The organism is Shewanella aegiceratis (genome assembly GCF_019457495.1).
Taxonomy (GTDB): domain Bacteria; phylum Pseudomonadota; class Gammaproteobacteria; order Enterobacterales; family Shewanellaceae; genus Shewanella; species Shewanella loihica.
The window spans coordinates 3975245-4436617 of sequence record NZ_CP080416.1 but is presented as its reverse complement, the minus strand read 5'-3'; the positions used below and the strand labels follow the sequence as shown (position 1 = coordinate 4436617).

Sequence of the window (461373 nt, the reverse complement as noted above, 5' to 3'; positions counted from 1 at the left end):
GTCTGCGCCTTCTTGCTGGGCCTGGGCTGCGCCGCCCGCAGCGCCATGCATATCTCACTGAGTATGTTAGTGGTGATCTGTCATGCCATCTGGTTGTCCACCGCGCTGGTGGCACTGCGCGAGGGCAGAGATCTCACCACCTATGTGACCCTGGATATCGGTCTGGTGGCCTTTTCTCTGCTAACGCTTTGGTGGGGCAAGCGAAAGTTGTGGCGTGACGCCCTAGCCTGATCCGACTAGTGCCTGGCTTTTGTGCTCCAATTAACATTATTGGAGCAAAAACTCTTATTTTTTGGCCGCCATTGCAGTAAAATGCGCCAAAACAGGTACAAGTGTACGCTAAAAGGGTCAGGAAATTATGTCGCTCCAACAGTATCATCCTATCAGCCTGATGCAGGCCCAGAGCCAGCAACGTGGCGATGCCATCGCATTGGAAGGCTATGGCTTATCGGCCCCTTGGCAGCAGATCAGTTGGCGACGATTCGACGAGATTGGTGACCAGATCGCTAAGGCGCTGATCGCTTCTGGCTTCGCGGCTCAAGACAAGGTGGCGATCCTATCGCAAAACTGCCCCCAGTGGACCTGTGCCGACGTCGGTGCCCTCAAGGCCAAGGCTGTGGTAGTACCTATCTATCCCACCAGTACCCTGGAGCAGGCGCGCTACATCATAGACGACGCCCAGGCCAAGCTGATCTTTGTCGGTGACGCCGAGCAGTACCGCATGGCCCGTGAACTGATTGCGCTCTGCCCCAGCCTGACCCAGATAGTGGTCTTCGATGCCGAGGTGGCGCTGGTGCAAGAGGAAACGGCTGTTCATTTCGATAGCCTGCTGACGCAAAGCCATTCGCCCGAGGTCGATGCCGAACTGGCTCACCGTCTGGCTAACCTGGCCCTGGACGATCTGCTGACCCTGATCTACACCTCGGGCACCACGGGCGACCCTAAAGGGGTGATGCTGGATTATCGTAATATCGCCTCTGTGATCCGTCAGCACGATACTATCTTGCCCTTCACGCCTGGCGATGTGTCGCTGGCCTTCTTGCCGCTGAGTCATGTGTTCGAGCGCGGCTGGAGCTTTTACGTGTTGTGCCGCGGCGGCCATAACGTCTACCTCAAAGATCCTATGACGGTGAAAGAGGCGATTGTCGATATTCGTCCCCATACCCTATGTGTGGTGCCGCGCTTCCTGGAGAAGGTCTACAGCGCGGTGCAGGACAAGGTGAATAAGGCGCCCGACACTCGCAAGAAGCTGTTCGCCTGGGCCATGTCTGTGGGTGAGCGTCAGTTCGAGGTCAGCCAGGGGCGTGCTAAGGCTTCCTGGTGGCTCAAGACCCAGTGGAAACTGGCCCATAAGCTGGTGTACAGCAAGCTGCAGCAGGTGCTGGGTGGCAGGCTTAAGTTTATGCCTTGCGGCGGCGCGGCGCTGGATCAGAACGTGGCCAGCTTCTTCCATGGCATAGATATTCCCGTGCTCTGCGGCTATGGCATGACGGAGACCACGGCGACCGTGACCTGTAATACCCTGGATAACCGTGTCGCCGGCTCTAACGGTAAGACGCTGCCAGAAGTCGAGATCAAGCTGGGTAAAGACAACGAGATCCTGGTGCGCGGCGATACCGTGATGCGCGGCTACTACAACCGCCCTCAAGAGACCGCCGACAGCTTCGAAGATGGCTGGTTGAAGACGGGCGACGCAGGCCAGATAGACGAGCAGGGCAACCTGTTTATCACAGACAGAATCAAAGAGTTGATGAAGACCTCAAACGGCAAATACATTGCGCCGCAGCGGGTCGAGGGTAAGGTAGGTTGCTGCCCCTTCATCGAGCAGGTGGCGGTGATTGCCGATGCGAAAAACTATGTGACCGCGCTTATCGTACCGGCGTTCGAGTCGTTAGAGGCTTGGGCCGAGGAGAAGGGGCTGCATTACGAGTCGCCAATGGAACTGCTGCGCCACAGCCATGTGATCGAGCACTTCGAGCAGCGCCTCAAGCATCTGCAGCAGGAGCTGGCAGGCTTCGAGAAGATCAAGAAGTTTACCCTGCTGCCCGAGGCATTTTCCATGGAGGCTGGCCTACTGACGCCGACCATGAAGCTAAGGCGTAAGATGATCTACCATAAGTACGCCACAGAAATTAATGCTATGTATGTGAAATAGCGGAAATAGCCGAAATAGCTCGAATGGTAAGGGCGCCTCAACAGAGGCGCCCTTATTCTATGGGCCAGTATCTATAAGGTCAGTAGTCCAAAAGTCCATCTTGCATCCCCCTGGTATCTCGGTTAACGTCTTTGGCACAAAAATAACGACTTAGTCTTAGGAGCTCCCTGTGCCGTTACGCTCTTTCAGTTTAACCATTCAACCCAGATTCAATGAAACCGATGGCCTGGGCCATATCAACAATACCGTCATGCCTGTCTGGTTCGAGGCGGCGCGCGAGCCTATCTTCGCCATCTTCAATCCTTCGCTCAATCTGGCCGAGTGGAACCTTATCGTGGCGGGTTTCACCATCGCCTATACCTCGCCGACCCAATATGGTCAGCCGGTGGAGATCAAGACCTGGATCAGCCGTGTGGGCAATGCCAGTTTCGAGGTGGCGCAGCAGAGCTGGCAGGGCGGCAAGATGACCGCCGAGGCCAAGACCACCTTAGTGCATTACGACTATAGCGTCGATAAGAGCCAGCCCATAGGGGAAGAGGTGAAGCAGGCGCTGCTGACCCTGACCGGCGAATAAACGGGTTACAAAAACTTCTGCACGTACCAGCAACTGGCGCTGATGGCGAGTTGCTGGGACTTGGCCCACTCCAACCCATGGCGCACCAAGCGCCCGGCCACGCCCTGACCCCTGAGGGGATCCGGTACGAAGGTCCGTACAAAATCCACCTTATCACCTTGTCGTTGATATTCTAATACCGCATCATGGCCTGCAATCGACAACACAAATCGCTGCTGGTCGGCCTGGTGTAATATTGTCTCCTGGGTCATAGTCTGCTTCTCGTTTGGTTGTATGACTCTTAACGTTAGCACAGGGTGAGGAGATAAGTCACAAGATGATTCGGTCAACATTTAGCTTAGGGGTTGCGGCTTGATAAGCCTATCTTTCAGTCGTTTAAAGCACATTACGGCCCAGGGACTTGCGGCATTGGGACTCACGCTCCTGTTAGGGAGCGGCACCACTGTCTTGGCCCAGGAGGTCGACATTCGTGGGGCGGTCGAGGCCAAGGTGAAGGGGGATATCACCAGCGCCATGGTGCTGACCGACGCCAACCTGATCACCTTAGGCATAGTCGATTTTAACCCCAACACCATAGTGGACCTGAGTGAGATAGGCGACATCAACGCCGGTGATGAAGAGTCGCTCAAGCGTCGCAGTCAGCTGACCTCCTACACCTTGCCTTGGGAGAGCGACACTGTGCCGCTCTCGCCCGAGTGGTCCCAAAGCATCCAGGTGCGCCTCTCCTACGTGCATGCCAGCGACAGCATACAGGGGCTGGAGGATGAGACCATCAGCAGTCCGATCAAGGATACCAGCTATCTGCTGGCGGGCGAGTATCGATGGAAGTATCAGATCAATGAACAGTGGCGGGCGGTCTTTGGCCTGGGGGCGCAGTTTATCTGGCTGGAAAACCGCCTAATCTATAACGACCCAGTGTTGCGCAGCGTCAGTGGCATTCTCGACGACAAGCTGGTAAACACCAGCTATGGCGCCATCATGTTCGACCCCAATGCCGAGCTGACCTATACCGGTGACCTCATGGGGAACAAGTGGGAATTTATCAGCACCCTCAGATACGGCATAGGTCGTAGCCTGCTGACCGACGATGGCATGCAGGCGGTGACGCCTCAGGTCGGGCGTCTGAGCAACGCCCTGGTGTTTCACTATGGGCTGCCCGACTTCTTCGACCGTCAGAACGAGATGCGCCTGCTGGCCAAGCGGATCGATCTTAGCGGCGATGTTATCGACCCCATGGGCACGCGCCACTACTATGAGTTCGGCGCCGGCTGGGTGGTGCAGATCCCTTCGCTGTCAGCCTGGCTGCGTAACATAGGGATAGGCATCACACTCAACATCAACAGCGGCCTGAGTGGCGGCGGCATAGTGTTGCTGTTTAACGAGGAGATGTGAGCTCGGCACAATCGAGGTTAGTCGATGCAGTGCTCTCTGAGCACTGCCAACAGCTCGTCGGGCAGATCGGCCTTGGCTTGTTTATTGAAGTCGAACATGACGGCGACCGAGGAGCCCTTGGTGGTGATCGCTTGTTGCTGCTCGCTGAACACCTGATAGTGCATGGTGAAGCGGTCCTTGTGGATGTCGCTGATGCTGACGCCGATTAATAGGGTGTCGGGAAAGGTGACTGGGCGCTTGTAGCGTGCATGGTTATCGCTGATCACTGGGCCCATGCCGTACTGGTAGAGCTTATCTAGCGGGAACAGCTGGTTAAAGAAGTCTATCCGCGCCGTCTCGAAGTAACGGAAATAGACCGCATTGTTGACGTGCTTCAGGGCATCCATCTCGCCCCAGGCGACCTGGATACGGGTGTGAAAGGGAAACTGGCTAGCGAACTGCTCCATATCTTAACCTTTAATTTCAAACAAGCGTTTAGTTTTGGGTTAAGATATCAGCATCTCGCCACAATACCAATCCCTGAGGGCGTTCGAGTGGCTAATGAATTTGGATGAGGCTTTCTCTCGTTCTTCGATTTGTTCGGCGAGCGGGCAACAAAAAAGACACCCTGGGGTGCCTTTATTTTTCAAAGCGACAGATTAGAAGCTCAACTCTTTAAAGTTGGTGATCTGTGGGTAGTCGCCGGTGCGCTGGGTGGTCTCGCGCACCATCTGCATTACACGCATCCCCGCCTGCTCGGCAGCTTTGAGCTCCTCGAGCACATCAGAGATAAACAGCACCTGCTTAGGCGCCAGGCTGATGGTGTTGATGATGTTAAGGTAGGCCTGTTTAAACAGTTTGTTGCCGGTGCGGGTGTCGAAATGGCCATCGAAATATTCGGTCAGGTCGCCGCCGTCGCTGTGGCTGAACAGCAGTTTCTGGGCATCCACAGAGCCAGAAGAGAAGCTGTAGAGACGCACGTTCTGCGCCTTAATCTCTTTCACGCTGTCGATGAAGTCAGGGTAGATGTGGCCCTTAAATTCGCCCTTGGCGTAGCCCTGTTTCCAGATCAGGCCTTGCAGCGTCTTAAGCGGAGTGGCCTTGCGATCTTCGGCAATCCACTGCTGCAGTATCTCCACCACGCGCTCCAGTGAGGCGTCCGGCTCCAGCGCGATATCTTTCACATCGCTGATGCAGTTGTCGACCAATACATTAGTTTGATTCTCTTCTAAAAAATCAGCGAGGGCCTTAGACGAATAGGGAAAAAGGGTGTCCTGAATAAAGTTCAGATCGGTTGTTGTACCTGCTGTATCTACAACTATGGCTCGAATACCCATAACGTTGGCTTACTCCACTATGCATTAATAGAAATGATTCGCTTAAATGACAGGCCAGATCCTAAGCTGAAAACGCCCCTTTGGCTAGTGAATTATCGCCCAAAGACGAGCGAAGGCGCAGCGGATCACAAGGGGAAACAGGTCTGGCGTTTTCGGGTGGAGGTTTGACTTGCTTTTGCTTAAATATCATACTCATTCGCTTGGGGCGTAAACCATGGAAAGGGAAACAAGGAAGGGCGAATGACTGTTAAATACCTCAAATTTATTAGCTGCTTAGTCTTGATTGCTGGTAGCTACTGCCTGCCACTTGCGGCCAAGATCAAAGTAAAGCCGCTGCCGATTCAGCTGGAGAGCTGTGAGCGTGGCGAATGCGTCGATCATTTCAAGGAATACAAGACGCTGGCCCGTTATGGCCATTCCGATGCTATGTACACCCTTGCCGAGATGTACCGTCTGGGCTATGGCACAGAGAGCGATATGCGTCTATCCACTAAGTGGTATCGCCGCGCCGCCAAGTTAGGCAACCCTTTTGCTCAGTACAAGGCGGCCATCCTCTATCTACAGGATGGTGAGAATCAGGATATCGACAAGGCGATGCGCTACCTGCGAGACGCCAACCGCGCCGATCTTAACGAGGCGGCTCATCTGTTGGGAATGCTCTACGTAGAAGGCGAGTTGGTGGAGAAGGACAAGGTGAAAGCCAAGGACTACCTGACCAAGGCCTATGAGGCGGGTCATGAGCCGACACTTAACCTGCTGGCCGAAGTTAGCGAGGTGGCCCTCGAGGTCAAGCGTCAGGCTAAGGTGGCGCCGGTTACGCCCAAGAGTCAACCCGCACCGACAGATGAGATGGAGGTGATCGAGGTACGCGCCCCTAGTCTGGAAGAGGTGTTTTCCTACCACATCGCCACTTTGCGTGCTCGTGTGCCCGATGGCATCAGCAGTACGGGCACCTCGCTGCGGGGTCGTACCTGTGGCGAGATGATCTCCTGTAATACTCAGGAAGACAGAGAGCGTATTCGCGATTTTCTCATGTCCACCTGGTAACGGCTCAGGTCGCCCTATCACTTAACAATAACAAGGAATACACGTGATAAATAAATGGATTGCTGGTGTTATCTTACTGCTCGGCAGTGGCTTGAACCTGGTTCAGGCGGCGCCGACCAACCTTGAAACGCTGATGGTTAAGGCGCCGGGTGTCGACAAGCCCATGGCCTTCAAGGTCACTCTGCCCGCCAGTTATGGCGAGAACCTAGATAAGCGCTATGTGCTGCTGTTCGACTTTCATCCCCGCAGCCGCGGTTATCTCGAGGGGATGCATGACTGGATGAGCCACAACGGCGACTGGCCCTGGCTGGAGACCATAATCGTCACCGCGCCCGACGGCGACCAGGTGCTGGGCAAGTTGAAGAGTCAGGCGATAGAGCAGGAAGGCAGCGTCGCCCTGCTGGACTTCATGGAGCAGTCGCTGCTGCCCGCCATTGACGCCAAGTATCGCACCAACGGCTTTCGTATCATGAACGGCTTTACCGGCAACGCCGGCCTGGTGCTCTACACCTTGCTTAATCGCCCCGAGCTGTTCAACGCCTACCTGGCGGCGAGCCCTGTGCTGAGTGACGATTTTGCCTATGTGATCAAGTCGGCCGCCGACAAGCTGGAGAAGCTCAAGGGCAAGCCGCGCTACCTGATGCTGACCACCAGCGACAGCGATTTCGAGCAGCGTCAGCTGGCGGATTTCGCGGCTTTGGAGGAGCTGCTTGAGACGACCAATCATCCGGCGCTGCACTATAAGGTGAAGCGTTTCGACGGCACCTACTATATGACCCAGCCGATCCTGGCGACCGCCTACGGCATAGAGTGGCTGTTCGACGACTACCACAAGGTGCTCTCGCCAGACTCAGCGATCGCCAAGGGCGGCGTGAAGGCGATTCTCGAGCATTACAATTACCTGTCGCAGCAGAAGTATGGTTTCCCCGTGCCCTCCACCGATTCGCTGATCGCCCTGGCAGACGCCGAATTTGCCAAGGATAAAGACAAGGGGCTGGCTGTTTATCAGGTGGCGGCGGAGGCCAATCCTGACTCCCACACTGCCCATGATGCCCTGGCAAGGGCCTACGGCGAGCTGAAGATGTTCGACTTAGCCATCGCCCAGCAGAAGCAGGCGCTGGCCAAGACAGACCATCCCTTCTGGACACGCAAGTACAGCGAGAGCCTGGCAGCGTTAGAGGCGCAGCGGCACTAATTGATTCTACATAAGGCTCTCCCCGCCGTTTACCTGTGTTGAAATACGCCGGCATCTGCCCTCTTTTGGTGCAGATGCCAGTGCGTTTCGGCGCAGTCATAGCGAATTGCACGCCTTGGCTCCGGCGATTCATCTCCTTATCAGTCCCTCCCAGCCTGGGTTTTCGCCCGGTGGCGCGGCGTTTTCCTCTGTCTTCGCCAGGTTACTGTGCCCGCGAGAGGGATTGGCGCCATAGTTGCAAAGCTTAGAGTCGTTATCTAAGGGGAGCAGTCTATGGCGGCAATGAGTTACTTGAGCGTGATCGAGCGGTACCATGAACATGAGCAGCTGGTGAAGGAGCTGCTGGAGTCGATTCTGGTGGGGATAAGCGATCCCCTGATGCTGTCCGACCCTGGCTTTCGGGTGCGGGCCATGGCCGAGATCGCCAACAGCTATCCCTTTATCGAGCTGCTCTATGTGCTCGACGGCGATGGGGTGCAGATCAGCGACAACGTGGCCATAGTCAATCGTGTGGTGCAGGCGATCCCCGTGGGGCGCAACCTAAGTAGAAGCCACAGGCCCTACTTCTCCAAGGCGCAGGAGACGCAGTTACTTAAGATCACCACTCCCTATCTCTCCAACGCCAGCGGCCAGCTCTGCCTGTCGGCCTCCTATCGTATCGAAGACGACTCGGGGCGGGGTTTTATCGTGGTGGATATCAATCTCACTCAGTTGATCGAGTTTATGATGGGCGATCGGGCCAGACGGCGGGCGACGCCCCTGTTCAAGGGGGTCTATACCGCGCTGGTGGTCGGGCTGTTTATCATGGTGCTGGTGCTGATCAGCATGGCGACCGTGGATATTGCCGCCTTGCTCGCCGAAGGGCTGGTGCCCAGCGGCTCCATCAAGCCCTTTAGCATCATCATCTTTATCACCCTGGCCCTGGCCGTGTTCGATCTGGGTAAGACGATCCTCGAAGAGGAGGTGTTGATGCACAAGGATATCTTTCGTCACAGCTCAACCCGGCGCACCATCACCCGCTTTATCTCCACTATCTTGATTGCCATCTCCATCGAGGCCCTGCTGACCATGTTTAAGGCCTCCCTGGGAGAGATGAAGTATGTGCAGCCCGCCATCGGCATGATGTTCGCCGTGGTCGGCCTGCTGGTGGGGCTGGGGATCTATGTGTTTCTCGGCGCCAAGGCCGAGCTGCTGCTCAAACAGGGCAATGGTAAGCCTTAGGCCCTTGGCTCTTCAGTCATAGGCTAAAGAGTACAGGCCTAAGGCGTTATCCAAAGCTAGCAGAGGGTACCTGTCTGCTGGATCGGCATGATCCAGTAGCGACAGGGATTATGCTGACACACCCGGGCGAGGTCGGCGAGCAGGGCCTGCTGCTGGCTGCTGGGGTGCATGATCTCGAACTTACAGAACTCCCGATAGCCCTCCACCTGCTCCTTGATGTTGAAGTGGCTGTGCTCACGGCTGAAGCCGCAGATATTGCCCAGGCTGAAGCCGGAGAGAAAATCCAGCTCGATCAGGGTATCGACTATGTCGTCTTTAATATCGTTCTGGGCGATCAGCACCAGTAGTTGTTCACTGCTCATCGGCGTTTCTCCAGCCAGTAGTAGAGGATAGGCAACAGGTAGAGGGTGGTGATGGTGGAGGTCAAAAGACCGCCTATCACCACTATGGCCAGGGGTTTCTGGATCTCGGCACCAGGGCCGGTGGCGAACACCAGAGGCATCAGGCCGAACATGGCGGTGGTGGCCGTCATCAGGATGGGGCGTAGGCGGCGCATGGCGCCCTGTTCCACCCGGGTTAGCAGGTCGCTAAACAGGTGGCGGGTCTGCTCATAGTAGCTGACCATCACCACGCCATTGAGCACGGCCACCCCCAATAGGGCGATGAAGCCCACCGACGCGGGAACCGACAGGTATTCCCCCGACAGGTAGAGGCTGACGATGCCGCCCATCATGGCGAAGGGTACGTTGGCCAGGATCAGCCCCGCCTTGGAGAGGGAGCCGAAGGTGGTGAAGAGGATCAGAGTGATCAGCGCCATGGCGATGGGGATCACCAGCAGCAGGTTGTTGGTGGCGCGCTGCTGGTTTTCAAACTCGCCGCCAAAGCTGACGCTGTAGCCGGCTGGCAGCTTGATCTGCTCGCCTATCTTGGTGTTAAGCTCCTCGACGAAGCCGACGATATCCCGTCCCTCGACGTTGGTGGTGATCACCGAGAAGCGATCCCCCTGTTCCCGCTCGATCAGTATCGGGCCTTCCTTATAGCTGAGCTTGGCCACATCGGTCAGGCGCCTGAGGGAGTGATCCGGCATCACCAGCAGCTGTTGCTTGAGCTCGTTGATGCTGCCAAGCTTGCCCTCGCCGCTGGCGATCAGCACTGGGGTGCGCTTCTTGCCCTGCAGCACCTCGGTCACCGCCACCCCTTCGAGTTGGCTCTTGAGGTAGCGGGCAAACTCCATGGTGCTCATGCCGAAGCCTCTAGCCAGCTCGTTATCCAGGGTAAGGTTGATGAAGGGGCTGCCCTCGATCAGCGACATCTTCACATCTACGCTGCCAGTTGTGGCGCTCACCAGTTGCTGGATCTCGCCGGTCAGTGTGCCCAGGGTGTCGATATCTGTGCCGAACACCTTGATGGCCACATCACCTATGCTGCCGGTCAGCATCTCAGAGACCCGCATCTGGATCGGCTGGGTGAAGTTAAAGTTGACCCCGGCGTATTGCAGCAGCTCGCCGCGAATCGCCTCGATCAGTTCGGCCTTGGTGTCGAAGCGCCACTCGCTGCGCGGGGCCAGCTCGAGAAATACGTCCGTCTCGTTCAGCCCCATGGGATCCAGGCCTATCTCGTCGGCGCCGGTGCGGGCGACCATCTGTTTGATCTCAGGCACCTTGGTCAGCAGGGTCTGCTGTATCTGTTTGTCGATGGCGATGGAGGCCTCCAGCGAGATAGAGGGTGACTTCTCCAGCTGCAGAATGATATCGCCCTCATCCAGGGTGGGCATGAAGGTCTTGCCCAATAGGCTAAACAGCCCCAGGCTGACGATCAGCAGGCTGAAGGCGATCAGCATAAAGCCTTTCTTCGCCTCGAAGGTGCGCTTCAGGCTGCCAAGGTAGGCGGCCTTGAGCTTCTCTATCGCCTTGGGCTCCTGGGCCGCCTTCTCGTTCACCAGATAGGAGGCGATCACAGGGATGACGGTGAGCGCCAGCACCAGGGAGGAGAGCATGGCGAACACTATGGTGACCGCCACCGGGGTAAACAGCTTGCCCTCCAGGCCGGTGAGGCTCAGCAGGGGCGAGAAGACTATGATGACGATGATGGTGCCCGAGACCACAGGGATGGCCACATCCTTGGTGGCGCGGAAGATAAGGTGCAGGCGCGGCAGTCGCTGCTTGGAGGCGATCTGATTCACCATGTTTTCGACCACCACCACAGAGGAGTCCACCAACATGCCGATGGCGATCACCAGGCCGCCAAGGCTCATCAGGTTGGCCGACAGGTCGAACAGATCCATCAGCAGGAAAGTCATCAGGGCCGCCAGCGGCAGCGACAGGGACACCACCAGGGCGGCGCGCACATTCCCCAGAAACAGTGCCAGCAGCACGATCACCAGTAGCACCGCCTCGAACAGGGCGCTCGAGATGGTGTCTATGGCGGTGTTGATCAGGTTGGCGCGATCGTAGAAGGTGTTGATCACGCTGCCCTCTGGCAGGCTGGTCTGAATCTGCGCTAGCTTCTGCTTAATGCCGTCGACAACTTGCGCCGTGTTAGTGTCTTTCAGGGCGATGATCAACGCCTCGGCGGTCTCCTCGCCATCCTTGGTGACGGCGCCGTAGCGCGCCAGGTGGCCTATCTGGATCTCTGCCAGATCTTTAAGGCGATAGACCTTGGCATCGTCGGCCTTCACCACGAGTTGTCCCAGCTCGTCGATGTCGTCGATGCGGCCCTCGGCGCGCACGATAATGGTGTCAGTGCCTATGGTGAGCTTACCTGCGCCCTCGTTGTGGTTGTTGTCCTTGATCGCCTGCTGCAGATCCGCAAAGCCTATGCCGGCCGCCGCCATGGCTGCCGGATTGGGATTGATGCTGAAGCTCTTGGCATAGCCGCCGAGAATGTTAACGTCGGCCACCCCGGGCACAGTGCGCAGCAAGGGACGCACCTCCCACTCCAGTAGCTGCCTGCGCTCCATCAGCGACAGGTTGGGGTTTTCCAGGGAGAACATGAAGATCTCGCTCAAGGGAGTGCTCATGGGGGCGACACCGCCGGAGACCCCTTCGGGGAAGCTGTCCCACACGGCGGCCAGGCGTTCGCTCGCCTGCTGCCTCGCCCAGTAGATATCTGTGCCTTCGGCGAAATCCAGGGTGATGTCGCTGATGGCGTACTTGGTGGTCGAGCGCAGAATCGCCTGATTGGGGATCCCCAGCAGCTCTGTCTCTATGGGCACAGTGATCTGCGCCTCTATCTCTTCGGGCGTCATGCCCGGCGCCTTGAGGATGATCTTCACCTGGGTGGGCGAGATGTCGGGAAAGGCATCTAAGGGGATCGCCAGCCAGGCCTTGCCGCCGGCGGCCATCAAAATGGCGGCGACGATCAGCACAAACAGGCGCTGGGTGAGGGAGAAGCGTATTACCGAGGTCAGCATCTTATTCGCCCCCTAGGCCGAGCATGATCCCTTTCACCGCCGCCACAGATTGCGACAACACCTGCATCTGGCTCAGATCCTGGTCGCTGGCGACTATGTACTGCTCCGGCGTAGACCCCAAAATCTCTATGGTGACCGCCTCGAGCTGGCTCGCCTGTTGGGTAAATACCTGACTCTCCTGCTCCCAGCTGAAGACGCTGTGCTTGGGCAGCAGGTAGACGGCCTTTTGATATTCGGGTATCACAGTTATCTGCTGTCCCAGCAACAAGTTACAGCCTTGAGGAACCGGCTCAGACCAGGCGTTGATAAAGGCGCCGTCGGCGATGGCCGACTGGGCATCTATGGTGAGATGACAGGCATTGATGTTGATCGCCGACAGCGAGGCCGACTGGCTCATGGGCACATTGACCCGGACGCGAATGGCATCGCTGGGCACCAGAGAGAACAGCTGAGTGCCGGCATGGTAGGGGGTGTCGAGCTGATTGAGTTTGACGATACCGGCCACGGGCGCGCCTATGGTGAGCGACTCGCTGGCCTCATCCTTGGCGAGCACCATGGCCATGAAATGCTGCATATGCTCATATTCGAGGTGGCTGGCAAAATAGTCCTGGCTGATCTCGCGCCACTTATCGGCGCTGATGCTGCCATTCTTCAGCAGCGGGCGGTTGCGATCGTAACGCTGCTTCGCCAGTTGATACAGGCTGCTGGCGGCCTCGACCTGTGCCAAAAAGTGGAACACCTCTGGGCCGGTCAGCCTGGCGATGGCCTGTCCCTGGGTGACGGGCTGGCCTTGGCCCACCAGGAAGGTGACCTGCTGGATATTTTCCGGCGTGCTGACCCAGTAATCGTTGCCGGGCAGGCGGGCGACCTGGGCGGGCAGGGCGCTGCCCTCATAACTGGCCACCTTCTGTGGCTGCACATAGCTTAAGGCAAGCTTGCCTAGGGTCTCTAAGCTTAATGGCTCGGCCTGAGCGGGATGCATAAGACTGGTGGAAAGGCAGGCGGATAAACAGAGGAGGCTGGCGCCATACTTGGCCGTCATAATGAGATTCCTAAGGCTTGTAGTTGCTGAGAATGGAGTTGTTGTTGGCTGACCCGGTTCAGCGCCAGACGCGATTCGGTATCCAGCGCATCCATGTAGCGGCGCAGCCAGATCTCATAGCTCACCTGGTTCTGGTCTTTCACCTTGGCCAGCTCTTCGGTGATGGTGCGGCTCAGGGAGAGCCCCTGTTTCAAAAGTGCTTGCTGCTGGCTGAGCGTCTCTTGTTGCTTGGCCAGCTTCTCCGCCTGGGTCTTGAGTTGTAGATAGGTGCGATCGCTTTGCAGTAACTGCTCTTGATTGGTCTGTTGCCAGCTGGCGAGCTCGCTCTGGGATAGGGCGGAGCTGACCCCGAGGGGGACTGTGATCCCCAGCCCCAGCTGATTGTCGTCCAGCTGGTCGTCGGCGGTGCGCTTGGCGGTGAGTGAGAGGGTCCAGGGATCTTGTGTGCCCGCCTGCTGACGTTCGATCAGCAGACGCGCCTGTTGCTGTTGTAGCCGCTGCAGCTGCCACAGGGGGTGCTGGGCCAGCTGGTTGTCGAACTCAGGCACCTGCCGCAGCTCGGCGCTTGGCTCATCATCGATAGATTCAGGTGGCTGCTGCTGGCCGGTGAGGCGGTAAAACAGCGAGACCGCCTCGGCCTGTTGCTGTTTAAGCTGGATCTGCTGCAGGTCGATATCCACCTGTTCGCGCTCGAGTAGCAGCAGGTTGGCCACAGGCAGCTCGCCCACGTCGGTGAGGCGCTTCTGCTGTTGATGCAGCTTCTCCAGCAGCTTACGTTTGCGCTCCAGCTGGGCCAGCTTGACGCTGGCGAGACGATAGTCCCAGATGCTTTGGCGAATAAGCCCAGAGAGGTAGAGATTCTGCAGCGCCTGCTGCTGGCTGCCGATGGCCTGGGACAACTGCTTGATCTGGCTGTCGCTGTCGTAGGCGCCGGGTGACTTTAATGGCAAATTGAGCGACACCTCCTGCTCGTAGCTGTTATCATTGTCCAGGCTACCCAGATGGCTCAGGCTGATACTGGGCAGTCCCATCAACCAGCTTGAGCTGCTCAGCTGCTGGGCGCGCTCATCCTCGACGACGGGCGCCTGGGCGCTGGCATTGGGAAGCCGTGACTTACTGATCTTCAGCAGGTGGTGGAGTTGATGTGTCGAGGCCGCATAGCCAAAGAAACTACTGCTACTTAATGCGGTCAACAGACATATCTTGATACAAGACTTAACGACGGACATAAGCGATTTCTGTGGTATTAAAGTGTGCCGTCAGTCTAGTGATTGTGCCGCCCCTGTCTTGAGGGAGATGTATCATAAAGCGGCCTATGGTACATATGTACCATAAGTTAACTTATTGATTTTATGTTGCTTCGCCTTTTTGTATTATCGGTTTTCGGCTGTAGGTTTGCCTGTGGATTTTGGCTGTCTGGCGCGTAATTGAGTGTGGGCAGGCCGTGATAGGAGTAGGAATATCCATGAAAAAGGATCTGGTTATCATCGCCCTCTTGGTGCTTATCATGTTGTTTAAGCTGGTGGATATTGTCGCCGACGTGCAGCTGGAGATCCCCGCCTGGCATATCGCCCAGGAGAGTGTCTTGGTGCTGCTGACCGTGATCGCCACCCTCTATCTGAGCCGTGACCTAATGCGCCGCTCCCGGCAGGTCAAGGCTCTGGCCCACAGGCTCGCCCAGGCCGACAAGCAGATTGATAACCTATCGACTCAGATGCGCACCGCTCGCCAGGAGTATAGCCAGGCGGTGGCCAGCCAGTTCGATACCTGGGGCTTCACCAAGAGCGAGCAGCAGGTGGCGTTTCTTATCCTCAAGGGGCTCAGCTTCAAGGAGATCGCCGAGGTGCGCCAGACCAAGGAGAAGACGGTGCGTCAGCAGGCCTCCACCATCTATGGTAAGGCCGAGGTGGATGGCCGCCACACCTTCTGCGCCTGGTTTATGGAAGACTTCATTCAAGATCACAACCAGGAGCTAGCCAGCAACGAGGCGGCCTAGTCTCTGTTTGTCAGTGCCCTCTGGCCGAGCGTTATTCGCCGCCCTTCCTGGCCCAACCCGCCGGCAGGCTGTTTTCCATACGCTCCAGACGTTCGAGCAGCCGTACCTGATTGCTGAGCACCTCCTGCTGGTTGGCGATGATCGCCTGCTGAATCGCCTGGGTCTGGCAGTACCTCAGCTTGTTATGACCATAATTGGCGGCCGTCAGCGCCGCCGAAGAGATGCCGTTTAGCAGCTCACCGAACTTCTTCAGCGGGTTGTTCTTTATGGTGCCACCCACATAGCCATGCACCTGAGCGACAGGCTCTATCTTGGTGGTGCCCAGCGCCTTGAGCAGCTGACCAAAGAGTTTGATGGAACCCGCCCCGGCGGTGACGAAGAAGGCAGCCTGTTCAAACTCGGTAGGGCTTTGGTTGATAAACTGGCAGCTGTCGCCCACTAGGTTGTTGATGCCGAAGCTGGCGTTGCTGTTGGGGCCGAGTCCCTGCTTCAGGGTTTCCAGATGAGTCGTCATCTCGTGGAACACATCGAAGAATCCCGACTGAAAGGCGCCGCCGTCGACCGTGAAGGCGCGATAGAGGGGATAGAGGGAGTAGCCCGGCATGGCATCGATCAGACCGATCATGGGGTCGAAGTGATAGATGTTGCCGAGTAGGCTGCTGTCTTGCATGTTAAACAGCAGGTTACCCGTGGATTCCAGATCGCTCACGAAGGCGATAAGATCGTTTTTAAAGCGGTAGCACTCGCTACCCCCGGCGCAGCTGGCCCCACCGAAGGCGGCCAGCCCCTCAAATTCCTGCTGGATCACCATGCGGCCCTCACTGCCGGCATTCTCGATCATGTCGAACATCTGCTGGGTGTAGCCGTTAAAGCTCTGTTGTGCCTGCTGCAGGATCAGCACCTTGCCCTGAATATCTACCGTGTTGGTTACTGTCTTGCCTGCATCCTCTGCGGCGTCGGCGGCGTCCGTTGCCGTGGTCTTGAGCTTATCCCAGATGTCGGATAGCAAGTCGGCCTGACTGCTTGGGCTGAAGGTGAGCCCGGCGGCGAGCAGGCAGGCAATTAACAAGGGATAGGCGCGGGAGAATGTGTGGCTGTTCATAGCGACTCCTAATCGATCAGGCTTGATCAAGCGAGGGGAGATCTTTTAGGTATAGTGGTTATCTCTATGGCCAGAGGCTGTGCCGCTAGCGAAATATGTGTAAAGCCAAGTACATCGGGGGTTACACTTGGTTCAGTGCGGAGTCACAATGCTTTACACGGCTTGAGAAACTATCTTGCGCCTGTATTGGTGTTTCGCGCGGTTTTTGGCTAGGTAATAGTCGAGATTCTTGCTTACTGCAATGTGAGCCCGGCGCTGTTTATTTGCGCTCGATGGGCGTAACTTGAGGTGATGATCCTTGTGTGAGGTTTTTATGGCGAACCCAATCCAATTCGAATCCGAGATCACCTGTCCCCACTGCGGTCACAAGTGTGTGGAGACCATGCCCCAGGACGCCTGCCAATTCTTCTACGAATGCCAGGGCTGCCACGAGATTCTCAAACCCCTCCCCGGCGACTGCTGCGTCTTCTGCTCCTACGGCACGGTGAAGTGTCCGCCAATACAACTTGGGCAGTGTTGTCAGGGGCGGTGTTCCTGAGACCCAGAATGGTGGGGGATTAGCGCGGGCTCTCTTTAATAACGGTTTGGAACTGAGCCTGTGAGGTAAAGAGCAAATTATTAACTTTGCGCTGAGTTGTCATTTATATAGGTGATTGTATATCTTACCATAATTGCTGTTAATCGCCTGCCGCGGGCTTATGTGCAGGTACGTCTTCGGGACGCTGTAAATCCATCCCTGGCCGCTTAACGAAAACATCCCTGTTTTCGATACCCTCAGACATACCTACACACCTTATCCAACGTCTCTTCGATTAACCTGATTTTGTATCTGTTAGGTCAACAGAAGGAAAACTCATAAGTGATAGAAGAACAAGGAAATATCCAAATTTGATCGCATTTCATAGATGAAATAGTTGAGGCCAAATCGAAGATACAGATGACCGGGTGTAAGCACGCTTTTGGCCTTCGGTGGCAAGGATGCTACCGCAGAGCCCCCAGGGACGGGCTTGCTGCGTGCCAAAAGTGTGCTTGCACATGAGCCCACCGCAGGTGATAGGTTGCCATGGCGTCATGGCTTTCAATTACTTATTAAATATCAAAAGCTGAAGCGAAGAATTTACAGCTATATATTTGCTGACTAGGAAGTCATTTGGCATTTATGCCATTACAGTTCATGGAGGGATGGGCTTGAACAACGTCCCTGTTTAAAAGCCAGTTCGGCATCCATGCCTCTCGTTCGTGAGCTAGAAGCTGCGCTTCACTCACCGTGCCAAAAGAGTGCTTGCACATGAGGTCGTTTTTTCACATCCATGTGATCACGACATTGGCATGTCCCTATGCTGCACCCACCGCAGGTGATAGATAACCTATTAAGCCATGGTTATCTCATTCACTTGCCAGATACCAAAACCCTTAGGGGCACAAAACAAGAAGATTACTTCATCATCTTTATTGATGAACCAAGTTCCCGTTTTTCACCACTTCCTTACACACATCAACCCCATAGCTGTAGGCCAGCGCGGCGGGGGTAGTGATATCCCACAGGCAGAAGTCTGCCTGCATGCCAGGTTTGAGTACGCCAACTGAGGCCTCTACTCCCAGCGCCTTGGCGGCGTTGCGTGTCATGCCCGCTAGGGCTTCCTCTGGGGTGAGACGGAACAGGGTGCAGCCCATGTTGAGCATCAGCAGGCTGGAGCAGAGCGGCGACGAGCCAGGGTTATAGTCGCTGGCCAGCACCATGGGCACATTGTATTGGCGCAGCAGGTCGATTGGCGGCATCTGGGTTTCCCGCAGGAAGTAGAAGGCGCCGGGGAGCAGGGTGGCACAGGTGCCGCTCTCGCTCAGGGCTTTCACGCCAGCCTCGTCCAGGTATTCGATATGGTCCACCGACTTAGCGCCGAGTCCAGCCGCCATGGCCGACCCGCCCAGGTTTGACAGTTGCTCGGCGTGCAGCTTGATATCCAGTCCGGCCGCTTTGGCCGCGCTCAGCACCCGCTCTGTCTGCTCCAGGCTGAAGGCGATATTTTCACAGAAGACATCTACGGCATCGGCCAAATCTTCGTTAATCACAGCAGGCAGCATCTCGTCGATCACCAGGTCTACATAGGCGTCGCTCTTGTCCTTGTACTCGGGCGGAATGGCATGGGCGCCGAGGAAGGTGGTCTTCACGTCCACATGGTGATGCTTGCCCAGTTCGCGGGCGACCCTAAGGAGCTTGAGCTCAGTCTCTGTGTCCAGGCCGTAGCCGGATTTTATCTCGACCGTGGTCACCCCTTCTTTGGCGAGGGCGTTGAGGCGTTGGCATCCCAGTTCGAACAGCTCGGCCTCGCTGGCCTCGCGGCAGGCCTTGACCGTGCTGATGATGCCGCCGCCGGCGCGGGCGATCTCTTCATAGCTGGCACCTTGGAGGCGTAGCTCAAACTCGTTGGCGCGGTTGCCGGCGAATACCAGGTGGGTGTGGGCGTCGATAAGGCCTGGGGTAAGCCAGCCGCCCTTACCTCTGTAAACCGGCGTTGACAAGACATCGAACTCGGGTAGCTCGCTGCGGGGACCCATCCAGGCGATCTTGCCCTCCTTGACGGCGATGGCGGCATCGGTGATCGCACCGTAAGGCGCTGAAATTTCAGGGTCCATAGTGGCGATATTGACGTCAATCCAAACCTGATCCCAAGACATGATGTTTCCCTCGACTGGCGCGCCCTAACGATGGCGGCAATAAATTTATGTGAGCTAGCTTGTATTTACTTGTATATACAAGCTAGGATTATAGCGGTAATTTTCAGCATTTGAAAAGTGTAATCGAGTTTGCGGCGATGCCTGGGAAGTAATCATCACCCGGGCCGCCCACAAGGAGCAGAGATGGCGACGCCCAAGTTTGCAGAGATCAAACAGTTTATCTTGACCAAGGTGGAGTCCGGCGAGTGGCAGCAGCATAGCCGCGTGCCGTCGGAGAATCAGCTGGCCGAGCTGTTTGACTGTAGCCGCATGACGGCACGGCGCGCCCTGACCGAGCTGACCGAGTCCGGCGTGCTCGAGCGCTCCCAGGGGCTGGGCACCTTTGTCGCCGGGCTTAAGTCGCAATCCTCCATGATGGCGATCCGCAACATCGCCGATGAGATTAAGGACAGGGGCCATGGCTACAGCGTGAAGCAGCTGGCACTGACCCAGACCCAGGCCACGGCGCCGATCGCCATCGCCCTTGGGCTGGAAGAGGGCAGCGAAGTGTTCTACTCGGTACTGGTGCACTGCGAGCAGGGGACGCCGCTGCAGCTGGAGGAGCGCTTCGTTAACCCCCAGCTGGTGCCCGACTATCTGGCCCAGGATTTTAGCCTGCAGACGCCCCACGAATATCTCTCCTTCGTGGCGCCGCTCACCGAGGCCCGCCACACCATAGAGGCCGTGGTGGCCGACGATATTCAACGTGAGCGATTACAGATAACCCAAAGCGAGCCTTGCCTGCAGATCCTGCGTCGCACCTGGTCCCGTCAGGGAGTGGTGAGTTTCGCGCGCCTGCTGCATCCGGGCAGCCGTTTCCGCCTCGGCGGACACCTGACCTTTAACCGTTAAGGCGATAAACCCATTTGGGAACGGCCTGTTTCCCTAAGCAGTATCTAGGCTGCAACAGGTAATAAGTTACTGAATAAAGATAAAAATAATGTCATCGAGACAGCAAATTGAGGTAAGCAAGAATGGATAAGAGACACGACCCTAGCCGTCGCATTATCGCGCCACATGGCACTACGTTGAGCTGTAAGAGCTGGCTCACCGAGGCGCCGATGCGCATGCTGATGAACAACCTGCACCCAGATGTGGCCGAGCGTCCGGAAGACCTGGTGGTCTACGGCGGTATCGGCCGTGCGGCCCGTGACTGGCAATGCTATGACAAGATAGTTGAGGTGCTGCAGCGCCTGGAAGAAGACGAGACCCTGCTGGTACAGTCGGGTAAGCCTGTGGGCGTGTTCAAGACCCACAGCAACGCGCCGCGCGTCATCATCGCCAACTCTAACCTGGTGCCACACTGGGCCAACTGGGAACACTTCAACGAGCTGGATAAGAAGGGCCTGGCCATGTATGGCCAGATGACTGCAGGTTCTTGGATCTACATCGGCTCTCAGGGCATAGTCCAGGGCACCTACGAGACCTTCGTGGCCATGGCCAAGCAACACTTTGGCGGCGATGCCAGCGGCAAGTGGATCCTCACCGGCGGCCTGGGTGGCATGGGTGGCGCTCAGCCACTGGCCGGCACTATGGCGGGCTACTCTGTACTGGCCTGTGAGGTGGACGAGACACGCATCGACTTCCGTCTGCGTACCCGTTATGTGGACAAGAAGGCCACTAGCCTGGATGAGGCGCTGGCGATGATCGACGAAGCCAACAAGAGCGGCAAGCCAGTGTCTGTCGGCCTGCTCGCCAACGCCGCGGACATCTTCGCCGAGCTGGTAGAGCGTGGCATCACTCCGGATGTAGTGACCGACCAGACCTCGGCTCACGATCCACTAAACGGCTACCTGCCACAGGGCTGGACCCTGGAACACGCCGCCGAGATGCGCAAAAAGGATGAGGCGGCCGTGGTCAAGGTGGCCAAGCAGTCGATGGCGGTACAGGTAAAAGCCATGCTGGCCCTGCAGGCAGCTGGTGCGGCCACCACAGACTATGGTAACAACATTCGCCAGATGGCGTTCGAAGAGGGCGTGGAAAATGCCTTCGACTTCCCAGGCTTCGTGCCTGCCTATGTGCGTCCACTCTTCTGCGAAGGCATAGGTCCCTTCCGCTGGGCGGCGCTCTCTGGCGATCCGGAAGATATCTACAAGACAGATGCCAAGGTGAAGGAGCTGATCCCAGACAACCCACATCTGCACAACTGGCTGGACATGGCGCGTGAGCGCATCGCCTTCCAGGGTCTGCCGGCACGTATCTGCTGGGTCGGCCTGAAAGACAGGGCGCGTCTGGCTAAGGCCTTCAACGAGATGGTGAAAAACGGCGAGCTGTCGGCGCCAATCGTGATCGGTCGTGACCACCTGGATTCTGGCTCTGTGGCCAGCCCCAACCGTGAGACAGAATCTATGCTGGACGGCAGCGATGCGGTATCGGATTGGCCGCTGATGAACGCCCTGCTCAACACGGCAAGCGGCGCGACCTGGGTGTCTCTACACCATGGCGGCGGCGTCGGCATGGGCTTCAGCCAACACTCGGGTGTGGTGATCGTTGCCGATGGTACCGATGAGGCCGAGGCGCGTCTGGGCCGTGTGCTGTGGAACGACCCGGCCACCGGCGTGATGCGTCATGCGGATGCCGGCTATGAGATCGCCAAGCAGTGCGCCAAGGAGCAGGGCCTGGATCTGCCCATGCTCGACCTATAAAAACAATAAGAACAAGAGGTTGTAATAATGAGTCATCTAGTATTAAAGCCAGGCACCCTGAGCTTGGCACAGCTAAGAGCCATCAGCCGTGGCAAGGTGAGCCTGGAGCTGTGTGACAGCGCGGTTGCCGACATCAACACCAGTGCCGGTCTGGTACAGAAGGTGCTTGATGAAGGTCGCACCGTCTACGGCATCAACACAGGCTTCGGTCTGCTGGCCAACACTAAGATTGGTGAGCAAGATCTGCAGCTGCTGCAGCGCTCTATCGTGTTGTCACACGCCGCCGGTACCGGCCAATATATGCAAGATGCCACAGTGCGTCTGATGATGGTGCTGAAGATCAACTCCCTGAGTCGTGGCTTCTCTGGCATTCGTCTCGAGGTGATCAACTTCCTGATCGCCCTGGTGAATGCCGAAGTTTACCCATGTGTGCCCGAGAAGGGCTCAGTAGGTGCCTCGGGCGACCTGGCGCCGCTGTCACACATGTGTCTGCCGCTGCTGGGCGAGGGTGAGATGAGCTACAAGGGGCAGATCATCTCGGCCGCCGAAGGTTTGGAGATCGCTGGCCTTAAGCCAATCGAACTGGCGGCGAAGGAAGGTCTGGCGCTGCTTAACGGCACTCAGGCTTCTACCGCCCTGGCGTTGGAAGGTCTGTTTAACGCCGAAGATCTGTTTGCGGCCAGCTCGGTGATCGGCGCCATGAGCGTCGAGGCCGCCATGGGCAGCCGTAGCCCGTTCGACCCACGCATCCATGCGGCCCGTGGTCAGAAGGGTCAGATCGACTCGGCCACCGTGTTCCGTCACCTGCTGGGTGAAGAGTCTGAGATCAGCCTAGATCACATCAACTGTGAGAAGGTGCAGGATCCCTACTCGCTACGTTGTCAGCCACAGGTGCTGGGTGCCTGTCTGACTCAGATCCGTCACGCCGCAGAGGTGCTGGCCACCGAAGCCAACGGCGTAACCGATAACCCACTGGTGTTCCAGGATACCGGCGACATCATCTCCGGCGGTAACTTCCACGCCGAGCCTGTGGCCATGGCGGCGGATAACCTGGCGATTGCTTTGGCCGAGCTGGGCTCCATCGCCGAGCGTCGTATCGCCCTGCTGATCGATTCTAACCTCTCTAAGCTACCACCATTTCTAGTGGAAAACGGCGGGGTGAACTCAGGTTTCATGATCGCTCAGGTGACGGCGGCGGCCCTGGCCTCTGAGAACAAGACCTACGCCCATCCAGCTTCGGTCGACAGCCTGCCAACCTCGGCTAACCAGGAAGATCACGTCTCTATGGCGACCTTCGCGGCGCGCCGTCTGCGCGACATGTCGGAAAACACCCGTGGCGTGCTGGCAGTTGAACTGCTGGCGGCGGCTCAGGGCCTGGATTTCCGCGCACCGCTGCAGCCTGCGACGGCCGTGGCTAAGGCTAAGGCCGAGCTACGTGAGGTGGTGGCCTACTATGATAAGGACAGATTCTTCGGTCCGGATATCGAGGCGGCTACCGACCTGCTATTGAGCGCCAGTTACAACCAGTATCTACCGGCGGGCGTGCTACCTAGCCTCTAGTGGAAATGCTGTGAGCGAAAAGGGCCTTAGGGCCCTTTTTTATTGGCTGGCGTATAGGGCCAACTAGGATAGGTATTAGTCCATAAGTCTGTGTTGCCATGGGGACGCTATCCCGTTAGCGTAGAAGGCCAATTTGTCGAGGAGTTTACTATGCAGGGAATCGCCTTTCAGGATGCCTACCCGGATGACCTGAGCCACTGCTATGGCTGTGGACGCAACAACGAGCAGGGGCATCAACTCAAGAGTTATTGGCGCGGCGAGCAGACCATAGCCCACTTTATGCCCAAGCCCTTTCATACGGCGATCCCAGGCTTCGTCTATGGCGGCCTTATCGCTTCATTGATCGATTGTCACGGCACCGGCAGTGCCAGCGCCGCCGCCCAGCGAGCGCTCGAACAGGCGGGGGAGCAGCTGGATGAGCCGCCAAGATTTGTCACCGCCGCCCTCAACATAGACTACCTGGCGCCGACCCCCATGGGCGTGGAGCTGGAGCTTGTCGGTGAGATCAAAGAGGTGAAGCCCCGCAAGGTGGTGGTGGAGATTGCCCTGTCGGCAGACGGTAAGCTGTGTGCCCGCGGCCATATGGTGGCGGTCAAGATGCCAGAGACCATGGCCGCTACGTCCGCATAATAAAACAGGCCATTAAGGCCTGTTTTTCTTTTCGACTAACGATTTGCTTTGCTAAGCCGTCAGGGTTAGCGCGAGCTCATGTCGATAATCTTCAGCGTCATCAGCTCCTTGCTCCACCTGGCCTTGTCGACGCCTTCTATCCAGAAGGTCTCGCTGTCGCGGGTCTGTCCCTTACGCAGATAGGTCTCGGGCACGCGGAAAATAGCCTGCCAGACGTTGACCGTCTCTGTCTTGATCAGCTCGCCCGAGTCGGCATACAGGCCGATCTCCATCTCGATGATCACATAGTTCTCTTCGCTGTTGCTGCTCAGCTCGAAGTTGAGTCCCAGGCGCCCCTTGCTGTCCCACTGGCTCTTTAGGTAGCTCACCTTGGCGCCACCCTTGGCGGTGGAACGCAGCAGGTTGGCATGATCCATGGCCGATGCCGTCATGGCGCCGCCCACGACTGGGCCGCTGGCGATCACCACAGGCTGCACCTTGGCGACGGGCTGGCTGATCTGCTCGGCTTGTGTCAGGGCTTGTGTATTAGATTGTGTATTAGCCTGTGTCTGGACTATCTCTGTCCCTTGGCTTTCTATCGCCTGGCCTTCTGTTGTGGCAGAGGTGGTCAGAGGCGTCAGGAACACATATTCCCAGGTGAAGTCGGCGTTGAGTCTGACGGTGGCGCCATTTTCCAGGGTGATCAGCGCGACGGCATCGTCAGCCTTATCGGCTGCAAAGGCGGGAGCCATCAGGAGGAAGAGGGCCATGATGGCGCAGCTTTGTAGTGCTTTATACATTGAATTTAACCAGTTTTAGCGGTTTGTCTGTGGCCTCTAGCATAGTCAAACTCGCGCTAAATTCCTATATGCCTGGATCGCGATTAGCGGATTTTAGTTGCTGTAGCCAAAACTGAAGAGCGCCGACTGGCTGGCCGAGTCATAACCCAGACCAAGCACCAGATGACGGCCTAGCCGATAGCGGACCCCGAGCTCGCCGCCCCAGCGGGTGTCTCGCTCCGTTTCCCAAGTGGGCTTACCGTCGACGATGCGCGGCGAGATATTGTTGGTGTAGGAGTATTCCTGAGTGTAGGCGCTGACGCCGCCATAGAGACTGAGGTGGTCTGTGAGTCCATAGCTGAGCCCGAATCGCCACAGCTTGTCCTGGGCATAGGCTTCGCTAGGTGCCTCGACTTCTATGTCCCGTTTCTGACTTTGGGCATAGCCCAGATAGTAGCCCCAGTTAGCATAATTCCTGTCATAATGGCTGGGTGCCAGGGTGATACCATAGAGCGCCGACTCGGCCGGAATATAATCCAGGGTGATGGCCGTCTTGGGGCTTGGCCCCTGGGTTTGGTCTGCCGCCAACAGGGGGCTGGCGCCGACGAGCAAGACGGCGCCAAGTAGAGGCTTTAGCATAATTTTCTCCATCATCACGGGACAATGGATTGTTGAGAATCTCTGTATTACAGTCAATCAGATAGGCTAAAATAGCTTTTAAAATAGGTAGTTGTATCGCTTTTGTTGGTGTGCTGAAATGGCCTTGTTGCAGGCTCATTATCGGATTTGCCACAACAGGTGAATTTGCAAGGAGAGAGAATTTTGGATCAAGAATTACGCGCACAGGTGTCGCTCTGGTTGACCCACTTTGGCATAGATAGCCCCTCGGACGGGGTATCTACCGGCATCATGGTCTTTGCCTGTCTGTTGATCGCCTTCATCGGCTATGTGGTGGTGAAACGCGGCGTGGTGAGCACAATGAACATAGTGATCCAGCGCTCTAAGGTGCGTTGGGACGACATCTTCATGAAGCATAGGGTGCTGGAGAAGCTGGCCAAGCTAGTGCCTGCCTTGATCCTCAACATCTTGCTGCCGCTGGCCTTGGTGGAGCATCCGCTACTCAGCAGCCTGGCAGATAGATTGCTGGATGTGGCGATAGTGATCCTCTTCGTGCGCGCCGTGTACAGCGTGCTGGATGCGGGTAACGAGATCGCCGACGTCAACATGATCAGCCGTCGCCTGCCGATCAAGAGTTTCGTGCAGCTGCTCAAGCTGTTTATGTTCTTCGTCGCCATCATCATCTCGATCTCTGTGCTGGCGGAGCAGTCGCCGGTCTACTTCCTCAGCGGCCTGGGTGTCGCCACGGGTCTGGTGATGTTGGTGTTCAAAGACACTATCTTGGGGTTCGTGGCAGGTATTCAGCTGGCGGCCAACCGCATGGTCAGCCCTGGTGACTGGATTCAGATGGATAAGTACGGCGCCGACGGCGCGGTGGAAGAGGTCTCACTGACCACGGTCAAGGTGCAGAACTGGGACAAGACCATCACTATGATCCCCGCCTACGCCCTGGTGTCCGACGCCTTCAAGAACTGGCGCGGCATGTCAGAGTCTGGCGGTCGGCGCATCAAGCGGGCGGTGAATATCGATATCGACTCCATCGCCTTTCTCAGTGATGAACAGCTTAAGCGCCTGGGTAAGATCAACCTGCTCAAGGAGTACCTGGCTCGCAAAGAGGCGGAGATCGCCGAGTTCAACGCCAAGATTCAGGATGGCGACATGCCGGTGAATAGCCGCAACCTCACCAATGTCGGCACCTTCAGGGCCTATCTGCTGGAATATATGCGTAAGCACCCTAAGGTGCATCAGGAGATGACCCTGCTGGTGCGTCAGCTGGCGCCGACCACAGAGGGGTTACCCATAGAGATCTATATCTTCACCAATGATACCCGTTGGGCGTTTTATGAGGATATTCAGGCGGATATCTTCGACCATATCTACGCGATTCTGCCGCAGTTTAACCTGCGGGCCTTCCAGGCACCGACCGGCGCCGATGTGCGTAGTCTTAAGGGTTAGTCTCGGGTGACGAGTATGGCGGCCAGGGTGAGAAATACGCCGCCGCTGGTACGGTCAAACCAATGCAGACGGTTGCTGGCCCTGAGTTTGGGGGCCAACACGTTTGCCATGCTGGCATAGATCATCACGAAGCTGAAATCCACCAGGGCCCAGGTGAGCGCCAGTATGGCGAGCTGTGGCCCCTGGGGCGCGGTGATATCGATAAACTGTGGAAACAGGGCGCCGAAGAAGAGCAGATCCTTTGGATTGCTAATCCCTACCAGAAAGGCCTCTTTAAACATCTGCTTAGGCGAGCCCTTGCCCTTGATGTGTTGCAGGTTCAGTTCCTGGGCACTGGCCTTGGTCAGTATTAGCTTGATCCCCAGATAGATAAGGTAGGCCGCGCCGCAATACTTAAGCAGGGTAAAGCCATACTCTGTGGCGCTCAGCAGCGCGCCCAGGCCGGCGGCTGAGGCAAACATCAACAAGAGGGCCGAGCTGACGCTCCCCAGTGCGGTGGCCAGGCTGCGCACCTTGCCGAAATGGATCCCATGACTCATGGAGAGCACCGCCATGGTGCCGGGAGAGATGGCGATAAGCAGGATTGCCGCCAGGTAGAGTAGCCAGGTATCTAAGTTCATCTGAAAATTGTATACAAAATGCCGGTGGCCGCACTATAACCAGTGCGACCCGATTTGGCAATCTGTTAGGCTGTCTTAGGCGTGGTAGTCGGGGATGGCCTTGGCATGGCGGCCCTTGATGGTACGGTAGAAGTCGAGGATCTGCGCCATCTCCTTGTCGATATCGCCGGTGACGCTTATCGCCTCGGGGATCACCACTCGCTTACCGGCAAAATCCAGCGCTACCGTGACTATGGGTACCTGTGCCTTGGTGGCGATATGGTAGAAGCCTGTCTTCCAGCGTTTCACCGGGCTGCGGGTACCTTCCGGTGCCAGGGCCAGCTTGAAATTAGGGTCTTGCTGAAACAGTTGCGCCGCGGCGTCTACCAGGTTGTTGTTCTTGCGGCGATCCACCGGAGTGCCGCCTATTGCGCGGAACAACCAGCCCCAGGGGGGAATAAACAGCTGATGTTTGCCGAGGAAGTGGATCTTCTGCCCCAGGGCGCCCCTGGCCAATACGCCGACGATGAAGTCCCAGTTGCTGGTGTGGGGGCCGACGATGGCGATATATTGAGGCGCCTCGGGGAGGTGACCGTCTATGGTCCAGCCGCTGAGTTTGAGGATAGCTTTACACAAAGATTGAAACATAAATTAGGCTCTACTGAATCGGTCTAACGAGGCATTTTTATAGAGAAGATAATGCCTTAGTGAACATTTATTATATAATACAACTAATATTTCCCTCTGGAGAGGATGATGCATAAAAAAGGATGGATTTTACTGCTCCTGCTGCTGGGACTCCCGGTGCAGGCGGTACCGACGGACGATATTGCCAATATCCTGCGGGAGCAGGAGGCGGCCTGGAATCGCGGCGATCTGGATACCTATATGCAAGGCTACTGGCAGAGTGACAAGATGCGTTTCGTCTCGGGCAATAAATTCCGCTATGGCTGGGCCGAGACGCTGGCGGCCTACAAGAAAAACTATCCCGATAAGGCGACCCTGGGGCAGCTCAAGTTCACCATAGAAGAGACCAAGATGCTGAGCAACTATGCCGCCATCGTCGTGGGCCGCTGGCAGTTGACCCGGGTCAAAGACAAGCCCAACGGTGTATTTACTCTCTTGGTGGAGAAGATAGACGATAAGTGGGTGATCACGCACGATCACTCGTCGGATTAGGCCGTTTTAGGCGACTCGCCGTCTACTTCGGCCCCTTGTTCGGGGCCGGTCTCGAACTTAAACACCTGCCTGCCCAGGTTTCTCCCCTTACCATCGTACCTGACCTCGACAAACTCACACCTGCCCTGTCTGTCTCGCAGCAGGATGGAGGTCGAGCGGGTGCCATATTCCGGATGCTTGATATAGATGGAGGAGAGCAGCCGCTCCCATTCCAGAGCCACGCCAGTTTGCGGCAGATCCGCATCGGGTGCCTGTCGCTCGTCTGTCATTATGGTCAGCAGGGCCTGAATATCTATCTCGTCACTTTGGGTGATCTCCCGCTCCAGGGCCTGGGTCCCCTTGGCCATCTTGGGCCAGATATCGTCGAGGGCGCCGTTGCTGATGGCATGAAAGCCTGGTGACAGCGGCTTCACCGTCTTGCTGACGCTGTGGTAGCAGTAGAGTTCCAAGTCTTTCCCGAACAGCAGGTTGAAGGGGTTGTAGTGTTGGCTGTGCTCCCTGAGCCAGCCCGTGGTTATGGTCTGGGACTGGGTCAGCGCCTTGATCACCAGATCGCCCCGGCTGTGACGATTGGCCTCGTGCAGCTCAGGAGCGCGAATGTTGGTGAGCGCGGCAATTTCGCCCTGGCGATTCATTCCGAGCCAGCTGCCACCGGCCTCGAGATCTTTGCCTGCCAGCAGCCTATTGTCAGGGGGCCAGAAGTGGGCCGGCTCTGTGGGTCTGTGGTGAAACTCGTCCCGATTGGCACAGAGGATCAGTGGATACTGGGGATGTACCTCGAGGGCGACGAAGAGAATGCACATGGATGGCTCCAGAGGGGGCGTTTGTCTCTAACTTAGCCCCCCGTGGCGAGAAAAGCTATCCCCTAGTGCTGGCCGTGCTCATGATGATGTGTGTGCTTGTGCTCATGGCTGTGCTTGTGTTCATGACCGTTAGCAGGTTCATGGCTGTGGTCATGACTATTCGTATGCGCATGGCTGTGATCATGAGCCTTAGGCTTCCACAACATGATGCGGGCCATAAACTTTCGCGGCCCAAGTCGTAGCAGGCTGGCGGCAAATAGCATGGCGACCAGTGCCAGACTCAGTTGGTTGACCGTCTCGGGCAGGCTGAGCAGCCGGCTCCATTCAGGGATCAACCAGTGGGTGCCAAGCAGACAGAGGCCGATCACCCCTGTGAGCGCCAGCCGTTGGGTCCAGTCCATCAATTTCAGCTGTGCCAGGTTGAAGACGGGTGCCGCCAGCAACACCAGCATCACGGCTTCCATGGTCCAGCCGCTGTAGGCCAGCGCCAGCGCCAGTACCGCGCCGCCGAGATTACAGAAACGCATCGGCAGAAGCAGCAGGAGCAATACGCCAACCTGCACCAGAGGTGAGGTGAGGGGCACAGACGGGTGGCCGATAAGGTTGGCCAGCACCAGGCTGAGGATGATCCAGGGGGCGCTGCGATCCACCAGGTGGGCGAAGCCGAAGCGCCAGGCGGAGTTAGGTAATCCCAGATGAGGATCCGTGGGTTCGACTCGGGTCATGGTGAGTAAGATCCCCACCAATGTCAGGCCGATCAGCTGGATAAATGCCAGGCTAGGCCCAAGTAGTAGCAGAGTGATCACCAGCGCCTCTGGCCCCGCCAGGCGTTGCAGCCAGCGCTGGCTCAGGCGCTCATGGTGAGGTGACAGGCCAAACAGGTAGCGCATCGCCGCCAGGCTATAGCTCAGCAGGAGCACTGGCGCCAGGGTCAGCAGCCAGTCCAGCAGTTGATCGCTGCTGTGGCTGTGTTCGTGATGATCGTGGCCGCCGGAGTCGAACGCCAGTAGCACAAACAGCAACGCGATACCCAGCAGGCTGCCGATGCCTGCCTGATATTCATACTTACCCTGCTTGTCGTCTATGGTGTGACCATGGGGTTGATGCAGCACCACGTGCAGAATCGAGCCGGTGACGAAGGCCTGCAGATAGACGGTGTTGTCCAGGCTTAGCTGCGCCAGCAGCTGCTCGCCGGCGAAATAGCCCACGCCTGTCAGCAGCATCATGCCGCCCAACACTATGGATGCCCAGCGACTACCGACTTGAGGCTTGAGCAGCCACCAGATCGCCAGCCCCACAGGCAGCCGATGCAGAATCACGCCAAGAGCCAACAGGCTGGAGTTACCGTCCTGCTGGGCCAGCACCATGGCGCCGCCGTCGGTGAGAGTGTGTAGCAGGAGTCCGCCTATGCCGAGTGTCAGGGTCAGGTTATGGGTGACTTCTGAGTAGCGGTGAAACAGGCGCTCGCTCAGGGTCGGGCCCCAGAGGCCGACGACAACAAACAGCAGGGAGAGGAAACCGCCGTGCTCCAGGAGCTCGGGCAGGATATGGATCAGCACCAGGCCGCCAAGGGACACGAAGATGAAACCATCCAAGCCTTTTTGCAGACCTGTCCCCGTCGTAAAGAAACGATAGAAGAGTGGGCCTAACAGGAGTGCAATACAACTGGCGACGAGATAGTACATATAAGTGTTAACAAGGGAGCCTAGAAAGCCAGCTAGTATATCAGTCTTATGTCTGCCAATCGAACAATTAACCCGAGGGGAAAAAGAATTTACATGGCGCGCGCCCGATGGCGCCCCCGAGGACGGCGGAAAAACCTGGGAAGAGTGTCGATTTTGTTATCTTAGCTACTGATTAATATTGTCATTAAGTTATACAATATAGGTTCAACTTTTGACGAATATTGAGCTATGGACATCTTTTCTGCTGCGGTAATGTTGTTTTTGATCATGGACCCCCTGGGGAACTTACCCATTTTCGCCTCGATTCTTCGTCATATCGAACCTAAGAAGCGGCGCAAGGTGCTGGTGCGGGAGCTGATCTTCGCGCTGATCATCATGCTGCTCTTCCTGTTTGCCGGTGAGGCGATTCTCAGCTTTCTTAACCTGAGATCTGAGTCGGTCAGCATAGCCGGCGGCATCATACTCTTCCTCATTGCTATCAGAATGATCTTCCCCCAGCCTGGCGGCGTGGTGGGGCTGGCAGCCGGTGAAGAGCCCTTTATCGTGCCTATGGCGATCCCCCTGATGGCTGGTCCCTCCGTGTTGGCGGCGCTTATCCTGCTGGCCCATACCGACAGCTCGCGCATGATGGACTGGACCATAGCCCTGTTTGCTGCCTGGGTAGCCAGCGCCGTGATTCTGCTCTTCTATAAGCTGTTTACCAAACTTCTGGGTGAGAAGGGGCTGACGGCGGTGGAGCGCCTGATGGGTATGGTGCTGGTGATGATCTCTGTGCAGATGTTCCTCGACGGCGTGGCCCAATATATCGCCCACGCCAGCTAAGAAAATCTTAGGTAAGGGTTGGGCACTCGCCGAACTGGCCTGCGCTTAACCCTTCTGGCGCGTCTAGCGAACTCCTTACCGCTTGCCTGAAATTCAATGACTAAGGGCCAACACTCAGCCTGAGAAGAAGAGATCTCCTTGCATCTGGCAAGCGACTCTGGAATGATTTGAATATTGTATTCAATCAACCCTTGAGTGATCCCATGACGCGTCTGCCTGCGCTATCTGTTCGCCGCCTCCTGCTGCTTTCTCTGTCTCTTCTCTGCTCTCTGTCCTCTGTTTCTTCGGCGCAGGCCAGCGAGTATCGGGATCTGCTCAACTACCGGGGAACCCCAAATACTATGGAGCAGCGGGATCCACAGGGCAACCTGACGATTCCCGCCGTCTACATGGACCAGGGCGCCTGGCATGGTTTTCATCTGCCGGACTCGCCCGCCTACTATGGCGGCTTCACCGGGCCGCTGTTTATCGCCCAGGAGTACAGCCTGCATCTGAGCGATAGTCTGCAGAAACTGCAGCTGTTTTCCGGGGAGTCTGGTCAGAGTGTGGATCTGTCCAAGGCGGAGCAGGTTGAGATCTATAGCGAGCCCTGGGGACTGGTGCAGCGCTTTCGTTTCAAGGATCTTGAGCTCATCACCACCCTGGAATATAGCGATAATCGCACCGCCATCGTCTCGACCAGGCTGATTAACCTGAGTGACAAGCCAGGTTCCTGGCGTCTGAGCTGGTCGGGCAGCCCCTTTGCCACTCATCCCAAACTGAAACAGTATCGCTTGGTCGATAAGCGGCTGCTGAGCGATAATGCCGTGACTTGGCAGTTTACCCCCATAGATCAGACCTGGCAGATGCAGCTCGACGATGCCAGTTACCGGCTGGCGTTTGAGCAGGCGCTAACCCTATCGACCGAGGGACCCCAGGGCTATCGCGCCGACAGTGGGCTGCTGACCCTGGCACCGGGGGAGGCGACTGTGCTACGCGCCGCCCACCAGTATTTTCATACTCAAAGTGATGCCAGGCACGCGGCTAAGCTTGACTGGCCTACTGTGACAGCGAAGCTTGTGGCCAATCGGTCCCGGTGGCAGCAGCGGCTGGATAAGCTAGTGCGTGGTGGCGATCTTCCGGCCAGGCGCCTGGCCGCCAAGGCCATGATGACCCTGCTGCACAACTGGCGCAGCCCGGCGGGCGCCCTGCTGCATGATGCCGTCACCCCATCTGTGACCTATAAGTGGTTCAACGGTGTCTGGGCCTGGGACAGCTGGAAACAGGCGGTGGCGCTGGCGCAGTTCGATGTGGCGCTGGCCGAGTCGAACGTGCTGGCGATGTTTGACTATCAGTTCGATGCCAAGGACCCGCTGCGCCCCGAGGATGCGGGCAATCTGCCCGACGCCATCTTCTATAACCCCGATGCCAGTCGCGGCGGCAAGGGGGGCAACTGGAATGAGCGTAACGGCAAGCCACCATTGGCGGCCTGGGCGGTATGGCAGATCTACCAGCAGAGCCAGGATAAGGCGTTGATTACCAAGCTCTACCCTAAGCTGGTCGCCTACCATGAATGGTGGTATCGCAATCGAGACCATAACCACAACGGCCTGGCGGAATATGGCGCCAATCGACATCCTCGCCATGGTGAGCCGGGTAAGCCGGACAGGGAGGCAGTGATTGAGGCGGCGGCCTGGGAGTCGGGCATGGATAATGCGCCGCGCTTCGACATGGGCGATGGGCTCGAGGTGCTGGAAAATTATGATGCTAAGGGGCGACTGCTGGGTTACTCCATCTCCCAAGAGTCTGTGGATCTCAACAGCTACCTGTATGCGGAGAAGGGCTATCTGGCGCAGATGGCCGAGTTACTGGGCTTAGATAGCGAGGCAGCGGTTTGGCATGAGCAGGCGGCCCGCCTTGGACAGCTGATCCGCAGCGAGTTTTTCGATGAGCAGAGTGGCTTCTTCTACGACAGACGCATAGCGGGTGAGCGTTCACGTTTGATGATCGCCGAGGGCAAGGGGGTCGAGGGCTGGCTGCCGCTGTGGGCCGGCGCCGCCAGTCAGGCTCAGGCGAAGCGGATGATCGCTACTCAGCTCAATGCTTCGAACTTCGGGACTAAGCTGCCCTTTCCTACTGTGAGCGCCGACAATTCGGCCTTTGCCCCGCAGCGTTACTGGCGCGGCCCCGTCTGGCTGGATCAGGCGCTGTTTGGCCTGCAGGGAGTCTCCCGCTATGGCCAGGACGAGCTGGCGCGGCGCCTCGCCACTCAGCTGGTGAATGAAGCCGAAGGTGTACTGGGTGATAGCCCCATTCGGGAAAACTATGATCCCCTGACCGGAGACGGGCTGCACTGCACCAACTTTAGCTGGTCCGCCTCTGTGCTGCTGCTCATCTATCGCAGCTGGCTCAGCACTGATTGAGGCAGAGAGAAGAGATAAGAGATAAGCGTGGCGTGGCGATTGGCCGTGCTTCTCGCTATTTAGCCGCTGACCTATACCTCTTTAGTGAAAAATAGCACTTTTACTCTACTCTACAGGGAAAAATACTGTTAATGTCTTGTAGTGGACCTTGGGTGTTGTTGTTACGTTTGCCGCTAAGTGGGCGTTAACACCCGTCTGGCCGAGTCTTCGGCCGCTTAACTCACGCGTTTTTGTGTCGATTTTTATTGGCAATCTAAATGCCTATAGCGATGAGTTAGCCCCCTTCCCAAGTCCCCACTAAAATTATCTAAGTTAGGCAGCCTTAGGGTCACCCAGCGGGGAAGGCGTTCCGTTTGGGGATAAATATAGGCACAAGGAATTTTTAGCATGAAGAGACAGTATTATGCCGGTGCGTTGTCCGCATTGAGCCTCTCCCTCCTGCTGATTGGCGCGTCGGTAAATGCCGCCCCGATCACCATGAAGGAAGTGACTGGCGTGGCCGACGCCGGGGTGATTAACGAGCAGCAGATCCTCTATTGGCTGGTGAAACGTGGTGAGTTGGCCAGTGATGCCAGCGAGGCGGAGAAGCGCGCCGCAATTAAGGCCTACACCCAGAGAGCCAAGGGCTATCAGGAAAAAGGCGGTCAGGTTCAGGCCAAGCTGGAATCTCAGCAGAGTATGCGTCAGAAGACCCAGCAGAAGGCGCGGGTGATGTCCTTCGTGACGCCCCAGGCCGACGCCGATGTGACTAAGACGGTGAAGGTACTGGGTGTGCTGATCGACTTTCCCGATCTGCCCCACGACAACAACCGCCTGACAGCCGCCGATACGCCCATGTATTATTCGAGCTACCCTGTCGCCCACTATCAGGATCTTATGTTCTCGACGACCGGCTTTGCCGGCCCTCAGGGGCAGAACCTGTTGACTGGGTATCAATATTATCAGGCAGAATCTGGCGGAAGTTTCTATTTCACCGGTAAGGTCTATGGCTGGTATACCGCCAACCAAAATGCGGCCTATTACGGACAGAATGACCCTAACAACGACGATGACGACAAGGCGGTACCCGAGTTGGTGAAAGAGGCGGTGACTCAGGCGCTGGCCAGCATGACGCCCAGCGAAATCGCCTCCTTCGACGTGGAAGACCCTTACGATCTCGATGGCGACGGTAATCTCAATGAGGCCGACGGCGACATAGACCATGTGATGCTGTTTCACTCCAGCATAGGCGAAGAGGCCGGTGGTGGCGTCTTGGGTGACGATGCTATCTGGTCGCACCGTTACTTTGTCTACGAAGGCAATTCGCCTGGCTATGAGATCCCTGGCACGGGCAAGAAGGTGTTTGGTTACACGGTTCAACCCATAGATGCGGCCGCCGGTGTGGTCGCCCATGAATTTGGCCACGATCTCGGCCTGCCTGACGAGTACGACACCAGCAACAGCGGCGACGGTTCGCCCGTGGGCTCCTGGTCTATCATGTCTGGCGGTAGCTGGACCGGGGATATCCCTGGCAGCCAGCCGACAGGCTTTAGTCCCTATGCCCGCTCTTATCTGCAAAACAAGTATAAGGGCAAGTGGATCAACGAGACTCAGGTGGATCTGGCCGCTATCCCGACGGGTGGTCAGGAGGTACAGCTGGCCGAGGCCGTCAATGCCAACCAGGTGAACCAGATCTCTATTCCTCTGCCTTCGGACAATATTCCCTTCAAGCAGCCCTATGCCGGCAGCTATCAGTACTATTCCGGTCAAGGTAATCTGCTGAGCACTGCGGCCTCCTTTAGCCTGGATTTCCCGGCGAGCAGCAGCCTGACGCTAAAGATGAAGGCGCACTGGAACATAGAGACAGACTATGACTATGTGCAGGTGAAGGTGGGCGATGTGGCCTTAGCCGGTAATCACACCAAGGCCAGCAACATCATCAATAACGCTAAGAACATCATTACGGGTAAGTCTTCCGATGTGGCGGGTGCCGAAGGCGCCGATTCCTGGGTGGAGCTAAGCTTCGACCTCAGTGCCTATGCGGGCAGCAGCGATCGTCAGATCAGCATCGTCTACTTCACCGATGAGGCGGTGGGCGACTATGGTTTCGTGTTCGATGAGCTTAAGGTGCTCGACGGTGAGTCGGTTATCTACAGCGACGGCGCCGAGGAACCAAATACCATGGCGCTAAACGGTGGCTTTGCCAGAATCGATAACACCCGTCCAGGCAAGCCGCGCCGCTACCTGGTGCAGCTGCGCAGCTACAACGGCGTCGATGCCGGATTGAAGAGCCATGCCTACGAGCCGGGTGTCTTGCTCTGGCTGGAGAACTTCAACGAGTCTGACAACAACTCCAGCAAGCATCCAGGCAGTGGCCTTATTGGTGTGGTCGATGCCGACCAGGACTTGATCGGCACCAATGGCACGGCGACCCAGATCCGCGATGCCACCTTTAGCCTGTATAACCAATCCACCTATTTTGGTGACAATCATCTGGCGGGCAACAGCCTGTTTGATGACAGCCAGGATTATAGTGCGCCACTCAAGCCGCAGGCGGGCATCATACTGCCAGAGCTAGGCCTGACCATGGAGGTGGTTACCCAGAGCCAGGATTCCAGCAGCGCCAAGGTACGCTTCGAGTATTCGGGCACTGTGACGCCTCCGCCAGCGCCTGGGGCATTGAGCGCTTCTATCACTAAGACACAAGAGGGTGCGAGCGTCAGCTTCAGCGCCAATGTGACTGGTGGCGACGGCAGCTATCAGTATGCCTGGGCCTTTGGAGTCAGCGGCGCTGCTAGCACCCTGGCGGCGCCAACCTATGTGTATCAGGCATCGGGAAGCTATCAGGTCACCCTGACGGTGACAGATGGCGCCGGTGAGTCGGTCACAGCCAACACTCAGGTGACGGTCGTCATCCAACCGGTGGCGGATTTCAGTTATAAGGCCAGCGATCTGACGGTGACCTTTAGCAACCTGTCCAATCAAGGGGTTGGTTCGCTGAGTTATGCCTGGAATTTCGGCGATGGGCAGACGAGCACGGCCGCCTCGCCGACACACACCTATGGTGCGGCGGGTAGCTATACAGTGACTTTGACGGTAACCGATGAGGCCAATAATCAGGCGAGCAAGAGCCTGACGCTGACGGTGACCGCTCCCGTGGTGCAGCCGCCAGTTGTCGAGACCAAGCAGGATTCGGGTGGTGGTAGTCTGGGTTGGATCAGCCTGTCATTGCTGATGCTCCTGGGACTGCGCCGCCGAAGCTAAATAAAAAAACGCCTCACTAAGAGGCGTTTTTTTATGCCAGCCGGTCGATGAGCTGGCGGGCCTTGGGCAGGAAGATCTCGCTGACGATCAGCTGCTGGTCTCCATGGCTGAAGTAGCGTCTGCGGCCCCACAAGGGATGGTGACTCTCCTGCTCGAGCGAATCGATCAGTTTGGCGAGGGAGTCGCAGGCGGTAAACTCGCCGACCTCTATCTTGCCCGGGGTGAAATCGCCACTGGTGAACAGCAGCTCGCCCAAGGGGCGGGTGCCCAGAGAGAGGAAGTTATCCTGGGCGCTGTCCATCATGGCGCCGGGCACTAGCGTGCGGGCAAATACCCAGGGGATGCCATCCAGACAGAGCAGCACCTCACGGATCCAGGCTTGCCCCTGGTGGGGCAATTCGCCCGGGAAGGGAGGCAACATGGCCTCGCCTAACACCTTGACCTCAAATTGGGTGCAGTGAGACTTGAGTTTTTGGGTTAAACTACCGGAAGCTAATAGCCACTCCCTGAAGGGGCTCGGTGGCAGCTGGGGAATTTGATCCGGTGAATGCCATTGAATGGATTCACCATAGGGGAAGCTTAACCTGGTCACACTCATTAAATTCTCGGTACAATACTCAAAAACGTCAGCAGTTTATCACGACGAGGCTTTGATGTCGGTAATTAAAGCCTTGAGTACTAAAGCATCTAAGTATCGGTGCCGTTAATAAGGTATCGCCTGGCTGAAAAACGAGGGTTGACCATCAAATCATGAACGGAGTATTCGTCTAATATGAAAAAGTTTGCGCTGCTGTGCCTCATGCTAGTGACCAGTGTACTGAGCCTGGGGGCGTATGCCGAAGAGGAAGAGGTGGTCGATACCTACGCCTATTACGGTTTCGAGCCCGATATTGTGACTAACTATATCTCCAATCGTAAGAAGCTGGGCTTTGTGAAGATCAGTGTCGAGCTTATGGTCAAGGTGCCGGAAGATCTGATCGTGCTTGAACATCACGACCCGCTACTGCGCGCCGCCATCATAGAGATCTTAGGGGCGCAGACCGAAGATAAGGTGAAGTCCTTGACCGGCAAGGAGGAGATCCGCCGCGAGTGCTACGATACCCTGAATCGTCTGCTGGAGCAGGAGATAGGCAAGCCGCTTATCGTCAACCTGCTGTTTACTAAATACCTGTACGATTAATGTGTTATGGGCTGCATGCCGTGCGTGCAGCCAGGATCCCCTGATGACCCTGTCTCGAAAGCCCGCGCGCCCCGGCGCCAAGAAAGTTGTTTCTCAAGAGCCGTCTGCTAAGGCCTCAAGGCCAAAGCCTTCGTCTCAAACTAAATCAAAAGCTCAGCCAAAAGCTAAGCCAAAAGCTAAGCCAGAATCGAAACCACAAGTAAAATCACAAGTAAAACTACAAGCCAAGTCTAAGCCAGCTGAGGGCAAGAGCCAGGGGGCGAGCAAGGGCCTGCACCCTTGTAATCTCCATGGGCAGGGCTATGACTTCGAGGCGCTGATGGATACCACGCCGGAGCTAAAGCCCTTCGTGCGTCCCAATCCCTATGGCAACTTGTCAATCGACTTTGCCGACCCCAAGGCCGTGAAGCTGCTTAACCTGGCGCTGCTCAAGCTGCATTATGGATTGAGCTATTGGGATATTCCCGAGGGATTTCTCTGCCCGCCTATCCCGGGGCGTGTGGATTACCTGCACTATCTGGCGGATCTGCTGGCCGAATCGACTCCTGGGAGCAAGGGGGGTAAGCGCAAGCTGCCTAATGTGACGAGAGCGCCCAAGGGGGAGCGGGTGGTCGCCCTGGATATCGGCACAGGCGCCAATGGCATCTATCCACTGCTGGGACATCAGGTCTACGGTTGGCGCTTCGTGGCAAGTGATATCGACCCGGTGTCCCTTAAGAATGTCGAGCGGATCATAGCAAACAACCCACAGCTGGCGGGCAAGCTAAGCCTACGCCACCAGTCAGATTCGAAACAGATCTTTACCGGTGTCATCACGTCCGAGGATAGGTTCGATCTGACTCTGTGCAATCCGCCATTTCATGCCTCTTTGGCCGAGGCAAGCAGAGGCAGCGAGCGTAAGCTGAAGAACCTAGCAGCCAACAAGCGAGCCAAGGGCCATGAGGTGGCGCGGAGTAAGGAGAAGCTGAACTTTGGCGGCCAGAAGGCGGAGCTCTGGTGCGAAGGGGGAGAGCAGGCCTTCCTTAGCCAGATGATCCGTGAGAGCCGGAATTTCGGCTCGCAGTGCCTCTGGTTTACCTCTCTGGTGTCGAAGAAGGAGAATCTTAAGCCCTGCTATCGTCTGCTAGAGCTGGTGGGGGCCAAGCGGGTAGAGACCCTTGAGATGGCCCAGGGTAATAAGCTGACCCGTGTGCTGGCCTGGACCTTCCTAACACCTGAGCAACACCGCCTCTGGGGCCAGTACCGCGTCTAGTATTTCCAGAAGTTAGGGTGGAAAAGCACCGCCACCGTCAGGATCTCCAGACGCCCCAGCAGCATGCCGATGGCCAGCGACCACTTGGCGATGTCTGGCAGGCTGGAGAAGTTCCCCGCCGGACCGATCACTGGCCCAAGCCCTGGGCCCACATTGGTCACCGCCGTCACCGCACCGGTAAAGCTGGTGGTCGGGTCGAGTCCGGTAGACACCAAGATCACCGACAAGAGCACTATCACCAGCATAAACAGCAGGATGAAGGTGACCAGGGAGCGCACGATATCTTCTGTGATGGGGCGCCCGTTGTAGCGCTCCTTGAAGATACCGTTAGGGTGGAACTGTTGCTTCAGCTGCTCACGCATGATGGCAATGGCGATCTGGAAACGGAAGATCTTTATTCCCCCAGAGGTAGAACCCGAACAGCTGCCGGCAAACATCAGGAAGAGGAAGGCCACGTTGGCCACCGCGCCCCAGGAGGTGTAGTCGGTGAGGCCGTAGCCTGTGGTTGTCACCACCGAGACCACGTTAAAGCTGGCCAGACGCAGGGCGTCGGCCGCCGTCATATCGTGTCCATGCCATAGCCAGAAGGCCAGGCTGCAGGAGACGAATGCCAGGAAGATGAGGTAGCCCTTCACCTGGGCGTCGTTCCAGATCCGCAGCGAACGCTGGGACAGGCTGTGAACAAACATCAACAGGGGTAAGCCGCCGGCTGCCATGAAGATGGTGCCGACCCAGTGGGCGGGCTTAGAGAAGGCCGCCATGGAGCTGTCTGAGGTGGAATAGCCGCCGGTGGAGAGTGTGGTCATGGCATGGTTGATCGCCTGAAACCAGGTCATCCCCGCCAGGTGGTAGGCCACACCGCAGCAGACCGTCAGTATGATGTAGACATAGAAGAGGTGCTTGGCCATATCCTGGGTGCGAGGCACCGCCTTATCGCTCCAGTCCGAAGACTCGGTGCGAAACAGCCGCATACCGCCCACGTTGAGAAACGGCAGAATGGCCACCGCCATCACGATAAAGCCTATTCCCCCCAGCCATTGCAGCAGCGAGCGCCAGATCAGAATACTGTGATCCATGGTATCCAGGCCAGACAGCACGGTAGAGCCAGTGGTAGTGATCCCCGACATGGTCTCGAAGAAGGCGTCCGTGTAGTTGATGCCGTGATAGAGGGTGAAGGGCATGGCCGCAAACAGGCTAACGATAAACCAGGTCAGGCTGGTAAGCAGAAACATATCGCGGATATTGAGACGGATGTTTTCACTCTGCCCTTGATGCATGCAGGCGCTGGCGCAGGTGCCAGTGATCAGCGAGGCGATCATGAAGGCGCCCACCGTCTCCTCGCCATAGAGTAGGGCGAAGAGCAGCGGAAAAAACATAAAGGCGGTCAGGGTCGACAGGAACACGCCTAAGATAAAGAGTAGCGGCCGAAAATTTAGCATCGCGATTTAAGTCTTGGCTTCTTGAGTAGCTTAGAAGAAGAATGCACTAGGCTGGAACAGCTTTTCAACTTCACCGATAAATTTCTTGTTCACCAGGAACAAGATCACATGGTCGCCCTGCTCGATGACCGTCTTATCGTGGGCCATCAGCACCTCGTCGTCGCGGACGATGGCGCCTATGGTGGTACCGGGTGGCAACTTGATCTCGCTGATCTGCTTGCCCACCACCTTGGAGGTGCTGGGATCGCCGTGGGCGATGGCTTCGATTGCCTCGGCGGCGCCGCGTCTCAGTGAGTAGACGTTACAGATATCCCCCTGACGAATATGGGTTAGCAGCGCCGAGATGGTCGCCTGTTGCGGCGAGATGGCGATATCGATATTCGCCTCCTGGACGATATCCACATAGGCTTCACGCTGGATCAGCACCATCACCTTCTTGGCGCCCATACGCTTGGCCAGCAGAGCCGCCATGATGTTGGCCTCGTCGTCGTTGGTGACCGCGATAAATACGTCGGTCTGGTCGATATGCTCCTCGAGCAGCAGCTCCTGATCTGAGGCGTCACCGCAGAATACCGTGGTATTTTCCAGCTTCTCAGACAGCGCCTCGGCGCGATCCGGTCTGTGTTCGATCAGCTTGACCGCATGATTACGCTGTAGCTGCTTGGCCAGTCCCAGGCCTATGTTACCGCCGCCGGCGATCATGATATTGCGGTAGGAGTTGTCCAGCTTCTGCATCTCACTCATCACGGCGCGCACATGGCGACTGTCGGCGACGAAGAATACCTCGTCGTCCGCCTCAATGATGGTGGTACCCCTTGGCATGATGGGACGGCCCTGTCTGAAGATGGCCGCCACACGGGTGTCGATGTTTGGCATGTGCTCGCGCAGGGCTGCCAGGGCGTTACCCACTAGCGGGCCGCCATAATAGGCGCGCACGGCTACTAGGCTTAGGCGTCCCTCGGCAAACTCCAGTACCTGCAGGGCGCCTGGATATTCCACCAAGCGACGTATGTAGGAAGTAACCAGCTGCTCGGGGGCGATCAATTCGTCTATGATGAAGCCACCACGAGGTCGGTTCTCGCTCTGCTTGGTCTCGCTGTCGATAAACAGCTTGTCCCGCAGTGCCAGATACTGCTCCGAGCGGATACGGGCGATCTTGGTGGGGGTACCATAGAGGGAGAAGGCAATTTGGCAGGCGGCCATGTTGCATTCGTCGCTATTGGTAACAGCAATTAACATATCGGCGTCTTCGGCGCCGGCATCCTTGAGGACACCAGGGTGGGCACCGTGGCCCAGCACTACTCGCAAGTCATACTTGTCTTGCAGCGAGCGCAGCCGGTCGCGGTCATTGTCGACTATGGTGATGTCGTTGTTTTCACCAACCAGGTTTTCCGCTAATGTGCCGCCGACCTGACCCGCACCTAATATGATAATTTTCATAGCCTAACGTTATCCCTTAACCAAGCGAGCGTAGTAAAACCCATCCATATCGTCTTGGCCCGGCGTGATTTGCCAGCCAATGTCATCGCTGTTTTGTTGTTGTGCGATTGGAATCAGGGTTGCGTCTTGGGTTCTCGCTAAGAACGCCGCGATCTGCTCGGCGTTCTCTTGCGGTAAAATTGAGCATGTAGCATACAGGAGTGTGCCACCGGGTTTAAGCCACTGCCAGCAATGATCCAAAATTTGTGACTGCAATGTGGCTAGCTCTTCGATGTCGGCCTGCTTTCGTAGCCATTTTATGTCCGGGTGACGGCGGATCACGCCGGTGGCCGAACAAGGCGCGTCCAGCAGGATGCGATCGAACTTATCGCCCTGCCACCAGGTGTCTATCTTGGCGGCGTCGCCGTGCACCAGCTTGGCCTTGAGGCTTAATCTGTCGAGGTTCTGCTGCACCCGCTCGAGGCGTTTGGCGTCGAAGTCGACCGCCACCAGATCTATGCTGGGTTCACTCTCCAGCAGATGACAGCTCTTGCCGCCGGGGGCGGCGCAGGCATCGAGAATCAGCTCATTTGCTTCGGGGGCCAACAGACTGGCGGCCCATTGCGCCGCGCCATCTTGTACCGAGGCGGCGCCATCGGCAAAACCTGGGAGCAGGCCGACATCTTTCGGGCTCTCCAGTAGTATGGCGTCATTGCTCGCACCGGGTGTGGCCGCTATCTCCTGCTCGTCGAGTAGCGCCAGATATTGCTCTCGGGTCTGGGATAACTGATTGTTGCGCAGCCACATGGGCGGACGTTGATGGCTCTGGGCGATCACCTCTTGCCAGCTATCTGGGTAGGCGGCCTTGAGGCACTTGATCAACCAGGCTGGGGTGTTAAAGGCCAGGGTCTCGTTGTCCTCGGGCAGCGGCTTCTGGTTGCGCTGCAGGTTGCGCAGCACGCCGTTGACCACCTTGACCAATCCCTCGAATTTGAGCTGGCGACAGGCCTCGGCGGTTTCCGAGATCGCCGCATGGCCGGGGATACGGGTGAAATAGAGCTGATAACATCCCACGAGTAGCAGCTGATGTACGATGCGCTGCTTGCCCTTGAGCGGCTTGCTCATGCAGTCGCTCACCAGCTTATCGAGCTGGGGCAGGTGGCGCATCACGCCATAGCAGAGCTCGGCTAGTAGGGCCTTGTCTTTCCCACTGGTGAGTCTTTGCTGCTGTTCGGGCAGGGCCACGGACAGTGAGACTCCTTTCTCTAATACCTGGAAGACGACTCTGGCCGCGAGGGCTCGCAGGTTCTTCATGTCTGCGCCTCATCTGCTGAGGTGACGCTTTGTAATTGGGTGCCCGGGGTAAACCAGTCGCCGCGGGCGTTAAGCACGTCGGCCACCGGCATGGCTTTCTTGCCCGGCAGCTGAATGGTTTCGAGAACCAGCGCGCCTTCGCCGGTGGCGACCGCTATGCCCTGCTTGTCGGCGCGGATGATGGTGCCTGGGGCCTGTTTATCCGCCTCGTCTGACACGCTGGCCTGCCATACCTTGATTGCCGCATCCTGATGGGGGAAGTGGCTCGCGGGCCAAGGGTTGAAGGCGCGAACTTCACGCCAAAGTTGCTCGGCCGGTTTGCGCCAGTCGAGCTGCGCCTCCTCTTTGCTAAGCTTCTCGGCGTAGTTTGCCAGGGCTTCATCCTGTGGCTCAGGCGTTAGGCTGCCTTCGGCGAGGCCTTTTAGTGCCTGGATCAGGGCGCTTGGTCCCTGCTCGGCCAGCTTTTCATATAGGCTGGCGGAGGTGTCGCTGTCTTCGATCGGCAGATGGGTCTTGAGCAGCATGTCGCCGGTATCCAGACCTATATCCATCTGCATTATGGTGACGCCGGTTGCTGTATCGCCGGCCCACAGGGCGCGCTGAATCGGCGCTGCGCCGCGCCAGCGAGGCAGGATGGAACCATGCACATTGATGCAACCCAGTCTTGGGGTATCCAGTACCACTTGAGGCAAGATAAGGCCATAGGCGACCACCACCATGATGTCGGCGCCGAGAGCGGCGAGCTCTGCCTGGGCGTCTTCGTTTCTCAGGCTCACGGGTTGGTAGACTGGGATATCATGCTCGAGTGCCAAGGCTTTGACCGGGCTGGCCTGTAGCTTCTTACCACGGCCCGCGGGTCTGTCTGGTTGGGAGTAAACCCCGATTACCTGGTGCTCTGAATTGATTAAGGCTTGTAGATGGCGGGCGGCAAAGTCTGGCGTACCCGCAAAGAGTATCTTGAGTGGTTTCAAATGAGGCTTATCCTTGTTTGGCTTCGAGGCGCGCGGCTTTTTCGAGTTTCTGTTTGATACGCTGACGCTTGAGGGGCGAGAGGTAATCGACAAACAGTTTGCCATTGAGGTGATCAAGCTCATGTTGCAGACAGATGGCGAACAGGCCATCAGCCTCTAAAGTGAACTCGTTGCCATCTCTGTCCAGCGCCTTGATGGTGACAAACTCGGCGCGATCGACCTTGGCATAGATGCCGGGCACGGAGAGACAGCCCTCTTCGTTGCAAAAATCGCCACTTTTTTCGATTATCTCTAAATTAATGAAAACCTTAGGGCGTTCTACGTCATCTTGCAGGTCCATAACGATCAACTGATGATGATAATCTACCTGGGTGGCTGCCAGACCAATTCCCTTCTCTTCATACATGGTTTCGAACATATTATCGATTTGTGTCTGAAGCTCAGCGTTAAATTCTGTAATGGGCTTCGCAATCGTGCGTAAGCGCTCATCGGGAAAGCGTAAAACTTTTAGTAAACTCATACATAAACTCTTAACAAGTCTGTCAAATTCGAGACAGTTGGTTATACTGACTTAGGCTAATGGGTTAATTTTAATCCTTAGTGGCATTCAATAACAGTAAAAGCTCTATATAAAGGGCAAACAGCATGGATACCCCCATGAAACGACTAATTTTACTCGGTTTAATGATTTTTAGTAGTTCGTTTGTTGTCGCGGATACCTTGACATTGAAGTCTGGCCATCCCGATTCGTATGTGGTGAAGAAAGGGGATACCCTTTGGGACATCTCAGCCCAATTTCTCAAGGACCCCTGGCGCTGGCCCAAGCTCTGGGGCGCCAACCCACAGATAGCCAACCCTCACCTTATTTATCCTGGAGACAGACTGACCCTGGTCTTTATTGACGGTGAACCCAGATTGGTGGTCAAGCCTCATATTCGTAAGAGCCCCGAAGGACGTGTCCTGCCTAAAGGCGGCGCAATTCCCGCCGTGGATCTCAGCCTGATCCAGCCTTATCTGGTGCAAAACCGAGTCGTTGATGGCGAGTGGTTCGATGAGCAGCCTATGGTCATGGGGGGCGAGAGCGAGTCTAAGCACCATGTGACTGACGATGTTATCTATGTTCAAGGGGAGCTGACTCTTGGTGACAAGTTTGGTGTCTATGCCAAGGGGCGTCAGTTTGAAGATGCCGAATCTGGCGATGATCTGGGGCTGGAGGTGATTCTGACCGCCAGCGGCCGGGTCATAGAATCGGGCCCAGTGTCTAAGGTGCGTTTGCTGAGCAATATGCGCGAGACCAAGGCGGGTTATCGTGTGCTGCCTATCGAAGATGATTCGCTGATGTCAGCGTATTTCATGCCTAAGGCAGCGACGACGCCTGGCACAGTGCTCGCCTCTGAGAAAGATGTGCGCGCCATGGGTAAGTTAGATGTGGTCTATATCGACCGTGGTAGTCAAGACGGCGTCGAGCCTGGCCATGTGTTCTCCATCTTCCGCGATGGCGTTGAGGTGGTGATCGATGGTGACGGCAAGCCGGTACAACCTAAGGATCGTAGCACCTATGAGGAACTGCTGGCCAGTATTTCGTCTGATAATGCCACCAAGATGCCGGATATCTATCGCGGTAAGCTGATGGTATTCAAGGTGTTCGACCGTGTCAGCATGGGGCTTATTCTGATCAACGAGAAGCCCGTGCGCGTCCATGACAAGTTGCTGCAACCGGATACCCTGTTAGCGAGCGAATAGTGCCATCGACGACAAGCTGGTCGACTGGCTAGTTGTTTCTGCAGTACCCGGGTTAGGACCGGCCCGGGTAAAACAATTATTAAACTACATGGATGTAGCAGAGCTCAGGCAAAGGCTGGAGCATGAACCCGATGCCTTACCTCTGCCTGAGCGCCTATTGACGGCTAAGCTGTCCCCTGATTTTTCTTTGGTCGAACAGGCGCTAGCTTGGCAAGACGCCGCGCCTCGCCATCATATTCTCTGTCCCCAAGATACTCTCTACCCCAGCCTGCTACAGCAGATCAACGACCCGCCGCCGATTCTCTTTGTCAAAGGCGATCCTAATGCCTTGGTGCATCCCTGTATCGCCATGGTGGGTAGCCGCGCCGCGTCTCAGTCGGGATTAGCTGCAAGCTATCAACTGGCCCAGGAACTCGCCGCTGCCAAAATTGCGGTGACCAGCGGCATGGCGGCCGGCATCGATGGTGCGGCCCATCAGGGGGTATTAGATGGCGATGGTATAACCCTGGCCGTGTTGGGCACAGGCATAGAGGTCGTCTATCCAAAGCGCCACAAACCCATCTACGAGAAGATCCAGCAGAGAGGCTGTGTACTCAGTGAGTTCTGGCCTCAGATGAAACCCTATGCGGGTAACTTCCCCAAGCGCAACCGCCTCATCAGCGGGCTCTCGCTGGGCGTACTCGTGGTCGAGGCGGCGCGAAAGAGTGGCTCGCTGATCACCGCGAGATTGGCGCTGGAGCAGGGCCGTGAGGTATTTGCCGTGCCGGGCAATATCCTGGCTGGGGATCATCAGGGCTGTCATGATTTGTTACGAGATGGTGCTAAATTGGTGGAGTGCGCCGCCGATATTATCGAAGAGGTTGCAGCTTTATCAAAATTTCACCTTGAAGAGTTGCATCGTCGTCACCATATAGGGGAGGAGTTAGCTTCTGATTTGCCATTTGCCTCACTGTTAGCTAGTGTAGGCTATGAGGCCACACCATTAGATGTGGTGGTCGAGCATAGTGGAAAAACGATAGAGCTAGTATTAGAGCAGTTGCTTGAACTTGAACTACAAGGTTGGGTTTCAGCTGTACCCGGTGGTTATATAAGACTTAAGAGGAGCTAGCCATGTTCGATATCCTCATGTATCTATTCGAAAACTATGTGCACAGTGAGGTCGAGTTACTGGTCGATGAAGACGAGTTGACCCAAGAACTGACACGCGCTGGTTTTCATCAGTCAGCGATTATCAAGGCCTTGTCCTGGTTGGAACACTTGGCATCGCTACAAGAAAGTGATCAACCCTACCTATGTAATCATGATCAACACTCCTTCCGTATCTATACTCAGGCCGAGATGGAGAAGTTAGATGTCGAGTGTCGTGGTTTCCTGCTCTTCTTAGAACAGATCAAGGTGCTCAATGTCGAGCTGCGCGAGATGGTAATCGATCGCGTGATGGAACTGGACGAGCCGGCGCTGATTCTTGAAGACCTTAAGTGGGTGATCCTCATGGTGTTGTTTAATGTGCCGGGCAACGAGTCCGCCTATGAGCAGATGGAGGATCTGATCTTCGAGCAACCCGATGGTCGGCTACATTCCTAATTGACTCGATTCGGATTTAAAAGAAAGGAGGCTTGAGCCTCCTTTTTTAATGGCAAGCTAAAAGTGTTGATGCGTCTCATTTAATTTAAGATGGGTTGGCATCAGGTAGTCACGATAGGCGTAACGATTAAGCTTATTTATCTTGGGCGTCTTATCCGTGTCATGCTCCTCAAATTGGGCAACCTGTTCGGTTAGCCAGTTTGAAAAAGCACTTTGCTGCTCTGAGAGTTCATCGAGCAGCTTCTCATAGCCCTCAAAATAATCTGTCTTCAGGTAATGGCTGAGACGCACCAACTCTTCTGGGTGGTGCTCGGCCAAGAAGCGGATGGCCATGTAACTCCACTTATAGGTTCTATCCAGACCATCCTTATATTCGGTGGCGAAGATGGTCTTGAGATCCGGCGCCTCATCGAGTTTTGCCTTGATGACCTTTAGGGTCGATGGATTGTCATTGCCCTTGGAGACGTACTCGGCCAACCCTTCCGACCACCACACCAGCTTGCGCGGGAAATGGCCGAAGCCGCCATATTTCACGAAGCGGCCGTCGAGATAGTGCACATATTCATGATTCAGGTTCCAGATGGCAAACTCGGGCGCGATCCAAAACTGGCGATAGGCGAAGAAGCTGGCCTGATTATTGGGATTTGACGGCGTGCCTTCGATATACATGCCGCCGTTATCAGTACTTATGTCGAACAGCAGCTGGCCGTAGGCGTTGTATTGGCTCCAATTCTTGAAGGCCACTACCTGCAGTGCGTCATTGTTATCGTTGGCGGTAGGCTGGTGCTGAGTCTCGAGTAGTCGATGAAAGTTGGCCTCCTGTGAGGTGAGCTTAGTGCAGCTGGTACTCAGCTCATCTGGGGTGAGATCTTGCGCCAGGATATATAGGCTATCCGAACATTGATGGCGTATGGGTAAGACTTGTGTCAGCTTTGGGATCTGACAGACACTGCTGCGGGCCTTGCAGGCCTCCAGGCCGGCGAAGGCGTTCACATGATAGCCCAAGGTATAGGTGGTCTTGGCGGCCTCGCCCCGTTGGGCGACATCTTGCTCGGCGAGTCTTACCATGGCATCGTCCAGTGCCTGTTCGGCCGGGGTGAGCTTGCCCTCTTCGCCGCTGGGGAGTGCTAGGCGGTAGAGGCCCAGTGCCCAATAGGCATTGGCTCTCGGCCAGTCTTGCTGACCACGCAGGCTTAGTGCAGAGGCGGCAAAGTCGAGCAGGGGCTTATCCAGTTCGGCGGCGATCAACTGCTTATTGAGTGCGCCATCGGGCTGTTTGCGCGCGACATTCAGCAGCATGCCATAGGCTCTCAGTGTCTCCCACAGGGCATAATCTGCTGCCTGACTAGGCGCTTGCTTTGCGGCATGTTGTAGTTGCCGATCAAGTAGGGGGAGCAAGCTAGCAAGCTGCTCGGCGCGCTGGGCATTGCCTTTGTCATCCTTGTCATCAATTCCATAGTAACGATACAGGGTTACCGCGAAGTGTTCTTGTAATCTGGGCGCATGAGCGATCAACTGACTATTGCCAAGTTGGCTCAAGGCATCTGTCAGAGCGGTATATTCGGTATCGGTCAGCTTATCCATGGGGCCGAAATAGCTAAAGGCCCTTAGGTAATAGAGCAGGGCATCTAGGCTCGCCTCATCCTGGCTCTGCATGATGGCTTGTAGTGCCTTAGCTAAGCTGGCGGTATCGAGAAAGGGGTTGTCATGGCTGAAGAGCTGCTGTGACGGTAAGGCGCTTAGCTCATTGATAAAGGCCGAGTCTATCTGTCTAGGGGTTATCTTTTCTGGGGCTATCTGTCCTGGTGCAGTGACGCTGCAGCCCACCAAGAGGCTGTGGCCGACGAGCAAGATGGCGCAGAGGGATTGGCGCAACATAGGGTCTCCTTGTTATTTTGCATACAATATATTTCAATCCCACAAAGAAGACTAGCTATAATTAAGTGCACATTCGATTCCCAAGGCGCTGTAGAGCTTGGTAAAATAGCTAGAGTCACCGGCTGTCGAGAAAACCATGTCTAAGATAGATGATCAACTGTTTAGTTCACACGAGCATGCACTGGAGAAAGAGTATGAACTCTGTCCTAAGTGTGGTTGTGAGCTGTCGGTGAAAAACAGTAAGCATGGTGGATTCATCGGTTGCAACAACTACCCCAGCTGTGACTACACCCGGCCTCTGGTGCATCATGAGTCGATCGAGACTCAGGTGATCGAAGGCTCAGAGTGCCCAGAATGTGGCGCCGAGCTGGCAGTAAAGTCGGGTCGTTTCGGTATCTTCATCGGCTGCACCCGTTACCCTGATTGTAAGCATATCGAGAAGCAGGATCAGGAAGACCCCGCCGAGGCCGTCACCTGTCCCAGCTGTCATAAAGGGGTGATGGAGCATAGAACCAGCCGCTTCGGCAAAAGCTTCTACGCCTGTAGTGCCTATCCTAAGTGTAAGTTCTTGGTGAATTATCCGCCCGTGCAGGAAACCTGCCCCGATTGCGGTTTCGGTATCTTAGTCGAGCGCAAGGGGGCCGTCGGTATGCGCCTGGAATGTCCACAAAAGAGTTGTAAGTACAAGCGCCCGCTATAGGGCCTGTTTATCCTTTGCCGCCATTGTTCGTATTAGCTTTGTCTGTATAATCTCGACCCATAGGGTCAAGTCGACCCGTTGAACACAGAAAGGTAAGGCGACATGTTACAGCAAGATCCCGCTGCCCTGGTTGAAACGGTACTGCAAGGAGGCGTCATAGCCTATCCGACCGAGGCCGTTTATGGGCTGGGTTGTGACCCCGATAACGATGAGGCAATTCAGAAGCTGCTGGATTTAAAGCAGCGTCCATGGCAGAAAGGTTTGATCTTGGTCGCCAGCGATTTCAATCAGTTAACGCCCTATATCGATAGCTCTGTCCTCACCGAGGCGCAGTTGCAGGCAGCTTTTGACAAGTGGCCCGGCCCCTTTACCTTTATCATGCCGAAACGCCCCGGGCTATCCAGTCTGTTGAGTGGTCAGTTTGACTCCCTCGCCGTGCGTGTCTCTAATCATCCTGGCGTGCAGGCGCTATGTCAGGCGCTGGGTAAGCCCATCGTCTCGACCAGTGCCAACCTGACCGGGGAAGAGCCCGCCTTGACTCCTGAGGAAGTCATACGTCAGTTTGATGGCAAGATAGATGGCCTGGTGGCCGGTAGCCTGGGCGCCGAGCCTAAACCATCGACCATCATAGATGTGATCAGCGGAAAGATTTTACGATAACCATAGCAAGGAATTTTTATGAAGCCTGATGCCACTCAAGTCAAAGCATTCTTACTCGACCTGCAACAAAGGATCTGTGAAGGCCTGGAACAACTCGATGGCGAGGCCAAGTTTGTCGCCGACTCCTGGGAGCGGGAAGAGGGCGGTGGCGGCACCAGCCGCGTATTGACTAAGGGCAAGGTGTTTGAGCAGGCCGGAGTAAACTTTTCCCACGTGACAGGTGCGGCCATGCCTGCATCGGCTACCGCTCACAGACCCGAGCTGGCTGGACGCAGCTTCGAGGCCATGGGCGTCTCCCTGGTGATCCATCCCAACAACCCCTATGTGCCGACGACCCACGCCAACGTGCGCTTCTTCATCGCCGAGAAAGAGGGGGCGGATCCCGTTTGGTGGTTTGGCGGCGGCTTCGATCTGACCCCTTACTATCCGTTCGAGGAAGATGTGGTGGCCTGGCATCAGAGTGCCAAGGCATTGTGCGAGCCCTTCGGTGAAGACGTTTACCCTAAATATAAGAAATGGTGCGACGAGTATTTCTTCCTGCCCCATCGTAACGAGACCCGTGGTGTCGGCGGCCTCTTCTTCGACGATCTTAACGAGCCTGGGTTCGAAAACAGCTTCGCCTTCATGCAGGCTGTGGGCGAGGGCTTCCTGAAGGCCTATGCCCCTATCGTCGAGAAGCGTAAAGAGACGGCATACGGTGAGCGTGAGCGTGATTTCCAACTCTATCGCCGCGGCCGCTACGTGGAATTTAACCTTGTGTATGACAGAGGCACACTATTTGGCCTGCAGACAGGTGGTCGTACCGAGTCTATCCTGATGTCTATGCCGCCGCTGGTGCGCTGGCAGTATGCCTATACCCCTGAGGCGGGTAGCCCAGAGGCCAAGCTTTACAGCGATTTCCTCAAGCCGCGAGAGTGGTTAGAGGCGTAAGGAATATCACAAAGGGCTCAAATGAGCCCTTTTTTAATCAGGACAATGGCAATACTTTATTGGTTGCGCATATGGTCGGCGAGCGTCGAGATCGCCTGGTAGATGGCTTCCCTGTGTTGCGGCTCTTTAATCTCTATCGCCAATGCCCGCTGCATGCAGAGTAGCCATTGATCACGCATCGTCTCGTCTATGCTAAAGGGCATGTGTCTGGCGCGCAGGGCCGGATGCCCATGACGTTGATGAAACAGCTGGGGGCCACCCAGCCAGCCGCTGAGAAATTCAAACAGCTTCTGTTCCGACTCGGCAATGGGGGATCTATGCATGGCCAGCAAGGCCTGGGTATCTGGGCTGGTCTGCATTTGATGGTAAAACTGCTTGGCAAGCGCGCGGATCACCTTCTCGCCACCAATTCTGTCATAGGCGTTCGATTGCTGAGGATCGCGCTCGGCCGAAGGCTTAGCCATCATCTTTTTTAACCACTTCATCTGACTCTCTCGCGGGCTCTGTTTTACTGGGTCTTGGTATCATGCGGCACACTAGCCGATTCTCCGGTCGCAATCAATCCAAGTTTCCCTGAAGAGATTGCATGCTGACACCCTTTGCTTCACCGAAAAAGCTCAGTAGACTGAGTGCAATCGAATCAAATAGAGACCATATCCCCATGACGCAGCAGGTGCAAGACAGATACGCCGTATTTGGTCATCCCATAGGGCATAGCAAATCCCCGGCTATTCATCAGGCGTTCGCCAAGTCGACGGGCGAGTCGCTGCAATATGAAGCCATCTTGGCGCCCCTCGATGGTTTCGCCGAATCTCTGCAAGCTTTCTTCGAACATGGTGGCAAGGGGGCCAACGTGACCCTGCCGTTCAAAGAGCAGGCCTATGCCTTGTGTGATTGCCTGGGTGATGAGGCCAAGCTCGCCGGCGCCGTGAACACCCTCACTCGCCTGGCGGATGGCCGCATCAAGGGCGACAATACCGATGGCTTGGGACTGGTGGCGGATCTCGAGCGTCACCTTGGTAGCCTGTGCGGTAAGAGTGTCTTACTCATCGGCGCAGGTGGCGCGGCGCGCGGCGCCATATTGCCGCTACTGAATGCCGGTATTGACTCTTTGACAATACATAACCGTACCCATAGCAAGGCGGAGCAACTGGCCGATGCATTTAAGGCTTATGGCCAGGTAAAGGCCAGTACCTTGGCTCAACTGACCCATAGCTTCGATATAGTGATCAACTCAACCTCAGCCAGTTTGAGTGGCGAGCTGCCGAATCTGCCTAAGGCGATTATCGCCGCCCATAGCGTCTGCTACGATATGATGTATGGTCGGGATCTCACCGCCTTTAATCGCTGGGCCTTAGACCAAGGGGCGAGTCAGACGATCGATGGTCTGGGGATGCTGGTGGGACAGGCTGCCAAGAGCTTCGCCATCTGGCGCGGTGTAGAGCCCGCCGTCGAGCCCGTACTGGCAACGCTGCGTAGTGACCTCGCGGCGCAGGTGTGATAAGCACTCATATCGATTGGCAACAGGAGTAATGGGCCATGAACCAAAGCATCATATTTACCGAGCAACTGACCTGGGATGCCCAGCTAAGCGCCATTCATTTTACGGCGCAGCAGCAAGGAATGGTGATCGATTGCTACATAGGGCAGAAGGTGCTGGAGCATCTTGCGGCAGAGAAGATTAACAACAGCGAACAGGCGCTTTCCTTGTTTGAGCAGTTTCGCTTCGATATCGAGGAGCAGGCAGAAAAGTTGATCGAGCAGGAGGCGTTCGACGTTCAGGGGCATATCCAGGTAGAGCGTATCGATTAATTTGCGCTGCTATCTTTCGCCACTGACTACTTCTAGTCGTCATAAAGGCGCCGAGATATCGACGCCTTCTAAATCTAGGCCTTTTAAGGTTTAGCTAGTTTAGGCCTAGCTAGGCGCCCAGTTAGCCGATAAAAGCCTAGGTTGGCAAATCCTGTAACGCTTCTTCAATGTATTCGTTCTTCAGGCGGACATAGTTGTCGGCCGACTCGGGGAGGAATTTTATTTCAGCCTCGGTCAGCGCTCTCACCTTCTTAGCAGGGCTGCCTACATAAAGGTGGCCACTCTCCAGTGTCTTGCCGGGGGGCACCAAAGAACCCGCACCTAATATCACGTCATCTTCTATCACCGCGCCGTCCAGTATGATGGCGCCCATGCCGATAAGGATACGGTTACCCACTTGGCAGCCATGCAACATCGCCTTATGGCCTATGGTGACATCGTCGCCGATAATCAGTGGATGACCCTCGGGGCGGCTGGCCGACTTACGGGTCACATGTAATATGGTGCCATCCTGCACGTTTGAACGTTTACCAATGCGGATATGATTCACATCGCCTCGCGCCGCCACCATGGGCCAGACGCTGGCATCTGTGTCTAATGCAATATCGCCGACGAGTACACAGGCTTCATCAATATACACACTGGCATCAAATTGTGGGCTAACGCCCTTATAGGCACGGATAGATTTTGTCATGGCTAGGTCCTTAAAACGGCCAAATGAGTGAGGGTCACCCAGTATAATGGGGAAAAAGTAGCTAGTCAGGCGAAAAAGCGTGCAAACAATGCAAAAGTAGCACTTTTCTTTAAAAAAGCCCTTGCGTAAAAGTTTCTGCTCCCTATAATGCGCTCCCACTGACACGGCAAACGGCGCTGCTTAGCGACGGTAACAGCCTTCAGATGGTTCGAGTGAAAAGTTGAAAAACTTCTTAAAAATCACTTGACGCCAACATCGGGAAGTGTAGAATACGCATCCCTAAGCCAACGGCCCGGCGCCAGCGGCGGCATCGAAAACAATGATGCAATGCTCTTTAACAAGATAAAACAAGAAATCTGTGTGGACACTCACAGGTATTGAGTTAATCGAAAACGATTTAAATCTCAATGCAACGATGAGAGTCCATAGCAATATGTACAAACATGTAGATGATTCTTCCGAGTCATTTATGTGAATCAGAATTCATTGAGTCGTTTGGCGCAAGCCAAACACAAAAACTTTTAATTGAAGAGTTTGATCATGGCTCAGATTGAACGCTGGCGGCAGGCCTAACACATGCAAGTCGAGCGGTAACAGAAAGTAGCTTGCTACTTTGCTGACGAGCGGCGGACGGGTGAGTAATGCCTAGGGAACTGCCCAGTCGAGGGGGATAACAGTTGGAAACGACTGCTAATACCGCATACGCCCTACGGGGGAAAAGAGGGGATCTTCGGACCTTCTGCGATTGGATGTACCTAGGTGGGATTAGCTAGTAGGTGAGGTAATGGCTCACCTAGGCGACGATCCCTAGCTGTTCTGAGAGGATGATCAGCCACACTGGGACTGAGACACGGCCCAGACTCCTACGGGAGGCAGCAGTGGGGAATATTGCACAATGGGCGCAAGCCTGATGCAGCCATGCCGCGTGTGTGAAGAAGGCCTTCGGGTTGTAAAGCACTTTCAGCGAGGAGGAAAGGTTAACGGTTAATACCCGTTAGCTGTGACGTTACTCGCAGAAGAAGCACCGGCTAACTTCGTGCCAGCAGCCGCGGTAATACGAGGGGTGCAAGCGTTAATCGGAATTACTGGGCGTAAAGCGTACGCAGGCGGTTGATTAAGCGAGATGTGAAAGCCCCGGGCTTAACCTGGGAACTGCATTTCGAACTGGTCAACTAGAGTCTTGTAGAGGGGGGTAGAATTTCAGGTGTAGCGGTGAAATGCGTAGAGATCTGAAGGAATACCGGTGGCGAAGGCGGCCCCCTGGACAAAGACTGACGCTCAGGTACGAAAGCGTGGGGAGCAAACAGGATTAGATACCCTGGTAGTCCACGCCGTAAACGATGTCTACTCGGAATTTGGTGTCTTGAACACTGGGTTCTCAAGCTAACGCATTAAGTAGACCGCCTGGGGAGTACGGCCGCAAGGTTAAAACTCAAATGAATTGACGGGGGCCCGCACAAGCGGTGGAGCATGTGGTTTAATTCGATGCAACGCGAAGAACCTTACCTACTCTTGACATCCAGAGAACTTTCCAGAGATGGATTGGTGCCTTCGGGAACTCTGAGACAGGTGCTGCATGGCTGTCGTCAGCTCGTGTTGTGAAATGTTGGGTTAAGTCCCGCAACGAGCGCAACCCTTATCCTTACTTGCCAGCGGGTAATGCCGGGAACTTTAGGGAGACTGCCGGTGATAAACCGGAGGAAGGTGGGGACGACGTCAAGTCATCATGGCCCTTACGAGTAGGGCTACACACGTGCTACAATGGTCGGTACAGAGGGTTGCGAAGCCGCGAGGTGGAGCTAATCTCACAAAGCCGGTCGTAGTCCGGATTGGAGTCTGCAACTCGACTCCATGAAGTCGGAATCGCTAGTAATCGTGGATCAGAATGCCACGGTGAATACGTTCCCGGGCCTTGTACACACCGCCCGTCACACCATGGGAGTGGGCTGCACCAGAAGTAGATAGCTTAACCTTCGGGAGGGCGTTTACCACGGTGTGGTTCATGACTGGGGTGAAGTCGTAACAAGGTAGCCCTAGGGGAACCTGGGGCTGGATCACCTCCTTACCTATACGATTGATTGATATTTGTTGAGTGTTCACACAGATAACTTGTTCTTGTTAGAGCGAGTGGCACGTCCGAGCGACGATGCTTGTTCTTTAAAAATTTGGAAAGCTGATAGTAATAATCGAAAGATTATTGCGAAAAATAATTGAGTTCTCAAAACACACTTTAATCAAGTGACTTGAGTATTCTTTTGGCGAAAGTAGAAACCGTTAGTTGCGATGCGACTCAGATGAAACTCATTTGGGTTGTATGGTTAAGTGACTAAGCGTATACGGTGGATGCCTTGGCAGTCAGAGGCGATGAAGGACGTAGTAACTTGCGAAAAGCGTTGGCGAGCTAGTAACAAGCATTTGAGCTAACGATGTCCGAATGGGGAAACCCGGCACCATAAGGTGTCATCACTAAGTGAATACATAGCTTAGTGAGGCGAACGAGGGGAACTGAAACATCTAAGTACCCTTAGGAAAAGAAATCAACCGAGATTCCCCTAGTAGCGGCGAGCGAACGGGGATTAGCCCTTAAGCCTAGAGGGTGTTAGTGGAATGTGTTGGAAAGCACAGCGATACAGGGTGATAGCCCCGTACATGAAAACTAACTTTAGGTGAAAACGAGTAGGACGGGACACGTGATATCTTGTTCGAATATGGGGGGACCATCCTCCAAGGCTAAATACTCCTGACTGACCGATAGTGAACCAGTACCGTGAGGGAAAGGCGAAAAGAACCCCTGTGAGGGGAGTGAAATAGAACCTGAAACCGTATACGTACAAGCAGTGGGAGCGGTTCTTGAGACCGTGACTGCGTACCTTTTGTATAATGGGTCAGCGACTTACATTTTGTAGCGAGGTTAAGCGAATAGCGGAGCCGTAGGGAAACCGAGTGTTAACTGCGCGTTTAGTTGCAAGGTGTAGACCCGAAACCCGGTGATCTAGCCATGGGCAGGTTGAAGGTTGAGTAACATCAACTGGAGGACCGAACACACGTATGTTGAAAAATGCGGTGATGACTTGTGGCTGGGGGTGAAAGGCCAATCAAACCGGGAGATATCTGGTTCTCCTCGAAAGCTATTTAGGTAGCGCCTCGAGCGAATACCATTGGGGGTAGAGCACTGTTAAGGCTAGGGGGTCATCCCGACTTACCAACCCTTTGCAAACTCCGAATACCAATGAGTACTACTCGGGAGACACACGGCGGGTGCTAACGTCCGTCGTGAAAAGGGAAACAACCCAGACCATCAGCTAAGGTCCCAAAGTTATTGCTAAGTGGGAAACGATGTGGGAAGGCTTAGACAGCTAGGATGTTGGCTTAGAAGCAGCCATCATTTAAAGAAAGCGTAATAGCTCACTAGTCGAGTCGGCCTGCGCGGAAGATATAACGGGGCTAAGCAATACACCGAAGCTATGGGTACTAGCGCTTGCGCTGGTGCGGTAGAGGAGCGTTCTGTAAGCCGTTGAAGGTGAAGGGGTAACCCACGCTGGAGGTATCAGAAGTGCGAATGCTGACATGAGTAACGATAAAGGGGGTGAAAAACCTCCTCGCCGAAAGACCAAGGGTTCCTGTCCAACGTTAATCGGGGCAGGGTGAGTCGACCCCTAAGGCGAGGCCGAAAGGCGTAGTCGATGGGAAACGGGTTAATATTCCCGTACTTCTGCTAACTGCGATGGAGAGACGGAGAAGGCTAGGCTAGCGCGGCGTTGGTTGTCCGCGTTTAAGGCTGTAGGTAGGGTGCTTAGGCAAATCCGGGCACCTAATACTGAGAGTTGATGACGAGTCACTACGGTGATGAAGTAGTTGATGCCATGCTTCCAGGAAAATCTTCTAAGCTTCAGGTTAGCAGGAATCGTACCCCAAACCGACACAGGTGGTCGGGTAGAGAATACCAAGGCGCTTGAGAGAACTCGGCTGAAGGAACTAGGCAAAATGGTACCGTAACTTCGGGAGAAGGTACGCTCCTGTTGGTGATGAGACTTGCTCTCTAAGCTGACGGGAGTCGCAGATACCAGGTGGCTGCAACTGTTTATCAAAAACACAGCACTGTGCAAAATCGCAAGATGACGTATACGGTGTGACGCCTGCCCGGTGCCGGAAGGTTAATTGATTGGGTTATCTTCGGAGAAGCTCATGATCGAAGCCCCGGTAAACGGCGGCCGTAACTATAACGGTCCTAAGGTAGCGAAATTCCTTGTCGGGTAAGTTCCGACCTGCACGAATGGCGTAATGATGGCCACGCTGTCTCCAGCCGAGACTCAGTGAAGTTGAAATTGCGGTGAAGATGCCGTATACCCGCGGCTAGACGGAAAGACCCCGTGAACCTTTACTATAGCTTGGCACTGAACATTGACCCTACATGTGTAGGATAGGTGGGAGACTTTGAAGCGGGAACGCCAGTTCTCGTGGAGTCATCCTTGAAATACCACCCTTGTAGTGTTGATGTTCTAACTCTGGCCCCTGAATCGGGGTTGAGGACAGTGCCTGGTGGGTAGTTTGACTGGGGCGGTCTCCTCCCAAAGAGTAACGGAGGAGCACGAAGGTTGGCTAAGTACGGTCGGACATCGTACGGTTAGTGCAATGGCATAAGCCAGCTTAACTGCGAGACATACACGTCGAGCAGGTGCGAAAGCAGGTCATAGTGATCCGGTGGTTCTGAATGGAAGGGCCATCGCTCAACGGATAAAAGGTACTCCGGGGATAACAGGCTGATACCGCCCAAGAGTTCATATCGACGGCGGTGTTTGGCACCTCGATGTCGGCTCATCACATCCTGGGGCTGAAGTCGGTCCCAAGGGTATGGCTGTTCGCCATTTAAAGTGGTACGCGAGCTGGGTTCAGAACGTCGTGAGACAGTTCGGTCCCTATCTGCCGTGGGCGTTGGATGATTGAAGGGAGCTGCTCCTAGTACGAGAGGACCGGAGTGGACGAACCGCTGGTGTTCGGGTTGTCATGCCAATGGCATTGCCCGGTAGCTACGTTCGGAATCGATAACCGCTGAAAGCATCTAAGCGGGAAGCGAGCCCTAAGATGAGTCATCCCTAGACCTTTAAGGTCTCTAAAGAGCCGTCCGAGACTAGGACGTTGATAGGCAGGGTGTGTAAGCGTTGTGAGGCGTTGAGCTAACCTGTACTAATGACTCGTGAGGCTTAACCATACAACCCAAAAGGGTTTCGTATAATGGTTTTACGTAATCAAAAGAATACAAAGTACTTGATTGAAGTGCGAACTCAAGCAGCTTTCTAAATTTACTATTTTGGTTAATTACGCAGGTAATTGTTTGGCTGACAAAGCCGTAACGAAGCGAAGCGCGGAGTGTACTAGAGTACATGAGCACTGCAGCGAGGAAACAATGCCGTGAGACGAAGAATTAACCAGTAAGAATTTGTCTGGAAACCATAGCATTGTGGCCCCACCTGATCCCATCCCGAACTCAGAAGTGAAACGCAATCGCGCCGATGGTAGTGTGGGGTCTCCCCATGTGAGAGTAGGTCATTTCCAGGCGCCTAATTTAGTATCCCGCGAAAGCGTGTTACTAAAGGAGCGGTAGTTCAGTTGGTTAGAATACCGGCCTGTCACGCCGGGGGTCGCGGGTTCGAGTCCCGTCCGCTCCGCCAACATTAAGACGAAAGCCTCTGCAGCAATGCAGAGGCTTTTTTCGTTTCTGCCTTTTCAAAATGCTCATGCACTAAGCCCTAAAAAAATAGTATCTCATCGCTATCTGCATTTCTCACTTGTGATGGTGGCCGAGAACGCTGGTCCACCGCTGCCATCTGCCTTTTGTGGTGTGTATTGATATTTGAGTTCGTCGAAGTTAATGTGCCGGAATGCCGGTCCATCGGTCCCGTCTTCCCCAGCTCGTTTCACTTCGCGCGCATGAGCGCATCGCTTTGCGATATGCGCCCACCAACATTAAGACGAAAGCCTCTGCATGCTCTTGTACATAAGAGTGCAGAGGCTTTTTTCGTTTCTGGCTTTCACTAGCTTAAGTCGTCCTAGCTTATCTCTATATGCTTATAGCTAAATGCGATAATGTTTAGTCACTAAGTAACTTAAATGTGGCATAATCGGCACAAACACACGCAATTAATCCTGTATTGATAAGATGTGTTACGTCTGACGACCCTTTTTTAGGTGCAGTGGCTTTGCTGAAATTTTTCTCACGTCCCTCGCTCATTCTCTTCGCACCTCTGGTGTGTGTCTTGCTGTTCGCGTTTTTTATTACCAGTAGCTACTTCGTCGAGCGCCAGCAGCGTCGAGATTATGTGTCGGCCTCCCAGGTAGAGCACCTGTCTCAGGGGTTGATGCGAATGAATCACCTGGTGGCGATGGCGGCTAAGGCGCAAGACTTCACGCGGGTGGAAGAGGAACTGGCCCTGCTCGGCAGCGATATTCGTCTCTCCGTCTATACGCTTATCGATCGCAGGGGCAACATACGCTTTGCCAATCATGGGGTATGGCGCGACAGCTCGGCGCAGTTGGTGATCGATGGTTACGAGAGCCAGGCCCACGACGACAGCGTAGCCGAGGGCAGATCTCGCATCTACTTCAATGACAAGCGTCAGTCGATCCAGGCCTATTATCCTATCACACCACAGCTCTCTTCCCTGTCGGTCGAACGTCCCGAACTCATTTATCTCGAATATGATATGGCGCCCATGCTGGCCGCTAGCGATGAAGCCGTTCTAGTAGGCCTGATGCGAACCGGTGCGATTGCCTTGGCGACCACCTTGGTCTTGCTAGGCCTATTTTACTATTTCGTGTTGTCGCCGATTCGCTACCTGAGTTGCCAGGCGGCGGCCCTGGGCCAGCGTGAAACCGATTCCAGGCAAAAGCCGATCGAATCTCCCTTCATTGAATTGCATAGCCTGGAGCAGAATCTTAGGCGCTTTAAGGATAGGTTCCAGCAGGGGGCGAAACAGCTTAAGGATAGCGAGCAGAGATGGCTGTTTGCCGTAGAGGTCTCACGTTATGGTATCTGGGACTGGAACCTGGAGGACAATAGCGTATTTCTCTCCGACCGCTGGAAGGATATGTTGGGCTACGGGCCTGAAGACTTAGTGCCCGAGCTGGCAACCTGGGAGAGCCGGCTGCACCCCGAGGACAAAGAGGGGATACTCAAAAACCTTAACGCTTACCTCAATGGGGACACTGAGGAGTTTGAGAGCGTGCATCGACTGCGTCATCAGCAGGGGCATTACATCTGGGTTCTCGACAGGGGGATGACGGTCGAGTGGAACGAGAAGGGTAAACCGCTACGCATGATCGGCACGCTGTCCGATGTGACAGAGGATATTCGTAACCAGAAGGCGGCGATGCATCAGGCCAAGCACGACCCGCTCACGGATCTCGCCAATCGCCGCGCCTTGATGGACGCCCTGTATCAGCAGCAGGATGAGTCGGGAAGCTGCGCGGCCTTGTTTATGTTGGACCTGGACAACTTTAAGGTGGTCAACGATGCCCTTGGGCATCATGGTGGCGACAGGCTGTTGATCCAGATCGCCGCCAGGTTATCCAGTTACTTCTCTTCTAACTCGTTGATCGCCCGTGTGGCCGCTGATGAGTTCGTGGTTCTGGTGAAGAAGCTGCCGGAGGATCTTCTCGGTGCCCAGCGTCGAGCTCAGGCCCTGGCGAGTCAGATGCGTCAGCTGATCGCCCGCAGCTTCCATATCAGTGGCCATACCTTTAATCTCTCCGCCAGTGTGGGGATCGCCATCATCGATCCAAGCGAGGCGATCCCGCCGGAGCAACAATTAAAACGGGTCAATATGGCGCTGGCTCAGGCGAAGGAGAGTGGACGCGATGCCTGTGTGGTCTATAGCAGCGAGATGGATAAGCGTGCCGCACAAAATCTGATGATCCGCACAGAGCTTGTTCACGCCGTCGCACGTCATCAGTTGTCTCTCTTCTATCAGCCGCTGCTAAACGCCAAGGGCGAGATTGCCTCGGTCGAGGCCTTGCTGCGCTGGCACCATCCACAGCATGGGGCTATTTCGCCGGCCGACTTTATCCCTGTGGCCGAGGGTAGCGCCCTGATTGTCGAACTGGGTGAGTGGGTGTTGCTGGAGGCTTGCCGTTTCATTCGTGGGTTACAGGAACAAGGTATTCGCCCACCTATGGTCTCGATCAATGTCAGCGCGCGTCAGTTCCACCAGGATGAGTTTGCACCTAAGCTACTGGCCATGCTAAAGGATCAAGGGATCAGCCCTGCCCATATCGAACTCGAGCTTACCGAGCATGTGTTATTGACTGACCTGCAGCAGGTGCGCCAAACCATGACGCAATTGAGAGAGGCAGGGGTCAGCATCGCCGTGGATGATTTCGGCACGGGTTATAGCTCGCTGAGTTATCTGCAGGAGCTACCGTTGAATCGCCTCAAGCTAGATGCCAGCTTTATCAGAGACATGGGTAATGGCGAGGCCTCTGCCTCTATCGTCAAGGCCATGATCGATATGTCCCACAGCCTGAATCTCGAGTTTGTCGCCGAGGGCGTCGAGATTCAGTCACAGTTTGAGCAGCTCAAGGCCTATCGCTGTGACCTATACCAAGGTTATCTGTTCCACCGTCCTATGCCGGGCGAAGAGTTGGCTCGCCTGCTGGTAAGGCTTGGAGATAGGCCGCTATTATCAAGCGTGTAGGCTGAAAAAGTCTGCCAGTTGTCCCAGCGCCTGGTTTCGGGCGCTATCCCTTTCGATGAAGATCTCATGACGGGCATGGGCGACCTTAAACAGGTGGCAATGCTCTCCCTTGGCTGCATCTTGCGCGCGATTGTCGACGATGGAGTCTTCCTCTGCCTGTAAGATCAAGATAGGTGTCTGAGTACGTTTGGCGGCTTCTACTGCTTGCTCGCAGGCATCGAGGGACTCGGTTAGCCAACGGTTGGTGGGGGAGCCCAGCTGCAGCTGCGGGTAGGTCTCATACAGCCGACGATAGTCTTGATAGCGCTTAGCGCTATGGGTAAGCTCGTTCTGCTCGAAAGGGACGGGCTGATAGTTCTTGCCCCCTAAGACGTAGTTGGGCTTGCTGCTGGAGCCATTGTCCAGGTGTCCGGCCAACCAACGCACGAAGGGCTTAGGCATAGGCAGGCAGATGCCATACATGGGCGCCGATAACACGGCTGCATCAAACACATTTGGTGCCTGCTGTAGATACAGGGTGGCTATGGTGCCGCCCATTGAGTGCCCTACCAGAAACAGCCTGTCATGTTGCTTGGGGATGACTAGGGTATCGACGAAGAGGCCAAGGTCATCCACATAGTCGGAAAATTTCGCTACATGTCCCTGGTGCGGATTGTCGGTTAGCCTGTCTGAAAGCCCCTGTCCTCTGTGATCCAGGGCGTAGACGCTATATCCCAGCTGATAGAGATCGAAGATCAGCTCTTGATACTTAAGGTAGGCCTCGACACGACCGCTGCTGATCACTATCGCCTGATTCGACTCGGGGTGAGCGGCCACGCAGTAGGCCAACTTGAGTCCGTCGCCTGTCGTCAGATAGCCCTGCTCGACGCCCTGCCAGAAAGCATCTAGCTGCTGACGATTGTCAGTCAGTTCGCTGGAAAAAACCGGCAGTGAGGTGGCGATAGTGTCAGTGCTTGTAGAGACTGTGGCTGTGGACATGGGCTATTTGAATTAGGGACAAGATGCCTGAGTGTAACACGATATCTTATGGCGATTAATGGCTTGAGGGGGCTAACTGCCTCAAGCCATTAATACGCTGGAGGGGTTAGCGAGCGGCCTGAGTGGCGATGAAGTCATCTATCTGCTGTTCCAGCAGCGCCATAGGCACAGATCCATTGGCCAAGACGGCGTCATGGAAGGCGCGGATATCGAATTTTTCACCCAGCGCCTGTTCGGCCTTGGCGCGTAAACGCTTGATGGTGAGTTCACCTATCTTGTAGGACAGCGCCTGTCCCGGCCAGGAGATATATCTGTCTATCTCAGTAGTGACATTGTGTAGCGACAGCGCCGTATTGCCGGCCATGTAGTCGATGGCCTGCTGACGTGTCCAACCCTTGGCGTGCATGCCGGTGTCGACCACCAGGCGGGCGGCGCGCCACATCTCGTAGGTCAGACGGCCGAAGTTGCTGTAGGGGTCTTGGTAGAAACCGCCTTCCAGTCCGAGATACTCAGAGTAGAGTCCCCAGCCCTCGCCAAACGCTGAGATATAGCTGTAACGACGGAAGTTAGGCAGGGAGGTCAGCTCCTTGTTGAGGGAGATCTGCAGGTGATGACCCGGCACGGCTTCGTGCAGGGTCAGGGCTTCTAATTCATACAGGGGACGTTTGTCCAAGGCATAGGTGTTGACCCAGTAATAGCCGGGCTGATCATCACCACTGGCGCCAGAATAACGCCCTGTGGTGTATTTGGGGGCGATCTCGGCGGGCACCTCCTGAATGCCATAAGGCGTGCGCGGCAGCTTGCCGAAGAACTTCGGCAGCATGGCATCGGCCTTCTTGGCGATAAAGGCGGCCTCTTTCAACAGCTGCTCCGGGGTCTTGGCGTAGAACTGAGGATCGGTGCGCAGGAAGTGGAGGAAATCGGCGAAACTGCCCTGATAGCCGAGCTTATCTATTATCGCCTGCATCTCGGTGCGAATGCGCTTAACCTCTTTTAGCCCGAGTTGGTGCACCTCGTCTGCGGTCATGGGCAGCGTAGTGTAGTAGCGTACGCGATTCTCATAGAAGGCTTCACCGTCGGGAAGATCGTAGGCGGCGATACTTTGGCGTGCACCAGGGATATATTCCTGGGTCATGAAGTCATAGAAGGCCTGATAGCTGGGCAGTACGTTCTGCTCAATCAAGGCCTTGCCCTTCGCCGTCAACTCGGCTTTCTGGGCCTGGGTAAAGTGTTTGGGAAAGTGGGTGAAGGGCTTGAAATAACCGCTCTGCTCAACCGGCACTATGAAGGCGCTAATGCTCTCTTCGAAGCCGTTTAAGACCACCTTTGCCGGGGTGATGCCTTGGGCCAGACCCTGTTTCAGCCAATAGGTCTGCTGCGAAAAATAGCGGGGCAGGGCCTCGAGCTTGCTGAAGTAATTGCGGTAATCGGCCTCGCTGTTGAAGTTGCCCTTGGCGATGGAGGCGATATAGGCGTGAAAGCCGCTCTCTGCGGTGATCGGCAGATAATGGTCGTGGAAACGGTACTGATCGACACTGTTTTGTAACTGATAGATGAGTATCTGACCGTCGATGCGATCGGCCTTATCGAGCGATGCCAAATCCAAGGCCTTGAGGCGTACCAACAGGGCATGCTCGGCCTGGTTATGGTTTGCCAGCGCCTCGGGTGAGAGGTCGTCCAGTTTACCCGCCGCCTTCTCGTCTCCCTGTGCGTAGGCCATTTCTGGGCTAGACTCTAATCTAAGTTGCCAGGCATCGTCTATGATGCGCTGTAACTGCTGATGGCTCTGGCTGACACGGGTTTGCGGCGCCGTGGCGACATCCGCCGTTGGGGCCATTTGGCAGGCCGTGAGGCTGAGTAAGAGTAGGCAAGGGGCTAAGGGTTTATACATGGGTGGTCCTGTTGTCATTATTATGGGCCCAGGAATGGGTTTCACGATTATGCAATATTCAATTTGGCGGGTCACCCACGGCGCTAGATAAATTGTGAGCAGGTATTGCAGCAGAGTTAAGTCGAAAGCTGAACATAAGTCATGCATATCGTTAAAAAATGCATGTTATAGTTGCAACAACTTCAGACCAGACAAAAAACAATATTGGCTGAGGGGTTCAAATAGGGGTTAAATATGATTGATACATCCATTCCGTTGGTGGATCTGCATCGTCATCTTGATGGTAACGTCAGGGTGGAAACGATTTGGGACCTGGGCCACCAACACAATATTGCTTTACCTGCCGATAGCTTGGAAGGTTTGGCGCCTTTCGTTCAAATTCAGGGGAAAGAATCGAGTCTGGTGGCTTTCCTAAAGAAGCTCGACTGGATGGTTGCCGTCCTGGCGGATCTCGATGCGGTTAAACGTGTGGCCTATGAGAACGTCGCCGATGCGGCGATCTCTGGTCTGGATTACGCCGAGTTGAGATTCAGTCCTTACTATATGGCGATGAACCACAAGTTGCCGATAGAAGGCGTCGTCGAAGCCGTTATCGACGGGGTTAAGGCTGGCCTTAAGGACCATCAGGTGAAGATTAACCTGATCGGCATCATGTCTCGCTCTTTCGGTCAGGATGCCTGTATGCAGGAGTTAGACGCTCTGCTTGCCCATAAGCAGCACCTGGTGGCGATGGATCTGGCGGGGGATGAGCTAGGCTTCCCGGGCACCCTGTTTAACGATCACTTCAAGAAGGTGCGTGACGCAGGGTTAGCTATCACGGCTCACGCCGGTGAGGCTGCTGGCGCCGAGAGCATGTGGCAGGCAATCCAGGAGCTGGGCGCGACCCGCATCGGCCATGGGGTCAATGCGATCCACGATCCTAAGTTGATGGAGTATCTTGCCGCCAACAGGATAGGCATAGAGTCCTGCCCAACCAGTAATCTGCACACTTCGACTGTGACCAGCTATCAGGAGCATCCGCTGCGTACCTTCATGGAGGCGGGCGTGTTGATCGGTCTCAACACAGACGATCCGGGCGTGAGTGCCATCGACATTAAGCACGAGTATCGCACCGTGAAGCAGGAGATGGGCTTTAGCGACGCCGAGCTGGCACAGCTGCAACGCAACGGCGTGGAGATGGCCTTTATCTCTGACAGCGAGCGTAAGGCGCTCTATGCCGCCAAAGCCTAAGAAAGCATAAACAAAAAAGCCGATGAATCATCATCGGCTTTTTTCATGTTTGGGGTTTAGATAACCCGAGAGAACTGTTGCTGACGAGCCTTATCGCGGAAGTAGACGTCGAAACAGATACAGATGTTGCGGATCAACAGACGACCGGTTTCGCCAACTGTGATCTTTCTGTCTTTGACTTCGACCAGCTTATCATCGATAAAGGTTTGAAGTAGCTTGAGATCTTCGGCGAAGTACTCTTCAAACTTAATGCCTAATCGCTCATCCATCTTGGCCATATCCAGATCGAAGTGGCAGATCAGCTGCTTGATCACGGCGCGGCGGATCTCGTCGTCACGATTAAGCTTGCAGCCTTTCCACAGGGCGTGGCCCTTCTCATCCACCGACTCATAGTAAGGGCGGATATCTTTCTGGTTCTGGGCGTAGCAATCGCCGATCTGGCTGATGGAGGAGACCCCAAGACCCAGAAGATCACACTCTTCCTGGGTGGTGTAACCCTGGAAGTTACGGTGCAGGCGACCTTCGTTCTGCAGGATGGCAAGCTCATCATCCGGCTTGGCGAAGTGGTCCATGCCTATGTATTGGTAGCCAGCACCCGTCAGCGTCTCGATAGTCTGGTGTAGCATCTCCAGCTTCTGCTGTGGTGTCGGCAGATGCTCGTCCTTAATCTTACGCTGGGCCGCGAAACGTGCCGGTAGGTGAGCGTAGTTAAACACAGAGAGTCTGTCGGGAGACAGATCCAGTACGCGCTGCATAGTCTCTGCAAAGCTTTCTGGTGTCTGGTGTGGCAGGCCGTAGATCAGGTCGATGTTGGTCGACACGAAGCCCATGGCTTTCGCCTTGGCGATCAGGTCGAAGATAAACTGCTCGTCCTGTTCACGGTTAACGGCAATCTGCACCTCTTTGTTGAAGTCCTGTACACCGACCGAGATTCGGTTGAAGCCTGCTTCTTTGAGGGTGTCTAGCATAGAGAGTTCGATCTCGCGTGGATCGACTTCGATAGAGTATTCACCTTCTTCGGCAATATTAAAGTGCTCTCTGAGCAGCGCCGACAGCCTGAGGATCTGCTCTGGGCTGAGGAAGGTTGGCGTACCGCCACCCCAGTGGATCTGGGTGACCTGATAATGCTTAAACAGCGGTGCGCGTTTGACGATCTCTGCTGCCAGGTATTCGATATATTGGTCGGCCTTGTGCTGGTGACGGGTGATCACCTTGTTGCAGCCGCAGTAGTAGCAGAGCTTGGCGCAGAAAGGAATGTGTAGATACAGCGACAGTTTATTGCTCTTACTGTTGGCAATAGAGGTGAGCAGGTCTTCTTCGGTGAAGGAGGCGTCAAATTCTAGTGCGGTCGGGTAAGAGGTATAACGAGGACCGCTGTAATTATATTTTTCGATCATTGACTGATCCCAACTAATTTGGGTGGGCTGCTTCAAGGCGTGTCCTCCGAGGGTGGTAAATTAGCAACTAGCGAAGTATGCAATGTTATTGAGTGAATAACATTGATCCAGGTTGCAAATTAGCACTGCAATTTATGTTAGCTGTCGAATATCCTTGTTTTCGGCTTAAATGTCTTGGTCTTAAGCCGTTTTTGTGCACCGACTCACGTCAGTGGCTGAGGTGGGCATAGGCTTTGGCCAGCAGGGATACCTCGGCCATGATCTCGGCTTCCAGCGCCGATTCTGACTTCATTCTCTCTAAGTCTAGCTTCATGCGCTGCTGCTTGGCCAACGCCTTGCGCTGCTCCATGATAGGGTGGGACTCGATGATCTCATAATGCTTAAAGATCGCCGGGTACTGGTGTTTCACTTGATCTGTGTGGCCAAGAATATTGAACAGCTTACCGATACGCATTACGCCTTCTGACAGTTCGCAGCGCTCTTCGAGCATGGCGGCGGCGATATAGTGAATGTTGCCGAGCAGTTCCAGCTCCTTGGCGTCAGCCGCGGCTTGTTGGGCCTCGCGTTGTGCTTTTTGTTGTGCGGTTTGCTGTTTCAGCTTGAGTAACAGGTTGGCGGCATAGGCGGCCAGGCCTAAGATGATGATGGCGCCTAGGATAAGGAGTGTCGTAGTCATAATGCAATCCGAGGTGTTGGTTAGCTAGGTGTTAATCACAGAGGCGAGATAGAGAAATGGCATCGAATCGATGCCATTTGGGTTAGCCTGAGGCTAGTCTTTATCTTGATAATCTTTGAGCAGATCGGCGCCAGATTCAAACTTATCCAGCAGATCGTCGTCTGAGCCGACCGTGGTCTTCATCACATGCTCGAGGTCATCCTCTTCTGTGATGCCCAGGCGATCCATCAGGCGCTCGATCTCTGTTAGTTGCTTCTCTAACCAGGCCTGATCCGCATCGTTGAGATCACGACCCTCTTCGAGCATGTCGAGCAGCTTGTTGAGTCTAGGATCTTCCTCAAGCTTCAGCAGTTTCTGCTCGTCGCTCATCTTAGGTGCCTTGGGCTGCTTGGCCACAGGCGCCTTAGTCGGAAGCTCAAGTGCGACAGGCTTCTTGCTGCCGTGGCGAGGATCTTTGGCCTGTGCCGTGCCCGATGGCTTCTGTTGGATCTGCTTTTCGTTATGACGGCTGCCCGCTTTATTGCCCGACTTCTGCTTCTTGCCCGTGACGACACGGTCTTCTTTCTTGGTTCTAGGCGGACGCTTTGGCGCATTCTCATTGATCTTGCGCGATTTCTTACGGGTCATAACGTTAATCTCAACTACAAAAAATCGTGAACCTACCTAACCCTGAGTTAGATAAGTGAACTTGGGTCGCGTGTTATACCAGATCCTGTTGGTTTTTGCACCAAAATGAGATCTTTCGAGGCGAATAATAGCCTAAACTCGGCCTGGCTTGCCAAATATTGGAAGGTGGCTTGCTGATAAAAGCTGACATGGGTCAGATTGTTCTTGTGGTGCCATTTGGGAAAGCCCTGAAGCTCGGTGAGCAGCTGGGTGCTGATCGCCATCCAGCCGCCGGGTTTAAGCAGGGAACAAAGCAGCTGCCACTCCTTTCCAGGAAAGCGAAAGTGCTCGAAGACCCGATAACAACAGATGAAGTCGTATTCGAGTCTTAGGAGGGTATGATCCGGGGCGAAGTGTGGATCATACTGGTTGAGCTGATGGCCTCGCGCCTTGATGGCGTCTATCGCCTGTGGGTTTAGCAGTCGGCCGAAGTTGAGTCCAAGCAGTTGGCCCTGAACCTGCTGTTCACACTGAGTGATCAGGCTCGACAGGAATTGTTGCAGCGGCTTGTCTTTACTATTGGCCGAGCGGTAGCGTTTTACCTCGGCGCTGGGTGGCAAATGAGAGCTGGCATCGGCAAACAGCAGCATGCAGCGCTTACAGCGATAGATGCAGCGTTTTCTATCTTGATAGAAGGGGGCGGTCTCTTCGCTGGTGCACAGGGGGCATCTTCGCATAGCTAGGGCATGGCTCTTAAAGGCTGGGTTAATTGCTGCTACCCGGTTTAATTTACTGTAGGCCAAGCGGAAACAGAAGCGTAATTTTTGCCGGATATAAAAAAAGGCGACAGTATCACTGTCGCCTTCCAAAAAGTACCAAAGGTACTCAATTCTGATTCCAAGTTTCCTTACTTGCTATGCGACTCTCCCAGTCGGATTCCATCTTATTTTTTAATCTGCTTTCCATGCATAGTTATTTTCGTTTTCGGTCTTCCAGACGCTTTTTTTCTTTCCCTGTCGCCTTCCTGACCACAGCTTCCGTAGATGGTCTTCATTGACACATCACAATCCATATCGTCATCTTTGACGCCTAATAAACCATCCCTGTTCGGTTTACATTAAGTTCAGCAGTAAGCAGTTCAACTGTTTTCTGAACCGTAAGGAAAATGCTAATTAGCGCATTGGCCTTCCTAACCAATATCCTTACCAAGTTATTACGACCCGACTTCAGATGCGAAGTACTTCTCTTATTATTTTTAGTGAGTGGTCAAAAAATTATTATTATTTTTGCTTAACTTTATTCTTATATCTTAAATGTAATCACATACCGAAATCTGTTCATTGTTATTAGGTAGATTTTATACAAACAGTTGGGTTTACCTCGGTACGGGCACAATTAAAACGAAATCTGTGATCTATGTCAAGCATCAATTTTCAACAGTTTACGTAAACGTAAACTTAAGGCGATTAAAAAGGGTGGTATAAACCACCCTCTCGTTATCCAGCGATTAATTACTTAATGCTTGAAATATATTTAGATAGTGCTTCGATATCTTCGCTGGTCAGCTTCTTGGCAACGTCTTGCATCATGCCGTTTAGGTCGTTGTTACGACTTGTATCGTGAAACTTATTCAGCTGGATCTTGATGTAGTTAGCGTGTTGGCCCGCGATAGCTGGGAAGCCTGCAGCCTCAGAACCTTTACCGCTAGGACCGTGACAGGCGATACATGCAGTCACACCGCGTACGGCGTCACCACCCTTGTATAGTTGCTCACCCAGTTCAGGCACGTCTTTGACTTCGCTCATCGCAAGTTTTTGCGAAGAGAAGTAAGCCGCCAAATCTTCGATATCCTGATCCGACAATGCTGCCGCCATCGGGCTCATCATAGGATCGTTACGGCCTTCTTTACCGCCTGTGTGGGCAGCTTGACGCAGCTCGGTAAGCTGCTTCTTCAGGTAAGTTTCTTGTTGACCCGCAATCTTGGGGTACATGTCGATCATACTGTTACCATCAACACCGTGACAGGCAGAACAAATGATTGCTTTAGTTTTTCCCGCTTCAGCATCACCTGCTGCTAGAGCCGGAGTTGATAGAGTGGCTAACATCGATAGCGCAATAGCGAACTTTTTCATGGCGTTCCAACTTTTAGTTAAATTTTTTGTCCTGAGCTTACGAGAGTGACCTGCAAGCGTGATAAAATATGATTTATGTGATCGGGGTAATATTTTACACGAAATTGTGCAAATGTAAGCAAGTCTTCGATATTTAAACTGAAGAAATAACAAATTTTGGGGTGGGTAGTGACTGATTCTCGTATCGATTTTCGACAGGCCAAGTTTTTGATCAGTGCGCCGGATATTGCGCATCTGGATGAGCACTTGCCCGGTGATGTAGGCGTCGAAATCGCCTTTGCCGGCCGCTCTAATGCCGGAAAGTCGAGCGCATTAAACCAATTAACCGAGCAGAAGAACCTGGCAAGAACCAGTAAGACACCTGGGCGTACCCAGTTGATCAACGTCTTTGCGCTCGATGAGCACAGACGCCTGGTGGATTTGCCTGGCTATGGTTTCGCTCAGGTACCACTGGCCATGAAGAAAAAATGGCAGCAGGCGCTGGGACAATATCTGCAGGAACGCGCCTGTTTGAGTGGCCTGGTCGTACTGATGGACATTCGTCATCCCCTCAAGGATCTCGACATGCAGATGATCGAGTGGGCGGTTGATTGCGACATTCCCGTGCTGGCCTTGCTGACCAAGTGTGACAAGTTGGCACAGAGTGCTCGAATGAAGACGGTTAACGATGTGCGTAAGGCCTTGGCGGATTTTGGCGACGGCGTGAAGGTGGAGCCATTCTCTTCCCTGAAGGGAACCGGCAAGCCTAAGGTACTGGGGATTCTTAACGAATGGTGTCATCCAGACTGGCTGGTGGAGGCCTTGGCCGACGCCGAGCAAGAGTAGTAGAGTAATTTTTTTATGATGAAGAGCGCCTCCAGATTGGGGGCGTTTTTTTATGCCTGGTTTTTAGTGGCTAAGACGCTTAGCTGCAGAGGCTATTAGTGGGTAACTCTTTGAGTGGCTAAGTAACGGCGGGTAAAAAAAATGCCGACGGCTACACCATCGGCAAAAAATACATTAGCTCTTTTGGGGAGAAGCTAAATTTCAACAAGACTCAAGTTCTATCGGTCATCGACCAATAGTTCTCAGTGGTCATAGGATAGCCCGAATCTCACCCAAATTAAAGTATTTGCTCTAAATTAAACTTCAGACGAAAAAAAGCCCCAGCAAGTAACTTGCTGGGGCGCCAGAATTTGGCTTTTCACTTAACGTGAAATAAAAAAAGGTCTGAAAGATAGAACATCTTAACCTCTGTACCCTACGCAGAGAATAATACTTCATTGGCCGTAATATGGGAAACTGTTTTTTGTAAAAAACGACAATAATGTGAGCAATGTCTAAAAAAGTGCTCAATAAAAGCACAGGTTTTTGATCTAAAATTTACCAAAATTGCCTTTAAAAGAGCTGTTTAGCTAAAAACTGCCCTTAAGTGAAAAAATATTACTATTTTTGGTGGTTTTTACGGCTTCGCGGGTCGAGAGGGCGAGATGCCAGGATGAATGGCTCTCACAGCATAAAAAATGCCCCGGCAGGCCGGGGCGTAGTCGGGGCATGGTCGAGGCATTTTTGTGGCTCAATTCTGATCTAATTGAGAATTGAGCCGATTATCAGTTGAGCCATAGTCGCAAAACGTGAGTCTAGTGAGCCTGTTCCCAGTTATCGCCGATACCAGCCTCGGCCAGTAGCTCGACATCTAACGAGGCGGCCTGTGCCATCAGTTCACACACCTTGAGTTTGAGCGAATCGGCCTTGTCGGCGTCGACCTCAAACACCAGTTCATCGTGAACCTGCATGATCATGGTGATCTCTCCCTGGGTCTCTGTCTCGATCCACTGAGCGATATTGATCATGGCCTTCTTGATGATATCGGCGGCCGTGCCCTGCATCGGCGCGTTGATCGCGGCGCGCTCCGCTGCCTGACGGCGCATGGCGTTTCTATCCTTGATGGCTGGTAGATAGAGCCTGCGACCATAGAGGGTCGATACGTATCCCTGCTCGGCGGCGGCAGCGCGGGTATCTTCCATATACTTGAGCACGCCAGGATAGCGTTTGAAGTAGATGTCGATATATTGCTGGGCCTCGTGACGCGGAATATCCAGCTGGCGGGCCAGGCCAAAGGCCGACATGCCATAGATGAGACCGAAGTTCACCGCCTTGGCGCGGCGACGCTGTTCGCTGGTGACTTCGCTGAAGTCGACGTCAAATACCTCGGCGGCGGTAGCCCTGTGAATATCCTTGCCCTCTGCGAAGGCGCTCAGCAGCCCCTTATCCTGGGAGAGGTGGGCCATGATCCTCAGCTCGATCTGCGAATAGTCGGCTGCGAGGATCTTGCGTCCCTCTGGCGCCACGAAGGCGTGACGAATACGGCGGCCCTCCTCGGTGCGGATGGGGATGTTCTGCAGGTTAGGTTCGCTGGATGACAGGCGACCCGTGGCGGCGATGGCCTGGTGGTAGCTGGTATGTACCCGGCCAGTCTTGCCATCCACCATGAGCGGCAACTTGTCGGTGTAGGTGCTCTTAAGCTTAGAAAGGCTCCTGTGCTCCAGGATGATCTTAGGCAGAGGAAAGTCCAGGGCCAGCTCAACCAGCACCTCTTCGGCGGTAGACGGCGCGCCCTTAGGGGTCTTCTTCAATACTGGATAGCCGAGCTTCTCGAAGAAGAGGGCCTGCAGCTGTTTGGTCGAGCCCAGGTTAAAGGGCTCTTCAGCGATCTCGTAGGCCTTCTGTTCCAGCTCATCTATCTTGCGTGCCAATTCGTCGCTCTGCTGGCCCAGCAACATGCTGTCGATCAATACGCCCTGACGTTCGATTTGAGACAGTATACTGACCAGAGGCAGTTCTATGTCGGTAAAGACGCTGGCAAGCTCGCTGGCTTTTTGTAGTCTTGGCCAGAGATGTTGATGCAGCCTGAGTGTGATATCGGCGTCTTCGGCGGCGTAAGGTGCTGCCGTCTCCAGCGGGATCTGGTTGAAGGTCAGCTGCTTAACGCCCTTGCCGGCGATCTCTTCGAAGCTGATGTTCTTGTGACCCAGGTATTTCAGCGCCAGGTCATCCATGTTGTGCTTGGAGGCGACCGAGTTAAATACATATGACTCGAGCATGGTATCGAAGGCCACGCCCTTGAGGGCGATGCCGACATTGGCCAGTATGCTCATGTCATACTTGAGGTTCTGTCCCACCTTGAGAAGGCTAGGATCTTCCAGCAGTGGCTTGAGCTTGGCTAGTACCTGCTCGCTGTCGAGCTGCTCTGGGGCATCGGCATAATCGTGTGCCAGCGGCAGGTAGGCGGCCTTGCCAGGTTCGATGGCAAACGAGAGCCCCACCAGTTTGGCCTCCATGTAGTTGAGGCTGGTGGTTTCGGTATCCAGGGCAAATAGCGGCGCGGCGGCCAGGGCCTTGAGCCACTCATCTAAGGCTTCCCAGGTCAGAATGGTATCGTACTGGGTATCGATAGCCTGAGGCGCCGGCACTTCGTCGGTCTCTTCTTGGCTGCTGGCACTCGACTTGTTGTCTAACACCTCGGCCAGCCAGCGTTTGAATTCCATCTCGCCGTAGCATTTGATCAGTTCATCGCGATCCGCGTCTTGAATGTTGAGTTGGTGCCAGTCTTGTTCCAGTTCGACGTCGCACTTGATGGTCGCCAGCTCATAGGAGAGCTTGAGCATGTCGCCATGTTCGGCGATCTTGGCGGGCATGGTCTTAGCACCCCTAAAGCCGAGTTCCGGCATCTTCTCTGGGTTGGCGAGGATGGCGTCGACGCCGCCGACGCCTTGTAGCATAGCCAGCGCCGTCTTCTCACCCACGCCTGGCAGGCCGGGGATGTTATCTGCCTTATCGCCTTGCAGTGCCAGTAGGTCGATGATCAGCTCAGGGCCGACACCAAACTTCTCGCTCACCTCATCGGGGCCTAGGATAGTGTTGGTCATGGTGTTGATCAGGGTTATCTTATCATCCACCAACTGGGCCATATCTTTATCGCCTGTGCTGATCAGCACGGCGCGGCCTTCCTGGCTTGCCTGTCTGGCGATGGTGCCTATGACATCATCGGCCTCGACGCCGGGAATACAGACCAGGGGAAGCCCCAGGGCGCGAATGATGCGATGCAGCGGTTCGATCTGTGTCCTGAGATCGTCCGGCATGGGCGGTCTGTGGGCCTTATATTCGGCATACATCTCATTGCGGAAGGTTTTTCCCTTGGCATCGAATACCACAGCCATCTGGGTCGGCTTATATTGGTTGAGCAGGCTGCGTAGCATGTTGATCACGCCATACACGGCCCCCGTGGCTTCACCCTTAGAGTTGGTCAGGTGGGGCGGCGCATAGTAGGCGCGGTAAAGATAGGAAGAACCATCCACAAGAATGAGTGGGTTTTCAGCGATATTAGGCATAATTTTATCTATTTTTTCGGTATGCGATGATGGCGCTAGCATGCCATATTAGGGCGATTTCGGCCACGGCAAATTACTCAGCAGCCTGTGGATAAGTCTGTGAGCTAAAAAAGTTTCAGCGAGTAGGGATCACGACGACGAACATAAGCGGGTGATGCAACTTGTTGATTTGTTTTTGTATTATATTTTTATGTGAACTAGGTATTACTTCCGAGTAAAAATTCCTAATTTGTGGATTTTTTATTTTGTCATCCATATTTATGCTCTGACTTGGCGAAATTGCTCGGCCTTGTTAGAGTCGATGAACTAACTTAGCATGAAAAATAATCAGATCAACCCTTTTGTTATCTGGTTGTTAAAACCATTCGGTCTATTAAAGGAGTTTTTAATGAAAAAATTTGCTGTTTTATTAAGCGGCGCGGGAGTGTTCGACGGCAGCGAACTTCATGAGGCGGTATTGACTCTGCTGTCGTTGACCCAGGCCGGAGTGAGTTATCAATGTTTCGCACCCAACATAGAGCAGATGCACGTGGTGAATCACCTCACAGGTGAGGTGGCCGTGGGTGAGCATCGCAACGTGCTGGTGGAGTCGGCGCGTATTGCTCGTGGCGACATCAAGGCAACGGACGAGTTAGATATCCAGGCCTTCGATGGCTTGGTGATCCCAGGTGGCTTTGGCGCCGCGAAGAACCTGTGTAACTTTGCCGTGGTCGGCAGTGAGTGTGAGGTGGCACCCAGCGTGAAGGCCTTCATCAGCGAGTTTGTCGAGGCGGACAAGCCGGTAGGCTTTATCTGTATCTCACCCGTGATGATCCCTAAGCTCTATGGCGAGAAGGCCAAGGGCACCATAGGCCATGACAGCGACACGGCCCATGCCTTTAACCTGATGGGCGGTGAGCATGTGGAGGCCAATGTCGAGCAGATCGTCGTCGATGAGGCGCGCAAACTGGTGAGCACGCCGGCCTATATGTTGGCCGAGAATATTGCTCAGGCCCATATCGGTATAGATAAGCTGGTGAAGAAGGTGATTGAGCTGGCGTGAACTCATGCCAAACCGCAACAAATAACCGCTCACTCATGGTGATTGGTATTAGCCAATCAAAAAGGGCCCATCTAATGGGCCCTTCTTGATCTCGTGTCCTCTCAGAGGACACTTTATGGGGAGCGAATTAAATCCGTCGGCGACTGTCGATAAAGCCTTGAGCCAGGCCCACCATTAAGCCGCCGATATGGGCGCCGTTGGCAATAGATAAGCCGAACATATCGGTAAAGCCAAACACCAGCCAGACCAACATGAAACCTACGTAGGCCGGGGGCAGGCCTATCCCCTTCTCGGGACGTCTGACTCCCATAATCCAGGTGTAGCCTACCACGGCGTAGACAACGCCCGAGAGGCCGCCAAAGTTGGGACCACCTATGGCATATTGCAGCAGGTTCGGCAGGGTGCCGGCGATCAGCAGCAAGGTTAAAAGTGGAGTCGCCCCTAGCTTGTTTTCAATCTTGCCCCCCAAATACCACCACCAGAGCAGGTTGAAGATGATATGCATAGCGGAGAAGTGCATCAGGCTCGGGGTAAATACGCGCCAGATCTGACTGCTGTCGCTGCCGGGCACGGCGCCGAAGAAGGAGAGTGCCTCGAAGATAGGGTTGGCGAAGCCGAAGATGAAGCCGAGATAGATTAGCGTGCAGCTGAGCATGACGATAAGGGTCAGGGGGCCTGCCCCGGACAGGAACTGAGTCACCAGCTGCAGCCCTGGCGCGCCGTAATCTAGCTTGGTGCCTGTGCTGCCGTTCTCCCAGGAGGCCTGAAGGTACTTGTCATCATAGGGATTGCGCACGAAGTGCTCATATTCGCGGCGCGCCTTGGCGTAGTCTTGCTCTCGGGTGACATAGAGGAGCACTCCGAGTTCGGCATGTTGCAGCTGGCAATCTATGCCCTGGCCCTTGAGGTAATCGATCAGCGCCTGGGCGGCGCGTTCATTGGGGAGATGACCAAGTTCCAACATAGGCGTACCTCTGGAAATTAATGGGCTTCGCGCCAGGCCTGAAAGCCACCATCCAGGCTATAGACATCATCGAAACCCTGCTCATGCAGGTATTGCGCGGCATTCTGGCTGCTGATGCCGTGATAGCAGACCACAACTAAGGGGCTGTCCATGTCGGCCTCGGCAATATACCGCGCTAGGTTTTCGTTGTTGAGGTTGGTCGAACCGGGGATCTGTCCCGCCTCGAAGCTGGCGCCGTCGCGGATATCGACTACCTGTACCTCGGTATTGTCTTCCAGCATATGGATGAGTTGATTGACACTCAGGTGTTGAAAAGCAGACATAGTCAACCTGTAATGAAAAAGAGGGATAAGTTAAGTGTGCAACATGGGGCCGTGAGAGTACAGCCCCAGTTGCGAGTGGTGCGGGGGATTAATCCCAGCTGAGGATCACCTTGCCCGATTGGCCCGAGCGCATGGCGTCGAAACCGGCTTGGAAATCATCGACATTGTAGTGATGTGTGATGATTGGCGAGATATCCAGACCCGATTGGATCAGGCTGGCCATCTTATACCAGGTCTCAAACATCTCACGGCCGTAGATCCCCTTGATGATGAGTCCCTTGAAGATCACCTTGCTCCAGTCGATGGCCATGTCGCCGCCAGGAATGCCCAGCATGGCGATCTTGCCGCCGTGGTTCATGGTATCCAGCATGGAGTGGAAGGCAGCCGGTACGCCCGACATCTCTAGGCCCACATCGAAGCCTTCGGTCATGCCGAGATCTTGCATCACATCTTCCAGCTTTTCTTTGGCCACGTTAACGGCACGGGTGGCACCCATCTTCTTGGCCAGCTCGAGGCGGTATTCGTTCACGTCTGTGATCACCACGTGGCGCGCACCGACATGGCGACACACCGCGGCGGCCATGATACCGATAGGACCAGCGCCCGTGATCAGTACATCTTCGCCTACGAGATCGAACGACAGCGCCGTATGCACCGCGTTACCGAAAGGATCGAAAATAGAAGCCAGATCGTCAGAGATATCGTCAGGGATCTTGAAGGCGTTGAAGGCCGGGATCACCAGGTATTCGGCAAAGGCACCTTCACGGTTAACACCCACACCTGAGGTATTGCGGCATAGGTGAGTGCGGCCCGCGCGGCAGTTGCGGCAGTGGCCACAGGTGATATGACCTTCGCCAGAGACGCGATCGCCAATCTGGAAGCCACGGACTTCCTGACCAATCTCTACCACTTCGCCCACATATTCGTGACCGACCACCATAGGCACAGGAATGGTGTTTTGTGACCACTCGTCCCAGTTGTAGATATGTACGTCGGTACCGCAGATGGCGGTCTTGCGGATCTTGATCAGCAGATCGTTGTGGCCAACTTCAGGTTTTGGCGCATCAACCATCCAGATGCCTTCTTCAGGCTTGAGTTTGCTTAAGGCTTTCATCGATAGACTCCTAGATAATTCCCATCTCTTTGGCGATGCGGGTGAAGGCATCGATGGCGCGATCTAGCTGCTCGCGGGTATGAGCGGCCGACATCTGGGTACGAATACGGGCCTGGCCCTTAGGTACCACAGGGAAGGAGAAGCCGATCACATAGATATTCTCTTCTAGCAGGCGGTTAGCGAAGTCGCTGGCCAGCTTGGCATCGCCAATCATCACAGGGATGATGGCGTGGTCGGCGCCGCCCAGGGTAAATCCTGCCGCGGTCATCTTCTCGCGGAAGTAACGGCTGTTTTCCCATACGGCTTCGCGCAGTGCCTGGCCAGACTTTAGCATCTCCAGTACGTGAATCGAGGCGGTGACGATAGAAGGGGCCAGCGAGTTAGAGAAGAGGTAAGGACGCGAGCGTTGACGTAGCCAGTCGACGACCTCTTTCTTCGCCGAGGTAAATCCACCCGATGCGCCGCCCAAGGCCTTGCCCAGGGTACCCGTGATGATGTCGACTCTGTCCATCACGTCGCAATACTCGTGGGTACCGCGGCCGTTTTGACCGATAAAGCCCACGGCATGCGAGTCATCCACCATGACTAGGGCGCCATATTTATCGGCTAGGTCGCAGACGCCTTTGAGGTTGGCGATCACGCCATCCATCGAGAATACGCCGTCGGTGGCGATCAGTATGTGGCGCGCACCGGCAGCTTTTGCTGCCTGCAGTTGGGTCTCCAGATCGGCCATGTCGTTGTTGGCATAGCGGAAACGCTTGGCCTTACACAGACGTACACCGTCGATGATAGAGGCGTGGTTCAGGGCATCTGAGACGATGGCGTCTTCGGCGTCCAGCAGGGTCTCAAACAGACCAGCGTTCGCATCGAAGCAAGAAGAGTAAAGAATAGTGTCTTCCATGCCGAGGAATTCGCTCAGGCTGGCCTCGAGTTGCTTGTGAATATCTTGGGTACCACAGATGAAGCGCACAGACGCCATACCGAAGCCGTGATCACTCAGGCCCTGCTGCGCCGCGGCGATCAGCTCGGGATGATTTGCCAGGCCAAGGTAGTTGTTGGCGCAGAAGTTCATCACTTCGTGGCCGTTGACTTCGATTTCAGTCTTCTGAGGAGAGGCAATAACGCGCTCGCTCTTGTATAAGCCTTCCGCTTTAACTTCAGCCAGCTGCTGATTGATTTGATCGTAGAATGAGGTCGTTGCCACCTGTAGTCTCCTTCTTTCTGTCTCGTTTTATTTTTGTATGCTTTGCCCGAGCCTGCACACTTGGCAGATAAACTCGAGGAAAGGCGATAAGTTAGGAACCATCTTTAACGCATAAGTCAGGCTTGTCATAGCCAGGTATTGCCCCGTCGATGAATGATTAAGTCTAGTTCAGTTTCGACCATCTATTGTTGCCGGCATGCCTGCCGGAAAGGGGGACGCCTGGGATATGGATCGCGCTAGGCAGGCCGAATTCTAACCTTAAACCCGGCCGGCGCCACATTTTTTTTTGCGCTATTAACTAAGTTAGTGCATGTGCAACTTTCGCATAACAAAAAATAATGCGAAATGTCACAACTGGCCTATCGCGACAGGCCTATTACGACAGGCCTATTACGACAGGCTTAGCGAGAGGCCAGATGATGAGGTGAGTGGCAGAACCGTTGTTTAATCTTCTTCCTGTTCCGCCTTGGCCAGGGCCTGATAATGCTGCTCCAGTCTGATGAAGGTGGGTCTTGCGGACTCACTGGCGTAGGCCTTGAAGATCATCAACACCCGCAGTAGCCCCTCGTAGAGCGAGGTCTTAGTGATCTGGGTGGCCTCAGAGTGGGTGAGCTGATTGCTGATCCAGAAGCAGGCCACCATGCGTATGGTGTCGGCCAGCGGCGTGATCTCGGCGTCGTCGATCACCAATACGCCATCCTGTTTTAGCTGGGTAAGGATGCTGGTGGCTCGCTTGAGTACCTGCTCATGGGTGACCGTATACTGCTTGTTGAGCACCTCGTCGCGGCTGAGGATGATCACCAGATTGGCGTACATGAAGCGGAACTGCCACAGGGTGTAGAAGAGGGCGTCGAAGTAGCCGATCAGGAGGTCGACATCGACCTTCTTGCCTTCATAGGGCTGAAAGCCTGTCTCCAGATGTTGTTCATAGAGGCTGAAGATGGAGCGGATGATGTCTTCTTTATTACGAAAATGGTAGTAGAGGTTACCCGGGCTGATCCCCAGATGCGCGGCAATATGGTTGGTGGTGATGGCGCGCTCACCATGCTCGTTAAACAGGGCCAGGGCGGCGTGGACGATTTTATCGCGGGTCTTCATCTTGATCCTAAGTCAGGTCGGTTTGTCACCCGTGGGCCAGCCTTTTCTGGCACGCGAGTCATAGGGCTATATTCGAGTAAAGGCTCCAGTTGAAGTTATCAGCCAGCGGGTAAAAGTCAATCTATGGCTACTCAGACCAGTTAAGATTAACCCCCTGTTTTTCTGCCGATTTATAAATCGATGTGAGGTTTATTGGGCCTGCGTCTGTTTGCCGCCCGCCGGCCAGCGGCATATGTTACTATTAAGGCTTATGAGTAATTTGACCCTGTGTAAGTGCCGTCCCCTATGAATCGTACCCTCTATTCTGCCTTGCTATATCTACTAAGCCCTCTGCTGATTCTCTATCTGGCGATTAGGGCGATCAAGAGCCCGGATTACCGTGGCCGCTGGGGTGAACGCTTCGGTCTGTCGACGCTGTCGCGGGCAGATCTGTTGATCCATTCTGTCTCCATGGGGGAAACCCTGGCGGCGATTCCGCTTATTAAACAGATACAGGCTGCGTACCCTGAGCTCAGTATTACCATAACCACCACGAGTCCGACCGGATCGGCCGAGGTGATAAAAGCCTTTGGTGAAAGCGTGCAGCACTGCTATCTGCCCTTTGACCTTCCTCTGTGTGTGGCGCGTTTCCTAAGCCAGCTACAGCCTAAGCAGATCATCATCATGGAGACAGAGCTGTGGCCGAACCTCATTCATCAGGCCAAACGCCGGGGTATTAGGCTGATGCTGGCCAACGCCCGCCTGTCGGAGAAGTCCGCCAACCAGTATCGCGGCCGGCCCAAGCTGTCGCTGCCCATGTTGCGATCACTGGATCTGATCGCAGCCCAGTCGCCTCAGGCGGCGCAGCGTTTCATCGACCTGGGCGTCGAGGCCGAGCGGGTAAAGGTCACGGGAAGCCTCAAGTTCGACCTCACCATAGCGCCTGAATTGCTAGAGAAGGCAAAAGAGCTGCGTAAGACCTGGCAGCGGATGGAGACCCCAGTCTGGGTGGCGGGCAGCGTGCATCCAGGGGAGTTTGATATCATGCTCGCCGCGCACAAGAGCCTGTTGATGCGCTTCCCCCATGCCTTGCTGGTGTTGGTGCCCAGGCATCCAGAGCAGTTTGACGCGGCGGCCAGCCGGGTGAAGGCCGCAGGGCTAGTGCTGGCACGCCGCAGTAAACAAGATGCGGTGGATGACCAGACTCAGGTGCTGCTGGGCGACACCATGGGTGAGCTGCTGAGCTTCTATGGTGCGGCGGATCAGGCCTTCGTCGGCGGTACACTGATCGAGAATGGCGGCCATAATCCACTGGAGCCGGCGGCCATCGGCCTGCCCGTCTATGTGGGGCCACATCACTGGGATTTTGCGGAGATCACTGGCTTGCTCAAGGAGGCGGGATCCCTAGGCTTAGTGCGGGATGCCGATGAGTTGGCGCAGCAGCTGGTGCATAAGTTTGACGATAAGGCGGCCTATTTGGTCGCCAGAGAGGCCGGGCTCGAGGTGGTCGAGGCCAATAAGGGGGCACTTGCGGCCCAGTTTGCCTTGGCTAACGAGTTGATTAAGGCTTAGTACCTAGTCTATGAGCTGTGGGCCTAGCTAGGCCTGGGCGTAGCCCGCTAATAGAAGCTGCCAGTTTTCCTGGCTAAAGTGCAGTTCGGGCGCCTTGCCCTTCTCCTTGTTGAAGGAGCGGAGTAGGCGATCCAGATTGGACTGTTGCCACTTGCTGTCAGGCTGCTTCAATGCGCCGCGGTCGAAATCGATCAGGGTAAAGTTCTCTCCGGCCAGCAGTATGTTCTTGGCATTGAGATCGGCGTGGTAGACGCCGCGGCGATGGAACTTGGCGATACAGGCACCGAGCGCCTGCCATTTTTCATCCGACATTGGCGCCTGGCTCAGCTCGGCCACCAGATCGCGAGCGCCCGGGATCCGCTTGATGATGATATCGCCACGATAGTAGGGGCCGCTGCGCTGGATCTGCGCCGCCACGGGTTCCGGCACCGCAAATCCTTCCTTAAACAATTGTTCCAACAGGTTGAATTCGGCGATCGCCCGGCAACGCTTAAGCCCGGTATAGAGATAGGCATCGCGGCTGAACTTCTCCATCATGCCGCCACGATAATAGTGTCTGAGTACCCACTCCTCTTTGGTCGCCTGGCTCAGGGGAGCAGGATTGACAAACCAGGTGGTGTAGCGGCCCGTCGAAGAGCCTGTGATGGCCCCTAGGTCTTGCCAGTAATCGAAGGTAAACCAATCTGGGGTGATCGCCTTGAGCGAAGCTTGGCTAAAGACGATGCAACCGGCATCGGTAGGTTTTATTTGCATAGATTCACTGGCTCAACAGGCTTAAATGGTCGCTAGTGGGAATTGTACCCGATATTGACGCCCTGTCAGCCCTCTTTCGCCAGTTGTTGCAGCACCTGGATCAGATTATCCTGCCAGCGTTTAGCGGGCAAAATAGCCTGGGACTGACTGGTATCCAGGGCGCTGTAATGAGGCCGAGGCGCCGCGGCGCCGTATTCCTGGGTGCTAATGGGGCTGATGTTTGCCGGCTTATCGAGAAGCCCCAATGCATAGGCGCTATCTGCTATCTGCCGTGCAAACTCATACCAGCTGGTGACGCCGAGGTCGCTCCAGTGGTAGATGGGGTCTGGCTTTGTCACTTGAATGAGTTGCCAGATAAACTGCCCCAGTGCCATGGCCGAAGTTGGCGTGCCCCATTGATCGTCGACGACTTTAAGCGGTTTACCCTGGCGCATCAGAGTCAGCATGGTCTTGACAAAGTTATGGCCGAAGGGGGAGTAGAGCCACGAGGTGCGCACTATGCAGGCATGGCCCTGGCCATATTCCAGTGCTGCCTGCTCGCCGCGCCACTTTGACTCGCCATAGCGACTCAGCGGGTTAGGTCTATCCGTTGTGCGATAGGGCTGGCACTGTTGTTTATCGAGCTCCCCCTTAAAGGCCTCATCAAGAAAACCATCGAAGACCCCATCGAAGACCCCATCGAAGACCCCATCGAAGACATAGTCGCTGGAAAGGTGGATAAGCCGGATGCTACGTTTACCGCAGTGCTCGGCCAGAGCCTGTACCGCCAGGTGATTGAGGGCAAAGGCGGCATGCTTGTCTGTCTCGGCGGCATCGACCTGAGTATAGCCACTGGCGTTGATAACCGGTCCATAGCCTTGCTGGTCTAATAGCCGCTCGATCGCCTGACTGTCGCGGATATCAAGCGCCTCACGGCCCAGATAGTCCACCTGGTAGCATTCTGGCTGAGTCGCCTTGAGCGCCTGGGAAACCTGCCCATGACGACCGATCACCAATATCGGTTTCATCGTGCTGGACCCATAATGGACTTGCTCATCATGACTGGCCCGCCACCTGATGGCACCAATCCAGGTGCGTCAGATACCAGTCCACCGTCTTCTCCAGGCCGCTGGCGAAGCTTTCGCTGGGCTGCCAGCCTAAGGTGCGGCTCAGCTTGCTGGCGTCAATGGCGTAGCGGGTGTCGTGCCCCGGCCTGTCTTTGACGAAGCCGATGAGTTGCCTGAAGTCGCTGATGCCGCTGGGCTTCTCGGTGACCTTCTGATTTAACAGATCGCAGATGAGGCTGACGACTTCGAGATTCGTCATCTCATTCATGCCGCCTATGTTGTAGCTCTCGCCTAGTTCGCCCCGAGCGGCCACCTGACACAGGGCATGGGCGTGGTCGTCCACATAGAGCCAGTCGCGGATCTGCTTGCCATCGCCATATACGGGAATCGATTTTCCCTGCAGGGCGTTAAGCAGGGTCACGGGGATTAGCTTCTCCGGATACTGATAGGGGCCATAATTGTTGGAGCAGTTCGACAGCACTACCGGCAGGCCGTCGGTGCGATGCCAGGCCCTAACCAGATGATCCGCTGCGGCCTTGCTGGCTGAATAGGGTGAGCTGGGGGCGTAGGGAGATTGCTCGCTAAAGTATCCCGCCTCGTCTGAGCCTAAGTCGCCAAATACCTCGTCGGTCGAGACATGGTGCAGGCAAAAGCGTGCCGCAATCTCGGTCGGCAGCTTGCGGTAATAGTCTAGGCATTGCTGCAGCAGCTCGAAGGTGCCGACAATATTGGTGTCGATGAAGGCTCTCGGCCCCTCGATAGAGCGATCCACATGGGTCTCCGCCGCAAGGTGGATCACCAGATCAATCTGGTATTGCCTGAGGGCGCTGCCCAGGGTATCGCCATCATTGATATCGGCCTGGATGAAATGGTAGTTGGGATCTTGCGCTACGGATTCGAGCGACGCCAGGTTGCCAGCATAGGTGAGCTTGTCATAGTTCACCACGCGGCAATCGCCTAGCGCGATGAGGTGGCGAATCAAGGCCGAGCCGATAAAGCCAGCGCCGCCAGTGATCAAGATATTGCGCCCGGCCAACGGCTGATGCTGTTCACTATTCATAGTAATCGGCCTCGGCAAAGGTATCTGCGGCCTTGTCCTTCGGCGACAGGATTGGCGACTGTGTGCTGAGTAGCGGCCAATCGATGGCTAAGGTGTCATCGTCCCATCTGATGCTGTGTTCGTCATTCGGCGCATAATAGTCGGTGCACTTATAGAGGCAGTGGGCCTCAGGCGAGACGACATAGAAGCCGTGGGCGAACCCGGGGGGTACCCAGAGCAGATGTTTGTTGTCTGCCGACAGGTGGTGCCCCGTCCATTGGCCGAAACTTGGGCTATTGAGGCGCAGATCGACACACACATCGAAGATCTCACCGCTGACCACACGGATCAGCTTGCCCTGAGGCTGTCTAAGCTGGTAGTGCAGCCCACGCAGTGTGCCTTGCAGCGAATGGCTCTGATTTTCCTGCACAAAGTCGAGATCCACCAGGTGTTCCTTAAACCACTGCTGACGAAATGTCTCGAAAAAACAGCCGCGCTCATCGCCGAACACCCGAGGCTCGAGCAGCTTAACGTCTGGAATGGAAGTATTGAGGATCTTCATCGTGTCATCCGACCGGTATACAGGGCCATAGGTTTTAAAGAAAGTTGGTCCTATGGCGGCCTAATCATGGAACCTAGTGACATTCTACATTAAACTCGTTGCGGATCCTTACTCCCTTACTATTTCTCAGCGGCCCCTATATGAGCTTGAATTTGCAGACTGCCCACTCTTTGTGTCTCTTACGTTTATCTGCCATCGGTGACGTGTGTCATGCGGTGGCCATGGTGCAGGCGATTCAGCGCCAGTACCCAGCTCTTAAGATCACCTGGGTGATTGGCAAGGTGGAGTATCAGCTGCTCAAGCATCTGCCCGGCGTCGAGTTTGTGATCTTCGACAAATCCCAGGGCTGGCGCAGTTATTTCAACCTGCGCCGCGCCCTCAAGGGACGTCGTTTCGATCTGCTGCTGCATATGCAGGTGGCACTGAGGGCAACCATCGCCTCCTTGGCTATTTCGGCAAAGGTGCGTCTGGGCTTCGATCGCGCCCGCGCCAAAGAGGGGCAGTGGCTGGTGACCAATCGCCGGGTGGAGCCCTTGGCGACGCCCCATGTGCTAGAGGGTTTCATGGGCTTTGCCAAGGCCGTGGGTGTCACGGATCTTAAGCCTAAGTGGGAGATTCCCGTGCCCGTCGCCGATACCGAGTTTGCCCGCCAGCTGATCCCAGATGGGGATAAGACCTTAGTGATCTGCGCCGCCGCCAGTAAGGCCGAGCGCAACTGGCTGCCCGAGCGTTATGCCCTGGTGGCGGACCATGCGCTTGAGAAGGGTTATCGCGTGCTGCTCTGCGGCGGCCCGGTTCCTATGGAGCGTGAGCTGGCCGAGGCGATCCTTTCACATGGCGATCCCCGCATCGAGAACCAGGTGGGCAAGACCTCGCTGACCCAGCTTCTGGCGCTTCTGAAACAGGCGAGTATCATCCTGGCGCCGGATACCGGTCCGGCCCATATGGCGGTGACTCAAGGCACGCCTGTGATCGGCCTCTACGCCCACTCCAATCCTGGGCGCACAGGGCCCTATACCTGTTTAGACAGCGTAGTGAGTGTCTATGATCAGGCGATCGCCCAGCAACATGCGGGTGAGGTGCCTTGGGGGACCCGCGCCAAGGGAGAGCGCCTGATGGAGATGATTCAGGTGGCGCCCGTGCTGGCGGAGTTTGAGCGCCTGACGCAAGCCAGCGCCGGTGACCAAGTTAGCGAGCCGCAACAACACGCCGGCCATTAGCCAGGGGTTGGCGATTAATGGTAGACTTCAGGTTTGATTGGCTCATCTGGCACCCGTCAGCTGAGTCATGCAATGAGGGAAGATGGGGTTTTCCCATTCATTTTTAGGGATATCGTCGATGTCAGTGGCGCCAAAATTTCTGTTTGTACCTGTCTCCTGTGAAGAGGGGATAGGTGAATATATGCGTTCCACCATAGTGGCCGATGAGATCATGCAACGTTGGCCCGGGGCACAGGTTGAATTTGTGCTCAATAGTCGTGCACCCTATGCCAAGCATTGCCCCTATCCGACACACCTGGTTAATGACACGCCCACCAAGCGGGTGAAAGAGGTGAACCAGTTGGTATCGCAGCTCAAGCCTGACTTAGTGATCTTCGATGCCGCAGGCCGTAAGGCCCAGCTTAAACACGCCAGTCGCAGCGGAGCCAAGGTGGTCTTCGTTAGTCAGCATAAACGCAAGCGGGCCCGTGGCATGAAGCTCGAAAGAGCCTTAGTGACCGACAGCCATTGGGTGGTGCAACCCGAGTTTGTGATTGGTGATATCAGTCGTTTCGAGCGCTTCAAGTTAAATCTGATTAAATGTCCCGAGCCCATCTTTACCGGTTCTATCTTCGCGCGGCCAGATAGCGCCTTGCAGCAAGGCTTGCAGCAAGAGTATGGCCTAGAGCCAAAGGGTTACCTTCTCTATAGCGCCGGCTCAGGTGGGCATTATATCGGCTCGACCCTGGCAGCCGAGCGTTTCGCCCAGGTGGCGCAGGCCTGTTATCGAGAGACGGGAATCCCCAGTGTCATGGTATTTGGCCCTAACTACCCCAAAGATTTACCTCAGCTAGAGGGCGTGGTGGCCATAGAGCGACTCTCTAGCCTTGAGTTTATCAATCTACTCGATGGCGCCGCAGGCGCCGTGCTGAGCGGCGGCGATACCCTGCTGCAGGCGATCGCCCTCAAGGTGCCGACGTTGGCGGTGGCCGTCTCCAAGGATCAGCCCAAGCGGATCCAGCGCTGCGTGCAGCGAGGCCTGGCGCTGAGCTGTGATCTCGAACTCGATGCCATGTGTGCTCAGGTGCAGCGCCTGCTGGACCACCAGACCGCCCAGCAGCTAGTTGCCAATATGGATAGAGAGGCCGAGGCTAAGGGGCTGGATATCTGCATGGCGGAGATTGAACGACTCTTGGGGCTCGTCGGTGAGCGCTAAACGCATCGGCTTGGCCATAGACAGCCTCGCCGGTGGCGGGGCAGAGAAGATTGTTCTGACCCTGGCGGCTGAGTTGAAACGTCTCGGTCATGAGCCGCACCTGCTGGTGCTAACGCCCCATTATGATTATGACGTGCCAGCAGATATTCCCCTGCATGTCTGTTTCGATGAGCGCGACCGCCATATCATCGCCTGGTGGCGACTAGGCCGCTCGGCGGCCAGGGTGAAGCAGTGGATCGACGGACTCGAGCAGACCCATGGCAAGTTCGATCTTATCCTGTCTAATCTGGACAAGAGTAATCTGTTGTTGACCCGCGCCGGCGTGTCGCCGCTCTACATCGTGGTGCATAACTCTATCGAAGAGGAGTTAAGGCGCGAGCGTAAGCTCGGACCTATCGCTTATTTCACCATGCTCAGAGCCAAGCGGGCACTGAACGGCCAGGCGTTGATCACAGTGTCCAAGGGGATAGCAGGTGAGATCAACCAAAGTGGTCGAGTCGTGCCTCGCAGCATGCGCACCATCTACAACCCCTTCGATGTTGAGGCGATAAGGGCAAAGGCCGCTGAGGTGAACCCGGATATTCCTAAGGGGGAATTCCTTATCCATGTTGGCCGCGTCGCCCGCCAGAAACGCCATGACATACTGTTCCAGGCGCTTGCTAAGATGCAAAAGCCCTTGCCGCTGGTGCTGCTCTGTAACAACCCCAAGAAGGCGATGAAGCTGGCCAAGAAGCATGGCGTGGCCGATCGCATCATCTGCCCCGGCTTTCAGGCCAACCCCTTTCCCTGGATCAAGGCGGCGCGCCTATTAGTGCTGAGTTCAGATTATGAAGGCCTGCCGACCGTGCTAATCGAGTCCTTGAGCTGTGGCACGCCCGTTGTCAGTACCCTCTGCCCTCATGGGCCGGATGAGATCATGACAAAAGAGCTTGCCGAATATCTGGTGCCGAGGCGGGATAGTGAGGCCTTGAGTCGTAAGCTAGATAAGGCCTTGGAGCATTATCCAAGCCTTGCGGACAGTGAGATCCTCACTCAGGTGGCAATCGATAAGATAGTCGCCGACTATCTGAGCCTCAGCGAGTTGCCTTAGGAGCCGAGTTCGCTAATGCCCTGGGCGCAGCGAATCGGCCTTTGGGTAAGCGTGTGCTGAAACAAAAGATTGTTGCTGGCCAGCTGCTGGCGGCAGCTCTCCTTGTGATGCAGATGAAAGGCGACGGCATAAAACTTTACCCGCTTGCGCCATTTACCGTTGTGGTACATGCGCAGGGCAAACTCCTTATCTTCAGGGCCCCAGCCCTCGAATGCTTGATTAAAGCCGTTGATGGCCAGGGCATCTCGCCGCCAGAATCCCAGGTTACAGCCGTGTATGCCCTCTATCGAGTCCGGCGCGCCCCAGCCGCTTTTCTCGCATAGCCAACGGCTGCGAAGCGCTTGCTCTCTGCCCCTGTCGATGCCACGCGAGAAGAGACTCGGCCGCGCGTTGCCCGTCAATATCCGTTGGCTTAAGGCCGGTCCCAGCTTCACTCGTTTACCCGTCACCAGGCAACCTGGCTCGGCGACGGCAAGGTGATCGGCGATAAAGTCTGGGTGCAGCACAAGATCGCCGTCGATCATTATGATGTAGTCGAAGCGTGCCAGCCCTATGGCGCGATTGCGACTGGCTGACAGACGAAAGCCCCTGTCTTCATGCCAGCTGTGGATCAGCGGGACGGGAAAGCTGGCCTTAAGTGTGTCGATAAGCTCGCGTGTTGCCGGGCCTGAGCCATCATCGGCGATGATCACTTCGTCTGGAAGCTGGCTTTGCCTATGGACGCTGGCGAGCACAGCATTTAGTGCTTGGGGCCAGTTATAGGTGGTGATGATGAGTGAGGTCTTCATGGCGCCTTAACGAGTGATAATCTTGGCCGGAATTTTACTCGTTAGAGGGGATAAGTCTTATCTTTTCAATTGATTAGCTGGTTTTGTGTTAATGCATGGGGGTCGCTGTAACTGCGGGGTAAATCTGCGGTTGCAAAGGTGAACGAAAGGCTGGTGGACTGTGGCATGAAAAGGGCTGCAATTGTTAGTGTTGCAGCCCCAAAACTTAAGTAATTGCTTGTTGAGATAAACCGTTATTTAAGCCGCTTTTATTTAAGCCACTTTTATTTAAGCCACTTTTATTTAAGCCATTTGCGTCCCAGAGTTGGCTTGCCGATAAAGTTCAGTAGTCCCTGGGGCACGCCACTCTTACGCTTTAGGTTGGCGGTATAGAGGTTCCAGGCGTCTAGCTTGAGCTGCTTGATCTCTGCTGGTGTCAGGGTATCGCCATACATCTGGCAGTAGTCGTCCACATAGCGGATCTCGCGGCTCGGACACTTGATGCGGTAGCCGCGACCGGCGTAGTGAATAAAGTCGGCCTTGCGATAATCTTCGTTGCCCAGCAGATCCATACGATTGAAAGCGGCATCGACGCCTTGGTTCTTAATCTTGTTCTTCTGAATGACGTAATTCACATAGGTCTGATCGTAGAACTTAACCGTGTTACACACCTGCTGCATCCCTTCCAGGGTGGCGAGCTCAAACAGGGGGCACTCCTTCGAGATCAGGAACATGCCGAAGTTGTAGTAGCTGTAGTGGCCATCGGTTTGCGGCCAGTTCTCGACGGCGTCGAAGGCGGCATTGATCTCGCCGACCGGAATGGTGCGGTCTGTGTAAGGACCTTCGTCGAACATGTAGACAGTTTCAAGATCTTGATACTCTTCGAAAATATCTCGCGCCCATGGCGTCACCATGATGTCCGCATCCAGATAGAGCACCCTGTCGTATTGCTTCAATAGCTCGGCGGTATAGAGCTTTTCGGGCCAGGCCGGGCTGGCCGAGTATTTAGGGTTCTCGATATGGATCTTGTAGTGCAGGCGATCCGATACCACGAGATCGGCACCGACCTTTTCGGCGTAGCGCTCGAAGCTTTTTAGCGCCGCGCGGTACATGGGGTTGTCGCCAATGGCGAGGGTGAAGATGGCTTTTTTCATAATGGGGCCTTGGCTGTTATGAACTTAACTGTGAATGGGCGGCTGGCTTCTCGTCGTCAGATATCTGGGCAAGCGTGGCCAATACCTCGTCGACGCCGATATCGCTGACATAGCCCTTGCCGGTAGAGGCGTATAGCACCTTGGAGCTGGCGGTTTCTGGCGGCGCCCAGTAGGGCTTCTTCTGCCGCATCATGGCGATAAGTGGGCGCTGACTGGCGGTGGCGAAGTGCATGATGGCAGTTTCTACCGTGATCACCATATCGGCGGCGGCGATCATCGCTGGCAGCTCGAAGAAGTTGTCTTGCACGGTAAAGACTGCGACTTGGCTGTTCGCCAGCTTAGGCTCATCGGCGATGGCCTGCTTGAGGGCGCTAAAGTTTTCCGGGGTGCTGTTGACGATGAAGCGGCTGTCTGGTGCCTGCTCGGTGAGACGGGCTATCAATTCAAACAGCTGAGACTGATGCCAGTCGCGCTTCTTATTGGTCGACAGATGGTTGAGAAAATAGAGCCTGCCCTGAGACTGACCGGGAAAGGTCTTGCTTAGCCAGGCCTTTGCCGTCTCGGTAACCTCTGGCGTGAAGGTCAGCGACGGCATGAAGGCCGATTTGTCCAGTGTCAGCCCAGCAACTCTGTGCAGCAGCTGATAGTAGCGATCGGTAATATGGTGATGCTCGCCGAGGGCTGCAACATCTATCTTAAAGGTCTTGTCGCTGTGGCGGAAAAACCAGGGGTCGAGCAGTCCGCCAAATTTGGATTTGGCTAGGCTGGTGACGATAAAGCCCTTAGGACTGATGCGTCTGGCCAGCGCCGAAAATTGTTCGCTCTTGCTGCCTGAGTGAGTGATCACCAGGTCGTAATCTAGGGCCTTGGCGGCCTCGACCTGTCTATCTTGCATCGCCTTGCTGTCGCTGCAACCATAGCTTCGGCTAAAGGCGGGCTCGGCGGCGATCCACTGCTGCATGATCTTGCTGCGAGAGAGGCGCCAACTGTCTTGGTTGTTGCGGTTATCGTCGAGCCAGATATCCACCTCGAGTGCTGGATGCTGCTGTTTGAGGGCGGCCAGAAAGGTCTTGATATAGAGAAAATCGCCCAGTGCCAAAGGGGAAACAAAGAGGAGGCGTCTTGCCTGTGCTAATCGTTCACTTGGAATAAGAGACATTGTGCCCTAGCCGATAAAATTTAAGTGGCTTAAGGATACATGGCTTTGATGACAGAGAAAACCTTGGCCAATGGCTATTTGCCAGTGACCCGTGGCCATAAGTTTGCTTGTTTGTGACTCGACGCCAACTGCGCCGGGCCTACTGGTCAGGCTTTCGCCTGGCGAGGTGACAAATTGGCTGTAGTATTAATGGAATGTGTTACAATCTGCGCCAGTATGCCCATTGATAGACTGAGGCTAGGTTGAGAGTTTGGCGGCGATCTGCTGCCCCTCGCGCCGGGTCAAAGGTTTCGATAACCAGCGAGAAGATTGATTGTGATCTGTTTTGATGTTCTGCATCCATACTATTTGCCGCAATATTTGCCCGTCATGCAGGAGTTGCAGGCACGTGGGCAAGTAGTGCGCTTCGTGATCTATCGCAGTCAGGATCAGCAGGCGGCGCTCGATGCCCTGGTGGCGCAGAATGGCCTGGAGGCCCATTGGGTCGACTCCCAGGAGGAGGCGCTCGCCTATTACCTGAAGGAGAAACCCAGCTGGGTGATCTTTGGCAACAGCTTCGATGCGGCCGCTAAGCTCAAGGGGATCTGCAAGACCGCCCTGATGCAGCACGGCATCGGCCCTAAGGCCTGCTATTACACTGTGTCCGAATCGGATATGGATGTGCGTTTCGTCGAAGGGGAATATCGCCTCAAGCGCCTGCAGCAGCTCTTTCCCCATAAGACCTTTATCGATACCGGCTATGCCAAGCTGGATCCTATCGTGCAGGGCAGTGAGGCAGGGCTTGATCTCGAGGCATTAGGCTTAGATCCTGCCAAGCCGACGCTGCTTTACGCGCCGACCTTCTATCCCAGCAGCATAGAGAAGATGGCCAAAGATTGGCCCAGCGCCTTTAGCGAATACAACATTTTGCTTAAGCCACACTATTTTTCGCTTAGCAAACCCAGCTATAAGAAACAGAAGCAACTGCTGGAACATTGGGGCAATTTTGATAACGTCTACTTGGCACCTGTTGAGCAGGCGAACCTCTTGCCTTTCATGGCCAGTGCCGATCTCTTGATCAGCGACGCCTCGTCGGCGCTGTTTGAGTTTGCGGCCTTGGATAAGCCCGTGGTCTGGTGTGATTTCTACCACCTGCGCTGGAGCTATCGCGGCATCTTAAGTTTCCGTTTCAAGAATCGCATGGATGAAGATCTCTACCGTTATGCCGGTGTGGCCGCTCACGCGGCGTCGTACAAGGAGCTCAAAGCCGTGGTGGATCAACAGATCGCCCAGCCCGAGTCATTTGCCGCCAAGCGGGCAGAGTACACTCTAGAGTTGGCCGGTCGGGTTGATGGCCACTCTAGTCAGCGCATCGTCGATTATCTTTTGTCCGAAGAGGCTTCATGAGAATTATTACTTTCGGGACCTTCGATATGTTTCATATCGGACACCTCAACATTATCGAGCGCGCCAGAGAGTTAGGGGAACACCTGACGGTGGGCGTCTCCTCGGATGCGCTGAATTTCTCCAAGAAACAGCGCTACCCGATCTGCAACGAGCGTGACAGAATGCGCATCGTCAAGGCGCTCGCCTGTGTCGACGAGGTGTTTCTGGAGGAATCGCTGGAGTTAAAGGCGGAATATATCGAGGCGCATCAGGCCGATATCCTGGTGATGGGCGATGACTGGCAAGGCAAGTTCGACCATCTCAAACCTCTGTGCCAGGTGATCTATCTACCGCGAACACCGGCCATCTCGACGACCCAGCTGATCGAGGTCGTGCGGGAGATAAGATAAAAAAAGCCCCAGGTATCACCCGGGGCTTTTTTTGCTGATCGATAACTTACTGACCGATAAAGTGCTGCGCGGCCAGCCAGTCCAGATATTCGGGAACCCCCTCTTCGACCGTCTTAAAGGCCTGGGTATATCCGGCGGCTCTCAGCTGCGTGAGGTCTGCCTGGGTATAGCTCTGATAGGCGCCCTTGAGCTTATCCGGGAAGGGAATATATTCAATTTCTCCCTTACCATGATAGGCGATCACCGCATTGGCCACGTCGTTGAAGCTCTGTGCCTGGCCCGTACCACAGTTGTATACCCCTGAGATCCCTCGGTTTTGCCAAAGCCATAGATTGACCTTGACCACATCTTCCACGTAGACGAAGTCTCTTAGCTGCTTGCCATCTTCGAAGCCGTCGTGGCCCTGGAACAGGCGACAGATGCCGCTTGCCTTGATCTGGTTGTTGAAGTGGAAGGCCACGCTGGCCATGCCGCCCTTGTGTTGCTCCCTAGGGCCATAGACGTTGAAGTAACGTAGGCCAGCTACCTGAGTGGTGAAGCTGTGCTGTCTGACATATTGGTCGAACAGGAACTTGGAGTAGGCGTAGACGTTGAGAGGCTTCTCCAGTTCCCGCTGCTCGATAAACTTATCGCTGCCGCCATAGACGGAGGCCGACGATGCGTAGATAAACTGGCTGCCGTTACGTTCGCAGAAGTGGAGCAGTGTCTTGGAATACTCGTAGTTGTTGGCCATCATGAACTTGCCATCCCACTCTGTGGTCGACGAGCAGGCGCCCTGATGGAAGATCACTTCGACCTTGCCATCGAACTGTCCCTGGGCGATCTGCTCGATGAAGTCGTCTTTATCCAGATAGTCGGCAATTTCACAGTCGGCCAGGTTAAACATCTTGGTGCCGTCGGTCAGGTCATCTACGGCGATAATGTCACTACGCCCTAAATTGTTGAGCGCTTTAACTAAGTTGCTACCGATAAAGCCGGCAGCACCCGTTACTATGATCATAATACTTGTCCCGTTTGTGAGAAAAACAGAGTCACACCAGCTAGCTTAGCTGACAGCTGACTGACTCGCGTATTGGGTATCTAAAAAGGCCGCGATCTCCTTGGCAGCCAGATCGAAGTCGATAAGCGCCATGTTCCTGCCGGTCTTCTTGCCGACGGGCGGAGTGAAGGCCAGACGCCTCTCGCTCTGGGTCAGGGTCTGCCAACGCACCTTAGGCGCAGAGCGTCTGCCCGCGTAGAAACCGACTGTCGGCACGTTGTGTAAGCCGGCGATATGCAAAGGACCGGTAGAGCCCGCCATAAACATGTCGGCGGCGACCAGAGACTTGGCAAAGTCGGCCAGGCTGGCGAGCGGCTCGGCCATCACCACCTTGATCCCTTGGGCATTGAGCAGGTCATAGATCTGCTGGGCCAGGGCAATCTCCTGACCGCTATAGGTCAGTACAAACTTGCACTCAATTGCGGTTAGCTTGTCTACCTGCGCCAGCAGGCCGGCAAAGTCGCTAGGGGAGATGCCGCCCGATGAGCCGCCGGTGCCGGGATGAGCGAAGATCAGTCGCTCTTCGCCTTGTTGGCCATAGTGATCTTGCCACTTGCGCCGCTCGTGGGAGAGATCCCAGTAGCGTGTCGGCAGTGTGGGGACAGGAATTCTGTGATCGGCCAGGAAGCGCTCGACCATCATGCAGCTCTTACGCCAGCCACCCAGCCCTTTAGGCACCTCTATGCTGGTTCTGTGTTGGTACAGATACTGATACCAGTTCAGCTTGGGGGCCAGCTTGTAGGGAATATCCAGCTTGCGTAGCAGTCGGTAGGTGCGTATCTGTGAGCGTGACACGATAACCGCATCGTAATGACGCTCGGCAAATGTCTTAGTGATCGCCTGGTCGTTGCCATCATCCACTATCACATGGTCTATGTAGGGGCAGGCCATGGCGAAATCTTTCAATACAGGATCGACGAAGACCTCAATGCTGGCGTTGGGTAGCGCCATTTTAAGCTCATAGAGCGCGGGCCAGGTGAGCACGAAGTCGCCAATTTTATCATTGCGAATGACTAGTACGCTTTTAATCATATGAAAACTTATCTGATGGGAGGCTGTTAGTAGGCACAGCGCCTAAGGCCGAATGCTTAAAACAAGCGTGCTTAGAACGACGGTTAATCTCATCTATCATAGCATCGGCGAGTGTCTTGCCGAGCATTCTCCCACGGCATTTTTACACTATTGATGCAAATTGTAACTTTTAGGGATTTTTTCGACAATAAACAATTCGATGCCGGTGGTTCAATCCGGGGGGGAAACTCGTTAAACTAGGCGCAATTCCGCCATTAACTTATACCAAGCCAAAGTAAGGGCTGCGAGCCATGCACACGAAAGCGATTTATCCTGGAACATTCGACCCCGTCACTAACGGTCATACGGACCTTATCGAACGTGCGGCGAAGTTGTTCAAGCAGGTGGTGATAGGCATCGCCGCCAACCCCTCTAAGCAGCCGAGGTTCAGCTTGGAGGAGAGGGTAAAGTTGGTCAAAAGGGTGACCGAGCATCTGGACAACGTCGAGGTGGTTGGCTTTAGCGGCCTGCTGGTAGACTTTGCCAAGGAGCAGAATGCCAGCGTCCTAGTGCGTGGCCTGCGGGCGGTATCTGATTTCGAATATGAGTTTCAGCTCGCCAACATGAACAGGCGCCTGAGCGCCGATCTGGAGAGCGTATTTTTAACCCCGGCCGAAGAGAACTCGTTTATCTCTTCTACGCTGGTGAAAGAGGTGGCATTACATGGTGGTGATGTCAGTCAATTTGTGCATGAAGAAGTAGCCAAAGCGCTGCAAAAAAAGGATTAATTTGCCCGTTATGATGGAAAAAATTCGCGCTTATGTTGTTGGAGGCGTCGCGGCCTTAGGCCTGATGATCACCTCCTTAGCCCACGCGGCCCCCTGGGTCGATGTTTCCGATATCTATCTCAGAGCCGACATTCAGGCCCTCGCCGATGCCGGAGTGATCACTGTGCCCGTCAATACCTATCCCCTGATGTGGTCGGGTATTGGGAGCGATCTGAGTAAGGTGGAGCCCTCAGTGCTCTCGCCAGGTCTCGCCACGGCGTTTGCCCGGGTGAACTTCTACTACCGCAATGCGGTCGAGAATCGTGGTAACAGCCGCATTAAGCTGGCCGGTGGCAGCGATCCTGCCCGCTTCCAGCATTTCGGTTCCGACTATCGCGAGAAAGCAGAGGTGCAGGCGTCCCACGAGTATCTGGGTGACAGATTTGCCTTCAAAGTCGCGGCCTCGGCCCATTATGATCCCATGGATGAGAAAGAGGTGCGCCTGGATGACTCCTATTTTGCCGTTGCCCTGGGTAACTGGATGGTGGCGGCCGGCGCCGTGGATCAATGGTGGGGACCGGGATTCGATACCGCCCTGCATCGCTCCAACAACGCCCGTCCGCTGCCTAGCCTGATGCTGAGCCGCAACAACGCGGCGGCGTTCGAGACGCCATGGCTCTCCTGGATTGGCCCCTGGACACTGACAACCGGCATCAGCTACCTGGAAGAGGAGCGCGCCGTCGCCAATCCATTGCTGTGGAACTTCCGCGGCACCATACGCCCCTTCAGACAGTTAGAGATGGGCATCTCCTGGACCACCATGTTCTGTGGTGAGGGCGAGGAGTGCGGCCTATCGACCCTGTTCGATGCCATCGCCGGTAATACCACCTGTGTGAACGGTGAGGCCAGCTGTGACCCTGCGCTACAATCTAAGATAGGCAATCAGATGGCTGGCTTCGATATTCGTTACGCCGATACCTGGTTCGATATCCCGGTAGGTCTCTACTTAGAGCGTACCTGTGAAGATTCGAGCGGCCCTATGCCTTGGGACTTGGCCGATTGCGCCAAGCTATTTGGCGCCGATACCCGTTTCGAGTTCGACTCTCAGCAGTATAAGCTCTTCTTCGAGTACTCAGATACCATGGTGGCCTGTGGTGAGAACCAGAACGCTTTCAACTGCTTCTATGAGCACAGTACCTACAAGAGTGGCTCGCGCTACTATGGCCGCTCGCTCGGCAGTACCTATGATAGCGACGCCAACGTCTATGTGTTGGGGCTTATCGGTCAGTTTGCCAATAGCCATGGCTTCACCTCTTTGCTGCGTTTCGCTCAGTTAAACAAGGATGGTAAGACGGTCAATAATGGTTGGGCACCCAAGCCGCGTAAGGAAGATCTGCTGATGCTGGAGCTCAGCTATCGCCTGCCAATCTGGAAAGGGATGATGAGCCTGGGCGGCACTGTGTCTCAGTCAGAATTCGAGGCCGATGACAAGGATACCAATGCGACCCTGTTCGGCAGCTATGAGTATCGCTTCTAATGTTTAGAGTAGTTGTTTAGAGTAGGTGTTTAGCTAAGGCTTTAGCTGAAAACGAGTAAAGAAAAAGGCTGACATCTTGTCAGCCTTTTTGCTTTTTGCGGCAGGGATTTGCTCAGGCTGGATTATCCAGGATGGGTATCCAGGCTGGGTTATCTAGGCAGGCCTTAACGTGGCTGACACAGGCCGCAGAAGACGGTAGCCCGCTGCCCGAGTTTTATCTCGCTCAGCAGGTTGCCACATTGAGTACAGGTCTCGCCGCCGCGGCCATAGACATGTAGCTTCTGGGCGAAATAACCGGGTTTGCCATCGGCGTTGGTGAAGTCTTTGAGCGTGGTACCGCCCTGTTTGATCGCCTGGGCCAAAATCTGTTTCACCTCGGCAACCAGTACCGTGAGCCGCTCCCTATCGATTCTGCCTGCCTCGGCCTGGGGGTGTATGCCGGCGGCAAACAGGGCCTCGTTGGCATAGATATTCCCTACGCCCACCACGATATGATTGTCCATCAGGCAGAGTTTGACCGCCTTCTTCTTACCTTCCAGGGCCTTGGCCAGATAGTCGACATTGAAGCCCGATTGCAGGGGTTCTGGGCCTAATTTGGCCAGCAAGGGGTGGGCGGCTTCGGGCAGCTCGCACCAGAGCCAGGCGCCGAAGCGTCTGGGATCGTTAAATCTGAGCACCTTGCCGCTGGCCAGTTCCAGATCGATATGGTCATGCTTCTCCACCGGCGTCGACTTGGGCAGGATCCGCAGGCTGCCGGACATGCCGAGGTGGACTATGGTGGTGCCGGCATCGGTATCCAGCAGCAGGTATTTGGCGCGGCGACGTATGCCTCTGATAGTCTGTCCGACTATCTGCTGGGCAACCTCTGGGACGGGCCAGCGCAGGGAGGCGTTACGCACGGTTAATCCTGTGACCTGCTGATCGAGCAGGTGGGGGGAGATCCCTTGGCGGGTCACTTCGACTTCGGGGAGTTCGGGCATAGGTGTCTCTTCGTTTGGCTGGTTTAGGGATTATTGAGTCTGAGGATCGGTTGCAATGACGGGCGTAGGCTCGGCGGGATCCGGTACCAGTTACCTGCCGGTGAGTTCAGCAGCCCCTCCTCGGGATAGATGAGCCAGAGCTGGGGCGTCTCTATGTCGCGGATCTGGATCACCAACTCATGGGCGGGCGTGGCTAAGCCAGATGGTTTGGCGATTGGCGAGACCAGGATACCACTCCAGGCCTCGGCCCATTGCCGACAGTTGAGCACCTGAGGGTCACATTGCCAGCCGAAGCCCTGCTGAGCGAGCCAGAGATTGTCATATTGCAGCTGAAACAGGGGCGCCTGTTGATCGAAGAGGGGCTGGGCATCTTCCGGGATCGCCTGGCGGTGACGTTCCAAAAAGGTGAGTATCGCCACCATGGCGATGGAGGCGAAGATGATGATGTTATTCCATTTTCTTCGGGTCAGGGCCATCTCGAGTTAGACTCATTCAATATCAGATGTGTCAGAGTCTATCATCGAAAATGGCCCAGGGCATTAGCCGCCGGTGGCATTCATGAAACGTAGGATCTGGGTTTCGCCCTCTGGGCCGAAGTGATGTTCCTTGGGCTTGAGCTTAATCGCCTCGAGAATCGCCTGCTTAAGGCGCTCGATATCGCCGGGATACTGCCTGACGATCGCCTTAAGGTCCACCGAGTTTTCGTTACCCAGACAGAGGAGCAAACGTCCCTCTACTGTTACCCTTACTCGGTTGCACTCGTGGCAGAAGTTGTTGCTGTGGGGCGAGATGAAGCCCACATGTATCTTGCTGCCTGGCATGGTGTAGTAGCGGGCCGGGCCGCCGGTGCGCTTGTCAGACACACTGAGTGGATAGCGCTTGGCAATGATCGCCTTGACCTCGTCGCTGCTGCAGTGGCGGCTCTTCTTGCGCTCGTCGATGACACCTAGGGGCATCTCCTCGATGAAGGCGATATCCAGTTCGCGCTCGCGGCAAAACTCGATGAGATCCAATACCTCGTCGTCATTCTGGCCACGCAGGATCACGGCGTTGATTTTGATGCGGTTAAAGCCCGCCGCCTTGGCGGCATCTATCCCCTGGATCACCCGCTCCAGATTGCCGTTGCGGGTCAGCTGGGTAAACAGCTCGGGTTTTAGGGTATCTAAGCTGATGTTGAGCCGGCTCAGGCCCGCCTCATGCATCTTGCCGGCAAACTTGCTTAGGCGCGAGCCATTGGTGGTCATGGACAACTCTTTGAGGCCGGGGAGTCGCCCCAGCAGCTTGACCAATTGGTCGCAATCGGTGCGCACCAAGGGCTCGCCGCCGGTAAGGCGGATCTTCTTGACCCCAAGCTCGGTAAAGGCCTGACCTATCCAGGCTAGTTCCTCCAGGCTGAGCACCTGCTCTCTGTCGAGGAAGCAGGGGTCTTCACTCATGCAGTAGACACAGCGAAAATCGCATCTGTCGGTCACCGAGAGACGCAGATACTCCACGGTGCGGCCAAAGGTATCGACTATCAAACTCATACAGAATCACCTACGGCGGCGGGGTATTTACTTCACCCGCCTGGCTAATCCATTGTCGACTATAAAAGATCGGCAAAGGGTTGAATATAAACGGTATCACCCACGTTGAGCTGCTCGTCTTTCTCGGCGATCACGATAAGGCAGTTACCCTTCACCATTGAGCTTAACATGCCCGAACCCTGCGCGCCTGTGCTGGTCACATGCAGGCGACCGTCAGCGCCCAAATGATAGACGCCGCGGGTAAACTCGGTGCGGCCGGTGCGGCTGCGCAGGGTGCAGTCGGCGATGGCGGGCACTAAGGTCGGCGCCCATTCCAGTTCACCCGCTAACTTGCGCAGCGCAGGCTGAACGAACTGCATGAAGGAGACCATCACGGCCACAGGGTTACCCGGCAGGCCGAAGAAGAGACTGTCGCCAATCTGACCGAAGGCCAGTGGGCGACCCGGACGCATGTTGATGCGCCAGAAGTTGATCTGTCCCACCTTGGCCAGCGCCAACTTGATAAAGTCGGCATCGCCTACCGAGACGCCGCCTGAGCTTATCACCACATCGGCCTGTTGCGCCGCGCCTTGCAGGGCGTCGACCAGGGCTGATTCGTTATCTTCCAGGATGCCGAGATCGATCACCTCGCAACCCAGCTGTTTCACCATGGACTTGATGGTGAAGCGGTTGGAGTCGTAGATGCAGTTGGGCTTTAAGGGCTCGCCCGGCTGACACACCTCGTCGCCAGTGGAGAAGACGGCGACCTTAGGACGGCGATATACGGGCAGCTTGCCGAAGCCCAAGGAGGCCAGCATGCCTTGATGGGCAGCCTTGAGTCTGTGTCCGGCGCTCAGGGCTGTGTGGTCCTTGGCGATGTCTTCACCGGCTTGACGTACGTGTTGCCCCAGGCTGATATTACCCTGGAAGCTGACGCTGTCACCGCTGTCTTCTGCCATCTCCTTCATCTGCACCGTATCGGCGCCGTCCGGCATGGGGGCGCCCGTCATGATGCGCACCGCCTCGCCGGGGTTGAGTGTGCCCTGATAGCTGTGACCGGCCATAACATCGCCTACCAAGGTGTAGCTTTCTAGCATGGGGTCTGAGTAGGCAAACGCAAAACCATCCATTGCCGAGTTGGTGTGCTGGGGCACGTCCACCGGCGAGATGGCATCTTGGGCCAATACCCTGTCAGTGCTGTCGTCGATGGCGACCTCTTCGCTGGTCGATACAGGTGTGACGTAGGAGAGGATCTTGTCTATTCCCTGTCTCACCGATAGCGTCTTGCTGGTGTCCAGCTCGCAGCCGCACTCGGGCGCGAGGGGGAGCGATGGTGTGCAGGGGCGCCAGTTGTTGGCGTATTCGATGACGAAGTCGGCTATCTGGCCCACATCGTTGATATCTAGGCGTCTAAGGTCTGAGGGTAGCTCGGTATCGTCGCAGCAGGCGATGGCCTGAATGTGCTCGTCATGGGGGTGGATAAAGGGCTTTCCGTGGGCGGCGCGATGTAGCTCCACCTTAGGCAGGGCCAGCTTCTTGAAGCCCTCTACCAGGACGATATCCACCTTGTCGGCCTCAATTTGCGCCAGCAGGTGAGGCAGCTCGGGCGCATCCTCTACCGGATCTTCTGTCATCAGTGCCCAACGCACATGGGAGGCGACCAGCATCTGGCGGGCACCCGCCTTGCGCATTTCAAAGCTGTCCTTACCGGGAATATCCACATCGAAGTTGTGATGAGCATGTTTGACAACGGCTAGCCGCAGGCCTCGACGATTGAGTTCGGGGATCAGCTTCTTTAGCAGGGTCGTCTTGCCTGTGCCACTGTAGGCGCAAAATCCGAGGACGGGGATCGGCAGTGGATTGTTAAACGGTACGCTCATGTACACCTCTATTTTTAGTGGGCAATTGCCTCGGAAAGTTGTTGTTTTTGTTCTGGCGTGTTGACATTCACGAAGGCGTTGGGCTGATCGGAGAAGTCACACACGACGCACTGGTGCTTGGCGTACCAAAAATCGATCTTACGCTCGCCGGCATCCAAGAAGGCCTTCATCGACCCTCGCAGCGCGGGCTTCATCAGTAACACCACAGGTTGCTCGCGCTTACCGTCGCTGGCCACCGCCATCTCTGCATCTTCTGCGGTGATCGCCGTCAGCATACGCTGTACCAGATCCGTCGGCAGCAGCGGGCAGTCGCAGGGCACTACCAGAAGGTAGTCGGCCTGGGTCTGCCCCATCGCCGTGATCATGCCAGCCAGTGGCCCTAGATAACCCGAGTCTTCGTCACTCAATACTGGGTAACCGAACTCAGCATAGCGATTCTGGTTGCGATTTGCGTTGATCAGGATCTGCTTAACCTGAGGTTTTATCCTGTCGATTGCGTGTTTTATCATCGGCTGATCGTTGAGTTCGACCAGTCCTTTATCGTTGCCGCCCATGCGTCTGGCCATGCCGCCGGCAAGGATCACGGCATCAATTTGCGGTGACATATCTCAGCTCCTGCTGTGATGGGGTGAAGGGGCGCTCATCGAGGGGCGACGGGCTTACCTGAATTTCTTGTGCCTGGATCTGCCAGGTCTGCTCGCACAGGCCGGTGAGTGAACAGCTCTGATGGCTGCTGATCAGCATGCCTGTACCCTGCTGTTTCAGGTGGCTGATCATGGTCAGCACCAGCTGCTGGGACAGCTTGTCCATGTTAGAGGTAGGCTCGTCCAGCATCAGCAGGCGTGGACGCATGATCCAGGCGCGGGCGATGGCCAGGCGTTGACGCTCGCCGCCGGAGAGGCTGGCGGCTCTCTGGTTGAGCAGGCTACCCAGCTGCGCCATCTCGATAGCCGTCTGGGTGCGCGAGGCGATCTCCTGCTCATTCATGTCGCAAAAGGGCTGCACATAGTTGAGATTGTAGGCCACGCTGCCATCAAACAGATAGGGGTGTTGATGCAGATAGACCGCCTTGCCTAGCAAGGGGTTACGGCGCCACCATGGCGTTGGAGCGAAACCTTCTGTGTGGATCTCGCCCTGGCTGGGTGCCTGCAGGCCTGCCAGCATCTTCATCAGTGTAGTCTTGCCGCTGCCGTTGTCGCCCTGCAGGTGTATGGTCTGGTGCTGAGCTAGGCTGAGGCGATCGAAACGGTACAGCAGGCGGCTGCCGAAGCGCATCTCTATGTTTTTGGCGATGATCTTGACCATGGCTATAGGCTCCTAGGTTCGGCTCTGCCTCTGAGGGTGCCGAGCGTGAAGTTAAGCACTAAGGCTAGGATAAGCAGCACCAGTCCAAGGGCGATGGCCTGGGCGAAGTCGCCCTTACTGGTTTCCAGGGCGATGGCGGTGGGGATATTTCGGGTGACGCCGGCAATATTGCCGCCCACCATCATGGAACAACCCACCTCGGTGAGAATGCGGCTAAAGGCCGCGACTATGGCCATCAACAACGGTACCTTGAGTTCCCGGCACACCAGCCAGACGGAACGCAGCCAGGAGGCGCCTAAGGTGCGTGAGGTTTCCCAGGCACGCTTGTCCACGCTGGTAAAGGCGGCCTGACTCATGGCGATTAACACGGGGGCGCAGATCATCATCTGTCCCAGTATCATGCCTTTCTGGGTAAATAGCCATTTAAGATCCCCCAGGGGACCCATACGGGTAAGCATCAGATAGACCAAGAGGCCGATCACCACTGTGGGGATAGATTGGGTCGTCTGTACCAGGTTTGTGGCAAACCAACGTCCCGGAAAACGGGCGAAGGCCAGCACGAAGCCCAGTACCATAGAGGGAATTAGGGTGATCGCCAGCGCCGCAAAAGAGACAGAAAAGGAGACGCTGACGATAGACCAAACATCGGGATCTAATGAAAACAGCAGGCTCAACGCCTGCTGTATTAGGGCTAACCAGCCTTCACTCATTCGCTATATGTTGCCTTAAATAGTTGCTCACCCTGTACGGTGTAGCTGTTAATCATGCCTTGGGCTTCGTTGCCGATCAGCCAGTCACTCAGCGCCTTAGCACCTTTGTGGTTCAGATCTGGGTATTTCTCAGGGTTGATCAACATGATTTGATAAGGGTTAGCCAGTGTCTTACCGCCATCATAATCAACCGCTAGATCTAACTTCGCCTTGTAGGCAACGAAAGTACCGCGATCAGACAGTGTGTAGGCCTGTAGCTCGTTTGCCATCAGCAGCGTCTTACCCATGCCTTGGCCCACGGCGCGGTAGCCGTTAAATGTTGGCTCAACCTTGGCGCCTTTCCAGATGATCAACTCTTTCATGTTGGTACCAGAGTTGTCACCGCGAGAGACGAAGCCCGCGCCAGAGTCGGCTATTTTAGCAAAGGCCTCTTCGGCTGTCTTACTGCTACGGATCTTCGCTGGGTCATTTTTCGGGCCCAAGATCACAAAATCGTTTTCCATGATGCCGCGTGGCAGTATGCCGTAGCCTTCGTTAACGAATTTGGCTTCGGCAGCTGGGGCGTGAGTCATCACCACGTCCACGTCGCCCTGGCGAGCCAGCTTGAGGGCCTTACCCGTACCTGTGGCGATAACCTGAACCTTATAGCCAGACTCCTGCTCGAACTTAGGCAGTAGGTGCTTGAGTAGACCAGAATTTTCTGTACTGGTGGTGGTGGCCAGTTTAATGACCTCTTCTGCCTGGGCAGAGGTTAGCGTAAGGGCACTGGCGACGATCGCTAGGCTGAGGATTGATTTTAGCTTTAGCATTTTTGCTCCTTGGCATCTGCTGGTTTGCGTGATGTTGCCGGGATCACGCGGATTATTGTGTGAATAACGACTCTGTTTCAGCAAAAACAGTGCCAAATCCATTATCTGCAAAAAAAGCTCACAAGTTGCCAACAAAGTGTGAAGCAGATCGCAAGCTTGGCAAATTATCGCCAGACATATTGTCCCAGAGCGCGATTCTACTGGTTCAGGGTGACCAATTGGCCGAGGTTTGATGCTAGAATCTGTTCAATATGAGTCAAAATGTCCAAAAGAAGACAATATGAGCCAGCCCAATAAAGAGATGAAGCCCCTACCATCCGCCGTATCTGTGCTTATCGTCGACGATGAGCCGGGCATGCGCAGCTTCCTGAAGAAGGCGCTGTCGAAGAAGTTCGCCCTGGTGGAAACCGCAGGTAGCGTCGAAGATGCCGAGCAGCTCAGGAGCCGCTGTCACTTCGATCTGCTGATCGTCGATATCCGCCTGCCGGGACGTTTCGGCATAGAGTGGGACGAGGCCCTGAGCGATCAGGAGCGGCGCTCAGACATCATCTTCATGACGGGCTATGCCGATATGGACGTGGCCATCAAGGCGCTGCGCGCCGGCGCCTCAGACTTTATTATGAAACCCTTCCATCTTGAGCAGATGATGAAGGCGGTTGACCGCTGCATCGAACGTCGTCTGCTCAAGCGCGAAAACCTCATGCTGCGCCGCGAGGTCTCCATCGGCCAATCCTCCACCATCATAGGCAGCAGCGATGCCATGATGGAAGTGAAACACGTTATCGAAAGGGTGGCACCCACCAACGCGGTGATCCTGATCGAAGGCGAATCGGGCACGGGTAAGGAGCTGGTGGCCAGACAGCTGCATCTGCTCAGCGGTCGTCAGGGACCCTTTGTACCGGTCAACTGTGGCGCCATCGCCCCCGAACTGCTGGAGAGTGAACTCTTCGGTCATGCGGCCGGTTCCTTCACCGGCGCCAAGGGCAACCGTGAAGGCCTATTCAGCTTCGCCTCGGGCGGCACCATCTTCCTCGACGAGATAGGCGAGATGCCGCTCAAGATGCAGACGGCCCTGCTGAGGGTGCTGGAGCAGCGCACCATACGTCCCGTAGGCAGCGAGAAAGAGATCAATATCGATGTCCGGGTGCTGGCGGCCACCAACCGTAAGCTGGCGGATGAGGTTGAGGCCGGTAACTTCAGGCGCGATCTCTTCTATCGACTCAACGTATTAGACATAGTGATCCCACCGCTGCGGGAGCGCCCCGAAGATGTGGTGGAACTGACCCATCACTTCACCCGCCTATTGGCCGCCGAGCTGGGGGTCAAAGAGGTGGTGTGGAGCCACGAGGATATGCTCAAGCTGCAACAGCATGAGTGGCCGGGCAACATCCGTGAGCTGCGCAACATGATAGAGCGTTGCATCCTGTTGGGTAAGCCACCGGCGGAATATTGGAAACAGCAGCCTAAATCAGAGGCAACCGGCGAGCTGGGTTATCCGCTGGATTGGTCGCTCAAAGAGGTGGAGAAACACCATGTGACCTCAGTGGTCGACCTGCATCAGGGCAACAAGTCTGCCGCCGCGCGCGATCTCGGGGTTTCCCGTAAGACACTGGATCGTAAATATAAAGAGTGGTTTGAACTCAATCATCTCGAGGAAGAATAACCGTGTCTTTTTTCTCGCGTCTCTTTGGTGTCAACTGGCAGCAGCTGCAGGCCAAGGTGCGTTATCGCATCCTGATCCTCACCCTGTTGCCCATCTTGCTGACCCTGGTGAGCCTGGTGTTCATCACCATCTACTGGAACATCAGCTACACGGGCAAACAGCTCTTCATGAAGGTGAAGGCCGACCTTACCGTTGCTAGCAACACACTGATCTCTGTGCAGGAGAAGCAGGAAGACCAGCTCGAGTTGGTACGCGCCTCCTGGGAATTTCAAAACGAATTTCGCGATCTCGATACCGACAGCAAGGCCGCCAGAGCTCAGCTGGCTGAGTTGCTCAAGCAGAAGCAGGCAGAGCTCGACCTGGATTTCCTCAGGCTGATCAGCGTCTCCGAGGCGGCCCAAGACCCTGATTTGAGGGTGATGCTGCCCAAGATACAGGACAATCAGCCCTTCTCGGGTTTAATGGTGTTGCAGCCCCAGCGTCTGGCCCGTTTGGCGCCTAACCTGGAGCAGGAGGCGGTGATCACTCTGGTGGACACCCCAAGATCCCAGAAGCCAAGCAAGGATGTGGAGAAGCGCGGCATGCTCAGCCGCAGCCTGCTGCCGATCCTGGGCAGCGATGGCACAGTGGGCTGGTATCTGGATGGCGGCATCTTGCTGAATCGCGACATTCGCATCGTGGATCATATTCGTGACCTGGTTTATGACAAGGGCACGTTGCCGGAGCGCTCCATTGGCACGGTAACCATCTTCCTCGACAACACCCGCATCAGCACTAACGTGCCGCTTAACTTCTTCCCCCAGGGCAGCGAGAAGCGCGGCCGCGCGCTGGGTAGTCTGGTGTCGGAAGAGGTGCGCCAGAAGGTGTTGGTGCAGGGCCTGCTGTGGGTCGACCGCGCCTTCGTCTACAACGACTGGTTTATCTCCGCCTATGCGCCGCTCAAGGATATTCGCGGTGAGCGTATCGGCATGATCTACACGGGATTTTCCGAATCTCCCTTTATTCATAACTACCTGTTGAACATCATAGAGCTGGGCACTATCCTCATGTTGGTGCTGCTGGTCTCTGGCCTGCTGGTCTACCGTGGCGCCTACAGCCTGCTGCAGCCGATCGAGCGTATTCACCATGTGGTGAAGGCGGTGCAATCGGGGCGTAACCTGAGAATCGGGTCCTTGGGGCTGGAGCGTGACAACGAGCTGGCCAATTTGGCCGAGCAGTTCGACCGCATGCTGGACCTGTTACAGCGACGCAACTCGCAAATCCAGGCGGCGGCAGAGCAGCTTGAGGTCAAGGTCGAGGAACGTACCCGCAGCCTGCAGGAGAAGACTGAGGAGCTGCAGCGTAACGTGGCCCTGCTGAACGAGACCCGCCAGCAGCTGGTGACCAACGAGAAGCTGACTGCCCTGGGCGAGCTGACGGCGGGGATCGCCCATGAGATAAACAACCCCACGGCGGTTATCCTGGGTAACATGGAGCTGCTGAAGTCTGAGCTGGGGGACAAGGCCGAGGATGTCGAGGAAGAGATAGACATCGTCATCGAGCAGGTGGGGCGTATCAGCACCATCATTCGCAGCCTGTTGCAATACAGTCGTCCCGGCGAGTTCAACGCGCCGCTGGAGATGCATCAGCTCACGCCGATAGTCGAGGAGATGGCCATCCTGGTGCGCCACTCCATCAAGAAGCAGGAGGTGGTGCTGATCCAGGATCTCAACGCCAGTTATCCTATCGAGGTGAATCGTCCTCAGCTGCTGCAGGTGCTGATCAACCTGGTAGTCAACGCCGCCCACGCCATGGATGGACAGGGACGCATCTGGATCCGCACCTACGACTGGGTTCAGGGCGGTGAGCCCATAGGGGTCAAGATAGAGGTGGAAGATGAGGGTAAGGGGATCCCCGAGGAGCAACTGGGGCGCATCTTCGATCCTTTCTATACCACGCGTCAGGACGGTACCGGACTGGGGCTTTCCCTGAGCTACGGCATCATCAAGCGTATCGGCGGCACCATAGAGGTCAGTTCCACGGTCGGCAAGGGCACCCTGTTTACCATAGGCTTGTATCACAAGGCGATCGACGATCAGTTCAATCCACCTTACGAGGGGCTGCATTTCTCCAGTGCGCTGGATAAGAAGGCGCGGGAGGCCTAGGGATTCGTAAGGCCTAGTGATTGATAAGGCTTAGGGATTCGTAAAGTTTCCTGGGCAGCTCGGTAAGCTTGGGCTCCAGATAAAAAAGAGCCGGAATACTAATATTCCGGCCACAAAGAGTGTGTGAGCAATGTTGTGCTTGCGAACTCATCATAGTAAGCAGAGATGAAGTGCTTAAAACAGACTGAGTTTTGGAACGCATCCAAATAGTAATAATTATCATTTAGGTTTGCAAGCTTTTATCGTGTAAAGATTCACGATCAACATGCTTTAGTTCAGTAATTTGTTTAAAATCAACTTGTTATCATCGATATTGGCCGCGGTATTTTCCAAGCCTGCTATCTTGTAACCCTGCTGAATCAGCAGCTGTAACATGTTGGCGAAGCGGTTATAGGTCTTCACCGCCAGGGTGTTGAAGCCTTGGGTCTTGGCCCAGCACTCCTGATCTTGCATCAATGCCTTGGCCAGCCCCAGTTGACGAAACTCAGGCAGAATGGCGCCCAGCCAGCTGTAGAACTCACCATTGGTCTCACCATAGCCTATCTTGTAGCCCGCCAGCTCGCCCTCGATGCGGATCAGCTGCACCAGAAAGGTCTTGCCGCCCAGGCGTGCTTGATAGTCTTCAGCCTGATGACGGCCGTCGAATTCGGGCACCTCCTGGCTCAGGCCAATCAGGGTGTCGATGAGCTCATCGCTCAGTTGGGTGTGATGCTCGATACTTGTGGTGTACATCTTGGCTCTCCAAAGTTTGTCGCTAGCATGGCGGCACTGGTGAAAATTTGAGTGCCGCGATGATAGTACAAATCAACTGGTCAGGCCAGTTCGCTTTGCGATTTTGTCTGGCCTTCTCGCAAAATTCGCTCCTGCAATACCCTGAGCAAGACGCCGTAGGCTGGCAGGAAGAGGCCCAGACTAACGATCAGCTTGAAGCCATAGTCGACGCTGGCGATCTCCATCCAGTGCTCGGCCATGAAGGGATCGCTCGAGGCATAGAAGGCCACGCTGAAGAAGACCAGGGTATCGATAAGATTGCCGATAACCGTCGAGGCGGCAGGCGCTACCCACCAGGCCTTGGCCTGTCTTAGGCGGGCAAACACGGTAATGTCCATCAGCTGGCCCACCAGATAGGCGGCGAAGCTGGCGAAGGCGATACGAAACACGAAGTTGTTGAACTGCGCCAAGGCGTCGCCACCCTGAAAGCTGCCCTGATGGAAGAGCACGCCGATCAGATAGGAGATCAACAGCGCAGGTATCATGGCTCTGAGAATGATCTTACGCGCCGACTGTTGGCCGAAGATTCTCACCGTCAGATCTGTGGCCAGATAGACGAAGGGAAAGCTAAAGGCGCCCCAGGTGGTATGAAAACCAAATAGCTGAAATGGTAGCTGAACCAAGTAGTTACTTGCGGTGATAATGGCAATATGAAAGCTGACGAGCAGCAGTAGCGCACGCTGAATCTGCGCTTGGGATAACATTAACATCTTGTGGCCTTTTTAGTGGGTTAACGCGGGGTGAGGGAACCCGCTTAGAAACTGGATAAGGCTTACGCCTCGCTTAGCTGTCTTCCAGGGTTGGCCGGGAGACAGGGCGGCAAATTATAGTCATTAAGACCAAATGAGCAAGGATTTTGCGCCGTTTTCTCTGCCTGGCTCCCGCCTGGGCCACATAAAGAGGCTACACTTGGTGGACTATCACCATGATTTCGAGGAGGGGGCCGATGAGATCTTGGCGTTATCTTGTGGTTATCTTGTGCACCTGTCTGCTAGTGAACACGCCCTGGCGCGCCGTGTCCGAAGAGGTGGAAGAGATCACTGTCGTGACCGGCAACTGGCCCGGCTACAGCACGCCCGATGGCAAGGGCTATTATCTCGCGCTGCTGCAAAGCGCCTTTCCCGCCCCCAAGTGGAAAATTTCGATAGATTTCGTGCCTTTCTCCCGCGCCCTCTACATGGTGCAGCAGCAAAAGGTCGATGTGGGGTTGGGCTTCTACATCGACGAAGTCAAACCCGACTATTACTGCGATCTGCCGGTGGAGGTGGATCAGGTGGACGCTGCCCTCACCCCAGAGCTGGCCGCCATCTGGCAGGATATCAACAGTCTGAAAAAGAAGAAGGTGAAGGCGCTGCTGGAGTATCGCTACGACACCTTCATCAAGGTGCCCATGTATTATGAGGAGGGCAGCGATCTGCTGCAGATGCTCAATCATGTCAACAACGGCAAGATAGACGCCGTGCTCGACTACAAGCGTTCACTGCAGGGACTCGCCAGCCAACTAAATCGGCCGCAGCAGTATGTGATAAAAGAAAACGTGTTGAATCCAGAGGTGTTTTTCGTCTTTCCTCAGACGCCTAAGGGCAAGCGTCTGAAGGCGATCTTCAACAGTGTCATGGCGCGTATGGCCGAGAGTGGCGAGCTGGACAGGCTGTTTCAGGCCAACATCAGCTATCGCGCCCGGGTGCCACTAGCCAATTAAATTACACTTCGGTCAGAATAGACATTATGGTCTTGAGCTTATTCTCTAGCTCGTTCCATTCCGCCTCGGCTTCAGAGCCCGAGACGATCCCCGCACCGGCAAACAGATTGATGCGTCCGGGTTCGATCAGCGCACTACGAATCGCCACCGCAAACTCGCTCTCATACTTGTTGAAGTAGCCACAGGCACCGGCATACCAGCCGCGGGTGTAGCCTTCGCGCTGGCGAATAAAGTTGATGGCCGAAGCCTTAGGCAGGCCGCCCACGGCAGGGGTGGGGTGCAGAGCCTGCAGGATCTGAAAATCGTTCACCCCAGGCTTGAGTTCGGCGCGAATGGCTCTGTGTAGATGCTGGATGTGGCTCAGCTTAAACACCTTGGCCAGCTCATCGGCGCCCACATAATTGCTCAATGGTGTCAGGGCGTCGACGATATGTTCGCGCACCAGCTGGTTCTCATGGCTGTTCTTGGTGTCGTCCAGCAACTGTTGCGCCAGCATGGCATCTTCGGCCTCGTTGAGCCCGCGTGTGGTGGTGCCCGCTAAGGCCTCGGTAAATACCTCGCGCTGACGACGTCGGTAGAGACGCTCCGGCGTGCAGGAGATAAAGGCGCTCTCAGGGCTGAACTGAAAGCCAAATTGAAAACTGTTCTGGTTGCGACCCTGCCAGCTGGCCAGCAGCATCCAGGGATCGACCTTCTCGTTCACCTCGAGCTGGGTCAGACGCGACAGCACCACCTTAGGCGTATCCTGGATAAACCTGTCATGGGTGACCTGATTGACCAGCTCGTGCCAGCGTAGCTTATTGGGACGGTCGCTGCGGCTCAGCAGCTGTATCTTGTTCGGTGGCGCCAGAGGCTTGGGTGGTACCAAAGCGGCCAGGGCCTGCAGCGCCAGGGTGCGCTCCTGCTCGATATCGCCGGATTCGACATTGAGATTGACCAGCAGCTTGTATTCATCGCCGCTGCGTCTCAGCTCCACCCTGGGCAGGATGAAATGGGCGCGGCCATACTCGGGCCAGCACTCGGTATGACGATCGAAGGCGACGCCGCCGTAATAGCGTATCTCCTGGTTGGTCGAGAGTGACCTCTGGTTCTGATAGGCCTGAGAAAGCTGGTTGTCGTCTACCGCATCTTCGAAGATGAAATCTTTACAGCACCCCAGGGCGGCGACCTCTTCCTGGGTGTCGCGGCCATGCCAGTAGATCCTGGGGTAGCAAGGTTGGCTGGCGATCCAGGCGATCATCGGCATTACACAGGCCGTCACCGACAACTGAATGATCGGCTCACCCTGGGGGTGTATGTCGAGTTTTTCGAGTTTGCGGGATAAGGATTGTATGGCCTGTGGCAGCGAGGAAACGCTCAAGAAATACTCCAACCTGGTAAAAAGTGCGTGAGTTTGAGGGCGGGTTAAGGACATCAAACGCGGCGAATGTGAGACTTATCTGAATTGGTAATAAGAATCTTTACCACAAATTAATGTGCCGACTGTTAGCTGTCAAGTTACAGGCGGTTAAGCTGTGAGCTTGTCCAAGAAAAGAGAGATTTGTCAGTTTTTTCGGAAGCATTTCAAGCCTGTGTATTTTTGTCTAATCAAGGTTTTACACTGGACAAAATGTCCCTTGTCTATCGTCGTCACCGCGGCATTTGTTCAAATTTGTCGATCTGGGTTTGTTTTTGGTTTTCGTTAGCTTGTTGCTACAGGTGTAAGCCGGAAGAATGACGGCCATAGGGAAATGACACAGCGATGAAAACATGAAAAACAAACCAATCAGTCTCAAATTATCACTCGTGGCAGCCGCGGTTGCCGCCAGTCCTCTGGTCATGGCCGAGGAAGTCAAACACGAGCCCATTTTAGATGTGGCCGAAGTCATAGTGGTGACCGGCGAGAAGCCGACGCCGCTGCAACAGACCACGAGTAGCTGGACCATCAGTGCCGATGAAATTCAGGCCATGGGTGCCCAGAGCCTGGATCAGGTATTAAAGAATGCCCCCGGCGTCTATGTGCGTACCGGTGGCCAGGGCACGCCCAGGGTCGATGTGCGCGGCTTTAAGGCCAGACACGTCATCTATCTGATCAACGGTGTACCCGCCAACGGCGCCGAAGATGGTCAGTTCGATCCTAGCGTGGTGCCTGCCAGCCAGATCGCCTCGGTCACCGTCTCCATGGGCCCAACCTCTGTGCTCTATGGTCCGGGCGGCGCCGGCGGCGTGATCAACATCCGCACTAAGCAGGGCGCCGATGTGCCCGGCTTCTCCGGCCATCTCGAGGGCGGCGAAAACGATACCTTCAACGGCGACGTCACAGTGGCGGGTTCTGGCGATCGCTGGCAGGGACTGGTGTCGCTGTCACGTCAGCAAACCGATGGCTGGCCTGTGTCTGGCGATCAGCCGGATACCGAGACGCAGCAGGGCGATACCCGCTTTAACAGCGATAAGACGATCAACAACCTGTTTGCCCAGGGCAGCTACTGGCTGTCGGACAATACCCAACTGATGGCAAACCTCAGCCTGCGCAGCGGCGAGTGGGGCAAGCCCGCCGTCGATGGCACCACCTCTGGCAAGGCCAAGTTTGAACGCGTCGACGACTACGATGCCCATACGGTGCAACTGGGTCTGGCCCATAGATTCAACGAGCTGCTGACCCTGAGGGGCTTCATCTACCAGAATCAGTCTGACGTGCTGGAAAATCGTTATCTGGATGACAGTTTCGCCGGCCTGCAGCAGAGCCTGGACGGCCGCTCTGTGGTCAGCGGCGGTAACCTGCAGCTGATCGCCGATTTCGATAAGGGTCACCTGCTGACCGGCGCCCTGATCGCCGAGCATCAGAGCTGGGAGTCTGAGAGTAATCAGATAGATACCGACACTACTGGCACTGGCACTGGCACCGGAAGTGGTTCAGGCAGTGGTTCAGGATCTGGCTCTGGAGCTGGAACTGGAACAGGAACTGGAGGTGGTTCGGGCTCAGGTACAGGGGGCGGATCAGGCTCGGGATCGGGAACCGGTAGCGGTTCGGGTTCAGGCAGTGGAACTGGTTCGGGTAGCGGATCTGGCACAGGTGGCGGTTCTGGCTCAGGAACCGGTGGTGGCACGGGCGGTGGTAATGGCTCTGGCGGCGCCGAGTCATTCGACGATTCGTCCTGGCTCTACACCCTGGCGGCGGAATATCAGTATCAACAAGATAGCGTCGGTGCCAGCCTGGGTGGCGCCTTACACGAGCAGCAACGTGTGCGTGAAGATGAGTCCGACTACTCGGCGCAGGCTTCAGCCTACTGGCAGGCCGCCGAAGCGACTCGCCTCAATCTGGGAGTGGCCCGTAAGGTGCGTTTCCCATCGATGCGCAACCTCTACTCACTCTCGTCGGGCAACCAAGATCTGCAATCTGAGACCTCTAAGCACCTGGAGCTGAGTCTGGCACAGGGGCTGGGGAGTAACACAGATCTGAGCCTGGCGGCCTACTACACGGATGCAGACAACTATATCGCCAAGGATGTCGATGGCATCTATCAGAACATGGGCCGCTATCAGTTCAAGGGGGTCGACTTCCTGGTGCGTGATCAGAGTATCGATAACCTGTCGCTGAGCTTCGGCTACAGCTTCCTCGATAGCGAAGACAAGGATGCGGCGCCGGGACTGGATACCTTAGAGTATCGTCCGCGTCATCAATTTAGGCTGCAGGCGGATTACGAGTTTAGCTTTGCGACCCGCATCAACCTGAATATCGAGCACATCATGGGCCAGGTGTTCCACACCGAAGAGAAGGTGGCCGGTCAGAAACAGCTGGTGGAGAAGTCGCTGGATGACTACACACTGGTGGATCTCAAGCTGAGCCAGCCTATCGCGGGTGACGCCCTGTCTGTCTACCTCAGAGCCACTAACCTGCTCGATGAGCGTTACTATCAGAGCGAGGGGCTGCCTCAGGCGGGTCGTCAGCTGTTCCTGGGCGTGAACTGGCAGCTATAGGCATAAACCATGGCCCTGGTTCGACTCAGTCAGATCCATTTCAATTTCCAGACAGCGGCGCAGCCGCTGTTTGAGGATCTTAATCTGACCATAGCTGCCGGCGAGTGTCACCTGATCCACGGCTACACCGGCTGTGGTAAGTCGACTCTGCTCAAGCTGCTGCTGGGGATCCTGGAGCGTCCCTGGGAAGGGGAGCGCGAGATCGCCGAGGGGGCTACCCTGGGCGTGGTGATGCAGGACCCGAATGTGCAGCTGCTGCGCCAGACGCTGGGGGCCGAGGTAGCCTTCGCCCTGGAAAATTTAGGCGTCGCCAGCAGTGAGATGCTGCTGCAGGTGCGCTCTGCCCTGAGACGGGTCGGCCTCTATATCAGCCTGGACACGCCCATCGCCAGCCTCTCGCTGGGTCAGCGCTATCGCCTGATGATCGCCGCCCAGCTGGTGCTCGAGCCAGATCTGTTGCTGCTCGATGAGCCCTGGGCACAGCTGGACGATCAGGGGGTAGCCGAGCTGTCGGCCGTGCTCAATCAGCTCAAGCAGCAGGGCGTGGCCCTGTTGATCGTCGAGCATCACAGAGGTGTCTTCAGCGATCTGGTCACCCACAGATGGCAGCTCAGTCAGGGCCAGTTGCAGGCGTTAGCGCCGGCGGAGTGTGCAGCGACTTCGGAGCAAGTAAGTTGGCGCGAGTCGCCCGCCTGGCCACAGGGCTGTGCCGTCATCGACAGTCATGGCTTTACCCTGGCCTTTTACGAGCGCCAGAAGCTGTTTGACGCCGACTCCCTGCTGCTCTTCCCTGGTGAGATTGCCGCCCTGGTGGGTGACAATGGCTGCGGCAAGAGCACCCTGCTCAAGAGTCTGGCCGGTATCCAGGCGGATATCGATCCCTTGGGCATCAAGGTGTTTGGCAAGAAGCCCAAGTTGGGACGCTTCGGCGCCGACCTTGCCTTGCTGCATCAGCGGCCGAGTCGACAGCTGTTTGAAAATACCGTTATCGAGGAGATGCAGTTTAGCCTCAAGCGTTTCGGCTTGCCGCTGGAGCGGGCCATCGAACTCCTGGGGCAACTTGGGTTGACTACATTGGCGCGCCACTCGCCTCATACGCTCTCCTACGGCCAGCAGCATCTGATCGCCCTGGCGTCGCTCGCCTGTCTTAGGCCCAAACTACTGCTGCTGGATGATCCCTTCGCCGGGCTGGACGAGCATTTTACCGACAAGATAGTGGCGCTGCTGATGGAGCTGAGCCGTCAGGGCACAGCCCTGGTGATCGCCAGTCACAGGTCGATTGCGGCGCTGCCGGTGGATCGCCTCTGGCGGGTAACGGATGGTCGTCTCGAGACTCTCTCGGCCTCGCCACAGGCGTATTCACGTGTGGGCTAGACGCGGCGTACGTGCGCCTGGAGTGCGCCGCGTAAAACGCCACTTCGCGGTCAACGACACCCGCTGGTGCGCGCTCGCTATCCTGCTCGCACTGGGGCTCTCCAGTTGCGCCTTCCTATTGCCCCAGTCATGGCTGCATTACCTGAGCCTGGCGAACTTGCTGTTGCTGATACAGGGGCGTTACCTGGGGGGGCGACTCAGGGGGCTGCTGGTGATCTTCATCAGTCAGTTGGCGATCACTAGCCTGCTCTATCTGTTGCTGCACGGGCTCGAGCGTCTACCCGAGGGGATTATCGCCGTGTGCCGCATCTTGATGGCCATGATCCCCGGCTGGTGGCTGTCGGTGGCCTGCTCGCCCCAGCGTATCGGCGAGGTACTCAGCTTCTGTCTGCCCCACAAGTGGGCCTTCGTGCTGGCCGCCTGCTTCGGCATCTTGCCTTACCTGGGGCAGGAGACGCGGGAGATCTATCAGATGCAGGTGATGCGTGGCGCCAACATTCGCCTCAAGTCGTTGTGGCGACCCAAGCATTGGCGCGAGCTGATCTACTGCGTGCTCTATCCGCTGCTGATCCAGCTGTTAAAACTATCCAAGCAGATGGCCACAGCGGCCAGGCTGCGCCAGTTTGGTCGTCATCCCAAGCCGACCCACTGGCCCTATTAGTGAGAACCAAGCGTATGAACAATAAAGGATTCAACCTAAATGACGCCCTGTTTATCGGCTTCTGTGCCACCCTGCTGGTGGCGCTGAAGGGGATGCTGAGGCTGAAGCTGGGGCTGTCGGGACATTCCATGTTCCTGATGAGCTTCTTCTACTTAATTTGCTATGGCGCAGTCGGTAAACGCGGTGCCATCAGCTTGTGTGGCCTGCTGGCGGGCATGATGGCCATGACGCTGGGCGTGGGTAAGGGTGGTCCCTTCCTGCTGGTGAAGTTTGGCCTGCCGGCCATCGCCATGGATATCTGTCTGCTACTTCTGCCCAGCCTGCTGGCGCTCAAGTGGCGCTGCATCATACTGGCGCTGGTGGGCACCCTGGCCTGGGCCAGCAAGGGGCTGATCGAGGGGCTGCTGGCGGGGATGAGCACCCAAGTGGTGGCGCTACAGTTTGGTAAGAGCCTGTTGTTTGGCAGCTTCTTCGCCCTGTTGGCGGCCATGTTGGTGCCGCCCGTACTGGAGCGACTGCGTAGCCACGACCTGATTGATAGAGAGGAGATATAAGCATGGTGAGAGCATCTGGGTTGAGATCTTGGTTGGTGTGCATCGACGATACCGACGATATCGGCACCAAGGGAACCGGGGAGATCGCCGAGGAGATAGCACATCTGCTGAGCGACAATCACCTGAGCCGCTGCGCCTTCGTGACTAGGCATCAGCTCTATGTGCACCCTGATATTCCCTACACCTCACACAACAGCGCCATGTGTTTTCAGGTGCGCACCGCTAAGTCTCAGAATGAGATCTTAGCAATAGCCGTGGCCCATCTGCGTAGCGAGAGCGCGGCGGCCGCCGACCCCGGCATCGCCCTGCTGGATCTGCAACATTCATGCGATCGTGAGGCGCTCATCGCCTTCGGCGAGCAGGCGAAGGAGGAGGTGAAGACCAAGGCGCAAGCCTACGCCCTGGCCGAGCAGCTTGGCATACACCTGAGCGAACATGGTGGCACTGGGCAGGGGATCATAGGCGCACTGGCGGGCCTAGGGCTGAGACTGCAGGGCAACGATGGTCGCATCAAGGGGCAGTTTAACCTTCCCGGCTTAGAGGCGGGCGAGGTGTCACTCTCGGTCGGTGAGGCGATCGAGCTGACCGGCGTCGACCGTGTGCTCAGCGATAGCGGCGAGCAGCTCTGCTTCAAGACGCCCCTCTATCTGTCTGGCAAGGTCAAGGCCGTCTATCGGGATCATCAGGTCTCTCTGCTGGTGTATGAGGATCAGGGCCGCTGGCGCAACGCCCTCAAGCAACAGCTGAAACACTATTAATGGGCCACACAGTTAAGTCGATGAGGAGCAAGATGCAGCAAGCATTTGAACTACGCCAGGGACGCTGGCAATTGACCCTAGCAGAGGAAGACTACAGCACCTCGCGGCAACTGGCGGCCGAGTGCGACGGCTTCATCGCCGACGATGAAGATGAGCAGGTGGATGATATCGAGCGCTCCTGTGTCAATTGTGCCCGCCGTCGTTGGTTGATCGACGCCATCGAGTGTACCTTCTTGTAGCAGTATATTAGTCTTTGCTTTACAAAAACTTGCCTCACTTTCGGGGGCCGGCAAATAGGGATAAATCGGCATTGAGCCTGAAACTATCCTCGCCGGCCTCTGGCGTTCTGCCGCGCCCAGGCATACTATAATTTCCTCCTATCACAGTGTTTTCACAGGCAATCGCACCGAAGCTAAGGGATTTAGACTAGGCTAAAAAGGAGCGGATGCGAAAACCGGGTGATTTTTTTGGAAAGCGGTATGACCGAAAGTGTGAACGAAAAAGCGGATGTCATGAAGGTGCCGGTGCCACACCTGGCGCTGGGTATGTATGTCGCGGCTATCGATCATCAGGGAAGAGTCAATATCACCAATCCGGGACAGATTAAAGATCGACAAGCCATAGATAAGCTGGTGCGTAACGGTATCGAGTATGTCTGGGTCGACGTAGAAAGGTCGGCGCCAGAGTGTGGACTCAGGCCGAAACAAGAGCCAGAGAAGATAATACGCCTGACCCGGGATCAGTCCCAGGAGAAGGCCAAACGCCTGATGAGCGAGGCGAAAGATCTGGTCAAGAAAGTCTTGTCCGAGACCTTCGAGGGTAAGGCGGTCAAGGTAGAGCCCTTCGAGGCGCTGGCGGACAAGATGCTCGAATCTGTCATGCTCGATGCCGACGCCTTCAAGTGTATCTCGGCCCTGCGCTCCAAAGATGCCTACCTGCTGGAACACTCCATCAATGTCGCCTTCCTGCTGGTGACCTTCGGTCGCTACCTCAAGCTCAAGCGTAGCGTGCTCAAACAGTTAGCGGTGGGCGGCATCTTGCACGATATCGGCAAGGTGCGCGTCAATAATCGCATACTGCACAAGCCGGGGCGTCTGACACCGGAAGAGTTCGAGCATATGAAGCTGCATCAGGTCTATGCCCAGGAGATCCTGGCCGAGACTGAGGATCTGTCGCAGATCAGCCGCGACGTCTGCCTGATGCACCACGAGAAGCTCGATGGCAAGGGCTATCCCAATGGCCTAAAGGGAGAGGAGATCTCCCTCCATGGTCGCATGAGCTGTATCGTGGATATCTTCGACGCCCTGACCGCGACCCGCTGCTACAAGGAGGCGATGAGCCCAGCCGCCGCCTTTAAGATTCTGCTTAGTCTGACCCCCTTCCATCTGGATGAGAAGCTGGTGTATGAGTTTATCCGCTGTGTCGGTATCTACCCCGTGGGTTCACTGGTGCAGCTCTCCGATGGCCGGATTGGCATCGTCTGGGAGGCGAAAGACAGAGATGCCCTGCATCCCGTGCTCAAGACCTTCTATTCGGTGAAGCATAAGCATTACACCGAGGTGACCATGGTGGATCTGCTTAAATCGGATCTCTTCATCGAGCGCGGCGTGTCGCCCAGCAGTCTGGACGTGGATCCTACGCCTTTCTACTGATCTGGATCAGGCATCAAGGTTTCACTGGATTTGCGCGCCGGCTAGCAGAAGTCCCATCTCCTGCTGTATGGCGCGTCGTGGGCGGTTACACTGGCGCCAATCTCTTACCTAAACTGGCTTAACTCATAGATGAACAGACGAGAATTTATCCTGGCGGGCGGCGCGGTATTCGCCGCCGGTCTCTCCCCTAAGCTTTTTGCCGCGAGTCCGACGTCGAATCAAATACAGCAGCATTTACCGTCGGGTGATCAAACCCAGGCGCCGCTCAAGGTGCTGGCCCTGGTGTTTGACGACTATGAAACCTTAGATCTCCATGGCCCGCTAGAGATGCTGGGGCATCTGCCTAGCGTCGAGATCACGCTCATCGGCCCCCAGTCTATCGTGCGCAGCTATCAGGGGCCGCGAGTGGTCGCCGATCGCCTGCTCGATGAGGTGGTCGAGTGCGATCTCCTGCTGGTTCCCGGTGGCATGGGCACGCGCAAGCTGGTGGACGACACCCGCCTGTTGGACTGGCTGAGGCGTCAGGCCAAGGTGTCTAAAAAGGTGTTTTCCGTCTGTACCGGCGCTGCTTTATTGGCCAAGGCCGATCTGCTCGATGGCGTGAGCGCCACCACCAATAAGATGGCCTATGCCTGGGTGACAGGATTAAACGACAAGGTTATCTGGCAGCCCAGCGCTCGCTGGGTGGACGATGGCCGTTTCCTCACCTCATCCGGCGTGTCGGCGGGGATAGATGCGGCCCTCTTCTTTATCGCCCAAACCTATGGCGAGGCCCAGGCGCGGAAGATAGAGATGCTCACCGAATATCAATGGAACAGCGACGCCGATAAGGATCCCTACGCCGTCATAAGTTAGTCGATTTAGTGCTTAGCCGATTCAGCTATTTGTTAGTAAAAACGGATATTTGCTGAGATTTCGGCGGCAATAAATAATAGCCACTCACTCGTTTCGCCAGACCATTTGGTTAAACATAGGAGGCAAAGATGAAGAAGTGGCTAGTGCTTTTATGTTGCGCCTTCCTGTTGGCGTCCTGGCTCACCACAGGGCTAACCCGCTCCTTGGTGGAGCTGGCGGCTTTTATCACCATAGTGACCCTGGTGTGGCGCTACAGCGTCTCAGCTAAAGTTGACGATGTAGAGCAGAGAACCCGCGCCGATAATCAGCCAGAGCAGTAATCCCAGGGCCATCGGCCGCATTCCCGCCTGGCGCATCTTACCTATGGTGATCCCCGCGCCGATCATAAACAGACACAGCACCAACACCCGCTTCGACAAGGCAAAGATGCCGTCATACAGCACCTGTCCCTGGGGCACCAAGTGCGCCAGCAGTATGGCGAGACAGTAGAAGAGGATAAAGAAGGGCACGGCGACCTTGCGTCGATTGCCGCCAAACGCCATGGCACTCACCAGCGCCACGGGCACTATCCACAGGGCCCTGGCCAGCTTGAGGGTGGTGGCGGTGCGCAGTGCCTCGTCACCATAGGCCGAGGCGGCGCCCACGACCGACGAGGTGTCGTGGATGGCGATGGCGCTCCATACCCCAAAATGATACTGACTTAGCTGCAGCAGATGCCCAAGGGCCGGGAACAGAAACAGGGCGATGGAGTTGAGCACGAACACGGTCGCCAACGCTATGGCCGTATCTTGGCTGTCGGCCTTGATGGCCGGAGCCACGGCGGCGATGGCGCTGCCGCCACAGATGGCGGTGCCCGAGGCGATCATATGGCTCAGCTTGGCATCGACTCTGAGCAGTTTGCCCAGGGCTGTTCCCAGCAGCAGGGTGAAGACGATAGAGCCTAAGATCAGCCCGATATTTTGGCTGCTGGCGCTGATGGCGGCATCGAGCTGAATGCCGAAGCCGAGGCCGATAATGGCGTAGGCCAGCAGCTTCTTGGTCAGGGCGCCGATATCCAGATTGTGGGGCACCAAACCTAGGCTGGCCAGGGTAAAGCCGATCACCAGGGCGATGGGGGAGGAGATCACAGGCGTCAGGCAGAGGGCACCGGCGACAAAGAAGATCGCCTGAGCGGGAGGAAAGGGCCACTTTTGAAACAATGCTTTCATCGGTTCCATATCTTGTTTAACCAGATGGGCAGGTTTTATCCTGCCCACCGTTTTCGAATGCCGGGTGTTTTACCACAGATTCGAGCCTATTAACCTTACCTATGTCAGGTTTCGCCGCGCCGTCTTGTGCTACGCCGCATGCCTCGACTCATATCAACACCAACTCTAGGGCTAGCTCAGCAGGAGCAGGCTACCCAGGCCGAGGAAGATGAAGAAGCCCACCACGTCTGTGACCGTGGTAAGGATCACCGAGCCCGCCACCGCAGGGTCGATATGCATCTGCTTGAGCACAAAGGGAATAACCGTGCCCGATGAGGCCGCCGCCAGGCTATTAAAGACGATGGCCACGAAGATGATGCCACCCAGCGCCAGGGAGGAGAACCACCAACTGACCACCACACCGATGAGGGCGCCCAGCAGCACGCCGTTGAAGGCGGCGATCTTCAGCTCCTTGTCCAGCAGCAGGGTGAGGTTGCTACGCTTCAAGTGGTTTAGCGCGATACCCCGCAGCGCCACCGCCAGGGTCTGACTGCCGGCGATGCCGCCCATGCTGGCGACTACCGGCATGAGGATAGCCAGGGCCACCACCTGTTGCAGGGCGTCGCCAAACAGGCCGATAACCCAGGAGGCGAGAAAGGCGGTCAGCAGGTTAGTGGTCAGCCAGATGGCTCGCATGCGCGCCGCCACGCCAACCGGGGTGAAGAGGTCTTCCTCATCCTGTGGGGTCTCAGACACCAGCACCTCTAGGCTTCGCTCCTTGAGGCGGTGCATCAGGGTCGACAGGGCGATGGCGCCGATGATCTTGCCGCCTTTCTCCACCGGCACCCAGGCAAAGCCCGCCGCCGGATTAAACTGCTGCGCCGCCTGGGTGATGTCCAGCTCGTCGCCTACGGCCTCGAGTTCGGTGAGACACTCAGACAATGGCGTGGCGGGATCCTCACGATAGAGCTGCTCCAGGGTGCAGCCGCCGTGAAACTGCCCCTCGGCATCGACGCCGTAGACGGCCACATATTCCCGCTGCTTCTGCTTGTTCAGGCGCTCCAGCACCCGGCCGACGGTGGCGGTGGGGCGCGAGCGCAGAATATTGTTGTTGAGGTAACGGCCGACGGCCTCATCCTGGTAGCTCAGTGCCTGCTGCATCTGCTCCGTGGTGAGGGCTTCTTGCTGATCCAGATAGTCTTCGACAATATCGCCGGGCAAAATCTCGGCGAAGGTGAGGATATCTATCTCAGAGATGCGCCGTGCCAGTCCCTGTAGCTGCTCTGGGCTGAGCAGATCTAAGACGTGGCGGGCGGTTTCATAGTGCAGCAGGTGCAATATAGGCCAGCCGCGGTCGATAGGGATCTTACGGCAGATGGGCGAACGATACTGGTCGCTCACCGACTCCAGCAGGTCGGCCAGGTCGGCATCGGAATAGTCGCTAATAAAGCCGAGGGAGGGCAGCTCCTCCGCCTCGGGATGGCTGACAATGTCGATGACGCGGGCGAGTAAATCGTCTCTGGCCGCCTGATCGGTTTGTGCTGTTGGGTCTGGCATTGTCATAGGGGATGTCCTTGGTTGAGCTTGGGGGACAGTGTAAGGGAAAGCCGTTAACTAAACCATTGAAACGCTGACCTTTGGTCGGCAAAAAGTGTCTCGAGTGCCTGCGGCAACAGGCACTCACTGGCTAGCCGTTAATCAGAAAACTCTGGGAGGGGTCCACCAGGACGCGATCGCCCATGGCCTCGCGGCCCAGCAGCATCAGGTAGGTCATGTCCTGGCGATTGCTTAGGGTCAGCTCTATGGGCCACTCATGCTCTCCCAGCTTGAGGGTGGTCGCTATCACGCAGCGCTGCTCTACCTCGCCGTTGGAGGACTTGATGCGGCGCGAGTCGCGCACCGGCGCCTTGCAGTGGACTATCTGCTCCAGGTCATATACGTCCGGATGCAGGTCGAAGGCGACATAGGGGCGCCCGCCCACCTTGATTCGCTTGAGGTTATCCACGTGCAGGGCGGAGGTTTTGGCGCCCGTGTCGATGCGCACCTGCAGATCCTTGATGCCCAGATCCGGCAGATCGCAGGCCTCTAAGTTGCCTATGATGATCTTGTTCATCGCTTGTATCCCTTAATGTCTTGGCCGCCCCTAGATGGTCTGGGTGGTCAGCGGCATTATCTGATCGTTCATTATCTCAATATGTTCCGCCACCTCGTCGGCGGCGCTACCAAAGTAGGCCACATGGAACATGGCGTCTCCCTCCAGCACTAGGGGGATATTCTGCTTACCTATGACGATACCTGTGCGGTTCGATACTACGCTCTGGATTAGCTCGCCCAGTGGGCTGTTGATCTCCGCCAGCACCTGGCCCTTCTCCACATAGGCGCCCAGTTTGGCAAACTCGCACACGAAGCCGCTGGCCGAGGCGCGGGTCCAGTCGCTGCGGTTGGCGATGAAGGGTTCTATCTTCTTGCGCAGGCGGCGTTTACGGATCAGCCCAAGTGACGATAGCACATTGAGTATCCCCCGCTCGCCCGTCTGTATCGACAGCTCGTCGAATCTAAGCGCCTGGCCTGCCTCATACAGCAGTACCCGGGTGCCCTTGTTCACCGCCGCTTCTCGCAGCGAGCCGTCACGCACGTTGGCGTTAAGCAGCACAGGCACGCCGAAGGCCTGGGCCAGGGCGAGGGTCTGCTCGTCATCCAGATTGGCGCGGATCTGCGGCAGGTTAGATCTGTGGATCGCCCCGGTATGCAGGTCGATACCATAGTCGCAGTGCTGCACTATGCTGTTTAAGAAGGTGTATGCCACCCGTCCGGCCAGCGAGCCCTTGGGCGAACCGGGAAAACAGCGGTTAAGGTCGCGCCTGTCGGGCATGTAGCGGCTCTGATTCAGCACTCCATAGACATTGACCATGGGCACCAGAATCAAGGTACCCTTGAGCAGCTTGAGCTTGCTCTGGATCAGTCGGCGGATGATCTCGATGCCATTGAGCTCATCGCCATGCACCGCGGCGCTGACAAACACCTTGGGGCCATCCTTCTTGGCGCGGATCACATGCACAGGTATCGACACCTGAGTGTCCGTATACAGGCTGGCTACCGGTAGTTCAAGCTGGTGCTGGGTGCCGGGCTGGATATCGACACCCGCTATGGTAAGTGCTTCGCTCATTTAGCCTTTTCCGCGCGTTCTGTTGGCGTTGGGTTTCGCCTTCTTCTCAATAAATTCATAGATCAGCCCGGCCACATCTTTGCCGGTCGCCTGTTCTATCCCTTCCAGTCCGGGCGAGGAGTTCACCTCCATCACCACTGGGCCGTTGTTCGATTGCAAGATATCCACACCACAGAGGTTGAGCCCCATTGCCTTGGCGGCGTTGAGGGCCGTTGCGCGCTCATCCTTAGAGAGGCGCACCAGCTGGGCCACACCACCACGGTGCAGGTTAGAGCGAAACTCGCCTTCGGCCGCCTGACGCTTCATGGCCGCCACTACCTTATCACCCACCACGAAGCAGCGGATATCGGCACCGCCCGCTTCCTTGATGAACTCTTGCACCAGGATGTTGGCCTTGAGACCCATGAAGGCCTCGATTACGCTCTCGGCCGCCTTATTGGTCTCGGCCAAGACCACACCTATGCCCTGGGTGCCTTCCAGCAGCTTGATCACCAAGGGCGCGCCGCCCACGTTCTTGATCAAATCCTGGATCTTGTCGGGCTTGCTGGCAAATCCGGTACGTGGCAGGCCGATGCCCTTGCGTGACAGCAGTTGCAGGGATCTCAGCTTATCGCGTGAACGACTGATGGCCACAGACTCGTTGACACAGAAGGTGCCCATCATCTCAAACTGACGCACCACGGCCGTACCGTAGAAGGTGATCGACGAGCCGATGCGAGGGATCACGGCATCATATTTAGGCAATACCTTACCCATGTAACGCACGGTTGGGTTGCTGCTGGTGATATCCATGTAGCAGTGCAGTGTATCTATGATGTCCACCTCGTGGCCGCGCGCTTCGCCGGCTTCTTTCAGGCGTTGGGTGGAGTATAAGTTTTCGTTGCGAGATAAGATTGCAATACGCATCTCTACTTCCTTAGTGTAAATCTTTAAGTAATTAAAAATAATGCTTTCAAATTCAAAGTGATTGTTGGCCTCAGTGCGAACAATCGAGAGCGACGGCGCTAGGCGTCGCGTGGGGGTGAGGTCACCTAAGCACGGCGCGCGGCCAGCAGAAAAGCTCAGTTGGCTTAACTATAGTCATAATTGGCCACCACCGTGGCGCCGCTGACTTTTTTCCTTGGTTTTCATTCGATTGTCTGAGGTTTTACATCGCCTGTTTAGGCCGCGACCTTATTGATAAACCCCACTGGAGAAAAGCTAATTTTTTTTGTCGTGACCACAATGGATTTTGTTGCTGAACTCAAGGCTTGGCGGGAGTGTTATCTATGCTGGATTTGACTCACCTTGCGGTGCCGCGCAAGTCACACTTTTGGCTTATGTTCGGTGATTCATCGCCAGGAGTAGACTAAGGCTGGAGTGAAGGATGAGGCGAAGAGATGTGCTTATATTCAGGTCATTTGATAATTCGCTTGGTTTATTGTGCTGTATATAAGGATTACCCCGTTTCCTATTTAATGGGAAGCATTGCAGGTCTCGCCCTTTCCTTTAAATAAGCGGGTCTCGTTTTGTTTTGGGACTGTTCACTTTCTACTTGTTATGTAATGCCATTATTGGTATAAATTTCATATGTTTAAAAAAATTGTCGCGATGTATATTAGGTGGTGTTGATTTACATAGGCGGCATTCTCGCTAATAAGCGTTATGTGTTCCTCAGAGTATTAGTGTTAATTAAATTATGGAAGATCTAAGAAGAACATGCTTCTTTTGTGCCGAGAGAATTGAAGAAAAGAAAACTCTAGAGCATATTATTCCTAATAGCCTTTTAGGAAAGCTAAGTATTAAAGAAAAAACAATAACAGGGCAAAAAGAAACTCAATATAGTCGAATAAAAGTACCTGCCCATTCTACTTGTAATAGTGGATTTGGAAGTGACTTTGAAAACCGAGCGCTTGAGCTACTTGAAGATCCTGATTTGTTGTATGAAAGTATAACGAATGAAGAGGATGGCATAGCAATGATGTATGGCCCTGACGAGTCAGATACCGCAATAATTACTACGTGGTTATCAAAGATTTATTATGGCTTGTTTTACTATGATCTCATTTCCACACAAGATGATGATTGGAGAAATATTTGTTCGAGCGTGATAGCTAATGATAATTTTGAATACGTGCGCCGTTCATACAAAAATGGTCATGGATTCCAATTACCTTCAAGCTTATATGTATTTAAAACAAATAATTTAGATACCGACCTAACTACTTTCATTGAGCCTAGCAGTATATTGTTAAAGGTAGGGGCAATAACATTAATACTTTGTATCAGTGATGGTTACTTAACTAAGAATTATCTGAACGGTGATACGCTAGAGCGGTTAAGGAAAAATATTCAAACCGAAGATGAAACGAATATAAATTTTCCATCACATAAAATGGCTTTTGCCGAAATATTGGCACTTCGTAGTTGTATTCCCAAAACCCCTAAGTTCGTCACTAGTGATAATCAAGTAATTAACATGAGTTTATCTACAATGGTTTCCAATCCAGGCGAGTACTACCAAATAAATGATGATAGGTATAAGGAAGCTAGAATTGAGATACTTGGTAAGTTTGGTATAAAATTAGGTTAAACAAACACATAAAAAGGCATTTAAACGGAACAAAAAAACAGTGGGTTACGTTTCGCTTCGCTACACATTATAACCCACAATTTTTGTCCGCTTAACGCGGCGTTAGCCGATATCTCCACAAGATGAGCGCCAATTCTCATCGCGGCAGCATTAAAAAGGCCAGACAGTTGTCTGGCCTTTTGCTGTTCTCGCAATCAAGCAACAAGCGTATTAACGCATGGTGACGAACTCTTCGGCGCCTGTCGGGTGGATGGCGACCACGGCGTCGAAGTCGGCCTTGGTGGCGCCCATCTTGATGGCGACGCCAAAGCCTTGCAGTATTTCATCCATGCCGTAACCGATGCCGTGGATGCCCACGACCTTCTCCTCTTTACCGGCGCACACCAGCTTCATCTTGCAGGCCTGGCGGTGGGCGGTGACCGCAGTGTACATAGAGGTGAAACCTGAGTTGTAGACCTTGACGTTTTCCTCGCCATATTGGTCGATCGCCTCTGGCTCGGTGAGGCCCATGGTGCCTATGGCCGGGTGGCTGAATACCACGGTGGGCACCAGGCTGTAATCCATCTTGGCATCCGTCATGCCGTTAAACAGACGCTCAGACAACAGGCGACCCGCCTTCACGGCAACCGGGGTCAGCTCTATGCCGCCTTCTATGATGTCACCGACGCAGTAGATGCCCTCGGCTGTGGTGTTCTGCTGGGCATCGACTACCACATAACCCTTGTCGTTAAGCTTAACGTCTGTATTTTCCAGGCCGATCTTGTCGGTGGATGGACGACGGCCGATAGCCCAGATCAGGGTGTCGATCTCATAGCTCTCACCATTTTCCAGCTTGAGGGTCAGTGAGCCGTCGGCGTTCTTGGTGACAGACTCTGGAATGCTGTGGGTGTGCAGGCTAGGGCCGTCTGTGGCCATAGACTCCATCAGGGCCTCGCTCAGCATAGGGTCGAAGCTGCGCAGCGGTGCATGCTTACGCACAAACAGGTGAGTCTCGCTGCCCAGGGCATGGAGTACACCCGCCAGCTCGACCGCGATATAACCTGCGCCGACTACGGCCACACGCTTAGGCTGCTCGTTGAGGGCGAAGAAGCCGTCCGAGTCGATACCATATTCGGCGCCCGGAATGTTGGGAATGGTCGGGGTGCCGCCAGTGGCGATTAGTATATGGTCGGCGCTGTAGTGCTCGCCATTCACCTCTATGGTGTTGTTGTCGACGAAGCGGCCATAGCCGCGCACCAGGGTGACGCCGTTGCTGTCTAGGCCACGGTCGTAGGCGCCGTGGATTCGCTCTATGTAGGCCTCGCGGCTCTCGACCAGCTTGCTCCAATCGAATTTATTGACCGATACGTCGAAGCCATAGTCTTTGGCGTACAGGTGCATGGCCTCGGCGACTTGGGCGCCATACCACATGACTTTCTTCGGGACGCAGCCAACGTTAACGCAGGTGCCGCCCAGTGCCTTGGCTTCGATCAGCAGTACCTTGGCACCGCGCATGGCCGCACGGTTGGCCGAGGCGATGCCGCCGCTGCCGGCGCCTAAACAGATATAGTCAAAATGTTGAGCCATCTTTTTCTCCAAATTCGAAGGATTGCATATGGGGGTCATTGTAGGGGTAAAGCGACAAGCAAACCAGAGGCGTGTGCGCCCTTTAGCAATAGACCCGCGTCAGGGCGTATGACTTTCAAATGAGTTTGCGTTTAGCGTCGATACTGGCACCTATGGTGATCGCTCTGGCTCGGCCCCTCGGCGCCGCATTTCATGCAGACCCATTCGCTCTGGCGGGCGCGAAGCTCCTTGTCCTGATAGCCGTAATCCTGTTTCGCTTGCCGCTTGAGGCTCTTCTCCAGATGCGACATACGCTTGTCGAGCCAACGGCAGCTGGGGTCGTCGGCCACATGTTGGCGACTGGCCAACTGCTGTTTGCGGCTTAGCTGTTTTTGACTTAGTTTCTTAGTGCGTTTCTGTTTGGGCTTTTGGGTGGCTCTCTTATCCCGGCGCGACTTGAGCTGGGTAGGGCTGGCGCGATAGTTAAGGGCGCCAGTGGGGTTGTCAGGGATGACGAGTGGATTGCCATCGCTGTCCAGGGCGCCGTCGGCGGGTAGGGTGATAGTCTCGGAAGCTATCGCCTTAGAGTTTAGCGGCGCGTCTTTTTCTTGGGCCTGAGCGGCGCAGATGAATAGCAGCGAGAGCGCGATGGCGTTTAAGGTGAAATAGGTAAGCGTTCGATAGTGGGCAGACATTCCGTGTCCTCCAGGTCAGGGCTGGCACTCCTTGCCAGCCTTAGATAAAGCTAGTTCAAGGCGGGCCAGCTTTCAATGAAGAACACAGTCTTGGCAGTCGGTTTCAGGCTATAGCCCTAGCACCTAGAGCCCTAGAAGCTAGAGCCTTAGAAACTTAGAAACTAAAGGTGAGGTGCAGGCCCGCGTAGGTGTTGTTGAGGCTGCCCTTGGCGTCTGGGTTTTCCTGCTTAATATCTTCCTGGGCCAGGGTGCGGCTCAGGTGGCCGGAGAGTACCAGACGGTCGGCCAGCTGGTATTGAGCCTCGACACCAAACTGAAAATGGTTCGGGCCGTTGTGCGCTTCGGTCACATATTGGAAGTCGAACGCCTGGGTGACATAGGGCGTCAGCGTGAGTCTGTCTGAGACAGGCCATTCGCTGTGCAGGCTGGCCTCGACAAAGTAACCCGCCGCCTCGGTGGAGTAGGTGTAGCTCAGGGAAGGGGTTAACCAGGCGATGCCTGTGTATTCCAGAGTGGCGAATAGCTCGTTATCGCCGCAGCGCTCATCGCCGTAGGCCTCGATGCGCTGGTAACCTAGGGCGGCACTTAAGTTGTCGCCAAGCTCGAAGCCATATTCCAGCCCCATGTTCCATTCTATGTAGTATTGGCTATCGCCACGACCGACTGTGGTAAACAGGGTGAGATCGTCTATCTGCACGGCGGCGGTTGCCCAGTAGATGCCGCCCTTGTCTAAGTTGCTACGCCCCTCTGAGATATATTTCGAGTCCCACCCCAGGTCGAGGATGACGTTGGTATCCGGGCCTTCACTGTGGCTGATGATGTTGTTGATATGCGAGTCATCGACAGTGCCGGTAATGGCCTGGTCGGCGGCGTTGGCGGTACCGGCCAGCAGTAGGCCGATAATATAAGAGTGGCTGATCAATCTGTTCATGGGTGTAACACTGAAATAAGTTTGGGATCGGGATGAATGATAATGGGTCAAATATTAAACATAAATGAGAATTGGTTGCATTTGCGATCCGCTTGGCAATATCTGTGTTGTAAATGTGAAGTAAATATAGCCTTGTTCTAGATCAAGGTTTTTCATCCAGGCTGCTGCTAGGTCTTACTTCTAGGTCTTCACTGTTAGGTTTATCAACCTAGCTGTTAAATCCTGAGTTTAGTTCTCTTCGGCGGGCTAGTTTGCTAAAGATGCTTGAATAGTCGCGCCGTCGCCCATACATAATCTCAATACCCTAAGATTGACGAGGACAACAGATGAGTAACCCTTTGCTAAGCGGCAGTGAATTACCGCCTTTTTCGCAAATCAAACCCGAGCATATTCAGCCAGCCGTAGAGCAGGGGATTGCTAATTGTCGCCAGAAGATCGATGAGGTGCTCGCCAGTGGCGGTCCCTACACCTGGGATAACCTGATCGCACCGCTCGAGCAGGTGGATGACGAACTGAGCCAGATCTGGTCGCCCGTGTCGCACATGAACTCTGTGCTCAGCACAGATGAGTGGCGCGCTGCCCACGATGCCTGCCTGCCGCTCTTGTCTGAATATGGCACCTATGTGGGTCAGCATCAGGGGCTGTATCAGGCCTATAAGGCGCTGAAGGAGTCCGATGAATTTGCCCTGCTGAGCCAGGCGCAGCAAACCAGCATCACCCACAGCCTGCGTGACTTCGAGTTATCTGGCATCGGATTAAACGATGAAGATAAACAAACTTATGGAAAACTGGTTAAACGTTTATCTGAGCTAACCAGTAGCTTCTCTAATCAGCTGTTGGACGCCACCCAGGCCTGGACCAAGTTGGTGACAGATGAGCAGGAGCTGGCAGGCTTGCCCGAGTCTGCCATTGCCGCAGCCAAGGCGATGGCCGAGGCCAAAGAGCAGCAAGGTTGGTTGTTTACCCTGGACTTCCCCTCTTACTTGCCCGTGATGACCTACAGCGACAACCGTCAGCTGCGAGAGGAGTGCTACCGCGCCTTCGTGACCCGCGCCTCGGATCAAGGCCCTAACGCAGGTGAGTTCGACAACGGCCCGCTGATGGATGAGATATTAGATCTGCGTCATCAGCTGGCTAAACTGCTTGGCTTCGACAGCTTCGCCCATAAGTCGCTGGCGACCAAGATGGCCGAGTCACCTCAGCAGGTGCTGGATTTCCTCAACGAGTTGGCGGCCCGCTCTAAGCAGCAGGGACAAAATGAGCTTACGGAGCTGACCGCATTCGCCGAGAAAGAGTTTGGCGTGAGCGAGCTGGCCCCATGGGATCTCACTTATTATGCCGAGAAACTCAAGCATCACAGATACGAGATCTCCCAGGAGCTGCTACGTCCTTACTTCCCGGAAGATCGTGTACTGTCAGGCCTCTTCTATACCGTGTCGCGCCTGTTCGGCCTGACCATAGAAGAGCAGGAGCATTTCGACAGCTGGCACAAAGATGTGCGTTTCTTCTATATCAAAGATGCCAAGGGCGAGCACAGAGGCAGCTTCTTCCTGGATCTCTATGCCCGCGAGGGCAAGCGTGGTGGCGCCTGGATGGACGATTGCCGCGTGCGTCGTCAAACCGCCCATGGCCTGCAGAAGCCGGTGGCCTACCTCACCTGTAACTTCAATGCCCCGGTCAATGGTAAGCCAGCGCTGTTTACCCACGACGAGGTGACTACCCTGTTCCACGAGTTTGGTCACGGCATTCATCATATGCTGACTAAGATAGATGTGGCTGGCGTATCAGGCATCAACGGTGTGCCTTGGGACGCGGTGGAGCTGCCGAGTCAGTTCATGGAAAACTGGTGCTTCGAGGAGGAGGCCCTGGCCGAGATCTCCGGACACTTCGAGACCCATGAGCCGCTGCCGAAGGCCATGTTAGACAAGATGCTGGCGGCGAAGAACTTCCAGTCAGGCATGATGATGTTGCGTCAGCTGGAGTTTTCCCTGTTCGACTTCCGCCTGCACCTGGAATATGACCCGGCAGAGGGCGCCCATATTCAGGCAAAGTTGGATGAGGTGAGAGATCAGGTTGCCGTGGTGAAGGCTGCCGATTTTAACCGTTTCCAACACAGCTTCGCCCATATCTTTGCCGGTGGTTACGCTGCGGGTTACTACAGCTACAAGTGGGCCGAGGTGTTGTCGGCCGATGCCTTCTCCCGCTTCGAGGAGGAGGGGATCTTCAACGCCGATACCGGCCGCAGCTTCCTGGAGAACATTCTCGAGATGGGCGGCAGCCTGGAGCCGATGGAGCTGTTTAAGCGCTTCAGAGGCCGTGAGCCACAGATCGACGCCCTGCTGAGACACTCGGGCATTCAAGGCTAATGCCTTGTTCTGATTAGTCTAAATAAACGCGAAAAGGCCAGCCCTGTGATTAGGGTTGGCCTTTTTTATGGGCTAGTGTTTGGTATTAGTAAGCGCCCGCACTATAGGTCAGCTCATAGCTGTGGCTGTAGATCTCTAAGATGTTACCGAAGGGATCTTCCATATAGATCATGCGGTAAGGCTTCTCGCCTGGGTAGTAGTAACGCGGCGCCTGCATGCGTTTCTTACCGCCGGCGGCGACAATCTTCTCTACCAGGCCTTCGAGATCCGGGTCCTGCACGCTGAAGTGGAATACCCCCGTCTTCCAATATTCGAAGTTGTCTTCCGGGTTCTCCTGGTTGGCAAACTGGAATAGCTCGACGCCTATCTTGTCGCTGGTAGCCAGATGGGCGATACGAAACGAGCCCCATCCCGCGCCGAAGACGTCGGTACACATCTCGCCGATTGGGCTGTCATCTTCCACAATTTCAGTGGGTTTCATGATGAGATACCAGCCCAGCACCTTAGTGTAGAAGGCAACGGCCGCATTGAGATCCGGCACCGAGATGCCTATGTGTGAGAAGGTTCTTGGGTAAGCTGGGTTGTTCATGTTGTGCTCCTGATTAACGAATTGGGCACAGATTACAAAGTGAACAAAATTATGTAAAATTATCAAAATTAATCATTTTGAGTACAAAATGTGATGATGAATCCTGTCTGGTTGCGCAGCTTCTTCACCTTGGTGGAGCTGGGGCATTTCACCCGCACCGCCGAGCGCCTGCATATGACCCAATCTGGTGTCAGCCAGCATGTGCGCAAGCTGGAAGAGCAGCTCGATACCCAGCTGCTGCTGAGAGAAGGCAAGAAGTTTTCCCTGACCCACGCCGGGCGTCAGCTATACCAGCAGGGGCAGGCGATACTGCAATCCTTGGCTCAGCTTGAGCAGGGGATCAAGCAAGACCCGCCCTTCGCCGGAGAGGTACGCCTGATCTCCCCCGGCAGCGTCGGCCTCAAACTCTATGGCGAGCTGCTTGAGCTGCAATGCGCCCACCGCGAGTTGTCGCTGGATTATCGTTTCGCCTCCAATGCCGGGGTCGAGAGCGCGATCGCCGCCATGGAGGCGGATATCGGCCTGATGACCCGCCAGCCGGATCTGTCCGAGGCACAGGCCGAGCCGATCGCCGAGGAGCCGCTACTCTTAGTCACGCCAGCTAGCCAAACGTCTCTCTCCTGGGAGGCCTTGCTACAGCTGGGCTTTATCGACCATCCCGATGGCGCCCACCATGCCAAGTTGCTGCTGGGGGCTAACTATTCCGAGTTCGAGCACAGTGATCAGCTGCCCAATCGTGGCTTCTCGAATCAGATAGGCTTGATCTTAGAGCCGGTGAGCCGAGGTCTGGGCTTTAGCGTCTTGCCCGCCTATGCGGTGGAGGCCTTTGCCCGCCAGGATAAGATAACCGCTCATCAGTTGCCGGTGGCCGTCAGCGAGACTATCTATCTTTGCCGCCGACGTCAGGCCGTGTTGCCGAGGCGAGTCGATTCGCTCTGCGAGGCCATTAAGACCTGCCTGGCTTAGCAAGTGAGCGGGTCAGCTTGGCCTGGAAAGATCTGGCCTAGAAAGATCAGGTTTAGAAAGCGAGCGAGACCGGCGGTTTCACCGGTCTCGCAATTGGTGTTAAGGCGTGTAGTAGGTTGCCGCACCTGGGCCGACCGGCAGGCCGAGGGCAAACACCCAGATAAAGAAGAAACAGGTCCAACCGATGAAGAAGACGATCGAGTAGGGCAGCATGGTGGCGACTAGCGTGCCTATGCCCAGGTGCTTCTTGTATTGGGAGGCCACCGCCAGGATCAGGCCGAAATAGCTCATCATGGGGGTGATCAGGTTGGTGACCGAGTCGCCAATACGATAGGCGGCCTGAATCGTCTCTGGGGCGTATCCCACCAACATCAACATGGGCACGAAGATAGGCGCCGTCACCGCCCACTGGGCCGAGGCGCTGCCCAGCATCAGGTTGATGAAGCCGCACATCATGATAAACAGCAGGAACACCAGCGGGCCCGTGAGGCCGATGGCGTTGAGGGCATCGGCCCCTGCTACCGCCAGCACCGCGCCCAGGTTAGTCCACTTGAAGAAGGCGACAAACTGGGAGGCGAAGAACACCAGCACGATATACATGCCCATGGTGCTCATGCTGTGGGACATGGCGTCGATCACGTCCTTATCTCGCTTCATGGTGCCCACTACCTTGCCGTATACCAGGCCTGGAATGGCGAAACAGATGAAGATGAAGGCCACTATGCCCTTGAGGAAGGGCGAGCCCGCGACCAGCCCAGTCTCAGGGTGACGCAGCGGTGCGTTTTCCGGCACCACAGAGAGCGCCAATATGCCGCCCAATACCAGGATAGACAGACCAGCCATCTTCAGGCCCTTGATTTCCAGCGGCGTGACGCCATCCATCTTCTGGTTGTGCAGATCTATGCTGGCCTCGCTGGGATCATATTTGCCCAGCTTGGGCTCGACGATCTTCTCTGTGACCAGGGCGCCGAGAATGGTGATGACGAAGGTGGAGGCGAACATGAAGTACCAGTTGACCTCTGGGCCGACTAAATAGTCGGGGTCGATCATCTGCGCCGCCGCTTCGGTGATGCCCGACAGCAGAGGGTCTACCGTGCCTAATAGTAGGTTGGCGCTATAGCCGCCAGAGACACCGGCGAAGGCCGCCGCCAGACCCGCTAGGGGATGACGCCCGAGGGAGTGGAAGATCAGCGCCGCCATGGGGATCAGCACCACATAGCCCAACTCGGCGGCGGTGTTGGAGACGATACCGGCGAAGACTATGGTAAGGGTAACCAGACGCTTGGAGGCGCCCATCACCAGGGTGCGCATCGCCGCAGATAGCAGGCCGGAGCGATCGGCGATGCCGACCCCCAAGAGGGCCACCAGTACTGTGCCTAAGGGGGTGAAGCCGGTGAAGTTGGTCACCAGGTTGGAGACTATCATCCTTAGGCCTTCGGCATTCATCAGGCTGACCACGTGGATCAGGCCATCCTCGCCGCGTCCCGCCGCACCGACCGGACGGGGATCGTTTACCGTCAGTTCGAAATAGCCAGCGATGCCGCTGATCACTATGACGGCGGCGCAGAACAGGGCGAAGAGGGTGATGGGATGGGGCAGGAGATTACCCAGGTGTTCGACCAGGTTGAGAAAGCGGACGAAAAGGCCCTTCTTGGTCGTCGATGGTGTCGGGGGCTGACTGGCCACCAGACCATCTTCTTGGTTGGAGCTCATGGTGTTTCCTTCATCTTGGGCATCTGGGTGCCCTTATCATTTTTACCGCCTGTAGGCGGAGTGTTAGCACTTTATGATGAAGGAGTTGCTTTAACTGAAGCTTAATTTGCCATAATTGACCGCCCGTAGCGGGTTATGACGCGTGGCAAATGGAGAGTATTGAAAGCGATAGTGGCGGTTTCGTTCAGGCAAAAAAAAAAGCCCAGCTTAGTCTAAGCGGGCCAATGAAAGGATGATGATTGAAACCAAAGCCCAATTAGGGAAGATTGGGTTGCCTCTTGGTTGATTAAGATAATAGCCCAGGTTGGCTGTACGAATACTGAACAGGTGACACCTTGAAAGGCCAGTGTAGTGCTAGAGCCGATGTCGGTGAAAAAGGGAGCAAAGGCCCGGGGTGTCCCTTTGCCTGCAAGGCCTGATCTTATTGGTCAAACTCTGTGCAACTAGCAGTCTGGGTTTGAATGCAGGGACGACAGTGTCTATCAAATACGCAGCAGATCGACCGATTTTTGCCCTAATGTCTCGCTTAACGCCGGTAAAGCCTGTCATTTTGCCCCTTGGCTTGGGGGATGATTTTGATGCGGCAATATTGCATCAATCTATATAATATTGTTTTGTATTGCTATTTATCTTTGGTTCGCCGCTTGCTGTGCTTTTTGCTGCGCGCCGGGTTAAAAGCGGCGAAGCTAGGTAAAAAGGATGCTTTTGGCGCAAAAATGGCGTGATAAATTTCATTTTCGGTGAAAAAAGATGAATATAGCAGCAACGCCTTGCCGAAAATGGCACTGATAAATTGCTGGAAATCATCGCGAAAATCGGTGAAGCTGGTGCGTTAACTAACGAGATATAAGAATAACTATAGGGAAGGAACTCAAAGATGGAAGGTTTGCTGTTAGGCCTTGGCCTAGTCGTTATTATCACCTACCTCTGGTATGTCAGCCTGATCAAGAAGCGTAACGCCGTGCGTGAAGCCTTGTCGGGTATCGATGTGCAGCTGAAGAAGCGCGCCAACCTGGTGCCCAACATGCTCAAGATTGCACAGAAATTTATGGATCACGAGAAGTCGCTGCTGACGGAGATCACCGCGCTGCGTACTCAGGTGACCGCGGGCTATGATCTTAACGATGCCGCCGCCATCAAGGAGCATCTTGGTCTGGCCGAGCAGCTCAACAGCAAGATGGGCCAGCTGATGGTCAGCGTCGAAAACTACCCCGAGCTCAAGTCTGACAAGACTATGGTGCAGGCGATGGCGACCTATAGCGAGGTCGAAGAGCATATCTCGGCGGCCAGACGTTTCTACAACGCTGCCGTGTCTGAACTCAATACCGCGGTGGAGATCTTCCCCGGCTCAATTATCGCCTCTATGGCCAAGGTCAAGGTGATGCCTTTCTATGAGGCCGATGAAGCGTCCAAGGCGCCGATCGACGCATCCGATTACCTGAAGTAAGCCGGGTTCAGATGCCATGAACCCCATCAGTTTCATCCTCGGGGCGCCGATTAAGGCCCAGCGTGAGCCGCAACGCCTGCGGGCGGACCCCGAGGAGTTGGTACAATTTAAGGCTTATTATGAAGAACATATCGAGCCGCTCACCCGTAAATTTGAAAACCATAGGGTCGCCAGCCTCAAGGCGCTGCGCGGGCGTCTCTATACCAGCTTAGGGATCCTCCTCGGCCTGGCCCTGTTGATCCTTATCTTTAGTATGTCCGGTTACCTGGATATCCCCTGGGTCTTCTTCATCGTGCTGTGTCTTCCCTTTGGCTGGTGGAGCTATCGTCCGCTAAAGCGCTACAAGCGGGATGTGAAGCAGGAGGTGTTTCCCAAGATCTTCCGCTATTTCGGCCCCGACTTTATCTTCAGCACCAGCCATAACATGAGCCTGACTCAGCTCAAACGCTCCAAGCTGTTACCCCACTACGACAACGCCTCGTTCGATGACTATGTGCAGGGCACCCATAAGGGGGTGGAGATTGCCATCAACGAGCTGTGTCTGACCAAGCAGGTCAAACGCGAGAAGAGCACGGAGACAGAAACCGTCTTTCGTGGCGTCATGGTGCAGCTTAGCAGCCACAAGAGGTTTAAGGGCCATACCGTAGTGGTGAAGAACCGCGGCGGCCTGGTTAATTTCCTCTCCAGCAGCTTTAAGAGCCTGAGCCGGGTCAAGCTGGAAGACCCGAGATTCGAGAAGCAGTTCGATGTCTTCTCCAGCGATCAGATCGAGGCGCGCTACCTGCTCACCCTAGGTTTCATGGAGCGTCTGCAGTCACTCGCCAACCTGTTTTCCGGCAAGATCCAATGTGCCTTCTACGAAGACAAGCTGTTGATCATGTTGCTGAGCGGCGACAATCGTTTCGAGCTGGGCTCTATCTTCAACGGCGCGACCTTCGAGTACGAATTTAGCCAAATTAACCGAGAGATGAAGCAGCTTTTTGCTATGATTGAAGTACTTAAACTCGATCAGAACATTGGATTCTAATGCCTAGCCGTGCTCGTCCTGCGCCTCATTTTGTTGAAAAGCTGCTGTGCCTCTGGTGCAGTCTGGCGCTGTGCCTGCCCCTTGGTGCCACCGAGCAGGCACAGAAGCCGCGCTACAAGGCGAGCTATTCTAAGCATGGCATCCTAAGCAACGGCGATGCCCCGCGCCTGGATGAGACCGACGACAGCAAGATCAAGGTTTATCAATATACCCAGGCCAACGGCGTGGTGGCCTTTGCCGACCATGCCCCGGGCGACAGCGAGTTCAGGGTCTTGTTATATGAGTGCTACGCCTGCAAACCCGACTCAGATCTCGACTGGCAGAAGATGCCGCTGTTTAGCGCCGAATATGATGAGTTGATCTCACGGGCCGCCAAGACCCATGGGCTGGACCCTGCACTTATCCGCGCCGTGATCCATGCCGAATCCGCCTTCAACGTATTTGCCCTGTCACGCAGCGGTGCAATGGGCTTGATGCAGCTGATGCCGGGTACTGCCAAGGCGATGGGGGTGAAGAACCCTTACCGGCCCGAGCAGAATATCGACGGCGGTGCCCGCTATCTGGCCAAGATGCTGGCAAGGTTCGACGGCAATATAGATCTGGCCTGCGCCGCCTATAACGCCGGCCCCACCACAGTGACTCAGTACAAGGGGATCCCGCCCTATCCGGAGACCCAGGCCTATGTGAAACGGGTCAAGATACTGCTGAAACGCTATCAGAAGCTGGGGTAGATGAGATGCGCCAGACAATTATCGAACTGGAACTCGCGTTGCTTAGCCCTGAGGTGCGCTGCGATGCCAATGTGCTCGACGAGCTGATCCACGCCGATTTCTTGGAGGTGGGCGCTACCGGGATGAGCTTTGGCAAGCCCGAGGTGCTGGCGCGTCTGCCAAAGGAGAAGCCACCGGCGTTTAAGATAAGTGATATGCAGTATCGCTTGTTGAGTGAGGACTTAGCTCAACTCAACTATCGTGCCTGTTTTAAGCCGGTGAACGAGGTGGATAAGCGCTATTCGCTGCGTACCTCGCTGTGGAAATGCGATGGGGGGCGTTGGCAGATGATCTACCATCAGGGCACGCCCTGCGCGCCCTTCTTCTAAGCACTAAAAGTACTCGTTATTGAGGGCGTTATTCGCCCACTTCCCAGGTGACTTGCACATGGCCGCCGCCCTGATTGAGCAGGGGATCCAGATATGCCAGCGTCGTCTCGGCGATCTCATCGAGCTGCCAGGGGGGATTGATCACCCACAGGCCCGCCGCCGTCATGCCAAACTCCTCGCTGTCGGGCTTTATTGCCTGCTCTATGCGTAGCTGACGCTTGATGCCGCTCTGCTTGAGCAGCTCGAACATCGCCTCCGTCTGCTCGCGCTGCACCACGGGATACCAGATCATGAAGACGCCGGTGGCGAACTTCTTATGGGCCTTGATCACCGCCTTGGCGACCTCTTGGTAGTCGCTCTTCATCTCATAGCTGGGATCGATGAGGATGACGCCGCGACGCTCGAGTGGTGGCACGGCGGCCAGCAGCCCCTTGAGGCCATCGCCCTTGATCACCTTGATCTGCTTGTCGCCACCCAGCTGCTCTTCAAGTAGCTGATGATCTGTGCCGTGTAGCTCATGCAACATCATGCGATCGTTATCTCTCAGGTTCATGTCGACAAAGGCCGGCGAGCCAGGGTAGAGCTCCAGTTCATCTGAACCATTGAAGTGTTTGATATCGCTGACGTATTGGCTTAGTGCCTCGGGCAGGTCCTGCTTGTCCCACAGCTTGGCGACCCCCTCTAGGTACTCGCCCGTCTTCTGGGCAAACTCATCGGATAGCGCATAGCCGCCGGCGCCGGCATGGGTGTCGATATACACCATGGGCTTATTCTTCTTATGCATCAGCTTGAGGGTTTGCAGCAAGATGCTGTGCTTGAGCACGTCGGCATAGTTTCCGGCGTGGTAGCCGTGGCGGTAACTTAACATGAATATTCCAGATGATGAGGGCGCTAGCCTGATAGGGCGATTATAGGGGGGATGCCAGCTCAGGTACAGCACCTGGGCCTGGCCGATAATAATGCCATATTCAGCGCGGCGCAGTTTTGGCATAATGGCGGCGTGATTTCTTAATTGACCGAGCCAAAGTGACAGCATCATCGACCCAGCCCGCACCTGTGGGGATCTTTTTTAATCGCCAATACCCGACCCTGGAAGCCGTGTGTGACCGTTGGGGGCTGGTGTTCGACGCAAACGCCCTGTTTGAGTTGGTGTTCGAAGATAACTGCATGGTGCTGAATAAGCGTGATGAGCCCAAGCTGAAGGGCATATTGGTAGACTTCGTTACCGGCGCCGTGGCCCACAGACGTAAGTTCGGTGGTGGCCGGGGTCAGGCGATCGCCAAAGCAGTCGGCCTTAAGCAGGGGGTGACCCCGAGTGTCGTCGATGGCACGGCAGGTTTGGGGCGAGATGCCTTCGTGCTCGCCAGCCTGGGCTGCAATGTCACCATGGTGGAGCGTAATCCCGTGGTCGCCGCCCTGCTAGAAGACGGTCTGCGCCGGGCCTATGAAGATGCCGATATCGGCCCCTGGATGCAGGAACGCATGCGCCTGGTGCATGGCTCCAGCCTGACGGCATTGGCCGAACTGGGTGAGCAGGTAGATGTGGTCTATCTGGATCCTATGTATCCTCACAGGGAGAAGTCGGCCCTGGTGAAGAAGGAGATGCGGGTATTCCAATCGCTAGTGGGCGCCGATCTCGATGCCGATGGCTTGCTGGCCCCTGCCATGGCCCTCGCCAGCAAGCGCGTGGTGGTCAAACGCCCCGACTACGCCGACGATCTCGACGGCGTCAAACCCAGCACCCGCATCGAAACCAAGAAGAACCGCTTCGATGTCTACGTTAAGGCCGCGATGAAGAGCGAATAGCGCTTCAGAAAGATAGCCAGGACACTAGGTTATAGTGCCCTGGCCACCGAGCCTGCAGTTATTAATCAAACAGATAGTTGACGGTTAACCACACCGAACGTTTAGGCTGCAGGTAGTATTGAGCGTCGCCAAGCTCACTCTCGGCGCTGGGGTTACGCTCGTTGGAGGCGTTATACAGATCCAAATTAACGTCCCAGTTGTTCATGGTATAACCCACGCCTGCATCGAATACCGTGTAGCCTGTGGCCGATGCCGTGTTGCGTTTATTCAGATATACTTCACCGACATAGTTAACATCCAGGTGTGCGTGTAGCCCCTGCGACTTGCCATAGTGTAGGCCCAGTGCGGCAAGATGTTTTGGCGACATCTCCAGATAGTTACCGCTCAATTGAAACGGCACGCCGTCGAATAACCGCTCGTAATCGGCAAACTTGGTTTCGTGCCATGCATAGCTACCCAGTAGGGTGAAGGCATCGTTTAGACGCCACTGCGCCTCTGCCTCTATACCCTTGAAGTGCTCATCACCGGCATTGATCAGGGTGGGTAAGCCGTTGACGGCTTGGCTGACCACTAGGTTATTAAACTTCATGTCGAAGGCGGCAAGATCCCAACGCAGTGCACCACCGTAGTTTTGTCCCCGTAGGCCTATCTCTAGGCTGGTGGCGTCTTCTGGCTTGAGCAGTTCAGTTTCCGCTTCGGGGCCGAAGTCGATGGCAGCAGGTTTGAAGCTATTGCGATATCCACCGTATAGGGTCACATAGTCCTGTTGCGATTGCCACAGACGGTAGCTACTCGACAGGGCGCCGGAGAAACGCGTATCTGTCTCACTAACGGTTTCATTGACGATCGTTTCTGGTGACTGGCCGGTAAAATCGGTTTCATGGCCAGCGCGGGTTTCCTTGGTGTGATTGAAGCGCAATCCGGCGTCGATACGCCATCTATCGGTGATATCCCAGACGAGATTGCCGTATACGCCGCTAAAGGTTCGCTTGTCGTCCAGATAGGTTTGCTCGTCTATCGGCAGGCTCTGCCAGGCCGGAGCATTATGACCGTCGACTGCGACCGCATACTCAAAATTATTGCTGTGCTGCGAGCCGTCACCATGGTTGACGTCGACGCCCCACACCAGTGTCATCTGCGGGTTGAGCTTGCTGACAAAATGGCTGTCGAAATAGATCTCGGTACGTTCGATCTCCTGACTATAACCGTCGGCATTGACCGTGACGCCATCGTCGGCAAAACCTTCTCGCAGGAAGCCGCGGGCGTTATCGTTTTGGGTGCGGGTGTAGGCCAGACGTGAAACGGATCTACCTAGGGCCGTGTCGCGCTCATAGGCCAGACTCAGCTGCTGACGGTCTTCATCCAATTTGGCATTGCGCGGATTATGGTTGGCGTCTAACGGCACTCGTGGTGTGAGCGTTTTCCCCTCCCTTGGGTGTGGGCTGCCCGGCGCTTGATCTACCGAGCTGATATCGAGATCCAGATTGAACTGACCGCCACCGAACTCGGCGCCGCCACGATATAGGCCATGCAGGCGCTCGAAACCATGACGGGTGCCGGCGAGATGCTGTTTCTCGGCATCGAAGGCCACCGAATGTTGCCAGGCGTCGCCGCTAGCGGATAGTGGTGTGGTAAATGCCACCCGGGCACTGCTATCTGTTCCTATGGCGGCACTGACTTTAGTCGGGCCTTCACCCGCCGCGTAGTGTTTTACATGGATCACGCCGACGAAACTGGTGGCGCCATAGCTGACAGGAGCGGCGCCCTTGATCACCTCGATGCGCTCAACGTTTTGTAGGCTCAATGAAACCAGTGCCGGTGTAAATGCGCCGCCAGCGGGCACATCATCGACCACCAGGAGAAAGGCATCAAACTCACGCAATCCCCATAAGGCGGGGACGGATGAGGCCGGGCCGCCATCGCCGCCACTGGCAATATCTACGCCCGCCACCATGGACAGGGCCGAGGCTAAATCTTTCGCTCCGCGGGCTTTTAGTGCCTCGGCGTCGACGACAGAGATAGATTGCGTGGCGCTGCTTAACGGAGCCTCGAGCATTTTGCCGACGACGACCATGACTTCTGTATCCTCGTTAGCCCTGTCTGAGGTATCGGCGTAACTGGTTATTGGCAAGGTGGCGCCGCAGCAGGCCAGCAAGGCTAAGGTTAAGCGAGAAAAACGAAAGGCGGCTGCGGGAGCGAAAAAAGGGGACTTCATAGGAGATCACTTCTTCAGGTTAGTGGTGTTAATTCCGTGCGGCATTTTCATCAAGACACCAAAATTGCCACGTGTTTTCGACCTTGAATTTGATGAGTAGCGAGATCGTCCCTGTTCTGCGTCTGGTTATTACCACCAGAACAAACTGTGATTTAGGTCACGTTTGGCGCGATGGCTTGCCGAGTAAAACAGCTCACGAAATGTGCTTAACTGACAAAGATCAGTTTCGGCAGACTTTTTTTGTCTTTTCTCGATTGGATTTTTTGGCATTGCTGAGGGGGTTATTCGGCCGTCAATAGGTGTCAAAGTTAGGTGGAATAAGGGCAGGGTGACGGCCTGTGTTTCCTCGGTCAACGGAGGAGTAACGCTAGGAAAAAGGCGGGATATTTATAATGTTTGGCAATAAATCATGTCGCCGCTCGTTCTGGCATAAGGCTATTTCATGCCTGGCTTTGTAAATTTGGCCTTATACATTTGGCCTTTTAAATTTGGCATAGTCCTTAGCTTAGTCCTTAGCTTAGTCCTTAGCTTAGTCCTTAGCTTAGTCCTTAGCTTAGTCTGGGTTTGTGCTGGCCTAGTGCGCCTTAGGTTGATTCCAATAACTTGCCTATACTCATTAGGAATATCTTGCCTTGGCTCCTCTATGAACGCAAAACACACCTTGCTGATAATGCTGCTGTTTGTCTGGTCTACCTACGCCGCGCCCCAGTCCAAGCTGGAGGCTAAGACGATCAACATCTGCGTCGATGAGACAGAGTATCCACCTCTTAATTATTTCATTCGCCTCGATGGCCATAAAACCAGTGTGAATGCAGGTTTCGATATCGAACTGCTTCGTCTTGTGCTGCCTACTAGTTGGCAAATTAATCTGGTGGCCGCCCCTTGGCCCCGCTGTTTGCTGGAGGTGGAGCAGGGGCGTCTCGATGCTGCCATGGCCGCATCGGCTAACGATGAGCGTCGGGCAACTTTCCTGTTGTCGCGGCCTTATTTCCATCTGAGCCCGTCCGTGGCCTTCCTTCAAGAGCGCTTTCGTGGGCTCGAGGTTGCGGGGTTACCCAGACGACTCGACACACTCGGACGGGTATGTGGCATACGAGGTTTTAACTACGCCTACTATGGCCAGCCGGCCGATCTCGACATTGCCCGCAGCAACGAGATATTGCAATTTAGCGACCTACTGCTTAAGCGTCGCTGCGAGTTCTTCCTGATAAATAGGGAGGTCTACAGTGCCATCTTACGACTGGAGGGGCAGGAGAGCCTGGCGGATAGGCTCGCCATTTTGCCAATGGCGGGGGGCATTAAGGTACCTTTCTACATGCTGGTGTCCCGTCGTAGTCCCCATGCTCAGGCGCTGCTGAGCGAGTTCAATCGCGGCGTCGATAACCTGGAGCAGAGCGGCGACCTGGCCAGACTCTGGACGCGGTTCACCGCCGGGCAAGGTGGCAAGACTAATCCCTAATTACCTTTCATCTCCAAGTGCTTGTGCGCCATTGCCAATCTGATGATTTGTGTGTGAATGACCTTTAATGAGGCGGCTATTGTGATGCCCGGCGGCGAGTGTTAGCTTGCTAGTCTAGTGGGGTCTTGGGAGCGAGCGATGATCAGGGTGAATGTGTTTGGCAGGTCCATGTCGGTGCGGCGTGTGGGTGAGGAGTGGCAGCTATTTAATGAGTCGCAAACCGGGATGCGTAGCCGCGTCTATGAGGTGGTGATCCCGTCCGAGCTTGCTGAAGATCAGCTGCTTAGTTATCTGGATGATATCTATCACGAGCAAGCCAGTGCCCAGCACCCTGAGGTCAGGTTAGAGAGCAAGTAGCGAGTTTCGCCGGAGGGCCAGAAAAGATGATAAGGCGTTTAATGGATTACCTCAGGCTTTTGTTGTTTGTCTGCGGCGTGCTGCTTGGGGTGCAAGTGCCGGCCTTTGTGGATCAGTATGGCAAGGCGCTTGCGGCTCATACCCAGGAGGCCAAACAGAGTCTGGCGGAGTTTCAGCGCGATGCCGACCGTTTCTTCGGCGGCGATATCGACAGGCTGATCGCCCACTACAAGCAGAATCCCGATGCCGTGTTTAACGCCGGCGGCGAGAGCATTGAGGCGCTGTATCAGAGGTATCAATTGCTGTCTTCGGCGCTGACTGAGTTTAATCAATCTGGCTACGGCGGATTCGACAGGCTTGTGCTGGCGCCCCTGCCTGAGATCCGAGACCAGGTGTGGCAGCACTTCAGCCACAGCATACTGCTGGATGGCCGCGCTATCGCCTTCGGTCTGGTGTTCGGCCTGCTGTTTGCCATGTTTTGTGAGTTGACGCTGCACGGCTGCGGCCATTGTTGTCGCGGCGCCTATCGTCGCCTCAGGCGTAAAGCTGAGCCGCAGCCAGAGAACAGATAAGAGAAACCCTAACATTCGTCTGTGTTTGTCTCGCCCAATAACGGCTATGCTTCAGGTATCTGCTTAGGTGAGTGACATGATAAGGCCAATTTGGCTGCCTAAGTTTACTGTTAACCATAAGGATTTTTCCATGATAGCCCAAGGACAAACATTACCCGCCGCGACCTTAGGTCAGCTCGCCGAGAACGGCATGGTCAACCATGATGTGAACGAACTGTTTGCCAACAAGAAGGTGGTGCTGTTTGCCGTACCCGGCGCCTTTACCCCAACCTGCTCAGAGGCGCATCTGCCCGGCTATGTGGTGCTGGCGGATCAGTTTAAGGCCAAAGGGGTCGATATTATTGCCTGTGTATCGGTTAACGATGCCTTCGTGATGAAGGCCTGGGGCGAGGCGCAAAATGCCAGCGAGCTGATGATGTTGGCCGATGGCGATGCCAGCTTTACCAAGGCCTTGGGCCTGGAGATGGACACCGCAGGCTTTGGCGGTATTCGCTCTCAGCGTTACGCCATGGTGATCGATAACGGCGTGGTGAGCCTGCTGAATGTCGAGGCGCCCAAGAGCTTCGAGGTCAGTAAGGCAGAGGTGGTACTGGCGGCGTTATAAACCGCTGCAAATAAAGAGGGAGCCCTAAGGCTCCCTTTTTTGTGGCTAGATGTGAAAAGGCACTAAAACATCTTTTTAAAATAAGGCTCTAAAACAAAGCGCTAAAACAACACCTTAAAACAGGGCCTTAGAAGTAGTGCACATATTCCACGGCGACACGATAGAGGGTGTCTTCGAAGCCCAGTAGATCCACCTCATAGTCGCGGCTGATATATTGGGTGGTGAAGTGCAGCAGGTTGTTCTGGTTGGCCAGCGGCATGATCACCTCCAGGGTGAGTCTGTCCATTGTGTAGAACTTGTCGGCGTCATAGCCCCACTGGCCGTCGAAGCGGCTCCACTTGGCGCCGAGCTGCACCCCAGTGTGGGCGAAGGTGTATTTGTTGCTCCACTCGAAGAAATAGCCAAAACCGGCGCGGTTGAGCTCCTCTTCGGTGCGGCCCATCTCCTCACGCGGCCAGTCGTCATCTTTCTCTTCTTCGCTGTAGCCCAGGCCGAGTGTCAGGCCTAGATCATAGTGGTTGACATTGCCGAAGCGGCGGTTGAGTGACAGCCCGGCTACCGCCAGCTGTTCGAACTCTTCTAGCTGTTGGCTGTTGTAGTGGCCTTCGTAGCGACCATGGAAACTCAGCAGGTAGTCTTCCTGCTCGCCGAAGCGGGCGAAGGGACGCTGATAGTTGAAGCGCAGATCCATGGAGTTACGAAACCTGTCTTCATCGTATTTTTCCGAGTCGCGCTCGTAGTAGTAGGTTCCACGCACCCGGAAGTAGTTGTTATCTAGCTGGTAGACATTGTCGTAACGCAGGTCGTCCCAGATAAACGACAGGCCACCACCACGTGACATGGAGCTGAACTCTGAATCCGGGTAGGACTCCAGGCCAGCAATGAGTGACATGGCGAAGGGGGAGTTGTCTGAGTCTGCTAGCGCAGGAAAGCTGAGTAGGCCGGCCAGGCCGAGTGCGAGCGTGGTCTTCATGAGGCGCCTCTGTGGTTCATCATCCGTTATGGTGCGGCGCACAGTAGCATAAAATGGCCAGCTTTTCTGCTGGCCAGATTCCAGTTTGAGCTGGGTTAGGCGGCGTTATCCAGAGATTGTCCGTCGATGCCCAGGCTGGCCTCGATGTCGGCGACCCCTTGGGCCACCTCATCGGCGATCACCTCGCTCTGGCTGGCGGCGGCCATGGCGTGCTGTTTCAGCGACTCCATCGCCTGTGACAGGCTGTCCAGGTGGCTGGCCTGATCGACGCTGAAGCGACTGCCCTGCTTGGCGGTCTCTGTCATCTCCTGAGACTGTTGCTGCACCGTCTGGGTCACCTGCCAGAGATTCTGCGCCCCCTGGGCCTGCTTCTGGCTGGTGCTCGCTATCCCCTCTACGCTCAGGGTCAGTTGCTGATTGGCTTCAGTGAGCTGACTCAATATGGTCACCACCTGCTGCAAGGATTCCTGGGTGCGCTGAGACAGGTTACGCACCTCGTCGGCGACCACGGCGAAGCCGCGTCCCTGTTCACCGGCGCGGGCGGCCTCGATGGCGGCGTTGAGGGCCAGCAGGTTGGTCTGCTCGGCGATGTTGCCGATCACATCCAGTATGGTGGAGACGTCGTTGACCGAGGTGGTCAGGCTGCCTAACGAGAGGTGGCAGTGGCTCACCGCCTGCTGAGTCTCGTCAGCGGCGCTCATGAAGGCCTGCACTTCCTCCTGACTGGCGAGCATCTGGCTATGGGTCTGCTGGGCATGCTGCTCGACCTGGCTGGAGAGTTCGCTCACCTCTCGGGCGATGGCGCGTACCTGCTCGGTCTGATTCTGCGCCGTGTCGACTATGCCCAGTGTGGTTTCCGTCCCCTGGGTCAGCTCGGTAATGCGGTGTACCAGCTGCGACAGCGAGGTGGAGATCTGGCCTATCTTGACTCGTTGGGCGGCATCTTCCGCCTCGAAGCGGTCGAGTAGTTGATTGAAGTGACCGGCTATTTGGCCGGTCTCACAGCGACGCTCTATGGTCAGGCGCTCGCGGTTGTTGGACTCGCTAAGGCGCATGAAGGCCTGATTCAGGTGTCTGAGGGGCTTCACCACCCGGCGTTGTTGCAACAAGAGGTAGACCAGGGCAAACACCGCCAGCACTGAGACCACGCCGTAGAGCAGGGTCTGTAGCTGCTGTTTGAGGTGCAGGTTTTGCGCCTGCTGCGCTTGACCGAGCTGGAGCAGCTCATCTTCGATGCGGACGATGGCGGCCATCATGGCTTCCTGGGCGGCCTGGTTGGCGGTCAGCATCTGGTGAGTGTTGCTCACCTCTTTGCCATAGCGCTGGCTGAGGGAGAGCAGCTCACTGTAGTAGCTCTCGCCTATCTCTACTTGTTCCGGCTCGTCGTCGCCCAGGGCAAACTCGTCGGCCTCCTGGGCTTCATACAGGCCGAGTAGCGGCAGCTTGGCCAGTTGGTCGTGCCAGTCGGTCAGGGCCTGGATCTGAGTCGCAAGTAATGATTTGAGGCGCTGATCTTTGCCGATCAGATAGTCCTGGGTTAACTGTGACAGCTGATACACCAGAGCTGGCAGGCTCTGAGTCAGCTGCAGGTATTGCTTGGCGAGTCTTGGGTTTTCTGCCAGCCCCTTGTCGGCATACTCAGCCAGGTGCTGGTTATAGGAGATCATCTCGCTCTCGGCGTGGGCCAGCAGCTGACGGGGATTGCCGGCCAGCTTACCCGCGGCGCGGTATTGGGTATCCAAGTCTTTGATAAAGTTTGAGATAGACCCTTGTAGTCGGTTGGCTTCCTCATGAGAGAGCTGGTCCAGGCTGGCGGCTATGGTCTCTAGCTGTTGCTTGGCGCTGCTCAGCTGCTGGCTGTTGCCCGTGCTCAGGTAGCTCTCCAGCTGGCGGCGTACCTCGACCAGAAACTGCTGCTGCAGATCGGCCAGCATCTGATTCTTCTGCTCTATCTGGGCGCGCTCCTGGTTGCTCCATACGACAACACCGGCCAAGAGTGCGGCCAGCAGTAACAGGGTGGCAGAGGCCCAGAGGGAGAGGGTGGAAATTTTCATGATCGCGCGCCAGTGACAGTTTGCGCCAGAATATGACGTAATTGTTGCAAATTGATGACACAGCACTCAAGTATGGCACTTAGGTATGACGTCTGAGTATGAGAAGAGAGTGAGCTATTGCTAGGGTTTAGAGGAGGGGCCGAGAGGCAGCTATTCCAGCGGCAGCCATACCTGGGCATGCAGGCCGCCTTCGGGGCGGTTGGTGAGTACTACCTGGCCCTGATGACGGTCGACGATTCGCTTGATGATCGCCAGTCCCAGGCCTGAGCCGACGCTGCCGCGGGCGCTATCGCCCTGGGTAAAGGGCTGGAATAACTTGGGGATCTGATCGCTTGGGATGCCTGGGCCGTTGTCTTCCACGCCGAAGCCTACCCGTCGTCCATCGAAGCTGGAACTCAACCTCACCCAGCCGTTGCCGTAGCGGAAGGCGTTCTCCACCAGGTTACTGATGATGCGTTTGACCGCCACCGCCTGCATGGGGATCTCGGGGCACTCGTTTAGCGCTAGTACTATCTCGCCGTCGCGGTTGGTCTCGGCCTGGGCGATATCCTGCAGCAGATCGTTTATCTGCACCAGTTCGCGGTTGGCCTCCTGATCCTGACGTATGTAGGCGATAAACTGGTTGATGATGGCGTCCATATCTTCGATGTCATGCACTATGCCCTCTTTGAGGTACTCATCTTCCTCCACCATCATCTCGGAAGCGAGACGGATTCGGGTCAGCGGCGTGCGCAGATCGTGGGAGATTCCTGCCATCAACAGGGCCCTGTCCTGCTCTAGTTGCTGCATGCTGCGGGACATCTGGTTGAAGGCGTTGGTTACCTCGATGATCTCTGTGGAGCCACTGGGGGGCAGGGGCGCGGGATAATCGCCGCGGGAGACGGAGATCGCCGCCTTCTGCAGGCGCTTGAGCGGTTTGTTCTGCTTGCGGGCAAACCACCAACCGCCGGCGACACTCAGGGCACCGATCACCATGAGGTAGAGGGTCAGGGGCGAGAGACCAAATTCGTTGAAGCCGGTCAGAGGCACCTTGATCCATACCGATGGCGCCTGGGGCGGGCGGATCCAGATCTCGAACTCCTTGCCTTGGGCGATGCGCACCTCGGCCTTGCCGCCCAGATGCTCTGACATCTGCGCCGATAGCAGACTGTAGTAGGCGGCGCGATCGACCCCGGCCTCGCGGGCATCCTTAAGGTTGTAGATCTCCATGCTGTCGTCGCGCACCTTGGCGTTGAGGGCATCAACCATGGAGAGGTGTTCGCGGCCGACATCTACGCCATCGACGAACAGCAGGTTTACCTGGCGGGCGATCAGCTGGTTGATCTGCTGGTAGGTGGGTTGAATAAAGTACACAGCCACCGAGAGATAGGAGACCAGCTGATTGACCAGCAGCAGCGAGCCTATCAGCAGTACTGTCTGACTGAAGGCGCTGCGGGGAAGAAAGCGTTTAAACCAGCTCATTATTATTGACGATGGCCGGGGCTAACGCCGCGCGGCACCGTCGGGTACAAACACATAGCCCAGGCCCCAAACGGTCTGGATATATCTTGGGTTGGCGGCATCTTTCTCGATCAGGCGACGTAGGCGCGATACCTGCACGTCGATAGAGCGCTCCAGCGCCGAATAGTCGCGGCCGCGGGCCAGGTTCATCAACTTGTCCCGTGACAGCGGCTCCCTGGGATGACTCACCAACACCTTGAGCACGGCAAATTCGCCGCTGGTGAGGGATATTGCCTCTTCGCCGTGGTACATCTCGCGGGTGGCCAGGTTAAGGGTAAATTCACCGAAGGTGATCTCCTCTTCCTGCTGTGTCGGCGCGCCCGGGACTTCGGGGGCCTGACGGCGCATGACAGCCTTGATGCGAGCCAGGAGTTCTCTGGGGTTGAAAGGCTTGGGCAGGTAATCGTCGGCGCCCAGCTCCAGGCCTATGATGCGGTCCACCTCGTCACCCTTGGCGGTCAGCATAACTATGGGAATTGTATTGCCATTTTGGCGCAGGCGGCGGCAGATCGAGAGGCCATCCTCGCCCGGTAACATAAGATCCAGCACCAGCAGGTGGAAGTTTTCCCGCTCCAGCAGCCTGTCCATCTGCTCGGCATTGGCGGCGCTCCTGACCTGGTAACCCTGTTCCATCAGGTAACGCTCTAGCAGGGCTCTTAGGCGCATATCATCATCGACAACGAGAATTTTAGAGGTTTCTTGTCCCATGCTCTCTATCCCTTATTTCAGTGCGATCGGCTCGAGGTTTACCGCTCAACTGGCTGAATTTCAATATTAATCTTATGTGCCTGCTTAATATAGCCGCTTTGCTATTTAAAAGCCTAGCGAGATTTCATCCAGAGTTGCGGTGATATTTCACAGTGTTAGAAGTAAAACAATTGTAATATACTGATACCAAATGAAATTATATGCCTTTTGACTATTCGCCGGGAAATTGTAACCAAATTGAAACCGCCAGTTGGTGAGCGATTGGGGAATGACTTGGCTTATCGCCTCGCCAAGGTCGTGCCACTGGGCTATTGTTTTTCAGCGGCTGCGCTGGTTATTATCAGCCGAAAATCATTTGATGTGCGGGCGGTTGCCTGGCATCTTGTTGAGTCGTGACGAGAGAAAGATGAAAGCCATGTTGATCACCCGCGAAGGGTGGCAAGCGCTCGACAGAGAGCTTAAGTATTTATGGAAAGAGTACCGCCCCGAGATCACCAAGAAGGTGCAGGAGGCGGCGGCCCAGGGCGATCGTAGCGAAAACGCCGACTACACCTATAACAAGCGCCTGCTACGTCAGATAGACAGCCGGGTGCGCTACCTGGTGAAGCGGGTGGAGGATCTGCAGATCGTCGACTACTCGCCACAGCAGGAGGGCAAGGTGTTTTTCGGCGCCTGGGTCGAGCTGGAAAACGAGGAAGGCGAGATTGTGCGTTATCGCATCGTCGGCAAGGACGAGCTGGATACTAAGCTGGGTTACATCACCATAGATTCGCCCATGGCGAGGGCGCTGATCGGTAAGCAGGTGGACGACGAAGTGGTGGTCAACACCCCAGCGGGTAAGAAGGAGTGGTACGTCAACAAGATCCAATATAAGGCGTTCGAGGACTAAGCCTGCCTTCGCGATTTCAGCCCGGGTGTAAGCCTGGGCTAACGCCTCCAGCCTCAGTTAATGCTCTGATAAACAAATCAATATCTGTCTAAGATGAGCCCTGTAACGAAATCTTGTCACTGTGGTTCGCCCTTGGCATAGCACTGCGCGCTAAGCCTTGATGATCTCGATCAAGGCGCAGATGCGCCGCAGCCCCTAGGCTACAGACATTTTTGGACAACCCGAGAGTCTAACGTGTCTGTATCGATCGAATCTAACTTTGGCGCCGACTACGCCGCCCATCTGCCGTTGCTTGGCGATAGCATCGCCGAGCTGCTGGCCTTCTTCGGTGTGAAACGTGTTTATGGTGTCGGTGGCGACTTCGTCGCTAACCTGATCAACACCCTGGATAAGCGGGTGGCGGTATTGCCCTCGAGTAACGAGATGCACGCCGGTTTCAGTGCCTGCGCCCAGGCCGAGTTGAATCCTCTCGGGGTCTGCATGACCACTTATACTGTCGGTAGCCTGCCCTGCACCTCGGCGGCGGCCCTGGCGCGCACCGAAGGCCTGCCCGTGGTGTTTATCTCGGGTGCCCCCGGCGAGGCGGAGATCAACAGTCAGGCGCTGCATCACAGCGTGCATCCCCATACGGCATGGCACACAGATCTCGATGCGGCGCTCAACGCTTTCAAGGCGCTGGGCCTGCGCGCCGAGCGTTTGCAGGGCCAGCGACACAGCGGTCAGCCTAACGTGGCGGCGGAGCAGTTTCTACAGCTGCTCACCCATGCCTATGTCAATCGTCAGCCCGTGTATATCGAGGTGCCACGGGATCTTATCTATCAGCCCACCCAGGCCCTGAGCCTGCCGACTTGCCCGAGTGAGTTAAGGCCCCAGGCGCTTAATCTGAGCGGCGCCGAGCTGATCGCTAGCCAGATCAGCACACAGCTGCAGCGTGCCAAGGCGCCGCTGGTATTTCTCGGCGAGAAGCTCAGACTCAATGCACCGCTGCTGGCGAAGATTTTAAGTTTCTGTGAACACAACAAGCTGCCCTATGCCACCACTTGGTTTGGTAAGGGGATGCTGGATGAGTCGAAGCCACTTTGCCTGGGTAGCTACAATGGTGTATTCAGCCGCTTGCCATCTCAGGAGTATATCGAGTCTGCGGCCGACTATGTGCTCGAGCTGGGTACGGCGATTTTCCCTTCAGACACCAATAATGCCTTTAGCAGCCAGACCCACGCCATCGACAATCATGGCAACAAGACCATGCTCAAGGGCACGGCCCAGTGGGAGGCGGACATCGCCGCCGTGATGGAGCTGCTGGGCGAGCAGCCTATTATCAAGGCGGCGCCAGTGCATCTGAGCCTTGATATCGAATCTAACTCTGTATCTGAGCCTGCTAGAACCAGCGATGCTGAGCTGGGTTATCACCATCTGGCGGCCTGCATCAACGCGGCGCAGCGGGCTAGCGAGCGTCCCTTCATCTTCGTGCCCGAGGTGGGTAATTCACTGTTTGCCAGCTTCGAGCTGACCACCCTTGGTAGCGATATCGGTCGCAGCTATCTGGCTAATCCTTGGTATGCGGCCATGGGCACCAGCCTGCCTTATGCCAGGGCCGTTGTAGATCAGCTCGCCGAGCAGGGCAGCGTCCAGCCCGTGGTGGTGATCACCGGCGACGGCGGCTTCAACTTCCAGGCGAACGAGCTGATCAACCTGCAGAAGCAGGGGGCCAACCTGGTTATCGTTTACATGCGCAACAACATTTTCCATCTGGGTAAGGCTGGCGATGCGCCCATCTATGCCTGTAACCATGAGGGATTCGATCCTAAGTTGTTGATTCAGGCCTATGGTGGCAAGGGACATCTGTGCCGGTACGATGGCGAGTTTGTCGATACCCTGTATGGCTGCATCGCCAGTGGTGGCCTGCATCTTATTGAGGTGCCAGCGCCTATCGAGGAGTCATTCCAGAGCGATACCACCCAGAAGCTCAACTGTTACATCGGCTATCGTAACGGTCAGGCAGAGGCAACTCGCCGCTGGCAGGAGTTATGCGAAAAACGCGGCTAAACTGAGAGACGTGTCGCCTAATTTACCCTGCTTTATCTAGGGTTGCGACAGATAGGGCGTACAACTTGGCCCTGGGCTGTGTTATCTTTGGCGGCACTTAACTCTCTATTTGGGCACGACGTAATCTATGCAAAATATTGCACAAATCATCGCTCAGGAACTTAATGTTCGTGAGCAGCAAGTGACGGCAACTATCACTCTATTGGATGACGGCGCGACGGTTCCTTTCGTGGCGCGTTATCGTAAAGAGGTCACAGGTGGTTTAGACGATACCCAACTGCGCACCCTCTATAGCCGTCTGGGCTATCTGCGCGAACTCAACGATCGCCGTCAGGTGATCCTCTCCAGCATTCAGGCCCAGGGTAAGCTGACCACCGAGCTGCAGGCCGCCATAGACCAGGCCGACAGCAAGACACGCCTGGAAGATCTCTATCTGCCCTACAAGCCTAAGCGTCGTACCAAGGGGCAGATCGCCATCGAGGCGGGTATCGAGCCCCTGGTGGATCGTTTGCTCAGTGATCGTCAGGCGGATATCGAGGCCCTGGCGAGCGAGTATCTCAATGCCGAGGCGGGGTTTGATGAGGTGAAGGCGGTGCTCGATGGTGCCCGTTTCATCCTGATGGAACGTTTTGCCGAAGACGCCGAACTGCTGCAGAAGGTGCGCCAACACCTGACCCAGAGCGCCGTGCTCGAGAGCCGTGTGGTGAAGGGTAAGGAGAAAGAGGGCGCCAAGTTCAGAGACTATTTCGAGCACAGCGAGAAGCTGATGAATGTGCCTTCTCATCGCGCCCTGGCCATGTTGCGTGGTCGCAATGAGGGCGTGCTGAGCCTGAGCATGAATGCCGACCCAGACAGCGAGGCCAAGTCAGGCAGTTACTGCGAGGTGATCATTGCCGATCACTTTAACCTCAAGCTGAGTGATTCCGCCGTGGATCAGTGGCTTAAGCTGGTGGTCACCTCTACCTGGCGCATCAAGATCGCGCTGCAGATGGAGACTGAGTTTATCGCCAAGCTGCGCGAGCGTGCCGAGACAGAGGCGATCAATGTCTTCGCCCGTAACCTGGGCGATCTTTTAATGGCGGCGCCTGCCGGTGCCAAGGCCACGCTGGGTCTGGACCCAGGGCTGCGAACCGGCGTCAAGGTAGCCATAGTCAACAACACGGGCAAGCTGATGGCCCACACCACCATCTTCCCCCATGCGCCGCAAAACCAGTGGGATAAGTCGATCCGTACCCTGGCGAATTTAGTGAAGATGCATAAGGTGGAGCTGATTGCCATAGGCAACGGCACCGCCTCACGTGAGACAGACAAGCTGGCGGGTGAGCTGATTGCCGAGCTGAAGAGTGAGCTGCCGACACTCACCAAGATTATGGTGAGCGAGGCGGGCGCCTCCGTCTACTCCGCCTCTGAGCTGGCGGCGGAGGAGTTCCCCGAGCTGGACGTGTCGATTCGCGGCGCCGTCTCTATCGCCCGTCGCCTGCAAGATCCGCTGGCGGAGCTGGTGAAGATAGAGCCTAAGTCTATCGGCGTGGGCCAGTATCAACATGACGTGAGTCAGAGTCAGCTGTCACAATCCCTCGAGGCCGTGGTGGAAGATTGTGTAAACGGCGTGGGTGTTGATCTCAACATGGCCTCTATGCCGCTGCTGACTCAGGTGGCCGGCCTGAACAAGACGCTGGCGCGCAATATCGTCGAGTACCGCGACCAGAATGGTCAGTTTACCTCGCGTAAACAGCTGCTTAAGGTGCCACGTCTCGGCCCTAAGGCGTTCGAGCAGGCGGCCGGTTTCCTGCGTATTCGTGAGGGTGACAACCCGCTGGATGCCAGCGCAGTGCATCCAGAGACCTATGCCTTGGTTGAGTCTATCGCCAAGGCGCAGCAGCAGGCGGTGGATGCCCTGATAGGCAACACAGATCTGCTCAAGCAGATCGATGCCAAGGCGTTTGTGACCGAGGAGTTTGGTCTGCCGACCATAGAAGATATTCTCAGCGAGCTGGATAAGCCGGGTCGTGATCCCCGCGGCGAGTTTAAGACCGCCGTGTTTAAGGAAGGGGTCGAGGAGATCAAAGATCTTAAGGTCGAGATGATCTTAGAGGGCGTGGTGACCAATGTGACCAACTTCGGCGCCTTCGTCGATATTGGCGTGCATCAGGATGGACTGGTGCATATCTCGTCGCTCACCGACAAGTTTGTCAGCGATCCCCACACAGTGGTGAAGGCCGGTGACGTGGTCAAGGTCAAGGTGATGGAGGTCGATGCCGAGCGTAAGCGTATCAGCCTGACCATGCGTCTGGACGAGAAGCCGGGCGAGAAGCAAATGTCTCACCAAGGTGGCAAGGGCCAGGCGAAAGCGGGTCAAGGCAAGGGACATCAAGGTAAAGGCTCACAGGGCAAGAGCCAGGCTAAGGGTCAGTATAAGCAGCCCAAGGCACCGGCTAACGCGGCCATGGGTAATGCCTTTGCCGATGCCTTCGCCAAGCTGAAGAAGTAATCTCGCTTTACCGTTTTTAAAGGCCGCACTTGCGGCCTTTTTTATGCCTAGATTCCACACAGATTCGCTTGGTCGCTGGCCCGACTTCCGGCGTCTAGAGCAGGAGTTCGGCCGAGAGTATCTTGAGCCGCCTGACGCCATTTTGTTTACCCCTGGCGATCACCTTCTGCTTGGCGAGCGTCAGGCCGTGGGCATTGACTATCACGCTGGCACTGAGGGTGTTTTCCAGTCGTGTCTTGTTTGCCTTGGTGCCGGGACGGCCGCTTAGCGGCGTGGGTGACTCGAAGCTATAGCTAATGAGGTAGTCAGCCATGGGGCACCTCCGGCGTGGATCTCTGATATGAATGCATGGGTAACCGTATGAATTGTCGTGTGTAAGCTGTTAGAAAATAACCAGTTGTTATTTTTATGTATTTGCGAGGCCCTAAGGCTTGTTGGCAGACACTGTCCTCGGCAGGTGGCCATGAGCGATTCAAAATCGAGCCCTGGGCATATTCTCTTTATACGGCGTAGAGCCGAGAGCCATCTATTATCTGATTGTTTTAACTGATGTTGTTGGCTCTTCTGACGCTATCCTACCCAGGGAGGGGAGAGATCGAAAGATAGTTACTATTCGATTTTTTAATAGATTACTGGGGCTTCTGGCGGGCAAAAAGCGCGGGAATCCACTATTTAGCTGATAATTCACGTCTTATTTAACTGTTACACTTTTCGAACTTTTTACTGACTTTTATGTCAAAATGGCACATTGCCGAGCGAACATGCTCGTACCCATTAAGCGATAGCGATTTTGATTGAGGAAACCATGACGACGTCCCACAAGAAACATGGGCCAATGCGGGCCATTGTCTACTTTGGCCTGATAGCCCTGGCCATCACGATGCTGAGCCGTATCGGCTTGGGCATCTGGCAGGCCGATAGGGTCGCCGCCGTGGATGGCTGGTCACACCTGCTGCTTCAGGGACTGAGGGTCGACTTTGCCACCCTGTGTTGGTTATGGGGCATCGCCGCCCTGGGCACCACCATCTTTGGTGGCGACCATATAGTCGGCCGTGGCTGGAAGTCGGTACTGAGAGTCTGGTTGACCCTGGGTCTCTGGTTGATGATCTTCCTCGAGCTATCGACTCCCTCGTTTATCGATGAATATGGCCTGAGACCGAATCGTCTCTATATCGAATACCTCATCTACCCCAAAGAGGTGCTCTCCATGCTGTGGACGAGTCGTAAGGGAGAGATCTTCCTCGGGCTGATCGTCAGTACCCTGAGTCTGTGGGGCGGCTGGCGCCTGAGTGGGCGCTTACTGAAAGAGGTGGTTTATCCGCGCTGGTTCTGGCGTCCGGCCATTGCCTTACTGGTTATCGCCGTGACCCTGATGGGCGCGCGCTCTAGCCTGGGGCACAGACCGCTTAACCCGGCCATGGTGGCCTTCGCCGACGATCCGCTGGTGAACTCTCTGGTGGTGAACTCCTCTTATTCGCTGGTGTTTGCCATAGATCAGATGGCGGCGGAAGCCAATGCCTCTAAGGTGTATGGCAAGCTGGAGAAGAGCCAGATTATAGACAACATACGTAAAGACAGTGGTCGCCCGCTAAGCGCCTTCACCTCTGAGTCTCTACCGAGCGTGACCTATAACCAGGCGAGTTTCCAGGGCAAGCCCAAGAACCTGGTGATCATACTGCAGGAGAGCCTGGGGGCGAGATTTACCGGTTACCTTGGCGGCCTGCCGCTGACGCCTAATATCGATGCCTTGGCGCAAGAGGGCTGGGCCTTCAATCGTCTGTACGCCACGGGTACCCGTTCGGTGCGCGGCATCGAGGCGGTCACTACCGGCTTCACGCCGACCCCGGCACGTTCCGTGGTTAAGCTAGGTAAGAGCCAGACCGACTTCTTCACTATCGCCGATCTGCTGAAGATGAACGGCTATGAGACCCAGTTTATCTATGGTGGCGAGAGCCATTTTGACAACATGCGCAGCTTCTTCCTGGGCAACGGCTTTAGCGATATCGTGGATCAGAACGACTATAAAGATCCTGTGTTTGTCGGTTCTTGGGGCGTGTCGGACGAAGACCTGCTCAAGCGAGCCAATAACGAGTTTGAACAGTTCCATAAAGAGGGTAAGCCTTTCTTTAGCCTAGTGTTCAGCTCCTCTAACCATGAGCCGTTCGAGTTCCCCGATGGCCGTATTGAGCTCTACGATCAGCCTAAGCAGACCCGTAATAACACGGCCAAGTATGCCGATTATGCCGTGGGTGAGTTCTTTAAACTGGCCAAAGCGTCCAGCTACTGGAAAGACACACTATTTGTAGTGGTGGCCGACCATGAGAGCCGCGTAGGCGGTGCCTCTCTGGTACCCGTGGAGCAGTTCCGCATCCCGGCGATCATCATAGGTGATGGCATCACCCCTAAGATGGACCAGCGTGTCGCCAGCCAAATCGATCTGGCACCGACCTTGTTGTCCTTGATGGGCGTCTCGGGTAGCTACCCTATGCTGGGTCGGGATCTGACCAAGATGGATGACGACTGGCCGGGCCGCGCCCTGATGCAGTACGACAAGAACATGGCCTATCTGCGCGGTGACGATGTGGTGATCCTGCAGCCAGAGCGTGAGCCGACCGGCTACGCTTATGACTTTGCCAGCAATACTCTGACCCATAAGGCGCAGAGCGATGAGATGAAGCAGACCGCCTTGTCGTGGGCGCTGTGGGGTAGCATGGCTTACCAACAACAGCTGTATCAGACGCCGCAGCAGAGCACGGCATCGAACACGTCGTCGGATGAAGCGTCGATCAGATAAAGGTGGATAACTCGGGCTCTCCCTTGGGGAGGGTCTGAGTCTGGTAGAAGCTGGCGATGTGGGCTGACACGCTCTGATAGAAGCTGTTGGCCTGGTTCTCGAAGCGGGTCTTAGGTTTTTGGGGCTCTCTTGGCGTCTCAGTCTGCGCGCTACGTATGTCGCGGCGTGCCAGCGCAGGCTTCATCATCAGTGGGCGTATGATGGCGGCGGCGCCTTGTTTCGCCTGTTGCTGTTGTTGCTGACCTTCCTGCTGATGCTGGCCTTGCCCTTGCTGCTTGGCCTGCACCTTCTCATTGAGTTTTGCCTGAATGTTGGCCTGATCCGCCGCGCGCTCATTCTGAGGATTGAAGGGGCGCTCTTCGTTGCTCTTGGCGAGCTGAGGCGCAGGTATGATTGGTGGGCGTTGCTGACTCTCTACCCGCGCGCTATCGGTCGCGGCGTTGGTCGTCGCGATAGGCACTTGCGGGTAGTTGGTCACCACTAACATAGAAAACTCCTAGCGTATTGCCTAAATAATAACCAAAAAGTGTTATAAATTAAAGTGATTATTCTTTAAGCGTCTGCAGCCAGGCTTCGACCCCTTGAACAAAGGCATCCCTGTGGGAGAAGAAGGGCGCATGGGAGGCCTTAGGCAGCACGAAATCCTCAAAGCGTGACTCGCAAACCGGCATCAGCGGCTGCACCCGGCGAGACACCAGACCGTCCAACCTTCCCCACACTCTGAGCCAGGGCACCTGTATCTCGCCAAGTTGGTCTCTGAGATCCACCTCCTTAAGCATCTGCAAGCCTGCTCGTAGCGCGTCTGCATCCGGTAGCGGCTTGGCCATCACCAAGTCCCTGAGCAGTTTGATATCCTGCTTGGCGGTCTCGCTCCCCATGGCCTGGATGGCCAGGAAGCGCTCTATCATCTTGCCGAGATCTTTCTCCAGCTGATTGCCAAACTGACCCAGAATTTGTGGTGGAATCCCCGGCCAGCCCTCGTCGTCCCGTGCCATGAAGCAGGGGGAGGAGGCTATGGTCAGCAGGGCATTTATGCGCTCTGGATAACGCAGGGCGGCGCGGGTGGCGACCAGTCCCCCTAGTGACCAACCGGCCCAGATAGCCCGCTTTGGCATCTGCGCCATGAGATGATCGACCCAGGCATCCAGGTCTCCCTCTATGGCCTGGCTATCGCCGAAGCCGGGCAGGTCGACTAACAGGAGTTGATGATCCTTAAGCGTGTGATGCAAGGGGGTAAAGACGGCGCTATTCACCCCCCAGCCGTGCAGCAGGACGATGGGGCGGCCTTGGCCTATAGTTTCAATATGCAAGCATTGCTGACTCACTAAGATGCCTCTGGATCGTAAGGTTAGTTAAATGGATAGAACTCATCTGCATTTATCGCGCTGGCAGTGGCTTGTGCAACTGCGGCGACTGCTGGCGGCTAGTCTACCCAATCGCTGTATGATCTGCCATCAAAGGGTGGTCTTGCCACAGCGAGGCATCTGCCTCACCTGCCTCGATGCCGGGCTCTATTCATCGCCGACTTGTCTGGGCTGTGGCCGAGCTATGCCTCAGCAGACCGCCTATTGCGGCGGCTGCATGACGAGCCAGCCCCTCAAGGTGGTGGCGCCTGCCAGTTATCATCAGGGGCTGGGGGAGACAGTGGCGGCAATCAAGTATCAGGGACAACTCGCCGGTCTGACTCCCTTGGTGCAGGCCCTGGTGAGGCGGATTCGGCTGTTGGCTGAGGCGGAGGTTATCAGCTTGCCTCAGGCCTTGTTACCTGTGCCCTTGCATCCACGCCGCCTGCGTGAGCGCGGCTTTAATCAGGCCTTTGTTATCGCCCATGAGCTTGGCCGGGCCCTCGAGTTGCCAGTGCTGCCCTATGCCCTTGAGCGGCTTAGCGATACGCCGCCCCAGGCGGGGCTGACGGGTGAGCAGCGACGGCGAAATCTCGCCGGCGCCTTTCGTTTGATTGACGAGTTCGATTTTCAGCGTGTCGCGCTGATCGACGATGTGGTGACCACAGGCACCACGGCCAAGGAGATCGCCAAGCTGCTCGAGGCGCGTTATATCCAGGTGCAGGTGTGGTGTCTGGCGCGCGCCGAGGCGCCCCACCTTATGGATCAATAGCCGTTACGGCGCCAGTTGCGATACTTGGTGTGTACGCCGCGGGTGAACAGCGAGGAGTATTCCTCTAGCAGATCGACGCCATAGAGGATGGCGACCACCAGCAGGGAGAGCTTGATCCCCACAAAGGGGTCGACCACGGCGATGCAGACACCAATCGCCGCCAGCGCCCAGATGGCCGCCGCCGAGGTGACGCCCACAACAACCCCTTCCTTGGCCAGCATGACGCCTGCCCCCAGAAAGCCGATGCCGGTCACCACCTGACCTATGATGCGCGAGGGATCCGATACCGAGGTCGCCACGGCCATGGAGGCGGTGATGAAGATATAAGTGCCCAGCACGATCAGCGATGAGGTACGTATCCCCACGGGTTTGCCCCTGAGTTGGCGTTCCAGCCCTATGATGAGGCCGCAGAGCACGGCGCAGCCGAGTTCGCGCCAGCGAAAGGGATCGATAGCAACCCAAGCATCAAGATTCATGGTGTGGTCCTAATTTACTAAGTCTGGTGCAGAGGGCTTACGGGCGGGATGACGTCTTGGGCTATTCTGCGGGTCAATTTTCGGCGAGTGTCGATCTAAAAGGCCCCTGAGTCAATAGGGGCCATGGGATATATTAGTAGGCCTGAGGCCTAAGCCTCATCCTCCTCGAAGATCGCCTCTATGGGCAGCTGAAACAGCCGGGCGATCTTAAAGGCCAGTGGCAGGCTGGGATCATACTTGCCCTTCTCGATGGCATTAATGGTCTGGCGTGATACATCCAGCAGGCCTGCCAGGTCGGCCTGAGTCCAGTTGCGCTCGGCGCGCAGGGGTTTTAGACGGTTCTTCATCTGTAGCTCAGTCTCCCGAAGATGATCCCCAGCATATAGGTGAGCGCCAGTAGCACCACCAGATAGGCCGCCTTGAGATCCGGTAGCAAGTCTGCCAGATCCAGAATCGAGTAGAGGGAGAAGCCTATGATGCTGACGCCGACGGCCAAGGCCAGGGCATCTAGCTGTATCTTGCGCTCCATCTCGTCGAGTTGGCGCAGAAATCGTTTGAAGGCCAACAGCATCCAGATGCCGATGGCACCATGGAGGATGAAGCAGCTTACCACGACCCAGGTGGTGGCCAGATAGCCTTGGTGGGCAAGGAAGGAGGTGCCGCCCAGGCTGAGTGCCCACAGCAGGGCGAGTAGGTTCACCCGGTTGGCATTTTGAATATCCCTTGACGGTAGCCCTCTGGAGCAGATGGCGTCGATGATCTGTTTCATGTGCAGTTCCTCTCGTTTGCTAAAAATGTCAAACACCCTTTACATAACAAGTTAGGCTAAAAAAGAATCAGGGTCAAGCATGCTTTACATAAAGTTTAGTTTGTTTGACTTTTAAAGCGGTAGGAAATGTCGCTGAGACTGGACTCGCTTGGGGAGAAAGCATTAAGCCAATGCGCATTTGAACAGGTGATAGTGAGGGCCGATGGTTGAAAGTCGATAGCTGGAAGCAGGAGGTCGATAGTTGGTCGCAGGAAAAAGATAGCCAGGTGCCAATGGCACCCAGCCAAGAGATTATTGGCCCGTTATTCGGCCTTGGTGTATTTATCCAAGATCACCGCGCAGGCCGCATCGCCAGTGATGTTGAGCGAGGTGCGGATCATGTCAAACACTCTGTCCAGGGCGAATAGTAGCGGCAGGCCATCGATAGGGATACCCGCGGCCAGCAGCACGGCCACCACCAGGAAGGAGGGGCCTGGTACGCCGGCTTGGCCTATGGCGCCCAGGGTCGAGGTGAAGATGATTGCCATGTAGGCGCCCAGGCTGAGATCTATGCCGTACATCTGGGCAAAGAAGATGGCCACCAGGCCGTAGTAGATGGCGTTACCGCTCATGTTGATGGTGGCGCCTAGGGGCAGCACGAAGGAGGCGGTGGGTTTAGAGACGCCCAGCTCCTCCTCACAGGTTTCCATGTTCACCGGTAGGGTGGCCATTGAGGAGGCGGTAGAAAGTGCCATCACCTGAGGCTTCTTCATGACGCTGATGAACTTCTTGGCGCTGACGTTGGAGAACAGCTGCACCAGCAGCGGGAAGAAGAGGAAGCCAAACAGCAAGATGCCGAGGACAAACACGGCGAACAGCTTAAAGACCACCTCTAATGCGTCGAAGCCGAAGGTGCCCACAGAATCGGCCATCAGGCCAAATACCCCGATAGGCGCGATCACCATGACACAGTTGATCATCCACACGAAGGCGTCGACTATGGTGTTGAGCGCCGCCAGGATCGGCTTGCTGCCTTCTCCCTTCACCTTGGTGAGGGCGATGCCGAAGAAGATGCTAAAGACCAAGATCTGTAGGATATTGCCGCCGGTCAGCGACTCGAACACATTGGTGGGGATCATACCGATAAAGGTATCCATCACGCCGGGCAGGGCGCCATGCTCTTCGGTCACCTTCATCAGGCCGCTGGCGCTGTGGGCGGTGAAATCGACGCCGTTACCGGGCTGGAACAGTGAGCCCAGCAGGAGTGCCAAGGCGACGGCCACGCCCGAGGTGATGATGAAGAAGCCGAAGGTGCCTATGCCTATCTTCCCCGCAGAGGGGCTGTCACCCAGGCTGGCGGCGCCCGAGATGATGGAGACCAGCACCAAAGGGATAACCAGCATCTTGATCAGGTGGATGAATATGGTGCCCAGCGGTGCAAACATGCTGGCCTGCTCACCCATGATAAAACCGACGGCGGCGCCGATAATCATGGCGATCACCACCTGCACCCCGATATTGCCTAATAGCCTACTTGTCTTGGTTTTCACCTTTGCCTCGTCTTGTCGTCAGTTATGCTTTTGAAATGAGTATAGTCTTGCAGGCGCGCAGCGTAGCACGGGCGAGGAGAAGAGTCTGTGAATTAAGGCTTGCCCTGAGGATAAAGCCCAAGTACTGAACATAAGTGCTTAACATAAGCACTGAGTATAAGTATCGGGCCTAAGTATTTGGTGCGAGCGGCGGGCTTTGTGGAGAGTTGAGTCGCTTTTGTTGGTAAAACGGCTTGTCTTGGCTGGGCTGTTGGGGAAAAGAAAGAGGATGGCATTCACCATCCTCTTTTTATGTAGCTGACTCGTATGGCTTGCTCTCGCTTAGCAGTAAGCTCTAATGCGTCCGGCTTAAGGCTATTGTCCCTTGACGATCGCCTCCAGGTGTTTGTAGAAGCGTTGGTTGAAGTTGTCTTCATTGCCGTCGAAGCTGATGCTGAGGTAATCGCCGAGCTTGCCGCTGTAGTCGGTGGCCTCGTAGATACTGACTTCGATGAGCTTATCGCCTTGGATCAGATAGTTATCGACAGAGACAAATTCGGCATAGGCAGCTGGCAGGTCTATCTGCTTCAGACGCAGAACAGGCTCATCGCTTGGGCTGGTGCTCAGCGACCATTGATAAGTCGTGACCTCTCCTGTGATGTTGAGCTTGATGGTTTTGTTCTCTTCATCGACCACTACATCGTCTGGGTAGAAGGCTGGCCAGAAGAGGCGAGCGACATCCGCCGTGGTCAAGAGCTCTGGATCTTGATGGCTCGGCATGGGCCAGGTGGCGAACTCACCCCGTACACGGCACATCACGTCATCAGCCTGTTTTCCACGGTAGCGGTACACCTGGCTTGGCCAGTTGAGTTCGGCCAGCTTGAGTGCCGGTGGCGTGGTGCTGAGAATGGCCTGCCACTCCTCTCCAGTGCCTGAGTATTTAGTGAATTCGATTGTGATGGGTACCGAGGTGCCACTGTACACAGTCTGGAGTGTGTTGTTTTCGTACTTAATTTCGGGCGGCTGATAGTCTTTGTCGCCTTCGATAACCCAATGTTTTAACTCCTGATTCCAACATTCCTCAGGTGTATCAGTTCCGTCGCGATCATCGAATATCCGACCATTGATTTTGCCCTCGACGATTGAACCTACGAAGGTGAGATCGGGCGTGCCATAAGTGAGGGTAAAGAGGCTCCGTAGTGTGGCGGGGGCCAGGGTGAAGTTGCTATGCAGCTGGTCGTCCTCAAGGAAGTGGCTGTTGATCACCTGCCAGTCGGCGTCCGACATGATCTTCGCATCTATGGGGGTCTCGATATACTCTTCGGCGATCAGCGCATTGTTGACCAGGAAGCGCACCGCCATGGGGTCGCTGGCTAAATAATCCTCGGTGCTCATGCCACTCTCTTCTACCAGGGTCTTTAGCTGGTCTCGGATGGTTGACATGATGTCATCCACGGCCAGCACATCGCTGAGCTGCTCGCCGATCAAAGCTTCGAGATGACGATGCAGTCGGTAGGTGTCGATAAATTCAGGGCTGAGGGATTGCTCGGCGCTCAGTTTATAGGGATTGCCGTCGCGCTCGTAGATATTCAGTAATAGAGCGGCGAGCAGAGTGCGCTGGGTTGCGATATCAAGGGAGGTGGTGCCGGCGGCGCGCATGCGGGCGACGCGCTGATACTCCAGATGAGTCATAGGGTTGATCTCACCGCCGTGTTCCTGCAGGGCGACCAACTTACCGACTCCCTCCATGGAGATCACGGCCTGGGTGCTAGCGGATTCGGCTGCCGTACTTGAGGCATTGGCATTGAATGCATCGGCGCGGAAAGCCGCTTTGAGCAGGGCTGGCTTGCTGCTGGCCTCTGCTGCCTGTTGCCAGTTGGCGATCAGATCATAGACGGGCATCTCGATATCGCTGCTCCAGTCTACCTGGTATTTACCCTCGGCATCTGCAATGGCGCTGGGCTCATCGCTATCACAGCTGGCATTTTGGTTGAGATCCACACAGACCTCGGCGCCGGCTATCGCGCCTTGGTACACCACAGCGCCGACAACACTATGGTCGAAACTCGTGGGGGGCGGCGTGCCGCCGTCGGTTGGGGTATCTGAATCGTTATTGGAGCCGCCGCAGGCACTGAGTAGACAGGTACCGAGCAGCAGAGAGCTAAGGTGAGTTAAACGCATATTTGTGTCCTTACAAATATTAACAATGAAAAGGACCCGACATCGACAACTTAGCCGAGGTCCAATACGGCTGAAAGGACATTATCTATGGCTTTGATTAAATTACCATTACCCGATCGGGTAGGTTGGAAGGCGGGGCTTGCTGAGCGTTAGGCAATAAAAAATGGCCCCGAAGGGCCATTTTAAATATTGTCATCAGACGCAGGGCTTAAGCCTTAGGGCCAGCCTGTTTGATGGCGTCAGATACGTCGTACTTAGTGAAGTTGGCGGCAAACTCTTCGGCCAGCTGCTGAGCATACTTGTCGTACTCTGCCTTATCGGCCCAGGTGTTGACCGGGTTAAGCAGCTTGGCATCCACGCCGGTCACAGCCACAGGCACGTCCAGGTTTAGCTTGTCGATGTGAACCGTTTCTACGTCTTTTAGCTCACCGCTGACGATGGCATCGACGATGGCGCGGGTCGTTGGGATATCGAAACGCTTACCTACGCCGTGTGGACCACCGGTCCAGCCTGTGTTGACCAGGTAAACCTGGCTACCGAATGACTCGATACGCTTCATCAGCAACTCGGCGTAAACGCCTGCCGGACGCGGGAAGAAAGGTGCGCCGAAACAGGTCGAGAAGGTCGACTGAATTGCAGAGGTCGAGCCCATCTCGGTCGAACCCACCTTAGCCGTGTAACCTGAGAGGAAGTGGTAGGCCGCCTGCTCTTTGCTGAGTTTAGACACAGGTGGCAGCACGCCAGACACGTCACAGGTAAGGAAGACGACGGCATTTGGCTCGGCGCCACGGTTCTCTTCCTTACGCTGAGCGATGTGCTCCAGTGGGTAGGCCGCGCGGCTGTTCTCGGTCAGCTCTGTGTTGCTGTAGTCAGGGATGCGTTGCTCGTCCAGAGTGACGTTTTCCAGTACGGTACCGAAACGGATCGCGTCCCAGATAACTGGCTCGTTCTTCTGGCTCAGATCGATACACTTGGCGTAGCAGCCGCCTTCGATATTGAATACGCCGCCCGGTGCCCAGCCATGCTCGTCGTCGCCGATAAGGAAACGCTTAGGATCTGCTGATAGGGTAGTCTTGCCCGTGCCTGACAGGCCGAAGAATAGGGTAGTATCGCCTTCGCTGCCGACGTTGGCCGAACAGTGCATTGGCAGCACGCCTTTGGCGGGTAGCAGGAAGTTCTGCACAGAGAACATAGACTTCTTCATCTCGCCGGCGTACTTCAGGCCAGCCAGCAGTACCTTGCGATCGGCAAAGTTGATGATGACGGTGGCGTCAGAGTTGGTGCCATCGCGGGCAGGATCGCACTGGAAACCCGGTGCGTTCATGATCTGCCATACAGGCTTGTTGGCGACGTTAAACTGCTCAGGTACGATAAACAGGTTGCGGGCAAAGAGCTGATGCCAGGCGGTTTCAGTTTTAACTTCAATGGGTTGGTAGTGCTCAGGGTCGGCACCCACTTCCAGCTCAGAAACGAAGGTTTCTTTGTCGGCCAGGTAGGTTGCGACGCGATCCCATAGGGCGTTAAAGGCATCCATGGCGAACGGCTTGTTGACCGAACCCCAATCGATATCATTTTCGCTGCTCGCTTCTTTCACGATAAAGCGGTCGTTCGGTGAACGTCCGGTACGCTCGCCGGTTTTTGCCACTAATGCACCATTCGCCGTTAGCTCTCCTTCGCCGCGTGCGAGTGCAAACTCAACTAGTTGTGCCGTAGAGGGATTTTTATGAGTTTGCTTAGATCCATCCGCCATCTGTAAGGTCTCCATCATTCGAGTAGGGTTGGCCGGTCTGTGCCAGCTTGTTTTTGTTTTATCTGCATGATAGGCAGAGGCCCGATTGTAACTTAAGCGGAATTGAATGTGTGAGGAAGATCGCGAAAATCGTGAAAAAAAGAGGATGTGCACAGGCATCCTCTATTAATCATGAATTTAAGCCGATGATTTACTGCTGGGTATCGGCCTTGGGGGCGTTTTTGAATAGTGCCTCGATATCGATAGAATCGAAGCTGTAGCTGCTGTTGCAGTATTCGCAGCCCATCTCGATCTTGCCCTGTTCGGCCAGGATGGCGTCCAGCTCCTCTTTGGCTACCGTCTTCAGTGCCTGACCGCTACGCTCGCGTGAGCAGGTACAGGAGAAGGTGACCTCGATAGGATCGAACAGGCGAACCTCTTCCTGGTGATACAGACGGTGCAATACTTCTGTTGCCTCGAGCTCAAATAGCTCTTCGGCCTTGATGGTGCTGGTCAGTTGCTCGAGATGTTCGAACTCTTCGTTGTGCTCGTCCTCACCCGGTAGAACCTGAAGCAACATGCCGGCAGCCTGCTTGCCGTTAGCAAACAGGCGGATGGCGGTAGGCAGCTGCTCAGATTGCAGGAAGTATTGCTCTAGGCATTCGGCCAGAGTTTCCTTCTCCAGCGCCACGACGCCTTGATAACGCTCACCGTTATTCGGGGTCAGGGTGATCACCATGTGTCCCTGGCCCATCAGCTGTTGCAGGCTGGCCTCTTTGGCGACTTCGCCTTCCCAGCGCGCGACACCGCGCAGCTGCTGCAGATTGTTGCCATTGATCACCGCCAGGGATACCGGGCCGTTGCCCTGTACCTGGACGCTGATGTCGCCATCAAATTTCAGTGTGGCGGTGAGTAAAGAGGTGGCCGCCATCAGCTCGCCCAGCAGACGGGCAATGGCCTCAGGGTAGGTGTGGGCCGACAAGATCTCTTGATAGCTCTTCTCTAGCTGTACGATTTGTCCGCGTACATCGGCGTTGTCGAATAGGTAACGGTTTAAGATATCTTTACTCATTTGTGTCTCACAGTTAGCTTTCTTTAAAGCGTATTAGTTGGCGACGCTGTTTCTTGTCTGGCTTGGTATCCGGCGCGGGATTGTTGAGCACATTCAAGCGTCTTGCTTCGGCATAGGTCTCGCGTTTGGCTATGCTTTCTGGCGTCTCTTCATATAAGGTTTGGGCGACCACCGCCTTCTGGCGCTGCTCGGATAATTTTTTTATGACGATCTCTTTTTCGTCATATCCTTGTCGTAATCTAATCACGGCGTCGACTTCGGCCAGCTTGCTCGACTTAGTGCGCTGGCCATTGTAGTGCACCTTACCGCCGTTGATCATCTCTTTGGCGATTGCACGCGTCTTATAGAAGCGGGCGGCCCACAGCCACTTGTCGAGCCGAACGCCAAGCTCTTTCTCTGAGGTCATGGTGATCAGGTCTCCTTAGGTGTATAAAGATGTGCAAGCTCACAGGCTGAAAAAATAGTCCATACTTGTCGTTAGCCAACAGATGAGATAGCGACAGACCTCACACCCTTTTTAGGCGCGTAAAGTTAGCATAAATCGGCTCTATAGGCCAATAAAGAGACTGTTATGGGCTTGTTGCGATTAGCTGTGTAGGTTAGCATGAGCCACAGCTAGGAAATTATCATAATCAGATTAGAGGCCTGCAAAGAGGGTCCACAATAATATGGATTTATTAGACAAAGTAATATCTAAGGCCTCTGCCGTGCCGCAGAAGCCTCTGAGTTCGGCCGTATTCTGGCTCGGTTTGATTACCGCTATCTATCTTTTGGCGCAGATCACATGGAAGTTGGTGCCCGTCGCAGAAACCCCACAAAAATGGCAGGCGACCCCTGTCTCCAGCAGCCAGTCATCGTCTCAGGTGAATGTCTCTACGCTGCAGGAATTAGCCCTCTTCGGTAAGGCGGATCCTAATTCGGATAAGCCTAAGCCCGTGGTGGAAGAGAAGATCACCGATGCCCCTAAGACCTCGCTGTCGATTCAGTTGACTGGCGTTGTGGCCTCTACTGCAGAGCAGCATGGGCTGGCTGTGATCGAATCCAGCGGCAGCCAGAACACCTATAGCCTGGGCGACAAGATCAAGGGCACCTCGGCCTCGCTTAAAGAGGTGTATGCCGATCGCATCATCATCTCCAACAGTGGTCGCTACGAGACACTGATGCTCGACGGCCTCAAGTATGAGACCCAAGGCGCCGCCAATAGCCAGTTGCAAGAGGCGCGTTCCTCTCGCGATGTACGCACCATAGACAAACGTAGCAACAGCGCCGTCTCTAAAGAGCTGGAAGAGTCGCGCGACGCTCTGCTGGAAGACCCCAGCAAGATCACAGATTACCTTGCCATCTCACCGGTCAATGTCGGCGGCGAGCTGCAGGGGTATCGCCTGAATCCGGGCAAGGACAGACAATTATTTGAACAGGCTGGCTTTAAGGCCAACGATTTAGCAAAATCAATGAACGGCTATGATCTGACTGATATGAGCCAAGCATTGGAAGTGATGGCGCAGTTGCCAGAATTGACCGAAATTTCTCTGATGGTTGAAAGAGAGGGTCAGCTGGTTGAGATCATGTTTAGTTTGCCGCAATAAAAAGGGTTAGGGGAAGTCATTAATGAACAACAAGAAAATACGCCGCAATCTTATCGCGAGCGTCGTGATGGGCGCCTCGCTGTTAGCGCCACAAGTGGCGTGGTCGGAACAATACGCGGCTAATTTCAAGGGCACTGACATTCAGGAATTTATCAACATAGTTGGCAAGAACCTGAACCGGACTATCATCGTCGACCCTACTGTACGCGGCAAGATCAACGTACGCAGTTACGATCTGCTTAACGACGAGCAGTACTATCAATTTTTCCTTAACGTGTTGCAGGTCTATGGCTACGCCGTAGTCGAGATGGACAACAACATCATCAAGGTGATCAAGGACAAAGACGCCAAGACCTCGGCGATCCGCGTTGCCGACGACAGCACCCCTGGCCTTGGCGATGAGATGGTGACCCGCATCGTCGCGCTCTATAACACAGAGGCCAAACAGCTTGCCCCATTATTACGTCAGCTAAACGACAACGCTGGTGGTGGTAACGTGGTCAACTATGACCCGTCGAACGTATTGATGATCTCCGGCCGTGCGGCCGTGGTGAACAAGCTGGTGGAAATTGTCCGCCGCGTTGATAAGCAGGGTGATACCGAGGTACAGGTTGTGCCGCTGGAATACGCCTCTGCTGGCGAGATGGTGCGCATTATCGACACCCTTTATCGCGCCAGCGCCAACCAATCCCAGCTGCCTGGTCAGGCGCCTAAGGTGGTTGCCGACGAGCGTACCAACGCCGTAATCGTCAGCGGTGATGAGAAGAGTCGTCAGCGCGTGGTGGCCCTGATTAAGAAGTTAGATGCCGAGCAGGCGACCACAGGTAATACCAAGGTGCGTTACTTGCGTTATGCCAAGGCCGAAGACTTAGTGGAAGTGCTGACCGGCTTTGCCGAGAAGCTGGCCAAAGATCAGGAGGGCGGTCAGGCCCAGGGTGGTCGCAGCAAGCGCCGCAACGAAATTAACATCATGGCTCACCCAGACACCAACGCCCTTGTGATCAGCGCCGAGCCGGACCAGATGCGCACCCTTGAGAGTGTCATCAACCAGCTGGATATTCGCCGCGCGCAAGTATTGGTGGAAGCCATTATCGTCGAGGTCGCCGAGGGTGACGATGTCGGTTTTGGTGTGCAGTGGGCCACAGAGGCCGGTGGCGGTACTCAGTTTAATAACCTAGGCCCCACCATCGGCGAGATCGGTGCCGGTATCTGGCAGGCACAAGATCAGAAAGCATCGCAAACATGTTCGGGGGCAGGTGATAATCAGACCTGTACCAAGAATCCGGATACCAAAGGTGACATCACCCTGCTAGCCCAGGCGCTGGGCAAGGTCAACGGTATGGCCTGGGGCGTAGCCATGGGTGACTTCGGCGCCCTGATCCAGGCGGTATCGAGCGATACCAAGTCGAACGTGCTGGCAACCCCTTCTATCACTACTCTAGATAACCAGGAAGCCTCCTTCATCGTGGGTGATGAGGTGCCTGTGCTGACAGGTAGCCAAAACTCCAGCAATGGTAACAGCAACCCCTTCCAGACGGTTGAGCGTAAGGAAGTGGGCGTGAAGTTAAAGGTTGTGCCACAGATCAACGAAGGCACCACGGTTAAGCTCACCATCGAACAGGAAGTCTCAGGCATCAATGGTAAGACTGGGGTCGACGTGACCTTCGCCACTCGTCGTCTGACCACTACCGTGATGGCCGATTCAGGCCAGATCGTGGTGCTCGGTGGTCTGATCAATGAAGAGGTGCAGGAGAGCGTGCAGAAGGTGCCTTTCCTCGGTGACATCCCTATTTTAGGTCACCTGTTTAAGTCCTCTTCTAGCGGTAAGAAGAAGAAAAACCTCATGGTCTTCATCAAGCCGACCATCATACGCGATGGCGTGACCATGGAAGGCATTGCCGGTCGTAAGTACAACTACTTCCGTGCCCTGCAGCTCGAGCAGCAGGAACGTGGCGTGAACCTGATGCCAAATACCAGTGTGCCTATCCTGGAAGAGTGGAATCAGGCAGAGTACCTGCCGCCTGAAGTTAACGAAGTACTGCAGCGTTATAAGGATCGCAAGGGGTTAGATACCAAGATGCGTGAAACCGATCCAGCGCTGAAACAGATCAACGAAAACAAGCAGCAAGATAAGCAAGATGAGTGATATCCAAGCCGCGCAAAACGAGGAACTGGCCCAGGTAACGAGTGAACTCGGGCTAGCCTCGGAGGCCGAATCCGATGAGGTATTTCACTCAAGCAGCCGGGATCGTCTGCCCTTCGCCTTCGCCCACAGATTCGAGTTGGTGCTGGAGAAGGACGACGAAGCCGGATTAACCCTGTACCACACCGCCAACACGCCTATCGACGCTATGTTGGAGGTGCGCCGTTACACAGGAAAAGAGCTGGCACTGGCGCAGCTGGAGCCCTCTGTGTTCGAGGCCAAGCTGACTCAGGTCTATCAGGCCAACTCTTCCGAGGCGCAGCAGCTGATGGAAGATATCGGCAACGAGATGGATCTGTTTACCCTGGCCGAGGAGCTGCCACAGACAGAGGATCTGCTTGAGGGTGACGACGATGCACCTATCATCAAGCTGATCAACGCGCTCCTGTCCGAGGCGATCAAAGAGGAAGCCTCGGATATCCATATCGAGACCTACGAGAAGCAGCTGGTGGTGCGTTTCCGCGTCGACGGTGTGCTCAAAGAAGTACTCAAGCCCAATCGTAAGCTCTCCTCGCTGCTAGTCTCGCGTATCAAGGTAATGGCGCGTCTGGATATCGCCGAGAAGCGGGTGCCGCAAGATGGCCGCATCTCGCTGCGTATCGCCGGTCGTGCGGTGGACGTGCGTGTTTCGACCATGCCTTCCAGCCACGGCGAGCGAGTGGTGCTGCGTCTGCTGGATAAGAATGCCGGCAACCTGGATCTTAAACAGCTGGGGATGACAGATGAGATACGTCATCAGTTCGACGAGCTGATTCGCAAGCCCCACGGCATCATCCTGGTCACAGGCCCTACGGGCTCGGGTAAGAGTACCACCCTGTATGCGGGTCTGACCGAGATCAACGCCATCGACACTAACATACTGACCGTCGAAGACCCGATTGAATATGAACTGCCTGGCATAGGCCAGACCCAGGTCAATACCAAGGTCGACATGACCTTCGCCCGTGGTCTGAGGGCCATACTGCGTCAAGACCCTGACGTGGTGATGATAGGTGAGATCCGTGACCTGGAAACTGCGCAGATCGCGGTTCAGGCCTCGCTAACGGGTCACCTGGTTATCTCTACCCTGCATACCAATACCGCCTCGGGCGCTATCACGCGTCTGCAGGACATGGGCGTCGAGCCTTTCCTAGTTTCCTCGAGTCTGCTCGGGGTGCTGGCGCAGCGCCTGATCCGTACCCTGTGCCCTAGTTGTAAGACAGAGCATACGCCGGACCTGCGTGAGCGCGAGCTACTCGGGATCAGCGAAGACGATCCGCGCACCATCTACCGGGCGACCGGCTGTTCGGCCTGTGGCCACAATGGCTACCGTGGCCGTACCGGTATCCACGAGCTGCTGCTGGTAGACGACTATGTACGCGAGTTGATCCACACGGGGCGTGGCGAGCTGGCCATCGAGAAGCATATTCGTAAGACGGTACCTAGCATTCGCCATGACGGCATGATCAAAGTCCTCGCCGGGGTGACTACGCTGGAAGAAGTGCTGCGCGTCACTCGTGAGGAGTAGCCATGCCAGCATTTGAGTACAAGGCGTTAAACGCCCAGGGCAAACAGCAGAAAGGGGTTGTCGAGGCCGACACGGCTCGTCATGCCAGGGGGCAACTGCGCGAGCTGCGTCTAATGCCATTGGAGATCACTCCCGTGGTCGAGAAGGAAGCCAAGGCAAAGAGCGGCGGTTTCAGCTTCAAGCGCGGCATCTCGGTCGCCGAGCTGGCACTGATCACCCGGCAGATCGCCACCCTGGTGGCGGCCGGCCTGCCGGTGGAAGAGGCCCTCAAGGCCGTGGGGCAGCAGTGTGAAAAGGATCGTCTCGCCAGCATGGTGATGGCGGTGCGCTCTCGCGTGGTTGAGGGTTACAGCCTGGCCGATTCCATGGCCGAATTTCCCCATATCTTCGACGATCTCTACCGGGCCATGGTTGCCTCGGGTGAGAAATCGGGCCATCTCGAGGTAGTGCTCAACCGCCTCGCCGACTATACCGAGCGTCGTCAGCAGCTCAAGGGCAAGATGACCCAGGCGATGATCTATCCCATCGTTTTGACCCTGGTCGCCATCAGCGTGATCGCCATCCTGCTGGCCGCCGTGGTGCCTCAGGTGGTGGGTCAGTTCGAACATATGGGTCAGGAACTGCCCTGGACGACACAGTTTTTGATCGCCTCATCGGATTTTGTTCGCGACTATGGCCTGATCGTTATAGGCGTCATCATCGCCTTAGTGGTGGGTGCCAAGCAGCTGCTGCGCAGCGCGGCCAACCGGATGAAGTACGATAGCGCAATATTAAAGATGCCGGTTGTCGGCCGGGTGAGTAAGGGCTTGAATACGGCGCGTTTTGCACGCACCCTGAGTATCCTTACCGCCAGTTCGGTTCCTCTGCTCGATGCCATGCGTATCGCCAGCGAGGTATTGATGAATGTCCGGGTACGGGCGGCGGTCGAAGAGGCTACCGCCAGGGTACGTGAAGGTACTAGCCTGGGCGCGGCGCTTGCCAATACTAAACTTTTTCCCCCAATGATGCTCTATATGATCACCTCGGGTGAAAAGAGTGGTCAGCTGGAGCAGATGCTTGAGCGCGCCGCCGACAACCAAGACAGAGAATTTGAGTCTAACGTCAACATCGCCCTTGGGGTGTTCGAGCCCATGCTGGTGGTCAGCATGGCGGCCGTGGTGCTGTTTATCGTCCTGGCGATTTTGCAGCCGATCTTAGAACTCAACAACATGATTAGTGGTTAACGCCCAAGCGTTTATCACCAACTGCCGTCCTAGCCGCAGATGTTAGGGCATTTTTTATAGAGGAAGTATTAATGCAAGCAAGAAACAAGCAAAAAGGTTTTACCCTACTGGAAGTTATGGTGGTTATCGTTATCTTAGGGATCCTTGCTTCTATGGTTGTGCCTAACCTTATGGGCAACAAAGATAAAGCCGACATCCAAAAGGCGGTATCTGACATTGTTGCACTGGAAAATGCCTTGGACATGTATCGTCTGGACAACAGCGTCTATCCGACAACAGAGCAGGGCCTCGAAGCCCTGGTACAGAAGCCGACTATCTCACCCGAGCCGCGCAACTACCGCGCAGACGGTTATGTGAAGCGTCTGCCACAGGACCCATGGCGTAACGATTACCTGCTACTGAGCCCAGGCGAGCAGGGTAAGATCGACATCTTCAGTGCCGGTCCTGACGGTCAGCCGGGTACCGAAGACGATATCGGTAACTGGAATCTGCAAGATTTCCAATAAGCCTTAAGACGAGTCTGTTTATGCGTGGCGTCCGCCAATTCGGTTTCACCCTGCTAGAGGTCCTGCTGGTCGTCTTGCTGATGGGATTGGCTGCCGCCGCGGTGACTTATACCACGAGCGGCGCCGACCAACACAAGGCGCTGGAGCATACGGCGCGCCAGTTTATGGCGGCCACCGAGCTGGTGTTGGATGAGACCATACTCAGCGGCCACTTCATTGGCATCGTCATCGATAAGCAGCGCTACGAGTTTGTCGTCTACGATGAGGGTAAATGGAAGCCGCTGCAGCAAGATCGCCTGCTGGCGGCCAAAGAGATGGAGCCAGGTGTCGAGATGCATCTGGTGCTCGACGGCCTGCCTCTGACTCAGGAAGATGAAGAGGATGAATCCTGGTTCGATGAGCCGCTTATCGAGCGTAGCGAAGAAGAGAAGAAAAAGTTTCCCGAACCTCAGGTGCTGCTGTTTCCTAGCGGCGAGATGAGCGTCTTCGAGCTGACCTTCGTCGGTAAAGATGAGCGTGGCCAGGAGATTGAGGCCCTGGTGGTTGGCGATGCCCTAGGCCGCCTGACCCTGGGCAGAAAGGATGGATTCGATGAGTAAGCGCAGGCCAAGCTTGAGTCTCACGGGCAGACGCCGCAGCGCCGGCATGACCCTGCTCGAGGTGATTGTGGCCCTCATGGTGTTTGCCATCGCCGCCGTCTCCATCACCAAGAGCCTGGGTGAGCAGATGGCCAACATGCCGATCTTAGAGGAGCGCACCCTGGCCCAGTGGGTGGCCAGCAATCAGATGGTGGATGCGCGTCTGGAGAAGAAATTCCCGGATCTCGGCCGTAAAGACGGTAGCGTCGAACTGGCGGGAAAAGAGTGGTACTGGCGTAAAGAGGTGGTGAAGACCACAGATGATAATTTTCGAATGATACGCATCAGTGTCAGTGACGATGAGCGCTATAAGCGCATCATCGCCCAGGTGAGCAGTTATGTGCTTAAGCAAGACTAAGCAGGCACAGGGCTTTACCCTGCTGGAGATGCTGATCGCCATCGCCATCTTTGCCATGCTGGGGCTGGCGGCGAATGCCGTGCTCAGCACTGTAATGAAAAACGATGAGGTTACCGCCGAGTTTGCCCAACGGCTCAAGTCGTTGCAACAGGGCTTCGGTGCCCTGGAGCGGGATTTTGGCCAGATGGTGGCCCGTACTCCGCGTCTGTTAGAAGGCGGGCGTGGCTCGACCGTGATTCAGACCGGCAAAGATCTGTTCGATTCAGAGTCTGAGGCCATCGTCTTCTACCGTATCGGCTGGTTGAACCCAGACGGGCTCTTGCCCCGGGGCAGCCTGCAGTCGGTGGCCTATGTGGTACAGGAAAATAACCTGGAGCGTTGGTATTTTCCCTATCCCGAGCCGGAGTTTGGCGCCGAGCCGATTAAGACTGTGGTGATTAAAAATGTCCTCTCTGTGGAGTATTCCTTCTATGTCGAGGACAAGTGGCAGCGTAAGTTTGATGCCACTAGCCTGCCCAAGGCGATCGCCATGGAAATTGAGGTGGAAGGCCTGGGTAAGGTACAGCGCAAGTTCCTGTTACCTTTGGGCGCTATGCTGAGTGAAAATGGCTCGGGCAACAACAACGGTAACAATAACGGGAATAACAACGGCAGCAATAACGGTAATAACGGCGGCAATAACAACGGCAACAACTCCGGCGGCAACAGCGACGGAGGTAAAGATGGCGGTTCCGATGGCGAGGAAGATGAAAATGGGTAACTTGCCAGGAAAGCAGCGTGGGGTCGCGCTGATCGTCGTCTTGTTGATCGTGGCCATGATCGCCATCATAGCCACCAACATCAACAGCCGTAACCAGATCTCGGTGCGCCGCACCATCAACCTGGCGCAGTATGATCAAGCCTATTGGTATGCGATCTCGGCCGAAGAGTTGGCCAAGAAGGTGTTGAAACAAGATTTGGATGATGCCGATGAGGGCAAGGTGCATCGTCAGCAATATTGGGCCCAGGCCGATGTGGTGTTTCCCGCCGAGCAGGGTGAGATAGGCGGTCGTATCAGCGATCTACAGGCCTGTTTTAACCTAAATGCCCTGGCGATCGAGACCACAGAGGTGGAAAACGGCCAGCCCAAGCTGCCGCTGCCGGCGGTACAATTTAAGGGGCTGTTGGTGGCGCTGGGGATGGATGACTTCTCCGCCGAGCGTCTGACCCATACGCTGAAAGATTATATCGATGAGGATACGGTCGCCAGCCCGTTCGGCGCCGAAGATGCCGACTATGAGTCGCGCACCGTGCCTTACCGGGCGGCTAACACCCTGATGAGCCATCGCAGCGAGCTGCGGGCGGTGATCGGCTTTAGCCAGGAGGTCTACCTCAAGTTGGCGCCCTATATCTGCGTCATCCCCGGCTATGACCGCCAGGTGCTGAACGTCAACACCATAGAGGTGGAGCAGGCGGCGCTGCTGGCGGGCATGTTTGACAATAAGATCAGCGTGGGCGAGGCCGAAAGCATCATTAATCAGCGACCGGGCGACGGCTATGACAGCCTGGATGACTTCTGGTCTAATGGTTCTATCTCAGGGCTGCGCCAGGACAAGAATCTGGAATCGAGCTTTAGCCTCAAGAGTAAGTATTTTCTGCTGGAGGCGGGCGCTAAGGTTGATAGCGCCACCTTTAGGATGCAAAGTGTATTACGTGTGGGCGGTAACAACCAGCTGGACGTCTTGACCCGTCAATATGGCGGCCAAAAATAATCACTTAGGTGAGCAGCGCTCGTCTAGGCTAATAAAAGGACAAGCTCATCGAGAGCAACTTAATGAGACTTGTGGAGAAAGACATTGAGTGAAAGATTATTTATCCGATTAGGAAGAAGCGCGGAGCAGAGCTGCTCTTGGCTGGTATGGTCGGAGCAAGAGCAGGAGATCATCGCCTCGGGAGAGCTGAGCGACGCCCAGGGGCTGTCGACCCTGACCGAGCGCGCCGGCAACCGTCCGGTGGATATTCTGGTGCCCGCCTCTGCCATTACCCTCACCTCGGTGCAGCTACCGGAAAAGGGCCAGCGTCAGGCGCTTAAGGCCCTGCCTTTCATGCTAGAAGAGACCCTGGCCGAGAATGTCGATGAACTGCATTTTGTCCCTGGTCCCCGCAATGGCGAGTCGCTGAGTGTTGCCGTGGTGGCCCACGAGCAGATGCAGACTTGGCTCTCTTGGTTGAGCGAGGCCGGTATCAAGGCGCGTCAACTGGTGCCCGACTGTCTGGCGCTACCGCTACAGGAATGCCAATGGGCGGCGATGAAATTTGGCCCAGATTACCTGCTGCGTACCAGCACGGGGAGCGGCGTCAGCCTGGATGCCAGCTGGTTCCAGGCCGCTCTGCCAAGACTCGCCGAGGCCCAGGAAGAGACGCCAATCACCCTGGCGAGCTACAGCGATCTGGATATTCAAGGGGTCGAGGTCAAGCCTCAGCCGCTGGATCTGCCCATGTTGGTGTTGGCCAAGGGGATCCTCAACGCGCCACTAAACTTGCTCAGCGGTATCTATACCCCTAAGCGCGAATACAGCAAGCATCTGCTGTTATGGCGTAACGCCGCCATCGTCATCCTGGTGGCCCTGGTGTTGGCTCTGGTCAACAAGGGACTCAATATTCATCAGCTGAACGTCGAGCGAGAAGGTCTGCAGCAACAGACGGGCGAGATCTTCAAGCAGGTGATGGGTAGCTCGCGCATGGTGAACGTGCGCTCGCAGATGGAGAGTCAGCTACGCACCCTGCAAGGGGCGGGCGGCGGCATGGCCTTCTTCACCATGCTCGACGATCTTGCCGTTGGTTTCGATAAGGTGCCTGAGCTCAAGCCTACCAGCCTGCGATTCGACGGAGGCCGTAATGAGCTGCGCATGCAGATCACCGCCAAGAGCTATGCCCAGATCGAACAGTTTAAGGAGCTGATCTCGCCTCACTTCCAGGTGGATTCTGGCGCCATGAACAGCGGCGAAGATGAAGTGACCAGTACCTTAACCCTGAGGAGCAAGTAAGATGGACAACATTAAGACGTGGTGGAATGGCTTAGTGTTGCGCGAGCAGCAGCTCGTGGCGGCTTGCGCCATAGTGTTGGTGCTCGGCATCTTCTACTGGGGGATCTGGACGCCGATCAGCCAGGCCGAAGAGGATGCCCAGCGCAATCTGACGGCTCAGGAGAGCACACTTAACTATGTGAAGCAGACGGCCAACAAGATAGCCGGCCTCAAGCAGTCTGGCGGTAAGAAGGGCTTCTCCGGTAGCCTCAGCGCCGTGGTGACCCAGAGCGCCAAAAGCTATGGCCTGGAGATCACCCGCATGCAGCCCCAGGGTAACAAGATCCAGGTGTGGATGGATGAGGTGCCCTTCGATTCGCTCTTGGATTACCTGAGCGATCTGGTACAACAGAAGGGGCTCTCCCTGGAGAATATCGATCTGGCCGATGGTGAGACCGAAGGCTTCGTCAAGGTGCGTCGCATCCAGTTCTCGCAGTAACAAAGTAGTAAGGGTTTTTTGTGAGTCTAGTGAAAAAAATTGTTATCGGCGTTTTCGTCTATCTGGTGTTTCTGATCGCCCTGTTTCCGGCGAGTGTGGCGGTTAAGTTAGCGTCCCTGCCTAAGCAGGTGAACGCCTCTGGGATCTCTGGCACCATCTGGTCCGGTGAGATTGATAGCTTAATGCTGCAGAAGCGTCGCCTGGAGCAGGTGAGCTGGCAGCTGAGCCCCTGGGGACTGCTGACGGGCAGGGCTAACATCGACTTCGTGGTGGGCAGCCGCGCCACCGCCGTAAATGGTAAGGGTTTCGTGAGTCTGTCTATGTCTGGTATCGATGCCAGCGGCGTGCGTTTCGATGCGCCGAGCGAGTTCCTGGTGGGCAACGCGCGTCTGCCGTTTCGTACTCAGGTGGGGGGCAACTTCAGCCTGATGCTGCAAGACCTGGAGCAGGGCGTACCCTGGTGTCAGCAGCTTACGGGTAAACTCTTTGCCCAGCAGCTGCAGGTAAATAACCAGTTCGGCAAGTATCCTCTGGGGGATGTCGCCGTGGCGCTGAGCTGTGTCGATGGCAACATCAAGGTGCAGACGGATGACAGCATGAATGCCTTAGGGCTTAGTGGCCATGCGCTGCTTAAGGCCGACAAGCTGGTGCAGGTAACCGCCAAGATCAAAGAGACAGAGGCGCAGCCCGATGATCTTAAGCAGGCGCTAAGCTTCCTCGGTAAACGCGACAGCCAGGGCTACTACCCGATCAACTATCAGGGACGGGTCCCCGGCCTCTAGTGGTTGATATTAAGATATAAAAAAGCCCCTTTACGGGGCTTTTTTAATGGCTGCTTCTCTTTAGCAAAAGATCAGCGTTTAGGCCTGATTGTCGGTCATGCCTTGCTGCATCACGCGCTGGCGATATTCCAGCAGGCTGAAGACGCCAAAGAGCATGACACTCAGGTAATGGCCGTAACCTATGGTCATCAGTGGCCTAAACAGGGTGCGGAAGATCAGCGTCTGCAGGCCGTGCATCACCAGGGTGATCCCCAGCAGTAGCGTCAGCAGCATGCCTATGTTGCCTTCTGCCGGGACAAACAGGTTGTAGAGCATCACGGCCCAGGCAAACAGGGTGATCCCCTTGCCGATGAGAATGACCATTTTCATTATTCAGCCTCCACACGTTCGACTCGATAAAGACGATAGGTTACCTGACCGGCCTGTTTCTCCTTGAGAGGAAGCCAGCGGGCAGGCAAATTTAGCGGCGGATGCTCACGTTCTGTCTCCACATAGACGAGCGCATCCTCATTGAGCCATGCCTGGTCATTCAGGCCGTCGATACAGGCCTGGGCCAACCCCTTGCGAAAGGGGGGATCGATGAAGACCACATCGAAGCCCTCGGCGGGCGGCGTCTTGAGCTGCACTAAGGTGTCGCCCTGTACCACCTCGGCGCAGTCGCATTTAAGGGTGGCAAGGTTCTGCTTGAGCTGTTTGGCCGCGCCGGCCTGTAGCTCGAATACCTTGGCGTATTTAGCGTAGCGAGAGAGCGCCTCGAAGCAGAGGGCGCCGCTGCCGCCGAAGCAGTCGAGCACGCGGGCACCGGGAAGATCCCCCGCGATCCAGTTAAACAGGGTTTCCCTGACTCTGTCTGTGGTGGGCCTTAGCCCCTCGAGATCTTGGATCGGGAGTTTTCTGGAACGCCATTGTCCGGCGATGATCCTCACCTGTCCGCTTGCGGGTCGATTTCTTGCCATTTTCTACCTGTATTTTGTGGATTCATTTAGCGGAATTTGGCCTGACCAGATTAAGTGTTAGACTGTTGCGCTAAATTGAGGTCGCTATTTTAACGTAAAGCATAATAAAAAGGTGTAAAGCCCGGGGCATTAACGAAAAAAATGCCGTGTTTTTCTGCGTCAATAGCCTAGCTATCTGGTTATAATAACGGGCGCAAAACGACTTTATAGCGAATTTTGAATCAGTTAGTTGAGTACTGGTATTACACATGGCAAAAAAAGGTTTTTTTTCTTGGTTCCGCAAAGATAAATCTAAGCAGGAAGCGGCGGCACCAGAAGTAGAAGTTTCGACCCAGGCAGAAGCCGAACAGGCTAGCGTCGAAGAAGAGAATGCACGCCTAGCTGCAGAGCAGGCAGAGCAGGCAGAGCAGGCAGAGCAGGCAGAGCAAGAACGCCTTGCAGCCGAACAGGCTGAGCAGCAACGCATCGCCGAGGAGCAGGCCCGCATCGAAGCGGAGAATGCCCGTCTGGCAGCCGAGCAGGCCCGTCTCGAAGCAGAGAGTGAGCGTCTAGCAGCCGAACAAGCTGAGCAGCAACGCCTAGCCGAGGAGCAGGCCCGCGTCGAGGCAGAGAATGCCCGTCAAGCTGCCGAACAGGCCCGTCTCGAAGCAGAGAGTGAGCGTCTAGCCGCAGAACAAGCTGAGCAGCAGCGCATTGCCGAGGAGCAGGCCCGCATCGAGGCTGAGAATGCCCGTCAAGCTGCCGAGCAAGCCCGTCTCGAAGCAGAGAGTGAGCGCCTTGCAGCCGAACAAGCTGAGCAGGAGCGTCTAGCTGCGGAGCGGGCTGAGCAGCAACGCATCGCCGAGGAGCAGGCCCGCGCCGAGGCAGAGAATGCCCGTCTTGCTGCCGAGCAGGCAGAGCAAGAACGCCTTGCAGCCGAACAAGCTGAGCAGGAGCGTCTAGCTGCGGAACAAGCTGAGCAAGAACGTCTGGCAGCCGAGCAGGCAGAGAAGGAGCATCTAGCGGCTGAGCAAGCAGAACAGGCAGCGCAAGAGGAGCAGGTTGAACAACAGCCCGAGCCTCAGCAGAAGCCGACTAAAGAGGGTTTCTTTGCCCGCCTGAAACGCGGACTGAAGCGCACCAGCGAGAATATCGGTAGTGGCTTCATCGGCCTGTTCAAGGGCAAGAAGATCGATGATGAGCTGTTCGAAGAGCTGGAAGAGCAGCTGTTGATCGCCGATGTGGGAGTAGAAACCACCAGTCGCCTGATCGCCAGCCTGACCGAGCAGGCAAGCCGTAAGCAGCTGAAAGATGGCGAGGCCCTCTATGAGCTGATGCGTGAAGAGATGCAGAAGACCCTGGAGCCCGTGAGCATTCCTCTGGTGCCGGAAAACAGTGACGGACCTTTCGTTATCCTTATGGTCGGCGTTAACGGCGTGGGTAAGACCACCACTATCGGTAAGCTGGCCAAACAGTATCAACAGCAGGGCAAGTCGGTGATGTTGGCGGCGGGTGATACCTTCCGCGCCGCGGCCGTCGAGCAGCTGCAGGTCTGGGGTCAGCGCAACGATATTCCAGTGATCGCCCAGCACACAGGCGCAGACAGTGCCTCGGTACTGTTTGATGCGCTGCAGGCGGCGCGTGCCCGTAAGATAGATATCTTGATCGCCGATACGGCGGGACGCCTACAGAATAAGGCCCATCTGATGGATGAGCTGAAGAAAGTGGTGCGTGTGATGAAGAAACAAGATGAGAGCGCACCGCACGAGGTGATGTTGACCCTGGATGCGAGTACGGGTCAGAATGCCATTAGCCAGGCGCAGCTGTTCAAAGAGGCGGTTGGCGTCACGGGTATCACCATGAGCAAGCTCGATGGCACGGCCAAGGGCGGTGTGATCTTCGCCATTGCCGATAAATTTGGCATACCAATTAGACACATAGGTGTCGGTGAGCAGATCGATGATCTAAGAACTTTCGATGCGAAAGACTTTATCGACGCCCTGTTCAGCCATGAGGATGAGGCCAAGTAGCAAACGGCTAGGCGTAAAGCCAGGGCCAGTCGAATTCGGCTGGTCCATCAAAACACTATTGCAGCATCTAAGATTGGGTACTTATGATTCGATTTGAGCAGGTTAGCAAGGTTTATCCCGGTGGTCAGAAGGCCCTCACCGATGTGAGTTTTCATTTGAAACGTGGTGAGATGGCATTCTTAACCGGCCACTCTGGGGCAGGCAAGAGTACTCTGCTTAAGTTGATCACAGTAATCGAGAGGGCTAATGCCGGCCGTGTCTCCATTAATGGTCACGACATCGCCAGCATACGTCCAAAGGATGTCCCCTTCCTGCGCCGTGATATCGGCATGATCTTCCAAAACCATCACCTGCTGATGGACCGCAGCGTCTTCGACAATATAGCCTTGCCTCTGGTGATCGAGGGCTTCGCCCTGCATGAGATCAAGAAGCGGGTGCTGGCAGCGCTGGATATGGTGGGCCTGTATGGCAAGGAGCGTCACTACCCCATCATGTTATCCGGTGGTGAACAGCAGCGGGTGGGGATCGCCCGTGCCATCGTCAACAAGCCGCCTCTGCTGCTGGCCGATGAGCCCACGGGTAACTTGGACCCTAAGTTGTCCATGGATATCCTGCGCCTGTTTGAAACCTTTAACGATGCCGGCACAACCGTGCTGATCGCCACTCACGATCTGGGCCTGATCGCCAGAATGCGTTATCGCACCCTGACCCTGAAACAGGGCCGTATCCTGGGCGGAGACGAGCTGGCGAGCACTCACACAACTGCCAGCGCCTTCGGCCAATAATTGAGGAGAGTCAGATGAGTCAGCAACCTCAATTGGTGCGCAGTAAGCTGCCTATCAGCGGTCGTATCGTGATGTTTTTCATCCGTCATATTCAACATGCCATGGGCAGCATGGGGGAGTTGTGGCGCAATCCGGTTTCTTCCCTGATGACCATGGCCGTGCTGGGGGTAAGTCTTAGCCTGCCGGCGGCCCTGCAGGTGTTGGTGAAGAATGCCGAGACCATTACTCAGTCCTGGAACAGCGCCGCCGAGATCTCCCTGTTTATCGACGAGGGGCGCAGCGAGCGTAGCATACAGAGCCTCATCAGCCGTATCAGCGCCTACCCTGAGGTGAGCGCCGTCAGCTATATCGACCGCGACAAGGCCCTGGAGGAGTTTCAGCGCCTGTCCGGCTTCGGCGAGGCCCTGGCCTATCTGGATGAGAACCCGCTACCTGCGGTGATCACGGTAACCCCGGGCATCAAGCACGCCAGCCCTAATGGTGCCCGCGAGCTGCTGAAGAAGCTGGAGCTGGAACCTGAGGTGAGCTTTGGTCGCCTGGATATCGAGTGGCTGGAGCGTCTGCAGGCCGTGGTGAGGCTGCTGGAGCGCACCGTGATGGCCATCGCCGCACTGCTGGTGTTGGCCGTGGTGCTGGTGATAGGTAACACCATACGTCTGGCGATCATGAACCGCCGCACCGAGATCGAGGTGATGAAACTGGTGGGCGCCACAGAGGCCTTCATTCAGCGCCCCTTCCTCTATACCGGGATCTGGTTTGGGGTGATCGGCGGCGTGTTGGCCTGGGTGATCATCAATCTGTTGGTCTGGTATCTGGACGGCGCGCTGGCGAGCCTGCTCGGCCTCTATGGCAGTACGCTGGAGATGCAGTCGTTGACCCTGGTTGAGCTGGGCGAGTTGATACTCTTGGCCTCCTTCCTCGGTTGGTTAGGTTCCTACCTGTCGGTGCGTCAACACCTAAGGGCGATCGAGCCTTCCTAGGGGCTGTACCACACTGGCTAAGCGGGTATTTATTGCGGCAGAAATAGGCTGGCCTGGGGGCTGGACTCCCGGGAATTTATGAACTAATTTTCACTTGCAATGTCTATAGAATCGGGTGAAATTAAACCCTGTTCAGCTTCGAGTGTTGACATAGACTGTCAGATAGTTAATAGTTCATCAGCTTGTCCCTGGGCGTAATCCCCTTTCTTTATACTCCCACGGAATGCCGCTTTCAGGCGGTGCTGAGCACACAAAGCGTTAAATTTAAGCTAGATAAGAAGTTAGGAGCGTTAATGACAAATCAAACGCAATCAATGGCACTAATGGTACCTCAAAGCAGCAGTAGCATAGAGGCTTATATCCATTCTGCACACAACATTCCTATGTTGGAGGCGAATGAGGAGTATGAGCTGGCGAAACGTCTGCAGGAGACCGGTGACATTCAGGCTGCGAAGCAGTTGATTATGTCTCATCTTCGTTTCGTTATTCATGTCGCCAAAGGTTACGCGGGTTATGGTCTGCCACAGGCGGATTTGATCCAGGAAGGTAACATTGGTCTGATGAAGGCGGTAAAGCGCTTTGATCCCGATGTGGGTGTACGTCTTGTCTCGTTTGCCGTGCATTGGATTAAAGCCGAGATCCACGAATACGTGCTGAAAAACTGGCGTATCGTTAAGGTCGCGACCACCAAGGCGCAGCGTAAGCTGTTCTTCAATCTGCGTAAGGCTAAGAAACGTCTTGGCTGGTTCAGCGATGAAGAGGTGACCATGGTTGCCGAAAACCTGGGCGTCTCGAAGAGCGATGTGACAGAGATGGAATCACGCATGGCGGCGCAGGATCCAGCCTTCGATCTGGCCAGCGACAACGATGACGATCAGGACTATGCCCCGGTGCATTACCTTGAGGATCATTCGTCGGATATCGCCTCTCAGGTCGAAAACGACAACTTCGAAGCCGATAACCAAACCCGTCTTCTGGCGGCCATCAAGACTCTTGATGAGCGTAGCCAGCATATTCTACAGGCGCGTTGGTTAGACGAAGAGAAGACCACGCTGCAAGAGCTGGCGGCCACTTATCAAGTTTCTGCCGAGCGTATCAGGCAGCTTGAGAAGAACGCCATGAACAAGCTCAAGGGTCGCATGGAAATGTAACGCCCCTTGTGTGAATGACTAAGAATGAAAAAACCTGCTATCAAGCAGGTTTTTTTGTGGCTAATCCATGACGTTCGACCACCGCCTGTATCACGAGTTTGCGGGGCAACTTGAGCCCCGTCTGCTCAACCTCGGGCCAGGGGAAATAGCGCCTTGGGCGTTTAAAGCGGGCGATATGCTGGCAGAGAAACCCTTCGAGCTTCTCAAGCGATGCGACTTCCCCCTTGATGATGGCCGCCGGCAGCAGGCCGAACTCCTCGTCGGACACGCCAAACACCAGCGCCTCTTCGATGCCGGGATAGCTTCTTAGTACTGCCTCTATCTCTTCGGGCTGCACGTTTTCACCGCCGCAGATAAACATGTTGTCTGTGCGCCCCAGTATGAGCAGCTCACCCTTGGGCGTGAACTGGCCGCGATCTTGGGTGCAGAACCAGCCATCGTCATCCAGCGGTCTGCTGATCTCATGGGGCGGTTTATCGCCCAGATAACCGAGAAACAGTGTCTCGCCGCGCACATAGATCACCTCATCGACAATTTTCAGCTCGCGTCCGGGCAAGGCAAACCCACAACTGCCCTGGGCATTGGCTCTTGCAGTGGTGATCTGCGAGCTCATCTCTGTCATGCCGTAACTGGTAAAGGCCGGAATGCCCAGCGGCGTCAGGCGTTTAATCAGCTGCTCATCTATGGCGCCGCCACCCAGCAGCAGCGCCTTGAGCCCTTTGAGACTCTCGGGGGCGTCGTTAAGTAATCTCACTAGTTGGGTGGCCACCAGAGAGAGGTGGGTCAGGGGAATAGCATTGAGCTGCTTTGCCAACGACAGATCGGGCGCCGGCAGGGTCAGGGCCGCGCCGGCCAAGGCGCAGCGATTGACTATGGCCAGGCCGCCGATGTGGAATAGTGGCAGAGAGAGCAGCCAGTTGTCCCCGAGAACAAGGGGGATCTTCTGGGTCGAGCCTAGGGCACTGGCGATATGATTGTTGAGACAGTGCACGGCGGCCTTGGGCATGCCGCTGCTGCCAGAAGTGAGTATGATGTTGCAGGGCCGCGCCGTGTCTATCCTGATTGCTTCTGCTTTGGTTGATTTCTTGCTTTCGCGAGTCGTGGCTAGTGACGCCTCGGCGTCTAAGCTGAGCGTCAGGCCTGGCTCCGGCAGTATTTCTCGATAAGTCTCGCCAGCCCAGAAATGGTTAAAGCCGTAGCGCTCGGCTATCGCAGTGATCTGCGCCTTGGGAAACCTTGGGTTTAACGGGCAGAAGATGGCGCCGAGATCGATACAGGCCCAGTAGAGGATCACCAGTGCCAGAGAGTTTTGGTCGACGCAGGCCAGCTTGTCGCCTGACGTTAAGCCCAGATCATGCAGCTGGCGCGCGCACTGTCGCACCCTTTGGGATAGTTGAGCATAGTCGATGGCGCGATAGCCACCATCACGCCAGTGATGCAGGGCGACTTGCCCGGGCGCCTTGGCCGCCATCAGGTGCAGCGGTGAGGCGTCTATGCTTTCCCGGCCAATGTCTAGGCTGATTTCCTTGCTGTGTTTCAAATCGCCTCCCGCGAGACCTGTTTCAGGCAGATCAGGTTTTCCAGCGTCAGGCAGCGATTCTTACCTGTAGATACCAGCAGATCGGCGCTAAAGGCGCTTAGGGTATCCAGTCCTGGCACCTCATCTGGGGTCAGGGCCTCGCTGAGATCTCTCAGTGCATTGATGCCCAGGCTGGCTTCCAGGCTGGCGCTGAGAATCACCCGCACGCCCGCCTCGTGGGCCTGCTGAGTCAGGGTTTGAAGATCCGCCAGCGAGCCTAAGATCATCGGCTTGACGATAAGGGCGCTGAGCCCCGGCGCCATGGTAAATCGGTAGCCTGGGCTACTCAGGCTCTCATCCAAGGCAAATCCCACGCCTAAGGCCTGATACAGGGCAGTGTTATCGCCCGGGTTTTCACAAGGCTCCTCGATATATTCGATCGCCTCCAATGGCAGACAGGCGAGAAAGTCGATCGCCGCTTCCAGGCTGAAGCAGCGGTTGGCGTCCAGCCTCAGCTTGAGGTCTGGGCGACGGGCCAGGATACGATGGATCATGGCGACCTCTTGCTCCATCGAGGTCTGTCCCACCTTGACCTTCACCGCATGAGTCGAGTTTTCCAGGGCATCTATGCGGGCATCCAGCGCCTGGGGCGATTCATCTTGGGCCTGATAGATAAGAGGGATGGTTCGCGCGCCTCGTCTGGCGGCAGGCAATCGCCCCGAGAGTCTGGCGTGAAGCAGCGAAAGGCCAAATGCCAAGGCGGGAAGTTGTGTCTCCTGGGCCAGTCTTGCCAGCTCGTCGACCGGTTGGTTTATCAGCTCATCCAGCAGGGGCATGAGTTGGTCGACCACTTGGCTCAGCGACTCCTGGCTAAAGCCTTTGAGGGGCTGTTCGTCCACATCCTGGCCGCTCAGGGGGGCTATCTCTACCTCATTGGTGACAGATTCGTCCTGCTCGGTTACCGCGCTGGCTCTGAGGACCAGCCCCTGACGGTTATCGATACGCTGCTTGCCCACCGGCAGCAGCTTGTCCAGGGGGATCTGATAGCGATAGAGGCTGAGTTGGCTGAGTATCATGCTTGTATCCTGAGATTAGCGATGAGGGTATCGCAAAAGGCCTCTGGCTGCGCCAGATGCACGTTGTGTCCGGCTTCCGGCACCTTGGTTAGGGATATTCCCTGTTTCGCCTGCCAGGCGCTCGCCAGGGCGAGAAACTTATCGTCCTGCAGGCCGACATAGTAGTGCCAGGGGAGCGCCAGCTCACTGGGTAACTGCGCCAGATCCGCCTGCTGACCCAGAGAGGTGGGCAGGTAGATGCTGGCCAGCGCCTCGGGACTATTATGGGCCCGCTTCTGGATGAGCCTCTGCCGCTGCGTGTCGCTTAGGGAGGCAAACACACCTTGTTGGTACCAGAGGGCGAGAAAATCTGTGATGGGCAGAGACAGTAACTTCTGCTGCCAGCGCCTGTCCTGCTCCACCCTCTGGGCTCTTTCTTCGTCATTGCTAAGCCCTGGGTGACAAGATTCCAGATGTAGGCTGCGCAGGCGCTCGGGCGCCCGTTTTGCAAGATGCTGGGCCAGATGCAGGGCGATGCGGCCACCGAGTGAGTAACCCAGCAGATGAAAGCGATTTACCTTTAGCTCGTCCAGTGTCGAGAGGATATGGGTCACGACCCGCTGAAAGCCTGACGAGTCTGGATCGCCTTCGAGCGAAGGGCTGGTGCCATGACCGGGCAGATCCAGGGCGATACAGCAGAAATGGTGACTGAGGCTAGGGAGGATGGCCTGCCAGTCATCTTTATCTCCCAGCAGTCCATGCAATAAGACTAAGACGGGTCTTTGGCTGTCGCCATCGCATCGGTAGGCCAGCATCAGCTTTGCTTGATCCAGGTGGCGAGGCGAGCTATCTGTTCGCTGGCCTGATCCTGCGCCACACATACCTCGATGACAGAGGCACCCGGGTAGGCCAGGGCATCGTTGTAGGCCTCGTTGAAACTCACGATATCCTCGACGCGATTGTAGGGTAGGCCGAACATGGCCGCGCCATAGCCAAATTCCAGGCCGTGGGCCAGACGATAGTAGCCGCTACGTAGCTTCTCATCGGGCACAGGCAGTAGATTGAAGATGTTGCCGCCGTCGTTGTTGAGTATGACGATTACTAGGGTGCCCTGTTGCTTCGCCGCCAGCGCAAGTGAGTTGAGATCGTGCAGCTGTGACAGATCGCCGATGACAAGCGTGGTCGAGCTGGCCTTGTGGGCCGCTATTCCACAGGCGGTGGCCAGCAGGCCGTCGATACCCGAGGCGCCGCGGTTGGTAAAGACGCGAGGCGCGAGAGGTGTGATGGGGGCGTACATGTCGTAGAGTCGTACCGGCAGGCTGTTGCCGATAAACAGCTGTTGCTCACCGTGCCCGGCGATGGTGCGCACCACCTGAGCCTCGCCAAATTCGGCGTCGTCAATCTGTTGCTGGAACAGGGTGGCCAGCTGCTCGTTGGCCTCAATCAGTTGCAGCGCCCAGTTGGCCTCGGAAGATCTCGGCCAGGGCAGTTGAGCAAAGGTGGCAAGCGGGCTTATCCACACCTGCTTGGCACTATGGCTAGGATCGAGCCGGGTCTGCTGGGGTAGCACCTGCCAGTAACGCTTCCATTTCTGCTCGCTAAGATAGCTAATCAGACGTTTCGACAGCAGACGTCCGCCGAACACCAGTACGGTATCGGCTTCCTGCAGCAGCGCCTTGGCCTTGGGTTGCAGCAGGAGTTGATCTATGTTGCCGATGGCTGCGCCATGTTGCCTCAGCTGAGACTGGGCGTCGGTCAGCAGCGGCCAGCCGAGCTTCTGCGCCAGTTCGATAAGCTGTTCGGGTTGCTGCTCGGGCGCCAGGGTGCCGGCGATGATCACGCCCTTGCCATGAACGAAGCGCGCCAGGGCGTCTGGCGTCGGTGCGCTGATCAGCTGTGCGTCGGCAAACAGGTTATAGGGCTGGGCGCTATGTTGCCAGTTGCCCAGCGGGCTTAGGTAGTGGGTGAAATCGGCGCTCATGGAGCCCGGGTAGAGGGGCTCTCGGTACATGCAGTTGACGTGTATCGGCCCCTTGGCGTTGGCGACCGACTCATCCAGCAGGGTGAGCAGCGCCTGGGGCGGTATCGCCATATCCGGTGTCGGCAGATTGACCTGTTTGGCATAGTCGGCAAAGATGGCCGGCTGCACAATCGCCTGATTGGCGCCGCAGCCCAGCAGCTCTGGCGGGCGATCGCCGGACAAGACGATTAGCGGTACCTGGGTCAGCCAGCCTTCGACTATGGCTGGATAGAGGTTGGCGACCGCCGTGCCCGAGGTGGTGATGATGGCGACAGGGGCGCGGCTGGCCTTGGCCAGTCCCAGGGCGAGAAAGCCCAGGCCACGCTCATCGAAATGAAGATGTTGCTTGAGCTTGGTCTGTTTGGCCGCCGCCAGGGTGAGTGGGGTCGAGCGAGAGCCGGGCGCCATGCAGACATGTTGCACTCCAAGGCGTGCCAGCTCTTCGAGGATTAGCGAGCCCCAAAGAAGGTTCAATTCGGCGGTTTTTTCAATCTGCATAATGGTTTAACCAATGAAAGAGTTAAACGATAGTCTATCGTTAAGCATATAGTAAAGGAAACCACAGGCCTAAACTGTTACTCATGTTCAGGCATGAGAAATATCCATGTTAGCCGCGGTTGTCGATCCATTCGCTCATCACCACATGGGTCTTGAGTTTGATGATGTCGGTCTGGGCGTCGATATATTCGCGGATCTCGTGCAGGCGGCGCATGGAGTCGGCCTGCACATAGACCAGGAGATCCATGTCGCCCGTGATGCCGCGGCAGGTGATCACCTCGGGGATAGACTGGAACACATGCACCACATCGGCGCAGCGGGGACAGCGGTGTTGGATCTCGAAGTAGGCGGAAACGCCCTCTTTCTGAGATTCGCTGAGCAGCACCTGATAACCGCGGATGATCCCTGTCTGTTCCAGCTTCTTGATCCGTTCGGAAACCGCGCTGCGCGACAGGCTGACGGTCTCGGCGATGCTGGAAACACTCTGTCTGGCGTCCTGTCTCAGGGCGTTGATGATGGCCTTATCAAACTTGTCCAAGCTGTCCTCTCTGGTATCTGATCAAATATGTGACCGACAAAGTGTCGGCAAATTGATAAAATTCCGTCAAAGTGTTGGCTCTAATTTGAGTTTCGCCGGAAATCTTTGACAGATTGTTTGACCCGCTAAGTCTATACTATCCCCATAGATAACCCTAACAGAACCTAAGATGGAACATAATCACGGTACTATTGGTCGCTGGCAAGGTGCCGGTCTGATGGCCACCACTTTGCTTGGTACAGGCGTATTTATCCTGCCGGAGATGACGATTGCCACCGCGGGCAGTGGTGCCCTGCTAGCCTGGATATTACTCACCCTAGCGATCATCCCTGTGACTCTGGTATTTGCTCGTCTGGCGGGGGTATTTCCCCATGCCGCCGGCCCAGCCTACTTTGTCGAGAAGGCTTTCGGCCGCACCGCCGGGCGCACGACCGGACTCATCTTCCTCCTGGTGGTGCCCATAGGCACACCCGCCGCCATCTTGATGACCTTCCAGTTCATCAATGCCCTGGTGCCCCTGGTGGGTTGGCAACAGTTGATGACCGAGCTGGCGCTGTTGCTGCTCCTGCTCGCGCTTAACCTCAAGGGAATACAGGTGTCGGCCAAGTTGCAGTTTGCCCTGACCCTGGCCATCGTCTCTGTGGTGGTGATCCTGTTCGGCGCCGGTGGTGCCAAGCTCGGCGATCTCGAACTGGCGGCGCCCCAGGCGGGAAGCGATATGGGATTGGTGATGGCGGCGGCCGGTATCGCCTTCTGGAGTTTTCTCGGTATCGAGGCGATGACCCATCTGGCCAACGACTTCAAGCGTCCGGACAAAGATATGCTGCCGGCGATGATCATAGGCACCATCTTGGTGGGCCTGGTCTATGTCACCTGCACCTTACTCCTGCTGTTTGTGCCTAAGGGCGAAGGGCTCGCCATGGTGACTGCCTTCGATCATCTGCTTGGCGGTTATGGTGCTCAGGTGATAGGAATTCTGGGGATCGCCGGCGGGCTCTCCACGGTTAACGTCTATACCGCCAGTGTGGCCAGGCTGATCTGGAGTTTCAGCCGCGATGGCGTGCTGCCCCGTTATTTCGACAAGCTCAATCAACACAGGGTGCCGGTACGCGCGCTGATGGCCGTGCTGATCACCATGGCCACGGTTATCAGCCTGACCTATCTGCTCGGCCAGGAGCTGGAACATCTTATCGCCTGGACCAATGGGGTGTTCGTGCTCATCTATCTGGTTTCCATGCTGGCGGCGGCCAGGCTGCTGAGTAAGCGCTATCTGCCTCTGGTGATCATGGGAGTGGCCTTCTGTCTCGCCATGGCCGTGGCGCTGGGCGCCAACATGCTCTACGCCCTGTTGCTGGTATCTGTGCTCGCCCCGCTACTCTGGTGGCAGAAGACTCACCTGGTGCGTAAGCAGACCTGTCGGGCGGGTTAGGCCAAGCGGAAGGTTTAATGAGCAAGGAGGCAGCCTAAGCCGCCTCCTTGTCGATAGTGAACCCCATCAGATCTGTTGATCTAACTTGAAGTCGAGTCTTACCTGCTGCCTGGTTTGTGGGGTGACCCGGCCCTCTTCCATCTTAGGTTTGTATTTCCACTTCTTTAACGCATTGATGGCCGCGCGGTCGAAGATGCGCTTAGGTTTGGCCTGAATTACCTTGATGTTCTCGACCGCTCCACTGGCTGAGATATCAAACTCCAGCAGTACATAACCCTCCTTTCCTTCCTGTGCAGCCGATACGGGATACTGAGGCGATACCTGAATGATGGGCAGGGCATCGCTCGTGTCGTTTACCACACGTGAGTCTTGGGTGGTATTAACGACCTTAGGCATCTCGATGACACCCGGGAGTACTCCAGTTTCGCTGGTTTTACTCTCTTCGAAGCCTTCGACGCGCCTAGGGGGCGGCACCGGATCTTTTTTAGGTTCTATGATGGTTTCGCGCTTCTTCTCTTCAGGCGGTTTGGGCTCGGAGGAGAGGTTTAGGTCGGGTGTTGCAATGGCGTATGTTTGAGTGGGCCGTTCGTTATCGATGAGTTTGGCCATGAAGGCGAACAGAGACAGGGTGATCACGCCACCTAAGATGGCGATAAAGGTACGTTTGAACAGTGCAGTTTCTTTCATAAAGCATCCTTACCTTATTATCTTTGCTACAAGTTATGCCGCCTATTTGTAAGCAAATGTAAACAACGAACTTATAGGGTTATCACCCTTTTTTAGACTTGGCTAATAAAAAATCAATTTCGGGTCTAATTAAGATATTTTTAATTACATTTGCGTAACCAATAATTTACATTTGGCGTTTATCCTAGGGCGAAACAGATGAACTGGGGGTTAGGTGTGAAGGCTTTTAATTTTGTTGTGTTATCGCTATTGGGAGGCTTGATCTTGAGCGGCATCAATTTTAGTTATGCAGAGGACGCGTCGGCGATACGGGCGGCCGTCGACAGTCAAGACAGATTGCCCCGCGACAAGGCGCGGGACGGGAGCCGACATCCAGAAGCCATCTTGAACTTCTTCGAGGTGGCGCCTGGGCAGAGAGTGCTCGATCTCTTCTCCGGTGGTGGCTACTACAGCGAGCTACTGGCCCGTGTGGTGGGGGAGCAGGGCAGTGTATTGGTACACAATAATCAGGCCTATCTGCCCTTTGCCAAGGAAGATCTGGCCGAGCGCCACTATCAAGAGCGTCTGCCCAATGCCGAAGTGATTATCAGCGAAGCCGACGAGCTGCAACTGCCCGCGGCGAGCTTTGACCGCATCTTCTTCATTCTGGGCTTTCACGACACCTATTATCACGAACCAGGTTGGCCGGCCATCGACAGGGAAAGGCTATTGCAGCAGATGTTTACCAGCCTGAAACCCGGCGGTATCGTGGCGATTATCGATCACGACGCCGCACCGGAAAGTGACATCAACACGGCCCATGAGCTGCACCGTCTGGCCAGGCGCCATGTGGTAGATGCTATGGAGGCGGCCGGATTTAAACTGCAGGGGAGTCTGGCTGTGCTGGAAAACCCAGAGGATAAGCTGACGCTGTCGGCCTTCGATGAGACGGTGCGCGGCAAGACCAGCAGATACGTGCTTAAGTTTGTGAAGCCTAAGTTGTGAAGCTTTAGTTTGTGCAGCCTTAGCTTTTGAGAGCGAGTTTGAGAGCTGGGTGCTGAGATTGAGAGTAGGCAAGCCTAGCGTGTCTTGTTGATGGCGGCGTTTCTCAGCTGGATCAGTTCGCTGTGCTTGAGGTAGAGGAGTTCGGCGGTGCGGCGGATGATCTGATCTTCATAGCGGCACAGGTTGCCATCGGCGTAGGCCAGGGTCCACATGGCGAGGATCAGCTGCTGTTTCTGCTCCAGCGTGCACTGGTCGTTGATCTCTTTGGTAAATTCAAACAGTGAGGTGGCGTTGCCCTGCACCCGCCTTGCCTCGGCGATCAGGGTCTGGGCTTCCTGCATGCTCAGCGATAGGGCCGAGGTGAGCAGCTCAGGCAGCAGCGCGGCTTCCTGCTCATCTAGGGTCTGATCGGCGTAGACCACTTCCAACAGCAGACAAGCGGCGGCCAACTGCAGGTGTTTGGCCTTCTCCTCGGGGGACTCCGCATGTGTCTGGGCGGTGAGAAATTGCTTTAGCTTGGCGATCATCGCGCATACCTTTCAAGACTTAGGTAGAAGTTAGAGTCCCAGGAAAGGACAGAGTTCATCTTGTGTAGATGAACTCTGTTTCATCCAATCTTTAGAGCAGGGCGCCTAGCCCCTGCATCAGCAGATCTGTGGTGCCGGCGCCGGCGTTGGCGTCGAGATACCCCTTAACGATATCCACCATAGGCTTAGCCAGTTCCTTGGAGATGCCCAGCTTCTCAAAAGAATCATAGACCTGGGCGCCACCCTGTAGCGAGCTGCCGAGATCGCCCGCCTTAGAGAGTAGGCCCGACATGCCAGAGTCGCTGTCGAGCTGCGGCGCCGCCGAGAGCAGGCCATCTATGCCAGGAATCGCCTCGGCGATAGGGCCGAAGCTGTCGCCGCCAAGGGTCGTCTTCGCCAGCGATAGCAGGCTGCCCAGTCCACCTTCCGCCTGGGTCTGGTTGAGACCGAGCTGAGACATCACAGTGCCAACGAGATCGTTGTTTTGAGTCTGGGTGGCGACCTGAGGCGCCTCTTCTTTCTTGGTGAGGTCGTCAAACCAGCCGGCCGATGCCGGGCTGCTGAGCAGTAATGAGCCTAAGATAACCGCGCTGATAGTGGATAATTTCATGAATCGCCATCCCATGGTGATTAAGTGCTAGATAGGTGACCTATTCTAGCCTAGCCTGGCAACAAGTTTGTATCTATTTTTAGACATGTGTTGTGCATTGGCGGCGAAATTTCGGTATCCTGTCGCACTCACAAGTTGGTTTATATCTATCTAATGGAAAGTCACATGTCATTATCAGCGATTTTGACCGAAGCTTATAACTTCTTTCGTAACCATATCCGCCAGTTAGCCGCACTTACCGTGCCTATCTTATTCCTACAGGTGGGGATTCAGATGTGGTTAGGCATGGAGATCAATAGCGCAGATCTGGAGAATCCCCAGTTTGGCGTGCCCCACATGATCGCTATGATGGTGCTCTTGTTGGTCTTTTCACTGCTTATCGCCGCCCTGACGCTGTTTATGGAGGTGAGATCTCATGGGCATGAGCCGTCGACCGGCATACTGCTCAAGACTAGCCTGAGTTTCGTGCCGCCGCTGCTGCTGGCCGGTGTCTTCTCTGGTCTGGCAATTTTGGCACCTGTGATGCTGTTTGCCGCCTTTGGTCCTATCTGGCTGGTGGGCCTGGTGATCAGCATCTATGTGTTCGCCCGTCTGGCCTATGTGAACTTTATGGTGGTGGTCGAGCGCCTGACGCCGCTGGAAGCGATCAAGGGGAGCTTTAAGTTTAGTGGCCCTATTGCCTTTAAGACCCTGTTGGTACTCATGCTCTACATTCCGCTGTCGCTCATCGGTGGCACCCTGTCTAGCCTGGCACAATCCGTAGGCTTCCCGTTGGTGCTGGTGGTCGAGGTGTTGGTGGCCTTCTTCGGCCTGTTCGTCAACGTCGCCCTGTTCCGCCTCTACATGGTGTCTCGTCCCAGCATAGACGAGCAGGTGTGATCCTAAAGCGCAGCGCCTTATAGTACAGCACATACGGAGTCTTCACCTTGCTCAGCGATATCGAACTGGTTAGCCAATTTTCGCACGACCTGGGAGAAGACTACCGTGTGGCCAAGAGTTATGTGCGTGACGTGCCGACCCAGGCACTGCTGCACGTGCGTAGCTTCACCCATAGATTGACCGATAAACTGGCGGCCTCCCAGCAGCTGGTTTTCGACAGTCCCAACCTCTACGACCGAATCGAACTGCTCAACCGTCAGCGGGTGATCAACGTGCGTCTGACCCGCGCCTTGCATAGGCTGCGCAGTGACGGCAACCGTGGGGCCCATCCCGAGAAATATCACCTCACCACCGAGGCGCTCGAGCAGCTGGCCGAGAAGGCGATCGAACGTCTGATCAAGCTGGTGGAAGATCTTTATCCGCTGCTCTGCAATGGGCCAGCTCCCGAGTATCGCTTCGAGCCTTTCGATGCCTTCGCCGGGCGGGATCTCTGCTACCGGGCCGTGATGGAAAACGATCCTCAGGCGCAGTATCTGGTGGGCATGTCGCTCAAGACCCGCGCCCTGATGCAGAAGGAGCAGGAGCAAGCCCTGCATGACGAGGCGGAGCAAGAGCTTGACCCTCAGAGTGAGGCCAACTTCAAACAGGCGTCCCACTGGTTTGCTCTGGCCGCGCCCTATCTGCCCGAGGCGAAATATGAACACGGCGTCAGCCTGCTGCACGGCTATGCCGGCAAGGCGGACGTGGCGGCGGGCGAGAGTGCCATCATAGCCGCGGCTAAGGCCGGGGTGGTGAACGCCATGGCCCTGCTGGGCTATTTCTATCTGGTCGGTAGCGAGCAGATCAGCATAGATACTCAGCTGGCCTATCGTTACCTGCAGGCGGCGGCGGACCGCGAGCAGTCGGAAGCCATGGCAAACCTGGGTGTGCTCTACTATCAGCAAGCCAACTATGCCCAGGCGTTTCACTATATCTCCAGTGCCGCCCAGGCCGGATTCCCCCATGCCCAGTATCACCTGGCGCTCATGTTGGCGCGGGGCGAGGGCTGTGAGGCTGATCCCCTGGCCAGCGAGCAGTGGATGGCCGAGGCCGCCGAGCAGGGGCAACTCGATGCCATGCTGCACTGTGCCCAGCAGATGCTTAACAACGAGAATGCCTTGGGCAATGACTTCTCTCTGGCCGAGCGTTATTTGAGAGAGGCGGTGAAATATGGCCGCAGCGTGCCGGCCATGATAGAGCTGAGCATCGCCCTGGCAGACGGCATATTGGGACGCATCGATGTGGTGGGCTCGGCGGCGCTGCTGAAGATGGCGCGCCAGCGTGGCAATGAACGCGAACGTGAGGTGATAGCCCCACTGTGGGAGTCGCTGGCCCTGCAGATCGATAAGGTCCTGAGCGTCACCCAAGACGCCGAGGAGCTGAGAGCCCTGCAGCGCGCACGGGAACTGCTGAGCGACCCCGCCTAATAGCTAACAATTAACAATTATTGCATACAATATCCATTTGTGGCTAAATGTGCGCCTCTGTTCTCAGCCGGTGTGGAGTCGCCTTGTCACAAATTCAACCTATTCGCTGCCATCTCTGCCAGCAGACACCTTGTTTGACGCGGTGCGCCGAGCACGATGACACTCTCAACCAATATGCTGCAGAATACGTCAAGCTGGTGTTGGCCATAGGCCATCATGAGCCCCTCTATGTGGATGCCTATTACGGTCCCGCCAAGTGGCAGGCCGAAGCCTCAATGCTGTCCCTGCCAGAGCTGGCTTCGCGCTGCGCTTTACTAGTGAACCAGCTGGCCAATGTCGGTCAGGACCAGCCCTGTCAGCTCCTTAGGGAGCGTCATGGCTTCCTGAGCAAGCAGCTCGGCTCGGTGGCGACTTACCTTAAACGCCTGATGGGCCATGCGTTTAGTTTCGATGCCGAGTCGCGGCTCCTCTATGATACTCAGGCGCCCAAACTGAATCTGAGTGACTTCAGTGAGGTGCTCGCACGAATCGATAGCCTGCTGCCCGGAGAGGGCACTCTAACCAAACGCTTTGACGCCTACCGAAGCCAGTTTATCGTGCCGGCCGACAGAGTGCCTCAGGTGTTTACCGCCGCGGTGGAGCAGGCGAGGCTGCTGACAAAGCGTCATCTGACTCTGCCGGAAGGGGAGCAGTTCAGGGTCGAGTTCGTCAAAGACAAGATCTGGACCGCCTATAACTGGTATCAGGGGAATTACGCCAGCCTGATCCAGCTCAATCAGGATCATCCCTTGCATCTTGAGCGTGCCCTGGAGCTGGCCAGTCACGAGGGCTATCCAGGCCATCACGTGTTTAACCTGCTGCAGGAGCGTGAACTGGTGAAGGGGCTTGGCTGGTGGGAATATGCCATCTATCCCCTCTATAGTCCCATCTCGTTTCTCTCCGAGGGCAGCGCCAACTATGGGCTGTCACTGCTGATGACTAAGGAGGAGAGATTCGATTTCGAGCAGCGGGTGTTGATGCCCATGGCGGGGATAGCAGGCGATCTGCAGCATTATCATGAGGTGATGGAAGCCTACAAAGCCCTGGCTAATCTGGATACCTTGGTGTGCAGACAATTAATCGACGGCGAAATAACTCGCGAGGAGGCGTCGCAGTTACTGGTTGAGTTTGCCCTCTACACCCCAGAAAAGGCGGCGCAGAGGGTGCGTTTCTATCAGGCTAATCGTAGCTATGTGCTCAACTATCACCATGGCGAGGCGAGCGTCGGGGAGTATGTTACGAATCAGGCCCGTGATAACTCACAGGCCTGGGAAGTGTTTGCCGCTCTACTCGCAAGGCCAAGGGCGGCGAGCGAGATTATTCGTTAGGGTCGTGCTCGAAGGTGCGACCCTGACGTGGGGCTTGGGTCTTGCCAAAGGGCGAAGCGGTCTCAAACGGCCGCGACGAAAACCCCTTTTGGTCAAAACCTTGCGTCTGTCCGCCGAAGGCGGCATTCCCCTGCTGGCGGAACTTGGCCAGCTGGCGCTTAAGAAAGACCCGGCCAAACAGGCTCAGGATGATAAAGCTTAAGGCGCCGACAAGAATGACAAAGGGAAGCGCTAGCAAGACCAATGTCATCACAACTAAACCGATAGCGAAGGCCATCCAGCCTTTAGTGCCCGAGAACCTATGCTGGAAAGGCGTCTGTTGAAATTGATGATAAATCATAGTTTCTCCTTCATGGCGATGGCTCGATTGTGCCCATATTCGCCCCACGAGATCACGTTAAATTCGTTTAATCTTCTTCGTAAACTGTTACCAAATGTCTCGATGGCGGCAGAAACTTATCTTAACCGCCATAAGGTTAACCTAAGCTGAACCGGATGCCGATAACGCATCTTCGGGCTGGTTGACCGCCTGGGCGACACGCTTGCAGATGGTCTCGCGGATCCACTTGTGCCCGGGTTCGTCATCATTGCGCTCGTGCCATAGCAGTACATAGGCCAGGGAGTGGAAGTCGAACGGCAGCGGCAGTTCCTCCAGCGCGTAGAGCTTGCGGGCGTGGGCGGCGAAGCTAGAGGGTAGGGTAAAGATAAGATCGCTATGGGCGCAGACGCTGGCGGCGCCATAGAAGTCGGGCACTGTGGTGCTCAGGTGACGTCTCTGCCCAGATTTAGCCAGAAAATAGTCCAGCGCCCACCACTCGTTGCCCTCGCAGCGCACCTGCACATGGGACATCTCCAGATAGATGTCGAGATCCCACTGATGATTACGAATGGCCGGCAGCATGGGGTGGCCTTGGCGCACCAGGCAGACCTGATGATCGGTAAACAGCGTCTGGTGGGCGATCCCTTCCGGCAGCCTGTCGATGATGAGATCCGACTGTGGGTTGATGTCTCTGCCCGTGATGCCGAAATCTATCTGGCCCTTCTGCAAAGAGGAGAGAGACTTCTCCGTCCACAGGTAGGAGTCCAGCCTGAGATTGGGCGCGTTGTTGAGCAAGGGGCCGATGAAGTAAGGGATCAGCGTCTCATAGGCACTCTCCACCATGGCGAAGGAGAACTGGCGTCTGCTGCTGGCGGGATTGAAGCTAGGCGGCTGGGTCAGTTGGTAGAGTCCCTGCAACATGTCCGGCAGCTGCTGGCCCAGCAGGGCGGCGTGGGCCGTGGGCTTGAGGCCGTGGGCGGTGCGGATAAACAGGGGATCTCCCAGGGTATCGCGCAGCCGGTTGAGGCTCTTGCTCAGGGCCGATTGACTCAGATGCAGACGGCTGGCGGCGCGGGTCACGCTGCGCTCCTCCAGTAACACCTGCAACATCACCAGTAGATTGAGGTCGATACGCGCCAAGTTGTCGAGATTCATAGATATTCCTTACAGGAAATTAGCTTTTGAAATTATACCATTTCTGTTCATAACTTGGCTGGTCTAAAATAAGCTTCATTACCTTTACCCCTACATAAAATTAGAGAAATATGCGTCGGAACCTGTTACCCATACTCATGTTGATGGTGGTCTTGAGCCCATTAGCCATCGACATCTATCTGCCTTCTATGCCCGTGATGGCGGCCGAATTTGCCGTGTCGGCCAGTCAGGTGCAGTCGACGCTGGTGCTGTTTCTGTTTGCCATGGGTGTCGGTCAGGTGCTGATCGGCCCGCTGGCGGATCGTTACGGTCGTCGTCCTATCGCACTGGGTGGCCTGCTGCTCTATATCGCCAGTAGTCTGTTGGCTGCGGTGGCGATGGAGTTTCAATGGCTGCAACTGGCGCGTGTGCTGCAGGGGCTGGCGGCATGCTCAACCTCTATCGTGGTCTTTAGCGCCGTCAGAGACTGTTTCACCCCTAAAGAGGGCGCCCGCTACTACAGCTATCTTAACGGGGTGATCTGCGTGATCCCTGCATTGGCACCGACTCTGGGTGGTCTGCTGGCGCTGCAATTTGGCTGGCGCTCCACCTTCGTGTTTATGACTCTATACGCCATCATCATAATGATTATCGTCGGCTATCGTCTGCCAGAGACGCGTCCGGCCAACACAGTTACCGAAGGGCCGCTCTATCGCTGGTCGCGTTATAAGCCTGTGCTGATGGACCCGCACTTTATGTTTTATGCCTTCGCCTGTATGGCGGGTATGGCGGCGATTCTTGCCTATGTTTCTTATTCGCCCGTGTGGCTTATCGAGACCATAGGCGTATCAGAGCTGACCTTTAGCGGCCTGTTCGGTCTCAATGCCCTGGTGAATATCGGCGCCTGTTTCGCCGCGCCCGTGGTGATTCAGAAGCTGGGGAACCGCCCGACCGTTATCGTCGCCCTGAGCGCCATGTTGGTCTCGGCACTGCTGCAGCTTGCGGTGCAGTGGGCAGGCCCACAGACGGGACTCGCGGCCGCCTTCGGCTTCATGCTGCCTATGATGCTCTTGTGTATCGGTTTCGCCCTGCTGCTTGGTCCGGCGACCAGCATGGCCCTGGCGGGCTTTGGCGAGCGTGCCGGTACGGCGACCGCCATGCTTGGCTTTATTCAGATGAGCGGCGCCTCGATTCTGGCGGGTCTGGTACAGCAGACTTCGCTGACCGCCCCCTACGCCGTAGTCGTCGTCATGGGCGGCCTGGCGAGCCTACTGCTGGTTGCCATGAACATGAGTCGACTAGACACCTGGCACCAGGAGCGTCACGCCCATTGATAGGCGCAACCTAATCCATTAGCAACACCCTTTTAGCCTGCATTAGTGACCTCAATGCAGGCTTTTTTTGGGGCTGACGTTAGAAGCGGGCGTTTACCCCAATACCGATAAGGAACTCATCTGCTAAATCTTCATCGGAAAATCGCTTAACCCCGGCGAAGTTAGCGGCGAAGTTGTTGGAGATTTGCCACCAATATTTCGTCGACAGGCTAAACAGATTGATGCTGTCATCATAGCTGTATGTGTCAACGGAATTCTCTAGGGTTGGCCACTGGGCTTTTGCATCGCTATTGAACCAGCTATAACCGGCGCCAACGGACCAGGCCGGGGTGACATACCAGTCGGCGCTCAGGCTCACGTGAGTCGTGTCATTTTCATAGCGACTCTCTATCGATTGGGAAGGTATGACACTGCTGCTTTCTAGTTTGCCATATTCGATCTGGGCCTTTAGATCTAAGCCTGTGGTCGATTGCAGCGGGAAGTAGGTACGGATATGAGCGCCATAGAGACTATTGTCTAGATCGTAATTAACGACTTCCTCTGTGCTCAGGCTCCAAGAATCTGAGTTACCTTGATACTGGTAATAGATGGCGACTTCGGAGCTGTCGTTAAAATAGTAGCCGAAGTTGATGCCATAACCGGTTTGATCTTCATCTATCACAGATGCAATCAAATCGTCTTGAGCCACATCGAGATAGAGATAATTGGCGCCGATAAACCATTTGGAGTCCATCACATATCGACCATCCACTGTGTAGCGAACCGTATCGTCATAGGCGTTTTCCTGAGCATACATACCGCCTAGATAGGAGGATTGCGCCAGGAATCCCGCCAGTGCATGAGGGGCATTGTTCTTCTCTACAGGTTTAAAATAGAAGCGGTAGTCAAGGTTCCAGACACCGTCCTCGAAGTGATCTGTATCGGTGCCGAAGCTCACATTGGCTTCGTGCTGAAAGGTATTAACGGTTTCACCGGCAAACGCCTGTGTCGTTAACCCTAGGAGGAGAGGGAGTGTGAGTAGCTGTTTTTTCATGTTCTTCTTCCTTGTAGTTATATTGGCAGCGTCCATGCTGTGATAACACTCAGCTGCCCGTTATAATCTTGCTTTAAGACGAGCCATTGCCCAGCGCTGGATTATATTTGTTAATCGATTGTTGTGTAAAGGTTTGATTTTTATGCGTGAGTTTTAAGTGGCCGAGTCGCGCAGTGTGTTAGCTCGGTTAGATATAGCACTCAGCCATCGCTATCGAGGATCTTGTGAGCCGTCCCGTTTGCCCCCAATGCCAATACCCGGTTAATGCCTGTCTGTGCGACAGCATTCGTCCGTTATCTACCCGCGTCGAGGTGATTGTGTTGCAGCACCCCAGCGAGGTGTCCCATGCCAAGAACAGCGTCAAGCTGATGCAGGCTGTGATGGGGGAGCAGTTGCGGCTGGTGGTGGGAGAGACGCCGGAAGATTTTGCCGAGCTGAGGGGCTATCTCGCGGCGCAAACCCGGCCTGTGTGTCTGCTCTACCCCAGCGAAACCAGCCAGCCACTGGAGGCGTCGGTGCCAGATCATGATGCGATCTTGCTGCTGCTCGACGGCACCTGGCGTAAGGCCTACAAGTTGTTGCAGCTAAATCCTTGGCTGCTTGAGTTTACCGGGGTACACCTGAATCTCGACGCCCCCTCCAAGTACACCATACGTAAGGCCAAACGCGACGATAGCCTGTCGACCCTGGAGGCGGCGGCGCTGGCCATAGAGACGCTAGAACCTGGCTGCGATGTGTCGCCACTCCATGACGCCTTGGCGGCCCTGGTGGAGAAACGTCTGGCGGCTATGCCCGCGGCGGTGAGGCAAAGATACGGGCCCAAATAACTTGGTGATAAAACTGTGAACCAGCTATAGGTTGCCGGAAAAGCCTATGGGGTAGATCACGATAATCTGAAACGAATTAAGGTCTAATAGCCTGAGTCACTCAAGATAGAGTGGTCAGATAGCTGTGTCAGTTTACTGTCCATGCAGGGAGGCAGTATGCCCTCGAGGCGCTGACACAGTTATCGGTTCAATGCAGGAAGAAGTTTGCCTTGGTGAACTGCTCAGCCGCCGTTGGATAACCATAAAAATACCCCTGGGCGAATCCTTGGCCCATCCCCGCCAGTATCTGTTTCTGTTCCAGCGTCTCGACCCCTTCCACCACAAATTGGATCTTCAGCGCCTGAGCTAGCTGTATCATGGCCTGGCAGAGTTCACGTCCCTGGGGATCGTTGAGTCGCTCGGCGAAGCCCGCATCTATCTTGAGCGTGTCTATGGGCAGGCTGCCCAACTTGCTGAGAGAAGAGAGCCCGGCGCCGAAGTCGTCGATGGCGATACGCACCCCTAGCGCCTTGAGGTGGTTGAGGGTGGCCTTTACCCGCTTGGGCTGGCGCAGCAGGGCCGATTCGGTGATCTCCAGTACCAGGCCGTTGGCGGGCAGGCCGCTAGATTCGAGCGCATGGGTCACCTGCTTCACAAAATCCGGATGTTCCAGTTGGGTCGCCGACACATTCACGCAGGCCTGAAGTGGTTTATCTATCTCGCTGCGCCACTTGGCGACCTGTTCGCAGGCAGTGGTGAGCACCCACTGACCTATGTTGATCAGTAGGCCCGTCTCCTCTAGCAGGGGGACGAAGTCGCTGGCCTCGATTATCTCTGTATCACTCTTGTGCCAGCGCAGCAGCGCCTCGACTCCCAATACCTGGCTGCCGTCGAGATTGACGATCACCTGATAGGCCAGCTGGAACTGGTTCAGGCTAAAGGCATGACGCAGATCGTTGATGGTCTTCAGCTTGTATTGGGCATCCCTGTGCATCTGGCTGTCGTAGAAGAGCACATGGTTAGGACTCTTCTTGGCGCAATACATGGCGGTATCGGCAAAGCTGAGCAGCTGAGCGGCCTGGTCGCTATGCTCGGGGAAACAGGCTATGCCTATGCTGGTCCCTAGGAAGAACTTCTGACCGTTGATTTCGAAGGGCGCGTCGAATATCGCCAGCAGCTGCTGCGAGATGGCCTCTATCTCCTCGCTATCCTGGCAATCGTTTAACACCAAGGTAAATTCGTCGCCGCCGAGACGGGCGATATGGGCATTGTCGATGCAGCTGGCCTCGAGGCGTGCGGCCACCAGTTGCAGTACCTTGTCGCCTGTGGCGTGGCCGAAGCAATCGTTCACATTCTTGAAGCCGTTAAGGTCCATAAACATCACGGCGCCCGGCTTTCCGCCCACCTCCATGGCATCGGCCAGCACCTGATCCAGATGCAGTTTGAGCTGGTGGCGATTGGGCAGGCCGGTCAGGGTGTCGACCATGGCCTGCTCGGTCAGGCGCGACTCCAGGCGCTTCTTGGCGCTGATGTCGCTAAATAGGGTGACATAGAAGATCTCGCCGTCTATCTGCAGCTTGCGGCAGCTCTTCCAGGCAGGAAATTGGCTGCCATCGGAGCGGGTCTTCAGGGTCTCGCCCTGCCAGCTGCCGCGATCTTCCAGGCTCTGTAGGAAATCGGTTTGTCTTTGGCTGGCCTCGCAAAATCCCTGTAGATCCAGCGGGCTCTTATTCAACAGTTGGTCGGCGCTATAGCCGCAGATGCGGCTCATCGCCTTGTTGACCGCGATGATCTCATGCTGGTGGTTACTGATGTAGACGGCTTCGGCGCTGTCTTCCAATATGCTGGAGACCAACTGTGCCGGTAGGCGATCGAATCCGTTGGATACCGTCTCGCGCCGTTTTGCCCTGCGATCGGCGGGATCGAAGCGCGCCAATATCACCTGGCTGCCCTCATGATCTGCCGGCAGCATGGTGACTCGGGTAGGCAGCTCACGCCCCAGCTGGCTCATGTGCAGCCAGTTGATGCTGACCACCTCGCCCTGATGGACGCGTTCGATTAGCTGCTGCGCCACCTCTATGCTGTTGATGCCGCTGGCCTGGATCCGTGGGGAGAAGTCGTAGGGGGTGGCCGTGATGAAGCTGTCGCGCTGGGTGTCGAAATAATCCAGCGTGCCCTGACTGGCCCCGATGAAGGCGTGTCCCTTGAGGACGGCTAGGTAAGCGCACTCATCCTGGCGCCAACTGTCGAGTTGCCGCTGAATCTCAGGCTGTGCGCTGCGAAGCTGCGCCAATAAGGTAAACCAAGGGCCCATAGGGTGCTCCAAGAGATGGCTCGCAAATGGGGCATAGAGCAGCTTTATATCTTGCCTGCGCTGGTCTTCTCTCTGCCAATTGGGTTAAAAATACCGCGAATCGATAAGAGACTCAAACCTAAGGACAAGTTTTTGCATGGTTTTTCAGTCATTTTTATGACATTTGTTAACAAATGCCTTCGGGGAGCCGAGCCTGAGGTTTTTCAGCTTTGCGCTCGCGATAGTGCTAGAATCACCACAGACCCTCATCTGGTTAAGGATAACTGTCATGTTGACCCGCTCAATTTCTTGTATCGTCTTGGTGTTGCTCGCTAGCCTGAGCTGGGATCTGGCGGCGAAGGAGCATAAGCGCATGAGCCCTAAGGCCGAGGAGGCCAGCAAGATTGCCCGCCAGACCGAGGCGGAGCAGCTGGAGAAGGCCAGAAAGGCGGCCAACGCCACCCAGGCGAGAGAGCAGGCCGTGCTCGAACGTCAGCAATCGGGCGAATGGCAGGAAGACCAGCGCGAGAAGGCGCAGCGTCAGTTTAACGAGCGCGAGAGTCGAGAGTCTAAGTACTTAAAAGAGGCGCGCGAAGCCGCGGCCCAAGAAAGAAAAATTCCCAAACCCCAAAGCTAATTGGAAGCCCTGTGAGTCTTTGTCCCCTTTGTCATAGTGATAACCTGGCGTGCTTTCATCGCGATAAGCACAGAGCATATGAAATCTGTAACCAGTGCCAGCTGGTGAGCGTTCCCGACCAGTACCTGTTAAGTGCCGAAGCCGAGAAGGCGTTTTACGATCATCACCAAAACGACAGTAAGGATCAGGGCTATCGGCGCTTCTTAGGGCGCACCTGGTTACCCCTGAGTGAGCGACTGACCAGCGAGCATAGAGGGCTGGATTTTGGCTGTGGCCCGGGGCCGACCATCAGCGTGATGGCGGGCGAGGCGGGGATTGCCATGGACAACTATGATCTCTACTACTTTCCCGACGAGCAGCTGCTGCAGCAGCAATATGACTTCATCACCATGACAGAGGTGATAGAGCATGTAGCCGATGCCTCGGCCCTGCTGCAGAGGCTGGATGCCATGATGAAGCCGGGGACCTGTCTGGCTGTCATGACCAAGCGGGTGCTGGATGAGGCCGCCTTTGCCAACTGGCATTACAAGCAGGATCAGACCCATATCCGCTTCTACAGCACGGCCACCTTCGAGTGGATCGCTAAAGCGTTTAACTGGCGGCTCGAGGTGATAGACAAGGATGTGGTCTTCTTTACTAAATCCTAAGCCTCAGATTCAGCCTCAGATTAAGCCTCAGGCCGTGGCCTTAAAGACTCATTTTTAGGGCTATGCCTTAGGCTGCTGCATCAGGTGATTGATGATCACCTTCTGGGCAAAGTCGCCCAACGTCTCCTCATCCTGACTCTCATCTAAGATGAAGCCATATTGATACTGGCTGCGCCCCACGCTTGGAGGCTGGATGTTCTTGAGCAGGATAGGCACGCTGAGGGTCTCCAGCGACTGCTCAAATTTGACCTGTAAACGATAGCCCTGATTCAGGGCGCCTCCCTCAATCTCATCACCTATATAGGCGCCGCCCTTGACCGAGATATCCTGCAGAAAGCCGCTGGAACAGACATGGGTGGAGTGGCTCTCTGCCGTGCGCTCATGGATCGAGGCGGCCAGATTGACCGGAATGCGGCAGTGTTGTCTCAGGGCTACGCTCTGCAGCACCTTGGGGTATTTCACCACTAACCAGCGCCCGGCATTGTTGAGCAGCGTCTTGATCTGACTGCGAAAGGCGAGGATGTTGGCCTCGGGATCGTCGCTGTTGATCAGGCGCACCACCACACCTTGTCCCTGGGTAATATAGTCCTGGGCGGCCTGCCAGTATTTGTCCTGGCCAAGGGCGAGAATGATGGCGTTGTCCGGGTCTATGCCGATCAGCCGGGTCTTGAGCCTGATGGGCCTGAGCGGCGTAAGCACCTGCAGCTGCGCCTCTGTGTTGCAGTTGATACGGTTTAGGTAGGCTAAATCGATCTCTGTGGCTTGTGGCAAGGCGTACTCTCCCTCGGGTTAGGTGTCGTCATACTTGTGTCTTAGCATGGCACAAAAGCAATAAGTTACAATTCTCTCGCGTGATACTGGCTACAACAGACTTGATCTTATTTATAATTTCGCCTCTTATAGTTGTCGATGATTGGGGGCTCACAAACGATGCCACCAGATACCGAGAAAAACTCTATCTGCTCACGAATGAGGGAACGACAGATGATGCGAAAGATTATCGCACTGTGCCTTTCCATTGGGGGAATCCTCTCCTCCATGGGGGCGCAGGCAACTCAAGCCGAAGACATAAAAAGCTTCACGTTAGATAATGGCATGAAAATCATGGTGCTAGAAGACGCCTCGATCCCAAATGCCAACATGTATCTATTTTGGAAGGTGGGATCCCGCAACGAGGTGCCGGGCATCACAGGGATCTCCCACTTCTTCGAACACATGATGTTCAACGGCTCGAAGAAATTTGGTCCTAAGATGTTCGACCGCACCATGGAGGCGGCGGGCGGCGCCAACAACGCCTACACCACAGAAAATCTGACCGTCTACACCGACTGGTTTCCGGCCAATGCCCTGGAGACCATCTTCGATCTCGAGGCCGACCGTATCGCCAATCTGGATATCAATCCTGAGATGGTAGAGAGCGAGCGTGGCGTGGTCGCTTCCGAGCGCACTACTGGCCTGGAAAACTCTAATTGGCGCACCCTGCAGGAAGAGATCAAGGGCGCCGCATTTCGCGCACACCCTTATAGCTGGTCTGTCATAGGTCACGAGTCGGATATCGCCGCCTGGACCCAGGATGATCTGGTGCAGTACCACAAGACCTACTATGCGCCCAACAATGCCGTGGTGGTGATCGCCGGTGATGTAAAGCTTAACGAAGTCAAAACCTTGGCCAACAAGTACTTTGCGCCGATCCCCGCTCAGACTCCGCCCCGCGAGGTGAAGACGGTCGAGCCTTTGCAGAAGGGTGAGCGCCGTGTCTTCGTACAGAAGGCCTCTGTCAGCACGCCGAACGTGATGCTGGCCTACCATGTGCCGGCGACCTCGAATCAGGACTACTACGCCCTGGATCTGCTCTCTTCTATCCTGACCACGGGCAACAGCTCGCGCCTGTATCAAGGGCTGGTGGAGAAGCAGGTGGCCATCGAGGTGGAAACCTATATGCCGATGAGCTTCGACCCTAACCTCTTCTATGTGATGGGCGTTGCCAACCCAGGCATCACAGCCCAGGAGCTGGAGAGCGGCATGATCGGCGAGATCAACCGTATCGCCCGCGACGGCGTGACCCAGGATGAGCTTGAGAAGGTGAAGAATATCAAGCTGATGAATTTCTACCGCGCCATGGAAACCATTAACGGCAAGGCCAACACCTTAGGGACCTACGAGCTCTATTTCGGCAGCTTCGACAAGCTGTTCAATGCGCCTGAGGCTTATAACAAGGTGACCCCAGAAGATATTCAGCGTGTTGCGCAAACCTATCTACGTCGCGCCAACCGCACCGTTGCCGTACTGGCGGCCACAGAGGAGAGTGACCAATGAAGACCCTATTGACTCAAATTCCCCAAGGCTTTGCCAAGCTGGGCACAGCGGCCATGGTGGCCGGCGCCCTGGCACTCTCGGGCTGCGCCGCGACGACAACGAGCCAGACGGTCGACACCGGCAGCTTCAGCATGCCCGCCTATGAGCAGTATCAACTGGCCAACGGCATGACAGTCTATCTGATGCCACAAACCGAGGTGCCGTTGATCACCGTCAGCGCCGTGGTGCGCGCCGGTGCGGTCAAGGACACCACCTCAGGGGTGGCCAACATGACGGCCAAGTCCTTGTTGCTGGGCGCTAACGGCAAGAGCAAGTCAGATATCGAGCAGATGGTCGACTTCTTAGGCGCCTCGATTGCCGCCGATGCGGGTAAGGAAGGCAGCTTTATCGATGCCGACTTCATGGCGAAAGACACAGACAAGATGCTGCCTCTGATGCGGGATCTGCTGCGCGCTCCAGATTTTGATGGCGGCGAGTTCGACAAGCTGCGTCAACGTGAGATGGCGGGCCTGGCCCAGGAGAAGGAGAGCCCACGCGTGGTGATCCATCGCTACTTCGACAAGCTGGTATTTGGCGATCACCCCTACGGCAATCCGGCGTCGGGGACCCGCGACTCGCTGGCCGAGCTGACGGTTAACCAGCTTCGCGCCTTCCACAAGAGCTATTATCAGCCACAAAACATCGCCATCTCGGTCGTCGGTGATTTTAAGCCAGGCGAGATGAAGGCAAGACTAAATAAGCTGTTTGGCGATTGGCACAACGGCGAGGCGATCGCCAAGCAAGACCTGGCCGAAGGCCAGCCGTCGCTGGATGCCAGTAAGGTGCTATTGGTCAACAAGGGCGATGCCATCGAGACCACCTTCCTTATCGGTGGTAAGGGCATTAGCCGCAACAATCCAGATTACGTGGGGCTGCAGGTGGTCAACACTATCCTGGGTGGCCGTTTCACCTCCTGGCTCAACGATGAGCTCAGGGTGAACGCCGGTCTGACCTATGGTGCTCGCTCGGCCTTTACCCCCTATTCTCAAGGGGGCGTATTCAGGATCAGCACCTTCACCAAGAGTGATACTACCAAGGAGGCGATCGATCTGGCGCTGAAGACCTATTCGCGTCTGTGGCAGACGGGGATAGATCAGCCGACCCTGGACTCGGCCAAGGCCTATGTGAAGGGGCAGTTCCCGCCTAAGTTCGAGACCAGCGAACAGCTGGCCGGCCTGCTGTCGAGCATGTACCTCTACGGTTTCGATGACAGCTTCATCAACGACTTCCAGAAGAATGTCGATGGCCTGACCCTGGCGGAGACCCAGCGCCTGGTGAACAGCTATTTCCCACAGGACAAGCTGCAATATGTGCTGATCGGCAACGCCAGCAAGATCGCCGATATCGCCGCCCAGTATGGTGAGGTGAAGCAGGTGGAGATCAATGCGGTCGGCTTCTCGCAATAAGCCTTATTAGTAAGAGATAGCTAGTTAGGCTAAATCATAAAGGCTCGTCGGCTAACGCTGACGGGCCTTTTTTATCGGTGAATAGCGCCAGTGTTAACGGGCTAGCGGTTCGCATTTCGATGGGCTTTCATCTAGGGTTAACTAACACCTTAACTAACGCCTTAACTAACACCTTGACTAAGTCTTAGCCCAGCCCTATCAGGAGATGCCCATGACCCAGGTTATACCGCCCCGCTGCGACACATGCGCCTGTGATGACGCCGACTGGTGCCACCTGCAGGAGACCACTAAGCTGCTGCTATTGGCGACGGCGCAGATAGAGCTATCGCTCACCGATGGCGATCATAATGTCACCGGCCTAGGGCAGTTGTTTACCCAGATGGCCGGGCATCTCACCGAGGTCAATCGACATCTCCATGGTACGGCCGATACGCCAGCGGCGATTCTGGCCCACAGCGATAGCCTGATGCAGGCAATCGACAGCGGGGTGATGGCGTTTCAGTTCTACGATCGCATCTCTCAGCGGCTGAATCATGTGATCACCGCGTTGAGTCTGATGGAGGCCATGCTGGGGGACGAGCAGCGACGCCACTCCCAGGCGGCCTGGGCGAACTTGCAAAGGGAGATACAGGCGCATTATTCTCTTGATTGCGAACGGCAGATGTTTGCGGCCCTGCTTGAGGGCGTGCCGATATACGAGGCGCTAAACGCCTATCGAGAAACGCATTTACACCAAACAAAACAAGATGTTGAACTATTTTAAATCGCTCATTTTATTCTCGGCCATGCTGTTTTCGTCGATGGCCTTGGCGGAGAAGATAGCCCTGCCCGACTTCTGTCAGGCCCTGGCGGGGAGCTGGCAGGGGGAGGGCTCCAGGCCCAAGGGACAGGTAAAAGCGGTACAGGTGCAGGGGCTCTGTAGCGGCGATCGGCGTCAGCTGACGCTCTCGGTGAGCGAACACGCCAGTCATCCGCTGAGCGAGACCTGGTGGTTTCGCGAGGGAGATGGCGAGATAAAGCTCACCTATTTCAACGGCGTCGACCCGGATAAGACTCTCTTCTTTACCCTGTACCGGGAGGAGAGTGGCTTCTCCCTGCTGGGCAAGGGTGTGGTGCAGCAGCGTCCGGCGATGATCCACCTCAGCTTCGTGCCACAGGGAGATGGCTGGTTATGGCTGCAGAAGGTGCAATATCTGGATCAGGACGATGACGACTATCAAGTCTATCGTGGCATCGCCCTTAATCCTGCCTCATAAACTCCACATAAAGGGTTTAGCAGGCGCCCTCATAGCCAAGCTGACGCCAGGCCTCATAGCTGATGATGGCGACCGAGTTAGACAGGTTGAGGCTGCGGCTGCTGGCGGCCATTGGGATGCGCAGGCGCTGGCTGGCGGGGATCGATTCTATGATTTCCATCGGTAGGCCGCGGGTCTCGGGGCCAAACAGCAAGACATCATCCTTCTCGAAGGCGATTTCGCTATGGGGGCGACTGCCCTTGGTGGTGCAGGCCATGATGCGCTTACCGGCCATGGCGCTCAAGAAACTCTCGAAGTCCTTGTGGCGGGTGACCCGGGTAAGATCACTATAGTCCAGCCCGGCGCGGCGCAGCTTCTTCTCTTCAAGATCGAAACCCAATGGCTCGATAAGGTGCAGCTGGCAGCCGTTGTTGGCGCACAGGCGGATGATATTGCCGGTATTGGGGGCAATCTCTGGCTCATAGAGGGCGATATGGAACATCTTGGCTTACCTTTGAACGGATGAGCGGCGATTATAAGGGAAATGGGGATGGGGGAAAACAGCCCTTTTGCAGAGGGTAGTGGCCTGACTGACGAGGAGAGGCTGGTTAGTTGTTGAGGCTTTTAGCTGAGTTGATGTTTGCTAGGGTTATGAAGGGCTAACCTTCGCTGTTGCTTATCGCCTGCCCGGGGCTTTATCGTGTCCGGGGCTTTATATGCAAGCACTAATGTCGTGATCACAGGGGCGGTAAGCTTATCTACATAACGCCGATATTTACCCAATCCCTTTATTACTCTTCTATCCTATGGCTTTTATCTGCTATCGACCTATTGCCTATTTATTGCCTGGGGCGGATCGCCTAGCCTTGATTGACGGCATTTAGGCCAGGGAGTGTATATGGAAAACATTGGCAGATTGCGGGATTTTGTTCAGTCCTTTACCCGGGTTGTTGAGCAGGTCGGCTGCGATGAGGCTCGTATCTTTTCCGACGGCAAGTCGCTGCTGTTGGAGCTTATTGCTCATGATGACTGGCTACCCCATGCCTTTGCTCAGCCGAGTATTGAGAGCTATCGGCAGTATCTGCTCTATTGCGATCCTCTGGAGCGTTTCTCTGTGGTGAGCTTCGTCTGGGCACCGGGGCAGACCACACCTGTTCATGACCATACCGTATGGGGCATGGTGGGCGTACTGCGCGGCGCCGAGCGCTGTGAGGAATATGAGCTGGACGAGGTTGCCAGCTGTCTGCGGGCCAGCGGCAGTCATGAGTTGCCCGTCGGCGGTGTCGATCTGGTCTCGCCAGATATCGGCGATATCCATAGGGTTTCTAATGCTCTATTGGAGGGAGTATCTATCAGCATTCATGTCTATGGCGGCAACATAGGTGCGGTGCAGCGCCATGTTTATGACCCCGATACCGGGGTCAAGAAGCCTTTTATATCTGGGTATTCGAATAGTGTGGTGCCGAATATATGGGGGTGATCGGGCTGATGCTTCCAGCTGCATTTGTATTTGAAGGGATTTTGAAGGTCGAATCTTCACCTTCATCAATTGCCTGCGGCAGGCTTATGTGCAAGCACTCTTTTGGCACGCTGTGAATATGTCCTTATACGCTTCACGGCGGCGTCCATGCCGCCGAGAGCCAAAAGCGTGCTTACACTAGGTATCTATCGTCTCTTCGATTTGGCGGTGTTGGGGAGAGAAGGGAGTTAAAGCGCTAACTTATTTATGCCCAAAATTGAGTTAGCTCGTTGTCGGTGGTTCAGTACCGAACTGATTTTCTGACCTAAAGATATTCATCGATACCCCCCCCCTGTTATGTAGTTCACTACTCTCCATCAAAACTGGATAAGGATACCGCCATATTAAAATCATAAGGATTTTGAACGATTTTTATCCTGTATCCTTGCGCGTTTTCTCATTTCGCATTAAATAAATACATTTAAAATTAATCGCTTATGTTATTCGTTAAGTAGATAATAGGTTTGGAAAACGCGCATGCGCATTTTTCCAGATGGTGTATTTAGCAAAATGCTGATAAGTTCATTACATACAGATAGTTAGCTGTGCGCGTTTTCACTGGTCCAACGAGGTAAACGCGCATGCGCACTAATAAAATGTTAGTACGATAGATGAAGAACCGCGAAATCATTACACTCATGCACAAGCTGTCACACGGTAGGATTGGCCCTAGTGGAGATTGGGTGCGGGTTTTCAATGATAGAGAAGAATTGGACGAAGGTAAGTTCAATAAACTCCTAAAGGACGCTATTCAATCTGACATTGTTTTGATCTATCAAAGCTCAATCAATGTCACTGAGGCAAATGCATCGGAGGCATATAAAATAGTCGCGGAATACGTGAAACATGGGATAGTCAAACTTGCTGACCCACGATTTAAGTCCCAAGTAGAAATTGACCCATTAGGCATTGGTGCTAAATATCGTACTAACAAAGCAATTAATTCGGACGCGTAATGCTTGGCTCGCGCTCGTTCCTCGCAAATTTTAGCCAAGCATTACTTGCCGATTATTCGCGACGTTATGTGGCTAAGGACAGTCAATGAATGTGTCCGTAAAAGTTACTTTTCTAGTTATTGAGCGACCTCCTCATAGGTTTAGGTATACAGGTAGTATTTGGCCAAGAGTCCACTATCTAGATGGTGTTGATACTAGCTGCAGACTGATGCTTCCTGAAGACGTGGAAGCGTTTGATGGAGATACAGTCGAACTCAAAATGAGTTTTCTAGATGATGAAATTCATCAATCTAAAATGTATGAGGGTATGCCGTTTGAGCTTTACATATGTAATGTCAAAATCGCAGAGGGGCAGGTACTCAGGCTTGAAGTATAGCTACATAACCAGTCGCTCAAGATCACTCCGTCAGCTATGGCTGGTTCCGTGAGATTGGCGCGTAGCGCCAGCCCTTAGCAAGGCGTTAGTTGATTATGGAGTATAAATGGGTAAGTGGAACAATAATAGTAGCTCAAAAAATAATCCAATGGCATTTGGAATAGGTATAGGAATAGCTATTGGCTCTGGACTTGGAGTTGCTCTTGGGAATTTAGCTTTAGGTATTGGAGTTGGAATTGCAATTGGTGTAGCCATAGGCCTGGAACAAAAGAAAAAAACAAGAAAAAAGTGACGATGAGTAGGCTAGTAATCAGCAACTAACAAGCGCATTCAACTGGCCAAATACTGGTAGGCTCCTATGCCGCGCTTCGGTTGTTAGCCAAGCAGCATTTCCCCTTTAACACGGGTGTTATGTAAAAATTTAACAAAGGAAGTTTATGATGAATGTTAACGCAACTCTCTGGGGGCAAATCCTCTTCGTCGTGGCGCTAATAGTCATTTTTTTCACGGTAAGGTTTGCGCAGGGTAAAGCGAGCAATGTTCCTTTGGTTGGCTTTTATGCACTTCTACTCAACTTGTTAATTCCGCCAGGTGGCTGGATTTATTGTGGCTATTGGTATTTTAAAAAGTCCTAACTGAGAGCGGTTAGTTTCAATGTAGGCTTTCGAGCGCCAACTCGTTTTTGTCCAATTGAATTTTATTGTCAGGCTATCCATTAACGTTTAATCGAAGAGACGATAGATACAAGTGTAAGCACGCTTTTGGCTCTCGGCGTGCCAAAAGAGTGCTTGCACATAAGCCTGCTGCAGGCAGTTGATGCACCATGAAGCCATGGTCCAAGGAAACCCTTCAAACAGCAAAGTAGTGTGATGCTCACTTACTAAAACCTTCGCTGAAAGGCCATTCAGATCCCCTCGAGCTGCACCGTCCGCAGGTAATCGATACACCATGAAGCCATGGTTCAAACTTTCTCTTCAAATACCAAAGTCAGTTTGATGCCTCTTCAAATAAGCTCATCATGAGTCCATGGTCAAAATCACTTCTTCCAAGCCTCAAATTGGGTGAATGTAGCTACTTAGATAGCTGTCCCTTCATGAGGGGATAGCGCCTGCTGAGCTCCAGTCTCAGCAGGCTTTGGGTTGAGCCAGATCGCTAGGTTAGAAGAAACCTAGCGGGTTGACGTCGTAGCTGACGAGCAGGTTCTTGGTGTTCTGGTAATGGCTGAGCATCATCTTGTGGGTCTCGCGACCTATGCCTGACTTCTTGTAGCCACCGAATGCGGCGTGGGCAGGGTAGGCGTGGTAGCAGTTGATCCATACGCGTCCCGCCTGAATACCACGTCCCATGCGCTGGGCGCGGTTCATGTCGCGGGTCCAGACGCCGGCGCCCAGGCCATATTCTGTGTCGTTGGCGATGGCCAGCGCCTCGGCCTCATCCTTGAAGGTGGTGACCGAAATAACGGGACCGAATATCTCCTCCTGGAAGACGCGCATCTTGTTGTGGCCCTTGAGTATGGTGGGCTCGATATAGAAGCCGCTGCTCTGATCGCCAGATAGCTGACAGCTGGTGCCACCAATTAGCACCTCGGCGCCCTCATTGCGGCCTATCTCCAGGTAACTTAGGATCTTATCAAACTGCTCCTGGGAGGCCTGGGCACCTACCTGGGTGTCGGTATCCAGTGGGTTGCCCTGCTTGATCGTCTTGGCGCGGGCGATCACCTTGTCGATAAACTTGTCGTAGATGGACTCGGCGATCAGTACCCGTGACGGGCAGGTACAGACCTCACCCTGGTTGAAGAAGGCCAGCAGCATGCCTTCAACCGCCTTATCCAGATATTCATCTTCTTGCTCCATCACGTCGGCAAAGTAGATGTTGGGCGACTTGCCGCCCAGCTCGACGGTAGAGGGGATCAGCGACTCGGCGGCGCACTTGAGGATATGGTGACCTATCTGAGTCGAGCCGGTGAAGGCCAGCTTGGCGATGCGCTTGCTGACCGCCAGCGCCTGACCCGCCTCGGTGCCGAAACCGTTGACGATATTGAGCACGCCGGCTGGTAGCAGATCTTGAATCAGTTCGACCATCACCAGGATGGAGACGGGTGTCTGCTCGGCGGGCTTGAGCACTATGCAGTTACCGGCGGCCAGCGCCGGGGCGATTTTCCAGGCGGCCATCAGCAGCGGGAAGTTCCAGGGGATGATCTGGCCGACGACGCCCAGCGGCTCGGGAAAGTGGTAGCTGACGGTGTTGTTGTCGATATCGGCGGCGCTGCCTTCCTGGGCGCGGATACAACCGGCGAAGTAGCGGAAGTGATCCACAAACAGCGGCAGATCCGCATTCAGGGTTTCGCGTACTGCTTTACCGTTCTCCCAAGTTTCGGCCACGGCCAGAAACTCCAGATTTTGCTCGACGCGATCGGCTATCTTCAGCAGTAAGTTGGAGCGTTCGGTCACCGAGGTCTTGCCCCAGGCATCTTTGGCGGCGTGGGCGGCGTCCAGTGCCAGCTCGATATCGCGCTCGTCCGAGCGGGCCACCTGACAAAACACCTGGCCGTCGACAGGTGAGCGGTTATCAAAATATGCCCCGCCCACAGGCGCGACCCACTGCCCCCCAATGAAGTTGTCGTAACGGCCGTTGAAGTTAACTATGGCATCTGTCGTGCCTGGCTTGCTGTAGATCATCTTGAGCTTCCTTGTATGGTTTTGTCTTGTCGAAAGGCGCCTCTGCCGGGCGCCCTATTTTTATGTTTAAAAAACAACAGGTTTAAATTTTTTATCTGTGCCCCATTTGAGTGTCACGCTTGTGTTCATTAGGGCGCAGACTCAGGTTAGCTAACGCAAAGCCTAGGCCAAACTGGCAGGAGTTGTGATGTGGCTGGAGTAACAGTATGATGAAAAACTAATTTTTGATGTCCGAATGTGCGTGGTCCAGGATGGTGTAGCACTGGCAGTTGGCATGCACTGTGACATAAGTGCGCACCTCGGGTGTGCCAAAATGGAACACTGTTATGACGATAGCTCCACAGACACAGGCTTGGTTGTCTGACTCATGGTCTCGTAGTCAGGGCGCAGGGTTAAGCGAAGCCAAGTTACCGCAAGAATTACGACTCAACGCCGACGCACTCGCCGAGCGGCATCACGCCAACAAGCAACTCATCAATCTCACCAAACAGCATGCATTGCCCCTGTTTAATCAGATGATGGCCCACAGCCAGAGCCGGCTGATCCTCTCGGATCGCGACGGCTATGTGCTCTGCCATTGGGGCGTCAGCCGCTACTCGGACAAACTGGCCAACGTCGCCCTGGATGTGGGGGTCAATTGGCGTGAGGAGCACAAGGGCACCAACGCCATAGGCACGGCCCTGACCGCCAGGCAGACGGTGGCGGTGATAGGCGAGCAGCACTTCATCCGTCACCACAGATTTATGAGCTGCACCGCCAGCCCCATCTTCTCCCCCGAGGGAGAGTTGCTCGGCGCCATCGACATCACCAGTGAGCAGCAGCGTCATACCCAGCAGACCCTGGTGCTCATCGCCAGCCTGGTGCAACAGATAGAGACGGCGCTGCTGTGTCATCTGCCCGGCAGTCACTACCGCATCGATCTCGCCGAGCAGGCGTCGCTGATCACCTCAGGCTGGCAGGGGATAGTGGTGGCCAATGTCGACGGTAAGCTCTTAGGCTGCAACGCCATGGCCAAGCGTCTGCTACACAGGCCGCGCATCGGTGACGATATCGACCGTCACCTGGGGGTGAGCTGGAACAGCGGTGAGCAGGTGTGTCAGGACCAACGCCTGCACCTCAAGACCCAGCAGCTAGTCGAAACCCGGCCCAGCCAGCTGGTGAGCCAGCAGATAGGCGTACGCTTTCGCGACTCTAAGCTAGAGCGCGCCTGGCAGCAGGCAAACAAGGTGGTGGGGCGTAACATTCCTCTGCTGATCTGCGGCGAGACTGGGGTGGGCAAGGAGCAGTTTGTGAAGAAGCTCCATGGTCAGAGTGCCCGCGCCCAGGCGGCACTGGTGGCGGTCAACTGCGCAGCACTACCTGCTGACCTGGTGGAGTCTGAACTCTTCGGCTATCAGGCCGGGGCCTTCACCGGCGCCTCTCGTCAGGGGTTCGAGGGCAAGATACGTCAGGCGGACGGCGGCTTTCTGTTTCTCGACGAGATAGGCGAGATGCCGCTAGCGACCCAGAGCCGCTTGCTTCGGGTGCTGCAGGAGCGCGAGGTGGTGCCCGTGGGCGGCAATCGCAGCTACAAGGTGGATATTCAGGTGGTGGCCGCGACCCACGCGGATCTGCGCCAGCTGGTGAGTGAGGGGGCGTTTAGGGAGGATCTCTACTATCGCCTCAACGGCCTGCAGGTGTCGCTACCGCCCCTGCGTCAACGTGCCGATATCGAGCGCATCATTCACAAGCTGCATAGGCGCTATCGTCAGGCGCCGCAGCAGCTCTGCCCTCAGCTGCTAAGACGTCTGTTGGCCCACGACTGGCCGGGTAACCTGAGGGAGCTGGATAACCTGATGCAGGTGGCCTGTCTGATGGCCGATGGCGATCCCGAACTTAAATGGCAGCATCTGCCCGACACCCTGCAGGCCCAGCTGCAGGGGCCTGAGCAGGCGGACGAGCAGATGGCGGCCTGCGAGAGCGAGCTTAGCCTGATGGTCAACGCCAATATCGTCTCAAGCTTCCACAGATTTGAGGGCAATGTCAGTCGCTGTGCCAAACACTTAGGGATCAGCCGCAATACCTTGTATCGAAAACTCAAGGCCTTGGGGCTCAAAACCTGATCTAGCTATGCGCAAGCTGCATGCAGTTCATGCAAAATGTGCAGTGTATTCATGATGGCAGATGCACTAATCTGTCAGTCCATTTTGTTGTTAAGGAGGCCCCATGTTCAAGGCACTCGTATTGACCCAACTAGATAGACAGACCCAAGCCGATGTGAAACTGCTGCCTGAGAGCGATCTGCCCGAGGGTGAGGTGCTGGTGGAGGTGAGTTACTCCTCACTCAACTATAAGGATGGCCTGGCGATCACCGGCCTTGGCAAGATCATTCGCGAGTTCCCCATGGTGCCGGGCATAGACTTCGCCGGTGTGGTGAGCGAGTCGGCCGACCCTAGGTTTCAGCCCGGTGACGAGGTGATCCTGACCGGCTGGGGCGTGGGCGAGAACCATTGGGGCGGCATGGCCGAGAAGGCGCGGGTGAAGGCCGACTGGCTGGTGCCCATGCCTAAGGGCTGTGATGGCGCCAAGGCGATGATGATAGGCACGGCCGGCCTGACCGCCATGCTATGTGTGCAGGCGCTGCAACAGGCGGGCGTCACCCCAGAGCAGGGTGACGTCTTAGTGACAGGAGCCAGCGGCGGCGTAGGCTCGGTGGCGGTGACCCTTTTGGCACAGCTTGGCTATCGCGTGGTGGCCAGTTCGGGCCGGGTCGAGGTCAACGGCGACTGGCTAAAAGCCTTGGGCGCCAGCGAGGTGATCGATCGCAGCGAGCTTGAACAGGACAGCCGTCCGCTGGAGAAACAGCGCTGGGCGGGTGTGGTCGATACCGTAGGTAACAAGGTGCTGGCCACGGCACTGGCGCAGATGCAATATGGTGGCAGCGCCGCCATCTGTGGTCTGGCGGGCGGTTTTGCCCTGCCAACGACTGTGATGCCCTTTATTTTGCGCGGCGTGAACCTCTTGGGTATCGATTCTGTGGCTTGCCCCATCGACAAGCGCGTCAAGGCCTGGCAGCAGGTGCTCGATCTCCTACCCGAAAGCTACTATCAGCAGGCCTGTCAGACCATCAGCCTGGAGCAGCTGGGCGAGTACGCCGCCAAGATAGTTAAAGGTAAGGTCACCGGCCGGGTATTGGTTAAGGTGTAGCCTTTACTCTCAGATATAGAAGTGGCCACTTGGCCACTTTTTTTTGCCTGCTCATCGGTGAGAGCAACAGAAACGTGTAGAGACTAACGCGGCAGCCTGATGGTGATCTCTAGCCCTCGGGGCATGGCGTTGCTGGCCACTATCTGGCCCTGATGAGCCTGTATCGCTGCCTTGGCGATGGCCAGTCCCAGTCCCCAGCCACCGGATTCGCGCTCTCGCGCCGATTGTGGGCGATAGAAGGGCTCGAAGATCGCCTGCAGATCCGCCTCATCCTCTATGCCCGGGCCGTCATCCTTGATGGTGAGGATCACCTGATTCGGCTCGGCAGCGGCGCTGATGCTGATCTCCCGTTCGGCGTAGCGAATGGCGTTACGCAGCAGGTTCTCAATTGCCCTTGCTAGGGGGCGCGGGTTGAGCATCAGCATCAGGCTATCGTCTATGTCGATCACCAGGGATTTCTGTTGCTGCTCTGCCTCGAACTCGGCATCGTCCAGCACCTGACCCAGAGTCTCGGCTAGCGATAGCCGATGTTTGTGCTCATGGATATCCAGCTTCACCCGTGACAGTTCGAGTAGCTCGGCGATCATCGCCTCCAGCTGCTCCGCCTCATAGCCGATGCGGTCTATCTCGGTCGAGGCCTGCCCCTTCTTGCGGGTGAGGGCGAGGGCCAGCTGCAGCCGGGTCAATGGCGTCCTGAGTTCGTGGGAGATATCGCTGATCAGTCGCTGCTGGCTGTTGACCATGGACTCGATGGCGTCGGCCATGGCGTTAAAGGACTGCGCCAACTGGCCTATCTCGTCCTTGCGCGCCGTGGTGCTGGCATCGGCCCTGTGGCTGAGATCGCCGCTGGCCACCGCCTCGGCGCTCTGTTTAAGCGCTCGCAGGGGCTTACCCAAGTGCCAGGCTAGCAGGCCACACAAGAGGCCCGAGAGCAATATCGCCAAGGTCAGCGTGAGGGCGATATTCTCGGCGAAGAAGAAGAACCAGGGTCTTGGATGCATCTCGGCGAGGCGGCCATAGAGGGTGTAGCGTTTGCCCTCTATCTCGAAGGGCATGGGGCCAAACAGCAACTCGCTCTTAAATTGGTGGCTGATGGGGTGGCCTGCCTCATCGGCCATCAGCATGAAGCGCCGGATGCCGCGGGAGACACGTTGATTGTTGATCAGCTGGCCCTGCTCGTCGGCCACATAGAAACGCACCGGCTTGTTACCCATCTCCTTGAGTCTGTGCCAGTGTTTGTCGCGCTTCACGGTCAGCAGCTCGGGGCTTTCCTGAATGCGCTCGACCACGCGTTCCAGCAGTCCCTGTAGATGGGGCGGAATAGGGGCCTGATCGTGATTCTGCTGCAGCAGCGGCAGCAGGCCAACGATGGCGATGATCAGGCTGCTACAGAGCCAGAAGCTCAGCAGCAGCTTGATAAAGATGCGGTTGGGAAGACTACTAATTTTCATCAGGTTAGCCAGATGTAGCCCTTGCCTCTGAGGGTCTTGACCCTGGGGCGGCCGTCGGCGCGCTCGGGCAGTTTCTTGCGCAGATTAGACAGGTGCATATCCAGGCTGCGATCGAAGGGCATCAGCTTCTTGCCCAGGACATTCTCGCTGAGGTTATCCTTGCTCAGCACCTCGCCGCTATGTTGGATCATATGATACAGCAGGCTAAATTCGGTGCCGGTGAGGATCAGCAGCTGATCCTGACAGACCACCTCTTGGCGGCTGGGGTCGAGCTTGATGTCGGCAAACTCCAGTATGCTGGGCTGCTGCTCGTCCATCTGATGGCTGGTGCGGCGGATGATCGCCTTGATGCGCGCCACTAGTTCGCGATCGTTGAAGGGCTTGGGCAAGTAGTCATCGGCGCCTATCTCCAGGCCAACGACTCTGTCTATCTCGTCGCCGCGGGCGGTGAGCATGAGTACCGGAGTCTGTTTCTTGGATCGCAATGCCTTGAGCACCTCGAAGCCGTTGAGCTTGGGCAGCATGACATCGAGCAGGATGAGATCGAACTGCTGTTCCAGTGCCAGAGCAAGTCCTGCCTCGCCATCGTGGGCAAGTGTGAGGTTAAACCCTTCAAGTTCAAGCAGTTGTGCTAGCAGTTCCGCTAGCCCTAGATCGTCATCGATTAACAGAATTTGGCTCATGGTACGTCTCTCTACACCTATAACAGCTTGAGTATACCCTTTTAGATGTCAATTGCAGTCTAAGAATGTAAGTCTAGGTAAAGGCGTGACGAGCAGCAGATTGTCACTCTTTGCGCAAACTTTACAGAGGTTTACCTAAGGAAAACCCTGTATTACATAGGGTGGCGTAAACTGTTAGTGTCGAAGCTCTTCCCAGAGCGAACTAACTATCCGCGATAAGCGTAAGAGGCAGATTATGAATAAGATGACCCTAAAATCAGGATTATTTGCGTTAATGACCAGCGCCGCCCTGTTGGCACCCGCTGTGTATGCGGCTGGCCCGGATGACGGCGGTTGTCGCCATGAGATGCGTGGTGATCACAAAGGTTACCACGGCGAGATGCATAAGATGTTTCGCGGCCTGGATCTCACCGATGCCCAGCGCACTCAGATGAAGGAACTGATGCAGTCGCACCGCGAGGCGATGCAGGCTAAGCGTCCATCGGACGATGTGCGTGCGGCCCACAAACAGCAGATGCTGGATATGATCACCTCAGACAGCTTCAACGAGGCCGATCTTAAGGCGATGACGGCCCAGCGCAGTGAGCAGAGAGCGCAGGCCGCGGTGGAGCGCATGAAGATGCAACGCGAAATCTATCAAATGCTTACCCCTGAGCAGCAGGCTAAATTTAAAGAGAATTTTGGCAAGCGTGGCGGACGTAAAGGAGATCGCCCATAGGGGATAACTGAGTTACAATTGGGTCATATTCTTCCCCTGCTAATTGTTAGCTGTAATATGACCCTATGACCGACACTTCCCAATACGATTTTTGGGTGAAACTGGCTAGCCGCGCCGCCGTGGCGACCGCGCTCACCCTGATAGTCATCAAGCTGGCGGCCTGGCTCTATTCAGGTTCCGCCAGCATGCTGGCTTCGCTCACCGACTCCTTCGCCGATGCCCTGGCTTCCATAGTCAACTTCATCGCCATTCGCTATGCCATAGTGCCCGCAGACCAAGACCATAGGTATGGTCACGGTAAGGCCGAGCCCCTGGCGGCCCTGGCCCAGTCGGCCTTCATCCTAGGCTCGGCGCTGCTGCTCTTGCTACATGGCAGCGACAGGCTGATCAACCCGGCGCCTATCAACCATGCCATGGTGGGCGTGGTGGTGTCGGTGATCGCCATAGTGCTGACCCTGGCCTTGGTGCTGCTGCAACGCCGCGCCCTGGCCAAGACCTCCAGCACCATAGTGGAGGCCGATGCCCTGCACTATAAGTCGGACCTGTTTCTCAACAGTGCCGTGCTGCTAGCCCTGGTCTTGTCGCAGTTTGGCTGGTGGTGGGCCGATGGCCTGTTCGCCATACTGATCGCCCTGTTTATCGGTCAGCAGGCAGTGGATCTGGGTTACCGCTCGGCGCAGTCGCTGCTGGACCGGGAGCTGGATGCCGATACCAAGCTCAAAATCGTCCAGGCGATAGAGAAAGACCCGCGCATCAATGGTTTTCATGATCTGCGTACCCGCACTTCGGGCAAGACCACCTTCGTGCAGTGCCACCTGGAGCTTGACGGCAGACTGCCACTGGTGGAGGCCCATGCCATTGCCGATGCCGCCGAGGCAAGGGTGAGAAGCCTGTTCGAGCACGTTGAAGTGCTGATCCACCAAGACCCCATCTAAGCTGCCCCAGGCGGCGAGACCAAGCCAGGTTTCGTCGCCGAAAATTCTACACAACCCCGATTTTAGGGGAATTATTTCCCTGCCAATTCAAATCCAGTTCTTCTAGTATTAATTCCTCTATTGAGGAATTTTTATGGCAGAAGCTAAAAGTCGTGTCGGCCGTCCCAGTGGCGACACCCAAAATCGCGATAAGCTGATCCTGGCGGCGAGAAATCTGTTTATCGAACGTCCCTATGCTCAGGTGTCGATCCGCGAGATCGCCAGCCTGGCGGGCACAGACCCCGGCCTGATCCGTTACTACTTCGGCTCCAAGGAGAAGTTGTTCTCGACCATGATCCATGAGACGGCGATGCCCGTGTTGGCTCAGCTGCATAAGGCGAGAAGAGAGACGCGCCAGGAGAGCCCGGCGGCCTTGCTACAGACCTACTACAGCGTCATGAGCAAGCATCCGCACTTTCCCAGACTCATGCTGCGCATCGCCGGACTGGATCAGAGCCTGCCGGAAAACGCCGAGGTGACCAAGGCCTTCTATGAGGTGGTTAACTTCGAGAATATCGCCATATTTCAACGATTAAAGGAGAAGGGCCTGCTGAAGGACGATGTGGACGCCCACTGCGCTCAGCTGAGCTTCTTCGCCATGATGGTGTTTCCCTTTATCGTGCCGGAAAACTTACTCGAAAGGGTCGGCATAGAACTTACGCCGGACTTTCTACAACTGCTTGCCGAGCAAAATACCCGTCTACTGCAGCGTGGTCTGATGGACGTGAAGGATGAGAGAGATGAATAACAAGAAACGCTATCTATTAGTCGGTGTGGGCGTCGGCGTGCTGGCCATAGTGCTGGCGGCGCTGCTAAAACCTTCGCCCTCACTCGTGGCCGGATACGATAAGGCCAGGGCGGTCGAGGTGATGCCGCTGGCTCAGCAGCCCATAGCACCCAGAGTCATCGGCTTCGGCCGGGTCGAGCCCAAGCATGTGTGGCAGGCGGTGGCCGAGGTAGGCGGCAAGGTGTTGTACCGCCATCCCCAACTGGAAACCGGCCGCATGCTGCCAAAGGGCACACTGGTGCTCGAGATAGATCCGCTGGAATACCAGCTCAAGGTCGCCCAGGCCCAGGCCAGCATGCATGCCACCCAGGCGCAGCTGACCCGTCTGGATCAACAGGAGAAAAACCTCAATACCAGCCTGAAGATCGAGGAGCAGAAGCTGGTGCTGGCCGAGCAGGAGTATCAACGTAAGCTGACCCTGAAGAAGCGCAACCTGGTATCGAGTTCGGAGCTGGAGAACCAGAAGCAGTCGCTGCTTGCCCAGACCAAGCTGGTGGAGGATCTACAGAGTTCCCTCAAGCTGCTCCCCGACGATCGCAAGGTGAGCGAGGCGCAGCTGAGCGTCGACAAGGCCTCCTTGCAGGACGCCGAGCGCCGCCTTAATCAGACCAAGGTGGTGCTGCCCTTCGATGCGCGGGTGTCGGACATCAATATCGAGCAAGATCAGGTGGTGGCTGCCGGCGCCGTGATGCTGGTGGCCCACAGGCTAGGCACAGCCGAGATCAAGGCGGAGTTATCCTTGCAGGATATGCGCGCCCTGGTCAGCAGCCTGGTACAGGCATCACAGCCCAGAAGCATGCCCTCTATCGACGAATTTGAGTTGCAGGCGGAGGTGAGTTTTCAGGCGGGCAATCATAGCTTTAGCTGGCCGGCGCGGGTGACCCGGGTCGCCGAGACGGTCAACCCCAACCAGGCCACCATAGGCGTTTATCTGGAGGTGGAGCAGGACTTCAGCCAGATGGATCTGCTGCTACGTCCGCCGCTGACCAAGGGGATGTTTGTCAGCGCGGTGATCAGCGGTAAGCCCAGGGAACATTTCGTGATCCCCGAGCGGGCACTGCGGGGCAATCAGATCTACCTGATGGATGCTGAGCAGAAGCTGGTGATCAAGCCGGTCGAGGTGCTGTTCCGCCACGAGCAGCAGGTGGCCGTCAAGGGCGAGCTGAAGGCGGGTGATGCCCTGGTGCTCAACGACCTGATCCCGGCCATTCCCGGTATGTCGCTCAAGCCCGTCACCAATGAGGGAGGGGCGCCGCTGTGATCGCCTACATCACAAGACATCCTACCCTGGCAAACCTCTTGATGTTGGCCTTCCTGCTGCTGGGTCTGCTCAACATGAGCAGTATCAAGCGCGAGACCTTTCCCGAGTTTGCCCCGCCCTATGTGATGGCGACCGTGGTCTACCCGGGCGCCTCGCCGGTCGAGGTGGAGGAGAGCATCTGCCTGCGGATGGAGGATGCCGTCGATGGCCTGGCCAACATCGAAGAGGTCAAGTGTGACGCCCAGGAGGGGATAGCCTCAATGCGTCTCAAGCTGGAGCCCAAGGCCGATCTGGGTCGCATGCTGGTGGATGTGCAGACCCAGATCAACGCGATTCAGAACTTCCCGGCGCAGATCGAATCGCCCATCGTCAAGGAGCTGGATTGGGCGGAGCCCGTGGTGGATATCGCTATCGTCGCCGACACCAGCTGGCCACACCTGAAGAGCTATGCCGAGGATGTGAAGCGTCGTCTCAAGATAGACGCCGGGGTGAGCCTGGTTTCCATCGCGGGCTTCTCGGACCATCAGCTGCGTATCGAGCTCAATCAGGCGGATATGCGCAGGCTGGGGCTGACCGCCGCCGAGATTGCCGACAAGGTCGGCCGCCAGAACGTAAAGATGCCGGCGGGGAATATCGAGCTCAAGGATAAGAATATCCTGCTGAGGTTCGATGAGCGCAAGGTCACCCCGGCTTCACTGGCGGAGATCATCGTCGCCTCTAATCCCGATGGTAGCGTGGTGCGTCTTGGCAATATCGCCACCATCAGCGACAGGTTCGAGCTGGATGAGGAACATATTCAGTTCAACGGCAGCAACGCGGCGCTGATCAAGGTGCAGAAGAACAAGGCCGACGACGCGCTGCGGATCAAGGCCAAGGTGAGCGAGTTTATCGAACTGGAGCAGGCCCGCGCGCCGGACGGTGTGCGCCTGACCATGACCAACGATCTCTCCTCCGTGCTGCAAGACAGGCTGAAGATGATGATCACCAACGGCTGGCAGGGGATCATCCTGGTATTCCTCAGCATGTGGCTGTTTTTCTCCCTGCGTTACTCCTTCTGGGTGTCGGCCGGCCTGCCGGTCGCCTTCCTCGGCGGACTCTATCTGATGAGCCTGTTTGGCGTGTCTATTAACCTCATGAGTCTGGTGGGGCTTTTGATGGCGATCGGTATCATGATGGATGACGCCATAGTGATCGCCGAGTCGATCGCCTCCCACATAGACAGAGGCATGGCGCCCCATGAGGCCGTGGTGAAGGGAGTGCAGAAGGTCGCCCCGGGTGTGGTCTCCTCCTTCCTGACCACTGTGCTGATCTTCAGCGCGCTGCTGGGGCTGGATGGCCAGATGGGGGCGGTACTGTCGGCCATTCCGACCGTGCTGATCATGGTGCTGACCATCAGCCTGTTCGAGGCTTTCTTGATCTTGCCCAATCACCTGAATCACTCACTGGCACACGCCAAGGCGGAGACCAAGCCCAATCGTATCGGCGAGCTCAAGGCTAAGTTTCTCACCCGCTTCGAGGCGTTTCGTAACGATCACTTAGTCAGGCTGGTGACCTTCATGGTGCGCTGGCGCTATGTCAGCGTCGGCGCCACCATAGGCCTGCTGCTTGTCTCAGTCTCTTTGGTGGTGGGCGGCGCGCTCAAGTTTGTGCCTTTCCCCGATCTGGATGGCGATATCGCCGAGGCGCGAATCATACTGCCGCCGGGCAGTTCCCTGAGTCAGACCCAGAAGGTGGTCGAGACACTGATCGCCAGCGCTAAGCGTGTGGGCGATAGATACACCCATGAGGTGGAGGATGAACATGAGCTGATCCGCGACATCACGGCGCAGTATAACTTTAACGCCGATGCCGGTGAGAGCGGCCCCCATGTGGCGACCGTCAGGCTGGATCTCTTGTCGGCAGAGACCCGTAATACCCTGATCGAGGAGTTTATCCGCGACTGGCGCCTGGAGACGGGGGAGCTGGCGATGCCGCTATCTTTGGTGTTCAAGCAGCCCACCATGGGGCCGGCGGGGCGAGATATCGAGATCCGCCTGCAGGGCGACGATCTGGATATGCTGAAACAGGCGTCCGTGTCGCTGCAGAGCTATCTGGGGCAGTTTGATGGCATCAGCGGCATACTCGACGACATGCGTCCGGGCAAGGAGGAGATCAAGGTGAGCCTGCGTCCCGGCGCCGAGAGCTTCGGCATCGACGGCCAACTGGTGGCGGCCCAGCTGCGCAGCGCCTACTTCGGTCAGCTGGCCGACGAGGTGCAGGTGGGGCCGGAAAATATCGAGATCGAGGTGCGGCTCAACAAGCTGCAGGCGGGGGATCTACAGGCCCTGGCCAACTTCCCCATCATGCTGAGTGATGGCAGCCAGCTGCCGCTCTCCTCCATCGCCCTGCTGCAGGATCAGCGCTCCTATGTGCGTATCCAGCGCATCAATGGCCTGCGCAGCGTGACCGTGATGGCCGATGTGGACAATCAGCGCGCCAATGCCAACGAGACCATAGCCGCGATAAAGCGCGAGTGGCTGGCTCAGGTGCAGCAGAGCTATCCTCAGTTGAGAGTGGATTTTGAGGGCTCGGCCAAGGAGACGGCCAAGACCGGCAGCTCCATGGGCAAAGGCTTCCTCATCGGCCTGTTTGGCCTGTTCGCCATCCTGAGTTTTCAGTTCAGGAGCTATCTGGAACCCGCCGTGGTGATGCTGGCGATCCCGCTGGCGCTGATCGGCGTGCTCTGGGGCCATCTGCTGCTGGGCTATAACCTCTCCATGCCCTCTATCATGGGCTTCATCTCGCTGGCGGGAATCGTAGTGAACGACTCCATCTTGTTGGTGCAGTACATACGCCACCATGTGGATGAGGGAGATAGCGTGCATCAGGCGGTGGTGAGTGCCAGTCGCGAGCGTTTCAGGGCGGTGTTTCTCACCTCGCTGACCACGGCGGCGGGCCTATTGCCCCTGCTGCTGGAAACCAGCCTGCAGGCCCAGGTGGTGCAGCCATTGGTGGTGTCGATCGTCTTCGGTATCTTCGCCTCCACCCTGCTGGTGCTGTTTATCATCCCTTGTGCCTACGCCATCCTGGCCGACTTTGATAAGGTGAAGCCCCATACCGAGCTGTAAGACGTTAAATAGAAAATAAAAAAGCGCCCGCTATGTGACCATAGCGGGCGCTTTCGCTTTTAGCATGTAGCTAGAGTGAGGCGGCCTCGCCCAGGTAACTCAGACGCGCCATCTGGCTCTGATCTTTGAGCTCCAGCGCCTTGATGGCGTAGGGAGCGCCCAGACCCGAGGCCTTGAGCTGCTCGGCGTCGAAGCTCAGGCTCATCTGGCCATCGGCGTCCAGCCACTGAGCCGTCTCGGCCCGCAGGATATTGGCCTGCTTACCCTGAGCATCGGTACCCACCAACACGGCTGACACCTGATAGCGTCCAGGGTTGGCCACTTGCAGCTCGAACATCGCCTGGGTCGGCTTGTTATCCTGCCAGTAGATGCTGGCCTGATCCTTTAGTTTGGCCGCAGGCACATATTGCTTGAAGGCGGTCTTGACGGTGCGGATCAGCGGTAGGCCGTTGACCCGGGTCTCGACGTCGACCTGGATCTCGCTCAGGCCCAGGTTGCTGCTGGGCATCGCCAGCTCATCCGGTAGCTGAGCCTGCCAGTTATCGCCCTGCTTAACCACGGCGAGCCTGTGGTAGCGACCATCGCTCTGCTTGAGCGTCGCGGTCGGACTAAGAGCCATGTCGCTGTTGCTCAGCTTAAGATCGAACGCCAGCTTAGGTGCCTGACTGCTCAGACGGTTGGGCGCCGACAGGGCCAGCTGATAGGGGCTGCCCTTCTCCTTGACGTTAACCAGATAGCTGTCGTTGGCCCCAAGGGGCTGGACCACCTGTAGCTGATACACGCCGGGCGTCGCCTGCTTGGAGAGCCTCAGGGCGCTGGAGTCATCGACTATGCCAGCCGTCGCCATCGCCTGTGGGTCGCTCATGGATTGGATCATAGAGGCCGACTTATCCACGCTCTGTTTGTCGACCTTGTAGAGGCGCAGCTGATCCGGCGAGATAGCCGGGCTGTGTTGCAGGGCCCCCGAGCTGGCATCGCCACGCGGCGCCACCCGGATCACACTATCGTTCTGGCTGACCGCCAGCATGATCCCCTTGTTCAGCTCGGCGCCCGACACGGTACGCCAATACTGATCGCTGCTGCTCTGATCAAGCTGGCTTGGGGCTTGGATCTGGACCGTGGCGCCCATGGGCGCGCTAAAACTCACGCCGCCGCGATTACCGTTGACCGCTGGCAGCTCAGTGGTGGCCAGGGTATCTATGGTGAGATCCCCTGAGGTGGGCGCCAGCAGGGTCACCTGAGTGACTGTCACTGCGCTGGCCTGCGGGGTATTTTCTGCCTGAGGTTCGTCGTTTTGACAGGCGCTCAGCAGGGCGGACAGGGCGAACACACTCGCCATTTTAATTGATGGTTTCATCTTATGGCTCCTAGATATGGTCGCGGATCAGGGTGTCGAGGTTGAAGCAGGCGCGGCGGCTCTGCTGATGGCTCAGCGGCTCCTGGCCGGCGGTGCGCTGAATGTCTTTGAACCAGACAGTGCCCGCAGCCGATTGCGACTGACACTCCAGGAAACCGTCCGAGCAGTCGTCGAGCCAGTTTTGTGTGGTCTCAAGTGCCACCTGATACTGATAGCCGGCGCAGTAGCTGTCGCCGTCCCAGAAGGCGGAGTCGACATCTGAGCCCACCACGACCTCGAAGGGCGAGGGCAGCGCAGGGCGACCCGAGGTGCCATAGAGCCAGCTGTTGTTATAGCTGCTCATCCAGCTCACCTGCTGCTGTTTCACCGCATCGCTGCCATAGCCCAGCAGCCAACCCAATGAGGTCTCGAACACGTTACCCTGGGTGACGGCATCGGCCAGTGGCGTGCCGCCGCTGGATGGTGCCAGGGCGATCACCTTGGAGGTGGCGTTGATGATCTTGGGATAGCGACTGTCCCAGGTGGGGTTGGAGAGGATCCAGCGCACCACGTTGCCGCCGTTGGAGTGGGTCAGCAGGGTGAGATCGTTAATGTTTTTACTCTCGATAAACTGGGTGAGTTGCCCGGCCAGACAGCCAGCGGCGGCGTCATCCCACATGTATTGGTCGAAATCGCAGTTGATCACCAGGTAGTTATCGGGCGAGGCAGCCCCCTGGCGGACGGAGTCGACAAATTCCCGTGTCCAATAGTCCGACAGCGCATCTGTCTGATGCCCGGTACCATGGATAAACACGAGTCCGGAGGCGGCATAAGTCAATGGGCTGACAGCAAACAGACCCAGCATCATGAGCTTTTTATAGATCTTCATTGGCTTATTTCTCTTATTTGATGTTGTTTTAGGTTTTGTTATCTGGTTTCAAATACCAGATTTAGTTACTCAGGGTTTTAAATATTCAGATACAGAGGTCAGACGTCGGACGTCAGACCTCTTAAGGGAAACTAACGGCAGGAAAGTGAGGCGGCAAGGCTTTTTAACGGTACTTTAGTACCAGTTAAACTAAGTTTAGGTGGTTGATTGTTTTAAACAAAAAGGCGTGCACCTATTTATGTTGTGTCAGCGGCCATGGCCCGCGTTTGAATAACGCGCGAAAAAAATTGCACCTTTGTTGTGCAAGCGGGCGCCGTCAGACTCATCACCAGTGATTTTATCTGTCGGCGACCCGCTTCTCAGTTTTAGATAACTGCTTACCTAGTTTTTCTGGCTGAAAATCCGGTAGATTTTGACCGCTATCAAGGGTGCAGATGGGCCTGCTCGCTGAGATCCAAGAGCGCCTGGGCCGCCGGTGTCAGGGGTAGGTCTTTGCGCCAGATCAGCGCCAGATCCCAGGTGAGATTGGGGCGAATAGGCTTGAACACCAGCTCGCTGCCCTGCAACTTGTGGCAGATAGGCTCTGGCAGGATGGCGACCCCCATCTGGGCCTCCACCATGGTTGCCAGAAAGTCCCACTGGCCACTGCGAAAGGCGATGTTGAGCTGCACGCCAGCCTTGTGACTCAGCCGGGTGATCAGCTTGGCCAGGGAGAAGTCCTCGTTGTAGAGGATGAAGGGGTAGGCCTCGAAGTCCTGCCAGGTCACCGCTTCCTGTTGGGCGAGGGCATGGTCCTTGGGCAGGCAGGCCAGCAGCGGATAGCGGGTGAGGGCGCGGTTGGCCAGCTCGATATCATGGGTGGTAGGCAGGGCGGTGAAGGCGATATCCAGGCTGTTATTGAGCAGTGCCTGCTCGCAGCCGAAGCCGCCATATTCGTACATCTGCAGCTCTATGCCCGGGTATTGCTGGCGAAAGGCGGTGAGCAGGTCGATGATCAGGCTGCTCATCATGGGGCAGACACCAAGGCGCAGGTGTCCAGACTTGAGGCCGCTCAGGTTAGTAAGATCTTCCTGCAGCCTGTGCCACTGGCCCAAGATCTCCCGGGCGCTGTTTTCCAGCAGTATGCCGGCCTGGGTCAGCTCTATCTTCTGATTATTCCTGTGCAGCAGCTGCTGGCCGAGATTTTCTTCCAGTCGCTGGATGATCTTGCTCAGGGTTGGTTGGGTGATAAAAGACTTTTCCGCCGCCCGGGTAAAATTTCCCGTTTCAACCAGGGTGAGAAAATAATGTAAGGTTTTGATTGGTATGTTCATTCTTATTTGGCATTCACGGGATACTATTTATTCATTTTACTAATAGTCGCCTTAAGATTACTTTGATCCAGTTGGCAAAATGAGGGCAAGGTTAATGAAAGCGAATCAAAGTTTATGGGTAGGGGCTTTATGGCAGGCGGCAATGCCACGTGAAGTCATCGAATCCGAGTGTCAGTCTGAGAGTGTTGTTGCTAGCGCAAACAATGCGCCTGCGGAAGAGGCGCCAAAGCACCCAGCCTAGGCTGGGTGCTTTCACTCAATCCATCTCGAGTTCTTTCAGCTTACGCGTCAGGGTGTTACGACCCCAGCCCAGGCGCTTAGCTGCTTCCTGTTTGTGTCCCTTAGTGTGTTTCAGCGCCGTCTCTAGCAATATCTTTTCAAACGCAGGCTGTATCTGGGTCAGCAGATCGCTCTCGCCTTCGCTCAGACGTTGATCTATCCACTGGGTCAGGGCCTCCTGCCAGCCACCGCTGCCCGCCTGGGGTGAACTATCGTGGCTGTTGCTGGGTGTCAGTAGCTCGGGGGGCAGATCCTGAGGCAAGATCTCCTGGCCCGAGGCCATCACCATCAGCCAGCGACAGGTGTTTTCCAGCTGACGCACGTTACCGGGCCAGGGCAGACTAGCCAGGGTGTCGGCGGTCGCCTTGGTGAGTATCTTAGGTTCGACGCTGATCTCCTTGGCGGCGGTGGCCAGGAAGTGGCGTGCCAGCTGAGGAATATCCTCCCGGCGCTGTGACAACGGCGGCAGGTGCACCCGGATCACGTTGAGGCGGTGGAAGAGGTCCTCACGAAAATCCCCCTTGGCTACCAGGGACTCCAGGTTCTGGTGGGTCGCGGCTATGATGCGCACATCCACCTGCACTGGCGAGTGACCACCGATACGATAGAACTGACCATCTGCCAATACCCGCAGCAGGCGGGTCTGCACGTCCAGCGGCATGTCGCCGATCTCATCGAGAAACAATGTGCCGCCATCGGCCTGCTCGAAGCGGCCCTGACGCACGTTGGCGGCGCCGGTGAAGGCGCCCTTCTCGTGGCCAAACAGCTCAGATTCAATCAGCTCCTTGGGGATCGCCGCCATGTTGAGGGCGATGAAGGGCTTGTCCTTGCGTGGGCTGTGTTTATGCAAGGCGCCGGCGACCAGCTCCTTACCCGTGCCCGACTGGCCGTTGATCAACACGCTGATGGAGGAGCGTGACAGGCGGCCGATGGCGCGAAACACCTCCTGCATGGCCGGTGCCTCGCCGATGATCTCCGGCGCCTTGACCTCGGGCTGGCTAATGACCTTGGGTGACTGCTCCTTGGCATGGCTCAGGGCGCGCTCCACCAGGCCGATCGCCTCGTCGATATCGAATGGCTTGGGCAGATACTCGAAGGCCCCCGCCTGATAGGCGCTGACGGCGCTGTCGAGGTCGGAATGGGCCGTCATGATGATCACCGGAATATGGGGATAGTGCAGCTGCAGGCGATCCAGCAGGGTCAGGCCGTCGGTACCCGGCATGCGGATATCCGAGATGATCACCTGGGGTTGAGTCTGTTCCAATGCCTGCCACAGGGATTCGGCGGCGGCGAAGCTGGCGCAGCTTATCTTGGCGCCCTTGAGCGCCCGTTCGACCACCCAACGTATCGAACTATCATCATCGAGAACCCAAACTTTTTCTGTCATACACCTACTCTCTTAAGTTGAATGCTCTAAGGTCACCTGTGCTAGCTCTTGAGCGGCAGCAGTATGGTAAATTCTGTCTTGCCCGGCACGGAGGCGCAGTCGATGCGTCCGCCGTGGAGCCTGGCAAAGTTATGGGCGATGGAGAGCCCAAGTCCGGATCCCTGCTCTCTGCCCGTGACCATAGGGTAGAAGAGGGTATCCATCAGCTCGGGTGGGATCCCCGGGCCATCGTCTATGATGGAGAGCGCCAGCACCAGCTTGTGGCGTGTGGTGCCTATGGTGACCTGGTGCTGGGTGCGGGTCTTGATGCGGATCTCGCCGCCGTCTTCCACCGATTCCAGTGCCTGGATGGCGTTCTGCACTATGTTGAGTACCGCTTGTTGTAGCTGCTCTTGATCCATCTCGATATCCGGGATCGAGGGGTCATAGTCCTGGATCAGGTGGATATTGCCCGGCAGGGTGACGCTTACCAGCTTGAGCACCTTCTGGATCACCGCATGGATGTTGTGCAGGCTGTGCTCGGTGGGCTTCTGCGGGCCCAGCAGTCGGTCCACCAAGTTTCGCAGCCGGTCGGCCTGCTCTATGATGAGGTCGGTAAACTCACGCTGGTCGGCGTCTTCCAGCTCGCGGGACAGCAGCTGGGCCGCACCTCGTAGGCCGCCCAGAGGGTTCTTGATCTCATGGGCCAGGTTACGTACCAGGTACTGGGCCGCCTGCTGCTGGGCATCCAGGGTCAGCTGCTGATGTATCCGCCTTTGCTGATCCACCTGGCGCAGCTCCAGCACTCCCTGCTCGGGCTGATCCGGCTGGACTTCCAGCGGGGTGAGTGTCATGTCGACCGTGTGACCCTGACCGTCCAGGGTCACCAGGTTGGCGGTGTTGACCGTCAGGCCTTGGTGTTCGCGAATGGCGGTGCGCAGCAGTTGATGATCTATGCTCAGCAGCTGGCAGCAGTCTAACAGGTTGTGTTCCGTGAGGCGGTGACTGCCTAACCCAAGCAGTTGCTCGGCCGCGCTATTGGCATAGCACAGCTTGAGATCATCTGAGATGACGAGCACGGCCGTCACCAGATGATTGAGCAGAGGGTCTGTGTTCATTTACGACTCCCGGGAAGTAGGTTGCACCATAATGGTGCACCAATTTGGTGCACGCTGCAAGCTATCTTCACCGGGATTGTTTTGGGATGTGATTTTCTAAGTTATTAAAAATTAAGATATAAATTTTTAACCGCCCCCGAGAGGGGTCGCCCTAGGAATCGCATTTATGGTCGCCCGGTGAAGAAATACGGTTCTAGGGGGGGTCGATGCAAGTTGTTTGCCGTTTTGTGCCAAGGCCTTGATTTCAAACTTGTGCTCGCCGCGATCCACATTCTCCAGCGTAAATACCGGGCTCGCCTGAGGCGTGCTGACCACCTTGCCATCCATCAGGAGTACCAGCACATGACCGGCGGCGAGATCTGGGGTGATGGAGCCGATCACTGTGATATTGCCGTTATTGTCCCTTAAGGTCTCCTCTTCGCTGGGGCTGGAGATGGTCAGCTTGTAGAGCTCCTTGGGCTCCTCCTTGGCGGGGGTTAGCGGCTCGCGTACCACAGGGGGCGGCAGCTTGATCTGGTTTTCGGTATTTTCCTTAAACTCGACCTGGGTGGAGTTTTCTACCGGGGTATCCGAGTAGTGAACCTTGCCATCCTTGTCGACCCATTTATAGATGGCTGCCTGAGCCCCAAGGGTCATTAACAGCAGGGTAAACAGCAATATCGGGCGCATAAGCATTCCTTTTATACCTTGTCTTTGCTACAGATTAGTCGCTTTCGCGGTAAAAAGCATCAGGGCTAGGGTCTGTTGACCTTTCCTGTTTGTTTTTGCTGCCATTTGTAGGTGATTGGTACAAGGCAGAGCCTGTGCCGTGTAGTTACGCTACACATACTGGCGTAAAGCAGTAGAAATTGCCTACAAGCGCAGCCCAAGGGGTTCATCTCAACGCGTCTATCTCATTTTGAAAGGCTTCCTGCCTTTCACCACAAGCTGTTAGAAATCGTTCCAAGCGATTTTTGGTTGTTTGCCATTCCCATAGCGCAACTATGCGTCATGGCACAGGCCTTGAACACAACGCGTTGAGATTGAACAAAAATTAAACCTGAAAGATAAACAGGCCCTAAATGATTGGCAGTTGATGACGGGAGAAGGTCTGTTTCAGCACTACGGTCGACTCTATGCTGGCGATACACTTGAGGCCGCCCAGTGAGTGTTTGACGAAGCCTTCATATTCCAGCAGATCGTGGGCGACTATCTTCAGTAGGTAGTCGTGAGCGCCGGTGATCACCGAGCATTCCTGCACCTGAGGCAGACGGCTCATCTCCTGCTCGAACTGTTCACCATAGGCGGCAGAGTTCTCGGTGAGGCGCACGAAGGCGTAGACAATCACATCGAGTGCCAGCGACTTAGGGTCGAGCCTGGCGCTGTAGCCCTGAATAAAGCCCGCCTGCTCCAGCTTCTTGATGCGCCGCAGACAGGGGGTGTCGGAGAGGTTGAGCCGGTTGGCTAGCTCGGCCACGGGCAGGCGTCCCTCCTCCTGCAGTATGCTTAAGATCTGCTTGTCTTTGCTGTCCAGTTTCATCGCTTAGGTCTCTTGTCCCTCGATTGGGCTCTAGGGCTGGTTTGTTGGATAAGCTTATTAAAGTGGTTATTTTTATCGGAATCCACTAAAAAATCTCTGTTTACCGGATTGATATTGCAGGTTTGCGCTAATGGCTTAGTGGTAGCTTATTGAGTCATTATTAAAATAACCAAGAGATACCTACCCTATGAGTCAAGATGTCGCGGCCTTCGATCACTGGATCAGGCAGGAGTTTGTCGAGATTAACTCGGCGCTGGAGCGCCTCTACATGCAGCAGAGCGATCCCGCTAACGTGGTGGGCATAGGCGACGAGCTGAAGGCACGGCTGGAGGCCGAAGGCCGGACGCTCATCAAGGCGTTGCTGGATGAGGGCAATACCGACGAGGGCTTCGATGCCGCCTTCGATCTGCTGGGTAACGTGGGCCTCTACATGGCGGCCTGTCGTCGCCACGAGATCACAGAGCCGAGTCGCGAAACCAGCTCGCCGCTGTTGGAGGCCTCGGCGCTTGCCATGCATATAGGCGCCTCCATCGGGGTGACGCCACGCTTTGCCACCGCCCATCTGACTACCCACAATCGCGCCGTTAACGGCCTCTATAAGCGCTTTACCGATCTCGACGACGAGAAGCTGTTCGTCGACTACAACACCAAGGGGATCCTCGCCTACAAGCGGGCGGCCGACGCCCTGCTGAAGATCCAGCCCCTGGGGATCTCCCACCCCATGACCGCTGAGTTGTTAGGGGTCGCACTGGTGGCGCTTCAGCAGGTGATCGCCTCCAATCAGACGCTATTCGATCGCCTCGATACCCAGGCGTTTTTTAACAGCGTGCGTCCCTATTACAAGCCCTATCGCGTCGGCCAGCAGGTGTATCGCGGCGCCAATGCCGGTGACTTTGCTGGCATCAATGTGATCGACCTGCAGCTGGGGCTCTGCTTCGCCAACGAGTCGGCCTACTCTCAACTGCTGGTGGATAAGTTCCTCTACATGATGCCGGAAGATCAGCGCATCTTGCGCGACTGTATGCGCCGAACCAGCCTGATGGACGATTTCCTCGCCGCCATGGAGATGCGTGACCAGCCTTGGTACCGGGAGAATCTGGCGCAGTTCCTGCGGGTGTGTGATGCCCATGGCCAGGGGGCGATACAACACCATGATCAGCTGGTGGAGAAGTATATCGCCCAGCCCGCCAAGCAGATGGAGAGTCAGCATATCGACAAGGTTACTGCCAGTGGCCCGCCGCTGCCTGTGCTGCTGGGGGCGCTGGAGAAACTCAGAGACAGACGCGCCGCCGCCAAGCGCGATGACATACGCACCCGTTTCGACGACATCGCCAGGCTGCGCGCCAGCTTAGAGGGGTAAGCCATGTACCAGAATGATTTTGTGATGCCAAAGTCGGTTTACCTGCTCAACCACTCTGTGGGCAGGCCGCTGCAGAGCCTGCGTCAGGCGTTCGACGAGCGTTTCTTCCTGCCCTGGCAGGGCTCGGGGCGAGAGCCCTGGGGGGACTGGCTCTCTGTGGTGGAGGATTTTCGCGTTCAGCTCGCTAGGCTGTTCAACAGCGAGACCCGGCTGTTTTGCCCTCAGGTTAACCTTTCCAGCGGTCTCACCAAATTGGTGCAGTCTCATTCAAGGCTGCGCCGCCCCGGCGCCGTGATCCTGATGAGCGAGAATGATTTTCCCAGCATGGGCTTTGCCTTACGTCAGGCGCTGCCAGAGGCTGAGTTACGTTTCATCCCGGCTAACCTGGACGTGAGTCTGGCCGAGGTGTGGCAGGCATATCTGACCGACGACATCGATCTGGTGTTTATCAGCCACGCCTATTCCAACACGGGTCAGCAGGCGCCGTTGGATTCTCTCATACCTAAGGTGCGCGAGCTGGGGGCGCTCTCTCTGGTGGATGTGGCCCAGGCCGCCGGGGTATTGCCCCTGGATCTTAATGCCCTCAAGCCAGATTTCATGTTGGGCTCCAGCGTCAAGTGGCTCTGCGGTGGGCCGGGGGCGGCCTACCTATGGGTGAGCGCCGATCAGCTGGTGCATTGCTCACCCCAGGATGTGGGTTGGTTCAGCCATGAGAACCCGTTCGAGTTCGACATTCACGATTTTCGCTACCATGACTCGGCGCTTAAGTTCTGGGGCGGCACTCCATCTGTGGCGCCTTTCGCTCTCGCGGCCCACAGCATTGGCTATTTTGCCGAGCTGGGTAGCGGCAAGGTGCGCCAGCACAACCTGATGCAGCTGGAGCGCATCTGGCGTCAGGCGGGTGATGCCCTGGTCTCACCCTCGGATCCGGCTCGTTGTAGCGGCACCGCCATCTTAGACTTCGGTGAAGCCCAGCAAGCGGCGATCGAGGCGTTGACCCAGGCGGATATTAGCCTAGATGTGCGCAAGCAGGGGATGCGGATCTCGCCCCACATCTACAACGGCGAGCAGGATATGCAGCGGCTGCTTGAGGCCCTGGCGCCTTTCTGTCGTTAGCCCTGTTGTCGTTAGTCCGGCAGTCGTTAGTCCCGCAGTAGTGAGTGAATGACCGTAAAACAGATAACGAAAAGCCAGGCCGAGTGCCTGGCTTTTTTATCTAAGGGGGAGCTTATTGCTTAGCTTATGCCTCTAGCGCTTCGCTCATTCTTTTAACGCTTCGCTTATGCCCTTAACGCTTCGCTTATGCCCTTATCGCTTCGCTAATGTCAGCTCGACGAAACGCTTGATGATGGCGGCGTTGGCCAGGATACGCTGATCGAAACTCTTCTGGCCTGGGGTCTCGCTACAGACGCCGACACTGGCGCCCAGTCGCACCAGGAAGGCCTCGAAGGAGAGGTCGAAATGGTTGAAGATGATGCCATCTTGCACCGGACAGTCGTCGATCAGTCCGTCCTGGGCGATGGGGAAATAGTGCCCCAGGGCGTCGCGTAGTTCGCGGCTGAATTGGCCTGGATGCTGATTGGCCTCGAAGGAATAGATGTAGGTGTCTGTGAGCAATACATCTTCATGACAGGTGAGGATGCCATCTTTACTGGCGGCGGCCAGCAGCTGAGAGTGAGCCAGTAGTATCTCACCCTCGCTCGAGGTGTCTTGATTGCTACGGCCACGGCCGTTTTCTAACACGAAGCCACGATTCGGGTTTTGTCCCAGCTTATTGAATCTATGGCCACGCTTGAAACCTGTGGGGTTCACCAGTGGCAGTAGGCTAAGGTTGATCTGGCCGAAGAGTTCGGGTTCCAGTTCGTTGAGGAAGTAGAGCAGTCCCCAGGGGCCGGCGGCCTCTTCGCCATGAAAGCCGGCGCTGATCAATATCGAGGGCTGATCCGCCTTCTGCGCCGGCGACTGATACAGTTCCAGCGGATGCGGACCGGCATCATCCAGCTTGCGTGCCTGTAGCCCGAGGCGGCTGGCTTGCTCTTCTAAGCGGGCATAGAAGCTGCTGATATCATTGCTCTGACAGCTAAAAATATCGCTGTGCCAGGTGAAAGACTGGAAGGGATCGCGGCTAGACATAATGGGATTCTAAAGTAAGTGATTCGGCGTGATCATGATAGCAGTTTGGCCATAAAGATAAATCAATTTTATGCCCGCCATCAGGCGCTTAAGCCAAGTTTATCTGCCGGTAAAAGGGCATAAAAAATCCGCCTTAAACGGCGGCTTCTTCGAGCGTTAATCCAAGCTTAGCGGCAAGGATTACAGGCTTACAGGTTTTAGCACAGTTCGAACTCGGCTTTGTGAGTGGTGCGAGCCACACTCGAAGCTTCTGCTGTCTTCAGTGCGATATAAGAATCGAAGAAGTCGTTTTTGAAAGCCATAAAAAAAAGCCGCCTCATGGGGCGGCTTCTTCGAGCAATGATCCTGGCTTAAGAGGCGAGGATTATAGGCTGTAGTACAGTTCAAACTCGGCTGGGTGAGTGGTGCGAGCCACTTTCTCTGCTTCTGCAGTCTTCAGAGCGATGTAAGAGTCGATGAAGTCATCAGAGAATACGCCGCCTTTGGTAAGGAACTCACGGTCTGCATCCAGGTTCTCAAGTGCGTTCTCAAGAGAGGTTGCAACCTGTGGGATCTCAGCCGCTTCTTCCGCTGGCAGATCGTATAGATCTTTGTCCATGGCTTCGCCTGGGTGGATCTTGTTCTGGATACCGTCAAGACCAGCCATCAGCAGTGCAGCGAACGCCAGGTATGGGTTAGCCGTTGGATCTGGGAAGCGAGTCTCGATACGACGTGCCTTAGGGCTTGGTACTACTGGGATACGGATAGACGCAGAGCGGTTACGTGCCGAGTAGGCCAGCATGACTGGTGCTTCGAAGTGAGGCACAAGACGCTTGTACGAGTTGGTGCTTGGGTTAGTGAAGGCGTTAAGCGCGCGAGCGTGCTTGATGATACCGCCGATGTAGTACAGAGCAGTCTCACTCAGACCCGCATACTTGTCACCAGAGAAGAGGTTAACACCGTCTTTAGCCAGTGATTGGTGAACGTGCATGCCGCTACCGTTGTCGCCAACGATTGGCTTAGGCATGAAGGTCGCCGTCTTGCCGTAAGCGTGGGCCATGTTGTGAACCACGTACTTAAGAATTTGGATTTCGTCAGCCTTTTCAGTCAGCTTGTTGAAGCGAGTCGCGATCTCGTTCTGACCGGCAGTCGCCACTTCGTGGTGGTGAGCCTCAACCACTTGACCCATCTCTTCCAGAACCAGACACATGGCGCTACGAAGATCTTGTGAAGAGTCAACCGGTGCTACTGGGAAGTAACCACCTTTCACGAATGGACGGTGACCTGTGTTGCCGTCTTCGTAGTGAGTGCCTGAGTTCCAAGCCGCTTCTTTAGCGTCTAGCTTAACGAAACAGCCAGACATGTCGGTACCGAATTTAACGTCGTCAAACAGGAAGAACTCTGGCTCAGGACCAATGAGTACGGTATCGGCGATGCCGGTAGAAACCATGTACTCTTCGGCTTTCTTAGCGATAGAGCGTGGGTCGCGGTCGTAACCAGTCATAGTGCCTGGCTCAAGAATGTCACAGCGGATCAGGGCAGTGGTTTCTTCGGTGAACGGGTCAAGAACGAAGGTCGTTGGGTCTGGCATCAGTACCATGTCAGACTCGTTAATGCCTTTCCAACCAGCAATAGATGAACCGTCGAACATTTTACCGTCTTCAAAGAAATCGGCATCAACCTGGTGAGCAGGAATAGATACGTGCTGCTCTTTACCTTTAGTATCGGTAAAACGCAAATCAACAAACTTAACTTCAAGTTCTTCTAGTTGTTGTAAAACTGATTCAACTGACATTCTAAAGTCTCCGAGTAGAGTAGAGGGGATGCCCTTCTTATATCATTCAGCGTTGCGACCAACGCGGTTCTGGCATGAGTAAAGCTAGACTCGTGCCAAAAGTTTAACATATTGATTTTTATGGGAACAATAAAGAAGGTAGGTGGCGGGAATCTCGTTATTGCACCATAACGGTGCAACAGATGCCTCTTGATGGTGCGTTCACCAATATGGTGCGCACCAATATAAACATGACTATTCATAGCTGACTAAAAAATAATCCTGTGCGAGAGCCCCTCGCTAGAGTAGAATGGCACGTTTTTTATTGCAACAGCTATTATTAGGGCTGTTATCAATACCCTATTTTTTCGATGGTAAGAGGTTTATCCGTGTTAGAGAATTTACGTAACATCGCCATTATTGCACACGTTGACCATGGTAAAACGACCCTGGTTGATAAGCTGCTGGCACAGTCTGGAACCCTTGAGACTCGAGGAGAGGCCGCTGAGCGGGTGATGGATTCCAACGATCTTGAAAAGGAACGTGGAATCACGATTCTGGCGAAGAATACTGCCATCAAGTGGAACGATTACCGTATCAACATCGTTGATACCCCTGGCCACGCCGATTTCGGTGGCGAGGTAGAACGTGTACTTTCTATGGTTGACTGTGTGCTACTGCTAGTTGATGCGGTCGATGGTCCAATGCCACAGACACGTTTCGTGACTAAGAAAGCCTTCGCTCAAGGCCTTAAGCCTATCGTAGTGATCAACAAGATCGACCGTCCGGGTGCGCGCCCTGATTGGGTTATCGATCAAGTATTCGACCTGTTCGACAACCTGGGTGCTACCGACGAGCAGCTGGACTTCCCAATCGTTTATGCGTCTGCACTGAACGGTTTCGCGACTCTGGATCCTGAAGAGACTGGCACAGACATGACGCCACTGTTCGAGACCATCGTCGAGAAAGTATCTTCACCTGACGCCGATGCCGAAGGTGCCTTCCAGATGCAGATCTCTCAGCTGGACTACAACTCATACGTGGGCGTTATCGGCGTTGGCCGTATCAAGCGCGGCAGCGTTAAGGTAAACCAGCAGGTTACCGTAGTGGGCGCTGACGGCACCACACGTAACGGTAAGATCGGCCAGGTACTTGGTTACATGGGTCTGGACCGTCACGAAGTGGCTGAAGCTAATGCCGGCGACATCGTAGCGATCACAGGTCTTGGCGAGCTGAAGATCTCTGACACTGTATGTGCCGTGGGCAACGCCGAAGCCTTGCCACCTCTGTCTGTTGACGAGCCAACATTGACCATGACCTTCCAGGTAAACACCTCGCCATTCGCTGGTAAAGAAGGTAAGTACGTGACTTCACGTAACATCCTTGAGCGTCTGCAACAGGAACTGGTACACAACGTGGCACTGCGCGTCGAAGAGACAGACAGCCCAGACCGTTTCCGCGTATCGGGCCGTGGTGAACTTCACCTGTCTATCCTTATCGAAAACATGCGTCGTGAAGGCTACGAGCTGGCCGTATCGCGTCCTGAAGTTATCGTTAAAGAGATCGACGGCGAGAAGTGCGAGCCATACGAGACGCTGACCGTTGACGTTGAAGAAGAGCACCAAGGTGCGGTGATCGAGAAGCTAGGTACCCGTAAGGCGGACATGCGCGACATGCAGCCAGACGGTAAAGGCCGTGTGCGTATCGACTTCATCATTCCTAGCCGTGGCCTGATCGGTTTCCAAACCGAGTTTATGACAGCCACTTCTGGTACAGGTCTTATCTACCACTCATTCGACCATTATGGTCCAGTGAAGGGTGGCGATATCGGTCAACGTCAGAACGGTGTGTTGATCTCTAACGCTACCGGTAAGGCACTGACCTTCGCCCTGTTCGGCCTGCAAGACCGTGGTCGTCTGATGATCGGTCACGCGGCAGAAGTTTATGAAGGCCAGGTAGTGGGTATCCACTCTCGTGCCAACGACCTGACAGTTAACTGTCTGAAGGGTAAGCAGCTGACCAACATGCGTGCCTCTGGTACCGACGAAGCTCAGGTACTGACACCGCACATCCAGATGACCCTAGAGCAGGCGCTCGAGTTCATCGACGACGACGAATTGGTAGAAGTGACTCCGCTAAGCATCCGCGTGCGTAAGCGTCACCTGACCGAAAACGATCGTAAGCGTGCCAGCCGCGCCTCTAAAGACGCTTAATCTGACCCGCACCTTTTAGGTGCAGTCGATTAGCCCAAAGCCCCGACCATGCAGATGGCCGGGGTTTTTTGTATCTGGCGTAAGCTGGCCAGAGGTTCGGCTAATGCCGACGCGAGCGTTAGCGTCAATGGCAATTTGCACCAATCTATACGATCCATATATAATGCGTATATATTTAATTGCTAAGTGTACGTAATGGGTATAGTAAAGATTTCCGACGAGCTCCATGAGGAGCTGAGAAAGGCCAGCGGCGTCATGGCGCGTTCCATCAACTCCCAGGCCGAGTTCTGGATCAAGATGGGGATGATGGCCGAGCTCCATCCCCAGCTGTCTTTCAATCAGATCATGGCCGAGCTGCTCAAGTCGGCAGACGTGTCGGCCCAGCATGTCACCAGCGGTGAGACCAGTCCAGATGCAGAATAGGGTGCAGCTCAAGACGGCAGAAGAGATCGCCCTGATGCGCACCGCCGGGCAGCTGCTGGCTAAGGTGTTTCAGATGCTGGATGCAGAGGTGAAACCTGGCCTCTCCACCATGGCCCTCAACGATCTGGTAGAGAACTATATCGTAGAGGAGCTCGAGGCCAGGCCCGCGAGCAAGGGGCAATATGGCTATCAGTATGTGCTTAACTCCTCGATCAATGAGGTGGTCTGTCACGGCGTGCCTAAGGGCACTCAGCTGATCGGCCCCAGAGACATTATCAACCTGGATATCACCCTGGAGAAGGGCGGCTTCATCGCCGATTCCAGCAAGATGTTTGTGATGCCTGAGGCTTCGCCCCAGGCGCGCAAGCTCTGCCAGGTAACCTATGAGGCGATGTGGGCCGGTATCGAGCAGGTAAGACCCGGCGCCAGACTGGGCGACGTCGGCCACGCCATACAGCGCCATGCCGAGTCCCATGGCTACAGTATCGTCAGGGAATACTGCGGCCACGGCATAGGCCGTGAGATGCACGAGGCCCCCGAGGTGTTACATTACGGCAGCCCGAACAAAGGCCTACTGCTCAAGGAGGGGATGGTCTTCACCATAGAGCCTATGGTGAACCAGGGCACGGCGAAGATTAAGACCAAGAAGGACGGCTGGACCGTTGTCACCCGGGACAAGAAGCTATCCGCCCAGAGCGAACACACAGTCCTGGTCACCGCCACAGGTTACGAGGTGTTGACCCTCAGACCAGAAGAGAAGCTGCCTTTTTCGGACTGAAAAGGTGGCATTCTAATGTGTCGAGGGTCGCCGCGACCTAATCTTGTTGTCGCTGGGTCATTAAAATCGGGTCGTTCTTTAGCATCTACCTTCTGTAAGTATTTAGTAGAGTTATTTGACACCATGGCTTGGTGGTCAATCTATTGCCTGCGGCAGGCCCAAGTGCAAACACATTTGTGACATGCTACGAGCACATCCTTGTGAGCTCTGCCTCGGCATCCATGCCTCGGAAGGTCACAAATGTGTTTACACCCGCATCTATAAGTCTCTTCGATTAAACGTTACCTGTTGCCATTCGAAGTGATGAACTTTAGTTATTGAGCTTCTGGCTGATACGCTTGTTTGGCCGAGTTATTTGACAGCAGGGCTTGGTGGCCAATCTAATGCTTGCGGAAGGCCCAGGTGCAAACACATTCGTGACACGGTAAGAGAAGCTTAGCTTAGTGCTCAGCGCACCATTTCTACAAACTGTTTTCTTCCTATCGCCAGACTGAGTAGCAGGCTGGTGATGAGTAGCGGCCCGCCCAGCTGCTCGGCCAGGCTAACCATGGCCAGTCCCAGGGCGATAAGCAAGTAATAGAGTAGGCCGAACAGGGCGCCGGCCGCCCCGGCCTGATTGCGATACTCCACTAGGGCTTGGCTGAGAATGTTGGGAATGGCGATGCCAAAGGCGGCGACGATCAATGCCATGGGTAGCAGGAAGCCAAGATGGGTCTCGCTAAGATACACCCCAACAGCGCCGACTAAGGCCAGCAGGCTGGCTAGTCTTAGCAAACGAGGCTGCGAAACACCCTGCTGCAGTAAAGTTTTGTTGATCGCGCTGCCGACTAGGGTGCCTATTGCCAATGCAATGCCACTATAGCCAAAGGTCTGTGTGCTCAATCCCAGACGTTGAAATACAAAGGGACCCTGTAGGTAGTAGCTAAACAGCAACACATTGAAACCCGCGACCAGCAAGGCGTTGTGCCAAATATTGCCATCTGTCGCCAGGCGCCTCAAGAGTGCCCAAAGAGGAAGAGGCTGCCTGGTGGCCGGGCGTGTCTCGGGCAGGCGCAGCAGACAGACGGCGTAGAGTAACACTGCCATCAGAGACAGGGTGAAGAATACCGCGGGGTAGCCGCCTAGGCTTGTTAGCAGTCCGCCGGAGAGCATACCGACGACGGGGCTGATGGCGATTCCCATGCCCATATAAGCGAACACCTTGGCCAGAGCAGTGCCGTCGAAGCTGTCCCTCAACATGGTCTGGGTGACCACAGAACCCACGGCGGCACCGAACGCACTGAGGGCGCGCATCGCCAGCAGCCATTGGAAACTGGGCGCCCATAGGGCGGCAAAGGCCGCGATGCCATAGAGCCCTAGCCCCAACAACATGGTACGGCGCCTGCCCAGGTGGTCGCATAGAATTCCCCAGCACACCACGCCGAAGGCGAAGGCCAGGAAATAGATGGATAGCGTCTGGCCCGCCAGGGCCAATGGCACGTCAAAGCCCGCGGCAATGTGGGGCAGTGCCGGGCTGTAGAGGGTTTCCACTATCTGGGGAAACATCATCAGGATCACCATCAAGGGGATCGAGGGAGTAGTTTTCATGGTGCTAGGCTCATCGTCATCGAAAGGATGTGCAGTCTAACGGCCTCTGCTATAGTCCTAATAATATGATTAAGACAATAAATGTTGAAATGAGGACAGATGGCGTTTATCGACGAGTCCTGTAAATTTGATCCCGATGCCATAGAGACCGAGGTGGTGGGCATCGCCGCCCGCCTGGGACAACACGATTCGGGCATGCATATTCACGCCAAGGCGCAGCTGCTCTATGCCCCTCAGGGTTGCATGACCATCACACTGGACGGATTGCACTGTGTGTTGCCGCCTACCCGTGCCGCCTGGATCCCGCCGGCTTGCCGTCACAGCGTGGTGATGAATCGGGTGGTGGATTACCGCTCCCTCTACTTTGCGCCGCAGTTGACGGGGAGCATTGCCAATCGCATTCAGATCCTCGAAGTGAATCCCCTGTTGCAGGCGCTGGTGGAGCGTATGGCCTTCTGGCCCTGGGACAAACCGGCGACGGCTATGCTGAACACCTATCAGCTGTTCTTCGAGGAGCTCTCCCAAGCCAAGGAGAGTCATCTGGTGTTGCCTATGCCAAGCGACAGACGCCTGCAAGTCTGGCTCGCCGAGCTTCAGCGTGCGCCATGGCATGTTCCGACCCTCAAGCAGCTAGGGCAGCAACTGGGCGCCAGTAGTAAGACCATCAGCCGCATCTTCACCCGGCAGACGGGAATGCCCTATCAAAACTGGCGTCAGCAGTGGCGGCTGCAACAGGCGATCGCCCTGCTCGCCACCGACCATCAGGTAAACGACGTCGCCTACCGTTTGGCCTTCTCCAGCGATAGCGCCTTTATCGCTTTCTTCAAGCAACACACAGGCAGCACGCCGTTGCAGTATTTGCAGCCAAAATACTTAGGGGGTGGCCACTAGAAATGACCATACTTCAATATGTTAGATTGTAGTTTCTGGTTGAGACGGTTATTTAGCGGAACGAGTTAACACCATGGCCGCATGGTTAACCTATTGCCTGCCAGGTGGTGAATGTGTTGGATTTTAGACATTGAGCTTTGGGCTGATAAAGGTATTTAGTTGGGGCGTTTGCTTCCATTGCTGCATGGTCAACCTATTGCCTGCGGCAGGTGCAGCTGGGGAGCCATAGGCATCTTTTTGTTAGCATTTACCTGAACAGGAGTTTAGTGATGGTGTTTGCTTCCGTAACTGGATGGTTAATCTATCGCCTGCCCGGCAGGGGATGTGCTGGATTTTAGCTATTGAGCTTCTGGCTCATGCAGTTGTTTAGCTGAGTTATTTGACACCATGGCTTGGTGGTCAATCTATTGCCTGCGACAGGCCCAAGTGCAAACACATTTGTGACACGCGACGAGCACATCCTTGTGAGCTCTGCCTCGGCATCCATGCCTCGGAAGGTCACAAATGTGTTTACACCGAATTCAATCTTCTCTTCGATTTAGCGTTACTTGATGCCTTCCTGGTGCTAGTTTTGCTTGTATTATAAGGCGTTGGAGATCTCGCCTCTTCTCAGTAATAAGCCAACTCTCTCTTGTCTTGGTTGTGGTAACTTTTGTATTGAAAAACAGCACTTAAATTGTTATACAATTCAGAGTCTTATTGTTTTCATTGTGGAGTGCATTAGGGCTTAAAGATTTTTATATTCGGCTTTTACGCTAACAAGTATCTTAAGACATGGAAGAATCATAGATGCAGGAAGATAATTCAATATATGTAAACTTTTTTATTAGCTGGTTTCCCCTACTTTTAGTATTGATATTTTGGCTCGTGCCCTTGGTTGTAATTGGCAAGTCAAAAAGAGTAGGAAGGAAAGAAAAAGCCATTTGGTTATTTACTACATTTTTTGTTAGTTGGGCTAGCTTCATTCTTTATTTAATTATTGCCCCAATAATGCAAAGCGATGATTGAAACATCTAATATTAAAACGTTTTATTGCGTTGGCTTTGATCAATCATAGGGTTGGGAAGTTTTATGGACATTGTATTGGCGATAACGGCTTATGTCTCCTTTATTGCTATGTACTATTTAGTGGAGGCTCTCGTCCTTATAAAGCTCAAAAGTAATAAGGCTTGTGTCCAGGGACTTGCGATATTGACATGGCTGATATGTCTCATGATTTCAGCGTATGTTGGTGAATTTATTCCAAGTTATAGTCTGGTCGGAGTTCTTATGTTTTTGGCATCATTTGTATTTCTGAAAAAGGCACAACAGACCATAAGAAGGTAACAAGTGCATATATGAATGGCCGTATAAAGTTTGGCTATAGATAGTCTTCGCTTATCCAGGCCATCTCTTTTTGCCTATTTTTATGACGAAAACCCATATTGAACTGAATGCTAGTGATTGTAGTATCAGTCTTAACAAACTCCTTTAGGAAATGCTTTTTTATTCAATTGATTACCAAAGACAGCCAAATCGAAGAGGCGTTAGATACCTTGTGCGAACACGATTTTGGCCTTCGAAATCATGGATGATTTCGCAGAGCATCCATGGATGGACTCGCTGCGTGCCAAAATAGTGTTTGCACATGAGCCCACCGCAGGTGATAGGTTGCGTTGAAGGTTAGACCTTCAAACTAACTTTATAAATATCAATTACGTTCCGCTTAACTCCACTGCAGGCTATAGGTTGCAATGAAGGTACGACCTTCGCCTTCCCTGTAAACCACCATGCCAGACGCGAAGTCAAAAATACCCCACCTTTATTCCAAGGCCCTAATGCCCAATTGACCCCAAATGTTGTATCAAATACATCCTAATCTCGGTCGGCGTCTGGCTGACCCAGAATCCCCCGACATAGGCGATCAGCGGGATCATAAACAGCAGCAGTAACAGCATGATGGTGAGGCCGCGGGCGGAGAGCTTGACGCCGTTGCGGGTGCTGAAGTGCAGCGCCTCCTGCTTAGGACAGGCGGAGACACAGCGCATGCAGGCCTGGCATTCGTCGGAGCGTACCGTGCCTTGCTCATGCACCTTGATGTTGGCCGGGCAGGCACGGGTGCATTTGTCGCAGTTCATCCCCTTGGTTTCGATGAGGCAGTGCTGGGTGCTGCGGCGGATCTTAAACGGACTCAAGAAGCTGGTGAGGCCGAGCAGGGCGCCATAGGGGCAGATGTAACGGCAGAAGCCCTGACGGCGCCAGGCGGCCAGCAGCAGTATGACGGCGAAGCAGGCCAGGGTGATGAGCCCAGGGGTGACGAAGAAGAGCGCCATCTTGAGGTCGGCTATCTTATGGTAGTTGCCTTCGAGATAGTGGGGAATACTGGCCGAAGGCATGCCGAGCACGATATAGAGCAGACCGGCCAGTAGCAGGTATTTGAGCATGCGCAGAGGCCAGTCGAGCCAGGCGGGTGGCAGCAGTTCACGCTTGATGAAGCGCTTTCTCAGCTTATACAGGTATTCGCCGGCGAGCCCCAGGGGACAGGCCCAGCCGCAGAAGGCGCGCTTACACAGCAATCCGGTGAGGATCACCACGGTGAGCATCACGGCGGCGGCCGGATGGTTTTGATCCCAGATGCCCAGGGTGAGGATCGCCTTGAGTTCTATGGCGCCGGCGATGGGCAGGAAGGCGTCGCCCACGTCGGGCCGCATCAGGTAGGGCGTGACGCCCAGTTTGAGCATGACGGCGTTGGCCGCGTACTGGATACCAACCAGCATCATGGAGAGCGCCAGCAGGTGCTGTATCCCCTCCCTGAGGGTGTTGGCGCGCACCTCACCCTTGACGAAATCACTCTGGTATCTGTGGGCGAGGGCCAGCACGCCGGCGGCGAGCAGCAAGGCGATAAACAGTGGCCAGTAGAGGGTGACCAGCGCCGCGCCCAGCAGGGAGGCAGCGCTCACCACGGCGCCCCAGCGTTTGCCGCTCCTGTAGAGCAGGCTGCAGCTGTAGAGCAGGGCCAGTGTCAGGGTCAGGGATTCGATAAAACTCATTGCCAATAACCAGTTATGAGGCGGATATAGCTGAGAGTCGAGGGCCGGGGGAAGAGTTCTGACAGGGTTTCACTTGTGTGCGCTGGCTCGCTAAAAAGCCTGATTGGCAGTGAATTTAGGTGATCTTGGTCCTAGTGGCGTTAAAAAAACGGGAATAGAAAAGTGGGCATAGACAAGTGGGGATAAAAAAAGGCTGACACTCGTGTGCCAGCCAAAGGGAGAGGTTATTGGATGATGGCGCGGGCCTGCATCTGGTCGACGACGAAGCGGGTCAGTGCCTGAATGTTTTGCACCTCTGAGCCGCTGTCATTGGCGTCGATATCGGCCTGCCAGACTATCTGCTTGGCCTGCTTGTCGTAGACCTGTACATGCAGCTGCTGCTGGCCTGAACCCGCCCAGGAGATGAGTGAGCCAATCTGAGTCCCGGCCCCCGGCTCGCCGCCGAGCATGTAGACCCAGCCGCGGGTCTCCAGATAGTCGTCGTAGCCGTAGTCGTAGCCCGCGTCGGTGACGCTGAGGATCAGCAGCGCCTCGTTGGCCTGGCCGTCGGCGTAGGCCTGTAGCGCCGCCTCATCGGTGATCTTGGCGGTATCTGGCAGGCTCTCGAAGCTTGGGGTTGCGCTGACCTGATGTTGACCCAGGTCGTCGGCCAGTTGCCTCTCAACTATCTTGCGTGAGGCGGGATCCGTCTGAGCCGCCATCACCGTCAGGCTCTGATATTGCTTGTTGAGCTGGTCGCTCAGTTGCTCGGATGCGATCTCGTGGGGCAGGCTGCTGCAACCCGTCATCATGGCGATGCCGATACCGGCGGCGGTTAACATCTTGAATAGTTTGGCTGACATTGGTTTGTCCTCATCTAGCTGACTGTAGGCTGACTGACCGCCTTAATCACGGCCTGTTGTTTCGATGAGCTCATTGTATGTCGGCGCCGAAAAGGAGGGATTAAAGAACCTTTAACCTAAACTATAAGCTTTGGCGGTTGCTTCTCTTGGCAGCGTCTTGTGGCTGCTTCTTTTGAGAGAGAGGACTGGCTGGAATAGGTGACACGTTTCGGGGATGGCCGCTGCGAGCCATTGGAAAGACTAAACGGGAAGCGATGTAACTGACGCGATGCGGTAAAAGAAAAGCCCTAACCAGGGTTAGGGCTTTAGGGGGTTACTTGTTGCCTTCCATCGACTCGATGAAGCGGTTGGACTCGGCAATCGATTTGTTCATCTCTTTGATCAGGCTGGAGATATCCGTCTGCAGGCTGGCAAACTCGCCCTTGATGGCGCCTATGGCCTGGGCGTTGAGGTTATGCTTGAGGTAGAGCATGTTGTCTTTCATGGCGGTCAGGATGGGCGGCATCTTGCTTTCGGCGCGGCGCATGGTGCGTACCAGCTGCTCGTAGGAGCGACGGGTCTCGCGCAGCTTGGTCTCGCTGTTGCGGCGCAGGCTTGCCTTGCTGATCTCGCCAATTTCCGCCTGCCACTCGTCAAATAGCGCCTCGGCCACATCTTCTACCTTGTCGATACGGCTGCTCACCTCGTCGGCGGCCTCCTGTGACGACTCATATTCGTCTCTGGCCTTCTCGTAGGCGCTCTGTAGATCGCCACCATCGTGGTTGAGCAGGGCCTGCATCTCTTCTAATGCCGAGCTAAATTGCGCCTGGGCCTCCTCTTGGGATTCCTTGGCGGCGTTGACCCTATCCACCATGATGTCGCGCTTATGGTAGCCCACCTTCTCCATGGCACCATAGTAGGCGCTCTGACAGCCGCTGAGCATGACTACGGCGCCCAGGGCCGCTGCGGTGATGAGTTTTTTCATCCTGACAATTTCCTTGTTAGATGGTTAGTCGGCCTTGAATTTAGCGGCGTCTATGATGCTCCACAGGTGAGCGATACCGCCTATGATGGCGGGGACGATCAACCACCACAGGGCGTAGCCGACTATGGTGACGACACAGAAGAGGAGTGCCGCGAGTATGCGTCCTTGTACTAATTGGCCCAGGCCAGGGAAAAAGAAGCTTGCGATGGCGGCAATCACGTTGCCGGCCGAACCTTGTTGGGACATCAATTTATTCCTTACACTTGTATCTAGTGTCTTTAAACTTGTAATCTTAATGTACCAAGATACGCAGTTAACCCTACTTGAATCAAGAGAATAACGTGATAAATAAAATAGATGTGAGCCTGCTTCGTTCGATCATGCTGGGTATCTGGCAATTCATGATACATCTAAAACAGCGTATCACGGAAGACCAGATAAATATGCGGGCGGGTCACCTGGCTTACGTTACCTTGCTCTCTCTGGTGCCTATGGTGGCAGTGACCATGTCTATGCTATCTGCCTTCCCCGTGTTTAAGGGGATCCGCAGCCATATCGAGACCTTCATCTATGAGAATTTTATCCCCTCCGCCGGCGACAGCGTGCAGATGTATATCAACGAGTTTGTCGCCAACGCCTCCAAGGGCACGGCCGTGGGTATTGGCGCCCTGGTGGTGGTGGCTATTTTGCTGATCTCCAACATCGACAAGTCCCTCAACGGCATCTGGCGCACCACGGAGAAGCGCCCCATGGTGGTCTCCTTCTCCATGTACTGGATGGTGTTGACCCTGGGGCCTGTGCTGATGGGGGCCAGCCTGGTGGCCACCTCTTATGTGGTGTCGCTCAAGCTGTTTAGCGGCACAGATCTTAGCGGCGTGGTGCCCCTCTTAGTTGAGCGTCTGCCCATGTTCTTCTCTGTGGCCACCTTCCTGCTGATCTATATGGTGGTGCCCAATACCAAGGTGAAGTTTTTCCACGCCCTGCTGGGCGCCATCGTGGCGGCGCTGCTGTTCGAGCTGGGTAAGAAGGGCTTTGCCCTTTATCTCACCGAGTTCCCCGCCTATGAGGCTATCTATGGCGCGCTGGCGACTATCCCTATCCTGTTTATGTGGGTCTATCTCTCCTGGATTATCGTGCTGATCGGCGCCGAGATCACAGCTGCCATGCCTGAGTACCTCGACAAGCGTCTGATGGACCTGGTGAATAAGGAGCTGGCGGACGATGAGTCGGAGATCCACTTAGATGAGCATAAAAGGTGAGTCCCGCTAAGTCGCATCCGCTGATCCGTCAGGATTGGATCGATGTCGGCGAGGGGCACCAGCTGTTTCTGGCGCAATATGGTGATCCCCAGGGGATCCCTGTGCTCTATCTTCATGGCGGGCCCGGGGCGGGTTGTAACCCTCAGGAGTTGAGGCTGTTTATCGACCGCAGCTTTCATATCTATCTGCTGGATCAGCGTGCGGCGGGTCGCTCTAAGCCCTGCGGCGAGGTGGCTAACAACGACTTTCCTAGCCTGGTGAAGGATATCGAGCGGGTGCGTCACTGGGCGGGCATAGAGGCCTGGTGCCTGCTGGGGGGCTCCTTCGGCGCGACCCTGGGGTATCTCTATAGCTGTGTCTATCCCGAGCGGGTGTTGTCGCAGATCTATTGGGGCATGTTTATTCCCTCTGCCGAGGGGATGGAGTGGCTCTATGGTCGTGGCGGCGCGGCGCAGATCTTCTCCAGCCAGTATCGCCAGTTTGCCGCTGGCCATGGCGATACCCTAGATAGCCTGTTCAGCCATTTCACCGATGGCTTTAATCATAGGGACGCCGAGGTGCGCCGCAACTGCGTGATGCGCTGGCTAAGTTGGGAGCTGGCACTGGCGGTGCCTGGGTTTGAGCTGAGTGAGGCCCTGGCCGAGCAAGGCGGAGCCTTGGCGAGAGTGGAGCTGCATTATGCCCGCAACGACTATTTCGATGGCTATCAGCTGATGAAGCGGGTGGGCGGGGATCTCACCTGCCCGACCATCATATTGCAGGGGGAGCTGGACTGGGTCTGCCCCCAAAGGCTGGTGGATGAGTTTCTCGAACACCATGGCCCCAGGCTATTAAGGTCACGTCTAGTTAAGGGGGGCTATCATACCCTCGCCGACAACAAGATGTGCCGGGCGGTCGCCGAGGCGGTGACCCAGATGGGGCGTTATCTGGCCGCCGGCCGTTCCTAACCTATTGATGTCGCTGCGCCTAGCGTGGCGAGCAGTAATGAGCAATAAGCCGTAAACAATAGGCAATAAGCAATACGCAGTAAGAATTAAATAGCGAGCTAGCAGTCAGTCGCGTAAGCCAAGCTAAGAGGAAGCAGAATCATGAAGAAGAGATTAATCGCCGTGTTGACGCTACTGGTGTGCAACCAAGTGTTAGCGAGCAATGTGTTAGCCACCGAGCGCACGCCTCAGCCTGTGCCCGAGCGGGTCTATTTTAGCGGCATGAGCGACGAGCTGGCCGCCGATGCCCTGCTGGTGTCGCTGATCAACAAGAACTATCTGGCCAAGAAGGTAGGACCTAACAAGGTGGGCGTGCAGCTGGGGGATCATCAGTTTGTGTTGCAGCCGAGCCTGAACCCAGAGGGGATAGATCGCATCCTGGCCAGCCGTTTCTACGCGGTGAGCCCTAAACTGGTGGGCACACAGGAGCTGATGGTGCTCATAGGCACCCTCAACCATAAGCTCAACTTCGCCAAGTTCACCCTGAGGGAGGAGGGCAAGGTGATTCAGGTACAGGGCGCGGCGACCTTCGTCGATACCCTGGAGCTGGAGGAGCTGCGTCGTTTCCTGATCTGGATCGACGATGCCCTGCTGCGTGTGGGTCAGGCGCTGCCTAACACCGCGGAGCAGCTGATCAAACCCATTCCCGTGATGCCGATGAATTAATTGAGTAAAGCAGAGGAGTCGAGAGGCCAGTGATAGCCTTAATACAGAGAGTCAAACAGGCCAAGGTGGATGTGGATGGTCAAACCATAGGTGCCATCGACAAGGGGCTGCTGGTCTTGCTGGGGGTCGAACGTGAAGACGACCAGGCCAAGATGGAGAAGCTCGCCACTAAGGTGATGAGTTATCGCGTATTTAGCGATGAAGACGGCAAGATGAACCTTAACCTTAAGCAGGTGGGCGGCAGCCTCTTGGTGGTGTCTCAGTTTACCCTGGCCGCCGATACCGGCCGTGGCCTGCGCCCGAGTTTTTCCGGCGCCGGTACCCCAGAGCAGGCGAAGCAGCTCTATCAGGCGTTTGTAGATTACTGCGCCGCCCAAGGTGCGCCTGTGCAGACTGGTGAGTTTGCCGCCGACATGCAGGTCAGCCTAATTAACGACGGCCCGGTCACCTTTAACCTGCAGGTGTGATCATGATGTCTAAGGCAGAAGAGCCTGAGCAGATACAGACGCTACTCGGGGAGCTGCAGCGCACCTGGCATCAGACGATCCCTGTCAGTGCCTTCATGCAGATAGCGCCCGAAGCCTATCGAGAGCAGACGCTGAGGGTGAGCGCGCCGCTAACGCCTAACATCAACCTGCATCACACCATGTTTGCCGGCAGCATCTATACCCTGATGACGCTTACCGGCTGGGGCATGGTGTGGCTGCAGCAGCGCTTAGCCGGTGTCGAGGGCGATATCGTCCTTGGGCAGGCGGACATTCGTTATCTGGCGCCTGTGGGAGAGTCGCCCCAGGCACGGGTAAGTTGGCCGGAAACAGACTTAAGTGTGCTGGGGCGGGGGAAGCGTGCCAAGGTGAAGTTGGAGGTGGCCCTCTATTGCGGCGAGCAGTGCTGCGCCCAGTTTCAGGGGACCTATGTGAGCCTGCCGAAGGCGGATTAGCTCCCGGCCATCAGAGGTAAATAAATCCGCTCTCAGGCCACCTGAGGTTTGTGTGTTAGGCCTTCGGGGATAAATACGCTGACTGTCATATACAAAAAAAGCCTCACAGTGTGAGGCTTTTTACTAACTAGCGATTAGGCTTGCGTATTATCCCTTAGGATAAACGTGTGCAACGCCTTTGTGACAGTCTACACAGGTCTTACGCTTGTCAGCTTCTTTCTTGAAGTTGTTGGCGTGCATTCTCTTCGCCATCTTCTTCATGGTTTCAGGCTGGTTCTCGTAGATACGAGTGTGACAGTGCTGACAGTTAGCGCTGTCGTTCGCGCGGAAGTATTTCAGCGCCAGGTCAGCTTGCTCTTTACGGTTTTCATCCAACCACTCTTGAGTGTTGAAGCCGTCGATAGTGAGGAAGCCGTATAGATCTTTAGATACGATGATCTTCTTGATCAGGTAGTCAACTGGGCCGTGTGGCAAGTGACAGTCTTGACACTGTACAGTTATGCCTGCACGTCCGCCGCCGTGAGCCGATGCCATCACTTCATCTTTCAGAGAGTGATTGCTGTGGCAAGACATACAGAAGGCATCTGTACTGGTTGCATGTAAAGTTTGTTGTGTCGCAAAGTAGCCCACAACACCGACTACAATACCCACCACGAGTAGGGCAAATATTGAGTATTTCGCGCTAGGTTTGAATAGTGCACGCCAGTTCATCACTCTATCTCCAAAATAATATGTTTATTATATCTATTATATTTAATGCATCTCTGTAGCTGAGAGTATAACCAGAAGACGCCGCTTGATCTGGCTTTAAAACCGTAAAATGAGAGCTAGCTCTAACTCTATCTTACCTAAGCAAGATTTTATGAAATTGCTCATAATATATGCGCATTTACTAAAGTTATAGCAAAGACCATGACATGACAAGTTTGTCGCCATTTTTGCTATTTCGTAATGATTTTGTTGGATTTTCGAGGATAATTATCTATCGCTAATATGACGATTGTTCGCGAAGCCGGAAAATAATTTAATTGGCGCTGAACCTTTTCAAGAGATGTCTGTCTATCATGGTAATCCCGGTTCAATTAACGACATCTTTGCGCTCTATATGACACGTATCTTTGGCAAGTTTGTACTGATCATCGCCCTCCTGGGTCAGTTTATTCTGACACCAGCCATGGCCATGCCCAGCGCGCTCATGTCACTGATGCATGGTGGTCATATGGAGATGTCCCTCGACCAGGGCGACATGCGCTCAGACCAGAACATGAACCCTGAGATGGCGCAGTCAACTCAAGCCTCAGCTAAGTATGAGACAGGGATGCAGATGTCCCATCAGGGTGAGCCCTGCAAGATGTCGGGCGATAACTCGCTGGTGGACTGCGAGGCCCTGTGCGCCGCCATGGGCCCAGGTGATTGCATGACCCACTGCGCCTCTACCTTAGGTAACCTGAGCGCCGCGGTTCCATCACTGACCATTCAGCCTTTGTCTGGTCCTATCGTCATCTCTGGCTGGTCGCTGCAGACCGCCGATCTCACTCCCCTATCACCCCCTCCCATTGGTTAATGGTTCGTCTTCATCCTGCGTTACGCACACGAACATGAATCTGCCGCGCCGTTAACTTAATTAGGCGTGGCCAAAGAATTAGCCAATTTGTCAGGCCTGTGCCTGATGGGAGTCGATTATGAAAACACGTCATTTCTTTAGCAGCCTATTTGCCGCCTTCGTTGCACTGACTTTAGTTAACACCGCCAGCGCCGCCAGCCTTACCCTACCCGATGAACTTCAGGTACAAGGCAGCGAAGTGCAAGTGGGTCATGAGCAGAGCGTGCTCAGCCTGGATGCGGGTAAGCAATTGGTCGAGCTGGTGTATCGCGACATCTTTGCCGATAACGCCGACGATTCAGGCGCCTGGGTGACCTCAGAGCCCCTCTATCTCGCCTTAGATGTCAAAGGCGACGATGCCTATCGTCTGGTGCTCCCCGAGATAGTGACTCAGCAGGACGCCCAGGCCTTTGTCAATGCGCCTAAGGCCCGCCTGGTGTCACAAACTGGTCAACAGCAGGAATTAACCCTGATGAATCATCAACAACTGATGGAAAAGATCTGGTTAGCACAATAAGGCTAGCCTGAGGCTAGGGGCCTTGACTTGCTGGAAATGTGAGTTTTATCAAGGCCCAATCTTGATATCGTGATAGACTTGGATCATCTCATTATAGGGTTACACCATGCGTCGTACGCTTAGACACCACACATTAGTTGTCATCACACTGCTCGCTCTGCTGGGCCAGGTGTTAATGGCTAATGGTATGGCTATGGTCTCTTATGCGCAGGCGGATGAGCAGCCCATGATGCAGATGAATAACGGCGACGACTGTCATGATGACGACGCTATGATGCAATCTCACTGCTGCGATGATGAGCAAAATGTGCTTCCCGCTGCTCAGCATTGCTGTGAAGGCAAAGGATTTTGCAAGGGAGATTGCAACCACTGCGTGGTGATCTCTGTGACAGGCACGCTGTTTACCGTTACGCCTTGGCCTGGCGTAGCCGGTTCCGAGTCTATCCTGGCCACTCAAATGCCTCATTTCCACTCTATCTCTTTAGGCTCAGCCTTCCGACCGCCGATCGCCTGATCCCTTGTGGCGCCCGGTTACGGCTGCCCGAGCTTAAATCGATAATCCTTTTGTTTTATTAAACGTTTTACTAGGTGTATTGGCGTAATAAACCCCTCAGCCTTGGAATCTTTCCATCTGCCGGGTACGCCACAATATTTACTTCACTGATGTTTAACGAAAAATGAATTATATTAGCCGCATATTAATTAGCTTAATTTAACTGTTTTAGGCTTAAGTCGCGCCAGTGTTACGCGTGTTATGCGGTCATCCTTTGATGGAGTCCATAGATGAAAACCCTGATCAGTCTGATTTTAACTGCGTTTATCTTTGTGAGTACGGCCCCTGTGGCCTTCGCCGAGCAGCATCACGCTGCGGCGGCCGAACAAGGTTATGACTGCCCCATGCATCCAGAAGTGAAAGGCGCCAAGGGCGATACCTGTCCTAAGTGCGGCATGAACCTTGAGCCTGCGGCGCACCACGCCATGGCCAAACACCATGGCAAGGACTGCGACAAGTGCCCGCACCATCAGCATGCCAAGGCCGATAAGGCGGGCGGTTATGAGTGTCCTATGCACCCTGAGGTGAAAGGCGCCAAGGGCGATACCTGCACTAAGTGTGGCATGAACCTAGAGCAGGCCAAGTCGGCTAAGGCAGGCAAGTCATGCGACAACTGTCCTAAACATCAACATCAGATGGCCAAGCAAGGCTATCACTGCCCCATGCATCCCGAAGTGAAGGGGGCGAAAGGGGATTCATGTCCTAAGTGTGGCATGTTCCTCGAGCCTGTGGCGAGCGCCGAAAGCGGCCACAAGCATCACTAGTACATGAGTGGAGATGAGGCATTATGAGTCAGGTAAATTCGAAAAACAGAGGCCAAAAGCTCGCTTATCTTTTGAGTCTATTTATGGTGGCGACTCCACAGTTGGGTCATACCCAGGCGCTTGAGGCCAAGGCTAGCCAAGGCCATGAGGCCCATGTGCATCAGGTGGGGGAGAAGACCTATGTCTGCCCTATGCATCCCGAGGAGACCAGCCACGAGCCGGGTAGTCGTTGCCCCAAGTGCAACATGTTTTTGGTCGAGCAGGAAACCGATGCAAGCGAGACAAGTTTAACGGCAGGCCATGAGGTGACTTATGTCTGCCCCATGCACCCTGAGGTGACAAGCCACGAGCCCGGCAGTCGTTGCCCTAAGTGCAACATGTTCCTGGTGGCCGAAGAGGAAGAGGAGTCGACCAGCACTAAGGTTGAGCCCGAGATGGATCACAGCCAACACGATCCCCTGGTCCAGGCCAAGCCCGCGCCGTTCACCGGTGAGCCGTCGATCAAATATGTCTGCCCCATGCACGCCCACATCGTCAGCGATGTGCCCGGCACCTGTCCTATCTGCGGCATGAACCTGGAAAAGGTGGAAATGTCATCAGATACCCAACAGATAGAGATAGATGTCTCCGGCAGCATGCAGCAGGCCCTGGCACTTAAGGTCGCCAAGGCGGAGAAAGATACCCTATGGAAGTTTGTCCAGACCGTGGGCCAGATAGGTTATGACGAGAGCCAGATCAACCATGTACACGCCAGGGTCAACGGCTGGATAGAGAAGCTGGCCATCACCTCAGTGGGTGACAAGATCTCCAAGGGGCAGCTCTTGTATGAGATCTACTCGCCGGATCTGATTAACGCCCAGGACGATTACCTGCTGGCGCTGAGCAGCCTGCAGAGCTCTAAGGAAAGCCGCAACTACCAGGATCTGGTGCGCAAGGCGGGACTACGCCTCGAGCTGCTGGGGATGAACCAGGCGCAGATCAAACAGCTGGCCAAGAGCAAACAGACCCAGTACCGGGTGCCTTTCTATGCCAAGGCCGACGGCATCGTTAAGGCGCTGGCGGTGCGTGACGGCATGTATATTCAACCCGCCACAGAGGTGATGTCTGTGGTGGATCTCTCCAAAGTGTGGGTGATCGCCGACGTGTTCGAGAATGAACAGAGCTGGCTGGCCATAGGCCAACCCACAGAAGTCTCAGTACCCGCCATGGATCTTAAGGGGATCGAGGGCAAGATCGATTACATCTATCCCGAGCTGGATCCCGTGACCCGTAGTCTGAGGGTGCGTATCGTGCTGGCCAACAGTGAGGTGGCGCTGCGCCCCAATACCCTGGCCAAGATAGAGATCTACGGCGGCCCGAATGAGGATGTGCTGGTGATCCCGCAGGAAGCCCTGATCCAGACCGGCAAAGAGAACCGTGTCATCGTCAAGCAGGGTGACGGCAGCTTCCTGGCCCGCAAGGTCACCGTCGGCATGATGTCTCAGGGCAAGGCGGAGATCTTAAGCGGCATCGAGGAAGGCGAACAGGTGGTGACCTCGGGTCAGTTCCTACTCGATTCAGAGGCGAGCCTGAAGGGCAGCCTGATGCGTCTTAGCAGCGGTCATCAGCACTAGGGGGCGCTATGTTAAAGAAAATTATCGAGGCCTCCATCGCCCAGCGATTGATGGTGTTGATCATCGCACTGATGATCACTGTCTGGGGCGTGCAGGAGCTGAGAAAGACGCCTTTGGATGCGCTGCCGGATCTATCGGACGTGCAGGTGATCATCAAGACGCCTTATCCGGGTCAGGCACCTAAGCTGGTGGAAGAGCAGGTGACCTATCCTCTGTCGACCGCCATGTTGGCGGTGCCCGGCGCCAAGACAGTGCGGGGCTACTCCTTCTTCGGTGACTCCTATGTTTATGTGATCTTCGAAGATGGCACAGATATCTACTGGGCGCGTTCGCGCGTGCTGGAATACCTGAGCCAGGTCAGCAGTCGCTTGCCCCAAGGGCTTCAGCCATCGCTGGGGCCAGACGCCTCGGGTGTCGGCTGGATCTATGAGTATGCCCTGGTTGACCGTTCAGGTAACCTGGATCTCTCCCAGCTCAAGAGCCTGCAGGACTGGTATCTCAAGCTAGAGCTACAGAGCGTGGCCGGGGTGTCCGAGGTGGCGACCGTCGGCGGCATGGAACAGACCTATCAGATAGTGATCGAGCCCGACAAGCTGGCCATCTACAAGCTGGACATTGCCGCGGTGAAGAACGCCATCAACAAGTCCAACACCGAGGCGGGCGGCTCAGTGATCGAGATGGCCGAGGCCGAATATATGGTGCGCGCCAAGGGCTATCGTCAGACGCTGGATGACTTCAGGGAGATTCCTCTGGGGGTCACAAGTCCCTCTGGCACCGCTTTGCTACTCAAAGATGTGGCGACCGTGCGCAAGGGGCCAGCCTCACGGCGCGGCATTGCCGAGCTCGATGGTGAAGGCGAGGTGGTCGGCGGCATTATCGTGATGCGCTACGGCGAAAACGCCCTGGCCACCATAGACGCGGTCAAGGCTAAGCTTGAGCAGCTCAAGGCGGGTCTGCCACAAGGGGTGGAGATCATTCCCACCTATGACAGATCTGAGCTGATCAACAAGTCGGTGGACAACCTGTTCCACAAGGTGATCGAAGAGATGCTGGTGGTGGGCCTGGTGTGTCTGCTGTTCCTGCTCCATGCCCGCTCGACCCTGGTTGCGGTGATCACCCTGCCACTGTCGATTCTGATCGCCTTCATCGTGATGAATAAGATGGGGGTGAACGCCAACATCATGAGCCTAGGCGGGATCGCTATCGCCATCGGCGCCGTGGTGGATGGTGCCATCGTGATGATCGAGAACATGCACAAGCATCTGGAGCACTTTAAGGACGAGTACCGCAGGGATCCGGACAACAAGGAGCACTGGCATATCGTCGCCAAGGCCTCCATCGAGGTCGGCCCGGCGCTGTTCTTCTCGCTGTTGATCATCACCCTGAGCTTCGTGCCCGTGTTTGCCCTTGAGGCCCAGGAGGGGCGCCTGTTTAGCCCGCTGGCCTATACCAAGACCTTTGCCATGGCCGCGGCGGCGATTCTGTCGATAACGCTAGTGCCTATCCTGATGGGGTACTTTATTCGCGGCAAGATCCCCAAGGAGACCAGCAACCCCATCAGCCGTGTGCTGATTGCCCTCTATAAGCCTGCGCTCAATATGGTGCTGCGCTTCCCCAAGATCACCCTGATGCTGGCGGTGATCGCCCTGGGCAGCGCCTGGTATCCCGTGACCAAGATGGGCAGCGAGTTCATGCCCGAGCTGGAGGAGGGGGATCTGCTCTACATGCCGACGGCCCTGCCTGGCATCAGCGCCAGCAAGGCGGCCGAGGTGCTGCAACAGACAGACAGGCTGATCAAGACGGTGCCCGAGGTGAAGCGGGTCTTCGGTAAGGTGGGACGCGCCGAGACGGCGACCGACCCCGCGCCGCTCACCATGCTGGAGACCACTATCATGCTCAAGCCCAGAGAGGAGTGGCGTGAGGGCGTCGACTTGCAGGGGGTGATCGATCAGCTGCAGAAGACGGTCAAGGTGCCTGGTCTGACTAACGCCTGGGTGCAGCCGATCAAGACGCGTATCGACATGCTCTCTACCGGTATCAAGACCCCTGTGGGGATCAAGATCACCGGCGCCGACGTCAACGAGCTGCAGAAGGTGGGGGCCGATATCGAGGCGATCCTCAGCCAGCTGCCCAATACCAAGTCGGCCTACGCAGAGCGGGTGGGTGGTGGCCGTTACGTGGATATCACGCCCAAGTTGGATGTGGCCTCACGCTACGGCATGACACTGACCGATATTCAGGACGTGGTGCGTTACGCCATCGGCGGTATGGATATCGGCGAGTCGATTCAAGGGGCCGAGCGTTACCCGATCAATCTGCGATATCCGCGGGCGCTGCGGGACAATATCGAGAAGCTCAGGGAGCTGCCGGTGATCACTAAGTCGGGTCACTATCTGCCGCTGCGCAACCTGGCCGATATCGAGATCACCGACGGCGCGCCTATGCTCAAGAGTGAGAACGGCCGCCTGATCTCCTGGGTGTTTGTGGATATTCAAAACACCTCGATCGGCGAGTATATCGATGAGGCCAAGTCGGCGCTGGATCAGCAGCTCAAGGTACCACCGAGATATAGCTACAGCTTCGCCGGCCAGTATGAGTATATGCAGCGGGTCGATGCCAAGCTGAAGAAGGTGATCCCTATGGCCCTCGGGGTGATCTTCATCCTGCTGATGATGACCTTCGGCTCGCCACTTCAGGCCTCTATCATCATGTTGAGTCTGCCTTTCGCCTTGGTGGGCAGCACCTGGTTGCTGTTCGCGCTGGACTTCAACATGTCGGTGGCCGTGGCGGTAGGGATGATTGCGCTGGCCGGGGTGGCGGCGGAATTTGGGGTGGTGATGTTGGTCTATCTCAATAATGCCATCAAGCACCGTAAAGACACTGGCGGCTACGAGTATGTGGCGGATCTCAAGGAGGCTCTGATAGAAGGTGCCGTGATGCGTATTCGTCCCAAGGCGATGACGGTAGCGACCATCTTCTTCGGCCTCTTGCCTATCATGTGGGGTGCGGGCTCGGGTAATGATGTGATGCAAAAGATTGCCGCGCCTATGGTGGGCGGCATGATCACAGCGCCGCTGCTGTCGCTGTTCGTGCTGCCAGCCCTCTACCTGCTGATCTATGGCCGTCGCCTCAAGCACTCTGCCGAGGCTTGATTCGTACATAGGTTAGATTAGGCACAAAAAAGCACTGCAATCGCAGTGCTTTTTTTCTATCTGGTAACCGTTATTTCTGACAACGGCCGATGTTGGAGCCGGTTGAGCGTACTTTCTTACACTGCTGGCTAGCCTTGGTGCTGCCGTTGTCGGCGGTGGTTTCTGTATCTGACTCTTGGGTTGACGCACAACCGCTAAGGCCGATAACGAGAGTCGTCGCCATTATAGGCATCCATTTTTTAAGCATGGTTTACTTCCCTGATTAGTAGTTAACAACATTGCCAAAATAAATTCGCAATGTTACGAACCTAACCAAAACAAAGGGTTAAAACAATGCCTGATCCCCATCCCAACTCAAGATTAGCGCTTTACTACTAGAGATTTAGGTCATGTTGAGTCTTATGACTGACAGTGTGCCGCCTTGAGGGTCGTTGATCACAGAGAAGCGTCCCACCTCGGGTATATCCGTCGGCGGCACACACACCTGACCGCCTATCTCTGTGGCCTTGGCGACCGTGGCATCGCAGTTATCTACCATGATGTAGGGCATCCAGTGTGGTGGCATATCGCCCCACTCCTCGGTCATGGCCATCATGCCACCGACGGCGCGCTCCCCCTGGAGCCACTCATAGTAGGTGAAGTCTTCCATCTGCGACTCACGCACCTGCCAGCCCATGACCTTAGTGTAGAAGGCCTGGGCCCTGGCGGTATCACGACAGCAGAGCTCGGCCCAGCAGAGGGTGTTAGCTTCGCCCATCCGTATGGAGCCAATATGGGCGCCGGCCTGCCAGAGGGAGAAGCTGGCGCCTTCTGGATCCAGACATTGGGCCATCTTGCCCGCATCGCCCACGCTGTGGGGACCTAGGATCACCTGGCCACCGTTAGCCAATACGGCTTCCAGGCTGGCCTCGAGATCGTCGACGGCGAAGTAGATGCTCCAGTGGGTTGGCACCTTGTCGTCGACCATATTTTGCGGCAGCTGATACATGGCCCCTATGTCGTCATCCTCTATGGCAAACATGGTGTAGACACCGTCGGGGATCGGCATATCCTTGAGCTGCCAGTCAAACAGCGCGCTGTAGAAATGTTTACCCGAGGCGGCCTCGTGACTGGCTAGTTCGATCCAACAGGGGTCGCCATGTTGATAGCTAGTAATCTTCATCTTTGAGTCCTTTGCTGAGGAAGGTGCGACGACTTGTTCGCACCTTCCCTAATGAAAAATCTGTCGTGATATCAATTTAGTTAAGCCTGTTTTGCCATTTATGTCTATGCTGTGGGGAGAGTTATTGCGAAGAGGGAGTTTCGATGAGCCTGACGTCCACCCAGATAGATCTTGTACAAACCTCATTTAAACAGGTCGAGCCGATCAGCGAGCAGGCGGCGGCAATTTTTTACGATGCCCTGTTTCAGATAGACCCTAATCTGCGGCCCCTGTTTAAGCAGGACATTCGGTCTCAGGGGCGTAAGCTGATGGCCATGTTGAAGGCGGCGGTGGAGGGACTGACAGATCTCGATGCCTTGGTGCCTAAGCTGCATGAGCTGGCACGTCGTCACCAAGCCTATGGCGTCAGACAGTCCCACTTTACCCCTGTGGGTAATGCCCTGCTCTATACCCTGAAGACAGGTCTGGGGGAGGCTTACACCCGCGAGGTGCGCGAGGCCTGGGTGGCGGTGATTCATCTGGTGGCCGATACCATGAAGCCGCTGCTGGACAGGTAATTTGTGACTCTTTTAAAGAAAAAAGGCGCTCATCGAGCGCCTTTTTCTGCTTAAGAGATAACCCCTTAGGCTAGCCGTACATGGGCAGCAGGTCTGCCATGGCAAGCAGGTGGCAGGCCGCGGTCAACAGGCCGTAGAAGATCACTATGGCGATAACTACTGTGCCGCCTGGCACCCTGAAACTCTGGCTGTCAGGGAACATCTGTCTGGCGCGATAGGCCATCAGGGCCGGCACTATGGCGGCCCATACGGTGGCGGCCAGGGCGGCAAAGCCGATGGCGATCAAAAAGCCGTTAGGGAATAGCAGACCTAACACAGTCGGTGGCAGGAAGGTCACTGCCGCCGTCTTGAGGCGTCCGGTGCGCGACTCATCGAAGCCAAACAGGTCGGCGAGATAGTCGAACAGCCCCAGGGTCACCCCGAGGAAGGAGGAGGCTACCGCCAGGTTGGCAAACAGGGTCAGCATAGTGGTCAGCCAGTCGCTGGCCATCACATCCGAGAGCGCCGCGACCAGCACGCCCATGTTACCGCCCTGGGCAATCACCTCGACAAAGCCGCTGCGAGTGATGTTCCCCATGGTGGCGACCAGCCAGCACAGGTAGATCACGAAGGCGATGAGGGTACCTAAGGTGATCGCCTTGACGATAGTACCTGGGTCCTTGCCATAGTATTTTACTAGGCTGGGGACGTTGCCGTGATAGCCGAAACTCACCAGACCGAAGGGGATGGCGGCCAGCATGTAGGGCAGATAATTGGCCTCACCATCGGGCACAAACAGCTTGGCGGGTTCCACCTCGATAAGCAGATTTCCTATGGCGAGGAAGAAGGTGATGATCATCCCGCCCAGCATGATGGTGGTGATGCGATCCACCGCCTTGGTGCTGATAAAGACGATAATCGCCAGCCCCAGCGCAAACACCAGGCCGGCGAAGCTCTGAGGTAGCTCGATGCCTAAGCTACTCAGGCTATGGTTGACGATAGAGCCGCCGCCACTGATATAGGCATAGGCCAGAATATAGAGTACGAAGGCGATAGAGAGGCCGTTGACGATACGCCAGAAGTTACCCAGGGTATCCCGGGTGAGGGTATCGAAGCTGGCACCCGGCTCATAGTGCAGGTTGGTCTCCAGTAGCAGCAGGCCAGAGACCAGCATGCAGAACCAGACGCCCAGCATCATGAGCACTGAGTAGCTAAACCACATGCCGGCGCCGACCACTGGCAGGGAGAACATACCCGCGCCCACGGCAGTACCTGCGATGATCATGGCGCCGCCCAGTAGCGACTTACCCGAGGCCTTATGCTTGGCCGCATTCATATGATTGGCCATTAGGCTTGATGCTCCGCGGCGACGCTGTCGACTATGGTCTGTCTAACCGAGCTCCTTAGCAGGCTGTTGGCCCGGGTGCGAATACGCTGAACATCTTCGCTGTGGCTGTCATCGGCCAAGTAACCCAGCTCCTTGAGCTTGACGCTCAGGGTGCCGTAGAGCTTCTTGTCATAGAATTCAGGAGCCGTGATGCCATGGAGCGCGCCCAGACGCTGGGCCAGCTGGTGGCTGTCACTTTCGAGTTCAGAGCGCTCAATCTTAGGCGAGGCCGCCAGCAGGTTGAAGATGATGGCGTAGCGCTGCATGGTCTCGCTGATGGTACCGGCCAGCAGTAACAGCTGGTTGAGGCCATCTGGCTTGACGCTGAAATGCTTATCTTCGTCGATGAGGTTTTCGGCCAGTAGCTGATCCAGCAGCTGATTGACATAGGTCTCGAGGTTATCGATCCCCATAAACAGCTCGGCCTGTAGCAGCGGGTAGAAATCTTTCACCGTGGCGATGATCTCGTCGCGGCTACATTCATCCTGGCGGGTCAGGCAGCTGGCGATCAATGATGGGATCACCAACAGGTGGATGATGTTATTGCGATAGTAGGTCATGGCAATCGCCAGGCTCTCATCGATGGAGATGATGTCACCCAGCGGGTCGCTGTCCAGCTTGAGCTTCTTCAGCTCAAGGCCCTGGGCGATCAGCTTAGCGCCGTCGCCTTCGACCACTGAGGTGTAACCCGTGTAGGGCACGCTCTTGAGCAACGACAGATAGAGATCCAGTTGCTTTTCCAGCTGGCTGCGCTGCAGGGCATTCTGCTCAGAGGCCAACAGCACCAGGCTGGTCAGGGTAATAGAGCTGACGGCGGCGGCATCGTTGATGCGGGTCATGACGCGGTTAGCCAGGGTGTTGACCACTGGGGTCAGCCAGCTTGGCTTCTGCTCGGGATCCTGGGCCAGCTCTTCGCGCCACTCGGGCACCTGCTCGTTGAGGTAGGTATGCAGGGTAATAGGCTCACCGAAGTTAACATAACCCTGGCCGAAGTTGCCCAGCTTACGTATGGCGCCGAACACCTGCCAGACAGATTCTTTCTGCTTCTTCTTACCGCTCAGCTCCTTGTGATAGGTCGCTACCTCCATCACATGGTCGTAGCCCAGATAGACGGGAACCAGAGTGACGGGACGCTCGACGCCACGCAGCACACTGTTCAGTGTCATGGCGATCATGCCCGTCTTAGGTGCCAGCAGGCGACCGGTACGTGAGCGGCCGCCCTCGGTGAAGTACTCCACCGAATAACCCTTGGCAAACAGCTGATCCAGGTATTCACGGAATACCGCTGTGTAGAGCTTGTTGCCGCGGAAACTGCGACGAATAAAGAAGGCGCCACCGCGGCGGAACATGGGGCCGGCGGGCCAGAAGTTGAGGTTAATCCCGGCGGCGATATGGGGCGGTACCATGCCTTGGTAATAGAGAATATATGAGAGCAGCAGGTAGTCCATGTGGCTACGATGACAGGGCACGTAGACGATCTCGTGGCCGTCGTGGTGCAGCTGACGGATCTGCTCGGCGCCCTTGATGTTGATCCCCTTGTAGAGCTTGTTCCACAGCCAGGTGAGGAAACGCTCAGCGATACGCACCAGGCTGTCTGAGTAGTCGGCGGCGATCTCATCGAGATATTCCATGGCGGTCTCGCGGGCCTTGGCCTCGGAGATCTTCTTGCTCTGAGCCTCTTCCAGAATCGCCTTCTTCATCGACTCAGATTTCAGCAGGGCGTGGAACAGGTTCTGGCGGTTAGGCAGTACTGGGCCTGTCATCACCTTACGTTGACGGCTGAAGTGCACCCTGGCCACGCGTGCCAGCTTCTGGGCGATGCGCTTGTCGGTGCCGTGCTCGTCGGCCATGTAGCGTAGCGACATGGCATTGGAAAATTGCACGAAGTTGTGGCGGCCGAGGAAGATGATCATCAGGCACTTACGTAGCCAGGTGGGGCTCTCGCGCTCCAGCACCGCGGCCTTCATGCTGTCATCTTCCTTGCCTGGGGTGCGACCCCAGTAGAGGCTGACGGGTACCAGCTGAATATCCAGCTCAGGATGTTTCTTGTGGGCGCTCAGCAGGCGCGAGAAGCTTTCGAGGTAAAACTCGTTGCCTTCGCGTTCGCCAAATAGCGGCTTGGCTCCTTCGACACAGACGACTCGCGGCGCCTGTTCTCCCTCGACATCCAGCGGCTGATAGGGGCTGGGCAGGCCGAGTCGGTCGGTTACCTCGCTCAGTGCAGCGATGTCACTGATCGATTCTGTCTTCATCACATAGACCAGGGGTCTGTCTGAATCCAGGTTGAGATCGGCAAAGGGATCCTGAGGCACCACTATGGTGTGCACGAGTTTCTTCTGGATCCAACGTAAGGATTTAAACCAAAGAGAGTCTTGTTTGGACATTATTCTTTATGCATAGGAGTCATGTTTAATAACGGCATAGAATACCAGAAAATGGTTAGGGGTTCCTAATTTGTCTCGCCGTCCGTTAGCCGAGATCACAGCCGCTCAGGCTCGAGTTTCATCTCCCATCGGCCTTAGGTGTGCGCCAACCCCAGTGGCTGAGAGGCTTAGCCGTATCTCTGCCGTCTATTCAAATTTCTCCGATCGCCAAACCTTTCAATTAAATCGAACTTATTTTCGCATTTAATGCGCTTATCTTTCGGTTAAATGGTGGATAAACTGGCCTCAATTGGTTGTAACAGAGATTTGAATTGGAGCAGATTATGGCAAAAGTACTGGTATTGAAATCAAGCATCTTAGGGGACTACTCACAATCGGCTAAGCTGATAGACCACCTGCAGCAACACTGGCAGGGTCAGGGCGCCGAGGTAACGGTCAGGGATCTGGCGGCGCAGCCACTGCCTGTACTCGATGGCGAGATCGCCATGGGGCTACGTGGTGGTGATGAGCTGAGTCCGCGCCAACAAGAGGTGTTGGCCCTGTCAGACGAGCTGGTGGCCGAGTTGAAGGCGCACGACACACTGGTGATCGCCGCCCCTATGTATAACTTCAGCATTCCGACCCAGCTGAAAAACTGGATCGATCTGGTGGCCCGTGCCGGCGTAACCTTCACCTACACAGAGACAGGCCCTAAAGGTTTGGTAGAAGGTAAGCGTGCGGTCTTGGTAACCACTCGCGGCGGCGTACACAAGAATGGTGCGAGCGACCACGTGGTGCCTTACCTCAAGACAGTGCTTGGCTTTATTGGTATCGACGAGGTGGAAACCGTTTACGGCGAAGCCCTCAACATGGGTCCAGAAGCGAATGAGCAGGGGATCAGCCAAGCCAAGCAGAGCATAGAGCAGCTGGTAGCTTAAGTTTTTTTGGGCGCTAATAGCCCATGGTTTTCATCGTCAACCACATTTAACCCATCTCTAGGTTGAGGCGCTAAGTTTGAGCGCCTTTTTTTATCTAGCTAACAACTATTCTGTTGACGCCTACCTAGCTTAGGACTATTGAGCTAACGACTATTGTGCCAGCTCGCACAGGGTGCACTCGTCACTCTGCTGGCTGGTTTCCACATAGCGCACCCTATGGCGCCCATGGGTGCGATTGGCGCTAAATTGGTATCTGGGCCTGGGCGTTTCTGGAGCCGAGTGTTTGGCCTGAGGAATCGGCAGCTCGGTTTCAGGTCGAGTTTTGGTGTCAGCCATTGGCGAGGCTTTGTGGCTGATAGCAGAGCAGATCTTTGAGGGCGCCACCGTTGATGGCACAGCTAAAGCCGTTGGCCCTTAAGATGTCGCAACCCTTCTGGGCACGGATCCCCGCGCCGCAGTAGAGCACGAAGGGGGTCTGCTTATCGCTGTGTTGGGTCAGCCACTGGGCCAGTTGATCCAGGGGGACATTAAGCGCGTTTGGCAGGTGGCCACCGGCATATTCCTGGGGAGAGCGTACATCGATAACCTGTACGCCCTGTTCGATCAGTTGCCAGCATTGCTCGGCGGGATGGCTTCCAGATAGCTTGGCTAAGAGAGATTGAAACATGGTTTGCCCCTACAATTAGAATTGAGTCTATAAGATTTACTTCAATAAGATTATTCTAATTGATGGTCGAGTGCAAGTTAAGCGCAAACCAGTTGCCAGTTAAGGGCAAGCCAAGGGACTGCTAAGTGCAAACCAATGTTATGTCAGAGCCGCTTGGTCATGAAGACGCTGTTGGGATCATCCTGGTAGCGGCCGAAGGGGGCGCACTCGACGAAACCAAATTTCTGGTACAGGCGCCGAGCCGGGAGGAAGAAGCCCATGCTGCCGGTTTCCAGGCTGAGGCGCGTCATCCCATTTTGGGCGGCATCTGCCTGAAGATGGTGCAAGATCCGCTCGCCTATGCCACGTTGGCGATAGTAGTTGGCGACCCGCATCGACTTAAGCTCGCCATGCTCGGGCGAGAGGCGTTTGATGGCGCCGCAGCCGCAGAGTCGGTCGGCCTCCCATAGGGTCCAAAATCTAATATCGTCTTGTTTTAATTCGCTTAAATCTAAAGCGTGCACACTCTCTGGCGGCGAGGTGGCATACATATCTTCCAGGTGTTGTTCTAGCATCTTGACGACGCTGGCGTGGCTGACGACTCCGAGCACAAATTGCATCTTAAGCTCCATCTTGTAATTAGGGATCCTAAGCCTCAGCAAAGCCTGTGCCAGCCGCCGACGACCGCGATGAGTCTTATGACTCGGTCGCGATCATCCGTGGCGGTTGTTTCGATGTTAGTCTTGCCAGCGCTTGAAGATCAGCGAGGTGTTGATACCGCCGAAGGCGAAGTTGTTGCTCATCACATAGTCGGTAGTGAGTTTGCGAACCTCATCCTTGATGTAGTCCAGTTGACCACAGGCGGGATCGATATGCTTGAGGTTGAGGGTGGGGGCAAACCAGCCGGCATTCATCATCTCGACACTGAGCCAGGCCTCCAGTGCGCCGCACGCGCCTAAGGTGTGGCCCGTGTAACTCTTGAGGGAGGAGATGGGCATGCGCTCGCCAAATACCGCCTGGGTGGCCTGGGTCTCGGCGATGTCGCCGCGATCCGTGGCTGTGCCATGGGCATTGACATAGCCTATCTTGTCGGCGTCCAGGTCGGCATCCTTCAGGGCCAGGCGGATAGCTACTTCCATGGTATCGGCGTTAGGCTGAGTCACATGCAAGCCATCAGAGTTGGTGCCGAAACCCACTAACTCGGCGTAGATCTTGGCGCCGCGGGCCTTGGCGTGTTCCAGCTCTTCCAGTACCAGGGTACAGGCGCCTTCGCCGATCACCAGGCCGTCCCTGTCGCGATCGAAGGGGCTCGGCGTCTCACTTGGCGTATCATTCTTGGTGCTGGTGGCAAACAGGGTATCGAATACCACGGCCTCGGTGGGACAGAGCTCCTCGGCGCCGCCGGCCAACATGAGATCCTGCTGACCATATTTGATCGCCTCATAGGCGTAGCCTATGCCCTGACTGCCCGAGGTGCAGGCGCTGCTGGTGGTATGCACCCGGCCCTTGAGACCGAAGAAGACACCGACGTTGACCGCAGTGGTATGGGCCATCATGCGGATATAGCTGGTGGCCGTGACCCCAGACATGTCGCCCTCTTTAAGCATGTCGCCGAAGGCGATGATGGGATCCGTACTGCCGGTGGAGGAGCCGTAGGCGATGCCCATGGCACCTGAGGTGACTATGGGATCGTCCAGCAGGCCAGCATCCATCAGCGCCTTCTCGCTGGCCCAGGCCGCCATGACAGAGACTCGTCCCATGGAGCGGATCTTCTTGCGCGAATAGTGCGCCGGTTTCTCAAAGTCTGTGACCGGCGCGGCCAGACGTGTGTTGAGGCCATCGAACCTGTCCCACTCGTCTATGCGCTGGACGCAATTTTGCTTGGCCTGCAGGCGCTGGGCGATGCTTGGCCAGTCGTGGCCCAGGGCGGTGACGCCGCCGGCGCCGGTGATCACTACGCGTCGAGTCTTGTTATTCATCAGATCATGCCACCATTTACCGAGATCACCTGGCGGGTGATGTAGGCTGCGTCGTCAGACATGAGGAAGTTGGCCAGGCCGGCGATCTCCGAGGCCTTGCCCATGCGGCGCATAGGAACTAACTCCTTGACCATCTCCTGGGGGAACGACTCCACCATGTCTGTCTCTATCAGCCCGGGGGCGATGCAGTTGACCGTGATCTTACGTTTGGCCAGCTCCAGGCTCAGCGCCTTGGTAGCGCCTATGATGCCCGCCTTGGAGGCGCTGTAGTTGACCTGGCCACGGTTACCCGCGATGCCTGAGACAGACGCCATGGTGATGATGCGACCACCCTGGCGTGATTGGATCATTGGCATGGTGCAGGGATGGATAACGTTGTAGAAGCCATCCAGGTTGGTGTGGATCACCCCGTCCCACTCCTCGTCGCTCATGGCAGGAAAGGCGGTGTCCCGGGTGATCCCAGCGTTGAGCACCACGCCATAGTAGGCACCGTGCTGGTCGATATCGGCCTCTATGGCAGCCTTGACGCCGGCGCGGTCCGCCACATCGAACTGCAGTCGGCTCACCTTGGCCCCTAATGCCTCGAGCTCTGTCTGGGTTGCATCGGCCGCCGCCTGATTGCTGTGGAAATGCAGGGCGATATCATAGCCTGTCTCGGCCAGCTTGAGGGCGATGGCCTTGCCGATGCCGCGACTGGCACCTGTGATCAATACACGTTTATTCATCTTGCTTTCTCTTCTTCCGTACCCGCCTGGCTCTCTAGGATATAGGCCTGGGTGTCTTGAGGCTGGAATACATTGACATTAGCCTCTGCCACAAGTTGATTGTTGTGGAATATTTTACAATCAAACACCGCCAGACCGTTATCTTCCTGATAGAGGCGGCTGACCCGGGTTTGGTAACGCTCGCCGACTCGGTAGGCGGGGATTGCGAATGTTAATTTGCGCGTGCCGAGCAGGAAGCCGACACGAATGGGTTCGCCTCGGGCGCTGGCCTCCAGGCCTGCGAGGGCGGCGATGCTCTGAGCCATATATTCTATGCCCACATAGTTAGGCACAGACTGGCTGGCAGCGTCGAAATAGGCGCTGTTTGTGCTTATGCTCACCTCGGTAAGCAGGGTGTCTGGCGCCTGCTCGAGCAGCTTGTCGATCAAGATCATAGGTGCGCGGTGGGGCAGCACCTGTTCAAGCGGGATCTCGGTAAGCGCTGTGTTTGGCTGTGACATAGCTTGTGACTCAGATATGGCTTGTGGCTTAGACATAGCTTGTGGCTCAGACATAGTAAGTGAATCTGGCTGTAAATCTTGCGTTGACATTATCGCTTGGCTCCCCGGCAGAAGATGACGCTGGCATTGCTGCCGCCAAAGGCAAAGGAGTTGCTCATGACATATTCGAGCCCAGCATTCTCAGGCCGAGTGCTGTGCCCCTGTGATACGAAGGGCAGCGCCGGATTGTCGTCATCCCACAGTCCGTCTCCCACCTGGGGTGGTAGCCCATGCTCTCGATTAAGATCTGAGAGGAGCAGCAGGCAGAAGGCCGCCTCCAGGGCACCGGCGGCGCCAAGAGCATGGCCGGTGAGCGGCTTAGTAGAACTCACTGGTGGCAGCTGTTCGCCGAACACCTTGAGTAGGGCGCGACTCTCCATGGCATCATTCTTTATGGTCGCCGTGCCGTGTAGGTTGATGTAGCCCACCTGTGACGGGGCGATGGCTGCATCCTTGAGCGCCATCTCGATGGCGACCACGGCGCCATCGCCCTCTGGATGGGGCGAGGAGATATGGTGGGCGTCGCTGGACTCCCCCACACCGGCGAGCATCAGCTCGGCCTTGCCTAGGGTTAAGGTAAATAGCGCTGCGCCCTCACCGATATTGATGCCGTCGCGGTTACGGCTAAAGGGTTGGCAATGGGCCTTGGAGACAGATTCGAGCGAGTGGAAGCCGTTCAGGGTCAACTTACATAGGCTGTCGGCGCCGCCGACGATCACCATGTCGCAGACGCCGGCCAGGAGCAGGCGCTTGGCGCTGGCGAATACCTTGGCGCTGGATGAGCAGGCGGTCGATACCGTATAGCAGGGGCCCGTGAGGTCGAAATAGTGCTGCAGAAAGTCACAGCTGTTACCTAGCTCCTGCTTGGAGTAGAGGTAATCGGCGGGCAATACCCCATGCTTGGCGCGGTAGGCCAGTGCCTTCTCGCCCCTGGCGATACCTGAGGTGCTGGTTCCTAGGACGATACCTATGCGATCCGCGCCGTATTGGGTCTTGGCCGCCTCGACCGCCGGGGCGATCTGCTCGGCGGCGCGCTGGAGTAACTGATTGTTGCGACAGTCGAATCTTTGTAATTCGGGCGCTATGCTCGGCAACTCTGTGGTGACCATTCCCACCAACACCTGGCTGTCAGGGATCAGGTCGTCACGCCACCTCATGCCCTGGGTGTCGCCATCGAGCAGGCGGCGTAAGACGGTCTGGGGATCGTCGCCCAATGGGGTGCATAATCCTAGGTGGGTGATAGCTATCTGTGTCATCGTGTCCGTTCTTTTGGCTATTAGGCTCTGGTTTACTCTAGCGGCTGGATGTTCAGCGTCAGCTGAGCCTGGTGAAACTCCAGCGTCACCTCGGCTGTCCAGGGGCTCGTCCGGCTATAGCGGATATCCATGATTGTCTCGCCATCGCTAGCATATAATCTTCTGCAATAGGCTGCATCACAGGCGTAGTCGGCCAGTGTCGCGCCTTGTAAATGGTGATTTACATCCTCTGGCTGCCAGTATATCAATTGCAACAGCCCAAGGAGATACTCGGCCTTAAATTGATCTCCCAATAAGACGCTCTGCTCGCTGATCAGCCGCTGGCCGTCATAGCTGAGGGTAAACAGCGGCTGTCCAAGAGGGGCCAGGCCTACCAGGGTTAGCGACTCGGGGGTCAGATCCAGCTGACTCAGCAGCTGATGCCAGGCCTGTTTCACCTTGAGTTTGACCAGCTGGCTCTGACTGACGGGCGCCGAGTCGGGCAGAGGCGCCAGGCAGTAGTCGACGCCCTGAGCCAGGGCCATACAGGTTTGCCTGTCTAGCTTGTGGGCGCAGGCGCTCAGTAGCAGCGCCATGCAGATGAGGAGACTCGCCCTTAACGGCATAACTCGACCACCATGTTGAGACGACGCTCAGATTCCGCCACAAAAGGATTACTCTCGTCCCAGGCGTAGCCCGCCAGGATAGAGCAGATCATCTGCTTAATCTTAGGGTTGGGGTTCTGATAGAAGATCACATCCTGGAAGCGGCCATCGTACCAGGCCTGTACATAGGTTCTGAAGGTATCGACGCCGCGCATCAGCGGCTGGGCATATTCTGTCTGCCAGTCGACCGATTCACCATTGAGCTGTTTTACGACACATTTAGCCGCAATAGAGGCTGATTGCATCGCGATAGTGACGCCAGAGGAGAACACGGGATCGAGAAACTCACCGGCGTTGCCCAGCAGGGCAAATTTATCGCTAGCCAGGGTGCTGACGTTGGCCGAGTAACCTGCCAGCTTGGCGGGCTTGCGTATTATCTCGGCGCGGCTGAGTAGCTGCTTGAGGCGCGGCTCTTCCCGCACCAGGCGCATCAGTGTGGCCTCTAGATCGGCATCTTCGCCCAGCAGGTGAGGCTCGCCCACCACGCCCAGCGAGCAGCGGCCGTTGCTGAAGGGGATCAGCCAATACCAGATGTCGCGATTATCCGGGTGGACGCTGATCAGTATCTTGTTGCGATCGAAGTGGTAGTCGCCCATGTCGACGCTGTCGATATTGTCCTGGATATGGGTAAATATCGCCGTGCGGCTGGGTAGATTGGAGGGACGCTCCAGGTCCAGCAACCTAGGCAGCACACGGCCGAAACCGCTGGCATCCAGCAGGTAGTCGGCGCTCAGCTCATAGCTTTGTCCCTGCTCGTCGCTGATGGTGAGCCTAGGGTTATGGCTCAGATCTACCGCATCGACGCGCTGGCCATAGCGGATCTCGACCCCTTGTCTGACGGCCGTGTCGGCGAGTAGCTTATCGAAGTCGCCGCGTTCGACCTGAAAGGTGGTGCCCGGCCCTGGGGTGAACTTGTCGGTAAAGTCGAAGTAGGTCGAGCGGCCATTGGCGTTGAAGGCCGCGCCGTTCTTGAATTGATACCCCGCCTGATTGACGGCATCGAGCATATTAGCCTCGGCAATCACCTGCATGCAGCAGGGCAGCAGGCTCTCGCCGATGGAGAAGCGCGGAAAATGCTGCTTCTCCAAGACTAAGACACGCTTACCCTGTTGATGCAGCAGGCTGGCGGCAACGCTGCCCGAGGGGCCCGCACCTATCACTATCACATCATAATGGTCCGTCTGAGCGGCTGTTTGCGCGAAAGGGGTCACTTATCAATCCTTGTTAATGTGTGAATAAAGGGGGAGAGCACGAAGGTAAGGCCTATCCCCAGGAGTAATGTCAGGCCGAAATAGTGGATGGCCGGTGTCTGGCTGAAGGCCAGCAGACCGAAGGCCATCAGGGTCGAACAGGCGGACATGAATACCGCCATCATCACGCCTTCGCCTCTATGGCTCTCGGCGAAAAACAGGCTGTAGTCGACGCCTATGCCAAAGACCAAGATCAGCGCCAGTGCATGAAACAGGGTGAGTGGTGAGCCGGCTAATCCCAGGCCTGCCAAGGTGAGCAGCGCCGCCAGGGCGGGCACGGCCGTGATCCACAGCGCCATCTTGAGGCCGAAGCGCAGCGAGAAGATAAGCCCTGCGACGACGAGCGCCAGGCCCAGCAGGCTCAGGGTTAGGCTGCGATACTTGGCCATCACATCCGAGATATCCTGTACCTTATCCACCAAGGTTACGCCACTTAATGGGCTGATTGCCTGGGTTAAGGCCTCAAGATCTGTGATGCCGCCTAGCAGGACAATTGCGCCGTATGTGGCGCCGTCACTGCCAGAGGTTTTATCGCTTGGCTGTGTTTGAGCTTGAGCTTGAATTTGAGCATGAGCTTGAGCATCAGTCCCATCGGGCGCCAGCCATAGGGGAACGAACAGTTCACCGGCACGGGAGGCGAAGAAATTATCCGGGGTGATGGCCTCATTGGCGCTGGCCTCGAAGTTCTCCATCAGGGAGGGTGCCAAGTCGTCGTCCAGCCCCAGCCGCGCCAACACCTCAGGCAGCTTGTGGTAGATCTGCCCCTGTAGGCGATAGGCCTCCAGCTGGCTTGCCTGACTGGGCAGGTAGCGAGCCAGATTAACCGAGTTGCCTAGCACACCTTGGTGTTGCAGTGAGGCGAGCGTCGGCGACAGCACCTCCAGCCGTGTCAGCAGCGCCTCGGCGGTCTCTGCCCGTACCAGGATAAACTGGTTATCTGTGCCGCCGCTCATCACCTGGCGTAGCCGCTGCTCGCTCTGGGTGACGCTCAGAGGACTCTGTTGCAGAGCGCGAATATCATCGTTTACCCCGAGTCTATTCAGGCCAAATATAGTCAGGAGTAGCAGGCCGAGGGCAATTGCTATTCCTTTGGCCCCATTGATGGGCCGCGCGATGGCCTGCATGGCATTGAGGTAACGCGCCGCCAAGCCGAGCGCGCGATCGCCGGGTCTCATGGTGCTATTGGCCAGCTTGGGATAGGCGAAGATCAGTGTTAGATAGGCGCCTAGGAGTCCCGCGGCGCAGAAAACGGCCACCTGCTGCATACCGGGGAATGGCGTCAGGCCAATGGCCAGGTAGGCGATGACAGTGGTGAGTAGTGCCAGGCTAGCGGCGGGAAACACGCGGGCGACTGCGTCAGTCGCGGTTATTCCTGTGGTTTGAGTGGCTGTCCCTGAAACGGCTTTCTGGCTTTGCAGGCGCTCACAGTAGAAGTGGAAGCTGTAGTCGATGGCGATCCCGATCAGGCTGGTACCAAATACCAGGGTGAGCAGGTGAACCTGGGTGAAGATCCATAGGGTTGCGCTCAGGGCGAACAGCAGGCTGGTGGCTATGGTCAAGGCGGCTATGGTCAGCGGCATGATAGAGCGAAACGCCAGCCATACCAGCAGGGTGACGCCGATCAGCGAGGCAAGCCCCAGGCTGGAGACCTCTCTTTTTGCCTGTGTTGTTGCCGCCGCGGCATGAAACAGGGCGCCACCTTTTATTACTGTCACTTCTTGCTCAGGCTCAAGGCTTTGCTGTATCTGGCTTATCGCCTCTTCTAGCCTGGCTAACTGCAGCTCTTGTGCCTTAGGGTTGAAGGCGCTGCCGACTCCTTGGGCCATGACAATGGCGACGCTGTTTCCTTGCGTGTCTTTGTTTAAGGAGGTTCGAACGCTAGCGTCCTGGGCTAATTCCTGGCCTACCAGAATGCCGTCGACTACCTTGAGGCGGCGCTGGGGCGAGAGCTGTTTCAGTAGCTCGGGGTAGAGCAGTAGCGGGTCTTGGCTCAGTAGTTGGCTATTGGCGTAGCCGAAGGCATTGTAGAGCTGGGCGAGCGTATTAGCCTCTAACTTGGCTAATTGTCCATTTGCGAGCAGATCTTTCTGCTGCGCGGTGAGCAGGTGAAAGCGATAGGGAAAATAGAAGCGATTGAGGGCCTGGGCGCCCTGCATATCGGCGCTCTGCACCTGGGTAAAGGCCTCGGGAGCCCCCTGGAGTGCACTCAGCAGTTGCTTGGCGCCTTTGACGGCGGTGGCTTGGTCCGGGCTGACGACCCCTAGGTAGATGCGATTGGCCAGCTGTTGCTCGACCCTGTCTATCGCCCTCTGGGTGAGGGGATCTTCCTGGATCTTGGGGAGCATGGCCAGGATGTCACTCTGCACCCCGGCGCCGCGGCTCAGCGCCTGTGCGGCTAGCAGCGCCATGGCGGCCAGCAGCACCAGCCAGATAACCAGGCGGGTATTGGCAGAGAGGCGACCCAGGCGGTCGCTGAGGTTGAGGATCATCTCGCCTCTGTCGCGGGGCGAGGGGCGGCGTCGAGTTTGAAATAGGCCTGCTCATCCGCCGTCAGCGGACGCTGCGCCAAGGCGTTAAATTCGATCACGCTGAAATCGCCGCGGTTATCCAGCAGGCTGAGAGACTCTAGCTGCTCGCTTCCCTGTAGCACTATGCGTGGCATCGCCTGCTTGATGAGGGGATCTATCGGCTCCAGGCCCAGTTGCCAGCACTCTGCTTGCTGTTGTAGATGCAGGGTAAACTGCGCCTCCAGGGGGGCGATGTCGCCACTTAGCAGGGCGCTCATCAGCTTGGGCATCATCTGCGCCATGGCGCCCGCCTGTGGATTGTCATCGGCGTGGCTCACCTGACGGTTGCCGTCGGCATCTATCTGCACCAGGGTGTTTTGCGTCAGCACCAGGCCAGAGGGAAAGGGTGCTGTCTGTAGCCAGGCGATCCCCAGTTTGTCCTGAAACAGGAACTCGCCGCGGCTCACCAGCGGCTTCTTAAGCACCTTGAGGTAGCGGGACTGGGTAAACTCGCCCCTTGCCGACTCACCGCCGCCCAGGCGGGTCACCAGCTTGGATAGGGCTGCATTGTCCGCGCTCGCTTTAAAAAGTGCCTCATAGTCGGTTGATTGTTCTGCATGAGTTACGAAACTAACGAGACTTAGGCAGAACATAGGACAAAACAGCAGGCAAAACAGGCCGGGCTTAGCGATGCGGTAAAGGCTGGCGATGCGGTGAAGGCAAGTGATGCGGTGAAGGCTAGTGATGCGGTGAAGCATAGGGGTCATCATGCCAGCGCCTCGCTTGGCAGCAGGTGGGCAATCTTGTCTCTGAAGCAGGCAGGGGTGACTAGGCAGAGCTCCTTGCTCTCCATCTCGACCGCCGCCTGTACGGTATAACCCTTGGTCAGGCGCTGATTGGTCTTGGCGTCGCGCACCTGATAGGTGATCTTGAGACGGTTCTCCCACTCCACTAGGCTGGCGATCACCTTGACCCTCTGCTCGAAGGTGCTGGCCTGCACATATTTTATCTGCAAATCGATAATGGGCCAGGCATAGCCGGAGGCCTGCATCTTGCGATAGCCATAGTCGATCTCGTCCAGCAGCTGACAGCGGGCGATCTCGAAATATCTAAGATAGTTACCGTGCCAGGTGATCCCCATGGAGTCGACGTCGTGGAAGGGGATGACCATCTCCATCTCTGTGGTGAGCAGTGCCTTCATCTCGCGCCTCCTAGTGACACACTTCCCACAGTCCCTGCTGGATCTTGTCGACCGTCTGCCTAAGCACGGTCTCCAGGGGTCTGTCTTCGGTAAGCAGTTCAAAGTCGGCGCTCACCTGATCGAGTGTCTTGGCCACAGAGGTTGTGAGCGAGGCATGGCAGAGTTCGCCCTGGGCGATACGCAGGTGAATGCCCTGGGTCATGGCCAGCAGCGCAGCCGCGGCTACCTGTTCGGTGAGTTGCAACACGCGCATACAGTCGCGGGCGGCGATAGTGCCCATGCTCACCTTGTCTTGATTGTGACACTCGGTGGAGCGTGAGAACACACTGGCAGGCATGGTGTTCTTTAGCGCCTCGGCGGTCCAGGCCGATACGCCTATCTGCACCGCCTTGAAGCCGTGGTTGATCGCCTTGCGGCTGCCTTGGGCGCCAGAGAGATTGGCGGGCAGGCCATTGTTAAATTTAGGGTCCATCACCAACGCCATCTGGCGGTCGATAAGATCGGCGATATTGGCGATGGCGTTCTTCATCGAGTCCATCACGAAGCCGATATGGCCGCCATAGAAGTGGCCGCCATGGAGTACGTGCTCGCCCTCGCCATCGACGATAGGGTTGTCGTTGGCGCTATTGAGTTCGGTCTCGATAAACTGACGCATGAAGGGCAGCGCATCTTGCAGCACGCCTATGATGTGCGGCGCGCAGCGGATCGAGTATCTGTCTTGTAGGCGATCCGAGTTGCGTGGATGCTCGTGGTGGTTGAGATCTTCACGAATCCAGGCGGCGATCTGGTTCTGGCCCGGATGTGGTTTGGCCGCAAACAGAATGTCGTCGAAGTGGTTGGAGTTACCCTTGAGGGTCAGCGAGGCCATGGCGGTGATACGGCTGGCCAGACGGTTCAGGTATTGAGCCCTGTCGTAGGCAAGACAGGCCAGCGCCGTCATGACGGCGGTGCCGTTCATCAGGGCCAGGCCCTCCTTGGGACGCAGAGTCAATGGCGTAATGTTCAGTTCACGGTACACATCGGCGGTATCGCGGCGTTCGTCTTGGTAGATCACCTCGCGCTCGCCCACTAGCACGGCGGCCAGATAGGAGAGAGGGGTGAGATCGCCGCTGGCGCCCACAGAGCCCTCTTCTGGGATAACCGGGGTGATGCCCAGGTTCAGCAGAGTCTCGATGCGTTTCAGCAGTTCGTAGCTGACGCCAGATTTACCCACGGCCAGCGAGCTTAGGCGGCACGCCATCACGGCCCTGGCCTGCAAGACGGAGAGAATATTACCCATGCCACAGCCGTGGAAGCGCGACAGATGCAGTGGCAGTTCGTGCACCAGATCCAGGCCGACTGTGACTGTACAGGAGTCGCCGTAGCCTGTGGTGACGCCATAAACCACGCCCTCTTCGGCTAACAGGCTGTCGATAAAGCGGGCACCTTTCTGGATATATTCCTGATAGTCGGCGCTCTCCTTGAGCTGGGCCTTGGCGCCCTTGGCGATGGCAACGACCTCCTCGAGAGTGAGATTACGCTGGCCAAATTCGACCAGGGTGGCGGAGGCGGGGGATTGAGTCGTCTGTGTCATCTATTTCTCTGTCCTGTTAGGCGTTTGAGGCTTGGCCTCGCGCAGGAGTTCATCGTCCTTGCGCCAAAAATCGAAAAAGTTAAACCATTGCAGCGGTGCACGGCGGGCGTAGTGTTCCAGACGCTCGGCGTAACGATTCACCGCTGCTTGTAGTCGTTCCATGCGGCCGGCACGCGGCCCCTTGAGGGTGTCTGCAAAGTGCTCTACGTGCACCCGGTAGCGGCCGTTTTCCCTGAGGCAGAGCATCAGGTACACGGGGCAGTCCAGCAGGCTGGCCAGAATAAATGGACCTTGTGGGAAAGGCGCCTCCTTACCCATGAAGGGGGCGTAAAGTACCCGGCCTTCACTGCTGGTGGAGGTGCGATCGCCGGCGATCACCACGAGTTCTCCCTGCTCTATCTTCTGCTGCAACAGCATAGAGGTGCTGGGGCCCAGTTCGGTCACCTGGATCAGGTTGAGGGCACTGTCTGGATTGAGCTGTTTCAGTACCCGGTTGAAGTTCTCCGCGTTCTGGGTCAGCACCATGACATTGACCTTCACCTTGCGCTGGTGAATCGAGATGGCGCGGCAAAGCTCCAAGTTACCCAGGTGGGAAACCAGCAGCACGGCACCTTGTCCCTGTGCCAGCGGCTTGGCGAGTACCTCGCGGTCGGGAAAGTCGACCTGGCTGAGTTTGATGCGGTCGCACCAGGCGTCGATACGATCCAGTGCCGCATTGCCGAAGGCGATGAAGTGCTTGAGGCTGTGGCGCCAGTTTATCTCGCCCTGGAGATCCGGATGTTTGGGTTCGAGTCGCTGCACCTGACGCAGAAAAGTCTGGCTGGCGCGCCTAGCCGTACGGCCCGTGGCGAAGAAGTAGCAGATCACCGGATACATGATGGCGCGGCATAGCCAGTGGCCGCCCAGCTTATAACTGGTGGCCAACAGCTTGATGCCCCAGTAGCTGCCGCGCTCGCCCATGCGAGACCAGTGTTTCACCGCCTTGGGGCGACTACGCTTGTGGCGCAGCAGTTGTGGCATGCGTCTTAACATGCCGAAGAAGAGCTTGCTGTGCATGGCGGAGATGCGCACATTGTCTTTGAAGCCCTGGAAGTGGCTGGTGCCATCTTCTGGGTAGATCACCCTTGTCGGCAGGTGTTTTACCTCGACGCCCTGCCAGTAGAGCTTGACCAGCACCTCGATATCGAAGTCCATGCGCTCGCCCAGTGCCTCGTTGAGAAACAGCTGCTCGGTGGCGGCCAGAGGGTAGACGCGAAAACCGCACATGGAGTCTCGAATATCCAGGCTCAGGGTCTCGACCCAGACCCAGAAGTGAGTGAGGTAGCGGCCATAGAGGCGCCCCTTGGGCACAGACTCGTCGTATTGTGGCAGGCCGGAGATCAGCGCATGGGGCTGAGCCTTAGCCGTCTCGATCATCTTAGGAATATCGTCAAGATCGTGCTGGCCGTCGGCGTCTACCTGCAGTGCATGGCTAAAACCATCGGCATAGGCGGCCCTGAGGCCTGTCATCACCGCCGCACCCTTGCCCCGATTGAAGGGATGGTGCAGCAGGCGCACCCAGTCGTGCTGCGCCGCCAGCTGGCAGAGCAGGTGGCGGGTCTCGTCGTCGCTGCCATCGTTAACCAGATAACAGGTGAGTCCCAAGGACTCAAGGCGTGCAAGGGTAGCCTTGATCGCCTGGCGATGGTTGTAGTTGGGGATGACTAATGCCAGCTGCATCAGCCTTTCTCCTCTTTGTCGAGTGGCGTCAGGCAGATACGGCCCGAGCCGAAGCGCTGCTCGCCCTGATAGTAGGCGAAGGTGAGCTTATGTTTGGCGCGATTGAGGCTGATCTTTAGTTGCACCTCGCTGCCGGGCAGGATCAGCTGTTGAAACTTGAGTACCTCTAGGCTCTGCACCTGGGGCGCATAGCCAAATTCGCTGGCGCCCAGCTGCACCGCCCAATCCAGTTGGGTCACGCCGGGAAGCACCGCCTGCTCGGGAAAATGCCCCTCGAAATAGGGCAGGTCGGCATCGATGCGCAGCTGCCATTCGACACCATCTTCCAGGCAACGTTTGGCCATGATGGGTGGCAGGTTAGATTTAATCATGAAGAAACAACTCCAACAGCTCCTTGTGGATACGCTTGCCCTGGGTGTTGAGTGGTAGCTCGGCGGGGTAACGCCAGCGTCTTGGCAGGGTGACGCGCTCAAACTGACTCAGCAGATGCTGCTTGAGGGCGTTGTTGACCGCCAGTTTACCTTCCTGCTCCAGCAAGGCGTTGCCCTCGGCAGACAGCCTGATGGCGGCGCCCAGCTGTACCCTGGGTTGCTCCAGCACCACGAGGGCGGCCTGATCCACTAAGGGGTGGCTCTCTAGTAGGGCTTCCATCTGCACCAGTGACAGGCGCTTCTCCTCTATCTTAACGATGCGATCCAGTCGTCCCTGCAATACGAACTCGCCGGGAGCGATCAGCTGAATCTTGTCGTCACACCTGAGCCAGTCGCTACTTTCCAGATAAGGGGACTTGAGCCAGAGGGCACCGTCGTCTGGATCTTGCTTGATCTCATGGGTGGCAAAGGCGCGCCAGCTCTGCTGGTTGTCCTGCTGACGACGATAGGCGATGCCGCCAGTTTCCGTGCTGCCGAAGACCTCGATGGGCGGCTTGCCATAGCAGTGGGCGATGGCATTGGCGGCCTCCAGGCTCAGCGGGCCGCCCGAACTGAAGATCAGGCTGGGCGCGCGCAGCTGCTGCTGATGCTCCAGGGCATCGGGCAGGCGAGAAAGCTGCGCCGGGCTGCTGATTAGGCAAAGGTTGGGAAACAGGTTGGCGTAATAGGTCAGGGTCTCTGGGTATTCCACCAGATCGCTCAGGAAGGGGCGGCTGGCGGCCAGGGGCCAGAGCACCTTAAACAACAGACCATAGATATGCTGATGGGAGACGGTGGCGATCACGCTGCATTGGGGCAGGTGATTGGCAAAGGTCTGTTCCAGTACCGTCACCTCGGCATCGAGTTGATCCAGCGTTTTAGTGATCGCCTTGGGCTGTCCGCTTGAGCCTGAGGTAAAGAGGATCAGCTCTCCGAAGGTTTCGCTGGTCGGCCAGGGGCCAGGATGTTTGAGATCCTTATGCAGGGCGACATAGTCTTTGGCCTCGCACAGCGGACTGTCTGCCAGCACGGCGTCGAACTCATGGGTGAGTTCACTCAGGGTACCGCCCTGGGTGTTAGCGGGCAGAATAAGCTGTTTTCCGGCCAGCAGACCGGCGCACAGGCCGACCGCGAACAGGTCGCTGCTGTCGCAGGCCAACAGCCAGCGCTTCGCCTTGTGTTGGCTCAGTGCCTCGAAGATGGCGGCTACCTGGGCGGTAAAGGCCTCACCCGTCAGAATATCGTGGTGATTGAAGCTGATAAGCTGCTGGCTCGCCGGCCCATGCCTGAGCCAATGTTTGAGTAGGGCTGTCATGACTTTTTCAACCAGAAGGTGCGATATAACCATTCTCCGCCGAGCAGTGTACCGATCAGCAGATAGGCGATAAATCCATTATAGAGGGTCCAGGTCGCCAGGCTAGTGGCGCTGGCGGTGTAGAGGGCCATGGCGCCGTTGAAGACAAACAGACCACACCAGATCTGGGTGACCTTGCGCAGGTAGGGGATCGCCTCGTCGGGAAGATCCGGCTCCTTCAGCCTGGCGAGACGCTCTATCATGTTGGGACCATGTTTGAGGGAGTAGGCAAACAGCGCCAACATGCTCAGGTTGATCACCACGGGATAGTAGAGCAGCCAGGCAGTCTGCTTCGCCAGGTAGCTGCCCGCGGTCAGGAAGATGCCCACGACGATTGGCAGCATCATGGCCCTGACCTGTTGTCTCTGCAGGGCGAGCCTGAGCAGCAGCAGAGAGCAGAGCAGGAGGGCGATCACGCCCGGCGGCAAATAGTTCAGGCCGAAGTAGACGGCCAGGGGGTACCCCAGCACGACCAGGCCGGTGACTAGTTGCAGGAACAGGCGCATTACTGCTTCACTAGCCCTTCGATAGCCGTTACCACGTCGTCGACGGTACGCACGGCCTTAAACTCGTCGGGCTGGATCTTCTTGCCCGTGAGTTGTTGTAGCTTAATCACTAGATCCACAGCGTCTATGCTGTCGAGATCCAGCTCTTGGTACAGGGATGCCTCTGGGGTGATGTCGTCGGCATCGATTTCAAACTCATCCACAAGGATCTGAGTCAGCATCTGTAGAATTTGCTCACGATTTTGCATGCTGCCTCCTAACCGCGTTGAGATTCGATAAAGCTTGCCAGGCTGGCAACACTGTAGAAATGGGCCTTGGTGGCTTCCGAGTTGGCTTCGATTTTGACATCGAACTGCTTCTTGATGGCCAGTCCCAGCTCAAGTGCATCTATAGAGTCCAGTCCCAGACCGTCGCCAAAGAGCGGCGCATCTGTGTCGATGTCGTCGATGCTGACATCTTCGAGATCCAGGCAATCTATGATGAGTTGTTTAATTTCGTTTTGTAAGCTCATAATTTTTATCAAGTTGTTGTTTATAATATTCTTCGAGATCCCGCGTCAACTGACGGGCCATCTTGGCGTCTCCACCCGTTTGAGCATGATACCTGATATGCTCGATAGTTTCGCCTACTTCGACATTCATGCCTATGGTTTGGCGAGGTATCTCATACCAGGGTTCCTGCTTGGTCAGGCCGACGGCATTGGTTCTTAATACCACGGGGATCAGGTCTGTGTTTGTGCGCAGGGCGATATTGGCTGCGCCCCTTGCAAATTCGTTAACTATCTCGCCCTTAACGGTACGTGTGCCCTCGGGAAAGATGATCATGTTAGTGCCTTGGGCCAGCACCTCGCTGCAATCCTTGAGGAGGAGATCGGCGCCGCGGTTGGGAATATAACCGGCGCAGGACACTACGCCCCGCAGGAAGGGGTTACGCCATAGTCCCTGCTTGACGATACAGCCGACATTGGGCATCAGGCTGATCAGCACCACCACGTCGACCAGGGTCGGATGGTTGGCGATGATCACCTTGCCCTTGGCACTTTCCAGCCGTTGCAGATCTTGGGTGGTCACCCGAATGACCCCGGCCCAGGTGAGCATACGCACGAAGCCGCGAAACATCAGATGCACGGCACGTTGCACCCGGGCGATGCGCACCTGCTGGCTGCCGGGCCAGAACCTGAGTACGGGCAATATGGTGAGTGAGCTGAGCAGGCCCCCTAAACCGAAGGCGATATAGCAGCTCACCCCGCCCAGCCAGCGAGGAATATAGGCGATGCCGGTCAGGCGTTTGGCGACGACCTGACTAGTCATGACAGATCCGCACCAGGTATTGATTCAGGCGCCCTTCGAGCGGTTGCTGACTGGCGATGGCGTGGATCACTTGGCCAAAGCTCAGCGGCTGCGCCGTCGCTAATTCGGCGGCATCTGGCTGGGTCTCAATGACTAGCTGAGTGCCTGAAACCTGATCTTGGCATAGCGACAACTGCAGCGCGATGGCCAGCGGCAGCTCGGGTTCCTGGGTAAATTCTTTGTAAATATCTGACACGGGCTCGTCGCCAAACACCAGCAGCAGCGGCGCGTTATCTTCCGCCAGTTGTCCATAGGCCTCGACAAGGGCCTGGGTGAGGGTGGCCTCACCGGCGGCAATCGAGGTCGAAGGCGCGCGGTTGTCCGTCAATATGCTGAAGATGCCGCTGGCGGTGTTATGCACCGACTGGCTGAAGCCTATGGGCGAAATGGGCTGCTGGCGCACTATGTCCTGTAGCAGATCCACTGTGCGATTAAGCTCGCCGTGGCGAGAGGCGAAGATGGTACGGCATTGGGCGGGCGCGTCGCACTGAAAGGCGACATCCAACAACATCTTGGTGAGCTTGCTAAAGCGTCGCCTTTGCATGGCGGGCACTTGTTTCAGCGCCGGGGCGGCCTGAGCGAGCTGCTCGGCATCTGCCGGCGGCGTTGGCCATGTCTGCCAATCGTTTAAGCACTGGTATAGGGGAGACCAGGCGCCCGCAGAATGAATGTGAAAGTGTAACCGCACTACTTTGCCTCTAAATACAGCGTCTTGCTGATGTTTTCCATAACCAGAAACTGAGCCACAAGGTGTATTTGTGGGGCGGCTATTGTACACCCTTTGACGGGTGACATAAATATGTGATTGATCTGTTGCTAGATAGTGTGAACTGAGGAGGTAGGAGGGAGCTCGCCCACGGGGAGGTGGGCGAGCTGGGGGTTATGACTGTTTGAGCTGCTTCTTGAGCTTACGCAGGGCGGCCTTGACCTTCTTGCTGTTTTCCGGCCCCATGCGGATCATCAGCTTCTGGGCGTTGGGCAGGCTCTCGAGTTGAGGGTCGACAAACTTATAGTTCACGCTGACGCTGTCCAGCTCAATCGGCGCGTCGATGACGGGAGCGGATAGCATTACGTCGATCGCCTCTACCATACGGTCATCGAAATTCATGTCGGGATAACCCAGCTCGGCAAAGGCCTCACCCAGTAGAGGCTTCACCTTGTTATAGGTGCTAAGCAGCTGCTCCTCGTCCAGGTTATCGACGAAGTTCGCATAGAGATCATACCTATGGTAGCTGTCGGGATTGAGGTAGGTCTTGTTGGTCACCTCGGAGACGGTAAACTTGCTGTTGGGCGCCTTGAGTGGGCTCACCTTGCGGGCCAGCTCGCCCTGAGCCAGGTTGTCGACGAACACCACGAAGTGTCTGACGATATCTTTCTCGACCAGTAGCGGGTCTATCTTCATGCCATTGGCCACTTCGACCGTCTTGTCATGAACATATTGATCGCTATCGGCCAGTGTCGGCAGGGTCTCAACGGCCTCGGCAGGCGCTTCTTCTACCTGGGCTTCAGGCTCCGGCGCCAGGTTTTCTGGCTCAGGCAGGGCCGCATCGGTTGGCAGGGGCTGCTCCGGCTCTGGCTCAGGCAGGGTAATAGGGGCTGGCAATTCAGGCTCGGGCGCGGGTTCGTCACTGCCCAGGAAATAGTAGGCGCCGGCGGCGAGCAACACTAATATGATCACCACTGCAATGCTGAGCGCATTGATCCCGCTGCGCGCTGTCTGTGGGGCAATTCTATCTTCTTGACTGACTTGCATGAGATTTCCTTGAATTGTGGCTGGAATAAGCCCTGTGACCACAGAGGCCTCTTTCCATTCTGCAAAATTCACCGGGCTTGTCTAGGGGCGGCCAGTGAAATAAAAAATATTTAATTGTTAGCTGAGTTAGGCCTGCACGTATTGCTGGCGCTCCCCTAACCAACGCAGCACTATGGCGTCAACATTTTCCGGCACCTCTTGCATCACATGTTGGGCCAGTTTCTGTATGTGGGGGATGAGGGCCTGATCCCGTACCAAGTCCGCTATCTTCATGTCGGCGATACCCGTCTGCTTGGTGCCTAAGACCTCACCCGGTCCGCGGATCTCCAGATCTTTCTGGGCGATCACGAAGCCGTCATTGCTGTCCCTGAGCACTCCTAAACGTTGGGTGGCTGTGTGGGAAAGCGGCGCCTTGTAGAGCAGCACACAGTGGCTGGCCACGGCGCCACGGCCGACACGCCCCCGCAGCTGATGCAGCTGGGCGAGCCCCAGGCGCTCGGGGTTTTCGATGATCATCAGGCTGGCGTTGGGCACATCGACCCCCACCTCGATCACTGTGGTAGCTACCAGTAGCTGTATGCTGCCGGTCTTAAAGGCGTCCATGATCGCCTGTTTCTCAGTGGGTTTCATGCGGCCATGCACCAGGCCGATGGACAGCTCGGGCAGCAGCTGCTTAAGCTCTTCGGCCGTGTCTTCGGCGGCCTGACATTCCAGCACCTCGGATTCTTCGATCAGGGTACAGACCCAGTAGGCCTGACGCCCATCTTGCAGCGCGGCCTGGCGCACGCGATCAATCACCTCACCGCGGCGATTGTCTGAGATGGCAACCGTGGTCACCGGCGTGCGCCCCGGCGGCAGCTCGTCGATGATGGAGGTATCGAGATCTGCATAGGCGGTCATCGCCAGAGTGCGGGGGATAGGGGTTGCCGTCATGATCAGCTGGTGGGGGTGGAAGCCCTGGCTGATCCCTTTCTCTCTCAGCCCCAAGCGTTGATGCACCCCGAACCTGTGCTGCTCATCGATGATGATCAGCGCCAGACGGTTGAACTCCACCTGCTCCTGAAAGATGGCGTGGGTGCCGATGACGATATGGGCCTCGCCGCTCTTAATCTGCTGCAGCGACTGCGCCCGCGCCTTACCCTTGAGCTTACCCGCCAGCCAGCCGACCGTTAGTCCGAGGGGTTCGAACCAGGCGGCGAAGTTGTTGGCGTGCTGCTCGGCGAGCAGTTCAGTCGGTGCCATCATGGCGACCTGATAGCCGCTCTCTATGGCCTGTAGCGCCGCCAGCGCCGCCACTAGCGTCTTGCCCGAGCCCACATCGCCCTGCACCAAGCGCATCATGGGATGCGCCTTGTCGAGATCTTGGGTGATATCGGCAACCACTCTCTGCTGGGCGCCGGTGGGCTTGAAGGGTAAAGAGGCCAGGAAGGGATTGAGTAGCTGCCCTGTGGGCTGCATCGCGATAGCCTTATCATGATTGCTGCGGGCCCTAAGCTGTAACATGCTCAGGTTGTGGGCCAGCAGCTCCTCCTGGATCAACCTTTGCTGCGCCGGATGTGTGCCCTGCTCCAAGGCAAAGGGGCTGACCTCGCTCGGGGGCCTGTGCAGCAGCTGCAGCGCGTCGACCAATGAGAGCTGATTGGGCCTCAGCTGAGGCGGCAATAGTTCGGTCAGGGCGCCATGGGCCAGCAGCGCCAGGGCCTGATCCGTCAAACGGATCCAGCTGGCCTGCTTGAGTCCCTCTGTGGTTGGGTAGATAGGCGTCAGGGTATCGCTGAGGCTGAAGTCGCTCTCGCCGTGGAGCATCTTGTATTCCGGGTGGATGATCTCCCGGTGAAGCTTGCCCCGACGCACCTCGCCATAGGCGCGAATGCGCTCGCCCTCTTCGAGGCCGTTACGCATTGCGGCGGAGAAGTTGAAGAAGCGCAGGGTTATGGTGCCCGAGTCGTCGCGTACCGTGCAGGTGAGCATACGCTTGCGCCCCTGGACGATCTGGGTCGATTGTATTATGCCCTCTATGGTGCCATAGCTACCGGGATAGAGGGCGGCGATAGGATAGATCTGGGTGCGGTCTTCGTAGCGTAGCGGCAGGTGAAACAGCAGATCCTGGACTGTATTGATGCCGAGTTTCTCCAGCCGCTGCGCCATCTTGGCGGCAACGCCCTTTAACTCTGTCACAGCCATGAGATCGAGTCTATCCACGCTTTGTACCCATTTGATTTAGCGTTCTATTTAACCAGAACCTGAGTCTATTACTGTAAATATATACATATACTATCAGAGTTCGGCATGAACGCAATCTCGCGTTAGCCATGACAGGTTAAAGCCTGGGGTAAAGCCTGAGGTCATAGTCTGAGGCTACAGCCAGCCCTTTTGCTTGGCGATGCGGGCGGCGTCGATGCGATTGCTGGCATTGAGTTTGGCGATGGCCTCGGAGAGATAGTTACGCACAGTGCCTTCGGCGATAAACAGGGTGGCGGCGATCTCCGCGCTGGAGCGTCCCTCGCTGGCGAGCCTGAGCGCCCGGCGTTCCTTATCGTTGAGGGGGTCTTGTTCGCCGACGGCCATGATGGCCAGTTCGGGATCTATGATGCGCTTGCCGCGGCTGACGGCGTTAATTGCCTGGATCAGTGTCTCGGAAGGCGCGTCCTTGAGTAAGAAACCGCCCACGCCCGCCTCGATGGCACGCTTGATATAGCCTGCACGGCCAAAGGTGGTCAGGATGATGACCTTAGTCGGCGCCGCTTGATTTTGACACCATTGAGCCAGCTCCAGTCCGCTGAGGCCTGGCATCTCTATGTCGGTCAGCAGCAGGTCGAACTCCTGCTGCTTGAGCAGACTCAGGGCCTGGTCGCCGTCACAGGCCTGTATCACCTCAAAGTCGCCCTCGAGGGTGAGGAGCGCGGCCAGCGCGCCCCTGACCATGGCTTGATCTTCGGCGAGTAATATCTTCATCCTGTCTCTATCCCTGATTTGGTAACTCGATGATAAATTGCGGGTTTGGCTCGAGCTCAATACTAAGTGTACCACCTAAGGGGCGCAGTCGCTCACGTATGCCGGTGAGGCCATTGCCTTCGCTGAGCTGCCTCAGCTTACCATTGTCTGTGACCGAGATCCGCAGCCCCTGAGGTGTTGCCGACAAGTCGATATTACAGCTATCGCCCTGGCTATGACGCATAACATTGTTGCACAGCTCGGTCAGGCTGAGGATCAACTGGGTCTCGACTTCCTGTGGCTGTGATGGCAGCTCACCAGAGAGGGTGACGGCCATGCCCTTGTCCCTCAGCATCTGGCACAGGTGCGTCAGGGCGGCGTCTAACCCTTTGTGTTTGTAGCCTGATACCGTTTGGCGGATCTGGCTGAGGCTGTCGCGGGCGATGGTTTCCAGTTCTGTCAGCTCGGCGCTGGCCTGATCGGTTTGCCCCTTGGCCAATAGCTTGCGCGCCAGCTCTGCCTTGAGTGAGATAGAAGAGAGCGAGTGCCCCATGATGTCGTGCAGATCCCGGGCGATACGTTCGCGCTCTAACATGGTGGCGAGCTGGCGTATCTCCTGCTGACTCTGCCGCTGGGCGCGTTTGGCTTCGACCCGCTTACGCTCGGCCACGCCAAAGAAGCCTACGCCGGTGATCAGGGCGACGCCATAAACCGCAAAGTAGTAGTGAATACCTAGGGTTAGGCTTAGCAGCGTCAGGATGACGGCTAGGCCGATAAGGCTGGCGAAGGCCTTGGGCAGGGAGTAGTTAAAGCCGATAAAGAAACCGGCAAAGGTAAACAGGGACAGCGAGCCGATATTAACCGGCGTGATGAGACAGGCCAGGGCGATGATCAGCAAGATAGGCTGGTAGGCGGTTTTACTCGGGCTGCGGTGGGCCCAAAAATAGCAGTAGATAAAGGGCACCAGCACGACCAGACTCAGGACTATGTGCCAGGTGGGCATATTCTGCAAGAACAGCGGGATGAAATAGAAGCCCAGGTTGATCAGATAGACCCAGGCGAGCTTATCTTCGGTTGCCCGCTCGATATCTAGGGTGTGTGGAATAGGGTATTTGTCCATCTTCTTTATCCTAGGCGCCACTAAGTCCATGACGTTAAGCAATGAGTGCTCGAACGCTTAGCCATCTGGCTTAGTGGCAACCAATATTGAGCCGATTACCTTAGTGGTTCTGTTTTAGCAGGAAACTTGCCCAGGCATAATCGGCCTGTACCTGCAGGGCGGCCTGCCAATCGGCAATGGCTCCCGCCTTGTCACCGAGATTCTGCTTGGCCAAGCCGCGCCAGGTGTAGGCCTCTGCCTCTCCCCAACAGATGTTATCGCAAGGTTCTCGATATAGATCAATGGCTTTTGAGCTAAAAGCGATGGCATCTTTCATGCTGCCTCCATGATCTTTAGGGCTGGAATAGGCGGCGATCGCCTTGACCAGCGCCAGTCGAGGGCTCTGGGGGACCAAGGTTTCGGCGTCATTGAGGGCAGTGGCCATCTTAGTGCTGTACTGGGCGGCCTGACTCATGTCTAAGCCTATCTGCATGCCGTAGACAGAGGCCAGTAGGGTGGCGGCTTCTCCTTGGTCGGCAATGGGCGACAACGCCTTCTCGGCGCGGGTCAATGCCGCCTGGGCCTGATCCTTCTGGCTGAGAATGTTGGCACTGATTGCCATGCGATAGAGGGCGTAGGCCTGCTCATAGCCTTGGCTTTGGTCGCTCAATTGGCTCAGACGATCGATATCCATCTGATTGGCGGCGCTGTCTATCTCGGTAATGTCATTGGCCTGGCTCAGCGGGCTGAGTAGGGCCAGGCTGGTGGCGATGATAAGTGTTTTCATTGGCTTCTCCTTAAGTACCTGTGTTGCGTAATGCCCAGTAGCTGGGTTAAGGAGAGTATCTGTCTGATGGCGATTTTTGTGCAGGCACAGATGTCACCGATAAGGGATGACATTTGTCATCTCTCATCGGCGGTTGAGCTAAATTGGTAGCGCTAAAAAGGCGGTGCTAACTCATAGGATTGGGCGGAGAGGACTAGGTAGCCCAGATAGACGAGGTAACAGAGCAGCAGCAAGGCGCCTTCGCGCCGTCCCACGCGCAGGCCGCTCCAAGCCAGAGGCAGAAGCAGCAGTGCCAGCGAAACCATCACCAACATGTCCAGCTTGGGCACACTGGCTGTGATGGGGTGAATCAGGGCGGTGATCCCCAAGATCCCCAGGATATTAAACAGGTTAGAGCCCACCAGGTTGCCGATGGCGATATCGCTCTCGCCGCGTCTTGCAGCCACCAGTGAGGTGATAAGCTCAGGCATGCTGGTACCTATGGCGATGATGGTCAGGCCGATGAGCAGTTCGCTCATTCCCAGCTGTCTGGCGAGGGCCACGGCGCCGTCGACAAAGAGTATGCCGCCGCCGACCAACATGGCGATGCCAACGAGGAGCAGCACCACGGCCAGCAGAGGCGCGAGCGGCTTGAGCTCCATCGACTCGGTATCGGCCTGCTGCTTATCGAACAGGTAGTTCATCCCCAGATAGACGATCAGCATGGAGCAGAGCAGGGCACCGTCCAGTTGACTGAGGCTGCCGTCGCTGATCAACCCCCAGAAGAGCAGGCTGGCAAACAGCATCAGCGGGATGTCACGCTTAACCATCATAGATTGCACACCTATGGGGCGCACCAGGGCCGTCAGGCCGAGGATCAGGCCTATGTTGGCGATGTTGGAGCCGATGACATTGCCGAGGGCGATGCCTGAGTTGCCGGCCAGGGCCGACTTGAGGCTCACCGCCAGCTCGGGGGCACTGGTGCCGAAGGCGACTATGGTGAGGCCTATGATCAGCGGGGTGACGCCGAGTTTTAGGGCTAGCGCGCTGGCGCCACGCACCAGGGATTCGGCGCCAAGAATAAGGATGAGCAGACCAGCGATAAGGGCTAGCGGGGTGAACATGATTGACTCTCTACAGTAGCGGGGCGCCAAGCATAGAGGTTGCACAATTTTAGGCAACAAAAATTTAGGGGGGAGCTATTAAACTTTGTTTATCTCGTCACAGAATGCCCCATAAAAAACACGCCAGATGGCGTGTTTTTAGGTCATTGTCTTAGCGACTGGGTTTACAAGCTAGGCTTAGAGCTCATCTTCCCAGCGCACCACGCCGCCGCGCTGACCGTCGACCTTGGCACTGAATCTCTGCTCCAGCACATGGCGCTTGATCTTCAGGGTAGGCGTCAGTACGTCGTTATCCACATCCCAGGGCTCGCTCACCACTATGATGGCATCGACGGTTTCGTGCGATTCCAGGTTAGGGTTGATGCTGTCCAGGGTCGCCTTGAGCGAGGCGCGCACCTCTTCCTTGGGTTGCAGGGCCGCGCCCTCGGAGAGCTGCACCAGGGCAACAGGGTGAGGCAGGCCAGAGCCTATGATGCAGATCAGCTCCACGTGAGGATCCTGGGCCAGCTTACGCTCGATAGGCACAGGGGCGACATACTTGCCCTTTGCGGTCTTGAAGTTGTCCTTGACCCGGCCCGTGATGGTGACGCAGCCATCGGCGTCGATCGAGCAGAGATCGCCTGTGCGGAAATAACCTTCCTCGTCGAAGCTGGCCTGGGTGACTTCTGGCTGCTTGTAGTAACCGCTCATCAGGCCCGGGCTCTTGACCAGCAGCTCGCCGTTGTCGCCCTGCTTGACGCTACAGCCTTCTACCGCTCGCCCGACCGTGCCTATCTTGCTGGCATCGAAGGGGTGGTTGATGATGGAGTAGGCGCTGTTTTCCGTCATACCCCAGGCTTCACATATGTTCAGGCCAATCTTGTGATACCAGGCAATCAGCGAAGGCGGGATGGGTGCCGAGCCCGAACCTAGCAGGTGACAATGTTCGAGGCCCAACCCCTGATGGATCTTCTTCTTCACCAGCGAGCTGACGAAGGGGATCTTCAGCAGTATGTTGAGCTTGGTATAGCCAATCTTGTCGATGATATTCTTCTGGAACAGGCTCCATAGGCGGGGCACAGAGAAGAAGACGGTCGGTCTGGCTCGCTGCACGTCGGCGACGAAGCTGTCGAGACTCTCGACGAAGGCGACACTGCTGCCGGAATAGAAGGAAGAGCCCTCGATGGCGACACGCTCGGTGATGTGAGCCAATGGCAGATAGGAGAGCAGCCTGTCTTCCACATCTGTCTTGAGGTCGCGCACCACGGCGCGGCAGGTCCACTCATAGCTGGCGAAGGTTTGAATCGCTCCCTTAGGCTTACCGGTCGAGCCCGAGGTGTAGATGATGGTCATGATCTGCTCGGGTGTCGGAGATTCCACCTCGACTAAGGGGTGGCCCAGCTTGAGCAGTGTGTCCCACTGGTATTGCGCTGGCATGGTGTCGTAAGGCATGGCGAGGCGCAGTATGTCGCCGCCGACCCCCGCCTCCTGATCGGCCCAGTAGTCCAGCTTACCGATAAAGATCGCCTTAGATTCGCTGTGCTCCAGCACGTAGCGAATGGTATCGGCGTTGGCGGTAGGATAGATGGGCACGCTGATATAGCCGCCATGCATCAGCGCCAGATCGGTAATGAACCACTCGGCGCAGTTCTTCGATAACACAGCCACCTTGTCGCCTGGCTCAAGGCCGAGGTGACGCAGGGCGCCGGCGATCTGCTGCATCTTCTGCTGCACTTCGCGCCAGCTGTAGTTAACGTATTGACCGTTTATGGGTTGTTTCAGGTAGGTGCTGTCGCCATATTGCTCGACCCAGTGGTGCAACATGTCGACCGGTGATTTGAATAGTGAGTCCATCTTGCCATTCCATCGTTATTCTTGTTAAAGGAGACGCAACTAGGTTCGCTTGGCCAATGCCGGAGCGAGACTCAACAACCCCCATTATTGAGCGGGCCCTTCTCTGCGATGAGAGCGCCTGGCCACTTTTTATGCGCGTCTTTGAGTATGGCGAAGAATGTGATCTATGACAATTGTTTTGCCGGAATAAAAGGCCAATTGTCATAGTCTTAGCTCGAAGGCTCTGGTAGGCATGCTCTGGTAAGAACGCCCTAGCAAGAATGCCCTGAAAGGAATCTTTTGCTAGGCGAGCATCGGGCGTGTGGGGAAAGCGAGGCGTTTCGCTTTCCCGCAAAACGAACTTAGGCTTCTGGCTCGGCGTCCGGGTCCGGGGCGCGCATCCGCTGCCACCAGGTCTCGTCGGCGACAATTTGCCCCTGGTCGTCGATGGCGGGATAGGGGATCTTCTTGCGTCGACAGGCCTTGGCGTAAACGGGGTGGCCCTGCTCGAACAGCATGGTCTGGCAGTAGGCGTCGTCTAGGGTGCGCTGGCCATACATGCCGGCCTGGGCGCGTTGACGCTGGGCTTCGTACATCACCAGGGCTGAGGCCACAGACACATTGAGGGACTGCACCATGCCGATCATGGGGATGATGATCTGCTTGTCGGCGATGGCCAGGCCTTCCTCGCTGACGCCGTCGCGCTCGTTACCCATGATCACCACAGTCGGCTTGGTATAGTCGATGTCGCGAAAATCCACCGCATTTTCTGAGAAGTTGGTGGCCAGAATCTGCATGCCCGCCGCCTTGAACTGGGCCGCGGCCTCATCCATGTGGTAGTGCTTGATGGTTTTGACCCACTGCTGGCTGCCCGAGGCGGTATTGCCCGAGACGCGCATCTCGATATCGGGCCAGACGGCGTGGATTTGATGTATGCCCACGGCATCGGCGGTGCGGATCACCGCGGCGATATTGTTGGTTTTATGCACCTTGTCCAGGCAGACAGTGAGGTCGGTCTGGCGGTTGTCCAGCATCTGGTTGATGCGTTTGAAGCGTTCTGGGCTCATGATGTTTCGTTTGTAATGTTTATCAAGAACAAAGGGCGCCGCAGCGCCCTTTGGTGTCAACTTAGAGCCTACAGCTCCATCACGCCATCCATCTCGACCAGCGAGTCTTTTGGCAGCTGCTTAACGCCTATGGCGGCGCGGGCAGGATATGGCTGCTCGAAGTAGCGGCCCATGATCTCGTTTACTGTGGCGAAGTTGGCCAGATCTGTCATGAAGATGTTCAGCTTAACGATATCCTTGAGGCTGCCACCGGCGGCTTCACACACTGCGGTCAGGTTGTCGAACACCTGTACGACCTGGGCTTCAAACTCGTCGCTGACCATCTGCATGGTTTCTGGGTTCAGCGGGATCTGGCCAGACAGATAGACTGTGCTGCCAACTTTAACAGCTTGAGAATAGGTGCCGATCGCCTGTGGGGCCTTGTCGGTTGCAATGATGATCTTCTCTGCCATAACGCTCTCTCTACTTAGGTTAATAGTGGTGGAACTAACGATTACGCGATGTGCGCAGCACTTCCGGCAGTACCCTGATACGGCGCATCACGTTGGCTAAGTGGACCCGGTCGGTGACCGAGATCCGTAAGTTAATCAAGAATACCCGGCCGTCGCGCTCTTCGGTGCTCAGGTTATGGATATTCGAACCTTCGGCGGCCACGATAGAGGTGATCTTGGCCAGCGCGCCCTGGTGGTTGACGATCTCGATGCGCAGGTTGGCCTGGAACTCGACGCCCTCGGCGTTATCCCAGTGCACGGGAATATACTTGTCTGGCTCGCCCTGATAACCGCGGATGTTGGCGCAGCTTTCCATGTGCACCACCAGGCCCTTACCAGGGCTCACGTGGGCGATCACCGCATCACCCGGGATGGGGCGACAACAGTTGGCGAAGGAGACCAGCATGCCTTCGGCGCCGCGGATCGGCATCATGTTGGATTCTTTATGTTCGTGCTGCTCGACGCGATCGCCCTTGAGACGCTGGGCAATCACTATGCTCATGGCGTTGCCCAGGCCGATGTCGGCCAGCAGGGAATCTAGGGTGGCGTGTTTGGTCTCGCTCACCACCTTATCGATCTGCTCCTGTGGAATATCCTTAAGCTTGATGTCGCCCAGGGCGTGGTTGAGCAGACGCTTGCCGAGCAGTACGGCATCGTCTTCTTTGAGGCTCTTGAGCAGCTGTCTGATCTTAGAGCGCGCCTTACCCGTCACCACGAAGTTGAGCCAGGCGGCATTGGGCCGCGCGCCCTTGGCGGTGATGATCTCGATAGTCTGGCCGGAAATCAGTGGCTGACTCAGCGGATAGGCCTGGCGGTTGACCCGCGCGCCGACACAGGTGTTGCCCACGTCGGTATGGACCTCGTAGGCGAAATCCACCGCGGTGGCGCCTACAGGTAGCTCGAGAATGCGTCCCTCTGGGGTGAAGACATATATCTCTTCCGGGAACAGCTCTGTCTTAAAGTTCTCGACGAATTCGAAGGAGGTGCTGGCGCTCTGCTGTAGCTCCAGCAGGCTCTGCATCCATTTACGGGCACGCACCTGAGTCGTGGTGCCTTGCTGGGCCGAACCGGCACCCTTGTAGAGCCAGTGGGCGGCAACCCCCTTGTCGGCCATCTGATCCATATCCTCGGTACGAATCTGGATCTCCACCGGCACGCCGTGTGGACCAAATAGCGAGGTATGCAGCGACTGATAACCGTTAGCCTTGGGGATGGCAATATAATCTTTGAAGCGACCGGGACGCGGCTTATACAGGCCGTGCATGGCGCCCATGACGCGATAACAGGTGTCGATGGAGTCGACGATCACCCGAAACGCATAGATATCCATCACCTCTTGGAACTGGAGTTCCTTGTTACACATCTTGTTGTAGATGGAATAGAGGTTTTTCTCTCGGCCCTTGACCGTGCCCTTTAGGCCTGTGTCTTCGAGGCGGGTCTTGATGGCGCCTTCGATATTCTGAATAAGCTCTTTTCGGTTGCCGCGGGCAGACCTAACCACCTCTTTGAGTACCCGGTAGCGCATGGGGTAGTAGGCCTGAAAGCCCAGGTCTTCCAGTTCAGTCTTGATATTGTGAATACCCAGACGGTTGGCGATGGGGGCGTAAATTTCCAGGGTTTCCCGGGCGATGCGGCGACGCTTGTCGGGACGCAGGGCGCCAAGGGTGCGCATGTTGTGGGTGCGGTCGGCCAGCTTGATGAGGATCACCCGGATATCCTGGGTCATGGCCATCATCATCTTGCGGAAGTTTTCCGCCTGGGCTTCTTTCTTGTCTCTGAACTTTAGCTTGTCCAGCTTGGAAACGCCTTCGACCAGCTCGCCCACAGACTCACCAAACAGCTCCGAGAGCTCTTCCTTGGTGACAGGGGTATCTTCAATGGTGTCGTGCAGCAGGGCGGCCATGAGCGTCTCATGATCGAGACGCATATCGGCCAGGATGCGGGCAACCGCAACCGGATGGGTAATGTAGGGTTCGCCACTCGTGCGCATCTGCCCTTCATGAGCATCGCGCGCTACCTGATAGGCCTGCTTGAGTAATTCTACCTGCGTCGCTTCTAAGTAACTTGACGCAGACTCCTTGAGACCTTCAAACAGATACAAGTGGCTTCACTCCTTAGATAGTGTTGCGGCCTTCGGCGATGGCGGCAACGGCAGCGATTTCGGCTGCTTCACGTTCGCGGACGGTCTGACGCTCATCGGCGTCTAGTGTGTCGGCGGTAACCAGGCCAAGTTCGATTTCGCGTAGAGCGATAACCGTTGGCTTGTCGTTCTCTTCTTCAACCATAGGGTCTTTGCCCTGCACAGCGATTTGGCGAGCACGACGCGCTGCAACCAGGATCATATCAAAACGGTTGCCGATTTGGTTTACGGCGTCTTCTACAGTTACGCGAGCCATGTATTGAAACTCCAGTGTTTATGGGTGAAAAAATGACGCAAAATTGTACACGATGACAGTTAGTCTGCCAACAGATCATTAAGCATATCATTTTGAGCATGAATTTGACTAGCACGAGTGAGGCGTTGGCTGCGAATAATTGCCTTTAAATCCACCTGTGCCTGCTCGAAGTCATCGTTCACTATGATGAAGTCATATTCGCCATAGTGGGAGATCTCCGAGGTTGCCTGGGCCATACGGCCGGCAATGACCTCTGCGCTGTCCTGACCACGGCCGGTGAGGCGACGCTCAAGCTCCGCCTTAGAAGGCGGCAGAATGAAGACGCCAATCGCCTCTGGCATCATCTGTTTGACCTGCTGGGCGCCCTGCCAGTCGATGTCGAGAAACACGTCTATGCCCTTATCCAGCATGACCTCGATCGCCTCTCTCGAGGTGCCATAATAGTTACCGAACACCTCGGCCCATTCGAAGAAGGCCTGCTTGTCGATCAGCGCCTTGAATTCGTCGACGTTGACGAAATGATAGTGCTCGCCGTCGACTTCGCCGACTCTGGGTTGGCGTGTCGTGTGTGACACAGAGACCTTCATATCGGCGGGTTTATCCTGCAAAATAGCGCTAAGAAGTGAAGACTTGCCGGCGCCACTGGGCGCTGAAATGATAAAGAGGTTTCCGCGAGCGGTCATGTAATTGCTATCCAAAGGCTGTATCGTTTTAGGTAGCCAGACATTATACAGCCTAGTAGTAAATTTAGGCTAGGGTCTGTTGAGCTTTCCTACTGATTTCTGGCTGGATGGAGATTGCTTTGGACGGGTAATTGTTTTGTAGGCATTGGGCTGGCCGGGAAAATTAACCAAAATTAAGCGTCATCCGGGGCGAGATCCAGTAGACTCTCTGCTGAGATAGCCGTGAAGTGGGATTTTTTATGTCGTTAAACACCTTTTTCTGTCGCCAGGGCGTGGATACCAGCCTGCGTTTTCTTGTCATTAGTGGTGCCTCACTCTGCCTCATCTATCTCTTCTCCCTGCTGTTTGCCGGTCATGGCATCTTGTTGCTGTTGGCCCTGCCATTCATTGCCGTCTCGCTACTTAGCGCTAGCCGTCGCCTGATAGCCCCCCAGCGTCTACTGGCATTGACTGTGATACCCGGACCATTGTTGCTGGCCATGAGCCTAGTATTTTCCGAGCAGGCCTGGCCAAACTGGGTCGCCCTCATCCTGAGTATTTGGGCGGTGGGCTTCATCGTCTCTCGTCCTCAGCCTAAGACATCAGCCCCCTTCGATAGCCTGGGCTACTGTGGCCCCTTGATGGCGAGTAACCAGCGCCGTACCCGGGTTGAGCCCACCCTGGAGGGTGACTCGCCTGTACTTGCTCATGCTTCAGCTCAGGAGCACGCATTAGGGCAAGAGTATGCGCGAGAGGATGAGCCAGGGTTTGAGCAGGCATCTGCCGTGGCGTCTGATCTCGACGCGCAGCAGGTCTATCAAAGTGACGCTAAAAAAGACAAATATTGCCAAGCTAGCCAGTCCCAAGCTAGCCATCCTCAGGACAGGTTGGCACAAGGAGTTAATACGCTCGGGGCGCAGCTGGCTAAGCTGTTTGGTATAAGCTTAACCGCCATCAAGGGTCATCCTCGCGGCGCGCTGTTAGGCTTTGGTTGTCTGTCGCTGTTGCTTGGCAGCCTGTTCTGGCTTGGGGGCGATGATGCTACCGAACAAGTCGCAGCAGAGTCAGAGCCCGAGAAGCTGATAGCCCGGGCGCCTGCGACAAACATCAAGCAGGTGGCGATGCCAGACGGCTTTAAGGTGCAACTCGAGGGTAAGGTATTGATGCTCAGCTGGCTGGGTGAGCGGGGCGAGCCCGGCACCATCTGGTCCCTCGCCAGCGCCGAGGGTGACAACAGTTGTAAGAACCTGACCTTTAACAATGGCGTGAGCTATCGGCCCATGACGGTAAGTCTGCTGGCCGACACCTCGACCCAGGCGCGTTTCTCGCCGCTTGATACGCCCGCCATCATTAACGATATTGCCATGCGCGGCAGTCTGACCCTGTGCGGCTACGAGTTTAGCCTCAAGGGCAGTCAGGCGGCGCTGGCCAAGGAGCCGGCCTTCAGGCCTTATCTCTAATTCCCTTATTCCATGAGTTATGACATGGGCGGTGACACAGCCGCCCCTGTCTTCTTTTTTAAGACGAGCCAATGGGCTCGTGTGGTTTGATGTCGATGAAGTTAACTGATGTAGTGTCCAATGGGGATGATGACAATCCATCCCTGACCTTAGTGATCATGGCGGCCGGCCTGGGGAGTCGTTTCGGCGGTGACAAGCAGCTCGCTGAGCTAGGGCCCAGGGGCGAGACCATGTTGCAGCTGTCGATCGCCAGCGCCATCGAGGCGGGCTTTTCGGCGGCCGTGATAGTGACCCGCGCCGAGCTGATCCCGAGTATTCAGGCGCGCCTGGCCGGCTTGCCGCCTCAATTTGCGCTGCATTTCTGTGTGCAGCAGCTGACAGATCTACCTGTACCAAGTGGCGAGTCTGCGAACGGTGCTAATCTCGAAGCGCTGGCAAACAATAGAACTAAGCCCTGGGGCACGGCTCATGCGCTGTGGAGTGCTCGTAAATTTGTATCCGGTCCCATGGCGGTGATCAATGCCGACGATTACTACGGCGATCAGGCCTTCGCCCTGCTGGCCCAGGGCTTTAAGCTGCGGCCGAATCGGTGGCAAATGGTGGCCTATCCCCTCAAGGAGACGCTGTCGGATCATGGCGGCGTCAATCGCGGTATCTGTGTTACCCAGGATAATCTGCTGATTTCTGTCGAAGAGTGGCTGAATATTGCCTGGCAAGGTGATAATCTGGTGGGCTCGCATCAGGGACTGCAGGGCAATTTGGCGCCCGAGGCGATGGCCTCGATGACCTGTTGGGGCTTTACCCCGGATATCTTCGATCTCCTGGGCGAGGCCTTGGCAGAATTTGTGACCCAGCAGGGGCATAAGCCGGACAGCGAATGTTACCTTCCCGCCGTGGTGCAAGCCGCCTTAACCGATAAGGCGAAGGCTAAACAGGTATTTGTGAGCCAAACCCCGGATACCTGGTTAGGGGTGACCTATCCGCAAGATATTGATTGGGTAAAACAAAAATTAATGGAGTTACTGGGTGATTGATTTTATAAGGCAGCAGGTGCTGCCGCACTTTGGCGTAACCGCTTCGGCCAAAGTGAGTCCCCTTGGGAACGGTCATATCAATGATACTTTTCTCGTGCGCTGGCCAGAGGGCGAGTTTGTGCTGCAGCGCCTCAACACGGAAGTCTTTACTCAACCCCACGCCCTGGTGAGCAACGCCCAGAAGGTGGCAGAGCATCTGCTCGCCAAACATGAGGCCGGCGAGTATCGCCTGTGTGTGGTGCAGCCGGTGACAGACTCACAGGGTGAGCTGGCGTTGGACTTAGGCGATCAAGGTTTTTGGCGCGCCATCACCTATCTGGCCTTTAGCCACAGCATAGAAGTGGTCGCCGATGCGGCGCAGGCAGAGTCTGCGGCCAAGGCCTTCGGTCACTTCTCCCGTGCACTGAGCGATCTCGATGCCAGTCAGCTCGAAGATGTAATTGCCAAGTTTCATCACCTGCCCGGGCGTATCGCCCAGCTGCAAGAGGCGGTCGCTAAAGACAGCCAGGGGCGTCTCAAAGACTGTCAGGCCTGGGTAGACTTTGCCCTGTCACAAGATGAGCTTTTGAGTGAGCTTAGCGAAGTCGAGGCGCAGCTGCCGCCACGTGTCTGCCATAACGACACCAAGATCAATAACATGCTGTTTGATAAGCGCGACATGAGCAGCATGGCGATCATCGATCTCGACACCTGCATGCAGGGACACCTGATGTATGACTTTGGCGACATGGTGAGAACCTTTACCTCGCCAGAGGCCGAGGACTCCACCAATCTCGCCAGGGTCGAGGTGCGCGAGCCTATCTTCGCCGCCATCTGCCGCGGTTATCTGGGCGAGCTTGGAGAGGTGATGAGCGATGTCGAGCGTCAAAGCCTCTGGCTGGGCGCCAGGGTGATCAGCCTGATGATAGGGGTACGTTTCTTAACGGATCACCTTAACGGCGATGTCTATTTTCATATCCACCATGAGAACCATAATCTCGAGCGTGCGGCCAACCAGTTTACTCTTTATAAGAGTCTGTTGAGTCAGAGCGATAGCCTCAAGGCTTATCTAAAATAGTGCGTGATAAAGGGGGCCGTTGGGCCCCCTTTTTTGTGGCCATCGGCGTATTTATCTTATGCCGAATAGACACTCACTTGCTCAAGATCAACTTAAGGTGAACTCATTGATAAGTTTGCTATCAAAGCGTTAAGTTAGTTCGTACACTGCACTCAGTTTTCCGACTATAGGTGAGATAGATGCCACCCATTATCTGTAATACTGCGCGAGAAGCCGTTGCCCTGATCCAGAGCGGTGAGACCCTCTGGACCCATTCCATGGGCGCCACCCCTAAGCTTTTACTCGATGCCTTGGCTGAGCATGCCTTGACCCGGCAAGATCTGACCCTGTTGCAGCTGCATACCGAGTGCGCCGAGTCCCTCAGCGACCCTAGGTTAAAAGGGCATCTGCGTCATCGCTGTTTCTTCGGCGGCTTGCCGACCCGCCTGCTACTGCAGCAGGGAGATGCCGACTATGTGCCTATCTTCTTGTCCGAGGTACCTAAGTTGTTCCGCTCCGGCGAGCAGCCCATAGACACGGCGATCGTTCAGGTATCGCCGCCGGATAAGCATGGTATCTGCTCGCTGGGGATCTCGGTGGAGGCAACGCTGGCGGCCTGTCAGGTGGCGGGCAAGATCATCGCCCATATCAACCCCTGTATGCCGCGCACCCATGGTGATGGCTTCATCCATTACGACAAGTTTGCCGCCGTGTTCGAGCAGAGCATGCCGCTACCGCAACATCCGCTGGCGGCCAGCGACGAGACCAGTTTGGCCATAGGCCGGCACGTCGCCAAGTTGGTGCGCGACGGTGACTGCCTGCAGATGGGCATAGGTGCCATCCCAGATGCCGTGCTCTCCTGTCTCTCGGAGCATAAAGATCTTGGGGTGCATACTGAGCTGTTTTCCGATGGTGTGTTGAATCTGGTCGAGCAGGGGGTGATCAACAATAGTCGCAAGAAGGTGCATCCAGGCAAGCTGGTCACAGGTTTCGCCCTGGGCAGTCAGCGACTGTATGACTATGTGGACGATAACCCGTCCGTGGTCTTCATGGATATCGAACAGGTCAACGACACCTCGATCATTCGTAAGAACCCCAATGTGATGGCGATTAACTCGGCGCTGCAGGTGGATATCTCGGGGCAGATCTGCGCCGACTCTCTCGGTACCCGCATCTATTCAGGTGTCGGTGGCCAGATGGACTTTATCCGTGGCGCCGGGCTTTCCGAAGGTGGCCGCTCGGTGATCGCTCTGCCCAGTACGGCGGCGGGCGGCAAGGTGTCGCGTATCGCCAGCGTGTTATCACCAGGTGCTGGTGTGGTCACCACGCGCGCCCATGTACACTACATAGTCACAGAATATGGCGCGGCTAATTTGCGCGGCAAGTCATTGCGAGAGCGCGCCCGGGCGTTGATCGATATCGCCCACCCCGATTTTAGGGAGCAGCTCTGCAAGGAGACCTTCGATATGTGGGGGTTAAGGGTTTAGCCTGCCTATATCGAACAAAGCCCCCTATTGAGTTATAACAATAAGGGGGCTTTTTTATTGCGTTAGATCTCTTGAGTATCGCTCGGCTCAGACTTCATTTTCTCAATAGAGTACGCTAGATGCCGGGTTAGGCAGAGGTGGTTTTAGGTTTGCCCATCATGATGTTGGAAGCGATGGCAAACAGGCAGTAACCGGTGAAAAACCAGAAGCCGATTTCGAGCTGGGCGTGCATTATGATCAGCTCGCCCATCTGATCCTCGGCGTTACCTGCGAGGTAGCTGACTATGATGGCCACCACAAAAACATCGGCCATGCTCCACTTGCCGATGGCATCGATAAGGCGTGTAAGCAGGGTAGCCGTGCTGCCACATGCGAAAACCAGTACCGCTTGCGCCAGTAGCTTAAGGGTGGGAATGATCACCGAGAAGGTGGCTATCATGATGCCGACCAGGAGGTTACCGCTTTGCATCAGATCTTGCACCGTCCCAAGTATGCTGCGGTGCTTGCGATAGATCTCCACCTGACCCTCAAGCTCGTTAAAGCCGAGAAAGGCGGATACCGACCCCAGCAGTCCACGCATCTCACCGTCTTCTGTCATCAGTTTTATGCTGGTCTGGGCAAATTTAGATTTGTCCGCCTGGCCATCCAGGCTCAGCATGGGCAAGCTGAGTCCAGGGATCAGCAGCGCCAGGGCGATAAGAATCACCAGTAATTGAGGCCATTTACTCCGTTGTGACATGGTGTCTCCATCATTCCTGTGTCGCTTAGGGTTCTGCGTTGGGATTTGGTTATACATTGATTGAAGTGAATACAGGCTGATGTCGCCGCTCATTTGAGAGCACTTTTTATCATACCTAGCCTTGGCTTTGAAGCCCGGTCACTGTGCGTGAGCAATACTCTTTGCATAAGCATAGCGGCATGCCCTGTCGTGTCTTACATTCTGATTTCAGAGACTAGCTTGGCTTAAAGCTTCGGGTATGAGCTGTTAACCAGCTTGATTCGGAAATTAAAAAAGCCTCAAAAATGAGGCTGTTAGTTATAACTAATAATCTATTCCATATTTTGCATCCGATTGTTGTGTAGCTTTAAAATTTTATTTACATCGGTATGTTGTTGTGATTTTTTCTTCACTATCTGTTTTTTATAACCACTTTGTTGTCGTTAATAGCTCTGACTCTAAATCATGCCTCTAAGCTCAGTATAGGTATTAGTAAATAACTCCATATAGATCCGTTGCACAGGAGTGGCAGGTATTATGGTCGAACATATGACCTTTATTCATCGACTTTTGGCAGTGCTTACATCTTCCAGAATAAACCTTGCTATCATGTACAGTCTTTGCTGCAGACTTTATTTGTCGTGGTGAAGAGTCAAGATGCATTTTCTGTTGAATAACCCATTTGAAGCTGGGTTCATGTGGATGTGGCCAAGTAATTAAACCAATGGAAATAGCTATATAATCTTTAAACTTATCTACACGTACATCTTTGCTATATAAATAACTACTGGCTTTATCCGATAGAACATCAAAATGCTGTTTCACCATCTGCTCGCAAGCATTATTGGCGCAAGTTGTGGGGTCATCTAGTGACTTAAAATTAGCGTCAATTAACTTATGACAATTTTTACAGATAAAAAACACTGGTGATTGGTCTATCACCCGCGTTATCGCTTTTAGACTATGTGTTAACCTTTTCGGGTTTACTCCTATTTTCTTGTGAATAACCTTATCAGAGTATCCATTGTAGCTCCTGACGTGAGCGGTGACAGTAAAAGCTTTATCAAGATGAACGGTATAAAGTGGTCTAATTGGTAATGTAATGCTTTGTTCTGGTACAGAGTCATCATATAGCGATGATGCATCTCTTATCCTGGAAATTTTATTCTCAGCATCGAAAATTGGATAAGACAGCCACTCGGAAGGTTTATGCTTGAAAAGCCTATTTTTATCATCAAGCAGTGAGATGCCATCTATTGGCATCACTAAATCGAGATAACGTTTAATCCAATCTGGACGCCCGGTAAAGAAAACAGCACTTTGTGCCAATAGTGATTCAATCGTTGGAATGCCGTCGAGATCCATGTTGTCTTCCGAGTATAAAAACTAAAGTATTCTATTACAAAGAATCTTAGCTGGTGCTCTCTATCGTTGTCAGTAGAACTTTGTGATTTGTATGCTGATTGCGTGAACCAATAGATAAATCAAGATGTAGTCAGAGTTTGGTTGATAGGTTGCTTACTATTTTAACTAAGTGATTGAAAATATTTCCATATTGAAACTTTTCTGAGTCGCAGGCTCGTATAGAAAGATATGGTTTTCTGTCTTTTGTTAGGATCTGACACTTATTGTATCAATATTTCTACAGTTTTTGCTACCTATTCCCGTATCTTTTCGAATTATTGCTACAGAGTTCTGGATGGGCTTGATAGCTCGATTATGAGGCTTGAGACTACTATGACCTTAGGAAAAATTAAATCTGTTGACATGTAAGATTTTGTTTTGGTGATTTGAGGTTAAAAGTGCTTATAAAAAGTGCAAACATTCAATTTCTATTTTATTTCTAAAATTATGGATTACTTCTATAGTTGGTCCGTTGGACAGGAGCGTTCTTGATGGCTATACACCCTATTAATTTTGAAGTTTCATGTGTGAAAACACTTTCTGTAGTCGAAGCTGAAGCAAATAGATCAAATCAACATGAGTTTAATGGTGTAGTTCAACTGAAACGTTTATTTGGTGAACGCCGCATTCAAATGAGCGCGTCATTTTCCGTCCGGGGGAGTAATGCTGTCTATCAATCAGATTTGACTTGGTATGATGCTAGAGAAAATCATCCTACGCGCTCAGAGTTCAGATTGTACTTTACAACCAACCCCGTGATGACAAACGCCAAGGGAGGTGACAATATCGTTATTGGGTTTGATTTGGCAGGGAATATCCATTGTGAACTGATTCCTCAGGGAAGTGTTACTTTCACGCCTACTGATGGTTGGGAGTTCAACGAGGCTGCGTAAATTTAAGAGTTAACAAGTATAGAATACTAAAACGCCCGAAAAATGTTTCCGGGCGTTTTCTTTTACATTACGTTTTTCAAAAGCTTTGCCACTGCTCGAAAGACGGGAACTACTACTGAATTTCCGAATTGTTTGTATGCACTTGTATCGGCGCATACGATGCGAAAGTCTGTGTCGTGTATATCCCGGTCAAACTCAGGCTTTTCAAACCCCATAAGTCTGGCACACTCTTTTGGGGTCAGGCGTCTTGGTGTTTTATAAAGTGCGTCAAATTGTTTGGCGTACCTACCGTACAATTCATCGAATCTTTGTTCTCCAGTTTTAATTACTTCTTTGAGTTGTTCTAACTTTGCATGTGGATTTTCAAGCTCAAATTTATCGGCGTAGTTACGGGAAAAATCCTCTCGCTCATGGTTTTTTTGGATTGCATGCTGTTTTTTTTCATCCAGATAGCTTTGTTCCAGTGCTGACTGGTTGATAAGAATTTCTGAACCGTCTTTATAATATCTTGCAGATAGAGTTCTGGTAACTGCATTGGGATCAGTTGGATCTACCAAACCAAAACCAAATCCATTACCTTTGGTTTGGTGTTTCAATGCGTAGTGATACAGATAGTTCCATAGATTTGGAGTCAGCGTGTATTTCTGCTTGTCGGCATCGTTGAGATCACAAAGGACATCAGCGATGGTATAGCGTTGTTTAGGTTTTTCTATCTGGTTTAAAGATAATTGTTTGAGAGATGGTTCAGCTTCAACCAAATCATTTCGGATACCTACAAGGACGATACGTTCTCTATGCTGGGGAATGAAGTGAATTCCATCAATGATAGCTGGATCGTTTTTACGCTTTCTAACATTAGCGATGGCTTCCTCAATGGTGTTTCCGGCATTGCTGATGTCGAGTATCCAATAACCTAGTTTATCCAAGGTTTTGATGATAGTCGCAAAAGTATTACCTTTATCATGACCTTTAAGGTTTTTGACGTTCTCAAGCACGAAAAACTTCGGTTTTCGTGCTTCAATAATTTTTTCTACATCGAAAAATAGGGTGCCTTGCGTTTCGCATTCAAAGCCATGAGCGCGCCCTAAAGAATTTTTTTTCGAAACTCCAGCAATTGAGAATGGTTGACAAGGAAATCCCGCTAACAATAAATCATGTTCTGGAATGTGACTACGGATATGGTTAGCTTTTTCTTCATCGCTCAGATGCGGGTTTCCGCTTTGTGTCACTTTTGTTATGTCCATGAAAGTGCGATTCTTAGCTGAATTTTCCTCTTCTGAATCTATGAAATAAGGTAGGTCATGTTCATCGACATAGTGGTTTGCCAGATAGGTCCGTCTGGCTTTGGGTTCCCACTCACTGGTGAATACACATTTTCCACCAACTTCCTCAAACCCTTTACGTAAACCTCCTATTCCGGCAAATAGATCGATGAATCGGAAATCAGGGTTGTCCCAGTGGTCGGGTTTCGCGGGGAGAAGATTGTCTCGGATTAGTTTCATGGATCTCTCATCCAAACCGATACTTAACGACTCCGGGTCTTTGCAAAGTTTGTTCAAGCTTTCCCTGCTGGTGCTGAAACCAAGTTGATTCAGTTTAATCGCAAGATTTTTTTGATCATAGATTTCAATCAATAACTTGAGAAGACGTTTTGCTGCCAGCTCATCCAGCTTGTTTAGTTTTTCATGTAGTTTGTCGCCAAGGGCAATGATGTCTCTCGTCATGTTCTTTAGTTAATTGAGGGGGAAGAGTGTGTCGAACTTTATCACACGTTTTTCCCTTTTGGGATGCCCAGTTGTGGTAGACGTCTCGTTTTTCTTACAAACTACTGACTTTGAACAATTTTTAATTTAGATTGTTCACATTGTGAACCTATGACCTACAGGGAAAGTGCATGAAGTTTATAGATTGGTTGTATAAAAAGTATTTGAAGGATGATTGCTATCTATACATTAAGAGGCTCTCCGCCAATGATACTGGAGCTTCGGGAGGTCATCAGGTTGGTGTGTATTTTCCGAATATTGTTCTTTCTCATTTATTCCCATCAATTAACTCTACGACTGAGGAGAACCCTTCTGTAGAGTTAGCTTCAACAGTTGTAAACCCTTTGCCGGAGAGCTGTGCTAAAGTCCGGGCTATTTATTATAACAATCAATTTTTTGGGAAGACCCGAAACGAAAAGCGGATTACGCGATGGGGAGGGAAGAAGTCACCTCTTCAAAACAGAGAATTTACTGGTTCAGCAGTAATATTTGCGTTTGATCAAACTGCTGGAAAAGATGCTCATTATCTGGAAGTTTGGATATGCACTTCTCTTCAAGAAGAAGCTGAGCTTGAAGCTTGTGTTGGTGAACTGGTTTCTGGTGACGCTTTCTATGGTCCGGCATCTGAAATACTCGTTGGTGTTGGGTCTAAGTATAAGAAAGGAAATATTTACGAAATTCCACCATCGTGGAAAGTGAACTTTCCATCGGGTGACGACATAGTTAGATATGTATCAGAGAACTTTAAAATAGAAGGTAATGATCCGGATAAGATGTTGATTGAACGTAGGGATACAGAGTATGCATTGTTTAAAAAAGTAGAAGAACATCATGTCTTTAGTTTGGTTCGCGAAGGTTTTAAGAGTATGGACGACTTTATGGCGACAGCAAATTCGGTCAGTAATAGAAGGAAATCGAGATCAGGGCGGTCTTTAGAGCTTCATCTTGAAAATATTTTTAAAGATAATGGTTTGTTAGGTTTCTCTACACAGTCAAATACAGAGGGGAATAAAAAACCAGACTTTATTTTTCCTTCTATTAAGGCATATAAAGACGAAGGCTTCCCTGCCAAAAAGTTGAGAATGCTTGCTGTCAAAACGACTTGTAAAGACAGGTGGCGGCAAATTCTTAACGAAGCAAACAGAGTAAAGACAAAGCATTTATTTACTCTTCAGCAAGGTGTTTCTGAAAATCAATTCAATGAGATGAAAGAAGCTGGTGTGAAGTTGGTTGTGCCTAAACAGTTACATGGCAGCTTTCCAAAAAGTATTAGGGATGAACTTATTACCTTGACGGATTTTATAGAAGAACTTAAATCTATAAGTAATGAATGACTCCCGCAGCTATAATATGTCCCGTATTCGGGGTAAGGATACAAACCCTGAGATGTGGTTGAGAAAACGGCTCCATGGTCTTGGGTTTCGTTATCGGCTGCATGATAAAAGCTTACCGGGGACGCCTGATTTGGTTTTTCCTAAGTACCGTGCTGTAATTTTTGTCAACGGCTGTTTCTGGCACATGCATCAGTGTCGTAACTTTCATTTTCCCAATTCTTCTTTTTCCAAAGGCCGCGGGCCAAAGTGGTGGCGTGACAAACTAATTGGTAATCGTCAGCGAGATCTAGAAAATATAGAGAAAGTTCGTGAGCTGGGATGGCGAGTATTGGTTTTGTGGGAGTGTGCACTTCCCGGGAAGGGAAAAAGAAAGTGCAAGAATAACGGTGAGCAAACAATGGAAGTGATTACAGCTGTATCCACTTGGCTCAATGGTAAGCAACATTATTTAGAAATCCCTTCACCTGAGAGCATTTTGGTCCATGCATCTGAGCGGTCTCTATAATTTTGATTGCAATGGTAAATAAAACCCAGCAATTGCTGGGTTTTATTCTGAATAACAATTAGTAATTAACAGCAAGGATTACTCGACGTTCTGGATCTGCTCTCTCATCTGCTCGATAAGCACTTTGAGCTCTACCGCGGCGGCGGTGACCTCTGAGCTGATGGACTTGGAGGCCAGGGTGTTGGACTCGCGGTTAAACTCTTGCATCATGAAGTCGAGGCGTCGGCCCTGGGCACCGCCTTTCTTGAGGATGCGGCGGGTCTCGGCGACGTGAGCGTCGAGTCTGTCCATCTCTTCGGCGACGTCCATCTTCTGCGCCAGCAGCACCATCTCTTGCTCCAGGCGGGCGGGATCCAGTTCGCCCTGGATCTCGGCTAAACGGTTGGTGAGCTTGTCGCGCTGCCACTGCATCACGGTAGGCATGTGCTGGCGAACGATAGCAACCTGGCCCTCTATGGCCTCGAGGCGCGTCTCTAGCATGGTCTTGATGGCGTCGCCTTCGCGGCCACGGGCCTCGATAAACTGATCGACCGCGCTGTCGAAGGCGCACAGTAGCTCCTTGCCTATGGCATCCATGTCCTGCTCGCTGCCTGACATCACGCCCGGCCAGCGCAGCACGTCGACTATGTTGATCTCGCCTTGACCGGCTTCCTGCTTGACCCAGTTGGCTGCCTGAATGATCTGGCTGGCCAGCGCCTGGTTGAGTTGCAGTTCGTTATTCTTTTCTTCGCCAAGATCGTAGCGCAGGTTGACCTCAATCTTGCCGCGATTTAAACGTTTACGCAGACGGTCTCTGAGGACAGGCTCCAGGCTGCGCAGCTGTTCTGGCAGTCGCAGGTAGGTTTCCAGGTAACGTTGATTGACCGAGCGGATCTCCCAGGAGGCGGTGCCCCATTGTGCTTTGTGCTCGATGCGAGCATAGGCTGTCATGCTTTGGATCATGGGTAATTCCAATAGTTTAAATCGATTTAGTGACCTTGGATTATAGTCCGATGAGATGCAGGGTTAAAGCAAACTCTCCTCCCTTTACGCTTTGGGTCATGATTAACATGGCATCGAAGCGCGCAAGCCCCTATAATATGCAGCCAAATCTGCTTATCTCTATTTCAAACAGGAAATGCCAATGCGCCCAAGTGACAGAACCCCAGCTCAATCTCGTCCGGTAACCATTACGCGACAGTTCACTGCCCATGCAGAAGGTTCTGTATTAATCGAATTTGGCGAAACTAAGGTGCTGTGCACCGCGAGCTTCACCGAAGGGGTGCCGCGTTTCCTGAAAGGTCAGGGCCAAGGTTGGGTAACCGCCGAATATGGCATGTTGCCACGCTCGACCCACAGCCGTATGGATCGCGAGGCTGCCCGTGGTAAGCAGTCTGGCCGTACTCAAGAGATCCAGCGTCTAATCGGCCGCGCCCTACGCGCAGCGGTAGACATGAAGGCACTGGGTGAAAACACTATCGTGATCGACTGTGACGTGATCCAGGCCGATGGTGGCACCCGCACCGCTGCCATTACCGGTGCCTGTGTAGCCCTGGTTGATGCGCTCAACTGGGCTCGTGGTAAGGGACTGATTAAGACCAACCCCCTTAAGTTTTTGATTGCCGCTGTCAGCGTAGGCATCTACAAGGGCGAGCCTATCTGCGATCTCGAGTATGTGGAAGATAGCGCCGCCGAGACCGACATGAACGTGGTGATGACAGAAACCGGTAAGATCATCGAGATCCAGGGCACAGCAGAGGGCGAACCCTTTAGTCATGAAGAGCTACTCAGCTTGCTGGATCTGGCCAAGCACGGCATTCGCGAGATCGTCGATGTGCAGAAGGCGGCATTGAGTTAATCATTATTTTGTTGATCAGGACCCTACGGGGTCCTTTTTTAAATCGAATTGAGCGTACCCCTACATTTTAAAAAGGAGAGATTGTGAAAGCCTATCAACGTGAGTTTATTGAGTTTGCCCTTGAGCGTCAGGTATTACGTTTTGGCGAATTTACGTTAAAGTCAGGCCGCACTAGCCCTTACTTCTTTAATGCCGGCCTGTTTAACACCGGGCGTGATTTAGCGCGTCTGGGTCGCTTCTACGCGGCGGCGCTGGTGGATTCGGGTATCGAGTATGACCTGCTGTTTGGCCCGGCCTACAAAGGGATTCCTATCGCGACCACCACGGCGGTAGCTCTATGCGATCACCATGATATCGACATGCCTTACTGCTTTAACCGTAAGGAGAAGAAAGATCACGGCGAGGGTGGCAGCCTGGTGGGCAGCGAGCTTAAGGGCCGCGTGATGCTGGTGGACGATGTGATCACCGCAGGGACTGCGATTCGCGAATCGATGGAGATCATCGAGGCTCATAATGCCGAGCTGGCGGGCGTGTTGATTGCGCTGGACCGTCAAGAGAAGGGTAAGGGCGAGCTGTCGGCTATTCAGGAAGTAGAGCGTGACTTTGGCTGCAATATCGTCTCTATTATCAAGCTGGAAGATCTGATCAACTATCTGTCGGAAAAACCTGGCATGGAAGATCAGTTGGCGTCGGTAAGTGCCTATCGCGACCAATACGGTATCTAATCGATATCAATTGTCGTGAAACAAAAAAACGCTGCCTAGGCAGCGTTTTTTATTGAGTGGAGTTCGCTTAAAGTCATTGGCTTAATTGCTCAGGAACTCGGCGCGGGTAGCAGGGTTTGACTTGAAGATACCGCCCAGGGCCGTGGTGGTCGTGGTGCTGGTAGAGTCCATCACGCCGCGTGATTTGACGCAGTAATGCACCGCATCCATCTTGACCGCCACATCTTTGGTCTCAAGCAGTGTCTGTAGCGCCACCAAAACCTGTTGTGTCAGGCGCTCTTGCACCTGAGGGCGCTGGGCAAAGAAGCGCACGATACGGTTGATCTTAGACAGGCCTATGATGTTTTTGCGTGGCAGGTAGGCCACGGTAGCGACGCCGTCTATGGTCACCAGGTGGTGTTCACAGGTGCTGGTGAGGCTGATGTCGTTGACCTTGACCATCTCATCGAAGCCCATCTTGTTTTCGATAACCGTGATCTTGGGGAAGTTCTCGTAGTCCAGGCCCGAGAAGATCTCATCCACATACATCTTGGCGATACGCTTAGGGGTCTCGACCAGGCTGTCGTCGCGTAGATCCAGTGACATTAAGGTTAAGATCTCGCGCATATGGTGCTCAATCTTCTCTTTGCGCTCCTCGCTACTCAGTCCGCACGGGACCATGGGCGTCTCGAGACCACGCTCTAATAATGCAGTTTGCACCTGCTGTGCTGCTTCACTTAATGCCATCGTGTCCTCCACCATCAGATAGTGGTCTATTCAGTAAGGTTAATTTACTAATGTTTTTAACAAATTAACCTTTAAGATATTCATTATAGCCTGTCCGGCGCCAGTAAACATAGGGCGGCGGGTCAGGGAGGATACCCTGAATTGCGGGTAATTTATACCCAGAAATACTAGGGGATTAACAAAAAAGCCGATTGTGGCAATCGGCTTTTGGGGTTTTTAAGGGGTTTAGAGCTTAAGGTTGTCTTTGAGGAAGCTCATCATCTGACGGTAGTATTTCGCCCTATGTTCATCGTTATAGAATCCGTGGCCCTCATCGTCCATGACCAGTTTCTCATAAGGGTAGTTGTGTTTCTTGAGCCCTTCTTCCAGCGCTTCGAGCTGTTCGATTGGCGCTCGCTCATCTTCACCGCCATGCACCAGTAGCAAGTTTACTTTGAGTTTGTCGACGTTCTTGCTAGGTGACATCTGCTCAAGCATGGCTTCGTTCTCGCCTAGTACCTGCTTCAGGTAACGTTCACCCGCGCGGCGCCCTTGTACATCCCCTTCGTTGAACATCAACTCGAGATCATAGACACCGGCGAAGCCTATGGCACACTTGAATAGATCCGGTGCCAGGATTGGGCTTTGTAGCGCCGAGTATCCACCAAAGCTGCCGCCGACAATACAGACTCGCTCTTTGTCCACAAAGCCTTGTTCGATGACGTGTTTGGTGGCATCGATAATATCGTACTGGATCTCCGTGCCCCATTTCTGGTGGCCAGCATGCTCAAATTCTTTACCATAGCCTCCCGAGCCGCGGAAGTTTACTTGCAGCACAGCGGCGCCTTGACTAGCGATCAACTGGTTCTGGTCGTCAAAGCCCCACCAGTCTCTTGGACCATGTGGACCGCCGTGAGGATTGACCACGAGCGGCAGATTCTTAGCCTCTTTGCCATAGGGCAATGTGAGGTATCCGCTGATCACTCTACCGTCTCGTGCAGTAAAGCTGATTGGCTTCATCTCGGCCATCTTATCGGGATCTAACCATTTCTTTTGTGAGACTAGATATTCAAGCTTCTTGCTGGTGGCATCGAATATGTAGTAGTCGCCAGGATTTCTATCGTTGAAAGCCTTGATGATCAGTTTGCTCATGTCGTTGGTCTGGCTGACGAGATGAACCTGATGGCCAGGCAGTGCGGTGAGCAGCTGTTTCAGTGTGGTGGCCAGTTTTTCATCATTATCGACAAACTCATAGGTCGGATAACCATTCTCATATTCTACGGCGTAGAGTTGCTTGTTGACGCGGTTGATCCACACATTGCTCGGGTCGACCACCTTGTCCTGGCTAATGAGCTGCTTCTTACCGCTCTTGATATCGACTAAATAGACCCCTTTAGGTTTATCGTTTTCGCTGCCGAGTACATAGACACTGTTCTCATCATCACCGAAGGCGATAGGAGTAATATCATCGAGATTTAAATTCAGCTTATCTGTGTCGACCCATTCATCATCTTTGCGGTAATAGAGCTGGGAACTAACGTAGTCGCGTGTACCACTGACAAAGCGAACTTCGCCATCATGATCCGGTAGAAATCGAGCGTAGGAGATAGGTGAGGTCGCAATTTTTCTACGTGTTCCCTTGTAGACATCGACTCTATAAACCTGCTGAAGATTCTCCACTGTGTTTGCGCTGCCGGAGCCCCAAGGGAGCGCTTGGATGAGCATGTAGCGATCATCTTCAGGCATAGGATCGAGAATATAGGCTGTGGCTTGTATCGCTGTATTTTTCTTGATGCGAGAACCCGTTTGTTGCTCACCACCTTTATAACCGAAAAGATAGGTTGGCTTAGAACCATCGGCATTGACAGCCATCAGCTCACCATAATAGATGGGATGGTCGCTCCAGCCTTTTAGGTATTCCTTAGCCAGCACGACACGCTCATTGTTAACCCAAACGTATTGCCCTACCTGGGCGTTGTCCGGAAAGCGAACCACATTGGTCGGTTTCTTGGTTTTGGCGTCCAGAATCATCAGCATATGCTTACCTTCGTGGGAGGTGATGGCGCTGAGGTAGTCTCCGTCGGGGGAGATCTGCACGTTAGAAAATTCGGCTGAGCGGCTAAAAAGCTCAGTAATATCTTTGTTTGAAGCCGTGACTTGGCTACTGATGAGGCAGAGGCAGGCTAAACTAAACGACTGAATTAGTTTCATATAACATCCTTGTACGCACAATTGTTATAGAGTTTTTGTGGGTTTGTTGCGTCAAGGAGGGTAAAGCAATGGATCTACTAGTGCAATACTTTTGTCTAGAAAAGCATGGCGACCCGTGTATGACAGGTCGCTGTTTTTATTGATATTAGTTAACTCTGAAGTAGCTGCTGCTGAATAAACTGCCACTGTTCGGCGAAGTGTTCTGTGGGCTTGTTTTTGAAGTCGCTGCGCACGAATTGGGCGATGCGGCCTTCGGCCACGGCCAGCAGCAGGTTAGCCAGGATTGCCTCGTCCAGGTTAAAGCCTTTGCCTTCTCTCAGGGTTTTCTCTCTGAGGATCTGTTTCAGGTGAGTCTCAACCTTAGAGAAGATCTGGCCGGTACGGTTACGCAGTCGCTCATTCTCTCCCAATAGGGCGTCACCGTTGAGTACGCGTGAGATCCCTGGATTGCGCTCGGCAAATACCAGCAAGAGTTGCAGCAGCAACTGACAGCGTCTCATGGTGTCCTTCTCTTCATCCATGATGAGATTGATGCGCGACAGCAGTGACTCTTCGATAAAGTCGATCAGCCCCTCGAACATTCTCGCTTTGCTGGGAAAGTGACGATAGAGCGCCGCCTCAGACACGCCCACCTCGGCGGCAAGTTTTGCTGTGGTGATTCGTTGACCGGGACTGGTTTCTAGCATGGTGGCCAGACATTGAAGAATATGTTCGCGTCGGTTGATTTTAGGGCTTGCAGCCATCTAAGTATCCTTTACTTAATTACTACAGGAGCCGATGGGCAGGCGCTGCCCATGACTCTCTAATTATTCTATGCGGCGTGTCGAGGTGTGAGTGCCGTGTTATCGATAATTTGGCTAATAGGCACCTAATTATCGAGTACCCGAGTGGCCGAAACCGCCTTCGCCTCGAGCTGAGGTGTCGAATTCGTCGACCAATTTAAATTCGGCTTGTACCACAGGCACAAACACGAGTTGCGCCAGGCGATCGCCAATCTCCAGGGTGAAGGGCTCGCTGCTGCGGTTCCAGCAAGAGACCATCAGGGGACCCTGATAGTCAGAGTCGATAAGACCGACCAGGTTGCCCAGCACTATGCCATGTTTGTGGCCCATACCGGAGCGCGGCAGGATGACGGCCGCCAGGCTGGGATCGGCAACATGCACGGCGATCCCGGTTGGGATCAGCTGGGTTTCGCCCGGTTGAATCACCATAGTGGTCTCTATCATGGCACGCAGATCCATGCCGGCACTGCCCGGTGTCGCATAGGCGGGAAGCGGAAACTGTGAGCCGATGCGAGAATCGAGGATCTTGAGTTCTATGGGCGTCTTCATGCTGTCTTCATCTGCTGTGCGATTAGGGTGAGTAGTTGCTTCGCCAGGGTATATTTATCTGTGGCGGGGAGGGCGTGCTCGCCTCCTTGCCAGAAGACCTTCAAGGCATTGCTATCGCTGTTGAAGCCGATGGCCGGGTCGGATACGTCATTGGCGGCGATCATATCCAGTTTCTTGCGGGTCAACTTGTCTTTGGCGTAATGGTCTACATCCTGGGTCTCGGCGGCAAATCCTACCGTGAATGGACGTGCCTCATGGGCCGCGACCGTGGCTAAGATATCAGGATTGCGTACAAGCGCAAGTGACATCTCTGTGGCAGATTTCTTAATTTTCTCGTCGGCAATATCCGCGGTGCGATAGTCGCAGACCGCGGCGCAGCCGATGAAGATATCGCTGTGGTGTACCTGCTGCATCACGGCGTCGAGCATCTCTTGGGTCGAGGCGACGTTGAGGCGATTGACATTCATCGGCGTCTCAAGATTGACCGGGCCGGAGACCAGCGTCACCTTGGCGCCCATCTCGGCCGCCGCGCGTGCCAGGGCAAAGCCCATCTTGCCCGAGCTGTGATTAGAGATGTAACGCACGGGGTCGATCGCCTCGCGGGTCGGACCCGCCGTCAGCAGTATCGATATTCCCTGAAGCAGCTTTGGCGCAAAGAAGTGTTCGACGCGCTCGGCGATCACCAGCGGCTCTTCCATGCGGCCAGGGCCGACTTCGCCGCAGGCTTGGCTACCAGATGCCGGTCCCCAGATGGTGAGGCCGCGTTTTCTCAGGTTATCCAGATTGTCCTGGGTGGCGACGTTGCGATACATCTGCTGATTCATCGCCGGGCAGAGCACTACAGGCGCTTCTGTGGCCAGGCAGGTGGTGGTGATCAACTCATCGGCCATACCGGCATTGATGCGGGCGATCAGATTGGCGGTTGCCGGGGCGATCAACACTAAGTCGGCCCAGCGGGCGAGTTCGATATGCCCCATGGCGGCTTCGGCCGCCGGGTCTAACAGGTCGGTGGCAATGGGATGGCCCGACAGCGCCTGCAGGGTCAGCGGCGTGATAAACTCCTGCGCGCTTTGGCTCATGACGACACGCACATCGGCGCCGCGTTCTTTCAGGCGGCGGACCAGATCGGCAGACTTATAGGCAGCAATGCCGCCGCCAATTCCCAGCAATATCTTTTTATTGGTTAGACTCATGTTGATCACTAATCGCGTTTAATTTTGCCCGCTAACCATACCACAATCCTGCTGAGGTTGAGGATACAAGTTTTTAAAAACTAGACCATACTCTAAAGCCTAGGTGTGCAGATGGCGCCGAGACAAGGAGTGTTTATGGCAATCAAAGATTGGCCTCAGGGAGAGGGGCCCAGAGAAAAACTGCTGCGTAGCGGTGTCGCTCAACTCTCTGACGCCGAGTTGCTGGCGGTGCTGCTCAGAAACGGCCTCAAGGGACAAAGCGCCGTGTCCCTGGCCAGAGTCATGTTAACCCACTTCGGTGGCCTCAGGGCGCTCTTTAACGCCTCCTTGAGTGAGCTGTGTGATATTCAGGGGATCGGCCCGGTAAAGTATGCTCAATTGCAGGCTGCCATCGAGTTAAGCAAGCGGATCGCGCAAGAAAATCTACAAAGAGGAAAGATTTTGTCAGATCCTGATTTAACTCGGGACTATTTAATGAGACAATTGGCGGATCGTGCCTACGAAGTGTTTGCCATCTTATTGCTCGATAGTCAGCATAGGGTGATTCAGTTCGTCGAATTGTTCCGTGGCACCATAGATTCAGCCTCGGTTTATCCACGAGAAGTGGTAAGCCTAGTGCTTGAGAAAAAAGCCGCAGCGGTAATTGTGTGCCACAACCATCCCTCGGGGGTGGCTGAGCCCAGTCATGCTGATCGGCGAATTACTGAGCGATTGAAATACGCGTTGGCGACTATAGATGTTTCGCTGCTAGACCATATGGTTGTAGGCGATCGTGAGATAGTTTCGTTTGCAGAGAGGGGATGGATAGATTGAATATCCCTTGATCTTTGATTTTAGATCCTGTATAAAATGCGCCCTCTTTGTGTGCCTCGGGCGACGGCCATATTCGAGGTACATTAATGCTCGAGCGTTAAATTGTTTTTGGAGAAGATTGACATGTCAAGAGTATGCCAAGTTACTGGCAAGAAGCCGATGGTTGGTAACAACCGTTCGCACGCTAAGAACGCGACTCGTCGTCGTTTTTTACCTAACCTACAGAACCACCGTTTCTGGTTAGAAGACGAAAAGCGTTTCGTACAGCTACGTGTATCTACTAAAGGTATGCGTATTATCGATAAGAAAGGTATCGAAGTTGTTGTTGCTGAACTTCGTGCCCGCGGCGAGAAGGTGTAATAAGCCATGGCTAAAGCTAAAGGTAACCGTGAGAAGATCAAGCTAGTTTCTAGCGCTAAAACAGGTCACTTCTACACGACTGAGAAAAACAAGCGTAACATGCCTGAAAAAATGGAGATCAAGAAATTTGATCCCGTTATCCGTCAGCACGTTATCTACAAAGAAGCGAAAATCAAGTAATTCTTGATTCACGTTTTTTGGAAAAAGCCCCTCATTGCAGGGGCTTTTTTTTGCCCTAAATTTCCCCATGGCGTTGGCCAGCTCATTTTTACTCTTTAGGCAGGTACCCAGGTGATAGCACTGCGCGTCTACGGATTCCGACCTCTACCTAAGCCTCTGATCTTAATCTGTTCTGCTATGCTTAATCAGATTGTCTCGTTGTAATGAAAAAATATCGCTTTCGATGATAACAAATGCTTTCAATGTGAATTTAAATGCAATAAAATCGGCTTGTTATTCGTTAGGTGGCGATATTGTCACATATTTATTGTTGAGGTTACGCGGGTGCGCACTACTGAGTTAGTCGAGGGGTTTCGTCATTCTGCTTCCTATGTGAATGCACACAGGGGCAAGACATTTGTGGTCATGTTGGGCGGTGAGGCGCTGGCGCAGAGTCAGTTTCGCTCCATCATCAACGATATTGCCCTGCTTCACAGCCTGGGTATCAAGATAGTGCTGGTGCATGGCGCCAGGCCGCAAATCGATGAGGCCTTGGCCGCGCATAATCTCTCCCCTGAGTATTACAACGGGGTGCGCATCAGCGATGAAGAGTCCTTCCGGGTGATCAAGCAGGTGGTGGGCGGTCTGCAGCTGGACATCACCGCGCGCCTGTCGATGAGCCTGAGCAATACCCCGATGCAAGGGGCGCAGATCAACGTAGTCAGCGGTAACTTCGTGATAGCCCAGCCCTTAGGGGTCGACAACGGCGTCGACTACTGCCTGAGTGGCAAGGTGAGACGTATAGATGTGGCGGGCCTCAGACGTCAGCTAGACAACCACGGCATAGTGCTTCTGGGGCCTGTGGCGGCCTCGGTGACCGGAGAGTGTTTTAACCTGACCGCCGAAGAGGTTGCGACCCAGATCGCGGTGAAGCTCAAGGCCGACAAGATGATCGGTTTCAGTGCCAAGGAGGGGATACTCGACAGTAATGGCGAGGTGATCGCCGAGCTGATGCCGACCGATGCCCAGCGCATCTTGTCTGAGCTGACCGATGAAGACAACTGGTGTGTGGGCACACGGGCCTTCTTACAGGCCAGCATAGATGCATGCCGTAATGGCGTGGCCCGCTGCCACTTCGTCAGCTATCTCGATGATGGCGCCCTGCTGCAGGAGCTGTTCTCCCGTGACGGTATCGGTACCCAGATAGTGACAGAGAGTGCCGAGCGCCTGCGCAGAGCTACCATTGCCGATATCGGTGGTGTCTTGGATCTCATCCGTCCGCTGGAACAAGCAGGGGTCTTGGTGCGCCGCTCACGTGAGCAGCTGGAGATGGAGATAGAGCAGTTTATGCTGATCGAGCGTGATGGCTTGGTGATCGGCTGTGCGGCCCTATATCCCTTCGAGGAGGACAATGCCGGAGAGTTTGCCTGCCTGGTGGTGCATCCCGATTATCGTGATGCCGACCGCGGCAGCATCTTGCTGAAGAACATCATAGGTCAGGCCAAGGTGCGTGGTTATGCCCGCCTGTTTGCGCTGACGACCCGCAGCATTCACTGGTTCCTCGAGCATGGCTTCCAGATCGTCGAGGTCGATGCCTTGCCAAACAAGAAGAAGCAGCTGTATAACTATCAGCGCAAGTCGAAGATTCTCGCCTTAGATCTTCAATAACGCTAAACCCGTCCGATGAAAGAGGCCACCCTTGGGGTGGTCTTTTTGTGTGTCCAAGTTAACTCAGAGTAACGACTCTTGACATAATATGTCGAGAGCGCCACACTCAAGTTATCGGTTCATGTTAGGGTTGGGCTCAGGGATGATCTGCTTGTATGCCCAAATGTTTCAAGAGGATATTTAGAGATGGATACTCAAGTCTTTCAACTTACGACCTTAGATTCGGCAACCAGCGGGATCTTCCTGTCTATGCTGCTGGGTGTCGCCTTGGTGCTAGTCTTGCTGATGGTGAAGCCCTTACCTAAGAAGGCAAAATATGCCTCTGCGGGGATGGTGATCGCCGTATTGGGCCTGCTCTCCTGGGTGTTCTACAAGGCCCATGATACCAGCGTTCGCCTAACACCAAGCACTATGCTGGTGGATATTCCCCTCTACCGGGTCGAGTTACCGCGTCAAAGCCTGGTGCCGGCTGAGGCTAAAATCGTCAGCTTGGGAGGAGATGACGCGCCTAAACTGAGCTATCGCAGCAACGGCGTGGGCATGCCGGGTTATTCGCTGGGGTGGTTTAAGCTGGCAGATGCCAGCGACAGGACAGATAAGGCCCTACTGTCGGTCACCGGCGACGGCCAGGTATTGGTTTTGCCGACGACCGAGGGCTATCTGTTGATCTTGAGTCTGGAGCAGCCGGAGGCTTTGTTAGCTAGCCTGCTTACGCCGACTCTTTAACGCCAGGTCCAGGGTAAAGATCACCAGGGCGCTCCAGATGAAGGCGAAGGTGATCCCCTTCTCGAGATCGAAGGGCTCGTTAAACAGGCTGACGGCCATGATAAACATGATGCTGGGGCCGATATATTGGAAGAAGCCTAGCATAGACAATGGGATACGCGTAGCGGCGCCGGCAAAGCAGAGCAGGGGAATCGAGGTGACTATCCCAGCCGCCATCAGCAGCAGGTTCATCTGCCAGCTGTTTTCCAGGATGCTGGTGCCATCGAGATTCATCGCCAGATAGAGCAGTGCCACAGGCACTAAGATGGCCGTCTCGACCAGCAGTCCCGTCTTGGCGTCGACATTGACCTTCTTACGAAGCAAACCATAGATGCCGAATGAGGCGGCAAGCCCCAGAGATACAACAGGAATCGAGCCAAAAGAGATCAATTGGATCAGTACGCCGGCGCAGGCCAGTGATACGGCCGCCCACTGTAGCTTACGCAGACGTTCCTGCAGGAACACCATGCCCAGCAATACGTTGATAAGGGGGTTGATGAAGTAGCCCAGGCTGGCGTCGAGCATATGATCATTGTTGATCGCCCAGATGAACAACAACCAGTTGCCGGCGATCAGAACCGAGGTGAGCGCTAACACGCCAAGCTGTTTGGGCTGCCGGAACAGGGCACGTAGCTTGGCGAAGCCACCGATAAATAGCATCAAGATCAACATGAAGACGAAGGACCAGATCACGCGATGCAGCAGGATCTCGGTCGCCGACACATGGTTTAGCAGCTTAAAATAGAGGGGAGCAAAGCCCCAGAGGCAGTAGGCGCAGATGGCGAGCGCTACCCCTTTACGATACTCAATATCGGCCATAGCTTAGGATTTAGAAAAAGTGCGGGAGTGGCATTGTAGGCGCCTAAGCCGCGTGACTCAAGCGGCCATAAGCATTCTTTTCGCGCCTCGCGCTGGAGCTGTCCCTTGCCAGCGCGTCTCACTAAATTGACGGTAATTTATAGGGGGATTAGCTGGCTAGCCCACCATGTAAGTGCCAGTGCCGAAGGCGATATGAGAGCCCTTCTCGTTGTGCAGCTCCATACGGCAGACGGATACCCGGTTACCCGCCCTGATCACTGTGCCCGTGCCGGTAAAGATCTCGCCGCGCCCCGGCCTGAGATAATCGATACGCAGATCTATGGTGCCTAAGGTTTTTAGGCGCTGCTGCAGATCGTCTAAACACCAGTCGTCCCGGCTGGCCACCAGGCCAGAGAAGGCCGTTAGGCCGCCAACTACATCCAGCACGGTAGCGGTCACGCCGCCGTGGAGGATCTGCTGATGAATGTTGCCTATGAGGTCTTTCTTCATCTTCACTTCGACCTCGACGCCCTGCAGGTCGTAACGCTTGATATCCATCCCCAAGAGGTTATGAAAGGGTACCTTGGTATCGAAGATATCGGCTACGCTGGCCAGGGTCTGCGCTTGTATGGGCGTCGTCATAGGGGCACTCCTTGTTTTGTCCTACGCTGCTTGCTGGAGACAAGTGGGTTAAGTTTGGGCATTCGTTAGCCTAATGGTTAGAGCATTTAATCTATCGCTAATGCACGGGGCGAGGCAAGCCTGCGGATAAAATTTCATCAATCGATGGGGGCGAGGTGGTAATTAATACCCGGATAGATGAGACAAGCCGAGCCGGCTTGATTAGAATAAGCGGCCAAATTAATGATTACCGAGTGCCATGGACTTAGCCTTAACTTCTCCCGACGTGACCGATAGCGATCCGCTCGCCGCCTGCCTGCAGACGGTGTTTGGCTATCGCACCTTCAGGACGGGTCAGCGTGAGGTGATAGAGCAGGTCTGCGGCGGCCAGGATGCCTTGGTGATCATGCCTACCGGCGGCGGTAAGAGCCTGTGTTATCAGTTGCCGGCACTCGTCTTGCCCGGGCTGACCCTGGTGGTGTCGCCGCTGATCTCCCTGATGAAAGATCAGGTCGATAGCCTGAAACAGATGGGCGTGGCGGCGGCCTACCTCAACTCGTCGCAGTCGCGGGAAGAGGCCATGACCATCTATCGCCAGCTGCATAACGGCGAACTCAAGCTCTTGTATGTGTCACCCGAGCGCCTGCTGACCGACAGCTTCATCGAGCGTCTGTATAACCTGCCGCTCTCCCTGTTTGCCATCGACGAGGCTCACTGTATCTCCCAGTGGGGGCACGACTTCCGCCCCGAATATGCGGCCCTGGGCCAGCTGAAGCAGCTGTTTCCTCGGGTGCCCATGATGGCGCTGACGGCTACTGCCGACAAGGCGACGCGGGAGGATATCTGCCAGCGACTGGGCATAGCGCCCTTTGAGCTGCTCACCAGCTTCGATCGCCCCAACATTCGTTATACCGTGGCGGAGAAGCTCAACGCCGCCAATCAGCTCAGGCAGTTTATCCAGGCGCAGAATGGTAACAGTGGCATCATCTACTGTAGTAGTCGTCGCCGGGTGGATGAGGTGGCCGAGCGCCTGCGTATGCAGGGCTATCATGCCGACGCCTATCACGCGGGCAAGACCCAAGAGGAGCGCGCCGATATTCAGGAGCGTTTCCTCAAAGATCAATTAGATATCGTGGTGGCTACCGTGGCTTTTGGCATGGGGATCAACAAGTCCAACGTGCGCTTCGTGGTGCATTACGATATTCCCAAGAGCGTCGAGGCCTATTACCAGGAGACGGGCCGTGCCGGCCGTGATGGCCTGGATGCTGAGGCTTTCATGCTGTTCGACCCGGCCGATATCGGCCGGGTGCGCCATCTCATCGAGCAGCAGGAGCCGGGTCCGCAGCAACAGGTGGAGTACCACAAGCTCAATACCATGGCGGCCTTTGCCGAGGCGCAAACCTGTCGCCGTCAGGTGCTGCTGCACTACTTCGACGAGAGTGCGTCCGAGCCCTGCGGAAACTGTGATATCTGCTTGGACCCTCCTAAACGGTACGATGGCGTCGAGGATGCCCAGAAGGTGCTCTCCTGCATCTTCCGCCTGCAGCAGAAGTTTGGTGTGAACCATCTTATCGAGGTGCTGCGCGGCTCCAAGGCGGCCTCTGTGGTCGACCGTGGCCACGACAAGTTGTCGACCTGGGGCATAGGCAAGGAGAAGAGCCATGAGTTCTGGCTCAGTATCATACGCCAGATCATTCACCTGGGTTTCGCCAGTCAGGATATCACCAGAGGCTCGGCCATCAAGCTCAATCCCCAGGCGCGGGCCGTGCTTAAGGGGGAGCTGCCGTTGCAGCTCGCCGAGCCGCGTATCAGCATCACCACACATGTGAAGCGTCGCAGCAGTAGCCGGGCGCCAATTAACTACGACAGAAAGTTGTTTGCCCGTCTGAAGCAGCTGCGTCGCAGCCTGGCAGAAGAGTTGGATGTGCCGCCCTATCTGGTATTTAACGACGCCACGCTGGCGGAGATGGCGGCCATGCTGCCGACCAGCCCCGGCGAGATGCTGGCGGTGAACGGCGTGGGTGAGACCAAGCTGAATCGTTTCGGCGGCGAGTTTCTTGACGAGATCAACGACTACCTCACCCGCAGCTAGCCAATATTTTGCTAACTAAGGCTCGGCTTACCAAGATTCTGTAAATTCAGGCGCTGCATACTACCAGACTTAGTGTGCCTGCTGCCCGCTGTACTTACTCAGCTGATCGACACTGGCCCTTTTAACCAGGGAGGAGAGGGTGTCGTGATGCTGCATCACCGCCATCCCCATGTTAACCCGGGCGCCATTTTGTAGTGGCTCTATGATGGCGCTCAGCTGACGGGCGATAAGCTGGGCGCCCGCCAGCGAGGTGAAGGGCAGCATGATCAATATCTGATCGGCGCTGGTGCTCAGCAAGATATCCTGCTGGCGGATCTTTTGTGACAAACGGGTCAGTAGCCTGTCGACATCGGCCTTGGCCAGATGACTGGGGTTGATCAGCAAGATGGTGATAGGAAAACCTATCTGCTTGGCGCTGGTCAGCAGGGCCTCCATCTTCTCCTGGGTGCTCATCGGCTCATCTCTCTGGCTTACCTGCAGCGGCGTCTTAGGCATTCTGATACGGTTGAGCAGAATAAACAGCGTCAGCAGCAGGAAGAGCACCAGGATGCCGATAAGACCATAGCTGTCGCTGATGTGGGCATCGAGCTTGATGGGCTTAGGCTGATTGTCCTGGGCCAGCTGCTGATAGCGCCCCAATTGGGCCTTGATCTGCAGTAGTCGGGTGTCTTTAAGAAATTCATAGCTGCGCTGGGCCATCTCGAAGCGTTTCAGCTGATACTGATAGGCGTCCTTGTATTGGCCTATGTCGGCAAAGTAGCGGCTCAGGATGCCGTAGCAATAGACGAGCTCGTCAAACTGATTGGTGCGCTCGCCGATGGCGATCGCCTTCTGCATCAGCTCTGTCCCCAGGGCCTGCTCGTCATTCGCCAATTGAATATTAGCCAGTAGACGATTGGCCCTCAGGCTGTCGTTGATCTTCTTCTGCTTGTCGAAGGTGTTGAGGGCGATATTGAGCAGCTGAATGGCGCTCTTATCATTCCCCCGCAAAAATTCAATTTCCGCCAGCTGGGTATAACTCTCGGCTAGCTCGGTCGCCGTGGCGAGTTCGGGCAGCAGGATCTTGGCCTCGAGCACCATATCGTCCCTGAACTTCACCTCTTGGTTGTAGTGGGCGATCTTGGCCAGGGTGAGTAGCACTGTTAGCCTCACCTTTCCCGTGGTCTGCTCGCTATCCAGCGCGCCCTTGGCATTGTTGAACGCCTGGTTGTAGAGGCCCTTGGTTCGCAGCAGCTCGGCCATGGCCAGTTGCACATAGGGCCTCGGCGGGGTGAGCCATTGAGGTCTCTGCTTTTCGGTATCCGGGTAGATATCTTGAGCCAAGCGCAGGTCTTCCAGCGCGCTGCTCTGGCTCTCGATATGGGTATCTATCTTGCCGCGCAGCATCAGGCCGTTGACTAAGGACTGGGGTTGTTGCTGTTCGCGAGAGAGGTAGATGGCCGAGTCGAGCAGGGTCAGCGCCTGTCTGAGATCGCCATAATCGATATAGGCCGCGGCCATACAGTTGAGAAAATAGGGGCTGAGTTGATTGAGCTTGAGCGACTTGGCCTTGGCCTCACTCATGCGGCCCAGGTTGATGGCGGCCTCGTTTTCGCCCAGCTGCACGAAGGCCTCACATTTGAGCAGCGAGAGGCGCAGACGATTTTCTTCAGACGTGGCTTCCTGATCCAGGCGTTGTTCCAGCGCCGAGATCTGTGTCAGTGTCTTGTTGGGATATTGGTAGACGGTTTGGGCCAACTCATCTAACTCTGTCATAGTGTCCCCATAAGCTGGGATCAGCCAGAGGCTGAGACTTAACACTATGAGACGAAAATCCATTTTTAAAAGCTCCGGAACGAGTGTGCTGTTTCTGTTTCCTTTGGCGGCATTATACTGATTTTTCATCAGCAATTGCATAAAAAATAGCGCCTGCGATTGGAATCAGAGGGATTGCTCGGCAAATGACCTAGTATGCTGAATTTAATCACTTAGTCACTCTTGTGAGCAAATAAATGGTTAGATTTGCGCAGTTAATCAAGATTTTTATCTGGTCTAATGTGGCAAACATGAAAAATATGGGGTTGACTATTGAACAGACACACGTTAAATATTAATCAATCTTTCGAAGCGAAACGAATAATTAATTACTTTTACTGAATACAATGACGACTATTAACCGTGCACTCCTCAGCCTCCTTATTCTCATTCTCGCAGGTCCTGCGCGGAGAATGTAGTGTTGCACGCTTAATAACACATTCAGCATTCATAAACCCCGCGCCCAACAACGCGGGGTTTTTTTGTTTATGGATTCGACGAACACCCAAAATTAGAGCCTAGACGTACCATGGAGAAACCAGATGTCTAACCGAGTGATAATATTTGATACGACCTTACGAGATGGTGAGCAAGCATTAGCGGCGAGTTTAACGGTTAAGGAAAAGCTACAGATAGCACTGTCACTCGAGCGTCTGGGAGTGGACGTCATGGAGGTGGGGTTTCCCGTCTCGTCACCGGGGGACTTCGAATCGGTGCAGACCATTGCCCGCACCATCAAGAATAGCCGGGTCTGTGCGCTTGCCAGGGCGCTTGAGAAAGATATCGACGCCGCGGCCCAGTCCTTGTCGGTGGCGGAGCAGTTTCGTATCCATACCTTCATCTCGACCTCGACCATACACGTTGAGAGCAAGCTTAAGCGCTCCTTCGATCAGGTGTTGGACATGGCGGTTGGCGCGGTGAAATATGCCCGCCGCTTCACCGACGATGTGGAGTTCTCCTGTGAAGATGCCGGTCGTACCCCCATAGATAACCTGTGCCGTATGGTCGAGGCCGCCATCAAGGCGGGCGCCAAGACCATCAACATTCCCGACACAGTTGGTTATACGGTGCCGAGCGAATTTGGCGGCATCATTCAAAACCTGTTCGATAGGGTGCCGAATATCGATCAGGCGGTGATATCAGTGCACTGTCACGACGATTTGGGCTTGTCGGTGGCAAACTCTATTACCGCGGTGCAGCACGGGGCACGTCAGATCGAGTGTACCGTCAACGGTATCGGCGAGCGCGCCGGTAACTGCTCCCTGGAAGAGATCGCCATGATCATCGCTACCCGCAAGGCCAGCCTGGGGCTGGAGACGGGGATCAATGCCAAAGAGATCCACCGCACCTCTAACCTGGTGAGCCAGCTGTGTAACATGCCGGTACAGGCAAACAAGGCGATCGTCGGCGCCAACGCCTTTACCCACTCCTCGGGTATCCATCAGGACGGCGTGCTGAAGTCGCAAAACACTTATGAAATCATGACGCCAGAGAGTATTGGTCTGAACCGCAACAACTTGAACATGACCTCACGCTCCGGCCGCCACGTGATCAAACATCGTATGGAAGAGATGGGCTATGGCGAGCAAGACTATGACATGGACACCCTGTACGAGGCCTTCCTGAAGCTGGCGGATAAGAAGGGGCAGGTGTTCGACTATGATCTGGAGGCCTTGGTGTACGTGGAGGCCCAGGCGGAAGATGAAAACCACTATGGCTTGCAGCAGCTGGTGGTGCACTCAGATTCGACTCAGGGACAGGCCACCGCAACAGTAACCCTAAGCATAGACGGGAAGGCGGTGACCGAGGCGGCAACGGGTAACGGACCAGTCGATGCGGCCTACAAGGCGATTGCCCGCGCCAGCGGCTGTGAGATCAACATCAGCAGCTATCAACTTAGCGCCAAGGGCCAAGGACAAGATGCCCTGGGACAGGTGGATATCACCGCCAAGTATCATGATCAGAGCTTCCACGGTGTGGGCCTGGCGACCGATGTGGTCGAGGCCTCGGCAGCGGCGCTGATCCACGTGATGAATCTGACCTGGCGCGCCGACAAGGTGGCCGAGAACAAGCATAAGTTAAAACAGGCGCGCACCGAGTTGGGCGGCGTATAACCAATTTTTAATTAAACAGCATAAAGACAATTAATTGCAGGGAGTCACTTGAGGTATGAGTTATCAAGTCGCGGTATTGGCCGGTGATGGGATCGGCCCTGAGGTTATGGCCGAAGCACGCAAGGTGCTAAAGGCGGTGGAAGAGCGTTTCTCGTTGGATATTGAGTATAGCGAATATGATGTGGGCGGCACGGCCATCGACAATCATGGTTGTCCGCTACCCGAGTCGACCTTGAAGGGCTGCGAGGCGGCCGACGCTATCCTGTTCGGCTCGGTAGGTGGCCCTAAGTGGGAGCATCTACCCCCCAACGATCAGCCAGAGCGTGGCGCCCTACTGCCGCTACGGGGACACTTCGAGCTGTTTTGTAACATGCGTCCGGCCAAGCTACACGTCGGCCTGGAGCATATGTCGCCGCTGCGTAGCGACATCTCGGCCCAGGGCTTCGATGTGCTTTGCGTGCGCGAGCTGACCGGTGGCATCTACTTCGGTAAGCCCAAGGGGCGACAGGGCGAGGGCGAGCAGGAAGAGGCCTTCGACACCATGCGCTATAGTCGCCGTGAGGTGCGCCGTATCGCCAAGATCGCCTTCGAGGCTGCTCGGGGCCGTCGCAAGAAGGTGACCTCAGTGGATAAGGCCAACGTACTGGCCTGCTCTGTGTTGTGGCGCGAAGTGGTCGAAGAGGTGGCCAAGGAGTTCCCGGATGTGGAGCTGGAACATATCTATATCGACAACGCCACCATGCAACTGCTGCGTCGTCCCTTCGATTTCGATGTGATGCTCTGCTCTAACCTGTTTGGCGACATCATCTCAGATGAGATCGCTATGCTGACCGGCTCCATGGGCTTGCTTTCATCGGTGAGTCTCAACAGCGATGGCTTTGGTCTGTATGAACCCGCAGGCGGTAGCGCGCCGGATATCGCCGGTCAAGGCATTGCCAACCCGATCGCACAGATCCTGTCTGCGGCGCTGCTTTTGCGCCACAGCCTCAAGGAAGAAGCGGCGGCTAAGGCGATTGAAGATGCGGTCGCCAAGGCATTGAGCGATGGCTATCTAACTGGAGAACTCTTGCCCGCAGATCAGCGTGACAAGGCAAAATCAACCCGCGAGATGGGCGACTATATTGCCCAAGCAGTCAGAGAGGCAAACTAATGGCGAAGACATTGTATGAAAAGGTATGGGACAGCCATATCGTAGCAGCCCCCGAAGGAGAGGCGCCGCTTATCTATGTGGATCGCCATCTGGTGCATGAGGTGACCTCGCCCCAGGCCTTCAGCGGCCTGAAAGTCGCCGGCCGTAAATTAAGGGCGCCAGAGAAGACCTTTGCCACCATGGATCACAACACCTCGACCAAGAGCGCCAGCCTGGATGCACTCAGCCCCATGGCGCGCACTCAGGTGGAGACGCTGGCACAAAACTGTAAAGAGTTTGGTGTGCGTTTATACGATATTCATCATAAGAATCAGGGGATTGTCCATGTGATGGGCCCCGAGCTTGGCATCACCTTGCCGGGCACTGTGATTGTGTGCGGCGACTCGCACACGGCGACCCATGGCGCCTTCGGCGCCTTGGCCTTCGGTATCGGCACCTCTGAGGTGGAGCATGTGATGGCCACCCAAACCCTGCGCCAGCTGAAAGCCAAGACCATGAAGATTGAGGTGCGCGGCCAGGTTGCCGATGGGATCACCGCCAAAGATATCGTGCTGGCTATCATAGGCAAGATAGGCATGGATGGCGGCACGGGTTATGTGGTGGAATTCTGCGGCGAGGCGATTGCCGCCCTGTCGATGGAAGGGCGCATGACAGTCTGTAACATGGCGATCGAGATGGGTGCCAAGGCGGGCATGATAGCGCCGGATCAGACCACCATTGATTACCTAGAAGGCCGTGAATTTGCGCCTAAGGGCGAAGCTTGGCTGCAGGCGGTCGCCGTCTGGAAGGCGCTGAAGTCTGACGAGGATGCCGTGTTCGATGCCCATGTGGTGCTGGAGGCGAGCGATATCGCGCCTCAGCTGACCTGGGGCACTAACCCAGGCCAGGTGGTGGCGATCGATCAGTGTGTGCCTAACCCAGAGGATGAGACAAACCCGACAGTGAAGGCGAGTATCGAGAAGGCGCTGGAGTATGTGGCGCTCACCCCTGGCACTCAGATGACAGATGTGAGCATCAACAAGGTGTTTATCGGCTCCTGTACCAACTCGCGCATCGAAGATCTGCGCTCGGCGGCTCAGCAGGCCAAGGGGCGTAAAGTGGCCGCCGGTGTCACGGCTATCGTGGTGCCGGGCTCAGGCTTGGTGAAGGAGCAGGCGGAGGCAGAAGGCCTGGATAAGATCTTTATCGACGCCGGGTTCGAATGGCGTCTGCCGGGTTGCTCCATGTGTCTGGCGATGAACGATGACAGGCTAGAGGCGGGGGATCGCTGCGCCTCGACCAGTAACCGTAACTTCGAGGGTCGTCAGGGTCGCGGTAGCCGCACTCATCTGGTGAGCCCTGCCATGGCCGCCGCAGCGGCGATTGCCGGTCATTTCGTCGATATTCGCAAGCCATACTAGGAGGGAGCGATGCAACCATTTACCACACACACAGGGCTTGCGGTGATCATCGACAGTGCCAATATCGATACGGATCAGATCATCCCTAAGCAATTTCTCTCTAAGGTCACCCGTGATGGCTTTGGGGTTCACCTGTTCCACGACTGGCGTTATCTGGATGACGCCGGCGATCAGCCTAATCCAGAGTTCAGCCTGAACCTGCCCCGTTACCAGGGAGCCTCTATCTTGCTGGCTAAGGAGAACTTTGGCTGTGGCTCGAGCCGCGAACATGCGCCCTGGGCCCTGGCCGATTTTGGCCTCAAGGTGATCATCGCGCCAAGTTTTGCCGATATCTTCTATGGCAACGCCATCAACAACGGCCTGTTGCCGGTTCGCCTCACCGAGGCGGAGGTGGTGCAATTGATGCAGGAGGTTGAAGCAGAAGAGGGGGCTCAGGTGAGCGTGGATCTGCAGGTCCAGACTGTGACCTCACCTTCTGGGGCAAGCTTTAGTTTCGATATTGCCCCGTCGGCTCGCCATAACCTGCTAAACGGCCTGGATGCCATAGGCATCAGCCTGGGTTACGGCGAGGCGATAGCGGCTTATGAGGCCGAGATCCCCAGCTGGCGCACCTAATGCTAAGAAGGCTTAACTCATTGCGCCCGATACATGTTTTAGGGATTAGACGCTTTAGGCGTTTGACGTACTAGAAATTAGGCGTACATCTGTACCTTAGGGTTATCGAATAGAGCCGATCGCAGTTTGCTGTGGTCGGCTTTTTGTTTACATTAGTGGCAATTAATCTTGTTAAGTCTATATTTTTCAGTTGGTTAATGCGGTATTTTGCCGTTCGCTAGCCATATGCGCAATGGGCTAGTGATTTATGCTGGTGATTTTGGGATTTTCAGGCGTACAGGTGTTAATCAAACACCTTTATTCTAATTGGTTGATATTGTTGTTCTTTGTTTTGGGTTGTTGATTTTTGCAAACTCCATTAAGTGAACGTGGATCACATTTTTGTACTTTACTTGGCGTTTAAAAGTCGGTTTTGGCTGGTTTTTGTATGCTATTTAGGCGTTTTAGCCAGCATTATTCGCTTAAATTCATTATTTGCTTGTAAAGATATTCTGCATCAGTAGACTGCGGCTCACTCAATATCTGGAGCCTTTGCTCTAGGTTGTCATAATAACAAGAGAGCCATGATGAAGAAGCATATTTTATCTTTAGCTGTAGTTGCTGCCATCGCCACGCCGCTATCTCAAGTTCAGGCCGCTGGATTTCAACTTGCCGAATATTCTGCCACGGGTCTAGGCCGTGCCTTTGCGGGTGAGGCGGCCATGGCCGACAACGCCGCTGCTCAGGCGCGCAACCCTGCTATGTTGACCTACCTCGAGGGACGTCAGCTGTCGCTTGGTGGTATCTATGTAATGCCAAACGTCGACGTAGAGGGTGACGTGACGCTGGCTTCACCTGTGTTAGGGCCTCAGGGCGTGACCATGAACGCCGATGCCCTGGATGTGGCTGACGACGCCCTGGTGCCTAACTTCTACTACTCAAACCAGCTTAACGACCAGTGGACCTGGGGTTTAGCGGTCAACTCTAACTATGGTCTGGCGACCGAGGTGCCGAGCACCCATCCTACCGCTATCTTTGGTAAAGAAACCTCAGTGACCACTGTGGAGTTTAATCCAAATCTGGCTTACAAGGTGTCTGAGGCCGTTTCTGTCGGTGCGGGCCTGCGTATCGTCTATGGCGAAGGTAAGATTGGCGCCTCTACGCCGGCTTGGGTCGATGGCATCAAGGCGATCCCTACTCTGCCTGCCGAGATCGCAGGCGCACTACCACCAGGTGGCACCAGCCTGAAATCGATGGAAGGCGATGATATTGGCTACGGTTGGCAGCTGGGTGCCAGCTGGCAGATCAACCCGGCGCACCGTATCGGTCTGGCCTATCACAGTGGCGTCGAGCTGGAACTCGACGGTCATGCCTCTGGCCTGATCTACAACGGTGGTCAGGATGTGGAGATCGAGGGTTATATGCCACTCGAGCTACCAGCCTTTGCCGAGTTGGCCTCTTACCATCAGCTCACCGACAACTGGGCGATGCATGCCAGCATTAACTGGACCCAGTGGAGCGTGTTCGATCAACTGGTGGCTTACTTCCCAGGCGAGCAGAAGCCTGTTGGCGGCCTGGAGTCGGACCTGGTGAAGGTTGAGAACTTTAAAGACAACTGGCGTTTCGCCCTAGGCACCAGCTATCAGCTAAGCGATAAGTGGCTGGTACGAGGTGGTGTGGCGCTGGATAAGACGGCGGTAGAAGATGAGTATCGCACCATCACTATCCCCGATTCAGACCGTCTGTGGTTCAGTGCGGGTGCTGGCTATCAAGCCTCTAAGAACCTGACCCTGGACTTTGCCGTGACTTACATCAAGGCCCACGGTGATGCGCCGATCAACGAGACCATGAACCTGATGAACCTGGCTCAGGTGAGCTTTAACGGTGAAGCGGGTGGCGATGTCTGGTTGCTGGGCGCTCAGTTAAGCTACAAGATGTAACTTAATGCCCTAGTGCAACTTAAAGCCCAAGGGCTAGTTAAGTTAAACGAAAATGCCTCACCTATGTGGGGCATTTTTTTATCTGAATATTTGTTGGCTATCTGAACTTCATCGGATTATATTCGTCTAATTATCAACATATTTTTAGCGCTAATCGATCCACTATTGCCCCACAGCCAACAGAGCGGGGCGATAGGCGCGATGAACCAACAATAAGAGGTGTCCCATGAAACCCTATCTTCTGGCTGCAAGCATAGCATTACTGCCGATATCGGCCTTCGCCGACCCGAGTGCGACGCAAGTGGTGAAAGGGTTTATCGACGCCTATAACCAGCACAGTGTCGAGAAAATGCTGACCCATGTGTCGGACGATGTGCGCTGGATGCATATCTCTGGCAGCAAGATAGAGGTTGAAACCTCGGATAAGGCGCAATTTGGCGCCGCCATGACAGACTATTTCGAGACCCTCACCGGCGCCCAGGCCACCATACTCGAGCTGATCGACTCTTCTCACTATGTCAGCACGGTAGAGCGTGTGACCTGGGAGAACGATGGTGAGCAACTCAGCCAGTGCAGCATAGGTAATTTCCGCGTGCAGGACGGTAAGATAGCCGAGTTTTGGTATCTGCCCGCCCACGCCTGTGACGAGCAGTTAGAGGCCGCCGAACAAGTTGAGCCTGAGCCAGAGCTCGATCCGAATCAGCCTAACCAGCAGTAGCGGAGGCGTTCGTGCAACAGAAGTATGTCATCGCACTCGATCAGGGCACGACCAGTTCGCGTACCATCATCTTCGATCACGACGCCAATGTCGTCGCCATCTCCCAGCGAGAGTTTTCCCAGATCTATCCTAAGGCGGGTTGGGTGGAACACGATCCCATGGAGATCTGGGCTTCCCAGAGCTCGACCCTGATCGAGGCCCTCGCTAGGGCGGGGATCCACAGCGACGAGGTCGCCAGCATCGGCATCACCAATCAGCGTGAAACTACTGTTCTGTGGGACAAAAGCACGGGTAAACCCATCTACAACGCCATCGTCTGGCAGTGTCGCCGCAGCCAACCCCTGTGTGAATCCCTGAGGGAGGCGGGCTATGAGGATTACATCCGGCAGAATACTGGCCTGGTGTTAGACCCCTATTTCTCGGCCACCAAGATCCGTTGGATCCTCGACAATGTCGAGGGCGCCAGAGAGAAGGCCGAGGCCGGCGAGCTGCTGTTTGGCACCATAGATACCTGGCTGGTGTGGAAACTTACCGAGGGTAAGGTGCATGTGACCGACCCCACCAATGCCTCGCGCACCATGCTGTACAACATACATCAGCAGGCCTGGGATCCTGTGTTGCTCGAGGCGCTGGAAATTCCCGCGAGTATCCTGCCCGAGGTGAAACCTTCATGTGCCGTATACGGCAAGACCAGAATTGCCGGGGAGGGGGGCGAGATCCCCGTGGCCGGAATGGCGGGGGATCAGCAATCGGCCCTGTTCGGTCAGCTGTGTATCGACGAGGGGATGGCCAAGAACACCTATGGCACAGGCTGCTTCCTGTTGATGAACACAGGTTTGCAGGCGGTGCAATCTAATCATGGCCTGTTGACCACCATAGCCGTGGGGCCTAAGGGCGAGGTCAACTATGCCCTGGAGGGCTCGGTATTCATGGGCGGCGCCACCATTCAGTGGCTGCGCGATGAGCTGGGGCTGATCCGCGACGCCCAGGACACGGAATATTTTGCCCTTAAGGTCAGCGACAACAACGGCGTGTATCTGGTACCGGCCTTCGTGGGACTGGGGGCGCCCTATTGGGATGCCAGTGCCCGCGGTGCCTTGGTCGGCCTCTCCAGGGGAGCGAATCGCAACCATATCATCCGCGCCGCCCTCGAGGCGATTGCTTATCAAAGCCGGGATCTGCTTGATGCCATGACCAAAGACAGTGGCGTGCAGCTGAAACAGCTCAAGGTGGATGGTGGCGCGGTCGCCAACGATTTTCTGATGCAGTTTCAGGCGGATATTACCGATGTCGAGGTGCAGCGGCCTAAGGTGACGGAAACCACGGCCATGGGGGCGGCTTTCCTGGCGGGACTCGCGGTAGGCTTTTGGCAATCGACAGCCGAATTGAAACACAAGGCGGGCGTGGAGCGCTGCTTTAAGCCAGCCATCGCTGACGATGAACGTGAAGCCTTGTATCTTGGATGGAAACGCGCGGTCGCTCAGGTGACCAATGAATCTGTGGGCTAATCGCTAGACGCTGATATTAGGCGTTGATATTAGGCATCGATATTAAACGTCGATATCGATGCGGGGCAGTGGTGAGTCCAGCGCTTCCTTTTCGGCCTCTTCTTCGGCCTGTTTCTGGGCCTGTAGGCGTCTCGCCTGGCCGCGGCGATCGTCGCGTCCGGGTCTGGGGTTGATGCGCCTGTCAGTCTGGCGACGACGTTCCAGATGGGGCGGCAGCTGCGACTGGGGCGCCTCATGACTGTCGGCATGGATGGCATCTATGTGTTCAGTCTGATCCACCACGCGCTTACGTGTTATCGCACGTTGTACCGGTCTGGCTAACATGGCGTACAGGCTATCTAGGGCAACCATCTCTCCTCCTCTTTAGGTTAGGTGTAACTCCTCTAACCTATTTATCGGCCGCTTCTGCTTAAAATTTAGACATCTTGTTCGCTATATTCGTTCAAAGTGGCCGTTTCGTTCAGAAGGGCAGCTTTGGTCAAGAGGGCTTCTGTCGTTCTCCAGGGCTGCTTTCGTTTACGAGGAGGCCTGAGCCGGACTCACTGCCTGCTCGGCATCACTCTGTGCCTTCTGCCAAAACCTAAGCTGGGCGCGGCTGGTGAGCGCTATCTTGCCTTGGTGGCAGTTATGCTGACAGCTGAGGCGAATACCCTGGGCTAAATGTTCCTGCTTGAGGCGGGCTTGCTCTTCGACGGTTGCCTGCGGCGCCTGCTCCAGGAAGCGGACGCGGCACATGCCGCACTGACTACCACCGCCACACTGGCTGGGGATGCGAATTCTGTCGTGGTTAAGGTTATCCAGCAGATTGCCAGGGGGCAGTATGAGGCTTTCGAGTGGTTCGCCGTCCGGTGAGAGTAAGGTTAGCTGCCGCTCCCCCTTGTCTGCGCTTTTATTTGTCTGCCAGCTGAAATAGTCACCGGCGGCCAGTTTGCGCGTTAGCACCCAGGTGCCGCTGAGGCCGAGCAGCAGGGCGGCGAAGGCAATCAGCTGGGTCGCCAGGTGATTGAAGCTAACGCCATTATTCGGGAAATAGTCGATAAAGTGCAGCATGAAGAGCAGCTGCTTGAATCGCGAGCCCTGGTTTTCGTGGGCCTTGACCAGACCGCTCTGGCCGTCGATGAAGATCTGCGTGCCTAGCTCATCCTGGGTATCGAAGCGGTAGAAGGCCGGGTTGCCGCCATAGCGCTGCGCTGCTTCTTTATCGACAATGGGCGAGGAGAGCCTAGCTTCCCCTAAATAACTCTGCCGGGCGAGCCGTATCAGCTGCTCGTTATTCAAGTTCACCGCCTCGCCGGTATCGCCCCAATAGGCGAGGGTGCCGGCGCTCGTCCTCAGGCGATAGACCGGGCGCTCTAGTAGCGTGGCGAGCTCGACACCCTTAAGGCTTAATTGCTCAGCGTTCTTATTTGTCTGTTGATTAGTAATTTCTGCTAGCGTCACCGTCGGTTGAATTAACCTGACGCTGTTTTGCGCTTGGTTACCAGGCTTGGCGCGCATGGTATTGGCATCTAACAGCTGCTCATCGATCAGGTTAAAGGCCAGGCCGGTCAGGGTCCAGATGATCAGCTGTATGCCGACTATGAGTCCCAGGATGCGATGTAAACTTCTTGCGCTAATCATGCTAAGTCTCATGCTGGCTCCTCCTCGCCCCGTTTAAAGGCGATGAGCAGTAGCAGGGCGCCGGAAAGCGCCGTCAATAGTGCCAGCAGACTAAAGCCGGTCAATAGTGGATTGTGCACATCTTCCCTAGTGTCATAGTCCATGATGTGCAGCATCCACATGAGGTCGAACAGGCGCCAGAAGTCATGGCGCTTGGCCAACAACTCGCCGCTGCTGGCCGAGATGTAGAGGCGCGAGTCGAAGGCATCGTTAAGGTTTATCTGCCACAGGGGCAGGCCTCGTCCACCGATCTCGGCCGGTGCAGATTTGGTTAACAGCTCACTGCTGGCATTAGACAGTGAGCCGGGATGGAGCAGGCGGGCAAGCTGCATCGCATCCTGCTGGGTTAGCGGCTCGAGCGGCTCGCCATTTTGGCCCGAGAGATAGAGAGCTTTGCCGTCGAGCCTGAGTTTATAGACAGGGCCAAGGGCTGTAGGGAGTAGCTCTAGTCTATTGGCCTCGGGATAGCGTGAGAGGATCGCCTCGGGCGATATGGTTAGCTGACTAGCGTCCAGCGTGAGCCTGGACTCGTCAACGAGATGATCGCCATGGATATAGTCGATATCCATGATCACCATATAAAGGCCGGAAATTAACCAGATGAGGAGTTGTGCCCCCATGAACAGGGTCAACCATTTGTGTGATTTTCGAAGCCAGCGGCTCTGTTTGGGTGTTAGCATGATTTTGTGTTTTTATTGGCCATCATAGGGATCAAGCTGCCTTTGGGCAAGGCATAATGGGCGTGACTCCAACTGCTTAGGGTCGAACAGACGCGTCGGTTTCATCTGCTCGCGCCGATCCCACAGATCATGGCCTGAATTTGGGACGGCGATCCACTTATCGATCCACTAAAGCCTGTAGGTCCTCCACTTCTGTTTGTTTTTTCAACATATTTGACCCTGAAATTCCCACAAATTGTCCCTGGTTTGGCTGTAGTTACAAATTTACAAACTGGCTGCGAACCCGCTTGAATACTGGCTTTATAAATGGTGGCATCCCTTGACAATGCTTGCACACTATCTCTAAACTTAGCATTTGTGGGAAATTGTGGATATTTGTGGATCTATTAACCAGAAAAACAAGGACGAGCTAACGTGTTTCGTGGAGCGAGTGCTATTAATCTTGACGCCAAAGGCCGGATCGCGATCCCAAAGCGATACCGCGAGCGCCTGCACGTCGATTTTAACAGCCAGCTGGTGATCACGGTCGATTTCGATGCCGCCTGTTTGCTCATCTATCCACTCGAGGCTTGGAAAGCGATAGAAGCCAAGCTGTTACTGCTGTCGGATACCCAGGGACCAGAACGCGCCATGAAGCGCTTGTTACTCGGTTACGCCCATGAGTGCGAGTTAGACAGCAATGGTCGCCTGCTACTGCCCCCACCGCTACGCCAATATGCCAATCTGGACAAGCATGCCATGCTGGTGGGGCAATTGAACAAGTTTGAGCTGTGGGATGAGGCGGCCTGGCAGCAACAGATTGAACTTAGCCGTGAAACGATTCAAAGCGATGCCTTTGCCAATAGTGAGCGTTTGGCGGACTTCTCTTTGTGATAAGAGAATAACCATAAGTTAAAGAAGAGAGCGATGACTCAAGAATTTGCGCATTTATCCGTGCTGCTGACGGAAACGGTAGCCGGACTCAACATCAAGCCAGAGGGCATCTATATCGATGGCACCTTCGGCCGCGGCGGACACTCTCGTGAAGTGCTCAAGCAATTGGGCCCTAATGGTCGCCTGATAGCCATCGACCGCGATCCTCAGGCGATCGCCGCCGCAGAGCAATTTGCCGATGATGCGCGTTTCTCTATCGTTCATGGTGGTTTTGGCCAGCTGGCCCAATATGTCGACGATCTCGGCCTCAGAGGCAAGATCGACGGCATTCTGTTCGATTTTGGCGTCTCTTCCCCTCAGCTAGACGATGCCGAGCGCGGCTTTAGCTTCCTGCGTGACGGTCCGCTGGACATGCGCATGGATAACTCCCAGGGAGAGACCGCCGCCGAGTGGCTGGCCCGCGCCGAGATAGAAGATATGGCCTGGGTATTTAAGACCTATGGCGAGGAGAAGAACGCCCGTCATATCGCTCGCTGCATCGCCGCCGACCGAGATAAGACGCCTTTCTTGCGCACCAAGGAGCTGGCGGATCTGATCGCCCGTGTGAGCAAGAGCAAGGAGCGTAACAAGCATCCGGCGACCCGCGTATTCCAGGCGATCCGTATCTATATCAACAGCGAGCTGGAGCAGATCGATCAGGCGCTGGAAGGAGCGGTTACCGTATTGGCGCCCCAGGGACGTCTATCGGTGATCAGCTTCCATTCGCTGGAAGACCGTATGGTGAAGCGTTTTATTCGCCGCCATAGCCAAGGTGAGTCAGTGCCCCACGGGTTACCGCTGACCGAGGCTGAAATAAATAAGACACGATTACTCAAGGCCGTGGGTAAGGCGATTAAGCCGTCTGCCGAGGAAATTGACCGTAATGCCAGGGCGCGTAGCTCAGTATTGCGGGTTGCCGAGCGATTAGACTACTAATCCTGTCGAGCAGACGTAAGAGACTAGGGGAACGCTAGTGAGTAAGTCACAACTTAACCTGACTCGTATCGTATTACTCGATCTTTGGCACCACAAGTGGGTGCTGTTGATGGCTTTTATTGTGATTGCGAATGCCATTTTGGTGGTTTACACCAGCCATTCTAGTCGCAAGTACACCAGCCAGTGGGATCAGTTGCTGCAGGAGCGTGACCGCTTGGATATCGAATGGCGCAACCTGTTGCTGGAAGAGCAGTCGCAGTCGGAACATAGCAGGGTGACACGGATTGCCACGAAAGAGCTGGAGATGAAGCGGCCGTTACCCAACGAAGAAGTGGTGGTGAGAGTACCATGAGCAAGCAGGCGAAACGTAAACAGAAACCACAGCTGATCCACTGGCGTCTCTACGTCGTGGTCGGTTTCGTGTGTCTGCTGTTTACCAGCCTGGTGGGCCGGGCCGCCTATATTCAGATCATCGAGCCGGAAAAACTGCGTCACGAGAGTGACATGCGCACCCTGCGTACCACGAGTAACGAGGTGCACCGCGGCATGATCACCGACCGCAACGGCGAGATGCTGGCGGTGAGCGTACCGGTCAAGGCGGTCTATGCCGATCCTAAGGTGGTGCACGATCGTAACGGCTTCGCCGATATGCGACGCTGGCAGGCGCTGGCCGACGTGCTGCACGAGCCCAAGGAGGAGATCCTGGCGCGGGTGCAGACTAATCCCAAGAAACGTTTTACCTACTTAAAGCGTCAGGTTACACCTGCGGTGGCCGAGTATATCAAGCAGCTCAAGCTGCCCGGCGTCTACCTTAAGGCCGAATCGCGCCGCTACTATCCGACCAGTGAGATCAGCGCCCAGCTGGTGGGCCTGACCAATATCGACGATAAGGGCATCGAAGGGATCGAGAGCACCTATGACGACTGGCTCACGGGTACGCCCACCAAGCACAAGGTGCGTAAGTCCCGTGACGGCCACGTGGTGGAGCGCCTGGATACGGTGCAGACCGGCGAGAGCTCTAACGATCTGGTGCTGAGTATCGATCAGCGTATCCAGCAGCTGGCCTACCGCGAGATCAAGCGCGCGACCGAGATCAACCAGGCTACCTCGGCCTCTATCGTGGTGCTCGACGTGCACACCGGCGAAGTGTTGGCCATGGCGAACACCCCCAGCTACAACCCCAACTCCCGCGATAACCTGCAAAGCTATCGTATGCGTAACCGGGCCCTGACCGACGCCTATGAGCCGGGTTCCACCATCAAGCCCTTCGTGGTCGCCGCGGCGCTCGAGGCCGGCACCATCAAGGAAGAACAGATCTTCAAGACACATCCTGGTCGAGTGCGTATCGGCGGCAAGATAGTGCGTGACGGTCGCAACTATGGCGACATGTCACTGGCCGACGTCTTGGTGCATTCCAGTAACGTGGGGATGACACAGATCGCATTGTCTATGCCGGTACAGGAGCTGCTGGGTTACTACCAGGCCATGGGGCTGGGTAACTATTCTGGCATCAACCTGCCGGGCGAGAGCGCCGGTCTTATCCACGACCGTCGTCGCTGGTCCGATTTTGAGCGGGCAACTCTCTCCTTCGGCTATGCCCTAACCGTCACACCACTGCAGATCGCCCGCATGTACGCCATGTTGGGCAGCGGCGGCGTGCTCTATCCCTCGTCGATCCTCAAGCTGAAGAAGGAACCCGAGGGCGAGCAGGTGATCTCACCCGAGGTGGCTCGCAGCGTGATGCAGATGCTGATCGGGGTGACCGAGCCTGGCGGCACCGCCAAGAAGGCCCATATCGATGGCTACCCGGTTGCGGGTAAGACGGGGACCGCCCGTAAGGCCGTGGCCGGTGGCTATGGTGAAGATTATGTCGCCCTGTTTGCCGGGGTCGCGCCCGTACACAATCCGAGACTCGCCATGGTGGTGGTAGTCAATGAGCCCAAGGGCGATCGTTATTATGGCGGCGATGTGGCCGCTCCCGTGTTTGCCAAAGTGATGTCAGGGGCACTACAGATGTTAAATGTTGAGCCGATCAGCGCTCGAGAAAAAGTTCAATTGGCCGGTAATGTCAGGAGGGGCGAATAATGCAGCTATGCGATCTCCTAGCCCCCTGGTTTCATTATGCTGGTGGCGAATCCCTCAGCCATCTGACGCTGGATAGTCGTGAGATAGGCCAGGGCAGCGTGTTTGTCGCTGTGCCCGGTCACAGGGTCGATGGCAGAGACTATGTCGATACCGCCCTGTCGCAAGGAGCCGTAGCGGCACTTATTCATACCGACGACCCGGCAGAGCATGGCAAGGTGAGCCAGGACAATGGCCTGCGTATCTATTTCTTTCAGCTGCAGCGTCAGCTGTCGGCGCTTGCCTCTCAGCTCTATGTGCTGGGACGGGATAGGATCAAGCTGATCGGCGTAACCGGCACTAATGGCAAGACATCCGTAACCCAGCTGATCGCTCAGCTAAGCGACGGTCTGGGCAAGCCGGCCGCCGTCATGGGCACCCTAGGCAATGGCCTGTGGGGCCAGCTGGTCGACAGCGGTAACACCACGGCGGATCCCATTACCGTGATGCGCCAGCTAGAAGATTTTGACCGCCAGGGCACGGCCGTGTGCGCCATGGAGGTGTCCAGTCATGGCCTGGTGCAGGGGCGCGTAGACGCCGTGCCTTTCGATGTGGCCGTGTTTACCAATCTGAGTCGGGATCATCTGGATTATCACGGCTCTATGGATGCCTATGGTGCGGCCAAGCAGCGCCTGTTTAGATTCAGTTCACTGAGCCACGGCCTGATCAACCTAGACGATCCTGTTGGGCGTCAGTGGATCCAGGATAAACGCTGCAAGGGGCTGGTGGGCTTTAGCATTCAAGGCCAGGAAGGCGCCGCTATCTATACCAAAGAGGTGAAGCAGCATAACCAAGGCGTCAGCGCGACCTTAGTCTGGCCCGAAGGCGAGGCGAAGATCGACTCGCCCCTGCTGGGTATCTTCAATCTGTCTAACCTGGTGGCGGCCTTGGGCGCCCTCTATCTGAGCGGATATTCGATGGCGCAGCTGCTAACTCAGGTATCCAGCCTTAAGCCTGTGGCGGGGCGCATGGAGCGTTTTACCACGCCTGAAGGCGTTACCCTGGTGGTGGATTACGCCCATACGCCGGACGCCATAGAGCAGGCGCTACTAGCCCTGCGCGGTCACTGCCGCGGCAAGCTGTGGTGCGTCTTTGGCTGTGGTGGCGACCGTGATAAGGGCAAACGCCCCCTGATGGCCCGCGCCGCCGAGGAGAACGCCGACTGCGTCATGGTGACCAGCGACAATGCTCGCAGTGAAGATCCCATGGCGATCATTCAAGATGTATTGGCCGGGCTCAACAAGCCGCAGATCGCCCTGACTCAGGTCGATAGACAGCAGGCGATCCGCGAGGTGGTGACTCTGGCCTCCAGCGGCGACCTCATTTTGCTGGCCGGTAAGGGCCATGAGACCTATCAGGAGATCGCCGGCAAGCGCCTGGATTATGATGAACGCGCCCTGGCGGCGGCAATTGCGAGGGGCGGCAAATGATCCCACTTAAACTGTCAGAGCTCGCCAAGGTTTTGAATGCCAAGCAAATCGGCGACGATTTGAGCGTCAGCAAGGTATCGAGCGATAGCCGGGTGGTGGATGCCCAGACTCTGTTTGTCGCCTTAAAAGGTGAACGTTTCGATGCCCACGATTTTGCCGCCAAGGCGGTAGCTGACGGCGCCTGTGCCTTGTTAGTAGAGCGAGAACTGCCGATTGCCGCGCCGCAACTCATAGTGGCTAACAGCCAGAAAGCCATGGGCCAGATTGGTGCCCATGTGAAGCGGTGCGTCGCGCCCAAGAGCGTGGCCCTGACCGGCTCGAACGGCAAGACCAGCGTCAAGGAGATGGTGGCGACCATATTGTCGACCCAGCATCAGGTGCTCTATACCGCGGGCAACTTCAACAACGAAGTGGGTGTGCCGCTGACCCTGCTGCGCCTCGAGCCGCAACACGAATATGGCGTGTTCGAACTGGGTGCCAATCATCTCGGCGAGATTAATTACACTTCATCTTTAGTGCAACCCGATGTGGCGATGGTTAATAATGTCGCCTCGGCGCATTTAGAGGGTTTTGGCTCGCTCGAAGGCGTGGCTAAGGCCAAGTCTGAGATCTTCCTCCACCTGGCTAAGGATGGCGTCGCCGTGATCAATGCCGACGACGCATTTGCCGATGTGATGCGACGCGCGGCCGCTAGCCATACCCAGTTGAGTTTTTCATCCCAGGGGAATCCTGCAGATGTCAGCGCCCATGAGCTCAGCGCCGACGCCTTGGGCTGTTATCGCTTTCGAATCGCCTATCGGGATGAGCAACGTACCGTCAGCCTGCCGCTGTCGGGCCGTCATCAGGTGAGTAACGCCCTGGCGGCGACCAGCATCTGTCTGGCGCTGGGATTGTCGCTGGATGAGATAGTTCAAGGGCTTATGCGGTTACAACCCGTGAAGGGGCGTATGCAGCCGACGCGTCTGGGACGTTTCTTGCTGATAGACGACACCTATAACGCCAATCCGGCCTCGGTGGGGGCGGCAATCGACTGGCTTCAAGAAATTGAAGGAAATCGCTGTTTAGTGCTGGGCGATTTAGGCGAATTAGGTGACAATGCGTCCCTTTTACATCGGCAGCTGGGCGAGAAGGCCAAGCAGCAGGGGATCGATGCCTTGTATTCACTGGGAGAGTTGAGTCGGGCGAGTAGCGAGGCTTTCGCCGGCAAGCATTTCACCGACTTAGATGCATTGGTTGTTGATTTAGTTAGTTATTTTAACCAGTTAACCGGCAAGGTGACTGTGTTAGTTAAGGGGTCTCGAAGCGCCAGAATGGAGCGGGTTGTCGAGGCCCTCATTGCCGCCTTTGAGCGCAAGGAGTTGTTTTAATGCTGGTTTATCTGGCTGAGTACCTAACCCAGTTTTATACCGGGTTTAACGTTTTCTCATATGTGACCTTCAGGGCGATCCTGGGGCTCTTGACCGCCATGGTGTTTAGCCTGTGGTGGGGACCTAAGATGATCGAGCGTCTGCAACTGCTGCAGATAGGTCAGGTGGTTCGTAACGAAGGACCCGAGTCGCATTTTGCCAAGCGCGGCACACCGACCATGGGTGGCCTGTTGATCTTGGCCGGCGTCTTCATCAGCGTGTTGCTGTGGGGCGATCTGGGTAGCCGCTACGTGTGGGTCATGCTTTTCGTGCTGGGCGCCTTTGGCCTGATCGGCTTTATCGATGATTATCGCAAGGTGGTGCGCAAGGACACCAAGGGACTTATCGCGCGCTGGAAGTATATCTTGCAGTCCCTGGCGGCCTTGGCCATCGCCTTCTATCTGTACGCCTCGGCGGGCAGTGAAGGTGAGACCCAATTGGTCTTGCCTTTCTTTAAGGATGTGATGCCACAGCTGGGCGCCTTCTTCATCCTGCTGGCCTACTTCACCATAGTGGGCTCGAGCAACGCGGTGAACCTGACCGATGGTCTGGATGGTCTGGCGATTATGCCGACCGTGATGGTGGCGGCTGCTTTTGCGCTGATCGCCTATCTGTCTGGTCACGTGCAGTTTGCCAACTACCTGCATATTCCTTATCTGCCTGGCTCGGGCGAGCTGGTGATCGTCTGCACCGCTATCGTCGGTGCGGGATTGGGCTTTTTGTGGTTCAACACCTATCCGGCCCAGGTCTTCATGGGTGACGTGGGATCCCTTTCTCTGGGCGCGGCACTGGGCACCATCGCCGTGTTGGTGCGTCAGGAGATCCTCTTGGTGATCATGGGTGGCGTATTCGTGATGGAGACGGTTTCTGTGATCCTGCAGGTCGGCTCTTATAAGTTACGCGGCCAACGCATCTTCAGGATGGCACCTATCCATCACCACTACGAGCTGAAAGGTTGGCCCGAGCCCAGGGTGATCGTGCGTTTCTGGATCATCTCCCTCTTCCTGGTGTTGCTAGGCTTAGCAACCTTAAAGTTAAGGTAAGACGCCATGGCGAGTCAGTATACGCACATAGTATTAGGATTGGGGGCCACAGGGCTCTCTGTGGTGCGTTATCTCATTAAGCAGGGGATCACGCCACTGGTGATGGACAGCCGCGAGAATCCGCCGGGTCGCGAGACCCTGAGCCAGGAGTTTCCCGAGGTGCTACTGCTCACCGGCGGTTTTGATTGCCGCTACCTGGTACAGGCTAGCCAGATAGTCGTTAGCCCCGGGATCCCGCTGGATACCGCCGAGGTGCGCGCCGCGGTGGATATGGGCATAGATATCGTCGGCGATGTCGAGCTGTTTGCCAGAGCGCTGGCAGATCGCCCCGCCTGCGTCATCGGCATCACGGGTTCTAACGGTAAGTCGACCGTGACCACGCTGGTGGGTGAGATGGCCGCCAAGGCGGGCCTCAAGGTGGCCGTGGGCGGCAATATCGGCGTGCCCGTGCTGGACCTGCTGGATGGTGACCATGAGCTGTTTGTGCTCGAGCTATCTAGCTTCCAGCTGGAGACGACATCCAGCCTCAACTGCATTAGTGCCACCTGCCTGAATATCAGCGAAGATCACATGGACAGGTATTCGGATCTCGAGAGTTATCGTCAGGCCAAGCTGCGTCTGTATGACCAGACCAAGCTGGCGATCTTCAATCGCGACGATCTGCTGACTCGCCCGAATGAGCCGATGAACCAGAACAGCTTTGGCCTCTCTCTTCCTGAGGGAGACGAGTGGGGCGTTAACCACGGCGTCCTGGTGCATGGCACGACCGAATATGTTGCCGGCGATCAGGTTTCACTGGTGGGCAGTCACAACCAGGCCAACTTGCTGGTCGCCATGGCCCTGGCCGATAGCGCCGGTGTCGATAAGGCGGCCATGGTCGAGGTGGCGAAACAGTTCAAGGGGCTGGCCCATAGATGCGAGCTCGTGGGTAAGCATCAGGGCGTGAGCTATGTGAACGATTCCAAGGCGACCAATGTGGGCGCCACCATAGCGGCCCTGCAGGGGCTGAGTGACCATGAGGGTCAGATTATTTTAATCGCCGGCGGTGATGGCAAGGGCGCCGATTTCTCGGCGCTACGCGGCGCACTGCTGGGCGTTGCTCAGGTGATCACCCTGGGGCAGGATGGCGACAAAATTGCCGAGCAGTTCGACGGTGCCGTTCGCGTCGAGTCGATGCAAGAGGCGGTCGCTCAGGCGGCTCAGCTGGCTAAGCCGGGCGATCTGGTCTTGCTGTCGCCTGCCTGTGCCAGTTTGGATATGTACGCCAACTTCATGGCCAGGGGCGATGATTTTCGTGCCCAGGTGAATGCCTTGGCCCAAGAGGTGATGCATGCGTAGCGACGAGCGTCAACTAAGCCTGTTTGGCAGCTCCCTTAGCTGGTCGCTGCCGAACCTGTTTAGTCAACGCGAAGCGCCGGGCATGCAGCTCTATGACAGAGCTTTGCTGTTTGCGATCATCTCCCTGATAAGTTTCGGCTTCATCATGGTGATGTCGGCCTCTATGCCTGAGGCCACGAGTTTGACGGGTAACCCCTACCACTTCGTGTGGCGCCATGTGGCTTACCTGATGGGGTGCGCCCTGATCGCCGCCGTGGTGTTGCAGATAGAGATGCATAGCTGGCAGCAGCTGAGTCCTATCTTGCTGCTGGTCGTCGGCATCATGTTAGTGGCTGTGCCGATCGTGGGTACCACGGTAAACGGGGCGACCCGTTGGCTGTCGGTGGGGCCTATCCGTATTCAGGTGGCCGAGATCGCCAAGTTTGCTTTCGCCATCTATATGGCGGGTTATCTGGTGCGGCGGCATCAGGAGGTGCGGGAAAACGCCAAGGGCTTCTATAAGCCGATTGCCGTGTTTGCCGTGTATGCCTTTCTGATTTTGCTACAGCCAGACCTCGGTACCGTGGTGGTGTTGTTTGTCGGCACAGTTGGTTTGTTGTTTTTAGCCGGTGCAAGATTGCTCGATTTCTTCGCGCTGATCTTGACCGGGGCCATGGCCTTCGTCGGCCTGGTATTGCTGGAGCCTTACCGTATGCGACGGGTGACCTCATTTTTGGACCCTTGGCAGGATCCCTTCGGTAGCGGTTATCAGCTGACCCAATCCTTAATGGCCTATGGCCGCGGCGATTGGCTGGGACAGGGCTTGGGCAACAGCATTCAGAAGCTGGAGTACCTGCCCGAGGCCCACACGGATTTTATCTTTGCCGTGATCGGCGAAGAGCTAGGATTTCTCGGCATTATCGCTGTGTTGTCGGTACTGCTGTTTGTCGCCCTGAGAGCGATAAAGCTGGGTAACCTGTGTCTGCTTGGCGATCGGGCCTTCGAGGGCTATCTGGCCTATGGCATAGGCATCTGGATCTGTTTCCAGACTGTGGTCAACGTGGGCGCCAGCATAGGCATGTTGCCCACCAAGGGGCTGACACTGCCCTTCATCAGTTATGGCGGCAGTAGCCTGTGGGTGATGACGGCGGCGGCAATGATATTGATCCGTATCGATCATGAGAGAAGATTAAGCCTGATCCAGGCAGTACAAGGCAAGGTGAAATAGATGGCGTCAGAGAAACGTATTTTGATCATGGCGGGCGGCACGGGCGGACACGTGTTCCCGGCGCTTGCCGTGGCCAAAGCGTTAGCCAAGCAGGGCTGGCAGGTGCGCTGGCTTGGCACCGCCGATCGTATGGAGGCACGTCTGGTGCCTCAGCATGGTTTCGATATCGATTTTATCGATATCAAGGGGGTGCGCGGCAACGGCTTGATCCGTAAGCTCGCGGCGCCCTTTAAGATCTTACGTTCCATCATGCAGGCGCGTGAGGTGATCAAAGAGTTTAAACCCGATGTGGTGCTCGGCATGGGCGGATTCGCCAGCGGCCCGGGTGGGGTTGCCGCCAAGCTAAGCGGCATCCCTCTGGTGCTGCACGAGCAAAACGCCATCCCAGGCATGACCAACAAGTTGTTGTCGCGCATCGCTACCCGCGTGCTGTGCGCCTTCGAAAACACCTTCGAGGGCAATGCCGAGGTGGTGGGCAACCCGATCCGCAGCGAGCTGATCGCCCTGGGTCGCAGTGAGCAGTCAATCGTTCCGGACGATGCCCTTAGGGTGTTGGTGGTCGGCGGCAGCTTGGGGGCCAAGATATTTAACGACCTGATGCCGAGCGTGACGGCGGCCGTGGCTCAGCACCATTCGATGACGGTATGGCATCAGGTGGGCAAGGGTAATCAGGCACAGGTGGAGGCGGAATATCTGCAGCTGGGACAGTCCGGCAGCGTCAAGGTGGCCGAGTTTATCGATGATATGGAAGCGGCCTATCGCTGGGCTGACGTGATTCTGTGCCGTGCGGGCGCCCTGACTGTGTCAGAGGTAGCGGCGGTGGGCCTACCGAGTCTCTTGGTGCCTTACCCCCATGCGGTAGACGATCACCAGACCAAGAATGCTCAGGTCTTGGTGGAAGCGGGCGGCGCATTTTTGCTGCCGCAGACAGTATTAGATAGTGAGAAGTTGATCAGCAAGCTGCAGATCTTGGCGTCAGACCGTAAGGCCCTCATCGAGATGGGGCAGCTGGCCAAGAGTGTTGCCGTATTAGATGCCACAGAGCGGGTCGCCGCCGTGTGTATCGCGCTGGCAAGTAAGGAAAAAGATGATTAAAACCGAAGAGAAGTACGCCCAATTAAGAACCATCATTCCAGAGATGCGTCGCGTCAAGCGGATCCACTTTGTCGGGATCGGCGGCGCGGGTATGGGCGGTATTGCCGAGGTCTTGGTAAACGAAGGTTATCGTCTTAGCGGTTCCGATATCGCCGAGAATGCCGTGACGGCGCGCCTTAAGCGCCTCGGTGCGGCGATCTTCATCGGTCACAGTGCCGATCAGGTCGAGGGCGCCGATGTGGTGGTGGTCTCGACGGCCATCGATGCCAGTAACCCAGAGATTTTAGCGGCCCAGGAGCGACGCATTCCCATCGTTCGCCGGGCAGAGATGTTGGCCGAGCTGATGCGTTATCGCCACGGCGTGGCGGTGGCCGGTACCCATGGCAAGACGACTACTACCAGTCTGATCGCTAGCGTCTATGGTCAGGCCGAGCGGGATCCGACCTTCGTGATCGGCGGCCTGCTGAACAGTGCCGGCACCAATGCCCGCCTAGGTAAGAGCCGTTACCTGATCGCCGAGGCCGATGAGAGCGATGCCAGCTTCCTGCATCTGCAACCCATGGTGAGTGTGGTCACCAACATCGAAGCCGACCATATGGATACCTATGAGGGGGATTTCGAGAAGCTGAAATCCACCTTCGTCGACTTTTTGCATAACCTGCCGTTCTACGGCGTGGCGGTGGCCTGTATCGACGACCCTGTGGTGAGAGAGATACTGCCCCGCATCGGCCGTAAGGTGGTGACCTATGGTTTCAGCGAAGATGCCGACGTGCAGGCGCTTAACTTCGAGCAGCAGGGTTATAGCTCACGCTTTACCGTGCGCCGCGAAGGGATGGCAGATCTGGACCTGAGGGTTAATCTGCCGGGTCGTCACAATGTGCTCAATGCCCTGGCGGCCATAGCCGTGGCCACGGAAGATGAGATTGAAGATGAGGCGATCATCCGCGCACTGGATGAGTTCCAGGGCATAGGGCGTCGCTTCCAGCAGCTGGGAGAGTTCACCACCACAGCGGGCGAGGTGATGCTGGTCGATGACTATGGTCATCACCCCAGTGAGGTGGCTGCAACCATCAAGGCGGCGCGTTCCGGCTGGCCGGATAAGCGTCTGGTGATGATCTATCAGCCCCACAGATATAGCCGCACCCGGGATCTCTATGATGATTTTGTCGAGGTGTTGGCCCAGGTAGATTGCCTGCTGTTACTCGATGTGTATAGCGCAGGTGAGGCACCGGTACCCGGTGCAGACAGCCGCGCCCTGTGCCGCTCGATTCGTCAGCGTGGCCAGCTAGATCCTATCTTCGTGGCCGAGCCCGAGCAGTTACAGACGATACTGCCTGGAGTGTTGCAGGGGGGCGATCTGCTGCTGACCCAAGGGGCAGGCAATATCGGCGCCCTGAGTCGTCAGCTGGCAGATGCCGGTCTGCAGTTTGAGTCGGAAAACCAATGAGGTTGAGGGCATCTTGCCCTGGCCTCTATGAAGCTTTTGACGCTAGAGGTGAGGTAGTTATAATGGCCGGTTCCTTAGGGCTGCCCTCTGGCAATAAATTGATTGATTTTTATACATTTAATGATGCGTTAGGGCGATAAGCTGTGTCCTTAAGAGAGCTAGGTAGCGGTTGGAAAAGCAGGTTGGGACAGGTCGATTGGTACCTGTGTTTCGGCTTGATTTTTCTGTTCCTGGTGATCTGTGGCCTATCCATGGGAGGCTGGAAGCTTCACCTGGTACTGAACGACGCCGATGCCCTGCCGATTGAGGCGGTGGCGATCAAGGGTGACAGGCAGTTTACCAGCGACGCCGAGATACGCAGCGCGCTGCAGGATCTGATGCAGAGAAGCTTCTTCTCGGCGGATGTGAATCAGGTACAGCAGGCGCTGGAAAATCTGCCCTGGGTCTACCACGCCTCGGTGAGGCGCGAGTGGCCGGCAAAGTTAAAGATATATCTGGTAGAGCAGACGCCGGTTGCCCACTGGAACGAGACAGATTGGCTCAACGAGCAGGGGCAGGTGTTTAAGGCGCCCCGTCGTGAGGGCATAGGCCAGCTGCCTAATCTGGTCGGCCCGGAAGATCAGGCGAAGTCTGTGTTGACTAACTATCGCCAGGTCAGTGAATTATTGAAGATCAACGGGTTCGATTTGGCCCGTTTAGAGTTAAGCCCCAGACATGCCTGGCTAGCCGTGCTGGCCAACGGCATAGAGTTGAAGCTGGGAAGGGAAGATAAGATGGCAAGGGTGCAGCGCTTTATCCATGTGTATCCCACATTGGTGAAACAGGATAAGCCCGTTGCCCGAGTCGATTTGCGCTACGATACCGGATTGGCCGTAGGTTGGGATGAAGCACAAGATGAGAGCCGTTAATTAATGACCAAGAATCAAGATAGAAATCTGATCGTTGGATTAGACATAGGAACGTCCAAAGTTGCTGTGATCATCGGTGAGGTACTACCCGATGGTGAGATCAGTGTGGTCGGTCTCGGCAGTCACCCCTCCCGCGGCATGGATAAGGGCGGGGTAAACGATCTCGACTCTATCGTGCGTAGTGTGCAACGCGCGCTGGATCAGGCCGAGTTGATGGCCGACTGCCAGGTAGCCTCGGTATACCTGGGCATCTCGGGCAAGCATATCCAGTGTCAGAACGAAAACGGCATGGTGTCGATTAACGACGAAGAGGTGACCCAGGAAGATGTAGACAACGTCATCCACACCGCGCGTTCGGTGAAGATCCCGACCGAGCGTCGTATTTTGCATGTCTTGCCACAAGAGTATGCCATCGACGTACAAGACGGTATCCGCAGCCCAATCGGCATGTCGGGCATGCGTATGGAAGCCAAGGTGCATATCGTCACCTGCGCCAACGACATGGCCAAGAATATTACCAAGAGTGTCGAGCGTTGCGGCCTGAAGGTAGATGACCTGGTGTTCTCGGCCATCGCCTCGGCTGATGCCGTGCTCACCGATGATGAGAAAGATCTCGGCGTCTGCCTGGTGGATATGGGCGGCGGCACCACAGATATCACCATCTACACCAATGGCGCCCTGCGTCACTGCGCTGTGGTGCCTGTGGCCGGTAACCAGGTGACCAGCGATATCGCCAAGATTTTCCGTACGCCGCTGTCACACGCCGAGCAGATCAAGGTGCAGTACGCCAGCGCCAGAAGCGCCATGGTGAGCCGCGAAGACAGTATAGAGGTGCCATCGGTCGGCGGACGTCCGTCGCGTACCATGTCGCGCCATACCCTGGCCGAGGTGGTTGAGCCTAGGTATCAGGAGCTGTTCGAGCTGGTGCGTAAAGAGTTGCGCGACTGCGGCCTGGAAGATCAGGTTGCCGCCGGTATCGTACTCACGGGCGGTACCGCATCGATTGAAGGCGCGGTAGATGTCGCCGAGGCGACCTTTGGCATGCCGGTTAGGGTGGCCGAGCCGTTGCCGGTGAAAGGATTATTTGAATATGTGAACCAGCCCATCTACTCCACGGGTGTTGGGTTGTTACATTATGGTGCAAGACGTGTGCTCGAGCGACAGTTCGAGCGCCCCGAGCGCCAAGGGGTGACCAGTCTTTGGAATCGGGTCCAGAGCTGGTTTAAGGGTGAGTTTTAAGGTTAATAACGCAGACTAAAACGGAGAAAAGACCATGTTTGAGATCATGGATAGTCATTCCGATGAGGCGGTGATCAAGGTCATCGGCGTCGGTGGCGGTGGTGGTAACGCCGTCGAGCATATGGTGAAACACAATATCGAGGGTGTTGAGTTCGTTGCAACCAATACCGATGCCCAGGCGCTACGTAAGTCGGCGGCGGGTACGACCATTCAGTTGGGTCGCGATGTCACCAAGGGGCTTGGCGCGGGCGCCAACCCAGAGATCGGTCGCCTGGCGGCCGAAGAAGACAGAGAGAATATCCGCAGCGCGATCAAGGGCTCGGACATGATCTTTATCGCCGCCGGCATGGGTGGTGGTACGGGTACAGGTGCCGCACCTGTCGTGGCCGAGATCGCCCGTGAAGAGGGGATCCTGACCGTTGCCGTGGTGACCAAGCCGTTCCCATTCGAAGGTAAGAAGCGTATGGCTTATGCCGATCAGGGGATCGAGATGCTGGCCAAGCATGTTGACTCGCTGATCACCATTCCTAACGAGAAGCTGCTCAAGGTCCTAGGCCGTGGCACTTCACTGTTAGATGCGTTTGCGGCGGCCAATAACGTGCTACTCGGCGCGGTACAAGGTATTGCCGAGCTTATCACCCGTCCGGGTCTGATTAACGTCGACTTCGCCGACGTTAAGACTGTGATGTCTGAGATGGGTAATGCCATGATGGGTACGGGCGTCGCCAGCGGTGAAGATCGCGCCGAAGAAGCGGCCGAAGCTGCCGTGGCCAGTCCGCTGCTGGAAGATATCGATCTGGCTGGTGCCCGTGGCGTATTGGTGAACATTACCGCCGGTATGGACATGAGCATCGAAGAGTTCGAGACTGTGGGTAACCATGTTAAGGCTTATGCGTCAGACAACGCGACTGTGGTTGTGGGTGCGGTTATCGATCCAGAGATGAGCGACGAGCTGCGTGTAACCGTCGTTGCAACCGGTATCGGAGCCGAGAAGAAGCCAGATATTCAACTGGTTTCTAAGCCTGCGCCGCGCCCAGAGCCAATGCCAGCGCCTGAGGTCAAAATTGAACTTCCAGTGGAAGAAGCTGTCCCACAGGCAATGGGGGCGGGTAATGTTGTGCAGGTAGCACAACCAGCCGCGGCCGCCGCGCCTAAGAGTGACCTTGATTACTTAGATATACCGGCATTTTTGCGCAAGCAAGCTGACTAGTTTCAGGACGGAGCGTGCTAGTCGGCGCCATATACCTGAATGTGGTACGACGATTTTCGTCGGTAAATTTTGGTGAATTGGCAAAGATATGCTAGCATGTCCGACCTGCTGCGCCTTTGTGCGCCGCTTTGCTGTGCAGAAATAAACGCTTTTTGGTTGTGATATAACGGGTAACTAAATGATTTTTCAAAGAACTGTTAAAGAAATGGTTAAGACCACCGGTGTCGGATTGCATTCCGGTAACAAGGTGACTTTGACGATCAAACCCGCGCCAGTTAATACAGGGATCGTGTTGGTTCGTACCGACTTGACGCCAAGCGTGGCTATTGCCGCCAAGGCGGATCAAGTGCGTGAGACGACCATGTGTACGGCGCTTGTGAATGACGAAGGTGTTCGTATCTCAACGATTGAGCATCTGTTTGCCGCCCTGGCAGGTTTAGGCATAGACAACGCGACAATCGAAGTCGATGCCCCTGAGATCCCCATTATGGATGGCAGCGCCAGCCCATGGGTCTTCCTGTTGCAATCTGTCGGCATTCAGGAGCAAAGCGCAGCAAAGAAATATCTAAGAATCAAGCGCCCGGTGCGTGTTGAAGATGGTGATAAGTGGGCCGAACTGCGTCCATTCAAGGGGTTCAGAGTCGATTTCGCGATCGATTTCAATCACCCAGAGATCGCCAGAAGTCAGCAGCATATGGTGATGGATTTTTCCTCTTCTGCCTTCGTTCGCGATATCAGCCGCGCCAGAACCTTTGGGTTTATGCGCGACATCGAATATCTGCGTGCTAATAACCTAGCATTAGGTGGCAGCATGGAAAATGCCGTTGTGCTTGATGAATATCGCGTCCTCAACCCCGATGGTCTGCGTTATGAGGACGAGTTTGTTAAGCACAAAATTCTCGATGCGTTCGGTGATCTCTATGTCGCCGGCCACGCTATCGTCGGTGAATTCCGTGCGTTCAAGACAGGCCACGCGCTGAACAATCAGCTGGTTCGTGCCCTGTTAGCCGAGCAAGATGCTTGGGAATTGGTAAGCTTCGAAAAAGAAGAAGAGGTACCAGTCAGTTTCGCCGTGCCAGCCGGTGCGGTATTGGCGTAACGCCTATTTGGATTGCCTTGAACGGCTGGCTAAAGCAGCCAGCCGTTTTAGTTTTTGGCCTAGGGAACCTTCTATATGCTCGGCCAAGGCGTCGATATGCGCCGCAGCGGTTTCGCTTATCTGGTTGTGAGCCTGCTTTGATTTTGTCTCATACATTTTCAGGCTTGGGTTGACTTTAACCTCGATAGCGGACAGCATGGGGAGCGTTTCGGCTTGTAACTGCTGTAAAAGTTTGGGTTTTTGGAAGTTTATTCTTGCGGCCCATGCGGCGGTACTGGTTTCGATAACGAGCACACCTTGACGGAAGTTGGCGACTTTTAGTTGTTCCGTGACAGGACCGGTGATCACCTGTTTAACATAGTGATCCAGGTGAAGCAGTAGTTCTGCTTTTTCGGCGATAGAGGGCAATTGACCCTGCTGAAGCAGTAATTGACTGAGGTCCTGCGGGGGCTTTTTCATAACATAATAAAATGGCTTAATGAGGCTATGAGTGTAACAGTTTTTATTCAAGGTCGGAATGGTGCGACGCGCTGGCAGCCGGGTAAGCGTTGGCTATTATTACCGGTTTTGCTTATTGCCGCAGGCACTGGCTTATATCAGCATAACGCCAAACAAATTCAGCAACAGCAGGCCAGCGTCGATAACGAACGTGTCGCTCGCGAAGAGCAGAAAAACGAGCTTATCGAACTTAAAGGCGCGACCGAATCGCAATTGGCGATCTTGGTTACCCACGTGGCTAAGATGCAGGCTAAGCTTGCACGTCTCGAGGCCCTGGGTCAGCAAGTTGCAAAAGATTACAAACTCGAAGATCAATTCGATTTCTCTTCTGAAGTCGGTGTTGGCGGCCTGAGCGAACTGGGCAGCAACATCGAACTCGATCAGCTTATCCAGGACATGGATAGGCTAGTGTCACGAATAGATAACAATAATGTTCAATTATCACTACTTGAAACGGTGACATCTAATCTCCATATAGATGAAGAACGTTATATCTCAGGGCGCCCCATCCAGAAAGGTTGGTTGTCTTCGCCCTACGGTTTACGCAATGATCCCTTTAACGGCCGCAGAACCATGCATAAAGGCATAGACTTTGCTGGCAAAGAGGGAGCCGATGTTGTCGCCACCGCGGGCGGCGTCGTAACATGGGCAGGCAATATGTTTGGTTATGGTGAGTTGGTCGAGATAGATCATGGCAATGGTCTGCGAACTCGCTATGGACACAATAAGTCTTTGTCAGTAGCTGTAGGTGATGTGGTCGCAAAAGGCGAAAGTATTGCCAAAATGGGGAGTACGGGTCGTTCTACCGGTCCCCATGTGCATTATGAAGTGTTGCGTGGTGGACAGCAGATAGATCCTAAGAAGTATGTCTACCGCAAGGCAGGTTAAACTAAAATAGGCTTTTAGACTCGACAGGGACTTAGCCAACAACATAAAAGTGGTTCAGATGTTTGGTAAATTACTGACAAAAATATTTGGTAGTCGTAACGATCGCACCCTTAAAACTCTCGGTAAGATTGTCACAAAGATTAATGCCCTCGAAGCGGATTTTGAGAAGTTTTCCGACGAGGAACTCAAGGCCAAGACGGCCGAGTTTAAGCAGCGATTGGAATCGGGCCAGACGCTGGACGACGTCATGCCGGAAGCCTTTGCCGTAGTGCGCGAAGCCTCTAAGCGTGTGTTTGAGATGCGTCACTTCGACGTGCAGCTACTGGGTGGTATGGTGCTCGATAGTAACCGTATCGCCGAGATGCGTACCGGTGAAGGTAAGACGCTGACTGCAACTCTCCCTGCCTATTTGAATGCCTTGACCGGCAAAGGGGTTCACGTGATCACAGTGAACGACTACCTTGCCCGTCGCGACGCGGAAAACAACCGCCCTCTATTTGAATTCCTGGGTATGACAGTCGGCGTGAACATCGCCGGTATGGGTCAGGCCGAGAAGAAGATAGCCTACGCGTCTGACATTACCTATGGTACTAACAACGAATTTGGTTTCGATTACCTGCGCGACAACATGGCATTCTCGCCTAACGAACGCGTGCAGCGTCCACTGCATTATGCACTGATCGATGAGGTCGACTCGATTCTGATCGATGAGGCGCGTACGCCACTGATCATCTCGGGTGCGGCAGAAGACAGCTCTGAGCTTTATATCAAGATCAACACCCTGATCCCTCACCTTATCCGTCAGGACAAGGAAGATACCGAGGAAGAGATCGGCGATGGCGATTACTCTATCGATGAGAAGGCCAAGCAGGTTCATATGACGGAGCGTGGTCAGGAGAAGGTAGAAGTCCTGCTGACCGAACGTGGTATGCTGGCCGAAGGCGATTCGCTATACTCTGCAGCCAATATCTCGCTGTTGCACCATGTCAACGCGGCGCTACGTGCCCATACCCTGTTTGAAAAAGATGTCGACTACATAGTACAGGACAACGAAGTGATCATCGTCGATGAGCACACGGGTCGTACCATGCCGGGTCGTCGCTGGTCGGAAGGCCTGCACCAGGCAGTAGAAGCCAAAGAAGGGGTTCATATTCAGAATGAAAACCAGACGCTGGCGTCTATCACCTTCCAGAACTTCTTTCGTCAGTATGAAAAACTGGCCGGTATGACGGGTACTGCCGATACCGAAGCATTCGAATTCCAACACATCTATGGCCTGGATACCGTAGTTATCCCGACCAACCGTCCTATGGTACGTAAGGACCATGCGGATCTGGTCTACCTGACGGCGGAAGAGAAATACGATGCCATCATCAAAGACATCATAGATTGTCGTGACCGTGGTCAACCTGTATTGGTGGGTACTGTCTCTATCGAACAATCTGAGCTGCTCCATAGCATGCTCAAGAAGGCGAAGATCCCTCACGAGGTACTTAACGCTAAGTTCCACGAGCGTGAAGCCGAGATCGTTGCCCAAGCGGGTCGCAGTGGCGCGGTGACCATCGCAACTAACATGGCCGGTCGTGGTACCGATATCGTGTTGGGCGGCAACTGGAACATGGAGATCGATGCCCTCGAGAACCCAACCGCCGAGCAGAAAGCCAAGATCAAGGCCGATTGGCAGGTGCGCCACGACGAAGTGGTGGCCGCTGGCGGTCTGCATATTCTCGGTACCGAGCGTCATGAGTCACGTCGTATCGATAACCAGCTACGTGGCCGTTCGGGTCGTCAGGGGGATGCAGGTTCATCACGCTTCTATCTGTCTATGGAAGACAGTCTGATGCGTATCTTCGCCTCTGAGCGTGTCTCATCTATGATGAAGAAGCTTGGCATGGAGAAAGGTGAAGCGATCGAGCATCCATGGGTATCCCGCGCGATTGAAAACGCCCAGCGTAAGGTTGAGGCACGTAACTTCGATATTCGTAAGCAACTGCTGGAATTCGATGACGTGGCCAACGACCAACGTCAGGTTGTATATGCTCAGCGTAACGAGTTGATGGATGCCGAAAGTATTCAAGACACTATCGTGAACATCCAGGCCGATGTGGTTAATGGTCTTATCGATCAGTACATTCCACCACAATCGGTTGAAGAGCTGTGGGACATTGCCGGCCTAGAGACGCGTCTCGAGCAAGAGTACGCGCTAAGAATGCCTGTTCAGGAGTGGTTGGATAAGGAAGACGACCTGCACGAAGAGACGCTGCGTGAGCGTATCGTCGAGATCTGGGTGAAGGCGTATAAGGCTAAAGAAGAGATGGTAGGTGCCCAGGTGCTACGTCAATTCGAGAAAGCCGTGATGCTGCAGACCCTGGATGGTCTGTGGAAGGAGCATCTGGCGGCGATGGATCATCTGCGTCAGGGTATCCATTTACGTGGCTATGCACAGAAGAATCCTAAGCAAGAGTACAAGCGTGAGTCCTTCGAGCTATTCCAGCAAATGTTGGAATCTTTAAAGCATGACGTGATCAGCATTCTCTCTAAGGTACAGGTTCAGGCTCAGTCTGATGTCGAAGAGATGGAAGAGCGTCGTCGTCAGGAAGAAGCTAAGGTGCGCCGCGATTATCAGCACGCCGAAGCCGAAGCACTAGTCGGCGCAGAAGAGGCACAAGCCTTGGCCGCGACTCAGCCTGTGGTTCGTGAGGGGGAGAAGGTTGGCCGTAACGATCCTTGCCCTTGTGGTTCGGGACGTAAGTATAAGCAGTGCCACGGCAAGTTGAGCTAAGACCAAGTTGAGCTAAGACCGAGTTGAGCTAAGGCTTAGTTAAGCAAAAGCATTAGTTAAGCAAAGGCATTAGCTAAGCCATAATTTAGTAAGTGGGCTGATTTAGCCAAGCATAATAAAAAGCCATCCTTAGGATGGCTTTTTTGATCCTCGAGGTTCCATGACCAGCAGGTATAAAATTGGCCTAAATGCCGATATTTGTGGATAACTTTGGGGGTAAATGGTGTGTATGATGTGACTATCTAAAAAGATCGAAAAAAGTCTGATTTTTCTTAAAAAACCACTTGCGCCTAAATCAGAACTGCCTATAATGCGCATCCACTGACACGGCAAAGCAGACAACGCAGCGTCGAAACACTTGGTAGCTAAGGCGATAAGGTGGTCAGTCACTGAAAAGTGAAGCCTCAAAAAGTTTGCAAAAACTGCTTGACGCGAACAAGGGATTGCGTAGAATACGCAGCCCTAGCCACTCGGGAATCACCGAGATGTGCTAACGCTCTTTAACAATTTATCAAGTAATCTGTGTGGACACTCACAGGTATTGAGTTAATCGAAAACGATTTAAATCTCAATGCAATTTCTCATTAGAGATAATGAGTGTTCATAGCAATATGTACAAACATGTAGATGATTCTTCCGAGTCATTTATGTGAATCAGAATTCATTGAGTCGCTTCCTTTTGAATAAAGAGTGAAGCAAAAAAACTTTTAATTGAAGAGTTTGATCATGGCTCAGATTGAACGCTGGCGGCAGGCCTAACACATGCAAGTCGAGCGGTAACAGGAAGTAGCTTGCTACTTTGCTGACGAGCGGCGGACGGGTGAGTAATGCCTAGGGAACTGCCCAGTCGAGGGGGATAACAGTTGGAAACGACTGCTAATACCGCATACGCCCTACGGGGGAAAAGAGGGGATCTTCGGACCTTCTGCGATTGGATGTACCTAGGTGGGATTAGCTAGTAGGTGAGGTAATGGCTCACCTAGGCGACGATCCCTAGCTGTTCTGAGAGGATGATCAGCCACACTGGGACTGAGACACGGCCCAGACTCCTACGGGAGGCAGCAGTGGGGAATATTGCACAATGGGCGCAAGCCTGATGCAGCCATGCCGCGTGTGTGAAGAAGGCCTTCGGGTTGTAAAGCACTTTCAGCGAGGAGGAAAGGTTAACGGTTAATACCCGTTAGCTGTGACGTTACTCGCAGAAGAAGCACCGGCTAACTTCGTGCCAGCAGCCGCGGTAATACGAGGGGTGCAAGCGTTAATCGGAATTACTGGGCGTAAAGCGTACGCAGGCGGTTGATTAAGCGAGATGTGAAAGCCCCGGGCTTAACCTGGGAACTGCATTTCGAACTGGTCAACTAGAGTCTTGTAGAGGGGGGTAGAATTTCAGGTGTAGCGGTGAAATGCGTAGAGATCTGAAGGAATACCGGTGGCGAAGGCGGCCCCCTGGACAAAGACTGACGCTCAGGTACGAAAGCGTGGGGAGCAAACAGGATTAGATACCCTGGTAGTCCACGCCGTAAACGATGTCTACTCGGAATTTGGTGTCTTGAACACTGGGTTCTCAAGCTAACGCATTAAGTAGACCGCCTGGGGAGTACGGCCGCAAGGTTAAAACTCAAATGAATTGACGGGGGCCCGCACAAGCGGTGGAGCATGTGGTTTAATTCGATGCAACGCGAAGAACCTTACCTACTCTTGACATCCAGAGAACTTTCCAGAGATGGATTGGTGCCTTCGGGAACTCTGAGACAGGTGCTGCATGGCTGTCGTCAGCTCGTGTTGTGAAATGTTGGGTTAAGTCCCGCAACGAGCGCAACCCTTATCCTTACTTGCCAGCGGGTAATGCCGGGAACTTTAGGGAGACTGCCGGTGATAAACCGGAGGAAGGTGGGGACGACGTCAAGTCATCATGGCCCTTACGAGTAGGGCTACACACGTGCTACAATGGTCGGTACAGAGGGTTGCGAAGCCGCGAGGTGGAGCTAATCTCACAAAGCCGGTCGTAGTCCGGATTGGAGTCTGCAACTCGACTCCATGAAGTCGGAATCGCTAGTAATCGTGGATCAGAATGCCACGGTGAATACGTTCCCGGGCCTTGTACACACCGCCCGTCACACCATGGGAGTGGGCTGCACCAGAAGTAGATAGCTTAACCTTCGGGAGGGCGTTTACCACGGTGTGGTTCATGACTGGGGTGAAGTCGTAACAAGGTAGCCCTAGGGGAACCTGGGGCTGGATCACCTCCTTACCTATACGATTGACTGATATTTGTTGAGTGTTCACACAGATTACTTGATAGAAAGATAGAGAATGACGTTGGGTCTGTAGCTCAGCTGGTTAGAGCGCACCCCTGATAAGGGTGAGGTCGGTGGTTCAAGTCCACTCTGACCCACCAATCTTTTCAACTGGAAAGATTCGGTAAACGTATTATTCTCGCTGCATGTAATGGGGCTATAGCTCAGCTGGGAGAGCGCCTGCCTTGCACGCAGGAGGTCTGCGGTTCGATCCCGCATAGCTCCACCATTTGCTCTTAAAGAGAGCATGCAGTTATGGTTAGAGATGCCAAAGATAAATGCAGAATTTATCTTTGGCTTTTTTAAGCCCGCTCTTTAAAAATTTGGAAAGCTGATAGTAATAACCGAAAGGTTATTGCGAAAATAATTGAGTTCTCAAAACACACTTTAATCAAGTGACTTGAGTATTCTTTTGGCGAAAGTAGAAACCGTTAGTTGCGATGCGGCTCAGATGAAACTCATTTGGGTTGTATGGTTAAGTGACTAAGCGTATACGGTGGATGCCTTGGCAGTCAGAGGCGATGAAGGACGTAGTAACTTGCGAAAAGCGTTGGCGAGCTAGTAACAAGCATTTGAGCTAACGATGTCCGAATGGGGAAACCCGGCACCATAAGGTGTCATCACTAAGTGAATACATAGCTTAGTGAGGCGAACGAGGGGAACTGAAACATCTAAGTACCCTTAGGAAAAGAAATCAACCGAGATTCCCCTAGTAGCGGCGAGCGAACGGGGATTAGCCCTTAAGCCTAGAGGGTGTTAGTGGAATGTGTTGGAAAGCACAGCGATACAGGGTGATAGCCCCGTACATGAAAACTAACTTTAGGTGAAAACGAGTAGGACGGGACACGTGATATCTTGTTCGAATATGGGGGGACCATCCTCCAAGGCTAAATACTCCTGACTGACCGATAGTGAACCAGTACCGTGAGGGAAAGGCGAAAAGAACCCCTGTGAGGGGAGTGAAATAGAACCTGAAACCGTATACGTACAAGCAGTGGGAGCGGTTCTTGAGACCGTGACTGCGTACCTTTTGTATAATGGGTCAGCGACTTACATTTTGTAGCGAGGTTAAGCGAATAGCGGAGCCGTAGGGAAACCGAGTGTTAACTGCGCGTTTAGTTGCAAGGTGTAGACCCGAAACCCGGTGATCTAGCCATGGGCAGGTTGAAGGTTGAGTAACATCAACTGGAGGACCGAACACACGTATGTTGAAAAATGCGGTGATGACTTGTGGCTGGGGGTGAAAGGCCAATCAAACCGGGAGATATCTGGTTCTCCTCGAAAGCTATTTAGGTAGCGCCTCGAGCGAATACCATTGGGGGTAGAGCACTGTTAAGGCTAGGGGGTCATCCCGACTTACCAACCCTTTGCAAACTCCGAATACCAATGAGTACTACTCGGGAGACACACGGCGGGTGCTAACGTCCGTCGTGAAAAGGGAAACAACCCAGACCATCAGCTAAGGTCCCAAAGTTATTGCTAAGTGGGAAACGATGTGGGAAGGCTTAGACAGCTAGGATGTTGGCTTAGAAGCAGCCATCATTTAAAGAAAGCGTAATAGCTCACTAGTCGAGTCGGCCTGCGCGGAAGATATAACGGGGCTAAGCAATACACCGAAGCTATGGGTACTAGCGCTTGCGCTGGTGCGGTAGAGGAGCGTTCTGTAAGCCGTTGAAGGTGAAGGGGTAACCCACGCTGGAGGTATCAGAAGTGCGAATGCTGACATGAGTAACGATAAAGGGGGTGAAAAACCTCCTCGCCGAAAGACCAAGGGTTCCTGTCCAACGTTAATCGGGGCAGGGTGAGTCGACCCCTAAGGCGAGGCCGAAAGGCGTAGTCGATGGGAAACGGGTTAATATTCCCGTACTTCTGCTAACTGCGATGGAGAGACGGAGAAGGCTAGGCTAGCGCGGCGTTGGTTGTCCGCGTTTAAGGCTGTAGGTAGGGTGCTTAGGCAAATCCGGGCACCTAATACTGAGAGTTGATGACGAGTCACTACGGTGATGAAGTAGTTGATGCCATGCTTCCAGGAAAATCTTCTAAGCTTCAGGTTAGCAGGAATCGTACCCCAAACCGACACAGGTGGTCGGGTAGAGAATACCAAGGCGCTTGAGAGAACTCGGCTGAAGGAACTAGGCAAAATGGTACCGTAACTTCGGGAGAAGGTACGCTCCTGTTGGTGATGAGACTTGCTCTCTAAGCTGACGGGAGTCGCAGATACCAGGTGGCTGCAACTGTTTATCAAAAACACAGCACTGTGCAAAATCGCAAGATGACGTATACGGTGTGACGCCTGCCCGGTGCCGGAAGGTTAATTGATTGGGTTATCTTCGGAGAAGCTCATGATCGAAGCCCCGGTAAACGGCGGCCGTAACTATAACGGTCCTAAGGTAGCGAAATTCCTTGTCGGGTAAGTTCCGACCTGCACGAATGGCGTAATGATGGCCACGCTGTCTCCAGCCGAGACTCAGTGAAGTTGAAATTGCGGTGAAGATGCCGTATACCCGCGGCTAGACGGAAAGACCCCGTGAACCTTTACTATAGCTTGGCACTGAACATTGACCCTACATGTGTAGGATAGGTGGGAGACTTTGAAGCGGGAACGCCAGTTCTCGTGGAGTCATCCTTGAAATACCACCCTTGTAGTGTTGATGTTCTAACTCTGGCCCCTGAATCGGGGTTGAGGACAGTGCCTGGTGGGTAGTTTGACTGGGGCGGTCTCCTCCCAAAGAGTAACGGAGGAGCACGAAGGTTGGCTAAGTACGGTCGGACATCGTACGGTTAGTGCAATGGCATAAGCCAGCTTAACTGCGAGACATACACGTCGAGCAGGTGCGAAAGCAGGTCATAGTGATCCGGTGGTTCTGAATGGAAGGGCCATCGCTCAACGGATAAAAGGTACTCCGGGGATAACAGGCTGATACCGCCCAAGAGTTCATATCGACGGCGGTGTTTGGCACCTCGATGTCGGCTCATCACATCCTGGGGCTGAAGTCGGTCCCAAGGGTATGGCTGTTCGCCATTTAAAGTGGTACGCGAGCTGGGTTCAGAACGTCGTGAGACAGTTCGGTCCCTATCTGCCGTGGGCGTTGGATGATTGAAGGGAGCTGCTCCTAGTACGAGAGGACCGGAGTGGACGAACCGCTGGTGTTCGGGTTGTCATGCCAATGGCATTGCCCGGTAGCTACGTTCGGAATCGATAACCGCTGAAAGCATCTAAGCGGGAAGCGAGCCCTAAGATGAGTCATCCCTAGACCTTTAAGGTCTCTAAAGAGCCGTCCGAGACTAGGACGTTGATAGGCAGGGTGTGTAAGCGTTGTGAGGCGTTGAGCTAACCTGTACTAATGACTCGTGAGGCTTAACCATACAACCCAAAAGGGTTTCGTAAGATGGTTTTACGTAATCAAAAGAATACAAAGTACTTGATTGAAGTGCGAACTCAGATTGACTCTTAGATAAGAGTACAGCTTTCCGAATTTCCAAATTTGTCTGGAAACCATAGCATTGTGGTCCCACCTGATCCCATCCCGAACTCAGAAGTGAAACGCAATCGCGCCGATGGTAGTGTGGGGTCTCCCCATGTGAGAGTAGGTCATTTCCAGACACCAATTTCGCTTAACCTTTAAGGTATAAGCAAAATAACCAAGCGCATATAGAGTAAGACGCATAGTTATTTAACAGTTTTGTGCTGATATGGCTCAGTCGGTAGAGCGCATCCTTGGTAAGGATGAGGTCCCCAGTTCGATTCTGGGTATCAGCACCACTAAATTTGTCTGGAAACCATAGCATTGTGGTCCCACCTGATCCCATCCCGAACTCAGAAGTGAAACGCAATCGCGCCGATGGTAGTGTGGGGTCTCCCCATGTGAGAGTAGGTCATTTCCAGGCGCCTAATATAGCAAAAAGCCCTAGCCTAAAACGCTAGGGCTTTTTGCTTTCTACACTCTGAGAAAAAACTTATCCCCGATGTCACCCGCCGCCGGGCGTGGTGATAAACTGCATCCTGCGTTTATGACATTCGCTACATCCATGTGCCTTGTCATAGGCCGCGAAGCATAGCTTCTCCGTGTTCAAGTCAGGCTAAATACTGCTTATTCAAAGAGCCTTACTTTCACACCCATGTATTCGCTTCACGAACCGAGTTGGTTATTTCCAAGTGTCCTATAACGAGAAATCTTCATTCGAATAGGGTGAAGGTAAAGCGTTCTCATGAGTGAGGTGCAATCCCATGCAGAGGTTGATAATACATTCTGCAATGCTGACACTTCCGCTGCCCATGGTACTCAGGCTTCTCAGCTTGCTGCCTAGCCTTCGGGGCCTTCAAGATCTAGTCAACTATCAAGATGAGTTCGGTAAGCAGATTTCTTACGCCTCATGTGATAGATCGATAAATGGATACTACTAAATCGACATGCCCAGAATTTATAGGGGCATAGGAGAGAAGTACTAAAGTCGATCAAATGCAATTTGGTGCAGACCATGGAGGATATGGATAGCTTAGCTCGAAGCTGTCCACGATAGGCGCTAAAGCTCCGAAACGCCCTTTATTTAATTAAGCCGATGATGAGAGGCAGGGTAAATAAGCCATATGTATGCTTATCTTAAGGGCATCTAAATTCAGCATTGCCAGCATTCATGAGTGCAAACTTTGCGCGCATGAGATGACTTCAACCTTCAACTATAGAATTGAACCTTGTTGGTTAATGATTGGCTTGAAATGCTTTTCCTAGGATTCACCATAAGCGTTCAGGTTCATACATGCTATTCCCTACTTAGCCAAGTTGACCCTGATAGCCTAATGTCTCATAGAGCTAAGTTGTTTGTACTGTTCTTGTGTTAATTTACATTCCTTACTGCTTTTTGGCGTTCATTGTAAGTGGTAGCTCAATCGCTTAGTGGATACCTCATTCTTAATTCAATAGCATGCCTGGTATAAGAACTCCTTCTAAGACAGTGTGGAGATTGCCTAATACTACCTCTACCTCTACCTCTACCTCTACCTCTACCTCTACCTCTACCTCTACCTCTACCTCTACCTCTACCTCTACCTCTACCTCTACCTCTACCTCTACCTCTACCTCTACCTCTTCGTTGCCCTAATTTTTACCGGAGAAGTGATGGGTAGGTATTTATTCTGGCCGTAAAGGTGGTAGCCATTTCCCTCTGTTTATAGAAAACGCAGGGTTGTATCAGCACTCAAGACACTTTCGTTAACGAGTTTACTGCGTTTGAATATAGGCAATGAACAGCTTTAGCGAGTGCTTCAACTATCGGTTTTGTGGATAACTTTGTGCGCAATTGGTGTAAAGGGTGTGCTTATGTCAGGTATAAAAAATAAGTTCATTTTTATTGAAAAAAGCCCTTGCGCAAAAGATTTGGCTCCCTATAATGCGCTCCCACTGACACGGCAAACGGCGCTACTTACCAAGTGAGTAGGTAACGAATGTCGAGTCAAGGCGATGAGCGGTTCGAGTTTTTAAGCCGGTAGTTACAACGCGAAAGCACAGTAATTAACCACTTAAAAATCTTTTGAAAAAAGCGCTTGACGCCGACAGGGAGAAGCGTAGAATACGCAGCCCTAGCCCGCTGGACTCCAGTATGAGGCAAACGTTCTTTAACAAGATAAAACAAGAAATCTGTGTGGACACTCACAGGTATTGAGTTAATCGAAAACGATTTAAATCTCAATGCAACGATGAGTGTTCATAGCAATATGTACAAACATGTAGATGATTCTTCCGAGTCATTTATGTGAATCAGAATTCATTGAGTCGCTTCCTTTTGAATAAAGAGTGGAGCAAAAAACTTTTAATTGAAGAGTTTGATCATGGCTCAGATTGAACGCTGGCGGCAGGCCTAACACATGCAAGTCGAGCGGTAACATTTCAAAAGCTTGCTTTTGAAGATGACGAGCGGCGGACGGGTGAGTAATGCCTAGGGAACTGCCCAGTCGAGGGGGATAACAGTTGGAAACGACTGCTAATACCGCATACGCCCTACGGGGGAAAAGAGGGGCTCTTCGGACCTTCTGCGATTGGATGTACCTAGGTGGGATTAGCTAGTAGGTGAGGTAATGGCTCACCTAGGCGACGATCCCTAGCTGTTCTGAGAGGATGATCAGCCACACTGGGACTGAGACACGGCCCAGACTCCTACGGGAGGCAGCAGTGGGGAATATTGCACAATGGGCGCAAGCCTGATGCAGCCATGCCGCGTGTGTGAAGAAGGCCTTCGGGTTGTAAAGCACTTTCAGCGAGGAGGAAAGGTTAACGGTTAATACCCGTTAGCTGTGACGTTACTCGCAGAAGAAGCACCGGCTAACTTCGTGCCAGCAGCCGCGGTAATACGAGGGGTGCAAGCGTTAATCGGAATTACTGGGCGTAAAGCGTACGCAGGCGGTTGATTAAGCGAGATGTGAAAGCCCCGGGCTTAACCTGGGAACTGCATTTCGAACTGGTCAACTAGAGTCTTGTAGAGGGGGGTAGAATTTCAGGTGTAGCGGTGAAATGCGTAGAGATCTGAAGGAATACCGGTGGCGAAGGCGGCCCCCTGGACAAAGACTGACGCTCAGGTACGAAAGCGTGGGGAGCAAACAGGATTAGATACCCTGGTAGTCCACGCCGTAAACGATGTCTACTCGGAATTTGGTGTCTTGAACACTGGGTTCTCAAGCTAACGCATTAAGTAGACCGCCTGGGGAGTACGGCCGCAAGGTTAAAACTCAAATGAATTGACGGGGGCCCGCACAAGCGGTGGAGCATGTGGTTTAATTCGATGCAACGCGAAGAACCTTACCTACTCTTGACATCCAGAGAACTTTCCAGAGATGGATTGGTGCCTTCGGGAACTCTGAGACAGGTGCTGCATGGCTGTCGTCAGCTCGTGTTGTGAAATGTTGGGTTAAGTCCCGCAACGAGCGCAACCCTTATCCTTACTTGCCAGCGGGTAATGCCGGGAACTTTAGGGAGACTGCCGGTGATAAACCGGAGGAAGGTGGGGACGACGTCAAGTCATCATGGCCCTTACGAGTAGGGCTACACACGTGCTACAATGGTCGGTACAGAGGGTTGCGAAGCCGCGAGGTGGAGCTAATCTCACAAAGCCGGTCGTAGTCCGGATTGGAGTCTGCAACTCGACTCCATGAAGTCGGAATCGCTAGTAATCGTGGATCAGAATGCCACGGTGAATACGTTCCCGGGCCTTGTACACACCGCCCGTCACACCATGGGAGTGGGCTGCACCAGAAGTAGATAGCTTAACCTTCGGGAGGGCGTTTACCACGGTGTGGTTCATGACTGGGGTGAAGTCGTAACAAGGTAGCCCTAGGGGAACCTGGGGCTGGATCACCTCCTTACCTATACGATTGACTGATATTTGTTGAGTGTTCACACAGATAACTTGTTCTTGTTAGAGCGAGTGGCACGTCCGAGCGGCGATGCTTGTTCTTTAAAAATTTGGAAAGCTGATAGTAATAACCGAAAGGTTATTGCGAAAAATAATTGAGTTCTCAAAACACACTTTAATCAAGTGACTTGAGTATTCTTTTGGCGAAAGTAGAAACCGTTAGTTGCGATGCGGCTCAGATGAAACTCATTTGGGTTGTATGGTTAAGTGACTAAGCGTATACGGTGGATGCCTTGGCAGTCAGAGGCGATGAAGGACGTAGTAACTTGCGAAAAGCGTTGGCGAGCTAGTAACAAGCATTTGAGCTAACGATGTCCGAATGGGGAAACCCGGCACCATAAGGTGTCATCACTAAGTGAATACATAGCTTAGTGAGGCGAACGAGGGGAACTGAAACATCTAAGTACCCTTAGGAAAAGAAATCAACCGAGATTCCCCTAGTAGCGGCGAGCGAACGGGGATTAGCCCTTAAGCCTAGAGGGTGTTAGTGGAATGTGTTGGAAAGCACAGCGATACAGGGTGATAGCCCCGTACATGAAAACTAACTTTAGGTGAAAACGAGTAGGACGGGACACGTGATATCTTGTTCGAATATGGGGGGACCATCCTCCAAGGCTAAATACTCCTGACTGACCGATAGTGAACCAGTACCGTGAGGGAAAGGCGAAAAGAACCCCTGTGAGGGGAGTGAAATAGAACCTGAAACCGTATACGTACAAGCAGTGGGAGCGGTTCTTGAGACCGTGACTGCGTACCTTTTGTATAATGGGTCAGCGACTTACATTTTGTAGCGAGGTTAAGCGAATAGCGGAGCCGTAGGGAAACCGAGTGTTAACTGCGCGTTTAGTTGCAAGGTGTAGACCCGAAACCCGGTGATCTAGCCATGGGCAGGTTGAAGGTTGAGTAACATCAACTGGAGGACCGAACACACGTATGTTGAAAAATGCGGTGATGACTTGTGGCTGGGGGTGAAAGGCCAATCAAACCGGGAGATATCTGGTTCTCCTCGAAAGCTATTTAGGTAGCGCCTCGAGCGAATACCATTGGGGGTAGAGCACTGTTAAGGCTAGGGGGTCATCCCGACTTACCAACCCTTTGCAAACTCCGAATACCAATGAGTACTACTCGGGAGACACACGGCGGGTGCTAACGTCCGTCGTGAAAAGGGAAACAACCCAGACCATCAGCTAAGGTCCCAAAGTTATTGCTAAGTGGGAAACGATGTGGGAAGGCTTAGACAGCTAGGATGTTGGCTTAGAAGCAGCCATCATTTAAAGAAAGCGTAATAGCTCACTAGTCGAGTCGGCCTGCGCGGAAGATATAACGGGGCTAAGCAATACACCGAAGCTATGGGTACTAGCGCTTGCGCTGGTGCGGTAGAGGAGCGTTCTGTAAGCCGTTGAAGGTGAAGGGGTAACCCACGCTGGAGGTATCAGAAGTGCGAATGCTGACATGAGTAACGATAAAGGGGGTGAAAAACCTCCTCGCCGAAAGACCAAGGGTTCCTGTCCAACGTTAATCGGGGCAGGGTGAGTCGACCCCTAAGGCGAGGCCGAAAGGCGTAGTCGATGGGAAACGGGTTAATATTCCCGTACTTCTGCTAACTGCGATGGAGAGACGGAGAAGGCTAGGCTAGCGCGGCGTTGGTTGTCCGCGTTTAAGGCTGTAGGTAGGGTACTTAGGCAAATCCGGGTACCTAATACTGAGAGTTGATGACGAGTCACTACGGTGATGAAGTAGTTGATGCCATGCTTCCAGGAAAATCTTCTAAGCTTCAGGTTAGTAGGAATCGTACCCCAAACCGACACAGGTGGTCGGGTAGAGAATACCAAGGCGCTTGAGAGAACTCGGCTGAAGGAACTAGGCAAAATGGTACCGTAACTTCGGGAGAAGGTACGCTCCTGTTGGTGATGAGACTTGCTCTCTAAGCTGACGGGAGTCGCAGATACCAGGTGGCTGCAACTGTTTATCAAAAACACAGCACTGTGCAAAATCGCAAGATGACGTATACGGTGTGACGCCTGCCCGGTGCCGGAAGGTTAATTGATTGGGTTATCTTCGGAGAAGCTCATGATCGAAGCCCCGGTAAACGGCGGCCGTAACTATAACGGTCCTAAGGTAGCGAAATTCCTTGTCGGGTAAGTTCCGACCTGCACGAATGGCGTAATGATGGCCACGCTGTCTCCAGCCGAGACTCAGTGAAGTTGAAATTGCGGTGAAGATGCCGTATACCCGCGGCTAGACGGAAAGACCCCGTGAACCTTTACTATAGCTTGGCACTGAACATTGACCCTACATGTGTAGGATAGGTGGGAGACTTTGAAGCGGGAACGCCAGTTCTCGTGGAGTCATCCTTGAAATACCACCCTTGTAGTGTTGATGTTCTAACTCTGGCCCCTGAATCGGGGTTGAGGACAGTGCCTGGTGGGTAGTTTGACTGGGGCGGTCTCCTCCCAAAGAGTAACGGAGGAGCACGAAGGTTGGCTAAGTACGGTCGGACATCGTACGGTTAGTGCAATGGCATAAGCCAGCTTAACTGCGAGACATACACGTCGAGCAGGTGCGAAAGCAGGTCATAGTGATCCGGTGGTTCTGAATGGAAGGGCCATCGCTCAACGGATAAAAGGTACTCCGGGGATAACAGGCTGATACCGCCCAAGAGTTCATATCGACGGCGGTGTTTGGCACCTCGATGTCGGCTCATCACATCCTGGGGCTGAAGTCGGTCCCAAGGGTATGGCTGTTCGCCATTTAAAGTGGTACGCGAGCTGGGTTCAGAACGTCGTGAGACAGTTCGGTCCCTATCTGCCGTGGGCGTTGGATGATTGAAGGGAGCTGCTCCTAGTACGAGAGGACCGGAGTGGACGAACCGCTGGTGTTCGGGTTGTCATGCCAATGGCATTGCCCGGTAGCTACGTTCGGAATCGATAACCGCTGAAAGCATCTAAGCGGGAAGCGAGCCCTAAGATGAGTCATCCCTAGACCTTTAAGGTCTCTAAAGAGCCGTCCGAGACTAGGACGTTGATAGGCAGGGTGTGTAAGCGTTGTGAGGCGTTGAGCTAACCTGTACTAATGACTCGTGAGGCTTAACCATACAACCCAAAAGGGTTTCGTAAGATGGTTTTACGTAATCAAAAGAATACAAAGTACTTGATTGAAGTGCGAACTCAGATTGACTCTTAGATAAGAGTACAGCTTTCCGAATTTCCAAATTTGTCTGGAAACCATAGCATTGTGGTCCCACCTGATCCCATCCCGAACTCAGAAGTGAAACGCAATCGCGCCGATGGTAGTGTGGGGTCTCCCCATGTGAGAGTAGGTCATTTCCAGGCGCCTAATAAAGCAAAAAGCCCTAGCCTAAAACGCTAGGGCTTTTTGCTTTCTACGCTCGCCTAAATTGCTCCTGGCAATTTAAGGCACTTCCTACATCCATGTAGGTCGCGCGAAAGCGCTACTTCACATGCAGCCCACAGCCACTTCGTGGGTGGGCCCCTCAGCTCGCAGCCTAGCTGCTTCGCGCTCCAGTCAGCCATCAAGCTGCGCTTGATAAGCGGATGTCTTACGCCCCATGTGAGAGCCTAATTTCTTAATTAAACACGGTGGAATTTCTAGTTTGAAGCCTATAGGTATTGCTTGATAAGGGGCTGAATTTGCTCTCAAGTAAAAGACGGCGAATGATAAATCTGACTAAGTCTGTATATTTTGCATTCGTGACGGGTAACAAGATGGAGTCTGGGCTGAAGCTAGCAACTGAGATTCTATTTGGCCCGATGCGTGGCTTTTCAATACCATTATGACACTAGCCAATGAGGTTTAATGGTGTCTGGCTGATGATTGTTTGGTGAGTGACGGAGATTTCAATTAAAGCCATTGTATAAGTCGTTTATCTCATATCGATCGTAATCATTCGAGAAGATCCGTTTTCTGGAAGTGATGTGTTGATAACGATTACGATTTGCTAGAAAAGAAGTGTAAAGCCCGAGCTGATTTTCGGGCTTTCGGATTCGTTGCTATAAAGAGAGGAGTTTTTCTATGATGGGCGTATTGGCTTCTGGAAAGTCAAAGTCTTTGAGCTCGTCGAGTCTAGCCCATTTAACTTCTTGGCCTTCAAGTCCCTGAGCTTCACCAGAAAAGGATTTTACTGTATGGATATCAAGATATACCTGTTTATCCGGATAATCGTGGGAAATTGCCATTAAGGGGCTTGTGGAGGTAACTTTTATTGCAACTTCCTCCCTTAATTCTCTTATCAGCGCTTCGGAGGTTGTCTCACCTGATTCGACCTTGCCACCAGGAAATTCCCACTTTCCACCTTGGTGCAGATGATCTGGGCGTTTGGCAAGTAAGATCTGCTCTTGTTCATCGAATACTATGCCTACCGCGACGTGCACACGTTTCATTTAGTGGTCCTTAAAAAAGTCTGCTTCTTCATAGCCTAGTGAATCTAGGGCTTCGGGATCAAACTCGGGCTTTACTGGGATGGCGTGCTTTTCTGATGCCCAGTCGCCAAGGTCGATCAGCTTACATCTTTCACTGCAGAAGGGTTTAAATTGCGACTCTTTGGACCAAAGTACCTCTTTCTGGCAGGTAGGGCATTTAACTGTGGTTGGCATAATCATTCCCATTGGCCGGTTTGTAACAGTCGGCTATGGTAAACCACTTTAGGTGCAGGTTGCCAACATAAAGTCTATCGATCTGTCTGAGTGTTTTTGTTGGTCAAATAAGACGAAATGTATGGCGTAGCGGTTACGGTTGCCACTGATGGTGGGATAGCATCCCTGAGCGGGATCTATCTTCACTCGGATAAGTGAGAGGGCTTGAGTGCTCGACCCTTGATAAAAGCCAGCGGTGGCTGTTGCAGGGTTATAAACGGTTGTTTTACGGGTGAGCTCAAGCAGTAGTTTGATTGGTGTTAACAGGCATTCGAAATGTTCTGTCCAGTTCTTGTACTCTTGCTGGCGTACTTCCCAGGGTTTGGCTAACCAGTAATGTAGCTGGGGGAGATCGAAGTTACAGCAGGCACCTGGCATGCCGAATCGCTGGCGTAACGCTGAGAGAAACCTGTCTTGTTTTAGTTTTTGTCCGGGTCGTTCGCAGCGGATTAGCTTAACTCTCGCCTCTTGCATCTGATCGATATAGCCTTCTACCTGCTGCTCATCGATGTGGGGGAGGTGCTGCCATTTTTTGAGGTTTATTAGCTGCTTATCGATGTCTTTTATAATTTCACTGCGATAGTCACAACGTTCGGTGAGTTCACAAAGAGAAAATAACGGATAGAAACAACGATGTTGATGATCTTGATCTAAATTACTTTGCACCTGATTAGCGAGGTACTCTAGCCTAAGGTAGCTTCGAGTCTTCTCGTTTAGCGGTTGTTCATAGATCAATTCATTCATGACGATTATCAAGTCTGAGCGGCTAATTTTATGTATTTATTATGTAATACAGCGACTTTTTCTTTTAATGCCGAGATATCACCTCGATTATCGATAACATCATCGGCTTTAGATAGTTTTTCGTCTCTGCTCGCCTGGCTAGCTATTATATTTTTTACTTGCTGCGCATCGACAGCATCCCTTTCAGTGGTCCGCTTTATTTGTAACTCTGGCGAAATATCAACCACTAAAGTGCAATTGACTAACCTATCTAAACCGTTCTCAAATAGCAAGGGGACAACTAAAATTGCGTAGGCTGAGGTCGCATTTTGCAATTGTGTTAACATTTCCGTCCGGATTAACGGGTGCAGAAGGTTATTCAACCACTCTCTTGCAGATGGGTCGTTAAAAATTTTCTCTCTTAAAGCGGTGCGATTTAGCTCACCATCTTCGAGGAGGACGCTAGGGCCAAAATGGTGAGCAATTTCGGTTAGCCCTATACTTCCCTTTGTGACAATCTCTCTGCTGACAACATCTGCGTCAACAAGATCAATACCCATATCACAAAACAAGTTGGCGACAGTCGTCTTGCCACTTCCAATACCGCCGGTGAGGCCCACAACAAATTTCGACATGTTTTTTCTTAGCTAACGCCTATAAGGTAGATAGGTACCAGTTTACGATTTTCTCACCCCAAATCATGGCTATCCAACCTGCCAAGGCGATATAAGGGCCAAATGGTATGGGGTTGCCAGAATTGATCTTCTTATTGACGATGAGTAGCAAGCCAACTAGTGCGCCAACAATGGAGGATAACAGGATGATGAGTGGCAATAATTGCCAGCCAAACCAGGCGCCGAATACGGCTAATAGTTTAAAGTCGCCATAACCCATACCCTCCTTGCCGGTTAGTATTTTGAATCCCCAGAACACGCTCCAAAGGCTCATATAACCCGCAGAAGCGCCAATGACCGCATCTGTAATCGAGACAAAGGTACCATTTAGATTTATAAGTAGGCCAATCCATAAGAGTGGCAAAGTGATTTGATCGGGCAGTAGCATCTCATCGAGATCTATCCCTGTTAAGGCTACCAGGCCAAAGGTCAGGATGGTGGCAAAGACAAATTGCCACGTTGGGCCAAAATGGTAGGCCAGATAGGCAATCGCTAATCCAGTTAAGGCTTCTATGACAGGGTATCTTGCTGAGATACGTGTTTTACAATGAGCGCATTTCCCACCAAGCATCAACCAGCCTAATACTGGTAGATTATGCCAAGGCTTTATGCTTGTTTTACATTTTGGGCAGGCAGAGCCCGGTACCACAAGATTGTATTTTTCTGGATACTCATCGATCGGCTGAGCTAATTTATCTTTAATCTCCGCAACGGTTGCGTTGTGATATTCATCGAGATATTGGTTACATTCTAGCTGCCACTCTCTTTTCATCATCACGGGAAGGCGATGAATCACCACGTTTAAAAAGCTGCCTATGACCGCTGCAAAGGCAAAGGTAATTGCGGCAAACAGCAAAGGGTACTGAGCCATTAATTGAATAAATTCAGTCATTGATAAAGTTTATTTTTATTGTTCAAAAATTTAAGGGTTAGCCGCCGACGACATTACCCATCTGGAAGATAGGGAGGTACATCCCTATAATTAACCCCCCAACGAGTGTACCAATGACGACCATCATCATTGGTTCAATTAAGCTAGATAATCCGTCAACTGCGTCATCTACTTGCATTTCATATATGTTCGCTATCTTATTTAGCATATCATCGAGGCCACCAGATTCTTCACCTATCATAACCATTTGGATAAGCATGTCCGGGAAAAGTCCTGTGGTACGCATAGCGACGTTCATTTGCATCCCAGACATTACCTCTGTACGAACTTTCGTAAGTGCGCTGCGGTAGACATAGTTACCAGATGCTCCTGCGGCAGATTCTAGTCCATCAATTAGAGGAACACCTGCTGCAAAGGTTGTTGCTAAAGTTCTCGCAAATCTTGCCATTGCCGCCTTGTGTAAAATTTCACCAATAATTGGGATTTTCAGCACTAGCTCATCTACTTTATTTCGGAATCCCGCCGATTTTAAATGAGCCTTTTTAAATGACCAAATAGAGACAACTATGCCTATTACAAAAAAATACCAAGAAGATTGAAGCCATCGCGAGATACTTACAATCATTTGTGTAAATGCCGGGAGCTCAGCTCCAAAACCAGCAAATATGTCTTCAAACTGCGGTACAACAAATAACAATAATAGTGTTGTAACAGCTATAGCAACAACGATAACGGCAGCAGGATAGAACATTGCCTTTTTTATTTTTGATTTTAGGGCTTCAGCTTTTTCTCTGTACGTTGCAATTCTGTCAAATACGGCATCTAGGGAACCTGAGTGTTCTCCAGCACCAACCAAATCAACGTAAAGATCATCAAAATATTGTCTGTGGGGTTTTAAAGAGTCGGATAGTGGTATACCGGACTGCACATCAGCCACAATTGTTCCAAGTAACTCTCGCATTCTAGGCTTTTCGTGACCGCGCCCTAGCATCTCAAGGGTTGTTACAATGGGGACACCTGCCGCCAACATTGTCGCAATCTGGCGTGTGATCATGGCGATATCCATTGCCTTTATTTTTGGATCACTCTTAAATAGTGGTTCAGCTTTCTTTTTGACAACTTTTGGGTTGACGCCTTGCGATTTTAGTTGTGCTTTTATTTCGGCAGGTGAAGTCCCTCTCAATTCGCCTGAGGTTTTTTTCCCGTCGCGGTTAGTTCCCTTCCATTCAAAGGTGACCACTTTAGGTTGAGCTTTGGCTGCTTTTTGCTTTTTAGTTGATGTTTTAGCAAGCGATGCGGTAGCCATTATAGTGTCCTTTAATTAATCTTGTTTAGCTGAGGTTTAGAAGCTAGTTACACGATTTATTTCGGCAATACTTGTTACGCCGGCAATAACCTTTCGTAGCCCAGATTCTCTGAGATCTCGCATTCCTTGCTCTTTTGCCTGGGTGGCAATTTGCAAAGAATTTCCTCCTTCCATAATAGTACGGGCAATCTCATCTGACATCTTCATCACTTCATAAATACCGACACGTCCCTTATAACCGCCAGAGCAAAGGTCACAGCCAACTGGCTTATAGACGGTAAAGCCTTCATCAATTTGTGCTTGTGTAAAACCGAGTTTCAGTAGTTCGTGTTCGGGGACTTCTTCCGGTTGACGGCATTCGGTACAAAGCCTTCTGGCGAGACGTTGGGCGATAATTAGGTTAACTGAGCTGGCAATGTTGTAACCTGGGACGCCCATATTTATCAGACGAGTTAGCGTTTCGGCAGCCGAGTTGGTATGAAGGGTCGAAAGTACCAAGTGACCGGTTTGTGCTGCTTTAATGGCAATTTCGGCGGTTTCCAAGTCACGTATCTCACCCACCATGACCACATCGGGATCTTGACGTAAGAAAGAGCGCAGCGCCGAGGCGAAGGTGAGTCCAGCCTTCAAGTTAATATGAACCTGATTGACGCCTTCTAAGTTAATTTCGACTGGGTCTTCAGCGGTTGAAATGTTGCGCTCTTCGGTATTGAGAATATTAAGGCCGGTATAAAGGGATACCGTTTTACCTGAGCCTGTAGGGCCGGTTACCAAGATCATGCCTTGAGGTTTTGCCAACATTTCTTCATAGAGTTTGCGTTGATCATTTTCGTAGCCGAGCTTTTCAATACCGAGTTGGGCAGAAGAGGAGTCTAAGATACGCATCACGATCTTTTCGCCCCAAATTGTCGGCAAGGTGCTGACACGAAAATCGATAGATTTAGTGCGAGACAGCTTCATCTTAATTCGGCCATCTTGAGGAACTCGACGTTCGGCGATATCGAGTTTTGACATTACTTTTAGACGCGCTGAAATTCGTCCTGATAAGTTAACAGGAGGTTCTGATACTTCATGTAAAATACCATCGATGCGAAATCGAATACGATAGCGTTTTTCATAAGGTTCGAAGTGTAAGTCTGACGCGCCTTTACGTATGGCGTCGGTGAGTATCTTGTTTATATATATGACGATAGGAGCATCGTCACTTGCGTCGCCCTGTTGTTCTTCCTGGCGCTTGTCTGTATCGGTAATCTCGATGCCAGATAGAGAGTCTTCATCTATACCGTCTAGGTCGAGCGCAGAGATATCTTCTTCAAGAACTTTTTCTAATGCAATTGTAAGCTTATCATCCTCTACAAGAATTGCTTCCGCATGCAATCCGGCACTGAATTGAAAGTCCTCTAGAGCCGCGATGTTTGTAGGATCTGCTGTTCCAATATAAAGGCGATTTCCACGTTTGAATAGTGGTAAACACTTGTGTTTTTCAATTAGCTTTTTATTTAGGAATGCTTCCGGAATGCTGCTGATATCAAATTCATTTAAGTCCAACAAAGGCGTACCATACTCTTCATAGCATAGCTCTGCCACTTCCCTAGCTGAAAGCACTTTGGTAGCAATTAAAGTACTGACTAGAGGTTGCTTGTTTTTACGGGATAGAGCTACGGCTTCTGACAATTGCTCTTCGCTAAGTAGTCCTTTGCGAATAAAAAGGGTCGATAATCCCAAATGTAGACCGGTTGAAGGCATGAGTGCTCCAAATGAACAGAAGTTCTAAAATAGTAACGCTTTTTTATGGATTTGTCATTTTTGTCAATATAGAAAATATGCTTTTTCTGTAGAGACGAGCTTAGTGACGGTATTAGTAAAAATTCCTTTTATTGACAATATTTTGACAATATCGCCAATTTAGTCAAAGAGTGAGTTTAAGCAATGAAAGTGCCACAATTGTAATGTCTTGTGCTTTGTTGTTTAGTCGCTTAAACCTAGTAAGGTGCAAGGGCGAAAATTTTAATAAAAGCGAGTGGTTACTAGTTAGTTTTTCTGTATGCTAATGTCTATGGAGGCTGTGTGCTATTTTAGGTGGGGAAATGACTACAAGAGTGTATGCGTTAGGAGTGTTTGTTGGTTTATTTATTATTTTCGTTGCAGGAACACTTTTTTCTTATGACTTGTATTTTTTATTTGGGCTTGAAAATGAATATGATCTGAAAAGATTTTTGGTTGTTGGCTTTATATGGTTGTGTTTGTTAGGCCTTTGCTTCACTAAGCAAGATATAACCTTTCATGTGTCTTTTTATAAGGCAGTTGGTTTTACTGTTTTCGTTTTGTTGTTATTGTTGTCTGCACTCTTTAGTAGGCATGTGTTCTGGGCATTTGTTGATGTAACCAACATTTGTATGTTAATAACAGCGTTTTATTTTTTTTCGGTGTCATTAAGGAGTTTAGATGAAAAAACGTTGTATTCAGTATTGTTTGCTGGTGTTTTGTTCTTTTCACTACTGACTCTTTTCAAGTACTCTCTGTTTTTGATTTTTTCCTATGTGGATGTCAATAGCTTCGATATTCACCGTTTGATTTCTGATTATACCAATGCAAGGTTCTTTAATCAGTTACAGGTTATGATTGTTCCATTGTTATATATTCCATTCTGTTGTAATGGTTTGAGTAAATTTAAGAAAATCTCTGTTTTTATTGTGACGCTGCACTGGTTAGTATTCCTTCAGACCGATGCGCGTGGTGCAATTTTATCACTTTTTCTGGTTTTTATTTTGTTCTTATTTAACTTGGAAAGAGAAAAGCGAATAGGCTTTCTTTATGAGGTGTTACGGCCATTGGCCTTTGGTATCTTGCTGTGGTTGTTATTTATTAAGATAATTCCTTATTATCTTTTCGATAATGTGACATTTCAATTCAGAACGACTAGCTCTGGTAGGTTGGAATTTTGGTTATTTATATTCAAGGCCATTCCTGAGTCCCTTTGGTTGGGGTTTGGTCCAATGAGTTTCACCTGGGCAGAAGGAAAGCCCTTTCCCCATGCACATCCCCACAATATTATTATGCAAATTTTATATGAGAATGGGGTATTGGCTTGTTTGATTTTTGTTATAGTAGCATTGCATATTGTATTTAAAATTTTGAAGTCGGTAGGGACAAACGAGTCTTTTTCAAAATATCCATTTTATTTCTCTTTGCTGTCTGGATTTTGCTATTCACAGTTGAGCGGTGTACTTGTAATGCCTTTCTCTCAATTGTTTTTTTCTCTTGTTTTAGCCTTGTCAATATTTAATTCAAAGCAAAATGAACCTTTATATCATTATCGCAGTAGACGTTGGGCTATAATTGTGTTGTTTTTAGTTGTAACGTTATTTTCGGTGGTAATGTTTGCTTCATACCATCACGAAGACCTCTCGGCTGGTTTTTTCCCTCGGATATGGTTAAGAGGGAATGTGATTAATTAATGGCTTAGTAGGTGATAATGTTTGCGCTTGAATATTTTAGGCTGATTTCTACGTCATGCTTTTTTGACAGGGTAATGTTTTAATTAAAGTTACGCCTTTGAGGGAGGAAGCTGAGGAGATGTACTTCGAGATAAAAAAGGCCGCATATGCGGCCTTTTTTTATGAGAATTGAGTCATTAAGACGCTTTGCAGGTGGCTGTTGTCCAGTCACAGTTAATCGCAGTGCTGTTTTCGTCTTGTGCGTTAGTAGTTACTGTACCTGTCAGAGAGGCAAGGTTTGTAGGTTTAGCAATAGCTCCAGAGCAAGAGGTTGGAGCGAATGTTGGAATGGTTGTTTCACCAATTACCGCAGCAGATGCAGCTTTAACATAGGCTGTTGCTTCACCTAAACAGGCGTTGATTTTGCCTTTGTTTACATACTCTTTATAAGCAGGAAGTGCAATTGCGGCGAGAATACCGATGATTGCAACAACGATCATTAATTCAATCAGGGTGAAACCCTTAGCGTTAGTCTTTTTGAAACTTTTCATTTTTACTCTCTCCATTTGACAGAACTCTGACTCGACTTGTCTCAATGCTGATTTTTAGGATAACAGCACTTCTATTCTAGTAGTTAGCCCTTTAGTTATAGCCAAACTTGTTGCGAAACACTACTCATTACCGCAACTTATCTGCTCTATGGCTAAGACCCTTACTCTCGAATTAGCGGCTGAAACCTATTGGTTCAGCTTGCTCCTGCCTAGCTTAAGACATCGTCCCTGGTCAAATCGTTATTGCTATCAACTAGTATTTTATGAATTCCTTAATGAATTAAGCGCTTAGGTAGTTTACCATGGCTTACTTTTCATTTTCGGTTTTCACTCTAAGTTTGATTAATCTTCATTCGGCAAACTGCACCATTTGGCAATTTAGCTCATCAAAATCATCATGTTACAATTAATGTTTTTCTTCTAACCCAGCACAGCTAATTTGCTGCTACTCATTCAGTGGCACTCTCGCATAACGCTTCCAGTTAACATGTAAATGTTAAGGGAATGTTTCATTGAACTTGTCGCCAGCCTAGAAAATCCTCAATTAACGATAATTAATGCTTTCGACTTACTAAGTCGGTTTACCTTCATGGTAAGCTGGCCGAAAGGGCCATCTCGCCTAAAGCCAAAGTTAGTACAAAGTTAATAAAAAGGGAACCGTAAATCGCATCAAAGTACTAATTTAATGGTGAATTTGTCTAATAAAGTTTTTTTTTGTAAAAAAAGTTATAGCGTAATTATGACTTTGGCTGAAAAATTGGCGATTGAGTTCGTAGTGTCAATTTTATAACGGTTAGAACGCGGTCTCTGTCTGGTTGATTTATGTACAAGCTTTAGTCTTGGCTTGATTTGTTGTGTAAATGTTGCTCGGCTTGGTCGGGAGTAGAACCAAGCTGAGCATTCGGTTTGCCATCTACTTTCTTATTACGAACAATTAGTCTTTGAGTCGTAGCGACAGATCCAACGCCTTGACGTGTTTAGTGAGGGCGCCGACCGAGATGTAGTCGATTCCTGTCTTGGCATAATCTGAGATGGTGCCTAGCGTCACGTTCCCCGATACTTCGAGTTTTACTCGCTGGTTTTCGCTATAGCTATTATTAAGCTCTACTGCCTCTATCATCATGGTGACGTCAAAATTGTCGAGCATGACGATATCGGCTCCGGCATCAAGCGCCTGCTTGAGTTCATCTATGCTTTCGACTTCGACCTCAACTAGCTTGTCGCTGGCAAGCTGGCGGGCGGCATTAATGGCAGAGGCAATTGAGCCACTGGCCATGATGTGATTTTCCTTGATCAGGAAGGCATCGAACAAGCCGATACGATGGTTCTTGCCACCGCCGCAGGTGACGGCATATTTTTGCGCCGTGCGCAGACCTGGAATCGTCTTGCGGGTATCTAATAGCTTGCAGTGAGTGCCTGCCAGTCTGTCGACATAGAGTTTGGTTAGGGTAGCAACGCCAGATAGTGTCTGGATGAAGTTCATCGCGGTGCGCTCACCGGTCAGGATGGCACGGGCCGAACCTGACATTTCACATAATACTTGGTTTGGTAAGACGAGATCGCCATCGTCCACATGCCAGTGCAAGGCAACTTCACCACCTAGCTGGTTAAAGACTTGTTCTGCCCAGGCCTTACCACAAAAGACCCCTTCTTCGCGGGTGATCAAGCTAGCCTGTGCATACTTATCGCTTGGAATAAGCTGAGCCGTGATATCCAGGCTTAACTTTTCTTCGGCGGTAAGATTTGAATCGGCCTGAAAACCTAAATCTTCTTCGAGCGCGACTTTGACGGCTAATCTAATGTCATTTTCCAGCATCTTTCTTTCCTCATGGCTGCTCGCCGCACTCCCAGAGCGCATCACTTGTGGCTCGAATGGGTTATCTCTCTTGATTCAAAGGCTGCGAGCACTTAGCTATATGCCGTTAATAGTAACAAATCCCTGATTGAAAAAGCAGGGATATTTAGCGCTACACGGTGAAGATAGACGCAATTTGTGCCGATTTGTAATCATTGGTCGCGTGTGACTGGCGGCTATCATCAGAATTGGGTTAAAGTGCTAACGGCTTGATATTGTTTGGAGGTAGATTGGTCTGTGGCTAACATGACATTGCATAAAGGTTGGATTCGAGAGTGTCGACAGTGTGTCTCGCCACATTTTAATGCGCGTCCAGATGGAGAGGTGAGCCTGATGGTGATCCACAATATCAGCCTGCCTGCTGGCCGATTTGGCTTGCCCTATATCGACCAGCTTTTTCAAGGCTGTTTGGATATTCAGGCCAATGAGAGTTTTTGCGACCTGCAAGGATTAGAAGTGTCGGCGCATTTTCTGATCCGGCGAGACGGCGAGTTGGTGCAGTATGTCAGCTGTGATGATCGCGCCTGGCATGCCGGCGTCTCCTCATTTGCAGGGCGAACGGGTTGTAACGACTTTGCCATAGGTATAGAGCTTGAAGGTACCGATAGCCTCGCCTATACCGACGAGCAGTATGAGCGGCTCACGCAATTAACCTTGGTCTTGTTTGACGCATATCCTATGCTCAATAGAAATCTTATCGTCGGGCATTGCGATATCGCTCCCGGGCGTAAGACAGATCCGGGCGAGAGTTTCGACTGGCACAGATATCGCGCCAGCCTAGTGACTGGCTAAGCTACTCAATAGTTTCATTGACCAAAAGTAAAATAATCAGATGGAAGGGAGAGGGGAGTAAGATGGCACTGTTTTCCTTATTGTTGGCGATCATGATTGAGCGCCTCAAGCTATTACCCCAGGCATGGCAGCTAGAAACCCTATTAGCCTTGTATGCCAAGAGTTTCTTTGGTCGCAAGCAGCTAACCAATGACCTTATGATGGCGATTGCGCTGATTCTGCCAGCGATAGCTGTGCAGGTGCTGGCCTGGTTCGTGGCCGGCATGTTTTGGGGGCTGTTGAGCCTCGGGCTCTGGGTCGGGGTATCTATTCTCTGTTTCAGTCATCTCAAACAGCGTCAGGTCTTCAAACAGTATATACAGGCAGCCTGCCGCGGCGATGCCCAGGCCTGTTACCATTTTGCCGATGAGCTCGATCCCTATGTGTCACTTAATGCCGTTTCCGAGCAAGACCTAGGCGAGAAGGTCGGGCAAACGGTTGCCTGGCTTAACTATCGCTTCTATGGCGCCGTAGCCTTATACCTTATCTTCTTTGGACCGGCCGGTGCCGTGCTCTACTGTACCGTGCGTTATTTCTCAGACGATGCCAAGAGCCGAGGCGCGGAGCTTCCCATCGTGGATACCGCCTTGATGCTGTTGGACTGGCTGCCGAGCCGCCTGATCGCCCTGGGTTACGTACTCAGCGGCCATTTTTCGCTGGCATTTAGTCGTTGGCGCCAGCAGGCATTGTGCTGGCGCTGCCCGGCGCGAGATGTGATCTCCGAGGTTGCCCTGGCGGCAGAGACAGTTGAATTTAATTCACCTACACCAATTTGCGTCCAATCGACCATCTCTTTGCTACAGTTGAGTAAGCGAAACTTTATCTTACTCGTGATCGGTCTCTCTTTGCTGACGATCTTTGGGGTGGTAGTGTAGGGACTGGGCGAGACCGGCAGCTATATTAGCGCCTGACTCGCCTCCTTGCTTTTACTCAAGGCCACCCCCGGGTGTCTGGATCAATGGTCAGACCCCTTAATCATAAATATAAGCTATTCTCACAAATCGTGAGTTTACATGAAGCAGATCACGAACTGGACATCTGAAATGTGATTTGATAAAGTGCGCTCAGTCAATTAAATTGGTAAGACCAATTTACAATAGGAGCTGAGGGCCATATGGCTTATAGCAAAATCAACCAGCCAAAAATTTCTGACGTGATCATGAATCAGCTGGAGCAGATGATCCTAGAGGGGAGTCTGCAACCGGGTCAGAAATTACCACCAGAGCGTGAATTGGCACTGCAGTTCGAAGTCTCTCGACCATCTCTTCGTGAAGCAATTCAAAAGTTAGAAGCAAAAGGCCTGCTGCTGCGTCGTCAAGGCGGTGGAACTTATGTCAAAGAGCAACTTTGGCAGAGTCTTGCTGATCCTATTGTGGAACTGATGCACAGCGATTCTGAGAGTCAGTATGACCTCCTCGAGTTTCGTCACGCCACTGAAGGCATGATGGCTTATTTTGCGGCGCTTCGGGGCACCGATGCCGACATGCAAAACATCAAAGAAAAAATCCAAGCGGTAGAAGCTGCGTCTGACATCGAGGCGAAGGCAGAGGCGATCGTGTGTTTTTATCGCGCCATTGCCGAGGCCTCTCACAACGTGGCTATGCTGCACTTGGTACTGAGTTTATCTCCCGTGCTGCATAAGAATGTGGCGCAAAACCTAGAGTTGCTAAAGCGCAGAGCTGATGCCTCTAAAATGGCGAACGAGCATAGGCAAGATCTTCTTGCCGCCATCGTCCGTCGTGATCCCGAAGCCGCAAGAGAAGCCTCAAACGAGCATCTAAGCTACATTGAGGAAGTGATGTTGTCTGTGAGGGAAGAAGATAGCCGGTTGCAGCGTAGTCTGCGCCGTTTGAAGAGTGGCGCGTAGGCTTAGGTCTAGCTGCCACTTTTTATTATTCAATTCATACAATTAATGTATATAGGGAAGGACTGCGAAATGTCTGAACATATGCTGCAAGATTTAGATCCGTTAGAGACTCAAGAGTGGGTCGATTCATTACAAGCCGTATTAGAGCAAGAAGGTCCGGAACGTGCTCATTTTCTTCTTGAGAAGCTAATCGACAAGGCTCGTCGTAACGGTACACATCTGCCTTATAAGGCGACCACCGCCTACCTCAACACGATTCCTGCCGGTCAGGAACCTCATATGCCAGGTAACCAAGAGATGGAGCGTCGCATTCGTGCCATCATCCGTTGGAACGCCCTGGCCATGGTACTGCGTGGTTCGAAGAAAGATCTTGAGCTGGGCGGTCACATTTCCAGTTTCGCCTCTAGTGCAACCATTTACGATGTTTGCTTCAACCACTTCTTCCGTGCGCCAAACGAGAAGGATGGTGGTGACCTGGTTTACTTCCAGGGCCACATCGCTCCTGGTATCTATGCGCGCTCTTTCCTCGAAGGTCGCCTGACTGAAGATCAGCTGGCTAACTTCCGTCAGGAAGTAGACGGCAAGGGTCTATCATCTTACCCACACCCTAAGTTGATGCCTGATTACTGGCAGTTCCCAACGGTTTCTATGGGTCTGGGTCCTATCCAGGCTATCTATCAGGCGCGTTTCCTGAAATACCTGACCGACCGTGGTCTGAAAGATTGCTCTGAGCAAACCGTATACTGCTTCTTGGGTGATGGTGAGTGTGACGAGCCAGAAACGCTAGGTGCTATCGGTCTGGCCGCTCGTGAAGAGCTGGACAACCTGGTCTTCATCGTTAACTGTAACCTGCAGCGTCTTGATGGTCCTGTACGTGGTAACGGCAAGATCATTCAAGAGCTTGAAGGCGAATTCCGCGGCGCTGGCTGGGAAGTGGCTAAGGTCATCTGGGGTCGCTACTGGGATCCGCTATTGGCGCGCGACACCAGCGGTAAGCTGCTGCAGCTGATGGAAGAAACCGTCGACGGCGAATACCAAAACTGTAAGGCAAAAGGTGGCGCTTATACACGTGAGCACTTCTTCGGTAAGTACCCTGAAACCGCTGAGATGGTCGCTAACATGTCTGATGACGACATCTGGCGCCTCAACCGTGGTGGTCACGATCCAGTGAAGATCTATGCCGCGCTGCAACACGCGAAGAACACTAAGGGCCGTCCAACCGTTATCCTGGCTAAGACAGTGAAAGGTTATGGTTTGGGTGATGCTGGTGAAGGTAAAAACATCGCGCACAACGTTAAGAAGATGGACATCAGCGCCGTACGTTACTTCCGCGATCGCTTCAATATCCCGATCCCTGACGACAAGCTAGAAGAGATCCCTTTCTATCACCCAGGTCCAGATTCGGAAGAGGTGAAGTACCTTCAGGAACGCCGCGCCGCGCTGCACGGTTCTATGCCGGCTCGCCGTCAGAAGTTCTCTGAAGACCTCGAAGTGCCTTCACTGAAGATCTTCGACTCTATCCTCAAGGGCTCTAACGGTCGTGAGATCTCAAGCACCATGGCGTTCGTCCGTATTCTGACTGCGCTGCTGAAAGATAAGAAGATAGGTAAGAACATTGTCCCTATCATCCCGGATGAGGCGCGTACCTTCGGTATGGAAGGTCTGTTCCGTCAGGTGGGTATCTATGCTCACGAAGGACAAAAGTACGTACCACAAGACTCGGATCAGGTGGCTTACTACCGCGAAGACAAGTCGGGCCAGGTACTTCAAGAGGGTATCAACGAGCTAGGCGCCATGTCTTCTTGGGTGTCAGCGGCGACCAGCTATTCGGTTAACGATACGCCAATGATCCCATTCTACATCTACTACTCTATGTTTGGTTTCCAACGTATTGGCGACATGGCATGGGCGGCAGGTGATATGCGTGCTCGTGGCTTCATGGTTGGTGGTACGTCAGGCCGTACTACCCTGAACGGCGAAGGTCTGCAGCACCAGGATGGTCACAGCCACGTATTGGCTAACACTATTCCTAACTGTATCTCTTACGACCCGACCTATGGTTATGAGATTGCGGTTATCGTTCAAGACGGTATCCGTCGCATGTATGGCGAAAACCAGGAAGATATCTTCTACTACCTGACCACGATGAATGAAAACTATGTTCAGCCTGAGATGCCAGAGGGTGCCGAAGAAGGTATCGTCAAGGGTATCTACAAGCTGGAATCAGTGTCTGGTAGCGGCAAGGGTAAGGTACAGCTAATGGGTTGTGGCACCATCCTTGAACAAGTCCGTAAGGCGGCGCAGGCACTGGCGAAAGACTTCGGTATCTCGTCAGACGTATTCAGCGTGACCAGCTTCAACGAGCTGACTCGCGACGGTCAGGCGGCAGAGCGTTACAACATGCTGCACCCAACCGAAACGCCTAAGCAGGCTTATATCAGCCAGGTGCTATCTAGCGATTCTCCAGCCGTTGTTGCCACCGACTATATGAAGATATATGGCGAGCAGCTACGCGCATATGTTCCTACCGACTACAAGGTGCTGGGTACCGACGGTTTCGGCCGCAGTGACAGCCGCGAGAACCTGCGTCACCACTTCGAAGTGGATGCCAAGTTCATCGTGATCGCGGCACTGAAGTCGCTGGTTGACCGCAACGAGTTGCCAGTTGAAGTACTCTCGCAAGCAATTGCCGAGTACGGCATCGATGTTGACAAGATCAACCCACAGTTCGCGTAAGGGGATATAGCATGGCTGAATTAAAAGAAGTTTTAGTCCCCGATATCGGTGGGGATGAAGTACAGGTTATTGAGATCTGTGCTGCGGTGGGCGATACCCTCGCCGCCGAAGAATCGATCATTACCGTTGAAAGTGACAAGGCGACCATGGATATTCCTGCGCCTTTCGCCGGTAAACTTGCCGAGATTAAGGTCGCCGTGGGCGATACCGTCTCTGAAGGCACACTTATCGCTATGATGGAAGCGGGTGAGGCGCAGGCCGCCGAGCCTGCACCAGCGGCAGCCGAAGTAGCTCCTGCAGCAGCACCGGCTACGCCTGCTCCGGCAGCGCCTGTTGCTGCGGCGCCAGCCTCTGCACAAGTGATTGAAGTGACAGTGCCGGATATCGGCGATGCTTCAGATGTCGACGTGATTGAAGTGCTGGTGGCCGTGGGCGACAGCATAGATGTCGACACTGGGCTTATCACGCTGGAAACTGACAAGGCGACCATGGAAGTACCAGCGCCTGCAGCCGGTGTGGTGAAAGAGATGAAAGTGGCCGTTGGCGACAAGGTCTCTCAAGGCTCTCTGGTTCTGATGCTTGAGGTGAGCGGTGGTGAAGCTGCGGCTCCTGCGGCAAGCGCGGCTCCAGCACCAAGCGCAGAGGCTGCGCCAGCGGCTGCTGCCAGCATCGAAGTGAAAGAGATCGCCGTACCAGATATCGGCGACGCGTCTGACGTCGATGTTATCGAGGTATTGGTTGCGGCCGGTGATGTGATTGAGGCCGACCAAGGCCTGATCACCCTGGAAACCGACAAGGCCACCATGGAAGTGCCTGCACCGTTTGCCGGTAAGCTGGTTTCTGTGACCGTTAAGGTGGGTGACAAGGTTTCTCAGGGTAGCGTCATCGCGACCATAGAGACACAGTCGAGTGCGCCCGTTGCCGCTCCTGCTCCGGCAGCTGCTGCACCTGCGCCAGTTGCGCAAGCCAGCGCACCAGCGCCAGCGGCGAGCAAGCCGCCTGTGCCCCATCACCCAAGTGCCGGTAGCAAGCCGGTAACAGGTGCCGTGCACGCCTCGCCAGCGGTTCGCCGTCTGGCTCGCGAGTTTGGTGCAGACCTGACTCAGGTAACTGGTACTGGTCCTAAGGGACGTATTCTGAAGGAAGACGTTCAGGCCTTTATCAAGTATGAGCTGTCTCGTCCTAAAGCCTCTGCGGCCACTAGCGTGGGCGCCGGTGAGGGTGGTCTGCAGGTGATTGCAGCGCCCAAGGTTGATTTCGCTAAGTTTGGTGAAGTGGAAGAAGTACCACTGAGCCGTATCCAGAAGATCTCTGGACCTAACCTGCACCGTAACTGGGTCACCATTCCACACGTGACTCAGTTCGACGAAGCCGACATCACAGAGATGGAAGCCTTCCGTAAGCAGCAAAACGAGATCGCCGCCAAGCAGAAGACTGGCGTTAAGATCACGCCTCTGGTCTTCATGATGAAGGCGGTTGCCAAGACACTGCAACAGTTCCCAGTGTTTAACGCTAGCCTGAGCGCCGACGGTGAGTCGCTGATCAAGAAGAAGTACTACCACATTGGTGTAGCGGTTGATACGCCAAACGGTCTGGTTGTGCCAGTGGTTCGTGATGTCGACAAGAAAGGCATCATAGAGCTGTCGGCCGAACTGATGGAGATCTCGGTTAAGGCCCGTGACGGCAAGCTTAAGGCGGCCGACATGCAAGGTAGCTGTTTCACTATCTCTAGCCTGGGTGGCATCGGTGGTACGGCATTTACGCCTATCGTTAACTATCCTGACGTGGCGATCTTAGGGGTTTCTAAGTCTGAAATTAAACCTAAGTGGAATGGTAAAGAGTTCGAGCCTAAGTTAATGTTGCCGCTCTCTTTATCTTACGACCACCGTGTGATCGACGGCGCCATGGCGGCACGCTTCAGCGTGACCCTGTCAAGTATGCTGTCCGACATACGCACACTTATTTTGTAATGATGAAGGCTACTCACCATGAGTAGCCTTTTGTTTAACTCCTTGAAAGGTTAAAATGCGGCCACCTTACAAGAACTAACGTTCAAAAAGCTGGCGTCATAATGGGTTGGGCCGGAATTCCTCCCAACACAATGAGAAAGAATAGAGGAAAACATGAGTAACGAAATCAAAACTCAGGTAGTGGTTTTAGGTGCAGGCCCTGCAGGTTATTCAGCAGCATTCCGTGCTGCCGACTTAGGCCTGGAGACTGTTATCGTAGAACGTTTCAGCACCCTAGGTGGTGTGTGTCTGAACGTGGGTTGTATCCCATCTAAGGCACTGCTGCACGTTTCAAAAGTAATCGAAGAAGCTAAGGCCATCTCAAACCACGGTGTGGTGTTTGGCGAGCCACAGATCGATCTCGATAAGCTACGTGAGTTTAAGCAGAGTGTTATCAGTCAGCTGACCGGCGGTCTTGGCGGCATGTCTAAGATGCGTAAAGTGAACGTGGTTAACGGCCTGGGTAAGTTCACCGGTCCTAACACCATCGAAGTTGCCGGCGAAGACGGCGTGAAAGTGGTTCACTTCGAGCAAGCGATCATCGCTGCGGGTTCTCGTCCAATTCAACTGCCTTTCATTCCTCATGAAGATCCACGCATCTGGGATTCGACCGATGCGCTTGAGCTGAAAGAAGTGCCTGGCAAACTGCTGGTTATGGGCGGTGGTATTATCGGTCTTGAGATGGGTACCGTTTACTCATCACTGGGTAGTGAAATCGACGTGGTTGAGATGTTCGACCAGGTGATCCCTGCTGCCGATAAAGATATCGTTCGCGTCTACACCAAGAAGATCAAGAATAAGTTCAACCTGATCCTCGAGACCAAGGTGACTGCCGTTGAAGCGAAAGAAGACGGTATCTATGTCTCTATGGAAGGCAAGAAGGCACCGACCGAGCCAGTGCGTTACGACGCCGTATTGGTTGCTATCGGCCGTACACCTAATGGCAAGCTGATCGACGCCGACAAGGCTGGCGTAAACATTGATGAGCGCGGCTTCATCAATGTCGACAAGCAGATGCGCACCAACGTGCCACACATCTATGCTATCGGTGACATCGTGGGTCAGCCAATGCTGGCACACAAAGGTGTGCATGAAGGCCACGTCGCCGCCGAGGTGATTGCTGGCATGAAGCACTACTTCGATCCTAAGGTGATCCCATCAATCGCCTACACAGATCCTGAAGTGGCTTGGGTTGGTCTGACCGAGAAAGAAGCTAAAGAGCAAGGCATCGCTTACGAGACAGCAAGCTTCCCATGGGCGGCGAGTGGTCGTGCAATCGCCTCTGATTGCTCAGAGGGTATGACTAAGCTGATCTTCGATAAGGAAACTCATCGCGTGATCGGTGGTGCTATCGTGGGTGTTAACGGTGGCGAACTGCTGGGCGAGATCGGTCTGGCTATCGAGATGGGTTGTGATGCCGAAGATCTGGCGCTGACCATCCACGCTCACCCAACACTGCATGAGTCTGTCGGTCTGGCGGCCGAGATCTACGAAGGTTCAATTACCGATTTGCCAAACCCTAAGGCAAAGAAGAAAAAGTAATTGCTTCTGAAATCCGAAAAAGCGCTCACTGAGCGCTTTTTTTTTGGCTGGCTAACTTATATATTATATTTTTGTAACAATAATAAGTTTCTCGCGCTATGCCCCAACCCCGTTGTGCTGTCTGTCTGAGATGGGATCCTCTATGAGTTTTACCCAGGCGTTACGCTTACTAGGCTGTTTGCTTTTCATGATTGGCTTTACCGCGCCAAGTATGGCGGGCGATCTGGTACAGAGGGTCTTTAGTGCGAGAGATGGCCTCAACAATGCCACGGTCAACGACATCAGCTTCGATGAGTATGGCTATACCTGGCTCTCTACCGAGCAGGGGCTGTACCGTATCAGCGATACCAAGGCGCGGCGTATCGATAAAGACGCCAACCATATCCGCCTCTCCGACGAATATATCTATCTCACCGAATCCCTGAGTAAACAGCATCTGTTGGTCAGCAGCTATGCCAACACTTACCTGTACGACATAGTCAAAGATGAGTTTGTCCAGCTGGGCAGCGACAAGCTGTTTCCCGAGTTTCATCCCAGCGGGCTGCAGGCGGTCACCCGCCAGAAAGATGGTAGCTATGTGCTGCTCAGCTATGTCGGCGAGCTGTACCGACTCGACTATAAAGCGATGACGCTCACCTTCATCAGCGCCTTGCCGAGCGACCCGGATATGCCCTGGTTTGTGCTGTCGCAATTTGGCGATGCCCAGCTGATCGTTGGTAAGAGTTACGAGCTGCAGCTTAGAGACAGCCTGGGGATGCTCAGAGGCATATTCCCTTGGACCGAAGAGCAGGGCCAGATAAAGAACCTTTTCGAAGACAGGGCAGGGCGTTTGTGGCTGGGTTCGAGCAACGGTCTGTATCGTGTCTACCCGGATTCGTTAACCCTGGAGAAGGTAGAGCAGATCCCCTTCTACGTGACCCAGATGGCTCAGGATAAGCTCGGCTTTCTCTGGCTGTCGGGCCGTGAGGGGCTGATCAAGTGGCACCCGGACACTCTAGAGATAAAGCATTTTAGCAATGAGTTGAAGCTGGCGGCGGATCTCGACTACATCTATGACCTGGCGGTGGATGATAACGACCTGGTCTGGGTCGGTGGCTCGGGTGATGGCCTGGCGATCATCGCCGACGATCCTGATTTCGTGCTGGACAACTTTAGCCGTAACGCCCCTTATCAGATTAGCAACGAGATGATTTGGGGCATCTTTGCCGAGCAAAATAAGCTGTGGTTGGGCACAGACAAGGGGCTTATCGAGGTCGATCGCGACGCCAAGAAGAGTGAGACCTACCTGCCCGATGAGATGGAGGTCAACGACAGCGTCTATACGGTGAGCGCGTTCGACAAGCAGCGTCTGCTGCTGGGCACTACCAATGGCCTGTTCATCTACGACAAGCAGGCGCGCAAGACCATGCGTTTCGCCGAGATCAGCGGCGGGCGCACCTCGCTCGAAAATAAGATGATCTACTTCAGCTACAAGGATCCTCTGATCACCTCGCGCTGGTGGTTCGTCACTGCCACGGGCCTGTTCTACTGGGACAAGGGAAGCTTGGAGCCGACTCGTATGCAGGTCAAGGGGGTCGATGGCACCCTGCATCAGATCCCGCTGCGCTCCATCTACCGGGCGGCCGACGGCAAGCTGTGGATCGGCGGTGAGAACCTGTTCGGCTATATCGATAGCAAGGGGCTCTTCTATTCGCGCATCGATCTATTCGCCGACGATAACATCTCAGTCGACGTCAGCTATATCAAAGAGGTGGATTCGGGCGTGCTCTGGCTCGGTACCTCGCCCAAGGGGCTGGTGGAGTATCACCCTAAGACGGGCCTGACCTATTTCCTCACCGACAACTGGCAGGTGGAGTGTAGCTCCGTCTATTTCATCGAGCAGTTGCCGGGTTATCGGGTGCTGGGCTGTGCCAACTCCCTGGTGAGACAAGATCTCACCACCGGTGGGATCACGGTTATCGAGAAGCAGGACGGACTGATCAGTCACGAGCTCAACGATGGCGCCGCCTTCTATGAGCCAGGCGCCGGCCTCTATGTCGGTAGCCCCGACGGCGTGGCCTTGGTGGATGTGCCCCAGATGCGTAACCGTCTGGCGGAAGATGGCATCATGATGGAGTCTGTCTCCGTATTCTACGAGGACAGCACGGAGACCAAGCTGGTGCCCGAGGCGGGTATGCTGATAAAACCCGGTGCGCGCCTGATCAGTTTCCAGCTGACCAGCCTCGACTATCTGACCGATATTCCGTTTCAGCTGCAGTATCGTCTGCGCCGCGGCAAGGCCTCCGAGGAGAGCAAGTATTTACAGCTGATGGGCCAGTCCCAGGTCAACGTCTCGGGCCTCAAGGATGGCCACTACACCCTAGACATTCTCAGCGAGCAAAACGGCGTCTGGTCGCAGACCCCCTATTCGTTCAGCTTCGTGGTCGAAGACTACTGGTGGAACTACGACTGGTTCAGAGGCTTGTTGCTGCTTTCGCTCTTGCTGGTGGGGCTCTACTTCCTGCTGCTGCGTCAGAAACAGATTGGTGCCTTCAGACGGGTCAACAAGAAGCTCAAGGAGAGCGAGGACAGGCTGCGTCAATCGCTGCGGGGCAGTGACTCAGAGCTGTGGGAGTGGCACAGCGAGAGCGAAACCTTCCTGCTGGAAAACCGTGGGGGCTATTTCCCCGACAGGGGCGATGCCTTCGAGCTTAAGATGGATGAGTTCCCCATCTATGCCGATGACCAGGAAAAGGTATTTACCGCCTGGAAACGCTTGCTCTCCAAGCAGGATGACAGGTTGGATGTGGATTATCGTTACCGCCGCCCCGACGAGTCCTGGGGCTGGACCCGGGTACGCGGTCGTGCATTGGAGTTCGATCCCGTTAGCGGCAGGGTGAAGAAGGTCGCCGGTATCTACACCGACATTACTACGCAGCGAATGCTGGAAGATGACGTTAAGCTGCTGGCTCAGGCGTTTGCCAACACCTCGGAAGGGGTGCTTATCTTAGACGCCGATGAGCGGGTGAGGGTCTCGAACAAGGCGGCCCAGTCGATTCTGGGGATGAGCGCCGATGATCTTATCGACAGATACTTTGCTCAGCTGGTTCACAGCAGCGAAGACAGGAGCGATGAGATCAACATCCTGCTGGAGCAGGGTATCACCTGGACCGGCGAGCACGAGTTTCAGTGCGCCGAGGGGCTGATCTGCCCCGTGTGGCTGAACCTGTCCACCATGAAAGATGACCGCGGCAACATCAGCCATTATGTGGCGGTGTTCTCAGATATCACTGAGCGTAAGCAGACCGAGGCGGACCTGCGCCGTCTGGCCAACTATGACGTGCTCACGGGTTTGCCCAATCGCTCCCTGTTCGCCGCGCGCCTGGCTAAGTGTATCCACCGCGCCGAGCAGACCGAAGATAAGCTGGCGCTGATCTTCCTCGATCTGGATCGCTTCAAGAACGTCAACGACTCCTACGGTCACAGCATGGGCGATGCCTTGCTGGTGGAGGCCGCCAGCCGCCTGCAATCCTGCGTGAGTGAAAACCACACCCTCTGCCGCTTCGGTGGCGATGAGTTTGTGATTTTGATGCGCGACATGGTGGATATCGACGAGGTTAACCATCTGTGTGAGGCGCTGATCCGCCAGATAGAGAAGCCGTTCGAGCTCTATGGCCGTGAGTTCTTCATCTCGACCAGTATCGGGGTTAGCCTATGGCCGGATGATGCCAAGCAGCCCGAGGTATTGATCAAGAACGCCGATCAGGCCATGTATCACGCCAAGGAAGAGGGACGCGGCAACTTCCAATACTTCTCGGCCGAGCGTAACGCCGAGGCCCTGTATCACCTCAAGTTAGAGGCAGAGCTGCGTAAGGCGATGGACAGGCAGGAGTTTGAACTCTACTTCCAGCCGCAGATCGATATCCTCAAGGACGACAAGGTGGTGGGAATGGAGGCGCTGCTGCGCTGGCATCACCCCAAGGAAGGTTATATCCGTCCCGATATCTTTATCCGGGTGGCGGAGTCATGCGGCCTGATCATCGAAATCGACCGCTGGGTGATCAAGCAGGCCTGTCTGCAGGGCGCCAAGTGGGCTGAACATTTCGGCGACGAGTTGAAACTGTCGGTCAACGTCTCTGCGGTGCACTTCAGGCAGCCCGACTTTATTCAAGACGTACAGCAGGCGCTCAAGGAGTCTGGCATGCCGGCTAAGATGCTGGGTCTGGAGATCACCGAGGGCGTCTTGATGAAAGAGCTGCATGTGGCCAAAGATCACCTTAAGGCGTTACGGGAGATCGGCATAGAGGTCGCGATCGACGATTTCGGTACCGGCTACTCGTCGCTTGCCTATCTGCGCAGCTTCGATGTCAGCACGCTCAAGATCGACCGCTCCTTCCTGATCGATATCGCCACTAACGAGGCGGATCAGGCGATCGCCAGCAGTATCATAGAGCTGGCCCGTAACCTTAAGCTGAAAGTGGTGGCCGAAGGGGTGGAGACCCAGGAGCAGTTAGAGCAGGTCTTTAGCCGTGGTTGTTACATCATTCAGGGCTACTATTTTGCCAAGCCGATGACCATAGATGAGTTTGAGAAATACCTCTACATCAAGTCTCAGTAGCGGCATTTTCATCGCGCGATAGTGCAAACTTTCTTGTTTTTTAAAAGGTTTGCTAGAATATCTTGTCCCTCTTTTCAAAGGAAGAAGCACCGCCGATGATGAAACCTTTTCTATTCTCTTTGCTGCTGGCAAGCCTCTCAGCCCCAGCCCTGAGCGAAGAACGCCCCAAGATAGGTCTGGCGCTCAGCGGTGGCGGTGCCAAGGGGGCGGCCCATATTGCCGTGCTTAAGGCGCTGGAGGCGGAGCATATTCCCGTTGACTACATTGCCGGGACCAGTATAGGCGCCTATGTGGGCGGCATGTATGCTCTGGGCTATAGCGCGGAAGAGATTGAAGAGATCATGATGGGTTCCAACTGGAACGCCGGCTATTCGGATACCATTCCCCGCGCCGCCCTCAGTTATCGTGGCAAGCAGCAGCGGGACAGATTCAATATTCCTATCAATATTGGCTACAGCGACAAAGAGGTGAAGGTACCTAACGGTCTGCTGCGTGGCCAGTCTATGTCAATCTTGCTGCAACACTCGACGGATCTGGTGCATAAGTTCGAACACTTCGATGAACTGCCGATTCCCTATCGCGCCGTGGCGACCGATCTCGAGACCAGCGGCGCCGTGGTGATCGACAGCGGCAGCCTGGTGGATGCCATGCAGGCTTCTGCCACTGTGCCTGGCGCGCTGCAGGCGGCCCAGTACAAGGGGCACATTATTGTCGATGGCGGTATCGCCAACAACATGCCGGTGGATGTGGTCAAGGCCATGGGCGCCGACATCGTCATCGCCGTAGATATCGGCTCCTCATTGGTAAAGCGGGATCAGCTGGAGAGCACGGTGGCGGTACTCAATCAGCTATCGACCATGCTGACCAATGCCAGCACAGAGCGGCAGAAACAGCTGCTGACGGAGCAAGATATTTTGATCCGCCCCGAGGTGGGCGAGCTCAGCACCACAGATTTTGCCATCATGCCCGAGGCCTATCGTCTGGGTGAGGTGGCGGTGAAGGAGCAGCTGGGCAGACTCAAGCAACTGGCCGTGACTCCAGAGCAATACACCGCCTACCAGGCCCACAAGGATGCCGCCAGCATCGGCTGGCTCTACAACCTGTCGCGCCCCGTGGTTGCCATACGTTTCGACAACAACTCTAAGGTGAGCGAGAAGCTGCTGGCAGAGACCCTGGGCATAGAGCCGGGTGAGGTGGTCGATAAGGCGAAGCTGGAGAAGGGGATCAACAATGTCTACGCCTTGGATAAGTTCGAGCGGGTCAATGCCGAGTTTGTCGATACCGAAGAGGGGCGGATACTGATATTGCAGACCCGGGCCAAATCCTGGGGGCCTAATTATTTTCAGCTCGGCTTCAGCTGGGAAGATGACTTCACCTTAGACTCAGTCGTGGCGCTCGATCTGGCCTATACCATGACAGATCTCACAGCCTATGGCGGCGAGTGGCGCAACGAGCTGCGTCTGGGCTATGAGAAGCTGCTTTCATCAGAGTTGTATGTGCCGCTGGACTCCGACCAGAACTATTTCACCCGCGCCGAGGTGGGCTATGAGAAGAAAGACTGGACCCTGTATGAGGAAAACAATCGTTTCTTGGAGCTCAATCAGGTCAAGTATCGCGCCGAGATGGGCATAGGCTTCAACTACATCAAGGAAGGCCTGATTGAGCTGGGCGTGATGGGCGACACCGGCTATCTCGAGAATGCGGCCCTCGATGGCCGGGCAGATTTTAGCTCCTACGGCGCCTATCTTAAATTTGGTTTCGATGACCTGGACAGCATCAGCTTTCCGACTTCGGGTAATCGCGTCACGGTCAACATGTACTATCGCCGTGAACACTCGCCCGACATCCTGGGAGAAGATCCGTCCGAGACCTCCTTCCAGATCACGGCCGATTGGCGCGGCGCCCTGAGTGTCGGCAACCATGCCTTCGTGGGTAAGGCCTCGCTGGCGACAGTTGATAAGGAGCGCGGCTTCAGCGTCAACGTCTCCGAATTGGGCGGCTTCCTCAACCTGTCTGGCTATCACAAGAATGCTTTGGTCGGACCCCATAAGGTGTTCGGCGCCTTCGTCTATCAATACGACCTAGGCCGGGATGTGCTTGGCATGACAGATTACCCTCTCTATCTGGGAGCCAGTCTCGAGGCGGGTAACGTCTGGTCGATCCGCGACAGCGTCAGCCTTAATGATCTCATCTATGGCGGCAGTCTCTATCTGGGGACTGATACCGCCATAGGACCGGCGGCTATCGGTTATGGCTGGACAGATGATGGCGAAAATACCGTCTTCCTCTTTCTGGGTAAGAACTGGTAGGCAGGTTAAAGCGTCATACAAAGTTACAAAATCGCCCTACAGTCGAGCAGGCTGGGGTGTTAGTGTGTCATTCGCAATGGTTTAACCAACCTGAAGATAAACAATAAAGCGTAAAAACCGGGGAATTCGAGATGAAAAAAGTCAGTCATTTGGCATTAGCCGTGGCGTTGGGCTTGGGCCTAGGCGCCTGTGGTAGCCATGACACCACTCAGGTAGAGAGTGTACAAGCGACAAAGGTGTCGGGCGTTGAGAAGGAAAACTTCGACACTCAGGTGCGTCATCAGGACGATTTCTATTACAGCGTTAACGGTCACTGGTTGGCGAACACGCCGATCCCTGCCGACAAGTCTAACTACGGCGCCTTCTCTGTGCTGTATGAGCAGAGCCAGAATGCCCTGAAAGAGATCATCGACGAAGTGGCAGCCATGCCAAACAAGGCCGAAGGCTCTAACGAGCAGAAGGTGGGTGACTTCTACGCCAGTTACATGAATACCGACCTGGTCGAGCAGCTGGGTGTGACGCCGATTAAGGCACCTATGGCGGAGATCGCCGGCCTCAAGAGCCATAAAGACGTTGCCAGCCAGATGGGTAAGCTGCTGGTCTCTGGCGTGCAGATGCCACTGGGCTTCTATGTGAACAACGATGCCAAGAAGTCGACCCAGTATGGCGTCTACTTCTACCAGTCTGGCCTGACCCTGCCGGATCGCGACTACTACCTGAAAGACGATGCTAAGTTCGTGGCCAACCGCGCCGCGCTGCAGAGCTATGTGACGGATCTGTTGGCTGCTGCCGGTTACGCGAATGCCAAGCGCGCCGCGAACAACGTTGCCGAGATCGAGCGCTTCCTGGCCGAGAGCCAGTGGACGCGCACCGAGTCACGTGACGCCAACAAGAGCTACAACAAGATGGATATCGCTGGTCTGCAGAAGACAGTCAGCAACTTCGATTATTCACAGTTTGCTAACGGCGCCGATATGAACAAGGTCACCGAGGTGATCGTGCGTCAGCCCTCTTTCTTCGAGAAGTTTGGCAAGCAATTTAACCAGTTCAGCGTCGAGCAGTGGCAAGACTACTTGATGTTCCACCTGGTGGACAGCTCCGCCGAGCTGCTGAACAAAGAGATGGTCGATCTTCACTTTGCCTTCCACAGTAAGACACTGATGGGCATCGAAGAGCAGAAGCCGCGCTGGAAAAAAGCGGTAGATGCTGCGGATCAGGTGATCGGTGAGCTGGTAGGTCAAGAGTACGTTAAGCGTCACTTTAAGCCAGAAGCCAAGGCGCGCATGGAGAAGATGATCCATAACCTGATCAAGGGCTTCGAGGTCAGTATCAACGAGCTCGAGTGGATGACGCCTGAGACTAAGGTGGCAGCGCAAGAGAAGCTGTCTAAGTTCAACTACAAGATCGGCTACCCAGACAAGTGGAAAGATTACACAGATCTCAGCATCAAGGCCGATGATCTCGTGGGTAACTATCTGCGTTACGCTCACTTCGAATACAAGACCATGCTGGACAAGCTAGGTAAGCCAATCGATCGCACCGAGTGGCACATGACGCCGCAGACGGTTAACGCTTATTACAGCCCTGTGATGAACGAGATCGTCTTCCCGGCCGCGATTCTGCAGCCGCCGTTCTTCAATATGGATGCCGACGATGCGATCAACTATGGTGGCATCGGCGCTGTGATCGGCCACGAGATCAGCCATGGTTTCGATGACCAGGGTGCCAAGTATGACGGTGATGGCAACCTAAGAGACTGGTGGTCTGATAAAGACAGAGAAGAGTTCAAGAAGCGCGGTGCTCAGCTCAGCGCCCAATACTCTGGCTATGAAGCCCTGCCGGGTAAGTTTGTAAACGGTGACCTCACACTGGGTGAGAACATCGGTGACCTGGGCGGTCTGACGGTGGCAGCGCGCTCTTATCAGCTGAGCCTAAACGGTAAAGAAGCGCCAGTGATCGATGGCCTGACCGGCGAGCAGCGTCTGTTCATCGGCTGGTCACAGGTATGGCGTCGTAACTATCGCGACGAAGAGCTGGGACGTCGTCTGTTGACCGACCCGCACTCACCAAGCCATTTCCGCGCCATGGGGACGCCGCGTAACATCCCAGCCTTCTACGAGGCGTTCGATGTTAAGGCGGGCGACAAGATGTACTTGAGCGAAGAAGATCGCGTGAAGATCTGGTAATCCCAGATTTTAACAAAAGTACAATCTAAACAAATGAAAGCCCATCCTAGGATGGGCTTTTTATTGTCTTAATCCCTGTATTTACAGCTGTTTAGCGGTGCATTGTGCCAGGTAGCCGGCGAACTCCTTGAGACTGGCGAGCTGCTGGTGGGCGGCGGCCCATCTGGCCTGGCTTGCCTCATGGGGCGCTGGAATGACGACCGTATGCATGTTGGCGGCCCTGGCGGCGATCAGGCCGTTGAAGGAGTCTTCTATTGCCAGGCATTGCGAAGGTTCAACGCCTAGGGCCTTGGCGCAGTTGAGGTACACCTCTGGGTGGGGCTTGCCCAGGGCCAGCGTCTCGGCGCTCTCGATGGAATCGAACAGCTCTCTGATGGCCAGCTTCTGCATCACGGCATCGATCAAAAGCGTCGGCGATGAGGTCGCCAGGCCAAGCTTGAGTCCCCTCTGCTTGCAGGCCTCGAGCGCCTCCTTGACGCCGGACATCGCCTCGCCGTGACTCAGGATCTCTCCGGCCACTTGCGTGACTATCGCCTCGGCGGTCGCCGCATTGTCATAGCCTTCCCAAGGGTGGCGTCGATACCAGTACTCGACTACCTGGTCGATGCGCAGCCCTGTGGTCTGCTCGGTATCGCTGAGGCTGATGGGTAGCCCCAGCTGGCTTAACACCTTGTATTCGGCGGCCTGCCAACTCGGCTCGGAATCGATAAGCACGCCATCCATATCGAAGATGACCGCCGCTAAATTTATTTGGCTCATGGTTATGGCTCTTGCTGCTTCATATTGATTGAGAAAGTGGAATATTATGCGGATTCTTCGGGTATTTACGAGCCTCCAGGCAATTTTTTTGCGCGATTTTTTCTCCAGAGATAGCCGGGTTTATGCGTTTGGAATGAATTTGTATTGCCTTTGAAAAGCGTTGTATTTCAAATGCTTAATTTGTTATTCAAACTATTGTCTAATTTCATTTGTTTCAGGGCTGCGCTAATTTGCTGGGCACCCTAGGAAATCCCGGTAATTTCTCACTTCTAAGAGTGTGATCTGATTCATACTTTTGCAAAGCTGTAGTATAATGCGGCCGGAAATACGGGTTGAGCCTGCTTGACTGTGAGCTTCAGAATTGAAGACGTGCAGTTTCGCTGTTAGAACGCCAAACAAAGAGGAATGTTGCCGTGCTAGAAGCATATCGTAAACACGTCGCAGAACGTGCTGCAGAGGGCGTAGTCCCTAAGCCACTAGATGCCCATCAAGTGGCCGAATTAATCGAATTAGTTAAGAATCCACCTGCGGGTGAAGAGGAGTTCATCCTCGACCTGCTGGAAAACAGAATTCCACCAGGTGTTGACGAAGCGGCCTATGTGAAAGCCGGTTTCCTCGACGCGGTTGCCAAAGGTGAGGCAACATCTCCTATCCTGTCTGCGGCGCGCGCCGTTGAGCTGCTGGGTACCATGCAGGGCGGTTACAACATCGAGCCGCTGATTGCGCAGCTCGACAATGACGCTCAGGCACCATTGGCGGTTAAGGCACTGTCAAACACTCTGCTGATGTTCGATGCCTACCACGATGTGGTTGAGAAGATGCAAGCGGGCAACGCTCACGCTAAGCAAGTGGTTGAGTCTTGGGCGAACGCCGAGTGGTTCCTCAGCCGTCCTAAGCTGGCCGACAAGGTTACCCTGACCGTATTCAAGGTGACGGGTGAAACCAACACAGACGATCTGTCACCAGCACCCGATGCCTGGTCTCGTCCAGATATCCCACTGCACGCCCTGGCGATGCTGAAAAACGCGCGCGACGGCATAGTGCCAGACGAAGCGGGCGTGAAAGGCCCAATCAATGAGATCGAAGCCCTGAAACAGAAGGGTCATCCACTGGTTTATGTGGGCGACGTTGTAGGTACGGGTTCTTCACGTAAGTCTGCGACCAACTCTGTACTTTGGTTCATGGGCGACGATATCCCATTCGTACCTAACAAGCGTGCCGGTGGTTTCTGTCTAGGTGGCAAGATTGCTCCTATCTTCTTCAACACCATGGAAGATGCCGGTGCACTGCCAATCGAGCTAGATGTAAGCAAGATGAACATGGGCGATGTGATTGACATCTACCCATACGAAGGTGTGGTTAAGCTACACGGCAGCGACGAAGTGATCTCTGAGTTCAAGCTCAAGACTGATGTGCTACTTGACGAAGTACGTGCCGGTGGCCGTATTCCGCTGATCATCGGTCGTGGTCTGACAGATCGCGCTCGTGAGACCCTAGGTCTACCAGCCTCTGACGTATTCGTACGTCCACAAGATGTGGCCGATTCTGGCAAGGGTTACACCCTGGCGCAGAAGATGGTGGGTAAGGCATGCGGCGTAGCCGGTGTGCGTCCAGGCCAATACTGCGAGCCTAAGATGACTTCTGTGGGTTCACAAGACACCACAGGTCCTATGACACGTGACGAGTTGAAAGACTTGGCATGTCTTGGCTTCAGCGCCGACCTGACCATGCAGTCATTCTGTCACACTGCCGCTTATCCTAAGCCAGTTGACGTGAACACTCACCACACGCTACCTGACTTCATCATGAACCGTGGCGGTGTATCGCTGCGTCCAGGTGACGGCGTTATCCACTCTTGGCTAAACCGTATGCTGCTGCCTGATACCGTAGGTACGGGTGGTGACTCGCATACTCGTTTCCCAATCGGTATCTCTTTCCCTGCGGGTTCTGGTCTGGTGGCTTTCGCCGCCGCGACCGGTGTGATGCCATTGGATATGCCTGAGTCTATCTTGGTTCGCTTCAAGGGCGAGATGCAGCCTGGTATCACACTACGTGATCTGGTACATGCGATTCCGCACAAGGCGATCGAAATGGGTCTGCTGACCGTTGAGAAGAAGGGCAAGATCAACGCCTTCTCTGGTCGTATTCTGGAGATCGAAGGTCTTGAGAAGCTGAAGGTTGAGCAGGCATTCGAACTGTCTGATGCCTCTGCCGAGCGCAGTGCTGCCGGTTGTACCATCAAGCTGGACAAAGAGCCTATCATCGAATACCTCAACTCTAACATAGTGATGTTGAAGTGGATGATCGCCGAAGGTTACGGTGACCGTCGCACTATCGAGCGTCGTATCGCCGCGATGGAAGAGTGGTTGGCGAACCCAGAGCTGATGGCTGCTGATGCTGATGCAGAATACGCCGAAGTGATCGAGATCGATCTGAACGAGATCAAAGAGCCTATCCTGTGTGCACCAAACGATCCAGATGATGCCGTGCTCCTGTCTCAGGTGAAAGACACCCAGATCGACGAGGTGTTCGTTGGTTCTTGTATGACTAACATCGGCCACTTCCGTGCAACCGGTAAGATGCTAGACAAGTTCGCCAAGACGCTACCAACCCGTCTGTGGATCGCACCACCAACTAAGATGGACCGCGATCAACTGACAGAAGAGGGTTACTATGCCATCTTCGGTCGTGTCGGTGCACGCATCGAGATCCCAGGTTGTTCTCTGTGTATGGGTAACCAGGCACGTGTTGCCGAGGGTGCAACGGTAGTTTCTACCTCTACCCGTAACTTCCCGAACCGTCTGGGTACTGGCGCAAACGTTTACCTGGCGTCTGCCGAGCTGGCCGCGGTTGCCGCACTGTTGGGTCGTTTGCCAAGCGTTGAAGAGTATCAAGAGTATGCGAAAGAGATCGATGCCACTGCAGCCGATACTTACCGTTATCTGAACTTCGACCAGATCGATTCATACACACAAAAAGCGGGCGAAGTGATCTTCCAGTCTGCCGTGTAATCGGAATTGATAACGCGAAAAGGCCAGCTGATTAGCTGGCCTTTTTTATATCTTCGCTATTGTATGTCAGCGATAGGGAAAGTGCGTTTAGGCGCTTGCTCTTCGTCGTTTATGCCGAGTATTTGCTGTGCAGTACTTCCAGTAGCTGATCTTCCAGTTGGAAACGTGTCTCCATGGCATCGCCGAGTGAGGAGAGATCTTTGTCCAGCTGATAGAGGATCTTGTCGTCGCTGGCACTGGTGTACTTGTCGTTGAAGTCCAGTGCCATATCTGTGGTTTCGCTGATCTTAGGCACTATGGTCTGCGCCAAGGCCTGGCTGGATTCGCCATTTTTCTCACAGGCGGTAACCACGCGGTCATAGACCTCGAAGTGCCCCTCGGACACATAATCCACCAGAAGATCGCAGAATTCTTTCACCGACTTGAAGGCGGGAAGTGACTTGTCTATCGCCTCGTAGGGCGGCAGCCCGGCGATTTGGCAGTAGTTAATCAGCAGCTTACGACGGTGGTTTAGCCATTGATCAATCAGTGTATTGGCGCCACCCCATTTCTGTTCGGCCCGTTCCAATTGCTTTAGCATGATGGTCCCCATCGCAAGTTATTCTATGACTTCTAATGTAGGTGAGAAATACCGCTTTGATCAACCATTTTTTAGTCGATCCGGGCGATCTTTCAGCTGGTCGAATCTGCTTGTTTTGTATACAAAATGACGGAGGCGTTGTTGGTGAGAGGGGGAGAAATAAAATGCCCAGCGATAGAAATCTATCGCTGGGCGAGTAAAGTTTTTGCGGGCTCGATGCGACGAGCTTCTTGATTGTTCTTGCTAGCGCAGACTTTTTATACCAAAGGCAAAGAGGGGGTGCAACTTTTTTCTAACGAATTGAGGGCTGAGGCGAGCAATTTGCGCTCTAGGCCAAACCTTGAGTGAAAGCGTGAGGGGGTAAAAAAATAATCAAGCGGCGTTTGTCACATAAATGCGCCGATGGAGGTTACTTTACTCGCGTAAATGCTAAACTACTGTCCCAGCGAAAATCAATAAGCGTAGGAATAGAGCCTTATGGCAGAACTAAAAAATGATCGTTATTTACGTGCCTTACTAAAACAGCCTGTTGATGTGACTCCTGTGTGGATGATGCGTCAGGCGGGTCGTTACCTTCCTGAATACAAAGCAACCCGCGCACAAGCCGGCGACTTCATGTCACTGTGCCGCAATGCCGAGTTGGCCTGTGAGGTGACGTTGCAACCACTTCGTCGTTACGATCTCGATGCTGCGATCTTATTCTCTGATATTTTGACCGTGCCAGATGCCATGGGCCTGGGTCTCTATTTCGAAACCGGTGAGGGTCCTCGTTTCGAGCGTCCAACCGATACGCTTGATGCCATCAAGAAGCTGGCCGTACCGGATCCAGAAGATGAGCTTGGTTATGTGATGAAGGCCGTTAGCACCATTCGCCGTGAGCTGAAAGGCGAAGTGCCGCTGATCGGTTTCTCTGGTTCACCTTGGACACTGGCGACCTACATGGTCGAGGGCGGTTCGAGCAAGACTTTCGAGAAGATCAAGAAGATGGCCTATGCCGAGCCTGCGGCGCTGCACATGCTGCTAGACAAGCTGGCCGATGCCGTGACTCTGTATCTGAACGCACAGGTGGCCAACGGTGCTCAGTCACTGATGATTTTCGACTCATGGGGCGGCGCCCTGTCTCATACCGCTTACCGCGAGTTCTCGCTGCGCTACATGCAGAAGATCGTCGACGGTCTGACCCGCCATGCCGATGGCCGTCAGGTGCCAGTGACGCTGTTCACTAAGGGTGGCGGACTATGGCTAGAGGCGATGGCCGAGACTGGCTGTGATGCACTGGGTCTGGACTGGACGGTGGACATTGCCGACGCTCGTCGCCGCGTGGGTCACAAGGTTGCCCTGCAGGGTAACATGGATCCTTCTATGCTTTACGCTTCACCTGAGCGCATCCACGAAGAAGTGCGTCAGATCTTGGCCGGTTACGGTGAAGGTTCGGGCCATGTATTCAACCTGGGTCATGGTATTCACCAACATGTGGATCCAGAGCATGCCGGTGCCTTCATCAAGTCAGTTCACGAACTGTCGGCGCAATACCACAAGTAAGCGGCATTAAGGTTTACAGCTAGCCAGTCGGGGCAACTCGACTGGCTATTTTTTTGTCCGCGATTCCCTGTTAATCCTTCCCTCTAGACCTATTAAAAATTCGAATAGTAACTAATGTGTATTATAAGAGAGCATCTGCTAACCTGAATTCAGTCAGGGAAAACAAGGATTTTGATATGAAAAAGTTTATAGCAATCAGTGTGATATGTTTCGCAGTCTTCTTCGGTCTGCTTAATGGGATTCACCACATCTATGTTGCTAACGCAGACACTATTCTGGGCCAATATATGGTTGCCGCATTGGTGGTGGTCATGTGGGCCTGCCTCTTCGCCTCGCTGGCTAGCCTGGCGTACCCCTTCCTCCGCCGCCATCTGGTGATCTCCCCGCAATAAACCCCACCTCATCGATATCGGGGCAGTGCGATCATGAATCGGCTGCCCCGGTCGGTTGCACTCTGCACCTCGATACGACAGCCGAGTCTGGCCAATAGCTGCCTGACGATCGCCAGGCCGACGCCTAGCTGCGGCAGCGTTTCGCCCCGGCAATAGTAGAGCTCGGGTTGGCTTGGGCTAGGAGTATGTTGCAGGGCGGCAATGGCTTCGGGTTGCATGCCGCTGCCCGAGTCTTGAATCACCAGATAAGATCCCGAGGTCAGCGTCTGGGGATAGACGGCGATCTCACCGCCTGGCGGTGTGTGGCGTAGGGCGTTGTCCAGCAGGTTGTTGAGCACCCGGCTCATGAGCTGAGGATCCGTATAGAGGAACTCTCTCTCGCCCTCACTCTTGCCCTCATTTTCACCTTGGCCTAGGCGGAGGCTGACCTCGGCCCGTCTGGCCTTGGGGACGAAGGTCTGGTTGAGCTCATCGAGAATCGACTGCAGCGAGACCCGGCGCATGTTCGCCTTGATCTGACCGTTCTCCAGCGCCGCCAACTCGAGCATCTGCGCCAGCAGGTGCTGTAGCCTCTGCCCCGAGGCGGCCGCGTACTGCAGCAGGCTGTCGTCGCGCGCATCGGCCGGGCTCAGCAGCCAGGTATCTAAGTATCCCAGCAAGGTGGTGAGAGGCGTCTTGAGATCGTGTGACAGGTGCAGCAGGAACTCCTGCTTGGCCGCCTGCTGCGCCGTCACCTGTCGCTGCTTCTGGGCTACCTCTTCTAACAGATGATTGATCTGCCCATTGAGCTGGGCCATCTCCTGGCTGCGGCTCGGCGCCAGGGGCAGGGCGAGGGGCTGGCCTATGGGTTTGTGTTCCAGCTCGCCCAGGGCCTGGGTGAGGCGATTGAGGGGCCGGGTCAGGTAACGCAGCAGCAGGGCAAACAAGATCAGGGTAAATAGGGCCCAGCCGCCCAGGGCGACGCCCCACCGCTCGGGCAGATCTTTGGCCTGGATAAGCGACTGCCAACTATCGAAGGCTTCACCGCCGATGATCACATAGAGGTAGCCGCTGAGGCTGCCATTTGGGCCAATGAGTGGGCTGGCGGAGAAGATCTTCTGCTGGCCATCACTCCTGGGATCTGTGCCCAGGATTGGCAGGGTATCCCCCTTGAGGAAGGAATGAATCTTGGTGATGTCCACCTCGTGGGTCTTGATCTGCTCCTGTTTGGCGTCGAAGGCGATCACCTTGCCCTGGGGGTCTAAGGTGTAGATCTCGAAGCTGGGCCCCAGCAACATGAGGTCGTGAAAGGCCTCCTTGAGGGCTGCGTCCGAGGTGATCCCCTGTGACAGAAGCGGGTTGATCTCGGCCATATGGCTCGCCAGCTCTCTGTGCAGGGACTGTTGCACCAGCCGCTGGCTGTGTTGCTGACTCAGGCTAGACCACTGCCAGAAGCCGAGAAACAGCAGCAAGACACAGGCGCTGGCAAGCAGCAGAATGCGGCCAAACAGGCTGTTGACCATGGCTAGTGCGCCGCCGGTGGGGCGAACTTATAGCCCACGCCCCATACCGTCTGCACCAGTTCGTTGCTGCTGGGGCAGCAGGCCAGCTTGGCCCTGAGACGATTGATGTGGCTGTTGACCGTGTGCTCATAACCCGCATAGGAGTATCCCCACACGGCTTCCAGCAGCTGCATGCGGCTGAATACCTGACGTGGATGTTGGGCCAGGTAGTAGAGGAGATCGAACTCCCTGGCGGTGAGAGCCAGGGGCTGGTTGGCGGCGGTGACCTCACGCGTCTTGCTGTCGATCACCAGTTCGTCAAAGGTGAGGGCATACTGGTCGGCGGCCTGCTGAGCGGAGCGCCTGAGCAGCGCCTTGACCCTGGCCCTGAGTTCCAACACGCTGAAGGGTTTGACCAGATAGTCGTCGGCGCCGGACTCCAGCCCGAGGACGATATCTGCCTCACTGTCTCTGGCGGTGATCATCATGCAGGGCAGGCTCTTGCCCTCCTGACGCAGCTGCTGGCACAGGGTCAGGCCATCGCCATCGCTCAGCATGCGATCCAGTAGCAGGAGATCGAAACACTTGCTGCGCAGCTGTTGCCTGGCTTGGTTCAGAGTGCTGACCTGGGTCACCTCATGTTGCAGAGATTCCAGGTTGAGACGGATCAGGCGGGCGAGATCCGGTTCATCCTCGACCAGCAAGATGCGGCGCCCTTCACCTAGCGTCCTGTCACCGTTTATCACAGACATAACAAACTCCCTCTAGTTGGCCTACATCCAGTAGACCCAGCACAGAGGGAATTTATTTCGTCGATGCTAAATTAAGCTGGTCAGGTAACCTTGCTTACTAGCGGGTGCGCTGAATGGTTACCTTGAGCACAGGGTTGTCGAACCTATGACTGGCTTTGAGCACAGAGTCGCTCAGGCCATCGTCCTGGCTGATCACCCCTGGGTGCAGGTGCACACGATCCACATCATCGCGGGCCGCATTAAAGCCTTCACCGCCATCCGCCGGCCCTGGGATGCTTCCCTTGATTTCGCTGTTGGCCTCTGTGCCTGCGTCATAGGCGGGGGTGTAGAAGCTCTGGCTCTGATCCACGGCCATCTGGCTGATATCAATGGCGTTAAGGCCGCTGAAGGCGTCGTTGGTGTTGACCAGCATGGTCAGCAGCGACAGGGATGCAGTTGCCGCCTCGGTTTGGGTCAGGGTCAGGCTTTCACTCGCCCCGGGAGGGAGTATGCCTGCGCCGCTAACGACCATATCGATGCCGTCCATCTCGGCGCTATAGCCCGACTGATCGCCGCCCTCGGCCAGTTGCTCCAGCGCCAGGCTGGCAGGCTCGCCATTATTCCAGGCATGATAGCCGTTGGAGGTTGCCAGCAGCGCCAGGGGCGACATAGGTTGATTCGCCGTCAGGTTGGTCACCGTCAGGGTAAAGCTACGCTCCACGGGTGGTGCCGGTGGCTCTGGCATATTAGTGTCATGGTCGTTGTCTGAGCAGGCGCTGAGCATCAACCCCACAGTGAGTGCCGCCGCCGTTAAGGGCAGACCATTCTTGAGCTGTTGCAGTTTCATCATGGCCTCCTACTTCACTATGATGGTGACGCGGGCGACCGGGTTGAGCCAGCGATGCACCCGGCTGTCGAGATCGCTCATGCCGCCCGCAGGATCTGTGTCACCCAGAATGCCGGGGTGGATATGCACCTTGTCGTTGGGACTGGTGTCGGCCACGCCGCTAGCATTGCTGCCGCCATCTCCGCCCGGCGCCGCGGGGATCCCCGGCACGCCTGGCATGCCGCCGCCATTGATCACCTCATCGTTGGCCTCGGTACCTGCGTCATAGGCGTTGAGATTCAGGGTATAGGTGCCGGGCGTGGTTGGGATCTCCCAGCCGTCCAGGCCGACGAAGGCGTCGTTGGTAGGCAGTATCATGGCGACCAGGGACAGATGCGTCATCGCCAGGGAGTCAAAGCTGATGCTGGCGACATTCTGACCCGGTGCCATCAGGCCGCCGGCTGGGTTAGACAGGGTGACGCCGCTGGCGCCGTCTACCATGGCCGCGAGATCGGCGATATCACCTCCTTCGGCCATCTTCTGCAGTGCGCTGGTGGCAGGTTCGCCTGCCTGGAACAGATGCATCTGAGCATCATGGGCGGCGATGAGGAGTGGGGTGAAGTGATTGCCATGGGTGAGGTTGCTGATACTGATGGTGAGCTCGGCTGCGCTGATTGGGGTGGCGACTAAACCGGCTAACAATAGGCCAGCGCTGATTTTGCGTAGGGTCATGGGTGTTCTCCTGATTGACATGATCGATTCCTAGCTTCAAGCATGGCGTTCGGAGTTCACTTAAGTATCGCCAAATTATCACAAAAGCTTCACAACTGACGTTTGGCGGTGAACTGGCTCCCAATTTGTCCTTAGAATTACCGTTCAATCGTCAATTCCTGCGCTAAGTCAATGCAGCGGCCGTTCGCCGCAGGCAGGCTATTGGCTAGTTTTGCAACGGGCAGTCGCCCGGCGGTTTAAACCCTAGGGCAAATAGGGTATTTTCCTCGCCGGTTCGAACTTAGCCCCAAAACGCGACACCGATAGGATGGCTCAGAGACAAGATGCGCATTAGCAAGAAAATTGTGGTTTTTGTGGCCGGCTTCTGCCTGCCCGCCATCATGGCCATCTCCTATGGGTTAAACGCCTGGTATGAACTGCGCCTGAGCGATCTTCGCCAGGAGATGAGTCAGCGTGCGCAGCAGAATATCGCCCACCATCTCGAGGAAGATCTGGGGCAGTTTGAGATGCTGGCTCAGCTCTACGGCGTGCCCATGGCGCTCTTGCCTGCCGACCAGCGCCAGACCCTGTCCGCGACCTGGCATGCCATGGCCCTGTCTGCCCATGTCAGCCTCTATGGCGTAGAGGAAGATGGCATTCGCGCTTTTGCAGAGCCCAGCCCTGAAACTCATGCACTGGATCTCGATGCGCTCTGGCCCAAACTCCTGACTCTGGATGGCGTTCGCACTGGCTTTCTGCTCCAGGGCAAGCAAGGTTTTCTGGCCTGCGTGATCCCTCTGTCTGACAACAGGCGTCTGCTGATGGTGCGCCGGGTCGACAATCAATTATTCGAACACTATCAGGCTTATTCGTCGCTGGCGGGACTGAGGCTGGCGACCACCACGCCGAGCCTGCTGGCGCAGACATCGCCACAGCGGGTGACTCTGGAGGTGCCCAGCCTGCTCGGCGACCATTCGCTGCTTTTAGATATCGAGCTGACTGAGAGAGACAGCCTGGCGCAGAGCGGCCCGGCGACCCTAGTTTATCTCATAGGTGGCATCAGCCTGTTGCTGCTGTTGCTGGGCTACCTCTGGCTGCGCCATGGGGTGGTCGATCCCCTCAAGCAGCTATTGCGTCAGCTCTCGCGGGTAGATCCGACGGCGAAGACCTATCAACCCATCCGGGCCAAGGGCACCTCGGAATTTATGGTGATCTCCGAGCAGGTCAACGGCCTGCTGGCGCGCATCTTCCAGCAGAAGGAGCGCTCTAAGATCACCCTGGAGGCGATTGCCGAGGCGGTGATCCTCACCGACAGCTGGGCCAAGGTGATTTATCTTAATCCCCAGGCGGAGCGGCTGCTCAAGGTGAAGGCCGAATCTGCGGTGGGGATGAATCTGGACAAGGTGTTTCGCAGCGAGCCCGAGCTGAATCAGTCGCTGTTTGCCTTCATGGCGAGCGGCACGCCGACGCCCATGCTGAGCAAGGTTAAGTTTACCAGCCATACGCCCAGGCTGATGGAGCGCAGCATCAGCAACCTCAAGGGGCCGAACAACAAGATAATCGGCACTGTGATCGTGCTGCGGGACATCACCCAGGAGGAGCTGCTCAAGCATCAGCTCAGACGTAGGGCAAACTTCGATAATGTTACCGGCTTGCTCAATCGCTGCGCCTTCGAGGAGCGGCTTCAGGCCTTTGCCGAAGATGCCCAGACCCTAGCGATCTGCTATTTCGACCTGGAGCAGTTTAAGCTGATTAACGACTCCTGCGGCCACAACGCCGGCGATGCCATGTTGAAGATGGTGGCCAAGGCGATACAGGCCAGCCTGGAGGGGCAGGGCTTGCTGGCTCGCCTGGGCGGCGACGAGTTTGGCCTGGCGCTGAAGGACTTAGGCGTGGTGCCACTGGCTCAGCAGGTGAAACAGATCATCAATGCCGTCGGCAAACAGGTGATGGAGCATCACGGCTGTCATTATCATGTGGGGATCAGCGCCGGGGTGGCATTGGCCAGGGCACCTTATATCAATGCGCTGGAGCTACTCAAAGATGCCGATATCGCCTGTATCGCCGCCAAGCGCAAGGGCAGCAATCAGGTGCATTTTTATGATGATAAGGACAAGGAACTCACCTATCAGCGCAACGCTCCCAAATGGGCGGTGCGTATCGCCCAGGCGATCGAACACAACGAGCTACTGCTCTACTATCAGCCCATCAAGGCGTTGGGGCCTCAGGGCAAACAGCGCATGGAGGTTCTGCTGAGGATCCAGGAACCCTGTGGGCGTATCCTGGCGCCTGCGCAGTTTATCGCTGCGGCCGAACGCTTCAAGCTGATGACTGATGTGGATAAAGAGGTGATACGTAAGACCTTCCTCTGGCTCTCTCTTCATGAGGAGCTGTGGGCGGATCACTGCCTGTCGATCAACCTCTCGGCCAACAGCCTGGGGGCCGAGGGCATGGTGGACTATATCATCGCTCAGTTGGAGCGTTTCGCCATCCCAAGTCAGTGCATCTGTTTCGAGATCACCGAGACCAGTGCGATTCAGAATCGTAACCGGGCGATGGAGATGCTCAATCAGCTGAAGAAGCAGGGCTTCTCCTTCGCCCTGGATGACTTCGGTACCGGATTTGCTTCTTATGGTTACCTGCGGGAGCTGCCGGTGAACTATGTGAAGATCGATGGCTGCTTCATCAAGTCCCTGGCCAGCAATGCCAAGGACTACGCCATCGTCAAATCGATACACGATGTCTGCCGTGTGATGGGCATAGAGACGGTGGCTGAGTTCGTGGAGAACCAGGAGATCATCGAGCGCCTCAAGTCGATCGGCATCAACTATGCCCAGGGCTATGCCATCGGCCGCCCCAAGAGCTTGGATCAATACCTCACAACACCGACCGACAATGTGCATCGCCTGATGGCCTAACCCCATAATCGACCCGTTTTAAGGCTTGTACTTTGGGCTTAAGTGTGTGAATTTGTGGCTTATCCATCCATTCACACCTTAGGTTTTCGATGCAAACTTTAGCCGATAAGGTCGTTATCATCACGGGGGCCTCCGAGGGAATTGGCCGAGCCTTGGCCAAGGCAATGGCGCCCCTGGGTTGTCGCCTGGTGCTCACCGCCCGCAGTCAGGGGCGACTGCACTCCCTGCAGGAGGAGCTCTCGTCCATCGCCAGCGTGCCGCCCTTAGTGATCCCTGCCGATGTCACCGACGCCAACGCCTGCCAAGGCCTCATCGATGCCTGTGTGGCCCATTTTGGCCGCCTGGATATTTTGGTCAACAATGCCGGCATGACCATGTGGTCGCGCTTCGATGAGCTCGAAGACCTCTCCATTCTCGAACGTGTGATGCAGGTTAACTATCTGGCCCCGGCCATGCTGACCCATTTTGCCCTGCCGCATCTAAAGGCCAGTCGTGGTCAGATAGTGGTGGTGGCATCGGTAGCGGGCCTCACCGGTGTGCCTACCCGCAGCGGTTACAGCGCCTCTAAGCATGCGGTGATGGGCTTCTTCGACTCGCTGCGCATCGAGCTGGTGGAGCATGATGTGGCCGTCACCCATATCTGTCCCGATTTCGTGGTGTCAGAGATCCATAAGCGTGCCCTGGATGGTCAGGGTAAGCCTCTCGGTAAGAGCCCGATGCAGGAGGCTAAGATCATCACCGCCGAGCAGTGCGCCCAGATGATGCTGCCGGCCATCGCCGGGCGTAAGCGACTGCTTATCACCTCGACGCGGGGTCGTTTGGGTCGCTGGTTTAAGATCATCGCCCCGGGTCTTATCGATAAGATCGCCCGCAAGGCGATCGCCTCAGGACATTGATTAGATTCGCTAAGGACTGTCCTAGCTCCGAATGTCTCAGGTAAAAGCAGAAGAGCAATAAAAAACCCAGTCTAAACCGGGCTTTTTTTGTGTAAGGAGTAAAGTCGAGCTTATTCCTTGGTGATATCCAGGTTGATCAGCCACCAGGCTCTGGCCTGAACGTCGCCTGCCTCGACCATGTCGCCGCTGCGATATGGCTTGGCAAAATGAGTCACCACGATAGGCTTGAGAGTCTTAAAACGTCCTGGATTAACGAACCAGGCGTTGTAAGGATCCTCGTCATGCATGCTGATGCTGACCTCGGAGCTGACCGGCTGGCTTAGGCCTGGGCAGGTGTAGCGACTGCTGGAAGCCAGCGGATAGGCGACTCGACTGCCGTCACCACACAGGCTGGTGTTTTGCAGCCTCAGGGTGATAAAGGTGCAGCCCTTGTAATTGTCAGGGTCGGTACACACCTGAGTCAGCATAGTGGTATAGCCGCCACTCAGTTCATCGTCGCCATCCTTGCTGATGGCATCGCCACGTCCACCGATGGCGGTGAAGTAGGAGACATCGCCCGCGGCAACCTCTGCCGGAGAGACGAGCTGCAGCTCGCTGCCATCGAAGGTCAGGTTGGCTTCTTCGCCAAGATCTGGCTCGATATCCTTGAGGAACAGCTTGTAGTTCAGGCTGGCTCTCTGATAATTGTTGCCGCCATCGTCGGTGACTATGATGTCGAAGTAGTCGTTATCGCCAGAACGTGGATAGGCATGCAGGGTGAGTTCGCCCGTCGAGGTGAGCTCGGCATACTCGGGAGATACCTGTAGGCCGAAGGCATAGGTGAGGTTACCAAAGGCGTTGGTAAACTCTGGCGGTAACACCTTGCGGTCCGGGTAGTAGACCACTGATTGAGTGATCTCATCCAGGCTGAGGCCAGGGTGAGCCGCCTTAGCCACGCTGACGTTGAAGTCGAGTAGGGTGCGCTCGTAGTTGCGGCTCTGCTCGATCACAGTCACCTTAGCCGTGCCTGCCGCCTGCACCGTCATCTCACCTGTCGTCTCGTCCAGGCTAACCACCTTGCTGGACGAAAGATCTGCATAGTAGCTGATCTGACTGTCGACACCGCGACCGCTGACACCTGGAGCCTTGAGCTTGGTGCCAGCACTGTATACCGCGCTGATCAACTCGCTTGAGAGTGCCAGTTCAGGGTTTTCGCTGCCCTTGTCGATCACCACATTCAGTTCGGCCTTCTGTGACAGGTGACCGGCATCACCGTCGTCTGTCACTATGTAGGTGACGCTGCCCGCGTTCTTAACCGTCAGGGTCTTGTTGGCCAGGTCGACGCTGACCACATCACTCTGACCGCTATGTAGCTTCAAACTCAGGCTGCCGACGACGCCCGACATGGGAATAGCGAGCACCTTGCCCGGCGCATATTGGCTGCGCACGGACGATATTTGCAGACTACCGTATAGCGGCGCAACATCGACGAAGAAACGGCTGCTGGCGGGATTATAGAAGTCATTGCCTGCATCGGTTGCGGTGATCCAGCCTCGGCCTGCGCCGACAATAGTGATCGCCTTGGTATCGGCATCTTGGCTGAAGACGCCGTCGCCGCCATTGTCTACCTGGTAGCTGACCTGGCCCTGATTATGGCTAGGTTGAGGGACGAAGGGGGCGTTTGCGGCAAAGTCCACCCGGCTATTTTCCACCACGAACAGGCTGTTATCCTGCTTGGCGATGGTGACAGTGAACTGCTGAGCTTGCGCCGTCCACAGCTCGCCGCCATCATCTTTAACGAGCACCTCTACCGAACCTGGTTTCAACACCTGCATCTGGCCGGTTTTGCTGTCCAGTGTGACCACATCGGTGGCGCTGGTGGCGGTCAGGCTATAGCTTAGCTTGCCCTTGGCACCGACAACTTGCGGCGTCAGGGTTTGATTGGCCTGATATTGGGTGTCGATATCGATGGCCTGCAGTGAGCCGGCAATCATGGCCTCGACCTTGACCTTGAAGGTGCGAGTCGCGCTCAGGTAGTTGTGGTTACCGGCGTCGGTTACCTCGACCTCTGTCTCGCCGACGCCCTGGAAGCTAAACTCACCCAGCTCGGCATCTGTGATGCTGATGACATCCTCGGCCGCGCCTGTCTTGATGGCGTAATGTAGCTTACCTTGGACGCCGGTGACATCGAAGCTCGCCGTCTTATCGGCGTCGAAATGTGTGGTGACATCGCTCGCCTTGAAGGCCAGGTTCTGCGCCTTGTCGATCTGAACGCTAAAGCGTTGGACCAGCACCTGAGTATGGTTGGCCGGCGCAACTTGCTGCACCTCAACCTGAGTCTCACCGGCGCCAAGTATGTTCATCGCCCCTGTGGTGGGATGTACCTGAACCACCTGAGTATCGGCACCTGCAACCAGCTGGAAGTGAGCTTCTGTGGTGGGGGTGCCGCTGTAGACAGGCAGTAGCTTACCGCCAAAGATCAGTGGCTTGCCTGTGATATTCTGATAGGTGGCGTAGGCGGTCTCGGCAGGCGAGATGTTGACCTGAAACTCGCGTGAGTCGGCCTGGAAGTTACGGCCGCCATCATCTTTGGCTAGCAGTTTGACACTGCCGCTGCCTAGCACTGTGATCTTACCCTGGGCGTCTACTGTCACCACGTTTGCAGGCTGACCCTCGGCCAGCATCAGGCTCAGGCTGCCTTTAACGCCGCTGATGCTAGGAGAGAGCTGGGCGCCGGCGACATAGCCCTGGCTGATGTCGTTAGTCAGTAGCGGCGTGCGAGGCGCCTTATTGATGCTGATGCTAAAACGTTGGCTGACAGGCTTGGTCTGGCTGTTGCCGCTATCTGTGGCGATCAGTTCTGTGGTGCCGGCGTTGAGGATAGTGAGATACTGCTTGTCGGCAGAGATCTTGACCACATCGGCTGGGGCGCCGTTAACCAATTGGTAGCTGATGCTGCCTAATTTGCCTGTGATGGCCGGGGTGAGGCGTTGATCTGGCGCATAGGTTTGCACCAGTTCCTGAACTTTAATGCCTGGGTGCGCTTGTTTTTCGGCTTGCGGTGCAGGACTGTCCGAGTCGCCTCCGCCACAAGCGGTGAGTAAAAGGGTGAACAACAGGATGAAGTATCTCATTAAGCCTCCAGCTTAAAAAACAGAGGCGGCGAGTATACAGATGTGAATATTCTGCTGCAATATGAGGGTAAAATATTGAATTATGCTAATATTGTGGTTTTTACTGTTTGAAAATAATGTATTCAGGCTATTTTTAATACATGATTCGGGATTCGCAGTTAACTTATTGAGTCGTATAAAAAAGCACCTAATACCCTTATGGAGTATAGGTGCTTTTATGCGATTTTATTGCATGAAAACTGAGCGTGACTTAGATCTCAACTTTCCATGAATATCCCTTTATGGGTATTAGGCCTGCTCGTTTTCCCGGGCGATAGCGCGATAGGCGATATCGGTACGGAAATAGACGTCATCCCAGTGGATCTCGTTGACCAGTTGATAGGCAAGCTGCTGCGCCTGAGTCACATCTTGGCCCAGGGCGGTGGCACACAAGACGCGGCCGCCGTTGGTGACCACATGGCCATCCTTCAGGCTGGTGCCCGCGTGGAACACCTTGGCATCATCGCCGCCCAGGCTGAGTCCCTCGATCACATCGTGCTTGCGATAGGCATCTGGGTAGCCACCGGCAGCCATCACCACACCTACGGCGGCGCGGCTATCGAACTCGGCGGTGACCTTGTCCAGCTCGCCACGGGTGGCGGCCAGGCAGAGCTCGACCAGATCTGACTGAAGGCGCATCATGATAGGCTGAGTCTCAGGGTCGCCGAAGCGGCAGTTGTATTCCAGTACCTTGGCGCTGCCATCTGGCGCAATCATCAGACCGGCGTAGAGGAAACCTGTGTAGACATTACCTTCAGCAGCCATGCCATCTACGGTTGGACGAATGACGTTTTCAACGGTCCAGTCGTGAACCGCTTGTGTCACCACTGGAGCAGGAGAGTAGGCGCCCATGCCGCCCGTGTTTGGGCCGTTGTCGCCATTGTCTCTGGCCTTATGATCCTGGCTGCTGGCCATGGCCAGAATATTCTTGCCATCGACCATGACGATGAAGCTGGCTTCTTCGCCCTTGAGGAACTCCTCGATCACCACGCGAGAACCCGCCTCGCCAAACTTGTTACCGGCCAGCATATCTTCGATAGCCGCATCGGCCTCGGCCTGATCCTGGGCGATGATCACCCCTTTACCCGCCGCCAGGCCGTCGGCCTTGATGACGATAGGGAAGCCAGTGTTGGCGGTGACTTCGGTAACGTAAGCCTTGGCAGGCTCGATCTCGGTGAAGTTCGAGTAGGCCGCTGTCGGAATGTTGTGACGGGCCAGGAAGTCCTTGGTGAACGCCTTAGAAGACTCTAGCTGCGCCGCACCTTGGGTTGGACCGAAGATAGGTAGCTTAGCTTCGTTGAAGGCATCGACCACGCCCAATGACAGCGGCACTTCAGGGCCGACGATAGTCAGCTCGATCGCCTGCTCCTTGGCGAAGCTCACCAGCTCAGAGATGGCTTCGACCGCGATGGCCACGTTCTCAAGCTTAGGCTCCAGCGCTGTACCGGCATTGCCCGGCGCCACGAAGACTTTCTCGACCAAGGGTGACTTAGCGGCCTTCCAGGCCAGGGCGTGTTCGCGTCCGCCGCTACCTATTACTAATACGTTCATGCTATATCCTTAAAACGGCGCCCGGGCTTGTGGCCCAGGCGCGAAAGCAAATTAATGACGGAAGTGACGCATGCCGGTGAAGACCATGGCCATGCCATGCTCATCGGCGGCTGCGATGATCTCTTCATCGCGAATCGAACCGCCCGGCTGGATGATGCAGCTGATACCGGCGGCCGCCGCGGCGTCGATGCCATCGCGGAACGGGAAGAAGGCATCGGATGCCATCACAGAACCTACGACTTCCAGATTCTCATCGGCAGCCTTGATACCGGCCACCTTGGCGCTGTAGACGCGGCTCATCTGGCCGGCGCCCACGCCGATTGTCATGCTGTCTTTGGCGTAGACGATGGCGTTAGACTTAACGAACTTGGCCACCTTCCAGCAGAACATAAGATCTTTCATCTCGGCTTCGGTAGGCTGACGCTTGGTCACTACCTTGATGTCGCTCATCTCGACCATGCCTTGGTCTCTGTCTTGGATCAGCAGGCCGCCGTTGACGCGCTTGTAGTCCAGGCTGCGGGTCTTGCTAGTCCATTGACCGCACTCCAGCAGACGGACGTTGGCCTTGGCAGCCACAACGTCGCGTGCCGCCTGGCTAACGACTGGTGCGATGATTACCTCGACAAACTGACGCTCGACGATGGCGCTGGCGGTCTCGGCATCCAGCTCACCGTTGAAGGCGATGATGCCGCCGAAGGCTGAGGTTGGGTCGGTCTGGTAGGCGCGGTTGTAGGCCTCGAGCAGATCCTTGCCGATGGCAACGCCACAAGGGTTGGCGTGCTTGACGATAACACAGGCCGGCTCGCTGAACTCTTTGACGCATTCCAGCGCCGCATCGGTATCGGCGATGTTGTTGTAAGACAGTGCCTTACCCTGTAGCTGAGTTGCGCTGGCAACCGAGGCCTCGTCGATGTTGAGGTCCACATAGAAGGCGGCGCTCTGGTGGCTGTTCTCGCCGTAACGCAGATCTTGCTTCTTCACCAACTGAGTGTTGTAGGTGCGTGGGAACTTAGAATCCTGGTGGCACTCGTCCTGGCTGTGCGCCGGTACCATGGTGCCGAAGTAGTTGGCGATCATGCCATCGTAGGCGGCCGTGTGTTCGAAGGCGGCGATAGCCAGATCGAAACGTGTCTCCAGCGTGGTGCTACCCTGGTTGGCCTGCATCTCTTGGATCACGCGATCATAGTCTTTGGCGTTAACGACAATGGTGGTGTCTTTGTGGTTCTTTGCGGTAGAGCGCACCATGGTTGGGCCGCCGATGTCGATGTTTTCCACGGCGTCGGCCAGGGTGCAGCCTTCTTTGGCCACAGTCTCGGCAAAGGGGTAGAGGTTAACGGCAACCAGATCGATAGGCTTAATGGCGTTCTGTTCCATCACTATCTCATCGATACCGCGACGGCCGAGGATGCCGCCGTGCACTTTAGGGTGCAGGGTCTTTACGCGGCCGTCCATGATCTCAGGATGGCCCGTGTAGTCAGAGACTTCAATGACAGGCACACCGTTGTCTGCTAGCAGACGGGCGGTGCCGCCGGTAGATAGCAGTTCAACACCTTGAGCGTGCAGGGCTTGTGCAAACTCCAGGATTCCGGTTTTATCAGAAACGCTTAACAGCGCGCGACGAATAGGTCTGGCATTATTCATTTTAGGTACAGGGTCCAGTGGTTATTTTAAGGATCTTTCGGAAAACAGAACAGTTAGTGCTTGCTAACCATAAGCGTATTGCTTTCCAAAAGCCCCTCAAATAGTCGACTCCCCATCGCGGCGCGCGTATTTTACCGTAAAACTGTGTGCCATGCTGTTTTTTTCTGTGCGATTTCACAATACGCCATGGCGAACAAGCAACAGATTGTAATTTACGGCAGAATAACCCTTGACCTTAGATTTAACTCTAAGGTTTATACTGGCACTATCGCAATGAAAAAGGCGCCCTGGAGGCAAGATGTTTCGTATTGGAGAGTTAGCCAAACAGTGTGAGGTCAAGGCCGATACCCTGCGTTTTTACGAGAAGCATGGCCTATTGTCGCCGTCGATGCGCAGCGACTCGGGTTACCGCCTCTACACAGAACAGGACGCCGAGCGTCTGCGCTTCATTCTGCGGGCAAAGGCGGTGGGCTTCACCCTGTCGGAGATCACCGAGCTGCTATCTATCGATCTGGACAAGTCCAACTGGGCCTGCGCCGACGTGAAGGGGATGGTGGATATCAAGCTGGCCAATGTGGAAGAGAAGATCGCCGAGCTGAATCATTTTCGCGTCTCCCTGCAGCGGCTATCCGATGCCTGTTGCGGCGGACCGGAGAGCGCCGAACATTGCTCCATCCTGGAGGCGCTCGAGTCTAACGTAGAGGTGAAGTGTGAGAATCACAGCCATGATCACGGCGAAACCGAATATAAAACCAGTTGTAAGCTAAAGGGTTAACCTATGTTGTTATCTAATTTTATCGATCTCTTTCTCGATTCCGCGCCCTGGCTGCTGCTGGGTCTGGTGCTTGCCGGTATGTTGAAGATGTTTGTGCCCATGACCTGGATGCAGAAGCAGCTGGGTGGCCATGGGGTCAAGACCACTATCAAGGCCGCCGTGTTAGGCGCGCCCTTGCCGCTCTGCTCCTGCGGGGTGATCCCTGCCGCCGTCGGCCTGCGCCGCTCGGGCGCCTCTAAGGCCGCCACTACCTCATTCTTGGTGTCGACCCCTGAGACGGGCATCGACTCTGTGAGCGTCTCCTACGTGCTGCTCGGCCCCTTCATGGCGGTTGTCAGACCCATAGCCGCGGTCACCAGCGCCATAGTCGCCGGCCTGCTGGTGGGCCGTGATGATGACGAAGCCAAGACTGCCGAAGTGGCTCATTCGGCCGTTTCTAAACGAGATGAGGCAGACAAGGCTGAGGCGAGCAGCTGCTGTAGCAGTAAGCCAGCTCAAAAGTCGCTCGAAAAGGCTGAGTCATCGAGCTGCTGTGGTGACAAGCCGAGTGCACCTGTGCGTATGACGGCGGATGTCTCGCCCATGATGATGCGCCCCGTGAGCTCAGATGCCATTCTCAAGCAAGAAGCCTTGGTTAAGCCAGTGGCTTTGGTTAAACCTGAGGCGGTTAAGTCCGCGAACGGTGCATGCTGTGCCAGCAAGGCGGCGCCGGAGCCGGTCAGCTCATGTTGTAGCAGTAAGCAAGAGGTGAAGGCGGCGAGCTCATGCTGTTCGAGCGCTAAGGCCGATAATCAGAGTGCTGCCCAGGGCGAGAGTTGCTGTGAATCGACCAAAGATGTCGCCAGTGAGCTCAAGGGCACTTCGGTGCTGGCGCGCATGGGTAAGGGCCTGCACTATGCGGCGACTGATCTGGTGCGTGACACCACAGTCTGGCTGCTGATTGGTCTCTTCTTCGCGGCCCTGGTGCAGACCTATGTGCCGGGAGATTTCATGGCCAAGTGGGGTGATGGCATCTTGGCCATGTTGGTGATGGTGCTGATCTCTGTGCCCATGTATATCTGCGCTACGGCATCGACGCCGATTGCCGCAGGTCTGCTGCTGGCGGGGGTATCGCCAGGTGCCGTGCTTGTCTTCATGCTGGCGGGTCCGGCAACTAATATCGCTACCCTGGGGGTGGTAACCAAGGAGCTGGGTAAACGCGCCCTCTATGGCTACCTGGGTGGCGTCTTGGGTGTGGCCTTGGTAGCGGGCGTCTTGGTGAACTATCTGGTGGCGACCTTTGGTTTCGAGGTGATGCCTCAGGTGGGCGAGCAGCATAATCTGTTGCCTTCCCTGGTGGTAAATGCCTCGGGGATCATACTGGCGATTTTGATGCTCAAAGTCTTGCTGGCCAAGCTGCCGAAGAACTGGTGGCGCCGGGATTGCTGCTCTTAATATTTAGCTTCGGTCAATAAAAAAGGCACTCATGAGAGTGCCTTTTTGCTTTCTGTATATTGGTTACTTCGCAAATAATTGCTTAGTCCAAGGGCTTATGGCGCGGGTACTTCGGCAGCGTCGAAGTCACGCTCTGTGGTGGTGCCTTGGGTAACGGTCACGTCCTGTTCATCCACGTGGATGAAGAATGGCATTTCGACATCCTGTGGGCCGTTGGCCACTTCTGGATCGTCATTCTGTGCCAGACAGGTGTAGCCCAGGCTGTAGTTAGCGGCGGCGACGAAGCCAAACTCATACTCGTAACCCACCACGGTTTCTGTCTCGTCGGTGACTGGGTTGACGCGGGCCGAGGCGATAGGTGCCACTTGCGGCTCGGTGATGTCTGCCTCCAGGCGGAAGTCCAGCATGTTCTCCAGCGCGGTCGCCGTTGGGTAGAGGTAGACGGCCGGGCTGAACTCTGAACCGCCGGCGGCGGCTTCACAGTCTGCCATCACGCTGGTGTCGACCATGCCGTGAATGGCGCCGACTTCGGCGTTGTTAACCAGCTGTACCGACGTTGGCTTAAGGGTCCAGTAGTCCTTGTTGCCGTGGGGGGCCTGCAGGCCTTGAGAGAGGTTAAATTCGGCGACGAAGTTGTTTACGCCGGCCGCGATAGTGAAGGCCTTGTTGAAGAAGAGACGACCCGTGCCTTCCTCTTCGGCGCCTACGCCGCCACAGCTACCGTTGCTGTTGGTGACCAGACCCGCGTCCATGTCATCCATGGTTTTCACGTAAGAGCTGTTGGTGTCGGCCACTTCGCTGTTTTGCATGTAGATACACATCTGGTACTCGCCGACCGGAATAGACTGGCCGCTCACCAGTGTCTCGACCTCCTGGCCTTGTACCGTCAGCAGGTCGACGTGTTTCAGCTCGCCGTTTTCTGAGACGTCGAATGACAGGGAGCCATCGCTACCTTTGAGTACGACCTGTTTGAAGGCGATATTCACGACTTTAGCGTCGGCAGGGTTGTCCGATACCCCCAGGCTGAAGACACCCGTCTTAGGGGTTTCTGGCGTGTCATCGCTGCCACCACAGGCGGCGAGTAGGCTGGTGAGTGCTATGGCGATAATCGATTTTGAATACTTCATAGGTTACCTGTTTATCATCTTGGTTAATCAATGGTGCCAAAGTCGCGATGCCCTAAGGGGAGGCGGCGAGTCTCGGCGCGGTTGATTCTTGCTTTTGCTTTTATAAGTGGAGCTATAAGGATAGGCGAACAGACGCCCAAGTCCACCGAAAACAGGGCTAAAAGGTGCACTATGAATAAAGTTTAATTGCCAGGGTGGTGAGCACTTACTCTAAACGCCAAGGCCTTGGCGAGAGTCAAAAAACTTACGGGAAAATCACGGTAGGGTTGGCTAAAAAAAGAGCGATTCATCAACGGGTTCGACGAATCGCTCTAGGTGTTTTCTCGACCAGATTGGCTGGTCGAAGAGGTATTAATTCGGTTTCTGCGTATGCGAAAAACGAGTGCGTTAAATTAGGCCTTGATGTCGGCGTTGTGGTAGACGTTTTGTACGTCGTCACAATCTTCCAGTGCGGCCTGGAATTTTTCGAACTGAGCGATAACTTCCGGGTCGGTGAGTTCTGTCATGGTCTGTGGTACGAAGGCGATCTCTTCCACTTCCAGTTCTGTCTCAGGGAAGGCTTCGTTCAGTGCCGTCTTGGCCTTGTAGAACTCAGTGTTTGGCGCGAACACGCTGATGATGCCATCTTCTACCTCGATGTCGGCCACATCTACGTCGGCCATCATCAGGGCTTCCAGTACCGCTTCTTCATCCTCGCCCTTGAAGGCAAATACCGCTTGATGGTCGAACATGTGACCAACTGTGCCTGGGCTACCCAGCTTGGCGTCGTTCTTCACGAAGGCCTGACGTACCTCGGTAAAGGTACGCTTGCCGTTGTCGGTCAGACAGTCGACGATCACCATGGTGCCGCCTGGACCAAAGCCTTCGTAACGCGCGGTTTCATAGTCTTCACCGCCGCCGCCTCTGGCTTTCTCTAGGGCGCGTTCGATGACATGAGCAGGAACCTGATCTTTCTTAGCCTTGGTGATCATGTGGCGCAGTGCCAGGTTGCCGTCAGGATCGAAGCCACCGTTCTTTGCGCAAACATAGAGTTCTTTGCCGTAGCGAGAGTAGAGTCTCGTCTTTTGCCCAGCCGTTTTGGCCATAGATTCTTTGCGGTTCTGGTATGCTCTTCCCATCTTGCGATATCTCTTTAAGCGAAAAAAATTGGCCCAATGTTAGCAGCTTTGTCGACGATTTTGCAGACTCCGCTGCTTATTTTGTCAAAACTGTGGCGCGGCAACTCCCTAACGCTGGGGCGGGGTGATGAAATCTGGGATCTCCAGTATCTCGCCGGGCCTGCGGTCGAACAGCGACAGATAGATATACTCGATAAAGGCGCGATACTTGCGCGGCAGGTAGGCGCGGCGGGGAAAGCTCAGGGTAATGGCGGTCTGCGCCATGGGAAAGTCGGTCAACAGGGGGATAAGAAGCCCCTCTTCGATGGCGGCCTGGGCCACCAGGGTCGGCGCCGTGGCGATCCCCAATCCTTCGATGGCGGCCTCACGGGCCAGGGTGACATTATTGACCGTCAGCTGGGCCTCGGGCTCTATGGTGATCCATTGCTGACCATCGAACAATGTCCAGCCACCGTCGATGTGGGTCGACTTGAGGCGAATCGCCTTGTGGTCGATCAGATCCTGCGGCGTGGCTGGCGTGCCGTGGCGGGCCAGATAGTCGGGGCTGGCCACCAGGGATTTGTCTGTGTTGAGCACCCGGTAAGATTGCAGCCGCGAGTCGCGCACATCTGAGACCTGAAACAGAATATCTATTCCTTCCTCTATCATGTCGACCTTACGGTTGGTCAGCTCGGCGTCCAGGGTCATCTCGGGATGCGCCTCTAGAAAGCGGGCGAAGATGCGGCCGAAGAACAGCTGCCCCAGCTCTATCGGGCAGACGATTTTGAGGTTGCCCTTGATGGTCTCCTGGCTGGCGCTGAGCTGGTCTTCGGCGCTCTGCAGATCCATCAAAATCCGCTGGATCTTGTTGTAATAGATGCTTCCCGCCTCGGTGAGCTTGAGGGCGCGGGTGGTGCGGTACAAGAGCTGCACCCCGGTATCAGTCTCCAGCTCGGCGATCTTACGGCTCACCGTCGCCTTGGTGAGTCCCATCGCCTTGGCGGCTGAGGTGAAGCTGCCCTTGTCCACCACCTGGGCGAACATCTGAATACGATTCAAATCCATCTATTGTTACACCTGTGAAACAGTTGGTAATTTTTTAACTGACTAATAAACATTATAAGACAGTAGTAAACTATCAAATACTAATCAAGGTGTTTATCCGTGGGGATTGGATGTCAAAACGTCGCATATTTATTGTGCTACCGCTGCTGTTATTGGCTGTGGTAGTTGGAGGCTACTACTGGTGGAGTCAGGTTCGATTTATCGAATCGACCGACAACGCCTATGTAGAGGCCGATATCTCTAATATCAGTGTCAAGGTGCCGGGTTATGTGGTGACCGCTAAGGTGACAGATAACCAGCATGTGGAGCAGGGGCAGTTGCTGGCCGAGCTGGAGTCCAACCAGTACCGTGCCAAGGTGAGCCAGAGTCAGGCGAGCCTGCAGAGTAGTCAGGCAGAGCTGCAGACCCTGTCGGCCAAGGTGACGCTGCAACAGGCGATCATACGTCAGGCGGCCGCCGGTGTGGCCAGCGCCGAGGCGGAGAAGATCCGCGCCGAGCAGCAGCTCAAACGCACCACTAAGCTAAAGCACAGAGATTACAGCTCACAAGATGAGGTGGATCAGGCGACTGCCGCCTTCGATTCGGCCGTGGGCCATCTGGATGAGGCCAAGGCGGCCCTGGTGGCCAAGCAGGCCGAGCTGGCGGTGCTGAATGCCCAGCTGAATCAGAGTCAGTCACAGGTGGCGCAGGCCAAGGCCGGTCTTGAGCTGGCAGAGATCCAGCTGGCCGATACCCAGATTCGAGCCCCCTTCTCCGGGGTGATCGGCAAGCGCGGCGCCCTGACTGGCCAGTATGTGCAGCCGGGGCAGTCGCTATACAGTTTGGTGCCGGATGGCGCGGTGTGGATCACCGCCAACTTCAAGGAGACCCAGATCCAGCATATGCAGCCTGGGCAGTTGGTTCAGGTTCATCTCGACGCGTTTCCCGACCAGAGCTTTACTGGTGTGATCGATAGCCTGGCACCCGCCTCTGGCGCCAAATTCAGCCTGTTGCCAGCGGAAAACGCCACCGGTAACTTTACCAAGATAGTGCAGCGCATTCCGGTGCGGATCCGTTTGGATCTGGATGACCAGACCAACATAGTTCCCGGCCTTAGCGCCGTGGTGAAGGTGGATACCCGAGGTGCGCCGAAAGACACAGTGATCGCCAGCAATCGTAAGCAGGTTTCGGTTAAGGCCACCCAATGAGCAGCGTGAGTGTCGCCCAAGAGAGTCCTGCCGAGGTAGCAGAGCAAGTCGCTAAACCGCAAGTCGCTGGCCCCCAGGGCTATGAGCGCGGCAGCTTTCGCTCCTGGGTCGCCGTGTTTGCCGGTCTGCTGGGCGCCTTCATGGCGATCCTGGATATTCAGATCACCAATGCTTCGATGAAGGAGATCCAGGGCAGCCTGGGCGCGACCCTGGAGGAAGGTTCCTGGATCGCCACCGCCTACCTGGTGGCCGAGATGATCGCCATCCCACTATCGGGCTGGCTGAGTCAGGGGCTGTCGGTGAGACGATATCTGCTGTGGACCACGGCGGCCTTCATCTTGGCTTCGTTTCTCTGTTCGCTGGCCTGGAACCTGGAGGCGATGATCGCCTTTCGCGCCCTGCAGGGCTTCTTCGGCGGCGCGCTGATCCCACTGGCCTTTCGGCTGATCCTGGAGCTGCTGCCCGAGGAGAAACGCGCAACGGGCATGGCGCTGTTTGGCGTCACCGCTACCTTCGCGCCATCTATCGGCCCCACCCTGGGGGGCTGGCTCACCGAGCAGTTTAGCTGGCACTATCTCTTCTATATCAATATTCCTCCCGGACTGCTGGTGATGGCCATGTTGGCCTATGGTTTGAGAGCTCAGGCTATCGATTGGGATAAGCTGAAGAACGCCGATTATTCCGGCATAGTCACCATGGCGCTGGGCATGGGTTGCCTCGAGGTAGTGCTGGAGGAGGGCAATCGTAAGGATTGGTTTGGCTCAGAGCTGATCCAGAATCTAGCGATCGTCGCCGCCATCAACATAGCCCTGTTTGTCTTTATTCAGCTGCGAAAGTCGTCGCCGCTGGTGAACCTCAGGCTACTGGGACAACGAGATTTTGCCCTGTCGACCCTGGCCTATTTTCTGCTGGGGATGGCGCTGTTCTCAGCCATCTATATGATCCCCCTCTATCTGTCGCAGATCCATGACTATAGTCCGCTGGAGATCGGCGAGGTGATCATGTGGATGGGCTTTCCTCAGTTGTTGGTGCTGCCTCTGGTGCCGAGATTGCTGCAGAGATTCGATGGGCGATACCTGGCCGCCTTCGGCTTTAGCATGTTTGCCCTCAGCTACTACATGAACAGCCACATGACGCTGGATTTTGCCGGCGAGCAGATGATCGCGGCGCAGGTGGTCAGGGCCCTTGGTCAGCCCTTCATACTGGTGCCAATTGGGATCATTGCGACCATGCACATCAGTGCCCAGCAGACGCCGTCGGCCTCGACCGTGCTCAATGTGATCCGTAATCTCGGCGGCGCCTTCGGTATCGCCTTGGTGGCCACCCTGATCGACAATCAGTCGCGCACCCATCTGGCGGACATGAAACAGACGGTGACGGCGGTGAGCGGCCAGGCCTATCAATATCTGCAGCAGAGCAGTCAGCTGTTTGTGCAGGCAGGCTCGGATCCCGTGACCGCCCAGGCGCAGGCTAAGGCCATGTTGGCCAAGACCATGACCCAGCAGGCCTATATTCAGGCCTACAATGATGTGTTTCTGATCATCTCAGTGCTGCTGATGCTGGCCGTGGTGGCCGTGCTGATGATCCGTAAGCCTAAGCCCGACGCCGCCTAGTGGTTAGCACTTTGCCAGCTAGAGCTCGAGCATAGAGAGTCTAGAGCATGGCGAGACTGATCTGTCCGAAGGGGTAAACCTGGCCGCCAAACTCGGCGGCAAAGGCCTCGGCTTCCTCTTGCTTGCCAAAGCTGGCTAGCGTCTTGCCCATGGCGCCGGTTTGGCTCGAACCCACCACATACCAGGCCTGTCTGGCGTCGATGAAGTGACTGTCCAGCGGCGCCTGCCAGGGGCTTTTGGCCATGTCGTGCACATAGATCTCCTTGACCTGCTTGCGGTACTCGGGGTCCAAAAGGAAGCTAAACAGATCCCGGGTGGAGCAGAACTTTTTCACCGTCTCTTCTGTCTTGAGATAGAGCTCCCCCTTGGGGCCGGGGAAGTTACCGATCAACATGCCGCACAGGTGACACTCGTCGCCGTGCTCCATGGCCACCGCCTCACGAATAGCGTTTTGCTCACTCTCTTGCCCGCAGGCGCTCAGCCCCAACAGCAGGAGGCTGACGAGACCCATGAAAAGTGGCGAATTGGTAAGCTTGGTTTGGCGCATTAGAGTGTCTTCCTGTTAAAGATGAGGGCGGCTAGGGTCAGCGGGGCGAATACCCAGGCCAGTAGCAGCGAGAACAGGCCGCCGGCCGACATGCTGCTGTTGATGGCCACCGCCAGCACACCGTTGATATCTTTGGTATCCAGGCTGGCCAGATTCACCAGGCGGAAGAGATCCGCCGGATTGAGCATCATCAGCTGCACCAGCTGTTGCTGACTCAGCCCTTCCTCTATGCCGACCAATACCGCCAGCAGGGCGAGGTCGAACACCAGTACGAAGAAGAACCAGAGCATCAGCGCCAGCCCAGCGGCCTTGGACTTCTCACTCACAGACAGGCTGATCACATAGGCGATGCTGATAAAACAGAGGCCGAGCATGATGGCCGTGGCGATGAAGAGGCCGAAGCTCTGCAGCACGGCGCTGGCGTCAGACTGGCTGGCCAGCAGCACAGCGGCGCTACCGAAGCCCAGGCTGGTGGCCAGCGCCATTATGGCGCCCTGGCCGACAAACTTGCCCAGCAAGAGCTGGGTGTGGCTGATGGGGTAGGTGAGCAGCAAGAGCAGGGTGCCGGCCTCCTGCTCGCCGACAAAGCTGTCGTAGGCCAGCAGCAGGGCGATCAGCGGGATCAGAAACACCGCCAGGCTCGACAGGCTGGCGATGGTGGACGACAGTGACGCCGTGCCCAGCTGCCCAGAGGCGACCGAGCCATAGTAGCTGAGTCCCAGGGAGAGCACGGCGAAGATGAGGGTGATGGAGATCAGCCAGCGATTACGTAGCCCGTCCTGAAACTCCTTGATGGCGACGGCGAGAATGGCATTCATTGTATCTGCCCTCCTTGATGGCTAATCTCTTTTTCGTTGTCCCCTTTGTGCGCCGTATTTGGGCGCTGACCCAGATAGTGCTGGTAGACACGCTCCAGATCCGCCGGTTCGACACGAATATCCCCCAGCTGATCCAGCTCCACCAGCTGACGTATGATGGCGAGCTTCTCCTGCTCGGGCACCAGCAGCTGATCCGGGGCGATGAGATAGGGGGTGAAGCGGGCATCCTGTTTCAGGGCGCCGTTGAGTCCCTGAGTCTTGATGGCGACGGGGAGCTGGGCCTGTTGTCTGAGCTCGCTCAGGCTGCCCTTAGCCAGCAGGCGACCGCCTGAGATGATCAGCGCGCGGTCGATATGCTGCTCGACGCCCGGCAGCACATGGGAGCAGAGTATGATGCTGGCCCCCTCGCTCTTGAGTTTATCGACGCTGGCGTAAAATTCCTGGGTGGCGATGGGATCCAGCCCCACGGTTGGTTCATCCAGCAGCAACAGCTTAGGGCTGCCGAGGAAGGCCTGGGCCAGCCCCAGCCGCTGACGCATCCCCTTAGAGTAGGTTTTCACCTGGCGGTCCATGGCGTGGGTCAGGCCGACCTGTTCCAGCAGCTGTTCGATCGCCTGTTTGGGTACAGACTTGAGGCGGGCGAAGTAGCGCAGTACCTCGCGGCCGGTGAGTTGATCGTAGAAGCTGACATTCTCCGGCAGGTAGCCGACCTGCTTGCGCGCCTCGAAGGCCTGCTTGGAGAGGGGGTCCTGGCCGAATACCTTTACCTGACCGTCCGAGGCCGGGATGATCCCCAGGATCAGTTTCATTATGGTGGTCTTGCCCGCGCCGTTGTGGCCGAACAGCCCCATGACTTCGCCGGGAAAGAGTTCGAAGTCGATACGTTCGAGGGCCGTTACCTTAGCGTAGCGCTTGGCGACACCGCTCAGGGAGACGATGGGCCTTGAAGGAGAAGATGCTTGCATTGTGTCACTCTGCCTCATTGATTACTGCCTGCTGGCTAGCCAGAGGTGGCGCCTGCATGAGTGGAAAACTGTCTTTGACGCCCACGGGTTTGAGCACAGGAAACTGGGTCTGTATCCAGCGCAGGATAAGTACCGCCGGGCTGTCCAGTAGCATCTTGGCCTCAGGGTATTGCCATATCAGCTTGTCGATGCCGTCGTTGGGTTCGAAGGGGCGATCGCCGAAGCCGTCGTTGTCGAGATCCCAGCCCAGGTAGTTGCTCCAGAAGTTGCCTCTGCCGTCCTGGCTCCATTCGGCCTGACGGTTGGCCACATATTTCACCTGCACCGGGTTGTTGATGAAGCTGTTGCCAAATACTTTGGTGTGCTCCGAGCCTGCGGTGAGGTGGATGCCGATCTCGGCGGTGTCGATCAGGTTGTGATTGATGCTGTTGTAGGCCGAGTTATAGACAAACAGCCCCTTGCCCTCACGGCCCAGTACCTTGTTTTCCGGCTTGGTCCAGACCCGGTAGATGCGGTTATGGCTGATCTCCGAGTAGGTAATGAAGTTCATCAGGAAGCCGTAGTCCTGGCTGTCGCGGCTCTCGTTGCCGCTCACTGTGAGATGGCGTGAACTCATCAGGGCATAACCGGCGCGAGTGTCGTAGGCCAGGTTGTCCAGCACGCGATTGCTGTGGGAATACATGTAGTGGATCCCGTAGCGCAGGTTATGCATGGTGTTGTTTTTAATCGTGTTGTGTTGGCTGGAGATGATGTAGATGCCGTCGCGGGTCTGGCTGACCTCGTTGTCGCTGACCTCGACGTTCTGCACTATGGAGAGCTGAATGCCGTTGCCTCTGTCGGCGGAACGCAGCGCTGGATTGCCCTGAATGCGGTTATGGTGAACCTTGATCTCCTTGCCTTTTTGCAGCCAGATACCGAAGCCGTCGCCCTGTAGGCGGTTCTCTCTGATGACGAGTTCGCTGGCGCTCTGATCCGAATAGATACCGGCATCCTGGGCGGTGAGATCGTCGCCCCAGTTGACTATCTTGAGTCTCTCTATGGTGACCTTGGAGCTTTGCAGCAGCAGGGCATTGCCCTTGCCTTGGGCGTCTATGATGCTGGTATAGTCGTCGGCGCCAGTAAGGCGTACCCCTTGTTTGATGACGAAGTTGCCAAGGTAGCGACCCGGCTGCAGCTGAATATCGTCCCCCGCCTGGGCGCTATTTAGCACCTGCTGCAGGTCTTGCTCTGGACTCACCTCGATATAGGCGGCCTGGCTAAGCGGGCTGAAAGAGAGCAGGCTGAAAGAGAGTAGGCTTGGTGCAATCAAGCCACAGAACTGCACAATCTGTAGGCCGCAGCACCTCAGGCCATCAGCTAGCCTAAGCCTCAATGCCATGGAGGTGAAACCGGGGTTGGTGGGGGATCTGTTTGGCTTGTGGTTCAAGGTCAGTTACACCTCTGGTGTCTGTCGTTTTGGTTGTTATCGTATTCGTTGCTACTGTTTTCGAGCTTATCGCTTTCGTTGTTATCGCTTTTATTTACGCTAGCCCTTGGTTAAGGCAGACGCCTGACGCGGGGGCATCAGACGCCTGCATTTCACTTAGGCTTCTACCAACATGCGGCCACGCATCTCCATGTGCAGGGCGTGACAGAACCAGTTGCAGTAGTACCACTGTACCCCAGGCTTGTCGGCGATGAAGGTGACAGATGCCGTGGCCTGTGGGCCAATCTCCATCTGCACGCCATGGTTGGTCATACAGAAGCCGTGGGTCACGTCTTCCACCTGATCCAGGTTGGTGACCACTACCGTGACTTCGTCGCCCAGCTTGACCTTAAACTCGCTCATGCCGTAGTTGGGCGCGACCGAGGTCATGTAGACGCGGACCTTGTTGCCGTCGCGGATCACCTTGTTGTCCATCATCAGGCGCACGCCATCTTTCTCGGCCATGGCCACGGTAGCGGCAAACAGCGGATCGTCACGGGTCCACAGCTTCTTCGGCTTGAGCTTGCTGCGGTGCACTATGATGCAGTCGTGAGGCTCCGCGAAGGTGGGACCGTCGTGCACCAGCTTCATCTCATCGCCTGAGATGTCGATCAGCTGATCGTTCTCGGGGCGCAGCGGGCCAACGGGCAGGAATCTGTCCTTAGAGAACTTACACAGAGACACCAGCCACTTGCCATCGGCGTCGCGGGTTTCGCCTTGAGAGGTGTGGTTGTGGCCCGGTTGATAGTGTACGTCCAGCTTCTGGCGCAGGTAGTTAACCTTCTTGCCCTGATAGGCCTGAATCGCCTCTTCGACGTTCCACTTGGCGATCTGGCTGTCGAGGAAGAGGGTGGTGTAGGCGTAGCCCTTGTTGTCGAACGCAGTGTGTAGCGGGCCAAGGCCCAGCTCTGGCTCACCGACGATGGCGTCTCTTGGCTTGATCTTGTCGTCGAACAGGTCGTCCAGCTTCTCGATAGAGATGATAGAGACGGTCGGTGATAACTTGCCGTTGGCGACGAAGTACTTGCCGCTTGGCGAGGTGTTCAGGCCGTGTGGCGACTTAGGCACGGGAATATAACGGGTGAGATCTGAGCCCTTGCGACCATCCAGTACGGGGATCTTGTTGCCATTGTAGGTCTTGAACTTACCGGCCTTGACCGCAGCTTCACAGCGAGCCAGGTTGAAGATCACCACATGGTCGCGCTCGGCGGTGATCATCTCGCTGAGGTTCATCCCCATCTCTGAGTTGTAGCAGGTCGAGGCGAAGTACTTGCCGTCGTAGTCGGCGTCTGTGTTATCCAGGTTACCGTCGACCATCACCTGGAAGGCGACCTCCATCTTCTCGGCATCGATCACGTTGAACAAGGAGCGGTAGGTGCTGACATCTTCCAGCGTCTCCTTACCATTGTTGTTCAGTGGGACCTCGAACTCGCCGTTACAGATGACATATTTAGTGTATGGCACCTTCTGTACCCGCAGACCGTGGATGGCCTGGGCGTTTGGGATGGTGATCATCTTGTCTGTCTTCATCACGTCACAACGGATACGGGCCACGCGGGTGTTGGCCTTGTCGTTGATGAAGAGATATTTACCGTCGTAGCGACCGTCCTGCATGCTCATGTGCGGGTGGTGGGCGTCGCCCGCCATCAGGTGGGCGCTTTCGCCCTTGACCGCCTTACTCTCGTTGGTGATGCCCCAGCCGGTGGCGCTGTCGATGTTGAATACCGGGATGCGCATCAGCTCACGCATCGAGGGCAGGCCCATGATACGGACTTCGCCAGAGTGTCCACCGCTCCAGAAACCATAGTATTCGTCCAGCTCGCCCGGATGAACCACAGGGCTGTTACTGGCCTCGGCCGCCTGGGCCTTGGCCATCGAGGCGAACATGGCGGCGCTCATGGGGGCGGCCACTGCACCCGCCCCCAGCAGGGCCGTCTTGCCCATAAACTCGCGTCGACCAGCGTTCTCCAACTGGTTGGCTGGTTTGTTATTGTTATCTTGCATAGTCCATCTCCATCTTAGTTATGTTACCTGCACTTATATGTGTTGATTCGTCCTATACGGCGGTGACCGTTGGGATCTCTCGGTCTTTGTATTGCTGGCGTTTGCGCGCCAGTTTTTTCAGCGGTGGGCACTTCTCTTCGTTGAAATAGGTCACCTGACAGTCGAGGCAGTAGTGGCACTCGCGCATGTTGATCACCCCGTTGGGATGAATCGCCTGGATCTCGCACTCCTTGGCACAGGTCTTACAGGGCGTGCCACACTCGGGGCGGCGCTTGAGCCAGTCGAACAGCCGCACGCTGTTGCTTACCGACAAGGCCGCGCCCAGCGGGCAGAGATAGCGGCAGAAGGTCTTGCGATTAAACAGGCTGGAGAAGATCATCAGCAGCGCCCAGAGAATGAAGGGCCACTCGCGATCGAACTTGAGCAAGAAGGTGGTCTTGAAGGGCTCTATTTCGGCAAACTGCTCCGCCATGGCCAGCGAGTCCAGCGACAGGCCAAACAGCGCCAACAGGATGAGGTACTTGATGGCCCACAGGCGCTCATGTACGGCGAAGGGCAGCTCGACCTGCGGCAGCTTGAAGTAGCGGCCCATGACATTGACCAACTCCTGCAGAGCGCCGAATGGGCAGAGCCAGCCGCAGTAGACGGCGCGTCCCCACAGCAGCATGGTCACAGCAGCGGCGCACCAGAGGATGAAGATGATGGGATCGAGGAGGAAGAGATCCCAAGAGAAATCCTTCATCAGGGCGTGCAGGAAGGTAAAAACGTTGACTACAGAAAGCTGTCCGCCCCAGCTCCAGCCGATCACCACCACGGTAACCACCAGGAAGCCGTGACGCAGGCGGTGCATGAAGGTGGGATGACGCACCAGAATATCCTGGAAGAAGAGGATCAGCAGCAAGACACCCATGAGGATCAGCAGTAGCACCACCTCCAGCTGTCTGTCGTGCCAGATCTGCTGTACCATGGTGAGCTCCGGCTCGGGCACTATGGCCGCCGGAGTGTCGACATACTTGCCCAGCGGGTCGTACTGCCCCTTGAAGCTGGTGAATATGCTGTCGATGGGGCCGGTCTGACGGCGCACCAGTAGCTCGAACTGCCAGCTGCTACCTGGATCGAACTCGTGGTGCTGGGCGATGCGAAACACTGACATCTCGTTGAACTTGGGGGCACCCTGAATGTAGAGATCGCTGATGCGGTTGTGGTCCAGATCCCTGAAGGAGATGGCGTTATCCTTCTGGTGCACCTGGATGCGATCGAAGATGCCGCCGCGCACATAGCCAGAGCCCTTGAAGGAGTAACCATTGCCCATGACGGCCACCAGGTGTTCGCCGGGTTGCAGCGTCTGCATCAGCCACTGATAGTCGGCCTCGCCGAAGAGGTTCTTGCCTATGGTAGGGATGTCCGCCAGGGTGTAGTAGATCTCGGCAAACATCTCCTGCTTCTCATCGTCGCTGGCCTTGTTGACCTCCTCGGCGGCGGTGCCCTCGAAGGCGTCATCGACGGCGCCGCGGGTCAGGTAGAGTTTGCGAATCGAGCCGTCGCCGGTCAGCTCGGTCCAGTTGGCCGAGGTGAAAAGTTCCTGCTTGATGGTGGAGATAGGCTGGATCTGGTCGGCCTGCTGCTCGATGATCCCGAGCGCGATGGCGGCCTGGGTGGCGGCCTTGGTGATGGCGACGTTCATCACCATGACGGTCACTGTCGCGCCAGAGAGTCCGTCGATGGCGACTATGCCCTCCTTCTCGTTGCCGCCCACCTTGAGCCTGTCTTTGACCGACAGCCCGGTATATTGCTCGGCAAACTTCCACAGCTTGCTCTCTGGGATCCCCGCCAGGATGATGGGTTCATGGTGCTCCAGCACCTTGGCGCCCAGGTATTTACCCTCTGGGTCGATTGCCACCAGGATATTGACCGGCTCGCCCGAGTAGGCGGGGATGCGGGCGATATCATTGGTCTCGAAGCCATAGCCCAGGATCTGCTGATCTTTGTAGATGGTCCACAGGGCAGGCTCGCCCTGCTTGTCTGAGATGCGTGTCGCCTCGGGGAACAGCTCATGCAGAATGGGCAGGGGATCTTTGGGCGGGCTGACGAACAGGGCATAGCTGGGCGTGGCTAGTATAAGTGCCAGCATGAGTGCCAACAGGGTCAATAAAATCCATTTTGCTTGCCTCGCATTGTGCATCAATCTTGCCACTCGAACGCTCCTACAGTCAGTCCCAGGGTGTGTCAATCTAGTGTTATTTATAGTGCATACTAAATGCATCTTTACGGTTGTGACGTGACTGAGATCAAATAAATCGCGATTTTGTTAATTTGACACACATTGAAACAAGGCGATTTGGGCTGGCGATCACTTAGTAATCGGGCACCGGCGACTGGCTTTAGAAGGGGCAGAATCGCGGAAAAGACAGGCCGCGTCACCTGAGCGACGGGGCGCGACCTGTTGGGAGAGTGCTGTCTTGCAAGGACGAGAGGGGCTTACTTGAGGCTCTCGAAGTAGGCGGCCAGGTTGGCAATATCTTCGTCGGTCAGCGGCATGGCCATAGGTGCCATCACTGGGTCTTGACGCGTACCTTCCTTGAAGGCCTTTAGTTGTTTCTCAATGTATTGAGCCTTCTGGCCTTTGAGGTTAGGGTAGATGGGCGCCAGAGAGATACCGTCGGCACCGTGGCAGGCGGCACAAAGCATAGATTTGGCTTTACCGGCTTCGATATCACCGGCGTGGGCCGTCAGAGACATTAGGCTTGCAAAAGCGATGAGGGCAATCTTTTTCATATGAACTCCATTAGAATAAGTTCTTTATTTTTAAGAACAATTGTTGTCGCAATATCTGATGACAGACGACTTAGGTCATCTAAATGTAGGCGGCGTCAATCGAATGCTTCCTAGTTTAGAATGGGTTAAATTGGGCATGTGAATCTTAGGTGTATTTATAATGCATGTATTTGACCGAGGTCAAGTCTCGCCGAAATTTGCGGTGGCCGTCACAGCCTGCTGCCTCTTTAGAGGGACTGGTAAGGTACTTACAGAGCAGGCGCATACCGACCAGACGCTTACTTGGGAGTCGAAGGCTGCCGAAGCGGTTAATCTAAAACGGCTAGGCAGAAGTAATTGAAGAAAAGGCGATAGACGCCGGAATTAATGAATGAGGGGATAGCAGTGCGTTGGGAGAGTGTGGCGTTTACCGAGCTGAGCCTTGAGCGGCTCTACGAGCTGTTGAAATTAAGGGTCGATGTGTTTGTGGTGGAGCAGGCCTGTGCCTATCCCGAGCTGGATGGCAAAGACACCCTGGCCGAGACCCGTCATCTGTTGGGTCTGGATGAGCAGGGACGGATTGTCGCCTATGCGAGGATCTTAGCCCCCGGGGTGAGTTACCCCCAGGCCAGCATCGGCCGGGTTATCGTCGCGCCATCGGCTCGCGGCGCAGGTGTTGCAAAGCCATTGATGCTGGAGGCGATCGCCATCGCCAGACAGAACTGGCCTGCCCAGGGCGTTCAGATCGGCGCCCAGGAATATCTCAAGGATTTCTATCAAGGGGTGGGTTTTCGAGCCGTGTCTGAGGTCTATCTGGAGGATGGTATTCCCCATCTCGACATGTTGCTGGATGCCTGATGCAGATCTGTGGGCACACTAAGGGTCTAAAGAAAGGGCCTAACGAAAAGGGCTAACGAAAGGGTCTAACGAATGGGTTAGAGAGACGTGCAAATAGAGGAGCACAGGGCGTGCTCCTCTATGTTCGGGTAATTAAGCCGTTAGGCTCGTCAGTCACCGAGTCGGTGACTAATCCCTGAGTTGGATCTTAGGATCATGTTCAACTTCGCCATATCTGTCTATGGTCGACAGCTGGCTCTGTTGGGCGATGATCGCCAGTGGACCCGAAGGCAAATGGCGAACAAACAACAGCCGATACCCGTATCGATGCAGGCTATAGAGGGCCATCTTTTGTTCCGCACTCATCGAGCTCCAATGCTCATCATGATGCAGGACGTTCCCTCGCCTGTCTTGCAGTTGCTGTGCTATTTGCATGTTATTATCTACACGTTTGTCGGCCGATGTAGCCAATATTTCTTTCTGTGCTGGCACCGCCAGCCAGTTTTAAAAGATTAATCTTAATTAGATTAACGTCAGTCATTTTACTGACTTTAATTGAACATTAATTGAACGAGATCAATTTATGGGGCGAGAAGTGGGCCAGAAAGCGAAAAATTATGAAAATGCTCACATCTTGGTCACATTTTGAGACAGACATAAAATGATTAATTATATCGAACCGTTATTTCGGCCGCCTTCCGAGTGGAAGTCCCTCATACTCCAGGTAACCAATGGTTGTAGCTGGAATCGTTGCCACTTCTGCGACATGTATACCGCGCCGCAGAAGCAATTTCGTGCACAAAAAATAGATAAAATTGCAGAGGATATTCAACGGGTCGCCCAGCGAAACCTGCCGATCTCTCGGGTATTCCTCGCCGATGGCGATGCCATGAGCCTGCCCTTTAATCGTTTGGAGGCTATCTGTCTGTTGATCCGTGAGCATCTGCCCCAGGTGACCCGCATCAGCAGCTACTGCCTGCCGCGCAACCTAGGTAATAAGACGGATGCGCAGCTTGCCCGGCTCAGAGAGCTGGGGCTTAGCCTGCTGTATGTGGGCTGCGAGAGCGGGGACGATGAGGTGCTGGCCCGTATCGAGAAGGGCGAGAGCTTCGACTCCTCCTTGCTGGCCTTGCAGCGCATACGCGCCGCCGGCATGAAGTCATCCGTGATGATACTCAATGGTCTGGGGGGCGTGGAGCTGTCCAGGCAACACGCGCTCAACTCGGCGCGCCTGATGAATGAGGCGCAGCCAGACTATCTGTCGACTCTGGTGGTGACTCTACCCCTTGGCAAGGCGCGCATGGACACCGGATTCGACGGCGATTTTAAACTGCCGGACCAGCATGGCCTGCTGAGCGAGATGCAGCTGCTGCTGGGTGAACTCGAGCTGGAGAAGACCATATTCAGGTCTGATCACGCCTCTAACTACCTGGTGCTCAAGGGGATACTGGGCCGTGACAAGCAGAGCCTGTTGACCCAGGTCGAGCAGGCGATTCAGGGACTGGTGCCCCTGCGCCAGGAGTGGCAGCGCGGCCTCTAGGCCGGCGCCGACTTATCTTTGGCGCTAGCGCTCGATATGACTTTAGCGCTCGATATGAATTTCGCGTACCGGGCAGGGGATCTCTATGCCGGCCTGGCGCAGCGCGTTGATCAGCTCCAGGTTGACCTGATACTTGTTCTGGTAGTAGCGATTGGTGGGCACCCAGTATCGCAGGCCTATCTCTAAGCCTATGCTGTTGAAGCCGTTGATCCCTATCTGAGGGGCACGCTCCTGATTCACCTCTTCGTTGGCATCCAGCACCTGTTGGGCGATGGCCAGCACCTGGTTGGCATCGCTGGCGTAGCTGATGTTGAAACGTATCTCGACCAGCTTGTCGCTGAAGGAGTTGTGCAGGATCTCGCCGACGATATGTTTGTTGGGGATGCTGATCACCTCGCCTTCCTCATTGGTGAGCAGGGTCAGTCCTAGGTGGATGCTCTTGACCACGCCGCTGACCCCCTGGATCTCTATGGTGTTGCCCACCACGAAGGGGCGGGTAACGATTATGGTGACGCCCGCCGCGTAGTTAGAGAGCATCCCCTGCAACGCCAGGCCGGCACCCAGAGAGGCCGCACCGATAGCCGCCACCATGGGCGTGATGCTGATCCCCAGCTTGCCCAGGGCGATGACCCCCACCATGACTATGATGAGAATGCGCACCAGATTGGAGACGAAGTTGCTCAGGGTGATGTCTATCTCATGCTTCTCAAACTGCTTGGCCACCAGGTTGGAGATCTTGTTGGCGACCCAGAGCCCCAAGAGGAAGATAAGCAGCGCGCCGACCAGCTGGAAGCTGTACTTCACCAGAAACTCGGTCAACAGGTTGTAGACATTTTGCAGTTGCGCCAGCTCCTGCTCCAGACCATTTTCATTCATAACATTCGTCCTAAAATTTGCCGCGAACCACTATCGCGCGGGCATAGAATCCAACCTGGGTATGTTACTTAATATTCAATGGCTTGATAACCAATATCTCACTCATGTCCCATGACACTCATTAGCGTGAAGCATATCAAGCAATTGGCACGCATCCGAGGGCATGGCGGCCAGTATAAGATATAGTCTAGTTCACCCCTAAGTAACTTAATCCTTAATGAAAGAGGCATTATGAAAGCGCTAATCTTGGCTGTGGGCGTGCTGTTTTCGGCCGCCAGCCTGGCCAGCAGCCTGACCACAGGCGATCGTATCGAGGCAATCACCCTGGCGGATCAACACCAAGCCGTGTGGGAGCTCAATAGCAATACCCAGGTTTTACTCTTTAGCCGCGGCATGAAGGGGGGGGAGATCATTCAGGAGGCACTAGAGTCCTTAGAGGGCCCCATGCCGGGGAACTGGCGTTATGTGGCCGACATCAGCGGTATGCCATCACTTATCGCCAAATTCGTGGCCATTCCCAAGATGCAAGATCTCAACTTCGCCATCGGCCTGGATCAGGAGGGTGAAGTGACCCATCTGCTGCCCGGTGACAAGGAGACGGCGACAGTGATCACCCTGGAGGGGCTCAAGGTGATCAAGGTGGTGAGCGTCGATTCCGCCAAGGCCCTGCTCGAGGCTGTGAAATAGCACGAAAAGTGTGAGCCAAAGGTTATCAGAATTCATTTTACTAATTAATGACTTAGCTTGGTTTTTGTCCCGTTAAAAATCAGGCTATCCGTTTTGGAATAAAAATTTATTTATTAAGCATAAAAATTCGTTGATCTCGACGAAAAAATAGCGTTTACTTCGCAGCGATTTTTAACCGAATCACGCTAAATTATTTTTATTCTGCTACGGAGATACTGGCGAGATGAGCCAATTTCAAGCGATTGATGTTAATGAGTATTATGACCAAGCTACCTTTGAGCGTATCAAGGCGTTTGCTCAGGATAAACCGACACCTTTCGTGGTGATTGACACTAAAATCATTGCAAAACAATATGATGACATGGTGCATAACTTTCCTTATGCCAGTATCTACTATGCCGTCAAGGCTAATCCGGCCAAGGAGGTATTGACCCTACTGCGTGACCGCGGCGCCAATTTCGATATCGCCTCCATCTACGAGCTGGATATGGTGAGCGACATCGGCGTGACGCCTGACAGAGTCAGCTATGGCAATACCATCAAGAAGCGTAAAGATGTGCGCGCCTTCTATGAGCGTGGCGTGCGCATGTACGCCTCTGATTCCGAAGCCGATCTGCGAATGATCGCCGAGGAAGCCCCCGGTTCTCGCGTCTATGTGCGCATCCTGACCGAAGGCACCCACACCGCTGACTGGCCCCTGTCGCGTAAGTTCGGCTGCCAGAATGAGATGGCCTTCGAGCTGCTGGTGCTGGCCAAGACGCTGGGGCTGGAACCCTATGGCATCTCGTTTCATGTGGGCTCACAGCAGCGCGATATTGGTGCCTGGGACTCGGCCATCGCCAAGGTGAAGAGCATCTTCGAGCGCCTGCGTGAAGAGCATGGCATCGAACTGAAGATGATCAACCTGGGCGGCGGTTTCCCGGCGAACTATCTGGACAAGACCAACGAGCTGGGCACCTACGCCGAGCAGATCACCCACTTCCTCAAAGAGGACTTCGGCGATCAGCTACCGCAGATCATTCTGGAACCTGGCCGCTCGCTGCTCTCTAATGCCGGCGTGCTGGTGTCTGAGGTAGTGCTGATCAGCAAGAAGTCGCAGACGGCATTGGAGCGCTGGGTATTTACCGACGTGGGTAAGTTCTCTGGCCTGATCGAGACCATGGATGAGGCGATCAAATTCCCCATCTATACCGAGCGTCAGGGTGAGTTGGATCGCTGCGTGATCGCCGGCCCGACCTGTGACAGTGCCGACATCATGTATGAGCACTACAGCTACGGCCTGCCGCTGGATCTGACTATCGGCGATCGCATGTACTGGCTGACGGCCGGCGCCTATACCACCACCTACTCGGCGGTCTGCTTCAACGGCTTCCCGCCGCTGAAAGACTACTATCTGTAGTAGATAAAATTTCTAAGAGATAAGAAAAGGGCGCCTAGGCGCCCTTTTTAATGTCCGATGTCCGCACTATTTGTCGTGGGACTTGAGGATCTGATGCAACTCCTCTTTGATATGCAGCTTCTGCTGTTTGAGTACCTTGACCTCTGGGGTGAAATCGCTGGCCGCATGTTGCTCTAGCTCTTTAATCTCGTCGTCGAGTTCATTGTGTTTGTTAAACATCTTAAGAAAATGTGCGTCTTTTGATTTTAGTTCGCTGATCAGGTCTCTGTATTCTGGAAACATATTGGCCGTCCTTCTTGGTCAAAATGGGTGAGAGGTCATAGCAAAAGTGGTTAATTTCCCTTTGCCATGGTTTCAGCCTAGCGCGATCTGTTTGCTGGTTTTGTGATCGACTTCACCGCCTGGAACTTCGTTTTCGTCGCTTTACTACAACTGATTTAACCTGTTGTCATACAAGCTTATTTTGTGATTTTTATTTGGGTGTAAAACCAGGTTTTCGGCGATGGTTCAGGCCAAGTAATAAATTTTGCCGACTGGCTGGCAGCCTAGGTGGGAGTTGCTATATTTTCAGTGCTGCTAGCGGAAATGCTTTGGTAAATTCATTACAACAAATTATCTAACTACTGGCGGGGAAAGTGTGATCAGGTTAACCTTAATGGCTTTCATACTAGGTTAAAGTCCATTTTATAAGAATTTTATAATCAAAATTGAAAGGGGTTTTCACAATGTCAGATGTATTTCATTTAGGCCTGACGAAAGAGATGTTAGATGGTGCAACACTTGCTATCGTTCCGGGCGACCCAGAGCGTGTGAAACGTATTGCCGAGTTGATGGACAATCCAACATTCCTGGCCAGTCACCGCGAATACACCAGCTACCTTGCCTATATCGACGGTAAGCCACTGGTGGTCTGCTCTACCGGTATCGGTGGTCCATCGACCTCTATCGCCGTGGAAGAGCTGGCACAGCTGGGTATCGACACCTTCCTGCGTGTCGGCACCACAGGCGCCATTCAGCCACAGGTTAATGTGGGTGATGTGATCGTGACTCAGGCGTCAGTGCGTCTAGATGGTGCGAGTCTGCACTTTGCACCTATGGAGTTCCCAGCCGTGGCGAACTTCGAATGTACTACCGCCATGGTGGCGGCGAGCCGTGAAGCGGGTCTTGAGCCTCATATCGGTATCACAGCTTCGTCAGATACTTTCTACCCAGGTCAAGAGCGTTACGATACCGTGACGGGTCGTGTGACTCGTCGTTTTGCCGGTTCGATGAAAGAGTGGCAGGACATGGGCGTACTCAACTATGAGATGGAGTCATCGACTCTGTTCACCATGTGTGCGACTCAAGGTTGGCGGGCGGCGTGTGTAGCCGGTGTGATCGTTAACCGTACTCAGCAGGAGATCCCTGATGAGGCGACCATGAAGCAGACCGAGACCAGTGCCGTGTCTATCGTGGTAGCGGCGGCGAAGAAGCTGTTGGCTTAAGCCTAGCGGCTTAACTCGCGAGATTAAAAAAGGCGCCTGAAGGCGCCTTTTTTGTGGGCATGCATAGAAGCACGCTTTGTTCATGACACTTAGAAGTGATACTTGGCGATCACCGAGTAGGTGTTCTGATCTACGCCCTTAACACCATACTTGTTCTTCCAGTAATCGTATTCGATACCGACGAATAGCTTATCTTTCTTGTGGGCGCCGAAGATGGCTGCGCCCAGGTCATACTTAACCTGAGGGTTGAAGTGGAAGTTCTCTTCATAGCCAGTGTTGTCGGCCGAGAATACCCAGTCGATAAAGCCGTCGAAGACGATGTTCGAGTGACCGACCGGGAAATCCATACGAAAGACTGGGGTCAACTGCCAGCCGTCGCTCAGGTTGCCGGTGCTGATAGCGTCGCGACGATAGGTGTTTAGCTGGAAGTAGCTGAAATAAGGGATCTTGAAGTCGAGACCCACACCATAGAGGAAGCTCTTCACTGGGCCTTCGCCCTCTTCGTAGGTGAGTGCCAGTGACACGTCTGTGATGGCGCCTACGCCCACAGGCTTGCCTAAGATCTTGCTGGCGCTGAAGCGGGGTGAGATCTCACCATAGGTGGTGCTGTCTTTGCCGCCGTTGTTGCCATTGAAGTAGATGAAGTCCTGAAAGGCGAACCAGTCGCCATACTTCCAGCCGCCGGCGGTTTCTAGGGTAATAGTGGTTTGTCGCTCCGAGGGCGCCAGATCATACTTGTCGCCATAGAGGGCGGTGGCACTGAAATCCCACCATTGAATCATATCATCGGCCAGCGCGGGCTGGGCGGCGACTAGCGCGAGGAGAAGCCATTTCCTGTTCATCATCTTTTTACCTTTATCGTTATTTTTGGGGGCAGCCTTTGACGCCGCTATTTGGGGCTAATTTGAAAACAATCACGGCACTCTCAAGGTGTCTTTTTGGCTTGTTTTCACGCCCTATTATTTATGCGCCGCAAGTATACGGGATTTCGCCATTGCGCCCAATTCCAAAACAATGTCTTTTACCTAGGTAAATTAAATGTTTGTTGCCTGTGTCACATTTGTATCATGACATAATATGTCGCATTGCGAGAAAAGAGCTGATATAGTCTTGGCAGGGATACTCTCATTTCAGGGGGGAAATATGGAGTTTTCTAATCCTATCTTTATCTGGATTGCCGTCGGTTTAGTCTTGATGTTAGCCGAGATCATTCTGCCTGGCGGTATCGTTATTTTCCTGGGCGCCGCCTGTTTGGTGGTGGCGGGTGCATTGACCCTAGGTTGGGTCGAAGGCTTTGTGCAGGCCCTGACGCTCTGGTTCATCGCCGCTATCGTCTTGTTGCTGACTTTTCGTCAGGTGACACAGCGCTTGGTGGGTGGTGATTCCCATGTGGATAATACCGATGAGGAGTTTGACCTTTATAACCAAGTTGCCGTCGTTAAGGCGGTGATCGGCCCGGCACAGCAGCAGGGACGCGTCGAATTTCAGGGAAGCGAATGGCCAGCACTGGGTGATGGCAGCGAGATCCCTATCGGCGCGCGCGTCAGAGTGATCTGCCGCGAGAATATTGCCCTGGTCGTTGAACCTTTGACAGAGCAGGCATAGCCTGGCTGCTACTTTACAGGATGGAATCTATGTTCGAATTTACCATTTTTATACTCTTCGTTTTCTTTATTCTTTATAACTTGTTGTTGATCGTTCCCATGCGCGAGGTACACGTTATCGAGCGTCTGGGTAAGTTTAGGGTGGTGTTACAGCCAGGTTTTCACTTTTTAATTCCTTTCTTCGACCGCGTGGCCTATCGCCACGACACCCGTGAGCAGGTGCTGGATGTGCCGCCACAGAGCTGTATCTCGAAGGATAACACTCAGCTGGAGGTCGACGGCCTGGTTTACCTCAAGGTGATGGACGGCAAGCTGGCCAGCTATGGTATCGAAGATTATCGCCGCGCTGCGGTGAACCTGGCGCAGACCACAATGCGCTCCGAGATAGGTAAGCTGAGTCTGAGTGAGACCTTCTCCGAGCGTGACAGCCTCAACGAGTCTATCGTGCGTGAGATCGATAAGGCGTCTGACCCTTGGGGGATCAAGGTGCTCAGGTACGAGATCAAGAACATTACCCCGTCTCACAAGGTGATCCACACCCTGGAGAAGCAGATGGAGGCCGAACGTAGCAAGCGCGCCGAGATCACCCTGGCCAACGCCGAGAAGGCGGCGATGATCAACCTCTCCGAAGGGGAGCGTCAGGAGGCTATTAACCTGTCGGAAGGTGAGAAGCAGAAACGGATCAATGAGGCCAAGGGTACGGCCCAGGAGATCGCCATCGTCGCCCGCGCCAAGGCGGAAGCCATGACCATGGTCTCAGAGGCCTTGGCACTGGAGGGCGGTAACGAGGCGATGAACATGCAGCTCAAGGAGCAGTTCATCACCCAGCTGGGTAAGATACTCAACGAAGCGGATATTTCAGTGGTACCGGCCGAGATGGCCAAGCTGGAAGGCTTCTTTGAGGGCATGGAGCAGGTGACTCAGAGTGTGGGTCAGGTAAAAGGAGGTCGCGCATGATCGCAGATATCAACACAGATTTAATCGTACTGGGCATTTGGGGACTGATCTTTGCCATCTTCATCATCAAGCTGTTTCAGTCGATTCGCCTGGTGCCTACCAAGTCGGCCTATATCGTCGAGCGTCTGGGTAAGTATCACACCACCTTGGATGCCGGTTTCCATGCCCTGGTACCTTTCATCGACAAGGTGGCCTATGTGCATGACCTGAAAGAGGAAACCATCGATGTACCGCCTCAGGAGTGTTTCTCCAGCGACGAGGTAAATGTCGAGGTAGATGGGGTTATCTATATCTCAGTGGTGGATCCCGTGAAGGCCAGCTATGGGGTGACCGACTATCGTTACGCCGCCATTCAACTGGCGCAAACCACGACCCGCTCAGTGATTGGCACTTTGGATCTCGACCGCACCTTCGAGGAGCGTGACGTGATCAGCGCCAAGGTAGTCGAAGTGTTGGATCAGGCCGGCGCTACCTGGGGGATCCGGGTGCACAGATATGAGATCAAGAATATCGCGCCACCCGAGACGGTGAAGAACGCCATGGAGATGCAGGTGAACGCCGAGCGTGAACGCCGCGCCCTGCTGGCCAAGAGCGAGGGTGACAAGCAGAGCAAGATCAATCGCTCCGAAGGGGTCAAGGCTGAGATGATCAACCGCTCCGAGGGTGAGATGCAGAAGCGGATCAACGAGGCCGAGGGTAAGGCCGAGGAGATCCTCACTATCGCCAAGGCGACTGCCGAGTCTATCGAGCGCATGGCCCAGGTGGTGTCGGCGCCCGGCGGTAAGAACGTGGTGCGCATGCAGCTTGGCGCCCAGTACCTCAAGCAGTTCGACGGCCTGACCAACAGCGCCAACAAGATAGTACTGCCGGGTAACATGATGGACTTCGATCACTGGATGGACAGCATAGGGCTTGAAGAGAGCAAGAGCTAAGCTCGCCTAACCCCTTATCACGTCCTAAAAGCCCAGACCT

398 protein-coding genes, 4 tRNA genes, 10 rRNA genes and 1 pseudogene (1 of these 413 running past the window's edge) are annotated in these 461373 nt (G+C 55.0%); 210 read left to right on the top strand and 203 right to left on the bottom strand.

What is annotated here, in order from left to right:
* From K0H80_RS19335 to K0H80_RS19325, 3 genes are all read left to right on the top strand, one after another.
* A protein-coding gene (locus K0H80_RS19335; RefSeq protein WP_220072664.1) for a hypothetical protein crosses the window boundary here: on the top strand, positions 1-231 show its end. Its footprint begins 1032 nt before the window's first position; the window shows 231 of its 1263 coding nt (coding positions 1033-1263); the start codon falls outside the window, past its left edge; the stop codon is at positions 229-231.
* A gap of 127 nt (positions 232-358) precedes the next feature.
* A complete protein-coding gene (locus K0H80_RS19330) occupies positions 359-2155 on the top strand; it encodes an AMP-dependent synthetase/ligase (RefSeq protein WP_220072663.1) in 1797 nt (598 codons plus the stop codon).
* Positions 2156-2324: 169 nt separating this feature from the next.
* The gene (locus K0H80_RS19325; RefSeq protein WP_220072662.1) at positions 2325-2729 is read left to right on the top strand and encodes an acyl-CoA thioesterase; all 405 of its coding nucleotides are present in this window, start codon (positions 2325-2327) and stop codon (positions 2727-2729) included.
* A 5-nt stretch (positions 2730-2734) separates the two neighbouring features.
* Here K0H80_RS19325 and K0H80_RS19320 read toward each other — a convergent pair whose 3' ends face one another.
* Positions 2735-2980, bottom strand: a complete 246-nt coding sequence (locus tag K0H80_RS19320; RefSeq protein WP_041406816.1) for a GNAT family N-acetyltransferase — start codon at positions 2978-2980, stop codon at positions 2735-2737.
* A gap of 157 nt (positions 2981-3137) precedes the next feature.
* On the opposite strand from K0H80_RS19320, the gene K0H80_RS19315 reads away from it, so the two are divergent.
* Complete coding sequence (locus K0H80_RS19315) at positions 3138-4121, top strand: Solitary outer membrane autotransporter beta-barrel domain (RefSeq protein WP_491572521.1); 984 nt, start codon at positions 3138-3140, stop codon at positions 4119-4121.
* 17 nt (positions 4122-4138) lie between these two features.
* On the opposite strand, the gene K0H80_RS19310 is transcribed toward K0H80_RS19315, so the two are convergent.
* Together K0H80_RS19310 and mtnC are read right to left on the bottom strand one after the other, a co-directional pair.
* Entirely contained in the window at positions 4139-4567 is a 429-nt protein-coding gene (locus tag K0H80_RS19310; protein ID WP_220072660.1) for an acyl-CoA thioesterase, read from the bottom strand.
* A 192-nt stretch (positions 4568-4759) separates the two neighbouring features.
* Positions 4760-5437, bottom strand: coding sequence for an acireductone synthase (mtnC, locus tag K0H80_RS19305; protein ID WP_220072659.1), 678 nt, complete (start codon positions 5435-5437; stop codon positions 4760-4762).
* A gap of 240 nt (positions 5438-5677) precedes the next feature.
* On the opposite strand from mtnC, the gene K0H80_RS19300 reads away from it, so the two are divergent.
* From K0H80_RS19300 to K0H80_RS19290, 3 genes are all read left to right on the top strand, one after another.
* Positions 5678-6484: a tetratricopeptide repeat protein gene (locus tag K0H80_RS19300; RefSeq protein ID WP_220072658.1), complete on the top strand. Its 807-nt coding sequence runs from the start codon at positions 5678-5680 to the stop codon at positions 6482-6484.
* Between the two features lie 43 nt (positions 6485-6527).
* The gene (locus tag K0H80_RS19295; protein ID WP_220072657.1) at positions 6528-7679 is read left to right on the top strand and encodes an alpha/beta hydrolase-fold protein; all 1152 of its coding nucleotides are present in this window, start codon (positions 6528-6530) and stop codon (positions 7677-7679) included.
* Positions 7680-7952: 273 nt separating this feature from the next.
* Positions 7953-8900 (top strand): PDC sensor domain-containing protein, encoded by a 948-nt coding sequence (locus tag K0H80_RS19290; protein ID WP_220043740.1) that lies wholly within the window; start codon positions 7953-7955, stop codon positions 8898-8900.
* 56 nt (positions 8901-8956) lie between these two features.
* Here K0H80_RS19290 and K0H80_RS19285 read toward each other — a convergent pair whose 3' ends face one another.
* From K0H80_RS19285 to K0H80_RS19270, 4 genes are read right to left on the bottom strand one after another with little or no spacing between them, the layout of a single operon-like run.
* Positions 8957-9262 carry a DUF3240 family protein gene (locus K0H80_RS19285; protein ID WP_220072656.1) on the bottom strand — a complete coding sequence of 102 codons (306 nt, stop codon included), beginning with the start codon at positions 9260-9262 and terminating at the stop codon, positions 8957-8959.
* The gene (locus tag K0H80_RS19280) at positions 9259-12312 is read right to left on the bottom strand and encodes an efflux RND transporter permease subunit (protein ID WP_220072655.1); all 3054 of its coding nucleotides are present in this window, start codon (positions 12310-12312) and stop codon (positions 9259-9261) included. Before K0H80_RS19280 ends, K0H80_RS19285 begins: the two co-directional genes overlap by 4 nt.
* A gap of 1 nt (position 12313) precedes the next feature.
* The gene (locus K0H80_RS19275; protein ID WP_220072654.1) at positions 12314-13354 is read right to left on the bottom strand and encodes an efflux RND transporter periplasmic adaptor subunit; all 1041 of its coding nucleotides are present in this window, start codon (positions 13352-13354) and stop codon (positions 12314-12316) included.
* Positions 13351-14583 (bottom strand): TolC family protein, encoded by a 1233-nt coding sequence (locus tag K0H80_RS19270; protein WP_220072653.1) that lies wholly within the window; start codon positions 14581-14583, stop codon positions 13351-13353. Before K0H80_RS19270 ends, K0H80_RS19275 begins: the two co-directional genes overlap by 4 nt.
* Before the next feature lie 236 nt (positions 14584-14819).
* Between K0H80_RS19270 and K0H80_RS19265 the strand changes: the two genes are divergently transcribed.
* Positions 14820-15350 carry a helix-turn-helix transcriptional regulator gene (locus K0H80_RS19265; RefSeq protein WP_220072652.1) on the top strand — a complete coding sequence of 177 codons (531 nt, stop codon included), beginning with the start codon at positions 14820-14822 and terminating at the stop codon, positions 15348-15350.
* Between the two features lie 31 nt (positions 15351-15381).
* Here K0H80_RS19265 and K0H80_RS19260 read toward each other — a convergent pair whose 3' ends face one another.
* Positions 15382-16452, bottom strand: coding sequence for a hypothetical protein (locus K0H80_RS19260; protein ID WP_220072651.1), 1071 nt, complete (start codon positions 16450-16452; stop codon positions 15382-15384).
* Positions 16453-16765: 313 nt separating this feature from the next.
* Here K0H80_RS19260 and K0H80_RS19255 point away from each other — a divergent pair, with 313 nt between their 5' ends.
* A complete protein-coding gene (locus K0H80_RS19255) occupies positions 16766-16990 on the top strand; it encodes a GDCCVxC domain-containing (seleno)protein (RefSeq protein WP_220072650.1) in 225 nt (74 codons plus the stop codon).
* A gap of 911 nt (positions 16991-17901) precedes the next feature.
* Here the strand turns inward: K0H80_RS19255 and hutI are convergent.
* The gene (gene hutI, locus K0H80_RS19250; protein ID WP_220072649.1) at positions 17902-19128 is read right to left on the bottom strand and encodes an imidazolonepropionase; all 1227 of its coding nucleotides are present in this window, start codon (positions 19126-19128) and stop codon (positions 17902-17904) included.
* 183 nt (positions 19129-19311) lie between these two features.
* Here hutI and hutC point away from each other — a divergent pair, with 183 nt between their 5' ends.
* The 4 genes from hutC (at position 19312) to K0H80_RS19230 (ending at position 24002) form a co-directional block, all read left to right on the top strand.
* Positions 19312-20019 (top strand): histidine utilization transcriptional repressor HutC, encoded by a 708-nt coding sequence (gene hutC / locus K0H80_RS19245; protein WP_220072648.1) that lies wholly within the window; start codon positions 19312-19314, stop codon positions 20017-20019.
* A 122-nt stretch (positions 20020-20141) separates the two neighbouring features.
* The gene (hutU, locus tag K0H80_RS19240) at positions 20142-21812 is read left to right on the top strand and encodes a urocanate hydratase (protein WP_220072647.1); all 1671 of its coding nucleotides are present in this window, start codon (positions 20142-20144) and stop codon (positions 21810-21812) included.
* Between the two features lie 27 nt (positions 21813-21839).
* Positions 21840-23372 (top strand): histidine ammonia-lyase, encoded by a 1533-nt coding sequence (hutH, locus tag K0H80_RS19235; protein WP_220043731.1) that lies wholly within the window; start codon positions 21840-21842, stop codon positions 23370-23372.
* Positions 23373-23522: 150 nt separating this feature from the next.
* Positions 23523-24002, top strand: a complete 480-nt coding sequence (locus K0H80_RS19230) for a PaaI family thioesterase (protein ID WP_011867549.1) — start codon at positions 23523-23525, stop codon at positions 24000-24002.
* A 65-nt stretch (positions 24003-24067) separates the two neighbouring features.
* On the opposite strand, the gene K0H80_RS19225 is transcribed toward K0H80_RS19230, so the two are convergent.
* The gene (locus tag K0H80_RS19225) at positions 24068-24781 is read right to left on the bottom strand and encodes a DUF3157 family protein (RefSeq protein ID WP_220072646.1); all 714 of its coding nucleotides are present in this window, start codon (positions 24779-24781) and stop codon (positions 24068-24070) included.
* A gap of 93 nt (positions 24782-24874) precedes the next feature.
* A complete protein-coding gene (locus tag K0H80_RS19220) occupies positions 24875-25399 on the bottom strand; it encodes an outer membrane beta-barrel protein (protein ID WP_220072645.1) in 525 nt (174 codons plus the stop codon).
* A gap of 183 nt (positions 25400-25582) precedes the next feature.
* On the opposite strand from K0H80_RS19220, the gene K0H80_RS19215 reads away from it, so the two are divergent.
* Entirely contained in the window at positions 25583-26833 is a 1251-nt protein-coding gene (locus tag K0H80_RS19215) for a mechanosensitive ion channel family protein (protein WP_220072644.1), read from the top strand.
* Here K0H80_RS19215 and K0H80_RS19210 read toward each other — a convergent pair.
* Both K0H80_RS19210 and K0H80_RS19205 read right to left on the bottom strand, forming a co-directional pair.
* The gene (locus K0H80_RS19210) at positions 26830-27453 is read right to left on the bottom strand and encodes a LysE family translocator (protein WP_220072643.1); all 624 of its coding nucleotides are present in this window, start codon (positions 27451-27453) and stop codon (positions 26830-26832) included. The genes K0H80_RS19215 and K0H80_RS19210 overlap by 4 nt on opposite strands.
* A 75-nt stretch (positions 27454-27528) precedes the next feature.
* Complete coding sequence (locus K0H80_RS19205) at positions 27529-28080, bottom strand: lysophospholipid acyltransferase family protein (protein ID WP_220072642.1); 552 nt, start codon at positions 28078-28080, stop codon at positions 27529-27531.
* Between the two features lie 108 nt (positions 28081-28188).
* Between K0H80_RS19205 and K0H80_RS19200 the strand changes: the two genes are divergently transcribed.
* Positions 28189-28611 carry a YybH family protein gene (locus K0H80_RS19200; RefSeq protein ID WP_220074039.1) on the top strand — a complete coding sequence of 141 codons (423 nt, stop codon included), beginning with the start codon at positions 28189-28191 and terminating at the stop codon, positions 28609-28611.
* On the opposite strand, the gene K0H80_RS19195 is transcribed toward K0H80_RS19200, so the two are convergent.
* Both K0H80_RS19195 and K0H80_RS19190 read right to left on the bottom strand, forming a co-directional pair.
* On the bottom strand, positions 28608-29414 hold the full coding sequence (locus K0H80_RS19195; RefSeq protein WP_220072641.1) for an NRDE family protein: 807 nt from the start codon (positions 29412-29414) through the stop codon (positions 28608-28610). The two genes, K0H80_RS19200 and K0H80_RS19195, sit on opposite strands and share 4 nt — an antisense overlap.
* 62 nt (positions 29415-29476) lie before the next feature.
* Positions 29477-31099, bottom strand: coding sequence for a ZIP family metal transporter (locus tag K0H80_RS19190; RefSeq protein ID WP_220072640.1), 1623 nt, complete (start codon positions 31097-31099; stop codon positions 29477-29479).
* 228 nt (positions 31100-31327) lie between these two features.
* Between K0H80_RS19190 and K0H80_RS19185 the strand changes: the two genes are divergently transcribed.
* The 3 genes from K0H80_RS19185 to K0H80_RS19175 all read left to right on the top strand — a co-directional run bounded on the left by K0H80_RS19185 (position 31328) and on the right by K0H80_RS19175 (position 37566).
* Positions 31328-31921 (top strand): YhgN family NAAT transporter, encoded by a 594-nt coding sequence (locus K0H80_RS19185; RefSeq protein ID WP_011867540.1) that lies wholly within the window; start codon positions 31328-31330, stop codon positions 31919-31921.
* Between the two features lie 167 nt (positions 31922-32088).
* Complete coding sequence (locus K0H80_RS19180; protein WP_350354811.1) at positions 32089-34323, top strand: MGH1-like glycoside hydrolase domain-containing protein; 2235 nt, start codon at positions 32089-32091, stop codon at positions 34321-34323.
* A 387-nt stretch (positions 34324-34710) separates the two neighbouring features.
* The gene (locus tag K0H80_RS19175) at positions 34711-37566 is read left to right on the top strand and encodes an immune inhibitor A domain-containing protein (protein WP_220072639.1); all 2856 of its coding nucleotides are present in this window, start codon (positions 34711-34713) and stop codon (positions 37564-37566) included.
* Between the two features lie 31 nt (positions 37567-37597).
* Here K0H80_RS19175 and K0H80_RS19170 read toward each other — a convergent pair whose 3' ends face one another.
* Positions 37598-38164, bottom strand: a complete 567-nt coding sequence (locus tag K0H80_RS19170) for a chorismate--pyruvate lyase family protein (RefSeq protein WP_220072638.1) — start codon at positions 38162-38164, stop codon at positions 37598-37600.
* A 174-nt stretch (positions 38165-38338) separates the two neighbouring features.
* Here K0H80_RS19170 and K0H80_RS19165 point away from each other — a divergent pair, with 174 nt between their 5' ends.
* Positions 38339-38746, top strand: a complete 408-nt coding sequence (locus tag K0H80_RS19165; RefSeq protein ID WP_011867536.1) for a flagellar basal body-associated protein FliL — start codon at positions 38339-38341, stop codon at positions 38744-38746.
* A gap of 43 nt (positions 38747-38789) precedes the next feature.
* On the top strand, positions 38790-39998 hold the full coding sequence (rlmF, locus tag K0H80_RS19160) for a 23S rRNA (adenine(1618)-N(6))-methyltransferase RlmF (RefSeq protein WP_220072637.1): 1209 nt from the start codon (positions 38790-38792) through the stop codon (positions 39996-39998).
* On the opposite strand, the gene K0H80_RS19155 is transcribed toward rlmF, so the two are convergent.
* The 5 genes from K0H80_RS19155 to def are packed head-to-tail and all read right to left on the bottom strand — an operon-like array spanning position 39995 to position 45661.
* Positions 39995-41437 (bottom strand): TrkH family potassium uptake protein, encoded by a 1443-nt coding sequence (locus tag K0H80_RS19155; protein WP_220043719.1) that lies wholly within the window; start codon positions 41435-41437, stop codon positions 39995-39997. The genes rlmF and K0H80_RS19155 overlap by 4 nt on opposite strands.
* A gap of 30 nt (positions 41438-41467) precedes the next feature.
* Complete coding sequence (gene trkA / locus K0H80_RS19150; protein WP_011867533.1) at positions 41468-42877, bottom strand: Trk system potassium transporter TrkA; 1410 nt, start codon at positions 42875-42877, stop codon at positions 41468-41470.
* 9 nt (positions 42878-42886) lie between these two features.
* Positions 42887-44170, bottom strand: coding sequence for a 16S rRNA (cytosine(967)-C(5))-methyltransferase RsmB (gene rsmB / locus K0H80_RS19145; protein WP_220072636.1), 1284 nt, complete (start codon positions 44168-44170; stop codon positions 42887-42889).
* A complete protein-coding gene (gene fmt, locus K0H80_RS19140) occupies positions 44167-45141 on the bottom strand; it encodes a methionyl-tRNA formyltransferase (protein ID WP_220072635.1) in 975 nt (324 codons plus the stop codon). Before fmt ends, rsmB begins: the two co-directional genes overlap by 4 nt.
* 7 nt (positions 45142-45148) lie before the next feature.
* Positions 45149-45661, bottom strand: a complete 513-nt coding sequence (gene def, locus K0H80_RS19135) for a peptide deformylase (protein ID WP_011867530.1) — start codon at positions 45659-45661, stop codon at positions 45149-45151.
* A 125-nt stretch (positions 45662-45786) separates the two neighbouring features.
* On the opposite strand from def, the gene K0H80_RS19130 reads away from it, so the two are divergent.
* From K0H80_RS19130 to K0H80_RS19120, 3 genes are all read left to right on the top strand, one after another.
* Complete coding sequence (locus tag K0H80_RS19130) at positions 45787-46884, top strand: LysM peptidoglycan-binding domain-containing protein (RefSeq protein WP_220072634.1); 1098 nt, start codon at positions 45787-45789, stop codon at positions 46882-46884.
* An 88-nt stretch (positions 46885-46972) separates the two neighbouring features.
* Positions 46973-47992, top strand: coding sequence for a DNA-processing protein DprA (gene dprA / locus K0H80_RS19125; RefSeq protein ID WP_220072633.1), 1020 nt, complete (start codon positions 46973-46975; stop codon positions 47990-47992).
* Between the two features lie 2 nt (positions 47993-47994).
* A complete protein-coding gene (locus K0H80_RS19120) occupies positions 47995-48468 on the top strand; it encodes a DUF494 family protein (protein WP_011867527.1) in 474 nt (157 codons plus the stop codon).
* 57 nt (positions 48469-48525) lie between these two features.
* Here K0H80_RS19120 and K0H80_RS19115 read toward each other — a convergent pair whose 3' ends face one another.
* Entirely contained in the window at positions 48526-50346 is a 1821-nt protein-coding gene (locus tag K0H80_RS19115) for a collagenase (protein ID WP_220072632.1), read from the bottom strand.
* Between the two features lie 136 nt (positions 50347-50482).
* On the opposite strand from K0H80_RS19115, the gene K0H80_RS19110 reads away from it, so the two are divergent.
* The 3 genes from K0H80_RS19110 (at position 50483) to hemF (ending at position 52636) form a co-directional block, all read left to right on the top strand.
* Positions 50483-51046, top strand: a complete 564-nt coding sequence (locus K0H80_RS19110; protein WP_220072631.1) for a DNA topoisomerase family protein — start codon at positions 50483-50485, stop codon at positions 51044-51046.
* 102 nt (positions 51047-51148) lie between these two features.
* On the top strand, positions 51149-51706 hold the full coding sequence (tsaC, locus tag K0H80_RS19105) for an L-threonylcarbamoyladenylate synthase type 1 TsaC (protein ID WP_220072630.1): 558 nt from the start codon (positions 51149-51151) through the stop codon (positions 51704-51706).
* A gap of 18 nt (positions 51707-51724) precedes the next feature.
* Positions 51725-52636, top strand: a complete 912-nt coding sequence (gene hemF / locus K0H80_RS19100; RefSeq protein WP_011867523.1) for an oxygen-dependent coproporphyrinogen oxidase — start codon at positions 51725-51727, stop codon at positions 52634-52636.
* A gap of 56 nt (positions 52637-52692) precedes the next feature.
* Here hemF and K0H80_RS19095 read toward each other — a convergent pair whose 3' ends face one another.
* Positions 52693-53121 (bottom strand): group II truncated hemoglobin, encoded by a 429-nt coding sequence (locus K0H80_RS19095; protein WP_220072629.1) that lies wholly within the window; start codon positions 53119-53121, stop codon positions 52693-52695.
* 176 nt (positions 53122-53297) lie between these two features.
* Here K0H80_RS19095 and aroE point away from each other — a divergent pair, with 176 nt between their 5' ends.
* Together aroE and K0H80_RS19085 are read left to right on the top strand one after the other, a co-directional pair.
* Positions 53298-54137 carry a shikimate dehydrogenase gene (aroE, locus tag K0H80_RS19090; RefSeq protein WP_258406140.1) on the top strand — a complete coding sequence of 280 codons (840 nt, stop codon included), beginning with the start codon at positions 53298-53300 and terminating at the stop codon, positions 54135-54137.
* A 38-nt stretch (positions 54138-54175) separates the two neighbouring features.
* The gene (locus K0H80_RS19085; protein WP_220072628.1) at positions 54176-54448 is read left to right on the top strand and encodes a DUF1488 family protein; all 273 of its coding nucleotides are present in this window, start codon (positions 54176-54178) and stop codon (positions 54446-54448) included.
* Positions 54449-54584: 136 nt separating this feature from the next.
* Here the strand turns inward: K0H80_RS19085 and K0H80_RS19080 are convergent, their stop codons facing one another.
* Positions 54585-55142 (bottom strand): gamma carbonic anhydrase family protein, encoded by a 558-nt coding sequence (locus tag K0H80_RS19080; protein WP_220072627.1) that lies wholly within the window; start codon positions 55140-55142, stop codon positions 54585-54587.
* A 522-nt stretch (positions 55143-55664) separates the two neighbouring features.
* Between K0H80_RS19080 and K0H80_RS19075 the strand changes: the two genes are divergently transcribed.
* From K0H80_RS19075 to K0H80_RS19055, 5 genes are all read left to right on the top strand, one after another.
* A 16S ribosomal RNA gene (locus tag K0H80_RS19075) occupies positions 55665-57207 on the top strand.
* Positions 57208-57458: 251 nt separating this feature from the next.
* Positions 57459-60351: ribosomal RNA gene (locus tag K0H80_RS19070) — 23S ribosomal RNA — on the top strand.
* A gap of 231 nt (positions 60352-60582) precedes the next feature.
* Positions 60583-60698: ribosomal RNA gene (rrf, locus tag K0H80_RS19065) — 5S ribosomal RNA — on the top strand.
* Together the 16S, 23S and 5S rRNA genes with 1 tRNA gene alongside form the textbook arrangement of a ribosomal RNA operon.
* 36 nt (positions 60699-60734) lie before the next feature.
* A tRNA-Asp gene (locus K0H80_RS19060) sits at positions 60735-60811 on the top strand.
* A 522-nt stretch (positions 60812-61333) separates the two neighbouring features.
* The gene (locus tag K0H80_RS19055; RefSeq protein WP_434086629.1) at positions 61334-63832 is read left to right on the top strand and encodes a putative bifunctional diguanylate cyclase/phosphodiesterase; all 2499 of its coding nucleotides are present in this window, start codon (positions 61334-61336) and stop codon (positions 63830-63832) included.
* Here the strand turns inward: K0H80_RS19055 and K0H80_RS19050 are convergent.
* A complete protein-coding gene (locus K0H80_RS19050; RefSeq protein ID WP_258406139.1) occupies positions 63821-64810 on the bottom strand; it encodes an alpha/beta fold hydrolase in 990 nt (329 codons plus the stop codon). The two genes, K0H80_RS19055 and K0H80_RS19050, sit on opposite strands and share 12 nt — an antisense overlap.
* Positions 64811-64916: 106 nt before the next feature.
* Positions 64917-66701 carry a DUF885 domain-containing protein gene (locus K0H80_RS19045; RefSeq protein ID WP_220072625.1) on the bottom strand — a complete coding sequence of 595 codons (1785 nt, stop codon included), beginning with the start codon at positions 66699-66701 and terminating at the stop codon, positions 64917-64919.
* 234 nt (positions 66702-66935) lie between these two features.
* Here K0H80_RS19045 and add point away from each other — a divergent pair, with 234 nt between their 5' ends.
* A complete protein-coding gene (gene add, locus K0H80_RS19040; RefSeq protein WP_220072624.1) occupies positions 66936-67931 on the top strand; it encodes an adenosine deaminase in 996 nt (331 codons plus the stop codon).
* A 56-nt stretch (positions 67932-67987) separates the two neighbouring features.
* On the opposite strand, the gene hemN is transcribed toward add, so the two are convergent.
* The 5 genes from hemN to K0H80_RS19015 form a co-directional block, all read right to left on the bottom strand.
* A complete protein-coding gene (gene hemN / locus K0H80_RS19035) occupies positions 67988-69364 on the bottom strand; it encodes an oxygen-independent coproporphyrinogen III oxidase (protein ID WP_083764367.1) in 1377 nt (458 codons plus the stop codon).
* A 172-nt stretch (positions 69365-69536) separates the two neighbouring features.
* Complete coding sequence (locus tag K0H80_RS19030; protein WP_220072623.1) at positions 69537-70004, bottom strand: DUF2489 domain-containing protein; 468 nt, start codon at positions 70002-70004, stop codon at positions 69537-69539.
* 93 nt (positions 70005-70097) lie between these two features.
* Positions 70098-70631, bottom strand: a complete 534-nt coding sequence (gene yihI / locus K0H80_RS19025; RefSeq protein ID WP_220072622.1) for a Der GTPase-activating protein YihI — start codon at positions 70629-70631, stop codon at positions 70098-70100.
* A gap of 47 nt (positions 70632-70678) precedes the next feature.
* Entirely contained in the window at positions 70679-71347 is a 669-nt protein-coding gene (locus K0H80_RS19020; protein WP_220072621.1) for a methyltransferase domain-containing protein, read from the bottom strand.
* 774 nt (positions 71348-72121) lie between these two features.
* Entirely contained in the window at positions 72122-72742 is a 621-nt protein-coding gene (locus K0H80_RS19015; protein WP_011867510.1) for a c-type cytochrome, read from the bottom strand.
* A gap of 168 nt (positions 72743-72910) precedes the next feature.
* Between K0H80_RS19015 and yihA the strand changes: the two genes are divergently transcribed.
* Positions 72911-73567 carry a ribosome biogenesis GTP-binding protein YihA/YsxC gene (yihA, locus tag K0H80_RS19010; protein WP_011867509.1) on the top strand — a complete coding sequence of 219 codons (657 nt, stop codon included), beginning with the start codon at positions 72911-72913 and terminating at the stop codon, positions 73565-73567.
* A gap of 794 nt (positions 73568-74361) precedes the next feature.
* On the opposite strand, the gene polA is transcribed toward yihA, so the two are convergent.
* On the bottom strand, positions 74362-77112 hold the full coding sequence (gene polA / locus K0H80_RS19005) for a DNA polymerase I (RefSeq protein ID WP_220072620.1): 2751 nt from the start codon (positions 77110-77112) through the stop codon (positions 74362-74364).
* Positions 77113-77500: 388 nt separating this feature from the next.
* Here polA and elbB point away from each other — a divergent pair, with 388 nt between their 5' ends.
* Positions 77501-78154: an isoprenoid biosynthesis glyoxalase ElbB gene (gene elbB, locus K0H80_RS19000; RefSeq protein ID WP_144201272.1), complete on the top strand. Its 654-nt coding sequence runs from the start codon at positions 77501-77503 to the stop codon at positions 78152-78154.
* 127 nt (positions 78155-78281) lie between these two features.
* Here the strand turns inward: elbB and glpG are convergent, their stop codons facing one another.
* The 5 genes from glpG to K0H80_RS18975 form a co-directional block, all read right to left on the bottom strand.
* Positions 78282-79118 (bottom strand): rhomboid family intramembrane serine protease GlpG, encoded by an 837-nt coding sequence (gene glpG, locus K0H80_RS18995; protein WP_220072619.1) that lies wholly within the window; start codon positions 79116-79118, stop codon positions 78282-78284.
* Positions 79119-79135: 17 nt separating this feature from the next.
* Positions 79136-79441, bottom strand: a complete 306-nt coding sequence (gene glpE / locus K0H80_RS18990; protein ID WP_011867505.1) for a thiosulfate sulfurtransferase GlpE — start codon at positions 79439-79441, stop codon at positions 79136-79138.
* Positions 79442-79529: 88 nt separating this feature from the next.
* Positions 79530-80555 (bottom strand): L-threonine 3-dehydrogenase, encoded by a 1026-nt coding sequence (tdh, locus tag K0H80_RS18985; RefSeq protein ID WP_011867504.1) that lies wholly within the window; start codon positions 80553-80555, stop codon positions 79530-79532.
* A 10-nt stretch (positions 80556-80565) separates the two neighbouring features.
* The gene (locus tag K0H80_RS18980; RefSeq protein WP_144201280.1) at positions 80566-81759 is read right to left on the bottom strand and encodes a glycine C-acetyltransferase; all 1194 of its coding nucleotides are present in this window, start codon (positions 81757-81759) and stop codon (positions 80566-80568) included.
* 444 nt (positions 81760-82203) lie between these two features.
* Complete coding sequence (locus K0H80_RS18975; RefSeq protein ID WP_011867502.1) at positions 82204-82857, bottom strand: TetR/AcrR family transcriptional regulator; 654 nt, start codon at positions 82855-82857, stop codon at positions 82204-82206.
* A gap of 285 nt (positions 82858-83142) precedes the next feature.
* Here K0H80_RS18975 and waaA point away from each other — a divergent pair, with 285 nt between their 5' ends.
* The gene (waaA, locus tag K0H80_RS18970) at positions 83143-84408 is read left to right on the top strand and encodes a lipid IV(A) 3-deoxy-D-manno-octulosonic acid transferase (protein WP_220072618.1); all 1266 of its coding nucleotides are present in this window, start codon (positions 83143-83145) and stop codon (positions 84406-84408) included.
* A 27-nt stretch (positions 84409-84435) separates the two neighbouring features.
* Here waaA and K0H80_RS18965 read toward each other — a convergent pair whose 3' ends face one another.
* The 4 genes from K0H80_RS18965 to rfbC form a co-directional block, all read right to left on the bottom strand.
* Positions 84436-85161, bottom strand: coding sequence for a 3-deoxy-D-manno-octulosonic acid kinase (locus K0H80_RS18965; RefSeq protein ID WP_220072617.1), 726 nt, complete (start codon positions 85159-85161; stop codon positions 84436-84438).
* 65 nt (positions 85162-85226) lie between these two features.
* Positions 85227-86168, bottom strand: a complete 942-nt coding sequence (rfbD, locus tag K0H80_RS18960; RefSeq protein WP_220072616.1) for a dTDP-4-dehydrorhamnose reductase — start codon at positions 86166-86168, stop codon at positions 85227-85229.
* A gap of 28 nt (positions 86169-86196) precedes the next feature.
* Positions 86197-87267, bottom strand: coding sequence for a dTDP-glucose 4,6-dehydratase (gene rfbB / locus K0H80_RS18955; RefSeq protein ID WP_220072615.1), 1071 nt, complete (start codon positions 87265-87267; stop codon positions 86197-86199).
* Positions 87260-87808 carry a dTDP-4-dehydrorhamnose 3,5-epimerase gene (gene rfbC, locus K0H80_RS18950; RefSeq protein ID WP_220072614.1) on the bottom strand — a complete coding sequence of 183 codons (549 nt, stop codon included), beginning with the start codon at positions 87806-87808 and terminating at the stop codon, positions 87260-87262. The genes rfbB and rfbC overlap by 8 nt, the downstream gene beginning before the upstream one ends.
* A 140-nt stretch (positions 87809-87948) precedes the next feature.
* Here rfbC and K0H80_RS18945 point away from each other — a divergent pair, with 140 nt between their 5' ends.
* The 3 genes from K0H80_RS18945 (at position 87949) to K0H80_RS18935 (ending at position 91313) form a co-directional block, all read left to right on the top strand.
* On the top strand, positions 87949-89028 hold the full coding sequence (locus tag K0H80_RS18945; RefSeq protein ID WP_220072613.1) for a glycosyltransferase family 9 protein: 1080 nt from the start codon (positions 87949-87951) through the stop codon (positions 89026-89028).
* A 118-nt stretch (positions 89029-89146) separates the two neighbouring features.
* Positions 89147-90223: a hypothetical protein gene (locus K0H80_RS18940; protein WP_220072612.1), complete on the top strand. Its 1077-nt coding sequence runs from the start codon at positions 89147-89149 to the stop codon at positions 90221-90223.
* Complete coding sequence (locus K0H80_RS18935; protein ID WP_220072611.1) at positions 90213-91313, top strand: glycosyltransferase; 1101 nt, start codon at positions 90213-90215, stop codon at positions 91311-91313. Before K0H80_RS18940 ends, K0H80_RS18935 begins: the two co-directional genes overlap by 11 nt.
* Here K0H80_RS18935 and K0H80_RS18930 read toward each other — a convergent pair.
* From K0H80_RS18930 to K0H80_RS18920, 3 genes are all read right to left on the bottom strand, one after another.
* Positions 91310-92101 (bottom strand): glycosyltransferase family 2 protein, encoded by a 792-nt coding sequence (locus tag K0H80_RS18930; RefSeq protein ID WP_220072610.1) that lies wholly within the window; start codon positions 92099-92101, stop codon positions 91310-91312. The genes K0H80_RS18935 and K0H80_RS18930 overlap by 4 nt on opposite strands.
* A gap of 278 nt (positions 92102-92379) precedes the next feature.
* Positions 92380-93234, bottom strand: coding sequence for a glycosyltransferase (locus tag K0H80_RS18925; RefSeq protein ID WP_220059408.1), 855 nt, complete (start codon positions 93232-93234; stop codon positions 92380-92382).
* 16 nt (positions 93235-93250) lie between these two features.
* Positions 93251-94393, bottom strand: a complete 1143-nt coding sequence (locus K0H80_RS18920) for a glycosyltransferase family 9 protein (protein WP_220072609.1) — start codon at positions 94391-94393, stop codon at positions 93251-93253.
* A gap of 315 nt (positions 94394-94708) precedes the next feature.
* Between K0H80_RS18920 and K0H80_RS18915 the strand changes: the two genes are divergently transcribed.
* Together K0H80_RS18915 and K0H80_RS18910 are read left to right on the top strand one after the other, a co-directional pair.
* Positions 94709-95779, top strand: a complete 1071-nt coding sequence (locus K0H80_RS18915; protein ID WP_220072608.1) for a CDP-glycerol glycerophosphotransferase family protein — start codon at positions 94709-94711, stop codon at positions 95777-95779.
* Complete coding sequence (locus K0H80_RS18910) at positions 95776-96168, top strand: FAD synthase family protein (protein WP_011867489.1); 393 nt, start codon at positions 95776-95778, stop codon at positions 96166-96168. The genes K0H80_RS18915 and K0H80_RS18910 overlap by 4 nt, the downstream gene beginning before the upstream one ends.
* A gap of 46 nt (positions 96169-96214) precedes the next feature.
* Here the strand turns inward: K0H80_RS18910 and rfaD are convergent, their stop codons facing one another.
* Together rfaD and K0H80_RS18900 are read right to left on the bottom strand one after the other, a co-directional pair.
* Entirely contained in the window at positions 96215-97168 is a 954-nt protein-coding gene (gene rfaD, locus K0H80_RS18905) for an ADP-glyceromanno-heptose 6-epimerase (protein ID WP_220072607.1), read from the bottom strand.
* 45 nt (positions 97169-97213) lie between these two features.
* Positions 97214-98239: a glycosyltransferase family 9 protein gene (locus K0H80_RS18900; RefSeq protein ID WP_220072606.1), complete on the bottom strand. Its 1026-nt coding sequence runs from the start codon at positions 98237-98239 to the stop codon at positions 97214-97216.
* Between the two features lie 290 nt (positions 98240-98529).
* Here K0H80_RS18900 and coaD point away from each other — a divergent pair, with 290 nt between their 5' ends.
* Together coaD and K0H80_RS18890 are read left to right on the top strand one after the other, a co-directional pair.
* Positions 98530-99006, top strand: coding sequence for a pantetheine-phosphate adenylyltransferase (gene coaD / locus K0H80_RS18895; RefSeq protein WP_011867486.1), 477 nt, complete (start codon positions 98530-98532; stop codon positions 99004-99006).
* A gap of 10 nt (positions 99007-99016) precedes the next feature.
* Positions 99017-100522: a capsule assembly Wzi family protein gene (locus tag K0H80_RS18890; RefSeq protein ID WP_220072605.1), complete on the top strand. Its 1506-nt coding sequence runs from the start codon at positions 99017-99019 to the stop codon at positions 100520-100522.
* Positions 100523-100686: 164 nt separating this feature from the next.
* On the opposite strand, the gene mutM is transcribed toward K0H80_RS18890, so the two are convergent.
* From mutM to K0H80_RS18850, 8 genes are all read right to left on the bottom strand, one after another.
* Complete coding sequence (gene mutM, locus K0H80_RS18885) at positions 100687-101502, bottom strand: bifunctional DNA-formamidopyrimidine glycosylase/DNA-(apurinic or apyrimidinic site) lyase (protein ID WP_144201311.1); 816 nt, start codon at positions 101500-101502, stop codon at positions 100687-100689.
* A gap of 23 nt (positions 101503-101525) precedes the next feature.
* Entirely contained in the window at positions 101526-101978 is a 453-nt protein-coding gene (locus K0H80_RS18880; protein WP_220072604.1) for a hypothetical protein, read from the bottom strand.
* A 63-nt stretch (positions 101979-102041) separates the two neighbouring features.
* Positions 102042-103028: a GTP 3',8-cyclase MoaA gene (moaA, locus tag K0H80_RS18875; protein WP_220072603.1), complete on the bottom strand. Its 987-nt coding sequence runs from the start codon at positions 103026-103028 to the stop codon at positions 102042-102044.
* 59 nt (positions 103029-103087) lie between these two features.
* Entirely contained in the window at positions 103088-104887 is a 1800-nt protein-coding gene (locus tag K0H80_RS18870) for a bifunctional molybdopterin-guanine dinucleotide biosynthesis adaptor protein MobB/molybdopterin molybdotransferase MoeA (protein WP_220072602.1), read from the bottom strand.
* Between the two features lie 14 nt (positions 104888-104901).
* Positions 104902-105492 (bottom strand): molybdenum cofactor guanylyltransferase MobA, encoded by a 591-nt coding sequence (gene mobA, locus K0H80_RS18865; protein ID WP_220072601.1) that lies wholly within the window; start codon positions 105490-105492, stop codon positions 104902-104904.
* Positions 105476-106198, bottom strand: coding sequence for an ABC transporter ATP-binding protein (locus tag K0H80_RS18860; protein ID WP_258406260.1), 723 nt, complete (start codon positions 106196-106198; stop codon positions 105476-105478). Before K0H80_RS18860 ends, mobA begins: the two co-directional genes overlap by 17 nt.
* On the bottom strand, positions 106195-106902 hold the full coding sequence (locus K0H80_RS18855) for an ABC transporter permease (protein ID WP_220043681.1): 708 nt from the start codon (positions 106900-106902) through the stop codon (positions 106195-106197). Before K0H80_RS18855 ends, K0H80_RS18860 begins: the two co-directional genes overlap by 4 nt.
* A complete protein-coding gene (locus K0H80_RS18850) occupies positions 106899-107711 on the bottom strand; it encodes an ABC transporter substrate-binding protein (protein ID WP_220043680.1) in 813 nt (270 codons plus the stop codon). Before K0H80_RS18850 ends, K0H80_RS18855 begins: the two co-directional genes overlap by 4 nt.
* A 232-nt stretch (positions 107712-107943) precedes the next feature.
* Between K0H80_RS18850 and K0H80_RS18845 the strand changes: the two genes are divergently transcribed.
* Complete coding sequence (locus K0H80_RS18845; protein ID WP_220072599.1) at positions 107944-109374, top strand: sigma-54-dependent transcriptional regulator; 1431 nt, start codon at positions 107944-107946, stop codon at positions 109372-109374.
* Between the two features lie 2 nt (positions 109375-109376).
* The gene (locus tag K0H80_RS18840; protein WP_220072598.1) at positions 109377-111518 is read left to right on the top strand and encodes a sensor histidine kinase; all 2142 of its coding nucleotides are present in this window, start codon (positions 109377-109379) and stop codon (positions 111516-111518) included.
* A gap of 270 nt (positions 111519-111788) precedes the next feature.
* Here the strand turns inward: K0H80_RS18840 and K0H80_RS18835 are convergent, their stop codons facing one another.
* Both K0H80_RS18835 and K0H80_RS18830 read right to left on the bottom strand, forming a co-directional pair.
* Positions 111789-112250: a GNAT family N-acetyltransferase gene (locus K0H80_RS18835; RefSeq protein ID WP_220072597.1), complete on the bottom strand. Its 462-nt coding sequence runs from the start codon at positions 112248-112250 to the stop codon at positions 111789-111791.
* A gap of 80 nt (positions 112251-112330) precedes the next feature.
* Positions 112331-112999 (bottom strand): 7-cyano-7-deazaguanine/7-aminomethyl-7-deazaguanine transporter, encoded by a 669-nt coding sequence (locus K0H80_RS18830; protein WP_220059394.1) that lies wholly within the window; start codon positions 112997-112999, stop codon positions 112331-112333.
* A 236-nt stretch (positions 113000-113235) separates the two neighbouring features.
* On the opposite strand from K0H80_RS18830, the gene K0H80_RS18825 reads away from it, so the two are divergent.
* On the top strand, positions 113236-113991 hold the full coding sequence (locus tag K0H80_RS18825) for a type 2 periplasmic-binding domain-containing protein (RefSeq protein ID WP_220072596.1): 756 nt from the start codon (positions 113236-113238) through the stop codon (positions 113989-113991).
* 1 nt (position 113992) lies between these two features.
* Here K0H80_RS18825 and K0H80_RS18820 read toward each other — a convergent pair whose 3' ends face one another.
* Positions 113993-115351, bottom strand: coding sequence for an isochorismate synthase (locus tag K0H80_RS18820; RefSeq protein WP_220072595.1), 1359 nt, complete (start codon positions 115349-115351; stop codon positions 113993-113995).
* 389 nt (positions 115352-115740) lie between these two features.
* Between K0H80_RS18820 and K0H80_RS18815 the strand changes: the two genes are divergently transcribed.
* The 10 genes and pseudogenes from K0H80_RS18815 (at position 115741) to K0H80_RS18775 (ending at position 124122) form a co-directional block, all read left to right on the top strand.
* Positions 115741-117948 (top strand): TonB-dependent receptor, encoded by a 2208-nt coding sequence (locus tag K0H80_RS18815; protein WP_220072594.1) that lies wholly within the window; start codon positions 115741-115743, stop codon positions 117946-117948.
* Between the two features lie 9 nt (positions 117949-117957).
* A pseudogene (locus tag K0H80_RS19810) lies at positions 117958-118413 on the top strand (ATP-binding cassette domain-containing protein); the annotation flags it as partial.
* Between the two features lie 249 nt (positions 118414-118662).
* Complete coding sequence (locus K0H80_RS19805; RefSeq protein WP_434086658.1) at positions 118663-119322, top strand: ABC transporter ATP-binding protein; 660 nt, start codon at positions 118663-118665, stop codon at positions 119320-119322.
* Positions 119312-119983, top strand: coding sequence for an energy-coupling factor transporter transmembrane component T (locus K0H80_RS18805; protein ID WP_220072592.1), 672 nt, complete (start codon positions 119312-119314; stop codon positions 119981-119983). The genes K0H80_RS19805 and K0H80_RS18805 overlap by 11 nt, the downstream gene beginning before the upstream one ends.
* 14 nt (positions 119984-119997) lie before the next feature.
* On the top strand, positions 119998-120537 hold the full coding sequence (locus K0H80_RS18800) for a core component of ECF transporter (protein ID WP_220072591.1): 540 nt from the start codon (positions 119998-120000) through the stop codon (positions 120535-120537).
* Positions 120538-120557: 20 nt separating this feature from the next.
* The gene (locus K0H80_RS18795) at positions 120558-121295 is read left to right on the top strand and encodes a DNA-binding protein (RefSeq protein WP_220074035.1); all 738 of its coding nucleotides are present in this window, start codon (positions 120558-120560) and stop codon (positions 121293-121295) included.
* 32 nt (positions 121296-121327) lie between these two features.
* Positions 121328-121534 carry a hypothetical protein gene (locus K0H80_RS18790; protein WP_220072590.1) on the top strand — a complete coding sequence of 69 codons (207 nt, stop codon included), beginning with the start codon at positions 121328-121330 and terminating at the stop codon, positions 121532-121534.
* Positions 121535-121774: 240 nt separating this feature from the next.
* Positions 121775-122947, top strand: a complete 1173-nt coding sequence (locus tag K0H80_RS18785; protein ID WP_220072589.1) for an HD-GYP domain-containing protein — start codon at positions 121775-121777, stop codon at positions 122945-122947.
* A gap of 129 nt (positions 122948-123076) precedes the next feature.
* Entirely contained in the window at positions 123077-123802 is a 726-nt protein-coding gene (locus K0H80_RS18780; protein ID WP_220072588.1) for a DJ-1/PfpI family protein, read from the top strand.
* 128 nt (positions 123803-123930) lie between these two features.
* On the top strand, positions 123931-124122 hold the full coding sequence (locus K0H80_RS18775) for a hypothetical protein (RefSeq protein ID WP_220072587.1): 192 nt from the start codon (positions 123931-123933) through the stop codon (positions 124120-124122).
* Here K0H80_RS18775 and K0H80_RS18770 read toward each other — a convergent pair.
* From K0H80_RS18770 to rimK, 5 genes are all read right to left on the bottom strand, one after another.
* On the bottom strand, positions 124063-125010 hold the full coding sequence (locus K0H80_RS18770; protein ID WP_434086628.1) for a YeiH family protein: 948 nt from the start codon (positions 125008-125010) through the stop codon (positions 124063-124065). The two genes, K0H80_RS18775 and K0H80_RS18770, sit on opposite strands and share 60 nt — an antisense overlap.
* Before the next feature lie 171 nt (positions 125011-125181).
* On the bottom strand, positions 125182-126552 hold the full coding sequence (locus tag K0H80_RS18765) for a magnesium transporter (protein WP_220072585.1): 1371 nt from the start codon (positions 126550-126552) through the stop codon (positions 125182-125184).
* Positions 126553-126676: 124 nt separating this feature from the next.
* Positions 126677-127102, bottom strand: coding sequence for an ATP-dependent zinc protease family protein (locus K0H80_RS18760; RefSeq protein ID WP_011867460.1), 426 nt, complete (start codon positions 127100-127102; stop codon positions 126677-126679).
* 30 nt (positions 127103-127132) lie between these two features.
* Entirely contained in the window at positions 127133-128155 is a 1023-nt protein-coding gene (locus K0H80_RS18755) for a succinylglutamate desuccinylase/aspartoacylase family protein (RefSeq protein WP_011867459.1), read from the bottom strand.
* A complete protein-coding gene (gene rimK / locus K0H80_RS18750; RefSeq protein WP_011867458.1) occupies positions 128156-129061 on the bottom strand; it encodes a 30S ribosomal protein S6--L-glutamate ligase in 906 nt (301 codons plus the stop codon).
* Between the two features lie 772 nt (positions 129062-129833).
* Between rimK and K0H80_RS18745 the strand changes: the two genes are divergently transcribed.
* On the top strand, positions 129834-130727 hold the full coding sequence (locus tag K0H80_RS18745) for an HNH endonuclease (RefSeq protein ID WP_220072584.1): 894 nt from the start codon (positions 129834-129836) through the stop codon (positions 130725-130727).
* Positions 130728-130937: 210 nt separating this feature from the next.
* Here the strand turns inward: K0H80_RS18745 and gorA are convergent, their stop codons facing one another.
* The 3 genes from gorA to K0H80_RS18730 form a co-directional block, all read right to left on the bottom strand.
* A complete protein-coding gene (gorA, locus tag K0H80_RS18740; RefSeq protein ID WP_220072583.1) occupies positions 130938-132293 on the bottom strand; it encodes a glutathione-disulfide reductase in 1356 nt (451 codons plus the stop codon).
* 131 nt (positions 132294-132424) lie between these two features.
* Entirely contained in the window at positions 132425-132967 is a 543-nt protein-coding gene (locus K0H80_RS18735) for a hypothetical protein (protein ID WP_220072582.1), read from the bottom strand.
* A gap of 154 nt (positions 132968-133121) precedes the next feature.
* The gene (locus tag K0H80_RS18730) at positions 133122-133898 is read right to left on the bottom strand and encodes a hypothetical protein (RefSeq protein ID WP_220072581.1); all 777 of its coding nucleotides are present in this window, start codon (positions 133896-133898) and stop codon (positions 133122-133124) included.
* Positions 133899-134224: 326 nt separating this feature from the next.
* On the opposite strand from K0H80_RS18730, the gene prlC reads away from it, so the two are divergent.
* On the top strand, positions 134225-136264 hold the full coding sequence (prlC, locus tag K0H80_RS18725; RefSeq protein ID WP_220072580.1) for an oligopeptidase A: 2040 nt from the start codon (positions 134225-134227) through the stop codon (positions 136262-136264).
* Positions 136265-136349: 85 nt separating this feature from the next.
* Here prlC and K0H80_RS18720 read toward each other — a convergent pair whose 3' ends face one another.
* Positions 136350-136853, bottom strand: coding sequence for a lactoylglutathione lyase family protein (locus K0H80_RS18720; protein WP_220072579.1), 504 nt, complete (start codon positions 136851-136853; stop codon positions 136350-136352).
* Between the two features lie 93 nt (positions 136854-136946).
* On the opposite strand from K0H80_RS18720, the gene K0H80_RS18715 reads away from it, so the two are divergent.
* Positions 136947-137819 (top strand): LysR family transcriptional regulator, encoded by an 873-nt coding sequence (locus K0H80_RS18715; protein WP_220074034.1) that lies wholly within the window; start codon positions 136947-136949, stop codon positions 137817-137819.
* Between the two features lie 99 nt (positions 137820-137918).
* Here the strand turns inward: K0H80_RS18715 and K0H80_RS18710 are convergent, their stop codons facing one another.
* Complete coding sequence (locus K0H80_RS18710; protein ID WP_258406138.1) at positions 137919-139532, bottom strand: AbgT family transporter; 1614 nt, start codon at positions 139530-139532, stop codon at positions 137919-137921.
* An 877-nt stretch (positions 139533-140409) separates the two neighbouring features.
* On the opposite strand from K0H80_RS18710, the gene K0H80_RS18705 reads away from it, so the two are divergent.
* From K0H80_RS18705 to K0H80_RS18690, 4 genes are read left to right on the top strand one after another with little or no spacing between them, the layout of a single operon-like run.
* Complete coding sequence (locus K0H80_RS18705; RefSeq protein ID WP_011867446.1) at positions 140410-140979, top strand: LemA family protein; 570 nt, start codon at positions 140410-140412, stop codon at positions 140977-140979.
* A 16-nt stretch (positions 140980-140995) separates the two neighbouring features.
* Positions 140996-142006: a DUF3137 domain-containing protein gene (locus K0H80_RS18700; protein ID WP_220072578.1), complete on the top strand. Its 1011-nt coding sequence runs from the start codon at positions 140996-140998 to the stop codon at positions 142004-142006.
* A complete protein-coding gene (locus tag K0H80_RS18695) occupies positions 142006-142737 on the top strand; it encodes a lytic transglycosylase domain-containing protein (RefSeq protein WP_220072577.1) in 732 nt (243 codons plus the stop codon). The genes K0H80_RS18700 and K0H80_RS18695 overlap by 1 nt, the downstream gene beginning before the upstream one ends.
* 5 nt (positions 142738-142742) lie before the next feature.
* Positions 142743-143105 (top strand): nuclear transport factor 2 family protein, encoded by a 363-nt coding sequence (locus tag K0H80_RS18690; protein ID WP_144201372.1) that lies wholly within the window; start codon positions 142743-142745, stop codon positions 143103-143105.
* Positions 143106-143133: 28 nt separating this feature from the next.
* Here the strand turns inward: K0H80_RS18690 and K0H80_RS18685 are convergent, their stop codons facing one another.
* On the bottom strand, positions 143134-143973 hold the full coding sequence (locus K0H80_RS18685) for a 23S rRNA (adenine(2030)-N(6))-methyltransferase RlmJ (RefSeq protein ID WP_220074032.1): 840 nt from the start codon (positions 143971-143973) through the stop codon (positions 143134-143136).
* Positions 143974-144131: 158 nt separating this feature from the next.
* Here K0H80_RS18685 and K0H80_RS18680 point away from each other — a divergent pair, with 158 nt between their 5' ends.
* Positions 144132-144911, top strand: a complete 780-nt coding sequence (locus K0H80_RS18680) for a class I SAM-dependent methyltransferase (RefSeq protein ID WP_258406137.1) — start codon at positions 144132-144134, stop codon at positions 144909-144911.
* Positions 144912-144972: 61 nt separating this feature from the next.
* Here K0H80_RS18680 and K0H80_RS18675 read toward each other — a convergent pair whose 3' ends face one another.
* Complete coding sequence (locus K0H80_RS18675) at positions 144973-147126, bottom strand: TonB-dependent receptor (RefSeq protein WP_220072576.1); 2154 nt, start codon at positions 147124-147126, stop codon at positions 144973-144975.
* Positions 147127-147769: 643 nt separating this feature from the next.
* Here K0H80_RS18675 and K0H80_RS18670 point away from each other — a divergent pair.
* From K0H80_RS18670 to K0H80_RS18655, 4 genes are all read left to right on the top strand, one after another.
* Positions 147770-148585 carry a substrate-binding periplasmic protein gene (locus K0H80_RS18670; protein WP_220072575.1) on the top strand — a complete coding sequence of 272 codons (816 nt, stop codon included), beginning with the start codon at positions 147770-147772 and terminating at the stop codon, positions 148583-148585.
* A 138-nt stretch (positions 148586-148723) separates the two neighbouring features.
* Positions 148724-148942: a DUF7661 family protein gene (locus tag K0H80_RS18665; protein ID WP_220072574.1), complete on the top strand. Its 219-nt coding sequence runs from the start codon at positions 148724-148726 to the stop codon at positions 148940-148942.
* Positions 148943-148968: 26 nt separating this feature from the next.
* On the top strand, positions 148969-149514 hold the full coding sequence (locus K0H80_RS18660) for a DUF2937 family protein (RefSeq protein WP_220072573.1): 546 nt from the start codon (positions 148969-148971) through the stop codon (positions 149512-149514).
* 130 nt (positions 149515-149644) lie between these two features.
* Positions 149645-150118, top strand: coding sequence for a peroxiredoxin (locus K0H80_RS18655; protein WP_220072572.1), 474 nt, complete (start codon positions 149645-149647; stop codon positions 150116-150118).
* A gap of 127 nt (positions 150119-150245) precedes the next feature.
* Here K0H80_RS18655 and K0H80_RS18650 read toward each other — a convergent pair whose 3' ends face one another.
* The 4 genes from K0H80_RS18650 to ompR form a co-directional block, all read right to left on the bottom strand.
* Positions 150246-151091, bottom strand: a complete 846-nt coding sequence (locus K0H80_RS18650; RefSeq protein WP_220072571.1) for a hypothetical protein — start codon at positions 151089-151091, stop codon at positions 150246-150248.
* 95 nt (positions 151092-151186) lie between these two features.
* Entirely contained in the window at positions 151187-153145 is a 1959-nt protein-coding gene (locus tag K0H80_RS18645) for a methyl-accepting chemotaxis protein (RefSeq protein ID WP_220072570.1), read from the bottom strand.
* Between the two features lie 150 nt (positions 153146-153295).
* Positions 153296-154606, bottom strand: a complete 1311-nt coding sequence (gene envZ, locus K0H80_RS18640) for a two-component system sensor histidine kinase EnvZ (RefSeq protein WP_220072569.1) — start codon at positions 154604-154606, stop codon at positions 153296-153298.
* A 21-nt stretch (positions 154607-154627) separates the two neighbouring features.
* Positions 154628-155353 carry an osmolarity response regulator transcription factor OmpR gene (ompR, locus tag K0H80_RS18635; protein ID WP_011867431.1) on the bottom strand — a complete coding sequence of 242 codons (726 nt, stop codon included), beginning with the start codon at positions 155351-155353 and terminating at the stop codon, positions 154628-154630.
* Positions 155354-155759: 406 nt separating this feature from the next.
* Here ompR and greB point away from each other — a divergent pair, with 406 nt between their 5' ends.
* The 3 genes from greB to K0H80_RS18620 all read left to right on the top strand — a co-directional run bounded on the left by greB (position 155760) and on the right by K0H80_RS18620 (position 160779).
* The gene (gene greB / locus K0H80_RS18630) at positions 155760-156242 is read left to right on the top strand and encodes a transcription elongation factor GreB (RefSeq protein WP_220072568.1); all 483 of its coding nucleotides are present in this window, start codon (positions 155760-155762) and stop codon (positions 156240-156242) included.
* Between the two features lie 234 nt (positions 156243-156476).
* A complete protein-coding gene (locus K0H80_RS18625; protein ID WP_220072567.1) occupies positions 156477-158288 on the top strand; it encodes a thiamine pyrophosphate-binding protein in 1812 nt (603 codons plus the stop codon).
* Positions 158289-158415: 127 nt separating this feature from the next.
* Positions 158416-160779, top strand: a complete 2364-nt coding sequence (locus K0H80_RS18620) for a Tex family protein (RefSeq protein ID WP_220072566.1) — start codon at positions 158416-158418, stop codon at positions 160777-160779.
* Between the two features lie 94 nt (positions 160780-160873).
* Here the strand turns inward: K0H80_RS18620 and K0H80_RS18615 are convergent, their stop codons facing one another.
* A complete protein-coding gene (locus tag K0H80_RS18615) occupies positions 160874-161092 on the bottom strand; it encodes a hypothetical protein (RefSeq protein WP_220072565.1) in 219 nt (72 codons plus the stop codon).
* A gap of 492 nt (positions 161093-161584) precedes the next feature.
* Between K0H80_RS18615 and K0H80_RS18610 the strand changes: the two genes are divergently transcribed.
* Positions 161585-163573 carry an LTA synthase family protein gene (locus K0H80_RS18610; protein WP_220072564.1) on the top strand — a complete coding sequence of 663 codons (1989 nt, stop codon included), beginning with the start codon at positions 161585-161587 and terminating at the stop codon, positions 163571-163573.
* Here the strand turns inward: K0H80_RS18610 and K0H80_RS18605 are convergent.
* Positions 163566-164060: a hypothetical protein gene (locus K0H80_RS18605; RefSeq protein ID WP_220072563.1), complete on the bottom strand. Its 495-nt coding sequence runs from the start codon at positions 164058-164060 to the stop codon at positions 163566-163568. The genes K0H80_RS18610 and K0H80_RS18605 overlap by 8 nt on opposite strands.
* Before the next feature lie 58 nt (positions 164061-164118).
* Positions 164119-164898, bottom strand: coding sequence for a pimeloyl-ACP methyl ester esterase BioH (gene bioH, locus K0H80_RS18600; protein WP_220072562.1), 780 nt, complete (start codon positions 164896-164898; stop codon positions 164119-164121).
* A gap of 31 nt (positions 164899-164929) precedes the next feature.
* On the opposite strand from bioH, the gene K0H80_RS18595 reads away from it, so the two are divergent.
* Entirely contained in the window at positions 164930-165688 is a 759-nt protein-coding gene (locus K0H80_RS18595) for a ComFC family protein (RefSeq protein WP_220072561.1), read from the top strand.
* On the opposite strand, the gene K0H80_RS18590 is transcribed toward K0H80_RS18595, so the two are convergent.
* The 8 genes from K0H80_RS18590 to hslR form a co-directional block, all read right to left on the bottom strand.
* Positions 165682-166164 (bottom strand): MgtC/SapB family protein, encoded by a 483-nt coding sequence (locus K0H80_RS18590; protein ID WP_011867422.1) that lies wholly within the window; start codon positions 166162-166164, stop codon positions 165682-165684. The two genes, K0H80_RS18595 and K0H80_RS18590, sit on opposite strands and share 7 nt — an antisense overlap.
* A 149-nt stretch (positions 166165-166313) precedes the next feature.
* Positions 166314-166511, bottom strand: coding sequence for a helix-turn-helix transcriptional regulator (locus K0H80_RS18585; RefSeq protein WP_011867421.1), 198 nt, complete (start codon positions 166509-166511; stop codon positions 166314-166316).
* On the bottom strand, positions 166508-166933 hold the full coding sequence (locus K0H80_RS18580) for a hypothetical protein (protein WP_220072560.1): 426 nt from the start codon (positions 166931-166933) through the stop codon (positions 166508-166510). Before K0H80_RS18580 ends, K0H80_RS18585 begins: the two co-directional genes overlap by 4 nt.
* A 302-nt stretch (positions 166934-167235) precedes the next feature.
* Positions 167236-168462: a dicarboxylate/amino acid:cation symporter gene (locus tag K0H80_RS18575; RefSeq protein WP_220043635.1), complete on the bottom strand. Its 1227-nt coding sequence runs from the start codon at positions 168460-168462 to the stop codon at positions 167236-167238.
* A gap of 354 nt (positions 168463-168816) precedes the next feature.
* Complete coding sequence (locus K0H80_RS18570) at positions 168817-170622, bottom strand: hypothetical protein (RefSeq protein WP_220072559.1); 1806 nt, start codon at positions 170620-170622, stop codon at positions 168817-168819.
* Between the two features lie 208 nt (positions 170623-170830).
* On the bottom strand, positions 170831-172372 hold the full coding sequence (locus K0H80_RS18565; protein ID WP_220072558.1) for a phosphoenolpyruvate carboxykinase: 1542 nt from the start codon (positions 172370-172372) through the stop codon (positions 170831-170833).
* Positions 172373-172562: 190 nt separating this feature from the next.
* Positions 172563-173423 (bottom strand): Hsp33 family molecular chaperone HslO, encoded by an 861-nt coding sequence (hslO, locus tag K0H80_RS18560; protein ID WP_144201420.1) that lies wholly within the window; start codon positions 173421-173423, stop codon positions 172563-172565.
* Positions 173424-173436: 13 nt separating this feature from the next.
* Positions 173437-173829, bottom strand: a complete 393-nt coding sequence (gene hslR, locus K0H80_RS18555; protein WP_011867415.1) for a ribosome-associated heat shock protein Hsp15 — start codon at positions 173827-173829, stop codon at positions 173437-173439.
* Between the two features lie 262 nt (positions 173830-174091).
* On the opposite strand from hslR, the gene gspC reads away from it, so the two are divergent.
* The 12 genes from gspC to K0H80_RS18495 all read left to right on the top strand — a co-directional run bounded on the left by gspC (position 174092) and on the right by K0H80_RS18495 (position 185730).
* Positions 174092-175009 carry a type II secretion system protein GspC gene (gene gspC, locus K0H80_RS18550; protein ID WP_220043631.1) on the top strand — a complete coding sequence of 306 codons (918 nt, stop codon included), beginning with the start codon at positions 174092-174094 and terminating at the stop codon, positions 175007-175009.
* Between the two features lie 22 nt (positions 175010-175031).
* Positions 175032-177155 carry a type II secretion system secretin GspD gene (gene gspD, locus K0H80_RS18545; protein ID WP_220072557.1) on the top strand — a complete coding sequence of 708 codons (2124 nt, stop codon included), beginning with the start codon at positions 175032-175034 and terminating at the stop codon, positions 177153-177155.
* Positions 177148-178719 carry a type II secretion system ATPase GspE gene (gspE, locus tag K0H80_RS18540; protein ID WP_258406136.1) on the top strand — a complete coding sequence of 524 codons (1572 nt, stop codon included), beginning with the start codon at positions 177148-177150 and terminating at the stop codon, positions 178717-178719. Before gspD ends, gspE begins: the two co-directional genes overlap by 8 nt.
* 2 nt (positions 178720-178721) lie before the next feature.
* Positions 178722-179942, top strand: coding sequence for a type II secretion system inner membrane protein GspF (gene gspF, locus K0H80_RS18535; RefSeq protein WP_220043629.1), 1221 nt, complete (start codon positions 178722-178724; stop codon positions 179940-179942).
* 71 nt (positions 179943-180013) lie between these two features.
* Entirely contained in the window at positions 180014-180448 is a 435-nt protein-coding gene (gene gspG, locus K0H80_RS18530; RefSeq protein ID WP_011867410.1) for a type II secretion system major pseudopilin GspG, read from the top strand.
* A 20-nt stretch (positions 180449-180468) separates the two neighbouring features.
* Positions 180469-181047 carry a type II secretion system minor pseudopilin GspH gene (gene gspH, locus K0H80_RS18525; RefSeq protein ID WP_220072556.1) on the top strand — a complete coding sequence of 193 codons (579 nt, stop codon included), beginning with the start codon at positions 180469-180471 and terminating at the stop codon, positions 181045-181047.
* Positions 181040-181444: a type II secretion system minor pseudopilin GspI gene (gene gspI, locus K0H80_RS18520; RefSeq protein ID WP_220072555.1), complete on the top strand. Its 405-nt coding sequence runs from the start codon at positions 181040-181042 to the stop codon at positions 181442-181444. Before gspH ends, gspI begins: the two co-directional genes overlap by 8 nt.
* Positions 181425-182204 (top strand): type II secretion system minor pseudopilin GspJ, encoded by a 780-nt coding sequence (gene gspJ / locus K0H80_RS18515; protein WP_220072554.1) that lies wholly within the window; start codon positions 181425-181427, stop codon positions 182202-182204. Before gspI ends, gspJ begins: the two co-directional genes overlap by 20 nt.
* Positions 182197-183195 carry a type II secretion system minor pseudopilin GspK gene (gene gspK, locus K0H80_RS18510; RefSeq protein ID WP_220074029.1) on the top strand — a complete coding sequence of 333 codons (999 nt, stop codon included), beginning with the start codon at positions 182197-182199 and terminating at the stop codon, positions 183193-183195. Before gspJ ends, gspK begins: the two co-directional genes overlap by 8 nt.
* A gap of 84 nt (positions 183196-183279) precedes the next feature.
* Positions 183280-184470: a type II secretion system protein GspL gene (gene gspL, locus K0H80_RS18505; protein WP_011867405.1), complete on the top strand. Its 1191-nt coding sequence runs from the start codon at positions 183280-183282 to the stop codon at positions 184468-184470.
* Position 184471: 1 nt separating this feature from the next.
* Positions 184472-184948 carry a type II secretion system protein M gene (locus K0H80_RS18500; protein WP_011867404.1) on the top strand — a complete coding sequence of 159 codons (477 nt, stop codon included), beginning with the start codon at positions 184472-184474 and terminating at the stop codon, positions 184946-184948.
* 20 nt (positions 184949-184968) lie between these two features.
* Positions 184969-185730, top strand: coding sequence for a type II secretion system protein N (locus K0H80_RS18495; RefSeq protein WP_220072553.1), 762 nt, complete (start codon positions 184969-184971; stop codon positions 185728-185730).
* Positions 185731-185808: 78 nt separating this feature from the next.
* Here the strand turns inward: K0H80_RS18495 and K0H80_RS18490 are convergent, their stop codons facing one another.
* Positions 185809-186099: a DUF1145 domain-containing protein gene (locus tag K0H80_RS18490; RefSeq protein WP_220072552.1), complete on the bottom strand. Its 291-nt coding sequence runs from the start codon at positions 186097-186099 to the stop codon at positions 185809-185811.
* Positions 186099-186686 (bottom strand): 16S rRNA (guanine(966)-N(2))-methyltransferase RsmD, encoded by a 588-nt coding sequence (gene rsmD, locus K0H80_RS18485; protein ID WP_220072551.1) that lies wholly within the window; start codon positions 186684-186686, stop codon positions 186099-186101. The genes K0H80_RS18490 and rsmD overlap by 1 nt, the downstream gene beginning before the upstream one ends.
* A 248-nt stretch (positions 186687-186934) precedes the next feature.
* Here rsmD and ftsY point away from each other — a divergent pair, with 248 nt between their 5' ends.
* From ftsY to rpoH, 4 genes are all read left to right on the top strand, one after another.
* The gene (ftsY, locus tag K0H80_RS18480) at positions 186935-188695 is read left to right on the top strand and encodes a signal recognition particle-docking protein FtsY (protein ID WP_220072550.1); all 1761 of its coding nucleotides are present in this window, start codon (positions 186935-186937) and stop codon (positions 188693-188695) included.
* A gap of 83 nt (positions 188696-188778) precedes the next feature.
* Positions 188779-189480, top strand: a complete 702-nt coding sequence (ftsE, locus tag K0H80_RS18475; protein ID WP_220072549.1) for a cell division ATP-binding protein FtsE — start codon at positions 188779-188781, stop codon at positions 189478-189480.
* A 14-nt stretch (positions 189481-189494) separates the two neighbouring features.
* Positions 189495-190460: a permease-like cell division protein FtsX gene (gene ftsX, locus K0H80_RS18470; RefSeq protein WP_011867398.1), complete on the top strand. Its 966-nt coding sequence runs from the start codon at positions 189495-189497 to the stop codon at positions 190458-190460.
* A 293-nt stretch (positions 190461-190753) separates the two neighbouring features.
* Complete coding sequence (gene rpoH / locus K0H80_RS18465) at positions 190754-191611, top strand: RNA polymerase sigma factor RpoH (protein WP_220072548.1); 858 nt, start codon at positions 190754-190756, stop codon at positions 191609-191611.
* Between the two features lie 40 nt (positions 191612-191651).
* On the opposite strand, the gene menE is transcribed toward rpoH, so the two are convergent.
* The 5 genes from menE to K0H80_RS18440 all read right to left on the bottom strand — a co-directional run bounded on the left by menE (position 191652) and on the right by K0H80_RS18440 (position 197241).
* Positions 191652-193082, bottom strand: coding sequence for an o-succinylbenzoate--CoA ligase (menE, locus tag K0H80_RS18460; RefSeq protein ID WP_434086657.1), 1431 nt, complete (start codon positions 193080-193082; stop codon positions 191652-191654).
* 65 nt (positions 193083-193147) lie between these two features.
* On the bottom strand, positions 193148-194206 hold the full coding sequence (gene menC, locus K0H80_RS18455; RefSeq protein WP_220072546.1) for an o-succinylbenzoate synthase: 1059 nt from the start codon (positions 194204-194206) through the stop codon (positions 193148-193150).
* Positions 194203-195000 (bottom strand): 2-succinyl-6-hydroxy-2,4-cyclohexadiene-1-carboxylate synthase, encoded by a 798-nt coding sequence (gene menH / locus K0H80_RS18450; protein WP_220072545.1) that lies wholly within the window; start codon positions 194998-195000, stop codon positions 194203-194205. The genes menC and menH overlap by 4 nt, the downstream gene beginning before the upstream one ends.
* A complete protein-coding gene (gene menD / locus K0H80_RS18445) occupies positions 195000-196703 on the bottom strand; it encodes a 2-succinyl-5-enolpyruvyl-6-hydroxy-3-cyclohexene-1-carboxylic-acid synthase (RefSeq protein WP_220072544.1) in 1704 nt (567 codons plus the stop codon). Before menD ends, menH begins: the two co-directional genes overlap by 1 nt.
* A 109-nt stretch (positions 196704-196812) precedes the next feature.
* Entirely contained in the window at positions 196813-197241 is a 429-nt protein-coding gene (locus K0H80_RS18440) for an Lrp/AsnC family transcriptional regulator (protein WP_011867392.1), read from the bottom strand.
* Between the two features lie 169 nt (positions 197242-197410).
* Between K0H80_RS18440 and yjeH the strand changes: the two genes are divergently transcribed.
* Positions 197411-198670, top strand: a complete 1260-nt coding sequence (gene yjeH, locus K0H80_RS18435) for an L-methionine/branched-chain amino acid transporter (protein ID WP_220072543.1) — start codon at positions 197411-197413, stop codon at positions 198668-198670.
* Positions 198671-198736: 66 nt separating this feature from the next.
* Here the strand turns inward: yjeH and K0H80_RS18430 are convergent, their stop codons facing one another.
* Complete coding sequence (locus K0H80_RS18430) at positions 198737-199357, bottom strand: energy transducer TonB (protein ID WP_220072542.1); 621 nt, start codon at positions 199355-199357, stop codon at positions 198737-198739.
* A 264-nt stretch (positions 199358-199621) separates the two neighbouring features.
* Here K0H80_RS18430 and K0H80_RS18425 point away from each other — a divergent pair, with 264 nt between their 5' ends.
* Positions 199622-200341, top strand: a complete 720-nt coding sequence (locus K0H80_RS18425) for a class I SAM-dependent methyltransferase (RefSeq protein WP_258406135.1) — start codon at positions 199622-199624, stop codon at positions 200339-200341.
* Between the two features lie 74 nt (positions 200342-200415).
* Here the strand turns inward: K0H80_RS18425 and K0H80_RS18420 are convergent, their stop codons facing one another.
* A complete protein-coding gene (locus tag K0H80_RS18420; RefSeq protein ID WP_220072541.1) occupies positions 200416-200868 on the bottom strand; it encodes a tellurite resistance TerB family protein in 453 nt (150 codons plus the stop codon).
* 91 nt (positions 200869-200959) lie between these two features.
* Complete coding sequence (locus K0H80_RS18415) at positions 200960-201478, bottom strand: DUF2780 domain-containing protein (RefSeq protein WP_011867388.1); 519 nt, start codon at positions 201476-201478, stop codon at positions 200960-200962.
* A 165-nt stretch (positions 201479-201643) separates the two neighbouring features.
* On the opposite strand from K0H80_RS18415, the gene K0H80_RS18410 reads away from it, so the two are divergent.
* The 3 genes from K0H80_RS18410 to K0H80_RS18400 all read left to right on the top strand — a co-directional run bounded on the left by K0H80_RS18410 (position 201644) and on the right by K0H80_RS18400 (position 205190).
* Positions 201644-202357 carry a hypothetical protein gene (locus tag K0H80_RS18410; RefSeq protein ID WP_041406790.1) on the top strand — a complete coding sequence of 238 codons (714 nt, stop codon included), beginning with the start codon at positions 201644-201646 and terminating at the stop codon, positions 202355-202357.
* A 47-nt stretch (positions 202358-202404) separates the two neighbouring features.
* The gene (locus K0H80_RS18405) at positions 202405-203823 is read left to right on the top strand and encodes a tetratricopeptide repeat protein (protein WP_220072540.1); all 1419 of its coding nucleotides are present in this window, start codon (positions 202405-202407) and stop codon (positions 203821-203823) included.
* A gap of 83 nt (positions 203824-203906) precedes the next feature.
* Positions 203907-205190 (top strand): hypothetical protein, encoded by a 1284-nt coding sequence (locus K0H80_RS18400; RefSeq protein ID WP_258406134.1) that lies wholly within the window; start codon positions 203907-203909, stop codon positions 205188-205190.
* Here K0H80_RS18400 and K0H80_RS18395 read toward each other — a convergent pair.
* Both K0H80_RS18395 and K0H80_RS18390 read right to left on the bottom strand, forming a co-directional pair.
* On the bottom strand, positions 205180-205530 hold the full coding sequence (locus K0H80_RS18395; RefSeq protein ID WP_220072538.1) for a hypothetical protein: 351 nt from the start codon (positions 205528-205530) through the stop codon (positions 205180-205182). The genes K0H80_RS18400 and K0H80_RS18395 overlap by 11 nt on opposite strands.
* 141 nt (positions 205531-205671) lie before the next feature.
* Positions 205672-206664, bottom strand: a complete 993-nt coding sequence (locus tag K0H80_RS18390; protein WP_011867383.1) for a LysR substrate-binding domain-containing protein — start codon at positions 206662-206664, stop codon at positions 205672-205674.
* A 110-nt stretch (positions 206665-206774) separates the two neighbouring features.
* On the opposite strand from K0H80_RS18390, the gene K0H80_RS18385 reads away from it, so the two are divergent.
* Positions 206775-207977, top strand: a complete 1203-nt coding sequence (locus K0H80_RS18385; RefSeq protein ID WP_011867382.1) for a multidrug effflux MFS transporter — start codon at positions 206775-206777, stop codon at positions 207975-207977.
* 79 nt (positions 207978-208056) lie between these two features.
* Here the strand turns inward: K0H80_RS18385 and K0H80_RS18380 are convergent, their stop codons facing one another.
* On the bottom strand, positions 208057-209010 hold the full coding sequence (locus K0H80_RS18380; RefSeq protein ID WP_220072537.1) for a porin family protein: 954 nt from the start codon (positions 209008-209010) through the stop codon (positions 208057-208059).
* Positions 209011-209234: 224 nt separating this feature from the next.
* Here K0H80_RS18380 and K0H80_RS18375 point away from each other — a divergent pair, with 224 nt between their 5' ends.
* Positions 209235-209837: a tRNA-uridine aminocarboxypropyltransferase gene (locus tag K0H80_RS18375; RefSeq protein ID WP_220072536.1), complete on the top strand. Its 603-nt coding sequence runs from the start codon at positions 209235-209237 to the stop codon at positions 209835-209837.
* A 187-nt stretch (positions 209838-210024) separates the two neighbouring features.
* Here K0H80_RS18375 and K0H80_RS18370 read toward each other — a convergent pair whose 3' ends face one another.
* Positions 210025-212130: a putative bifunctional diguanylate cyclase/phosphodiesterase gene (locus tag K0H80_RS18370; protein ID WP_220072535.1), complete on the bottom strand. Its 2106-nt coding sequence runs from the start codon at positions 212128-212130 to the stop codon at positions 210025-210027.
* A 268-nt stretch (positions 212131-212398) separates the two neighbouring features.
* Between K0H80_RS18370 and K0H80_RS18365 the strand changes: the two genes are divergently transcribed.
* Both K0H80_RS18365 and K0H80_RS18360 read left to right on the top strand, forming a co-directional pair.
* Positions 212399-212746 (top strand): hypothetical protein, encoded by a 348-nt coding sequence (locus tag K0H80_RS18365; protein ID WP_220072534.1) that lies wholly within the window; start codon positions 212399-212401, stop codon positions 212744-212746.
* An 11-nt stretch (positions 212747-212757) separates the two neighbouring features.
* Positions 212758-213393 (top strand): class I SAM-dependent methyltransferase, encoded by a 636-nt coding sequence (locus K0H80_RS18360; RefSeq protein ID WP_220072533.1) that lies wholly within the window; start codon positions 212758-212760, stop codon positions 213391-213393.
* 60 nt (positions 213394-213453) lie between these two features.
* On the opposite strand, the gene K0H80_RS18355 is transcribed toward K0H80_RS18360, so the two are convergent.
* Positions 213454-214164, bottom strand: a complete 711-nt coding sequence (locus tag K0H80_RS18355) for a flagellar brake domain-containing protein (RefSeq protein ID WP_220072532.1) — start codon at positions 214162-214164, stop codon at positions 213454-213456.
* Positions 214165-214377: 213 nt separating this feature from the next.
* Here K0H80_RS18355 and K0H80_RS18350 point away from each other — a divergent pair, with 213 nt between their 5' ends.
* From K0H80_RS18350 to K0H80_RS18335, 4 genes are all read left to right on the top strand, one after another.
* A complete protein-coding gene (locus K0H80_RS18350; protein WP_220072531.1) occupies positions 214378-215709 on the top strand; it encodes a M16 family metallopeptidase in 1332 nt (443 codons plus the stop codon).
* Between the two features lie 53 nt (positions 215710-215762).
* Positions 215763-217154, top strand: coding sequence for a M16 family metallopeptidase (locus tag K0H80_RS18345; RefSeq protein ID WP_434086656.1), 1392 nt, complete (start codon positions 215763-215765; stop codon positions 217152-217154).
* Between the two features lie 211 nt (positions 217155-217365).
* Complete coding sequence (locus K0H80_RS18340; protein WP_220072529.1) at positions 217366-217917, top strand: hypothetical protein; 552 nt, start codon at positions 217366-217368, stop codon at positions 217915-217917.
* Positions 217901-218410: a hypothetical protein gene (locus K0H80_RS18335; RefSeq protein ID WP_220072528.1), complete on the top strand. Its 510-nt coding sequence runs from the start codon at positions 217901-217903 to the stop codon at positions 218408-218410. Before K0H80_RS18340 ends, K0H80_RS18335 begins: the two co-directional genes overlap by 17 nt.
* A gap of 16 nt (positions 218411-218426) precedes the next feature.
* Here the strand turns inward: K0H80_RS18335 and trmL are convergent, their stop codons facing one another.
* Positions 218427-218891 (bottom strand): tRNA (uridine(34)/cytosine(34)/5-carboxymethylaminomethyluridine(34)-2'-O)-methyltransferase TrmL, encoded by a 465-nt coding sequence (gene trmL / locus K0H80_RS18330; protein WP_220072527.1) that lies wholly within the window; start codon positions 218889-218891, stop codon positions 218427-218429.
* Positions 218892-219287: 396 nt separating this feature from the next.
* Between trmL and K0H80_RS18325 the strand changes: the two genes are divergently transcribed.
* From K0H80_RS18325 to K0H80_RS18310, 4 genes are all read left to right on the top strand, one after another.
* Entirely contained in the window at positions 219288-219869 is a 582-nt protein-coding gene (locus tag K0H80_RS18325; protein ID WP_220072526.1) for a cysteine dioxygenase family protein, read from the top strand.
* Between the two features lie 650 nt (positions 219870-220519).
* Positions 220520-220864, top strand: coding sequence for a hypothetical protein (locus tag K0H80_RS18320; protein ID WP_220072525.1), 345 nt, complete (start codon positions 220520-220522; stop codon positions 220862-220864).
* Positions 220865-220949: 85 nt separating this feature from the next.
* On the top strand, positions 220950-221240 hold the full coding sequence (locus K0H80_RS18315; protein WP_220072524.1) for a hypothetical protein: 291 nt from the start codon (positions 220950-220952) through the stop codon (positions 221238-221240).
* 106 nt (positions 221241-221346) lie between these two features.
* Positions 221347-221532: a glycine zipper domain-containing protein gene (locus K0H80_RS18310; protein ID WP_220072523.1), complete on the top strand. Its 186-nt coding sequence runs from the start codon at positions 221347-221349 to the stop codon at positions 221530-221532.
* Positions 221533-222397: 865 nt separating this feature from the next.
* Here K0H80_RS18310 and exaC read toward each other — a convergent pair.
* Complete coding sequence (gene exaC, locus K0H80_RS18305; RefSeq protein ID WP_220072522.1) at positions 222398-223918, bottom strand: acetaldehyde dehydrogenase ExaC; 1521 nt, start codon at positions 223916-223918, stop codon at positions 222398-222400.
* A gap of 326 nt (positions 223919-224244) precedes the next feature.
* Between exaC and K0H80_RS18300 the strand changes: the two genes are divergently transcribed.
* Both K0H80_RS18300 and acuI read left to right on the top strand, forming a co-directional pair.
* Positions 224245-226020 (top strand): sigma-54-dependent Fis family transcriptional regulator, encoded by a 1776-nt coding sequence (locus K0H80_RS18300; RefSeq protein ID WP_220072521.1) that lies wholly within the window; start codon positions 224245-224247, stop codon positions 226018-226020.
* Positions 226021-226123: 103 nt separating this feature from the next.
* Entirely contained in the window at positions 226124-227104 is a 981-nt protein-coding gene (acuI, locus tag K0H80_RS18295) for an acrylyl-CoA reductase (NADPH) (RefSeq protein WP_220072520.1), read from the top strand.
* Between the two features lie 83 nt (positions 227105-227187).
* Here the strand turns inward: acuI and K0H80_RS18290 are convergent, their stop codons facing one another.
* Both K0H80_RS18290 and K0H80_RS18285 read right to left on the bottom strand, forming a co-directional pair.
* Positions 227188-228555, bottom strand: a complete 1368-nt coding sequence (locus tag K0H80_RS18290) for an ATP-binding protein (RefSeq protein ID WP_220072519.1) — start codon at positions 228553-228555, stop codon at positions 227188-227190.
* Positions 228555-229238, bottom strand: a complete 684-nt coding sequence (locus K0H80_RS18285; protein WP_220043591.1) for a response regulator — start codon at positions 229236-229238, stop codon at positions 228555-228557. The genes K0H80_RS18290 and K0H80_RS18285 overlap by 1 nt, the downstream gene beginning before the upstream one ends.
* A gap of 235 nt (positions 229239-229473) precedes the next feature.
* Between K0H80_RS18285 and K0H80_RS18280 the strand changes: the two genes are divergently transcribed.
* The 5 genes from K0H80_RS18280 (at position 229474) to K0H80_RS18260 (ending at position 236085) form a co-directional block, all read left to right on the top strand.
* Positions 229474-229956, top strand: a complete 483-nt coding sequence (locus K0H80_RS18280; protein WP_258406133.1) for a Spy/CpxP family protein refolding chaperone — start codon at positions 229474-229476, stop codon at positions 229954-229956.
* Between the two features lie 65 nt (positions 229957-230021).
* Positions 230022-230891 carry a cation efflux pump FieF gene (gene fieF / locus K0H80_RS18275; protein WP_220072518.1) on the top strand — a complete coding sequence of 290 codons (870 nt, stop codon included), beginning with the start codon at positions 230022-230024 and terminating at the stop codon, positions 230889-230891.
* 133 nt (positions 230892-231024) lie between these two features.
* Positions 231025-231678 (top strand): TetR/AcrR family transcriptional regulator, encoded by a 654-nt coding sequence (locus tag K0H80_RS18270; protein ID WP_220072517.1) that lies wholly within the window; start codon positions 231025-231027, stop codon positions 231676-231678.
* Positions 231671-232978 carry an efflux RND transporter periplasmic adaptor subunit gene (locus tag K0H80_RS18265; RefSeq protein ID WP_220072516.1) on the top strand — a complete coding sequence of 436 codons (1308 nt, stop codon included), beginning with the start codon at positions 231671-231673 and terminating at the stop codon, positions 232976-232978. The genes K0H80_RS18270 and K0H80_RS18265 overlap by 8 nt, the downstream gene beginning before the upstream one ends.
* On the top strand, positions 232975-236085 hold the full coding sequence (locus K0H80_RS18260; protein WP_220072515.1) for an efflux RND transporter permease subunit: 3111 nt from the start codon (positions 232975-232977) through the stop codon (positions 236083-236085). The genes K0H80_RS18265 and K0H80_RS18260 overlap by 4 nt, the downstream gene beginning before the upstream one ends.
* Positions 236086-236155: 70 nt before the next feature.
* Here K0H80_RS18260 and K0H80_RS18255 read toward each other — a convergent pair whose 3' ends face one another.
* The 7 genes from K0H80_RS18255 to K0H80_RS18225 all read right to left on the bottom strand — a co-directional run bounded on the left by K0H80_RS18255 (position 236156) and on the right by K0H80_RS18225 (position 243905).
* A complete protein-coding gene (locus K0H80_RS18255; protein WP_220072514.1) occupies positions 236156-237442 on the bottom strand; it encodes a DUF4785 family protein in 1287 nt (428 codons plus the stop codon).
* A gap of 10 nt (positions 237443-237452) precedes the next feature.
* Positions 237453-238310 carry a hypothetical protein gene (locus K0H80_RS18250; protein WP_220072513.1) on the bottom strand — a complete coding sequence of 286 codons (858 nt, stop codon included), beginning with the start codon at positions 238308-238310 and terminating at the stop codon, positions 237453-237455.
* A gap of 422 nt (positions 238311-238732) precedes the next feature.
* Positions 238733-239623, bottom strand: a complete 891-nt coding sequence (locus tag K0H80_RS18245; RefSeq protein WP_011867356.1) for a LysR family transcriptional regulator — start codon at positions 239621-239623, stop codon at positions 238733-238735.
* 256 nt (positions 239624-239879) lie between these two features.
* Entirely contained in the window at positions 239880-241289 is a 1410-nt protein-coding gene (gene glnG / locus K0H80_RS18240; RefSeq protein WP_011867355.1) for a nitrogen regulation protein NR(I), read from the bottom strand.
* A gap of 41 nt (positions 241290-241330) precedes the next feature.
* The gene (glnL, locus tag K0H80_RS18235) at positions 241331-242386 is read right to left on the bottom strand and encodes a nitrogen regulation protein NR(II) (protein ID WP_220072512.1); all 1056 of its coding nucleotides are present in this window, start codon (positions 242384-242386) and stop codon (positions 241331-241333) included.
* Positions 242387-242512: 126 nt separating this feature from the next.
* Positions 242513-243055, bottom strand: coding sequence for a DUF4124 domain-containing protein (locus K0H80_RS18230; RefSeq protein ID WP_258406132.1), 543 nt, complete (start codon positions 243053-243055; stop codon positions 242513-242515).
* A 388-nt stretch (positions 243056-243443) separates the two neighbouring features.
* A complete protein-coding gene (locus K0H80_RS18225; RefSeq protein ID WP_220072511.1) occupies positions 243444-243905 on the bottom strand; it encodes an Lrp/AsnC family transcriptional regulator in 462 nt (153 codons plus the stop codon).
* Positions 243906-244092: 187 nt separating this feature from the next.
* Between K0H80_RS18225 and K0H80_RS18220 the strand changes: the two genes are divergently transcribed.
* Together K0H80_RS18220 and K0H80_RS18215 are read left to right on the top strand one after the other, a co-directional pair.
* Positions 244093-245265, top strand: a complete 1173-nt coding sequence (locus K0H80_RS18220) for a PrnB family protein (RefSeq protein WP_220072510.1) — start codon at positions 244093-244095, stop codon at positions 245263-245265.
* A gap of 3 nt (positions 245266-245268) precedes the next feature.
* A complete protein-coding gene (locus tag K0H80_RS18215; protein ID WP_220072509.1) occupies positions 245269-246381 on the top strand; it encodes an aminotransferase class V-fold PLP-dependent enzyme in 1113 nt (370 codons plus the stop codon).
* Between the two features lie 192 nt (positions 246382-246573).
* On the opposite strand, the gene K0H80_RS18210 is transcribed toward K0H80_RS18215, so the two are convergent.
* Together K0H80_RS18210 and glnA are read right to left on the bottom strand one after the other, a co-directional pair.
* A complete protein-coding gene (locus K0H80_RS18210) occupies positions 246574-247398 on the bottom strand; it encodes an N-acetyl-ornithine deacetylase (RefSeq protein WP_220072508.1) in 825 nt (274 codons plus the stop codon).
* Between the two features lie 364 nt (positions 247399-247762).
* Complete coding sequence (glnA, locus tag K0H80_RS18205) at positions 247763-249172, bottom strand: glutamate--ammonia ligase (RefSeq protein WP_011867348.1); 1410 nt, start codon at positions 249170-249172, stop codon at positions 247763-247765.
* Positions 249173-249540: 368 nt separating this feature from the next.
* On the opposite strand from glnA, the gene typA reads away from it, so the two are divergent.
* The 3 genes from typA to map all read left to right on the top strand — a co-directional run bounded on the left by typA (position 249541) and on the right by map (position 252565).
* Positions 249541-251364, top strand: a complete 1824-nt coding sequence (gene typA / locus K0H80_RS18200; RefSeq protein ID WP_220043579.1) for a translational GTPase TypA — start codon at positions 249541-249543, stop codon at positions 251362-251364.
* 195 nt (positions 251365-251559) lie between these two features.
* Positions 251560-251787: a ParD-like family protein gene (locus tag K0H80_RS18195; RefSeq protein ID WP_220043578.1), complete on the top strand. Its 228-nt coding sequence runs from the start codon at positions 251560-251562 to the stop codon at positions 251785-251787.
* Positions 251777-252565: a type I methionyl aminopeptidase gene (map, locus tag K0H80_RS18190; protein ID WP_220072507.1), complete on the top strand. Its 789-nt coding sequence runs from the start codon at positions 251777-251779 to the stop codon at positions 252563-252565. Before K0H80_RS18195 ends, map begins: the two co-directional genes overlap by 11 nt.
* Positions 252566-253012: 447 nt before the next feature.
* On the opposite strand, the gene K0H80_RS18185 is transcribed toward map, so the two are convergent.
* Positions 253013-254152, bottom strand: a complete 1140-nt coding sequence (locus K0H80_RS18185; protein ID WP_220072506.1) for a multidrug effflux MFS transporter — start codon at positions 254150-254152, stop codon at positions 253013-253015.
* A 99-nt stretch (positions 254153-254251) separates the two neighbouring features.
* On the opposite strand from K0H80_RS18185, the gene K0H80_RS18180 reads away from it, so the two are divergent.
* Positions 254252-255043, top strand: coding sequence for an AraC family transcriptional regulator (locus K0H80_RS18180; protein ID WP_220072505.1), 792 nt, complete (start codon positions 254252-254254; stop codon positions 255041-255043).
* 1814 nt (positions 255044-256857) lie between these two features.
* Here K0H80_RS18180 and K0H80_RS18175 read toward each other — a convergent pair.
* The 4 genes from K0H80_RS18175 to K0H80_RS18160 form a co-directional block, all read right to left on the bottom strand.
* Positions 256858-258072: a 4Fe-4S binding protein gene (locus tag K0H80_RS18175; protein ID WP_220072504.1), complete on the bottom strand. Its 1215-nt coding sequence runs from the start codon at positions 258070-258072 to the stop codon at positions 256858-256860.
* A 224-nt stretch (positions 258073-258296) separates the two neighbouring features.
* The gene (locus K0H80_RS18170) at positions 258297-258914 is read right to left on the bottom strand and encodes a hypothetical protein (RefSeq protein WP_220072503.1); all 618 of its coding nucleotides are present in this window, start codon (positions 258912-258914) and stop codon (positions 258297-258299) included.
* 313 nt (positions 258915-259227) lie between these two features.
* Entirely contained in the window at positions 259228-259878 is a 651-nt protein-coding gene (locus K0H80_RS18165; RefSeq protein WP_144201590.1) for a DUF2959 domain-containing protein, read from the bottom strand.
* 24 nt (positions 259879-259902) lie between these two features.
* Entirely contained in the window at positions 259903-260124 is a 222-nt protein-coding gene (locus K0H80_RS18160; RefSeq protein ID WP_011867341.1) for a hypothetical protein, read from the bottom strand.
* A 134-nt stretch (positions 260125-260258) separates the two neighbouring features.
* On the opposite strand from K0H80_RS18160, the gene K0H80_RS18155 reads away from it, so the two are divergent.
* From K0H80_RS18155 to K0H80_RS18135, 5 genes are all read left to right on the top strand, one after another.
* On the top strand, positions 260259-261137 hold the full coding sequence (locus tag K0H80_RS18155; RefSeq protein ID WP_083764388.1) for a virulence factor BrkB family protein: 879 nt from the start codon (positions 260259-260261) through the stop codon (positions 261135-261137).
* Entirely contained in the window at positions 261134-262084 is a 951-nt protein-coding gene (locus tag K0H80_RS18150; RefSeq protein ID WP_220072502.1) for an alpha/beta fold hydrolase, read from the top strand. Before K0H80_RS18155 ends, K0H80_RS18150 begins: the two co-directional genes overlap by 4 nt.
* 141 nt (positions 262085-262225) lie before the next feature.
* Positions 262226-262789 carry a hypothetical protein gene (locus tag K0H80_RS18145; RefSeq protein ID WP_220072501.1) on the top strand — a complete coding sequence of 188 codons (564 nt, stop codon included), beginning with the start codon at positions 262226-262228 and terminating at the stop codon, positions 262787-262789.
* A gap of 29 nt (positions 262790-262818) precedes the next feature.
* Positions 262819-263256 carry a D-aminoacyl-tRNA deacylase gene (gene dtd / locus K0H80_RS18140; protein ID WP_220072500.1) on the top strand — a complete coding sequence of 146 codons (438 nt, stop codon included), beginning with the start codon at positions 262819-262821 and terminating at the stop codon, positions 263254-263256.
* 2 nt (positions 263257-263258) lie between these two features.
* Positions 263259-263729, top strand: coding sequence for a thioesterase domain-containing protein (locus tag K0H80_RS18135; RefSeq protein WP_220072499.1), 471 nt, complete (start codon positions 263259-263261; stop codon positions 263727-263729).
* A 147-nt stretch (positions 263730-263876) separates the two neighbouring features.
* Here K0H80_RS18135 and K0H80_RS18130 read toward each other — a convergent pair whose 3' ends face one another.
* Positions 263877-264440 (bottom strand): NapC/NirT family cytochrome c, encoded by a 564-nt coding sequence (locus K0H80_RS18130; protein ID WP_011867335.1) that lies wholly within the window; start codon positions 264438-264440, stop codon positions 263877-263879.
* 340 nt (positions 264441-264780) lie between these two features.
* Here K0H80_RS18130 and K0H80_RS18125 point away from each other — a divergent pair, with 340 nt between their 5' ends.
* The 6 genes from K0H80_RS18125 to K0H80_RS18100 all read left to right on the top strand — a co-directional run bounded on the left by K0H80_RS18125 (position 264781) and on the right by K0H80_RS18100 (position 271931).
* Positions 264781-265293 (top strand): hypothetical protein, encoded by a 513-nt coding sequence (locus tag K0H80_RS18125; RefSeq protein WP_220072498.1) that lies wholly within the window; start codon positions 264781-264783, stop codon positions 265291-265293.
* Positions 265294-265411: 118 nt separating this feature from the next.
* The gene (locus tag K0H80_RS18120) at positions 265412-265849 is read left to right on the top strand and encodes a DUF2057 family protein (RefSeq protein WP_220043565.1); all 438 of its coding nucleotides are present in this window, start codon (positions 265412-265414) and stop codon (positions 265847-265849) included.
* Between the two features lie 106 nt (positions 265850-265955).
* A complete protein-coding gene (locus K0H80_RS18115; RefSeq protein ID WP_220072497.1) occupies positions 265956-266363 on the top strand; it encodes a hypothetical protein in 408 nt (135 codons plus the stop codon).
* Between the two features lie 269 nt (positions 266364-266632).
* Positions 266633-267166 carry a heavy metal-binding domain-containing protein gene (locus K0H80_RS18110; RefSeq protein ID WP_220072496.1) on the top strand — a complete coding sequence of 178 codons (534 nt, stop codon included), beginning with the start codon at positions 266633-266635 and terminating at the stop codon, positions 267164-267166.
* 23 nt (positions 267167-267189) lie between these two features.
* Positions 267190-268779 (top strand): efflux RND transporter periplasmic adaptor subunit, encoded by a 1590-nt coding sequence (locus K0H80_RS18105; protein ID WP_220072495.1) that lies wholly within the window; start codon positions 267190-267192, stop codon positions 268777-268779.
* Positions 268780-268787: 8 nt separating this feature from the next.
* The gene (locus K0H80_RS18100; protein WP_011867329.1) at positions 268788-271931 is read left to right on the top strand and encodes an efflux RND transporter permease subunit; all 3144 of its coding nucleotides are present in this window, start codon (positions 268788-268790) and stop codon (positions 271929-271931) included.
* A 70-nt stretch (positions 271932-272001) separates the two neighbouring features.
* Here the strand turns inward: K0H80_RS18100 and K0H80_RS18095 are convergent, their stop codons facing one another.
* Both K0H80_RS18095 and K0H80_RS18090 read right to left on the bottom strand, forming a co-directional pair.
* Complete coding sequence (locus tag K0H80_RS18095) at positions 272002-272154, bottom strand: hypothetical protein (protein WP_186300602.1); 153 nt, start codon at positions 272152-272154, stop codon at positions 272002-272004.
* Positions 272155-272313: 159 nt separating this feature from the next.
* The gene (locus K0H80_RS18090) at positions 272314-273093 is read right to left on the bottom strand and encodes a VOC family protein (RefSeq protein WP_220072494.1); all 780 of its coding nucleotides are present in this window, start codon (positions 273091-273093) and stop codon (positions 272314-272316) included.
* 143 nt (positions 273094-273236) lie between these two features.
* Between K0H80_RS18090 and K0H80_RS18085 the strand changes: the two genes are divergently transcribed.
* Positions 273237-273650 (top strand): globin family protein, encoded by a 414-nt coding sequence (locus K0H80_RS18085; protein ID WP_220072493.1) that lies wholly within the window; start codon positions 273237-273239, stop codon positions 273648-273650.
* 70 nt (positions 273651-273720) lie between these two features.
* On the opposite strand, the gene mtr is transcribed toward K0H80_RS18085, so the two are convergent.
* Both mtr and plsB read right to left on the bottom strand, forming a co-directional pair.
* Positions 273721-274977: a tryptophan permease gene (mtr, locus tag K0H80_RS18080; protein ID WP_220072492.1), complete on the bottom strand. Its 1257-nt coding sequence runs from the start codon at positions 274975-274977 to the stop codon at positions 273721-273723.
* The gene (plsB, locus tag K0H80_RS18075; RefSeq protein WP_220072491.1) at positions 274977-277400 is read right to left on the bottom strand and encodes a glycerol-3-phosphate 1-O-acyltransferase PlsB; all 2424 of its coding nucleotides are present in this window, start codon (positions 277398-277400) and stop codon (positions 274977-274979) included. Before plsB ends, mtr begins: the two co-directional genes overlap by 1 nt.
* A 323-nt stretch (positions 277401-277723) precedes the next feature.
* On the opposite strand from plsB, the gene K0H80_RS18070 reads away from it, so the two are divergent.
* On the top strand, positions 277724-278317 hold the full coding sequence (locus K0H80_RS18070) for an FMN-dependent NADH-azoreductase (protein WP_011867324.1): 594 nt from the start codon (positions 277724-277726) through the stop codon (positions 278315-278317).
* 150 nt (positions 278318-278467) lie between these two features.
* On the opposite strand, the gene K0H80_RS18065 is transcribed toward K0H80_RS18070, so the two are convergent.
* The 33 genes from K0H80_RS18065 to gmk form a co-directional block, all read right to left on the bottom strand.
* On the bottom strand, positions 278468-278653 hold the full coding sequence (locus K0H80_RS18065; protein ID WP_220072490.1) for a hypothetical protein: 186 nt from the start codon (positions 278651-278653) through the stop codon (positions 278468-278470).
* Positions 278646-278984 (bottom strand): rhodanese-like domain-containing protein, encoded by a 339-nt coding sequence (locus K0H80_RS18060; protein ID WP_220072489.1) that lies wholly within the window; start codon positions 278982-278984, stop codon positions 278646-278648. The genes K0H80_RS18065 and K0H80_RS18060 overlap by 8 nt, the downstream gene beginning before the upstream one ends.
* A 143-nt stretch (positions 278985-279127) precedes the next feature.
* Positions 279128-279583 carry a GNAT family N-acetyltransferase gene (locus K0H80_RS18055; protein ID WP_011867322.1) on the bottom strand — a complete coding sequence of 152 codons (456 nt, stop codon included), beginning with the start codon at positions 279581-279583 and terminating at the stop codon, positions 279128-279130.
* 117 nt (positions 279584-279700) lie between these two features.
* Positions 279701-280942 carry a beta-ketoacyl-ACP synthase gene (locus tag K0H80_RS18050; protein WP_220072488.1) on the bottom strand — a complete coding sequence of 414 codons (1242 nt, stop codon included), beginning with the start codon at positions 280940-280942 and terminating at the stop codon, positions 279701-279703.
* Positions 280942-281667 (bottom strand): 3-ketoacyl-ACP reductase FabG2, encoded by a 726-nt coding sequence (locus tag K0H80_RS18045; protein WP_220059267.1) that lies wholly within the window; start codon positions 281665-281667, stop codon positions 280942-280944. The genes K0H80_RS18050 and K0H80_RS18045 overlap by 1 nt, the downstream gene beginning before the upstream one ends.
* Positions 281664-282203 (bottom strand): hotdog family protein, encoded by a 540-nt coding sequence (locus K0H80_RS18040; protein WP_434086627.1) that lies wholly within the window; start codon positions 282201-282203, stop codon positions 281664-281666. The genes K0H80_RS18045 and K0H80_RS18040 overlap by 4 nt, the downstream gene beginning before the upstream one ends.
* Positions 282204-282256: 53 nt before the next feature.
* Positions 282257-283462: a beta-ketoacyl-[acyl-carrier-protein] synthase family protein gene (locus K0H80_RS18035; protein ID WP_220072487.1), complete on the bottom strand. Its 1206-nt coding sequence runs from the start codon at positions 283460-283462 to the stop codon at positions 282257-282259.
* A 32-nt stretch (positions 283463-283494) separates the two neighbouring features.
* The gene (locus tag K0H80_RS18030) at positions 283495-284067 is read right to left on the bottom strand and encodes a DUF3261 domain-containing protein (RefSeq protein ID WP_220072486.1); all 573 of its coding nucleotides are present in this window, start codon (positions 284065-284067) and stop codon (positions 283495-283497) included.
* The gene (locus K0H80_RS18025) at positions 284058-285317 is read right to left on the bottom strand and encodes an NAD(P)/FAD-dependent oxidoreductase (RefSeq protein WP_220072485.1); all 1260 of its coding nucleotides are present in this window, start codon (positions 285315-285317) and stop codon (positions 284058-284060) included. Before K0H80_RS18025 ends, K0H80_RS18030 begins: the two co-directional genes overlap by 10 nt.
* Positions 285314-287845, bottom strand: a complete 2532-nt coding sequence (locus tag K0H80_RS18020) for an MMPL family transporter (RefSeq protein ID WP_220072484.1) — start codon at positions 287843-287845, stop codon at positions 285314-285316. Before K0H80_RS18020 ends, K0H80_RS18025 begins: the two co-directional genes overlap by 4 nt.
* The gene (locus K0H80_RS18015) at positions 287842-288633 is read right to left on the bottom strand and encodes an outer membrane lipoprotein carrier protein LolA (protein WP_220072483.1); all 792 of its coding nucleotides are present in this window, start codon (positions 288631-288633) and stop codon (positions 287842-287844) included. Before K0H80_RS18015 ends, K0H80_RS18020 begins: the two co-directional genes overlap by 4 nt.
* Positions 288630-289064 carry an acyl-CoA thioesterase gene (locus tag K0H80_RS18010; protein WP_220072482.1) on the bottom strand — a complete coding sequence of 145 codons (435 nt, stop codon included), beginning with the start codon at positions 289062-289064 and terminating at the stop codon, positions 288630-288632. The genes K0H80_RS18015 and K0H80_RS18010 overlap by 4 nt, the downstream gene beginning before the upstream one ends.
* Positions 289065-289074: 10 nt before the next feature.
* A complete protein-coding gene (locus tag K0H80_RS18005) occupies positions 289075-290637 on the bottom strand; it encodes an HAL/PAL/TAL family ammonia-lyase (RefSeq protein WP_220072481.1) in 1563 nt (520 codons plus the stop codon).
* The gene (locus tag K0H80_RS18000; protein ID WP_220072480.1) at positions 290638-292356 is read right to left on the bottom strand and encodes a glycosyltransferase family 2 protein; all 1719 of its coding nucleotides are present in this window, start codon (positions 292354-292356) and stop codon (positions 290638-290640) included.
* Positions 292356-292727 carry an ApeI family dehydratase gene (locus K0H80_RS17995; protein ID WP_220043544.1) on the bottom strand — a complete coding sequence of 124 codons (372 nt, stop codon included), beginning with the start codon at positions 292725-292727 and terminating at the stop codon, positions 292356-292358. The genes K0H80_RS18000 and K0H80_RS17995 overlap by 1 nt, the downstream gene beginning before the upstream one ends.
* On the bottom strand, positions 292720-294081 hold the full coding sequence (locus tag K0H80_RS17990) for an AMP-binding protein (RefSeq protein ID WP_220072479.1): 1362 nt from the start codon (positions 294079-294081) through the stop codon (positions 292720-292722). Before K0H80_RS17990 ends, K0H80_RS17995 begins: the two co-directional genes overlap by 8 nt.
* Positions 294078-294626, bottom strand: coding sequence for a COG4648 family protein (locus K0H80_RS17985; RefSeq protein WP_220072478.1), 549 nt, complete (start codon positions 294624-294626; stop codon positions 294078-294080). Before K0H80_RS17985 ends, K0H80_RS17990 begins: the two co-directional genes overlap by 4 nt.
* Entirely contained in the window at positions 294626-294874 is a 249-nt protein-coding gene (locus tag K0H80_RS17980; protein WP_011867307.1) for an acyl carrier protein, read from the bottom strand. Before K0H80_RS17980 ends, K0H80_RS17985 begins: the two co-directional genes overlap by 1 nt.
* A gap of 8 nt (positions 294875-294882) precedes the next feature.
* Complete coding sequence (locus K0H80_RS17975) at positions 294883-295137, bottom strand: phosphopantetheine-binding protein (protein WP_011867306.1); 255 nt, start codon at positions 295135-295137, stop codon at positions 294883-294885.
* A complete protein-coding gene (locus tag K0H80_RS17970) occupies positions 295115-295936 on the bottom strand; it encodes a lysophospholipid acyltransferase family protein (protein WP_144201656.1) in 822 nt (273 codons plus the stop codon). Before K0H80_RS17970 ends, K0H80_RS17975 begins: the two co-directional genes overlap by 23 nt.
* On the bottom strand, positions 295929-296663 hold the full coding sequence (locus K0H80_RS17965) for a beta-ketoacyl synthase chain length factor (protein ID WP_220072477.1): 735 nt from the start codon (positions 296661-296663) through the stop codon (positions 295929-295931). The genes K0H80_RS17970 and K0H80_RS17965 overlap by 8 nt, the downstream gene beginning before the upstream one ends.
* Before the next feature lie 192 nt (positions 296664-296855).
* Entirely contained in the window at positions 296856-297728 is an 873-nt protein-coding gene (locus K0H80_RS17960) for a DUF3014 domain-containing protein (RefSeq protein ID WP_220072476.1), read from the bottom strand.
* A 126-nt stretch (positions 297729-297854) separates the two neighbouring features.
* Positions 297855-299930, bottom strand: a complete 2076-nt coding sequence (gene recG / locus K0H80_RS17955; protein WP_220072475.1) for an ATP-dependent DNA helicase RecG — start codon at positions 299928-299930, stop codon at positions 297855-297857.
* Between the two features lie 156 nt (positions 299931-300086).
* Entirely contained in the window at positions 300087-300683 is a 597-nt protein-coding gene (locus K0H80_RS17950; protein ID WP_220072474.1) for a response regulator transcription factor, read from the bottom strand.
* A gap of 7 nt (positions 300684-300690) precedes the next feature.
* Entirely contained in the window at positions 300691-301782 is a 1092-nt protein-coding gene (locus K0H80_RS17945; protein WP_220072473.1) for a sensor histidine kinase, read from the bottom strand.
* Between the two features lie 100 nt (positions 301783-301882).
* On the bottom strand, positions 301883-302548 hold the full coding sequence (locus tag K0H80_RS17940) for a tetratricopeptide repeat protein (RefSeq protein WP_220072472.1): 666 nt from the start codon (positions 302546-302548) through the stop codon (positions 301883-301885).
* Between the two features lie 152 nt (positions 302549-302700).
* Positions 302701-303651 carry a calcium/sodium antiporter gene (locus K0H80_RS17935; protein WP_220072471.1) on the bottom strand — a complete coding sequence of 317 codons (951 nt, stop codon included), beginning with the start codon at positions 303649-303651 and terminating at the stop codon, positions 302701-302703.
* A 177-nt stretch (positions 303652-303828) separates the two neighbouring features.
* Complete coding sequence (locus K0H80_RS17930; RefSeq protein ID WP_220072470.1) at positions 303829-305484, bottom strand: AMP-binding protein; 1656 nt, start codon at positions 305482-305484, stop codon at positions 303829-303831.
* Positions 305485-305825: 341 nt separating this feature from the next.
* Positions 305826-306530 (bottom strand): tRNA (guanosine(18)-2'-O)-methyltransferase TrmH, encoded by a 705-nt coding sequence (trmH, locus tag K0H80_RS17925; RefSeq protein WP_220072469.1) that lies wholly within the window; start codon positions 306528-306530, stop codon positions 305826-305828.
* A 68-nt stretch (positions 306531-306598) separates the two neighbouring features.
* Positions 306599-306982, bottom strand: coding sequence for a RidA family protein (locus K0H80_RS17920; protein WP_011867295.1), 384 nt, complete (start codon positions 306980-306982; stop codon positions 306599-306601).
* Positions 306983-307016: 34 nt separating this feature from the next.
* Positions 307017-309122 carry a bifunctional GTP diphosphokinase/guanosine-3',5'-bis pyrophosphate 3'-pyrophosphohydrolase gene (gene spoT, locus K0H80_RS17915; RefSeq protein ID WP_220072468.1) on the bottom strand — a complete coding sequence of 702 codons (2106 nt, stop codon included), beginning with the start codon at positions 309120-309122 and terminating at the stop codon, positions 307017-307019.
* Positions 309123-309135: 13 nt separating this feature from the next.
* Positions 309136-309417, bottom strand: coding sequence for a DNA-directed RNA polymerase subunit omega (gene rpoZ, locus K0H80_RS17910; protein ID WP_011867293.1), 282 nt, complete (start codon positions 309415-309417; stop codon positions 309136-309138).
* Positions 309418-309476: 59 nt separating this feature from the next.
* Entirely contained in the window at positions 309477-310100 is a 624-nt protein-coding gene (gmk, locus tag K0H80_RS17905; protein ID WP_220072467.1) for a guanylate kinase, read from the bottom strand.
* A 239-nt stretch (positions 310101-310339) separates the two neighbouring features.
* On the opposite strand from gmk, the gene K0H80_RS17900 reads away from it, so the two are divergent.
* The 4 genes from K0H80_RS17900 (at position 310340) to K0H80_RS17885 (ending at position 315096) form a co-directional block, all read left to right on the top strand.
* On the top strand, positions 310340-311539 hold the full coding sequence (locus tag K0H80_RS17900) for a hypothetical protein (RefSeq protein WP_220072466.1): 1200 nt from the start codon (positions 310340-310342) through the stop codon (positions 311537-311539).
* An 89-nt stretch (positions 311540-311628) separates the two neighbouring features.
* Entirely contained in the window at positions 311629-312573 is a 945-nt protein-coding gene (locus K0H80_RS17895) for an NTP transferase domain-containing protein (protein ID WP_220072465.1), read from the top strand.
* Positions 312566-313630 (top strand): phosphotransferase enzyme family protein, encoded by a 1065-nt coding sequence (locus K0H80_RS17890; protein WP_220072464.1) that lies wholly within the window; start codon positions 312566-312568, stop codon positions 313628-313630. Before K0H80_RS17895 ends, K0H80_RS17890 begins: the two co-directional genes overlap by 8 nt.
* Before the next feature lie 179 nt (positions 313631-313809).
* A complete protein-coding gene (locus K0H80_RS17885) occupies positions 313810-315096 on the top strand; it encodes an acetyl-CoA hydrolase/transferase family protein (RefSeq protein WP_220072463.1) in 1287 nt (428 codons plus the stop codon).
* A gap of 127 nt (positions 315097-315223) precedes the next feature.
* Here K0H80_RS17885 and K0H80_RS17880 read toward each other — a convergent pair whose 3' ends face one another.
* Positions 315224-315835 (bottom strand): paraquat-inducible protein A, encoded by a 612-nt coding sequence (locus K0H80_RS17880; protein WP_220072462.1) that lies wholly within the window; start codon positions 315833-315835, stop codon positions 315224-315226.
* Between the two features lie 468 nt (positions 315836-316303).
* Complete coding sequence (locus K0H80_RS17875; RefSeq protein ID WP_220072461.1) at positions 316304-317179, bottom strand: hypothetical protein; 876 nt, start codon at positions 317177-317179, stop codon at positions 316304-316306.
* Positions 317180-317709: 530 nt separating this feature from the next.
* On the opposite strand from K0H80_RS17875, the gene K0H80_RS17870 reads away from it, so the two are divergent.
* A complete protein-coding gene (locus tag K0H80_RS17870) occupies positions 317710-318111 on the top strand; it encodes a hypothetical protein (protein ID WP_220072460.1) in 402 nt (133 codons plus the stop codon).
* Between the two features lie 62 nt (positions 318112-318173).
* Here K0H80_RS17870 and dcm read toward each other — a convergent pair whose 3' ends face one another.
* Positions 318174-319835 carry a DNA (cytosine-5-)-methyltransferase gene (gene dcm / locus K0H80_RS17865; RefSeq protein WP_220072459.1) on the bottom strand — a complete coding sequence of 554 codons (1662 nt, stop codon included), beginning with the start codon at positions 319833-319835 and terminating at the stop codon, positions 318174-318176.
* A gap of 170 nt (positions 319836-320005) precedes the next feature.
* On the opposite strand from dcm, the gene K0H80_RS17860 reads away from it, so the two are divergent.
* Positions 320006-321208 carry a type II restriction endonuclease gene (locus tag K0H80_RS17860; protein ID WP_220072458.1) on the top strand — a complete coding sequence of 401 codons (1203 nt, stop codon included), beginning with the start codon at positions 320006-320008 and terminating at the stop codon, positions 321206-321208.
* Positions 321201-321713 carry a very short patch repair endonuclease gene (locus K0H80_RS17855; RefSeq protein WP_220072457.1) on the top strand — a complete coding sequence of 171 codons (513 nt, stop codon included), beginning with the start codon at positions 321201-321203 and terminating at the stop codon, positions 321711-321713. The genes K0H80_RS17860 and K0H80_RS17855 overlap by 8 nt, the downstream gene beginning before the upstream one ends.
* Before the next feature lie 78 nt (positions 321714-321791).
* Here the strand turns inward: K0H80_RS17855 and K0H80_RS17850 are convergent, their stop codons facing one another.
* The gene (locus K0H80_RS17850; RefSeq protein ID WP_220072456.1) at positions 321792-322655 is read right to left on the bottom strand and encodes a YicC/YloC family endoribonuclease; all 864 of its coding nucleotides are present in this window, start codon (positions 322653-322655) and stop codon (positions 321792-321794) included.
* Positions 322656-322836: 181 nt separating this feature from the next.
* Between K0H80_RS17850 and rph the strand changes: the two genes are divergently transcribed.
* Together rph and pyrE are read left to right on the top strand one after the other, a co-directional pair.
* Complete coding sequence (gene rph / locus K0H80_RS17845) at positions 322837-323550, top strand: ribonuclease PH (RefSeq protein WP_011867283.1); 714 nt, start codon at positions 322837-322839, stop codon at positions 323548-323550.
* A gap of 83 nt (positions 323551-323633) precedes the next feature.
* A complete protein-coding gene (gene pyrE / locus K0H80_RS17840) occupies positions 323634-324275 on the top strand; it encodes an orotate phosphoribosyltransferase (RefSeq protein ID WP_011867282.1) in 642 nt (213 codons plus the stop codon).
* Positions 324276-324356: 81 nt separating this feature from the next.
* On the opposite strand, the gene folE is transcribed toward pyrE, so the two are convergent.
* The 5 genes from folE to coaBC form a co-directional block, all read right to left on the bottom strand.
* Positions 324357-325001: a GTP cyclohydrolase I FolE gene (gene folE / locus K0H80_RS17835; RefSeq protein WP_220072455.1), complete on the bottom strand. Its 645-nt coding sequence runs from the start codon at positions 324999-325001 to the stop codon at positions 324357-324359.
* Positions 325002-325226: 225 nt separating this feature from the next.
* Positions 325227-327191 (bottom strand): alpha/beta hydrolase family protein, encoded by a 1965-nt coding sequence (locus tag K0H80_RS17830; RefSeq protein ID WP_220072454.1) that lies wholly within the window; start codon positions 327189-327191, stop codon positions 325227-325229.
* Between the two features lie 149 nt (positions 327192-327340).
* Entirely contained in the window at positions 327341-327934 is a 594-nt protein-coding gene (gene slmA / locus K0H80_RS17825; RefSeq protein ID WP_011867279.1) for a nucleoid occlusion factor SlmA, read from the bottom strand.
* Between the two features lie 129 nt (positions 327935-328063).
* Positions 328064-328522 carry a dUTP diphosphatase gene (gene dut, locus K0H80_RS17820; RefSeq protein WP_220072453.1) on the bottom strand — a complete coding sequence of 153 codons (459 nt, stop codon included), beginning with the start codon at positions 328520-328522 and terminating at the stop codon, positions 328064-328066.
* Positions 328519-329715 carry a bifunctional phosphopantothenoylcysteine decarboxylase/phosphopantothenate--cysteine ligase CoaBC gene (gene coaBC, locus K0H80_RS17815; protein WP_220043520.1) on the bottom strand — a complete coding sequence of 399 codons (1197 nt, stop codon included), beginning with the start codon at positions 329713-329715 and terminating at the stop codon, positions 328519-328521. Before coaBC ends, dut begins: the two co-directional genes overlap by 4 nt.
* Before the next feature lie 135 nt (positions 329716-329850).
* On the opposite strand from coaBC, the gene radC reads away from it, so the two are divergent.
* From radC to K0H80_RS17790, 5 genes are all read left to right on the top strand, one after another.
* Positions 329851-330528, top strand: coding sequence for a RadC family protein (radC, locus tag K0H80_RS17810; RefSeq protein WP_220072452.1), 678 nt, complete (start codon positions 329851-329853; stop codon positions 330526-330528).
* Between the two features lie 123 nt (positions 330529-330651).
* The gene (gene rpmB / locus K0H80_RS17805; RefSeq protein ID WP_011867275.1) at positions 330652-330888 is read left to right on the top strand and encodes a 50S ribosomal protein L28; all 237 of its coding nucleotides are present in this window, start codon (positions 330652-330654) and stop codon (positions 330886-330888) included.
* Positions 330889-330894: 6 nt separating this feature from the next.
* On the top strand, positions 330895-331068 hold the full coding sequence (gene rpmG / locus K0H80_RS17800) for a 50S ribosomal protein L33 (RefSeq protein ID WP_007651290.1): 174 nt from the start codon (positions 330895-330897) through the stop codon (positions 331066-331068).
* A 324-nt stretch (positions 331069-331392) separates the two neighbouring features.
* Positions 331393-332715: an amino-acid N-acetyltransferase gene (argA, locus tag K0H80_RS17795; RefSeq protein WP_144201702.1), complete on the top strand. Its 1323-nt coding sequence runs from the start codon at positions 331393-331395 to the stop codon at positions 332713-332715.
* Between the two features lie 186 nt (positions 332716-332901).
* Positions 332902-333441 carry a hypothetical protein gene (locus K0H80_RS17790; protein ID WP_220072451.1) on the top strand — a complete coding sequence of 180 codons (540 nt, stop codon included), beginning with the start codon at positions 332902-332904 and terminating at the stop codon, positions 333439-333441.
* On the opposite strand, the gene rarD is transcribed toward K0H80_RS17790, so the two are convergent.
* Both rarD and K0H80_RS17780 read right to left on the bottom strand, forming a co-directional pair.
* Positions 333412-334299, bottom strand: a complete 888-nt coding sequence (gene rarD / locus K0H80_RS17785) for an EamA family transporter RarD (RefSeq protein WP_220072450.1) — start codon at positions 334297-334299, stop codon at positions 333412-333414. The genes K0H80_RS17790 and rarD overlap by 30 nt on opposite strands.
* A 156-nt stretch (positions 334300-334455) precedes the next feature.
* Entirely contained in the window at positions 334456-334920 is a 465-nt protein-coding gene (locus K0H80_RS17780) for a thioesterase family protein (protein WP_220072449.1), read from the bottom strand.
* Positions 334921-335158: 238 nt separating this feature from the next.
* Between K0H80_RS17780 and recQ the strand changes: the two genes are divergently transcribed.
* Entirely contained in the window at positions 335159-336991 is a 1833-nt protein-coding gene (gene recQ / locus K0H80_RS17775) for a DNA helicase RecQ (RefSeq protein WP_220072448.1), read from the top strand.
* Positions 336992-337060: 69 nt separating this feature from the next.
* Here the strand turns inward: recQ and K0H80_RS17770 are convergent, their stop codons facing one another.
* Entirely contained in the window at positions 337061-338746 is a 1686-nt protein-coding gene (locus tag K0H80_RS17770; protein ID WP_220072447.1) for a tetratricopeptide repeat protein, read from the bottom strand.
* Positions 338747-339327: 581 nt separating this feature from the next.
* Here K0H80_RS17770 and leuA point away from each other — a divergent pair.
* The 7 genes from leuA to glpK all read left to right on the top strand — a co-directional run bounded on the left by leuA (position 339328) and on the right by glpK (position 348209).
* Positions 339328-340899, top strand: a complete 1572-nt coding sequence (gene leuA / locus K0H80_RS17765) for a 2-isopropylmalate synthase (protein ID WP_011867268.1) — start codon at positions 339328-339330, stop codon at positions 340897-340899.
* Positions 340900-340954: 55 nt separating this feature from the next.
* Positions 340955-342049, top strand: a complete 1095-nt coding sequence (gene leuB, locus K0H80_RS17760; RefSeq protein WP_220072446.1) for a 3-isopropylmalate dehydrogenase — start codon at positions 340955-340957, stop codon at positions 342047-342049.
* Complete coding sequence (gene leuC, locus K0H80_RS17755) at positions 342049-343449, top strand: 3-isopropylmalate dehydratase large subunit (protein ID WP_220072445.1); 1401 nt, start codon at positions 342049-342051, stop codon at positions 343447-343449. Before leuB ends, leuC begins: the two co-directional genes overlap by 1 nt.
* A gap of 9 nt (positions 343450-343458) precedes the next feature.
* Positions 343459-344064 (top strand): 3-isopropylmalate dehydratase small subunit, encoded by a 606-nt coding sequence (gene leuD / locus K0H80_RS17750; protein WP_220072444.1) that lies wholly within the window; start codon positions 343459-343461, stop codon positions 344062-344064.
* Positions 344065-344630: 566 nt separating this feature from the next.
* Complete coding sequence (locus K0H80_RS17745; RefSeq protein WP_041406760.1) at positions 344631-345983, top strand: outer membrane protein transport protein; 1353 nt, start codon at positions 344631-344633, stop codon at positions 345981-345983.
* A gap of 226 nt (positions 345984-346209) precedes the next feature.
* Positions 346210-346701: a nuclear transport factor 2 family protein gene (locus K0H80_RS17740; RefSeq protein WP_220072443.1), complete on the top strand. Its 492-nt coding sequence runs from the start codon at positions 346210-346212 to the stop codon at positions 346699-346701.
* Between the two features lie 11 nt (positions 346702-346712).
* Positions 346713-348209 (top strand): glycerol kinase GlpK, encoded by a 1497-nt coding sequence (gene glpK / locus K0H80_RS17735; protein WP_220072442.1) that lies wholly within the window; start codon positions 346713-346715, stop codon positions 348207-348209.
* Between the two features lie 42 nt (positions 348210-348251).
* Here glpK and K0H80_RS17730 read toward each other — a convergent pair whose 3' ends face one another.
* The 3 genes from K0H80_RS17730 to K0H80_RS17720 all read right to left on the bottom strand — a co-directional run bounded on the left by K0H80_RS17730 (position 348252) and on the right by K0H80_RS17720 (position 350548).
* Positions 348252-348560 carry a hypothetical protein gene (locus K0H80_RS17730; protein ID WP_220043511.1) on the bottom strand — a complete coding sequence of 103 codons (309 nt, stop codon included), beginning with the start codon at positions 348558-348560 and terminating at the stop codon, positions 348252-348254.
* 165 nt (positions 348561-348725) lie between these two features.
* A complete protein-coding gene (locus K0H80_RS17725; RefSeq protein WP_220072441.1) occupies positions 348726-349841 on the bottom strand; it encodes a 2Fe-2S iron-sulfur cluster-binding protein in 1116 nt (371 codons plus the stop codon).
* Positions 349838-350548 carry a peptidase gene (locus tag K0H80_RS17720; RefSeq protein ID WP_220072440.1) on the bottom strand — a complete coding sequence of 237 codons (711 nt, stop codon included), beginning with the start codon at positions 350546-350548 and terminating at the stop codon, positions 349838-349840. Before K0H80_RS17720 ends, K0H80_RS17725 begins: the two co-directional genes overlap by 4 nt.
* Before the next feature lie 414 nt (positions 350549-350962).
* Here K0H80_RS17720 and mraZ point away from each other — a divergent pair, with 414 nt between their 5' ends.
* The 15 genes from mraZ (at position 350963) to lpxC (ending at position 367939) form a co-directional block, all read left to right on the top strand.
* Complete coding sequence (mraZ, locus tag K0H80_RS17715; protein ID WP_011867258.1) at positions 350963-351421, top strand: division/cell wall cluster transcriptional repressor MraZ; 459 nt, start codon at positions 350963-350965, stop codon at positions 351419-351421.
* A 33-nt stretch (positions 351422-351454) separates the two neighbouring features.
* The gene (gene rsmH / locus K0H80_RS17710) at positions 351455-352396 is read left to right on the top strand and encodes a 16S rRNA (cytosine(1402)-N(4))-methyltransferase RsmH (protein ID WP_011867257.1); all 942 of its coding nucleotides are present in this window, start codon (positions 351455-351457) and stop codon (positions 352394-352396) included.
* Positions 352397-352433: 37 nt separating this feature from the next.
* Positions 352434-352748, top strand: a complete 315-nt coding sequence (gene ftsL / locus K0H80_RS17705) for a cell division protein FtsL (protein WP_011867256.1) — start codon at positions 352434-352436, stop codon at positions 352746-352748.
* Positions 352745-354481, top strand: coding sequence for a peptidoglycan D,D-transpeptidase FtsI family protein (locus K0H80_RS17700; protein ID WP_220072439.1), 1737 nt, complete (start codon positions 352745-352747; stop codon positions 354479-354481). Before ftsL ends, K0H80_RS17700 begins: the two co-directional genes overlap by 4 nt.
* Complete coding sequence (murE, locus tag K0H80_RS17695) at positions 354478-355947, top strand: UDP-N-acetylmuramoyl-L-alanyl-D-glutamate--2,6-diaminopimelate ligase (RefSeq protein WP_220074025.1); 1470 nt, start codon at positions 354478-354480, stop codon at positions 355945-355947. Before K0H80_RS17700 ends, murE begins: the two co-directional genes overlap by 4 nt.
* Entirely contained in the window at positions 355944-357314 is a 1371-nt protein-coding gene (locus tag K0H80_RS17690) for a UDP-N-acetylmuramoyl-tripeptide--D-alanyl-D-alanine ligase (RefSeq protein WP_220072438.1), read from the top strand. The genes murE and K0H80_RS17690 overlap by 4 nt, the downstream gene beginning before the upstream one ends.
* The gene (mraY, locus tag K0H80_RS17685; protein ID WP_011867252.1) at positions 357314-358396 is read left to right on the top strand and encodes a phospho-N-acetylmuramoyl-pentapeptide-transferase; all 1083 of its coding nucleotides are present in this window, start codon (positions 357314-357316) and stop codon (positions 358394-358396) included. The genes K0H80_RS17690 and mraY overlap by 1 nt, the downstream gene beginning before the upstream one ends.
* 6 nt (positions 358397-358402) lie before the next feature.
* Positions 358403-359734 (top strand): UDP-N-acetylmuramoyl-L-alanine--D-glutamate ligase, encoded by a 1332-nt coding sequence (murD, locus tag K0H80_RS17680; RefSeq protein ID WP_220072437.1) that lies wholly within the window; start codon positions 358403-358405, stop codon positions 359732-359734.
* A complete protein-coding gene (ftsW, locus tag K0H80_RS17675; protein WP_011867250.1) occupies positions 359727-360941 on the top strand; it encodes a cell division protein FtsW in 1215 nt (404 codons plus the stop codon). Before murD ends, ftsW begins: the two co-directional genes overlap by 8 nt.
* Complete coding sequence (gene murG, locus K0H80_RS17670) at positions 360942-362036, top strand: undecaprenyldiphospho-muramoylpentapeptide beta-N-acetylglucosaminyltransferase (RefSeq protein WP_220072436.1); 1095 nt, start codon at positions 360942-360944, stop codon at positions 362034-362036.
* Complete coding sequence (gene murC, locus K0H80_RS17665; protein WP_011867248.1) at positions 362029-363483, top strand: UDP-N-acetylmuramate--L-alanine ligase; 1455 nt, start codon at positions 362029-362031, stop codon at positions 363481-363483. Before murG ends, murC begins: the two co-directional genes overlap by 8 nt.
* A 143-nt stretch (positions 363484-363626) precedes the next feature.
* Positions 363627-364391 (top strand): cell division protein FtsQ/DivIB, encoded by a 765-nt coding sequence (locus K0H80_RS17660; RefSeq protein ID WP_220072435.1) that lies wholly within the window; start codon positions 363627-363629, stop codon positions 364389-364391.
* A 3-nt stretch (positions 364392-364394) separates the two neighbouring features.
* Positions 364395-365630, top strand: a complete 1236-nt coding sequence (gene ftsA, locus K0H80_RS17655) for a cell division protein FtsA (protein WP_011867246.1) — start codon at positions 364395-364397, stop codon at positions 365628-365630.
* Between the two features lie 34 nt (positions 365631-365664).
* On the top strand, positions 365665-366840 hold the full coding sequence (gene ftsZ, locus K0H80_RS17650) for a cell division protein FtsZ (protein ID WP_011867245.1): 1176 nt from the start codon (positions 365665-365667) through the stop codon (positions 366838-366840).
* Positions 366841-367018: 178 nt separating this feature from the next.
* Complete coding sequence (gene lpxC, locus K0H80_RS17645; RefSeq protein WP_011867244.1) at positions 367019-367939, top strand: UDP-3-O-acyl-N-acetylglucosamine deacetylase; 921 nt, start codon at positions 367019-367021, stop codon at positions 367937-367939.
* Positions 367940-367942: 3 nt separating this feature from the next.
* Here the strand turns inward: lpxC and K0H80_RS17640 are convergent, their stop codons facing one another.
* Positions 367943-368398: a DUF721 domain-containing protein gene (locus K0H80_RS17640; protein WP_220072434.1), complete on the bottom strand. Its 456-nt coding sequence runs from the start codon at positions 368396-368398 to the stop codon at positions 367943-367945.
* 27 nt (positions 368399-368425) lie between these two features.
* On the opposite strand from K0H80_RS17640, the gene K0H80_RS17635 reads away from it, so the two are divergent.
* The 13 genes from K0H80_RS17635 (at position 368426) to rrf (K0H80_RS17575) (ending at position 385140) form a co-directional block, all read left to right on the top strand.
* Positions 368426-369325, top strand: a complete 900-nt coding sequence (locus tag K0H80_RS17635; RefSeq protein ID WP_011867242.1) for a M23 family metallopeptidase — start codon at positions 368426-368428, stop codon at positions 369323-369325.
* A 58-nt stretch (positions 369326-369383) separates the two neighbouring features.
* Positions 369384-372107 carry a preprotein translocase subunit SecA gene (gene secA / locus K0H80_RS17630; protein ID WP_220072433.1) on the top strand — a complete coding sequence of 908 codons (2724 nt, stop codon included), beginning with the start codon at positions 369384-369386 and terminating at the stop codon, positions 372105-372107.
* Positions 372108-372815: 708 nt separating this feature from the next.
* Positions 372816-374358, top strand: a 16S ribosomal RNA gene (locus K0H80_RS17625).
* A 70-nt stretch (positions 374359-374428) separates the two neighbouring features.
* Positions 374429-374505 (top strand) — tRNA-Ile (locus K0H80_RS17620).
* Positions 374506-374557: 52 nt separating this feature from the next.
* Positions 374558-374633, top strand: a tRNA-Ala gene (locus tag K0H80_RS17615).
* A 244-nt stretch (positions 374634-374877) separates the two neighbouring features.
* Positions 374878-377770 (top strand): 23S ribosomal RNA (locus K0H80_RS17610).
* A 122-nt stretch (positions 377771-377892) separates the two neighbouring features.
* Positions 377893-378008: ribosomal RNA gene (gene rrf, locus K0H80_RS17605) — 5S ribosomal RNA — on the top strand.
* 83 nt (positions 378009-378091) lie between these two features.
* Positions 378092-378167, top strand: a tRNA-Thr gene (locus K0H80_RS17600).
* A 9-nt stretch (positions 378168-378176) separates the two neighbouring features.
* Positions 378177-378292: ribosomal RNA gene (gene rrf / locus K0H80_RS17595) — 5S ribosomal RNA — on the top strand.
* A 1074-nt stretch (positions 378293-379366) separates the two neighbouring features.
* Positions 379367-379504, top strand: coding sequence for a hypothetical protein (locus K0H80_RS17590; RefSeq protein WP_220072432.1), 138 nt, complete (start codon positions 379367-379369; stop codon positions 379502-379504).
* 709 nt (positions 379505-380213) lie between these two features.
* Positions 380214-381758: ribosomal RNA gene (locus K0H80_RS17585) — 16S ribosomal RNA — on the top strand.
* Between the two features lie 251 nt (positions 381759-382009).
* Positions 382010-384902: ribosomal RNA gene (locus K0H80_RS17580) — 23S ribosomal RNA — on the top strand.
* 122 nt (positions 384903-385024) lie between these two features.
* A 5S ribosomal RNA gene (gene rrf, locus K0H80_RS17575) occupies positions 385025-385140 on the top strand.
* Between the two features lie 678 nt (positions 385141-385818).
* Here rrf (K0H80_RS17575) and mutT read toward each other — a convergent pair.
* Genes mutT through pilB form a run of 7 tightly spaced genes read right to left on the bottom strand, consistent with a single transcriptional unit; the run spans position 385819 to position 391801 of the window.
* Positions 385819-386208, bottom strand: coding sequence for an 8-oxo-dGTP diphosphatase MutT (mutT, locus tag K0H80_RS17570; protein WP_011867240.1), 390 nt, complete (start codon positions 386206-386208; stop codon positions 385819-385821).
* Positions 386209-386421: a DNA gyrase inhibitor YacG gene (gene yacG / locus K0H80_RS17565; protein WP_041407493.1), complete on the bottom strand. Its 213-nt coding sequence runs from the start codon at positions 386419-386421 to the stop codon at positions 386209-386211.
* Positions 386422-386469: 48 nt separating this feature from the next.
* Complete coding sequence (zapD, locus tag K0H80_RS17560; RefSeq protein WP_144202495.1) at positions 386470-387204, bottom strand: cell division protein ZapD; 735 nt, start codon at positions 387202-387204, stop codon at positions 386470-386472.
* An 8-nt stretch (positions 387205-387212) separates the two neighbouring features.
* A complete protein-coding gene (gene coaE / locus K0H80_RS17555) occupies positions 387213-387818 on the bottom strand; it encodes a dephospho-CoA kinase (protein ID WP_220072431.1) in 606 nt (201 codons plus the stop codon).
* A 19-nt stretch (positions 387819-387837) separates the two neighbouring features.
* Positions 387838-388749: a prepilin peptidase gene (locus K0H80_RS17550; RefSeq protein WP_220072430.1), complete on the bottom strand. Its 912-nt coding sequence runs from the start codon at positions 388747-388749 to the stop codon at positions 387838-387840.
* A 37-nt stretch (positions 388750-388786) separates the two neighbouring features.
* Positions 388787-390055 (bottom strand): type II secretion system F family protein, encoded by a 1269-nt coding sequence (locus K0H80_RS17545; RefSeq protein WP_011867235.1) that lies wholly within the window; start codon positions 390053-390055, stop codon positions 388787-388789.
* A gap of 36 nt (positions 390056-390091) precedes the next feature.
* Complete coding sequence (gene pilB / locus K0H80_RS17540) at positions 390092-391801, bottom strand: type IV-A pilus assembly ATPase PilB (protein WP_220072429.1); 1710 nt, start codon at positions 391799-391801, stop codon at positions 390092-390094.
* A 341-nt stretch (positions 391802-392142) separates the two neighbouring features.
* On the opposite strand from pilB, the gene K0H80_RS17535 reads away from it, so the two are divergent.
* The gene (locus K0H80_RS17535; protein ID WP_220072428.1) at positions 392143-393513 is read left to right on the top strand and encodes an O-antigen ligase family protein; all 1371 of its coding nucleotides are present in this window, start codon (positions 392143-392145) and stop codon (positions 393511-393513) included.
* A 176-nt stretch (positions 393514-393689) separates the two neighbouring features.
* On the opposite strand, the gene K0H80_RS19780 is transcribed toward K0H80_RS17535, so the two are convergent.
* Entirely contained in the window at positions 393690-394043 is a 354-nt protein-coding gene (locus K0H80_RS19780; protein WP_220072427.1) for a type IV pilin protein, read from the bottom strand.
* Between the two features lie 934 nt (positions 394044-394977).
* The gene (gene nadC / locus K0H80_RS17525; protein WP_220072426.1) at positions 394978-395859 is read right to left on the bottom strand and encodes a carboxylating nicotinate-nucleotide diphosphorylase; all 882 of its coding nucleotides are present in this window, start codon (positions 395857-395859) and stop codon (positions 394978-394980) included.
* Positions 395860-396144: 285 nt separating this feature from the next.
* Here nadC and ampD point away from each other — a divergent pair, with 285 nt between their 5' ends.
* The 9 genes from ampD (at position 396145) to K0H80_RS17480 (ending at position 413975) form a co-directional block, all read left to right on the top strand.
* Positions 396145-396690, top strand: coding sequence for a 1,6-anhydro-N-acetylmuramyl-L-alanine amidase AmpD (ampD, locus tag K0H80_RS17520; protein ID WP_220072425.1), 546 nt, complete (start codon positions 396145-396147; stop codon positions 396688-396690).
* Positions 396691-396752: 62 nt separating this feature from the next.
* Positions 396753-397604, top strand: coding sequence for a beta-lactamase regulator AmpE (gene ampE, locus K0H80_RS17515; protein ID WP_220043491.1), 852 nt, complete (start codon positions 396753-396755; stop codon positions 397602-397604).
* Positions 397605-397843: 239 nt separating this feature from the next.
* Complete coding sequence (gene pdhR, locus K0H80_RS17510) at positions 397844-398596, top strand: pyruvate dehydrogenase complex transcriptional repressor PdhR (protein ID WP_011867228.1); 753 nt, start codon at positions 397844-397846, stop codon at positions 398594-398596.
* Positions 398597-398665: 69 nt separating this feature from the next.
* Positions 398666-401332 (top strand): pyruvate dehydrogenase (acetyl-transferring), homodimeric type, encoded by a 2667-nt coding sequence (gene aceE, locus K0H80_RS17505; RefSeq protein ID WP_011867227.1) that lies wholly within the window; start codon positions 398666-398668, stop codon positions 401330-401332.
* Between the two features lie 11 nt (positions 401333-401343).
* Entirely contained in the window at positions 401344-403302 is a 1959-nt protein-coding gene (gene aceF / locus K0H80_RS17500) for a dihydrolipoyllysine-residue acetyltransferase (protein ID WP_220072424.1), read from the top strand.
* 153 nt (positions 403303-403455) lie between these two features.
* Positions 403456-404883, top strand: coding sequence for a dihydrolipoyl dehydrogenase (gene lpdA, locus K0H80_RS17495; RefSeq protein WP_011867225.1), 1428 nt, complete (start codon positions 403456-403458; stop codon positions 404881-404883).
* A gap of 142 nt (positions 404884-405025) precedes the next feature.
* Positions 405026-409480, top strand: coding sequence for an EAL domain-containing protein (locus K0H80_RS17490; protein WP_220072423.1), 4455 nt, complete (start codon positions 405026-405028; stop codon positions 409478-409480).
* Between the two features lie 95 nt (positions 409481-409575).
* The gene (locus tag K0H80_RS17485) at positions 409576-411789 is read left to right on the top strand and encodes a patatin-like phospholipase family protein (RefSeq protein WP_220072422.1); all 2214 of its coding nucleotides are present in this window, start codon (positions 409576-409578) and stop codon (positions 411787-411789) included.
* Between the two features lie 131 nt (positions 411790-411920).
* Positions 411921-413975 (top strand): M13 family metallopeptidase, encoded by a 2055-nt coding sequence (locus tag K0H80_RS17480; RefSeq protein ID WP_220072421.1) that lies wholly within the window; start codon positions 411921-411923, stop codon positions 413973-413975.
* A gap of 81 nt (positions 413976-414056) precedes the next feature.
* Here the strand turns inward: K0H80_RS17480 and hxpB are convergent, their stop codons facing one another.
* Complete coding sequence (hxpB, locus tag K0H80_RS17475) at positions 414057-414734, bottom strand: hexitol phosphatase HxpB (RefSeq protein ID WP_220072420.1); 678 nt, start codon at positions 414732-414734, stop codon at positions 414057-414059.
* Between the two features lie 413 nt (positions 414735-415147).
* On the opposite strand from hxpB, the gene acnB reads away from it, so the two are divergent.
* Positions 415148-417745: a bifunctional aconitate hydratase 2/2-methylisocitrate dehydratase gene (gene acnB, locus K0H80_RS17470; RefSeq protein WP_220043485.1), complete on the top strand. Its 2598-nt coding sequence runs from the start codon at positions 415148-415150 to the stop codon at positions 417743-417745.
* Between the two features lie 109 nt (positions 417746-417854).
* Here acnB and K0H80_RS17465 read toward each other — a convergent pair whose 3' ends face one another.
* Entirely contained in the window at positions 417855-418325 is a 471-nt protein-coding gene (locus tag K0H80_RS17465; RefSeq protein ID WP_011867219.1) for an Rsd/AlgQ family anti-sigma factor, read from the bottom strand.
* A 477-nt stretch (positions 418326-418802) separates the two neighbouring features.
* On the opposite strand from K0H80_RS17465, the gene hemE reads away from it, so the two are divergent.
* Both hemE and K0H80_RS17455 read left to right on the top strand, forming a co-directional pair.
* A complete protein-coding gene (gene hemE, locus K0H80_RS17460; RefSeq protein ID WP_011867218.1) occupies positions 418803-419867 on the top strand; it encodes a uroporphyrinogen decarboxylase in 1065 nt (354 codons plus the stop codon).
* Between the two features lie 176 nt (positions 419868-420043).
* The gene (locus tag K0H80_RS17455; protein ID WP_220043484.1) at positions 420044-420259 is read left to right on the top strand and encodes a hypothetical protein; all 216 of its coding nucleotides are present in this window, start codon (positions 420044-420046) and stop codon (positions 420257-420259) included.
* 8 nt (positions 420260-420267) lie between these two features.
* On the opposite strand, the gene K0H80_RS17450 is transcribed toward K0H80_RS17455, so the two are convergent.
* The 4 genes from K0H80_RS17450 to K0H80_RS17435 form a co-directional block, all read right to left on the bottom strand.
* Positions 420268-421761: a sensor histidine kinase gene (locus K0H80_RS17450; protein ID WP_220072419.1), complete on the bottom strand. Its 1494-nt coding sequence runs from the start codon at positions 421759-421761 to the stop codon at positions 420268-420270.
* A gap of 2 nt (positions 421762-421763) precedes the next feature.
* The gene (locus K0H80_RS17445; RefSeq protein WP_220072418.1) at positions 421764-422492 is read right to left on the bottom strand and encodes a response regulator transcription factor; all 729 of its coding nucleotides are present in this window, start codon (positions 422490-422492) and stop codon (positions 421764-421766) included.
* A 97-nt stretch (positions 422493-422589) separates the two neighbouring features.
* On the bottom strand, positions 422590-423318 hold the full coding sequence (locus K0H80_RS17440; protein WP_220074024.1) for a spondin domain-containing protein: 729 nt from the start codon (positions 423316-423318) through the stop codon (positions 422590-422592).
* 9 nt (positions 423319-423327) lie between these two features.
* Positions 423328-424029 carry a spondin domain-containing protein gene (locus K0H80_RS17435; RefSeq protein WP_220072417.1) on the bottom strand — a complete coding sequence of 234 codons (702 nt, stop codon included), beginning with the start codon at positions 424027-424029 and terminating at the stop codon, positions 423328-423330.
* A gap of 323 nt (positions 424030-424352) precedes the next feature.
* On the opposite strand from K0H80_RS17435, the gene K0H80_RS17430 reads away from it, so the two are divergent.
* Both K0H80_RS17430 and K0H80_RS17425 read left to right on the top strand, forming a co-directional pair.
* The gene (locus K0H80_RS17430; RefSeq protein ID WP_220072416.1) at positions 424353-426926 is read left to right on the top strand and encodes a sensor domain-containing protein; all 2574 of its coding nucleotides are present in this window, start codon (positions 424353-424355) and stop codon (positions 426924-426926) included.
* An 89-nt stretch (positions 426927-427015) separates the two neighbouring features.
* Positions 427016-427822, top strand: a complete 807-nt coding sequence (locus K0H80_RS17425) for an SDR family oxidoreductase (RefSeq protein WP_220072415.1) — start codon at positions 427016-427018, stop codon at positions 427820-427822.
* A 110-nt stretch (positions 427823-427932) separates the two neighbouring features.
* On the opposite strand, the gene K0H80_RS17420 is transcribed toward K0H80_RS17425, so the two are convergent.
* From K0H80_RS17420 to purH, 3 genes are all read right to left on the bottom strand, one after another.
* Positions 427933-430935, bottom strand: a complete 3003-nt coding sequence (locus tag K0H80_RS17420) for a hypothetical protein (protein ID WP_220072414.1) — start codon at positions 430933-430935, stop codon at positions 427933-427935.
* Positions 430936-431223: 288 nt separating this feature from the next.
* On the bottom strand, positions 431224-432525 hold the full coding sequence (purD, locus tag K0H80_RS17415) for a phosphoribosylamine--glycine ligase (RefSeq protein WP_220072413.1): 1302 nt from the start codon (positions 432523-432525) through the stop codon (positions 431224-431226).
* Between the two features lie 51 nt (positions 432526-432576).
* The gene (gene purH, locus K0H80_RS17410; RefSeq protein WP_220072412.1) at positions 432577-434166 is read right to left on the bottom strand and encodes a bifunctional phosphoribosylaminoimidazolecarboxamide formyltransferase/IMP cyclohydrolase; all 1590 of its coding nucleotides are present in this window, start codon (positions 434164-434166) and stop codon (positions 432577-432579) included.
* 298 nt (positions 434167-434464) lie between these two features.
* On the opposite strand from purH, the gene zntR reads away from it, so the two are divergent.
* On the top strand, positions 434465-434941 hold the full coding sequence (zntR, locus tag K0H80_RS17405; protein WP_011867207.1) for a Zn(2+)-responsive transcriptional regulator: 477 nt from the start codon (positions 434465-434467) through the stop codon (positions 434939-434941).
* Between the two features lie 3 nt (positions 434942-434944).
* Positions 434945-436375, top strand: a complete 1431-nt coding sequence (locus K0H80_RS17400) for an SO_0444 family Cu/Zn efflux transporter (protein WP_220072411.1) — start codon at positions 434945-434947, stop codon at positions 436373-436375.
* A gap of 95 nt (positions 436376-436470) precedes the next feature.
* Here the strand turns inward: K0H80_RS17400 and K0H80_RS17395 are convergent, their stop codons facing one another.
* From K0H80_RS17395 to K0H80_RS17385, 3 genes are all read right to left on the bottom strand, one after another.
* The gene (locus tag K0H80_RS17395) at positions 436471-437502 is read right to left on the bottom strand and encodes a DUF4382 domain-containing protein (protein ID WP_220072410.1); all 1032 of its coding nucleotides are present in this window, start codon (positions 437500-437502) and stop codon (positions 436471-436473) included.
* A gap of 392 nt (positions 437503-437894) precedes the next feature.
* On the bottom strand, positions 437895-438620 hold the full coding sequence (locus tag K0H80_RS17390; RefSeq protein ID WP_011867204.1) for a YebC/PmpR family DNA-binding transcriptional regulator: 726 nt from the start codon (positions 438618-438620) through the stop codon (positions 437895-437897).
* Between the two features lie 108 nt (positions 438621-438728).
* Positions 438729-439664: a LysR family transcriptional regulator gene (locus K0H80_RS17385; protein WP_220072409.1), complete on the bottom strand. Its 936-nt coding sequence runs from the start codon at positions 439662-439664 to the stop codon at positions 438729-438731.
* A 110-nt stretch (positions 439665-439774) separates the two neighbouring features.
* On the opposite strand from K0H80_RS17385, the gene K0H80_RS17380 reads away from it, so the two are divergent.
* Both K0H80_RS17380 and K0H80_RS17375 read left to right on the top strand, forming a co-directional pair.
* Positions 439775-440851: an HlyD family secretion protein gene (locus tag K0H80_RS17380; protein WP_011867202.1), complete on the top strand. Its 1077-nt coding sequence runs from the start codon at positions 439775-439777 to the stop codon at positions 440849-440851.
* On the top strand, positions 440848-442464 hold the full coding sequence (locus K0H80_RS17375; protein WP_220072408.1) for a DHA2 family efflux MFS transporter permease subunit: 1617 nt from the start codon (positions 440848-440850) through the stop codon (positions 442462-442464). Before K0H80_RS17380 ends, K0H80_RS17375 begins: the two co-directional genes overlap by 4 nt.
* A 40-nt stretch (positions 442465-442504) precedes the next feature.
* Here K0H80_RS17375 and K0H80_RS17370 read toward each other — a convergent pair whose 3' ends face one another.
* The 7 genes from K0H80_RS17370 to K0H80_RS17340 form a co-directional block, all read right to left on the bottom strand.
* Complete coding sequence (locus tag K0H80_RS17370; RefSeq protein WP_258406131.1) at positions 442505-443011, bottom strand: nitrous oxide reductase accessory protein NosL; 507 nt, start codon at positions 443009-443011, stop codon at positions 442505-442507.
* A complete protein-coding gene (locus K0H80_RS17365; protein WP_220072407.1) occupies positions 443011-443829 on the bottom strand; it encodes an ABC transporter permease in 819 nt (272 codons plus the stop codon). Before K0H80_RS17365 ends, K0H80_RS17370 begins: the two co-directional genes overlap by 1 nt.
* A complete protein-coding gene (locus K0H80_RS17360; protein WP_220072406.1) occupies positions 443826-444794 on the bottom strand; it encodes an ABC transporter ATP-binding protein in 969 nt (322 codons plus the stop codon). The genes K0H80_RS17365 and K0H80_RS17360 overlap by 4 nt, the downstream gene beginning before the upstream one ends.
* A 4-nt stretch (positions 444795-444798) precedes the next feature.
* A complete protein-coding gene (locus tag K0H80_RS17355; RefSeq protein WP_220074022.1) occupies positions 444799-446172 on the bottom strand; it encodes a nitrous oxide reductase family maturation protein NosD in 1374 nt (457 codons plus the stop codon).
* A gap of 204 nt (positions 446173-446376) precedes the next feature.
* On the bottom strand, positions 446377-448263 hold the full coding sequence (gene nosZ / locus K0H80_RS17350; protein WP_220072405.1) for a TAT-dependent nitrous-oxide reductase: 1887 nt from the start codon (positions 448261-448263) through the stop codon (positions 446377-446379).
* 52 nt (positions 448264-448315) lie between these two features.
* Positions 448316-450445, bottom strand: a complete 2130-nt coding sequence (gene nosR, locus K0H80_RS17345) for a transcriptional regulator NosR (protein ID WP_220074021.1) — start codon at positions 450443-450445, stop codon at positions 448316-448318.
* Positions 450446-450741: 296 nt separating this feature from the next.
* A complete protein-coding gene (locus K0H80_RS17340; protein ID WP_011867194.1) occupies positions 450742-451038 on the bottom strand; it encodes a c-type cytochrome in 297 nt (98 codons plus the stop codon).
* A gap of 366 nt (positions 451039-451404) precedes the next feature.
* Here K0H80_RS17340 and K0H80_RS17335 point away from each other — a divergent pair, with 366 nt between their 5' ends.
* On the top strand, positions 451405-451875 hold the full coding sequence (locus K0H80_RS17335; RefSeq protein WP_220072404.1) for a GNAT family N-acetyltransferase: 471 nt from the start codon (positions 451405-451407) through the stop codon (positions 451873-451875).
* 168 nt (positions 451876-452043) lie between these two features.
* Here the strand turns inward: K0H80_RS17335 and K0H80_RS17330 are convergent, their stop codons facing one another.
* Positions 452044-452220 carry a hypothetical protein gene (locus tag K0H80_RS17330; protein ID WP_258406130.1) on the bottom strand — a complete coding sequence of 59 codons (177 nt, stop codon included), beginning with the start codon at positions 452218-452220 and terminating at the stop codon, positions 452044-452046.
* 295 nt (positions 452221-452515) lie between these two features.
* On the opposite strand from K0H80_RS17330, the gene K0H80_RS17325 reads away from it, so the two are divergent.
* On the top strand, positions 452516-453394 hold the full coding sequence (locus K0H80_RS17325) for a radical SAM protein (RefSeq protein WP_220072403.1): 879 nt from the start codon (positions 452516-452518) through the stop codon (positions 453392-453394).
* A gap of 42 nt (positions 453395-453436) precedes the next feature.
* Here K0H80_RS17325 and K0H80_RS17320 read toward each other — a convergent pair whose 3' ends face one another.
* Positions 453437-454270, bottom strand: coding sequence for a mechanosensitive ion channel family protein (locus tag K0H80_RS17320; RefSeq protein ID WP_011867190.1), 834 nt, complete (start codon positions 454268-454270; stop codon positions 453437-453439).
* Between the two features lie 231 nt (positions 454271-454501).
* Here K0H80_RS17320 and K0H80_RS17315 point away from each other — a divergent pair, with 231 nt between their 5' ends.
* Positions 454502-454957 carry a hypothetical protein gene (locus K0H80_RS17315; RefSeq protein ID WP_220072402.1) on the top strand — a complete coding sequence of 152 codons (456 nt, stop codon included), beginning with the start codon at positions 454502-454504 and terminating at the stop codon, positions 454955-454957.
* A gap of 223 nt (positions 454958-455180) precedes the next feature.
* A complete protein-coding gene (locus K0H80_RS17310; protein ID WP_220043466.1) occupies positions 455181-456356 on the top strand; it encodes a type III PLP-dependent enzyme in 1176 nt (391 codons plus the stop codon).
* A gap of 66 nt (positions 456357-456422) precedes the next feature.
* On the opposite strand, the gene K0H80_RS17305 is transcribed toward K0H80_RS17310, so the two are convergent.
* On the bottom strand, positions 456423-456638 hold the full coding sequence (locus K0H80_RS17305; protein WP_160793842.1) for an HP1242/YdcH family protein: 216 nt from the start codon (positions 456636-456638) through the stop codon (positions 456423-456425).
* Between the two features lie 443 nt (positions 456639-457081).
* On the opposite strand from K0H80_RS17305, the gene udp reads away from it, so the two are divergent.
* Positions 457082-457840, top strand: a complete 759-nt coding sequence (udp, locus tag K0H80_RS17300; protein WP_220059173.1) for a uridine phosphorylase — start codon at positions 457082-457084, stop codon at positions 457838-457840.
* 89 nt (positions 457841-457929) lie between these two features.
* Here the strand turns inward: udp and K0H80_RS17295 are convergent, their stop codons facing one another.
* Positions 457930-458682 (bottom strand): outer membrane protein OmpK, encoded by a 753-nt coding sequence (locus K0H80_RS17295; protein WP_220074020.1) that lies wholly within the window; start codon positions 458680-458682, stop codon positions 457930-457932.
* 301 nt (positions 458683-458983) lie between these two features.
* Here K0H80_RS17295 and K0H80_RS17290 point away from each other — a divergent pair, with 301 nt between their 5' ends.
* Genes K0H80_RS17290 through K0H80_RS17280 form a run of 3 tightly spaced genes read left to right on the top strand, consistent with a single transcriptional unit; the run spans position 458984 to position 461333 of the window.
* Complete coding sequence (locus K0H80_RS17290; protein ID WP_220072401.1) at positions 458984-459445, top strand: NfeD family protein; 462 nt, start codon at positions 458984-458986, stop codon at positions 459443-459445.
* Positions 459446-459474: 29 nt separating this feature from the next.
* Complete coding sequence (locus K0H80_RS17285; protein ID WP_144202573.1) at positions 459475-460401, top strand: SPFH domain-containing protein; 927 nt, start codon at positions 459475-459477, stop codon at positions 460399-460401.
* Positions 460398-461333, top strand: a complete 936-nt coding sequence (locus K0H80_RS17280; protein WP_220072400.1) for an SPFH domain-containing protein — start codon at positions 460398-460400, stop codon at positions 461331-461333. Before K0H80_RS17285 ends, K0H80_RS17280 begins: the two co-directional genes overlap by 4 nt.
* Positions 461334-461373: the final 40 nt, after the last annotated feature.

What these genes read in the sequence shown, in the direction of transcription:
- K0H80_RS19330 (WP_220072663.1), top strand. Translation starts at nt 359, where the DNA reads ATGTCGCTCCAACAGTATCATCCTATCAGCCTGATGCAGGCCCAGAGC.
- K0H80_RS19320 (WP_041406816.1), bottom strand. Translation starts at nt 2,980, where the DNA reads ATGACCCAGGAGACAATATTACACCAGGCCGACCAGCAGCGATTTGTG.
- K0H80_RS19310 (WP_220072660.1), bottom strand. Translation starts at nt 4,567, where the DNA reads ATGGAGCAGTTCGCTAGCCAGTTTCCCTTTCACACCCGTATCCAGGTC.
- mtnC (WP_220072659.1), bottom strand. Translation starts at nt 5,437, where the DNA reads ATGGGTATTCGAGCCATAGTTGTAGATACAGCAGGTACAACAACCGAT.
- K0H80_RS19300 (WP_220072658.1), top strand. Translation starts at nt 5,678, where the DNA reads ATGACTGTTAAATACCTCAAATTTATTAGCTGCTTAGTCTTGATTGCT.
- K0H80_RS19290 (WP_220043740.1), top strand. Translation starts at nt 7,953, where the DNA reads ATGGCGGCAATGAGTTACTTGAGCGTGATCGAGCGGTACCATGAACAT.
- K0H80_RS19285 (WP_220072656.1), bottom strand. Translation starts at nt 9,262, where the DNA reads ATGAGCAGTGAACAACTACTGGTGCTGATCGCCCAGAACGATATTAAA.
- K0H80_RS19280 (WP_220072655.1), bottom strand. Translation starts at nt 12,312, where the DNA reads ATGCTGACCTCGGTAATACGCTTCTCCCTCACCCAGCGCCTGTTTGTG.
- K0H80_RS19275 (WP_220072654.1), bottom strand. Translation starts at nt 13,354, where the DNA reads ATGACGGCCAAGTATGGCGCCAGCCTCCTCTGTTTATCCGCCTGCCTT.
- K0H80_RS19270 (WP_220072653.1), bottom strand. Translation starts at nt 14,583, where the DNA reads ATGTCCGTCGTTAAGTCTTGTATCAAGATATGTCTGTTGACCGCATTA.
- K0H80_RS19265 (WP_220072652.1), top strand. Translation starts at nt 14,820, where the DNA reads ATGAAAAAGGATCTGGTTATCATCGCCCTCTTGGTGCTTATCATGTTG.
- K0H80_RS19260 (WP_220072651.1), bottom strand. Translation starts at nt 16,452, where the DNA reads ATGAACAGCCACACATTCTCCCGCGCCTATCCCTTGTTAATTGCCTGC.
- K0H80_RS19255 (WP_220072650.1), top strand. Translation starts at nt 16,766, where the DNA reads ATGGCGAACCCAATCCAATTCGAATCCGAGATCACCTGTCCCCACTGC.
- hutI (WP_220072649.1), bottom strand. Translation starts at nt 19,128, where the DNA reads ATGTCTTGGGATCAGGTTTGGATTGACGTCAATATCGCCACTATGGAC.
- hutC (WP_220072648.1), top strand. Translation starts at nt 19,312, where the DNA reads ATGGCGACGCCCAAGTTTGCAGAGATCAAACAGTTTATCTTGACCAAG.
- hutU (WP_220072647.1), top strand. Translation starts at nt 20,142, where the DNA reads ATGGATAAGAGACACGACCCTAGCCGTCGCATTATCGCGCCACATGGC.
- hutH (WP_220043731.1), top strand. Translation starts at nt 21,840, where the DNA reads ATGAGTCATCTAGTATTAAAGCCAGGCACCCTGAGCTTGGCACAGCTA.
- K0H80_RS19230 (WP_011867549.1), top strand. Translation starts at nt 23,523, where the DNA reads ATGCAGGGAATCGCCTTTCAGGATGCCTACCCGGATGACCTGAGCCAC.
- K0H80_RS19225 (WP_220072646.1), bottom strand. Translation starts at nt 24,781, where the DNA reads ATGTATAAAGCACTACAAAGCTGCGCCATCATGGCCCTCTTCCTCCTG.
- K0H80_RS19220 (WP_220072645.1), bottom strand. Translation starts at nt 25,399, where the DNA reads ATGCTAAAGCCTCTACTTGGCGCCGTCTTGCTCGTCGGCGCCAGCCCC.
- K0H80_RS19210 (WP_220072643.1), bottom strand. Translation starts at nt 27,453, where the DNA reads ATGAACTTAGATACCTGGCTACTCTACCTGGCGGCAATCCTGCTTATC.
- K0H80_RS19205 (WP_220072642.1), bottom strand. Translation starts at nt 28,080, where the DNA reads ATGTTTCAATCTTTGTGTAAAGCTATCCTCAAACTCAGCGGCTGGACC.
- K0H80_RS19200 (WP_220074039.1), top strand. Translation starts at nt 28,189, where the DNA reads ATGCATAAAAAAGGATGGATTTTACTGCTCCTGCTGCTGGGACTCCCG.
- K0H80_RS19195 (WP_220072641.1), bottom strand. Translation starts at nt 29,414, where the DNA reads ATGTGCATTCTCTTCGTCGCCCTCGAGGTACATCCCCAGTATCCACTG.
- K0H80_RS19190 (WP_220072640.1), bottom strand. Translation starts at nt 31,099, where the DNA reads ATGTACTATCTCGTCGCCAGTTGTATTGCACTCCTGTTAGGCCCACTC.
- K0H80_RS19185 (WP_011867540.1), top strand. Translation starts at nt 31,328, where the DNA reads ATGGACATCTTTTCTGCTGCGGTAATGTTGTTTTTGATCATGGACCCC.
- K0H80_RS19175 (WP_220072639.1), top strand. Translation starts at nt 34,711, where the DNA reads ATGAAGAGACAGTATTATGCCGGTGCGTTGTCCGCATTGAGCCTCTCC.
- K0H80_RS19170 (WP_220072638.1), bottom strand. Translation starts at nt 38,164, where the DNA reads ATGAGTGTGACCAGGTTAAGCTTCCCCTATGGTGAATCCATTCAATGG.
- K0H80_RS19165 (WP_011867536.1), top strand. Translation starts at nt 38,339, where the DNA reads ATGAAAAAGTTTGCGCTGCTGTGCCTCATGCTAGTGACCAGTGTACTG.
- rlmF (WP_220072637.1), top strand. Translation starts at nt 38,790, where the DNA reads ATGACCCTGTCTCGAAAGCCCGCGCGCCCCGGCGCCAAGAAAGTTGTT.
- K0H80_RS19155 (WP_220043719.1), bottom strand. Translation starts at nt 41,437, where the DNA reads ATGCTAAATTTTCGGCCGCTACTCTTTATCTTAGGCGTGTTCCTGTCG.
- trkA (WP_011867533.1), bottom strand. Translation starts at nt 42,877, where the DNA reads ATGAAAATTATCATATTAGGTGCGGGTCAGGTCGGCGGCACATTAGCG.
- rsmB (WP_220072636.1), bottom strand. Translation starts at nt 44,170, where the DNA reads ATGAAGAACCTGCGAGCCCTCGCGGCCAGAGTCGTCTTCCAGGTATTA.
- def (WP_011867530.1), bottom strand. Translation starts at nt 45,661, where the DNA reads ATGAGTTTACTAAAAGTTTTACGCTTTCCCGATGAGCGCTTACGCACG.
- K0H80_RS19130 (WP_220072634.1), top strand. Translation starts at nt 45,787, where the DNA reads ATGGATACCCCCATGAAACGACTAATTTTACTCGGTTTAATGATTTTT.
- dprA (WP_220072633.1), top strand. Translation starts at nt 46,973, where the DNA reads ATGGATGTAGCAGAGCTCAGGCAAAGGCTGGAGCATGAACCCGATGCC.
- K0H80_RS19120 (WP_011867527.1), top strand. Translation starts at nt 47,995, where the DNA reads ATGTTCGATATCCTCATGTATCTATTCGAAAACTATGTGCACAGTGAG.
- K0H80_RS19115 (WP_220072632.1), bottom strand. Translation starts at nt 50,346, where the DNA reads ATGTTGCGCCAATCCCTCTGCGCCATCTTGCTCGTCGGCCACAGCCTC.
- K0H80_RS19110 (WP_220072631.1), top strand. Translation starts at nt 50,483, where the DNA reads ATGTCTAAGATAGATGATCAACTGTTTAGTTCACACGAGCATGCACTG.
- tsaC (WP_220072630.1), top strand. Translation starts at nt 51,149, where the DNA reads ATGTTACAGCAAGATCCCGCTGCCCTGGTTGAAACGGTACTGCAAGGA.
- hemF (WP_011867523.1), top strand. Translation starts at nt 51,725, where the DNA reads ATGAAGCCTGATGCCACTCAAGTCAAAGCATTCTTACTCGACCTGCAA.
- K0H80_RS19095 (WP_220072629.1), bottom strand. Translation starts at nt 53,121, where the DNA reads ATGAAGTGGTTAAAAAAGATGATGGCTAAGCCTTCGGCCGAGCGCGAT.
- aroE (WP_258406140.1), top strand. Translation starts at nt 53,298, where the DNA reads ATGACGCAGCAGGTGCAAGACAGATACGCCGTATTTGGTCATCCCATA.
- K0H80_RS19085 (WP_220072628.1), top strand. Translation starts at nt 54,176, where the DNA reads ATGAACCAAAGCATCATATTTACCGAGCAACTGACCTGGGATGCCCAG.
- K0H80_RS19080 (WP_220072627.1), bottom strand. Translation starts at nt 55,142, where the DNA reads ATGACAAAATCTATCCGTGCCTATAAGGGCGTTAGCCCACAATTTGAT.
- K0H80_RS19050 (WP_258406139.1), bottom strand. Translation starts at nt 64,810, where the DNA reads ATGTCCACAGCCACAGTCTCTACAAGCACTGACACTATCGCCACCTCA.
- K0H80_RS19045 (WP_220072625.1), bottom strand. Translation starts at nt 66,701, where the DNA reads ATGTATAAACCCTTAGCCCCTTGCCTACTCTTACTCAGCCTCACGGCC.
- add (WP_220072624.1), top strand. Translation starts at nt 66,936, where the DNA reads ATGATTGATACATCCATTCCGTTGGTGGATCTGCATCGTCATCTTGAT.
- K0H80_RS19030 (WP_220072623.1), bottom strand. Translation starts at nt 70,004, where the DNA reads ATGACTACGACACTCCTTATCCTAGGCGCCATCATCATCTTAGGCCTG.
- yihI (WP_220072622.1), bottom strand. Translation starts at nt 70,631, where the DNA reads ATGACCCGTAAGAAATCGCGCAAGATCAATGAGAATGCGCCAAAGCGT.
- K0H80_RS19020 (WP_220072621.1), bottom strand. Translation starts at nt 71,347, where the DNA reads ATGCGAAGATGCCCCCTGTGCACCAGCGAAGAGACCGCCCCCTTCTAT.
- K0H80_RS19015 (WP_011867510.1), bottom strand. Translation starts at nt 72,742, where the DNA reads ATGAAAAAGTTCGCTATTGCGCTATCGATGTTAGCCACTCTATCAACT.
- polA (WP_220072620.1), bottom strand. Translation starts at nt 77,112, where the DNA reads ATGCCTAATATCGCTGAAAACCCACTCATTCTTGTGGATGGTTCTTCC.
- elbB (WP_144201272.1), top strand. Translation starts at nt 77,501, where the DNA reads ATGAAAAAATTTGCTGTTTTATTAAGCGGCGCGGGAGTGTTCGACGGC.
- glpG (WP_220072619.1), bottom strand. Translation starts at nt 79,118, where the DNA reads ATGTTGGAACTTGGTCATCTCCCCAATGAACGCGCCGCCCAGGCGCTG.
- glpE (WP_011867505.1), bottom strand. Translation starts at nt 79,441, where the DNA reads ATGTCTGCTTTTCAACACCTGAGTGTCAATCAACTCATCCATATGCTG.
- tdh (WP_011867504.1), bottom strand. Translation starts at nt 80,555, where the DNA reads ATGAAAGCCTTAAGCAAACTCAAGCCTGAAGAAGGCATCTGGATGGTT.
- K0H80_RS18975 (WP_011867502.1), bottom strand. Translation starts at nt 82,857, where the DNA reads ATGAAGACCCGCGATAAAATCGTCCACGCCGCCCTGGCCCTGTTTAAC.
- waaA (WP_220072618.1), top strand. Translation starts at nt 83,143, where the DNA reads ATGAATCGTACCCTCTATTCTGCCTTGCTATATCTACTAAGCCCTCTG.
- K0H80_RS18965 (WP_220072617.1), bottom strand. Translation starts at nt 85,161, where the DNA reads ATGCAAATAAAACCTACCGATGCCGGTTGCATCGTCTTTAGCCAAGCT.
- rfbD (WP_220072616.1), bottom strand. Translation starts at nt 86,168, where the DNA reads ATGAAACCGATATTGGTGATCGGTCGTCATGGGCAGGTTTCCCAGGCG.
- rfbB (WP_220072615.1), bottom strand. Translation starts at nt 87,267, where the DNA reads ATGAATAGTGAACAGCATCAGCCGTTGGCCGGGCGCAATATCTTGATC.
- rfbC (WP_220072614.1), bottom strand. Translation starts at nt 87,808, where the DNA reads ATGAAGATCCTCAATACTTCCATTCCAGACGTTAAGCTGCTCGAGCCT.
- K0H80_RS18945 (WP_220072613.1), top strand. Translation starts at nt 87,949, where the DNA reads ATGAGCTTGAATTTGCAGACTGCCCACTCTTTGTGTCTCTTACGTTTA.
- K0H80_RS18940 (WP_220072612.1), top strand. Translation starts at nt 89,147, where the DNA reads ATGTCAGTGGCGCCAAAATTTCTGTTTGTACCTGTCTCCTGTGAAGAG.
- K0H80_RS18930 (WP_220072610.1), bottom strand. Translation starts at nt 92,101, where the DNA reads ATGAAGACCTCACTCATCATCACCACCTATAACTGGCCCCAAGCACTA.
- K0H80_RS18925 (WP_220059408.1), bottom strand. Translation starts at nt 93,234, where the DNA reads ATGAAAAAAGCCATCTTCACCCTCGCCATTGGCGACAACCCCATGTAC.
- K0H80_RS18920 (WP_220072609.1), bottom strand. Translation starts at nt 94,393, where the DNA reads ATGTCTCTTATTCCAAGTGAACGATTAGCACAGGCAAGACGCCTCCTC.
- K0H80_RS18910 (WP_011867489.1), top strand. Translation starts at nt 95,776, where the DNA reads ATGAGAATTATTACTTTCGGGACCTTCGATATGTTTCATATCGGACAC.
- rfaD (WP_220072607.1), bottom strand. Translation starts at nt 97,168, where the DNA reads ATGATCATAGTAACGGGTGCTGCCGGCTTTATCGGTAGCAACTTAGTT.
- K0H80_RS18900 (WP_220072606.1), bottom strand. Translation starts at nt 98,239, where the DNA reads ATGATTAAAAGCGTACTAGTCATTCGCAATGATAAAATTGGCGACTTC.
- coaD (WP_011867486.1), top strand. Translation starts at nt 98,530, where the DNA reads ATGCACACGAAAGCGATTTATCCTGGAACATTCGACCCCGTCACTAAC.
- K0H80_RS18890 (WP_220072605.1), top strand. Translation starts at nt 99,017, where the DNA reads ATGATGGAAAAAATTCGCGCTTATGTTGTTGGAGGCGTCGCGGCCTTA.
- mutM (WP_144201311.1), bottom strand. Translation starts at nt 101,502, where the DNA reads ATGCCCGAACTCCCCGAAGTCGAAGTGACCCGCCAAGGGATCTCCCCC.
- K0H80_RS18880 (WP_220072604.1), bottom strand. Translation starts at nt 101,978, where the DNA reads ATGGCCCTGACCCGAAGAAAATGGAATAACATCATCATCTTCGCCTCC.
- moaA (WP_220072603.1), bottom strand. Translation starts at nt 103,028, where the DNA reads ATGAGTTTGATAGTCGATACCTTTGGCCGCACCGTGGAGTATCTGCGT.
- K0H80_RS18870 (WP_220072602.1), bottom strand. Translation starts at nt 104,887, where the DNA reads ATGAGCGTACCGTTTAACAATCCACTGCCGATCCCCGTCCTCGGATTT.
- mobA (WP_220072601.1), bottom strand. Translation starts at nt 105,492, where the DNA reads ATGTCACCGCAAATTGATGCCGTGATCCTTGCCGGCGGCATGGCCAGA.
- K0H80_RS18855 (WP_220043681.1), bottom strand. Translation starts at nt 106,902, where the DNA reads ATGAGTGAAGGCTGGTTAGCCCTAATACAGCAGGCGTTGAGCCTGCTG.
- K0H80_RS18850 (WP_220043680.1), bottom strand. Translation starts at nt 107,711, where the DNA reads ATGCTAAAGCTAAAATCAATCCTCAGCCTAGCGATCGTCGCCAGTGCC.
- K0H80_RS18845 (WP_220072599.1), top strand. Translation starts at nt 107,944, where the DNA reads ATGCTAGAATCTGTTCAATATGAGTCAAAATGTCCAAAAGAAGACAAT.
- K0H80_RS18835 (WP_220072597.1), bottom strand. Translation starts at nt 112,250, where the DNA reads ATGTACACCACAAGTATCGAGCATCACACCCAACTGAGCGATGAGCTC.
- K0H80_RS18830 (WP_220059394.1), bottom strand. Translation starts at nt 112,999, where the DNA reads ATGTTAATGTTATCCCAAGCGCAGATTCAGCGTGCGCTACTGCTGCTC.
- K0H80_RS18825 (WP_220072596.1), top strand. Translation starts at nt 113,236, where the DNA reads ATGAGATCTTGGCGTTATCTTGTGGTTATCTTGTGCACCTGTCTGCTA.
- K0H80_RS18815 (WP_220072594.1), top strand. Translation starts at nt 115,741, where the DNA reads ATGAAAAACAAACCAATCAGTCTCAAATTATCACTCGTGGCAGCCGCG.
- K0H80_RS18800 (WP_220072591.1), top strand. Translation starts at nt 119,998, where the DNA reads ATGAACAATAAAGGATTCAACCTAAATGACGCCCTGTTTATCGGCTTC.
- K0H80_RS18790 (WP_220072590.1), top strand. Translation starts at nt 121,328, where the DNA reads ATGCAGCAAGCATTTGAACTACGCCAGGGACGCTGGCAATTGACCCTA.
- K0H80_RS18785 (WP_220072589.1), top strand. Translation starts at nt 121,775, where the DNA reads ATGACCGAAAGTGTGAACGAAAAAGCGGATGTCATGAAGGTGCCGGTG.
- K0H80_RS18780 (WP_220072588.1), top strand. Translation starts at nt 123,077, where the DNA reads ATGAACAGACGAGAATTTATCCTGGCGGGCGGCGCGGTATTCGCCGCC.
- K0H80_RS18775 (WP_220072587.1), top strand. Translation starts at nt 123,931, where the DNA reads ATGAAGAAGTGGCTAGTGCTTTTATGTTGCGCCTTCCTGTTGGCGTCC.
- K0H80_RS18770 (WP_434086628.1), bottom strand. Translation starts at nt 125,010, where the DNA reads ATGAAAGCATTGTTTCAAAAGTGGCCCTTTCCTCCCGCTCAGGCGATC.
- K0H80_RS18765 (WP_220072585.1), bottom strand. Translation starts at nt 126,552, where the DNA reads ATGACAATGCCAGACCCAACAGCACAAACCGATCAGGCGGCCAGAGAC.
- K0H80_RS18760 (WP_011867460.1), bottom strand. Translation starts at nt 127,102, where the DNA reads ATGAACAAGATCATCATAGGCAACTTAGAGGCCTGCGATCTGCCGGAT.
- K0H80_RS18755 (WP_011867459.1), bottom strand. Translation starts at nt 128,155, where the DNA reads ATGAGCGAAGCACTTACCATAGCGGGTGTCGATATCCAGCCCGGCACC.
- rimK (WP_011867458.1), bottom strand. Translation starts at nt 129,061, where the DNA reads ATGCGTATTGCAATCTTATCTCGCAACGAAAACTTATACTCCACCCAA.
- K0H80_RS18745 (WP_220072584.1), top strand. Translation starts at nt 129,834, where the DNA reads ATGGAAGATCTAAGAAGAACATGCTTCTTTTGTGCCGAGAGAATTGAA.
- gorA (WP_220072583.1), bottom strand. Translation starts at nt 132,293, where the DNA reads ATGGCTCAACATTTTGACTATATCTGTTTAGGCGCCGGCAGCGGCGGC.
- K0H80_RS18735 (WP_220072582.1), bottom strand. Translation starts at nt 132,967, where the DNA reads ATGTCTGCCCACTATCGAACGCTTACCTATTTCACCTTAAACGCCATC.
- K0H80_RS18730 (WP_220072581.1), bottom strand. Translation starts at nt 133,898, where the DNA reads ATGAACAGATTGATCAGCCACTCTTATATTATCGGCCTACTGCTGGCC.
- prlC (WP_220072580.1), top strand. Translation starts at nt 134,225, where the DNA reads ATGAGTAACCCTTTGCTAAGCGGCAGTGAATTACCGCCTTTTTCGCAA.
- K0H80_RS18720 (WP_220072579.1), bottom strand. Translation starts at nt 136,853, where the DNA reads ATGAACAACCCAGCTTACCCAAGAACCTTCTCACACATAGGCATCTCG.
- K0H80_RS18715 (WP_220074034.1), top strand. Translation starts at nt 136,947, where the DNA reads ATGATGAATCCTGTCTGGTTGCGCAGCTTCTTCACCTTGGTGGAGCTG.
- K0H80_RS18710 (WP_258406138.1), bottom strand. Translation starts at nt 139,532, where the DNA reads ATGAGCTCCAACCAAGAAGATGGTCTGGTGGCCAGTCAGCCCCCGACA.
- K0H80_RS18705 (WP_011867446.1), top strand. Translation starts at nt 140,410, where the DNA reads ATGGAAGGTTTGCTGTTAGGCCTTGGCCTAGTCGTTATTATCACCTAC.
- K0H80_RS18700 (WP_220072578.1), top strand. Translation starts at nt 140,996, where the DNA reads ATGAACCCCATCAGTTTCATCCTCGGGGCGCCGATTAAGGCCCAGCGT.
- K0H80_RS18695 (WP_220072577.1), top strand. Translation starts at nt 142,006, where the DNA reads ATGCCTAGCCGTGCTCGTCCTGCGCCTCATTTTGTTGAAAAGCTGCTG.
- K0H80_RS18690 (WP_144201372.1), top strand. Translation starts at nt 142,743, where the DNA reads ATGCGCCAGACAATTATCGAACTGGAACTCGCGTTGCTTAGCCCTGAG.
- K0H80_RS18685 (WP_220074032.1), bottom strand. Translation starts at nt 143,973, where the DNA reads ATGTTAAGTTACCGCCACGGCTACCACGCCGGAAACTATGCCGACGTG.
- K0H80_RS18675 (WP_220072576.1), bottom strand. Translation starts at nt 147,126, where the DNA reads ATGAAGTCCCCTTTTTTCGCTCCCGCAGCCGCCTTTCGTTTTTCTCGC.
- K0H80_RS18670 (WP_220072575.1), top strand. Translation starts at nt 147,770, where the DNA reads ATGAACGCAAAACACACCTTGCTGATAATGCTGCTGTTTGTCTGGTCT.
- K0H80_RS18665 (WP_220072574.1), top strand. Translation starts at nt 148,724, where the DNA reads ATGATCAGGGTGAATGTGTTTGGCAGGTCCATGTCGGTGCGGCGTGTG.
- K0H80_RS18660 (WP_220072573.1), top strand. Translation starts at nt 148,969, where the DNA reads ATGATAAGGCGTTTAATGGATTACCTCAGGCTTTTGTTGTTTGTCTGC.
- K0H80_RS18655 (WP_220072572.1), top strand. Translation starts at nt 149,645, where the DNA reads ATGATAGCCCAAGGACAAACATTACCCGCCGCGACCTTAGGTCAGCTC.
- K0H80_RS18650 (WP_220072571.1), bottom strand. Translation starts at nt 151,091, where the DNA reads ATGAAGACCACGCTCGCACTCGGCCTGGCCGGCCTACTCAGCTTTCCT.
- K0H80_RS18645 (WP_220072570.1), bottom strand. Translation starts at nt 153,145, where the DNA reads ATGAAAATTTCCACCCTCTCCCTCTGGGCCTCTGCCACCCTGTTACTG.
- envZ (WP_220072569.1), bottom strand. Translation starts at nt 154,606, where the DNA reads ATGAGCTGGTTTAAACGCTTTCTTCCCCGCAGCGCCTTCAGTCAGACA.
- ompR (WP_011867431.1), bottom strand. Translation starts at nt 155,353, where the DNA reads ATGGGACAAGAAACCTCTAAAATTCTCGTTGTCGATGATGATATGCGC.
- greB (WP_220072568.1), top strand. Translation starts at nt 155,760, where the DNA reads ATGAAAGCCATGTTGATCACCCGCGAAGGGTGGCAAGCGCTCGACAGA.
- K0H80_RS18620 (WP_220072566.1), top strand. Translation starts at nt 158,416, where the DNA reads ATGCAAAATATTGCACAAATCATCGCTCAGGAACTTAATGTTCGTGAG.
- K0H80_RS18615 (WP_220072565.1), bottom strand. Translation starts at nt 161,092, where the DNA reads ATGGCTGACTACCTCATTAGCTATAGCTTCGAGTCACCCACGCCGCTA.
- K0H80_RS18610 (WP_220072564.1), top strand. Translation starts at nt 161,585, where the DNA reads ATGACGACGTCCCACAAGAAACATGGGCCAATGCGGGCCATTGTCTAC.
- K0H80_RS18605 (WP_220072563.1), bottom strand. Translation starts at nt 164,060, where the DNA reads ATGTTAGTGGTGACCAACTACCCGCAAGTGCCTATCGCGACGACCAAC.
- K0H80_RS18595 (WP_220072561.1), top strand. Translation starts at nt 164,930, where the DNA reads ATGGATAGAACTCATCTGCATTTATCGCGCTGGCAGTGGCTTGTGCAA.
- K0H80_RS18590 (WP_011867422.1), bottom strand. Translation starts at nt 166,164, where the DNA reads ATGAATCTTGATGCTTGGGTTGCTATCGATCCCTTTCGCTGGCGCGAA.
- K0H80_RS18585 (WP_011867421.1), bottom strand. Translation starts at nt 166,511, where the DNA reads ATGAAGAACCGTCTAAAACCCCTGCGCGCCGAGCGCAACTGGACTCAG.
- K0H80_RS18580 (WP_220072560.1), bottom strand. Translation starts at nt 166,933, where the DNA reads ATGAAACAGATCATCGACGCCATCTGCTCCAGAGGGCTACCGTCAAGG.
- K0H80_RS18570 (WP_220072559.1), bottom strand. Translation starts at nt 170,622, where the DNA reads ATGCGTTTAACTCACCTTAGCTCTCTGCTGCTCGGTACCTGTCTACTC.
- K0H80_RS18565 (WP_220072558.1), bottom strand. Translation starts at nt 172,372, where the DNA reads ATGGCGGATGGATCTAAGCAAACTCATAAAAATCCCTCTACGGCACAA.
- hslO (WP_144201420.1), bottom strand. Translation starts at nt 173,423, where the DNA reads ATGAGTAAAGATATCTTAAACCGTTACCTATTCGACAACGCCGATGTA.
- hslR (WP_011867415.1), bottom strand. Translation starts at nt 173,829, where the DNA reads ATGACCTCAGAGAAAGAGCTTGGCGTTCGGCTCGACAAGTGGCTGTGG.
- gspC (WP_220043631.1), top strand. Translation starts at nt 174,092, where the DNA reads ATGGATTTATTAGACAAAGTAATATCTAAGGCCTCTGCCGTGCCGCAG.
- gspD (WP_220072557.1), top strand. Translation starts at nt 175,032, where the DNA reads ATGAACAACAAGAAAATACGCCGCAATCTTATCGCGAGCGTCGTGATG.
- gspE (WP_258406136.1), top strand. Translation starts at nt 177,148, where the DNA reads ATGAGTGATATCCAAGCCGCGCAAAACGAGGAACTGGCCCAGGTAACG.
- gspF (WP_220043629.1), top strand. Translation starts at nt 178,722, where the DNA reads ATGCCAGCATTTGAGTACAAGGCGTTAAACGCCCAGGGCAAACAGCAG.
- gspG (WP_011867410.1), top strand. Translation starts at nt 180,014, where the DNA reads ATGCAAGCAAGAAACAAGCAAAAAGGTTTTACCCTACTGGAAGTTATG.
- gspH (WP_220072556.1), top strand. Translation starts at nt 180,469, where the DNA reads ATGCGTGGCGTCCGCCAATTCGGTTTCACCCTGCTAGAGGTCCTGCTG.
- gspI (WP_220072555.1), top strand. Translation starts at nt 181,040, where the DNA reads ATGAGTAAGCGCAGGCCAAGCTTGAGTCTCACGGGCAGACGCCGCAGC.
- gspJ (WP_220072554.1), top strand. Translation starts at nt 181,425, where the DNA reads ATGTGCTTAAGCAAGACTAAGCAGGCACAGGGCTTTACCCTGCTGGAG.
- gspK (WP_220074029.1), top strand. Translation starts at nt 182,197, where the DNA reads ATGGGTAACTTGCCAGGAAAGCAGCGTGGGGTCGCGCTGATCGTCGTC.
- K0H80_RS18500 (WP_011867404.1), top strand. Translation starts at nt 184,472, where the DNA reads ATGGACAACATTAAGACGTGGTGGAATGGCTTAGTGTTGCGCGAGCAG.
- K0H80_RS18490 (WP_220072552.1), bottom strand. Translation starts at nt 186,099, where the DNA reads ATGAAAATGGTCATTCTCATCGGCAAGGGGATCACCCTGTTTGCCTGG.
- rsmD (WP_220072551.1), bottom strand. Translation starts at nt 186,686, where the DNA reads ATGGCAAGAAATCGACCCGCAAGCGGACAGGTGAGGATCATCGCCGGA.
- ftsY (WP_220072550.1), top strand. Translation starts at nt 186,935, where the DNA reads ATGGCAAAAAAAGGTTTTTTTTCTTGGTTCCGCAAAGATAAATCTAAG.
- ftsE (WP_220072549.1), top strand. Translation starts at nt 188,779, where the DNA reads ATGATTCGATTTGAGCAGGTTAGCAAGGTTTATCCCGGTGGTCAGAAG.
- ftsX (WP_011867398.1), top strand. Translation starts at nt 189,495, where the DNA reads ATGAGTCAGCAACCTCAATTGGTGCGCAGTAAGCTGCCTATCAGCGGT.
- rpoH (WP_220072548.1), top strand. Translation starts at nt 190,754, where the DNA reads ATGACAAATCAAACGCAATCAATGGCACTAATGGTACCTCAAAGCAGC.
- menE (WP_434086657.1), bottom strand. Translation starts at nt 193,082, where the DNA reads ATGGCGGCCAAGGCGCCCGGGCAAGTCGCCCTGCATCACTGGCGTGAT.
- menC (WP_220072546.1), bottom strand. Translation starts at nt 194,206, where the DNA reads ATGATACTCAGCCAACTCAGCCTCTATCGCTATCAGATCCCCCTGGAC.
- menH (WP_220072545.1), bottom strand. Translation starts at nt 195,000, where the DNA reads ATGCTGGCCTACCGATGCGATGGCGACAGCCAAAGACCCGTCTTAGTC.
- menD (WP_220072544.1), bottom strand. Translation starts at nt 196,703, where the DNA reads ATGCAGATTGAAAAAACCGCCGAATTGAACCTTCTTTGGGGCTCGCTA.
- yjeH (WP_220072543.1), top strand. Translation starts at nt 197,411, where the DNA reads ATGGAACATAATCACGGTACTATTGGTCGCTGGCAAGGTGCCGGTCTG.
- K0H80_RS18430 (WP_220072542.1), bottom strand. Translation starts at nt 199,357, where the DNA reads ATGAAAGAAACTGCACTGTTCAAACGTACCTTTATCGCCATCTTAGGT.
- K0H80_RS18420 (WP_220072541.1), bottom strand. Translation starts at nt 200,868, where the DNA reads ATGATCGCCAAGCTAAAGCAATTTCTCACCGCCCAGACACATGCGGAG.
- K0H80_RS18415 (WP_011867388.1), bottom strand. Translation starts at nt 201,478, where the DNA reads ATGAAATTATCCACTATCAGCGCGGTTATCTTAGGCTCATTACTGCTC.
- K0H80_RS18410 (WP_041406790.1), top strand. Translation starts at nt 201,644, where the DNA reads ATGTCATTATCAGCGATTTTGACCGAAGCTTATAACTTCTTTCGTAAC.
- K0H80_RS18395 (WP_220072538.1), bottom strand. Translation starts at nt 205,530, where the DNA reads ATGATTTATCATCAATTTCAACAGACGCCTTTCCAGCATAGGTTCTCG.
- K0H80_RS18390 (WP_011867383.1), bottom strand. Translation starts at nt 206,664, where the DNA reads ATGAATCTCGACAACTTGGCGCGTATCGACCTCAATCTACTGGTGATG.
- K0H80_RS18385 (WP_011867382.1), top strand. Translation starts at nt 206,775, where the DNA reads ATGCGTCGGAACCTGTTACCCATACTCATGTTGATGGTGGTCTTGAGC.
- K0H80_RS18380 (WP_220072537.1), bottom strand. Translation starts at nt 209,010, where the DNA reads ATGAAAAAACAGCTACTCACACTCCCTCTCCTCCTAGGGTTAACGACA.
- K0H80_RS18370 (WP_220072535.1), bottom strand. Translation starts at nt 212,130, where the DNA reads ATGGGCCCTTGGTTTACCTTATTGGCGCAGCTTCGCAGCGCACAGCCT.
- K0H80_RS18365 (WP_220072534.1), top strand. Translation starts at nt 212,399, where the DNA reads ATGTTGACCCGCTCAATTTCTTGTATCGTCTTGGTGTTGCTCGCTAGC.
- K0H80_RS18350 (WP_220072531.1), top strand. Translation starts at nt 214,378, where the DNA reads ATGATGCGAAAGATTATCGCACTGTGCCTTTCCATTGGGGGAATCCTC.
- K0H80_RS18345 (WP_434086656.1), top strand. Translation starts at nt 215,763, where the DNA reads ATGGTGGCCGGCGCCCTGGCACTCTCGGGCTGCGCCGCGACGACAACG.
- K0H80_RS18340 (WP_220072529.1), top strand. Translation starts at nt 217,366, where the DNA reads ATGACCCAGGTTATACCGCCCCGCTGCGACACATGCGCCTGTGATGAC.
- K0H80_RS18335 (WP_220072528.1), top strand. Translation starts at nt 217,901, where the DNA reads ATGTTGAACTATTTTAAATCGCTCATTTTATTCTCGGCCATGCTGTTT.
- trmL (WP_220072527.1), bottom strand. Translation starts at nt 218,891, where the DNA reads ATGTTCCATATCGCCCTCTATGAGCCAGAGATTGCCCCCAATACCGGC.
- K0H80_RS18325 (WP_220072526.1), top strand. Translation starts at nt 219,288, where the DNA reads ATGGAAAACATTGGCAGATTGCGGGATTTTGTTCAGTCCTTTACCCGG.
- K0H80_RS18320 (WP_220072525.1), top strand. Translation starts at nt 220,520, where the DNA reads ATGAAGAACCGCGAAATCATTACACTCATGCACAAGCTGTCACACGGT.
- K0H80_RS18315 (WP_220072524.1), top strand. Translation starts at nt 220,950, where the DNA reads ATGAATGTGTCCGTAAAAGTTACTTTTCTAGTTATTGAGCGACCTCCT.
- K0H80_RS18310 (WP_220072523.1), top strand. Translation starts at nt 221,347, where the DNA reads ATGGGTAAGTGGAACAATAATAGTAGCTCAAAAAATAATCCAATGGCA.
- exaC (WP_220072522.1), bottom strand. Translation starts at nt 223,918, where the DNA reads ATGATCTACAGCAAGCCAGGCACGACAGATGCCATAGTTAACTTCAAC.
- K0H80_RS18300 (WP_220072521.1), top strand. Translation starts at nt 224,245, where the DNA reads ATGACGATAGCTCCACAGACACAGGCTTGGTTGTCTGACTCATGGTCT.
- acuI (WP_220072520.1), top strand. Translation starts at nt 226,124, where the DNA reads ATGTTCAAGGCACTCGTATTGACCCAACTAGATAGACAGACCCAAGCC.
- K0H80_RS18290 (WP_220072519.1), bottom strand. Translation starts at nt 228,555, where the DNA reads ATGAAAATTAGTAGTCTTCCCAACCGCATCTTTATCAAGCTGCTGCTG.
- K0H80_RS18285 (WP_220043591.1), bottom strand. Translation starts at nt 229,238, where the DNA reads ATGAGCCAAATTCTGTTAATCGATGACGATCTAGGGCTAGCGGAACTG.
- K0H80_RS18280 (WP_258406133.1), top strand. Translation starts at nt 229,474, where the DNA reads ATGAATAAGATGACCCTAAAATCAGGATTATTTGCGTTAATGACCAGC.
- fieF (WP_220072518.1), top strand. Translation starts at nt 230,022, where the DNA reads ATGACCGACACTTCCCAATACGATTTTTGGGTGAAACTGGCTAGCCGC.
- K0H80_RS18270 (WP_220072517.1), top strand. Translation starts at nt 231,025, where the DNA reads ATGGCAGAAGCTAAAAGTCGTGTCGGCCGTCCCAGTGGCGACACCCAA.
- K0H80_RS18265 (WP_220072516.1), top strand. Translation starts at nt 231,671, where the DNA reads ATGAATAACAAGAAACGCTATCTATTAGTCGGTGTGGGCGTCGGCGTG.
- K0H80_RS18255 (WP_220072514.1), bottom strand. Translation starts at nt 237,442, where the DNA reads ATGAAACCATCAATTAAAATGGCGAGTGTGTTCGCCCTGTCCGCCCTG.
- K0H80_RS18250 (WP_220072513.1), bottom strand. Translation starts at nt 238,310, where the DNA reads ATGAAGATCTATAAAAAGCTCATGATGCTGGGTCTGTTTGCTGTCAGC.
- K0H80_RS18245 (WP_011867356.1), bottom strand. Translation starts at nt 239,623, where the DNA reads ATGAACATACCAATCAAAACCTTACATTATTTTCTCACCCTGGTTGAA.
- glnG (WP_011867355.1), bottom strand. Translation starts at nt 241,289, where the DNA reads ATGACAGAAAAAGTTTGGGTTCTCGATGATGATAGTTCGATACGTTGG.
- glnL (WP_220072512.1), bottom strand. Translation starts at nt 242,386, where the DNA reads ATGAACACAGACCCTCTGCTCAATCATCTGGTGACGGCCGTGCTCGTC.
- K0H80_RS18230 (WP_258406132.1), bottom strand. Translation starts at nt 243,055, where the DNA reads ATGCGCCCGATATTGCTGTTTACCCTGCTGTTAATGACCCTTGGGGCT.
- K0H80_RS18225 (WP_220072511.1), bottom strand. Translation starts at nt 243,905, where the DNA reads ATGAAACTGGACAGCAAAGACAAGCAGATCTTAAGCATACTGCAGGAG.
- K0H80_RS18220 (WP_220072510.1), top strand. Translation starts at nt 244,093, where the DNA reads ATGAGTCAAGATGTCGCGGCCTTCGATCACTGGATCAGGCAGGAGTTT.
- K0H80_RS18215 (WP_220072509.1), top strand. Translation starts at nt 245,269, where the DNA reads ATGTACCAGAATGATTTTGTGATGCCAAAGTCGGTTTACCTGCTCAAC.
- K0H80_RS18210 (WP_220072508.1), bottom strand. Translation starts at nt 247,398, where the DNA reads ATGTCTAGCCGCGATCCCTTCCAGTCTTTCACCTGGCACAGCGATATT.
- glnA (WP_011867348.1), bottom strand. Translation starts at nt 249,172, where the DNA reads ATGTCAGTTGAATCAGTTTTACAACAACTAGAAGAACTTGAAGTTAAG.
- K0H80_RS18195 (WP_220043578.1), top strand. Translation starts at nt 251,560, where the DNA reads ATGGGTATAGTAAAGATTTCCGACGAGCTCCATGAGGAGCTGAGAAAG.
- map (WP_220072507.1), top strand. Translation starts at nt 251,777, where the DNA reads ATGCAGAATAGGGTGCAGCTCAAGACGGCAGAAGAGATCGCCCTGATG.
- K0H80_RS18185 (WP_220072506.1), bottom strand. Translation starts at nt 254,152, where the DNA reads ATGAAAACTACTCCCTCGATCCCCTTGATGGTGATCCTGATGATGTTT.
- K0H80_RS18180 (WP_220072505.1), top strand. Translation starts at nt 254,252, where the DNA reads ATGGCGTTTATCGACGAGTCCTGTAAATTTGATCCCGATGCCATAGAG.
- K0H80_RS18175 (WP_220072504.1), bottom strand. Translation starts at nt 258,072, where the DNA reads ATGAGTTTTATCGAATCCCTGACCCTGACACTGGCCCTGCTCTACAGC.
- K0H80_RS18170 (WP_220072503.1), bottom strand. Translation starts at nt 258,914, where the DNA reads ATGTCAGCCAAACTATTCAAGATGTTAACCGCCGCCGGTATCGGCATC.
- K0H80_RS18165 (WP_144201590.1), bottom strand. Translation starts at nt 259,878, where the DNA reads ATGAAAAAACTCATCACCGCAGCGGCCCTGGGCGCCGTAGTCATGCTC.
- K0H80_RS18160 (WP_011867341.1), bottom strand. Translation starts at nt 260,124, where the DNA reads ATGTCCCAACAAGGTTCGGCCGGCAACGTGATTGCCGCCATCGCAAGC.
- K0H80_RS18155 (WP_083764388.1), top strand. Translation starts at nt 260,259, where the DNA reads ATGCTGGGTATCTGGCAATTCATGATACATCTAAAACAGCGTATCACG.
- K0H80_RS18145 (WP_220072501.1), top strand. Translation starts at nt 262,226, where the DNA reads ATGAAGAAGAGATTAATCGCCGTGTTGACGCTACTGGTGTGCAACCAA.
- K0H80_RS18135 (WP_220072499.1), top strand. Translation starts at nt 263,259, where the DNA reads ATGATGTCTAAGGCAGAAGAGCCTGAGCAGATACAGACGCTACTCGGG.
- K0H80_RS18130 (WP_011867335.1), bottom strand. Translation starts at nt 264,440, where the DNA reads ATGAACTGGCGTGCACTATTCAAACCTAGCGCGAAATACTCAATATTT.
- K0H80_RS18125 (WP_220072498.1), top strand. Translation starts at nt 264,781, where the DNA reads ATGTCTGTCTATCATGGTAATCCCGGTTCAATTAACGACATCTTTGCG.
- K0H80_RS18120 (WP_220043565.1), top strand. Translation starts at nt 265,412, where the DNA reads ATGAAAACACGTCATTTCTTTAGCAGCCTATTTGCCGCCTTCGTTGCA.
- K0H80_RS18115 (WP_220072497.1), top strand. Translation starts at nt 265,956, where the DNA reads ATGCGTCGTACGCTTAGACACCACACATTAGTTGTCATCACACTGCTC.
- K0H80_RS18110 (WP_220072496.1), top strand. Translation starts at nt 266,633, where the DNA reads ATGAAAACCCTGATCAGTCTGATTTTAACTGCGTTTATCTTTGTGAGT.
- K0H80_RS18105 (WP_220072495.1), top strand. Translation starts at nt 267,190, where the DNA reads ATGAGTCAGGTAAATTCGAAAAACAGAGGCCAAAAGCTCGCTTATCTT.
- K0H80_RS18100 (WP_011867329.1), top strand. Translation starts at nt 268,788, where the DNA reads ATGTTAAAGAAAATTATCGAGGCCTCCATCGCCCAGCGATTGATGGTG.
- K0H80_RS18095 (WP_186300602.1), bottom strand. Translation starts at nt 272,154, where the DNA reads ATGGCGACGACTCTCGTTATCGGCCTTAGCGGTTGTGCGTCAACCCAA.
- K0H80_RS18090 (WP_220072494.1), bottom strand. Translation starts at nt 273,093, where the DNA reads ATGAAGATTACTAGCTATCAACATGGCGACCCCTGTTGGATCGAACTA.
- K0H80_RS18085 (WP_220072493.1), top strand. Translation starts at nt 273,237, where the DNA reads ATGAGCCTGACGTCCACCCAGATAGATCTTGTACAAACCTCATTTAAA.
- mtr (WP_220072492.1), bottom strand. Translation starts at nt 274,977, where the DNA reads ATGGCCAATCATATGAATGCGGCCAAGCATAAGGCCTCGGGTAAGTCG.
- plsB (WP_220072491.1), bottom strand. Translation starts at nt 277,400, where the DNA reads ATGTCCAAACAAGACTCTCTTTGGTTTAAATCCTTACGTTGGATCCAG.
- K0H80_RS18070 (WP_011867324.1), top strand. Translation starts at nt 277,724, where the DNA reads ATGGCAAAAGTACTGGTATTGAAATCAAGCATCTTAGGGGACTACTCA.
- K0H80_RS18065 (WP_220072490.1), bottom strand. Translation starts at nt 278,653, where the DNA reads ATGGCTGACACCAAAACTCGACCTGAAACCGAGCTGCCGATTCCTCAG.
- K0H80_RS18060 (WP_220072489.1), bottom strand. Translation starts at nt 278,984, where the DNA reads ATGTTTCAATCTCTCTTAGCCAAGCTATCTGGAAGCCATCCCGCCGAG.
- K0H80_RS18055 (WP_011867322.1), bottom strand. Translation starts at nt 279,583, where the DNA reads ATGCAATTTGTGCTCGGAGTCGTCAGCCACGCCAGCGTCGTCAAGATG.
- K0H80_RS18050 (WP_220072488.1), bottom strand. Translation starts at nt 280,942, where the DNA reads ATGAATAACAAGACTCGACGCGTAGTGATCACCGGCGCCGGCGGCGTC.
- K0H80_RS18045 (WP_220059267.1), bottom strand. Translation starts at nt 281,667, where the DNA reads ATGAATAAACGTGTATTGATCACAGGTGCCAGTCGCGGCATCGGCAAG.
- K0H80_RS18040 (WP_434086627.1), bottom strand. Translation starts at nt 282,203, where the DNA reads ATGTCTAAGCCACAAGCCATATCTGAGTCACAAGCTATGTCACAGCCA.
- K0H80_RS18035 (WP_220072487.1), bottom strand. Translation starts at nt 283,462, where the DNA reads ATGACACAGATAGCTATCACCCACCTAGGATTATGCACCCCATTGGGC.
- K0H80_RS18030 (WP_220072486.1), bottom strand. Translation starts at nt 284,067, where the DNA reads ATGCCGTTAAGGGCGAGTCTCCTCATCTGCATGGCGCTGCTACTGAGC.
- K0H80_RS18020 (WP_220072484.1), bottom strand. Translation starts at nt 287,845, where the DNA reads ATGATCCTCAACCTCAGCGACCGCCTGGGTCGCCTCTCTGCCAATACC.
- K0H80_RS18015 (WP_220072483.1), bottom strand. Translation starts at nt 288,633, where the DNA reads ATGATGACCCCTATGCTTCACCGCATCACTAGCCTTCACCGCATCACT.
- K0H80_RS18010 (WP_220072482.1), bottom strand. Translation starts at nt 289,064, where the DNA reads ATGAAGGCACTGCTCACCACAGAGATGGAGATGGTCATCCCCTTCCAC.
- K0H80_RS18005 (WP_220072481.1), bottom strand. Translation starts at nt 290,637, where the DNA reads ATGACACAGACGACTCAATCCCCCGCCTCCGCCACCCTGGTCGAATTT.
- K0H80_RS18000 (WP_220072480.1), bottom strand. Translation starts at nt 292,356, where the DNA reads ATGCAGCTGGCATTAGTCATCCCCAACTACAACCATCGCCAGGCGATC.
- K0H80_RS17995 (WP_220043544.1), bottom strand. Translation starts at nt 292,727, where the DNA reads ATGATTAAATCTAACCTGCCACCCATCATGGCCAAACGTTGCCTGGAA.
- K0H80_RS17990 (WP_220072479.1), bottom strand. Translation starts at nt 294,081, where the DNA reads ATGACAGCCCTACTCAAACATTGGCTCAGGCATGGGCCGGCGAGCCAG.
- K0H80_RS17985 (WP_220072478.1), bottom strand. Translation starts at nt 294,626, where the DNA reads ATGCGCCTGTTCCTGCAACTAGTCACCGGCCTGGTCGTGCTGGGGTAC.
- K0H80_RS17980 (WP_011867307.1), bottom strand. Translation starts at nt 294,874, where the DNA reads ATGCAAAATCGTGAGCAAATTCTACAGATGCTGACTCAGATCCTTGTG.
- K0H80_RS17975 (WP_011867306.1), bottom strand. Translation starts at nt 295,137, where the DNA reads ATGAGCTTACAAAACGAAATTAAACAACTCATCATAGATTGCCTGGAT.
- K0H80_RS17970 (WP_144201656.1), bottom strand. Translation starts at nt 295,936, where the DNA reads ATGACTAGTCAGGTCGTCGCCAAACGCCTGACCGGCATCGCCTATATT.
- K0H80_RS17960 (WP_220072476.1), bottom strand. Translation starts at nt 297,728, where the DNA reads ATGCAAGTCAGTCAAGAAGATAGAATTGCCCCACAGACAGCGCGCAGC.
- K0H80_RS17950 (WP_220072474.1), bottom strand. Translation starts at nt 300,683, where the DNA reads ATGAAGATATTACTCGCCGAAGATCAAGCCATGGTCAGGGGCGCGCTG.
- K0H80_RS17945 (WP_220072473.1), bottom strand. Translation starts at nt 301,782, where the DNA reads ATGGACAAATACCCTATTCCACACACCCTAGATATCGAGCGGGCAACC.
- K0H80_RS17940 (WP_220072472.1), bottom strand. Translation starts at nt 302,548, where the DNA reads ATGAAAACACTTATCATCGCCACCAGCCTGGCCCTACTCAGCCCGCTG.
- K0H80_RS17935 (WP_220072471.1), bottom strand. Translation starts at nt 303,651, where the DNA reads ATGTTCACCCCGCTAGCCCTTATCGCTGGTCTGCTCATCCTTATTCTT.
- K0H80_RS17930 (WP_220072470.1), bottom strand. Translation starts at nt 305,484, where the DNA reads ATGGACTCACTATTCAAATCACCGGTCGACATGTTGCACCACTGGGTC.
- trmH (WP_220072469.1), bottom strand. Translation starts at nt 306,530, where the DNA reads ATGAGCCCAGAACGCTTCAAACGCATCAACCAGATGCTGGACAACCGC.
- K0H80_RS17920 (WP_011867295.1), bottom strand. Translation starts at nt 306,982, where the DNA reads ATGGCAGAGAAGATCATCATTGCAACCGACAAGGCCCCACAGGCGATC.
- rpoZ (WP_011867293.1), bottom strand. Translation starts at nt 309,417, where the DNA reads ATGGCTCGCGTAACTGTAGAAGACGCCGTAAACCAAATCGGCAACCGT.
- gmk (WP_220072467.1), bottom strand. Translation starts at nt 310,100, where the DNA reads ATGACCGCTCGCGGAAACCTCTTTATCATTTCAGCGCCCAGTGGCGCC.
- K0H80_RS17900 (WP_220072466.1), top strand. Translation starts at nt 310,340, where the DNA reads ATGTCGTTAAACACCTTTTTCTGTCGCCAGGGCGTGGATACCAGCCTG.
- K0H80_RS17895 (WP_220072465.1), top strand. Translation starts at nt 311,629, where the DNA reads ATGTCGATGAAGTTAACTGATGTAGTGTCCAATGGGGATGATGACAAT.
- K0H80_RS17885 (WP_220072463.1), top strand. Translation starts at nt 313,810, where the DNA reads ATGCCACCCATTATCTGTAATACTGCGCGAGAAGCCGTTGCCCTGATC.
- K0H80_RS17880 (WP_220072462.1), bottom strand. Translation starts at nt 315,835, where the DNA reads ATGTCACAACGGAGTAAATGGCCTCAATTACTGGTGATTCTTATCGCC.
- K0H80_RS17875 (WP_220072461.1), bottom strand. Translation starts at nt 317,179, where the DNA reads ATGGATCTCGACGGCATTCCAACGATTGAATCACTATTGGCACAAAGT.
- K0H80_RS17870 (WP_220072460.1), top strand. Translation starts at nt 317,710, where the DNA reads ATGGCTATACACCCTATTAATTTTGAAGTTTCATGTGTGAAAACACTT.
- dcm (WP_220072459.1), bottom strand. Translation starts at nt 319,835, where the DNA reads ATGACGAGAGACATCATTGCCCTTGGCGACAAACTACATGAAAAACTA.
- K0H80_RS17860 (WP_220072458.1), top strand. Translation starts at nt 320,006, where the DNA reads ATGAAGTTTATAGATTGGTTGTATAAAAAGTATTTGAAGGATGATTGC.
- K0H80_RS17855 (WP_220072457.1), top strand. Translation starts at nt 321,201, where the DNA reads ATGAATGACTCCCGCAGCTATAATATGTCCCGTATTCGGGGTAAGGAT.
- K0H80_RS17850 (WP_220072456.1), bottom strand. Translation starts at nt 322,655, where the DNA reads ATGATCCAAAGCATGACAGCCTATGCTCGCATCGAGCACAAAGCACAA.
- rph (WP_011867283.1), top strand. Translation starts at nt 322,837, where the DNA reads ATGCGCCCAAGTGACAGAACCCCAGCTCAATCTCGTCCGGTAACCATT.
- folE (WP_220072455.1), bottom strand. Translation starts at nt 325,001, where the DNA reads ATGGCATTAAGTGAAGCAGCACAGCAGGTGCAAACTGCATTATTAGAG.
- K0H80_RS17830 (WP_220072454.1), bottom strand. Translation starts at nt 327,191, where the DNA reads ATGAAACTAATTCAGTCGTTTAGTTTAGCCTGCCTCTGCCTCATCAGT.
- slmA (WP_011867279.1), bottom strand. Translation starts at nt 327,934, where the DNA reads ATGGCTGCAAGCCCTAAAATCAACCGACGCGAACATATTCTTCAATGT.
- dut (WP_220072453.1), bottom strand. Translation starts at nt 328,522, where the DNA reads ATGAAGACGCCCATAGAACTCAAGATCCTCGATTCTCGCATCGGCTCA.
- coaBC (WP_220043520.1), bottom strand. Translation starts at nt 329,715, where the DNA reads ATGAGTCTAACCAATAAAAAGATATTGCTGGGAATTGGCGGCGGCATT.
- radC (WP_220072452.1), top strand. Translation starts at nt 329,851, where the DNA reads ATGGCAATCAAAGATTGGCCTCAGGGAGAGGGGCCCAGAGAAAAACTG.
- rpmB (WP_011867275.1), top strand. Translation starts at nt 330,652, where the DNA reads ATGTCAAGAGTATGCCAAGTTACTGGCAAGAAGCCGATGGTTGGTAAC.
- rpmG (WP_007651290.1), top strand. Translation starts at nt 330,895, where the DNA reads ATGGCTAAAGCTAAAGGTAACCGTGAGAAGATCAAGCTAGTTTCTAGC.
- K0H80_RS17790 (WP_220072451.1), top strand. Translation starts at nt 332,902, where the DNA reads ATGGATACTCAAGTCTTTCAACTTACGACCTTAGATTCGGCAACCAGC.
- rarD (WP_220072450.1), bottom strand. Translation starts at nt 334,299, where the DNA reads ATGGCCGATATTGAGTATCGTAAAGGGGTAGCGCTCGCCATCTGCGCC.
- K0H80_RS17780 (WP_220072449.1), bottom strand. Translation starts at nt 334,920, where the DNA reads ATGACGACGCCCATACAAGCGCAGACCCTGGCCAGCGTAGCCGATATC.
- recQ (WP_220072448.1), top strand. Translation starts at nt 335,159, where the DNA reads ATGGACTTAGCCTTAACTTCTCCCGACGTGACCGATAGCGATCCGCTC.
- K0H80_RS17770 (WP_220072447.1), bottom strand. Translation starts at nt 338,746, where the DNA reads ATGACAGAGTTAGATGAGTTGGCCCAAACCGTCTACCAATATCCCAAC.
- leuA (WP_011867268.1), top strand. Translation starts at nt 339,328, where the DNA reads ATGTCTAACCGAGTGATAATATTTGATACGACCTTACGAGATGGTGAG.
- leuB (WP_220072446.1), top strand. Translation starts at nt 340,955, where the DNA reads ATGAGTTATCAAGTCGCGGTATTGGCCGGTGATGGGATCGGCCCTGAG.
- leuC (WP_220072445.1), top strand. Translation starts at nt 342,049, where the DNA reads ATGGCGAAGACATTGTATGAAAAGGTATGGGACAGCCATATCGTAGCA.
- leuD (WP_220072444.1), top strand. Translation starts at nt 343,459, where the DNA reads ATGCAACCATTTACCACACACACAGGGCTTGCGGTGATCATCGACAGT.
- K0H80_RS17745 (WP_041406760.1), top strand. Translation starts at nt 344,631, where the DNA reads ATGAAGAAGCATATTTTATCTTTAGCTGTAGTTGCTGCCATCGCCACG.
- K0H80_RS17740 (WP_220072443.1), top strand. Translation starts at nt 346,210, where the DNA reads ATGAAACCCTATCTTCTGGCTGCAAGCATAGCATTACTGCCGATATCG.
- K0H80_RS17730 (WP_220043511.1), bottom strand. Translation starts at nt 348,560, where the DNA reads ATGGTTGCCCTAGATAGCCTGTACGCCATGTTAGCCAGACCGGTACAA.
- K0H80_RS17725 (WP_220072441.1), bottom strand. Translation starts at nt 349,841, where the DNA reads ATGAGACTTAGCATGATTAGCGCAAGAAGTTTACATCGCATCCTGGGA.
- K0H80_RS17720 (WP_220072440.1), bottom strand. Translation starts at nt 350,548, where the DNA reads ATGCTAACACCCAAACAGAGCCGCTGGCTTCGAAAATCACACAAATGG.
- rsmH (WP_011867257.1), top strand. Translation starts at nt 351,455, where the DNA reads ATGACTCAAGAATTTGCGCATTTATCCGTGCTGCTGACGGAAACGGTA.
- K0H80_RS17700 (WP_220072439.1), top strand. Translation starts at nt 352,745, where the DNA reads ATGAGCAAGCAGGCGAAACGTAAACAGAAACCACAGCTGATCCACTGG.
- K0H80_RS17690 (WP_220072438.1), top strand. Translation starts at nt 355,944, where the DNA reads ATGATCCCACTTAAACTGTCAGAGCTCGCCAAGGTTTTGAATGCCAAG.
- mraY (WP_011867252.1), top strand. Translation starts at nt 357,314, where the DNA reads ATGCTGGTTTATCTGGCTGAGTACCTAACCCAGTTTTATACCGGGTTT.
- murD (WP_220072437.1), top strand. Translation starts at nt 358,403, where the DNA reads ATGGCGAGTCAGTATACGCACATAGTATTAGGATTGGGGGCCACAGGG.
- ftsW (WP_011867250.1), top strand. Translation starts at nt 359,727, where the DNA reads ATGCGTAGCGACGAGCGTCAACTAAGCCTGTTTGGCAGCTCCCTTAGC.
- murG (WP_220072436.1), top strand. Translation starts at nt 360,942, where the DNA reads ATGGCGTCAGAGAAACGTATTTTGATCATGGCGGGCGGCACGGGCGGA.
- murC (WP_011867248.1), top strand. Translation starts at nt 362,029, where the DNA reads ATGATTAAAACCGAAGAGAAGTACGCCCAATTAAGAACCATCATTCCA.
- ftsA (WP_011867246.1), top strand. Translation starts at nt 364,395, where the DNA reads ATGACCAAGAATCAAGATAGAAATCTGATCGTTGGATTAGACATAGGA.
- ftsZ (WP_011867245.1), top strand. Translation starts at nt 365,665, where the DNA reads ATGTTTGAGATCATGGATAGTCATTCCGATGAGGCGGTGATCAAGGTC.
- lpxC (WP_011867244.1), top strand. Translation starts at nt 367,019, where the DNA reads ATGATTTTTCAAAGAACTGTTAAAGAAATGGTTAAGACCACCGGTGTC.
- K0H80_RS17640 (WP_220072434.1), bottom strand. Translation starts at nt 368,398, where the DNA reads ATGAAAAAGCCCCCGCAGGACCTCAGTCAATTACTGCTTCAGCAGGGT.
- K0H80_RS17635 (WP_011867242.1), top strand. Translation starts at nt 368,426, where the DNA reads ATGAGTGTAACAGTTTTTATTCAAGGTCGGAATGGTGCGACGCGCTGG.
- secA (WP_220072433.1), top strand. Translation starts at nt 369,384, where the DNA reads ATGTTTGGTAAATTACTGACAAAAATATTTGGTAGTCGTAACGATCGC.
- mutT (WP_011867240.1), bottom strand. Translation starts at nt 386,208, where the DNA reads ATGAAACGTGTGCACGTCGCGGTAGGCATAGTATTCGATGAACAAGAG.
- yacG (WP_041407493.1), bottom strand. Translation starts at nt 386,421, where the DNA reads ATGCCAACCACAGTTAAATGCCCTACCTGCCAGAAAGAGGTACTTTGG.
- zapD (WP_144202495.1), bottom strand. Translation starts at nt 387,204, where the DNA reads ATGAATGAATTGATCTATGAACAACCGCTAAACGAGAAGACTCGAAGC.
- coaE (WP_220072431.1), bottom strand. Translation starts at nt 387,818, where the DNA reads ATGTCGAAATTTGTTGTGGGCCTCACCGGCGGTATTGGAAGTGGCAAG.
- K0H80_RS17550 (WP_220072430.1), bottom strand. Translation starts at nt 388,749, where the DNA reads ATGACTGAATTTATTCAATTAATGGCTCAGTACCCTTTGCTGTTTGCC.
- K0H80_RS17545 (WP_011867235.1), bottom strand. Translation starts at nt 390,055, where the DNA reads ATGGCTACCGCATCGCTTGCTAAAACATCAACTAAAAAGCAAAAAGCA.
- pilB (WP_220072429.1), bottom strand. Translation starts at nt 391,801, where the DNA reads ATGCCTTCAACCGGTCTACATTTGGGATTATCGACCCTTTTTATTCGC.
- K0H80_RS17535 (WP_220072428.1), top strand. Translation starts at nt 392,143, where the DNA reads ATGACTACAAGAGTGTATGCGTTAGGAGTGTTTGTTGGTTTATTTATT.
- K0H80_RS19780 (WP_220072427.1), bottom strand. Translation starts at nt 394,043, where the DNA reads ATGAAAAGTTTCAAAAAGACTAACGCTAAGGGTTTCACCCTGATTGAA.
- nadC (WP_220072426.1), bottom strand. Translation starts at nt 395,859, where the DNA reads ATGCTGGAAAATGACATTAGATTAGCCGTCAAAGTCGCGCTCGAAGAA.
- ampD (WP_220072425.1), top strand. Translation starts at nt 396,145, where the DNA reads ATGACATTGCATAAAGGTTGGATTCGAGAGTGTCGACAGTGTGTCTCG.
- ampE (WP_220043491.1), top strand. Translation starts at nt 396,753, where the DNA reads ATGGCACTGTTTTCCTTATTGTTGGCGATCATGATTGAGCGCCTCAAG.
- pdhR (WP_011867228.1), top strand. Translation starts at nt 397,844, where the DNA reads ATGGCTTATAGCAAAATCAACCAGCCAAAAATTTCTGACGTGATCATG.
- aceE (WP_011867227.1), top strand. Translation starts at nt 398,666, where the DNA reads ATGTCTGAACATATGCTGCAAGATTTAGATCCGTTAGAGACTCAAGAG.
- aceF (WP_220072424.1), top strand. Translation starts at nt 401,344, where the DNA reads ATGGCTGAATTAAAAGAAGTTTTAGTCCCCGATATCGGTGGGGATGAA.
- lpdA (WP_011867225.1), top strand. Translation starts at nt 403,456, where the DNA reads ATGAGTAACGAAATCAAAACTCAGGTAGTGGTTTTAGGTGCAGGCCCT.
- K0H80_RS17490 (WP_220072423.1), top strand. Translation starts at nt 405,026, where the DNA reads ATGAGTTTTACCCAGGCGTTACGCTTACTAGGCTGTTTGCTTTTCATG.
- K0H80_RS17485 (WP_220072422.1), top strand. Translation starts at nt 409,576, where the DNA reads ATGATGAAACCTTTTCTATTCTCTTTGCTGCTGGCAAGCCTCTCAGCC.
- K0H80_RS17480 (WP_220072421.1), top strand. Translation starts at nt 411,921, where the DNA reads ATGAAAAAAGTCAGTCATTTGGCATTAGCCGTGGCGTTGGGCTTGGGC.
- hxpB (WP_220072420.1), bottom strand. Translation starts at nt 414,734, where the DNA reads ATGAGCCAAATAAATTTAGCGGCGGTCATCTTCGATATGGATGGCGTG.
- K0H80_RS17465 (WP_011867219.1), bottom strand. Translation starts at nt 418,325, where the DNA reads ATGCTAAAGCAATTGGAACGGGCCGAACAGAAATGGGGTGGCGCCAAT.
- hemE (WP_011867218.1), top strand. Translation starts at nt 418,803, where the DNA reads ATGGCAGAACTAAAAAATGATCGTTATTTACGTGCCTTACTAAAACAG.
- K0H80_RS17455 (WP_220043484.1), top strand. Translation starts at nt 420,044, where the DNA reads ATGAAAAAGTTTATAGCAATCAGTGTGATATGTTTCGCAGTCTTCTTC.
- K0H80_RS17450 (WP_220072419.1), bottom strand. Translation starts at nt 421,761, where the DNA reads ATGGTCAACAGCCTGTTTGGCCGCATTCTGCTGCTTGCCAGCGCCTGT.
- K0H80_RS17445 (WP_220072418.1), bottom strand. Translation starts at nt 422,492, where the DNA reads ATGTCTGTGATAAACGGTGACAGGACGCTAGGTGAAGGGCGCCGCATC.
- K0H80_RS17440 (WP_220074024.1), bottom strand. Translation starts at nt 423,318, where the DNA reads ATGAAACTGCAACAGCTCAAGAATGGTCTGCCCTTAACGGCGGCGGCA.
- K0H80_RS17435 (WP_220072417.1), bottom strand. Translation starts at nt 424,029, where the DNA reads ATGACCCTACGCAAAATCAGCGCTGGCCTATTGTTAGCCGGTTTAGTC.
- K0H80_RS17430 (WP_220072416.1), top strand. Translation starts at nt 424,353, where the DNA reads ATGCGCATTAGCAAGAAAATTGTGGTTTTTGTGGCCGGCTTCTGCCTG.
- K0H80_RS17425 (WP_220072415.1), top strand. Translation starts at nt 427,016, where the DNA reads ATGCAAACTTTAGCCGATAAGGTCGTTATCATCACGGGGGCCTCCGAG.
- K0H80_RS17420 (WP_220072414.1), bottom strand. Translation starts at nt 430,935, where the DNA reads ATGAGATACTTCATCCTGTTGTTCACCCTTTTACTCACCGCTTGTGGC.
- purD (WP_220072413.1), bottom strand. Translation starts at nt 432,525, where the DNA reads ATGAACGTATTAGTAATAGGTAGCGGCGGACGCGAACACGCCCTGGCC.
- purH (WP_220072412.1), bottom strand. Translation starts at nt 434,166, where the DNA reads ATGAATAATGCCAGACCTATTCGTCGCGCGCTGTTAAGCGTTTCTGAT.
- zntR (WP_011867207.1), top strand. Translation starts at nt 434,465, where the DNA reads ATGTTTCGTATTGGAGAGTTAGCCAAACAGTGTGAGGTCAAGGCCGAT.
- K0H80_RS17400 (WP_220072411.1), top strand. Translation starts at nt 434,945, where the DNA reads ATGTTGTTATCTAATTTTATCGATCTCTTTCTCGATTCCGCGCCCTGG.
- K0H80_RS17395 (WP_220072410.1), bottom strand. Translation starts at nt 437,502, where the DNA reads ATGAAGTATTCAAAATCGATTATCGCCATAGCACTCACCAGCCTACTC.
- K0H80_RS17390 (WP_011867204.1), bottom strand. Translation starts at nt 438,620, where the DNA reads ATGGGAAGAGCATACCAGAACCGCAAAGAATCTATGGCCAAAACGGCT.
- K0H80_RS17385 (WP_220072409.1), bottom strand. Translation starts at nt 439,664, where the DNA reads ATGGATTTGAATCGTATTCAGATGTTCGCCCAGGTGGTGGACAAGGGC.
- K0H80_RS17380 (WP_011867202.1), top strand. Translation starts at nt 439,775, where the DNA reads ATGTCAAAACGTCGCATATTTATTGTGCTACCGCTGCTGTTATTGGCT.
- K0H80_RS17375 (WP_220072408.1), top strand. Translation starts at nt 440,848, where the DNA reads ATGAGCAGCGTGAGTGTCGCCCAAGAGAGTCCTGCCGAGGTAGCAGAG.
- K0H80_RS17370 (WP_258406131.1), bottom strand. Translation starts at nt 443,011, where the DNA reads ATGCGCCAAACCAAGCTTACCAATTCGCCACTTTTCATGGGTCTCGTC.
- K0H80_RS17365 (WP_220072407.1), bottom strand. Translation starts at nt 443,829, where the DNA reads ATGAATGCCATTCTCGCCGTCGCCATCAAGGAGTTTCAGGACGGGCTA.
- K0H80_RS17360 (WP_220072406.1), bottom strand. Translation starts at nt 444,794, where the DNA reads ATGCAAGCATCTTCTCCTTCAAGGCCCATCGTCTCCCTGAGCGGTGTC.
- K0H80_RS17355 (WP_220074022.1), bottom strand. Translation starts at nt 446,172, where the DNA reads ATGGCATTGAGGCTTAGGCTAGCTGATGGCCTGAGGTGCTGCGGCCTA.
- nosZ (WP_220072405.1), bottom strand. Translation starts at nt 448,263, where the DNA reads ATGCAAGATAACAATAACAAACCAGCCAACCAGTTGGAGAACGCTGGT.
- nosR (WP_220074021.1), bottom strand. Translation starts at nt 450,445, where the DNA reads ATGCACAATGCGAGGCAAGCAAAATGGATTTTATTGACCCTGTTGGCA.
- K0H80_RS17340 (WP_011867194.1), bottom strand. Translation starts at nt 451,038, where the DNA reads ATGAAAAAGATTGCCCTCATCGCTTTTGCAAGCCTAATGTCTCTGACG.
- K0H80_RS17335 (WP_220072404.1), top strand. Translation starts at nt 451,405, where the DNA reads ATGAATGAGGGGATAGCAGTGCGTTGGGAGAGTGTGGCGTTTACCGAG.
- K0H80_RS17330 (WP_258406130.1), bottom strand. Translation starts at nt 452,220, where the DNA reads ATGAGTGCGGAACAAAAGATGGCCCTCTATAGCCTGCATCGATACGGG.
- K0H80_RS17325 (WP_220072403.1), top strand. Translation starts at nt 452,516, where the DNA reads ATGATTAATTATATCGAACCGTTATTTCGGCCGCCTTCCGAGTGGAAG.
- K0H80_RS17320 (WP_011867190.1), bottom strand. Translation starts at nt 454,270, where the DNA reads ATGAATGAAAATGGTCTGGAGCAGGAGCTGGCGCAACTGCAAAATGTC.
- K0H80_RS17315 (WP_220072402.1), top strand. Translation starts at nt 454,502, where the DNA reads ATGAAAGCGCTAATCTTGGCTGTGGGCGTGCTGTTTTCGGCCGCCAGC.
- K0H80_RS17310 (WP_220043466.1), top strand. Translation starts at nt 455,181, where the DNA reads ATGAGCCAATTTCAAGCGATTGATGTTAATGAGTATTATGACCAAGCT.
- K0H80_RS17305 (WP_160793842.1), bottom strand. Translation starts at nt 456,638, where the DNA reads ATGTTTCCAGAATACAGAGACCTGATCAGCGAACTAAAATCAAAAGAC.
- udp (WP_220059173.1), top strand. Translation starts at nt 457,082, where the DNA reads ATGTCAGATGTATTTCATTTAGGCCTGACGAAAGAGATGTTAGATGGT.
- K0H80_RS17295 (WP_220074020.1), bottom strand. Translation starts at nt 458,682, where the DNA reads ATGAACAGGAAATGGCTTCTCCTCGCGCTAGTCGCCGCCCAGCCCGCG.
- K0H80_RS17290 (WP_220072401.1), top strand. Translation starts at nt 458,984, where the DNA reads ATGGAGTTTTCTAATCCTATCTTTATCTGGATTGCCGTCGGTTTAGTC.
- K0H80_RS17285 (WP_144202573.1), top strand. Translation starts at nt 459,475, where the DNA reads ATGTTCGAATTTACCATTTTTATACTCTTCGTTTTCTTTATTCTTTAT.
- K0H80_RS17280 (WP_220072400.1), top strand. Translation starts at nt 460,398, where the DNA reads ATGATCGCAGATATCAACACAGATTTAATCGTACTGGGCATTTGGGGA.